The 461373-nt window shown below is 44.2% G+C and carries 408 protein-coding genes, 4 tRNA genes, 1 other RNA gene, 3 riboswitches and 1 other annotated feature (1 of these 417 only partly in view); of the genes, 188 read left to right on the top strand and 225 right to left on the bottom strand.

Annotated elements, in window-relative coordinates:
* The 6 genes from R7P80_RS05835 to R7P80_RS05810 all read left to right on the top strand — a co-directional run.
* Positions 1-468, top strand: partial view of a hypothetical protein gene (locus R7P80_RS05835; protein ID WP_069547983.1) — the 3' portion only. It extends 12 nt beyond the left edge of the window; 468 of the gene's 480 nt are visible here — the last part of the coding sequence; its start codon lies off the left edge, out of view; it ends in the stop codon at positions 466-468.
* Positions 469-479: 11 nt separating this feature from the next.
* Positions 480-1520: a S49 family peptidase gene (locus R7P80_RS05830; protein WP_225491432.1), complete on the top strand. Its 1041-nt coding sequence runs from the start codon at positions 480-482 to the stop codon at positions 1518-1520.
* Between the two features lie 84 nt (positions 1521-1604).
* On the top strand, positions 1605-2444 hold the full coding sequence (locus R7P80_RS05825) for a hypothetical protein (RefSeq protein WP_225491433.1): 840 nt from the start codon (positions 1605-1607) through the stop codon (positions 2442-2444).
* A gap of 214 nt (positions 2445-2658) precedes the next feature.
* Entirely contained in the window at positions 2659-3279 is a 621-nt protein-coding gene (locus R7P80_RS05820) for a phage baseplate protein (protein ID WP_225491434.1), read from the top strand.
* Between the two features lie 5 nt (positions 3280-3284).
* The gene (locus R7P80_RS05815; protein WP_318096697.1) at positions 3285-5015 is read left to right on the top strand and encodes a hypothetical protein; all 1731 of its coding nucleotides are present in this window, start codon (positions 3285-3287) and stop codon (positions 5013-5015) included.
* A gap of 349 nt (positions 5016-5364) precedes the next feature.
* Positions 5365-5464: riboswitch (glycine riboswitch) on the top strand.
* A 122-nt stretch (positions 5465-5586) separates the two neighbouring features.
* The gene (locus tag R7P80_RS05810) at positions 5587-6963 is read left to right on the top strand and encodes an alanine/glycine:cation symporter family protein (protein ID WP_005377785.1); all 1377 of its coding nucleotides are present in this window, start codon (positions 5587-5589) and stop codon (positions 6961-6963) included.
* Between the two features lie 118 nt (positions 6964-7081).
* Here the strand turns inward: R7P80_RS05810 and R7P80_RS05805 are convergent, their stop codons facing one another.
* On the bottom strand, positions 7082-7648 hold the full coding sequence (locus R7P80_RS05805; protein WP_005385713.1) for a hypothetical protein: 567 nt from the start codon (positions 7646-7648) through the stop codon (positions 7082-7084).
* Entirely contained in the window at positions 7648-8283 is a 636-nt protein-coding gene (locus R7P80_RS05800) for a LysE family translocator (protein ID WP_225491436.1), read from the bottom strand. Before R7P80_RS05800 ends, R7P80_RS05805 begins: the two co-directional genes overlap by 1 nt.
* Positions 8284-8506: 223 nt before the next feature.
* Between R7P80_RS05800 and R7P80_RS05795 the strand changes: the two genes are divergently transcribed.
* Positions 8507-9979 carry a carboxypeptidase M32 gene (locus R7P80_RS05795; RefSeq protein WP_017820931.1) on the top strand — a complete coding sequence of 491 codons (1473 nt, stop codon included), beginning with the start codon at positions 8507-8509 and terminating at the stop codon, positions 9977-9979.
* A 70-nt stretch (positions 9980-10049) separates the two neighbouring features.
* Here the strand turns inward: R7P80_RS05795 and R7P80_RS05790 are convergent, their stop codons facing one another.
* The 3 genes from R7P80_RS05790 to R7P80_RS05780 form a co-directional block, all read right to left on the bottom strand.
* Positions 10050-11000: an LpxL/LpxP family Kdo(2)-lipid IV(A) lauroyl/palmitoleoyl acyltransferase gene (locus R7P80_RS05790; RefSeq protein ID WP_053303308.1), complete on the bottom strand. Its 951-nt coding sequence runs from the start codon at positions 10998-11000 to the stop codon at positions 10050-10052.
* A gap of 420 nt (positions 11001-11420) precedes the next feature.
* Positions 11421-11756, bottom strand: a complete 336-nt coding sequence (locus tag R7P80_RS05785) for a DMT family transporter (protein ID WP_069593657.1) — start codon at positions 11754-11756, stop codon at positions 11421-11423.
* Between the two features lie 123 nt (positions 11757-11879).
* Positions 11880-12266, bottom strand: coding sequence for a DUF6559 family protein (locus tag R7P80_RS05780; protein WP_005377791.1), 387 nt, complete (start codon positions 12264-12266; stop codon positions 11880-11882).
* 340 nt (positions 12267-12606) lie between these two features.
* On the opposite strand from R7P80_RS05780, the gene metA reads away from it, so the two are divergent.
* The 7 genes from metA to R7P80_RS05745 all read left to right on the top strand — a co-directional run bounded on the left by metA (position 12607) and on the right by R7P80_RS05745 (position 22718).
* Positions 12607-13548: a homoserine O-acetyltransferase MetA gene (gene metA / locus R7P80_RS05775; protein ID WP_005377792.1), complete on the top strand. Its 942-nt coding sequence runs from the start codon at positions 12607-12609 to the stop codon at positions 13546-13548.
* A gap of 179 nt (positions 13549-13727) precedes the next feature.
* Entirely contained in the window at positions 13728-14453 is a 726-nt protein-coding gene (gene pilW, locus R7P80_RS05770) for a type IV pilus biogenesis/stability protein PilW (RefSeq protein WP_033905207.1), read from the top strand.
* 267 nt (positions 14454-14720) lie between these two features.
* On the top strand, positions 14721-15650 hold the full coding sequence (locus tag R7P80_RS05765; protein WP_017633990.1) for a phosphate/phosphite/phosphonate ABC transporter substrate-binding protein: 930 nt from the start codon (positions 14721-14723) through the stop codon (positions 15648-15650).
* Positions 15650-17806, top strand: coding sequence for a GGDEF domain-containing phosphodiesterase (locus R7P80_RS05760; RefSeq protein ID WP_154204636.1), 2157 nt, complete (start codon positions 15650-15652; stop codon positions 17804-17806). The genes R7P80_RS05765 and R7P80_RS05760 overlap by 1 nt, the downstream gene beginning before the upstream one ends.
* 156 nt (positions 17807-17962) lie before the next feature.
* Entirely contained in the window at positions 17963-21139 is a 3177-nt protein-coding gene (locus tag R7P80_RS05755; protein WP_225491437.1) for a response regulator, read from the top strand.
* Between the two features lie 9 nt (positions 21140-21148).
* Positions 21149-21625 carry a hypothetical protein gene (locus tag R7P80_RS05750; RefSeq protein WP_017633987.1) on the top strand — a complete coding sequence of 159 codons (477 nt, stop codon included), beginning with the start codon at positions 21149-21151 and terminating at the stop codon, positions 21623-21625.
* Position 21626: 1 nt separating this feature from the next.
* The gene (locus R7P80_RS05745) at positions 21627-22718 is read left to right on the top strand and encodes a hypothetical protein (protein ID WP_054577886.1); all 1092 of its coding nucleotides are present in this window, start codon (positions 21627-21629) and stop codon (positions 22716-22718) included.
* 146 nt (positions 22719-22864) lie between these two features.
* Here R7P80_RS05745 and R7P80_RS05740 read toward each other — a convergent pair whose 3' ends face one another.
* The 4 genes from R7P80_RS05740 to R7P80_RS05725 all read right to left on the bottom strand — a co-directional run bounded on the left by R7P80_RS05740 (position 22865) and on the right by R7P80_RS05725 (position 24792).
* Entirely contained in the window at positions 22865-23176 is a 312-nt protein-coding gene (locus R7P80_RS05740) for a hypothetical protein (protein ID WP_005377799.1), read from the bottom strand.
* 202 nt (positions 23177-23378) lie between these two features.
* Complete coding sequence (locus tag R7P80_RS05735) at positions 23379-23813, bottom strand: DUF962 domain-containing protein (protein WP_005377800.1); 435 nt, start codon at positions 23811-23813, stop codon at positions 23379-23381.
* Positions 23814-23932: 119 nt separating this feature from the next.
* Complete coding sequence (locus R7P80_RS05730) at positions 23933-24286, bottom strand: MmcQ/YjbR family DNA-binding protein (protein WP_206970062.1); 354 nt, start codon at positions 24284-24286, stop codon at positions 23933-23935.
* Between the two features lie 23 nt (positions 24287-24309).
* Positions 24310-24792: a MarR family winged helix-turn-helix transcriptional regulator gene (locus tag R7P80_RS05725; RefSeq protein WP_206970061.1), complete on the bottom strand. Its 483-nt coding sequence runs from the start codon at positions 24790-24792 to the stop codon at positions 24310-24312.
* Positions 24793-24902: 110 nt separating this feature from the next.
* On the opposite strand from R7P80_RS05725, the gene R7P80_RS05720 reads away from it, so the two are divergent.
* Positions 24903-25790 (top strand): DMT family transporter, encoded by an 888-nt coding sequence (locus R7P80_RS05720; RefSeq protein ID WP_064376927.1) that lies wholly within the window; start codon positions 24903-24905, stop codon positions 25788-25790.
* A gap of 132 nt (positions 25791-25922) precedes the next feature.
* On the opposite strand, the gene R7P80_RS05715 is transcribed toward R7P80_RS05720, so the two are convergent.
* The 9 genes from R7P80_RS05715 to R7P80_RS05675 form a co-directional block, all read right to left on the bottom strand.
* Positions 25923-27419 (bottom strand): EAL domain-containing protein, encoded by a 1497-nt coding sequence (locus R7P80_RS05715; protein ID WP_318096696.1) that lies wholly within the window; start codon positions 27417-27419, stop codon positions 25923-25925.
* A 326-nt stretch (positions 27420-27745) separates the two neighbouring features.
* Entirely contained in the window at positions 27746-29017 is a 1272-nt protein-coding gene (gabT, locus tag R7P80_RS05710) for a 4-aminobutyrate--2-oxoglutarate transaminase (protein ID WP_086046703.1), read from the bottom strand.
* Positions 29018-29031: 14 nt separating this feature from the next.
* Positions 29032-30459, bottom strand: a complete 1428-nt coding sequence (locus R7P80_RS05705; protein WP_225491438.1) for an NAD-dependent succinate-semialdehyde dehydrogenase — start codon at positions 30457-30459, stop codon at positions 29032-29034.
* A gap of 54 nt (positions 30460-30513) precedes the next feature.
* Positions 30514-31596, bottom strand: a complete 1083-nt coding sequence (gene aguA, locus R7P80_RS05700) for an agmatine deiminase (protein WP_065274435.1) — start codon at positions 31594-31596, stop codon at positions 30514-30516.
* A gap of 12 nt (positions 31597-31608) precedes the next feature.
* Entirely contained in the window at positions 31609-32475 is an 867-nt protein-coding gene (aguB, locus tag R7P80_RS05695; protein WP_158156255.1) for an N-carbamoylputrescine amidase, read from the bottom strand.
* Between the two features lie 17 nt (positions 32476-32492).
* A complete protein-coding gene (locus R7P80_RS05690) occupies positions 32493-33770 on the bottom strand; it encodes an NAD(P)/FAD-dependent oxidoreductase (RefSeq protein ID WP_005385750.1) in 1278 nt (425 codons plus the stop codon).
* 37 nt (positions 33771-33807) lie between these two features.
* Positions 33808-35292 carry an aldehyde dehydrogenase gene (locus tag R7P80_RS05685; RefSeq protein ID WP_225491439.1) on the bottom strand — a complete coding sequence of 495 codons (1485 nt, stop codon included), beginning with the start codon at positions 35290-35292 and terminating at the stop codon, positions 33808-33810.
* A gap of 35 nt (positions 35293-35327) precedes the next feature.
* Positions 35328-35885 (bottom strand): HTH-type transcriptional regulator PuuR, encoded by a 558-nt coding sequence (gene puuR, locus R7P80_RS05680; protein ID WP_005377813.1) that lies wholly within the window; start codon positions 35883-35885, stop codon positions 35328-35330.
* An 18-nt stretch (positions 35886-35903) separates the two neighbouring features.
* A complete protein-coding gene (locus tag R7P80_RS05675; protein ID WP_042522527.1) occupies positions 35904-36650 on the bottom strand; it encodes a gamma-glutamyl-gamma-aminobutyrate hydrolase family protein in 747 nt (248 codons plus the stop codon).
* A 340-nt stretch (positions 36651-36990) separates the two neighbouring features.
* Between R7P80_RS05675 and R7P80_RS05670 the strand changes: the two genes are divergently transcribed.
* From R7P80_RS05670 to R7P80_RS05605, 14 genes are all read left to right on the top strand, one after another.
* Positions 36991-38334 carry a glutamine synthetase family protein gene (locus R7P80_RS05670; RefSeq protein WP_005377815.1) on the top strand — a complete coding sequence of 448 codons (1344 nt, stop codon included), beginning with the start codon at positions 36991-36993 and terminating at the stop codon, positions 38332-38334.
* Positions 38335-38352: 18 nt separating this feature from the next.
* Positions 38353-39828, top strand: a complete 1476-nt coding sequence (locus R7P80_RS05665) for a Na+/H+ antiporter NhaC family protein (protein ID WP_206953259.1) — start codon at positions 38353-38355, stop codon at positions 39826-39828.
* A gap of 249 nt (positions 39829-40077) precedes the next feature.
* Positions 40078-40761, top strand: a complete 684-nt coding sequence (locus R7P80_RS05660) for a DUF4336 domain-containing protein (RefSeq protein WP_206953257.1) — start codon at positions 40078-40080, stop codon at positions 40759-40761.
* A 427-nt stretch (positions 40762-41188) separates the two neighbouring features.
* Positions 41189-41656: an Sbal_3080 family lipoprotein gene (locus tag R7P80_RS05655; RefSeq protein WP_005385757.1), complete on the top strand. Its 468-nt coding sequence runs from the start codon at positions 41189-41191 to the stop codon at positions 41654-41656.
* Between the two features lie 64 nt (positions 41657-41720).
* Positions 41721-42053, top strand: coding sequence for a YnfA family protein (locus R7P80_RS05650; RefSeq protein WP_005377819.1), 333 nt, complete (start codon positions 41721-41723; stop codon positions 42051-42053).
* Positions 42054-42194: 141 nt separating this feature from the next.
* Entirely contained in the window at positions 42195-42599 is a 405-nt protein-coding gene (locus tag R7P80_RS05645) for a DUF1801 domain-containing protein (protein WP_017633973.1), read from the top strand.
* Positions 42600-42752: 153 nt separating this feature from the next.
* Positions 42753-43133, top strand: a complete 381-nt coding sequence (locus R7P80_RS05640) for a hypothetical protein (protein ID WP_138939935.1) — start codon at positions 42753-42755, stop codon at positions 43131-43133.
* A 150-nt stretch (positions 43134-43283) separates the two neighbouring features.
* Positions 43284-43784: a GNAT family N-acetyltransferase gene (locus R7P80_RS05635; RefSeq protein ID WP_017633971.1), complete on the top strand. Its 501-nt coding sequence runs from the start codon at positions 43284-43286 to the stop codon at positions 43782-43784.
* Positions 43785-43882: 98 nt separating this feature from the next.
* Entirely contained in the window at positions 43883-44134 is a 252-nt protein-coding gene (locus tag R7P80_RS05630) for a TIGR03643 family protein (protein WP_005377824.1), read from the top strand.
* Between the two features lie 404 nt (positions 44135-44538).
* A complete protein-coding gene (locus R7P80_RS05625; RefSeq protein WP_065274430.1) occupies positions 44539-44928 on the top strand; it encodes a lysozyme inhibitor LprI family protein in 390 nt (129 codons plus the stop codon).
* Positions 44929-45091: 163 nt separating this feature from the next.
* The gene (locus tag R7P80_RS05620) at positions 45092-45541 is read left to right on the top strand and encodes a nuclear transport factor 2 family protein (protein ID WP_005377826.1); all 450 of its coding nucleotides are present in this window, start codon (positions 45092-45094) and stop codon (positions 45539-45541) included.
* An 899-nt stretch (positions 45542-46440) separates the two neighbouring features.
* Positions 46441-46839: a VOC family protein gene (locus R7P80_RS05615; RefSeq protein ID WP_005377827.1), complete on the top strand. Its 399-nt coding sequence runs from the start codon at positions 46441-46443 to the stop codon at positions 46837-46839.
* A gap of 165 nt (positions 46840-47004) precedes the next feature.
* On the top strand, positions 47005-47643 hold the full coding sequence (locus R7P80_RS05610) for a DJ-1/PfpI family protein (RefSeq protein ID WP_005377828.1): 639 nt from the start codon (positions 47005-47007) through the stop codon (positions 47641-47643).
* 129 nt (positions 47644-47772) lie between these two features.
* Complete coding sequence (locus R7P80_RS05605) at positions 47773-48003, top strand: hypothetical protein (RefSeq protein ID WP_017820907.1); 231 nt, start codon at positions 47773-47775, stop codon at positions 48001-48003.
* A 259-nt stretch (positions 48004-48262) separates the two neighbouring features.
* Here R7P80_RS05605 and R7P80_RS05600 read toward each other — a convergent pair.
* The 8 genes from R7P80_RS05600 to hppD form a co-directional block, all read right to left on the bottom strand.
* Positions 48263-48339, bottom strand: a tRNA-Val gene (locus tag R7P80_RS05600).
* 32 nt (positions 48340-48371) lie between these two features.
* Positions 48372-48448: transfer RNA gene (locus R7P80_RS05595), tRNA-Val, on the bottom strand.
* A gap of 179 nt (positions 48449-48627) precedes the next feature.
* Positions 48628-48966, bottom strand: coding sequence for a hypothetical protein (locus R7P80_RS05590; RefSeq protein ID WP_005377830.1), 339 nt, complete (start codon positions 48964-48966; stop codon positions 48628-48630).
* A gap of 119 nt (positions 48967-49085) precedes the next feature.
* The gene (locus tag R7P80_RS05585) at positions 49086-49745 is read right to left on the bottom strand and encodes a DUF2726 domain-containing protein (protein WP_225491440.1); all 660 of its coding nucleotides are present in this window, start codon (positions 49743-49745) and stop codon (positions 49086-49088) included.
* Positions 49746-49940: 195 nt separating this feature from the next.
* Positions 49941-50609 carry a maleylacetoacetate isomerase gene (gene maiA, locus R7P80_RS05580; protein ID WP_005377832.1) on the bottom strand — a complete coding sequence of 223 codons (669 nt, stop codon included), beginning with the start codon at positions 50607-50609 and terminating at the stop codon, positions 49941-49943.
* A gap of 21 nt (positions 50610-50630) precedes the next feature.
* The gene (locus tag R7P80_RS05575) at positions 50631-51668 is read right to left on the bottom strand and encodes a fumarylacetoacetate hydrolase family protein (RefSeq protein ID WP_047100685.1); all 1038 of its coding nucleotides are present in this window, start codon (positions 51666-51668) and stop codon (positions 50631-50633) included.
* 9 nt (positions 51669-51677) lie between these two features.
* Entirely contained in the window at positions 51678-52808 is a 1131-nt protein-coding gene (locus R7P80_RS05570) for a homogentisate 1,2-dioxygenase (RefSeq protein ID WP_042521907.1), read from the bottom strand.
* On the bottom strand, positions 52801-53874 hold the full coding sequence (gene hppD, locus R7P80_RS05565; RefSeq protein ID WP_005377835.1) for a 4-hydroxyphenylpyruvate dioxygenase: 1074 nt from the start codon (positions 53872-53874) through the stop codon (positions 52801-52803). Before hppD ends, R7P80_RS05570 begins: the two co-directional genes overlap by 8 nt.
* Positions 53875-54412: 538 nt before the next feature.
* Between hppD and R7P80_RS05560 the strand changes: the two genes are divergently transcribed.
* The 7 genes from R7P80_RS05560 (at position 54413) to R7P80_RS05530 (ending at position 63193) form a co-directional block, all read left to right on the top strand.
* Positions 54413-55519 (top strand): M20/M25/M40 family metallo-hydrolase, encoded by a 1107-nt coding sequence (locus tag R7P80_RS05560; RefSeq protein ID WP_047100686.1) that lies wholly within the window; start codon positions 54413-54415, stop codon positions 55517-55519.
* A 264-nt stretch (positions 55520-55783) separates the two neighbouring features.
* Positions 55784-57394, top strand: a complete 1611-nt coding sequence (locus tag R7P80_RS05555; RefSeq protein WP_017633966.1) for a peptide ABC transporter substrate-binding protein — start codon at positions 55784-55786, stop codon at positions 57392-57394.
* A gap of 144 nt (positions 57395-57538) precedes the next feature.
* Complete coding sequence (oppB, locus tag R7P80_RS05550) at positions 57539-58459, top strand: oligopeptide ABC transporter permease OppB (protein ID WP_047100687.1); 921 nt, start codon at positions 57539-57541, stop codon at positions 58457-58459.
* A gap of 9 nt (positions 58460-58468) precedes the next feature.
* Positions 58469-59401: an ABC transporter permease subunit gene (locus R7P80_RS05545; protein ID WP_005377839.1), complete on the top strand. Its 933-nt coding sequence runs from the start codon at positions 58469-58471 to the stop codon at positions 59399-59401.
* Between the two features lie 10 nt (positions 59402-59411).
* The gene (locus R7P80_RS05540; protein WP_047100688.1) at positions 59412-60395 is read left to right on the top strand and encodes an ABC transporter ATP-binding protein; all 984 of its coding nucleotides are present in this window, start codon (positions 59412-59414) and stop codon (positions 60393-60395) included.
* 9 nt (positions 60396-60404) lie between these two features.
* A complete protein-coding gene (locus R7P80_RS05535) occupies positions 60405-61397 on the top strand; it encodes an ABC transporter ATP-binding protein (RefSeq protein WP_047100689.1) in 993 nt (330 codons plus the stop codon).
* Positions 61397-63193, top strand: coding sequence for an aminopeptidase P family protein (locus tag R7P80_RS05530; RefSeq protein ID WP_047100690.1), 1797 nt, complete (start codon positions 61397-61399; stop codon positions 63191-63193). The genes R7P80_RS05535 and R7P80_RS05530 overlap by 1 nt, the downstream gene beginning before the upstream one ends.
* Before the next feature lie 160 nt (positions 63194-63353).
* On the opposite strand, the gene R7P80_RS05525 is transcribed toward R7P80_RS05530, so the two are convergent.
* Positions 63354-65798 (bottom strand): collagenase, encoded by a 2445-nt coding sequence (locus tag R7P80_RS05525; protein WP_047100691.1) that lies wholly within the window; start codon positions 65796-65798, stop codon positions 63354-63356.
* 351 nt (positions 65799-66149) lie between these two features.
* Positions 66150-66683 (bottom strand): hypothetical protein, encoded by a 534-nt coding sequence (locus tag R7P80_RS05520; RefSeq protein WP_047100692.1) that lies wholly within the window; start codon positions 66681-66683, stop codon positions 66150-66152.
* Positions 66684-67128: 445 nt separating this feature from the next.
* Between R7P80_RS05520 and R7P80_RS05515 the strand changes: the two genes are divergently transcribed.
* Positions 67129-67563: a hypothetical protein gene (locus R7P80_RS05515; RefSeq protein ID WP_047100693.1), complete on the top strand. Its 435-nt coding sequence runs from the start codon at positions 67129-67131 to the stop codon at positions 67561-67563.
* Positions 67564-67683: 120 nt separating this feature from the next.
* On the opposite strand, the gene R7P80_RS05510 is transcribed toward R7P80_RS05515, so the two are convergent.
* The 7 genes from R7P80_RS05510 to R7P80_RS05480 form a co-directional block, all read right to left on the bottom strand.
* Complete coding sequence (locus tag R7P80_RS05510) at positions 67684-68532, bottom strand: ABC transporter permease (protein ID WP_047100694.1); 849 nt, start codon at positions 68530-68532, stop codon at positions 67684-67686.
* A 2-nt stretch (positions 68533-68534) separates the two neighbouring features.
* A complete protein-coding gene (locus R7P80_RS05505; RefSeq protein ID WP_225491441.1) occupies positions 68535-69815 on the bottom strand; it encodes an ABC transporter permease in 1281 nt (426 codons plus the stop codon).
* Positions 69812-70933, bottom strand: a complete 1122-nt coding sequence (locus R7P80_RS05500) for an ABC transporter ATP-binding protein (RefSeq protein WP_005377849.1) — start codon at positions 70931-70933, stop codon at positions 69812-69814. Before R7P80_RS05500 ends, R7P80_RS05505 begins: the two co-directional genes overlap by 4 nt.
* Before the next feature lie 73 nt (positions 70934-71006).
* A complete protein-coding gene (locus R7P80_RS05495) occupies positions 71007-71921 on the bottom strand; it encodes a dihydrodipicolinate synthase family protein (RefSeq protein WP_005377851.1) in 915 nt (304 codons plus the stop codon).
* Between the two features lie 56 nt (positions 71922-71977).
* Positions 71978-72952: an ornithine cyclodeaminase family protein gene (locus tag R7P80_RS05490; protein ID WP_047100696.1), complete on the bottom strand. Its 975-nt coding sequence runs from the start codon at positions 72950-72952 to the stop codon at positions 71978-71980.
* A gap of 86 nt (positions 72953-73038) precedes the next feature.
* Positions 73039-74112 (bottom strand): polyamine ABC transporter substrate-binding protein, encoded by a 1074-nt coding sequence (locus R7P80_RS05485; protein WP_017820893.1) that lies wholly within the window; start codon positions 74110-74112, stop codon positions 73039-73041.
* 123 nt (positions 74113-74235) lie between these two features.
* Positions 74236-75492: an NAD(P)/FAD-dependent oxidoreductase gene (locus R7P80_RS05480; protein WP_033905157.1), complete on the bottom strand. Its 1257-nt coding sequence runs from the start codon at positions 75490-75492 to the stop codon at positions 74236-74238.
* Positions 75493-75601: 109 nt separating this feature from the next.
* Between R7P80_RS05480 and R7P80_RS05475 the strand changes: the two genes are divergently transcribed.
* The 6 genes from R7P80_RS05475 (at position 75602) to R7P80_RS05450 (ending at position 82131) form a co-directional block, all read left to right on the top strand.
* Complete coding sequence (locus tag R7P80_RS05475; protein ID WP_017820891.1) at positions 75602-76603, top strand: 4-hydroxyproline epimerase; 1002 nt, start codon at positions 75602-75604, stop codon at positions 76601-76603.
* Positions 76604-76624: 21 nt separating this feature from the next.
* Positions 76625-78157, top strand: coding sequence for an aldehyde dehydrogenase (NADP(+)) (locus tag R7P80_RS05470; protein ID WP_017820890.1), 1533 nt, complete (start codon positions 76625-76627; stop codon positions 78155-78157).
* Positions 78158-78309: 152 nt separating this feature from the next.
* Positions 78310-78984: a GntR family transcriptional regulator gene (locus tag R7P80_RS05465; RefSeq protein WP_047100697.1), complete on the top strand. Its 675-nt coding sequence runs from the start codon at positions 78310-78312 to the stop codon at positions 78982-78984.
* A gap of 30 nt (positions 78985-79014) precedes the next feature.
* Positions 79015-79779 (top strand): hypothetical protein, encoded by a 765-nt coding sequence (locus R7P80_RS05460; RefSeq protein ID WP_005377865.1) that lies wholly within the window; start codon positions 79015-79017, stop codon positions 79777-79779.
* Positions 79780-80144: 365 nt separating this feature from the next.
* A complete protein-coding gene (locus R7P80_RS05455) occupies positions 80145-81740 on the top strand; it encodes a S41 family peptidase (protein WP_042521927.1) in 1596 nt (531 codons plus the stop codon).
* Between the two features lie 70 nt (positions 81741-81810).
* Complete coding sequence (locus R7P80_RS05450) at positions 81811-82131, top strand: hypothetical protein (RefSeq protein WP_052484232.1); 321 nt, start codon at positions 81811-81813, stop codon at positions 82129-82131.
* A gap of 71 nt (positions 82132-82202) precedes the next feature.
* Here R7P80_RS05450 and rlmF read toward each other — a convergent pair whose 3' ends face one another.
* Together rlmF and R7P80_RS05440 are read right to left on the bottom strand one after the other, a co-directional pair.
* A complete protein-coding gene (gene rlmF, locus R7P80_RS05445) occupies positions 82203-83330 on the bottom strand; it encodes a 23S rRNA (adenine(1618)-N(6))-methyltransferase RlmF (RefSeq protein WP_170893855.1) in 1128 nt (375 codons plus the stop codon).
* Positions 83317-83832 carry a M48 family metallopeptidase gene (locus tag R7P80_RS05440; protein WP_047100699.1) on the bottom strand — a complete coding sequence of 172 codons (516 nt, stop codon included), beginning with the start codon at positions 83830-83832 and terminating at the stop codon, positions 83317-83319. Before R7P80_RS05440 ends, rlmF begins: the two co-directional genes overlap by 14 nt.
* A gap of 138 nt (positions 83833-83970) precedes the next feature.
* Between R7P80_RS05440 and R7P80_RS05435 the strand changes: the two genes are divergently transcribed.
* Positions 83971-84201, top strand: a complete 231-nt coding sequence (locus R7P80_RS05435; protein WP_005377871.1) for a glutaredoxin family protein — start codon at positions 83971-83973, stop codon at positions 84199-84201.
* A 27-nt stretch (positions 84202-84228) separates the two neighbouring features.
* On the opposite strand, the gene R7P80_RS05430 is transcribed toward R7P80_RS05435, so the two are convergent.
* A complete protein-coding gene (locus R7P80_RS05430; RefSeq protein WP_005389786.1) occupies positions 84229-85098 on the bottom strand; it encodes a LysR family transcriptional regulator in 870 nt (289 codons plus the stop codon).
* Between the two features lie 106 nt (positions 85099-85204).
* On the opposite strand from R7P80_RS05430, the gene R7P80_RS05425 reads away from it, so the two are divergent.
* The 3 genes from R7P80_RS05425 (at position 85205) to R7P80_RS05415 (ending at position 87775) form a co-directional block, all read left to right on the top strand.
* The gene (locus R7P80_RS05425) at positions 85205-86428 is read left to right on the top strand and encodes an MFS transporter (RefSeq protein WP_047100700.1); all 1224 of its coding nucleotides are present in this window, start codon (positions 85205-85207) and stop codon (positions 86426-86428) included.
* Positions 86429-86517: 89 nt separating this feature from the next.
* Positions 86518-87090 (top strand): DUF1415 domain-containing protein, encoded by a 573-nt coding sequence (locus R7P80_RS05420; protein WP_025766766.1) that lies wholly within the window; start codon positions 86518-86520, stop codon positions 87088-87090.
* 109 nt (positions 87091-87199) lie between these two features.
* Positions 87200-87775: a nucleoside triphosphate pyrophosphohydrolase family protein gene (locus R7P80_RS05415; RefSeq protein WP_005377875.1), complete on the top strand. Its 576-nt coding sequence runs from the start codon at positions 87200-87202 to the stop codon at positions 87773-87775.
* 69 nt (positions 87776-87844) lie between these two features.
* On the opposite strand, the gene btuD is transcribed toward R7P80_RS05415, so the two are convergent.
* The 8 genes from btuD to cobT all read right to left on the bottom strand — a co-directional run bounded on the left by btuD (position 87845) and on the right by cobT (position 95910).
* A complete protein-coding gene (gene btuD / locus R7P80_RS05410; RefSeq protein WP_080960060.1) occupies positions 87845-88612 on the bottom strand; it encodes a vitamin B12 ABC transporter ATP-binding protein BtuD in 768 nt (255 codons plus the stop codon).
* Entirely contained in the window at positions 88599-89594 is a 996-nt protein-coding gene (gene btuC, locus R7P80_RS05405; protein ID WP_225491442.1) for a vitamin B12 ABC transporter permease BtuC, read from the bottom strand. The genes btuD and btuC overlap by 14 nt, the downstream gene beginning before the upstream one ends.
* A gap of 82 nt (positions 89595-89676) precedes the next feature.
* The gene (locus tag R7P80_RS05400) at positions 89677-90705 is read right to left on the bottom strand and encodes a succinylglutamate desuccinylase (protein WP_225491443.1); all 1029 of its coding nucleotides are present in this window, start codon (positions 90703-90705) and stop codon (positions 89677-89679) included.
* Between the two features lie 274 nt (positions 90706-90979).
* Positions 90980-92776 carry a M3 family oligoendopeptidase gene (locus tag R7P80_RS05395; RefSeq protein ID WP_042521938.1) on the bottom strand — a complete coding sequence of 599 codons (1797 nt, stop codon included), beginning with the start codon at positions 92774-92776 and terminating at the stop codon, positions 90980-90982.
* Between the two features lie 128 nt (positions 92777-92904).
* The gene (gene cobC / locus R7P80_RS05390; RefSeq protein WP_225491444.1) at positions 92905-93519 is read right to left on the bottom strand and encodes an alpha-ribazole phosphatase; all 615 of its coding nucleotides are present in this window, start codon (positions 93517-93519) and stop codon (positions 92905-92907) included.
* Positions 93520-93530: 11 nt separating this feature from the next.
* Entirely contained in the window at positions 93531-94064 is a 534-nt protein-coding gene (cobU, locus tag R7P80_RS05385; RefSeq protein ID WP_065274411.1) for a bifunctional adenosylcobinamide kinase/adenosylcobinamide-phosphate guanylyltransferase, read from the bottom strand.
* Positions 94061-94867 carry an adenosylcobinamide-GDP ribazoletransferase gene (locus tag R7P80_RS05380; protein ID WP_054576446.1) on the bottom strand — a complete coding sequence of 269 codons (807 nt, stop codon included), beginning with the start codon at positions 94865-94867 and terminating at the stop codon, positions 94061-94063. The genes cobU and R7P80_RS05380 overlap by 4 nt, the downstream gene beginning before the upstream one ends.
* Positions 94867-95910, bottom strand: a complete 1044-nt coding sequence (gene cobT / locus R7P80_RS05375; protein WP_005377883.1) for a nicotinate-nucleotide--dimethylbenzimidazole phosphoribosyltransferase — start codon at positions 95908-95910, stop codon at positions 94867-94869. Before cobT ends, R7P80_RS05380 begins: the two co-directional genes overlap by 1 nt.
* Before the next feature lie 248 nt (positions 95911-96158).
* On the opposite strand from cobT, the gene R7P80_RS05370 reads away from it, so the two are divergent.
* From R7P80_RS05370 to purT, 7 genes are all read left to right on the top strand, one after another.
* A complete protein-coding gene (locus R7P80_RS05370) occupies positions 96159-96848 on the top strand; it encodes an NAD(P)H-binding protein (protein WP_054577910.1) in 690 nt (229 codons plus the stop codon).
* A gap of 200 nt (positions 96849-97048) precedes the next feature.
* A complete protein-coding gene (locus R7P80_RS05365) occupies positions 97049-98422 on the top strand; it encodes an L-cystine transporter (protein ID WP_005377885.1) in 1374 nt (457 codons plus the stop codon).
* Positions 98423-98579: 157 nt separating this feature from the next.
* Positions 98580-100001: an exodeoxyribonuclease I gene (gene sbcB, locus R7P80_RS05360; protein WP_225491445.1), complete on the top strand. Its 1422-nt coding sequence runs from the start codon at positions 98580-98582 to the stop codon at positions 99999-100001.
* Between the two features lie 55 nt (positions 100002-100056).
* Positions 100057-100431: a CidA/LrgA family protein gene (locus tag R7P80_RS05355; protein WP_225491446.1), complete on the top strand. Its 375-nt coding sequence runs from the start codon at positions 100057-100059 to the stop codon at positions 100429-100431.
* 1 nt (position 100432) lies between these two features.
* Complete coding sequence (locus tag R7P80_RS05350) at positions 100433-101110, top strand: LrgB family protein (RefSeq protein WP_005377888.1); 678 nt, start codon at positions 100433-100435, stop codon at positions 101108-101110.
* Positions 101111-101541: 431 nt separating this feature from the next.
* Positions 101542-102429 (top strand): cytidine deaminase, encoded by an 888-nt coding sequence (cdd, locus tag R7P80_RS05345; protein ID WP_225491447.1) that lies wholly within the window; start codon positions 101542-101544, stop codon positions 102427-102429.
* A 143-nt stretch (positions 102430-102572) separates the two neighbouring features.
* Complete coding sequence (purT, locus tag R7P80_RS05340) at positions 102573-103748, top strand: formate-dependent phosphoribosylglycinamide formyltransferase (RefSeq protein WP_225491448.1); 1176 nt, start codon at positions 102573-102575, stop codon at positions 103746-103748.
* Between the two features lie 72 nt (positions 103749-103820).
* Here purT and R7P80_RS05335 read toward each other — a convergent pair whose 3' ends face one another.
* Entirely contained in the window at positions 103821-104471 is a 651-nt protein-coding gene (locus tag R7P80_RS05335) for a thiopurine S-methyltransferase (protein ID WP_021707633.1), read from the bottom strand.
* 315 nt (positions 104472-104786) lie between these two features.
* On the opposite strand from R7P80_RS05335, the gene R7P80_RS05330 reads away from it, so the two are divergent.
* Entirely contained in the window at positions 104787-105566 is a 780-nt protein-coding gene (locus R7P80_RS05330; RefSeq protein ID WP_017821825.1) for a phosphoribosylglycinamide formyltransferase, read from the top strand.
* Positions 105567-105687: 121 nt separating this feature from the next.
* On the opposite strand, the gene ihfA is transcribed toward R7P80_RS05330, so the two are convergent.
* The gene (gene ihfA / locus R7P80_RS05325; RefSeq protein ID WP_005377899.1) at positions 105688-105984 is read right to left on the bottom strand and encodes an integration host factor subunit alpha; all 297 of its coding nucleotides are present in this window, start codon (positions 105982-105984) and stop codon (positions 105688-105690) included.
* A 534-nt stretch (positions 105985-106518) separates the two neighbouring features.
* Here ihfA and R7P80_RS05320 point away from each other — a divergent pair.
* On the top strand, positions 106519-107400 hold the full coding sequence (locus tag R7P80_RS05320; protein WP_005377901.1) for an AEC family transporter: 882 nt from the start codon (positions 106519-106521) through the stop codon (positions 107398-107400).
* A gap of 213 nt (positions 107401-107613) precedes the next feature.
* On the opposite strand, the gene pheT is transcribed toward R7P80_RS05320, so the two are convergent.
* The 6 genes from pheT to R7P80_RS05290 all read right to left on the bottom strand — a co-directional run bounded on the left by pheT (position 107614) and on the right by R7P80_RS05290 (position 116626).
* Positions 107614-110019, bottom strand: a complete 2406-nt coding sequence (gene pheT / locus R7P80_RS05315; RefSeq protein WP_017821824.1) for a phenylalanine--tRNA ligase subunit beta — start codon at positions 110017-110019, stop codon at positions 107614-107616.
* Between the two features lie 18 nt (positions 110020-110037).
* The gene (gene pheS / locus R7P80_RS05310; RefSeq protein ID WP_005385470.1) at positions 110038-111021 is read right to left on the bottom strand and encodes a phenylalanine--tRNA ligase subunit alpha; all 984 of its coding nucleotides are present in this window, start codon (positions 111019-111021) and stop codon (positions 110038-110040) included.
* A 191-nt stretch (positions 111022-111212) separates the two neighbouring features.
* A complete protein-coding gene (locus tag R7P80_RS05305) occupies positions 111213-112388 on the bottom strand; it encodes a hypothetical protein (protein WP_170897135.1) in 1176 nt (391 codons plus the stop codon).
* 10 nt (positions 112389-112398) lie between these two features.
* Positions 112399-113190, bottom strand: coding sequence for an outer membrane lipoprotein-sorting protein (locus R7P80_RS05300; protein ID WP_025766823.1), 792 nt, complete (start codon positions 113188-113190; stop codon positions 112399-112401).
* Positions 113191-113208: 18 nt separating this feature from the next.
* Complete coding sequence (locus R7P80_RS05295) at positions 113209-115587, bottom strand: efflux RND transporter permease subunit (protein WP_225491449.1); 2379 nt, start codon at positions 115585-115587, stop codon at positions 113209-113211.
* Positions 115588-115837: 250 nt separating this feature from the next.
* The gene (locus R7P80_RS05290) at positions 115838-116626 is read right to left on the bottom strand and encodes a TetR/AcrR family transcriptional regulator (RefSeq protein ID WP_005377913.1); all 789 of its coding nucleotides are present in this window, start codon (positions 116624-116626) and stop codon (positions 115838-115840) included.
* Between the two features lie 270 nt (positions 116627-116896).
* On the opposite strand from R7P80_RS05290, the gene R7P80_RS05285 reads away from it, so the two are divergent.
* Positions 116897-117082 carry a hypothetical protein gene (locus R7P80_RS05285; protein WP_005377915.1) on the top strand — a complete coding sequence of 62 codons (186 nt, stop codon included), beginning with the start codon at positions 116897-116899 and terminating at the stop codon, positions 117080-117082.
* On the opposite strand, the gene R7P80_RS05280 is transcribed toward R7P80_RS05285, so the two are convergent.
* The 6 genes from R7P80_RS05280 to thrS all read right to left on the bottom strand — a co-directional run bounded on the left by R7P80_RS05280 (position 117075) and on the right by thrS (position 121951).
* Positions 117075-117884 carry a helix-turn-helix domain-containing protein gene (locus R7P80_RS05280; protein ID WP_005377917.1) on the bottom strand — a complete coding sequence of 270 codons (810 nt, stop codon included), beginning with the start codon at positions 117882-117884 and terminating at the stop codon, positions 117075-117077. The two genes, R7P80_RS05285 and R7P80_RS05280, sit on opposite strands and share 8 nt — an antisense overlap.
* Positions 117885-118250: 366 nt before the next feature.
* Entirely contained in the window at positions 118251-118568 is a 318-nt protein-coding gene (locus R7P80_RS05275) for a heavy metal-binding domain-containing protein (protein ID WP_005377919.1), read from the bottom strand.
* Positions 118569-118757: 189 nt separating this feature from the next.
* Positions 118758-119111 carry a 50S ribosomal protein L20 gene (gene rplT, locus R7P80_RS05270; protein WP_004727974.1) on the bottom strand — a complete coding sequence of 118 codons (354 nt, stop codon included), beginning with the start codon at positions 119109-119111 and terminating at the stop codon, positions 118758-118760.
* 40 nt (positions 119112-119151) lie between these two features.
* Positions 119152-119346 carry a 50S ribosomal protein L35 gene (gene rpmI, locus R7P80_RS05265; protein ID WP_005377932.1) on the bottom strand — a complete coding sequence of 65 codons (195 nt, stop codon included), beginning with the start codon at positions 119344-119346 and terminating at the stop codon, positions 119152-119154.
* Between the two features lie 121 nt (positions 119347-119467).
* Positions 119468-120019, bottom strand: coding sequence for a translation initiation factor IF-3 (gene infC / locus R7P80_RS05260; protein ID WP_080276913.1), 552 nt, complete (start codon positions 120017-120019; stop codon positions 119468-119470).
* 3 nt (positions 120020-120022) lie between these two features.
* Positions 120023-121951 (bottom strand): threonine--tRNA ligase, encoded by a 1929-nt coding sequence (gene thrS / locus R7P80_RS05255; RefSeq protein WP_005395892.1) that lies wholly within the window; start codon positions 121949-121951, stop codon positions 120023-120025.
* 403 nt (positions 121952-122354) lie between these two features.
* Between thrS and R7P80_RS05250 the strand changes: the two genes are divergently transcribed.
* A complete protein-coding gene (locus R7P80_RS05250; protein ID WP_053303168.1) occupies positions 122355-123332 on the top strand; it encodes a DUF3187 family protein in 978 nt (325 codons plus the stop codon).
* A 6-nt stretch (positions 123333-123338) separates the two neighbouring features.
* Here R7P80_RS05250 and R7P80_RS05245 read toward each other — a convergent pair whose 3' ends face one another.
* On the bottom strand, positions 123339-124082 hold the full coding sequence (locus R7P80_RS05245; protein WP_042521960.1) for a sporulation protein: 744 nt from the start codon (positions 124080-124082) through the stop codon (positions 123339-123341).
* Between the two features lie 248 nt (positions 124083-124330).
* Between R7P80_RS05245 and hutC the strand changes: the two genes are divergently transcribed.
* From hutC to R7P80_RS05215, 6 genes are all read left to right on the top strand, one after another.
* On the top strand, positions 124331-125038 hold the full coding sequence (gene hutC, locus R7P80_RS05240; protein WP_033905141.1) for a histidine utilization repressor: 708 nt from the start codon (positions 124331-124333) through the stop codon (positions 125036-125038).
* 129 nt (positions 125039-125167) lie between these two features.
* Positions 125168-126418, top strand: coding sequence for an imidazolonepropionase (hutI, locus tag R7P80_RS05235; RefSeq protein ID WP_053306946.1), 1251 nt, complete (start codon positions 125168-125170; stop codon positions 126416-126418).
* Position 126419: 1 nt separating this feature from the next.
* Positions 126420-127430, top strand: a complete 1011-nt coding sequence (gene hutG, locus R7P80_RS05230; RefSeq protein ID WP_033905138.1) for a formimidoylglutamase — start codon at positions 126420-126422, stop codon at positions 127428-127430.
* Positions 127431-127503: 73 nt separating this feature from the next.
* Positions 127504-129201 carry a urocanate hydratase gene (hutU, locus tag R7P80_RS05225; protein ID WP_033905347.1) on the top strand — a complete coding sequence of 566 codons (1698 nt, stop codon included), beginning with the start codon at positions 127504-127506 and terminating at the stop codon, positions 129199-129201.
* 11 nt (positions 129202-129212) lie between these two features.
* Positions 129213-130748 (top strand): histidine ammonia-lyase, encoded by a 1536-nt coding sequence (hutH, locus tag R7P80_RS05220; protein WP_017634855.1) that lies wholly within the window; start codon positions 129213-129215, stop codon positions 130746-130748.
* A gap of 335 nt (positions 130749-131083) precedes the next feature.
* Positions 131084-131809: a DUF3581 domain-containing protein gene (locus R7P80_RS05215; RefSeq protein ID WP_017821813.1), complete on the top strand. Its 726-nt coding sequence runs from the start codon at positions 131084-131086 to the stop codon at positions 131807-131809.
* 110 nt (positions 131810-131919) lie between these two features.
* Here the strand turns inward: R7P80_RS05215 and R7P80_RS05210 are convergent, their stop codons facing one another.
* Positions 131920-132381, bottom strand: coding sequence for a methyltransferase family protein (locus R7P80_RS05210; protein ID WP_005377951.1), 462 nt, complete (start codon positions 132379-132381; stop codon positions 131920-131922).
* Positions 132382-132454: 73 nt separating this feature from the next.
* Positions 132455-135490, bottom strand: coding sequence for an FAD-binding and (Fe-S)-binding domain-containing protein (locus R7P80_RS05205; RefSeq protein ID WP_005388840.1), 3036 nt, complete (start codon positions 135488-135490; stop codon positions 132455-132457).
* Positions 135491-135753: 263 nt separating this feature from the next.
* On the opposite strand from R7P80_RS05205, the gene R7P80_RS05200 reads away from it, so the two are divergent.
* The 7 genes from R7P80_RS05200 to R7P80_RS05170 all read left to right on the top strand — a co-directional run bounded on the left by R7P80_RS05200 (position 135754) and on the right by R7P80_RS05170 (position 141737).
* Positions 135754-136434, top strand: a complete 681-nt coding sequence (locus R7P80_RS05200) for a DUF3334 family protein (RefSeq protein ID WP_005388843.1) — start codon at positions 135754-135756, stop codon at positions 136432-136434.
* A 208-nt stretch (positions 136435-136642) separates the two neighbouring features.
* Entirely contained in the window at positions 136643-137338 is a 696-nt protein-coding gene (locus R7P80_RS05195; protein WP_005377954.1) for a DUF2786 domain-containing protein, read from the top strand.
* Positions 137339-137555: 217 nt separating this feature from the next.
* Positions 137556-138215, top strand: a complete 660-nt coding sequence (locus R7P80_RS05190) for an OmpA family protein (protein ID WP_172462919.1) — start codon at positions 137556-137558, stop codon at positions 138213-138215.
* Between the two features lie 76 nt (positions 138216-138291).
* Entirely contained in the window at positions 138292-139266 is a 975-nt protein-coding gene (locus R7P80_RS05185; RefSeq protein WP_104979025.1) for a molecular chaperone DnaJ, read from the top strand.
* A gap of 177 nt (positions 139267-139443) precedes the next feature.
* Positions 139444-139626 (top strand): hypothetical protein, encoded by a 183-nt coding sequence (locus tag R7P80_RS05180; RefSeq protein WP_005377960.1) that lies wholly within the window; start codon positions 139444-139446, stop codon positions 139624-139626.
* A gap of 410 nt (positions 139627-140036) precedes the next feature.
* Entirely contained in the window at positions 140037-140429 is a 393-nt protein-coding gene (locus R7P80_RS05175; protein WP_130546007.1) for a SulA-like leucine-rich domain-containing protein, read from the top strand.
* Between the two features lie 204 nt (positions 140430-140633).
* Entirely contained in the window at positions 140634-141737 is a 1104-nt protein-coding gene (locus tag R7P80_RS05170; protein ID WP_064368087.1) for a phosphoribosylaminoimidazolesuccinocarboxamide synthase, read from the top strand.
* 78 nt (positions 141738-141815) lie between these two features.
* Here the strand turns inward: R7P80_RS05170 and R7P80_RS05165 are convergent, their stop codons facing one another.
* The 3 genes from R7P80_RS05165 to R7P80_RS05155 all read right to left on the bottom strand — a co-directional run bounded on the left by R7P80_RS05165 (position 141816) and on the right by R7P80_RS05155 (position 146838).
* Entirely contained in the window at positions 141816-143489 is a 1674-nt protein-coding gene (locus tag R7P80_RS05165; protein ID WP_054577921.1) for an alkaline phosphatase D family protein, read from the bottom strand.
* A gap of 329 nt (positions 143490-143818) precedes the next feature.
* Positions 143819-144196 (bottom strand): hypothetical protein, encoded by a 378-nt coding sequence (locus tag R7P80_RS05160; RefSeq protein ID WP_005377965.1) that lies wholly within the window; start codon positions 144194-144196, stop codon positions 143819-143821.
* A gap of 287 nt (positions 144197-144483) precedes the next feature.
* On the bottom strand, positions 144484-146838 hold the full coding sequence (locus tag R7P80_RS05155; RefSeq protein WP_086047129.1) for a helicase-related protein: 2355 nt from the start codon (positions 146836-146838) through the stop codon (positions 144484-144486).
* A gap of 213 nt (positions 146839-147051) precedes the next feature.
* Between R7P80_RS05155 and R7P80_RS05150 the strand changes: the two genes are divergently transcribed.
* From R7P80_RS05150 to R7P80_RS05140, 3 genes are all read left to right on the top strand, one after another.
* A complete protein-coding gene (locus R7P80_RS05150) occupies positions 147052-148740 on the top strand; it encodes an NAD-dependent malic enzyme (protein ID WP_005377977.1) in 1689 nt (562 codons plus the stop codon).
* A 154-nt stretch (positions 148741-148894) separates the two neighbouring features.
* Positions 148895-149629 (top strand): vancomycin high temperature exclusion protein, encoded by a 735-nt coding sequence (locus tag R7P80_RS05145; RefSeq protein ID WP_005388862.1) that lies wholly within the window; start codon positions 148895-148897, stop codon positions 149627-149629.
* 219 nt (positions 149630-149848) lie between these two features.
* Positions 149849-151219, top strand: coding sequence for an SLC13 family permease (locus tag R7P80_RS05140; RefSeq protein ID WP_017634863.1), 1371 nt, complete (start codon positions 149849-149851; stop codon positions 151217-151219).
* A gap of 161 nt (positions 151220-151380) precedes the next feature.
* On the opposite strand, the gene R7P80_RS05135 is transcribed toward R7P80_RS05140, so the two are convergent.
* Positions 151381-152700, bottom strand: coding sequence for a GGDEF domain-containing protein (locus R7P80_RS05135; protein WP_054574049.1), 1320 nt, complete (start codon positions 152698-152700; stop codon positions 151381-151383).
* A 336-nt stretch (positions 152701-153036) separates the two neighbouring features.
* On the opposite strand from R7P80_RS05135, the gene R7P80_RS05130 reads away from it, so the two are divergent.
* Entirely contained in the window at positions 153037-153861 is an 825-nt protein-coding gene (locus R7P80_RS05130; RefSeq protein WP_005377984.1) for a DUF2797 domain-containing protein, read from the top strand.
* A gap of 90 nt (positions 153862-153951) precedes the next feature.
* Here the strand turns inward: R7P80_RS05130 and R7P80_RS05125 are convergent, their stop codons facing one another.
* Positions 153952-155187 (bottom strand): cysteine desulfurase-like protein, encoded by a 1236-nt coding sequence (locus R7P80_RS05125; RefSeq protein ID WP_085569570.1) that lies wholly within the window; start codon positions 155185-155187, stop codon positions 153952-153954.
* Positions 155171-155827 carry a 2OG-Fe dioxygenase family protein gene (locus R7P80_RS05120; protein ID WP_005377989.1) on the bottom strand — a complete coding sequence of 219 codons (657 nt, stop codon included), beginning with the start codon at positions 155825-155827 and terminating at the stop codon, positions 155171-155173. Before R7P80_RS05120 ends, R7P80_RS05125 begins: the two co-directional genes overlap by 17 nt.
* 359 nt (positions 155828-156186) lie before the next feature.
* Here R7P80_RS05120 and trxB point away from each other — a divergent pair, with 359 nt between their 5' ends.
* From trxB to cydC, 3 genes are all read left to right on the top strand, one after another.
* Positions 156187-157146, top strand: coding sequence for a thioredoxin-disulfide reductase (gene trxB / locus R7P80_RS05115; RefSeq protein WP_054577922.1), 960 nt, complete (start codon positions 156187-156189; stop codon positions 157144-157146).
* 103 nt (positions 157147-157249) lie between these two features.
* A complete protein-coding gene (gene cydD, locus R7P80_RS05110) occupies positions 157250-159037 on the top strand; it encodes a heme ABC transporter permease/ATP-binding protein CydD (protein ID WP_213868396.1) in 1788 nt (595 codons plus the stop codon).
* The gene (cydC, locus tag R7P80_RS05105) at positions 159030-160751 is read left to right on the top strand and encodes a heme ABC transporter ATP-binding protein/permease CydC (protein ID WP_213868395.1); all 1722 of its coding nucleotides are present in this window, start codon (positions 159030-159032) and stop codon (positions 160749-160751) included. Before cydD ends, cydC begins: the two co-directional genes overlap by 8 nt.
* 97 nt (positions 160752-160848) lie before the next feature.
* On the opposite strand, the gene R7P80_RS05100 is transcribed toward cydC, so the two are convergent.
* From R7P80_RS05100 to R7P80_RS05090, 3 genes are all read right to left on the bottom strand, one after another.
* Positions 160849-162180, bottom strand: a complete 1332-nt coding sequence (locus tag R7P80_RS05100) for a D-serine ammonia-lyase (RefSeq protein ID WP_053349523.1) — start codon at positions 162178-162180, stop codon at positions 160849-160851.
* Positions 162181-162263: 83 nt separating this feature from the next.
* Positions 162264-163358, bottom strand: a complete 1095-nt coding sequence (gene serC, locus R7P80_RS05095; protein WP_031781349.1) for a 3-phosphoserine/phosphohydroxythreonine transaminase — start codon at positions 163356-163358, stop codon at positions 162264-162266.
* Positions 163359-163495: 137 nt separating this feature from the next.
* Complete coding sequence (locus R7P80_RS05090) at positions 163496-164764, bottom strand: DUF945 family protein (RefSeq protein WP_005389614.1); 1269 nt, start codon at positions 164762-164764, stop codon at positions 163496-163498.
* Positions 164765-164950: 186 nt separating this feature from the next.
* On the opposite strand from R7P80_RS05090, the gene R7P80_RS05085 reads away from it, so the two are divergent.
* The 3 genes from R7P80_RS05085 (at position 164951) to R7P80_RS05075 (ending at position 168225) form a co-directional block, all read left to right on the top strand.
* Complete coding sequence (locus R7P80_RS05085; protein ID WP_025998638.1) at positions 164951-166891, top strand: ATP-binding protein; 1941 nt, start codon at positions 164951-164953, stop codon at positions 166889-166891.
* Positions 166888-167385, top strand: coding sequence for a response regulator (locus R7P80_RS05080; RefSeq protein WP_225491450.1), 498 nt, complete (start codon positions 166888-166890; stop codon positions 167383-167385). The genes R7P80_RS05085 and R7P80_RS05080 overlap by 4 nt, the downstream gene beginning before the upstream one ends.
* Before the next feature lie 291 nt (positions 167386-167676).
* Entirely contained in the window at positions 167677-168225 is a 549-nt protein-coding gene (locus tag R7P80_RS05075; protein ID WP_005378006.1) for a hypothetical protein, read from the top strand.
* A 193-nt stretch (positions 168226-168418) separates the two neighbouring features.
* Here R7P80_RS05075 and R7P80_RS05070 read toward each other — a convergent pair whose 3' ends face one another.
* A complete protein-coding gene (locus R7P80_RS05070) occupies positions 168419-169006 on the bottom strand; it encodes a TfoX/Sxy family DNA transformation protein (RefSeq protein WP_005378007.1) in 588 nt (195 codons plus the stop codon).
* Between the two features lie 369 nt (positions 169007-169375).
* Between R7P80_RS05070 and R7P80_RS05065 the strand changes: the two genes are divergently transcribed.
* The 5 genes from R7P80_RS05065 (at position 169376) to R7P80_RS05045 (ending at position 175093) form a co-directional block, all read left to right on the top strand.
* A complete protein-coding gene (locus R7P80_RS05065) occupies positions 169376-170296 on the top strand; it encodes an HDOD domain-containing protein (RefSeq protein WP_005378009.1) in 921 nt (306 codons plus the stop codon).
* A gap of 146 nt (positions 170297-170442) precedes the next feature.
* Positions 170443-171348 carry a lysine exporter LysO family protein gene (locus tag R7P80_RS05060; protein WP_005378011.1) on the top strand — a complete coding sequence of 302 codons (906 nt, stop codon included), beginning with the start codon at positions 170443-170445 and terminating at the stop codon, positions 171346-171348.
* 208 nt (positions 171349-171556) lie between these two features.
* The gene (locus R7P80_RS05055) at positions 171557-172069 is read left to right on the top strand and encodes a hypothetical protein (protein ID WP_225491451.1); all 513 of its coding nucleotides are present in this window, start codon (positions 171557-171559) and stop codon (positions 172067-172069) included.
* A 211-nt stretch (positions 172070-172280) separates the two neighbouring features.
* On the top strand, positions 172281-173927 hold the full coding sequence (panP, locus tag R7P80_RS05050) for a pyridoxal-dependent aspartate 1-decarboxylase PanP (RefSeq protein ID WP_225491452.1): 1647 nt from the start codon (positions 172281-172283) through the stop codon (positions 173925-173927).
* Positions 173928-174238: 311 nt separating this feature from the next.
* Positions 174239-175093 carry a MurR/RpiR family transcriptional regulator gene (locus R7P80_RS05045; RefSeq protein ID WP_005378021.1) on the top strand — a complete coding sequence of 285 codons (855 nt, stop codon included), beginning with the start codon at positions 174239-174241 and terminating at the stop codon, positions 175091-175093.
* A gap of 76 nt (positions 175094-175169) precedes the next feature.
* On the opposite strand, the gene R7P80_RS05040 is transcribed toward R7P80_RS05045, so the two are convergent.
* Positions 175170-176414: an iron-containing alcohol dehydrogenase gene (locus R7P80_RS05040; protein WP_225491453.1), complete on the bottom strand. Its 1245-nt coding sequence runs from the start codon at positions 176412-176414 to the stop codon at positions 175170-175172.
* Between the two features lie 377 nt (positions 176415-176791).
* Between R7P80_RS05040 and R7P80_RS05035 the strand changes: the two genes are divergently transcribed.
* Entirely contained in the window at positions 176792-177058 is a 267-nt protein-coding gene (locus R7P80_RS05035) for a GrxA family glutaredoxin (RefSeq protein ID WP_005378026.1), read from the top strand.
* Between the two features lie 175 nt (positions 177059-177233).
* A complete protein-coding gene (locus R7P80_RS05030) occupies positions 177234-178916 on the top strand; it encodes an aspartate:alanine antiporter (protein ID WP_005378028.1) in 1683 nt (560 codons plus the stop codon).
* Positions 178917-178989: 73 nt separating this feature from the next.
* On the opposite strand, the gene fabV is transcribed toward R7P80_RS05030, so the two are convergent.
* From fabV to R7P80_RS04990, 8 genes are all read right to left on the bottom strand, one after another.
* Positions 178990-180192 (bottom strand): enoyl-ACP reductase FabV, encoded by a 1203-nt coding sequence (gene fabV, locus R7P80_RS05025; protein WP_213907849.1) that lies wholly within the window; start codon positions 180190-180192, stop codon positions 178990-178992.
* Between the two features lie 174 nt (positions 180193-180366).
* Positions 180367-182649, bottom strand: a complete 2283-nt coding sequence (locus R7P80_RS05020; RefSeq protein WP_225491454.1) for an acyl-CoA dehydrogenase — start codon at positions 182647-182649, stop codon at positions 180367-180369.
* Between the two features lie 71 nt (positions 182650-182720).
* A complete protein-coding gene (locus tag R7P80_RS05015; protein WP_005378033.1) occupies positions 182721-183356 on the bottom strand; it encodes a TetR/AcrR family transcriptional regulator in 636 nt (211 codons plus the stop codon).
* 717 nt (positions 183357-184073) lie between these two features.
* Positions 184074-185225 carry a Na+/H+ antiporter NhaA gene (gene nhaA / locus R7P80_RS05010; protein ID WP_005378034.1) on the bottom strand — a complete coding sequence of 384 codons (1152 nt, stop codon included), beginning with the start codon at positions 185223-185225 and terminating at the stop codon, positions 184074-184076.
* Between the two features lie 330 nt (positions 185226-185555).
* A complete protein-coding gene (locus tag R7P80_RS05005) occupies positions 185556-186680 on the bottom strand; it encodes a lipocalin-like domain-containing protein (protein ID WP_225491455.1) in 1125 nt (374 codons plus the stop codon).
* Complete coding sequence (locus tag R7P80_RS05000) at positions 186680-189133, bottom strand: ABC transporter permease (protein ID WP_005378038.1); 2454 nt, start codon at positions 189131-189133, stop codon at positions 186680-186682. The genes R7P80_RS05005 and R7P80_RS05000 overlap by 1 nt, the downstream gene beginning before the upstream one ends.
* Entirely contained in the window at positions 189114-189785 is a 672-nt protein-coding gene (locus R7P80_RS04995) for an ABC transporter ATP-binding protein (RefSeq protein WP_005378040.1), read from the bottom strand. Before R7P80_RS04995 ends, R7P80_RS05000 begins: the two co-directional genes overlap by 20 nt.
* Before the next feature lie 187 nt (positions 189786-189972).
* On the bottom strand, positions 189973-191349 hold the full coding sequence (locus tag R7P80_RS04990) for an MATE family efflux transporter (RefSeq protein WP_017820846.1): 1377 nt from the start codon (positions 191347-191349) through the stop codon (positions 189973-189975).
* 94 nt (positions 191350-191443) lie between these two features.
* On the opposite strand from R7P80_RS04990, the gene R7P80_RS04985 reads away from it, so the two are divergent.
* Entirely contained in the window at positions 191444-192895 is a 1452-nt protein-coding gene (locus tag R7P80_RS04985; RefSeq protein WP_042522001.1) for a DUF2867 domain-containing protein, read from the top strand.
* Positions 192896-192925: 30 nt separating this feature from the next.
* On the opposite strand, the gene R7P80_RS04980 is transcribed toward R7P80_RS04985, so the two are convergent.
* The 4 genes from R7P80_RS04980 to rsuA all read right to left on the bottom strand — a co-directional run bounded on the left by R7P80_RS04980 (position 192926) and on the right by rsuA (position 195928).
* Positions 192926-193588: a DUF2913 family protein gene (locus R7P80_RS04980; protein WP_005378053.1), complete on the bottom strand. Its 663-nt coding sequence runs from the start codon at positions 193586-193588 to the stop codon at positions 192926-192928.
* The gene (locus tag R7P80_RS04975) at positions 193588-194790 is read right to left on the bottom strand and encodes a Bcr/CflA family multidrug efflux MFS transporter (RefSeq protein ID WP_017820848.1); all 1203 of its coding nucleotides are present in this window, start codon (positions 194788-194790) and stop codon (positions 193588-193590) included. Before R7P80_RS04975 ends, R7P80_RS04980 begins: the two co-directional genes overlap by 1 nt.
* Positions 194787-195080 (bottom strand): hypothetical protein, encoded by a 294-nt coding sequence (locus R7P80_RS04970; protein ID WP_005378057.1) that lies wholly within the window; start codon positions 195078-195080, stop codon positions 194787-194789. The genes R7P80_RS04975 and R7P80_RS04970 overlap by 4 nt, the downstream gene beginning before the upstream one ends.
* A gap of 146 nt (positions 195081-195226) precedes the next feature.
* Complete coding sequence (gene rsuA, locus R7P80_RS04965; protein ID WP_005378059.1) at positions 195227-195928, bottom strand: 16S rRNA pseudouridine(516) synthase RsuA; 702 nt, start codon at positions 195926-195928, stop codon at positions 195227-195229.
* 121 nt (positions 195929-196049) lie between these two features.
* On the opposite strand from rsuA, the gene R7P80_RS04960 reads away from it, so the two are divergent.
* The 5 genes from R7P80_RS04960 (at position 196050) to rplY (ending at position 200959) form a co-directional block, all read left to right on the top strand.
* Positions 196050-197801 carry a DEAD/DEAH box helicase gene (locus tag R7P80_RS04960; RefSeq protein ID WP_186584329.1) on the top strand — a complete coding sequence of 584 codons (1752 nt, stop codon included), beginning with the start codon at positions 196050-196052 and terminating at the stop codon, positions 197799-197801.
* A gap of 155 nt (positions 197802-197956) precedes the next feature.
* A complete protein-coding gene (locus R7P80_RS04955) occupies positions 197957-198322 on the top strand; it encodes a PepSY domain-containing protein (RefSeq protein WP_372008595.1) in 366 nt (121 codons plus the stop codon).
* Between the two features lie 76 nt (positions 198323-198398).
* Positions 198399-199058, top strand: coding sequence for a response regulator transcription factor (locus R7P80_RS04950; protein ID WP_005378073.1), 660 nt, complete (start codon positions 198399-198401; stop codon positions 199056-199058).
* Positions 199048-200397, top strand: a complete 1350-nt coding sequence (locus R7P80_RS04945) for an ATP-binding protein (RefSeq protein WP_005378071.1) — start codon at positions 199048-199050, stop codon at positions 200395-200397. Before R7P80_RS04950 ends, R7P80_RS04945 begins: the two co-directional genes overlap by 11 nt.
* 283 nt (positions 200398-200680) lie before the next feature.
* On the top strand, positions 200681-200959 hold the full coding sequence (gene rplY / locus R7P80_RS04940) for a 50S ribosomal protein L25 (RefSeq protein ID WP_005378066.1): 279 nt from the start codon (positions 200681-200683) through the stop codon (positions 200957-200959).
* A gap of 147 nt (positions 200960-201106) precedes the next feature.
* Here the strand turns inward: rplY and R7P80_RS04935 are convergent, their stop codons facing one another.
* On the bottom strand, positions 201107-201622 hold the full coding sequence (locus R7P80_RS04935; protein WP_017634886.1) for a GNAT family N-acetyltransferase: 516 nt from the start codon (positions 201620-201622) through the stop codon (positions 201107-201109).
* 752 nt (positions 201623-202374) lie between these two features.
* Here R7P80_RS04935 and ushA point away from each other — a divergent pair.
* Together ushA and R7P80_RS04925 are read left to right on the top strand one after the other, a co-directional pair.
* The gene (gene ushA, locus R7P80_RS04930) at positions 202375-204063 is read left to right on the top strand and encodes a bifunctional UDP-sugar hydrolase/5'-nucleotidase UshA (RefSeq protein WP_017820852.1); all 1689 of its coding nucleotides are present in this window, start codon (positions 202375-202377) and stop codon (positions 204061-204063) included.
* Between the two features lie 415 nt (positions 204064-204478).
* Positions 204479-204700 (top strand): hypothetical protein, encoded by a 222-nt coding sequence (locus R7P80_RS04925; RefSeq protein WP_005386686.1) that lies wholly within the window; start codon positions 204479-204481, stop codon positions 204698-204700.
* Between the two features lie 135 nt (positions 204701-204835).
* Here the strand turns inward: R7P80_RS04925 and R7P80_RS04920 are convergent, their stop codons facing one another.
* Entirely contained in the window at positions 204836-205084 is a 249-nt protein-coding gene (locus R7P80_RS04920) for a DUF1289 domain-containing protein (RefSeq protein ID WP_005378062.1), read from the bottom strand.
* Positions 205085-205268: 184 nt separating this feature from the next.
* Between R7P80_RS04920 and R7P80_RS04915 the strand changes: the two genes are divergently transcribed.
* From R7P80_RS04915 to R7P80_RS04875, 9 genes are all read left to right on the top strand, one after another.
* Entirely contained in the window at positions 205269-205715 is a 447-nt protein-coding gene (locus R7P80_RS04915; protein WP_005378077.1) for an META domain-containing protein, read from the top strand.
* A gap of 435 nt (positions 205716-206150) precedes the next feature.
* Complete coding sequence (locus R7P80_RS04910) at positions 206151-207311, top strand: ABC transporter substrate-binding protein (RefSeq protein ID WP_042522009.1); 1161 nt, start codon at positions 206151-206153, stop codon at positions 207309-207311.
* A 9-nt stretch (positions 207312-207320) separates the two neighbouring features.
* Positions 207321-209030, top strand: a complete 1710-nt coding sequence (locus R7P80_RS04905; protein WP_225491456.1) for an ABC transporter permease — start codon at positions 207321-207323, stop codon at positions 209028-209030.
* The gene (locus tag R7P80_RS04900; protein ID WP_151514690.1) at positions 208996-209643 is read left to right on the top strand and encodes an ATP-binding cassette domain-containing protein; all 648 of its coding nucleotides are present in this window, start codon (positions 208996-208998) and stop codon (positions 209641-209643) included. Before R7P80_RS04905 ends, R7P80_RS04900 begins: the two co-directional genes overlap by 35 nt.
* A complete protein-coding gene (locus tag R7P80_RS04895; protein ID WP_042522015.1) occupies positions 209636-210247 on the top strand; it encodes a CDP-alcohol phosphatidyltransferase family protein in 612 nt (203 codons plus the stop codon). Before R7P80_RS04900 ends, R7P80_RS04895 begins: the two co-directional genes overlap by 8 nt.
* Positions 210248-210370: 123 nt before the next feature.
* Entirely contained in the window at positions 210371-210850 is a 480-nt protein-coding gene (locus R7P80_RS04890; protein WP_005386695.1) for a glycine zipper 2TM domain-containing protein, read from the top strand.
* Positions 210851-211052: 202 nt separating this feature from the next.
* Positions 211053-212582 carry a nitric oxide reductase transcriptional regulator NorR gene (gene norR, locus R7P80_RS04885; RefSeq protein WP_225491457.1) on the top strand — a complete coding sequence of 510 codons (1530 nt, stop codon included), beginning with the start codon at positions 211053-211055 and terminating at the stop codon, positions 212580-212582.
* A gap of 174 nt (positions 212583-212756) precedes the next feature.
* Positions 212757-214418 carry a hydroxylamine reductase gene (hcp, locus tag R7P80_RS04880; RefSeq protein ID WP_213907084.1) on the top strand — a complete coding sequence of 554 codons (1662 nt, stop codon included), beginning with the start codon at positions 212757-212759 and terminating at the stop codon, positions 214416-214418.
* An 81-nt stretch (positions 214419-214499) separates the two neighbouring features.
* Positions 214500-215555 (top strand): hybrid-cluster NAD(P)-dependent oxidoreductase, encoded by a 1056-nt coding sequence (locus tag R7P80_RS04875; RefSeq protein ID WP_225491458.1) that lies wholly within the window; start codon positions 214500-214502, stop codon positions 215553-215555.
* Between the two features lie 213 nt (positions 215556-215768).
* On the opposite strand, the gene R7P80_RS04870 is transcribed toward R7P80_RS04875, so the two are convergent.
* From R7P80_RS04870 to R7P80_RS04860, 3 genes are all read right to left on the bottom strand, one after another.
* Complete coding sequence (locus R7P80_RS04870; protein WP_017634665.1) at positions 215769-216710, bottom strand: class I SAM-dependent methyltransferase; 942 nt, start codon at positions 216708-216710, stop codon at positions 215769-215771.
* A gap of 31 nt (positions 216711-216741) precedes the next feature.
* Positions 216742-217434: a TIGR01621 family pseudouridine synthase gene (locus R7P80_RS04865; RefSeq protein WP_225491459.1), complete on the bottom strand. Its 693-nt coding sequence runs from the start codon at positions 217432-217434 to the stop codon at positions 216742-216744.
* Between the two features lie 82 nt (positions 217435-217516).
* A complete protein-coding gene (locus tag R7P80_RS04860; RefSeq protein ID WP_042522154.1) occupies positions 217517-218887 on the bottom strand; it encodes a sodium-dependent transporter in 1371 nt (456 codons plus the stop codon).
* A 430-nt stretch (positions 218888-219317) separates the two neighbouring features.
* On the opposite strand from R7P80_RS04860, the gene cls reads away from it, so the two are divergent.
* The 4 genes from cls to R7P80_RS04840 all read left to right on the top strand — a co-directional run bounded on the left by cls (position 219318) and on the right by R7P80_RS04840 (position 224216).
* Positions 219318-220772 carry a cardiolipin synthase gene (gene cls / locus R7P80_RS04855; RefSeq protein WP_017820861.1) on the top strand — a complete coding sequence of 485 codons (1455 nt, stop codon included), beginning with the start codon at positions 219318-219320 and terminating at the stop codon, positions 220770-220772.
* A 211-nt stretch (positions 220773-220983) separates the two neighbouring features.
* Positions 220984-222189, top strand: a complete 1206-nt coding sequence (locus tag R7P80_RS04850) for a cystathionine beta-lyase (protein WP_053349514.1) — start codon at positions 220984-220986, stop codon at positions 222187-222189.
* 248 nt (positions 222190-222437) lie between these two features.
* Positions 222438-223343 (top strand): esterase/lipase family protein, encoded by a 906-nt coding sequence (locus R7P80_RS04845; RefSeq protein ID WP_017820863.1) that lies wholly within the window; start codon positions 222438-222440, stop codon positions 223341-223343.
* Between the two features lie 12 nt (positions 223344-223355).
* On the top strand, positions 223356-224216 hold the full coding sequence (locus tag R7P80_RS04840) for a lipase secretion chaperone (protein ID WP_025766863.1): 861 nt from the start codon (positions 223356-223358) through the stop codon (positions 224214-224216).
* 24 nt (positions 224217-224240) lie between these two features.
* Here the strand turns inward: R7P80_RS04840 and R7P80_RS04835 are convergent, their stop codons facing one another.
* The 7 genes from R7P80_RS04835 to pspA form a co-directional block, all read right to left on the bottom strand.
* A complete protein-coding gene (locus R7P80_RS04835; RefSeq protein WP_005378109.1) occupies positions 224241-224807 on the bottom strand; it encodes a DNA-3-methyladenine glycosylase I in 567 nt (188 codons plus the stop codon).
* A gap of 72 nt (positions 224808-224879) precedes the next feature.
* Positions 224880-227990, bottom strand: coding sequence for an efflux RND transporter permease subunit VmeI (vmeI, locus tag R7P80_RS04830; protein ID WP_225491460.1), 3111 nt, complete (start codon positions 227988-227990; stop codon positions 224880-224882).
* Entirely contained in the window at positions 227987-229084 is a 1098-nt protein-coding gene (locus tag R7P80_RS04825; protein WP_167415129.1) for an efflux RND transporter periplasmic adaptor subunit, read from the bottom strand. Before R7P80_RS04825 ends, vmeI begins: the two co-directional genes overlap by 4 nt.
* Position 229085: 1 nt before the next feature.
* The gene (locus R7P80_RS04820) at positions 229086-230117 is read right to left on the bottom strand and encodes an efflux RND transporter periplasmic adaptor subunit (protein WP_042522033.1); all 1032 of its coding nucleotides are present in this window, start codon (positions 230115-230117) and stop codon (positions 229086-229088) included.
* A 161-nt stretch (positions 230118-230278) separates the two neighbouring features.
* Positions 230279-230668 carry an envelope stress response membrane protein PspC gene (pspC, locus tag R7P80_RS04815; RefSeq protein WP_017634673.1) on the bottom strand — a complete coding sequence of 130 codons (390 nt, stop codon included), beginning with the start codon at positions 230666-230668 and terminating at the stop codon, positions 230279-230281.
* Positions 230661-230894 (bottom strand): envelope stress response membrane protein PspB, encoded by a 234-nt coding sequence (pspB, locus tag R7P80_RS04810; protein ID WP_005378117.1) that lies wholly within the window; start codon positions 230892-230894, stop codon positions 230661-230663. Before pspB ends, pspC begins: the two co-directional genes overlap by 8 nt.
* A gap of 14 nt (positions 230895-230908) precedes the next feature.
* Entirely contained in the window at positions 230909-231580 is a 672-nt protein-coding gene (pspA, locus tag R7P80_RS04805; RefSeq protein WP_005378119.1) for a phage shock protein PspA, read from the bottom strand.
* 232 nt (positions 231581-231812) lie between these two features.
* Between pspA and pspF the strand changes: the two genes are divergently transcribed.
* The 6 genes from pspF (at position 231813) to R7P80_RS04775 (ending at position 238264) form a co-directional block, all read left to right on the top strand.
* On the top strand, positions 231813-232820 hold the full coding sequence (gene pspF / locus R7P80_RS04800) for a phage shock protein operon transcriptional activator (protein WP_017820869.1): 1008 nt from the start codon (positions 231813-231815) through the stop codon (positions 232818-232820).
* Positions 232821-233025: 205 nt separating this feature from the next.
* Positions 233026-234645, top strand: a complete 1620-nt coding sequence (gene sapA, locus R7P80_RS04795; RefSeq protein ID WP_005378121.1) for an ABC transporter substrate-binding protein SapA — start codon at positions 233026-233028, stop codon at positions 234643-234645.
* Positions 234645-235607, top strand: coding sequence for an ABC transporter permease (locus R7P80_RS04790; RefSeq protein WP_005378122.1), 963 nt, complete (start codon positions 234645-234647; stop codon positions 235605-235607). Before sapA ends, R7P80_RS04790 begins: the two co-directional genes overlap by 1 nt.
* Positions 235594-236481: an ABC transporter permease subunit gene (locus R7P80_RS04785; protein ID WP_005378123.1), complete on the top strand. Its 888-nt coding sequence runs from the start codon at positions 235594-235596 to the stop codon at positions 236479-236481. The genes R7P80_RS04790 and R7P80_RS04785 overlap by 14 nt, the downstream gene beginning before the upstream one ends.
* Positions 236481-237476 (top strand): oligopeptide/dipeptide ABC transporter ATP-binding protein, encoded by a 996-nt coding sequence (locus R7P80_RS04780; protein WP_005378126.1) that lies wholly within the window; start codon positions 236481-236483, stop codon positions 237474-237476. Before R7P80_RS04785 ends, R7P80_RS04780 begins: the two co-directional genes overlap by 1 nt.
* Positions 237473-238264, top strand: a complete 792-nt coding sequence (locus R7P80_RS04775; protein WP_005393308.1) for an ATP-binding cassette domain-containing protein — start codon at positions 237473-237475, stop codon at positions 238262-238264. The genes R7P80_RS04780 and R7P80_RS04775 overlap by 4 nt, the downstream gene beginning before the upstream one ends.
* An 82-nt stretch (positions 238265-238346) precedes the next feature.
* Here the strand turns inward: R7P80_RS04775 and R7P80_RS04770 are convergent, their stop codons facing one another.
* Complete coding sequence (locus R7P80_RS04770) at positions 238347-238736, bottom strand: DUF2750 domain-containing protein (RefSeq protein ID WP_017634677.1); 390 nt, start codon at positions 238734-238736, stop codon at positions 238347-238349.
* 68 nt (positions 238737-238804) lie between these two features.
* Positions 238805-239710 (bottom strand): manganese-dependent inorganic pyrophosphatase, encoded by a 906-nt coding sequence (locus R7P80_RS04765; protein WP_017634678.1) that lies wholly within the window; start codon positions 239708-239710, stop codon positions 238805-238807.
* A 186-nt stretch (positions 239711-239896) separates the two neighbouring features.
* Here R7P80_RS04765 and R7P80_RS04760 point away from each other — a divergent pair, with 186 nt between their 5' ends.
* Entirely contained in the window at positions 239897-241111 is a 1215-nt protein-coding gene (locus R7P80_RS04760; RefSeq protein ID WP_025766868.1) for a putative manganese transporter, read from the top strand.
* A 77-nt stretch (positions 241112-241188) separates the two neighbouring features.
* Here R7P80_RS04760 and R7P80_RS04755 read toward each other — a convergent pair whose 3' ends face one another.
* The 4 genes from R7P80_RS04755 to torE form a co-directional block, all read right to left on the bottom strand.
* Entirely contained in the window at positions 241189-242928 is a 1740-nt protein-coding gene (locus R7P80_RS04755) for a glycoside hydrolase family 36 protein (RefSeq protein WP_225491461.1), read from the bottom strand.
* 198 nt (positions 242929-243126) lie between these two features.
* Positions 243127-245589 carry a trimethylamine-N-oxide reductase TorA gene (gene torA / locus R7P80_RS04750; protein ID WP_225491462.1) on the bottom strand — a complete coding sequence of 821 codons (2463 nt, stop codon included), beginning with the start codon at positions 245587-245589 and terminating at the stop codon, positions 243127-243129.
* A 26-nt stretch (positions 245590-245615) separates the two neighbouring features.
* A complete protein-coding gene (gene torC, locus R7P80_RS04745; protein ID WP_005378139.1) occupies positions 245616-246800 on the bottom strand; it encodes a pentaheme c-type cytochrome TorC in 1185 nt (394 codons plus the stop codon).
* Between the two features lie 50 nt (positions 246801-246850).
* Positions 246851-247030, bottom strand: coding sequence for a trimethylamine N-oxide reductase system protein TorE (torE, locus tag R7P80_RS04740; protein WP_005378141.1), 180 nt, complete (start codon positions 247028-247030; stop codon positions 246851-246853).
* A gap of 462 nt (positions 247031-247492) precedes the next feature.
* On the opposite strand from torE, the gene R7P80_RS04735 reads away from it, so the two are divergent.
* Both R7P80_RS04735 and R7P80_RS04730 read left to right on the top strand, forming a co-directional pair.
* Positions 247493-248305 (top strand): ABC transporter permease, encoded by an 813-nt coding sequence (locus R7P80_RS04735; RefSeq protein WP_017634681.1) that lies wholly within the window; start codon positions 247493-247495, stop codon positions 248303-248305.
* Between the two features lie 354 nt (positions 248306-248659).
* The gene (locus R7P80_RS04730; RefSeq protein ID WP_005378145.1) at positions 248660-248797 is read left to right on the top strand and encodes a hypothetical protein; all 138 of its coding nucleotides are present in this window, start codon (positions 248660-248662) and stop codon (positions 248795-248797) included.
* Between the two features lie 85 nt (positions 248798-248882).
* On the opposite strand, the gene focA is transcribed toward R7P80_RS04730, so the two are convergent.
* Entirely contained in the window at positions 248883-249743 is an 861-nt protein-coding gene (gene focA, locus R7P80_RS04725; protein WP_005378146.1) for a formate transporter FocA, read from the bottom strand.
* A gap of 298 nt (positions 249744-250041) precedes the next feature.
* On the opposite strand from focA, the gene R7P80_RS04720 reads away from it, so the two are divergent.
* The gene (locus tag R7P80_RS04720; protein WP_005378148.1) at positions 250042-250275 is read left to right on the top strand and encodes a TIGR02647 family protein; all 234 of its coding nucleotides are present in this window, start codon (positions 250042-250044) and stop codon (positions 250273-250275) included.
* Positions 250276-250318: 43 nt separating this feature from the next.
* On the opposite strand, the gene R7P80_RS04715 is transcribed toward R7P80_RS04720, so the two are convergent.
* On the bottom strand, positions 250319-250765 hold the full coding sequence (locus R7P80_RS04715) for a PACE efflux transporter (RefSeq protein WP_025766871.1): 447 nt from the start codon (positions 250763-250765) through the stop codon (positions 250319-250321).
* An 89-nt stretch (positions 250766-250854) separates the two neighbouring features.
* On the opposite strand from R7P80_RS04715, the gene R7P80_RS04710 reads away from it, so the two are divergent.
* Genes R7P80_RS04710 through R7P80_RS04700 form a run of 3 tightly spaced genes read left to right on the top strand, consistent with a single transcriptional unit; the run spans position 250855 to position 253214 of the window.
* Positions 250855-251733, top strand: a complete 879-nt coding sequence (locus R7P80_RS04710) for a LysR family transcriptional regulator (RefSeq protein WP_005378151.1) — start codon at positions 250855-250857, stop codon at positions 251731-251733.
* Positions 251734-251751: 18 nt separating this feature from the next.
* Positions 251752-252579 carry an NAD-dependent epimerase/dehydratase family protein gene (locus R7P80_RS04705; protein WP_025766873.1) on the top strand — a complete coding sequence of 276 codons (828 nt, stop codon included), beginning with the start codon at positions 251752-251754 and terminating at the stop codon, positions 252577-252579.
* Positions 252576-253214 (top strand): YdcF family protein, encoded by a 639-nt coding sequence (locus tag R7P80_RS04700; protein WP_025766874.1) that lies wholly within the window; start codon positions 252576-252578, stop codon positions 253212-253214. The genes R7P80_RS04705 and R7P80_RS04700 overlap by 4 nt, the downstream gene beginning before the upstream one ends.
* A gap of 60 nt (positions 253215-253274) precedes the next feature.
* Here R7P80_RS04700 and R7P80_RS04695 read toward each other — a convergent pair whose 3' ends face one another.
* A complete protein-coding gene (locus R7P80_RS04695) occupies positions 253275-253853 on the bottom strand; it encodes a thymidine kinase (protein ID WP_005378154.1) in 579 nt (192 codons plus the stop codon).
* Positions 253854-253940: 87 nt separating this feature from the next.
* A complete protein-coding gene (cysS, locus tag R7P80_RS04690; RefSeq protein ID WP_005378155.1) occupies positions 253941-255323 on the bottom strand; it encodes a cysteine--tRNA ligase in 1383 nt (460 codons plus the stop codon).
* Between the two features lie 202 nt (positions 255324-255525).
* On the opposite strand from cysS, the gene R7P80_RS04685 reads away from it, so the two are divergent.
* The 4 genes from R7P80_RS04685 to R7P80_RS04670 all read left to right on the top strand — a co-directional run bounded on the left by R7P80_RS04685 (position 255526) and on the right by R7P80_RS04670 (position 258734).
* Positions 255526-256020, top strand: coding sequence for a peptidylprolyl isomerase (locus tag R7P80_RS04685; RefSeq protein ID WP_005378156.1), 495 nt, complete (start codon positions 255526-255528; stop codon positions 256018-256020).
* Between the two features lie 60 nt (positions 256021-256080).
* Positions 256081-256818, top strand: coding sequence for a UDP-2,3-diacylglucosamine diphosphatase (gene lpxH, locus R7P80_RS04680; RefSeq protein WP_005389817.1), 738 nt, complete (start codon positions 256081-256083; stop codon positions 256816-256818).
* Positions 256819-256916: 98 nt separating this feature from the next.
* On the top strand, positions 256917-258131 hold the full coding sequence (locus R7P80_RS04675) for an EAL and HDOD domain-containing protein (RefSeq protein WP_005378158.1): 1215 nt from the start codon (positions 256917-256919) through the stop codon (positions 258129-258131).
* Between the two features lie 87 nt (positions 258132-258218).
* Complete coding sequence (locus tag R7P80_RS04670; protein WP_005378159.1) at positions 258219-258734, top strand: YchJ family protein; 516 nt, start codon at positions 258219-258221, stop codon at positions 258732-258734.
* Between the two features lie 275 nt (positions 258735-259009).
* Here the strand turns inward: R7P80_RS04670 and hisIE are convergent, their stop codons facing one another.
* The 9 genes from hisIE to tet(35) form a co-directional block, all read right to left on the bottom strand.
* On the bottom strand, positions 259010-259645 hold the full coding sequence (hisIE, locus tag R7P80_RS04665; protein WP_005533681.1) for a bifunctional phosphoribosyl-AMP cyclohydrolase/phosphoribosyl-ATP diphosphatase HisIE: 636 nt from the start codon (positions 259643-259645) through the stop codon (positions 259010-259012).
* Complete coding sequence (gene hisF, locus R7P80_RS04660) at positions 259642-260415, bottom strand: imidazole glycerol phosphate synthase subunit HisF (RefSeq protein ID WP_004749837.1); 774 nt, start codon at positions 260413-260415, stop codon at positions 259642-259644. The genes hisIE and hisF overlap by 4 nt, the downstream gene beginning before the upstream one ends.
* Entirely contained in the window at positions 260397-261134 is a 738-nt protein-coding gene (gene hisA / locus R7P80_RS04655) for a 1-(5-phosphoribosyl)-5-[(5-phosphoribosylamino)methylideneamino]imidazole-4-carboxamide isomerase (RefSeq protein ID WP_064353797.1), read from the bottom strand. Before hisA ends, hisF begins: the two co-directional genes overlap by 19 nt.
* Before the next feature lie 12 nt (positions 261135-261146).
* Positions 261147-261761, bottom strand: a complete 615-nt coding sequence (hisH, locus tag R7P80_RS04650; RefSeq protein ID WP_005389830.1) for an imidazole glycerol phosphate synthase subunit HisH — start codon at positions 261759-261761, stop codon at positions 261147-261149.
* 26 nt (positions 261762-261787) lie between these two features.
* The gene (hisB, locus tag R7P80_RS04645) at positions 261788-262861 is read right to left on the bottom strand and encodes a bifunctional histidinol-phosphatase/imidazoleglycerol-phosphate dehydratase HisB (RefSeq protein ID WP_005389832.1); all 1074 of its coding nucleotides are present in this window, start codon (positions 262859-262861) and stop codon (positions 261788-261790) included.
* A gap of 69 nt (positions 262862-262930) precedes the next feature.
* Positions 262931-263971, bottom strand: coding sequence for a histidinol-phosphate transaminase (gene hisC / locus R7P80_RS04640; protein WP_086046628.1), 1041 nt, complete (start codon positions 263969-263971; stop codon positions 262931-262933).
* Between the two features lie 18 nt (positions 263972-263989).
* Positions 263990-265282, bottom strand: coding sequence for a histidinol dehydrogenase (gene hisD / locus R7P80_RS04635; protein ID WP_033905089.1), 1293 nt, complete (start codon positions 265280-265282; stop codon positions 263990-263992).
* A gap of 5 nt (positions 265283-265287) precedes the next feature.
* Positions 265288-266184 carry an ATP phosphoribosyltransferase gene (hisG, locus tag R7P80_RS04630; RefSeq protein ID WP_005378180.1) on the bottom strand — a complete coding sequence of 299 codons (897 nt, stop codon included), beginning with the start codon at positions 266182-266184 and terminating at the stop codon, positions 265288-265290.
* A gap of 53 nt (positions 266185-266237) precedes the next feature.
* Positions 266238-266375, bottom strand: a sequence feature (His leader region).
* 180 nt (positions 266376-266555) lie between these two features.
* Positions 266556-268157, bottom strand: coding sequence for a tetracycline efflux Na+/H+ antiporter family transporter Tet(35) (gene tet(35), locus R7P80_RS04625; protein ID WP_017634691.1), 1602 nt, complete (start codon positions 268155-268157; stop codon positions 266556-266558).
* 109 nt (positions 268158-268266) lie between these two features.
* A riboswitch (Lysine riboswitch) is annotated at positions 268267-268449 on the bottom strand.
* 582 nt (positions 268450-269031) lie between these two features.
* Between tet(35) and R7P80_RS04620 the strand changes: the two genes are divergently transcribed.
* Positions 269032-269439, top strand: a complete 408-nt coding sequence (locus R7P80_RS04620; RefSeq protein ID WP_005378185.1) for an H-NS family nucleoid-associated regulatory protein — start codon at positions 269032-269034, stop codon at positions 269437-269439.
* A gap of 127 nt (positions 269440-269566) precedes the next feature.
* On the opposite strand, the gene R7P80_RS04615 is transcribed toward R7P80_RS04620, so the two are convergent.
* Entirely contained in the window at positions 269567-270871 is a 1305-nt protein-coding gene (locus tag R7P80_RS04615; RefSeq protein WP_005378187.1) for an inosine/guanosine kinase, read from the bottom strand.
* A gap of 117 nt (positions 270872-270988) precedes the next feature.
* On the bottom strand, positions 270989-271258 hold the full coding sequence (locus tag R7P80_RS04610) for a hypothetical protein (RefSeq protein WP_005378190.1): 270 nt from the start codon (positions 271256-271258) through the stop codon (positions 270989-270991).
* A 188-nt stretch (positions 271259-271446) separates the two neighbouring features.
* Between R7P80_RS04610 and mnmA the strand changes: the two genes are divergently transcribed.
* From mnmA to purB, 3 genes are all read left to right on the top strand, one after another.
* The gene (gene mnmA, locus R7P80_RS04605; protein WP_005378192.1) at positions 271447-272571 is read left to right on the top strand and encodes a tRNA 2-thiouridine(34) synthase MnmA; all 1125 of its coding nucleotides are present in this window, start codon (positions 271447-271449) and stop codon (positions 272569-272571) included.
* 10 nt (positions 272572-272581) lie between these two features.
* The gene (hflD, locus tag R7P80_RS04600) at positions 272582-273199 is read left to right on the top strand and encodes a high frequency lysogenization protein HflD (protein WP_005378194.1); all 618 of its coding nucleotides are present in this window, start codon (positions 272582-272584) and stop codon (positions 273197-273199) included.
* Positions 273200-273351: 152 nt separating this feature from the next.
* Positions 273352-274722: an adenylosuccinate lyase gene (purB, locus tag R7P80_RS04595; protein ID WP_005378198.1), complete on the top strand. Its 1371-nt coding sequence runs from the start codon at positions 273352-273354 to the stop codon at positions 274720-274722.
* 133 nt (positions 274723-274855) lie between these two features.
* On the opposite strand, the gene R7P80_RS04590 is transcribed toward purB, so the two are convergent.
* From R7P80_RS04590 to htpX, 9 genes are all read right to left on the bottom strand, one after another.
* A complete protein-coding gene (locus tag R7P80_RS04590) occupies positions 274856-275389 on the bottom strand; it encodes a DUF3833 domain-containing protein (protein ID WP_225491463.1) in 534 nt (177 codons plus the stop codon).
* Positions 275389-275982, bottom strand: coding sequence for a chalcone isomerase family protein (locus R7P80_RS04585; protein ID WP_182016338.1), 594 nt, complete (start codon positions 275980-275982; stop codon positions 275389-275391). Before R7P80_RS04585 ends, R7P80_RS04590 begins: the two co-directional genes overlap by 1 nt.
* Positions 275942-276454, bottom strand: a complete 513-nt coding sequence (locus R7P80_RS04580) for a DUF2878 domain-containing protein (protein WP_225491464.1) — start codon at positions 276452-276454, stop codon at positions 275942-275944. The genes R7P80_RS04585 and R7P80_RS04580 overlap by 41 nt, the downstream gene beginning before the upstream one ends.
* A 6-nt stretch (positions 276455-276460) precedes the next feature.
* Positions 276461-277717 (bottom strand): SAM-dependent methyltransferase, encoded by a 1257-nt coding sequence (locus R7P80_RS04575; protein WP_025766883.1) that lies wholly within the window; start codon positions 277715-277717, stop codon positions 276461-276463.
* Positions 277711-278529, bottom strand: a complete 819-nt coding sequence (locus R7P80_RS04570) for a DUF1365 domain-containing protein (RefSeq protein WP_005378205.1) — start codon at positions 278527-278529, stop codon at positions 277711-277713. The genes R7P80_RS04575 and R7P80_RS04570 overlap by 7 nt, the downstream gene beginning before the upstream one ends.
* Before the next feature lies 1 nt (position 278530).
* Entirely contained in the window at positions 278531-279841 is a 1311-nt protein-coding gene (locus tag R7P80_RS04565; RefSeq protein WP_213986312.1) for an NAD(P)/FAD-dependent oxidoreductase, read from the bottom strand.
* 12 nt (positions 279842-279853) lie between these two features.
* On the bottom strand, positions 279854-280579 hold the full coding sequence (locus R7P80_RS04560) for an SDR family oxidoreductase (RefSeq protein WP_225491465.1): 726 nt from the start codon (positions 280577-280579) through the stop codon (positions 279854-279856).
* On the bottom strand, positions 280576-280995 hold the full coding sequence (locus tag R7P80_RS04555; RefSeq protein ID WP_005378211.1) for a nuclear transport factor 2 family protein: 420 nt from the start codon (positions 280993-280995) through the stop codon (positions 280576-280578). Before R7P80_RS04555 ends, R7P80_RS04560 begins: the two co-directional genes overlap by 4 nt.
* A 210-nt stretch (positions 280996-281205) precedes the next feature.
* Positions 281206-282075 (bottom strand): protease HtpX, encoded by an 870-nt coding sequence (gene htpX, locus R7P80_RS04550; RefSeq protein WP_085569596.1) that lies wholly within the window; start codon positions 282073-282075, stop codon positions 281206-281208.
* Between the two features lie 509 nt (positions 282076-282584).
* On the opposite strand from htpX, the gene R7P80_RS04545 reads away from it, so the two are divergent.
* Positions 282585-282752 carry a hypothetical protein gene (locus R7P80_RS04545; protein ID WP_005378215.1) on the top strand — a complete coding sequence of 56 codons (168 nt, stop codon included), beginning with the start codon at positions 282585-282587 and terminating at the stop codon, positions 282750-282752.
* Between the two features lie 81 nt (positions 282753-282833).
* On the opposite strand, the gene bioD is transcribed toward R7P80_RS04545, so the two are convergent.
* Genes bioD through bioB form a run of 4 tightly spaced genes read right to left on the bottom strand, consistent with a single transcriptional unit; the run spans position 282834 to position 286528 of the window.
* Complete coding sequence (gene bioD, locus R7P80_RS04540; protein ID WP_085569597.1) at positions 282834-283520, bottom strand: dethiobiotin synthase; 687 nt, start codon at positions 283518-283520, stop codon at positions 282834-282836.
* On the bottom strand, positions 283517-284338 hold the full coding sequence (bioC, locus tag R7P80_RS04535; RefSeq protein ID WP_054575126.1) for a malonyl-ACP O-methyltransferase BioC: 822 nt from the start codon (positions 284336-284338) through the stop codon (positions 283517-283519). Before bioC ends, bioD begins: the two co-directional genes overlap by 4 nt.
* A complete protein-coding gene (bioF, locus tag R7P80_RS04530) occupies positions 284338-285489 on the bottom strand; it encodes an 8-amino-7-oxononanoate synthase (RefSeq protein WP_213870918.1) in 1152 nt (383 codons plus the stop codon). The genes bioC and bioF overlap by 1 nt, the downstream gene beginning before the upstream one ends.
* On the bottom strand, positions 285476-286528 hold the full coding sequence (bioB, locus tag R7P80_RS04525) for a biotin synthase BioB (RefSeq protein WP_086369529.1): 1053 nt from the start codon (positions 286526-286528) through the stop codon (positions 285476-285478). Before bioB ends, bioF begins: the two co-directional genes overlap by 14 nt.
* A 130-nt stretch (positions 286529-286658) precedes the next feature.
* Here bioB and bioA point away from each other — a divergent pair, with 130 nt between their 5' ends.
* Positions 286659-287939 (top strand): adenosylmethionine--8-amino-7-oxononanoate transaminase, encoded by a 1281-nt coding sequence (gene bioA / locus R7P80_RS04520; protein ID WP_225491466.1) that lies wholly within the window; start codon positions 286659-286661, stop codon positions 287937-287939.
* A gap of 69 nt (positions 287940-288008) precedes the next feature.
* On the opposite strand, the gene R7P80_RS04515 is transcribed toward bioA, so the two are convergent.
* From R7P80_RS04515 to lrp, 8 genes are all read right to left on the bottom strand, one after another.
* Positions 288009-288275, bottom strand: coding sequence for a DksA/TraR family C4-type zinc finger protein (locus tag R7P80_RS04515; protein ID WP_132936554.1), 267 nt, complete (start codon positions 288273-288275; stop codon positions 288009-288011).
* Positions 288276-288412: 137 nt separating this feature from the next.
* Complete coding sequence (locus R7P80_RS04510; protein WP_318086641.1) at positions 288413-288856, bottom strand: hypothetical protein; 444 nt, start codon at positions 288854-288856, stop codon at positions 288413-288415.
* Complete coding sequence (locus R7P80_RS04505; RefSeq protein ID WP_225491468.1) at positions 288831-289733, bottom strand: N-acetylmuramidase domain-containing protein; 903 nt, start codon at positions 289731-289733, stop codon at positions 288831-288833. The genes R7P80_RS04510 and R7P80_RS04505 overlap by 26 nt, the downstream gene beginning before the upstream one ends.
* A 203-nt stretch (positions 289734-289936) precedes the next feature.
* Positions 289937-291244 (bottom strand): serine--tRNA ligase, encoded by a 1308-nt coding sequence (serS, locus tag R7P80_RS04500; protein ID WP_005437179.1) that lies wholly within the window; start codon positions 291242-291244, stop codon positions 289937-289939.
* A 91-nt stretch (positions 291245-291335) separates the two neighbouring features.
* Complete coding sequence (locus R7P80_RS04495; protein WP_017821702.1) at positions 291336-292691, bottom strand: replication-associated recombination protein A; 1356 nt, start codon at positions 292689-292691, stop codon at positions 291336-291338.
* Complete coding sequence (gene lolA / locus R7P80_RS04490) at positions 292692-293318, bottom strand: outer membrane lipoprotein chaperone LolA (RefSeq protein WP_005388103.1); 627 nt, start codon at positions 293316-293318, stop codon at positions 292692-292694. It lies immediately after the preceding gene.
* Positions 293319-293379: 61 nt separating this feature from the next.
* A complete protein-coding gene (locus R7P80_RS04485) occupies positions 293380-296427 on the bottom strand; it encodes a DNA translocase FtsK 4TM domain-containing protein (RefSeq protein WP_025766892.1) in 3048 nt (1015 codons plus the stop codon).
* Positions 296428-296579: 152 nt separating this feature from the next.
* Positions 296580-297074 (bottom strand): leucine-responsive transcriptional regulator Lrp, encoded by a 495-nt coding sequence (gene lrp / locus R7P80_RS04480; protein WP_005378234.1) that lies wholly within the window; start codon positions 297072-297074, stop codon positions 296580-296582.
* 156 nt (positions 297075-297230) lie between these two features.
* On the opposite strand from lrp, the gene ald reads away from it, so the two are divergent.
* Entirely contained in the window at positions 297231-298355 is a 1125-nt protein-coding gene (gene ald / locus R7P80_RS04475; protein WP_005378241.1) for an alanine dehydrogenase, read from the top strand.
* A gap of 93 nt (positions 298356-298448) precedes the next feature.
* Here ald and R7P80_RS04470 read toward each other — a convergent pair whose 3' ends face one another.
* The gene (locus tag R7P80_RS04470) at positions 298449-299645 is read right to left on the bottom strand and encodes a methyltransferase (protein WP_171342743.1); all 1197 of its coding nucleotides are present in this window, start codon (positions 299643-299645) and stop codon (positions 298449-298451) included.
* A 53-nt stretch (positions 299646-299698) separates the two neighbouring features.
* Positions 299699-300673 carry an HTH-type transcriptional regulator CysB gene (cysB, locus tag R7P80_RS04465; RefSeq protein ID WP_005388967.1) on the bottom strand — a complete coding sequence of 325 codons (975 nt, stop codon included), beginning with the start codon at positions 300671-300673 and terminating at the stop codon, positions 299699-299701.
* 313 nt (positions 300674-300986) lie between these two features.
* Between cysB and R7P80_RS04460 the strand changes: the two genes are divergently transcribed.
* Both R7P80_RS04460 and miaE read left to right on the top strand, forming a co-directional pair.
* Positions 300987-301751 carry a hypothetical protein gene (locus tag R7P80_RS04460; protein WP_005378247.1) on the top strand — a complete coding sequence of 255 codons (765 nt, stop codon included), beginning with the start codon at positions 300987-300989 and terminating at the stop codon, positions 301749-301751.
* A 97-nt stretch (positions 301752-301848) separates the two neighbouring features.
* Positions 301849-302619: a tRNA isopentenyl-2-thiomethyl-A-37 hydroxylase MiaE gene (gene miaE, locus R7P80_RS04455; RefSeq protein ID WP_047100806.1), complete on the top strand. Its 771-nt coding sequence runs from the start codon at positions 301849-301851 to the stop codon at positions 302617-302619.
* A 125-nt stretch (positions 302620-302744) separates the two neighbouring features.
* Here the strand turns inward: miaE and R7P80_RS04450 are convergent, their stop codons facing one another.
* Positions 302745-304373 carry a methyl-accepting chemotaxis protein gene (locus R7P80_RS04450; RefSeq protein WP_047100808.1) on the bottom strand — a complete coding sequence of 543 codons (1629 nt, stop codon included), beginning with the start codon at positions 304371-304373 and terminating at the stop codon, positions 302745-302747.
* Between the two features lie 155 nt (positions 304374-304528).
* Positions 304529-304795: a hypothetical protein gene (locus R7P80_RS04445; protein ID WP_025766895.1), complete on the bottom strand. Its 267-nt coding sequence runs from the start codon at positions 304793-304795 to the stop codon at positions 304529-304531.
* A gap of 291 nt (positions 304796-305086) precedes the next feature.
* On the opposite strand from R7P80_RS04445, the gene R7P80_RS04440 reads away from it, so the two are divergent.
* Both R7P80_RS04440 and R7P80_RS04435 read left to right on the top strand, forming a co-directional pair.
* Positions 305087-306415 carry a sphingomyelin phosphodiesterase gene (locus R7P80_RS04440; protein ID WP_225491469.1) on the top strand — a complete coding sequence of 443 codons (1329 nt, stop codon included), beginning with the start codon at positions 305087-305089 and terminating at the stop codon, positions 306413-306415.
* Positions 306412-307368, top strand: coding sequence for an ATP-dependent dsDNA exonuclease (locus R7P80_RS04435; RefSeq protein ID WP_225491470.1), 957 nt, complete (start codon positions 306412-306414; stop codon positions 307366-307368). Before R7P80_RS04440 ends, R7P80_RS04435 begins: the two co-directional genes overlap by 4 nt.
* An 84-nt stretch (positions 307369-307452) precedes the next feature.
* Here the strand turns inward: R7P80_RS04435 and trpS are convergent, their stop codons facing one another.
* Positions 307453-308475, bottom strand: a complete 1023-nt coding sequence (gene trpS, locus R7P80_RS04430) for a tryptophan--tRNA ligase (protein WP_213973500.1) — start codon at positions 308473-308475, stop codon at positions 307453-307455.
* A 601-nt stretch (positions 308476-309076) separates the two neighbouring features.
* Between trpS and R7P80_RS04425 the strand changes: the two genes are divergently transcribed.
* A complete protein-coding gene (locus R7P80_RS04425; RefSeq protein ID WP_005388415.1) occupies positions 309077-310033 on the top strand; it encodes an AEC family transporter in 957 nt (318 codons plus the stop codon).
* A 44-nt stretch (positions 310034-310077) separates the two neighbouring features.
* On the opposite strand, the gene R7P80_RS04420 is transcribed toward R7P80_RS04425, so the two are convergent.
* The 4 genes from R7P80_RS04420 to R7P80_RS04405 all read right to left on the bottom strand — a co-directional run bounded on the left by R7P80_RS04420 (position 310078) and on the right by R7P80_RS04405 (position 317127).
* Complete coding sequence (locus R7P80_RS04420) at positions 310078-310533, bottom strand: MarR family winged helix-turn-helix transcriptional regulator (protein WP_017635039.1); 456 nt, start codon at positions 310531-310533, stop codon at positions 310078-310080.
* Positions 310534-310719: 186 nt separating this feature from the next.
* Positions 310720-313881, bottom strand: coding sequence for an efflux RND transporter permease subunit (locus tag R7P80_RS04415; RefSeq protein ID WP_005378264.1), 3162 nt, complete (start codon positions 313879-313881; stop codon positions 310720-310722).
* 2 nt (positions 313882-313883) lie between these two features.
* Positions 313884-315023, bottom strand: a complete 1140-nt coding sequence (locus R7P80_RS04410) for an efflux RND transporter periplasmic adaptor subunit (RefSeq protein WP_053349487.1) — start codon at positions 315021-315023, stop codon at positions 313884-313886.
* Between the two features lie 466 nt (positions 315024-315489).
* Positions 315490-317127 (bottom strand): methyl-accepting chemotaxis protein, encoded by a 1638-nt coding sequence (locus R7P80_RS04405; protein WP_225491471.1) that lies wholly within the window; start codon positions 317125-317127, stop codon positions 315490-315492.
* Between the two features lie 774 nt (positions 317128-317901).
* Between R7P80_RS04405 and R7P80_RS04400 the strand changes: the two genes are divergently transcribed.
* Positions 317902-318891: a Solitary outer membrane autotransporter beta-barrel domain gene (locus R7P80_RS04400; RefSeq protein ID WP_005388404.1), complete on the top strand. Its 990-nt coding sequence runs from the start codon at positions 317902-317904 to the stop codon at positions 318889-318891.
* 5 nt (positions 318892-318896) lie between these two features.
* Here the strand turns inward: R7P80_RS04400 and R7P80_RS04395 are convergent, their stop codons facing one another.
* Positions 318897-319145 carry a hypothetical protein gene (locus R7P80_RS04395; protein WP_005378271.1) on the bottom strand — a complete coding sequence of 83 codons (249 nt, stop codon included), beginning with the start codon at positions 319143-319145 and terminating at the stop codon, positions 318897-318899.
* Between the two features lie 816 nt (positions 319146-319961).
* Here R7P80_RS04395 and R7P80_RS04390 point away from each other — a divergent pair.
* From R7P80_RS04390 to R7P80_RS04380, 3 genes are all read left to right on the top strand, one after another.
* The gene (locus R7P80_RS04390) at positions 319962-321293 is read left to right on the top strand and encodes a cytochrome ubiquinol oxidase subunit I (protein WP_206969718.1); all 1332 of its coding nucleotides are present in this window, start codon (positions 319962-319964) and stop codon (positions 321291-321293) included.
* Between the two features lie 2 nt (positions 321294-321295).
* Positions 321296-322288, top strand: coding sequence for a cytochrome d ubiquinol oxidase subunit II (locus tag R7P80_RS04385; protein ID WP_005388401.1), 993 nt, complete (start codon positions 321296-321298; stop codon positions 322286-322288).
* Between the two features lie 353 nt (positions 322289-322641).
* The gene (locus tag R7P80_RS04380; protein ID WP_257789285.1) at positions 322642-322770 is read left to right on the top strand and encodes a hypothetical protein; all 129 of its coding nucleotides are present in this window, start codon (positions 322642-322644) and stop codon (positions 322768-322770) included.
* A 273-nt stretch (positions 322771-323043) separates the two neighbouring features.
* Here R7P80_RS04380 and R7P80_RS04375 read toward each other — a convergent pair.
* The 3 genes from R7P80_RS04375 to R7P80_RS04365 all read right to left on the bottom strand — a co-directional run bounded on the left by R7P80_RS04375 (position 323044) and on the right by R7P80_RS04365 (position 326648).
* Positions 323044-323131, bottom strand: a tRNA-Ser gene (locus R7P80_RS04375).
* Between the two features lie 144 nt (positions 323132-323275).
* A complete protein-coding gene (locus R7P80_RS04370) occupies positions 323276-323725 on the bottom strand; it encodes an L-alanine exporter AlaE (RefSeq protein WP_005378276.1) in 450 nt (149 codons plus the stop codon).
* Positions 323726-324227: 502 nt separating this feature from the next.
* Entirely contained in the window at positions 324228-326648 is a 2421-nt protein-coding gene (locus R7P80_RS04365; RefSeq protein WP_137282486.1) for a hybrid sensor histidine kinase/response regulator, read from the bottom strand.
* A 51-nt stretch (positions 326649-326699) separates the two neighbouring features.
* On the opposite strand from R7P80_RS04365, the gene R7P80_RS04360 reads away from it, so the two are divergent.
* Positions 326700-327311, top strand: coding sequence for a YecA family protein (locus R7P80_RS04360; protein WP_225491472.1), 612 nt, complete (start codon positions 326700-326702; stop codon positions 327309-327311).
* 73 nt (positions 327312-327384) lie between these two features.
* On the opposite strand, the gene R7P80_RS04355 is transcribed toward R7P80_RS04360, so the two are convergent.
* The 21 genes from R7P80_RS04355 to aspS all read right to left on the bottom strand — a co-directional run bounded on the left by R7P80_RS04355 (position 327385) and on the right by aspS (position 346395).
* Positions 327385-328551, bottom strand: coding sequence for a glutathionylspermidine synthase family protein (locus R7P80_RS04355; RefSeq protein WP_033905056.1), 1167 nt, complete (start codon positions 328549-328551; stop codon positions 327385-327387).
* 8 nt (positions 328552-328559) lie between these two features.
* The gene (locus tag R7P80_RS04350; protein WP_025766906.1) at positions 328560-329129 is read right to left on the bottom strand and encodes a DUF1190 domain-containing protein; all 570 of its coding nucleotides are present in this window, start codon (positions 329127-329129) and stop codon (positions 328560-328562) included.
* Positions 329130-329137: 8 nt separating this feature from the next.
* Positions 329138-329554: a DUF350 domain-containing protein gene (locus R7P80_RS04345; RefSeq protein WP_005378281.1), complete on the bottom strand. Its 417-nt coding sequence runs from the start codon at positions 329552-329554 to the stop codon at positions 329138-329140.
* Entirely contained in the window at positions 329554-330597 is a 1044-nt protein-coding gene (locus R7P80_RS04340; RefSeq protein WP_225491473.1) for a potassium channel protein, read from the bottom strand. The genes R7P80_RS04345 and R7P80_RS04340 overlap by 1 nt, the downstream gene beginning before the upstream one ends.
* A gap of 118 nt (positions 330598-330715) precedes the next feature.
* Positions 330716-331777: a quinolinate synthase NadA gene (nadA, locus tag R7P80_RS04335; RefSeq protein WP_017820046.1), complete on the bottom strand. Its 1062-nt coding sequence runs from the start codon at positions 331775-331777 to the stop codon at positions 330716-330718.
* A 251-nt stretch (positions 331778-332028) separates the two neighbouring features.
* Entirely contained in the window at positions 332029-332781 is a 753-nt protein-coding gene (gene ybgF, locus R7P80_RS04330) for a tol-pal system protein YbgF (RefSeq protein ID WP_005387926.1), read from the bottom strand.
* 15 nt (positions 332782-332796) lie between these two features.
* Complete coding sequence (gene pal / locus R7P80_RS04325; RefSeq protein ID WP_005378293.1) at positions 332797-333321, bottom strand: peptidoglycan-associated lipoprotein Pal; 525 nt, start codon at positions 333319-333321, stop codon at positions 332797-332799.
* A 30-nt stretch (positions 333322-333351) separates the two neighbouring features.
* Positions 333352-334704: a Tol-Pal system beta propeller repeat protein TolB gene (tolB, locus tag R7P80_RS04320; RefSeq protein WP_005387925.1), complete on the bottom strand. Its 1353-nt coding sequence runs from the start codon at positions 334702-334704 to the stop codon at positions 333352-333354.
* A 12-nt stretch (positions 334705-334716) separates the two neighbouring features.
* Positions 334717-335784: a cell envelope integrity protein TolA gene (tolA, locus tag R7P80_RS04315; protein WP_017820045.1), complete on the bottom strand. Its 1068-nt coding sequence runs from the start codon at positions 335782-335784 to the stop codon at positions 334717-334719.
* A gap of 13 nt (positions 335785-335797) precedes the next feature.
* Positions 335798-336241 (bottom strand): ExbD/TolR family protein, encoded by a 444-nt coding sequence (locus tag R7P80_RS04310; RefSeq protein ID WP_005378298.1) that lies wholly within the window; start codon positions 336239-336241, stop codon positions 335798-335800.
* Positions 336242-336244: 3 nt separating this feature from the next.
* Positions 336245-336943 carry a protein TolQ gene (gene tolQ / locus R7P80_RS04305; protein ID WP_005378301.1) on the bottom strand — a complete coding sequence of 233 codons (699 nt, stop codon included), beginning with the start codon at positions 336941-336943 and terminating at the stop codon, positions 336245-336247.
* Entirely contained in the window at positions 336933-337352 is a 420-nt protein-coding gene (gene ybgC, locus R7P80_RS04300; protein WP_017820044.1) for a tol-pal system-associated acyl-CoA thioesterase, read from the bottom strand. Before ybgC ends, tolQ begins: the two co-directional genes overlap by 11 nt.
* A 172-nt stretch (positions 337353-337524) precedes the next feature.
* Positions 337525-337827, bottom strand: a complete 303-nt coding sequence (gene ybgE, locus R7P80_RS04295; RefSeq protein ID WP_005378304.1) for a cyd operon protein YbgE — start codon at positions 337825-337827, stop codon at positions 337525-337527.
* Positions 337820-337927: a cytochrome bd-I oxidase subunit CydX gene (gene cydX / locus R7P80_RS04290; protein ID WP_000270284.1), complete on the bottom strand. Its 108-nt coding sequence runs from the start codon at positions 337925-337927 to the stop codon at positions 337820-337822. Before cydX ends, ybgE begins: the two co-directional genes overlap by 8 nt.
* Before the next feature lie 12 nt (positions 337928-337939).
* Entirely contained in the window at positions 337940-339076 is a 1137-nt protein-coding gene (cydB, locus tag R7P80_RS04285) for a cytochrome d ubiquinol oxidase subunit II (protein WP_005387923.1), read from the bottom strand.
* 17 nt (positions 339077-339093) lie between these two features.
* On the bottom strand, positions 339094-340680 hold the full coding sequence (cydA, locus tag R7P80_RS04280) for a cytochrome ubiquinol oxidase subunit I (RefSeq protein ID WP_005378311.1): 1587 nt from the start codon (positions 340678-340680) through the stop codon (positions 339094-339096).
* 461 nt (positions 340681-341141) lie between these two features.
* Positions 341142-342146 (bottom strand): Holliday junction branch migration DNA helicase RuvB, encoded by a 1005-nt coding sequence (gene ruvB / locus R7P80_RS04275; protein ID WP_005378312.1) that lies wholly within the window; start codon positions 342144-342146, stop codon positions 341142-341144.
* A 287-nt stretch (positions 342147-342433) separates the two neighbouring features.
* The gene (ruvA, locus tag R7P80_RS04270) at positions 342434-343045 is read right to left on the bottom strand and encodes a Holliday junction branch migration protein RuvA (protein WP_005378313.1); all 612 of its coding nucleotides are present in this window, start codon (positions 343043-343045) and stop codon (positions 342434-342436) included.
* Positions 343046-343112: 67 nt separating this feature from the next.
* Positions 343113-343634, bottom strand: coding sequence for a crossover junction endodeoxyribonuclease RuvC (gene ruvC, locus R7P80_RS04265; RefSeq protein ID WP_005387909.1), 522 nt, complete (start codon positions 343632-343634; stop codon positions 343113-343115).
* A gap of 92 nt (positions 343635-343726) precedes the next feature.
* The gene (locus tag R7P80_RS04260; RefSeq protein WP_191115700.1) at positions 343727-344473 is read right to left on the bottom strand and encodes a YebC/PmpR family DNA-binding transcriptional regulator; all 747 of its coding nucleotides are present in this window, start codon (positions 344471-344473) and stop codon (positions 343727-343729) included.
* Positions 344474-344616: 143 nt separating this feature from the next.
* Positions 344617-346395, bottom strand: coding sequence for an aspartate--tRNA ligase (gene aspS / locus R7P80_RS04255; RefSeq protein ID WP_225491474.1), 1779 nt, complete (start codon positions 346393-346395; stop codon positions 344617-344619).
* Positions 346396-346701: 306 nt separating this feature from the next.
* On the opposite strand from aspS, the gene R7P80_RS04250 reads away from it, so the two are divergent.
* The 7 genes from R7P80_RS04250 to R7P80_RS04220 all read left to right on the top strand — a co-directional run bounded on the left by R7P80_RS04250 (position 346702) and on the right by R7P80_RS04220 (position 353311).
* Entirely contained in the window at positions 346702-347535 is an 834-nt protein-coding gene (locus R7P80_RS04250; RefSeq protein WP_225491475.1) for a DUF72 domain-containing protein, read from the top strand.
* 93 nt (positions 347536-347628) lie between these two features.
* Entirely contained in the window at positions 347629-348366 is a 738-nt protein-coding gene (gene cmoA / locus R7P80_RS04245; protein ID WP_017635063.1) for a carboxy-S-adenosyl-L-methionine synthase CmoA, read from the top strand.
* Between the two features lie 81 nt (positions 348367-348447).
* Positions 348448-349419 carry a tRNA 5-methoxyuridine(34)/uridine 5-oxyacetic acid(34) synthase CmoB gene (gene cmoB / locus R7P80_RS04240; protein WP_005387902.1) on the top strand — a complete coding sequence of 324 codons (972 nt, stop codon included), beginning with the start codon at positions 348448-348450 and terminating at the stop codon, positions 349417-349419.
* 276 nt (positions 349420-349695) lie between these two features.
* Complete coding sequence (locus R7P80_RS04235) at positions 349696-350442, top strand: ATP-dependent zinc protease (protein WP_005378391.1); 747 nt, start codon at positions 349696-349698, stop codon at positions 350440-350442.
* Between the two features lie 11 nt (positions 350443-350453).
* Positions 350454-351959 carry an inactive transglutaminase family protein gene (locus R7P80_RS04230; RefSeq protein WP_005378389.1) on the top strand — a complete coding sequence of 502 codons (1506 nt, stop codon included), beginning with the start codon at positions 350454-350456 and terminating at the stop codon, positions 351957-351959.
* Between the two features lie 3 nt (positions 351960-351962).
* Complete coding sequence (locus tag R7P80_RS04225; RefSeq protein ID WP_005378387.1) at positions 351963-352931, top strand: alpha-L-glutamate ligase-like protein; 969 nt, start codon at positions 351963-351965, stop codon at positions 352929-352931.
* Between the two features lie 227 nt (positions 352932-353158).
* Positions 353159-353311 carry a hypothetical protein gene (locus R7P80_RS04220; RefSeq protein WP_005378381.1) on the top strand — a complete coding sequence of 51 codons (153 nt, stop codon included), beginning with the start codon at positions 353159-353161 and terminating at the stop codon, positions 353309-353311.
* Between the two features lie 143 nt (positions 353312-353454).
* Here R7P80_RS04220 and mukB read toward each other — a convergent pair whose 3' ends face one another.
* From mukB to cmoM, 4 genes are read right to left on the bottom strand one after another with little or no spacing between them, the layout of a single operon-like run.
* Positions 353455-357918: a chromosome partition protein MukB gene (gene mukB, locus R7P80_RS04215; RefSeq protein ID WP_225491483.1), complete on the bottom strand. Its 4464-nt coding sequence runs from the start codon at positions 357916-357918 to the stop codon at positions 353455-353457.
* A 2-nt stretch (positions 357919-357920) separates the two neighbouring features.
* Complete coding sequence (mukE, locus tag R7P80_RS04210; protein ID WP_005378379.1) at positions 357921-358646, bottom strand: chromosome partition protein MukE; 726 nt, start codon at positions 358644-358646, stop codon at positions 357921-357923.
* Entirely contained in the window at positions 358627-359964 is a 1338-nt protein-coding gene (gene mukF, locus R7P80_RS04205) for a chromosome partition protein MukF (RefSeq protein ID WP_017634722.1), read from the bottom strand. Before mukF ends, mukE begins: the two co-directional genes overlap by 20 nt.
* Positions 359965-359966: 2 nt before the next feature.
* Positions 359967-360758 carry a tRNA uridine 5-oxyacetic acid(34) methyltransferase CmoM gene (gene cmoM, locus R7P80_RS04200; protein WP_025766915.1) on the bottom strand — a complete coding sequence of 264 codons (792 nt, stop codon included), beginning with the start codon at positions 360756-360758 and terminating at the stop codon, positions 359967-359969.
* A gap of 114 nt (positions 360759-360872) precedes the next feature.
* Between cmoM and elyC the strand changes: the two genes are divergently transcribed.
* On the top strand, positions 360873-361658 hold the full coding sequence (gene elyC / locus R7P80_RS04195; RefSeq protein WP_005387893.1) for an envelope biogenesis factor ElyC: 786 nt from the start codon (positions 360873-360875) through the stop codon (positions 361656-361658).
* 71 nt (positions 361659-361729) lie between these two features.
* Here the strand turns inward: elyC and torR are convergent, their stop codons facing one another.
* Positions 361730-362440 carry a two-component system response regulator TorR gene (gene torR, locus R7P80_RS04190; RefSeq protein ID WP_005378370.1) on the bottom strand — a complete coding sequence of 237 codons (711 nt, stop codon included), beginning with the start codon at positions 362438-362440 and terminating at the stop codon, positions 361730-361732.
* A gap of 266 nt (positions 362441-362706) precedes the next feature.
* On the opposite strand from torR, the gene torD reads away from it, so the two are divergent.
* From torD to R7P80_RS04165, 5 genes are all read left to right on the top strand, one after another.
* Positions 362707-363354, top strand: coding sequence for a molecular chaperone TorD (gene torD / locus R7P80_RS04185; RefSeq protein ID WP_017820035.1), 648 nt, complete (start codon positions 362707-362709; stop codon positions 363352-363354).
* A 468-nt stretch (positions 363355-363822) separates the two neighbouring features.
* On the top strand, positions 363823-364827 hold the full coding sequence (purR, locus tag R7P80_RS04180) for an HTH-type transcriptional repressor PurR (protein ID WP_005378368.1): 1005 nt from the start codon (positions 363823-363825) through the stop codon (positions 364825-364827).
* A gap of 287 nt (positions 364828-365114) precedes the next feature.
* A riboswitch (cyclic di-GMP riboswitch) is annotated at positions 365115-365204 on the top strand.
* A gap of 116 nt (positions 365205-365320) precedes the next feature.
* On the top strand, positions 365321-365911 hold the full coding sequence (locus tag R7P80_RS04175; RefSeq protein WP_005378367.1) for a TfoX/Sxy family DNA transformation protein: 591 nt from the start codon (positions 365321-365323) through the stop codon (positions 365909-365911).
* 114 nt (positions 365912-366025) lie between these two features.
* Positions 366026-366712 (top strand): TVP38/TMEM64 family protein, encoded by a 687-nt coding sequence (locus tag R7P80_RS04170; RefSeq protein ID WP_005378366.1) that lies wholly within the window; start codon positions 366026-366028, stop codon positions 366710-366712.
* 20 nt (positions 366713-366732) lie between these two features.
* Positions 366733-367053 (top strand): DUF2007 domain-containing protein, encoded by a 321-nt coding sequence (locus tag R7P80_RS04165; protein WP_017820033.1) that lies wholly within the window; start codon positions 366733-366735, stop codon positions 367051-367053.
* A gap of 31 nt (positions 367054-367084) precedes the next feature.
* Here R7P80_RS04165 and R7P80_RS04160 read toward each other — a convergent pair whose 3' ends face one another.
* From R7P80_RS04160 to topA, 4 genes are all read right to left on the bottom strand, one after another.
* Positions 367085-367888: an alpha/beta fold hydrolase gene (locus R7P80_RS04160; protein WP_017820032.1), complete on the bottom strand. Its 804-nt coding sequence runs from the start codon at positions 367886-367888 to the stop codon at positions 367085-367087.
* Between the two features lie 109 nt (positions 367889-367997).
* Positions 367998-369455: a glycogen synthase GlgA gene (gene glgA / locus R7P80_RS04155; protein WP_042522112.1), complete on the bottom strand. Its 1458-nt coding sequence runs from the start codon at positions 369453-369455 to the stop codon at positions 367998-368000.
* A complete protein-coding gene (gene glgC / locus R7P80_RS04150) occupies positions 369445-370662 on the bottom strand; it encodes a glucose-1-phosphate adenylyltransferase (RefSeq protein WP_017634726.1) in 1218 nt (405 codons plus the stop codon). Before glgC ends, glgA begins: the two co-directional genes overlap by 11 nt.
* A gap of 608 nt (positions 370663-371270) precedes the next feature.
* Positions 371271-373901, bottom strand: a complete 2631-nt coding sequence (gene topA, locus R7P80_RS04145; protein WP_005378351.1) for a type I DNA topoisomerase — start codon at positions 373899-373901, stop codon at positions 371271-371273.
* Positions 373902-374335: 434 nt separating this feature from the next.
* Here topA and R7P80_RS04140 point away from each other — a divergent pair, with 434 nt between their 5' ends.
* Positions 374336-374584 carry a YciN family protein gene (locus tag R7P80_RS04140; RefSeq protein ID WP_042522113.1) on the top strand — a complete coding sequence of 83 codons (249 nt, stop codon included), beginning with the start codon at positions 374336-374338 and terminating at the stop codon, positions 374582-374584.
* A gap of 63 nt (positions 374585-374647) precedes the next feature.
* Here the strand turns inward: R7P80_RS04140 and aroA are convergent, their stop codons facing one another.
* Positions 374648-375928 (bottom strand): 3-phosphoshikimate 1-carboxyvinyltransferase, encoded by a 1281-nt coding sequence (gene aroA, locus R7P80_RS04135; protein ID WP_017634728.1) that lies wholly within the window; start codon positions 375926-375928, stop codon positions 374648-374650.
* Between the two features lie 290 nt (positions 375929-376218).
* Positions 376219-376695, bottom strand: coding sequence for a glycine zipper 2TM domain-containing protein (locus R7P80_RS04130; RefSeq protein WP_005378348.1), 477 nt, complete (start codon positions 376693-376695; stop codon positions 376219-376221).
* A 39-nt stretch (positions 376696-376734) separates the two neighbouring features.
* Here R7P80_RS04130 and aat point away from each other — a divergent pair, with 39 nt between their 5' ends.
* The 3 genes from aat (at position 376735) to infA (ending at position 378440) form a co-directional block, all read left to right on the top strand.
* Positions 376735-377442 carry a leucyl/phenylalanyl-tRNA--protein transferase gene (gene aat / locus R7P80_RS04125; RefSeq protein WP_005378347.1) on the top strand — a complete coding sequence of 236 codons (708 nt, stop codon included), beginning with the start codon at positions 376735-376737 and terminating at the stop codon, positions 377440-377442.
* Positions 377439-378140, top strand: coding sequence for an arginyltransferase (locus R7P80_RS04120; RefSeq protein ID WP_005378346.1), 702 nt, complete (start codon positions 377439-377441; stop codon positions 378138-378140). Before aat ends, R7P80_RS04120 begins: the two co-directional genes overlap by 4 nt.
* 81 nt (positions 378141-378221) lie before the next feature.
* Positions 378222-378440: a translation initiation factor IF-1 gene (gene infA, locus R7P80_RS04115; RefSeq protein WP_001040192.1), complete on the top strand. Its 219-nt coding sequence runs from the start codon at positions 378222-378224 to the stop codon at positions 378438-378440.
* A gap of 133 nt (positions 378441-378573) precedes the next feature.
* Here the strand turns inward: infA and clpA are convergent, their stop codons facing one another.
* Both clpA and clpS read right to left on the bottom strand, forming a co-directional pair.
* Positions 378574-380841 carry an ATP-dependent Clp protease ATP-binding subunit ClpA gene (gene clpA, locus R7P80_RS04110; protein WP_005387879.1) on the bottom strand — a complete coding sequence of 756 codons (2268 nt, stop codon included), beginning with the start codon at positions 380839-380841 and terminating at the stop codon, positions 378574-378576.
* A gap of 50 nt (positions 380842-380891) precedes the next feature.
* Positions 380892-381212 carry an ATP-dependent Clp protease adapter ClpS gene (gene clpS / locus R7P80_RS04105; protein ID WP_005378419.1) on the bottom strand — a complete coding sequence of 107 codons (321 nt, stop codon included), beginning with the start codon at positions 381210-381212 and terminating at the stop codon, positions 380892-380894.
* 704 nt (positions 381213-381916) lie between these two features.
* Here clpS and cspD point away from each other — a divergent pair.
* Positions 381917-382135 (top strand): cold shock domain-containing protein CspD, encoded by a 219-nt coding sequence (cspD, locus tag R7P80_RS04100; protein WP_213910983.1) that lies wholly within the window; start codon positions 381917-381919, stop codon positions 382133-382135.
* Positions 382136-382318: 183 nt separating this feature from the next.
* Here the strand turns inward: cspD and R7P80_RS04095 are convergent, their stop codons facing one another.
* Positions 382319-384544, bottom strand: a complete 2226-nt coding sequence (locus R7P80_RS04095; protein WP_005378404.1) for an NADP-dependent isocitrate dehydrogenase — start codon at positions 384542-384544, stop codon at positions 382319-382321.
* 311 nt (positions 384545-384855) lie between these two features.
* Between R7P80_RS04095 and R7P80_RS04090 the strand changes: the two genes are divergently transcribed.
* The gene (locus R7P80_RS04090) at positions 384856-385557 is read left to right on the top strand and encodes a pseudouridine synthase (protein WP_042522115.1); all 702 of its coding nucleotides are present in this window, start codon (positions 384856-384858) and stop codon (positions 385555-385557) included.
* 85 nt (positions 385558-385642) lie between these two features.
* Here R7P80_RS04090 and R7P80_RS04085 read toward each other — a convergent pair whose 3' ends face one another.
* Together R7P80_RS04085 and R7P80_RS04080 are read right to left on the bottom strand one after the other, a co-directional pair.
* Positions 385643-386320: a DUF2057 family protein gene (locus R7P80_RS04085; protein WP_225491476.1), complete on the bottom strand. Its 678-nt coding sequence runs from the start codon at positions 386318-386320 to the stop codon at positions 385643-385645.
* A 76-nt stretch (positions 386321-386396) separates the two neighbouring features.
* Positions 386397-387476, bottom strand: coding sequence for a porin (locus R7P80_RS04080; RefSeq protein ID WP_005378424.1), 1080 nt, complete (start codon positions 387474-387476; stop codon positions 386397-386399).
* A 515-nt stretch (positions 387477-387991) separates the two neighbouring features.
* On the opposite strand from R7P80_RS04080, the gene dinG reads away from it, so the two are divergent.
* The 5 genes from dinG (at position 387992) to xthA (ending at position 392475) form a co-directional block, all read left to right on the top strand.
* On the top strand, positions 387992-390067 hold the full coding sequence (gene dinG / locus R7P80_RS04075; protein ID WP_054577977.1) for an ATP-dependent DNA helicase DinG: 2076 nt from the start codon (positions 387992-387994) through the stop codon (positions 390065-390067).
* Positions 390068-390081: 14 nt separating this feature from the next.
* Positions 390082-390867, top strand: coding sequence for a sulfite exporter TauE/SafE family protein (locus tag R7P80_RS04070; RefSeq protein WP_005387866.1), 786 nt, complete (start codon positions 390082-390084; stop codon positions 390865-390867).
* The gene (locus R7P80_RS04065) at positions 390864-391409 is read left to right on the top strand and encodes a primosomal replication protein (RefSeq protein WP_005378431.1); all 546 of its coding nucleotides are present in this window, start codon (positions 390864-390866) and stop codon (positions 391407-391409) included. The genes R7P80_RS04070 and R7P80_RS04065 overlap by 4 nt, the downstream gene beginning before the upstream one ends.
* Positions 391409-391573: a pleiotropic regulatory protein RsmS gene (rsmS, locus tag R7P80_RS04060; protein WP_005378432.1), complete on the top strand. Its 165-nt coding sequence runs from the start codon at positions 391409-391411 to the stop codon at positions 391571-391573. Before R7P80_RS04065 ends, rsmS begins: the two co-directional genes overlap by 1 nt.
* 95 nt (positions 391574-391668) lie before the next feature.
* Positions 391669-392475, top strand: a complete 807-nt coding sequence (gene xthA / locus R7P80_RS04055; RefSeq protein ID WP_005378433.1) for an exodeoxyribonuclease III — start codon at positions 391669-391671, stop codon at positions 392473-392475.
* Positions 392476-392567: 92 nt separating this feature from the next.
* Here the strand turns inward: xthA and R7P80_RS04050 are convergent, their stop codons facing one another.
* From R7P80_RS04050 to R7P80_RS04025, 6 genes are all read right to left on the bottom strand, one after another.
* Positions 392568-395291, bottom strand: coding sequence for an ImpA family metalloprotease (locus tag R7P80_RS04050; RefSeq protein ID WP_213885389.1), 2724 nt, complete (start codon positions 395289-395291; stop codon positions 392568-392570).
* Between the two features lie 154 nt (positions 395292-395445).
* On the bottom strand, positions 395446-396123 hold the full coding sequence (locus R7P80_RS04045; protein ID WP_005378435.1) for an ABC transporter permease: 678 nt from the start codon (positions 396121-396123) through the stop codon (positions 395446-395448).
* A gap of 3 nt (positions 396124-396126) precedes the next feature.
* Positions 396127-396867 carry an ABC transporter permease gene (locus R7P80_RS04040; protein ID WP_005378436.1) on the bottom strand — a complete coding sequence of 247 codons (741 nt, stop codon included), beginning with the start codon at positions 396865-396867 and terminating at the stop codon, positions 396127-396129.
* An 81-nt stretch (positions 396868-396948) separates the two neighbouring features.
* Positions 396949-397719, bottom strand: coding sequence for an ABC transporter substrate-binding protein (locus R7P80_RS04035; protein ID WP_005378437.1), 771 nt, complete (start codon positions 397717-397719; stop codon positions 396949-396951).
* Between the two features lie 83 nt (positions 397720-397802).
* Positions 397803-398573 carry an ABC transporter ATP-binding protein gene (locus R7P80_RS04030; protein WP_005378438.1) on the bottom strand — a complete coding sequence of 257 codons (771 nt, stop codon included), beginning with the start codon at positions 398571-398573 and terminating at the stop codon, positions 397803-397805.
* Between the two features lie 264 nt (positions 398574-398837).
* Positions 398838-400313, bottom strand: coding sequence for a 54K polar flagellar sheath protein A (locus R7P80_RS04025; protein ID WP_115385845.1), 1476 nt, complete (start codon positions 400311-400313; stop codon positions 398838-398840).
* Positions 400314-400767: 454 nt separating this feature from the next.
* On the opposite strand from R7P80_RS04025, the gene R7P80_RS04020 reads away from it, so the two are divergent.
* The 9 genes from R7P80_RS04020 to R7P80_RS03980 all read left to right on the top strand — a co-directional run bounded on the left by R7P80_RS04020 (position 400768) and on the right by R7P80_RS03980 (position 413753).
* Positions 400768-402315: a DUF3360 family protein gene (locus R7P80_RS04020; protein WP_005378441.1), complete on the top strand. Its 1548-nt coding sequence runs from the start codon at positions 400768-400770 to the stop codon at positions 402313-402315.
* A gap of 303 nt (positions 402316-402618) precedes the next feature.
* Positions 402619-404895, top strand: a complete 2277-nt coding sequence (gene pflB, locus R7P80_RS04015) for a formate C-acetyltransferase (RefSeq protein ID WP_225491477.1) — start codon at positions 402619-402621, stop codon at positions 404893-404895.
* Between the two features lie 153 nt (positions 404896-405048).
* On the top strand, positions 405049-406026 hold the full coding sequence (locus tag R7P80_RS04010) for a lipid A deacylase LpxR family protein (RefSeq protein ID WP_213970504.1): 978 nt from the start codon (positions 405049-405051) through the stop codon (positions 406024-406026).
* A gap of 211 nt (positions 406027-406237) precedes the next feature.
* Entirely contained in the window at positions 406238-406978 is a 741-nt protein-coding gene (gene pflA / locus R7P80_RS04005; protein WP_005378444.1) for a pyruvate formate lyase 1-activating protein, read from the top strand.
* Positions 406979-407132: 154 nt separating this feature from the next.
* A complete protein-coding gene (locus tag R7P80_RS04000; RefSeq protein WP_203345772.1) occupies positions 407133-407798 on the top strand; it encodes an energy-coupling factor ABC transporter permease in 666 nt (221 codons plus the stop codon).
* A gap of 136 nt (positions 407799-407934) precedes the next feature.
* Positions 407935-408435 carry a YfbU family protein gene (locus R7P80_RS03995; RefSeq protein ID WP_005378446.1) on the top strand — a complete coding sequence of 167 codons (501 nt, stop codon included), beginning with the start codon at positions 407935-407937 and terminating at the stop codon, positions 408433-408435.
* A 493-nt stretch (positions 408436-408928) separates the two neighbouring features.
* Complete coding sequence (locus R7P80_RS03990) at positions 408929-410863, top strand: PrkA family serine protein kinase (RefSeq protein ID WP_005378447.1); 1935 nt, start codon at positions 408929-408931, stop codon at positions 410861-410863.
* Positions 410864-410910: 47 nt separating this feature from the next.
* On the top strand, positions 410911-412182 hold the full coding sequence (locus tag R7P80_RS03985; protein ID WP_225491478.1) for a YeaH/YhbH family protein: 1272 nt from the start codon (positions 410911-410913) through the stop codon (positions 412180-412182).
* An 11-nt stretch (positions 412183-412193) separates the two neighbouring features.
* The gene (locus R7P80_RS03980; protein ID WP_005378449.1) at positions 412194-413753 is read left to right on the top strand and encodes a SpoVR family protein; all 1560 of its coding nucleotides are present in this window, start codon (positions 412194-412196) and stop codon (positions 413751-413753) included.
* A gap of 79 nt (positions 413754-413832) precedes the next feature.
* Here the strand turns inward: R7P80_RS03980 and kdsB are convergent, their stop codons facing one another.
* The 5 genes from kdsB to R7P80_RS03955 are packed head-to-tail and all read right to left on the bottom strand — an operon-like array spanning position 413833 to position 419796.
* Positions 413833-414588 carry a 3-deoxy-manno-octulosonate cytidylyltransferase gene (gene kdsB / locus R7P80_RS03975; protein ID WP_005378450.1) on the bottom strand — a complete coding sequence of 252 codons (756 nt, stop codon included), beginning with the start codon at positions 414586-414588 and terminating at the stop codon, positions 413833-413835.
* Complete coding sequence (locus R7P80_RS03970) at positions 414588-414767, bottom strand: Trm112 family protein (protein WP_005378451.1); 180 nt, start codon at positions 414765-414767, stop codon at positions 414588-414590. The genes kdsB and R7P80_RS03970 overlap by 1 nt, the downstream gene beginning before the upstream one ends.
* Positions 414748-415755, bottom strand: a complete 1008-nt coding sequence (gene lpxK, locus R7P80_RS03965; protein WP_017634739.1) for a tetraacyldisaccharide 4'-kinase — start codon at positions 415753-415755, stop codon at positions 414748-414750. Before lpxK ends, R7P80_RS03970 begins: the two co-directional genes overlap by 20 nt.
* Positions 415756-415760: 5 nt before the next feature.
* Entirely contained in the window at positions 415761-417509 is a 1749-nt protein-coding gene (msbA, locus tag R7P80_RS03960) for a lipid A ABC transporter ATP-binding protein/permease MsbA (RefSeq protein ID WP_042522131.1), read from the bottom strand.
* A gap of 31 nt (positions 417510-417540) precedes the next feature.
* Positions 417541-419796 (bottom strand): DNA internalization-related competence protein ComEC/Rec2, encoded by a 2256-nt coding sequence (locus R7P80_RS03955; RefSeq protein WP_225491479.1) that lies wholly within the window; start codon positions 419794-419796, stop codon positions 417541-417543.
* An 8-nt stretch (positions 419797-419804) separates the two neighbouring features.
* On the opposite strand from R7P80_RS03955, the gene R7P80_RS03950 reads away from it, so the two are divergent.
* The gene (locus R7P80_RS03950) at positions 419805-420314 is read left to right on the top strand and encodes a DUF2062 domain-containing protein (RefSeq protein ID WP_005387834.1); all 510 of its coding nucleotides are present in this window, start codon (positions 419805-419807) and stop codon (positions 420312-420314) included.
* Positions 420315-420464: 150 nt separating this feature from the next.
* Here the strand turns inward: R7P80_RS03950 and lolE are convergent, their stop codons facing one another.
* Genes lolE through lolC form a run of 3 tightly spaced genes read right to left on the bottom strand, consistent with a single transcriptional unit; the run spans position 420465 to position 423620 of the window.
* A complete protein-coding gene (gene lolE, locus R7P80_RS03945) occupies positions 420465-421709 on the bottom strand; it encodes a lipoprotein-releasing ABC transporter permease subunit LolE (protein WP_025766930.1) in 1245 nt (414 codons plus the stop codon).
* A gap of 2 nt (positions 421710-421711) precedes the next feature.
* A complete protein-coding gene (gene lolD / locus R7P80_RS03940; RefSeq protein ID WP_005378457.1) occupies positions 421712-422419 on the bottom strand; it encodes a lipoprotein-releasing ABC transporter ATP-binding protein LolD in 708 nt (235 codons plus the stop codon).
* A complete protein-coding gene (gene lolC / locus R7P80_RS03935; protein WP_031778997.1) occupies positions 422412-423620 on the bottom strand; it encodes a lipoprotein-releasing ABC transporter permease subunit LolC in 1209 nt (402 codons plus the stop codon). Before lolC ends, lolD begins: the two co-directional genes overlap by 8 nt.
* A 249-nt stretch (positions 423621-423869) precedes the next feature.
* Here lolC and R7P80_RS03930 point away from each other — a divergent pair, with 249 nt between their 5' ends.
* The 4 genes from R7P80_RS03930 to R7P80_RS03915 all read left to right on the top strand — a co-directional run bounded on the left by R7P80_RS03930 (position 423870) and on the right by R7P80_RS03915 (position 429390).
* Positions 423870-424439: a hypothetical protein gene (locus R7P80_RS03930; protein WP_017634743.1), complete on the top strand. Its 570-nt coding sequence runs from the start codon at positions 423870-423872 to the stop codon at positions 424437-424439.
* Between the two features lie 5 nt (positions 424440-424444).
* A complete protein-coding gene (gene mfd, locus R7P80_RS03925; RefSeq protein WP_225491480.1) occupies positions 424445-427906 on the top strand; it encodes a transcription-repair coupling factor in 3462 nt (1153 codons plus the stop codon).
* A gap of 7 nt (positions 427907-427913) precedes the next feature.
* Positions 427914-428681, top strand: a complete 768-nt coding sequence (locus R7P80_RS03920; protein WP_021707672.1) for a peptidoglycan binding protein CsiV — start codon at positions 427914-427916, stop codon at positions 428679-428681.
* A 160-nt stretch (positions 428682-428841) separates the two neighbouring features.
* The gene (locus tag R7P80_RS03915; RefSeq protein ID WP_005387823.1) at positions 428842-429390 is read left to right on the top strand and encodes a GNAT family N-acetyltransferase; all 549 of its coding nucleotides are present in this window, start codon (positions 428842-428844) and stop codon (positions 429388-429390) included.
* A gap of 76 nt (positions 429391-429466) precedes the next feature.
* Here the strand turns inward: R7P80_RS03915 and R7P80_RS03910 are convergent, their stop codons facing one another.
* The 7 genes from R7P80_RS03910 to hinT form a co-directional block, all read right to left on the bottom strand.
* A complete protein-coding gene (locus tag R7P80_RS03910; RefSeq protein WP_005378463.1) occupies positions 429467-430756 on the bottom strand; it encodes an NAD(P)/FAD-dependent oxidoreductase in 1290 nt (429 codons plus the stop codon).
* A 533-nt stretch (positions 430757-431289) separates the two neighbouring features.
* Positions 431290-431832: an alpha/beta hydrolase YcfP gene (gene ycfP / locus R7P80_RS03905; protein ID WP_206955014.1), complete on the bottom strand. Its 543-nt coding sequence runs from the start codon at positions 431830-431832 to the stop codon at positions 431290-431292.
* 60 nt (positions 431833-431892) lie between these two features.
* Complete coding sequence (thiK, locus tag R7P80_RS03900; protein ID WP_206955011.1) at positions 431893-432789, bottom strand: thiamine kinase; 897 nt, start codon at positions 432787-432789, stop codon at positions 431893-431895.
* Between the two features lie 24 nt (positions 432790-432813).
* Positions 432814-433404, bottom strand: coding sequence for a penicillin-binding protein activator LpoB (gene lpoB / locus R7P80_RS03895; RefSeq protein ID WP_005378467.1), 591 nt, complete (start codon positions 433402-433404; stop codon positions 432814-432816).
* Between the two features lie 66 nt (positions 433405-433470).
* Positions 433471-433863: a YcfL family protein gene (locus tag R7P80_RS03890; protein ID WP_064353738.1), complete on the bottom strand. Its 393-nt coding sequence runs from the start codon at positions 433861-433863 to the stop codon at positions 433471-433473.
* Complete coding sequence (locus R7P80_RS03885; protein WP_025766940.1) at positions 433863-435260, bottom strand: COG3014 family protein; 1398 nt, start codon at positions 435258-435260, stop codon at positions 433863-433865. Before R7P80_RS03885 ends, R7P80_RS03890 begins: the two co-directional genes overlap by 1 nt.
* A 69-nt stretch (positions 435261-435329) precedes the next feature.
* A complete protein-coding gene (hinT, locus tag R7P80_RS03880) occupies positions 435330-435680 on the bottom strand; it encodes a purine nucleoside phosphoramidase (RefSeq protein WP_005378473.1) in 351 nt (116 codons plus the stop codon).
* A 269-nt stretch (positions 435681-435949) separates the two neighbouring features.
* Here hinT and R7P80_RS03875 point away from each other — a divergent pair, with 269 nt between their 5' ends.
* Together R7P80_RS03875 and R7P80_RS03870 are read left to right on the top strand one after the other, a co-directional pair.
* The gene (locus tag R7P80_RS03875; RefSeq protein ID WP_206955010.1) at positions 435950-437941 is read left to right on the top strand and encodes a methyl-accepting chemotaxis protein; all 1992 of its coding nucleotides are present in this window, start codon (positions 435950-435952) and stop codon (positions 437939-437941) included.
* Positions 437942-438104: 163 nt separating this feature from the next.
* Positions 438105-439265 (top strand): DUF1887 family protein, encoded by a 1161-nt coding sequence (locus R7P80_RS03870; protein WP_005378476.1) that lies wholly within the window; start codon positions 438105-438107, stop codon positions 439263-439265.
* A 157-nt stretch (positions 439266-439422) separates the two neighbouring features.
* Here the strand turns inward: R7P80_RS03870 and udp are convergent, their stop codons facing one another.
* The 7 genes from udp to R7P80_RS03835 form a co-directional block, all read right to left on the bottom strand.
* Entirely contained in the window at positions 439423-440181 is a 759-nt protein-coding gene (gene udp, locus R7P80_RS03865; RefSeq protein ID WP_005378479.1) for a uridine phosphorylase, read from the bottom strand.
* A gap of 314 nt (positions 440182-440495) precedes the next feature.
* On the bottom strand, positions 440496-442802 hold the full coding sequence (locus tag R7P80_RS03860; RefSeq protein WP_206959075.1) for a zinc/cadmium/mercury/lead-transporting ATPase: 2307 nt from the start codon (positions 442800-442802) through the stop codon (positions 440496-440498).
* 172 nt (positions 442803-442974) lie between these two features.
* Positions 442975-443394, bottom strand: a complete 420-nt coding sequence (locus tag R7P80_RS03855; protein ID WP_005378483.1) for a CBS domain-containing protein — start codon at positions 443392-443394, stop codon at positions 442975-442977.
* A gap of 245 nt (positions 443395-443639) precedes the next feature.
* Positions 443640-444374, bottom strand: a complete 735-nt coding sequence (locus tag R7P80_RS03850) for an RNA methyltransferase (protein WP_005378485.1) — start codon at positions 444372-444374, stop codon at positions 443640-443642.
* A gap of 212 nt (positions 444375-444586) precedes the next feature.
* Positions 444587-444683: signal recognition particle sRNA small type (ffs, locus tag R7P80_RS03845), an RNA gene on the bottom strand.
* A 137-nt stretch (positions 444684-444820) separates the two neighbouring features.
* On the bottom strand, positions 444821-446824 hold the full coding sequence (locus tag R7P80_RS03840; protein WP_115385837.1) for a GGDEF domain-containing protein: 2004 nt from the start codon (positions 446822-446824) through the stop codon (positions 444821-444823).
* A 152-nt stretch (positions 446825-446976) separates the two neighbouring features.
* Positions 446977-447720, bottom strand: coding sequence for a hypothetical protein (locus R7P80_RS03835; protein WP_005389942.1), 744 nt, complete (start codon positions 447718-447720; stop codon positions 446977-446979).
* A gap of 257 nt (positions 447721-447977) precedes the next feature.
* On the opposite strand from R7P80_RS03835, the gene R7P80_RS03830 reads away from it, so the two are divergent.
* Positions 447978-448280, top strand: a complete 303-nt coding sequence (locus R7P80_RS03830; RefSeq protein WP_005378570.1) for a DNA base-flipping protein — start codon at positions 447978-447980, stop codon at positions 448278-448280.
* A 30-nt stretch (positions 448281-448310) separates the two neighbouring features.
* Here the strand turns inward: R7P80_RS03830 and R7P80_RS03825 are convergent, their stop codons facing one another.
* On the bottom strand, positions 448311-448745 hold the full coding sequence (locus R7P80_RS03825) for a YbaY family lipoprotein (RefSeq protein ID WP_054577989.1): 435 nt from the start codon (positions 448743-448745) through the stop codon (positions 448311-448313).
* A 240-nt stretch (positions 448746-448985) separates the two neighbouring features.
* Between R7P80_RS03825 and tesB the strand changes: the two genes are divergently transcribed.
* Complete coding sequence (tesB, locus tag R7P80_RS03820) at positions 448986-449846, top strand: acyl-CoA thioesterase II (protein ID WP_005378575.1); 861 nt, start codon at positions 448986-448988, stop codon at positions 449844-449846.
* Between the two features lie 68 nt (positions 449847-449914).
* Here the strand turns inward: tesB and R7P80_RS03815 are convergent, their stop codons facing one another.
* Both R7P80_RS03815 and R7P80_RS03810 read right to left on the bottom strand, forming a co-directional pair.
* The gene (locus tag R7P80_RS03815) at positions 449915-452956 is read right to left on the bottom strand and encodes a cadherin repeat domain-containing protein (RefSeq protein ID WP_182016589.1); all 3042 of its coding nucleotides are present in this window, start codon (positions 452954-452956) and stop codon (positions 449915-449917) included.
* Positions 452957-453412: 456 nt separating this feature from the next.
* On the bottom strand, positions 453413-453877 hold the full coding sequence (locus tag R7P80_RS03810) for an Lrp/AsnC family transcriptional regulator (RefSeq protein ID WP_053307491.1): 465 nt from the start codon (positions 453875-453877) through the stop codon (positions 453413-453415).
* A gap of 138 nt (positions 453878-454015) precedes the next feature.
* Between R7P80_RS03810 and R7P80_RS03805 the strand changes: the two genes are divergently transcribed.
* Positions 454016-455110 carry a PLP-dependent cysteine synthase family protein gene (locus R7P80_RS03805; RefSeq protein WP_053303257.1) on the top strand — a complete coding sequence of 365 codons (1095 nt, stop codon included), beginning with the start codon at positions 454016-454018 and terminating at the stop codon, positions 455108-455110.
* 61 nt (positions 455111-455171) lie between these two features.
* Here R7P80_RS03805 and R7P80_RS03800 read toward each other — a convergent pair whose 3' ends face one another.
* On the bottom strand, positions 455172-455489 hold the full coding sequence (locus R7P80_RS03800) for a DUF1244 domain-containing protein (RefSeq protein WP_005378586.1): 318 nt from the start codon (positions 455487-455489) through the stop codon (positions 455172-455174).
* A 214-nt stretch (positions 455490-455703) separates the two neighbouring features.
* Here R7P80_RS03800 and R7P80_RS03795 point away from each other — a divergent pair, with 214 nt between their 5' ends.
* Complete coding sequence (locus tag R7P80_RS03795) at positions 455704-456279, top strand: porin family protein (RefSeq protein WP_137281816.1); 576 nt, start codon at positions 455704-455706, stop codon at positions 456277-456279.
* A 90-nt stretch (positions 456280-456369) separates the two neighbouring features.
* On the opposite strand, the gene R7P80_RS03790 is transcribed toward R7P80_RS03795, so the two are convergent.
* From R7P80_RS03790 to R7P80_RS03780, 3 genes are all read right to left on the bottom strand, one after another.
* Positions 456370-456567 carry a type II secretion system protein gene (locus tag R7P80_RS03790; RefSeq protein ID WP_031781369.1) on the bottom strand — a complete coding sequence of 66 codons (198 nt, stop codon included), beginning with the start codon at positions 456565-456567 and terminating at the stop codon, positions 456370-456372.
* 221 nt (positions 456568-456788) lie between these two features.
* Positions 456789-459902, bottom strand: a complete 3114-nt coding sequence (gene vmeF / locus R7P80_RS03785) for a multidrug efflux RND transporter permease subunit VmeF (RefSeq protein WP_225491481.1) — start codon at positions 459900-459902, stop codon at positions 456789-456791.
* A complete protein-coding gene (locus tag R7P80_RS03780) occupies positions 459902-460996 on the bottom strand; it encodes an efflux RND transporter periplasmic adaptor subunit (protein WP_005378593.1) in 1095 nt (364 codons plus the stop codon). Before R7P80_RS03780 ends, vmeF begins: the two co-directional genes overlap by 1 nt.
* Positions 460997-461280: 284 nt before the next feature.
* On the opposite strand from R7P80_RS03780, the gene R7P80_RS03775 reads away from it, so the two are divergent.
* Positions 461281-461365 (top strand) — tRNA-Tyr (locus tag R7P80_RS03775).
* The last annotated feature ends 8 nt before the right edge of the window (positions 461366-461373 follow it).

Raw genomic sequence — 461373 nt, 5'->3', positions numbered from 1 at the left:
AATAATAAGAAAACGTTATTAGAGTCTTATCCGAACATTTCTGACCAAGAACTAAACAAAACTCTAGAAATTTATTACGGGATTACGGGGAGATGCAAGAATCACCCTAATTACAGAGATGTAAGGAATAAGTTTGAAATTGTCGAATTTTATGAATTTCTATTAAACCATAAATACTTTGAAAGGCGTAAAAAAGAAGTAGTCTCCGTTTGTCGTTTCGGGGATGTTGGCGATTATTGTAAAGAGAACTGTAGCATTAAATCCCAAAGTGAAAACTTTAAAGAAACTCTAGTTGGTACATATAAAATTTATTTTTCAGATGGAACAGAGAAAATAATTCAATGCTTACATGACTTATATAAGAGGATTAAAGACAACCTTGAAGTCAGCAAGTCTACATTCTATCTATATTGCAAAACTGGCAAACCTCTCAATATCTCCGGAATCTATAAAATCATAAAACTATAATAAGGAATATCATGAATTACTTAAGTAAAGCAGTTTTACAAAAACCTCAACTTTGCAGCCTAAACTTTTTTGAAACAATCGCAGAGGTTATCGAAAACAAAGAGGCTCGCCAACTAGCACTATCTGGTGAAGCATTGAGTTCACCAAACCCATTAAAAGATAAACTAGAACAGCAAGGTTTTGGTGTATTGGACGTTTCTGGAGTCCTCACCGCCAGACCAACAAATTTCCAAGCGTTATGTGGTGGAACTAACTACAGTGATCTAATTGCCAACATGCAAAGCCTAGCTGATTCAGGTAAGAAAAAGGTAGTTTTGAATATTAGCTCCGGTGGTGGCGAAGCTTTTAACTGCTTCTACTGTGCCAAACAACTACGAAAAATCGCTGACGCTAACGGTATTAAGTTAACTGCTTGGATTGATGGTGAAGCCTGTAGCGCCGCATACGCCCTAGCCTCAACATCACATGATGTTATTGCAGACCCAGAGAGCTACAGCATTGGATCGGTGGGTGTGGTTATAAAATTGCAAAACGACAGTAAAGCACTAGAACAGCAAGGTATTTCACGTAGCTTCGTATACGCTGGAAATAATAAAATCCCTTATGCAGCCGACGGTAGCTTTAAACAAGAGTTTTTAGACGACTTACAAGAATCAGTAAACGAAACTTACACCAAATTTGTTGAACATGTAGCTAACTATCGTCCACTTAGTAAGCAACAGGTCATTGATACTCAAGCAAAAGTTTACAGTGCTGATAAAGCATTAAGCTTGAAACTTGTCGATAAATTGCTGACTCAAGAAGAGTTTCTAACATACATGCATGGTAATAGCGTATACAGCCATAAACCTACACCAACCGCCAAAGCAACCGCAAGTAATAGCAATACCCCTGCTTTTGATAAAGCCAAAGCTACCGCATTAGCGAGTGTTTCAAAGCCTGTAGTTAAGAGTGAACCAGAACAAGAACTAAGTTACGAGCAAGAGAAATTAGAACACAAACTTAAACTTGAAGCGGCAGTTCGTAGAGCGAAAGAGAAACGAGGTTTGTAATATGGCAGAAGAAACAAAACTAGTTTTACAGAAACTCCGTACTCTCCAATCCCTAATTAAAAAACAAAATAAGGATAACAATAAATGAGCATTGCAACCGACACCTTACCAAATATCCAAACTGTTGAAGAACTTATCAAAGAATATTATCGCACTCAAGTGACTAAACCAGAACTTGATCAGGAACGTGTTGATAAGGTGATCAATTTCAATTTAGCTTCTTATAGATTACCTTTTATCAACACATCCGCACCTAAAGCATTTAGTTCACGTAAGGATCAAATCACATACCTTTTAAGTGGTAGCAACCTTGTAAAAGAGAATAAACTGTGTGCATATCACCATGAATTTATCCGAGAAGGATTACAACAGCTTTTAGTGACTCATGATGAATTGTTGAAAGAAGGATATAAAACAGTCTCTAGTCAAGAACACAATTTATTCCATCAATTGAGTGTTAATAAGCTTATCATGAAGAAGCCTGATTGCTTGATTGAGGAAGATATTAAAACTATCAAAGAACAAGTTGTATCTCTTATTAATGAACTTTATGAGATTGAACGTAAAGAAAAAATGGATGTTGTAAAAGCAACGAATTGGGCTCAAAACAAGCATTCTGAACAGAAAGCAGCTTATGATAAAGCTATTGCTGAATTAGCCGCTAGTGAAGCTAATAGCCTAAATGATATGTATGTTAATTTCTCACAATACTTTGATAGCATTGAGTCAAGAGATTATTGGTTCTTTGATGAGTTAAAAGATATGTGTGGAAACGCCTCAAACAAAGATATCGAAGAAGTTCTTACCCATTTAAATTTTACCCCTCTTCGTAAATATCTCGCTGATGATAAACAGCATAAACTTTGGGTGAAAGAAAGTGAAGCTGAAAATCTAGACTATAAGAGTATCCAATATAAAAAATAAAAATATAACAGCCCCTTTTAACTAAGGGGTTTATAAAAAGCCTATGGAATTTATACAACAATTACCTCCCCTCCTTCTTATCCTCATCCCTATTCTAATTATCAATACCCTATTTGGTAAACCAAAAGAGAAAGATCCTAAAGAGGATTATCGAACAGTATTGAAGAAGATAAAGAAGATTGTGGATGAAGAACTGAGAAAATAAGGATGATTTATGATCACACCCACATATATTATGGATAACAACCTAGGTAGACTTTATGCCGATGCGTTTACTGAGGTGTTACCCAGTTATCAAGCTAATGCTACCAAATACCCAGTAAGCGATAAGAGCGTTATCACTTCAAATGTAGTTAAGAGTAACCCAACATTAAGCCTTATTTGTTATGTTGGTAAGAACCCTATTAAAAACCCAGAGGGTAATTTGTTAAGTATTGATGACAAAGAGCAACGCCCTTTGAATGCCCATGAAATTCTTCTCTATTGGTTTAACAAAAGCACTAAATTAACAATCGTGAATGAGTTTTACAATTTAAATGACTACGTCATTGTTAAATATACGCCTCGACAAGTCAACACAACTGATTCTATGGAATATCGACTCCTATTAGAACATATCCGCAACGTGTCTTATGAAAAAGCATACCTTCTAACGTTTGCCGATGAACAAAAGTCAATTGATGGTCAACGTAAAACTAACAGCTCTAATAATGGCTTTAGTGGCAAGGTTAATAAACTACCTGATTTATATAAAGATGGTTATGTAAATCTCATGGGGTTAGAACAAAAATCGAATGAACAAATTATTAAAGAATTTTTTAACAGAGAAGGTTAATTCATATGGCTCGACAACTTCATAAATTTACAAACACGATTGCATGGAAGCTCGATCGTCCGTCTTGGAATAAGGTGTTGAAAGATAGTAAAAAGCTGGCTCGACAACTCGATAAAGCTAACCCTGAAAATGTTCTTGGTGTTGGTGGTTCTCCTAGAGCTAGGCGACAACGACAACAAGATCAAGATTCTCACATAAAACATTATCGAAAATTACAGCTTGAACAAGAGAAATTCGAAGCTACACAGAAGAAAGTGTTGCTTCGAATTTCTCAATCCACAAGTGCAATTCGTGATATGAATGGGGCAGAAAAGAAGGTTCTATTAAATAAACTGAAACAGGCTAAAACTACAGAAGAGTTGCTTCATTTAGAGAAGAAGCTGAAGAATCAACTATCTGATACAAACCGTAAAGAGAGATCCCGAACACGAGAACTATCTAAACAAGCAGCGTTAATCACTCGCCAAAACAATGAGCGTAGAATGGCGGCAGCAAGTTCTCTCAAAAATGCAGGTATGAGCGCTGCGTTAGTTGGTGGTAGTTTAGCAGCAGTGGGTATCCAACAATCACTACAACGAGCTACAGAACTGGATGCTGCTCTCAAGAAATCTGGTTTGGATGCTAAGACATTCCAAGATATTGCGGCTGCGTCCGAGAAGTATGGTTTATCGATGGATTCTGTTGCAGACCAATACAAAGACTTCGCAGACAAGCTCGGAGACTACCAACAAACGCAAGGCGGTGAGTTTAAAGATGTTGCAGAGTGGCTAAAAGAAAATAGTAAGATTTCTGAGAAGATGCTAAAAGAGTTACGACCACTTGAAGCTATGAATCTTATTGCTAAGGAAGCCAAACGTAGAGGAACAGACATGAACAAGTTAACGTTCTTGTTAGAGTCGTTCGGCAACGATGCTATTTTGCAATTTAAGGCAATCCGTAATCTTGATGAAATTGCTTCACAACGTGAACGATTTGGTTTGAATCTCTCACAACAAGATTTAGATACTCTAGTGAAAGCTAGACAGAACATCACGTTGATGGGTGTAGGGGTTGGACGCCTAGCCGACGAATTCCTTGTTGGATTTGGTGGAGGTAATATCAACTCCATTATGACTGACTTAAAAGAATTACAGCCTACTTTCCGACAAATGGGTGAATCTGTAAGGTCTTTCGTTAACACAGCTGTTAAACATGGTGATGAGATTATCACGATTGGTAAAACAATTGCTTCAATTTGGGTCGGTTCGAAAATCTTCACTGTATTAAGCGGTGGCTTGAGTGTTGTAAATACATTAACAAATGCATTCAAAGGTTTGTTCAAGCTTATTAGCCGTGCAGCAAGTGCACTAGGTCTTGGTAGTGCAACAAGTGCAAGTGTTAAAGGTGGTGCAGCCGCACGAGCAGCAGCAGGTATGGCAGCAAGAGCTAACCCTTGGTTAATGGGCGGATACGCTGTATATGAGGGCAGAAAAGGCGGCTTGTTAGATCCTGAAAACTTTTTTGGTAAAAATAAATATACCGAGTTCTTAAATACAAATATCTTCGATCTACTTGGTCGTGCTGGTAAAGAGATTAGTTCAATTCAAACACAACATCAAAAAGTAGATGTTAACCTCAATATCGTATCCGATGTGAATCATAACGGGAACATTATCAACACAATTCGTTCTGAGATAGACAACGCTGAAGAGCAAAGGATGATAGGCTTTTATCAAAACCTATCAGCTTCAAATTAAGGCTTACAGTAATGACATTACCCCACCTTATTGGTGGGGTTTTTTATACTATCGAATACACAAGTTGGGGTACAAATTGGAGTACATCGACTTAAAACACTATGAAAAATACTTGACCTATATCTCATAGTTGGTAAATTATGCGCTGTTAGCAATAGGCTAACTATCTGATTATCTGAGAGTTATGTAACAACTTAGTAACAACTGAGAAACTTATATAAATCAAAGGTAATTGTTCCGATGAAGACTGCAGGAGAGTGGTTATTAATCAAATTTTAACATTTGATTAGCATAACTCGCCGAAGAATTAACTATTTCAGGTGCTACCTAGGTAGCGGGGACTGTAGTTGGAGGAACCTCTGGAGAGAACCGTTAAATCGGTCGCCGAAGGAGCAAGTCTTGCACTCACGCAAGGTGAAACTCTCAGGCAAAAGGACAGAGGAGTGGAAAGTTACAACCTAACTATTTTGCTTGGCCTTCCCGCCTACAACCAATAGCTTAGTTCTTTTAGAGATCGTTGATCTCGTCCTTTCCCTCTTCTCCTTATTAGTTGTTTTATTAAGGGGAAATCATGAACAACCTACAATCTTTACTACAAACCATCGATAATTTTGTCTGGGGTCCACCGCTGCTTATTTTGCTAGTAGGTACAGGGGTTTACTTCACTTTTAGCCTTGGCTTGATCCAGTTTAAACACCTCCCAACAGCGCTAGCGATGGTATTCAGTAAAGATAAGTCATCTAATACTCAAGGTGACGTTTCTAGCTTTGCAGCTCTTTGTACTGCGCTCTCAGCAACAATTGGTACTGGTAACATTGTTGGTGTTGCCACAGCAATCAAACTCGGTGGACCAGGCGCTCTATTCTGGATGTGGCTCGCAGCCCTTTTCGGAATGGCGACTAAATACGCCGAATGTTTGTTGGCGGTTAAGTACCGAAGAGTCGATGATAAAGGCCAAATGATTGGTGGCCCAATGTATTACTTGCAATACGGTGTTGGCTCAAAAGCTCTCGCGATCATGTTTGCAGTGTTTGCTTTGGGTGTTGCTTGTTTTGGTATCGGTACGTTTCCACAAGTAAACGCGATTCTGGATGCAAGTGAGATATCTCTTGGTGTTAACCGTGAGCTATCTGCCTTTGTACTAACTCTTTTGGTTGCTTTCGTAACTTTGGGTGGCATCAAATCCATTGCTAACGTTGCAGGAAAAGTGGTTCCTACCATGGCTGTATTTTATGTGTTGGCGTGTTTAAGCGTGATCATCATGAATGCAGACCAATTGTTCAATGCCGTTGAATTAGTGCTGGTTTCAGCCTTTACATCAACAGCAGCGACTGGTGGTTTTCTAGGTGCAAGCATCATGTTGGCAATCCAATCAGGTATCGCTCGCGGTGTGTTCTCAAATGAATCTGGTTTGGGTAGCGCGCCTATGGCAGCAGCAGCAGCGAAGACAGACTCTTGTGTTAAACAAGGCCTAATTTCAATGACGGGTACCTTTTTCGATACCATCATTATTTGTACCATGACAGGCCTTGCTCTAATCCTGACCGGTGCATGGCAAAGTGACCTTGCAGGTGCCGCGATGACGACTCATGCTTTTGCGGTGGGTTTAAATGCAGATACATTTGGCCCTATGCTCGTCTCAATCGGTTTGATGTTCTTCGCTTTTACCACCATTCTTGGTTGGAACTACTACGGTGAGCGTTGCGTTGTGTTCCTGTTCGGAACTAAAGCTGTGCTTCCATACAAACTGATTTTCGTCGGCTTGGTGGCATCTGGTGCATTCCTTCACCTCGATATGATTTGGCTACTGGCTGATATCGTAAACGGTCTGATGGCAATTCCTAACCTAATTGGTTTGATCGCACTGCGTCACGTCGTACTGGCAGAAACCAAACTGTTCTTTAGCTCAACATCGCAATCAGGTGAAGTTGAAGCAGTGAAAGCTTAGTGAAACGGCAGGTTTGCGGTCACAAACTACCAGTCACAGAGAGCAAAACACATTAGAAATGGTAAAAACACATAGCCCGCTATTATTTAGCGGGCTTTATTTATCTTCGGTTAAATGGTTAATCTCTCAACCATTGATGCTCAACGTTTTCTCCACGTTCTTCAAAAAACTTCGCATTTTTTTGCTTGAATTGATCCGCTTTCAACTCTGATAGCGGCCAGTCTAAAAATGCTTCTGTTACAAACGAGTCGCCGACACCAACCTCAATCGATTCCAGATGTTTCCCGATGTAGCGATAAAAGTAGCCTTGCCCAAACGCATCGCACACCATAGGTACATGCCTAACACGTTGATGATTGACAGAGACCGAAGCCCAAGTTGTCGTTTTAGGTTCACAGGTTTGCTCTTTTACAACGTCAACCTCAAATTTATTGTCCATAGTTGTCGAAACAAAAACGACAATAGCGTCATGCAAATACACACGCCTGAGCAATAACTGTTTAGTGTCTTGAGTTCGCGTTTGTTGTATTCCATTAGCAAAAGGCTCGAAGTAGCCCCAGTGCCAAGACCAGATCATGCCGCGTTGCGCAAACTGTACTTGTGGCCACGTATGCCAAGCAACAGCGGCACCTATCCCCACAATAAATACAGCGAGTAGTATCAACAATCGATAAATATTACGCATTAAACGGGTTTTTCAATTAATAACTTCACACCAAGTGCGACTAATACTGCGCCCGTCGCGCCTTCCATCCACTTCATAAAGCTTGCATTCTTTAGTAGATTTTTAGCCGAGTTAAGCGCGCCAGCTAAACCACACTGCCAAACCATCGCAATAGCAAAGTGTACAGATGCCATCATCATTGATTGAAGCAAGGGTGAACCTTCTGGATTCACAAACTGTGGCAAGAAAGCCAAATAGAAGACCGCCGTTTTCGGGTTCAAGACGTTAGAAAGAAAGCCCTCTCTAAAAGAGCGCTTACCATTAAACACTTCGTGAATCTGCTCGGTCACGGTCAATCCATCTTTCGACGACATTAGCGCTTTTAAACCGCTCAAACCAAGCCAGATAAGATAAGCTGCGCCAATCATTTTTACGATTTGGAACAACTCTGCTGATTGCGCAAGAATCGCCGAGATACCAACCGCAGAAAAAAAAGCATGTACGAATAAGCCAAAGCAAATCCCTAGACTGGTTGTACATCCATCTTTTAGGCCCGAGCGGCTAGTGTTACGGATAACAAGTGCAGTATCTAAACCTGGCGTTAACGTTAAAATCGTAATGGCAATAATAAATGCCTCGAAATTCAAAATATCCATATTATCGTGATAATTAATTGTCAATCCTTCATCAATACCGCCAATCCACAAGATTCGCAAGCTTCTTTTTTAAGAGAGCTATACAACTGGGTGAGTTTATGGACAATGGGTTGGAGTTAATTGTTAATTATTAGTAAATTAACGCAGGTTGCTTAGTGCAACACCATATGAAGGACCCGTTATCGGGTGTTTAGGGAAAGAACAAAAGAATAAGAGTAGTCACATGAACGCATTTACAAAACTCGTTGAACATTCCAAAAAAGTGGCAAATTTTGAGCATCTATCTGCCATCATAGATTGGGATCAAGCAGCGGTCATGCCACCTGGTGGCGCTGAAGCACGCTCGAATGCCACGGCAGAGCTTGATGTACATATCCATTCTTTAATGACTCAACCGCACTTGGGAGAGCTTTTCGCTCAGGCAGAAGAAGACACGCTGTCTACAAAAGAAAAATCTATCCTAAGAGAAATGAAGCGTGGGTGGCAGCAAGCTAACTTACTACCAGAATCATTAGTTCAAGCTCAATCTCTTGCTGGCTCCAAATGTGAACATGCATGGCGTACACAACGTGGAGAAAATGACTGGGCTGGTTTTGAAAAGAACTGGGCTGAAGTAGTAAAGCTATCGCAGGAAGAAGCGCAAATTAGAGCCGAAGCAAATGGCACGACTCCTTATGATGCCATGCTCGATGTTTATGAACCTGGCACAACGTCTGCGTCGTTAGACATTCTTTTTGCTGACGTGAAAACCTGGCTTCCTACTTTGATCGATGAAGCGCTTGAAAAACAACAATCAGACAACATCTTATTGCCAACTGCACACTACCCTGCGGAAAAGCAAAAAGCGCTCGGTTTGGAAGTCATGAAGCTACTTCAATTCGATTTTGAACACGGTCGACTTGATGAGAGTACCCACCCATTTTGTGGCGGTGTACCGACAGATGTACGTATTACGACACGTTATAATGAAAACGAGTTTGTCCAATCATTGATGGGGATTGTCCACGAAACTGGCCATGCTCGATACGAGCAAGGGCTACCAAAAGATTTATCAGGAACACCCGCGGGAGAAGCTCGCTCTATGGGTATTCATGAATCACAATCACTCTTCTTTGAAATGCAAATAGGACGAAGCAGCGCGTTTATCGATCACCTCGCTCGACTGGCTTCTAACCATTTTTCTGGTAGTGAATTCGAAAAAGACAATTTAGCCAAAATTTACACTCGCGTAGAAAAAGGCTTTATTCGCGTAGATGCTGACGAACTTACATATCCTGCTCACGTTATTCTTCGATATGAAATTGAGCGAGATCTCATGAACGGCGTCATCAAACATACAGATGTACCAGAACTCTGGAACGAAAAGATGAAAGCGTACTTGGGGCTATCAACCGAAGGAAACTTCAAAAATGGCTGTATGCAAGATATCCATTGGACAGACGGAAGTTTTGGCTATTTCCCGTCCTACACGCTCGGTGCGATGTACGCTGCACAATTTATGGCAGCAATGAAACAAACCGTCGATGTAGATGCGGTTATTCGTTCTGGCGACTTAGCTCCGATATTCAATTGGCTCTCGGAAAACATCTGGAGTAAAGGTAGCTTATTCACCACTGATGAGTTGGTAAAACAAGCCACGGGTGAAACACTGAATGCTAAACACTTTCAAGCTCACCTAAAAGATCGCTACTTATAAAGCGAAAAGAATAGAAAGTAAAAGCCCAAGGTTCGTATGTTCCTTGGGCTTTTTGTAGGCTCTCTATGTGTTATGCCAAGCTAGGGATGAGCCTAGGCTTGTACAAACAGTCCTCACCCTCTGGTCTAGTTTTAAACCGACGATGAAGCCACATATACTGGCTCGGACTTGCCATGATTGATGTTTCAACTATTTGATTCACGAATGCGGCGGCACGTTGATGATCCTCTTTCGGGAAACCTTCGACGGGCGCACTAATGGTTAGGGTATAGTGTCCGTCTTTTCCTCTTACCATCGTAAAAGGCACAATGGCGCAATCTGTAGAATCAACCAACAAACTTGTACCTGTCGTAGTACAAGCATTTTTAACGGCAAATAACGGTGCAAATGTCGAGCGTCGGTTACCATAATCGTGGTCCGGTGCATACCAAACCCGCTCACCCGTTTTAAGTGATTCAAGCATGGCTTTGACGTTTTTACGATCAATCAGTGTACGATTAGAGCGAGAGCGTCCCTTATACTGAAAATAATCAAAGCACGGATTATTGTTTGGGCGATAAACACCGGTTCCAGACTTTTTAATGCCAAAAGCTCGAGCACCTAACTCTAGATTCATTGAGTGTACGGCCAACATTAATGCACCTTTGCCTGACTTCTCTAAAGCCTCTAGATGCTCCATGCCTTTTATCGTGACGTGTTTGTTTACCCGTTTATCTGACCAAAACCATGCCATTGCGGTCTCAAAAAGTGCGATGCCAGTATTGTCGATGTTGTCTTTTAGAATTGCTTCGCGTTGGCATTTTTCCATATGAGGGAAGCAAAGCTCAAGATTGCGTCTGATCGTAACTTGACGTTTTCTCATGAATCGCATAGCTAAACGACCAATGTTGCGTCCCAAAGCTAGTTGAACTTTAAAAGGAAGGAGGCTAAGTAAGTACATCACGCTAATGATAATTAACGTTCCCCAGTAACGAGGCAAAAGAAATTCGGCCTTGAAAGCAGGCTTTTTGTATTTGTTCATGTAAGTATTGTCAGATGTGCCCATCTATAAGTGATAAAAACAATGATAATGGACTGCACTTTTATCATTGATAACGCTAATAACATAAATTAAAGCGCGCGGATTCTATGGTTCTTCGACACACTACACAATAAGAACTTTGCAGAAATATGTAGGGAATGAAAAAGCAGTAAAGATGAGTCGCCACGTTAACATCTATCGGAGTGATTTATCTACTGCCCTTTCCTAAAGTTTGAAGAAACATAACTTTGTATTTTCAATGCGCTAAATAATGTCTATTTTTCAATCACATAATGCGACCGTTATGAATACAACAATAAGACGTCATATCAATACTCGCCATTAGCGATTGAATTTGTACTAAAAAGCCGCAGCAATTTCTCGCTGCGGCTTCTTATTCACTTAACAAGTAGAGTGGCGTTATTCGTGCCCTACTGTTTTGGATAATAAATTTACGATCAACACACCTGCGATGATAAACCCAATACCAACTAGGGCTGGTAAGTCTAGACGCTGTCCGTAAACAAAGTAACCAACCGTCGCAACCAAAACGATCCCAGCACCACTCCATATGGCATAAACAACCCCGACAGGCATTGTTTGCACTGTGACGGAAAGCAAGAAGAAAGCGATGCCGTAACCAATCAAAACGACTGTGCTCGGCATTACTTTCGTAAATTGCTCTGTTTTGGGAATATAAGAAGTGGCAATCACTTCACATACAATCGCTATCGACAGCGCCAACATTGGTGGCATAGAGACAAGCATTTTGAACATAAGGCATTAACGCTCAACAGAAATGTAACCGACAACATGTCCGGATAATTAGGCCGCGCATTATACCCAACTCATCTCACGATGGAATACCACTAACGATGTTTACACACCATCACTTTCGCTTACTTTTTGATGACCAGGTGAAAGGCTGACGTTTTGGTGCTGACGAGAAATTTCAAAGTAGATATGCATATCAATCGGCTCAGGTGTATTGAGTAGCATCTTACCTACTTCACGTTGGAAATGACCATAATTACCTAGCTCATCCGTTAGTTCTAGGAGCTCGTAAGAGGCTTCATCGGCAAACATTCCATACGCATACTGATAATGACTGATATCCTTGCTCTTATCATAACCCAGCTTTTGAAGAGCTTGATCAATCTCTTCCGGCGTATAAATGTCTTTATCACCAAACGAATGCAGTAGCACGCAAGGAACTTCTTGAGCGATGCTCTGAATCTTTGTCTTTCTCTTGAAAATACCGAACATAATGTCCTCCACTGACGATGTTTCCAAACATGCACATTAATGCAAAATGGTGAGCTGATTGTTTTTAGTATGGCTCATTAATTTGAGACTTCCTTACTACGAAGTCACCTTCACATATTAACGTGATCGCATAATTACCAGCAAATAGTACACACTGCGTTTCAAACCTATCTCATCAGAAACTCTGCTTTAGTCACAATTGTGTGACAACCCCGAGTACGGTTTACCATAATGTAAAGAGTAGATTGAAAAGTCGGATTTCGTATCGACATCTAAACTTAATTAAGTTAGCTTTAGAAGTATAGACGTCTAGATTGACTATGCTTAGGGAGAGAAAGTCGTGCCAATTAGAATTCCAGATCAATTACCAGCTACCGATGTATTAAGGACAGAAAACATCTTCGTGATGAGTGAAACGCGTGCAGCGAGTCAGGAAATACGTCCTTTAAGAGTGCTGATCCTTAATCTGATGCCAAAAAAAATAGAGACTGAAACTCAGTTTCTGCGTCTACTCTCAAACAGCCCACTACAGGTTAACGTCGAATTACTGCGCATTGATAACCGCCCGAGTAAAAATACGCCAACTGAACATTTAGACACGTTTTATCGCCAATTTGAAATGGTGCGAGATAAAAACTTCGATGGCATGATCATTACTGGGGCTCCATTAGGTTTGGTGCAATTTGAAGATGTCATTTATTGGGATCATCTCAAAACCATCATGGAGTGGGCAAAAGATCATGTGACATCCACTCTTTATGTTTGCTGGGCTGCGCAAGCAGGACTAAAGCTACTCTACGATCTACCTAAAAAAACGCGTAAAGAAAAACTTTCAGGCGTGTATCATCACCAAATCCATCATCAATTTCACCCTATCTTACGTGGATTTGATGACACGTTTTTGGCTCCTCACTCGCGTTACGCAGATTTTTCGCCTCACTTTCTAGAAGAGCATACTGACTTAGACATTTTAGCGACATCGGATGTCGCAGGTGTGTACTTGGCCACCACAAAAGACAAACGCAATGTCTTTGTCACAGGACACCCTGAGTATGATTCTCACACCTTACATAATGAATATATCCGAGATTTAAGCGAAGGTATGGAGCCCGCTATTCCTGTCAACTATTACCCAAACAACAACCCAGATAACCCACCAATTGCAAGCTGGAGAAGCCATGGACACCTCCTCTTTTTAAACTGGCTGAACTACTGTGTTTATCAGCAAACACCGTACGACCTCGATCACTTCAGTGAAGATGCTTTCACTAAAGACGATTAGCTTCAAAATAAGCAAACAAAGCACTCATCATTACCGAAATGTAATATGTGAACCAAGCCGCCATATGGCGGCTTTTTCATAACAGTTTGCAAACCTGATCGCATAGTGTTTTTTCCTCAATAGGCTTTTGCTAAGTAATTCATATCATGCAGAAAGATTCAGGGATGTAGGGATAAAGAATGAAAACAGCAAAGCTCGGTGCACTAATATTATTGTCTCAGTTTGCACTCGTGGGTTGCGTGACGGTGAAAGAAGATGGAAGCCCTGTCGTTAAAGCCGATCCTGTGGCAATGGCAGAATCACGTATCGCACTTGGCTTAGGTTATTTAGACGGCGGTAACATGATTCGCGCGCATGATAACTTACAACAAGCCTTAAACCACGCACCTCAATACTATCGCGCGCAATTATCTATGGCTCACTACTACGAAACGGTTGGTGAAGATATTAAAGCCGAACAGATGTATAAACGCTCTCTACGCCAACACACTAAAAACGGAAATGTGCTCAATAACTACGGTACTTTTCTTTGCAAGCGAGGTGCCTTCGAAAAAGCCGATCAGATGTTTAATCGAGCCATTGAGCAGCCTTATTACTACCTTATTCCAGCGAGCTATGAGAATGCAGCTTTTTGTGCTCTAAAATCACAAGATAAAGACAAAGCGAGATACTACTTTACTAGAGCTATCGATCATGATCCCCATAGACCAAAATCGATTTTGCAACTCGCTAAAATAGAAATTGATAGCGGTGATTATACTGAAGCTAGAATTCGATTAATGAGATTCAATCAAATGTATGGCGTGAAGAAGCCCTCTTTGCAACTCATGATTCAACTTGAACGTGCAGCAGGCAATGAAGCTCTCGAGAAAAAGTATCAAAAACAATTGGAAAAATTTTCTTAGTACAAAATAGCGATACATAAGGCGCATTAGCTCACAGCCAATACAGCGCTTGACCAAGAATCCAGTGAATTCAGACTCACGGTGATACATTCATCCTGTACATAAACGTCAAATTCGGTACTATTTGAACGGAATAAGTGACCAAGTCACATTATAAAAAGTGCGCACACAACGAAATTTGTACATCATACTGTTTTTAAGATTGATTTCGGCACATTGATAAATACTAAATATTACTGACATGCACCAGAAGGAAGTTGAAGCCGGATGAAACCTGCCTGCACTCTGTTATTACTCACTTTGCTGAGTTCACCTTTTGTTGTCAGTGCACAAGAAAATATTGAGAAAACATTCACGTTTGGCATTGTGTCCAATAAAGCCCAAAGCAAAATCAAAAAAGCGACGCCCCTTACTCAGTATGTAACTGAAAATATGTCTGAATATGGTTACGCAAAAGGGGCAGTAAAGGTATTTAAAAATTATCGTCAGCTCGCGGTTGCGCTTGAAAATGGCACCGTTCAAATTGCAACGGCGACCCCCTTTAATGCGATGACCTTAGAAAAGGAGTCTAATAGCCAAGTTCTTGCTATACGATGGAAAAAAGGCCTGCAAAAATATCATACGGTGTTCTTTACTAATAAAGAGAGTGGGATTGAGTCACTTTCTGACCTGCGCGGAAAAACGCTTGTTTTTGAAAAGCGCACGTCTACCAGCAGCTATTACCTACCTGCGATTACATTGCTGAATCACGGAGAAAAACTGCAATACCTTCCCTCTCCTGATGACAAACCGGCCAAAGACAGTATTGGTTATTTATTCCTTGATGAGCAACTCGCTCAGTCAAATGAAATCAACCTATCTGTATGGGTATATAAACAGAGAGTTGCGGCAGGAGCATTCAGTAACTTCAACTGGAACAATCCCAAAGATTTGCCAGAGAACATGAAAGACAAACTAGCGATTTTTTCTCGTTCTGTTGAAATACCCAGGGATTTGATTCTCGCCTCTCCAAGCATGAGCCTAGAGCAACAGCGTAAAATCACGTCCATACTCCTTGATATGGATACAACTCACGAAGGCTCTCTCGCACTTAAAAAGTTTCAGAACACCAAAAAATTCAGCGCACTTACTCCAGAAATGCGAGCCTCCTTAAGTACAGTGCGCAAGTCAGTTCACTTGTTACCGAAGGTGGATTGATGTTTCAAAAGCTCTCACTCGAAACCAAATACATTTGCTCGACAATGTTCGTTGTCTTGTTTGTTGTGGTGATAAATCTTGCGTTATACATGCACGGTTACGATGCGTATTCAAATAGCTTAACTCAACAAATCACGAACAACTCTCAAGAAAAAACAGAATCTTACGTTAAGCAAAAAGGGTTGGTTTATGCAGAGCTATTATCAAAACAGCTTTTTGATCCACTCTATACAGACAATATCAGTCAAGCGTATGAGCAAATTAAGGCAACATTGAGCCAGCCAGATGTCTCGAAAATACATGTTGTTGACAATGAAGGGCTAATCTTTCACGACGGCACTACTCAGCTAAGGATGTTTGCCCAACCTCATTACCGCTCTCCTTTTATTTTGAAAGCAATAGAAGAATCTAGAACTCTCGTTTCCTTTTCCAAGCATCAGTTGGAGATCGCAGCGCCGATTCAGCAATCAAACATTACTCTTGGGGCGGTGTATCTTGAGCTTAACTTGATACACCTACTGGAAGAGAAAGAACAGAACATTGAACAAGTCCAAGCGATTACCTCAAACGATAAACAGAAGATGTTTAACTTGCTGCTAACGATCAGTGGGATATCCGTTCTATTCGGTAGCATCATCGCTTATGCTTTGGGGCGGTCGTTAACTAAGCCACTCAAGCAACTAAAAGATCAATTTTCAGAGTCAAATACCCAAGCGCTGCCAGTCACCGACATACAAAGCAAAGATGAAGTGGGAGAACTTATTTCGGCGTACAACAAAATGTCAAACAAAGTGAACCGATACACCAGCCGAGTTGAGTTCATGGCGTACCACGATATTCTGACTTCCCTGCCAAACCGAGAAAAGTTACTCATTGATATTCAAACGCAAATAACTGACCACAAATCCCCCTCACTCGCGGTTGTGTTTATTGACTTGGATGACTTTAAGCACATTAACGATAACTATGGACATAACATTGGGGATAAATTGCTAGGCCATCTTGCCTCAGAGCTTCAAGGCCGTTTGCCGAGTTATTTTAAGCCGCTTTACCGCCTTTCTACCATCGTAAGTCGAGTAGGTGCGGATGAATTTGTACTGGCCTTTCCGTGCTCGGACAATCATGAAGCTAGAGAAAAAGCGAACGATATTCATCGCCAACTACTCTCTCCCTTTAGTTTGGAAGAGAACGATATTCAAATTACGGCAAGCCTCGGAATTGCTGTGTATCCAGAATTTGGTTCAAACGCTGAGTCTCTTTTACAGCTTTCCTCTCTTGCGGCGCAGGAATCTAAAAGACGCGGTAAAGACATTATGACGATATACGATTCCACGTTTGATGAAACGATTAAACAACGTTTATACATAGAACGAGAACTGCGTCGTTCAGTACGTGACTTGTCTCAATTCGAGCTGTGGTATCAACCACAATTTGATCTAAAAACCTATCGCCTAATTGGAGTCGAAGCATTGGTTAGGTGGAATCATCCCGAGAAAGGCTATATCAGTCCAGAATCGTTTATCCCGATCGCAGAGCAAAGTGATTTAATATTGGAGCTTGGAGAACATATCATTGAGACAGCAGTTGCTCAGCGGGCAATGTGGGCAGAACATTTCGGTACTGATTTTCACATCGCATTAAATTTATCCCCAAGGCAAATCTATCGCCAAGATTTAAGTCAATTATTTTCTAAGTATTTACGACGACATGATGTCGCCCCTCAAACCATTCATGTTGAAGTGACAGAGTCACTTTTTATTGATGATACAGAGAAAGCTCAATATGTGCTTAAAAAACTACAAAGTATCGGAGTGGAAGTTTGGCTAGATGACTTTGGTACGGGGTATTCAGCCCTTGCCTACCTACAACATATGGCTTTTGACGGGCTCAAGATTGATCGTTCATTTATCGCTCAAATCCGAAAAAGCGATCAAGACGATTCATTAGTTCGCGCGATTGTATCCATGGCTCACAACCTAAGAATGAAAGTAGTAGCCGAAGGCGTAGAAACTCAAACTCAGCTCACACGAATGGAGTCTCTCCACTGTGACGTCGTACAAGGTTTTTTCTTAGGTAGACCTGTACCTGCCGAGGAATTGATTGCATTTGAATACCAACGAGGGAATGGCGCTCAAAGCGTCAATCACTTTGCTTAGAACGCCGTTTTGTTAACTATTGCCGCTTAGCGCGTTAGTACTCGTAATGCAATATCGGTCACACTTCCCCCACCTCATTAATATGAATTTTCTCTTAAAATCTAACATCTGAGATAAATAAACTACACTTTTCATATCAACTTCTTGGATATGGAAATGCGCGTGGTAGGAATCTTTTCTTGGAACAACCTGTCGGTAAAACAAAAGCTATTTGGGTTGGTTTTGCTGCCAATTTTATTGTTGCTTGTCCTCGCGGGTAAACATGTACAAAGCCTTTCTATCCAGGCTCAGGAACTACAAAAAGCACAGTTATTCTCTGTCTACATCGACCGCGTATCTTCGCTTTATCACCTACCGAATAACCCTGATATAATAGATAAGCAACTAAAAACTCAGCAGATATCTCAATTGTTACGCGACACCGCTGCACCAGTATTCGGTGAAAACGCTGAGATACTAAACCAGTTGACAAGCTTTGAGGAAGCAACCCTCTCGATGCTCTCTTCGCAAAATCAAGAAGAAAAGTTAGATGCGGCAGAGTGGCGCGCTGATACGTTCAAAGAAATCCTCATGAGCTTAGACAAAGTCTATTTTAGAAATGTGAGTTATGAAACAAACACTCACCTTTCTTCTTTGATGCAACTTGAATGGTTGATGTTTTGGTCTACTGAAGAGCATAGATTAAGCGAATATTTGATTCGATCTTCAGAGGAAAATAACGAGTATGACCTCACAACACAGGCTTCTATCCAATCTTTAATCCAGAACCAACAACTATTTCTAGAGCGTTTTGTGACGCTAAATGCCAATCAACAACAAGTAGATCTGCTCATTGAGACGTTTACGGGTGAAGTCTTTATCAAAAGCCAAGAGTTTCGTGCTTATTTATTGCAACCAGCTCAACTCAAATCATTAACCCCGGATGAGATTGATGCGGGGTTATCTGCACTCAACAAACGCTTATCGTTATTACAAAGTGTTGACGACAAAATGGAACAACAGCTGAGTGATGATATATCAAAGACAATCAACACGACGACACAGCACCGCTTTACCTTTATCGCAATGATGAGCCTTTTAACGCTGTTGGTCGTAAGTTTAACGCTAAGATTGGTGCGAAAAGTTACTGGAAACTTGAATCTAGTCCTCAAATTTCTCAGTAACGAAAGCAATGAACAAAGTAACACTGAAAATTCACCTCTTGCTCAACTAATAAAGGGTAAAGACGAGCTGAGTAAGTTTGCTCGAGAGGTAAAAAAGCTTAGTGATGAGCGGATGTTGTCCAGACTAAAGCTCACACAAGCTAAAGAAGATGCAGAACAAGCAAAAGATGATGCAATTAAGGCGAGTAAAGCCAAAAGTAGCTTTTTGGCCAACATGTCCCACGAGATCCGCACGCCGCTAAATGGCGTTATTGGCATCTCTGAAGTGTTATCCGATACTTCCCTGACTGCCACACAACGCGATTACGTCGACACGATTGAAACCTCCTCCCAACTGCTTTTGAGTTTAATTAATGACGTTCTAGACTTCTCAAAAATTGAATCTGGGATGTTGCTCATTAGCCCACATTCAACTTGTGTTCGAGAGTCTATCTATGACATTGCTTCTATCATTTCACCGAAAGCAAAGGAAAAAGGCATCGATGTGCAAGTCAACATTAGCCGTAACACGCCTTACCACGTAATGTTGGATGACCATCGTATACGCCAAGTTGTCATGAACTTCATGTCTAACGCGGTAAAATTTACCGAACAAGGCAGTGTAGAGCTATCGGTCATCACCCGCGAAATTAAAAATGGTGAAGCGGTCATCGAGTTTTCCGTTAAAGATTCTGGGATTGGTATTGATGCCCAGCAGCAAAAGAAAATATTTGCTCCATTTGCCCAAGAGGATAACTCTACTACCCGACAATTTGGGGGAACTGGACTTGGGCTTGCCATTAGCACGCAATTAGTTGAGCTAATGGGTGGAGAAATTCAACTTGAATCAGAGAAAGGTAAAGGCAGTCGCTTCTTCTTTGAACTAACTGCTCCTGTTGTGACGCAAGAGTTTAACGCTTATCACGCTCTGAATCACAACGATATATGGATTGTATGCAGCAGTACTCAACTAGAACAAAAACTGCGTAACGAGTTAAGTTTTTTCAACATCAATATAACGCAGTCAGTAGATACCTTAAGTGCGTTGCCAACGTGGATTGATAACGAGCGCGTTATCGTTATTCATGTAGAAGCATCACCAAATGCAGCGGCGATGCATATCGATGAGATAGAAAGCCTTTGTAAACGAAACATTCGTGTCTGCCTCATCAAGCACCTTCATAGCCCACAATTCGACTTTAGAAACAGTATCAGCGCCTTGGTCACTCAGCCACTACTAGGGCAGCGCTTAATTAAAGCACTTGAAAGTTGTGCGGCAAATTTCTCGCACGCACAACAAGAGAGCACTTCAGCGCAACATGTTAAATCTCTGCCGAAAATTTTGGTTGTTGATGACAATACGGTCAATCAAAAAATCGCGGGGCTACACGTCACAAAAGCTGGCTTCGACTTTGATGTCGCTGTAAACGGACAAGAAGCGGTTGAGAAATTTCAACAGAATCAATACAGCCTAATTTTAATGGACTGCATGATGCCCGTAATGGATGGATTTGAAGCCACCCAAATAATTCGTCAAATAGAAGTAAAAGAAAAACGCGCTTTCAGAATTCCGATTATTGCTCTAACGGCAAGTGTGGTCGATGACGATATACAAAAATGCTTTGACGTTGGAATGGATGACTATGTGCCCAAACCGTTTAAAGCAGGGTTGCTTAAAGAGAAGTTAGATAAGGCAATTGGGTTACGTGTTTCCAACACGACGCCTGCTGAACCACACCAAGAGAACACCACCCCCGATAAAACTCATGAACTACCTGCAAGTTCTGAGCAACCAGAAGCAACGGTAACGCCTATTCGATCCGAACGCATCTTGCTTGTCGAAGATAATAGAGTGAACCAGAAAGTAGCTTCTCTATTGCTATCTAAAGCAGGCTATCAATTCGAAGTCGCTGAAAACGGACAAATTGCAGTCGAAATGTTCCAAAAAGATGGAAAGTTTGATGTTATTTTGATGGATTGCATGATGCCCATAATGGATGGGTTCGAAGCTTCTAGGCAAATTAGAGCTTATGAAGCGAGTAAAGGATTAGCTAAGACGCCCATTATCGCATTAACCGCAAGCGTCGTAGATGATGACATTCAACGCTGCTTTGATTCAGGAATGGATGCCTACGTACCAAAGCCTGTGCGCAAAGAAAAACTGTTGTATCAAATAGAACAAGCAATGTAGGTGGATTCTATGAGTAGAAATCATTCTCGCGTTGCTTTTCCTTTGCGTTACATAAAACGCTATCTGTTTATTCTGATTGCCCTTCTTTCATTAAATTGCCAAGCTCTCGCTGCAGAGAGCTACGCCGTTTTCTCATTTAATGACGAATTCTCTCCGCTCACTGTCAATAAAGCGCGAAAGTTGTACAGAGGGAAGACGCAACTTTTACAAGGCCAGCGAATTGAACTCTCTGACTGGCCTGCGACATCAACAGAAAGAGCTGAGTTCTATCGTTATCTTCTCAACAAAAATTTAGCGCAAATGAACGCGCATTGGGCAAGCTTGTCTTTTTCAGGTAAAGCTAGACCGCCAAAAGTGATTGCACGCTCCAGCATTGATGACCTCATAGCATGGATGCAAGAGAAGCCGAATAGAATTGGTTATGCCCCAACATCGAGCGTCCCAAGTAATGCTCATGTTTTATGTGTGGTTAGCTCGGAGAATTGATATGAAAAAATATTTAACCATGTTATCGCTGAGTATCGCGACCTTTCCGAGCTCAGCCACGATTGAGCTAACAGAACAACTTTCTTTAAGTGGTTTTGGCTCTACGTCGTGGGCAAAATCCGATAACCCAACTACGGTACTAGTTAACCGCTTTATTGGCGATGAATCTTGTTTCGATTGCGATACCACTTTCGGCATGCAGCTCGATTATTTTCACAAGGCATTTCGGGCATCCGCACAAGTCGTAAAGCGCCCGCAAGACCATTGGAGCTCGCCTCAGCTCGAGTGGGCGTATTTGGCTTATACCTATAAAAACATAGAAATACGAGGAGGACGCTTAAGACTGCCACTGTTTTTGATGTCTGAGTACAACTATGTCGGCCACGCTTTTACCCAAGCCCGCCCACCGAATGAGGTATATGACAGCATTCTAGGTATCACGGCTTATAACGGCCTATCTGCACGCTGGATTCATGACCTCAATGAGCAAGTCGTACTTACCGCCATGCCGTTTGTCGGGTTTAAAGACAATAGTGACGTAACCATCAATGAACGTACTGAATTGGAAATTGAGTCAAACAACACTGCAGGGATGAACTTAACGCTAAGCGGAGAGAGCTATCGTTGGAATTTTTCCTACCTCCACGGCGATTATGATCAAACAACGACGCTCTCTAACATTGAGCAGTCCACTCCCGGTGGCGGAACCACAATCATTGACCGTCTAGTTGAAACAGAAAAAAACAACACGATCGATCTGTTTTCTCTAGGGTTAAGATACGAGCTCGATAACATTGTGATTATGGCAGAAGGACAGACCAGCAATCTTTCCTCATCTTGGTACGCGACAACAAGTTATAATGTAAACAAGCTGACTCCTTATATTGTTTACGGTCAGCAGTTTAATAGTCGGGATAAAAAAAGTGGAGACAGTTTCTTACTCGGGTTGAGATACGACCTAGATTACAACGTTTCCCTGAACGCAGAATGGCAAAGGTTCAACGCCTACAATAATAGCTCTGGCGCGTTTTCATCAGCCCCAAAGGATGACAGTGCGAGCCTTTATACGCTAATGCTCAACTTCGTTTTTTAATGTTTCTTACAGTACCAATTTCCACAACACTGAGGGCTGTTGTATTAAGAAGGCTTTTTGCAACACGTAACTAGACGCTAAACGACTGGAAGGGATAGAATCGATCAGATAGGTAAGTGGCAATCCAAACAGAGACAAAGGTTACTCTATTTCGGTTTGTTTTGATTGCCTTTTAACCGCTTTTCTTTGCGTCGCAGTGCCCGGAAAAACTTTGACTCTTCATGGTACCAACCAAGGACACTAATTGGGAAGCCCACGAGCATCATAATAAAAACATCCGCAGGGAGTTGTTCCCAAATGTCGCTTAAAGAATGCAGCTCTCCAAAAATGAACAAACCGATGACTTTACCAAGCAGTAATGCACAACAAATCATAAAGAAGGACTTTAATATATAGTGCCATTTGCCTTTTTTACGCTCTTCTCTCCAATAGGCATACTTATATTGTCGATCGTACATTCATCCCCCTAAAGTAAACTTGCCGTAAGTTTAAGCATCTCGATAGCGTAAAGTGCGTTGGCACCTCTTTAATCATAGTGCGTATCTAAAGTGAATGCTTGTCGTGGCAATAAGAAGGAGAGGTATTCTGTAGTAAGAGCTACATAATCTCTGAACGTTATATGTCTTGTGTCATTCGGATGATGCCTGATTTTGCTTATCGCTAGTGTTTTCTGAACACCCAAATCGGGCCGATGAGTAGAAACTGTAAATCCTCAAAAAACGACGGTTTTTTACCTTCAATCTTGTGACCGATAAATTGCAATATCCACAATACGCCAAACAAGAGCATAGAAATATGCAGAACGGGCAACATCAATACCTCTAGCGACCAAATAAGGCCAATGCACGCTAATGTGTAGCCGATCATCATCATGAATACACTCAGAGACAAACGAAAATAGAAAACCCAAGTGGGGATCACCGCTACCCAAACCCAATTAAGTTCGAAGCCTAATAATGAAATCTGGGGAATCGACCAAATAAGTCCAACCACAGAAAGGTAAATACCTGGAACTGCGATTGTGTGAATCTTTTGGTTGATAGGGTTTTGGTGACTCTCCCCGTATTCTTTTAGCCATTCAGATAATGCTCGCATATCATTCCCCTTTTCCACCTTCTTATTCTTATATAGCCCGAGGATGAAAAAGGTGCGAATTTTTCCGTAAAGGCTACGAGCAACGAGCGACAAAACAACAGAGGCCAGTGCGTTGCCGATTACTCACCAAGCAACGTTCGTTGTGCTTTCGGCAGCTTGGCAACGACAAGAGCATAAGAGCGTTCACACAAGTCTTGAATCAACCCATCCTCGACATCACCGTTAAAATAAACCGTTATCCAATGACGCTTATTTAAGTGATAACCCGGGATAATGTCCGTAAACTGCGACGTTAAGACTTCTCCATCTTCTGGTTTTACTTTTACGCTGACATACTCCCGACCGTTTCTCTCTGCAATGATGGCAAACATCTTGCCTTTGACTTTGTAAACAAGCGCTTCAGGCCCAAATGGGAAATCGCTTTCTGCACACATAAAGGTACTTAAGTATTGTTCTAGTTCTTTGCTTTTCATATCCCCTACCTCCTTCTGCGTTCTCACTCAAATTGTGGCAATAGCAATTTTAACGCCTGGTTAACCTGCTCTTTTTCATTGCCTTCTAAACCATCCAATAACGATTGCTGAACGTCTACATGCTCCAAAATTAGCTTGTCAATTAAGGTTAAGCCTTGCCCTGTTAGTTCAACGGTGACGCTACGTCGGTCTTCTTTACTATGGGTTCTGGTAATAAACCCTTTCTTCTCTAGTTTATCTAAGCGATTAGTCATCGCACCCGAAGTGAGCATCATCGACTCTATTAACGCTGAGGGAGTAAGACAATATGGTGAACCAGCTCGACGCAGTGTCGCTAACACATCAAATTCACCCATTTTCAGGTCGTACTTCTTATGTAGCTCGGCGACCCTAGATTCCATGTGTTTTGCAATTCGCATTAGTCGACCCATTATTGCCATCGGTTCAGTGTCGAGGTCTGGCTTCTCCCTAGCCCACTGCTCTACCACTCTATCAATTGCATCCATTATTTCTCTCCAAACATCATATATTTTTTATTTTAACATAAAGATACTTTACAAAAAGCCACCTTGCCGATATCGTTACATTTAATTATCTCTACATAAAGATATTTAACATGAACATTTTACTTGCGATGATTCCTGCCTTTTTTTGGGGGACGACTTACGCTGTTACTCAGTTTACTCTACCGGACTGGCCTCCCGTTTTACTTGGCGCTCTAAGGGCACTGCCTGCGGGTCTTTTGTTGCTGGCAATAAAGCCCTCGTTTCCAAAAAGAAGTGAGTGGAAGGTGCTGCTTGTTTTAGGAACCATCAACATCGCTTGCTTCTTTGGTCTTATTTTTGTCATGGCGTTAACGCTTCCTTCTGCCATCTCTGGTGTTGGTATGGTTTCGGTCCCCGTTTTTGCGATGCTGTTTGGTTGGGCGGTCTACAAACGTCAGCCTAGTGGCATTCAAGCGATAAGCGGCGCAACTTTGATTGCTTTAGCTTGGTTCTTATTTGATCCTAGCTCTATTTCTCTCGACCCCGTGGGCTTACTTGCGATGATCTCCGCCATTATGTGCATCGTGATAGGAAGTAGCGTAACAAAGTCACTAGGTACAAAAATGCACTGGTGGACAGTGTTAACATGGCAGCTCATTTTGGGTGGCGTGATTATGTCTATCGCAACAAGTGTGCTGGCGATAAACAATCCAGAGCCATATGTTACGGTCGTTCAGGACGTATCCATGACGAATATTCTAGGGTTACTGTGGGTAATTATTCTGAACACCGCATTAGGGTATGGCATGTATGTATGGTTATTACAGCGGATGTCGGTCGTAGATTTTACCTTTGGTGGTATTGCAAACCCAGTCGCAGGCATTGTTTCGGGCCTACTGCTATTGGGGGAAACGTTCACTCCTCTGCAATACAGCTTAATGCTAGGAATGATCGTAATGTCATTACTACCTCAGCTCATTACGTCAATCAAAACGAAAAGAGCCGCACTCTCCTCCTAAGTAACGTTAATTCCTAACACTCTAGAAGTAATGAGAGTGTTAGGAATCCTCAAGTGCAACCCCATCAGCAGAAATCAGCGCTAACCTAGGCAACTGACACCTTTAAAACGGTACGTTTTGACATTATGGCTGTTAAGCGCTTGCAAGGTTAGTCAGGGGCTCTGGTTTAGCGTAAACATAACCTTGAATAAGGTAAATCGCATGCTGAGCCAGATATTCGACTTGAGCCTGGCTCTCTACACCTTCTGCAATCATCTCACATTCCGCTTTGTTCGCTGCAGACACAATTGAGTCCAGCACTTTCAATTTTTGGTCGTCAGATCCTATTGGATCAATGAACATTTTATCCACTTTTACACACCGGATGCCCAAATCTTGTAGGTAAGAAAAGCCACCATATCCGGTACCAAAATCGTCAATTTTGAACTTGTAGCCTTTATTCGTTAAATACAAAATCTCTTTTTTCGCGGCCTCAGTGTCTTTTACTGGTATTCTCTCGGTCAATTCAAAATGAATTCTATTAGAGATTGGCCAATTTAACTCCGACAGTAACTTCGTTAATACACCTGACTCTAAATGGGAGGAAACAATATTGATGCTGACCCACGTATGCTCGGGTAAGTCACTTAAGTCTTGTATGATTTTACGAATAAGCTGATTGGTCATCGGGATAATCAGGCCACTTTCTTCTGCAGCACCAATAAACATATTTGGTGGCACCATTCCATCACGCCGCGACCATCGAATCAGAGCTTCATATCCTACTGTCTTACCATCGCGACTATCGACAATCGCCTGGTAGTAAGGAATAAATTCTGCATTACTAATCCCATTTTCAATTAGACCTGTAATGGATTTTCTCAAGCTTTTACCAGATATGTATGCAAAGGCAGTCACAAGACCAGCAAGCACACTTACAAGACCGCCCCACAAAAGTACTCTTTCCTGAGCATAATTTTTAAGTTTTTCACCGCTGTATATCTTGATGAGCATGTTGGCTTGAGACTCTCCTGAAAAGAAAAACTCTTTTGAGAGTGCGCTTTCTTCTCCTGCAATATTCGCTTTGCCACGGCTTATCGTTAAATCACCAAATATTGGTTCATCATACTTAAACTCTACAAATAGGCAGTCTTTGCAAGGCGTTTTTATTACCTCGTTAACCCAACTGTTATCAAGCACCCAGAAAACTTCAACGTGTTCATTATCATAAATGACCATCCACTCTATTTGGTCATTCTGTTGCGGCAAAATAAGTGATGCGAAAAAGTTCTCATCCATCTGAAATCGTTCACTACTAGATGGGCGAGACACTTCACTACCAACCGTGGAACACGTTTTTCCGCCTTCTGTGGTCATCGCAATAAAACGAATGTAACGGTTATAAAAACGTGAGTCGCGTAAAGTTCTTACATCACTATCACTACAAGTAAAATCTAACTGAGCAATCTGCTTCACTATTGCTCCGTCCAAATAGGCAGACCTTTGATTAAAATAATCTACGTAAGCATCTATTTTCGACGCTTTTACCGAGTTGACGTAAAAGTTGGTTATCGAATGAAAGGCCACTACAAATATGGCGATGGGAACTAAGCCGAGTAAAATGGCATACCTTGTATTCTTTGTTATCAAAGTTCGTCCTGCTAATCTGACAAGCAACCTAAGTGGGATATGAATACTATCTCATTTTTATAGTCCAAAAAGTGAGGAATGACGCTCAATAAAATTATAGACTCAAGTGGCTTTCAGATGTCGGGATTTAGAGTGTGAGCACCAACCCACATTCGAGGAGAACAAAGTAGCGACTAAGTGGAAAGTAAGAACGAGCACAATTATTAAGTCATCCGTAGCTTGAGCAATGCTCTTTAGATAGGCAGCAGATACGCTAAAAAACAAAAAGGAAACGATTGATGCCAACCGCTTCCTTGATTTGTTATTGCTATTTAAAAGCGCGTGAATTACGCCACTTCAAGAATCACTTTTTCCAACTTATCTAGGCCTTCATTTAGCACGTCAGATTCGATGGTCAGTGGAGGTAACAGACGAATCACGTTCGCTTTTACTCCACAAGAAAGCAGGATAAGGCCGTTTTCTTGCGCTTTAGAAATCACCGATTTGGTCATCTCTTGTAGCGGCTTACCTGATTCTGGGTCAGTAAATTCAATCGCCATCATCGCACCCGTAGTACGGATTTCACCAATAGCAGGCACAGATTGTTGCAGTTTGGTCATACGTGCATTGACCACTTCACCGATGCCAATCGCTTTAGCACACAAATCTTCTTCCTCGATGATTTTCAGCACTTCAAGACCAGCAACACAACCAAGTGGAGAGCCCGCGTAAGTGCCACCTAAACCACCCGGCAGCGCAGAGTCCATCACATCCGCTTTCCCAACTACCGCTGAGATTGGGAAACCACCAGCAATGCCTTTCGCCATTGTCATTAGATCGGGTTCAATGCCTAGGTATTCTGTGGCAAACATTTTACCGGTACGAGCAAACCCTGTTTGGATTTCATCGGCAATCAGCATAATACCGTGCTTATCACACAGTTGACGTAAGCCTTGTGCAAACGCTTCAGGTGCTTTGTAGAAGCCGCCCTCACCTTGTACTGGCTCGAAGATGATCGCCGCAACGCGTGAAGGTTCGATATCGCAAGCAAATAGATCGTCGATTGCTTGTAAGCTTTGCTCAACGCTGATGCCGTGGAACGCATTTGGGTACGGCGCGTGATAGATTTCATTCGGGAAAGGACCAAAGCCTGCTTTATATGGCGCAACTTTACCAGTTAACCCCATCGTCATATTTGTGCGACCGTGAAAGCCGCCTTTAAACGCTATCACGCCGCTACGACCAGTATGAGCGCGCGCTACTTTCACTGCGTTTTCGACCGCCTCGGCGCCAGTGGTTAGAAAGATCGCTTTCTTCTTAGTCTCACCCGGTGCAAGTTCTGTCAACTTTTCTGCCAGCTCAACGAATGACGCATACGGCGTAACCATAGCACAGGTATGCGAAAAGTTATCCAACTGAGCTTTGACCGCTTCACTGATGCGCTTATGAGAGTGCCCGGTATTGGTCACCGCAATGCCCGCTGCAAAGTCGATGTATTTGTTGCCTTCGATATCCCATACGTAAGCGTTTTCTGCTTTCTCGACGTAAAGTGGGTACAGTGCGCCCATGCCTTGAGCGATAACTTGGCTTCTTCTTTCGTGTAGTTGTTGGTTTGTCATTGTTTTGTCCTTAATTATTTGCCGCCAAAGCAGAGATATTTCACGTCCATGTATTCATCGATACCTTGTTTTGCTCCTTCGCGTCCGATGCCTGACTGCTTAACACCACCGAAAGGAGCGACTTCAGTAGAGATCATGCCTTCGTTAATGCCGACCATGCCGTATTCGAGCGCTTCTGCGATTTTCCAAACACGGTGAATGTTTTGGCTGTAGAAGTACGACGCGAGGCCATAGATGGTGTCGTTCGCCATTTCGACTAGCTGTTCGTCGCTGTCAAAACGAATCACTGGCGCGACAGGGCCAAAGATTTCCTCGGAAACAATCTTCATGTCGTGAGTAACGTCTTTGAGAACCACTGGCTGCATAAATAGACCATCGAGCTTTTTAAGCTCTGAAACCGGCTTCGCGCCTTGCTCGATAGCACCATCGATCAACGCTTGAATGCCTTGCTTCGCTGACTCGCTGATCACTGGACCAATGTTGACCCCCTCTTCCAATCCGTTACCAACTTTGAGCTGCTGAACCGCAGCGTCAAACTTAGCAACGAATTCGTCATACACTTTGCTGTGTACATAGAAACGGTTCGCACAAACACACGTTTGGCCTGCGTTACGGAACTTCGACGCCATCGCACCCGCCACGGCTGCATCAATGTCGGCATCATCGAATACGATAAACGGCGCGTTGCCACCGAGCTCCATTGAGGTACGTTTAATGTCCGCCGCGCTTTGCTGCATCAGCACACTACCAACTTGGGTAGAGCCAGTGAAAGACAACTTACGAATCAACGGATGCGAAGTGAAAATAGCGCCTACCTGACGTGAATTTTCACCCAGAACCACTTGCAGCACATCGCGAGGGATACCCGCTTGATAGGCAAGCTCTGCGACCGCAAACGCAGACAGCGGCGTAGATTCAGATGGTTTTACGACAAAGCTACAACCGGCCGCTAAAGCTGGCCCTGCTTTGCGCGTGATCATCGCAATTGGGAAGTTCCACGGTGTAATCGCACAGGCGACACCAATTGGCTGTTTGATGGTCACCAAACGCTTGTCTGCACTTGGGGCAGGAATCGTCTCACCGTAGGTACGTTTCGCTTCTTCAGCAAACCATTCGATAAAGCTCGCACCGTAAAGCACTTCACCTTGAGCTTCCGCTAGCGGCTTACCTTGCTCTAACGTCATCAAACGGCCAAGGTCGGCTTTGTTTTCTAACAGAAGTTGGAACCAACGATTGAGCATGCCAGCACGCATTTTTGCTGGCAGTGCCGCCCACTCTTTCTGCGCCACACTGGCACGTTCAATGCCATTTAAAATGTCGTTTTCGGTTGAGACTGGTGCGTACCCGAGGAGTTCTCCGGTCGCCGGATTAGTCACTGCAATGCCCTGTTGTGGATTCGCTACCATAAACGAAACAAGGCTTTGGTTTTGTATCTGTTGCATGGTCATTCCTTTTGACAACTCATCATCGCCGCTAAGCCAGCGGCGAGTTTATGTTTAAGCAGGGATCTGCTGCGTAATACAGTGAATGTTCCCTCCGCCGAGTAGAACCTCTCTCGACGGTATCGCGATGATTTGGTATTCCGGCATCGCGTTTTGCAAAATATCGATCGCCATAGCGTCGGTCTCTTCGTCCAGCATCGGCAAGAACACATGCTCGTTGACGATAAGAAAGTTCGCATAAGAGGCACTTAGGCGTTCGCCAGCTTGTCGACTCATTCCTGAACTGGCGTCAATGCCATTGGCTTCGCGCTCGCTGTAATGCAACGGACCCGGTAATGGCAAACGGACAATTTCAATCTCGCGTCCTTTCGCATCGTGCTGCGATTTCAGCACTTGCTCTGCTTGACGAGATAACGCGTATTGCGGGTCACTTGAGTCATCGGTCCAACTCAGTACCACCTTACCCGGTGCGATCACGTGCATCAGGTTGTCAACATGGCCGTCTGTTTCGTCATTGAATAAACCATTTGGCAACCAAATGACTTTTTCGATACCGAGATACGCCTTTAACTGCTCTTCGATTTGCGCTTTGCTCAATTGCGGATTTCGCCCCGGACTGAGTAAGCACTCTTCTGTGGTGTAAAGGGTGCCTTCACCATCGGTGTGAATCGCCCCTCCTTCAAGTACAAACGGAGCACGGTAATGATCAATACCGATGATGTCGCATACCGAGCCAGCGACAAGATCGTCCTGCTGCCAGTTATCGTAAAGCCCGTTGTACTCGCCGCCCCACGCGTTAAATTGCCAACTAATCCCACGGCGCTCACCCGCCTGATTCACGAGCACGGTCGGTCCAATATCGCGCATCCACGCATCGTTAAATGGGATTTCCACCAAACGTACGTCTGAGTGGAGCATTTGACGCGCTCGGTCAAAGTTGTGCGAGCATACCGCCACGCACACCTTGGTCACTTCCGCGATTAAGTTCGCGATTCTGGCGAAAGTCTCTTGCGCGGGTAACGCGTCATCACGCCAGTTGTCTTTCCTTTCAGGCCACGCTAGCCAAACTTCACTAACCGGCTGAAACTCAGCCGGAAAATAGAAGCCATCTTGCGCTGGTGTTGTCGATAACTTCATTTAAATGCCTCTTTAAACGGCTAGTTTGCCAACGCTGGTGTAAAGGTCTGGACGACGGTCGCGGAACAAGCCCCATGCGTGACGCGCTTTCGCTGTCGCAGCAAGGTCGATTTCTGCGTAAATGATGGTTTCACCTTCACGTGGTGCTTCGGCAATTTTTGCGCCAGTGTGGTCAGTGATAAAAGAAGAACCGTAGAACGTGGTCTCGATACCGTCATCGACCTCAGTACCTACTCGGTTTGACGCGATGACTGGAACGAGGTTTGCTGCCGAGTGACCTTGCATTGTACGTTGCCAGTGGTCACGTGAATCCAACGTTGGATCTTGTGGCTCAGAACCGATTGCAGTTGGGTAGAAAATCGCTTCAGCCCCGTGTAGAGCCAAACTGCGTGCTAGCTCTGGGAACCATTGATCCCAGCAAATGCCAGCACCGAACTTACCGAACTTGGTTTGCCACACTTTGAAACCGGTATCGCCAGGGCTAAAGTAGTACTTTTCACTGTAGCCCGGACCGTCAGGAATGTGTGACTTGCGGTAGTTATCTAGTACCGTGCCATCGGCATCTATCATTACTAGCGAGTTAAAAAACGTGTTGCCCGCTTTTTCAAAGTAGCTAACAGGAATAACCACGCCGAGTTCTTTCGCCAGAGCGCTCATCTCTTTAATGAGACGGCAATTCTCCGTTTCTTCCGCAAGCTCGAAATACTTTGCTTCTTGTTTTTTGCAGAAGTAAGGCGCAGCGAACAGCTCTTGCGGAAGAATCACGTTCGCACCGTTTTGTGCTGCTTCACGAATCGCCTTTTTTGCTTTGGTTAAGTTGTCTTCTAGATCCCAGCTTTTCGTCAGTTGAAGGGCTGCAAATTTCACTACTTTGCTCATTGGATATTCCTTATCTCTTAAATCGCCAGTTTGTCACGTAGGTTGTAGTAAGCCGCACCCATTGCCGTAAACGGAATTTGGAAGTGGCGGCCACCTGGGAAGGAGTAATGTTTCAGTGCAGCAAACGCATCGAAACGTTCAGCGTGTCCGGTCAATGCTTCTGCCAACAACTTGCCTGCTAGATGAGTACACGTTACACCGTGACCGCTGTAGCCTTGGAGGTAGTAAATGTTGTCTGCAAACGAGCCAAATTGCGGCATGCGTGAGTAAGTCAGCAAGAAGTTACCCGTCCAGGTGTAATCGATCTTAATGCCTTTCAATTGTGGGAAGACTTTTTCCATCTTCGGACGGATCAGTGCTTCGATGTTTTCTGGGTCACGTGCGCCGTAAACCACACCACCTCCGAACAACAAACGCTTATCGGCAGTTAAGCGGAAGTAGTCAAGCAGGTAGTTACAGTCCTCAACGCAGTAGTCACTGGTCAGCACTTGTTTTAGCTGCTCATCACTCAAAGGCTGAGTCGCCACCACTTGTGTGCCGCACGGGATCGCTTTGTTGCTTATGTTTGGTGCCAAACCACCAAGGTAGGCGTTACCTGCCAGTACCACGTACTTGCTCTTCACGCTGCCTTGCGCTGTTTTCACTACTGGGTTAATCCCTTTATCAATCGAAACGACTGCCGACTGCTCAAAGATTTGACCACCCAGAGAAATAAACGCAGCGGCTTCACCTAACGCGAGTTTAAGCGGGTGAATGTGACCACCGCGCATATCCAACAAGCCACCAGTGTACACTTTGGTCCCTACCGCTTGTTCTACTTCTCCTGCGTCAAGCAGAGTCAGTTGGTCGTTGCCGTAACGCTCCCAGTTCTTCTTATGCTCTTCTAGCCCTTTGAGTTGTTTACTATTCAGTGCCGTGAACAAACCACCTTGCTTGTAATCACAGTTGATGTCGTATTTGTCGATCAGACCACGGATGATATCGCCGCCTTCAAAAATCATATCGCACAGAGCTTTGGCTTGGTTTTGGTCGTAACGGCTTTCAATCACGTCAACATCTCGGCTGTAGCTATTAACGATTTGGCCGCCGTTACGACCAGTTGCCCCAAAGCCCACTTTTGCGCTTTCTAGCACAACAACTTTAAAACCTTTTTCCGCTAGGTGCAGTGCAGAAGAAAGACCAGAGAATCCCGCACCGACTACACACACATCGCACTCGATGTTGTCTTGTAATTGTGGGTATTCCGGCATGTTTGGCACAGAGTGCGCGTAGAACGAATCCGTATGCTTGTTCATAGAACTATTCCTTTATTTATCGTAATCGTCAGCAGGCTTAAGGATGGAGGCGAATCCAAGTGGTTTTGGTTTCGGTGAATTTTTCAATCGCGTGGAGAGACTTGTCTCGACCGTTTCCACTCATTTTGAATCCACCAAATGGAACCGTCATGTCACCTTCGTTGTAGTTGTTAACCCAAACCGAGCCGGCTTGCAGTCGTTTTGCTACGCGATGAACGCGGTTGATATTGCTACTCCAGAGTGCCGCGCCTAAGCCGTACTTCGAATCGTTAGCGATCTCGATTGCTTGCGCTTCGTCTTTGAATGGAATGACACACAGCACCGGACCAAAAATTTCCTCTTGGGCGACACGCATCTTGTTGTCGACGTTGTCTAAAATGGTTGGGGAAACAAATGCACCTTGCCCATCGACATCACCGCCACAACGTACGTTTGCACCTTCTGATTCACCTAACGAGATGTATTCCAATACTTTTGATTTATGATCTTGGTCGATGAGTGCACCCATGGATGAACTTGGGTCCATTGGGTCTTTTGGCGTGAACGCTTTCGACGCTTGAATAACTTTTTCTATAAACTGATCTTTGATGCTTTCGTGAACAAGCAGGCGGGTTGCCGCGACGCACACCTCACCTTGGTTGTAGAAACACCCTGCGGCGGTGTCTGCTGCTGCGCGGTCTAAATCATCACAATCTTCAAACACGATGTTCGCGTTCTTGCCGCCCGCTTCTGCAAACACACGCTTTAGGTTGCTCTCACCCGATCTGACCATCAGTTGACCTGCAATGCGCGTCGAGCCTGTGAAGGCGATGCAGTCTACGTCTTGGTGTTTCGCCAGCGCGTCGCCAGCTTCATGACCAAAACCCGTAACGACTTGGAAAACGCCTGTTGGTAAGCCCGCTTGAGAAGCAAGTTGACCTAGGAATATCGCGGTGAGAGAAGATTTTTCTGACGGTTTTAGAATCACGCTATTACCAGCCGCTAAAGCAGGGCCAAGCTTCCAGCACGCAAGCCAAAGTGGGAAGTTCCACGGTACAACCGCAGCAACCACACCAATTGGTTGATGAGAAATAAAAGCGTGTACATCTTTTTCGGTTGGGGCAACTTCGCCGTATACTTTGTCGATTGCTTCTGCGTACCAGCGTAATGCACTCGCCGCACCAGGAATATCGGTAGAGAAGCTGTGAGAAATAGGCTTACCGGTATCAAGCGTTTCTAGCAGAGCCAATTCTTCTTGGTTTTGATCAATCAAGTCAGCAAACTGTTTAAGCACTGCTTTGCGATGAGCTGGGCTGCTCTCGCTCCACTGACCGGATTGAAATGCTTGGCGAGCGTATGAAACCGCGAGATCAACATCTTCATTTTGGCAACGGGCGATTTCGGTGAATATCTCATCTGTTGCTGGGTTAACTACCGGGATGGTTTGCCCTGTTAAAGCGGCACTGTATTCACCGTTAATGTACGCCCTGTTTTCGATGTTTAGATTGTTTTTTAGTTCAATCCATTGCTCTTGGGTTTTCATACGCTCTCCTTGTGATCACACAAGGCAAGCCCCCACTAAAATGTGGTTGGCGTATGCGCACTTATCATTCGACAAGCCTTGTCTGTGTGATTTGTAAATCGATGGGGCTTCGTCGTATCAATAATGTACGACTCGCCCGCTGTTATGACATGAGATTGCCCTTTATATTCCAGAGTGATTTCACCCTCTAATACGGTGCCAATCTCTTCGCCTTCGTGTTTGATTTCTGCCGCACCAGTGGTTCCATAAGGTGCGTATTCCTCGATCAAGAATCCGATGACTTGATCTTTGTCACCATTCGTTACCAGTTTCATGGACACCGTCTCGCTCCCGATTTCCACAAGATCTGACGGCTTGATGACTACTTTCACTTCATCGTTCGAAGGTTGTTCAAAAGTGAAAAACTCTGATAACGATAAAGAAAATACATTAACGATTTTTTGTAGTGAGCTGACCGACGGGCTCACTTTGCCATTTTCAATGGATGAGATTGCACTGTGGGTAATACCAGCGCGCTCGGCTAGTTCCCTTTGTGACAATCCATGTTTTTTTCGTAACTGAACAATATTTTTACCAATCTCTTGATTGTCCATTCATACAGCTCCAAACGTTTAACGAGAGGTAGCCATCATAAATTCATTGAACAAAATTTGAGAGAAATGATTGGTTTTTGCTTCCCATTCTGGGTGCCACTGCACGCCAACGAAAAATTTTTGATTAGGAAGACTAAATGCTTCTACCAAGCCATCCGGGGCTTTAGCTTCTACTTGTAATAGAGGAGCAAGCTGATCGACGCCTTGGTTGTGTAGTGTGTTCACTTCAAAGAAGGTGGTATTTTCCCAATGATTTTGCGCCAGCCATTGTTCAAATAAGCTCTGCTTTTGAACTAGCACAGCGTGTGCTGGCGCGTATTTTTGTTCGAAATCTTCAACAGGCGCTTCACGATGGTCATTGAAGCCGGAGTCATGAACGGCTGGGTTTAACGAGCCACCAAGTGCGACATTCATCTCTTGAAAGCCGCGGCAAATACCAAGGCACGGAATGTTTTGGTCAACCGCATGACGAATTAACGTGAATGAGAGCTCATCACGAGCTTCATCTTTGTAGCTCTCTTCGTGCGTTGCATTGTATCGATGTGGCGCAACGTTAGAGTGGCTGCCAGGAAAAAGAAAACCATCACATATGTCTAGGATGGTGGTTACGTCATCGACCGACATGTCGGGAGCCAACATAATCGGTAGTCCTCCAAAATCCTTTATGGCGCGAAGGTAAAAGTCGTTGACCGCTTGTATCTGATAGCCACCCAACTCTTTAGCGCAGCTAACCACACCAATGATGGGTTTGTGTGTATCTGCCATGATATGTCCGTGTTCAATTTATTTAACACAAACCCTACAAACCATGTACAAAATTATCAACACAGATGACCATTATTATCGTCACAACGTGATCTGGCGCACTTTTTAGGCTTCAAAACTGAATATTTATGCTCATTATATTGAACAAAACAAAACCAACTGTTACAAAATAGTTAACAGAAAGACATAAAAACCAGCCGTTAAACATCAAAAGCACAGTGTAAGTGCATGTTTAAATTAAAAATAACCTGAAAAACAAACAACTCGTTCAGAGTGCTGTAATTTATTTGTTAATTTGGTTATTTCTAATTTCTACTCGTCAGGCTATTTGGAGAAGAAAATGGAATCGTATCTACAGGAAGTACAAAATTTTAAACAAAAATGGCCCGATATTGAATTTATCGATCTCATCTTTACCGATATAAATGCCACCCCAAGAGGAAAACGCATCCCGATAGATGCTCTAGAAAAACTGAATAAAGGTGTTGCCCTCCCCCTTTCGACCATCACCCTAGATACCAAAGGTAACGTCGTTGAAACGGCCGGGTTGGGAGAAGATCTCGGAGAACCAGATAATCTCTGCTATCCAATCAGCGGCACCTTAATGCCGACGGCAAAAGAACAAGTTGGTCAGCTACTGCTTAGTATGATGGATGAAACCGGGCAGCACCCTAACCCACTGTTCATCCGAAACATTCTCGCTTCTATATTGCAAACACTGCATGCTAAAGACCAATATCCTTGTGTCGCGCTCGAGCTGGAGTTCTATTTAATAGACAAAACCCGCGGCGAAAATGGCGAACCATTAACGGCAATTAACCCCACGAAAAAAACTCGAGAAAAAGATACCGAGGTTTACGACCTTGATGGACTAGATGACTACGCTGATTTCTTGGCCGACCTTAATCGAATTGCATTAGAACAAGGTTTAAACACTTCCGGAGCCCTATCTGAATCGGCCCCAGGGCAGTTCGAAATCAACTTCAACCATTCTAAAGATGTACTTCGAGCATGTGATGAAATCATCATCGCAAAACGCTTGATTCGCCAGGTCGCTCATCAGCACGGATTTGACGCCACATTTATGGCGAAACCTTTTAGTGAGCAAGCGGGTAATGGCATGCACATTCATCTCAGCTTGGTTGATACAGATGGTAACAACCACTTTAGCCAATCAGACGGTCAAGCGAGCGCCTTCTTCTATCAAACCATGGCAGCGATGCTGTCACAAACATCCGATGCCATGGCCCTAATCTGTCCTAACGTTAACTCTTACCGTCGCTTTGTTCCTGGCGCTTACGTCCCGACCAAAGCCGATTGGGGAGAAAACCACCGCGGTGTTGCGTTGCGTGTGCCTATCAGCGATAGCAAAAATCGCCGTATAGAGCATCGTATAGCAGGCGCTGACGTTAACCCATACATTCTCGCTGCAGTAGTACTTTCCGCAGTATTAGCGAGTGAAAGCTACACCAAAGATCAATGTCCACCGACTCTCAGTGATGATGCAATTGAGTTACCTCTGCGTATGTCAGAAGCTCTAGAGCGACTGGAGCACAGTGAGCTAGCTCAATACATCTCAAGAGATTTTATCGATTTGTATCTAGCTTGCAAACAGAGTGAACTCGCAGAATTTGAGCGAGCGATTACTCCATTGGAAATCGACTGGATGTTGCACTCGGCATAAACAAAGGAAATGAACTTTATGACTACGCAGACCAAGGCGCTGGATGCGCCTCTTAAAATCAACTCTCAACACATTATTGTTTCTTTAATCTCGGTTGCGACGTTTGTCTTTTTTACCACAATCGGTTTGAACCATGAGGAAGGCGAAGCCTACGGATGGATGAGTCTTTTACCAACGGCGTTGGTATTGGTCTTTGCGCTGACAACACACCGAACTGTGGAAGCCCTCTTTAGCGGCGCTATTGCCGGTGTTCTTCTGCTTAACCCAACTGAAGCGGTGGAACAGATTGTTGATATTTCCATGAGTGTAATGATGGATGAAACTATTGCTTGGATCATCCTCGTTTGTGGTTTGATGGGCGGCCTAATTGCTATTTTGGAGAAAGGCGGCAGTATCTTAAGCTTCTCCGACATGCTGGTCACGAAAGTAAAAAGCCGTAAGCAATCGATGCTGATGACCTTTGCTTTAGGTATTCTGATCTTTATCGACGATTATTTGAATGCGATTGCAATTTCTTCCTCAATGAAAAAAATTACGGACGGCTACCAAATCTCGCGTGAAAAGCTCTCATATCTTGTGGATTCAACCGCCGCGCCTATCTGTATCCTCGTACCAATTTCCACTTGGGCAATTTTCTTCAGTTCGTTGCTAGAAGCAAACGGAGTAGCAGAAGCGGGAGATGGTATCAAAGCATACATTGAAGCTATTCCATACATGGCTTACGGCTGGGTAACGCTGGTGATTGTTTTGCTGGTTGCAATGGAAAAGATCCCAGATCTAGGTGCGATGAAAAAGGCAGAAAAGCGTGCGAAGAATGGTCAAGTTCGTCCAGACGGTGCAACAGATGTCGACTTTGGTCCCGATGTATCTGCACATACCAACCCAACCATGGGCCTTGTCAACTTCTTGTTACCAATGATCGTACTTGTTGCCGCAAGTTGGTATTTTGGTATCGATCTACTTGCTGGTGTTTTCGTCGCGTTAATCTTTACTATTAGCTTTTACGGCGCACAAAAACTGATCTCGATGAACGACATGTTCGAAGCTGTTTATGATGGCATTAAAGTTATGCTACTGCCGCTTGCGACCGTTATTGGTGGTTTCATGTTGAAATCGGTCAACGACTCATTGGGCGTCACGCAGTATGTCATTGAGACCGTCAGCCCTTACCTGTCAGCGTCTTACTTCCCTGCGATTATCTTTATGATTACGGGCGCGTTGGTATTTGCAACGGCATCGTCTTGGGGAACGTTTGCAGTAGCGATGCCAATTGTTCTACCTTTGGGCGAACAGCTTGGTGTGCCTCTACACTTAACCGTTGCAGCGCTGCTTTCAGCATCAGCGGCAGGGAGCCACTCTTGTTTCTTTAGTGACTCAACCGTGTTATCTGCACAAGGTTCAGGCTGTACAGCAATGCAACACGCAACCACACAGTTTCCTTATGCGTTGATTGGTATTGTTGCAACCGCGATTTTCTTCTTCATCATCGGTTAGCCCCTTTATCTAATTGCAAAACCCTGCTCAAAAATAGCGGGGTTTTGTTCTATCAAGTCAAATGATCCTCTTAAAACTACTTTACGCGCGTTCAGTATAAAAATACTCAAAGATGTACAGCTGCACTCAATAAGGGTTTGGTAAACCTAATATTTTTGGTTTACGCTTAGCGAAGCGTTTATTGTGCAACAAGGCAGCTTTTGAGTAACTTAAATGCCGCCTTAATACAGTGTTAACGGTTGGAGAGACATGAAAAAGTTAGCCCATGAGATATGGATATTTGACGGAGATCCCGTCCAATTCTTAGGACTCCCATACACCACTCGTATGACTATTGTTAGGCTTTCTGATGGTGGCCTTTGGATTCATAGTCCAATTAAGTTATCAAATTCGATTAGAGAGCAAATCAACAATCTAGGCCAAGTGAAATACTTAATCGCTCCTAATCATTTACACCACTTGTTCTTATCTGAATGGGTATCTGCCTATCCTAGCGCAGAAGTTTATGGCACAAATGAAGTCATTAAGAAGTGCCGTGATATACACTTTCACGCTTCACTTAACCAAGGCGGTAATGCTTGGAACTCTGAGGTTGAACAAGAACTATTTTCTGGCTCTCCATTAATGGAAGAGTGTGTGTTTTATCATCGACTTTCAAAGACCTTAATTGTTACTGACCTCGTCGAGAATTTTTCTGGCCAGGACTTTAACTACTGGCAGCGGTTTGTGGCTAAAGGGGCCGGTATTCTTGCTCCGAATGGAAAAATGCCTTTGGATTGGCGCCTAAGTTTTATGTTTAGCAAACAAGAGGCTCGAAAACACTTAAATAAATTGCTGTCTTGGAAACCTAATATATTGGTTATGGCTCACGGTGAAATCGTCCTTGATAATGCAGACGAGTTCTTACAGCGCTCTTTTAAGTGGCTAGTATGAGACAACATTGAAAACTCACACAACAGAATAGACAAGAAGCTATTTTAAAACATTAGGCCCTTTTAGCTTAGTCTTAGGGACGAATTTACAGCACTACACGTTATGTTTAACGATAAGCTCCCCTATTCCTCTTAATTGAGCATTATGCAGCAATTTAAAATTCCGTTAGAATTGCACTTCAAAAACTTCAAAAACTTCAATGCGAAGAATTCTGGACATTGATACGGACATAAGTTCAAGAGTTAACATAACGCAATAGCAATCTCTTACTAATTATTTTGCATCGAGACATTGGCATACTCCCGAAACAAACCCTTCTACTCTAAAGGTTTTGTTAATAACAGTTGCCATGCTTGTTAGTTATTCTCGTTGAACTCAGTATCTTGAAGTTGTTTGAATATATAAATTTAAAAAAAAGAGACATAAGATGCACAAAAAACTCATCATTCTAAGCTTGCCTATTCTATTAGCTGCATGTGCGGCACCAAAGTATACGGTAGAAACAATCTCGAAAGAAAATCAGAGCAAGGAAATCACCATCGTAAAAGACAACGCCACGCGAGATGTTTTCTTAGATTCGATGCAAGACTGGTGTTTGGATACCGCCCATAAATGCACAGTCGTAAGCGACGGCACGCCTCCTGTTAGCTCTGAGCTAACACTTACTTACGTATCACGCTGGAGCTGGGATTTTAGAACATTTATCGCTGATGCTCAGATCAAAGCCTACAAAAATAACGAAAAAGTAGGACAAGTTGAATTTAAAGCACCAAACAGCGCGAATCCAGATAAATGGGGTAAAGACAACAAACGAATCATTTCGATGATGGATCTGTTATTCGGTAAACAAACCGTGAGTGAGGCTCAATCCAAGATTAAGCTGGGCGAAATGTAATGAGCCGAACAATTGCCCATTTAACAAGCATCATATATTTGTAGAGAAAGATAGGAATTTTTAAGTGACTGAAGTCAAAACCATTGGGCTTTTCTTTATAACCGCCATTGCAGAAATATTAGGCTGCTACTTACCTTATCTCTGGTTAAAGGAAGATAAGTCAGTTTGGCTTTTGGTACCAGCAGCGCTATGCCTTGCTATGTTTGCTTGGCTTCTATCTTTACATCCTACCGCAACTGGCAGAGTTTATGCCGCTTACGGTGGTGTCTATATTTTTGTCGCAATTCTATGGTTGTGGTGTATCGACGGCGTTCGACCAACGCTCTGGGACATAGTGGGGGTTTCTGTCGCTATGCTTGGCATGTCAATCATCATGTTTTCACCCAGAGCATCCTAAACGTAACCGAGGGAAACCCTTACGCTTAGTATTTTGGCTATGTGCTAGATTTATTGATTAATAACATTATGACGTCATTGCTACATAGCCAAAGTACGCTTGGGCTTCACCCCAAAACAGCGCTATTTATAGGAGATACTAATGAACCATGCAGTGAAGGCAAGATTTGATGAGTATCCAAAACATGTGCGTATTCGGATAGAAGAGCTACGAAATATCGTCTTAACTATCGCTTCTGAATTAAAACTGGGAGAAGTTGAAGAATCTCTAAAATGGGGAGAGCCAAGCTACAGTGTGAAAACAGGTAGCCCGGTAAGGATGGATTGGAAACAGAAAACGCCTAGTCGTTATTATCTGTTCTTTAATTGCCAAACTAAGCTCGTCGACACATTCCGCGAACTGTATAGTGACTCACTTGAGTTTCAGGGTAATCGAGCAATAATTCTATCTTTATCAGCACCTTTGCCAGAAGCTTCAATCAAGACCTGTTTAGAATTAGCATTAACCTATCAAAAGCGAAAGAACTTACCTCTTTTAGGTATGTAAGATCGCTTAATAAAACTATTTACGGCCGATTAACCATATTCAACTACTCTACCTTTGTATCCTTTTTAATGCTTCCGCAGTAAAGTTTTAGATTAAGTGGTCACGTTAATAGCGCCGTAACCAAACTAGTAATATCGAAATAAAGAAGAGTTTATGAAATCAAAAATCTTGTTCTTACTTATGCTTGGAGCTCATTTCAATGCTTTTTCAGCGACGAACTATCAAGTCAATGTGGTAGTAACAGAGCCTCAATCAACATTCATTTTTCCGACTTTTGAAATATCCTCTAAAGGAAAAAGCAAAACCAGTTTTGTCGACGGCTGCACGTACTTAGGGACCCTTTCAGAACCGAGCAAAAATAGTATACAGCTTGAAGCTACCATGTCATGCAACCAAGATGGCTCTACGTCAAGGATGGAAATGCCGGTATTTGTGCTCAACTCCGAGGGTCAAAGCGCGAGTTATGATCTTGTAGAAAACGGGATCGTGATGTGGAAATATTCTGTAGAAGTTAAGCCGTCACTTAAAAAGTGATATATCAGAAATACTAAAGTAACAATCAGCACTATTAACCGCCGTTTAAGTGTAATAGGTATATTCTTTACGACTTAATGACGTTACTTGTTGCCGCAAGTCTCCAACTCATGTACAAAGCAGCCCTAATTTTAATAGGAGCTAAGTGGCATGAATTTAATTGTACGTCAGGTAACTTTAGGTGATGCTGAAGGCATTACAAACGTCCTCAATCCCATCATTATTGAAGGTTTATACACTGTATTAGATACGCCTTTCACACCTGAAGAAGAAAAAGAGTTCATTACTCATTTCCCAGAACGGGGCGTGTTTACAGTCGCTTTATCCGAAAATAGCTCACAAGTCATTGGTTTCCAAAATATCGAGCCCTTTGCACAATATACAAAAGCTTTTGACCATGTTGGCATAATTGGTACGTTTGTTAGTGACGGTGCTCGTGGCCAAGGTGTGTCTAAACAGCTTTTCAAATCGACATTCGAAGTAGCCAAACAAAAGGGTTACGAAAAACTATTTGCGTACGTTCGCAGCGATAATGAGCGAGCGTTATCAGCCTATCTCAAACAAGGCTTCGAAATCGTAGGGACCGCGAAGAAGCATGCAAAAGTTCGTGGGAAATACGTAGACGAAGTCCTCATTGAGAAGTTTTTGTAGGTGTTATGTCGCTAAACACTAAGCACGCATATAAGAACATTTGAACCAAGACTCAATTTCCGTCGTAGAAATCTCTTTTCTAAAATAGGTTATTTGAAATGAAACTGACCTCGGAAACTGAGTCAAGAATAATAGAAATGGCATGGGAAGACCGCACCCCATTTGAGGCTATCGAATTTCAATTTGGTTTGAATGAATCCGACGTGATTCAGTTTATGCGTAGCCGGCTCAAATCAAGTAGCTTTAAATTGTGGCGTAAAAGGGTTTCGGGGCGCAATACAAAACACAACAAGCTACGAAACTCAGACATCATTAGAGGTTATTGCCCAACTCAATATAAGCCGCGATAGCGAACTGCACTTGGCATAAATTTTTATTACGAATCGCAACATTTATCGCCCTACCTTTGAACCAACTTCATGATTGGAGGGGAATAGTCACCACTTAATTCAACCTAGGTGTTTCAGGGCGATAATAAATTCAATGGGAGTCATCTTAACGTCCTCAGTCGCCATCAAACTAATGATTCCACAGAAAAGATTGATACAAAACGCCCACTAAAAGTAACTCAGATTAAGGCGTCATTTAATCCGTGTATCAATCTCTTTTACCTTCTGTTTAGGCACTAGAATCACTAACCTTCTATTTTATCTTTGAAGGCACAGATAAAAAGCTGCATGATTAAAAAGGAAAAATAGCGGATAACTGTTTAACAAGCACTCGGAGCTTGGAGGCAATTTTGAACAAATTACTTATGATGTTTGCGTTGGTTTCTTTACCTTGCTTGGCTTCTGATGATGTTGAAGATCCCTGCAAAGTAAAAGGCGGGGGCGTTATGGCTGGTTATCAGTGTGTAGAAAAGAAGATGGAATCTGCAGATAAAGAGCTTAACGAAAGTTACAAGGAAGCAATCGCTAGAATAGGTGAGGAAGAAAAAGCACTAAGGAAAACATGGTCTCAGACCGAACTGGTAGAGCCATTTCGAAAGGCCCAAAGAGCTTGGCTAAAATACAGAGACGCCGAATGTGAATTTACGGGCCTGTCTTCCACACCCTCACCCTGGCAAGGTGTCCAGATTGAAGAGTGTAAGTTAAGAATGACGTTAGAACGCGTCGAGTACTTCAATGGAGTATACGTAGGCTAAACGGATTACATCTAACAAAGCACTTCAATAAGATTCGCAACTCTTGGCAATTTCAGTTTAAATGTACTCGGTGTTTAAGATGCAAACGTTCAGGTTGAGTGGTCGCTCCGCTTACTACTTAACCCTGCGTTGTGCGTAAAGCTAATATGGGTGTGAAATAATTATGGAAAAAGACGATTTAGTTGGGCTAGTAGTTAAGTATTTCGAGAAAATAGATGCCGGTGATCCTAGCTATCTGGATCTATTCTCAGAGGATGTTGATTTTTTCTTTCCTAAATTTGGGCAAGCGAAAGGAAAGAGTGCCTTAGTGGAGTTTGGCAATAGGATTGGTAGCTCGTTGATTAGTATCTGGCACGACATAGACGGCTTTCAAATAACGACTGCTGGAAACAAGGTCATTGTTGAAGGACAGGAAGGCGGCGTAATGAGTGATGGTACCTCTTGGCCGGACAACAAAGTTTCCACAGGGCGTTTTTGTAGTGTATTTGAGTTTGAAGGAAAAATGATAAGTCGTATGTTTGTGTACGTAGACCCTGACTTCCCGAGTCGAGATTTTGAGAGAATTTCCGTGCTGTCAGGCGAGAGCAACGTGCGACAAACTGTTCAAGCCTGAATACTACCGCTACCGCATAGCATCTTTGTTATGCGGTAGTATTCGTAGTTAAGGTGTGTTGAGGGCTTTGATATCACTTTGCTCACACCTTATCAGTGCGTTAGCCACATTCCCTTACTGATAGAAATGCTACTTTCTTCAATCGTCCTGTATTATGATAATGAAAAAGATTGCATTAATTTTAAGATTAAAATGAACCAAAAATTTTTTCTAAAACTACTCCCTGTCCCTTTTCTTCTAACCGCTTGCCAGTCTACGCAAAGCCAGCTACAGCCTATACCTGAAAACGTATTATCAAACCTATCGAGAGGCCATTAACTATTCTTTTTCTACTTGGCTAGTCGATCAGTCCGATATCGATCAGTCTGTAAATGAAGCTCGTGTAGCGTTATCAGAATATCAGTCTCAGAATGATGGTTTAGGAACAACATGTAAGGATTGGCACCTACCCCTAGAATCTGGATTGCGAGAAGTTAACAATCATAAGAATCAAGTGGCGATAGACCAGCAGCGAGCACATGAAATACATAAAGCAAACGCTTCTAAACCTGTAACGTATTCAACACCAGCATCTACTTCGACTAGTAATGTTGTTCACTGTTACAAATTGGAAGACGTTAGCTTGGATAAGAACATTCAAACCTTTAATGGAATGATATGCCCTATAGGCTGGCTTAAATATTATGGCTATTAATGTATTTGATTAATACAGTACTTAAGAATGAACTCTAAGTTTAATTTTTAGTTCAAGATTGGGTTTCTTGTTTACAATGTTATGTTTCCAGTTGGATTACCGTATTCGAATAGATTGACGAAGTTAATCAATATATGTGTATTGATGCTTACTTTTTATCGAGTTATCTTTGTTTGATAGCCATTAAAACGAGTAAGGAAACAAAGTGACTGTGTTAACAAAAGGCATACACCACGTAGGTTTAACCGTATCTAACCTAGAAGCAAGCGCGAAGTTTTTCACTGAACAATTAGGTTGGAGTGAAGTAAAAAGAAATCCAGGCTACCCGGCAATATTTGTGAGTGATGGGCATATCATGCTTACACTATGGGCGGCTAAGGCTGATGCCGCCACTCCATTTGACAGAAAAACGAATATTGGTTTGCATCACTTAGCTTTACTCGTAGAGACTGAGAAGCAACTCTATGAGTTGCGTGATCAATTTATGGCGTCGGGAATCGAAATTGAGTTTGGTCCCGAGCTTGTTAAAACAGGACCCGCAAAACATTTAATGTGTTACGACCCAAGTGGTATTAGGGTTGAGTTTTTCTGGGCGGGCTCATAAAACAAACATAACAAAGTTTTATAATAGGGATTTGGTACACATGGCATTGTTAGTTTGCACCGCCTTTGGTGTTTAAGGTGCTCAGCAGAAGCTTGCGTATTGAATGCCCCTCCCCTCCTACTACACATTTTGCGACTTACGAGTAAGTCCAAAAGGATAAATGTTATGTATAAAATCGGCGTTGTTTTATTTGATGATTTCACGGATGTCGATTTCTTTCTTATGTATGACTTGCTAGGGCGCACAACCGACAGTTGGACAGTAAGTATACTTGGAACTAAATCTGAACATCATTCCCACCTCGGTATGAAAGTTAAAACAGACGGACACCTTTCTGAGGTGACGAATCAAGATGTCGTTCTTATTACAAGCGGCAAACGGGGTATTCCAGCCGCTTTAAAAGATGCTGAATTTATGTCAGCGTTGAATCTTGATCCAAATAGGCAGCTAATAGGTTCGATTTGTGCGGGATCATTCATCCTCCATGAACTCGGTTTACTAGAAGGCAAGCGATTAACAACAAACCCAGATGCAAAGGCTGTTCTACAAAGTATGGGAGGAGATGTTCAGGATCTGCCTCTCGTGATAGACGGTAATGTAGCGACGGCCGGTGGCTGCCTTTCACTGATGTATCTAATTGGTTGGTTAACAGAGCGGCTATTTGACTCAAACAAACGAAAAGCTATACAAAATCAATTGATACCTGCTGGGCAATTAGAGCTGTTTGAAGAGCTTATTGCCACAACTATTCAATCAGCAGAGTTAGCAAGCTCGGATAACAAGGCGTTAAATAATCATTCATAACATGTGGTGTTTTACATTACGTTAGTTTTAGTGTTTAGGGTAAGTCACACACCAGTCTTGTGTGACTTACCCTTGAACATAACGCCACTTGGGGAAATTAACTTACAGGGAGTAAATCAATTGGTAAAAATGTACGGTTCTGAAGAGACAAGAGCGTTTTGCTGTAATTGTAAAGAAGTAACGCTACATCGGTACGAAAGCTTCTCTAAAGCGCAGGAAAAGACCGAGAAAAAAGCTAAAGGTTTCTTCTCAGGTCTATTTGCAGCAATAATTAGCTCATTAATGGAAGGCGAAGCGACTGGTGACTACAAATGTACAATATGCGGCACCAATCTTCACACGCCAGATAATTTAGATTAATAGTCAGTGTCTCTAATGCCACGGCTGGTGGCACGCAACATAATTTATAGACGGCTCTAGTGGGTTTGAAGCGTATACACCTTATGCATTGCATTTAGGGTTTTGAGGTAGTGTTGCGGATCAAGTAGTGCGCTTTTATCTCTAACAAGGGGCTAAAGCAGAGCAAAAACAAGGGACAAGAAAAGAAGTAGTTTTACTTGAGTATCAATGAATTACAGACACAAAAAAGCCCACCAAAAGGTGGGCTTTTTCTAAAATTTGGTGGGTCCGGGCGAACTCGAATCGCCGACCCCTACCATGTCAAGGTAGTACTCTAACCAACTGAGCTACGGACCCAAATTTTGTGTTCCTAACCATTCAATTCAGAATGGTGCGTCCGAGTGGACTCGAACCACCGACCCCCGCCATGTCAAGGCGATACTCTAACCAGCTGAGCTACGGACGCATTTCTCTGGAACGACGAGGATATTAGCTATAAGCGAACGACGGTGCAAGCACAAATTTGCCAACTTTGAACCGTTTGGCGAAAATGTAAACTCAACACGCGTTTTCAGATGATTTTATCGACAAGAACTGGGCCTGTAGGGTTTAAAAGTGTGATCTATATAACTTTTATTATCTCACTTAATTGTCGTAAGGCACTTCACTGAGCATCCAAATCTGTAAGGTTTGCGATACCTTAGGGCAAGTACCAAACAAAATCTGATATTTAGGTTTAAATGGTTCGCCGATATAGGTTGTACGGATCAACTCTCCTGTTTTAACATCCACTTGAGTGCTCACCCTGCCTTTGAAGTTTTGAAATATGACAAACTGCTCACTGTGGTAAACCATTTGCTCTCGGTAAAACAAGAAATGATCTTGGGGTGTCTCTGTCAATTCACACTCTAGTGGTTTCAAATTAGGTATCGCACTAACATTAGATGCGATGAACAATGCTGACAAAATCCATCCGTATCGCATATGGCTGCCCTATTCTGCACTCTTTTTCAAAGTATAGGTCTTGCCTTGAGGACAGATACAAAAAAGGCTTTGATCATCTCTAATCAAAGCCCCTTATTTCTGCAGGTTAATTGTCGTGTTTAGTCGTCCACCTCAAACACAACGTTATAATTTTCGGTGTATGTACAATTCGGCTGACGGCTACAAGTAAAGAAACGTCTCCCTTTGAACTCACCTTGGCTTGCGGTTTTAATGATCATCGGACTGCCGCATTTTTTGCAAAAGCGCACTTCTTTATCAGGCTCAATCAAATCAATGTGTGCCGCAAGCAAACGACGTAATCGCCCAACTTGATAACTGTGCTTTACCGAGGCGCCAATTAAAGGCAGGTTGGCCGTCTTACAAACATGAATCAATAACTTTTGTCTTTCTATCTTACCCTTGTTTAGCTCCTGCCCATTATCCAATTCAACGATAACGCGCGGCTCTAGTGTCCTTGGGTCACAAATAACGTAATCAAAATAGCTTCGAGATATACGATTGTTCGCGACAAAAAACTGCTTCTTATTTTTGATTTCTTTTGGCGTAACCAAACTGGACATGTTTACTTTCGCGAATACTACGGCATGCTCCCCTACCGCCGCTCTTAACGCATTATAGAACGCACCCTCTTGACCTCTGAGCAGAGGGCCTTTCGAGCGATAAGGATAATCACGCGTGTCATCGTGCTTAATCACGTACTTTTGAATAACAAAGAAGAATAAAACCAGAAGAACAACAATGATAAAAATGTTGGTCATAAATAAAGTGCATCCAAAACAACTCGTTGCTCAAAGCGTAAATGGAAATGTTATGCAGAGCAACAAAACCTCGCAATTTTGAGGCGCCACGACGATAGCGAGAAACAGAAAATTTTGCTCACCAATAAAAACAAGCCAATCACACACTTGGATTGGCTCGTTTAAATTTTTTTAATACATTATGTATGCTAAGAATCAACTATTAGCGTCTGGCTGATTCTCTGGCATCGCATCAATAAAAGCTGGCAGTTGATTGCATGACTGCACAACAGCGTTAATGGTTGGATAAAGAGAGGTATCTACACCAAAGCGTTGTGCGTTATAAAATTGTGGTACCAGACAAATATCGACAATAGATGGCGAGCTTGTCAGGCTAAACTTACAATCACCATTTAGTTTACGATGCTTCTGAAGTTTCTCTTCTAATGCCGTAAAACCTTTGTGGATCCAGTGATGAATCCAAGCGACTTTGCGCTCTGGCTCGCAAGCTAACTCCCCCTCTAAATACTGTAGAACTCTTAAGTTATTCAGGGGATGAATCTCCATTGCAATATCCTGAGCCAAAGCTAGCGCTTGGTATCGAAGCGGCGTTTGCTCGGGGATCACGGTGACATCCGGGTAGTGTTCTTCTAAGTATTGAATGATCGCCAGTGACTGGGTTAACTGAACCTCCCCATCCACCAGCAAAGGAACCAGTTCAGAAGCGTTTAACTCATGGTACTCGTCACTGTGTTGTTCGCCACCATTGCGCACCAAGTGTACCGATTTTGAATCATACGATAACTCTTTAAGATTCAAGCAAATACGCACACGATACGCCGCCGATGATCGCCAGTATCCGTATAAAATCATGCTATCGCTCATATCGTCTCCCAACCAGCACTATTAGTGCTTGAGATATTGGCTAACTTGTTGGTCAATCGAACCGAATATGTTGTTGCCATCCGCATCGAACATTTCCAATCTGATTGAATCTCCAAACGACATAAAGTTAGTCGACGGCTTACCATCACGAATGGTTTCAATCATGCGAACTTCCGCGATACATGAATAACCAACACCACCCTCCTCAATCGAAGTGCCATGTTCGGTGCCTTGCTTATTAGATACCGTGCCAGAACCTATAATTGCCCCAGCAGATAGCGGGCGCGTTTTAGTCGCATGAACAATTAAGTCTGCGAAATCAAACGTCATATCGATACCCGCATTTGGGCGACCAAACGGCTTGTGGTTGTAGGTCGAGAGCAATGGTAAATGCACTTTGTTTTCGTACCACGCTTCGCCGAGTTCGTCAGGTGTTACTGCCACAGGAGAAAACGCAGAAGAAGGTTTAGATTGGAAAAAACCAAACCCTTTAGCTAACTCTGCCGGAATTAGGCCACGTAGTGAGACATCATTCACCAGCATGATCAAACGAATCGACTCCTGAGCCTCTGCAACACTCGCGCCCATTGGTACGTCACCAGTTACCACAGCAACTTCACCTTCGAAATCAATACCCCATTCATCACTCGCAAACTCGATGTTGTCACAAGGTCCAATAAAGGCATCAGAGCCTCCTTGGTACATCAACGGGTCCGTCCAAAAACTCTCTGGCATTTCAGCGCCGCGAGCTTTTCGAACCAACTCAACGTGGTTTACGTAAGCACTGCCATCAGCCCACTGATAAGCGCGAGGAAGCGGCGACTCACAGTAGTGCGCTTCAAACTCTTCATACCCTGCAACCGTGCCATTGTTCAGTGCAACGTATAGCTCTTCCAGTTGCGGTGCTAGCGTATCCCAGTTATCAAGCGCCACCTGCATCGTCGGTGCTAAGTTCATAGGGTGGAAAATTTCTGTCGCAGGTACGCAGCGCGTTAAGTCTTTGCTCACGACCATCAACAAACCGTCACGAGTGCCATTTTTCTTGGTTGCTAATTTCATCCTTGCCTCTTACTTCTCTTGCCAGCTATAGACGTATTCTTTGTTTTCTACTTTTTCCAGCTCATCCGAAAACTGAAGTGCGTGACGCGTATCAATCATGACCGCGACTTCGTCGGCAAAAGTCTTCTTATGCTCTCGCCCTGCTTTGAAAGCTTTCGGGTGAGGGCCATGTGTAAATCCTGCTGGATGGAATGTCACCATACCCGCTTCAATGTTGTCACGGCTGAAAAAATCACCTGCATGGTAGAACAAGACTTCGTCATAATCGTCATTGTTGTGGTAGAACGGTACTTTGAGCGCTCCAGGATCACTTTCAATTGGACGAGGAACGAAGGTACACACCACAAATCCTGCTCCTACAAATGTAGTATGTGCAGAAGGCGGTAAATGGTAACGATGTGACATAAGTGGACGAATATCACGCCAGTTCACTTTTACTACCGCCAAATCACCATGCCACCCAATCGCATCCAACGGGTTGAATGGGTAAGTGATAACACTGACTTTATCGTGGCGTTTCACCTGAACCTGTGTTTGATTCTCAGAATATTGAGCACGGAACTGATCGTTGATCGACGGCGTTTCTAAAACCGCCGGATCAAACACCGCGTGGTTTCCAACCATGCCTTTTTCGGGCAATGTATAAGCCGCATCGGTGTTTTCGATCATCAGAATGAACATCGGCTCGCTTGGCTCTAAACGCCAGCTCGTTGAGCGAGGGATCATGACATAATCCCCTTCGCTCACTTTCAAATGACCATAATCACAGTAGAGATCTGCCGTACCTTGGTGGATGAATAGCAGTTCGTCGCCATCAGCGTTTCTCACCAAGAAGTCCATTTTTTCATCCATACGCCAAACACGAACTTTACAATTCGCGTTGTGTAATAGATGCGGGACTGCCCACGGGGTAATATGGCTGGCTTTCTCCACTAGATTAAAATCGAACGCTCGTGGACGTAGCTCGCCCTCCCACTCAGACCACCCCGTTGGGGCATGTTGATGATGAAAATGTGTTGCGGGGCCGAAGAAGCCACTTCGACCTGCCTCACGTTCATAAATTGCCTCTTCCGGGAAGTCAGCATGTGCTTGTTTAGAGCACACTCCCTCCCGATGAGGGAATGTGATCCATTTATGCATCGCTCAATACTCCTCGGCGAATTTGGTCTTCTTCTATCGATTCAAACAACGCTTTGAAGTTACCCTCGCCAAAGCCTTCATTGCCTTTACGTTGGATGATTTCGAAGAACACAGGGCCGATAACGGTTTGAGTAAAGATTTGTAGCAAGATGCCATCTTTCGTTGGCGCACCATCAATAAGAATCTGCAAATCACGAAGCTTGCTTACATCTTCGCCGTGGCCTTCAACACGCTGATCGACTTTCTCGTAATAAGTATCTGGCGTTGGCATAAAGTCCATGCCTCGCTCACGCAAGGTTTTGACCGTTTCGTAGATGTCGTCAGTGGTCAATGCGATGTGTTGAATACCTTCGCCATTGTATTCACGGATAAACTCTTCAATCTGTGATTTATCATCTGACGACTCATTGATAGGAATTCGGATTTTGCCGCAAGGTGCGGTCATCGCACGGCTGACAAGACCAGTCAGCTTACCTTCGATATCGAAATAACGAATTTCGCGGAAGTTACCAATGCGCTCATAGAAACCTGACCAGACATCCATGTTGCCTTGCTTAACGTTGTGCGTTAAGTGGTCGATTTCGTAAAGACCAACATTCGCTTTTGATAAACGCTCATCAGCATCATCATAAAAACGAAAATCGACATCATAAATGCTCTGCTTTCCATAACGATCGACAAAATAAAGCAAGCTTTCACCGATGCCATAAATAGCAGGAATGCTAAGCTCCATCGGCCCAATTTCCGTTTTATATTCTTTACCGCCATTCTCTAACGCATGCGCCAGAGCAACGGTGGCGTCTTTCACACGAAATGCCATGCCACAAACCGACGGACCGTGAACTTTGGCGAATCCCTCAGCTTGGCTATGCGGCTGCGCATTCACAATAAAGCTAATGTCACCTTGTCGATATAACCACGCTTCTTTTGAGCGATGCTTTGCAATCTCCGCAAAACCTAACGATATAAACAGATCTTTAAGCTGTTGAATGCCTTTGTTGTCAGCAGCGGTATATTCAACAAACTCAAATCCGTCTGTTCCTAATGGGTTATATGCATCAACCATGACTCTCTCCTTGTCTCAGTAGCTTTTGTTTGGACTTATTTTTCTAACTTGGCGCAGGTATTGAGAAATTGGAATACGTGGGGAGAAATCTTTATCTTGGCGATTTTTACGCACAATTGTAAAATATATGTTACACGAAGATTGCGCGTCGAATCCACTTTTGTAAACATTAAATAAACTGCCTACTTTCAATATATTAGATTGATATTTTCGGCTTTACGTCATCACATAAAATGTAAACAAGTTGTTACTTTGGCATTTTATCTTGGCAACGTAACTCAAAAAGTAAAAGGGGATGGAAAATCTATTGCCCCCTATCTCTATCCGATTTATTCATTTGCTCCTGCAAAACATCAAAAGTAATGTTTCGTGACGCTTCATACAGTTCGAAAGGCTCATCGGTCAGAATCGTGTCATGGATACCCCTTTATTGATTCACCTCAGTTTTATTCAAAAGTAACTATGCCATAAGTGGTGCTCTGTTCCCTTTCGAGCCGAGCCACAAGGCTTCACGCTCGATCAGAAAAAGAGACATCTAATGACGCACATTAATCAAGAACGCTTAGTTGAACACTTTTGCCAACTAGTACGTATCGACAGCGAATCAAAAAACGAAAAACAAATTGCAGAAACACTGGCAGAACAGCTAGGCGAGCTAGGCTTTACCGTGCACAAGCTTCCAGTGCCTGAGCACATTTCTAACGGTTTTAACGTGTACGCCCGTTTAGACGGCAAAAAAGACGGCTCTATCCTAATGAGCTGTCATATGGATACGGTCACTCCAGGTATTGGCATTGAGCCACTCATCGAAGACGGCATTATCCGTTCAAAAGGCCATACGATTCTCGGTGGCGATGATAAATCTGGTATTGCTGCCATCATGGAAGCCGTTCGTTGTATTCAAGCGGAAAACCGTGAGCACAAAACGTTAGAACTTGCTTTCACCGTGTATGAAGAAGGCGGTTTATTCGGTTCACAATACTTCGATATGTCACACGTCACTTCAACGGAAGCAATCGTGTTAGATACGGGTGGCCCTATTGGCACCATTGTGACCGCAGCCCCAGGCCAGCAAAAGATCATGGCAAAAATCAAAGGTCGACCAGCACACGCAGGGCTTGCGCCAGAAGAAGGCATCAGTGCGATCATGGTGGCGGCAGATGCCATCAACCAAATGAAGCTGCTTCGCATCGACGAAGAAACGACAGCCAACATCGGTATGGTTAACGGCGGTCAGGCCACAAACATTGTTATGCCTGAATTAAAAATCGTGGCAGAAGCACGCTCCCTGAATGGCGATAAACTAGATGCTCAGGTCAATCATATGATCTCAACATTAGAGTCTGTCTGTGAAAAACACGGTGCAGAAGTCGACATTGAATCTAGCCGAGCCTACGACGCTTTTGTTATTGAAGAAAACCACCCACACGTAAACGCTATAAAAGCAGCGTTTTCAGAGTTAGGAATTGACGCCTTCACAAAAGGCACTGGCGGCGGTAGCGATGCCAACAACTTTAACAAGAAAGGTCTCACAACGGTCAACCTTTCAACTGGCATGGCAAAAGTACACACGACAGAAGAGTTTATCGCGGTAAGTGATATGGTCAAAATCACTGAGTTCGTGAAACATTTCCTAGTCAGTTAACGTCATGCCTTTTGAAGAGCAGACTGACTATCTTCCCCTTCTAGCCTGTGCTTGAAGGGGATTTTAATTTGTATCGAAGCAAAATTACTTCCCGTCATGCCAACTTGATATCAGATCTTCAAAGAAATTCCCCTAGCTCACTTTTTGAGACTAGACAGCTCAACACCTGACACCCTGTTACAGTAATGTTAAAACTCGATTGTGTAGACAATTTATACAATATACATTTCTGGCATCTTTCAGGATGAAAAGAGTGAGACAAGGATGAAATTACCTAAGTTGCTTTTATTAGCGTCGATGATGAGTCCAATACTGGCAACATCAAGCTATGCCGTGCCGTATCCCTCGGGTGTGACCCTCGATGAGACACAAGAAATTACGCTAAACAATGGGGCTGAAGTTACTTCTATTGACCCAGCCAAGCAAGCTGCAGAGCCCGCTTTTAATCTCGGTCGAGACCTGTTTGAAGGTCTGGTCATTCAAGATAAGCAAGGTAAAACCATTCCTGGTGTTGCTGAGTCTTGGTCAGTCAATGACAACAATACGGTTTATACCTTCCACTTACGTGATGCAAAATGGTCAAATGGCGAAACGGTCACTGCACAAGATTTTGTCTACAGCTGGCAACGCTTACTGAATCCAAGCACTGCTTCACCCTACGCTTGGTTTGCGGCCATTCCAAATATCGAAAACTCGCAAGCGATTATGAAGGGCGAAGCCGAACCCGAGTCCTTGGGCGTGAAGGCGCTGGATGAAAAAACATTCCAGGTAACACTCGAAGAGCCTATTCCCTTCTTTACGAAACTATTAAGTCATCCAGTGCTTGCCCCCGTTCACAAAGCGACCGTTGAAAAACATGGCAACCGTTGGACCCAGCCTGAGCATATCGTTACAAATGGTGCGTTTACTGTCTCTGAATGGAAAGTTAACGAAAAACTGGTGATGGTTAAAAACCCACATTACTGGGACGCAAGCAATGTAGTGCTGGAAAAAGTCACCTGGCTACCAATTGGTGATGCAAACGTAGTGCTAAACCGCTACCTAGCCGGTGAGATAGACCAAGCGGTTTCCATTCCTGCCGCTCAGAAGAAAAAGTTAATTCAACAACGCCCACAAGAAGTGGCAAGCACCAGTGCGTCTCTTGGCTCCACATTCTATTACCTCAACACTCAACAAGGACCAACAAAAGACGTGCGGGTCCGTAAAGCCCTCTCATATGCCATTGACCGTCAACTGTTAACGAGTGCTATCTTGAGAAACGGTGGGGTTCCAATGTATACCCTTGTGCCACCTCAAACAGATGGTTTTAAATCTCACACTCCTGAGTTCGCAACTTGGAACCGTCATAAACGTATCGAAAAAGCGCAGCAATTACTGTCAGAAGCTGGATACGATAAAAGCAATCCGCTTAAGTTGACGTTTACCGTACCAACTTTCTCGATGGACGTAAAAATGGCAACGACCATGGCAGGTATGTGGAAAAGCCGTTTGGGTGCGCAAGTCACAATAAAACAGCTAGAACCGAAAGTGTTCTACGCACTTAAAGAGCCGACCGACATTACTCGCGGCGGCTGGACGGCCGACTACAATGAAGCCTCTACATGGTTGGATATCTTCGTTTCTAGTGGCGAGTACAACGATTCTCGTTATAACAACCCGCAATACGACGAGTTAATGGCTCGCTCAAAGACCATGAGCAACCCATCAGAACTGTATCTACAAGCAGAAAGCATGCTGATTGAAGACATGGCCATTATTCCTATTTATCGTCCGGGTAACGATCAATACCTCATCAAGCCTTACGTGGGCGGCTACGAACTGACAAACCCTGAGTCGTCGTACTACCGCAAGAATGTCTATGTAAAAGCCCACTAAAAGCATGTTTTCGGTCTGAGTCGGCAAGTTCAATGTTTACTTGCCGTTCCTCATATCTCTCGGTGGAGAAGGCAACCTGAGCTCAGACCATTTTTTATTCATAACCGTTCGAAGTGATTTCGGATGACCAAAGGATGATGGATCATGATTTGGTACATTGTTAAGCGATTAGCTATCGCTATCCCCACGCTTCTATTCATCGCACTCATATCATTTTGGCTGATGCACATTGCACCAGGGGGGCCATTTGATATGGAACGGCCTATGCCAGAGGTGGTACGTGCGAATATCGAAGCAAAATTCCATTTGGACCAGCCCTTCGTTACTCAGTTTTGGATTTACATTGGTAATTTCATACAAGGAGATCTCGGTCCGAGCTTCGTTTATCAAGACTTCAGTGTTACACAGCTCGTCGCACAATCATGGCCAGTTTCAGCAGTATTAGGCGTACTCTCCTTTTGTATTTCCGTTCCACTTGGCATGTTGCTTGGCACCATTGCGGCATTGAACCGAAATAGCCGCCTAGATTACGGCCTGATGACACTTTCGATGACTGGAGTTGTGGTTCCGGCTTTCGTGCTTGCTCCAGTTTTAGTCATGATCTTCGCTATTCAGCTCGGCTGGTTCCCTGCTGGTGGTTGGGAAGGAGGAAAACTGGCTTTCCTTGTTCTTCCCGTGCTCAGCCTGGCGATTGGTTCCATTGCGAGTATTGCACGCGTCATGCGTGGCGCAATGATTGAAACGCTCAACCAACCATACATTCGAACGGCAAAGGCCAAAGGTTTGTCCACAGCCTACATTTTATTCCATCACGCTTTGCGACCATCCCTGATTCCCGTCGTTGCGATGCTCGGCCCTGCGTTTGTTTCTGTCGTGACAGGCTCGGTGATTATCGACATTTTCTTTGGTACAGGTGGCATGGGACAACACTTTGTGTCTGGGGCTCTCAACCGCGACTACGGCCTAGTAATGGGCATTACTCTGATTGTCGCTTCACTCACTATCTTCTTTAACCTTGTGGTCGACTTGCTATATACGATTATCGACCCTCGTATACGCGTTTAGGAGTCCGGCATGTTAACGATAAAAAAACTGGATACACAAGCTCTTCAAGATCAAGTCGTCGACAATATTGAAGCCGTCGAAGGTCGCAGTCTTTGGCAGGATGCATGGACTCGATTTCGTAAAAACAGAGCCGCGATGACATCAGTGTATGTTTTGGCGTTCATTACCTTATGCATCACCTTCGGCCCCTCTCTTGCCGCTTTTGGCCATGATGAAATTGACTGGGAAGTGCTCATCGATCCATACGAGCTAGGGAAACCTTCACTGAGCAGTGGCCATTACTTTGGTACCGATGATCTCGGGCAAGATGTCTTTGCTCGCACGATGCAAGGCGGCAGGCTCTCTATTTTGGTGGGCTTTGTCGGGGCCTTAGTTGCCGTTGTTATTGGTACGATTTGGGGAAGTATTTCCGGCTATCTTGGTGGCGTTGTCGACAGCGTAATGATGCGCATTATTGAGGTGCTCGATTCGGTGCCATTTATGTTTATGGTTATCCTGTTTGTTACCCTTTTTGGCAACAACATCTACCTGATTTTTATCGTGATCGGAATGGTATCTTGGCTGGGCATTGCCCGTGTTGTACGTGGTGTCACCTTCGGTCTAAAAAAGCGAGAGTTCATCGAAGCCGCACACTCTATTGGGGTTTCTAAATTGACAATTGTCCGACGCCATGTTCTGCCTAATGTTCTTGGGATCGTGATGGTTTATTCCTCCTTAATGGTACCAGGATTCATTATGTTCGAATCGTTTTTAAGCTTCTTAGGGCTTGGTGTTCAACCACCAGACACGAGTTGGGGAATCCTAATCTCCGAAGGCGCAAAAACGATTGACGTTGCATTGTGGATGCTGCTTTTTCCCTCTCTGTTTTTAGTTGCCACCCTCTTTTGTTTTAACTTCATCGGCGATGGCTTGCGTGATGCTCTTGACCCGAAAGACCGATAAGGACAAACCCATGCTATCTATTGAAAACATGAACGTGCGCTTCGATACGCCAGATGGGCAAGTGCAAGCGGTCAGTAATCTTTCCTACTCGATTAAAGCGGGCGAAACTCTTGGGATTGTTGGGGAATCAGGTTCGGGAAAAAGCCAGTCTGTTTTCGCATTAATGGGGTTAACCGCGGACAACGGCGCCGTGTCTGGCAGCGCGATGTTCCACGGTGATGATTTACTCGCGATGTCTAAAAAGCAGCTCAACCGCATCCGTGCAGAGAAAATCGGAATGATCTTTCAAGATCCGATGACGTCACTCAATCCATTCATGAAAATTGGCAAACAGCTTTGTGAAGTTCTCATGATTCATAAAGGAATGAGCCGAAAGCAAGCAAAAATTGAATCGATTCACATGTTAGATGCGGTGCGTATTCCCTCTCCCGAAACTCGGATGAATCAATACCCTCACGAGCTATCTGGCGGAATGCGTCAGCGAATCATGATAGCGATGGCCTTGTTGTGTAAGCCCGAGTTGTTAATTGCAGACGAACCAACCACCGCGTTAGATGTAACCGTTCAAGCTCAAATTTTGACGCTATTACGAGACTTACAACAAGAGTTCAACACCGCAATTTTACTGATCACTCACGATATGGGCGTCGTCGCCGAGATGTGTGATCGCGTATTGGTCATGTATGGTGGTCAAAAAATGGAGCAATCAGATACCGAGACATTGTTCGCTCAACCTGCTCACCCCTATACTCAAGGCCTGCTAAAGGCTATTCCTTCTATCACTGAAGATATGCAACGTTTACCAACCATCCCAGGTAACCCACCAAGTGCGTTGATTAACCATCAAGGGTGTCCGTTTAGAGAGCGGTGCGAGCATCGAGAGACGCGTTGCCAATACGAAACCCCACGGTTTTCTCCATTAAACACGAGCCAGTCCATTGCCTGTCACGTTAACGCACCCAGTGTTATCACTCCTATTCAAATAAAAGCTTAAGGAGGCGTTATGAACAAAAAAGAAGTCCTCATGTCTGCTCGTGATTTAAACGTCCACTTTCCTGTTTCGCGTCACCTTATTCCAAGTCGACGTAAAATCGTGAAAGCGGTCAATGGTATCGACTTAGATGTTTATAGAGGTGAAACACTTGGCATTGTGGGGGAATCAGGCTGCGGAAAATCAACGCTTGCACGCGCCTTACTTCGCTTAATTGAACCTACACATGGCGAGTTGACTTGGAAAGGTCAAGACATGCTCGGGTTTAGTAAAAAAGACCTTTCCTCTCGACGTAGAGAATTTCAGATGGTGTTTCAGGACCCATCCGCTTGTTTGAATCCGAGGTTAACCATCTCAGAATGCATCGCCGAACCACTGCTCACCCATGAGCCGCAACTTAAACGGGCTGAGGTAGAAAAGCGTGTCATCGCTATGATGGATAAAGTGGGTCTCTTGGCGAGCCAGCGAAACCGCTATCCACATGAATTTTCCGGAGGTCAATGCCAGCGTGTGGGCATTGCTAGAGCGTTAATTCTCAATCCAGATTTGGTCGTGTGTGATGAACCCGTTAGTGCACTAGATGTCTCCATACAAGCTCAGGTCATCAATCTTCTAGATGATCTTAAACAAGAAATGGGGTTAACACTGGTGATGATTGCGCATGACTTAAGCGTGGTGCGCCATATCAGCGACCGCGTTATGGTGATGTATCTTGGTAAACCTATGGAAGTAGGACGTTACGATCAAGTATTTGATGATGCACAACACCCCTACACCAAAGCACTGTTATCTGCTGTCCCGATAGCTAATCCGCAATTAGCACGTGACCGTGAAATACAACTATTGCCCGGCGACCTTCCTTCTCCACTTAACCCACCTAGCGGTTGCGTTTTTCGTACTCGATGCCCAGAAGCAACAGAAGTATGCGGGCAACAGAACCCAATAAAAACAGGCTCGGAGCAGCATCATATCTATTGCTCAAATATGACTTTAGGAACCATTTAATGAACAATACTAACTCAGTAAACCAACGCCTTACGTTATTGCGTGAGGCAATGTCCTTTCACAACGTGTCTGCATATATCGTGACCAACAATGACCCACATAACAGTGAATACTCAGCGGATCATTGGTTAGCGCGAAGCTGGATTTCAGGTTTTACCGGCTCAGCAGGCGATGTCGTCATTACCCAACAAGGTGGTGGCCTGTGGACTGATGGTCGTTACTATATTCAAGCTGAAGAACAGTTACACGGCACAGGACTTGAACTGTTTAAAGCCAAACAACCAGAAACGCCGACAGTTGCCAAATGGCTGGCTACCACGCTACCAGAAAACAGTATTATCGCGGTTGACGGGCGCGCCATCAGTTACGCTTTTTATCAAGGCCTCAAACAAGCCTTTGAAGCGAAAAACATTAAGATCATTCTCGACCTGGATTTACTCACACCGATTTGGCTTGAAAGACCACCTCGCCCAAGTGCACCCGTATTCGAGCACCCCACCGCTTTTGCTGGCGTTGACACAGAAAATAAGTTAGCGAGAATCCGTTCTTGGTTAACCGAGAACCAAGTAGATAGCTTATTAGTGTCAACGCTAGATGATGTCATGTGGACAATGAATATTCGAGGTGGTGATACGAATTACTGCCCAGTTTCTGAAGCCTATCTAGTCGTAGAGCAATCACTTGCGACACTGTTTATTGATAAAGCCAAACTGCCTCAAGACGTTGAAAGAGCGCTGACCGAGCAGAGTGTACACATTCGCCATTACAACTACGTAAGTCAGTATTTGAATCAGCAATGTGAGGGATTATCGCTCGCTTTTAACCCGACCCACACAGACAGCTTATTGGTGAGTTCGATTGAAGGGAATGTGAATCTAAAGCCAATGGCTTGCCCTGTAACGGCAATGAAGGCCATAAAAAATGCGACCGAGCTAACTAGCCTAGAACAGGCATTAACAGATGATGGTGTGGCAATCGTAAGGTTTATGAACTGGCTCGAAGAGCAAGTTCCAAGCGGACTCGTTACAGAATTGTCTGCTGAGGCACAACTGAATCACTATCGCCGTCAAACCCGACATTATGTGAGTGACAGTTTCCGCACTATCGCAGGCTTCGCAGCTCACGGGGCAAAAATGCATTATGCCGCCGATGAAGAAAGCAATGCGGCAGTCAATGAAAGCAACTTCTTTCTCGTCGATTCTGGTGGCCAATACCTTGGCGGGACAACAGACATCACCCGTACTTTCCACTTCGGGTCACCGACCATTAAGCAGCGCAAAGATTATACCTTGGTGCTCAAAGCGGTCATCCGACTGACTCAGACTCGATTCATGAAAGGCTCTACGGGTGCCAATCTTGATATCATGGCGCGTGGCGTCTTATGGCAACATGGTATTGATTACAAGTGCGGCACTGGACACGGCGTGGGCATTTGCTTGAATGTTCACGAAGGCCCACAAAATTTCTCGCAAAGCCACCACGAGGTTGAACTAAAACCGGGTATGGTCATTACTAATGAGCCAGGCGTTTATCGCGAAGGTGAGTACGGGGTAAGAATAGAGAACATTCTTAAAGTTGTAGAGGTAGAACAAAATGAGTTCGGCACGTTTTACGGTTTTGAGACCATCACTCTTGCTCCAATTGCGACCAACGCCCTTGACTTATCAATGCTAGATCAAGCAGAGCTAGACTGGCTCAATCATTACCATTCACGAGTCTATCAAGCGCTTAGCCCTTTTCTTGATGCGCAAGATAAAAACTGGCTTCAACGCACAACCCAACTTATTGAGAAATAGGATATCAGCAAGTTTTATAACGTTTTCATTTTCATCTCAAACTCCTTGTTTGCCAGCCTTCGGGCTGGTTTTTTTATAGAGATAACGGCGTAAAAAACAAAAACGCCCCGCAATGTTAGCGAGGCGATCAATTAAATTAAAATGATGCAGTTAAAATGCCCTACTGACGACACTTCTGAGCATCAAAATCAACGACGATGGCGGCATTCTCAAAGTCACCAGAGACTTTAACGTAGCCCCAGTAGTTACTCTGATTTGACAACGTAATACACTCTCCATTACCAATATTATCTGACCACCCGTGACGATTAGTATCATCCGGCCAACCGGAGTTACTGTATTCAAGCTTTAGGTTGCCCGTACCGTTCCCCGTCGTTATCGCCAGATTTGAGCTCTCATTCACCGCTGGCACACTCAGCCAAATGGTTTGTTGATTTGCCAAGCAAACAGGCTCTCCTGCTGTTAGGCGTCCACCGCTTACTTTACTTTGCACCGCACAGTCTTGTGGCAATGTGTCATTACCGCTCAACGTTGAGATAACAACACTATGAGTGGCGGTTGCCGTCAAGCCTTCACTGTCTGTCACACTTAGACTGACCGAATACTCCCCTTCACTCCCATATTGGTGCGTCGGCTTGGTTTGTGTACTTGTCGAGCCATCACCGAAGTCCCATAAGACGCTGACGATCTTCCCGTTTGGGTCTGTACTGTTTTCACTGCTAAATGTAATGCTTTCACCGACTTTCCCCTTGTTGTTTGCGGTTATGACTGCATTAGGTGCACCATTTGAGACAAGGGCTTGCTGCCACTGCTCAAACTCACTTTGATATAAATTCGCCCATTGGGTGATCGTTGCTTTGTAATTGCTCCAATTCCCTTGGCGTGTTTCCACCAGCATTTGGTTTACGTCATCTTTATGATTTTCAAACATAAAACGTACAGCTAAGTACCCCCAACGATAAATTCGATCGACATCAAACCCATCATAAGTAGTCTCGAAAATCTCACTTAAGGTATATGTCGAACCGTCTAGAATCGTCTCAAGTGCTGCTTGGTTGTCATTTTCTTGAGCGACATACTCTGCAATGCCTTCACTCCACCACACTATTTTTTCAGTTGGATGACTAAACCCTCCATAGAGATCAAATCGACCATCTAAGTAATGCACGTATTCGTGCTCTAGGTTCCAGACAAAGTGATCCGCGTTCGCATAAGAGGCTTCATAAGCAATAAAGTTGGGAATATTCCCCGGCTGGGAAGGATCGCCCTCCAAGTACATACCGCCATTGTCAGTACTAATATCGAAAATTGGCCCTGCGTACTTACCATAATCAGTGCTTGAATCGAAGATATTGACTTGGAGCTGAGTGTTGTGGTCATCTTTTACTGGTTGTTCACCAGTTTCTAAAGACTGATGAAAGTAACCCTCTTCGTAGCCCATTTTAGAACATGCGGCCGCGTGTTGCTCTTGCGTCATATTCTGAGACAAAATTCGGATTGTCGGGCTACAAGTATAAGTTTGCGATAGCACCAAGCCTTTTAGCTCAGTTTCGAAATTACAAATTCCGAACTCACTACAATCTGCGTAATATGAGACGGTGTCCGCCGCCGCAAGCCAAACCGAGTCACCCCGACCATACATTTCATACTGTTCAAAGATTCGACTTAGCTGACTCTTCACCACAGAACTCGCGTTACCCGTATACTTGGTCAGACGCCCGAGCTCTCGCCCCGCATTCGCGGCCATGAACTCATCTTCAGCACCGATTGATGACGCCCTTAGAGCGAAATCGCCTAAAGCTTTGGCAAGGTCCGTTTGGTTGCCAATTATTTGCACAAATTGCTCGTTCCACTGCCCACCAAACAAAATAGTGAAAACACCGTTAACTGCATTGCGCATATACCAGTGCTGGGCGTATTGATCATTCCAACGTGTGAGCCATTGGGTCACTTGCGGTAAGTACGCGTGCTGCAAGCCCGCACTATCCATAGTGATGATGACTTCACTAAGCACTTTGCCGTGACGGTCGCTGTTCTCATAGAAGTTTGCGTTATTAACAAACTCATCCACGGATTCTTTCACCGCTGGTGTGACCCATTCAATAAATGAGATGTTGTCATTGTAAAACTCGGCGTAATAACCCGCGCGTAAGTATAAGAACAACGTTTCTAGTTCATCGCTCCCGCCACCCATATAACCCTTCGCCAAGGTCGTAGTGTGCTTAGCGATGTTGTACATATGATCGGAGCTAAATACCGACTCTTGAATCCGACTTTCAGCAGAGAATAACTGGTTCACGCACGTCGCGCCCTGACTTAAAATTTCGCTGATCAATTGGTTACTGCTTTCGGTAACCAATGCTTCCAAATCACAAGCAGTGCTCGACTCATCAAGACTTTCAAGTGACTGTACTCGAGTTGCCTTGGAGGGCTGAATAGGGAGAGTTGCGGTTGGTTGGTATTCAACTCGATTGGATTCAACACCGCGTGTATGAGCCGAATGTGCATGTTGCTCTGTAACTTGAGAAACTGGCTCGCTTAACGCAAATACGCCAGTGCTGGTTAATGTTGTCGCAATCGCGACACTCAAAGTCTTCAGTTCCATCTAATTTCTTCTATATTGAGTTTTCCTTAGATGCATTACGTCTTTTGCATCGCCACTGCCCTTATTACTGCAAGAGCATCTCCATATAATCTACTCGCAAGACAAGAAGAAACATTTTGTTAACAACTAGATGTGGCGGTATCAGTTTTTGGTACTAGAAGGAACACGGAGTGAACTTTAAAAATTCGTATTTGTTAAAAAATAGAGATGAGCTAGAGAAGAAACGTTTAGTTATACGAGTATACCCAGCACGTTAAATGGCTAGGTATACTCCAAAGTGGGTCGATAAAAATTCGCGAATCAAAGCCCCTAAAGAAGGAATCGGACAATGGGCTAATACTTTTGTAGGCTCTAGGCTGCTTTGTGGTCGAAGAGTGCGGTAATTTGCTCTTTTAACGCGTGCAAAAATTCGGTATTTGGTGTGTTTTCAAGGTACATTTCATACTCTTTAGAGTTATAAAAGTACTCATGCGCAGATGCATTAAGGATCTTACTAAAAGATAGTGTTTCCAACTCGTCTTCAAGGGAACGACTGCTCAATTCACCATATCCTAAATCGCTATCCTCAGCGAATTGGGACTCAATGTTGCTGACATATAAAGCACAATCCTTAATACAGAACTCGACATTACTTATACGTTGCTCGATGTCTTTGAGCTGATCACTGTTCCATTTAGACTTCTCTTGCTCAAGCTTATCAATAAGCCCACTTTCACGAAGCCTTGAATTGTTATCTTTAATTCTTAGTAGCTCATCAAGCACTTTATTAAACTCAGTTTCAGCTCTAAGTCTTAAGATTTCCAAATCCTTGGAGAACAGCTTTGCTTTAAGTTCACTCGCTTGGTACAAGCCAGAGATAGCAGCATTTCTTTTAACTCCAAACATAAAAACCCACCCAAAAGATACTTATTAAAAAGTAGCACACAAAAAGCCAGATAGAAGACGCAAGGTTTTCGTCATTAGGCTACATTCTACGAACGACACTCGATTGTAGCGCAATAAACAGAATTTTCATCACCATGAAACACATACTATTTGAATGAAAATCACACAGTTACTTTGATAAAAGTATTTATTTCAGAAAGAGTAAGACGTAAGTATGTGATGATGTATATTGACGCTTCAAAACAAAAAACGCCCACACTCTACTACCCAAGTCAAACACTAATGTCAGAAACTGGACAAATCACTCACTATTTACAGTAATAAGAAGTCACTGTTTCATTGAAAATCAAAGTGTCAACATAAAGATGGGAAGTAACCGAATCATAGACGGCATCGCTGATGAAACGTTAGAATGCCACTACTTTAATAATCTTCCATAATATTTATGACCGACGCTGATATTGAGCTACAACACCTTTGGTTAGAAGTCCAAGCCGAACGCTGGCAAAACCTGCCACGCTTTTTATTCAGTTACTACTGCTACAAGCACAACCTTATCAGTAAAACCAACAAAGTTTGCTGGGAGACGGCACGTGCAAACCTGCCCGCTTCAACGTCAATAAAAGAGCGAAAAAACGCGGTGGTTGAACCGTTAATTTCTGAGGAAACCGTCGCTGGGTTATTGAAAGCCATCAGCAAAGATGGGGAAATGACATTCGACGTGATGGGAACCACACTTGATACGTTTTTGCATTATGTTGTGATTAGCAAGGAAGAAAAAGCGCGACTTAAATCAAACATGCCAGCTAGTTGGTATCAGCGATCAAACAAGTCGCCTTTGGCACGTTTCGAGCAAGCTGGCATTAAGCTACCAGAGTGATATGTCAGTCATCGCTGAAGATACACAAAAAAGACAAGCGCCTACAATGAGGCGCATTTGGTCAAAAATTGAGGTGCCCCTAAACAAAAGTGCAAAGTGACCAACAAAGAAAAAGTTTGGTTACTCTTGAATGCCTCGAATGCGTACATTACGTCTACGCAAAACTTCTAATGTCACGAGCAAACACACCGACATAAAAATCAACAACGTAGCGACCGCCAATATGGTCGGACTAATTTGCTCTCGAATTCCTGACCACATCTGCCTCGGAACGGTTTTTTGTTCTGCCCCAGTCAGGAATAACGCCACCACAACCTCGTCGAACGAGGTGCCAAAAGCAAACAAGCCGCCAGATATCATCCCCGGACGAATCAGCGGAAAGGTAATGTGTCTGAAAGTATAAACAGGGTTTGCGCCTAAGCTAGCCGCCGCTTTTACCAAGCTATGGTCAAAGCCGCTTAACGTCGCAGTAACGGTAATGACGACAAAAGGCGTACCTAACGCAGCGTGTGCCAAAATGATGCCTAAATAAGTTTGTGATAAGCCAAAGCGTGTGTAGAAAAAGTACATCGCAGCAGCAGAGATAATGACTGGTACGATCATGGGTGAGATCAACAGCGCCATAATCGTATTGCGAAAAGGCAAATTACTACTTGCTAAACCCAACGCCGCCAGAGTTCCTAGCCCTGTTGCAACGAGTGTCGCCATAAAAGCAATAAACGTGCTGTTTTTCAGCGCCAACAGCCACTGATCACTAGTAAACATTTCTTGATACCAGCGAGTAGAATACGCTGCCGAGTCAAGGTTTAACATCCCCTCGGTAAAAGTAAAGTAAGGCGTTGCATTAAGCGATAACGGGATGATGGTCAGAATTGGAGCGATTAAAAAGAACAGCACCACCCCACAAAAAGCTAAGTAACCTGCGTAAGCAACTCGCTCTACTTTTGATGCATAGTTTGGTAATGCCATGGTTATCCCCCTACCTTAAGGTTGTTAATGCCAAGCACACGGTTGAACATATAAAACAGAACCAGTACAACGAACAAAAGCAGTCCACCCAATGCGCCAGCCATCCCCCAGTTCAGTGATGTCTGCATATGATAGGCAATCATATTGGAGATCATCTGTCCGCTTCTTCCACCAACCAAAGCGGGCGTAATGTAGAAGCCAATAGAAAGAATGAAAGTAAGCAAGGCCCCCGCACCTATCCCCGGTAACGTAAGCGGCATATAAACTTTGATGAACGCAATGAAAGGCGTCGCGCCTAGAGAACGAGCGGCACGGAAATAAGTTGGGCTAATTCCTTTCATTACGCTATACAGAGGCAGGATCATAAAAGGCAACAGAATGTGCACCATAGACACCACCGTTCCGAAGGTATTGTGAATCATCTGAATTCGCTCAGAAGTAAAACCCGACCAAATAAGGAGATCATTAATGACCCCTTGGTTTTGCAGCAGAACAATCCAAGACGTGGTTCTGACTAACAATGATGTCCAAAATGGCAGCAGCACAATAATTAAAAGTAAGTTCGCGCGCTTATCAGGTAAATTGGCAAGCAGGTAAGCAACGGGGTACGCCATCACCAAACAAATTAAGGTGATTGAAATAGACATCCAAAAAGTTTTAAAGAAAAGGTCGACGTATATTTGGCGTTTTTCTGGTTGGGGCTCAATGTCTCCAAACTCATTCACTTGCAAGTCTAGCGCTGCAAGATAGTGACTGAATGTTAATGCGCCACTAAGATTCTTAAACGCCGCCCAATATTTAGGATTAGTCCATCGCTTATCCAGCTTAGCCAACTGTGTCACCGAGCTCGGCAGCGACGTCAAACGAGACAACTTTCTGCCGGTTTTCATGAGTAAACTGCGCATACCAGACTCTTCAATATTCATCCGGTTGGCTATTTTCGGCAGCTCTTTGCTTTGATAAAGCGCAAGTACTTCAACAGAGAATGCCTCAATGACTTCTTGATGAGGCTGACCTTGATAATCCCAACTTTCTAAGGCTTGAATAGTTTGTGGTAGTGACAGGGATATTTCTCGGTTATCCACGCTTCGATAAAGCATGTCGAGGATAGGAAAAGCAAACGTAAGCAGAATAAAACACACCAATGGCGTTGTGAGCATAATGGAGCGAAGCTTTTTTCGGCGCTCGGCCTTTTGCAACTGCGCTTTCAAATTGGTTTCTTGCTCATGAACTTGGCGTTCGATTTCCAATACAGAATCTAATGCGGTTAGCTCTCGACTCATGCTGCTACCTCGCTACTTTGAGTTTGTGTCCCATCAAGAGCATGGCAATCGTCACTTTGCCAACCAATACGACAAATTGAGCCAGGCGTTAACTGCAAGTGTTTACGATTATCGTTAGGTACTTTAACGATGAAGTGACCAACGCTCTCTACTTCGACGACCAGACGATAATGATCACCGTGATAAATCAATTCTCGTAGGACGCCCGAGACTTGGTTCTCACAAGACGCTTTCTCTGGTTGAATAACAATCTTTTCTGGTCGAATGGAAAGTGTTGTTCTCTGCCCTTGCTCAGAGACTCTGACAGGTTTCGCAGTAAATAACTCTTTCCCAACGAGCACTTGGCAATACTTTCCGTTCCACTCTTTGACTAAACCTGAGAGTTGGTTGTTTTCTCCGATAAACTGCGCAACAAACGTATTACTCGGAGATTCATAAAGCTCGGTTGGTGTCGCGAGTTGTTGCACTTCGCCGTGATTAAAAACCGCAATACGGTCGGACATAGTGAGAGCTTCGTCTTGATCGTGCGTCACATACAAAATGGTAATGCCAAGCTTTTCATGCAAATGTTTAATTTCCATCTGCATTTGCTCACGCAGCTGCTTATCTAACGCGCCTAGTGGTTCATCCATCAACACGAGTTTAGGCTCAAACACTAATGCTCGCGCTAACGCAACACGCTGTTGTTGACCACCTGATAACTGCTTCGGGTATCGAGTCGCAACATGCTCAAGCTCGACCATTTCTAATACACTCTGAACTTTGCTTTGAATCGTGTCACTGTCGAGTTTTCGCACCTTTAAAGGAAACGCAAGATTCTCAGCAATGGTCATATGTGGAAACAACGCATAGTTTTGAAACACCATACCAATATCGCGCTTGTGCGGCGCGAGATGATTGACAGGAACGCCATCGATATAAATGTCTCCACCGGTCGCAGTTTCAAAGCCTGCTAGCATCATCAAGCAAGTGGTCTTGCCCGATCCTGACGGCCCCAACATAGTAACGAACTCTCCAGGAGTAATATCTAAGTTGAAGTCTTTCACCACCAAATTCGTGCCATCGTAGGTTTTCTTAACGTGTTGAAAGCTGACATAGTCCTTGTTTTCCGTGCTCATGACTTCCCTCTTCTCATTTTTTGAATATTACGAATGAGTAGAGCGTCAGTTAACGCTCTACTAAACAGCACAATTACAGATTGTATTTGGATAGGTCTAAGCGGGTTTCTAACGCATGTTCAACCATTTGAATGACTTGTTGACGCTCTTCACCTTGTAAGAGTTGGCGTGGCGCACGAACTTGTTCAGAGCCACGTCCGCAGACTTGCTCGGCCAATTTTATGCACTGAACCAGCGTAGGAATGGTGTCTAAACGCAGTAGGGGTAAGAACCAACGGTAGATCTCTAACGCTTCAGCATAACGACCTTGGCTTGCCAGTTTATAAATCGCAACGGACTCTTCTGGGAATGCGTTGGTTAAACCAGAAATCCAGCCGGTCGCACCTAGCATCAATGATTCAAGAGCGATGTCATCAACACCACTGAACACGGTAAAGCGGTCATCAAATTTATTGTAAAGCTCGGTGATACGACGAGTATCAGTGGTCGACTCTTTGATAGCTACAATACTTTCAAACTCAGCCAGTTTCGCCATGATATCGAGGTTTACATCGACACCATAAGCAACCGGGTTGTTGTAAATCATGATTGGCATTTCTGGCGTTGCTTCTGCTAGCGTGCGGTAATATTCGAACGTTTCGCTCTCAGACGTGCGGTAAACCATGGCAGGCATCACCATACAACCATCGATACCAATTTTGTACGCATCCTGCATGTAATCAACAGCTGCTGTGGTAATAGACTCTGCTGTACCAGCAATCAAAGGCACACGGCCATTTACGACTTCTTTTGCCGCTTGCAAAACCTGGCGTTTCTCCTCCGGGTACAACGCGCAGTTCTCACCGACAGTACCCAAGCAGATAATGCCATTCACACCATCTTTAATCTGGTTGTCTATAACGGTTTGCGTTGCGTCTAAGTCAATTGACTGATCTTGACGAAATTGCGTACTGACCGCCGGATAAACACCTTTCCAATCAATTTTCATGAACTACTTTCCTTATATGTATATTGTATGCAATTTAAATGAACGAGCGAAAATGCTCAGACATGGCTATCTATGCCATTTTCTAACAACACCGCCTTTACAGCGGCCAAATCAGCCAAAGCACTGCCAACTGATTTGTATAAAGTAATGACCTCATCGTTTTGACGTCCTGAGATTTGTTGGGCGCAAAGCTGCGGTAATTCCCCTTTGATATCGTCTGACGTGAATACGCCCTCTTGAATTGGAATGAGAAGATCGCCCGCTTCGGCTAATACATTAATACGGCTATCAACATACACCTGTGCTCGTTGCACTGCTTCGGAGTCACATTCACGCTTGTCCAAGTCATGATTACCGACCAAATCAATATGGGTGCCCGGCTGCACGTCTGCGCCATTAAACAAAGGCTCTGCTGATGCAGTAATACAGCTGATGATGTCAACGTGTTTGATAACGTGGTCCATTTTTTCTACGACTGAAACGCGAAACCGACGCTCATCAGGAAGCGACTGATACTCTGAAGATGACACAATGGCATCTACCGTCGCCTCGGCTTTATCTGAGTTACGCCCCCAAATATAAACCTGCTTAAGTGGGCGAACCGCAGCGTATGCCCACGCAAAATAAGGCGCAAGATTGCCCGTTCCGCAGATCAACAGACGATCAGCATCGGGACGCGCCAAATAGTCCGCTGCCAACGCAGAAGCTGCGGCGGTGCGCCAAAACGTTAAAACTTTACCGTCCACGAGTGCGAGCGGCTCACCATCGTTTCGTCTAAAAACAAGCAGCTTAGATGCAAGCGTATCTTTGCCTTGCTCAGGGTTATGCGGGAAATACGTAAAGGCTTTCACCGCAATCAACTCCTGGTTCCAAGCTGGAAGTAGCGCAAACGCCTCGTATTCTCCCTCTTCTAAGGGCATGACTCGGCGTTGAGGTATTGTTGCTGGCCGCGAGTACATTTCACGCATCGTTTCAATAAGAGACTTCATTGTTAAACATTGCGCGACTTGCTGTGCTTCGATGACTTTCATCATTTCTCCGAAAACATAAATACAGTTGAGGAAAGTACGGAACCTCGCTTATGGATGAAAACTCGACCCCACACACAAATTAACGCCTAGTTAAGCAGCCAGGTATTGAACTCTTCATTGAGTTCATCCGCGTAGTCTGACCACCATTCATCGTTAATCAGGAAGGCGGTTTGGAAGTTTTGAGGTGCGGTAGGAAGGTTCGCTAAAATGTCTGGGTTCACCTCCGCCGAAGACGACTTACGCGTAGGCCCATAGGCAACGTACTTAGCTTGATCAGCTAATGGTTTTGTTCCTGAAGAAAAAGCAATGAAGTCCAATGCAAGCTTTGTGTTCTCACTCCCTTTAGGTATCGCCCATCCATTCATGTAACCCATTTGACGGTCCCATATAATCCGAAATGGTTGACCTTCATCCTTACGGGCATTGTGGATTCGGCCGTTAAACGCCGAGGCGATCACCACTTCTTTGTCTGCAAGCATTTGAGGTGGCTGGGCACCTGTTGTCCACCACAGTACTTCTGATTTGATCGTATCCAACTTAGCAAAAGCACGCTCACGCCCCGCTTCGGTTTCGAGCAGGCTGTAGACCTCTTCTGGCTTTACACCATCAGCCAATAGTGCCCACTCAAGATTGCCCTGAGGTTGTTTTTGCAATGCACGTCGACCTGGAAAAGTTTTTAGGTCAAAAAGATCGGTCAACTTGCTTGGCAAAGCCTTACCTTTAAACGCGTCTTCGTTCACCGCTAATACAGTGGACACTACGATGGTATTGATTGCGCACTCGTGAATCGCACCATCAATAAAATCCTCTTGTGCTGGTGTTCCATCTGCGCCCGGAGGCAAAATACTTGGGTTCACTGGTTCTAGTAACCCTTCGGCGCAACCACGAACAATGTCTGGCTTGTCGAGAGAAACCAAATCCCAGCGCACGTTGTTCGCTTCCACCTGTGCTTTAATTTCAGCTAATCCGCCGCTGAAATCCTCGGATACGATCTCAACACCTGTTTTTTTAATGAAAGGCTTATGATATGCCTCCACTTGGCTCTTGGTGAATGCACCACCCCAAGATACGACCGTCAATTTGTCTTCAGCATAAGCAGAGGCCCCCAACAGCATTCCTGAAATCAACAGCGCCAATGGTGCTTTGGTCATTCGTGACATGTTTTACTCCTTTTGGTTGTTTTTCTGGAGGCATCCGAGTACGGCTGTTGGACACCATTTTTGTTAAAATTAAGTTAACATTAGCATTTAATATATTTTATACAATATTTAATATTAAATTTTTCAGGCGAATCGTTGTAATGAAAAAGGTGATAGATCAATCGATGTCGGCTTTCCTTCGATAAGCTCTAAAAGGAGATCTGCCGTAATCGCCGCTTGAGTTAATCCAAGGTGTTGGTGGCCAAATGCCAGTAATACATTTCCATCCCAAATGCTATCAATAACCGGTAACGAGTCGACTGTTGAAGGCCGATTACCCATCCACTTTTCTCCTTGCTTGAGTGGATTTAACTCCGATTCAAACATCTCATCACCTAACTGAAAAAGCATTTCTGAACGTTTCATATTGGGTGGTGATTCTACATCGGCATACTCAACAGTGCCTGCCAAGCGTAGCCCGCCAGACATCGGAGTCATGATGAATTTTCTATCGGCAGAGCTAATAGGAAATGGCAGTACATCACGCTTGTCATCCACCATTAGGTGATAACCACGCTCGGCTTGAATAGGCACTTTGACTCCGGTTAGCTGCCATATCAAAGGCTTAGAATGTACACCAGCGGCAACAATGATTCGGTCAAATGAATGTGTTTGAGACTCAACCAACACATCACCATTTTTCTCCAACGCAGATACACCTTTTTGTAAAATCTTACCGCCAAGAGCTTCAAAAGCTTCACTTAGCTCAACACAGATCTGATAAGGGTCTAGCGTATGTCCTGTATCGGGAAAAAAGACGCCGACACGAACCTTATGGCTGAGATCAGGTATCCGCTTTCGAATCGCCTCTTGCGTCCAAACTTGATACGCCACACCGTTTTTGGCCAGTGAGTTAAGCGTACTTTGGTAGTCTTTAAACAGTTTCTCGTTTTCAAAAGTGAGCAATGAACCATTCATTTTTATTAGATGCGCTTTTCCGATTGAATCAAGCACGCCACGCCAACTTGCCACTGACCGCTCGTTAAGAGTTTTAATCGCGTTTTTTGCCTGCTCCGCGGCTGATGGCTTTGTTTGTAATAGAAAACGAATCATCCACCCGATAGTGCTTGGAATATCTTGCCAACGGATCGAAACCGGACTTTTGGGATCTAGCAGCATTTTAGGTAATTGTGGAAGCAGCGCTGGCGTTGCAAGAGGGAAGATTTGCTCAGTCGCGATATGACCTGCATTTCCCTTAGAGCATCCATTCCCCACGCCATTGGGATCAAAAATTGTGACTTGATAACCTTGCTGCTGCAACTTCAATCCAATTGATAAGCCAATAATCCCCGCACCTATCACGGCGATCCTTTCCTTTTTTGTTTCATCCTTGACCAACATAAATATGCTCCGAGTCACACTTGAAAACGTAGATTGTATACAATATATTTTACATTACGTTAACATCACTATTGTTTAATTCAACCATTTTTTCAGCAAGGAGCGAAAAATGAGACAAGGAACTTTTTTCTGTATTGATGCCCACACCTGCGGCAACCCAGTTAGGCTGGTCGCAGGCGGTGTGCCTCCACTCGAAGGCAATACCATGAGCGAAAAGCGCCAATACTTTCTTGAGCATTATGATTGGATTCGTCAGGCACTCATGTTTGAGCCTCGCGGACACTCAATGATGTCGGGGTCAGTTGTCTTGCCTCCTTGCAGCGATAACGCAGACGCTTCAATTCTGTTTATTGAAACCAGTGGCTGCTTACCAATGTGTGGCCACGGCACCATTGGAACCGTCACTACCGCTATCGAGAATCGCCTTATCACTCCCAAAAAAGAAGGCCGTTTGATACTTGATGTCCCAGCAGGACAAATCGAAGTGCACTACCAAACAAAAGGTGACAAGGTCACGTCAGTGAGGATATTTAACGTACCAGCTTACCTTGCCCACCAAGACGTAACCGTGGACATAGAGGGCTTAGGTGAGCTCACTGTCGATGTTGCTTATGGCGGAAACTATTACGTAATCGTCGATCCTCAAGAAAACTATGCCGGACTTGAACACTACTCTCCAGATGAAATTTTGATGCTTTCACCAAAAGTTCGCGAAGCGGTATCTCGAGCGGTTGAGTGCGTACATCCAGAAGATCCAACAGTATGCGGTGTTTCTCACGTGCTATGGACCGGAGAGCCCACTCAAGAAAACGCCACCGCTCGAAATGCTGTGTTTTACGGCGACAAAGCGTTGGATCGCTCGCCATGTGGTACGGGTACTAGTGCACGCATGGCGCAATGGCATGCAAGAGGCAAACTCAATCAAGGAGAAGACTTTATTCACGAAAGTATCATCGGCAGCCTATTTCAAGGACGTATAGAAGGCATTACCGAAGTGAATGGCAAAGCCGCTATTTTGCCAAGTATTGAAGGATGGGCACAAGTATACGGTCACAACACAATATGGGTAGACGATGAAGACCCATATGCGTACGGATTTGAAGTGAAGTAATAAGGATAGTAAGGAAGAATGATGAACCCACAAGAACCAACCACTTTTTACGCAGTCAACGCCTTTACTGGTGAGCCTCTACCTATTGCGTTTCCGGTACATGGAGAGCAAGAAGTTAATCAAGCCGCCTCAGCCGCCCAAAACGTTGCGCGTGAGTTTCGCCAACTAAGCAATGCAAAGCGAGCGAGCTTACTTTGCTCTATCGCCTCTGAATTGGAAGTGAAGAGTGAAGAAATCGTTGCTCGTGCTCATTTAGAAACTGCCCTTCCCGAAGCACGTTTAAGCGGTGAAATAGGACGTACAGCGAGCCAATTAAGACTATTTGCCGAGGTTGTGAGCTCGGGTAATCACCATCAAGCAATTTTCGATACGCCAAACCCAGACCGTCAACCACTGCCGAAACCAGATATTCGTCGTCAGCAAATCGCAATTGGCCCTGTCGCCGTGTTTGGTGCGTCTAATTTTCCGCTCGCATTTTCTACGGCAGGTGGTGATACGGCTTCGGCACTGGCAGCTGGCTGTCCTGTGATTGTAAAAGGCCATACCGCCCACCCTGGCACCAGTCAACTTGTTGCAGAGTGTATTGAGGCTGCACTTGAGAAAGAGTGCTTACCGCAAGCCATCTTCACGCTATTGCAAGGCAACAAACGCGCACTTGGCCAAGCACTCGTTACCCATCCAAAAATTAAAGGGGTTGGGTTTACAGGTTCCGTCGGTGGTGGCCGTGCGCTGTTCAATCTAGCTCAGCAAAGACCAGAGCCAATCCCCTTCTATGGTGAACTAGGGGCGATTAATCCAACATTTATTCTCCCTTCAGCCATACGAGCAAACGCCTCATTGGCTGAAGAGTTTGTGGCTTCTATGACTTTGGGCTGTGGACAATTTTGTACAAAACCAGGCGTTGTATTTGTCTTGAATAGCCCAGAAACGCAAGCCTTTATCGAAATCGCTCAAGGGTTAATTCGACAACAATCAACGGCCACTTTGCTAACGCAAGGAATCCGAGAAACGTATGAATCCGAAGTGGATAAGCGAGCTTCCGAAACAGGCATTAACGTAACTCGTTCTGAACAAGCAGAAGTGACCAATGTCGCACCAGCACTGTTCGTGACGGACAGTAAAAACTGGCGTAAAAACCCGCAATGGGAAGAAGAAATATTCGGTCCTCAATCGTTGATCGTAATCTGTGAAGATTTCGATGACATGTTGAAACTGAGTGATTCACTGACTGGCTCGCTCACCGCAACCCTTCACGCTACCGCTGAAGACGAAGAACAAGCCAAGCAACTGCTTCCAAGTTTGGAAGAAATCGCCGGACGCCTTGTATTCAACGGTTGGCCAACTGGCGTCGAGGTTGGTTACGCTATGGTTCATGGTGGACCCTATCCGGCTTCAACCAATTCTGCCTCAACATCTGTCGGGGCAGAGGCTATTCATCGTTGGTTGCGTCCCGTCGCTTATCAAGCTTTACCAGAATCTTTATTGCCGGATTCATTAAAAGCGTCGAACCCACTGGGTATTCAACGCGCCATAGATGGCAGTGTGTCCCAATAAAATCACCAAATGGCTCAAAAAGGCATCAACTGATGCCTTTTATTTCACTCTACTTCTCAAAACCTTCTTTCCTAGTTGGTTTGTGCCAGAAAAACAATAAACTACTAAAGTAAAATGGATTGGATACAATATTAATTTCACGGGAGACTTCAATGTCACAGAAACCTGTTTTTAAAACGCGTACTCAGCTCGTTGAGGAAGCAATTCGAACTCAGATCTTGAAGGGCGAGTTAAAAACTGGTCAACCTTTACGTCAAGATGCGTTAGCAAAAGAGTTTAATGTTAGCCGAATTCCTGTGCGTGAAGCGTTAGTTCAATTGGAAGCACAAGGACTCGTTAGCTTTGAACCTCACAAAGGTGCGACGGTCACTGAGCTATCTCCAGAGAAAATCAATGAGCTATTTGAACTGCGCGCTGTCGTGGAATGCCACATTTTAGAGCGCGCGATTCAAAATATGACAGACGCTGACCTTGAACGCGCGCGCGAAGTTCGCGAACGTTTCGAGTCAGTAGTGAACAGTGGCGACGAAGTAGAAGAATGGAGCAACTACAACTACGATTTCCACAAAGCCCTATATGCGCCAGCCAACATGCCTGAAACTATGGACGTCATTTACAACCTGAACACAAAGTGTGACCGATACATACGCATGCAGCTATTGTTTACTACAGGCATTAAAAAGGCAGAAGAAGAGCACTTAAGCTTGTTTGAAATGTGCCAAAATCGCGATATCGAAGGCGCCAAGTACCTACTGAAAAAGCACATTCTAGAAGCAGGCACAGCGATTCGAAACCTGCTGCTTGAAAGGCAAAATATCAGCCAGTAAACGGAATAACGAATAAGGTGATATTCAAGGATGAATGTTGGACCAAAGTTTTTACTTGCAGCGCTACGACAAAAGATTAAAGAAGAAGGGCTTTGCTACAATTCCTTGTCAGAGAAAAGTGGCATCCCTTTATCTAGTATTAAACGCCACCTACATAATCCAGCTTTAGGTTTGGATAAAGTACTTATTTATCTGAACTACCTGAATACCGATCTCATCGAACTCGCAACCTTAGCCAACGAGCTTCAGCACCAAAACGAGCAAATGCTAACAGATGAAGAGAGCGCCCTTTTCGTTGAGCATCCTTATTTACTTGATTTTATTTATATGCTGACTTCTCGTGATATTAAACCGCAAGAGATAGCCCAAACTTACGGACTTTCTGATACAAGCTTACGATTCTATTTGCGTATCGCGGAAATTCTAGGATATGTCGAAAACTTCGGAGACGGCTTGTTTTACCGTTCTGGTCGTCGATTTATTATGGAAGAAGGTACGGCATTAGACACCTTATTCAAAGAGCGATTTCAACAAGATTCGCTTTCTCATGATATCAACCCAGGCGTATGTATAGGTCGCATTAGGCTCACCGAAGAGCAGAAAGTGCAAATAGAGGACGAGCTTTGTAATAAATTAGCGAAACTTAACGCAGTTAACACTTCCAACAATGAAGGTGAACTAACAAATATATTAATGCGCTGCACTCCCGGTGCTCAGATATTTTTCGCTGATGATTTACCTAACATTGACGGAAGCTTATTAAAGCACGTCGCTCAACTCACTAAATTAAGTTAAAGCATCAGATAAATAAATCAAACACCCCCGAGATAACACCATATATCCCTACCAAACTATTGATTCAAAGCGTTTCCTGAATCTAATTCTGATTTTTTATTTAGCAAGCGTCGCTTAGTCAACTAAGAACTTGTCTTAATTTCACACTTATTAATTGTCTTGTTAGCTCTTTTGAAATAGACAGAAAACTTAAGTAATGACTAATTTAGCTTAAGTATAAAAGACAACTTTTTTACGTTATTTACCTCACACTATTTAACTATAAATTTGCAGACGAACAAATTAAATTAATACATTCACCTAGCTAATAAAAACAAAAGCAAAACACATAATTATAATTCTATTATTTATAAGGACATAGAAAAGTGAAATTTAAGTATTCTTTAGCAACGGCAGTCACTCTCGCATTATTACAAGGCTGTGGCGGTGGTGGCGGTGATAGCTCATCACCTACTCCGTCCACTAGCAGTGCAAACGGTCCAACGTGGAAAGTTCATGATTTTAGCCAACCGTCGAAAACGTTTATCAACCAATGTGAAACGCCCCGCGTCGGACTGGACCCATATGACAACTATGCCGCCTATCCAGATAAATTGGGCTCTGCATTACACGAAAAACTCTTTTTAAGAGCTTTTACTAACGAAACGTATCTATGGTATGACGAGGTTCCTGATAATAATCCAGCAAACTACAAAACTGTTACTGATTACTTCAATACGCTGGTCACCTCTGCTACTACCGCGACGGGTAAACCAAAAGATCGCTTCCATTTTACCGTCCCTTATGAGGATGATATGAAATCATCGCAATCCGGTTTAGTTGCTGGATTTGGTTTTAACTGGGCATTCCTACGTGGCGTACAACCTCGAGACGTTCGTATTTCCTACACTGAAGAAGCCTCGCCAGCTGATAGAAGCGGCATTGCTCGTGGTGATAAGCTTCTGAAAATCAATAATATTGATGTGGTTAACACCGGTAGTCAGTCCGACATTGATTTTATTAATAAAACGCTCTTTAACCCTGACATCAATCAAGATTACACCTTCACATTTGAGAGTGTTGGCGGTCTAGAGAAAACCGTGACGCTTACCGCCTCTGATGTCATGACCTCTCCAGTTAAAAATGCCAAAGTGATTACACAAAATGGTATGCGGATCGGCTATCTGCAATACAACTCCTTTGAACCAAGCGCTCAAGCCCCGCTTATTGAGGCGTTCAGTACGCTCTCAGCAGAGAATGTTGACGAGATCGTCGTTGATTTACGTTACAACGGCGGTGGCTTAGTCCTTCAGTCCTCGCAAGTAGGCTACATGCTAAGCGGTGCTGGTCAGAACCGAGTCTTCAGTGAGTTGATTCATAATGACAAAGTGATGCGTACCATTAAAGATGGGGATAACATCTATCGCTTTACGAATCTAGCAATAGACTGGGCAGCACAGAAATATTCGGATCAAGTGCTTCCGACACTGAACAAAAAGCGCGTATATGTGCTGACTTCAGGAGGCACGGCTTCCTCAAGTGAACTGCTAATCAACGCTTTGCGCGGCATTGATGTGGAGGTTATCCAAATAGGTTCAACAACCACAGGTAAACCGTACGGGTTCTCACCAGAACAAAACTGCGGCACTATGTACTACACTATTCAGTTCAAGTCGGCGAACGAGAAAAAATTTGGCGACTTCGCTGATGGTTTTATTCCTACTCCAAAGAGCCAAATCAATACCGAGCTAGGCTTAGACAATAGAGTGGAAGGTTGCTGGGTCAATGACGACCTAACAAAACCATTAGGCGATCCATCTGAAGGTATGCTTTCTGCGGCACTAAACTACATGGAAACTGGAACCTGTCCGCCAGTATCCCCTTCAAGTTTCAACGCCATGCCGCGTAACATTTCATCTCCGGAGTTAAGCGATCTTCGCTCTCCGCTACGAACAGAGGCAATTCATGTTGAGATCAACTAACTTTTTACGAATGCTGATTCGGGTTGCGCTTTTCTTAGGCACTTCGATTTCTTTGATAGGATGCCAAGCTATGTCACAAGAACCCGTTGAAGCATTGAGTAAAAAGAACTCTCCGGAAACAGTCATAGAGATTCAAAACGCGATCGCAGAAATCCAAGGGACACCAGCACCTAGAATCGCAAATAACGTATTTGAATCCTCACCGCATTTGTTGATTGAAAAAGGACGAGTAAAAGGGAACAACAATCAACTGTTGGATGGCAGCTATGCGGATCTTCCAGACCAATATACGTTGCAGATAAGAGGTGAAACCTGTGGCTTGTACTATGCCAAAACAGATACTTTTGTCTCTCTCAGTTCACTAGATTGTGAGCCCATCATTAAGTTTTAGATCTCCCAAAATAGAAGCCCGCTGATATCAGCGGGCTTCCTACTTTATTGTTCAGTGTGAAACGGTCAACGTTACTTGAGTTCAATCCATGCTCTGCGCTGTTGCTTATCCATGTATGACCAAGCTACAAAGCGGCTCACTTTCTGCCCTTGACTCATTTCAACCACACGAACGGCTTTCACACCCAATTTTTCAAGCTGCTTACGCATCGGGCGAACGTTGTCTTTTTTGGATATAAGTGTTGTAAACCACAAGACCTGCGCGGCAAAAGCTTGGCTTTCATTCGCCATTTTTCGGATAAACGCCGCTTCTCCGCCTTCACACCACAATTCAGCGTTTTGACCGCCAAAATTCAACGCAGGTTTACTTGTCTTTACTTGTGCGGTTTGAGGTTTTAGCCCTTTCTTGCGCTGGTTTGCTTTTAGATTATCGATTTTACGCTGGCTGCCCATAGCGGCATCTTCCGCCGAACGGTGGAATGGCGGATTACATGTCGTCACATCATAACGATCATTCGGTTGAATGATACCTCGATAAATATTGGCATCATTGTATTGCTGTACCAGTGCAATTTTTCCCGTCAAAACACGATTGTGCTCTACGATCGTTTGAGCCGATTGGATGGATTTTGGATCGACATCGCTGCCCGTATAGTGCCAACCGTATTTTGTTACACCAACAATCGGATAAATACAGTTTGCTCCCACGCCAATGTCCAACGCTTTCACTTTTTGGTGCGCGTACTGACCTTTTACTTCACCATCAAGTAGTTCTGCCACTCGGTGAATGTAATCAGCGCGGCCCGGAATCGGTGGGCAAAGGTAGGTGTCGGGAATGTCCCAGAACTCGATACCATAATACGCAGCAAGCAATGCTTTATTGAGCATTTTAACAGCATTAGGATCAGAGAAGTTTATGGAGTCTTCCCCTTTCGGATTTTTGATAACGAATGGCTTTAACTGTGGTTCACTTTCCACGAGTTTTTTAAAATCGTAACGACCTCGATGAACATTACGCTCATGCAAACCATTCTTCGCTATTTTTATGAACTCGACTTCGCTCTTTCCTGCAGGCTGCGAGGATTTGCGCGCAACTTTGTCTTTAACACGCTTCGGCTTGGCTTTATTCGCGTCTGTATTCTGAGCCGCCTTTGAAGCCTTTGGCTTTGCTTGCTTCGCGTTGTGATTATTGTTCTTCATTCAAATTCGCTTTTAAATCGAGGTAAATCATAAACAAACGAGCATCAAATTCGAGTTGGTGATACTCAGGCTCCATGCAGCAACATAACTGATAGAACGCCTTGTCGTGGTTTTTCTCACGAGTATGTGCCAACTCATGTACCACCAGCATTCTTAATAGTGGCTCGGGCGCATCTTTAAATACATTGGCAATGCGAATCTCGTTTTTCGACTTAAGCTTACCACCATGGTTTCTACTGATTACACTGTGCAAACCAAGCGCATTGTTTACCGCGTGAATTTTCTTATCGTAGACAACTTTACTGATTGGCGCGGCTTTCTTCATGTAGCGATTTTTGATTGCCATGGCGTACTCATAGAGCGCCCTTTCGCTTTTGATTTGGTGCCTATCGGGATAACGCTTTTCGAACCAAGGAACAAACTTGCCACTCGCTATCAATGAGCTCACCTGCTCTACGATGTTTTGTGGGTAGCCTTGAATGTATCGAAGTGACGGATGCATAGAGTTAACGTCTGTTATGACAAAATAAAGGCGCTCAATATACCTGAGATAAAGGACAGTTTCACCTTAGCTTTCGCCTTTCATTTATGGTGAAAGGCCGTTAAACTTCGCCTCCCAATGATAATGGAGAGAAACTCAATGAAACGTGTCGTCCTTTACGTCAAAGACAAATGCCCTCACTGCAAAGATGCTCAACGTTATCTGGATTCGAAAAATATTAACTATCGTTTGTGCAATGCTAAGATGCAACGCGGTCGCAAAGAACTTGATGCGCTTGGTGCTCGTTCAGTGCCAGTTTTAAAAATTGGTGATCGGGTAATGATTGGCTGGAACCCAAAGAACTTCGAGAAGATGTACAAAGGCGACTAGTGCTCGGACGATGAATCTGCGCTGCGTTTAAACGTAGCGCTTGATAAAGTCGATAAACGTTCGATCTGCTATTGATAAATACCCCTGCTTGCGCCAAGCAAGTGCCAGATCCAGCGTCACTGGTGGTTCAAACGGTAAGCCAACAACGCCCGACTCATGTTGAGTCACCAATTCCAGTAACGCGGTAATCGCAAACTCTTGTTTTACAATACTCAAAATCAAAGGCAGTAAGTTGGTCTCGAATGATGACTTCATGGTAAACCCATGCTCCTCACTCACCTGATCCAAAAATTCGCGGTGAAAATAGCCATGCTGAAACATAACCAAATCGTGTTCAAAGAACTCATCAAAAGTAAGAGCGTGTCGCTGGGCTAACTCATGCTCAGGTGAAACAACTGCGACCATTTGGCTAGTAAACAAATGGTCAGTTTCTAGATCATCAGGCACATTATCACAACTGATCACACCAATATCGAGTTGACCATTGAGCAGCATACGACGAATCGATTGAGTTCCAGCTTCGACCAAGGTCAATTTTAACTCAGGGAATTGGCTTTTAAACGCCATCACAATTCGTGGAAAGAAATAACTGCCCATCATTGATGGCGTCCCTAGTCTTACTTCGCCTTTCGCTAAACCTTTCAACTCATCAATCGCGAGCTGCGCGTCGTGCAACTGTTGAATCACCCGCTTAGCATGTACAAATAACGTTTCGCCCTCTTTCGTTAAGCTGATTTTTTTATCATCACGGCGAAATAGGGTAACGCCCAAAGACTGCTCAAACTTTTTGATAGAAATGCTTAATGCGGGCTGGGCAATATGCAGGGCTTTCGCCGCATGGGTAATGTTTCCGTGTTCAGCGACCGCCAGAAAATGTTTAAGTTGTTTCGATTCCATTAGATCAAAAATATATGGTGTCCATATTTTTAATATATTTTTTTAATTTATAACGAACTGATAGATTGATCACAGTCTCTCCATTTGCTCACATTAGGCAGGATTCATGGTCAGTTTTGGCACACCGGAATACAAACGCATTACGCTCTCGCTAGCGCTTGGTTCCTTCTTGGTTTTTTCAAATTTATACCTACTACAGCCAATGCTGCCCACTTTTGCTCAAATTTTCACGATCTCAGAAACGCAAGTGAACTGGTTATTTGCGGCCTCAACACTCGCTCTCTCTTTTAGCCTCGTTCCAATGGCTGTGTTGTCAGAATCAGTGGGAAGAAAGCCAGTCATGATGGCTGGTCTGTTTTCGATTCCTACCCTTTCCGCTTTGATGCTATTTGGTGACTCATTTCTGTTTTTGGTGGTATGTCGAGCACTGATCGGTGTCGCGCTCGCAGCTTTTGCTGCAGTCGCCGTGGCTTACATGGCAGAAGAGCTCGACAAGCACGCTTTCTCGATGGCAATTGGAACGTACATTGCGGCTAACTCATTAGGCGGTATTGCAGGGCGTATTAGCGGCGGCTTATTGGCGGACAATTTCAGTGTTGATGTCGCCATTGAAGTTATGATGGTGTTCACTCTTCTTGGTGTCATTGGCGTTCACTATTTATTGCCAACACAGCGCAACTTCACCCCGTCATCAAGCAGCTTGCGCCATCAAAATCGTGCGCTTATTGGTCATTTTAAAAACCAACGCGTGTGGTTCGCAATGCTGATAGGAGGACTCAACTTTGCTTTGTTCGTCAACCTTTACTCCGTCATGGGTTTCCGTCTGGTGAGTGAACCTCACAATGTGCCCGTCGGGTTGGCCTCACTGATCTTTATTTGTTACTTGGGAGGGACTTTCTCCTCTCGTTGCGCAGGCCACTGGAGTAAACGTTATTCATCAATCCTCGGTATGTTCTTAGGCGCGATAGTGAGCATGGCGGGGATGTGGATTGCGGCGGTTGAAAGCTTGACTGCAATGCTATTTGGGTTGTTGCTGATAAGTTTTGGTGCCTTCTTTACTCATACCCTCGCCTACGGTTGGGTCGGTCAGAACGCCACTCGCGCCAAAGCCACCGCGACAGCGCTCTACTTAGTACACTACTACGTAGGCGGTAGCTTAGGAGGATTCTTACTTCTTTATTGTTGGCAACATGGTGGTTGGTCGAGTGTTCTTATGGGAGGAAGCGCAGTCTACCTAGCGATGTTTGCTGCAATTGCGTATTTGAAACACATTGCCGAAAGAAAGCATACTGACCAAACACCTGACGCTGCGAGTTTAAAGAGTAGCTAAGGTACGCTCATTTGCGTAATACCTCTCTGGTTACTTGGATAACCAACTCTGCTATGCTTGCGCTACTTTAATAAAAACCAGAAAGTCGTATGTCAACGCGTTCAACACAAAACACAGATATCGAAGCGATCACTCAACAGGTCGATCAATGGCTCAACGATGTAGTAATCGGTCTCAACCTTTGTCCATTTGCTGCCAAGCCGCAACGTAATAAACAAATCAAAATCTTTGTTAGTGAAGCGACTCAAGAAGAAGCGCTTCTAGAAGATATTTTATTGCAGCTGATTGAGCTGAGTAACACAGAACCCGAACAACTTGAGACCACGTTGGTTGTGGTTCCCAACATGCTACAAGATTTCTGGGACTACAACTTTTGCATAGATTGGGTTGAAGGATTAATTAAGCAGCAAAACTGGGAAGGTGTTTTCCAAGTAGCGACTTTCCATCCTGATTACTGTTTTGGCGGCGCAAGGCCTGAAGACGACGAAAACCTAACCAATCGTTCTCCTTACCCGATCTTCCATTTGATTCGCGAAGAGAGTATGGAAAAGGTACTAAAACACTATCCTGATCCTGAATCCATTCCCGATACGAACATCGCTCGTGTTTCCGCCCTTTCAGAGGAAGAACGTAAAAAGCTGTTCCCTTACCTATTTCGTTAAGCACCACCATTCCCAAAGGCAGATTTATCACCAGTTAGATGCAATGCCCTTGGGGTTCAAAGTGCGGTTTGGTATCATTGCCGCTTCAATCGATTCAATGGAAATTAGAATGCAACTGTCAAAGCTAACCCAAGAGATTTTTGATCACTTATACCGTGATATCACCGAGTTCCGTAGTACGTTCGACTTACCAGTCGCAGACGCTGCAAGCCTTGATACGCAAGCAGACACACTACACACCTCTTTGGCGATCGAAGAGCTAACAGAGCTGGCAGAAGCAGATTGTAAAACTGAGCAAGCAGATGCCATCGTAGACAGCGTGTATGTATTAATGGGCCGTCTCGTTCATCTTGGCCACAGCAAAGTAGAAGACAACCTGGCGATCAGCTACTTAATTGATCTTCTATTAAACGTTGCGGTAAACCGTGGTATCGAATTTATTCCTTGCTGGGATGAAGTCCATTCAAGCAACATGAGCAAAGTATGCCGTAACGAGCAAGAGTACTCAGAAACAGAAGCATTCTACGCGGAACAAGGCATCAAGTTGATGGCGGTGCAGAAAGGTGAATACATCATCGCGAAATGCGCCGAAGATTTCGTATCGGAAGGTAAAACCATTCGTAAAGGCAAAGTACTCAAATCTGTTTACTACCGCCCAGCAGATCTAAAACCGTTAACTCAATAAGCGTTGAGTTTGGCTATCTCGATTAAAAAAAACGACCTCAAGTAGGTCGTTTTTTGTTGTCCCTAAATACTAATCAAAGATTAAATAAGGTTGCTCATCTACGATGACCTTTTTGACTTGAGTATTGAACACTTCCCCGAGAGCTTCTTCCGTTAGCACAGTATCGGCATTTCCTGATGAGTGCAGCACACCGTTGTTAAGCAGCAATACTTTATCTGCGTGCTTTAATGTGCGATTGAGATCGTGATTAGCAACTAATACTCCAATCCCCTGCGCCGCCATAGCGTTAATCAATTGATAGAGCAGACCCTCTTGCGCAATATCTAACGGTGCTGCTGGCTCATCCAAAATTAAAAACTGCGAAAAAGGATTAATGGTACGCCACACCTGCAAACATACACCTGCTAATCGGACACGCTGCCACTCACCACCGGATAATGTTTGAATACTGCGATGAAGCTTATCTTGCAGTTGTACCAGCTCCACCACCATATTGACGGCATCACGCACTTTGATATCCGCAATCTCAGCGCCACTCGGCAGAGATAGGGCTAGATACTGAAACACATCAACATTAAACGCTGGGCGCGATTGCTGACACAAATAACCTCGAACATGAGCTTGCTCTGACAACGGTAAAGTAAGCAAGTTTTTGTTGCCCACGTACACTTCACCACTCATACCGTCTCGGTGACTTAACGTACCAGAAATCGCAGCCAATAAAGTACTCTTACCGGAACCATTAGGCCCAACGATATGTACGATTTCGCCAGCTTTGCATTCAAAAGAAAGAGGCAATAATCGACTACCAACCGACATATGTTTAACGTGCATCATGACTCTTCACCAGCATCCAGATGAAAATAGGTGCGCCAATCGATGTTGTCATGACACCTAAAGGTAACTCTGCGGAGTCCAATAACAGTCTTGCGCCGATGTCAGCAAATACAAGCAACGCAGCACCAGATATTGCAGAAAGTGGCAATAAATAACGGTTTTCCGTACCAAAAGCCAAACGCAACAAGTGCGGGACCACCAAACCAACAAAACTGATGATGCCACCCAAAGCGACTGAACTACCCACCAAAATAGAAATGGCGAGGATCAATTTCCAACGCATTTGATGCACGTCGACACCCAATTGGGTCGCATGAATCTCACCCAGCATCAATTTATCAAGCGACTTGCCTTTACAGCACAACCAGGTAAGCACTGGTAACATCACCAAGGTAACGGTATGTTGATACCAACTCGCACCGCCAATGCTGCCCATTAACCAATACATCAGTTGGCGTAAGCTGAGATCATCACTGAAGTAAAATGCCCACGTCACAATCGCGCTCGATAAAATACCCAATGCGACACCAACCAAAAGCAATCGAGCCGTCGTCAGGTGCATTGCCCTTGCTATCGCCACCAAAACAAACGTGAATAACATCGAGCCTGCAATCGCTGCCAACATAAAAACAATCGGGGTAGGAAGAACAGGTGACGCGAACATGATTAAGACCATTGCTAAGCTTGCACCACCAGAGATACCGAGTACGCCTGGTTCAGCCAACACGTTCCCAAGCAACACTTGTAACGTCGCGCCAGATACCGCTAACGCAGCACCAATAATTGCCGCAGACACCAACCTCGGTAAACGCAAGTCCACCAGTAGCTTATGTTCAAATGCAGATAAAGATTGAAAAGGAGAAAGGAAAATTTCTCCGACCATCAAGTGGATGGCAGAGAATACAGCGAGCACGATCGACATAACCATCAGGTTACGTTGCCAGCGTCGTTCCTTGTTCAGGATAAGTTGTTGAAAATCCATAGCGGCCGATAAAAACAAACGAGGCTTAACCTTACAGTTAAGCCTCGGTAAATTGCAATTAACTTCTCAAAGCAATGTTGGATTAATCGTAAACCAACTCACCCTCTTCAAAACGGGTTTTCACTTCACAAACCATCAGAGCTGCACGTTGACCTATCGCGACGTGGCGGTTCGGGAAGACAATCGCTTCGTTTTCATTCTTCGCCATTAATGGTTTGTCGCCATCATGACCAAACACTTCGCCGTGAACAAATGAAGTGAAGTTTTCAACATTGTCGTCGAACATAAAGTCAAAATCTTCGTTCAAGCGAACGATTGTGCGACTTACTCGATATTTAATGCATGGTTTTGGTAGGTGTTCTGGCTTCGTTTCCGCAATCAAATTACGTAAAGACAAATCAAACGCAGTCAATTTGTCGAGGTCATTTTCACCAATACGAGCCACACGTCCAAGCTCCATCGTCAGAGCCTGCGCACCAAAGTTCTCGGCACTGTACCAGCTAAACGTGCTCGATGGTGAGTTTGACAGGAGCACAGCTTCAATGTGCGCACTGTCCAAGAAATCGATCAATGCCTTGCTGCGCACAGGATGACGAGTCTTAGGACTTACTGCAAACGTATAGTGCTTCGAGCCTCTAATCGCGCAGTGTAAATCAAGGTGCCAGCGTGTTGTCGGGTCGGTATCCTGATAAAAATCTCGAACAAGCAGCTTAAGCGTATCGGCGATGACAAGCTCTTTTGTCTGCTTGTGTTCTTTTTCGTCAAACAGACGGTTGAGGTTTTCTTCAAGGAATCGCGTGTGCGCCAGAGTGGATTCTGGGTGAGCGATAATGAACAGACAACGGGTATCGACCGTCTGGAACCCAGATTCTATGTCTTGAATAATGGAATCCACCAGCTCCATCGGTGCGGTTTCATCTCCGTGAACCCCACAAGAGATGATGATGTTCTTCGTATCCTGAGTATAATTCGCAGGGATTACTTCTAATACACCACGCTGATAGAGTTTAAGTTTTACACCGTTAGAAAGCACCTGCTCCGCTGGTGCAACATTAATATGAACATCTAACGTGTCAGTTAAAAACGATTGGCGAAAGAGAGACTTCGTCATGCGTTACTCCTTAATAGCACGGCGGGTATGTTAATAAATTGTACAAAGGATTTTTGTTGCTGCGATCTCACTTATGAGTAGAAATCACTATTTCCCTCGAAAATCCGATGCCTTTTCGCGCCAGGCACTCAAATCAAGCATTGAGGCGTTTAATTTTTAAACAATTACAAAGTGTTAGGGCTGTGAACTTTACCACAGCCCTGATTAAGATCATTATGATTTGATCAAATTTTTGTAGCTATAAAGCAGATTATGCATCAACAATGCGAAAAACTTAGCCGCGCTGTGCGAGCAAACGCTCAAACTCATCGACTTTTTCACGCACTAGCTCAACACTCTGCTGCCAAAACGTTGGCTGGGTTAAATCCATCGACAGATGCTTTTCGACGACATCTTCCGCCATCATGCAGCCTGTATCGCGCAGCAAATTGATGTAATCGGTGTAAAACGCTTCGCCTTTGGTTTCTCGCTGTGCATAGATACCCTTGCTAAACAAGAAACCAAATAGGTATGGGTAGTTATAAAAGCTCACGCTATCAATAGAAAAGTGCAGCTTGCTTGCCCAGAAGTACGGATCCGGTTCGCTCATTACGTCGCCATACCATTCTTTCCAAGTTTCTGACATCAACTCACAGAATTCATCTGCGGTTAACTCTCCATCCTGGCGGCGTTCATAAAACGATTTTTCAAACTCGTAGCGAACCGGAATGTTGATCATTAAAGCTAGCGCAGATGACAACTCTTCCCACAACATCTCGAGCTTTTCATCAACGCTCTCAGCTTTCGAAATCAAATGATCACGAACGATGTTTTCTGCAAAGATAGAGGCGGTTTCTGCTAACGTCATTGGGTAGTAAGTTTGGCAAAGTGGCAAATCACGAATAACCCAGTTATGGAACGCATGGCCAAGTTCATGTGCCAGAGTCATAAGGTCTGACCGGCTGCCACTCCAAGTCATAAACACAAGTGGTGTTCGCGTTGCTGGCAGTTTGGTGCAGTATGCGCCAAGACGCTTGTTAGCATTTGGCGCGGCATCAATCCAACCATTTTGTACCATCAAACGGACAAATTCCGACATCTCAGGGTTTACTGTTTCAAATGCTTCACAAATAACCTCAATCGCTTCATCAAAGTCGTAAACCTTCGCTTCACCGCTCAAAGCAGGCATAGCCGCCAGATGATTCCAAGGTTTCATCTCATCCAGACCATGTACTTGCGCCATCAATAAACCTGCTTTCTGACCAATAGCTCGACTGTCTTTGGCGACTGTCATCATCGCATTTAAAGTTTCAGCTTGGATTCGGCTACCATGCAAACTCGGCTCTAGGAAGTGAACTTCACGCTTCGTAGAACGCTTTTTGTTTTCAGTTAAGCGCCATCCTGCTAACGCATTCAAAATCGCAGCGAATGATTCTTGGTGCGTTTGCATTGCATCTTGTACGCCTCGCCACGCGGCTTCTTGACGCTCGAATTCAGAACCATAAAGAATGCTTGCCGCTTGAGAAAACCCAAGCTCTTCACTATTACCATCTGTGTACTCAAGCTTCACTTTCAATGAGCCAGTCAGGTTATCGTATAGGTTACCCCAAGCCGATTTGCCATCCACACTCATCGCAGCCAGTAACTGTTCTTCTGCGTTGCTAAGACGAGTATCCGCCAACTTTCTAGAATTCAAGATAGAAAAAGCTTGCCCACTGATATCAGGATTCTCATGGTCTAACACGCGCAAGATAAACTCTTCGTCGGCATGAGTTAATGTCAAATCAAAGGGACTGAACGCTTGGGAAAGCTCCGAAAAGATGCGGGTCATTTTACCAAGTAACGATTTCGCTTCGGCGTTTGTTGCATCAACAGAAGCATAACAACTCGCAAAATTTGCAACTGTGCCCGCTAAACGACTCGCGGCTTCATTGGTTAAAATCGCATTTTGCATGATCTCTACGTTGCCACAATCTGCTGATTGTTTATTCAAAAGATCAATACATTGTTCCACAAGAGCAATATCGTCTTGAATTCGTGGGTCAGAAAGGTCGTTATAAACGATGGACAAATCCCAACTCGGCGTTGTCATTTCTATATTTCCTTTTTATGTAACTGAGTCAATTTTCGCTTCCTGCACCTAGCAGATGGGCTTCCACTGACATCTTCCGTGACTATGCCCGTAAGCAATATCGTTCTGGGCATTTTAATATTTATAAATTAACGAGTTAAAAGAGGTACGCCAATCGAACGCACCGAGGCGTAAATTTGCTCATCTATAGTAATTGTTATATGCGTGACAGAAGCGTTTCCTATCGACAACGTCGAATACCACTTTGGGTTACGCCAATCTAACTCCAATACATGAGCAAGAATCATACGAATGACGCCACCATGCGTGACGATAAGGAGATTGTCATTGATATCGTTGATGATTTGAGACCAAACGCGACATATGCGCTCAGAAAATGTGCTTAAGCTCTCAGCATTCGGCAACGTATGTTGTGCTGGCGATTGCCAAAAAGCATCTAGCTTTTTCCACTGCTCAGTGAGCAGATCAAAAGGCATACCATCAAAATCACCAAATGCCATCTCTTGTAAAGATTCATCCGTCATTACTGGTAATAATTGCTGTTCAGCAATGATGTTTGCCAGTTCTTGACAGCGTGAAAGCGGAGAAGAAATTATTCCACCCACACCTCGTCCACTCTCGGCCCAAGCCCGAGCAATACTCTCTTGATCAGCAGGCGTAACTTTTACATCTGTTTGGCCATGGAGTCCTGGTGGAGCGTCTACTTTTCCATGACGCACAAGATAGATATTGAGTGTTTTCATTTTGTTCCATCCTACTCTTTAAGAACCAACGGCAAACCAGCAGCAACAAAGGTAACGCGATGGCAAACACTGGCTAGTTTTTGATTCATCCGTCCTGCATTATCCACAAAATAACGACTAACCGCCCCCAAAGGTACAATGCCCATTCCAACCTCGTTAGAGACGAATATTAACGTCGCATCTGAGCCACGTACCACCTGTATAAGCTTTTCAATTTCTGCTTCTAGCTTCTCATTGGAACATTCATCACCTAACTCAAATATCCAATTGTTGAGCCACAAGGTTAAACAGTCGATCAATACAACATCGGTGATAGCGAAATTTGTCAGTAACTCAGATAAATGAAGGGGGCATTCATGCTCTTGCCACTCGCCCCCGCGTTGCTTTTGATGATGCGCTATTCGCTCTCGCATTTCTTGGTCAAATGGCAGCGCGGTTGCAACATAGTGTAATGATCGATGAGAAGCGACCGATAATTGCTTAGCTGTTTTTTCTGCCAAATGCGACTTCCCAGAGCGCGCGCCACCGAGTATCAATTGCTTCATGAGGAGTGATACAACCCAATCATAGTGAGATAAATAAGCAGTTCCGACAACTGTTGCGCTGCGCCAAGGCAATCCCCCGTAAAGCCGCCAATTCTCTTGGTTAACCAACGTTTGAACATCAAACGAAATACCACGAGAACAAGCGATATCAAGATCGCATCCGCGATACCAAGCACAAGCAATGTTACGCCACCAGTAAACAACAAAATGGAGACTTCTAGAGAAGACTGGCGACTTGCTAGCGGTTTACTTTTCGACGTATCACTGTCACTGACATAAGGCATGTCATAAATAAGCGTCGCTGCTAGTGCTCGGCTTGCGGTGTAAGCGACGACAATGACCAACCAAAAGTGCGGCAAGTTAGCCAGTTCACTCCAAAAAACATACTTAGCCAATAACGCCATAATGAGAGTGGCGGCACCATAAGTGCCAATACGACTGTCTTTCATAATAGAGAGGCGTCGCTCTACGGTCATGCCACCGCCAATGCCATCCGCCATATCGGTCAAGCCGTCTTCGTGAAAAGCCCCAGTTAACAATAAGCTAAACACCATCGTTAATACTATGGCAACCGACTCTGGGAAAAAAATTGAGGTGAGCGAGAATACCAAAGCGCAAAGTGCTCCAAGCACGAGACCAACTAACGCGAAGTAACGGCCTGCCTGATTCATGCGTTCTTCACTGTAAGGCAACGCTTGGGGCACGGGTAAGCGGCTAAAAAAACTGGTAGCTAATAGAAATAACTCCCACTGGTATCTTAACGATGACGGCGTGACTTTCTCAGAATTATCAGGGACTGACACTATACTGTAACTCCTGCACTCTCGAAGCTCGCCATTTTGTTGTAAAACTGAGCGGCAGCTTTTAACAAGGGTAAGGCAAGAGCGGCTCCTGTTCCCTCCCCTAGCCGTAAACCAAGGTCGAGCAGAGGTTCTGCTTTAAGATGTTCCAATACAAATTTATGTCCATTTTCTTCAGAGCGATGGGCAAACAACATGTATTCACGCGTTTCTTCGTCTAACAACGTCGCAATATAAGCCGCTACCGATACGATAAACCCATCCACTAAAACTGGAGTTTTAAGCCGCTTGGCTTCTAAAAAAGCGCCCACCATTTGTACGATTTCAAAGCCCCCAACCTGTGCGAGAATCGCTTTGGTATCAAGACCTCGACATCGGTTTACCCCCTGTGCTACCAGTTTATATTTGCGGCTCAACTGCTGTTGATTGATTCCGGTGCCAACGCCAACACAATAATCAATATCTAATGAGCTCAGCGCCGATAACAGTGCTGAGGCCGAACTGGTATTACCGATGCCCATCTCGCCGAACATTAAGAGGTTTGAACCATGCAAAATGGTATGCTCAGCAATCTTCGCACCATATTCTAAACCTAACGCCACTTGTTCTGGGGACATCGCGGATTGTTTAGAAAAATTAGCCGTACCGTTACCCAACCGTTGTTCAACCAAGTTGGGATGGGATTTAAATTCTGGAACCAGCACATCAATAGGAGCCAACATGCCGCAATCTATTACTTTGAGTTGAATGCCATTAATGTCGCAAAAACAGTTGATGGCTGCGCCGCCAGCGAGAAAGTTAGCCACCATTTGCTGAGTGACTTCGCTTGGCGCAATGCTCACACCCTCCTCTGCAACGCCGTGATCTCCAGCAAATACCAGCATGCTCGGTTTGCAGATAGCGATGGAATCAACTGGCTGAGGTTTATTCTGACTTTGAATAAGAGCTAACTGCAGTGCCACCTTTTCCAATAAGCCTAAAGAACCGACGGGTTTGGTTTTGTTATCTATGCGTGCTTGTATCTCCGCAGCAAAAGAGTCATCCATTTTTTACGTTCCTTTGATGTTGTCTGGGTGAGAGGTGTTCTGTTGTTCAAGAGGTCTTGTTCAGCGACAGTTTTTGCGCGCCCACTATTGTATACACTTGCATCCAATTGGGGCAGCGCTAATCAAGTTTATCTCAGGATAGTCTGCCGAGTTCGCAGAGCGTCTCACCTTTCTTGCACGAGATTATAAGTAACTCGTTGAAATCCGCTACAATAGCTTAGACTATGTTCCCATATAGGAGAAAAGATATGGATAACAACACCTGCGCAATCATCACCGGTGCAACTGGCTTAGTAGGCTCAAAAGTCATTGCAAACCTCATAAATCAATCAGGTGTTGGAACATTATATTATCTTTCTCGCCGCCCACTCGATGGCGTCCTAGATGTGGACAACAAGCTTATTCCTCTCATTGATGCAGACCTTTCTATCCACCAATGGGATGAGAACCAACCAACACCAACCATCGGCTTTATCTGTTTAGGCACGACCCTTAAGCAAGCAGGCAGTAAGGATAATTTGCGTAGAGTAGATGTTGATCTGGTGTGCAAAGTCGCCCAACAAATGAAAACAATCGGAGTCAAACGCCTTGCGGTTGTTTCTAGCCTCGGTGCAAATAGTAAATCGCCATCCCATTACTTAGCTTGTAAAGGACAAATGGAACAACGAATCGAAGCTATGGATTTTGAGGAAATCGTATTTGTTCGCCCAGGCCCGCTTGTTGGTCAACGTCAAAACCCAAGAATGGACGAGAAGTTAGTACAAACTCTGTTTAAGGTAATTCGCCCACTTATGCTAGGCAAACTGTCCAACTTTTTACCTATTCGAGCAGAAGATGTCGCCAAAGCGATGATTTATCAACTTTTCAGTTATCAAGAAGACTCGGTGGTTTACTTACAAAGGAAAGAAATGCGTGAATTACTGCATCACTACGAATAACCATTTTGTACAATTAACGTGCTAATTCACACTCTCACGCGACTTAGATCTCGTTTTTATATTCATTTTAGATCTAGCTAATACCCGTTTGTCATTTTTAAAGTTATATCACGAGCGTTATCTTACGCTCCATAAATAAATCCGTATAAAACCCCGTATAAAAAACAACCGCCACTTCGGCTGGTTGATAAGGTCAAATTATGAATTTTGCAGTGATAGCCTCTCTAGCCGTCTTTGTTGGAATATTGTTCTTTCTATTTAATCAGCAACAAAAGAAACACACTCTTTCACGTCTCGTTTTGATCGGTCTTGTTACCGGTTCTCTTTTTGGTCTTGCTTTGCAACTCATTCACGGTGAAGGCAACAGCGCAATTGCTCAAACACTTGAATGGGTAGGCATTGTAGGCAGTGGCTACGTTGGTCTACTGAAAATGGTCATCATGCCACTAGTATTGGTATCGATGATCTCTGCAGTTGTTAAGTTGGAGAAAGGTGGATCTTTAGGTAAAATTTCTGGCCTGACCATCTCTGTTCTTCTAGTAACGACTGCAATTGCTGCACTTATCGGTATTTTGGTGACAACGACATTTGGCCTGTCAGCAGAAGGGTTAACTGAAGGTGCGCGTGAAACCGCTCGTATCGCCGTTTTAGAAAGCCGTGCCGGTACAGTAAGTGACTTAACTATTCCTCAAATGCTAGTTAGCTTCATTCCAACCAACCCATTTGCTGATCTAACAGGTGCTCGCTCGACATCAATTATCGCTGTTGTGATTTTCGGCGTGTTAACTGGTATCGCCGCTCGTAAAGTGATGATGGAAAAAGCAGAGTTGGAATCACCGATTCGTACTTTCGTAGAAGCTGCTCAATCTATCGTTATGCGACTAGTGAAGATGATCATGGCCCTAACGCCATACGGCATCGCAGCACTGATGGCAAAAGTGGTAGCGACATCAAGCGCAGGCGACATCCTAAACCTACTTGGCTTTATTGTGGCGTCTTATGTTGCTATCGCACTGATGTTTGTTGTTCATGGCGTATTAGTCTCTTTTGTCGGCGTTAGCCCTGCGGAATACTTTAAGAAAATCTGGCCTGTACTGACCTTCGCGTTTACATCTCGTAGCTCAGCAGCAACAATTCCACTAAACGTAGAAGCGCAAATCACGAAGCTTAACGTACCACCAGCGATTGCAAACCTATCAGCATCGTTTGGTGCCACTATCGGCCAAAACGGCTGTGCGGGTATCTATCCTGCAATGCTTGCAGTGATGGTAGCTCCGACAATGGGCATCAACCCACTTGATCTACACTTTATCCTGTCATTGATTGCGATTATCACCATCAGCTCATTTGGTATTGCAGGTGTCGGCGGCGGTGCGACGTTTGCAGCCTTGATTGTTCTTCCTGCAATGGGCTTACCTGTGACCATCGCGGCACTGCTTATCTCTATTGAACCACTGATTGACATGGCACGTACCGCACTAAACGTTTCAGGCTCAATGACTGCGGGTACAATTGCTAGCCGAGTGCTGAAGTCACCAGAAAGTGAAGCAACATTGGAAGAAACACGAGCATAGAACTCAAATTCCTTCCAAAGCGATAAAACATAAAATATCAAGCCGATGGTTCGCCATCGGCTTTTTTCATTTTCAAAAATTCAACTTGCATCTTTCGTTGCTAGTCAAGGCGTTGAATGGTCTAATACTGTCATCGGTTTTGTAAACGGTAAGCAGAATGCACCAAGATAATCAGCCCACTTTTTTCTTCTTTGATTATGAGACATGGGGAACCAACCCCGCGAAAGATCGCCCAAGCCAGTTTGCTGGTGTTCGTACAGATGAAAACTTTAATATCATCGGCGAGCCTTTAGTCATGTACTGTCAACCACCGGCTGATTATCTTCCGTCTCCTGAAGCTGCGCTTATTACTGGTATTACTCCGCAAAAAACGGTTCAAGAAGGCCTTTCTGAGCCAGAGTTTATCGCTAAGATTCACACTGAACTCGCGAGACCAAATACCACCAGTTTAGGCTACAACAGCATTCGCTTTGATGACGAAGTGACCCGTTATACTTGTTATCGCAACTTTATCGATCCATACGCATGGAGTTGGCAAAACGGTAACTCACGTTGGGATTTACTCGATGTACTACGCGCGTGCCATGCCCTTCGCCCAGAAGGCGTAGAATGGCCAGAAAACGAAGATGGCTTCACTAGCTTTAAATTAGAACACTTGTCTGTGGCTAACGGCATAGAACATAGTAACGCGCACGATGCCATGGCAGATGTGATTGCGACTATCGAAATGGCAAAGAAAGTAAAAGCAGCGCAACCAAAATTGTTTGATTACTTTTTTTCTATGCGCAAAAAGCGCAAGCTCAATGATTTAGTCGACATCGTCAACATGACACCGTTGATGCACGTTTCAGGCATGCTAGGGCGCGAATGTCAGTACACTAGCTGGATTGTGCCTGTTGCTTGGCATCCAACCAATAATAACGCTGTTATCACCATCGATTTAGCGAAAGACCCTCAACCTATTCTTGAGCTATCCGCAGAAGAGCTGCACGAAAGACTCTACACTAAGCGCGAAGATCTTGGTGAATTGCTACCAGTGCCAGTTAAACTAGTTCATTTGAACAAATGCCCTATTCTCGCCCCTGCAAAAACGTTAACGGCGGAAAACGCAGAAAACATCGGCATTGATCGTCAGAAGTGTCTCGATAATTTGGCACTACTTCGCCAGCACCCTGAGATTCGAGAAAAACTAATCGGCTTGTTCTCTATCGAACGTCAATTTGAAAAAAGCGATGATGTGGACACTCAACTTTACGACGGATTCTTTTCTCCAGCCGATCGCGCAGCTATGGATATCATTCGCGAAACCGATCCGAATAATCTTGCTGCATTAGACATTGAATTTGATGACAAGCGTATTAAACCTCTATTGTTCCGCTATCGTGCGCGTAACTTCCCAGGCACATTAGACGAGCAAGAACAAAGACGCTGGGCACTACACTGTCGAGAAGTGTTTGAAAGCCAAATTGAAGAGTACATGCTGAATTTAGAAAACTTAGTTCACGAACATGAAAGTGACGAAAAGAAGATTGCGATATTAAAATCCGTGTACCGTTATGTAGAGAGCTTAGCTTCCTAACTCCTCCTAATACAAGCGCACCTTATGGTGTGCTTGTTGTTTATATACTGTCAAAATGATTAAAGAACGATTCTTACAACTGATCCAACTGCTCATTTCAATCTTCCTCATCATGGGAGCACTTGGCATCGGAATTACCATTCAAAAGTTCACTGACGTTTCCGTTCCAGGAAGTGTCATCGGTATGCTCGTACTGTTTTTCTCCATGACTCTTGGGCTTGTAAAAGTCGACTGGGTCAAACCGGGCGCCACGCTATTTATCCGCTATATGATCTTATTGTTCGTTCCTATCAGCGTCGGATTAATGCAGCATTTCGACCTACTACTCGCCAATGCGCTCCCTATCATCGCTAGCGCGGTTGGCGGTTCACTCATTGTACTGGTCAGCCTCGCTTGGCTGCTAGATTACTTGCTAAAGGAGAAGCACTGATATGTGGTTAGTTGTTACCATTGCGGTTTTTCTTGTCGCGCGCCAAATTGCAATCAAAGTGAATAATCCTCTAGCAAATCCTTTGCTGATCAGTATTGCAGTGCTCATTCCTTTGCTTACTTACTTAAATGTACCGTTTGAAACGTATTATGCGGATAACGAAGGGATCAGTTTTTTACTTCAACCAGCCGTAGTTGCTCTGGCTTACCCGTTATATGAACAACTACCACAAATTAAAGCAAACTGGCGAATCATCACTTTCGCTTGCACAGTAGGCAGTGTGATGTCGATGATGACAACCACCTTGATCGCAGTCGCTTTCAAAGCGGATATCAGTTTAATCGCAAGTCTAGTAGGTAAATCCGTCACTACGCCAATAGCAATGGAAATTTCGAGTCACCTCGGTGGTGAAGCTGCCGTTGCAGCGATCTTGGTTCTGATTGTCGGTTTATTGGGCGCAATTTTGGCATACCCAATTTACAATTTAATTGGAATTAAACACCCGATTGCACGTGGTCTGACAATGGGTACAGTCTCTCATGCCTTAGGCACCGCTACTTGTGCAGAGAAACAGCCCATAGATGCCGCGTTCTCATCACTCGCATTGGTTTTATGTGGGATCATAACTTCTATTTTGGCTCCAAGTTTTTTTGCTTTGGCGGTCTGGCTATATCAATAGTTAAGCGCTCTCGGTCTGCCCTCCTTCCGGCAGGCCGTAGCCTTTCCGTTTCTTACTTATCCCTTTTCAAAACCCTATCTTATCTATCAAACTCACCCAGTAATATCGTGAAGGGACTTGACTGAGATATACATTCATAGCATTAGCATTCTAGCTGCTACCACTCGCTCTAGATTACGTAAGTATAAAGTAGCATAGCGGTAAAAGTCGCGTTGGTAACATACTCCTGCTCCTTGGTCATATGAATATATACTGATATGGTTAATTGTGAGACGGAGATAACGCTTCACACCTGTGCAATCGAATACATGTGTGAGCTCACTCTAATTATGTAACAGAATTATCAATTGCATTATTTATCGTGATCTAACGCACGGAACATTTCTATCTTTCACATAGAATAACTGTCCATGCAATAACAAGGATTCAACATGAAAAGTCGCATTGAACAGGCGCTAGCAGGCGCTCCAGAAGCACTTTCCAAACAACTTGCTCCTATCATCCAAGCTGATGATTTTGATGCTACGCTTTCAGTTCAACAATTTGAGCAGTTGCTTTCAGCTACCGGTCTATCAGACAAAGAGCTTCGTGTTGCGCTACTTCCTTTTGCCGCAGCGTACTCCTATGCTCCCCTTTCTGACTTTTATGTCGGCGCTATCGTTCGTGGTCTTTCAGGTCGCCTTTACTTCGGTGCCAACATGGAATTCTTTGGTGTACAGTTGGGTCAAACGGTTCACGCAGAGCAGTCTGCGATTAGCCATGCTTGGATGAAAGGCGAACGTGGTGTTAAGGATATCACTATCAACTTCAGCCCATGTGGTCACTGCCGCCAGTTCATGAATGAGTTATCTACCGCAAACGAGCTTAAAATCCAGCTCCCAGAACGCGAAGAAAAGTCACTTCATGAATACCTGCCTGAAGCCTTTGGACCAAACGATCTCGGTATCGAGTCCGGCTTAATGGCAGAAGTTAAACACCAATTCTCATGTGATGATGAAGACGCACTCATCCAAAGTGCAGTTGAAGCGATGAACATGAGCCACTCTCCATACACCAACAACTTGAGTGGTTTAGCATTAGAGATGACTAGCGGCCGTGTATTCCAAGGCGCTTATGCAGAAAATGCAGCGTTTAATCCTAGCTTGCCACCGCTACAAGTTGCGCTAATCCAAGTTTTACTTGCGGGTGAAACCTTTGACAGCATCAAAGCCGCTGCATTGGTAGAAAACTCTGAAGGTAAGATCAGTCACTTAGCCGATACGCAATCAACGTTGGAAGCGTTGAATCCAGATATTCCGCTTAGTTTTCTCAACGTATAAACGACAAATTCAACAAAAAGCTCTACAACATGTAGAGCTTTTTTATTACCTAAAAACCAAAAGCAAACGTTTGCTTTGTCATAAAACTTCAGTATGATCTCCTGCAATTTCTGTCTCATCACTCTATTTTGTAAGGGAACACTATGTTTGGCACTGCAACTAGCGCAAATGCTACCCGTGTATTACTTTTAGGCTCTGGCGAACTCGGTAAAGAAGTCGCCATTGAATGCCAGAGACTTGGTTTAGAAGTGATTGCTTGTGATCGCTATGCCAATGCTCCAGCGATGCAAGTCGCTCACCGTAGTTATGTTATCGACATGTTAGATGGGAACGCCTTAGAAGAAGTTATTACGAAGGAACAACCTACTTACGTCGTACCAGAAATTGAAGCCATCGCAACCGGCAAACTGGTAGAGCTTGAAGAAAAAGGACTGAATGTTGTTCCAACCGCTAAGGCAACCAGGCTAACAATGAATCGTGAAGGTATCCGACGTTTGGCAGCAGAAGAACTGGAATTGACGACTTCACCTTATCGTTTTGCAGATAACTTTGAAGACTTCAAAGCCGCGGTTGAACATGTGGGTATTCCGTGCGTGGTGAAGCCTGTGATGAGCTCTTCAGGTAAAGGGCAAAGTGTTATCAAGACCGAAGACGACGTTACACAAGCATGGGATTACGCTCAGGAAGGCGGACGTACGGGTGCAGGTCGCGTTATCGTGGAAGGTTTTATCGACTTCGATTACGAAATCACTTTATTGACCATCAGAGCCGTTGACGGTGTGCATTTCTGTGCTCCAATTGGTCATCGTCAGGAAGATGGCGACTACCGCGAATCATGGCAACCGCAAGCTATGTCAGAAAACGCAGTAAAAGCAGCTGAATACACGGCTGAGAAAGTGGTAAACGCGCTCGGTGGCTACGGCATCTTTGGTGTAGAGCTGTTTGTCAAAGGCGATAAAGTCATTTTCAATGAGGTCTCTCCTCGCCCTCACGATACGGGTATGGTTACAATGATTTCGCAGGAAATGTCTGAGTTTGCTCTCCACGTGCGCGCGTTTACCGGAATGCCAATTAATAATATTGTGCAATATGGCCCATCTGCGTCTGCTGTTATTCTTGGACAAGGGACTTCCACAAACATTCGCTTTGAAAACCTAAGCAAAGCTTTAGCTCAACCTCAAACACAAGTTCGTCTATTCGGTAAGCCAGAAATCGATGGTCGCCGCCGTTTAGGTGTTGTCCTTACGCGACGAAAAACCACCGAAGAAGCCGTTCAAGATGCTGTTGAAAGTGCTTCAAAAGTGAATATCATTTATTAAATACGAACCACTCATACAAAAATAGCGCAGCTCAAATTGCTGCGCTATTTCGTGTTCCAAACCGAAGAGAGCCTATTCACTCTCGATTAAGTACACTTCTTCAGAGAAGCGACTTAAGCCTTTTTTCGCAATTTTAGGATGATTCTCGTCAGCTTCATCTACGTTCAAACAAGTAACTTTGTAACCTGAAAATAACTGCTCAATCTCTTCGACCGGCACGCTAAATGGAGGCCCCGCCATCTCTTCTTGAGGATAGTTGAGTGTAACAAGCAAAATACGACCGCCTGGGTTCAAAAGTTGCTTGAGACGCTCTACATACTCCTCTCGCATATCTTGCGGTAAAGCAACCAACGCGGCGCGATCATAAATGATATCGGCTTGAGATACTGGTGCAGTGAAAAAGTCCCCAGTATAAATAGAGAGCTCATCAAATTGATAAAGCTCGTGCATGCCATTAAGAGGCGTTACCGTTGGCGTGTAAAAATGTTCAGCAAAAAAGGCACGCACAGCAATATGGCTTAGCTCAACGCCTTCAACCGAATCATGCTTCATCGCTAGCCAAATCAAGTCTTCTGACTTTCCACATAAAGGAACTAACACTTTATCTTCACGCTTTGGATTAGTGTGTTTCCAATATACTGGTAATAGCGGGTTTACATCTTCCAAGTGAAATCCGATTTGATTGCTGGCCCATTTGTTATGCCAAAATTCTTGGTCTCTCATTTTACTTTCTACTTGTCGGCTGTTTTCATTTTGAGAGGTAAGACTAACGTTTTTTTTCAATTTGTCTATGCCGTTCATCTTTGGTTAATACTGCGGTGATAGGATGTAATCGGTCTCATAGGAGACGCGCCTTTATCTGATAATCAGAATAAAGAAAAGAGAAATGGTGATCTAACGCACGATTCTACTTCAAGATAAAACTGAAACCTTGGAATCTTTCGTAATGGCCCCATTTATAAGTTAGTACCTGATTTGCCGAACTTAGCGACCTTTATGTTCCCTATTTTCTAAGTACAAGCAAGTTAAGGAGAGTGAATGAGCTTATTTCTTCGTACTACAGCATTGATGCTTTTGGTACTTAGCCGTGCACCGGCATTTGCCGCACTTCCAATTACCCCTGCACCTAGTGGCGAACAAAATCGTTCAACCAGCCAAAACGAAGTTTGTTCGAAACTTTTTAAACACAGCCTTAGCGGTTTATACGGCATTCAGTCAATCGACACCACGCCAACTCAGCCATATTCTGACTTCGACATTCTTTACAGCAAAGCACACCAAGCACAATTTGAACTTGAAACTATCTGTAAAAGTACCGCACTTCTTAATGACGCTCAGCCATACTTCGCAGGTGTAAAATCCAAACAACGAGCAGAAGAAAAGATAGCTTTAGAATTAGGTGGGAAAGTTGAACGTATTACTGACCTAGCACGTGCAACGATTGTAGCTGAAGACGTCGCCAGCTTAGTCTCCATTTATGAAACGTTAGAGCGTGAAACAACGATTGTGAAAGTAAAAAATCGATTCAAAAAACCTGGCCCTTCAGGATATAGAGACTTGAACTTGCTCGTTCGTTTACCAAAAACAAACCTAGTAGCCGAAGTTCAACTGCACTTGAAAGCAATCGCAGATGTAAAAAGCGGTCCCGAACACGACCTATACGAAAAAATCCAGAAACTAGAACGTCAAGCGATGTTGGAAAAACGTGAGCTAAGCGAAATAGAGCTTGCCTCTATTCGCAACATGCGCACACAGTCTAAGAACTTGTACCAACAAGCATGGCAACCATACTTAACAACGCATCTAGAAGCGGCGTAACCGATATCATTAAGCGTCTCTCATAAACAGAAAAACCACCGCATTGCGGTGGTTTTCATTTGTATGCACACGAATTTTACGCAAAAAAAGACCACGCCTTAGCGTGATCCATTTATTCGGCTTACTGTACTTTCTTCAGGTTTTCTACACGAGCTTTTAACTTCTGACCCGGGCGAAAAGTCACTACACGTCGAGCAGTAATTGGAATATCTTCACCAGTTTTCGGGTTACGACCAGGTCGTTCATTCTTGTCACGAAGATCAAAGTTACCAAAACCTGACAGTTTTACCTGTTCGCCACTTTCCAGTGCCTTACGAATCTCTTCAAAGAACACTTCCACCGTTTCCTTGGCGTCCCGCTTACTAAATCCTAATTTATCAAACAGGTTTTCTGCCAGTTCGGCTTTTGTGAGCGCCATAAAACTTTCCTCAAAGCTATGTTAAACAATGCTACGTTAGTGTAGCGCCAGAGCAGTTTTACCCTACCAATTCAACAACATATCGGGGTTACATCAGGAAGTGTATGACAAGCTTATGATTTTCGCCAACTTTTTTCTTGGCGAACAAAAGGAATAGCACTACGTAAATTATTGTTAAACGCCAGAAATTTGATATTTTTGTTTTTGTTTCATCTTTATCAGGAAAAACATCCAGATTATAAAACTAAAAGTAGTTTAAATATCAACATTAAACACTATTTAATAAAAATATCAGATATTGGTTATTTAACAGACACTTGACATAGAACTTGTCGTAAATTCAGTGATTTGTATGTAACTCGATACGTAACAATTAGATTAAAAGGTATGACCACCTGTACTTTGCAACTGTGCTTAGAAAGCTTGATTAAACCCACGCTTCTCGCTGTTTAACGATGACGCCATATATAAAGATTGATAATGTGGAAGTTCGTGTATTTCCTCATTAGCTTCTTACACTGCTTCTAGGCGACCATGATTAATCAAATCATAAATATTCTTTTCCCTGTTTTTGCTCTTGTCGGAGTTGGCTATTTGGTCGGTCGTTACATCAAGCCTGACTTTCGCCCAATAAACCGCATTAATATTGAGGTATTTACGCCAGCACTGGTATTTTCGTCACTCGTTAGCATGCCGCTCGATTCAAATCAGGGGCCGCTTCTTTTGGCGGCAATTGTCGCGGTTTTAATTCCCGCACTACTCATGATCCCGGTATGTCGATGGACGTCACTCTCGTTTAAAACCTGGGCGCCACCACATATGTTTCGCAATAGCGGAAATCTAGCTATTCCTTTGTTTACCTATACGTTTGGAGAAATTGCGCTGTCGTCAGCAGTGCTTTTATTTGTCGTGTCAGCATGCTTGCATATCAGCTTAGGCGTAATGCTGCTTAGTCATGGCAACCCTTTTAAGCAAATAGTCAAGATGCCAATCTTTTTAGCAGCGTCGTTGGCTCTGTTTCTCAACGTGTCAAATGTGGGTGCATGGGCGCCTTTATACGAAGCCACGGCTCTACTTGGGCAAGCGGCCGTACCCGTGATGCTTTTATCTCTGGGGGCACAAATGTGTCATTTAAGGTTGGACGGTTTAAAGATTGGTGTGTTGTGTACCGTGCAGTCACTGGCAACTGGTGCTGTCGCTTTTGCACTTATTTATTGGTTAATTCCCCTTCCAACGATGCAATTGCAAATGATGGTGCTCTTCACAATGCTGCCGCCAGCCGTCATGAATTACCTATTTGCGGAAAGGCTGAATATAGAACCCATGAAAGTGGCGTCAATGGTACTATTTGGCAACTTTTTCAGCATTCTTACGCTACCTCTTCTGCTTAGCTATACCCTCTCACTCGCTGCCTAAGCGCCAACAAGCTATCGTTAGCGTGTATTAGCTGAAAAACAATACGTTCCTAATCTCGGGTAAGGGCCATCCCTAGTTTGGTCTAGTATTTTAAAGTAATGAGGGATGGTGCGAGCAGTAAGGAACTTGAACAACGATAAGGTAATCCTAAAAATAAAAAACCCTGCCAAACTGGCAGGGTTTTCATTTCTTAAGAAGATACGTTACGCGAGATTAGTCACGCAGAGACGCACCAAACTTCTCAGAAACGTGAGCAACGATAGCGTCAACCGCACCAGCGATATCTGCATCTTCAAGCGTACGCTCAAGTGACTGTAGAGTCAGAGCGATTGCTAGGCTCTTCTTACCATCTTCAACGCCTTTACCTACGTAAACGTCGAACAGTTTCGCATCTTTAAGGAACTCGCCACCTTGCTCTAGACAAGCGTTAACAATGTCACCAGATGCAACAGCTTCATCCACTACTACCGCGATATCACGACGGTTTGAAGGGAATTTAGAAAGTGCTACCGCTTCTGGGATCACTTTGCTGTTAATTGCAGACCATTCGATTTCGAATACGATAGTACGACCATTTAGACCGAACTTACGCTCAAGCTCAGGGTGAACGGTACCGATCACGCCCACTTCTTTGCCATCTACGATGATTGCCGCAGATTGACCTGGGTGAAGTGCTGGGTTAGCTTTTTTGCTTTCAGGTGACAGTGCAGCGAAAGAGTACGCTTTTTCGTTCGCAGATAGCTCTAGAATCGCTTCTAGATCGCCCTTAAGGTCGAAGAAATCAACCGTGTTAGTTTCGATATCCCAATGTTCTTCACCGCGAGTACCAGCAATAACACCTGCAAGCATAGGCTCTTGGCGCATGCCGTTTTCTGCAGTTTCACATGGGATGAAACGTAGGCCGTATTCGAATAGACGAACGCGTGGCTGTTGACGCTTCTGGTTGTGAACAACCGTGTTCAGCAGACCTTGGATAAGACCAAGACGCATTGCTGACATGTCTGCAGAAATTGGGTTTGGAAGCACTAGAGGCTCAACACCAGGTACAACTAGCTTTTGTTGCTCAGGCTCAACGAAGCTGTATGTAATTGCTTCGTGGTAACCACGGTCAACAAGAAGATCACGAACGCGTTTCAGTGGAAGATCCGCTTCAACGTGGTTGTGCATCTTAAGTGCTGCTGCTGGGTGTTGGTTAGGAATGTTGTCATAACCGTAGATACGGCCAACTTCTTCAATCAGGTCTTGCTCGATAGCGATATCGAAACGCCATGTTGGCGCTACTGCCATCCAACCTTCTTCTGAAGCTTCAACAGTCAAACCTAGACGCTCTAGGATTTCTACTACGTCGCTATCTGCAATGTGGTGACCTAGCAGGTTGTCTAGCTTAGTACGACGTAGAGCAACTTTGTTTGGCTTAGGTAGGTCTGCTTCAGACTCTACTGCAACAACAGGTGCTACTTCACCGCCACAGATCTCAACAAGAAGCTGGGTTGCACGCTCCATTGCGCTCACTTGTAGTGCGTAATCCACACCACGCTCGAAACGCATTGAAGAATCAGTGTGAAGACCGTAGCTACGTGCGCGGCCACGGATGTGGTCAGGTGCAAAGAATGCACACTCTAGTAGAACGTCTTTAGTCTCAGTTGTTACACCAGACTCTTCACCACCAAAGATACCTGCGATTGCAAGTGCTTTGTTGTGGTCAGCAACTACTAGTGTATCTGCGTTTAGTTCTGCTTCATTGCCGTCAAGAAGCGTTAGCTTCTCACCTTGCTCAGCCATACGAACTACGATGCCACCTTCGATCTTCGCTAGATCGAATGCGTGCATTGGTTGGCCTTGCTCTAGAAGAACGTAGTTAGTGATGTCTACTACAGGGTCGATAGAGCGAATACCACAACGACGCAGTTTCTCTTGCATCCATAGTGGCGTTTCAGCTTGAACGTTTACGTTCTTAATAACACGACCTAGGTAACGAGGACACGCAGCTGGCGCTTTCACTTCGATAGACACTTTATCGTCGATTGAAGGGGCAACTGCTTCTACTGATGGCTCAGTCACGTCAGCACGGTTTAGTACGCCAACTTCACGAGCTAGACCACGAATGCTGAAACAGTCAGCGCGGTTTGCTGTTAGATCTACGTCTACTGTTACGTCGTCTAGACCTAGGAATTCACGGAAATCAGTACCGATTACAGCGTCTTCTGCTAGTTCCATGATGCCGTCTGACTCAACGTCGATACCTAGTTCAGTGAACGAACAAAGCATGCCGTGAGATGGCTGGCCACGTAGTTTCGCTTTTTTGATTTTGAAATCACCTGGAAGAACAGCACCAACTGTTGCGACTGCTACTTTCAGACCTTGGCGACAGTTAGGTGCGCCACAAACAATGTCTAGAAGCTCTTCTTCACCCACGTCAACTTTAGTTACGCGCAGTTTGTCTGCATCTGGGTGTTGGCCACATTCAACAACGTGACCGACTTTAACGCCAGTAAAAGAACCAGCAACAGGAAGAACCTCGTCTACCTCTAGGCCGGCCATTGTAATTTGGTGAGTTAGCTCGTCAGTAGTAACCGCAGGGTTTACCCACTCACGAAGCCATGATTCGCTGAATTTCATGTTGATGAACCCTCTGGATTACTTGAACTGTTTTAGGAAACGAAGATCGTTCTCGAAGAACGCACGTAGGTCGTTCACGCCGTAACGAAGCATTGTTAGACGCTCAACACCCATACCGAATGCGAAACCAGAGTATTTTTCAGGATCGATACCTACGCTACGTAGCACGTTCGGGTGAACCATACCGCAGCCTAGTACTTCTAACCATTTACCGTTTTTGCCTTTCACGTCTACTTCAGCTGAAGGCTCAGTGAATGGGAAGTAAGATGGACGGAAACGTACTTCTACTTCTTCTTCGAAGAAGTTACATAGGAAATCGTGCAGGATGCCTTTCAGCTGAGCAAAGTTTACGTTCTCATCAACCAGCATGCCTTCCACTTGGTGGAACATTGGCGTGTGCGTTTGGTCGTAGTCGTTACGGTATACACGGCCTGGTGCAATGAAACGGAATGGTGGTTTACCATTTTCCATCGTACGGATCTGTACGCCTGACGTATGAGTACGAAGCATCAAGTCTGGGTTGAAGAAGAAAGTATCGTGGTCAGTACGCGCTGGGTGATCAGCTGCGATGTTTAGCGCATCGAAGTTGTGGAATGCATCTTCGATCTCTGGGCCAGCCTCGGTGTTAAAACCAAGTTCGCCAAAGAACTTCTCAATACGCTCTACAGTACGAGTTACTGGGTGTAAACCACCGTTTTCAATACGACGACCTGGTAGTGTTACGTCGATTGTTTCTGCTGCTAGTTTCGCTTCAAGCTCAGCACGTTGTAGTGCATCTTTACGAGCTGCGATAGCTTGCTGAACTACGCCTTTCGCTTTGTTGATCTCTTGACCAGCTTCACGGCGTTCTTCTGGTGGTAGTTTGCCTAGGCTTTGAAGTTGAGCAGTTAGCTCACCTTTTTTACCCAGATACTGAACACGCACTTCATCAAGTGCGACTAGCGATTCGGCAGCTTCAATTGCAGTGCTCGCGCTAGCAATGATCTCTTCTAGATGTTGCATCGTTTCCTCATCTACCTGTAGGTAGTGTCCATAAGGGAGTGATTGGTTTTTTGATAGCTGTACATAGTAGCCAAACCGGGCACCAATGCCAAATTGAATTACGAAAAGAAGAGGTTATTGAATAAAAAGAGCACAAAAACGTCAAAAATGTCATCTTTAGTTAATCTGCCGTTTAGTTGTGCCCTTTTGTTTTAGAAATAGTATTGAATAGATAGCTCGATAAAATCGTCATCTCTAGCGAAGTAGAGCAAATCATTTGGTGTTTCATTTTTAAACAACCAAGCATCAATTTGCCACTTAACGTGATTCGATATTCGGCTCGATGCTTCTAACTTAGCATTGTAAACATCATCGTTATCTAAATCCTTCGTAATTCCCGTCAATACTTCCGTTCCGTCCTCATCATTGAGCGCCCAACGAATACCTGCAAACACATCATTTTGACCGATAGTTTGTGCGTTGTTCCCACGACTGTCATGGAGGTACTCACCAATAACCCCCACATCCCAAACCGTGTCAAATGCACCGACGAAGGTATACTCAAAACCCGTCACAAGACCGACATGATTATCAGCACTATCTCGATAAATACTTTCCAGTTTCCATAACCAATCGCCAACAATTCCTTGCACATCCAGACCGACATGACTCATCAGAGCGTAGTAAGGCTTTAATTCTCCGTATTCAAAACGAAAGTAAGGATCCCGGTTTGTTCCATATAAATAGCTCAGGCCTACGTCCCAATCGCCAAGCATTTTCGAATATCGAAAAGCCACATCTACGTGCTTCTCTTCTCTGCTTGATTCATAGATAGCATCATCAGAGACAACGGGTTCGGTTCGCAAGCGGCCATCTGTACCCGCAAACGTTCGTTCCCTAAAGTAAGGTAACAACATTGCGTGGACGGTACCCCAGTCTTTGAAAGAGGTAAAATGTAACATCGGCTGACCGAGCTTATCTTCACCATCAACGGCTTCAATAGAGTCTGTTTGGTTTACTACATCAACTAAATGGGCTGATTCAGTCACTCCCCAAAAGACCTTACTAATCCCAACTCGAAGCTCATAATCATCCCAATAAGTCAGATAAAGTGCCTCTCGTATGTCACCATGACTTCGCTCATCGTCTAGACCATCCAGACGATAGAAAGGTGTGAAAGTAAAGTTTGCATCACCATTTTGCATCTCCCAGTAAAATTCTGGCTGCAAAACCAATGACGTTTGCGCTTTGCTCTGACCCTGAGAGCCCGTTTTAAAAAACTGACGATGCTCAATATTGACTTGTCCTGCGAGCTCGACGGCAGTCAGAGGCATCGAGTAAAAAAAGGCTGCTGCACTAAGCAACAACCCAACATTTAATCGCTTCATTTTTCCTCCACTACCTCACTCGCTTCAACACATTCTTATGAAAGTCATTGTCTTGTAATCCAGTGTTAAAACGCATTTCGCTAGTCGTTAGCTCAGTACTTTTTCCTGTTTGATGGTTTGTCATCGCCATAGTGTGCGCTCGCCAATATTGGTTGAGATATTGCTTGTAATCGGAAAAAGAAAGCGTTTTTAACAAAGAGCCTTTGCGGTCGTAAAACTCAACTTTAAGTGGACGATAATGCGCTTTATCTAACCACACCGTTTGCTTGGTATAACCTGAGTTCTTATCGGTCGGAATTTGCTCTACGACGAAAACATCTTGCCCGTTTATGCTGTCATCTTTTAGGTAGTTGAAACGGTATTTTTCAATCTCAAAGGAACTGAGATCCTCATACGCGAATTCACTGCCCATAAAAGGACCTGATTTGTTACGCGAGGAAATACGTTTCACACGTTTCAGTGCAGGAAGGTAAAGCCATTGGTCATCGGCACCCACCGTATGAGAATGGTTAAGAAACGCCGTGCCTTTTACATCTCTCGGTTCATCAAATATCGTGAGCCCTTTGTCACCATCGCCATCAACTTCGAGTGATTGTAAGCGCATTAAACGTGTGCTGCTTTCTCCTTGCGCGTTTCGCAGAATCATTTGCATCGTAGCAACAGAATCCCCCCACCCTTCATCACGGGCTTTGCGCTCTTGGGCAATTTCTAGTCCTTTGGCTTCATCCGCCAACACCGCATGACTCATAATAAGCGAGACAGAAAGTACTGATACTTTTAAGGCATTTTTTACTAAATTCATGTTCAATCCTTTAATTCGTTATGACTGAGTAACAGTCTTGGTTTGAGAGTCAGTTGATTTAAGCTTATTTCGGCGCTCCACCTCGTCGTAAACGCCTTTGTCAAACAACATCAGTAGAGTCGGTAGGAAGATGAAATCCACAACAAGGGCAATAAAGATGACAATGGCACTCAGCTGTCCCATATCGGCATTTAAACGGAAGCTCGACATCGCCAGAACAGAGAAACCAGCAACAAGCACGACCGTCGTAATCCAAAGCGCGCGCCCCACGGTGCGAAAGGCGTAGCGAACCGCTTGCTCCGCACTGTGGCCATCTTTACGAGCGTGTTGATATTTAGAAAGAAAGTGAACGGCGTCATCAACAACAACACCAAGCGTTAATGTCACAACGACAGACAATCCCAAGTTAATCTCGCCAGAAACCAGCGCCCAAATACCAAAACCAATAAGCGCAGGAGCAATATTCGGGACAAGACTAATTAAGCCAAGCTTGAACGAACGCAAGGCAAAGATCAGTAATGCAGAGATTAAGACAAGAGTAATGGGCAAGGTTGACAGCATGCTAGCCATATTCGTTTCACCAATATGCGCAAACATCAGTGAAGGACTAGACGCAACAACATCATATTGAGGCGCGTTTTCGTTAAACCATTGGTAAATACGATTTTCCAAATCAACAAGCTCGACGCTGCCCAAGTTCTCCACGGTGAGAACCATCTTGTTCGACGACTTATCTACATTGATTTGGTTGTTCAAATCTAAACCATACGGTAGTGACATTTCATAAAGCAGCAGATATTGAGCCGCTAATTCTCTGTCTTGAGGGAGCGAGTAATAAGCCTGATCATCTCCATGCATGTTCTTGTTTAGGCGCTTATAAACATCGCTCAAGGTCGCAACATGGTCCGTTTCTGGCTGCAACCTTAGCCAGTCAGTAAATTTACCCACGGTATTGAGAAAATTAGGATCCGCAATACCCTGCGATTCGTTGGTTTTTATCGCGATACTGATGTTCGCCATGCCACTGATTCGCTCTTCCATAAAATCAGCCGCTCGGCGAAATTCATTGCTATGGCCAAAGTACTCGACGGATTCATCATTGACTTTGTTCAGTGGAATCAAGCTCGCACTCGCGACAATAACAAGCACCGACAACGGCAATAAAGCATGTCGCTTTGACACCACGAAATCTCCTAAATGATCCATAAAGTGCTTTCTTTCATCAGAAGTATCCGACTTCACCGTAACCGGAAGGATATTTAGCAAGGCGGGAAGTAACGTGATGGAAAGGAAACAAGCAACCATGACGCCAAGAGCTGATAGGTTGCCGAAATCTCGCAGGATTGGAGAATCCGACATATTCATCATTAAAAAGCCGATCGCGGTGGTAATGGAGGTAATCAAGATAGGCATGAAATTGAGCGCAATACTTCGCTCAATAGAGTGGGCTTTACTAAAGCCGTTTTGCATAGACTGACGCATTGTCGCGATGATGTGTACACAGTCTGCGACGGCAAGCGTCATCACCAAGGTAGGCACATTAACGGTCGCCGTGCTTAAGAACATACCAGCCCATCCTGACAAGCCCATTGTAACCATAACCGAGCCGATAATAACGATGAGCGTCGCGATGACGCTAAGCAATGAGCGCAACATGATGGTCAGAAACACCAATATCACTAGTAACATAGTAGGCACTAATGTTGCGCTATCATCTTGGGCTGCGGTCATAAACGCGTAGTTCATTGCAATAATACCAGCCTTGTGGAATTCCGTGTCTGGGTACACTTGCTGATAACGCTCAATCATTCCGTTTATGTAAGCAACCACCTCTTGTACTTCAGCAGTTTTATCTATTTCAGGGAGTTGGACCGTAATGTTTACGACCGTGACATCTCCTTTTTCAGAAATCAGTGAACTTTTCAAAACCGGCTCACTCAACGCAATACTTTTGACTTTCTCTATTCGTTGAGGTGTCAATTCATATTCGCTATACAGTAAATCTTCGACAAGAAGATCATCTTCAAACGCTTCGGTATGCTGGTAGTTGGCGAGGGAATCAACGCGGGTCGAGTATGGAACTTGCCACGCCTCGTCAGTGATCTGCTGAATAAGAGATAATGTGCTAGGAGTAAAAACAGTGCCGCTCTTTGGCGCTATAACCAAAGCAAGACTGTCAGATTTTGCAAAGGTGGTTTGAATTTCATCAAACGCAAGTAACTGCTCATTTGTTCCATCAAAGAAGATGTCGTAATCTCCTCTAAAGTAAAGATTTTTTCCTCCAATGGTTGCTATGAAAATCAATAAAACGGTAGCAAGCATCACCAATACACTGTAATTCGTTGGTAGCTTACCCCACCCTGAACGGGCGTATTGTTGAACGTTGTGATGTGGCATCACACTCTCCTTTTGTGACGTTTCGTCAAATTTAAAAACTAAAAAAAACAGCAAATGCTGTAAATAACCAGACAAACTCGACATGCAAACTTTAGATCGAATGAATTTGGCTACATAAGTTAGTTTTTAGTAACTTCCTATGCTTCTCGTGATCATTGGCTGAACGCCAACCTTCGAGATTCAATGACGATTCGTCACAATAGTGCGATAAAAAAGCCAACCATAACGTCAGATTGGCCTTTCCAGTTTATTAGCGATTCACTGACTCTAAATAAGCAAGCTCTTCACTAAATAACTCCTGCTCCACTCGACGCCAGGTTTTACGGTAGTCCCATTCTGTAGATAAAGGCGACCAACCTAAACCATCAAGTAACATATTCGCGTTGTGCAGTACTGAGAATGGGTCTTGAATTCGCTGAATACATCGACTGTTCGATGCATTTTGCGCCAAAGCGTTTGAACCGAATGCAATAGACCAGTTGGCGAATACAATAGCATCAGAACCAATTGCGGGAGAAAACTTAAGATCACCACATTCTACCGCATTGTTCACCAGCGCATCAGCACCATCTATTACTTGTTCTTCCAAGTTATTCAGTTCATTCACACGTTTAGGCGAAGCCTTCTCTAGAACCCAAGGCGTCTTTGCAACAATCGCACAAGTTGATAGTACTGGCTCCATACGAGCGTAAATACGATAACCTACATGCATCGCAATGATTTTTTCTCTGGTATTGCCATTAAACTTGGCGGTACGTTCGAAAAATATTGCTTCGCTTTTCAGCGAATGAATACAAAGCGCAAGAATCACATCTTCTTTGCTGCAAAAATGATTGTAGATCGTCCCTTTAGAATAAGGGCTTGACGCTGTAAGCTTGTCCATCGTTAAGTTGGCAAAGCCTTGCTCTTGAACTAGAGACTTAGCCAATTGAATAAGCTCTATCTCACGATCAGCAATCGCCTGTTGCTTTTTTGTTAGCCCTGAAGACACACGACATCCGTCTTGCTTGCTATATTTTTTACAGCGAAAGTTAAACATAATCCTTTGATCCGTATACCAACACACTCCCAATAATTGTAACACGATTCTTTAATACAGGAACGCAACTAAAGTTGACGAACCGTCACAAATGACACTTCGTCATAATAGATCAAAAAACAAACATTTCAAGTATGAATTTATAATTAGAAGATAAATAGCCACCAATTATGCATACCCAAGTAGCTACAGAATGCTTGGTTCAACGAGAATGGTTTCTTTGTAGAGGAAGCGAGAGAGGCTTTGGGAGGAACAACGAAGGAAATCAGCATGTTAAAAATAACGAAAGTAGATGCTGAACAGGTATTATTCGAAATAAGCCCAAAACACTTTAAGTCTGAATTAAGAGCAAACACCGCTGAATGCCCTACTTACAAAGTATTTGCTGTCTTAGGCTTTTTCTTTTGCAACGCCCTTTCAGAAACTCTCTTCAAAAAAGGCTCAAAATCTATATAGATAGGCTTGGCTTATCACCTGCAGATGCGATGGCATAACGAATATCATCAATAAATCGCCCCTCTGTCTCAATAATGCCGTCAGAGAATGTGACTGGCTGATGTGGCCCAGCAAGTAGAACAATATTAGTAAAATCAGAGACATTAAAGTTCTCTGCTACAACATTTTTGGAATGAAAATCGATGACGGTCTTTGCGACTTGATCTTCCAGTAACAAAAGCTGTTCTTCGGTAATTTTCATACGCGCCAAAGCAACGCGAACACACTTATCGTGGGTAGTCGTCTGCTCTTTTATGATTTCGGTATATTTGTCGTTGAGCTTGGAGTTCTCTGCATAGCTATAATATAAAGGTCCGTGCAGCGTTATATTTTTATCTTCATCAACGTAAACGAGATCCAACAACTCTAATGCTTTTAAGTAATCGGACATGCTCTGCTCAGACAAGTCATACTTTTTCTTTAAAATAGAATAGCCGTCTTTACCTCGTAACATTCTCAATTCACGATAAAAGTCGTAAAGGTGAGGGAATTGAAAGAATACTTCATCCTGTGTGCGACTAAAGTAATCCTCGTCTTCACCTTGCAATTGATTTGCGAGCTTTTGTAGTTCATCTAACGTGCAATCAACCGCTCTACAATATTCCAGCAACTTATCTAAAGCGAGATTCGTGCTTGTAAGATGTCTCTTAAAGGTAGATAGTGGCATACCCATTTTCTCAGATAGCTCTCGATATGTTAGCCCTTTTGTTTTAATCGCTTGGCGTAATGCGGCTAGCAAGTATTCGGGAGTCAGATCTCTCATCTACAATTCCTTTTGGCAATGTTACAGCTGTATAGTATTTGTAACAATTTAGAACCGCTTGGCAAGGTATAAGTTCATATTTTTATAAGAAAAACATGAATTAATATACTGAAAAGAGAATTCACACAACAAATGAAAAATTCAATATGAATTCAATTTCATTATAGATATAAAATAATATGCAAAATAAAAGTGAAGCAATTACTCTAAATCATCGTGATTAATTTTAATAGTAACGTAAAGTTGAGAATATAAACCTATTCTCTCTACAAAAATCTAGAATAATTAACCTAAAAGGAACAGAACGGTAAATGCATAATAATTCACCGCTCTCTATTAGCATTTTTGCAATGCTATTCAAGTAGACTAGTCCGCTAGTTTCACTGCAGTACCAAATGCCAAAATTTCCGAAGAACCATCTACGATTGAGCTTGTGGTAAATCGAATCCCTACAATTGCATCGGCACCTTTAGATTCAGCGTCCGCCACCATGCGCTGTATAGCAATATCACGCGCGTCGGTCATCATTTCCGTGTAACCACGAATTTCGCCGCCAACAATGCTCTTGATACCCGCCATGAGGTCACGGCCAATATGCTTTGATTGAACAACATTACCAGTTACAACCCCTCTGATTTCAGAGATCTGCTTGCCAGGAATGCTTTCGGTCGTTGTGTAGATCATTTTTAATCCCTTATAAACGTAAAAATTTATACCCAAGCTACCTTATAACTAACATAAGATGCTAACCAATAAATTGAGAAGACTGATAAACAATACTCTAAATAGCCAAGCTAAAAGTCATTTGGGTATAAATTTTAGCAATAAAAAAGGAGAGCTAATGCTCTCCTTCTCTTAATCCTAAACTGCTAATTAAAGAGCAGCTTTCGCTTTTTCAACTAGAACTGCAAATGCAGCTTTGTCGAATACTGCGATGTCCGCAAGGATCTTACGGTCGATCTCGATAGATGCTTTCTTAAGACCATTGATGAAACGGCTGTAAGATAGACCATTTTGACGAGATGCCGCATTGATACGTGCAATCCATAGTTGACGGAATTGACGTTTCTTAGCGCGACGGTCACGGTAAGCGTATTGACCAGCTTTAGTAACTGCTTGGAAAGCTACGCGGTAAACACGTGAACGCGCACCGTAGTAACCTTTAGCTTGTTTTAGAACTTTCTTATGACGTGCACGAGCTTGTACACCACGTTTTACGCGAGGCATTATGCTTCTCCTAAACTAAACGATTGATAACTAAAAAGAATTAAGCGTATGGCAACATACGGATTACTGCAGCCACTTCACATTTTGGAAGGATTGCATTCGGACGTAGTTGACGCTTGTTCTTAGTAGTACGCTTAGTCAGGATGTGACGTTTTGTAGCGTGCTTGTACTTAATACCACCAGCAGTTTTCTTAAAACGCTTAGCAGCACCTTTGTTGGTTTTCATCTTAGGCATGATGAATAACTCCGCATTGAGTAGGTTTAATAAACAACGTAATTAGGGCGAACAAAACCTAGCCGTTATGCCTTTATCGAAAGGAAAGCGGCTAGGTTTTAATTACTTGATGAGCCGTTAATTACTTCTTTTTAGGGGCTAGCACCATGATCATCTGGCGACCTTCAATCTTCTTAGGGAAAGATTCAACTACAGCAATTTCTGCAGTATCTTCCTTAAGACGATTTAGAACGTCAACACCGATGTCTTGGTGTGCCATCTCTCGGCCACGGAAGCGAATTGTTACTTTCACTTTGTTGCCTTCTTCAAGGAAACGCGTCAGGTTGCGTAGTTTTACCTGATAGTCTCCAATATCAGTTCCAGGACGGAATTTTACTTCCTTGATCTGGACCTGCTTTTGCTTCTTCTTCTGCTCTTTAGCAGTTTTGCTCTTCTCGAAGAGGAACTTACCATAGTCCATCACACGACAAACAGGTGGCTCGGCGTTAGGACTGATCTCAACGAGATCCATACCAGCTTCTTCAGCAGCTGCAATGGCTTCTTGAATCGATACAACACCAACTGATTCACCGTCAGCGCCTGTTAGTCGAACTTCACGAATACCACGAATTTCACCGTTGATACGGTGCGGGTTTTGTTTTACCGGCTGTTGGCCACGTCTTCCGCCTTTAATAGCTTATTCCTCCAGATTGAGCTTACGGCTAGAGATCTCGTCTTGGATGTATGCAATAAAATCATCCACTTTAAATTTACCAAGATCTTTACCTTTACGAGTACGCACTGCAATTTCGCCAGCTTCCATTTCTTGGTCACCAACAACAAGCATATACGGTACACGCTTCAAAGTATGTTCGCGGATTTTAAAGCCAATCTTCTCATTTCTCAAGTCCGCTTTAGCTCTAATTCCACTTTTTTGTAGTTTTTGTACTATTTCTTGAACATAACCTGACTGTTTATCAGTAATGTTCATAAGAACTGCTTGTTCTGGCGCCAACCAAGTTGGGAAGAAACCAGCATATTCTTCGATAAGGATACCGATGAAGCGCTCTAGTGAACCTAGAATCGCACGGTGAATCATTACCGGTACAAGACGTTCATTGTTTTCACCTACATAAGTTGCACCTAAGCGACCTGGTAGGTTGAAGTCTAGCTGGACAGTACCACACTGCCACGCACGGTCTAGACAATCGTATAGTGTGAATTCAATCTTAGGACCGTAGAACGCACCCTCGCCTTCTTGAATTTCGTATGGAATATCCATCGATTCAAGAGACTGCTTCAATGCTTCTTCAGATTGATCCCAGATTTCATCTGAACCTACACGTTTCTCTGGACGAGTAGACAGTTTCACTACGATGTTGTCGAAACCAAATGTTTGGTACGTATCGTACACCATCTTGATACAGTTTGTTACTTCTTCTTGAATTTGGCTCTCAGTACAGAAAATGTGAGCGTCATCCTGAGTAAAGCCACGTACACGCATAATACCGTGTAGTGCACCAGATGGTTCGTTACGGTGACATGAGCCAAACTCAGCCATACGTAGCGGTAAGTCGCGGTACGATTTTAGACCTTGGTTGAAGATCTGTACGTGACCTGGACAGTTCATTGGCTTAATCGCGTATTCACGGTTCTCAGAAGAAGTTGTGAACATTGCATCAGCGTATTTGTCCCAGTGCCCAGAGCGTTCCCAAAGAACACGGTCCATCATAAGTGGACCTTTCACTTCTTGGTAACCGTACTCATCTAGCTTAGCGCGGATGAATACTTCTAGATCACGGAAGATAGACCAACCATTGTGATGCCAGAACACCATACCCGGTGCTTCTTGCTGCATGTGGAATAGGTCGAGTTGCTTACCAATCTTACGGTGATCACGCTTCGCCGCTTCTTCTAGGCGAGTTAGGTGCGCTTTCAGTGCTTTCTTGTCGTGGAAAGCCGTACCGTAGATACGTTGAAGCATTTTGTTGTCGCTGTTACCACGCCAGTAAGCACCTGCAACATTCAGCAAAGTGAAGTGTTGACAGAAGCTCATGTTAGGAACGTGAGGACCACGACACATGTCGATGTATTCTTCATGGTGGTAAAGGCCTGGACGATCATCACGAGATACGTTTTCGTCTAGGATTTCCACTTTGTATGGTTCGCCACGTGATTCAAACGTATCACGCGCTTCCTGCCAGCTTACTTTTTTCTTAACCACTTCGTACTTGGTTTTCGCTAGCTCTTTCATACGCTTTTCAATCTTTTCAAGATCTTCTTGCGTTAGAGATTCGTCTAAGTCGATATCGTAGTAGAAGCCATTGTCGATGGTTGGACCGATCGCCATTTTAGCTTGAGGGTAAAGCTGCTTAAGAGCGTGACCAAGAAGGTGAGCACAAGAGTGACGAACGATTTCTAGACCGTCTACTTCATCTTTAACTGTGATGATTTCAAGGCTTGCGTCTTCTTCAATTAGATCACACGCATCAACGCGGTTACCGTTTACACGACCAGCGATAGTTGCTTTTGCAAGACCAGGACCGATCGATTGCGCAACTTCCATAGTAGAAACTGGGTTGTCAAATTGACGCTGACTGCCGTCAGGAAGAGTAATAATAGGCATGCTATGTCCTTTACAGTGGTGTTGCACACCAAGCAACACATGTTATTCAAATTAGAAGCTATTTGTTGAAAATAGTTGAGAGTCAATAAAGGCCTCTCGGTAACACGAATACCGGACCGTTATCGAAAATGGGATTGTACCTAGCTCACATTTAGAATGCAAAGCGCGATTTTGTTTTGTCATAAGAACTTAACCGCAGACCCGTCACGACAATCTGATCATGCTTTTTTAAGAGACCGCATAGCTGATGAATGGAATTGCCCCTCAATGAACTTACACAACAAATTACAATATCCCCTATTACGTGTGAACCGATACAAAGCCTAACACGCTGGGCGAGAGCTCAACGTGCGATTTAGGTATATAGTTGTTTTATAGAGTAGTTTGTATGTAGGTATTCATCATGGTCTATTTCAAATCGCGCTTTATGGTGCTTCTAAGCACCTCGATATGTTCTTTGCAAGCCTTCGCATCAAATGACTTATATGGCCCGCTGCGTTCTTACGCACAATCCCCAATGCAAGTGGTTAGTCACACCAACATACTGCGTTCAGGACATAGTCTGCCCTATGGTTTTGTCGAAGCCTATGGTTCAGGAACCGTGGCAAGTGTTTGGGCTCATACTGATGAATACGCACTGGATTATTACCACAATCAAATCGAATTAGGCAGCAAATGGCAAGTCAGCAACCGTTGGCAGTTGGAGCTCAACTATCGATGGGTCTTTGCCGCTGACAACCATTTAGATGGACTGACGAAAAGCTTCCATAAACTTTTCGGTATCGGACAAAATGGGCGGGATAAAGTAGACAGAGATCGTTTTTACATTTCAATGCCGCAATATGATGTGCTTGAAGATGATTTCGAAGGACAAACACTGGCCAATAACCTATCTACTTACTTACAGTATCAAGTGTTCCAAAATGAACATCACGGCCTATCGATTGGCGGCAGTTTGTATTTTAACGATGTGGCTCACGGCACTTTTCAAGGTAGCAGTTTCGAGCAAGGCTTCCAATTAAACTACAGCTACTTAAGTGATGCTCATGCATTTTATTCGATGATTGGCATGACTTTTCGCTCGGATGACCGTGCCTTGCTCGATCTGCCCTATCGACATAATACGATTGCCATTGCGGGTGGGTACCGTTATGCCTTAGAAGATAACCATCACCTGATGTTGGAATATCATTGGTATCAAGGGTCAACAGAAGGACCCACAGAGTTTGCTGATGCCTCTAATGAACTGGTATTGGGCTATCGATATCTAATGGAAAATTCAGCGCTTGAGTTTTTAGCCGTAGAGAACGCAAGAAACATGGATAACAGTACCGATATCGCTTTCACAATAGGATATCGGTACATATTTTCATCAAGGTGATGAGAGCTATAGATTTAGCGTTGGTGCAACTGCGGCTGCGACTTGAGCATCGGTTGCATTGATCGGCAACGTAAACGAGCGATATTGGTCACCAGCCAAGCTGAGCGAACGGTCAATCTCTGCCAAACAATGCATGACCTGCCCTTCCAGAATAAAAGAGAGCTCAATTTCTTTTGATGAGATAAAGCCGCTGTTACGGAACTCTAGCTCTTGATAAATACCAGAGCGAGAGGCAAACGAGCCACCGCGCAAAAAGCCTTTTTCAACATCGGCTTTAACCATAGTGAAGCCAGCTTGCTCGATCGCTTGAATAACCCGAGATGCTACTGGTAGTGGTTTCACTTCAATATAGTCACGGTCACGCGGATCAATTGCAAAATCAATATCTAACGTCGTCTCGACCCAAACATGACATTGATTCTTAAGTGCGCTAACCGCAGTAATTGGTGTTTCGTCATGCAGTTTTAGCTCAAACGGAACCTGCTTTTCTTCATTAGGTTGAATCACAAAAGGGTCAACTGCTTTCAATTGATCGATAGTGAAGGTTTGATAACTTACGCTATCATCCACTTCGACTTTCATTTCCGTGTTCAATTTAATCGTAATAGCATCAATTTGTTGTTCGACGTCTCCGCCTTTGACATGAACATGCCCTTTCAGCGTCGCTCCTTGAAACACGCTCATTTCGTCCAAAATGGTATCTACTTTTGCAGAGCCGATCCCCAGTGATGCTTTCAATTTTTTAAACATACTTTTCCTTTTTTAACGACTTTTCTTCTAATAATCGTTTGTTTACACAATTGTTTTCTGCTGTGCAAGCAATAGACCACAAGAAAATGCTTGAATTCAATCATCAATCCAAATAATGCTCAACAGCAAGAGTCATTCAGCTCTGCAATAGGATTGTTCGGTCACTAAGCGGTACATTCGTCGAGAAATGTTTGCAATTTGTACCTAAATTAAGCAGTATTTGTATAGTCAAATAAAGGGAAATCATTATGTCTGCACCACTCTACATTCAAATTAAACAATTTATCCTGGATAAAATTGATGCTGGAGAGTGGGTAGTTGGTCATCGCATCGCCACCGAGATTGAGCTTACCGAGCAATTTGGTGTCAGTAGAATGACAGTGAACAAAGCAATTCGGGATTTAGTAAATGAGGGCCGATTACAACGTCGCCCACGCTTAGGCACGTTCGTGTGTGATCCTGGTGAAAAGTCAGAATCTCCCCTGCTAGACATTCGAAACATTGCCGAAGAAGTCAGCGATAGAGGGCGAAAGTATGGCAGTAAAGTGCTCAAACAGATTGCCATAAAAGCAGATGACAACATTGCGATAAAACTCGGCGTTATGCTAGGCACGACAGTGTTTTACAGTGAAATTATTCACTATGAAGACCAAACGCCGATTCAATTGGAGCTCCGCTGGGTGAATAGCCAATATGCCCCGAGTTATTTAAATCAAGACTTCACACAAATCACTCCAAATCAATACCTGTCAGATAATTGCCCACTCAGCGCGATAGAACATACTGTAGAGGCAATTGTGCCTGAAAGCCGTATTAAGCAAGACTTAACAATGCAAGCCAATGAGCCTTGCCTTCTCTTGAATCGCAGAACGTGGAGCCAAGATAAGTTAGTCAGTACCGCCCTACTTTATCACCCTGGTAACAAATATAAGCTGAGCTCAAAAGTGCTCATTTAAGGGCAAGATTGGTCCTCTAGATCTACGTTTTGATCACATTTTAGCAACATCAATCTTGTCAGTGTTCTTATTTTGCTCTATTTATTTGTATATACATTTAATGATACAAATAAACACAGGGACACAAACATGGATTTGCTGATTGAAAACGCACGTCTGGTCACCATGCAGTCGGGAGAGCGCGGTTATCTGCCAACGTCTCCTGCTCGTATTGGCATTCAATCTGGAAAAATCGTTGCGATCAGCACCTGTGCAATTGGTGAAGACGAACCGCAAACCGAGTCTCTGCTGTCTGCCCAACATTACGCTCAGAGTATCGACCTTCAAGGCAAGTTAGTTCTGCCAGGTTTGATCGACTGCCACACTCATCTTATTTACGCGGGCAATCGTGCCAACGAATTTGAAATGCGCTTAAGCGGCGTGCCATATCAAGAAATTTCCAAACAAGGCGGTGGGATACTTTCAACGGTGCATGCGACGCGTTCAGCAACCGAAGCGCAGTTAGTTGAGTTAGCGTTGCCACGTTTAGACGGGCTACTCGCGAGCGGCGTCACTTCTGTCGAAGTGAAATCAGGCTACGGATTGACACTGAATGATGAAGTAAAAATGCTCCGTGCAGCCAAAATGCTTGAACAAGAGCGCAAAGTTAAAATCACGACTACACTTCTCGCCGCTCACGCCATTCCGCCAGAGTTCCAAGGTCGTGCAGATGATTATATTGAGCACATTTGTCAGGACATAATCCCTGTTGTCGCAAAGGAAGAATTAGCTACGAGTGTCGATGTTTTTTGTGAATCGATTGGTTTCAATCTTGAACAAACAGAAAAAGTGTTTGTAGCTGCAAAACGCCACGGCTTAAAGGTTAAAGGGCATACTGAGCAACTTTCTAATCTCGGTGGTACAGCCCTCACTGCGCAATACAACGGTCTGTCAGCGGATCACATCGAGTTTTTAGATGAGCAAGGTGTTAAAGCACTTGCTCGATCAAACACCGTCGCCACTCTATTGCCTGGCGCTTTTTATTTTCTAAGAGAAACTCAGTTACCACCGATTGAGTTGTTGAGAGAGCATAACGTGCCGATGGCAATTGCTACGGACGTCAACCCAGGTACATCACCATTTTCTGATCTCACACTCATGCTGAATATGGCGTGCACGCTATTTCGCCTTACACCGCAAGAAGCACTGCGTGGTGTAACGCAACATGCAGCCAAAGCTCTGGGTTATCAAAACTCACGTGGCGAAATCAAAGTAGGGTTTGATGCGGACTTCTCTATATGGGATATCGAAAGCCCTGCGGATTTAAGCTATCAAGTCGGAGCAAAACGTCTGGTAGGTCGTATAGTAAATGGTGAATACATTTCACACGGAGGCCAATAATATGTCTCAATTCGACCTACACTCTCCCCTATTTCATTGGCAAGGCCGTCATGATGCCGAGGACGGCAAGCTTGGTCAGCGAATTCATCACGTTGTTCAACGCCAAAAAGCAGATGAGTTGAGTGCCGTTGCGCATGGCGTCTCATTACTCGGTTTTGCTACCGACGCTGGCGTTGCGAGAAACAAAGGACGCATTGGCGCGAAAAAAGCGCCAGACTTAATCCGACGAGCACTCGCTAATTTAGCATGGCACCAAGACGCCCCACTATATGACTTAGGTACTGTGGTGTGTGAAGACGACTTACTGGAAGAGAGCCAAGCTCTATGTGCAGCAACCATTTCAAGCGCACTGCCCCATACGCCAGTCATCGTGCTGGGTGGTGGGCATGAGATTGCGTGGGCCTCGTTTTCCGGCTTAGCGGAATATTTTAAAGCGCACCATCCAGAGAAGAAGCCTAAAATCGGCATTATCAATTTCGATGCGCATTTCGATTTGCGCGCATTCGAGAGTAACCTCGCCGACATAAGACCGAGCTCTGGTACACCCTTCAACCAAATTCACCATTTTTGTCAACGTAACGATTGGGACTTTCATTACGCTTGTATTGGTGTAAGCCGCAGTAGCAACACTAAAGCGCTATTTGAAAAAGCAGATGCGTTAAATGTTTGGTATGTAGAGGACAATCAGCTCTGCTACTTAAACCACAGTTATCACTTAACTCAGCTTCAGCATTTTATTGACGACTGTGACTACCTCTATTTGACTATTGATCTGGATGTATTCCCTGCTGCAACCGCACCTGGAGTCAGCGCACCAGCAGCTCGGGGAGTGAGTTACGACACAATTGCCCCCTTTTTAGATCGAATTCTTCATTACAAAAATAAGTTAATGCTGGCTGATATCGCCGAATACAACCCAAATTATGACGTCGATAGTCAAACAGCACGATTAGCTGCCCGTTTGTGTTGGGATATCGCCAACGCAATGGCGGAAAAACAGCACAAACCATAATGCATCCCAGATGCCACTGATTATTACGACCAAGCAAGTACTTGGTCATCACGAGAAACTAAAGGAGTCTGAAATGACACAGCGCCAGGGACAAGATCCACGACTTGATACAAGCAGAACAATTCGTGCACCTCACGGAGATAAACTGCGCGCAAAATCTTGGCTAACCGAAGCCCCTCTTCGTATGCTGATGAACAACCTTGATCCTGATGTTGCAGAACATCCACATTCACTGGTTGTATATGGCGGCATTGGCCGAGCAGCGCGAAACTGGGAATGTTACGACAAGATTGTTGAAGTACTTGAAAGACTCGAAGATGACCAAACGCTTTTAGTTCAATCAGGCAAGCCTGTTGGTGTTTTCCCTACTCATAAAAATGCCCCACGCGTGCTTATCGCAAACTCAAACCTTGTTCCGCATTGGGCAAACTGGGAACACTTCAACGAGCTCGATAAACAAGGCTTGATGATGTACGGCCAAATGACCGCTGGCAGCTGGATATACATTGGCTCGCAAGGTATCGTACAAGGCACATACGAAACGTTCGTATCTGTTGCAAAAAAACACTTTGACGGTGACGCAAATGGCCGTTGGATTCTAACAGGTGGTCTTGGTGGCATGGGTGGTGCTCAACCTCTCGCTGGTACAATGGCGGGCTTCTCCATGATTGCAGTAGAGTGTGATGAATCACGTATCGATTACCGCCTACGTACAGGCTATGTCGATAAGAAAGCGACTTCTTTAGATGAAGCGCTAGCTATCATTAAAGAGTCAGACACACCAGTATCGGTTGGTCTACTAGGTAATGCAGCAGACGTTTTCTCTGAGCTGGTAGAACGTAATATCACGCCTGATGTCGTAACAGACCAAACGTCTGCACACGACCCGCTCAATGGCTATTTACCACAAGGCTGGAGCATGTCTCACGCAGCAGAAATGCGTTTGCAAGATGAAGCAATGGTCGTAAAAGCAGCGAAAAAATCCATGGCTGTGCAAGTTCAAGCGATGTTAGAGCTGCAAAATCGCGGCGCCGCAACACTCGACTACGGTAACAACATCCGCCAGATGGCCTTGGAAGAAGGCGTAGAAAACGCATTCGATTTTCCTGGCTTCGTTCCAGCCTACATTCGTCCTCTATTCTGTGAAGGTATCGGTCCTTTCCGTTGGGCTGCTCTCTCTGGCGATCCTGAGGACATTTATAAAACCGACCAAAAAGTAAAAGAGCTAATTCCAGATAATCCGCACTTACATAACTGGCTAGATATGGCTCGCGAACGCATCCAGTTCCAAGGTTTACCTGCGCGTATTTGCTGGGTTGGTCTTAAAGATCGTGAGCGTCTTGGTCAAGCATTCAACGAAATGGTGAAAAATGGCGAACTTAAAGCGCCCGTTGTCATTGGTCGAGATCACTTAGATTCTGGCTCTGTAGCAAGCCCGAACCGTGAAACCGAAGGTATGATGGACGGTTCTGACGCCGTATCAGACTGGCCATTATTAAACGCGCTACTCAACACGGCGGGCGGCGCAACTTGGGTTTCACTACACCACGGTGGTGGCGTAGGTATGGGCTTCTCGCAACACTCAGGTATGGTTATCTGCTGTGACGGCAGTGAAGATGCCTCAGAACGTATTGCCCGCGTGCTGCATAACGACCCAGCAACAGGCGTGATGCGTCATGCTGATGCGGGATACGATATCGCTAAACAATGTGCAGCAGAGCAAGGGCTAGATTTGCCAATGCTCAACGAAGAACTGAAGAAGCTCAAGTAAGGATGAAAGAGATGTTAAATTTAACGCTAAAGCCAGGTCATATTAGCTTAAACGAACTACGCCAAGTGAGCCGTTCACCAGTCAACCTCACTTTGGATCCTGAAGCCATTCCGGCCATTGAAGAAAGCACACAGGTCGTAGACCGAGTCATCGCGGAAGATAGAACGGTTTACGGAATTAACACTGGTTTTGGGCTATTGGCTAACACACGAATAGCACCAGAAGATTTAGAAACACTGCAACGCAGTATCGTTCTTTCTCATGCGGCAGGTATCGGTGAGTTTATGTCAGATGAAACGGTTCGTCTGATGATGGTATTAAAAATCAATAGTCTGTCTCGTGGCTTTTCTGGGATTCGCCTAAAAGTCATTAATATGCTGACCGACCTAGTCAACGCACAAGTTTACCCTTGCGTACCTAAAAAGGGCTCTGTTGGCGCATCAGGTGACTTAGCTCCTCTAGCCCATATGAGCACAGTATTACTGGGAGAAGGACAAGCTCGCCACAACGGTAATATCATTTCCGGGCAAGAAGCATTAAAAATCGCAGGTCTAGAGCCTATCACTCTGGCGCCAAAAGAAGGCTTAGCGCTACTAAATGGGACTCAGGCATCCACAGCGTTCGCATTGGAAGGCCTGTTTATCGCGGAAGACCTTTTCGCGTCAGCAACCGTTTGTGGTGCAATGTCTGTTGAAGCCGCTCTCGGCAGCCGACGTCCATTCGATCCGCGCATTCACCGTGTACGTGGTCATCGCAGCCAAATGGACGCAGCACTCGCATACCGTCATTTGTTAGACACATCGAGTGAAATAGGTGATTCGCACACTAACTGTGAAAAAGTACAAGACCCGTATTCTTTGCGCTGTCAGCCTCAAGTGATGGGTGCGTGTTTACAGCAAATCCGCAATGCGGCGGAAGTATTACAAGTAGAAGCGAACTCCGTATCAGATAATCCGTTGGTGTTTGCTGAAGATGGTGACATCATCTCTGGCGGTAACTTCCACGCGGAGCCTGTTGCAATGGCAGCCGACAACCTAGCACTTGCGATTGCCGAGATCGGCAGCTTGTCTGAACGTCGTATGGCATTACTTATCGATAGCGCGCTATCAAAACTACCACCGTTCTTAGTCGACAATGGTGGTGTGAACTCTGGTTTCATGATTGCTCAGGTTACCTCTGCTGCGTTAGCAAGTGAAAACAAAACACTCGCTCACCCAGCGTCAGTAGACAGCTTGCCAACATCTGCAAACCAAGAAGATCACGTGTCAATGGCAACATTCGCGGCTCGCAGATTGAAAGAAATGGGCGAAAACACTCGCGGTATTCTGGCGGTAGAATACCTCTCAGCAGCACAAGGCCTAGACTTTAGAGCACCAAACAAGTCCTCTGAGCGTATTGAGATTGCGAAACAAATGTTGCGTGAAAAAGTATCGTTCTACGATAAAGATCGCTACTTTGCTCCAGACATTGAACAGGCAAATACTCTGCTTAAGCTGGCTATCCACAACACGCTCATGCCAGAGAGCTTGTTACCAAGTGTTCAATAACCAAGCATAACTGGCATTTCATCGAATAAACAGATAATGACTTGAAGGCTCTACGTTCAGCGTGGAGCCTTTTTACATACGATTAAACATGTTGATGGCACTATTTATGAACGCCTGTCTACTTTGATGGCTATACTTTAAAAGATAGGCGAGCGAAAAGGTCGTTGTTTATTGTTTTCACAAATAAAAGCGTTGCTAAAGTATGCGTTTTTAACGGTTTATCCGCCGAAATAGTGTCTTATTGTTAGGATACGGTGAAGTTTTCACTGGATGGACCATTGCTACGCAGATATTCGCATATAATCCCACACAGTTTTGGTTACTACGTAAAAATTATGTTTCTAACACCTTATTTTTCAAACACTAATCACCAGTTTCAGTTCACTCGCGAACAAGCAAGCCACTTTGCAAAACGTGTCGCAGGTGACTACAACCCAATTCATGATGAAGACAACAAACGCTTTTGTGTCCCTGGAGATTTACTTTTCGCTGTGCTTCTTAGTAAAGAAGGCGTTAGCCAAAAGATGCGTTTTAACTTCTCTGGCATGGTAAACGATGGTGTAGCACTTCATATTGAAAATAAGTGTGACAAAGAAAGCGCTGTTGTTGACGAGGCAGGTAAAGAATACTTACACATGTCCCGTGAAGGTGAAACTAACCACGATCCGGCATTTATTGAGCATGTAGTGACAAATTACGTGCAATTTTCTGGTATGAACTTCCCTCACATCATGGTTCCTCTTATGGAAGAGAAGCAAATGATGATTAACTGCCAGCGTCCATTAGTTATTTATGAAAGCATGGAAGTCGAATTTTCACGCTTAGACCTTACGCATCCAGAGGTGGATTTCACTGGCGCAACATTCGACGTAGAAGGAAAACGAGGTGTAGTCACCTTAAACTTTGCGTTTAAAGAAGACGGTGAAGTCGTTGGTAAAGGTATTAAGCGCATGGTTGCAAGTGGCTTGAAGCCATATGACCAAGAAGCGGTTGACGACCTTGTACGCCGCTTTAATGAACGTAAGGATGCATTCCTAGCAAAGTTCGTTAAGGCAGCCTAGTCGACTGCCCTATCAGAAGCGCACAAAAAAAGTGTTTACTAAAAGAAAGCCCAACGTCGACCGTTGGGCTTTCTTTTTATGTCTCATCCAAACAAAACTAAACGCAATGCTTAGAGCCAACGACGAACATGGTTTTTATAATCCACATACTCTTCACCAAACAATCGCTCTAAAACGCGTTCCTCAGGCTTGATTTGAAACCGATTCATATAACTGACAAATATCACGCCACAAAGCACCACACTCAAGTGCTGCCACCACAAACCAGTTGCTATGATTAGAAGCAATAATGCCGTGTACATAGGGTTGCGTGAAAAGGCAAACACACCAGTTCTTACAACAGAAGATGCCGCTTCAGGTTTTACTGGGTTCACTGTGGTTTTTACCTTGCGAAATTCATACACGCCAGCAATGCCCATGTAGCCAGACAACAAAGTTAATACACCTACTACAAATTCAACAAAGGGTACTCGAATGTTCATGCTCGGCGTCAAAACTTTAAGTCCGTACATCAAAAGTATGACCAACAAAAACACCACAACAGGTGGGACTTTGAGTTCAAGTTTTCTCAAGATTCATATCCTTTGAAAGGGTCTAAATACGGTTTCTAAAAAGCCCAGTAAAACTGGGCTTGATTTAGTCCGATTACAACAAAGTTAACAATGCCTGAACGGGATGCTTGGGCTTCGTTCCTTCAAAGCGTTTAACTTGGCTGCGGCAAGAATAGCCTGTAATCAAACATCTCTCGTTATCCAACTTATCTAAGCTTGGCTTCCAGCTTAAATTGTAAATATCTTTCGACATCGACAACTTATCAACCTCATGACCAAACGTACCCGCCATACCACAACAACCAACAGGTACCGTATTCAAAACTGCACCAAAGTGAGCAAAAATAGCGCCCCACTCTTTTTCCGCATTTGGCATTTTGGTTTTTTCAGTACAGTGCGCAAACAGATACCAAGGTTCCTGCGCCTTATGCTCTCCGCTTTCAAACGCTTCTAGTCTTGGGTAAAGCCATTCGTGGGCTGTTAGTACATCGAAATTACCTCGCTTACTGCCAAGCACTTCAGCGTATTCATCTCGATAACACAGCACCAAAGCAGGATCGACGCCAACTAATGGGATATCCAAATCCGCTACCATCGCCAAGAACTTCGCAGTGTCGGCTGCTGTGTCCTTAAACTGACGTAAAAACCCTTTAATGTGTTGTGCTTTACCATTCGGCTTAAACGGCAGAAGTACCGGATTCATACCCAGCTTTTTCAATAACTTAACGAAGTCTTCAACGACATCAGCGTCGTAGTAGCTAGTGAATGGGTCTTGAACAATTAAAACATGCTTGCTCTTTTCAGACGAAGACAAACCACTGAGCGCTTGCAGATCATAAGGCGTTGTCAGCGACTCTACTCGTTGTTTCAAGGTGGGTACTGATAACAACGGCGCATCGACATACCCGACCGTAGATGCCGTTAAACTTTTCACCCACGACTGCTTCAAAACACCATTTACGACACCTGGCGCTTTTGCCATCATCGGCAGCATAGTTTCAATGTTCGCAACCAGATAGTCTTTTGCAGGACGTTGATAACGAGAGTGATAGATGTTTAAAAAGCGTGAGCGAAAGCTCGGAACATCGACTTTAATCGGACACTGACTCGCACACGCTTTACACGCCAAACAACCATTCATCGCTTCATACACTTCGTGAGAGAAGTCATACTCGTGACGACGATTGATAGAATGACGTACGCGGTCAATCATGGTTTTGATTGATGTTTTGTTTTCTAGTGTTTGCTTTTCTAAGTCAAGAATATCAATGCCTTGCTCAGTAAGCTGACGCAACCACTCACGAACCAAACCTGCACGACCTTTTGGTGAATGACGACGATCGGCTGTTACTTTCATCGATGGACACATTGGCGAGCTAGTATCGTAGTTAAAACACAAACCGTTACCGTTACATTCCATCGCTTGTTTAAAGCTGTCACGTACTTGAACGTCAATCTGACGGTCATAGTAACCACGTTTGGTATCGGTAACTTTGACAAGCTCTGCATCACTATCCAGCGGTGTACAGATTTTGCCCGGGTTCATTTTGTTGTGTGGATCGAATGCCGCTTTCACACGTCTCAGTTCAGTAAACAACTCGTCGCCGAAAAACTCAGGGCCATATTCTGAACGGAAACCTTTGCCGTGTTCACCCCACATCAAACCGCCGTATTTCGCCACCAGCTTGACCACTTCATCAGACACTTCGTGCATCAATGCTTCTTGGTGCGGGTCACACAAATCCAACGCAGGACGTACGTGAAGCACCCCGGCATCGACGTGACCAAACATGCCGTAATTCAGAGACTTGCTGTCTAACAGTTCTCGAAACTCTACAATGAAGTCCGCCAGGTTTTCTGGTGGCACACAGGTATCTTCAGCGAATGCGACCGGTTTAGCACGACCTTTTGCTGCGCCTAACAAACCCACCGCTTTTTTACGCATGTTGTAAATACGCCCAATGCTCGCTACATCGTTACAAACTTGGTAGCCGATAATGCCCGCTTCTTCTGTTTCCAACATGGTATCGAGCTTGGCGGTCAATGCTGCAACCTGAGCAGCAACTTCCTCTTCGTCCTGACCTGCGTATTCCACCATATTGATACCAAGCATCTCTTTATTTGGAACATCGGTAAGTAAATCGCTCACGGTGTGCCAAACGATATCTTGCTTCGCGAGATTAAGCACTTTTGAGTCAACGGTTTCTACAGACAGCGCTTTCGCCTCTACCATAAACGGTGCATTACGCAGTGCAGAATCAAAGCTGTTGTATTTAACGTTAACCAAAGTACGTGCTTTCGGAATTGGCGTCAGGTTCAGCTTTGCTTCGGTAATAAATGCCAATGAACCTTCCGCGCCGCACAGTACTCGTGTGATATCGAAACGGTCACCGTCTTCATTCAAGGCATTTTTTAAATCGTAGCCCGTTAAAAAGCGGTTAAGAGGAGGAAACTTATCTACGATCTGCTGGCGTTTTTCACGACATACGGATTCCGTTACACGTAGCGCCTTGGCAGCAAACTCGTCTTCTTTTGGGTAGCCGTTGGACAGGTCTGATTCTAAAACTGAGCCATCAGCAAACACCGCTTGTAGCGACAAAACATGATCGGATGTTTTTCCGTATTTCAGAGAACCTTGACCAGAAGCATCGGTGTTGACCATGCCGCCAATCGTTGCACGGTTACTGGTAGATAAGTCTGGAGAGAAGAAGTAGCCATAAGGGCGAACAGCGTCATTTAACTGGTCTTTCACTACACCAGTTTGTACACGAACCCAGCCTTCTTTCTCATTAATCTCAAGCACTTTGTTCATGTGACGAGACATATCCACCACAATACCTTTGGTTAGCGACTGACCATTGGTCCCTGTGCCGCCACCACGAGGTGAAAAGGTAATTCGTTCGTACTTTTCTTTATTGCTCAGTTTCCCGAGGAGAGAAACATCTTCTGTCGTTTTGGGATGAACGACAGACTGAGGAAGTTGCTGGTAAACACTGTTGTCAGTGGCAACCGCTAGCCGGCTTGAATATTGGCTTTCGATATCACCAGTGAATCCGGCGTGCTCAAGCTCTTTCAGAAAACTAAGAACAAGAGGATCGACATCAGTTTGCGAGTGTAATCTTGGTAACATTTGCTTCCTGCCCCTACGACGCTGATCCGATCAGCTGCGGGTTGTGTAATTATTTGCTCACTTCTCATACAAATTGGCGCTAAGCGAAAAAAAACACCACAAAAGAGTTAGTGAAGTAATATTCTTTGAATTTCGTCACTTTACAACATTTAAAAAGACGAGCAAATCAGAATCTCGATACAATAATTAAACTTATGCTTTATTTTTTCACGCTTGATGCCTTACATTGGGGAACGAATCGCGTTTCTAGATGAGTTTTCAGAATGAAAAAAAATAAAATTGTGACCACTGAAGATATCCTTCTCAAACTTTGCCAGTCTGTTTCTGGCGTACTTACTTCGGCGACATCTTCTCAAGTAAATTATTCAGCAATGGTGCAAAAAATCCACAAGACTAGCCTCAAACCAGATTTTGGCTGTTTTGTTCTGTTTGATGGCGGATTTACCGGGCTAGTTGTGATTAATTTTACGGCAAAAGCCGCACTGGAGATCTACACCAACTACATGCGTAATATGGGCATGCCAGAAGAAGAACTGGCAATATCTCATACTTCTGACGAGGTAGGCGATGTTCTGGGTGAACTCATGAATCAACTGGTCGGAGACTTCACTAATAAAATTCGTAAAGACCTGCAAACGAACATCACACAAAACCAACCAAAAATGCTGGCGCTGAATAAGCAAGTTATCTTACAAGTTGATACCAACCTTGACCGCCCTCAAGCGCGCAGAGTGACGTTCTCCACCGAAAACAACAATATTTTCTATCTCGAACTAGCAATGGATAAAACTGAGTTCATCCAACTGGAAGAGTTTGAAGTTGCTGAAGACGAAAACCCAGACGACATTTTAGAGGCCACACGTAAACAGTTGGCTGAGAAAGAATCTAAATCGTCGGGATCAAACGATGATGCCGATGACTTGCTCAACCAGCTCGGGTTGTAATTCTAACGAATCTTAATGAAGAATGGCTTCTTAGACACAAGTACGACTTCATACTGATTACGAAGAACTAAAACGCCAGCCTCGCTTAATGCGAGGCTTCTTTTTATGTGCTGAAATTATCTTCAGTCCCACCTTGTATTTCGTTTTTATGTCAAAAAAGGTAATATGTCTGACTTCATAAATTTTCTGCTTTCGTTACTGGTTGTCGATGGATAAACAAAAAGCTCTGAAAAAAATCGCCAAGTGCTTAGAACTGGGCAATTCCGCTAATGTTAATGAGGCTGCCAATGCTATCAAAATGGCACATCGCCTCATGCTTAAATATGGTCTCGATAAAGACGATATTGAGTTCATCAGAATGGGAAAAACACAATCTTCTCATTTGCTACCAGCGAACATCAGTTCTACCATATTGCGAGTGATTCGCGGCATTAACACAAAATTCGGTGTCGAAGCAGTATTGTTGAATCACAAAGGGCTCAAACGTGTCGAATTTATCGGTGAAGCAGATCGCGCTATTTTTGCTGCATTTGCTTTCGATATTGTTTATCGCGAGATGAACGAAAGTACCGGACAATTCCGAAACAGCTTTGCTGGCACCGGCACCTCTTCTCAGGAAGTGACTCGCCGTGTGAACTCATTTGTATCTGGCTGGGTGGAAGGCGCGATTGAAAAATTGCCAATTATTTCTCCAGATGAAGAGTCGGCCAATAAAATTAATGACTATATTGATAAAGAATTCCAAAACATTGACCGCGAAACGTTCAAGAAGCAATTGAAAGAAGCGATGAAAAACCTAACTGAAGACTACGAAGTGGGCTTAAAGAAAGGTAGAAAGGTTTCAGTTAACCGTGGAGTGGGCGGCGAACAAGCACGCAAAATGTTGGGCGATTCATCGAAATAGCCAGGATAGTAAAGGATTCACATAAGCAGCAATGACTTCGATGTCTATGGGGCTTACTTTGAGAGCTTTGGCAGTATTGATAGGAATTTTCTTACAGAAACTCTTATCAATCTTACTTTCTCATAACAAATATTAATGCTTGTTTATTCATAATTCGCATCCCATTATGAGGCATGGTTTCGCCTCAGTTTTATACGGAGATTTTCCCTTGAAAAAGATGCCTATTGCACTAGCTCTAGTGCTAGCTCTTACTGGCTGTCAAGCCACTCAACGCCAAAATGCAACAACGGGTGAATACGAAACTAACTCCACCACGCAAGGCGCGCTTATTGGTGCGATCGCTGGCGCAGCAATCGGCCTAGCAACGGGTGATGATGCTAAAGAACGTCGTCAGCATGCACTCATTGGTGCAGCCGCAGGCGGAGCGACTGGCGCTGGCGTTGGTTACTACTTTGACCAACAAGAAGCGGAATTACGTCGCGCTTTGCTAAACTCTGGCGTACAAGTTCAGCGTGTTGGTGAAAATCAGCTTTTACTGCGTATGGAAAACGGTATCGGCTTCTCTTCAAGCTCTTACCAGCTTGATGCTAGTATCCATAATACTCTACGCGGTGTTGCTCGCATCCTAGTTGAGTACCCAGATACCAGTCTCGTTATTGACGGTTACACGGATAGCACAGGTAGTGAGTCATACAACCAAAAGTTGTCAGAGCGCCGTGCAGAGTCCGTACGTCAATTCCTAGTATCTCAAAACGTTGCACCTGGTCGTGCAATTGCACGCGGCTACGGCGAACGTAACCCAATTTGCTCAAACCAAACTTCTGAAGGTCGTGCGTGCAACCGTCGTGTTGAAATCCAGATCTTGCCACTGAAGTAATTTGGTTGCACCATAACGGTAATAATAAAAAATTACCGGAGCAGGCCTAACCATTATCGTTAGGCCTGACATATTAATGTCTGTCAAAACGTCTGCCCTACTCTGCTTATTTAGCCTCAGCTTTTCTGGCTACTCACTTGCCTCTCAAGCTCCAAATGACCCCATCGAACAATACGAGTACGCACAACAATTATTGGCATCAAACGAAGCTGAAGCCTCACCAGAAACGCGCTACTGGCTAGAGCAATCCGCCAACCAAGGTTACCTCCCTGCACAAAAACAGCTCGCGAACGACTTTGCTAAAGGGATAAATGGCGAAAAAAATGAAACACAAGCGTTATATTGGCTAACCTCTATCGCACTCAATGACCCAACCGATCGTGGCTTTCTTCTCGCCGATTTTATTCAGCGCAATCCAGATAAGGTCACAACTTCTCAATTGACTGAAGCCTTGTATCAAATGGCTTCTCAGCATAATCCAGCAGCAGAACAAGCTTATAATCAACTGTTAGAGCAGCGCTTCAACCAACTGCGAGCTAAACAAGTCTCGCAAATAAAGTCGCTCGATAAAAAGGCTGAGCAAGCACAGGAAGAGAAAAGCACAGTTGCAAACCCCAAAGTAGAACACTCGCCGTTTTTATGGCTGATCTGGCTAGCGGCGATACTCATCATCAGCGGCTTAAGTTTTCTCGTAATCAAGAAACTTAAGCAGAATAGAAAAGCGCTTGAAGCCAAAGAGGAAAGCCAAAATCAACGAATGGCGAAAAAAATAAAAGAGCTAGAGTTTACGAACAAGCAACTGAAGCGTCAGTTAGAGAAAGTATTCAGAGAGTTTAAGAAATCCAAAACTCAGGCAGAAAACCATAAGCTAAGCGTCGCATGCGCCATGCTTGGCTACACACCACAAACCATCCCTGATTTACAGGCAATCAAGCTACGCTATAGACAGTTATCAAAGCTTTATCATCCTGACACAAGGGGCAGTGAAGAAGAAATGAAGCGACTCAATCATGCCTTTAAGCTCGTCTCACAAAATGTTACAAAACAGTAAAAATAGGTCAGGATACTTTGGCTGCCATGCTTTTATTCCCATATAATCAAACACCGCAATCGATCTCCCTCTCAAAGAAATTAACAGACATTTAACTTAAGTCGCGCTTTTATGCCATAATGCCCGGCGCAAAATAACACCTAACGACTCAAATTAATCTAGGTGGGGAGAAAATCAATGTTCACTGAAGAAGGCACCTGTGATTGGTGTAAAAAACCTAGTCTTGTAACTCGTCACGATTATTTAGATGGCAAGCACCACTACTCATGTAAAGCTTGTTACGATATGGCGAAAATCGACGTGCGCCTATTTAACCAAGGCGAATTGCAAATGCGCGAACGTTTGCAACGAGCGAGCTAAGCAAGACGGAATCAATGGAACTGATTTTCAAAGGCGCCTTTTAAGGCGCTTTTTTGATCGCCCAAGCCTATTTCCAATCTCTATCTCGTATTCCCTCCTATCCTACATAGCATGTCGCATCGGTTATCAGCCCTCTTCCACTGTATACAAACCACTGTCCGTGAAAAACACCTGTATATACAGTAGTAAACCCCTGTATGTCTCTCGTCCAACTTTCTACTCACCTCACATTTTTAAATTGATGTTAGACATATCAGAAATGAAAAATAAACAAATAAATTCAATCACTTAAAATAAAATCCTTTTATTTCCTTCTCAAAAAACCGCAAATAACTTTTGAGAAACTTGTTGATCAGGTCGCCAAAACAAACTACTGTATAGGTATACAGCATGTATAAAGGAACAGTAAGATGCAGTTACAAAGTCAATCTCATACATACTCTCGCTACAACGTATTGGCACAAGCAACTAAGCCCATGGCCGTTTCGGATCAGCTTCTATCTAAGCTGGCTGTTTTATCGCAGCAGAAACAATGGATTTTGTTTACAGCAGACTGCCCTCGTCCAGACTTTGAACAACTCACTGCTTCTAATATTTGCTGTAAAAACATCATTCAGATGAAGCCGTCTCAACAGCTTTCTGAAGTGGAAATCGTGATTAAAGCTATTCAGTCTGGTAACGCTAGCGCTGTCGTCGCATCGAACAAGATTGCCCTAATGAATCAATCAATGCTTCGCGATATTGCTCAACGTTATCAGTGTGAAGTCTTTTTCGTCGAAGGCAGAGTTAATAAGTACCACTAACAAGATCGACGTTATCCATCCTGCATCTCGCCTCCTTTTTAAGGGGGCATTTTTTTGTATTAAAGAAAACAGGCAAACGTTTGCTTTTTCTCTGGCGAGTTAAAATAGTTCTGGTATGATGCCCACATTCGATTTATTCAGCGCCCACATTTTGCTGAATATCTTCTCTTTCTGACGTTTGATTAAGATGATAGGAATGTCGCAATGAGCCTTGCTAATCAAGTACTTGCCGTCAATGACGACCTGCCAATTCGCACCCATAAACCCGTTCATAGTGGAAAAGTTCGTTCAGTTTACTGGTTAACTGAAGAAGACAGCGCCCGACTGATCAAAGAAAAAGGATACAATGTCGCTCCAGATGCGCCTTTGGCTATCATGGTGATTAGCGACCGAATCTCTGCATTCGATTGTATTTGGCATGCTGAAGGTGGTCTTAATGGTGTCCCAGGTAAAGGGGCTGCGCTTAATGCAATTTCTAATCACTGGTTCAAACTGTTCAAAGAAAATGGCTTAGCAGATAGCCATATTCTAGACATTCCTCACCCTTTTGTTTGGATTGTACAAAAAGCCAAACCGGTAAAAATCGAAGCCATCTGCCGCAAATACATCACGGGTTCGATGTGGCGCGCTTACGCAAATGGCGAGCGCGAGTTTTGTGGAATCCAACTTCCTGAAGGGTTAGAAAAAGACAAAGCACTGCCAGAGTTGCTAATGACCCCATCCACAAAAGGCATTCTAAAAGGCATTCCCGGTGTGCCAGAAGCGGATGACGTTAATATTACTCGTCAAAATATCGTAGACAACTACGAAGCATTTAACTTCTCAAGTGCGGACGATATCGCACTCTACGAAAAACTGCTGAAAGAAGGCTTTAACGTTATCAGCCAAGCATTAGAAGCAATTGACCAAATCTTTGTCGATACCAAATTCGAATTTGGTTATGTTCATGATGCTGCTGGCAATGAAAAGCTGATTTACATGGATGAAGTGGGTACACCAGACTCGTCTCGTATATGGGATGCTAAAGAGTACCAAGCAGGTCACATCGTAGAGAACTCAAAAGAAGGTTTCCGCCAGTTCCTACTTAACCACTTCCCTGACCCAGATATCTTGCTAAATAAAGAACGTATGCCAGAGCGTGAAGCACTCGCTCGTGATAATGCTTTACCCGTCGAATCTTTGATGGCGATTTCGAGCACCTACATTGGTATTGCCGAGAAGATTACAGGCAAGCCGATTCATTTGAGTGAGAATCCGAAAGCGGAAATCATCGAAGTTCTGAGCAAAGAATACGGATTGATTGACTAGCACTGTCGCTAGATTGCTAAATGCTTTCCAATAAAAAGTCCGCACTAGCTTGCGGACTTTTTTCGTATTAGGCTCAGTTTAGCCGATATTTAACGTAGTGCCATCTGTTGTAGAGGCTGACTTGGTCGTCACCTGATATGTTTTGTCTTTAATCGTTGATACGAAATACCAGGTCGACTCTGCCTTGTCGGGCGTAAAAGTAACGCGCATAAAGCCACGCTGTTTGATGTCTGCCCACTGTAATTCTGACACTAAGTGCGGCAGCGTGTATTCCATTTGAGCGATCGCAACAGGGTCTAACGCGAGGTAGGCCTCTAACCCAGGGGAACTCACAGAGCTAGTCGCAAACTCTACCCCGATAGGATGCTTAGATACGTCTTTAAGCTCACTTGCCCATGCGTTGTGCGTATCTCCTGCCAAACAGACAAAGTTACCACTGCTGGCTTTGGCCAGTTGATAAACGTTCTCTCGCTCAACGTAGTAACCATCCCATGCATCTAGGTTATATGGCAAAGCAATGGTATCTAAACTTGGGTCAGAGAGATAACCCGTAATCGCAGAGTTTACCGCTAATAACGCCTCTGTTTTTTGTTCTTCAGTGGCAGTAAACAATTGAAACATCGCGGTCATAACCGAACTTGGCAACTCCATACGAGACATTAACACTTGTTGCCCTAGCACATTCCAAGTTGCGTCGTGCGTACTGAACGCATCCATCAGCCAAGCGAGTTGGTCACCGCCTAACAGCTCTCGGTCTTGACTGCGCGACTGAGCAACTAAACCGCCAATCGCTTCCATCGTTGGTGAGCTGAGCGAGAAATAATCCAACGGTTTATCACGCCCCACAAGTCGCGTGTCGAGCATCATCAAATTGACTAAACTTCCAAACGAAAACTGACGGTAAATCAGCATGTTTGAGAAAGTGTTTTCACGAACGGGCAACCATTCTGTCCACGCGGCAGCCGCAGCTGCACGACGATCATTAAAGCTGCCTTCCTCTTCTTGATGGTTTTCCGCACCATTTTTCCAACTATCATTTGCAAGCTCATGGTCATCCCAGACTGCAATCATTGGTAGGCTCGCATGTAACGCTTGCAGATCAGCATCTTGGCGATATTGCGCATACCGTTTTCGGTAATCATCTAAGGTAATGCATTCAGTGCCTTTGCTTGGCTCTCGCCCTAGTGCCTCAGCATCTTCACTAGCGTAGCCACCAGCCCCATACTCATAAATGTAATCACCGAGATGAAGTACCACATCAAACGGTTCTTGCTCATGTTGATTTAAGATCTCTCGATACACATGGAAATAACCAGCAGGATAGTTTGCACAAGAAACAACGGCCATGGATGCCTTTTCTACACCACCCTCTGGTAATGTTTGAGTTTGCCCGACTTCGCTAGTGACATCTCCAACCATGAATCGATAGTAATAGTGAGAATTTGCGTTGAGGTTTTGAACATCAACTTTTACCGTAAAATCTCGGCTCGTATCTGTAGCGAAAGTGCCACTTTGCACGATATCAGTAAAATTTTCATTAGAAGAAACTTGCCAGCTTACATCTGCGTAGCTTGCTGAGGTCGTAACTCGAGTCCAAATGATTACTTGTGTTTGAGTAGGATCTCCACTCGCCACTCCGTGCTCAAAGGTAACCGCAGCAGATTCACTAGCATCGCTACCACAGCCCACCAGCCCGGTAACAATCGCCGTTGAAGAGGCAGCTTTCATAAAGTCTCGACGAGACAAAGACATATTGACTTCCTTTCTTATTGTGTTTGTTTTTATGCCCAAATGACGTGGTGACTCGATCATCCTTGTATGCCAATAAGGGACGTTAATTCGAACTTACAGTACCAACCACTTAGTCGGTAATTTGTCCTAAAAACACAAAGTTAGAAGCTAGTTATGACAATTGCATTTCCAAACGTTACATTTTTGTTAATTTAAGTGCAAATACTCTATATTCATCACATTTCCTAAGACCTGCGACAAAAACCTCAAAATAAAAAGCGACCTACTTTGAGGTCGCTTTTCATTGCACTATTGTTAAGTGGTACATCGATGAAGTGGAAATGTTCAGCCTAAAACTTGATGTTAAGGACATCTTGTTCTGACGTATCCACCTTCAACTGACTGCGAGATTCTATGTACTCGATTTGCTGAACATCGAGCGAATATGGCATAACGACTCGCAATTCATTGATCCCTTCATGTTTAGCTAGCTGGGTTAAGCGGACCAAATTGGATTCATCACTTTTACGAGAAGACATCGATTTTAATGCGGCATCCCACAACCGATCTTCAGGCTTGCTCAATTCCGCAATGTTCTGTTTCCACATCAAACCGAAAATAGGCGCGATGGTGGCAAATGCCTCTAAAAAGGTCCATTTCTTACTACCTGTCGCTCCTAAAAAGCTAGTGTAGTCGAATTCAATGCACGTCTTTCCTTGTTGATCCATTCTATGCCCCCGACACTCGAAAATGAGATATACCAAATATCGTTCAACTGTTTTGATATAGCAATGGGATATAAAACATTCGTCTTTTATGCCCTAATTTACATACAAAAGGAAATATTAAAACCAGCTTTGTAACAACTGATGTACAGCTTCGCCATATATAAGCATTCAATTGATTAATATTTCAATTAAGAAACTAAAAACAACACGCAGTAACGCTATCAATATGAAATCATTATAGATTCACCAAGAAAATATCAATTCTTGTCACAACGTCATCCGCCGACCTACTTTACATCAATCACTCGACTGGCCTTTTTATACTGTATCTTCCAACCAGCCCAACGTGGCAGCTCCCAACGCTTCGGGTCTCCCTTACGGTTTCCCTCTCGATAAACGACCTGTACTAGCTTGCGAGACGCGTAATACTCAACATCCAGTTGGAGTTCTGGCAGCGAAAGTTCTAAAGGGTACTGCTCCGTGAAATCGTCGTATTCCCATTCTGGAACACCGTTAAATGTTAAGTCTTCTGGTTCAAACAACGCCATATCATCGATATTTTCAACGCCTAATGTTTCCAACTGATCCTTTAACCAGCTAGAAAATGTCAAGGAGGCCAAGCCGTTAACCTCTTCTCCTTCGGCATTAAGGCCCAATGCGTTATAGAGCTTCCAGTGTTGTATTTGCTGTTTTCTTTGAGAAGCAAAACCTGGTAACAGTGTCTCGTCTTCTATCATTTCGACAATAGACTGAACTGCCACATCACCTTTTAACGCTTGATGTTCAGTACAGATTATTCGCCCGGCGTAGACCAAGTGCATCGTTGCTCTTGAGGTCTCTTCTTCATAATTCGTCTCACCTTGTTGCCACTCCCCTAGCTCAAGTTCGCGTAATAACGTCAGCGGGATAGGCATCATAACCGATGCGAGGTTTAGTGTTTGCTTAACACCTCGTCCTGGCACGCTATGGCTATCTAGCACGATGGCCGCTTCTTCTTTATCAGGAAAGCGGCTGTTACGCCCAACCAGCATCTCGACTACGCCATTTCCTAGAGCATCCCTTCGACGAGCTCGTCGGACAAACACAAGCTCAGGGTGCAATGAGGCGATGGAGAAAAAGAGCGCTTCACGTTTATATCGAGAGGCAACGTCAAGTTCCGGCAATTCAAACACTTCTCGCATTTGTTTCGCTAAACCTTGTGCCTCTTCGAGCGCGCTAGCATCAATGATAATGCCTGAGAGTTGCTCCCCCCGAACCAAACGGATCAGTAAAGAGGCATCACATCCGTATGGCTCATCTTGAGATAGAAGCTCAGCGACTTCACCACTTTGTCGCTGATAGAGCTGCGCAGGCACAGATAAGGCGGCAGCCAAATCAATCATTGCTTCCTTCTCTGGCTTCGCTTGAATTCTGGTAACGAGATCGGCAAACAGTGCATCAATAGGTAGTGGATATACTTTTCTCCCGTGCTGCGTGACATTGCCATCCTCATCAATCGCTTCCATGGATAACAACGTCGAATGAGATGCCTCTAGCGACTTTGGGGGAATTGAGTCGAGAAAATCGAGTGTTGAGAGACGGTACCCACAACAAGCCGCTGCCAGCATGGGCTCGACGAGCTCTTCTCTGTGTAATTCTGGAGGTGTCACCAACTCTAAAGGCGCGTGCTCACCATATAGACGAATACAAGCCCCTTCGGTAACGCGACCTGCTCGCCCCATTCGCTGCGCGGCACTGGCCTTAGAAATGTTGGTTAATGTCAGTGCTGTACGTCCATTTCGTTGTACAGTTCTGCGCTCTAAACCACTATCGATTACCACACGGATATTAGGAATGGTCAGAGAGGTTTCCGCGACGTTGGTTGCCAATACGACTTTCCGTTGCTTTTGTACCGTCAGCGCACGATGTCGTTCTTCATCACTGACCGAGGCATGAAGTTTAACCACCATGACATCACTGCTGCTTTGTAGCATCTGCGCGCATTGGGCGATCTCTTTACGTCCTGGGAGAAAAACAAGAATATCGCCATCTTCATCTTCCAGTGCTTCTTTTACCGATCCGACAACCTCCTGTTCACATCCCTTTTTGTTCGGTAAATAGCGGCTGTCTGTGGAACGATGTGTCACCGTGACTGGAAAGCAACGTCCCTCCGAACGCAGACGCTTAGCATTCAGGTAACGAGCAAGCTTTTCGCCTTCTAAGGTAGCAGAAGTGACGATCAATCGATGTTGATTTTCTTGCTTCAAAATGGCGGTTAATAGATCAATATCCCAACGTCGCTCGTGAAATTCGTCCACTATCACGACATCAAAGTCTGCTAGCTTGTTTTCCGAAAACCAACGCAGTGCAACCCCCGGAGTCACAAATACAACTTCGGTTTTTTCATCAAAGTAGGCATGAAGCTTGATCGCGTAACCGACTTTGCGACCTATTGGCTCTCCAGATTGCTCCGCAAGAAATTCAGCCAGCGAGGTACAAGCAATTCGACGTGGTTCAATAACCAGAACGCGTCCGTGTTTTGCCGCCCACATGGGCAAGCGGGTAGATTTACCCGACCCGGTTTCGGCTTCCACCACAAGATGGTTAAGGCTTACATGATGGTCAAACTCAGCTTGCAGGCTGTCGATAGGTAGTTGAAACATAGAAATTGGATTTGATTTGATGATGCAAAACATTATACCCAAGTAAAAAAATCCTGCTTTAGGTATCTCTAAACAACCAATATTGCCGATATTTTCGTCGGTATCTGAATTTTTTTGCGACATTACATTGATGTGCATCAACGCATGTTTACAACTAAATAGTGAACCCGTTAAAATTTGGTGCGCATCCTTCAACCCTACATAAGGCACCCAATGAACAACGATAAACGCCCACTATATATTCCATATGCGGGTCCGGCTCTTTTAGCAACCCCTCTTTTGAACAAAGGCAGTGCATTCTCTGCTGAAGAACGTAGTTCATTCAACTTAGAAGGTCTGCTTCCAGAGTCGACCGAAACTATCCAAGAGCAGGTGGAACGTGCCTACCAGCAATACAAAAGTTTCGAAAGCGATATGGATAAGCACATTTATCTGCGTAATATCCAAGACACCAACGAAACATTGTATTACCGCCTAGTGCAAAATCACATTTCTGAGATGATGCCTATCATCTACACACCGACTGTTGGCGCAGCATGTGAAAACTTCTCTAACATTTACCGTCGTGGTCGTGGTCTGTTCATTTCATACCCAAACCGTGACCGTATTGACGACTTGCTGAACAACGCAGCAAACCACAACGTTAAAGTGATTGTTGTGACAGATGGCGAACGTATCCTTGGCTTGGGTGACCAAGGTATCGGCGGCATGGGTATTCCTATCGGTAAACTGTCACTATATACCGCGTGTGGTGGTATCAGCCCTGCTTACACGCTACCAATCGTGCTTGATGTGGGTACCAATAACCCGCAACGCTTAGCTGATCCGATGTACATGGGTTGGCGTCATCCTCGTATTACGGGTGCAGAATACGATGCATTTGTAGAAGAGTTTATCCAAGCGGTACAGCGCCGTTGGCCTGATGCTTTGATCCAGTTCGAAGACTTTGCTCAGAAAAATGCGATGCCTCTTCTTGAGCGTTACAAAGACCGCGTGTGTTGCTTCAATGATGATATTCAGGGTACTGCTGCTGTTACTGTTGGCTCTCTACTTGCAGCTTGTAAAGCAGCAGGAACTCAGCTTTCTAAACAACGTATTACCTTCCTAGGCGCAGGGTCTGCTGGTTGTGGTATCGCAGAAGCGATCATCGCACAAATGGTATCGGAAGGAATTTCTGACGAGCAAGCTCGCTCACAAGTTTACATGGTTGATCGTTGGGGTCTGTTACAAGAAGGCATGCCTAACCTTCTTGATTTCCAACAACGCTTGGTGCAAAAGCATACCAATACGAAAGAGTGGGAAAATGAAGGAAATGGCTTCTCACTACTCGATGTTATGCGTAACGCCAAGCCAACGGTATTAATTGGTGTTTCTGGTGCGCCTGGCCTATTTAGCCAAGAAGTCATCGAAGAAATGCATAAACACTGTAAGCGTCCGATTGTCTTCCCACTGTCGAACCCAACAAGCCGCGTGGAAGCGACACCGAACGACATCATTCGTTGGACAAATGGTGAAGCACTGGTTGCAACAGGTAGCCCATTTGAGCCAGTGGTTCATGAAGGTCGCACTTACCCTATTGCACAATGTAACAACAGCTACATCTTCCCAGGCATTGGCCTTGGTGTACTTGCTGTCAATGCAAAACGTGTCACTGACGAGATGCTAATGGAATCAAGCCGCGCGCTCGCAACATGTTCTCCTCTAGCAATCAACGGTCGTGGGGCACTACTTCCACCACTGGAAGAGATCCACTTAGTATCGAAAAAAATCGCATTTGCCGTTGGTAAAAAGGCAATTGAACAAGGTGTCGCATTAGAAATTACTGATGAAGCATTGAACGTGGCGATTGAACAGTCGTTCTGGCAACCTGTTTACCGCCGCTACAAACGCACTGCGTTCTAAGCTTGAGACAATTCGTTTAATAATTAGCCCCTACCATGTAGGGGCTTTTATTTTTTTATCATCCTAACCAGATTTTGGCATAAATGGGCTTCTCTCTTTTTGTTTCTATCAGATATGATGAGAACTACATTTTTAGTTAAGGATATAAAACGTTTTGTTGTTTTCTCGCATAAGATCAAAGTGGAAGCTGAAATTTTCCTGGAAGCGATTTGCTTTGATTTTGTCGATCTCTGCACTTAGTCTGCTTGTTTCTGTTATTGCCATCGACCGATGGGTGGTTTTACAAGCCAAAGAGAGCATTTTCACTGAATACGAGCAAATCCCTCAACATGAGGTTGCCGTAGTTCTTGGTACCAGTAAATACATCGGAAAGATCCTCAACACTTACTACACTCATCGCATTAATGCGGCGATTGAGCTTTACAACCAAGGCAAAGTAAAACAGTTTTTATTGAGTGGTGATAACGCCCACCGTTCATACAACGAACCGTGGACAATGAAACGCGACTTACTTAAAGCAGGCGTGCCTGAAGAAGTGATTCACCTTGATTATGCTGGCTTTCGTACCTTAGATTCGATTGTACGAGCGAAAAAAATTTTTGCTTCGGAGCGATTTCTGATTGTGACTCAGCGCTTTCACTGTGAACGCGCACTGTTCATCGCTGATGCTTACAGCATTGATGCGCAGTGTCTCGCGGTAGCAGGGCCGACGGCCAACAAGCAAAAAACATCGATGCGTGTTCGAGAACTGCTAGCCCGTGTGAAAGCGTTTTTAGACCTGTACATTATCAATACGCAGCCTAAGTTTCTTGGCCCTCAAGAACCTATCGTCGCAGTAAAAGAGCCAAATAAAGCAGCTAACGAGCCTCTTCAAGTCCCCGTCGAATAGAGGAATAACGTTGCTCACAAGCCTAGTAACATTTCTATAAAACAAATGGGTAGTTTTCTACCCATTTCCAATTCTCAACATCACACTTTCTAATTTGCTCTACGATTCAGGCAAAACTCTTTTTCGCATTCAAAGTAACATTTCATCAATAAATAACTACAAGTCAGTTACTTTGCCATAAAAAAACCGACAAAAGGCAATGCAAAAGGAGCACTACCCATGACCGCACTCGCTGTGACATTGAAGAATTGGTTCTTCACTCGCAACAGCATGATTTTGAACGCGAATATCCTATTGTTCATTATCTTGTTTAATACCTTACCCTTTGAACCACAAGTAGTAACCGGCCTGAGCATCTTAGTTTTTGTTGCTATTTTGTGGCTAACCGAAGCGATTCACGTCAGCATTACTGCGCTGCTCATACCACTACTTGCGGTATTTTTGGGTGTGTTCAACACTCAAGCCGCACTGAATAACTTTTCCAACTCCATCATTTTTCTATTTTTGGGTGGTTTTGCACTAGCTGCGGCTCTGCATAAACAAAAGTTAGATCAAGCTATTGCAGATAAAGTACTATTGCTGGCAAGAGGAAAAATGTCTGTCGCTGTATTCATGCTATTTGGTGTGAGTGCTGGCCTGTCAATGTGGATTTCAAACACCGCCACCGCCGCGATGATGTTACCGCTTGTGCTGGGTGTGATGACAAAGCTAGACGCCAAGAAAAACCACAACACCTTTTTGTTTGTTCTACTCGGTATCGCTTACAGTGCTTCAATTGGTGGTATTGCAACACTGGTTGGTAGCCCACCAAACGCAATTGCAGCAGCTGAAGTTGGCCTTAGCTTCACTGAATGGATGAAGTTTGGTGTACCTATTTCCCTAGTATTAATGCCAATCGCTATCCTCGTATTGTACACGATGACTAAGCCTGACCTTAGCCACAAGTTTGACCTTGACCATCAACCAGTCGAATGGACAAACGGCAAAATGATTACGTTGGCGATTTTCTTACTGACCGTAACTTTGTGGATATTCAGTAAGCCTATTAACGCTATGCTGGGTGGCTTCGCGAAGTTCGATACTCTTGTAGCCATTGGCGCCATCCTTCTACTTGGTGCTTCTCGCGCCGTCGAGTGGAAAGATATTGAGAAAACAACCGACTGGGGTGTGTTAATCCTATTTGGTGGTGGTATCTGTCTGAGTAACGTCCTAAAAGCAACCGGAACAAGCGTATTTTTGGCTCATAGCTTGTCAGGCTTCCTTGAGCAAGCCGGTATTCTCTTAACGATTCTTGCAGTGGTTGCTTTTGTTGTCTTCTTGACTGAGTTTGCGAGTAACACCGCCAGTGCTGCGCTACTTGTCCCTGTATTTGCGACCATTGCAGAAGCCTTAGGCATGTCTCCGGTTATTCTTTCTGCACTGATTGCCGTCGCTGCATCTTGTGCATTTATGTTACCAGTTGCAACACCTCCAAACGCGATTGTGTTCGGTACGGGTCATATCAAGCAAAAAGAAATGATGCGAATTGGTTTCGTATTAAACATTGCGTGTATTGCTGCACTAACGCTTTTCGCTTGGTTGTTCTGGTAAAAATAGCAAGTTCGATTAGCACTACACTGCTGCTCACGGTAATCGTATCGATAACCCAAACTTCCCCCCCTAAGTGGTGTTCAGCAGTTTCCCTCTTGGTGGCCAGTTGGCCACCTTTTTTCTTTCCTTTCAGTGAACGGCTATCAGGCTTGCTTCTTTTCTCAAGCAAGTAAACCATAATGAGCTTCCACTCGGTTGCGGCCATTGCGCTTCGCCTGATACAACACTTCGTCAGCTCTCGCCATGGTTTCTGAGACGCGTTCATTCTGCATTTGGGCAACGCCAATACTGCAAGTTAATGAATCACCGTGCACCCACAAATGATCCTCCACATTTTTGCGAATCATTTCTGCCTTCTCTAACGCTTGTTCAATATTGGTATCAGGGCAAAATACGACAAACTCTTCGCCGCCCCAACGAACGAGTCGATCGTCTGAGTAAATAGAAGTCGCTACCACCATGACAAATTCGCGCAATATGTCATCCCCCATTTGGTGCCCAAATTTGTCGTTCACCTTTTTAAACTTATCCAAGTCCAAATAGAGAATACTGAAGGTGTTATGCCCCCAGCGAACCTGACGAGATTGTTGTTCCAGCCAGTGTTGCACAGCATATCGGTTCATCGCGCCCGTCAAAGCATCTCGATGCGCTAACTCTGCAAACTCATAGTTTTGAGCTCGCAAAGTATCATTCACCTTTTCCAAATGACGGTGACGCTTTTGCGCTTTTTCATAAGCCACTCTATTTTTTCGTAACTCATGCAGTGAAAAAGCCAGTCCAAGCGCCATCCAAGAGAGTAATAATGCATACAACAATGTTTCTTGCGCAAGGTAAGCGCCTTCAAACTCAATTTTATCAATCACAATTCTATGTTTACCAAGTGCCGCACCAGACCCAGTTGCAATATCAATACGTGTGATGTTTGAAAATTCAGGTGCAGAGTGTTCAATCGCGACTCCGTTATCTGCTAACCACCAGGTCATCACCTGAAGATTTTTAATCGGAATTTCGACAATATCGATCGAACCCGACGGAGAAAACTGCATGCCATTATATTTAATGGTGTACTCGTCGTCCGGCTTGGAATACTCAGAATTATAATTGCGAAGATACAAACGTAGGTCGTGGCTAGTGTTAGCCCCTATTCCTGCCTCTTCATATCGCACCTTCAATCGAATCGTATGGTAGTTGGAAAGGTCAATACCCTGTGTTGGCGTTGCTGAATCGGTATAAACCGAGATTCCGCAGTAAGGCCAAGCATACGAGCTCTGCTTTAGTTCACAGCTAAGAACTAGGCTTTGCCGATCGTATGTGATATCAGCCTCACTCACACCTCCTTCACTGGCATCTTTAGTTGCATAGATATTGAAATGCTCAGGTGTAATGGTCAGCTTTCGCGTATCGCCAAGCACACTATAAAGGGCAACCAAACTGATAGTGCAAATAGAAAGAGCAAAGATAAAGTTATGGATCCACTTCATGGGCAAGTGACCTGCTGAGATTATATGCAATACGTGAGGTTCAATAATTTCAAAAAATGAAATCAAGGTGATTTATCAAGAAATAAAATCACTTTCTCATTCAATTCTTAGTTTCGACACATAGTAACGGATTTTGAACCGTTATCACGTTTTAAAATTTCTAAAAAGTGCAGCTCAACTTCTATTTGCGAAGCATTTCACAGCCATAATTTTTAGAAAATAAAACACGATGCATAATAATTTAGTGCAAGACATTTACTTTAAAGCTCCTGTCAACCCTGCATCTCTTCTCCACTTCAGTATATACTGTGCAAAAACACAATAATGAGTAATGTCATGTCATTAATTGCAACTGGCACGCTAAACAAAATGCGTGCTTCTCTGGACGGTGCCGTCAACTACCGTCTTCCTGTCGGTGAGGAAGAAATCGACTTAACTCCGTTTCTGGGTAAAACGCTCACACTGACTCACACTGGCAATATTTTTTGTTGCTCATGTGGAAAGAAAACGAAAAAGAGTTATTCGCAAGGCCACTGTTTTGTATGCATGAAAAAGCTAGCAAGCTGCGACATGTGTATCATGAAGCCAGAGACCTGCCACTACGATCAAGGGACTTGTCGCGAACCACAATGGGGTGAAGAGAATTGCATGGTGGATCACTTTGTCTACCTGTCCAACACATCCAGCTTAAAAGTTGGTATTACTCGTCATACTCAAATCCCGACTCGTTGGATTGACCAAGGCGCGACTCAGGGCTTGCCAATTTTTAAAGTAAAAACTCGCCATATCTCCGGTTTAATTGAAGTTGAACTGGCGAAACATATCGCAGACAAGACCAATTGGCGCACACTGCTAAAAGGTGACGGTGAACCTATGGCATTGCAGGACCGTTTTGCTGAGCTATTGCCTTTAGTCGAAGAGAAAATTGCCGAGATAAAACAGCAATTCGGCGAAGATGCCATTGAAGTATTAAACGAAAGCATTACCGACCTTAGCTACCCGGTACAACAGCACCCAACGAAGATCACTTCGCATAACTTCGATAAAAACCCGGTTGTTACTGGCACTTTGCAAGGCATCAAAGGTCAATACCTCATCTTTGATACCGGCGTTATTAATGTAAGAAAATTCACTTCCTATGAAGTTGAAGTTAGTGAGTAATCGCTTGCAGAACGCGTTGATTCAAATAAAAATGAAAAAAGCTCGAGTTTGACTCGAGCTTTTGTTTTTCTATTAGGAAGAAATCGTTAGTTATGCGTCAAGGATGCTTTCTAGCACATCGAATAACATATCGACTTCTTCTATTGTGTTGTAATGCATACAACCAATTCGCACTACACCACCCGATTCTTCTAAACCAAGTTGACGAACTAAGCCCAACGCATAAAAGTGACCATTCCATACACAAATGTTATGTTCACCCAGTGTTTTCGCGATGAACTCTGGAGAATATCGGTCAAACGTTAGCGCAAAAGTTGGCGTGCGGAGTTGGCTATCTTCCTTTGCGATACCGAATAGATTGACACCATCTAATGCATTCAAACGCTGCAAGAAACGCTCACTCAAGCGCTGCTCATGTTGTTCATACAGTTGGTAGCTTTGCTCCAATCGTTGGCGAAGAGGTAAACCGACTTCACCAAATTGAGCCAGATACTCAACCGCAGAAACGACACCAGCAAGACCTTCAAAACTTTGCGTTCCTGTTTCAAATCGACCTGGGCCTATATTAGTGGCAGGCTCGACTTTGTAAGGGCGAATACTGTGGAGCCACTGATCGGCTATGTAAGCAATACCAACGTGCGGTCCGAAAAACTTGTAAGCTGAGCAAGCTAAAAAGTCACAACCTAACGCTTGAACATCAACCAAATGATGAGGCGCATAATGGACGGCATCCACATAAACTTGTGCCCCAACATTGTGCGCCATGCTGACTACTTGCTGTACATCCACAATCGAGCCCGTCGTGTTCGATGCATAAGTCACAGCGACAAGGCGCGTTTTATCAGAAAGAAGGCGGCTTAAATGCTCCATATCCAGCGTACAATCTTCTTCGTTGATACGAACTTGATGAACCGTAACGCCTTTATCTTCTGCCGCTTGCTGCCAGCTGGATACATTTGAATAGTGATCCAAAGCGGAAACAATGATCTCATCTCCTGCTTGCCAATCTCGACTAATCGCGCGACTAAGCTGAAAGGTTAGCGAGGTCATATTGGCACCGAAGACAATATTACCAGATGAAGGTGCATTAAGTAGAGCCTGAGCCGACTCACGCGCATTTTGCATTACGTCAACGGTCACTTGGCTAGAAAAATAATGCCCGCCTAAGTTAGCGTTGAAACGACCTAAATACCCTACCATGCTGTCTAGTACTGATTGAGGCACTTGTGAGCCACCTGGACCATCAAAAAACGTCACGGGCTTGTCGTTGTGGTATTGAGCCAACGCCGGAAATTGCTCTCTGATCTGATTAAGATTGAAGTTCATTACGCTTATCCGTAGCCGTGAGTACAAATACATCCATATGGCCCGCTTCGTCATCAATAACAGAACGGATTGGGCACGCGTTATGCCACAGCTTGCTATCAGCCAAGATTGCGACCTCTCCGGTTTCTAGCACTTTACGGAAAAATGGGGCTTGGTTATGGCTGCTGTACAGCATGATGTCGCCACCGATGATGTTATGGCGTCCCACACCAACCATTGCAATATGATCAAAACCGTCTTGGTGCACACCTTCAGGTGCTACTTGGGTTTCTTCTTCCAGTGCCCTGATACGGATTTGGTGAATTTCTATTTCTTGACCGTTTGGCAGATGATTCGCATTGACAAACAATTCACACATTTCTCGAAATCCATCGCTGGTAAGAATATCCTTCTCAATTGGCTCGAATTGTCTTACTACATCACCTTGAAATCGGTTGATATCAGAGGATTGAACAAAGCTATTTTTATTTAAGTCGATGACTTTGCCGTTATCAAAGCCAACCACAGAATAACGTCGTAGTCGATACTGACCATCTGCATGTTCGGTACGAGGCAGTTCTTCAAACGATGGGGAAAGCTGCTCAATTGCTGCCATGCTGAGCTGTGTTAAATGTAGAGTATTCTCACGTGAATGTAACATCATTTGCTCCTTTAATGAGGCACATTAATTAACATTTAATTTACACACTAGGTTACGCAAATATTCTGCAATTACCAGCTTTTAACGTTGATAGCTTCAACAAAACGACGAAAACAACATAACAAACCAAACCAAACCACAAAAACAGAGCCATGTTTCAGTTTTACGCTTTGACAATATTTGAAACTAGACTTCTCTACTACGAATAGAATTTTATGCTAGAAGTCAACGTTCTCAATCAATATTTAGTGGGTTCTAATCTATAACCAATTATTCGATCACAATCGTTGTTTATGCTTTTAAAGCACTAAGAATTTCCATACAATCGAGGGAAATGTTACGCCCTTTTTGGAGCCATAATGAGCGACGTAAAACACTGTAAATTATTAATTCTTGGTTCTGGTCCTGCAGGATACACAGCTGCCGTCTACGCAGCGCGTGCAAACTTAAACCCTGTGCTTGTGACGGGAATGCAACAAGGTGGTCAGCTAACCACCACAACTGAAGTTGAAAACTGGCCAGGCGATGCTGAGGGACTGACAGGACCAGCATTGATGGATCGCATGAAAGAACACGCCGAGCGTTTTGAAACTGAAATCGTATTTGATCACATCAATGAAGTAGATCTATCACAACGCCCATTTCGTTTAAAAGGCGACTCAGGTGAGTACACTTGTGATGCCTTAATCATATCTACCGGCGCATCAGCAAAATACCTTGGCCTTGAGTCTGAAGAAGCATTTAAAGGTCGCGGCGTTTCTGCTTGTGCAACCTGTGACGGTTTCTTCTACCGTAATCAGAAAGTTGCAGTTGTGGGCGGTGGTAACACGGCTGTTGAAGAAGCGCTATACCTATCTAACATTGCGTCAGAAGTTCACCTGATCCACCGCCGCGATTCATTCCGCGCAGAGAAGATCCTTGTGAAACGTCTGATGGATAAAGTTGAAAGCGGTAATATCGTTCTTCATACCGATCGCACTCTCGATGAAGTACTGGGTGACGATATGGGCGTAACGGGCGTCCGCATTAAAGACGTGAACAGCGGTGCGACAGAAGATATCGATGTAATGGGTGCATTCATCGCAATTGGCCACCAGCCAAACACACAAATCTTTGAAGGCCAAGTAGACATGAAAGATGGCTACATCATCGTTCAATCAGGTCTTGAAGGCAACGCAACACAAACTAGTATCGAAGGTGTATTTGCAGCTGGCGACGTAATGGACCACAACTACCGTCAAGCGATCACCTCTGCAGGTACAGGTTGTATGGCTGCATTAGATGCTGAACGTTTCTTAGACTCACTTGGTGACAAATAACTTTTCACATTTGTGTCATATCCTTAAAGCCCAGCGGTATTCCCGCTGGGTTTTCTTTTGTATACTACCGCCTCATTAAAACAATTATCATTAAGCCTTCACGATGGATAAGAAAAAGCAAAGCAGCTTGAATAAGTGGCTGAAGCAACAAAGTAAGTTAGCCAAGCGCTGGCTTATGATTGCGATAGGCCTAGGCGTACTTTCAAGCGTGTTTTTATTGGCTCAAGCAGCCCTGCTCGCCTCCATTCTGCACCAGTTAATCATTGACCAAGTCGACAAAGCCGACCTCATTTGGCATTTTGTTGGGCTCGGTGGCACGGTTATCGGTCGAGCTGCTTGTACCTGGGGTCGAGAGCTTGCCGGTTACCGTTGCGGGGAGCAAATTCGAGTTTATATTCGCCAACTCATTTTAGATAAAGTTCATAAACTTGGGCCAGCTTACATCAAAGGCAAACCTGCTGGCAGTTGGGCAACGCTCATCTTAGAGCAGGTAGAAGATATGCAAGATTTCTTCTCACGCTACTTGCCTCAAATGTCATTATCGGTACTAGTGCCTTTCATCATTTTGGTTGTCGTATTCCCAGTAAACTGGGCAGCAGGCTTGATCTTCCTGGTCACTGCACCACTAGTGCCTATTTTCATGGCACTGGTTGGGATGAAAGCCGCAGAAGCAAACCGTAAAAACTTTAAAGCGATGCAGCGTTTGTCGGGTCACTTTTATGACCGCTTGCAAGCAATGACGACCATTCGCTTATTCGATAGAACAAAATCTGAAACTGAAACTCTTAAGGGTGCTTCAGAAGTCTTTCGTACTCGTACCATGGACGTTCTGAAAATCGCGTTTCTGTCTTCTGCGGTGTTAGAGTTTTTCACTTCTATTTCTATCGCAATTACCGCTGTCTACTTTGGCTTTAGTTATATCGGGGAGCTGGACTTCGGCTACTACGGCACGGGTGTTACGCTCTTTGCTGGTTTGTTCATTCTGATTCTTGCGCCAGAGTTTTATCAGCCATTACGTGATTTGGGCACGTTCTATCATGCGAAACAGCAAGCGGTTGGCGCAGCAGAAAGCATTGTCGAATTTCTGGATTTGGAAGTCGATCAAATCAAAGATGGTACCCAAGCGTTAGATAAAAACAGCCCTATCCATATTGAAGCGGACCAGTTAACCATTTTTAGTCCGGAAGGTAAGCAGCTCGCAGGTCCCCTATCCTTCTCTCTTGAAGCCAACAAAAGTACGGCTTTAGTTGGACCAAGTGGCGCAGGTAAAACAAGCTTGGTAAACACCATCCTCGGTTTCATGCCTTATCAAGGTAGCTTGAAGATTAATGGTTGTGAATTGTCGCAACTGGATCTAGCCACATGGCGAGAGGCAGTAAGCTGGATTGGTCAAAACCCGATGCTATTACACGGTAGCATTCGAGATAACATCACACTAGGTAAGCACAATATTCAGGATGCAGACGTACATTGTGTGTTGAATGACTCTCACGCTGCTGAATTTGTTGAAATGCATGGGTTGGATTATCCGATATCTGATCGTTCTGGTGGTTTATCTGTCGGCCAAGCGCAGCGTTTAGCACTGGCTCGCGCCATGCTACAAAATGGTCGTTTTTGGTTATTAGATGAACCAACCGCAAGCTTAGATGCTCGCAGTGAAAAACTCGTTATGGAAGGCATTAACAAGTATGCGCATGCCACAACGAATTTGATGATTACTCACCAACTTGCGCCTTTACAAAACGTATCGCAAATTCTTGTTATGCAGGACGGCCAGATTGTTCAACGTGGTGATTACGCCACACTGTCGACAGAATATGGCTTATTTAAAGACATGTTGGAAGCGAACCTCGCACAACGTGAAACAGACAAGGGGAACTTAGATGCGTGATTTACTCCCTTATCTAAAACTCTATAAGAAACACTGGTTTGGTCTTTCGCTAGGTATGCTACTGGCATTTCTGACCTTAGCGGCGTCTATTGGCTTATTAACGCTATCAGGTTGGTTTATTTCAGCCGCAGCGGTGGCAGGCTTGACGGTTGCTCGTGAGACCTTCAACTACATGTTACCAGGTGCCGGGGTACGCGGCGCTGCAATGGCTCGAACCGCAGGTCGATGGGGAGAACGTGTAGTTAGCCACAATGCAACGTTCAAGCTACTTACCGATCTACGTATCTTCTTCTTTAAGAAACTTGCACCACTGATTCCGGGTCGTGTTTCTACGATGCGTGATGCCGATCTGCTCAACCGCCTAGTAGCGGACGTAGATGCGATGGATCACGTTTACCTTCGACTTATCAGCCCTGTCGTGATTGGTGTTTTTGGCATATTGAGTTTAACGGCTGTCCTGGCGTTCTTTGATTGGCATCTCGCCCTACTGCTTGGCTCGATTCTTACCGTCATGTTGTTTGTATGGCCAGTACTGTTCTATAAACTGGGTAAAAACAATGGCGAGAATCTCACTCATCATAAAGCGCAATTGCGAGTGGCGACACTGGACTGGCTTCAAGGCTACAGCGAACTGAGTATCTTTGGAGCAGAAGAACGTTATCGTAATCTCATTCTAGAGAAGCAGAAGCAGTTGCTGTCTAACCAATTTGTGAACGCGAACTTAACGGGCATGGCTTCAGGCCTGCTTATGCTGGTGAACGGCATTACACTGGTTGTGATGCTTTGGTTTGCTGCAGACGGCGTAGGTGGTCGTGCTCCTGATCCTTGGATTGCGCTGTTTGCGTTTGCAACCATGGCGAGCTTTGAGATTCTGATGCCTATCGCAGGCGCATTCCAGTATCTCGGTCAAACGTTGACCTCTGCTCGTCGTTTAAATGAAGTAATTTTGGCTGAACCTGACGTTGTCTTCCCTGAGCAGTCGAAACATAAAGACACAACGTTAGACATTGAATTCGACAACATAGATTTTACTTATCCTGACGGTCAGCAAAAGGTGCTGAAAGACTTGTCACTCTCACTACCGTTGGGCACTAAAACTGCAATTGTAGGTCAAACAGGTTCAGGTAAATCAACACTGATTCAGCTTCTTTGCCGCTACTGGGATGTTAACCAAGGTGAAGTTCGAATCGGTGGTACAAAACTGCAAGATTGGAGCGAGTCGGACCTGCGATCAGCAATGACTGTGGTCAGTCAACGCGTAGATGTACTAAACGGGACACTACGTGACAACTTACTCATGGCCGCTCCGGATGCAAGTGATGAGCAACTGTCTACTATTTTACAAAAAGTCGAGCTTGGCGGACTTCTTGAAGAGCCGGGGTTAGACGCTTGGTTAGGCGACGGCGGTCGTCAGTTATCTGGCGGTGAGAAACGTCGAATCGGTATTGCTCGAGCATTGCTACGTGATGCCCCAATCCTACTCTTAGATGAACCGACTGAAGGCCTCGATAAGCGTACGGAACAAAAAGTGATGGCGCTTTTCAATGAACACTTTGCTAATAAGACAGTAGTATTCATTACACACCGACTGATAGAGCTAGAAAGTATGGATAGCATCTGTTTGATGGAACAAGGTGAGATCATCGAGCAAGGCGACCATCCAACGCTACTCGCTCAAAAAGGTCGTTACTACCAGCTATTACAATCTCTATAATTCGATTTTCAGTGACGAGAAGGGCTCATCAAATGATGAGCCCTTTTGTTATTCCTGTATTATTAGTTACCTAATTAAGCACGTATACAGTGCTGATTTACCGACCAGATTTTTTGAGATAAGCCGCCATTTCATCTTCCGGAACCATGCCCCCACCTGTTGCCCAAACAAGATGTGTTGCGTTTTTGAGTTTTTCTTCGTCAAATTTCATTCGAGACTGGTAAGCATGGTTATTCGAGACGTGCACTGCCCCAATCATACCGGCTAATGCAGAAGGCTCTAGATTAATACCTTCCAGTTCACTTAACTCACCCAAGTGGTGATACATACGAGCGTCATCAATGGTGTAAAAACCATCAAGTAGCCTTTCCATCGCTCTTCCGACAAATCCCGAGGCACGCCCGACTGCCAAACCATCAGCGGCGGTGATGTTATCGATACCCAAATCTTGTACCGAAATATCGTCATGCAAGCCTGTATGTACGCCCAACAGCATGCACGGTGAGTGCGTTGGCTCTGCGAAAATACAGTGGACATGCTCGCCAAATGCTACCTTCAAGCCAAATGCCACGCCACCAGGCCCGCCGCCAACACCACAAGGAAGATAAACAAACAATGGATGATGCTCATCAACCACGATTCCCAAGTCATCAAATTGCTGCTTAAGACGCTCACCCGCAACAGAGTAACCTAGAAACAGCGTCCGTGAGTTTTCATCATCGATAAAGAAACAGTTGGGATCTTTTTCTGCCTCTTTACGACCTTGCTCGACAGCAATACCATAATCTTCTTGGTGCTCTACGACATTAACACCATGTGACCGGAGCTTATTTTTCTTCCATTCCCGCGCATCCGCAGACATGTGGACTGAAACTGAAAAACCCAGCTTCGCACTCATGATGCCGATGGACATACCAAGATTGCCGGTTGAGCCAACCGCAATACTGTACTGCTTAAAAAACTGCCGAAACTCATTGCTGAACAATTTGCTGTAATCATCGCTTTCACAGAGCAAGCCGGCATCAAACGCCAACTTTTCTGCATGAGTGAGCACTTCATAAATACCACCTCTCGCTTTGATCGAACCAGAAATTGGCAAATGACTGTCTTTTTTGAGCATTAAATGGCCCAATATTGGCGTGTCGTATTGCTGCTCCAAACGCACTTTCATATTGGGAATATCCACCACTGCGGACTCAATAACGCCACGCGACGTTTCCGTTTCGGGAAACGCTTTCATCAAATAAGGCGCAAATCGTGTTAGCCGTTCACTCGCCGCTTGAATATCTTTTTCATCTAACCCGACATGAGGTAAGCCTTCCTCCAAGGAAGTGATATGGGGGTTGAACCAACAAACCTCTTCAAGATCAATAAGTGCAGCCAAGAGTGGGAACTGCTTAGTCAGCGCTTCAATATTTGCCTTGGTCATTTTACCTTCCTGGAATGATGTGAGTTGAGATAAACAAAAGCGCCGCAATAGCGACGCTTTGGAGAACAACTATCAGTTTGAGCTTACGCGTAGTTTTTCTCAAACTCTTGCATGAAGTCTACTAACGCTTGAACGCCTTCTAGCGGCATTGCGTTATAAATGGATGCTCGCATACCACCAACTGCTCGGTGACCTTTTAGCGCTTTCAGCCCTTTAGAGTCTGCTAACTCAAGGAAGGTTGCATCCAGTTCAGGCTTAGCAAGTTGAAATGGAACGTTCATCAAAGAACGGTTCGCTGAGTGCACGCCATTACGGTAGAAATCAGACTGATCGATGTAATCATACAGTAGCGCGGCTTTAGCGCGGTTCACTTGCTCAATCGCTTTTACTCCGCCCTGTGCCTTCAGCCATTTGAAAACAAGACCAGACAGGTACCATGCAAAGGTTGGTGGCGTGTTGAACATTGATTCTTTTTCTGCCAAAACAGTGTAATCCAAGATACTTGGTAGAACCTGCTTCGCCATACCTAATAAATCATCGCGCACGATAGCAATAGCAATGCCGGAAGGACCAATATTTTTCTGAGCGCCCGCGTAAATCACACCGTATTTAGACACATCGATCTCACGAGAAAGAATTGTCGAAGACATGTCAGCAACAATCGGTTTGTCGGTGATAGGAAGATCGTTAATCTCAATACCATCAATGGTCTCATTTGGACAGAAGTGAACGTAAGCCGCTTCTGGAGCAATTTTCCATTCACTTGCAGGTAGAACCGCGACTTTCCCGTTGATTTCTGTTTTTGCATCAAACACGTCTGGTTCGCAGTATTTTTTCGCTTCAGCTACCGCGCTTTCAGCCCAATAACCACCATCGATGTAAGTTGCCGTATCGGCATCACCAAGTAAGTTTAGAGGAACAGCAGCAAACTGAGCACGAGCACCACCTTGGCAGAACAGCACTTTATAGTTGTCCGGAATATTCAGAAGATCACGTAAATCCTGCTCGGCTTCTTCTGCAACTTTGATGAACTCTTTGCTTCGGTGGCTGATTTCCATGACCGAAGTGCCAAGACCTTGCCAATCGATTAGTTCCTTTTGTGCTTGCTGCATAACTGCTTTAGGCAGACCTGCTGGCCCTGCACTGAAGTTAAATACGTTGTCCGTATTTTGTTCCATGATGCTCATTGCTCCTGCTATGTAAATATTACGAAATTAATATCACGTTTTCGCAGTGATAAAAACAAGAAAAGAGGTCTTACGACCTCTTTTTAAAGACTAAGCGTTGAATTGGAACAAATTCGCAACAACACGAATTACTGTTGTTGCATCAAAGCAGGCATAAGTAGAGCCACCAATGGGAACTCATGCCCATTTTCGAACTTCAATTTGCCTTCACCAATTTCTGCTTTTAATTGATAACCGCCCTCTACTTTTTCGATCAACTCCATAATAAGGAGCTCATCAATCCCTTCTTGAATAAATGGGTAATGCGTTACTAATTCATCAGAGAAGTAAGTGCTAAGTTCACCAGTAGTGGCCGTCACCAACTTCATTGGATCTTGAGTAATATGCTCAGTACCTTCAGGGATGGATAGTTGCCACTCATTGTGGAACTTGCCGTCACCGAACGCGAGTGAAAGCTCGTTCACGGATAAATCAAAACCTTTGCTAAACAGCGTATCGACATGCGGCAATAAATTCGCAATTTCCTGCTCATCTAACATAGGAGAGCTTTGATAGATAGACATAATTTGATCAAAAGACTGGCTATCCACATCTGCAATTGAGAAATCCAACTTAAAGTTATCGACATCCGTCCCATCAGTTAAACGTAGTTTCTTAGCATCTAGGTTTAATTGACTGTTCAGCTTATCACCAGACTCACTCATCGTAGTGTTACCACGGTAGCTCGCATTTTCAATCAAAAAGACAGGCGTTAAGTTCGCATCAACCACATCTAGCTTCTCTAGAGAGAAAGATTGCTCGCCTAACCAGTAGCCTTTTGCTTGCTTTCCTTTACCTTGCCCTGTCAATGCATTCAGATGAAGCTCTTCACCGTTTTCAAAATCCACTTGAACAGAAGGAACGGAAACTTGGTAATTGAGATCACCCAATACCGTCACATCACCTGTTACTTTTGCAGGGCTTGTAGAAACAGAAACGCCTTGCGCTTCGTTACGATAATGCCAACTGTCTAGGTCGAGGATAAATGCTGTATTGCCATTTAGTTGAGTCTGGCTATGCATCGTGAGAGGCAAAAAGTCATTGTCCACCAATTTTGAATCTGCTGTTAGGCTTGTTAGACCGTGGCTAACATCACTGGTTACGTCAAACGTCGTTGGCATACCATCACGCTCTAACTGCGTTTTAAGCTCAGGATCAACAACTGAATAACGAGTCAGCACGACTGAAGACAAATAGCCACGCTGATACTCGACCACTTCGCCTTTAATCATTTCATCATTCATATTGGTAATACCATCTTCAATGATGGACTGACCAATTTGTCCGACAGCCAATGGCCAACACAGTGCTAATGAGATAGCACCACCAATGGCGCCGATTTTTTTAAGATTTTGCATAACGTCACTTATTAGATATTTTCGGTCAGTCTACCCCAAACCACCTGCGGAGAAAACATTGAGACAAATCAGACTATTGATGCTTATTCTAGTCCATTAATCAGGAATCATACTTGGCTCCCACTCATCATGTCCTTTTATTGTTAAAGTTTGCGTGGCGAAGTTTTAACCGGAGCTAAAACATCTGTGAATCGTTATGCTGTGTTGTGTCTCGACAACAACCCAATCAGTGCTGAACAGTTTCGATTGGAGCTGTCTGCCTTCTCAAGTAAGTTTGATATTTTTTCTGTCGAATCGATAGAAGAGGCTCAAAGCGCTTTAGAGTATCTAGAAGAAAGAGAACAGACTGTTGCTTTAGTTATAGCGAGCCATCACGCTCATTTTAACGGCGTGGATTTTCTTATTGGTTTAGACCGGATGCCACATACCGAGCAAGCAAGAAAAATTCTTATTAGCTGCTCGTCTGATATAGAGGCAATTCTCACTGCCGTTAATGAGGGCAGGCTCGACCACTGCCTCACTAAACCTTTGCCAGATCACGTCTTATTTAACACAGTGCAAAAAGAGCTGACCCAATTTATCTTGCGAAATGGCAAAGAAGACCTGCTAAGTTACAGTCAGATATTGGATCATCACAGCTTGTTGCGAGCGCACATCAATAACCAGATGAGCCATTATCAAGCCGGATTCTTACACGACTACCACTCGATGTCTGATGCCGAGTTAGCCGAGCAAGTGATCTCCGCTCTCCAGCAATTTTTCAAAGATAATGACGAAACAAGAGCTTGCCGTACATACTCACCTGAACACTTATTAACCGTGGAAGGCGAGCCAAATTGCTTTTTGTGGTTTATCACCGAAGGTGAAGTGGCTCTGTACAAGCGCGATGAGCAAGGCATGCAGCGAGAGGTTGTACGCCATAACAAAGGGAATATTGTCGGAGGCATGTCGTTTGTTACTGGGGAATGTTCTTTCTCGACAGCTCTAACACTAACCAAAACAGAAGTTATCAAACTCGATCGCAACGTATTCAATAAAGTGATGCAAAGCGACTCAAACTTACTGCCTCTTTTTACAAACTTGCTTTTACGCCACTTCAACCGCCGATTGCAAAGAAGCATCAACACCAAACTGCAACTTCAAAAAACGCTCGAATCTTTAGAATCAGCCCACCAGCAGCTCATTGAAAGAGAAAAAATGGCGATGCTTGGTCAATTGGTTGCGGGAGTAGCCCACGAACTAAACAATCCAGTAGCCGCGATATTGAGGGGCGTAGAGAATTTAACGCATACGCTAGAACGATTACTTAACGATGCGCCCAGTTCCGATATACAAACCAAAGGCATTGAATTACTGAACAAAGCGCAAACCTCAAAACCCGCTTCAACCGCCGAGCTCAGATCACGCGTAAAAGCGCTTAGCCATACTCTTCCAGACCGAGCGTTGGCAAAGAAAGTGGTGAGCCTTGGTTTAGAATCCGATCACGAGCTACTTACCCAACTAACGAGAAAGCAGCAAGCGTCTTATCATGCTCTCAATACACTAGAGCAATACCACAAAGCAGGTTCTACACTTCGCTCAATTAATGTCTGTGCAGCACGAATTGCTGATATGGTAAAAAGCCTGAAAGGATATGCTCGGTCAGATGATGAGACCCTGCACTATGCCGATATTCATGAGGGCATTGAAGACACCTTGGTGATTTTCGAGAACAAATTAAAAATGCACCAAGTTTCAACCGACTATGCAAACTTGCCTTCCATCCTTTGTCAACCGATCGCACTCCAACAGGTGTGGACGAACTTGGTCTCTAACGCCATTGACGCATTTCCAGAGAAAGGTGTGTTAAACATACAAACACGCCTTGTAGAAAAAGAGCACACACATTATGCCGTTATCTCATTTGAAGATAATGGATGTGGCATTCCTGAATCGCAAAGAGACGCCATTTTCGAGCTGAACTTCACCACAAAAAAAGAAGGTAATTTTGGCTTAGGCATCGGGCTGTCCATCTGCCAGCAAATCGTAACAGCACACAGAGGGTGGATTGACGTCGAATCAGAGATCGGCCAGTTCACACGAATGACCGTCTGGTTACCAGTCATCGAAGAAGGAGATGAAACATGACCAAGTATCTAATTTTATGTGTCGATGACGAACGAGAAGTCTTGGATAGCGTGCTCCAAGATCTTGCTTCCTTCGAGGAGAACTTTGTCGTCGAAGGAGCGGAATCGGTGACTGAAGCTCGGCAAGTGATTGAGGAGATGGCGGAAGAAGAAGTTCAGCTTGCGCTCATTTTATGTGACCACATTATGCCGGAACAAACTGGGATCAGCTTCTTAATCGAACTCAGTCAAAATGGTGACACAAAAGCAGCGCGCAAAGTTTTACTCACAGGACAAGCTGGTTTGGAAGACACCGTAGAAGCCGTAAATAACGCGAGTCTCGATTATTACATTGCCAAACCTTGGAAAGGTGAAGCATTGAGAAAAGCAATCGTGTCTCAGCTTACCGCGTTTGTGATTGAGAATGATGATAACCTGCTATCCTGGACTCAAATCCTTGATTCTGAGGCAATCCTCAACGCCATGGCAGAAAGAAGAGCAAGCTTTGGCGAGTAATAAAGTGTTTGGTTCTAACTTGAACTCAACGATGCTCATTGCACCACCTAACCTCGCATAGTCGAATGAGGTTAGAAAAACATCGTTACTTGTCCGAGTGAAATTCTCGGACACTACGTATATGGCGTAGTTTTTGCTTAAACCAAGGAACTATTAAGTTAATTGACAAAACATCGACACATTTTTGTTGGTCGTGGACCTTCCTTTTTATTATGATGTCGGACAAATCAGATTACGGTTCAAGTGGTTGCTTGAATCCATGGAAATAATGAACAAGGTTTATCGTTAGTTATGCGTAAAACACTATTAGCCGCTGCCTTACTAGTGGCATCAAGCCATGCCCTAGCTGCAAACGATCGCAATGCGCCAGCAACTATGAGCAACTTTAGCTACGACTATTTCGAAGCACGTATTGGCGCAAGTCCTGTGACATTTGGTGCTGGATTCAGCAAATCAATTCACCCGAACGCGCATGTTATTGCTCGTATTGACTCTGAGTTTGAAAGTGATTTTGACTCAGCTGCAGGCTTTGGCTTCCATTCTCCGCTAAACAACTGGGCAGATCTTACTGGTGAAATGCTAATGCGCGTTGTGCAACCTTCGAATGAGAGCAGCACAGATGTTGGTATGGAGCTTAACTTAGGTGTTCGCCAATGGTTGGGCCCTCAATTAGAAGTAGGCGGCAAAGTCGGCTACGTTTCTATCGATAACGATGACGATTGGACTGGCTCTGCCTACGCTCGATTCCACTCAACAGAGCTTTTCTCTTTGGGTGCTGAAGCACGTATCAACGATTTTTACGGTGATCAGGTAATGTTCACTACGCGTTTTAAGTTTTAAGATTTGTGCTATAAGAAAAGAGCAAATTAAAAAAACAAAAACCGAGGTCTCTGCCTCGGTTTTTTTGTCTAATTTAATGACTAACTCAATGAAGTGGTAAAAAACTTCAACGTCCTTTTTCCGCTTTTCACACTTGCCTTTACGACCCGCTAACTCCATCGAAACGAGTCAATCATTGTGCGATCAGCTTCGCTTAGTCACACAGTGCCAATAACTGTTTTTTACGCGGCTCTTGGATCAGTTTCCAATGTACGCCATCAGTTGCACCAGCAAATTTCCACAGTAGCTTTACATCAACATCATTACCGTAAGCCGTTTTAACTTTGTTGAAGACTTTTACAGGTCCAAGTTCTAAAAAGGTTTCTACGTCATCAACACCGGCTTTCTTGACCATACGTTCAAGGGTTAGTTGCATGTTGGGTAAGTCTCTTAAGCGTCTACTGGCAGAGGACTTTTGATATTTCCGTTCCTTAATTGAGTATTCAATTGATTTCTGTACCAGTTCATCAAGCCCTACATATCCGGATTCGAATAAATCGGTTACATCATAATAATTTACGGTTGCCGTCGTCTGTTTTTTGACGTGCTTATACTTCTCACAGCTCAGTTGAGTAAACACTTCATCTAGCCCATTACCACCACGTAAGTAGCAGCAATCATTGCTGACAAGCGCAAACATAGCATCATCGGTGAATAAACCAATACCACCGAACATAGAACGTTTTTGGTACTCACTGAAGGTGCGTACATATTTAAAAAAAGCTTGGTCTGTCATGTCCATTGACCTCTTTAATCTGAATAAATTACCCCGATTAGCGATGTCACCAGATAAACAGCAGCTTATAGCGAATTATAAATGTCGATTTGTTGGCGATATTTTTGTGAGTTGTGCTCACCAACTTGCTTAATCATACTTAACGTTGAAAAATAAGTTAGGACATAGGTCACATATAAAAAAGTATAAATTCTGCATACGTGATTAGTTTCACACTTATTGTTTGTGTGGTGATATTTTTTTGACGCATAGCATGCCTAAAACACGCCATCATTATGATCTCGCTGGCAATTACGGGCACATAATACGCATTTAATTGATAAAGAATACGCTGTAAGGGTACACTGTACGAAAGATCTCAAGTACAGCGTCACAATGGAACATTTATCATTTTTTTGGCTGCCAAATAATAAAGATAAGCTTATAAACGCACTGGAATCCGAGTTTGCTCAGCTGGTAGAACAGTCCATCGCCACGGGTAAGATTTCGTTACCTCCTATTCCTGATGTCGTGCTTAAAATTCAGCAGTTATGTGTCGAAGAACACACCACGATTGCCGATGTTGCTAACTGTTTATTGGAAGATCCCGGATTAGCAGCGGTCGTTTTACGAGTCGCTAACTCTGTGATTTTCAATCGCAGAAATATCACCTGCAACGACTTAACTACAGCGGTATCTCGTCTCGGAATACTTCGTGTACGTGATATTGTTACCGCACAAGCGATCGAGCAACTTAAACACTCAGTTAATCTCACTAAAGAATGCAATGCCATCTTGGTGAAGAGTGCAGCGATATCGCGTGAGCTCGGTGCCGTCATGGTGATGTTGGTTCAATCGTTTCGTAGCCACGAGCCAGGCACTTATGGTCATCTAGAGCAAGAAAAGGCGTTATTGGTCGGTCTATTAGCCGATATTGGGTTATTTTGCCTAATTAATGAGTACCACTTGTACTTAGATAGGGGCAATTACTTAGACCCAGATATTGCATTGCAGATCTTCCAAACACGTTGTTCTGCCACAAGTAAACTGGTACTTGAGCGTTGGGGGTTTGACAACGACTTCAGAGAAGTATCCTCAAACGAAAAATACGAGTTAACGCGACCAGAAGTGAGTTATCTCGACATCGCTAGAATTGCGCATCATTTATTGATGTTCCGCAATCACGATGAACGCATTGACGAACATGAAGTTGAATTCAACTTAACTGGTGCAGAAGTCTTGTATGAACTTAGTAACATGAGTGATACTGACTTCAATGATCAAATCCGTGCTGTACTCAATGCTAGCGGTTTGTAATTTATCGCTTTCTGATAATACCTTATCCGCGATAAAACGATTCGCTCAAGGCTGAGCTGTGTGTGGTGAAATGTCTCTAATTTCAACCGATAGATAATTTGATTTATGCGTGTTGATGTTATCTCAAAAAGGAATCATTGAGCTTTATGTTCTCAGGGATGCTATTTATTTTCGCTCCGCTTGTGGTGGGGTATCTAATTCCTATATCTCGATCTTCGTTATTGGAGAAGATCAATCAGTCAACGTCCTACCTTATTTACGTCATTTTGTCGTTGATGGGTCTTAGTTTGGCGGCGCTCGATAATTTAAGCAGCAACTTACAAAGTATTCTCCTCTATGCGAGTACGTTTTTTTTGTGTCTAAGTGCCTGCAACCTGTTGGCTCTGCCTATTATTGATAAAATTATTCCACTCCAGACCAATCAGAATCAAAAGAAGCTACCGTTATCTTCGATGGCTTTAGAGTCAGTTAAGCTTATCGTGGTCGTTGGCGGAGGGTTAGTGGTTGGCCTGCTGTTACCCATTGATTTGAGTTGGGTAGATACAGCAAGCGAATGGATACTCTTTCTACTTCTATTTTTTATTGGTATTCAGCTGCGCAATAGTGGACTTACTCTGCGTCAAATCCTATTAAATAAACAAGGAATGGCCATTGCGGCTGTTGTCATCGCAACATGTATGCTTGGTGGCGTTCTTGCAGCGGTGCTTTTGGATCTTCCTCTTTATCAAGCACTCGCAATGGCTTCAGGTTTTGGCTGGTATTCACTCGCAGGTATTTTAATGGGTGACGCTTTTGGTCCGGTATTTGGTGGCGCGTCGTTCTTGATTGAATTGATGAGAGAGTTAGTCGCACTGGTTGCCATTCCTCTCTTTATTCGTAGCTATCCGTGCACCGCAATTGGTTATGCCGGTGCAACAGCAATGGACTTCACCCTACCCGTTATTCAAACTACCGGTGGTGTGCGTTGTGTTCCTGTTGCTATCGTTAGCGGCTTTATTTTGAGTTTATTGGTACCAGTTATGATGCTTTTCTTTGTATCACTTGCTAGCTAGATCTCAGGTTTTCGCTTTAACATCCATTACAATACGGCAAAAATTTAAATACCCAGTTAACGTCAAAGTGGTCAATATTTTTTGGCAAGACCCCTCTTTCTTTTCGTCATTCAGCCCAACGATTTGTCACGACCAAATAGAAAGAAGGGAGAAACATCAACTGATGTGCATTGCGTTAATAAAGGGATAACAACCAGAAGGAAGAAGAATGAAACGCTTTGTCGTTGCAGCGCTCCTCGCTACAAGCTCAACTTTTACGCTTGCCGCAGATCAACAATGTCTTGCTAGCAAATACGATGGCTACGTCGATGCCTCACTACAGTGGTATCAAGATCTTGTTGATTTGACGGTTACCCAATATCCAGATCTGAAAGAAGTGAGTCAATGGTTCTTGGATGGACGTAAACATCACTTTGAATTAAACCGCGAAGCGGTTCACTACTTTCTAGAGAGCGACCCTAGCCGCGTTGCGACGGAACAGCCAATCGAAGCATGGTTAAAACTAGAGCAACATGACGTTAAGCAGTTAGCGACCCGAAGCGATAAGTTAGGTGAAGTTGCAAAACAGACATTTAGCGACCGTCAATCAACTAACCACCCCAAAAACTACGAGCTTCGTTCAGCATTCGCTGATCTGCTTAGTCATCCCCAACAAATTGATACCGCACTTAATAAGTACAATCAGTCAATAGAAAAGATTGAAAAGCAGAAATGTGACTAAGGTTGCTCGCATTAGTCGTTGATTAGCATTCAAAAACACTAGAATGTTTTAACGTACTCAATCTAGAATTTTTTAATGTGAATATCGTAACCTTCACCTAAAATTTTCATTTCTACAACTTGGGTTTCAACAATTAAAACGGGACTTTGCGCCCGTTTTAGTTTAGATTGTGCCGCTCGCATTACCAAAATAACTACAAAGATTCTTTGCTATGGTTAAGGAACAAAAAACCGCTGATGTTAGCTTTGAGAGCTTGCTAAAGATCTTCACTGTCCCAGAAGGTCCGGACTCAACGTTAACTAAAATTGACGAGAGCCTCTCGCGAAATCTAAATCAATTTCTTCGTGAACACATCGTGGCAGAAGAAAAGCCTTTACGCGAAATCGAAAAAGACTTTTCTTCTGCTCAGATTCCTGAGCAGCCAGAGTTCGTGTCAGATCATACAGAGCACTTACTCGACACTTTGGTGTCGCACTCAGTTCACACATCTTCACCAAGCTTCATTGGTCATATGACATCGGCACTGCCTTATTTCTTGATGCCACTGTCAAAGATCATGATCGCCTTAAACCAAAACCTGGTAAAAATAGAGACTTCCAAAGCCTTTACGCCACTTGAGCGTCAAGTTTTGGGTATGCTGCATCGCTTGATATATGGTCAGAATGATACGTTTTACAATCAGTGGATGCACAGTGCAAACCACTCATTAGGCGCATTTTGTTCCGGCGGCACCATTGCCAATATCACTGCGCTTTGGGTAGCACGTAACAAAGCGTTAAGAGCCAATGGCTCATTTAAAGGCGTTGAAAAGGAAGGCCTTTTTAAAGCCATGAAGCACTATGGCTATGATGGCTTAGCGGTGCTAGTGTCTGAGCGTGGTCACTACTCCCTTAAGAAAGCAGCCGATGTATTAGGGCTAGGCCAAGAGGGCTTGGTTGCGGTTAAAACCGATGCCAACAACCGTATTATTGTCGACGACCTTAAAGCGAAAATTGTTGAGCTCGAAAAACAAAACATCAAACCTATTGCTGTTATTGGTGTGGCTGGCACAACAGAGACAGGTAATGTTGATCCATTGCCTGAAATCGCTGAAGTCTGCCAAGCCCACGGCTGTCACTTCCATGTGGATGCCGCATGGGGTGGCGCAACACTTATGTCTAACCATCACCGTCATCTTCTTAAAGGTGTGGAAATGGCAGACTCAGTAACTATTGATGCACACAAGCAGCTCTATATCCCGATGGGCGCTGGTATGGTTCTGTTCAAAGACCCTGACGCAATGAAATCCATAGAGCATCACGCTCAATATATATTGCGCAAAGGTTCAAAAGACCTAGGCAGCCATACACTAGAAGGCTCACGTTCGGGCATGGCGATGTTGGTCTACGCCGCAATGCACATCATAAGTCGCCCAGGTTACGAGCTTCTGATTGACCAAAGCATTGAAAAAGCTCGATACTTTGCGGATTTAATCAAACAGCAAGATGATTTCGAGTTAGTTTCTGAACCAGAGCTTTGTCTGCTCACATACCGTTATTTGCCGCCATTCATCCGTGAAGCATTAGCACAAGCAGAAGGCTCACAAAAAGAACAACTGAATGAGCTGATCAATGAGTTAACACAGTTTATTCAAAAGCGTCAGCGCGAAACGGGCAAATCGTTCGTTTCACGTACAAGACTGAACCCAGACCAATGGCAACGCATGAATACGATAGTGTTTCGAGTGGTTTTGGCAAATCCACTGACCACAAATGAAATTTTGAGCTCAGTGCTTGATGAACAACGCGAAATCGCCAAGCAAGCACCAAATTTGATGAAAAGAATTCAACAGCTGGTTGTTGATATTCAATCGTCTTAACGGCCAGATCGAGTTACATCAATTTGAAATTTTTTTTCGTTTTGATGTAACTCAAACATCATTATCGTGCGACTAGCGCAACAAAACTTCGTTTACACATCCAATTCTGTAGTTTTTACAACATTTTGTTTGAGGCCTGTCAAATTCTCACTAAATAGTACCCGTTATTGGTTTAGACTGATTGAAGATCAGGTTTATACTGATTCTATGGCGCTGGTTGTTTTCGTTAACGCCCCACTCTACTCCGGAATCTTCGTGTTTCCTTTCGTTAGCAGAGCCAGCGAGTTGTTCTCTATACCCTCGTGAACACTATGAATACATTAGAAAAAATTCAAAAAAACCTGGAGAATTTCAGTAAGTCAGAGCGCAAAGTTGCGGAAGTAATTATGGCGTCTCCACAAACTGCAATTCATTCAAGCATTGCAACGCTGGCTAAAATGGCCGACGTTAGTGAGCCCACTGTAAACCGCTTCTGTCGTCGTCTGGACACCAAGGGCTTTCCAGATTTTAAGCTTCACTTGGCACAGAGCCTAGCCAACGGCACCCCTTACGTTAACCGTAATGTGGAAGAAGACGATGGCCCAGACGCGTACACCCATAAGATTTTCGAATCGACGATGGCGTGTTTAGATGTCGCGAAAAATAGCCTAGATCCAATGCAAGTGAACCGTGCGGTCGATTTGCTAACGCAAGCGAAGCGCATTTCATTCTTTGGCCTTGGTGCATCATCTTCTGTTGCCCGAGACGCACAAAACAAGTTTATTCGCTTTAATATTCCAATTACTTGTTTTGAAGATATTGTTATGCAGCGCATGAGTTGTATCAACTGCAGTGATAATGATGTTGTGGTTCTTATTTCTCATACCGGTCGAACAAAGAGTCAGGTAGAAATAGCGAACCTTGCTCGTGAAAATGGCGCAACGGTTATTGCGATTACAGCGAAGGATTCTCCTCTAGAAAAGGCAAGCTCGCTGGCCATCACGCTCGATATTCCAGAAGATACCGACGTTTACATGCCAATGGCAAGCCGAGTTGTACAAATGACAGTGATTGATGTGCTAGCAACTGGCTTCACTCTTCGCCGTGGTACAGGTTTCCGTGAGAACCTAAAACGCGTAAAAGATGCGTTGAAAGACAGTCGCTATGACAAATTAAGCCAGTACTAAGCACTAAAGCTTAGTCAATACTTTATCTAGGGGAGCTCAAGGCTCCCCTTTTGTTTTAATGCTGCTAAGGGAGCAATCACCCTAAGTCGTTGACACTCGATAAGTCCGTTCTTGATTCCAGTACTTCAACAGAACTGACATGTTGTGCACTCTCAGCTGCGCACTCTCCACTACAATCACAGACTTGCTGCAATATGTAAATCAAACGTTCCTGATTCAGAGGTAAAGGATTCCCTTTGATTGCCATTGACTTAAGCGCATCGTTCGCCACTTGCTCAAAAGAGGTTTGGCATACTCCAAATTGAGCCAGTAGCGGTAACGCTAACTTATCTAGCACCATATTGACCCAAAGAATTCCATCGTGTTCGTTAGCGTTTACTCGCTCGGTGACTAATTGGGCCAGCTTGCGATAACGACTTATCACATCATTCCTACCCACGAGTTTAGCGGCGTTAATGTTCTCCTGCATCACGTGCGGAGCTAAGCGAGCCGTAATAACGCTATGGGGGGCGTCTAACTTGCCTCCTAACGCCGATGCTAACCCATGAGCGGCACCTAATTTGGCATTAGTAATCGCCATACCACCAAGCAATGCAGCGAACGATAAATCAGAGCGCGCCTTATGATTATCTTGCTTACAAGCGGCAATCACTGAACGGCTTAAACGACGTAGCCCCTCTTCGCAGACCATATCAGTAAGAGGGTTTGGCTCACCACACACATACGCTTCCATTAAATGAGTGAACGCATCCATTGCGCCACGTCCAGATGTGTATTGGTCGGTCCCGTAAGTAAGTGTCGGGTCTACAATGGCAACGTCTGCGAGCATATCAGGGCTTCGAAGACTCACTTTCACTTTATCTTGTCCAGATTTCAGCACAGCATTTCTGGTCACTTCTGAACCGGTGCTTGCTGTCGTAGGAATTGCAATAAAATGAAGAGGCTTTGCTTTTAAAGGGACGCTTCTTCCTACCACTTCTACGTAATCGTAAACATTGCCTTGATTGGGAATAATGGCAGCTAAGGCTTTGCCCATATCGATGACGCTGCCACCACCTATCGCAACTACCATATCAGGTTGGAATTTTCTACCGAGCACTGCGGTCTCTTCTACCATCGTGATGTATGGTTCACCAACGATAGCTACGTGCTGGTAACGCATATTTTGAGCTTTAAGATATTGGATAATGGGGGCGGCTCGTTGGGTATCCTGCCCAGTAACCAGCAAAACACTGTAGCCAAATTGGTTAATAACGGATAATGAAGATTGAAGTGCACCTTCACCAAATATAATCCTTGTTGCAGTCATAAACTGAAACATACACACCCTCCCAAAAGAATATACCCAAATAACCTCTCGCCCTCTGATTTAACACTTATGTTAGAGTTGAAGTTATTTGCGTATAGCCAAAATAGATTGCTATTTTTTTAAACAAAAAAAATTGACCAATTCCACCTTGCCATCATTAACCCTTTAGAATGTATGTTTTTTATGCGTCACTTCACATACTTCAGAGCCGTAAAATAAGAACACGCGTTTAGTTTTTATTCGATAGATTTCACCTATAGAACCAAGAGGTAATTGCCGCTTTATTTCCGTATCTGGATCGGGCATAGTTACTCCAACAAAAGAAAGCGCACTCAGCCGCTATGTTTTGTACGCTTTCAAAAAAGAATAGATTTAGGAGAAATAAGATTATGTTCGTTGTTATCTTTGGTCGCCCTGCATGTCCTTTCTGTGTTCGTGCAAAAGAGCACGCAGAAACGCTAAAAGCAAAACGTGATGACTTCAACTACCGTTACGTTGATATTCACGCTGAAGGTATTTCTAAAGCAGATCTTGAGAAAACAGTTGGTAAACCAGTTGAAACCGTTCCTCAGATCTTTATCGACCAAGAGCACATCGGTGGCTGCGACGAGTTCGAAGCATACGCGAAAGAGCACCTAGGTCTATTTGACGAGTAATAAAGACTGTTTCCAAAAAAGCCGCTTCATGCGGCTTTTTTATTATTTTTCAGCTGGTTATTACGTTAAGTCAACTAATGGTAAAACCTAAAAAAATTCACTTATCTTTTTGCTATATTTAGTTACAATTCACAGTTCTTAATCTTTTTTGGCACACACTCTACCGAGCCACACAGTGAACATAGACGTCGTATACCTTCTCGAGCAAAACCCTATCCTTCTAATCTTCGTCGTATTAGCCATTGGCCTTGCCATCGGAAAAATTCGATTTGGCAAATTACAATTAGGCAACTCTATTGGCGTTCTTATTACCTCTTTGGTAATGGGCCACCTTGGTTTCTCATTTAATGCAGAAGCTTTAACCATTGGCTTTATGCTGTTTATCTACTGCGTTGGCATTGAAGCTGGACCAAACTTTTTTGGTATATTCTTCAGAGATGGTAAGCATTATTTTATTTTAAGCATGACTGTTCTCGTGTCTGCGGTCAGCTTAACGTATGGCTTGAGTCACTATTTCGGCCTCGATTTTGGCTTATCCGCCGGTATGATGGCAGGCGCATTGACCGCAACGCCAGTACTGGTTGGTGCACAAGATGCTCTTAACTCTGGCCTTGCGACTATACCGCGGAATATGGAATTTTCTCTGGTATTAGAAAATCTATCCGTAGGCTACGCGATGGCTTATCTGGTCGGCTTAATTAGCATGATCATGTTTGCTAAATTGTTGCCAAAACTGCAAAAACAAAACCTTTCTGATTCCGCGCAGCAAATCGCACAAGAGCGTGGCCTTGGAAATTCAAGCCAGAGAAAAGTGTATTTACCCATTATTCGAGCTTACCGAGTGGGCCCAGAGCTAATTGACTGGACTGATGGTAAAAACTTGCGAGAACTGGGTATTTATCGTCAAACTGGCTGTTACATTGAACGAATCCGTCGCAATGGTATTCTCGCCCACCCAGATGGTGATGCTATCTTGCAAGAGGGAGATGAAATTGCACTGGTTGGCTTCCCTGACAGCCATGCTCGCTTAGACCCTAGCTTCCGTAATGGTAAAGAAGTATTCGACCGTAACTTGCTTGATTTGCGCATCGTTGAAGAAGAAATCGTCGTAAAAAGTGACGCTATCGCTGGTAAGCGTTTATCGGATTTGAATTTGTCTGAGTTTGGCTGTTTCTTAAACCGCGTAGTTCGCGCTCAGATTGAAATGCCTATGGACTTAGACATTGTGCTCGCTAAAGGGGACGTCCTTCAAGTGAGCGGCGAGAAAAGCCGAGTACATGGACTGGCGGAAAAAATCGGTTTCATCTCGATCCACAGTCAAATGGCCGATTTGCTCGCTTTTTGTAGCTTCTTTATTTTGGGTATTCTGTTTGGCCTCATCACAATGACGTTCGGTCAGGTGTCTTTCAGTTTGGGTAATGCGGTGGGTCTTCTGTTGTCCGGTATTACGCTTGGTTTCTTACGAGCAAATCACCCTACTTTCGGTTATGTCCCACAAGGGGCGCTGAATATGGTCAAAGATCTAGGGTTAATGTTCTTTATGGTGGGAATTGGTCTAAGTGCAGGTGGAAAGATGTTCGAGCACCTAACGCAAGTAGGACCAAAAGTCATTGGTTTGGCATTTATTGTCAGTGTTGTGCCTGTAGTTCTGGCTTACTTAGTTGGCGCACACGTACTCAAGATGAACCGTGCCCTGCTCTTCGGTGCCATTATTGGCGCCCGTACTTGCGCTCCAGCTATGGATGTCGTTAACGACTACGCTAAGTCCACCATCCCAGCCCTTGGTTATGCGGGTACCTATGCGATTGCGAATATTTTAATGACGCTAGCTGGTACGATTCTGATAATACTAAGTTAATACTCACTTTGACTATGATATACAAAAAGGCGCTCAATGAGCGCCTTTTGTTTATTGGTTATCTAGTCTGTGATTAGATTTGAATGAAGTCTGCTTCAACTGCTGGATTCACATCCGCTTCGTAATCTACGCCTTCAACGCCGAAACCAAATAGTTTCAAGAACTCTTCTTTGTACTCAACGTAGTCAGTCAGCTCTTTTAGATTCTCAGTCGTAATTTGAGGCCATAGCTCACGACAGTGCTGCTGAATGTCGTCACGAAGTTCCCAGTCATCCAGACGTAGGCGGTTCATCTCATCAACTTCTGCCGTGCTACCGTCTTCTTTGTATAGACGTTGGCTGAACATACGGTAGATTTGTTCCATACAGCCTTCGTGCACACCTTCTTCGCGCATTTTCTTGAATACCATTGCGATATACAGTGGCATAACAGGAATTGCAGAACTCGCCTGAGTTACAACAGATTTAAGTACCGCAACATTGGCACTGCCGCCTGTTGCTGCTAACTTGTCGTTTAGCGCTTTCGCTGCACGGTCTAGGTCCATTTTTGCTTTACCTAGTGCACCATCCCAATAAATTGGCCAAGTTAGCTCAGTACCAATGTAGCTGTACGCGACGGTCTTACAACCTTCAGCAAGAACACCAGCATCAGACAACGCATTGATCCAAAGTTCCCAATCTTCACCGCCCATTACAGTGACAGTGTCTTTGATTTCTTCTTCTGTTGCAGGCTCAACGCTAGCTTCGATGATCACATCTTTGTTGGTATCAACAGCCGTTGATGTGTAAGTTTCACCGATAGGTTTAAGAGATGAACGAACTAATTCACCAGTTTCTGGCATTTTACGTACTGGAGATGCCAGTGAGTAAACCACCATATCGATTTGACCTAAGTCTTCTTTGATCAGCTCGATAGTTTTCTGTTTCGCTTCATTTGAGAAAGCGTCGCCGTTTAAGCTTTTTGCGTACAGACCTTCTTCACGCGCTAGCTTTTCAAAAGCAGCGGCATTGTAAAAACCTGCTGTACCTGGTTTCTTCTCAGTACCTTCTTTTTCGAAGAAAACACCGATAGTTGATGCACCGCCACCAAATGCCGCAGCGATACGAGAAGATAGACCGTAGCCACTTGATGCACCAACAACAAGAACACGCTTAGGTGCGTTTTTGATTGGACCTTGCGCTTTGGTGTACGCAATTTGTTCTTTTACGTTAGCTTCACAACCAACAGGGTGCGTTGTAGTACAGATAAATCCACGAATTCTAGGTTTGATGATCATATTCAACTTCCTTTAAAAAACCTTGTTAGGATAAAAGTTTCGTTGGGATTTCGCATCTAATTTCTGTAAAAATGCTCTTAAAAGGCAAGTGGTTGGAGCACTATCCCACCATCCACTCCCCAAGAATACAAAAAAGCACCTCATTGAGGTGCTTTTCTTAACATTAGTTGTCTATTATGCCGCCGGATTCAACTGCGACTTTTTTGGGCTATGAGTTCGCACTTCAGAAAAGTCATGACTAAAGTGGTCAACTTGAATCGCCTTGTAGCGCAATTTATCTGCAGCCATGATTTGATCAATTTCTTGTTCAGTTAACACGCCTGCTTCAAATGCTTGCTGCAAACGATCATGTAGCAGACCTTTACGAGCCACTTTACCATCCTTCGCAGCCTTCATAAGTTTACGCTCCAAAGGTTTAATGTCGTACATTGCAAGGAATGCATTCTCCATTAAGCCTACGCTGTCATCCTCTGATTTTCCGATGTAGCACAGATGCGTGAGGCGATCACGTTGCGCGCCTGGCGTCATCATCGCTTCAGCCAAATTCACACACAGCTCATCACTTGGCTTATTGAAATGATTACCAAGCGGGAACAATAGCCCCTTAAGCACACCGCCAACATATTTCACAGGGAAGTTGGTGTAAGCCTCATTTAATGACTTAGAAGCGTTATACAAACAGTGTTGAACAGCGTAATGAACGAAGTCTAGATCGCCTTGCTGACGGCCTTCATCTTCATACTTTTTCAAGGCAGCAGATGCCATGTATAGATAGCTTAATCCATCACCCAAACGTGCGGAGATCATTTCTTTACGCTTCAAGTCTCCACCTAAGGTTAACATCGCAAAGTCTGCACTTACTGCAAGTGCACGACTGAGACGAGTAATGTCTTTGTAGTATTGCTGCGTTGGGCCACTCATGTGCGCGTTAACAAATCGAGAACCAGTTAGTGCTGCACCAAATGCACCGAATGTATTACCGAGCGCGTGCTTGATGTGTTTAAAGAGTAAGTTATCAAATTCTTCCGCACCTTGTTCAGAATCTGGATTCGCCGCGGCTTCCATTTCTTTTAGAACATATGGGTGACATCGAGTCGCACCTTGACCAAAAATCATCAGGTTACGAGTCAGAATATTCGCGCCTTCAACGGTGATAGCAACCGGGACCCCAAGGTAATGTTTAGCAAGATAGTTCATTGGGCCATCTTGAATCGCACGACCCGCATGGATATCAAACGAATCATTTAGAATGGTACGCGCGATTTCCGTCATGTGGTACTTGGCAATCGCGGTTACAATCCCAGGTTTTTCTTTCATATCGAGAGAAGTCGTCGTTAGCGTACGCGTCGCTTCTAGTAGGTAAGTAAGACCACCAATGCGCCCCATTGCTTCTGCAACACCTTCAAACTTACCGATCGACATTCCAAACTGTTTACGCACGTAAGCATAAGCACCTGTTGTACGTGTAGTAAGGTGACCAATCGCTGTGCCAAGCGCTGGAAGAGAGATACCACGCCCCGCAGAAAGACACTCAACCAGCATACGCCAACCTTTACCTGCGTAATCAGCGCCACCGATCAACCAGTCCATAGGGATGAAGACATCTTCACCACGAGTTGGACCATTCATGAACGCAGACCCCAGAGGATCATGGCGTTCACCTATCTCGACACCTTCATGGTCAGCGGGAATCAACGCACATGTAATGCCAACCTCTTTCTTGTCTCCAAGTAGCCCTTCAGGATCTTGCAGTTTAAATGCTAACCCGAGCACTGTCGCAACTGGCGCAAGCGTGATGTAGCGTTTATTCCAACTAACTCGCACGCCAAGCACTTCTTTGCCTTCATGGGTGCCGTAACAAACTACGCCTTGATCAGGTATGCCACCCGCATCAGAACCCGCTTCAGGGCCAGTTAGGGCGAAACAAGGGATGTCTGTACCATCAGCTAAACGAGGCAACCAGTAATCTTTTTGCTCTTGCGTACCATAGTGCGATAGCAGCTCACCAGGACCAAGAGAGTTCGGTACCATTACCGATACTGCGGTACTGATACTTCGAGTCGCAATACGAGAAACAATGGTTGAGTTCGCCAAAGCGGAAAATTCACGACCACCATATGCTTTCGAGATGATCAAAGAGAAAAATCGCTCTTTACGTAGGTACTCCCATACTTCAGGCGGTAAATCCCTGTCTTCTTTGACAATCTTCTGGTCATCAAGCATTTCTAGCAGGGTTTCAAGCTCATTATCCATAAATGACTGCTCTTCTGCCGTCAGTGTAGGCGTTGAATAATGATGCAATGTTGTGAAGTTTGGCTTGCCTGAGAATAGTTCGGCATCCCACCATACACTACCCGCTTCCATCGCCTCTTTCTCGGTGCTAGACAGAGGTGGCAATACTTTTTTGAACACTTTAAAAGCCGGGTCACTAATCCATTTTCTTCGTAGAGAGCTCATAGTTCAGATCCTTTTGTTCACGTAACCGCTCGGGGTATAATCTTATTATTGGTTTAACTTTCTTATTTGTCTTATGCCAACTGCTTTGCTGACATTCCTGCTGACAAATATGGAATCAGTAAATCGACGACAGATTTCACATCGACTTCCTTTTCAAACTTACTTTCTGCCAGCTCCGAAAGAGCCTGGCTTGAAGCCATCGTAAATACACAGGTTCCTAACGTGAAGTGCAGTCGCCAAAACAACTGTTCTTCACATAGTTCCGGGTTCGCCTTCATTATCGAGAAAGTGAAAAGGTTCAGTACCTCTTCGTATCTGGTGGTAATGAACCAGCGTAGATGACCTTGAACGTCTGTATAACCGCGGCCAATTAACAACATAAATAGCGCAGTACCATTTGGGCGTACATCATTTAATGTACGTAAAGGTAATCGCAATGACTCAAAGACATCGTCCATGTTGTAGCTATCGCGCGTGTTTAACTCAATTAATGAAGTCTTAATGCTCGGCATTAGTGCTTCTAAATACCTATCTAAAACCGCTCTAACCAGCGTTTTTTTATCGCCAAAGTGATAGTTTACCGATGCTAAGTTAACGTTAGCTTTACCTGTTATCGTTCTTAGCGAAGTATCATTAAAGCCATGTTCAGCAAAGAGTCCTTCTGCGACATCGAGTATTTTTTCTTTTGTTGATGTTCTCGGGGCCATTTTAATCACTCGTATTAAACAACTGTTTGAAAATATACTCCCGAAACTTAAGATTAACAAATGATTAACATCACACTTTAACCAATTGGTCTGACCAGACAGTAAAAGGTGTGATCTAATCTTTTGAAATTCAATCGAATACTCCAGTGAAGCTTGTCAGAAGAAAACGATCAAACTTCTCAGTCCATCGCAATTGAAATGCTAACAATAGCCTTGGCGGCTTGGAGTGAGCGACGAGAGTATGAAATACATCTTCGGTTCTAGGGGAGATAAAATGAGAAACACAGAAGTTAGTAACTTCGCCAAGTTGGTAATCCATCTCGATTTTTCTATTACTTTCGGGTGTGTAAGAAGCTAGAAAGCATTAAGTAGAAATTTTTTGAAAAAAAATGGAACTGTTTGGAAAAGGCTCGGTCTGAATATACGTAACAGTTAGGGCATTTGAAGTTTCACTGGCCGTCAAACTTGTTTCCATCTAATTGTTACGTTGCTGCTTTTTTCTTATTAACTCCTATGTTTGTATCCGCCCAGTCAAATTTTCGGCTGGGCTTTTTTTCGCCTGTAGATTTACCAAGCGCCTCTTTCGATGATTTGCCCCATCTCCATAAGCTAGGCCTTAGTTGGTCACAAAAGTAACCACCCTGAAGTGGTTGATGTGCCAATCTGCAGACATAAAAAAGCCTCCCGAATGGGAGGCTTTACTAAACAGTGTGTATCTTACGCTTGCGCTTTCTTAGGCAAAGAAAAGTGCAGTAACGCGTAGCCAAGTAACGCGGCTGTCGTCGAGCCCATTAAGATACCTAGTCGAGCATAGGTATCAAACTCAGGGCTTACATTTCCAAACGCTAAAGAGGAAATGAATATAGACATTGTAAAACCGATACCACACAACACAGAGACCGCAAAGATATGCTTGAAGTTAATGCCTTCCGGTAACTTAGCTACACCCATTTTCACAGCTGCCCAACTAAAGGTGAAGATACCTAGAGGCTTACCAACCAGTAGCCCCAAAGCAATACCTAATGGCAGCATTGAAGTTAGGCCTGACATCGATACGCCTTCTAGCGAAATCCCCGCATTTGCAAATGCGAATAGAGGTAAGATACCAAATGCCACGTATGGATGAAGTGCGTGCTCCATGTGCTTAAGTGGGGAATGTTCGCCCTGTTTACCCTTAAGAGGAATAGCAAAGCCGATCACTACGCCTGCAAGTGTTGCGTGAACACCAGATTTAAGTACCGCAAACCATAAGATCGCGCCGACTATCATGTATGGCGTCAGTTTCGTTACTTCCTTCGCATTCAACATGAACAGGACACCAGTCATGATGAAGCCAACAAGCAGCGCCATGCTAGAAAGATCACCTGTGTAAAACAGTGCAATAATAACAACCACGCCTAAATCGTCGATGATAGCGAGAGCTAACAAAAACACTTTAAGGCTTACTGGTACGCGCTTACCTAGTAGCGCCATGATACCTAGAGCAAATGCAATATCCGTCGCAGCTGGAATGGCCCAGCCAGAAACCGCCTCTGGGTCGTTAGCATTAAACGCAACGTAAATAAGAGCAGGGGCTAACATACCACCAACCGCTGCAATCGCAGGGAAAATTGCGGTTTCTTTTGATTTTAGCGCTCCTTCAAGTAGCTCTCGCTTCACTTCAAGGCCAATAAGTAAGAAGAAAACAGCCATTAGGCCGTCATTAATCCAGTGAGAAACTGACATACCGAATACATAAGTATGCAGTACAGATTGATAAGTTTCGCCCAGCGGTGAGTTAGCAATGGTCATCGCAATTGCCGCTGCGATTACGAGAAGAATACCACCTGCTGATTCCATTTTGAAAAAGTCACGAATGACATCGTTCATGGTTTCGTCCTTATATTTATTATCTTAATAAACGATTAACAAAGAGTGATAAGAGTGTATAGCTGTCGAAAACTTTAGAATAATCGCTTCTTCAGAGTATAAACTTCGGTTTTTTCGATGTTAAGTTTACTATACATCGTATTTTCCAACATGACACTCAATTTTGATCGGAGATCGTATTTGTTTTTGTCGCACCAAATATTTATCAAGATGATGAGAAAATCAGCATAACACGGCTTGTACCATCATGATAACCCCGTACTTTTGAGAAAAAGCTAGGAAGCTTCGCGCACTAAAAAACCACCCGTAGGGGGTGGTTTTCTTCACAACTCAATAGCCTGTCAGCTGCATAAAGCCCCAAGCCTCATTGGAGCCGGAGGCTAAAGTAGGCCCTTCCCAGTAAGGTATTACAAAGGGTAGCCACATATCTGACTTGATAATGCGGGTAGTCAAATTAATTTGATGCTTCGGAATATTGATAATCCATTGCAAAGGTAACCTTCTTCCATTGGATAAACTGGTCACTTGCATTGGCTTGATACTGATATCATCGTCTGAGAGGTTGATGACTTTACCTGAGCGTGTCGACAACGTGCCAAACACGTGCGGTGTTTGCCCATGGTGACGATAACGGCTAACAGTTAATGCTCGACCATCATCTAAATTGAAAACAAACCAATCCCAGCCTTGTTGCCCCTCACCAATTAAGCCGCTGCCCCACTCTTTTTGCGCCCAAGCAGAACCCGTCACTAAGAATCGCTTACCATTTAAGCTTAAGCTGCCTTTTACTTTTAAAAATGGAGCACTGAAGCTGAAAGAAGCAACAGATTGCAACGCATGTTTAACTTGGAAACCTTTGTCTCCATTCACGACAAAGGGGCCGTTTGTCATGGTATTGAGCTCAAGTCCAAACGTATCAGTATTCACATTCAAGTTACCCGGGAAAGGCGTCGCACCGAGTGATCGCCAAGTCCAATTATCAATCCATAACCTGAAAGGACGATTGATCATACCAGCTTGGCCTATCCCACCTCTAGCTACCCGTTGCTCTTTCCATACATGCGAGCCATGACTGACGACAACATGTGAAATGTACAATTGAGGGTTCTGCCAACCGCTGGTTTCTCGCTCGTCCGTCGCAACCCTGAAATAGCTCCATTGAACATTGTAGATCTTGCCTTGCTCATCTTTTAGTTTCGCAAAGTAGTGCCACCATTCATGCTGATACTCGGGATGAAAGCGAAAGTCTGAGGGTAAAGAGACATGCTCATTAGGTAGTACAGGCTCGAAAATCGTTTGATTTTCACGCGTTAAGATAGAATCAAGTTCGCTTTCTCGTGTTGCTGTCGCCTCTAACCAAAAAATTGAGTAAAAAGCAGCCCCAGTCAGAAAAGCGAACGTAACAACAATGAGCGTTGAAACCAACAAGCGTTTTTTAGAGCCCACTTTTTTCATTACAACGCGTCCCTTAATGACTTCATCGGTGTACTTTTGATCATTCTAATAACTGGCAATGCGCCAGCAACCATGATGGCAAGCATCGCCCAAGCAATGGTTTGAGCATACTCCCATGGAATCGTTTGAAGCTCTAGAGACCAGCCAAATGATTGCTTAATGATAATATCAACGATCAAATGTGCGAGCGCCAAGCCGAGCGGCACTGCAATAATCGCAGAAATGGCTCCGAAGACGAATAGCTGCAAACCACCTAATACGACAAGTTCTTTTCCGGACACACCCATGCACCTTAATAAGGAAAAATGCCGCTGCCGTGAAAGTTCTCCTGCCAACGTCGCAAAGAATAAACCAAACACGGCAATAATCAGCGTGATATTGCCCAAGGTTCCTGCTATAGCAAAGGTATGATCAAACACTCTCATTGCTTGGCTATAAATATTACCGTTATCAAACACACGATCTTGCGGAAGACGGAATACATTCTCTAAGCGATTTTTCAGCCCTTCTCCATTGACGTTATCTTTTAATACTACGCCAAGACCAACATTACCCGTACCTGCAAATGCATACAGCCAATTCCGGTGCGACATCATCACCTGGTTATATGGGTTTCCATAATCGTAGTAAACGCCTACGACTTGCCAATCACCACCAAGCGGTTCTTGCAAGTTAATGAAATCGCCAGGGCGGATATCCAGCTTCAAGGCCATCGACTCACTGACCATTAAGCTCTTGGTAGCGTGCAGTTGATACCAGTAATTTGGGACACCTAACTTGACGGTAAGTGAGTCTAACTCACCTTCAGAAGAGCCCGTACTTACAACTTGCAGAGCACCATGCTCGGTCGGCATATCTTTTTCCCAGCGCCACCAAACCGAGTTCACCTCTGGCTGATTCTGGAGCCATGCGCTCATCCTAGCGGCTGAATTGTTGGTCGGATAGATGTACACATCAGCCGCTAATCGCTGATTTAGCCACTTATCGGTTGTATCTCGAAAGCTTCCGACCATCGTTTCTACACCAATGTTTGCCGCCAGCGCTAACATAAACGCCATCGTAGCCACACCGCGATAGCTCATGCTCGCTGCTGCATCAGCAAAAAACCAACGGACACGAACCCATCGCATGGTATAAGAAAAACTTTGGAACATATGCCACATAATAAATGGCATAAACAACGCCACACTAACCAACATCAGAGCAATAATAGCAAAGCCGGTTTCTTGTGTTTTCGGGGCCTGATATACCGCTATTGCAGCGACACAAAACGCACACGCCGCAAGCGCCTGCCAAGAGAACTCTCTTCCAGCAAATCGCATTAGCGACAGTCGAGAAGAAAGGCGGATTGGTTGTGACTTCAACAAACGGATTAATGGCCACAGACACGATATCAACGCACCCATCGCTGCCATGATTAGACTGTATAAGCTAGATTGCCATGACCATCCTATGGTTAAGCCTACGTTGGCATCATACAAATCACTCAGGCTCGAAGACACTGCTGGGATAAGTTCATTTGCTAAGATCAAGCCAAAAAAGTTACCACACGCCCACGCAATAAAGACGAGCAAAGACAACTCTAGTAATAAAGCTTGCGCTAACTGTGTTCCGTTAACACCAGTCTGTCTCAAAATACCTACCAAACGTTGTCGCTGGATGAAAGACAGAGACATCGCTTGATAAAAAATAAACAACCCGACCAAAAACGACAGCATTCCCATCGCGGTGAGATTCATATGGAATGCGTTAGTTAGCGACTCAAGCTCTGTACGCGTATTCCTAACGAGCGTCATTCCGTTTGGCAGCATGTTTTTCAGTGCTATTAGCTTTTCCTCTGGCATTTCACCACAAGAAATCGCAGACAAACCTGAGCTCCGCTTGAGCATACGCAACAACGATATATCAGTAACCAGCCGAGTACCCGAAAGCATCTTGTCCTTATCTACTTGAATAGGCCCAAGACGGCTTCCGTCATTCATCTCAATGAAGTCCCCATCCTGCCAACTCATGTAAGCGGCCAAATCTTGACTAACAAGAATAGGATAAGGAGGCTTCATTAGAGATAAAACAGGCATCTCACCTAGCGATTTTCCTTGTTGTAGTGGGATCATCGCGACAGGATCTATCCCCACCAACATCAGGCTCATATCGGTCTTGGCATCTAGATGAAGCACGTCAAACGGTGCACATTGGTTAAACCCAGCTCGACGTAACTGAATATAGAAACCTTGAGGAATTTTATTGGCAGAGTGCTTCGTTCGGATTCGGTATGGCAAAGGATTGGAGAAAAGCTTTTCCCCAGTAGCATAACTTTGTTTTGCATGCTGGTTGATAGAAGTAACACCAACAAGGAGGGACACGCCTAAAGTTAATCCCAGCCAGACAAGAATAATTTGTAGAGGGTAACGACGGTAATGACCGAGTAGTGCCTTAACTACGGGCCATAACATGTAACTGCCCTCCTTGAAGTCGAATCTTTCCTTCCATATGGGCGGCCACTTTTTCACTGTGCGTCACTAACAGCAAAGTACACTCCAATTGGCGAGCGAGACTCGTTAATAAGCGCATTACTGCTTCTGCGTTTCGCTCGTCTAGGCTACCAGTTGGCTCATCAGCAAGCAGGATTTTGGGTTCCATATAAAGGGCGCGAGCAATCGCCGCACGTTGTTGCTGACCACCAGACGCCTCTTCCGGATAACGTCCTAGCAATGGCATTAAGTCCAAAGCAGAAAGAATTTGACGCCACAACTCTTTATCTTCCGGCAGACCTTTTAACTGACGACAAAAACGAATATTGTCGGCAATATTAAGTGTAGGAAGCAGGTTGAATTGTTGGAAGATATTACCAATATTGTTGCGGCGATAAAGGGTTCTTAAATGCTCCGGTGCTTCATGCATAGCAAAATTTGGAAACTGCACTTCACCAGAGTCGGCAGTATCTAATCCGGCGATTAAATTCAGCAGAGTACTTTTACCCGAACCACTTTCTCCCATCAGAGCGACTTGGTCACCTTGCTGCAATGTTAATTCTGCCCCTTGTAATACAGGGTGAAACTCTCCCCCGTCTACATAGCCTTTACATAGGTCTGACAGTTTTAACATTGATTATGCCGCTCGGATGGTGTTTAAAAATTGGGATCAGAATCTACACTAAAATCCTGTTAGTAGAAAGTATTTTGAATGCTTGATCACACTATGGAAGTACAAATGCAACTCGATTCACTTTCTGTTGCTAATTTTGTTGACGTTTTGAGCAGATTTTTGCAGCCAAAATAAACTCTGTTCCTCCTTACTGGCCAATCAGGTTTTTCATCCATTTTCGGCTAACCATTCTTGGCAAGCAAATCGCCCACTTCACAACTTCTTCCGTCAAAAAGAGTAAGTAAACCCATTGTGGGTCCCAATTGAGATAAATCGCTGCAAATGCTGCGAGTGGAATCCCGATCACCCACTGCGCCAAGATGTCTTGATACAAACAAAACTTAACATCACCGCCCGCACGTAATACACCAACAATAGCCATCATCGGCACCGAGCGTAGCACGACACCCAACGCAAGAATCACCATAAACTGTTCAGCTAGCTCACGAGTGTCCGTTGTCAGTGCACTAAACGCATTAAGGATCCATTGATTTGACACTATCAACAAGACGGCGACCACAAATGCGATAAGCACATTCAAAATGACCGTAGCCCATGCTTGATAATAAACGGGTTCAAAATTACGAGCGCCGAGCTGGTTCCCTACTAGAACTGCGGCCGCATTCGATAAACCAATCATCATCGCCAATGCGATCGACTCAACAGGTGTCATTACGGAAAGCGCCGCCAAACCTTGCACGCCTGCTTGCCCCATGATGGCGTGATAAGCAAACAACCCACCAGCCCACGCCAAGAAGTTAAATGTGGTTGGCAAAGAGAGGCTCAAGAAACGCGTAATTTTATCTAAGACCAATCCTGCGCGTATATCATCCCAGCCAAATGCGATTATGTGTTTTTTCAACCATAGATAACCAAACAAGCAACCTACTTCGATCGCGCCACTGATTACCGTTGCGATCGCTGCTCCCGTAATACCCAAAGCAGGAAAGCCTAATTGACCAAAAATTAAAACCCAGTTAAGAAAAACATTAGATAAAATGCCTATACCACTAAAAAAAGTGCTTAAGCCTGGTTGGTGCATCGCCCTTAGGCCCACCGACATACTGGCCACACATGCAACAGCAAACATGCTAACCGACGAAATAATGAGATAGCTGGCCCCTAATTCAATCACTTCTTGTGAATCGGTAGTCAAGCTCATGATGAGTTGTGGAAAAACAACAAACAAAGCAACAGCAATCGCAGCAAACATCATTGCGATCATCCATGTTAAAGCGGTACTGCGACGCACCCCAACTTTATCGCCAGCCCCCCAATATTGAGCGGTTAACAACGCACCGCCCGTTGTCACCCCAACTAACATGATGGTGGTGACGAAAGTCGCGCGCGCAGCAACTCCAACAGCGGCAATTTCAGCTTCACCAAGTTGACCAAGCATAAGAACATCGACGAGGCTTCTGCTAGAAAACATCATGCTTTGCAGTGTAATTGGTAACGCGATTGCAAATAAACGACGTAAGAATGCTTTATCTGCGTGTATTGAGAGTTGAGAAAGAAAAGTCACAAGCGCTCCAACGACAACTTATTGATAGAATGGGGAAAGTGTCTCATGATTATACTCTGTGGTGTTTATTCCACCAACGATAAAAGGACAGATAATGAAAAAGGTGTTGGTGCTAGGCGCCTCGGGTTACATTGGCTCTCAACTTCTTCCGTTACTTTTAGATAAAGGTTACGCCGTCACAGCAGCGGCGCGACATATTGATTATTTAGAGTCAAGAACTCAGCCTCACCCTAATTTAACGTTAAGGTATCTCGACTTGGCTGACGCAGAGACCACGAAGGCTGTAGTGAACGATTTTGATTTAGTCTTTTTTCTCGTGCACGGGATGGCTCAAGGTGATGACTTTGTTGAGTACGAACTAAACCTTGCTTTGAACTTCAAATATGCGTTGGAACAAAGCTCCGTCGAGCATGTTGTATATTTGAGTGCCATTCAACCTCAAACCGGAAACTCTCGCCATTTAGCCGCTCGTAAAGCCACGGGAAAAATAATTCGACAGTCTGGTGTTCCAGTAACTGAATTGCGTGCTGGCGTTATCATCGGTCCCGGCTCTGCCGCTTTCGAAATCATGCGTGACTTTGTCTACAACTTACCTATTTTGATCGCGCCTAAATGGGTCGACTCAAAAGCGAACCCTATCGCCTTGCCCAATCTCAACCACTATTTGTTGAAGTTAGCAGAAGCCCCCTATCCAGAAGAAAGTGAAATTTATGAAGTTGGAGGGCCAGATACACTTAGCTACCGCGAGCAGTTCAAGGTCATTTGCCGAATCACGAACAAGCCGTATCGGTTGTGGTCGACCCCGCTACTTACTCCGAAAATGGCATCGTACTGGCTAGGTTTAGTTACCTCAGTGCCAACTAGTATCGGTAAAGCATTACTTGCAGGCTTAGAGCACGACTACATTGCAGACTCCAAAGCGATTGAAGAACGATTTCCTCAAACGCTGATCAGCTACGAGCAAGCGGTAACTGATACCATTCAAGATGAAGGCACATTTGTACGCAGTAATGTCTGGGGGTTTGAACCCGCAGCGCTTCGTCGATGGCAACCAGGATATGGCTATTACCCAAAACAAGCTGGAGCGAGCATTAAAACTCAAGCCTCCGCTGCGGCATTATGGAAAGTGGCGCAAAAGATCGGGAGTCGCGAAAAAGGCTATTACTTTGCCAACATCTTGTGGCGTACACGTGAATGGCTCGATATCTTTTTTGGTGGCGGAAAACCGATTCGCGTTTCTCCTCCTGGACCAGAGCTTAAAGTCGGTGATTTTATTGACTCTTGGAAAGTGATTCGCTGCGATAATAATCAGTTTCTTTCACTGTTTTTTGGTATGAAAGGCCCAGGCCTTGGGCGTTTAGAAATTACCATCAAAGATCTCGGTGACGAACGAGAATTGGATATTACCGCCTGGTGGCACCCGCAAGGGTTTCTTGGGCTGCTTTATTGGTTTGCAATGATGCCAGCCCATCTTTTCATATTTAAAGGCATGGTCAAAGCCATCGCGAAAGAAGCAAACCGTTTAGAAAACAAAAAGCCCCAATAACAGGGGCTTCTAAACACTCAAAATGTCACTTTAGTCAGCTTTGAACGAGAGTGGAATTTCGGCTAACTGGTTGCCTTCGTTTGCTGGAAAAATAAGGTACTCGCCATGGTATTTCACCATCGATTTGTAGTCTGTTACCTTATGTACCATAAAGCCCGCTTGCGCTGCTTTCTCAACAAACTCAGCATGATTGCCACGTACAAACCAACTCATTGGCTTTACGAGCAACTCGCCATCAAAACAGCTTTCGCATTGGTCTGCACATAACGCTAAAGAGTTTTGACCTTCAGTGAAGATTTGTACTTTGCCGCACCCAATCAGTTGCTCAGACGTTGAGACTTCCCAGCCTGCTTGCTCCATCAAATCAAGAAAAGACTCAATATCTGAATCTTTGAACACTTTGGAGTCTTCACCTTCAGGGAAGAATTGCGCATAAAAAGCAGAAATACGTTTAAAGATAAACAACAAACCAGCATCGTTCCCCTTTGAGCGACCTGCTTTTTGCCAACGCGTTAAGTCATCGCCTACCGTACGTCCGAAACGTTGTGATTTTAGCGCCTTTGTTACCCAACGTACTAAATAATGGTTATTCGCAACAGGGGCATTGGCTAACTTACCTGAGCGATGCTCTTGATCTAACTCTTCAAGTGCTGAGTTAACCAAGTTTTGAATTTCTTTGGTGTAATTCGACATTACGCCTTTCTTCCTAAAGTCCAATAAAACAGTGCTGAAAGCACAGAACAAGCAAACATCACGATGATCATCGGCCAAGCAACATTCCCGGGCAGTGATGCCACCAGCGCACCAACCAATGAACCGATACCGAATCTTAATGTCCCCGCTAGAGACGACGCCGTACCCGCCATTGATGGGTAACCACTTAAAAGCAGCGCCATCGCGTTACTACCTATCGTCGACAATGTACCGATAAACAGCACAACAAAAGGCACAATGCCCCATAATCCGAAGTCCATTAACCAACTTACGAATAAACCAATCCCCGCCAAAAGTTGCACGAACAACCCAAAACGAAGCATGGCATGGGAACCCACTTTCTTCACCAAGCGACCATTAATACTGGTCATGATGATCATCGCCACAATGTTCAAACCAAATAGGTAACCAAAGTGGTCTGGTCGAACACCATATAAATCAATATAAACAAACGAACCCGCCGTCAAAAATGCAAACATTCCGGAAAATGAAAACGCACCTGAGAGCATCAAACCGATCGCTTCAGGATTGGAGCATAATCTGGCGTAGTTTCTCAGCGTCGTGCGGAAACGAAGAGGCTGACGATTTTCAGGCTGTAACGTTTCAGGGATTTTCCAAAGTACGAGAAAAATCACAACTACAGCGAAAATAGCTAGTACCCAAAAAATGGAACGCCAACCAAACCAAATCGCGAGATGGCCACCGATCATCGGTGCCACCAACGGCGCAATAGTAATGACCAGAGTAACGAAGGACATTGCGCGTGCAAAGTCTTCACGGTCAAACATGTCACGCACGACGGCTTGGATAATGACCGCCGCTGCCGCGCCAGCAAAACCTTGTGCCGTACGTACATAGGTCAGCGCATCAATGCCATTTGTTGTCGCACTCACAACAGCAGCCAAGCCGAAGAAAAGTACGCCTAAAATCAACACAGGTCTGCGACCAAAGCTATCGGCAAGCGGCCCGTGAATTAACTGGCCGATCGCAAAACCCGCGGTATAAGCCGTCAACGTAATCTGAACCGCGCCAGGCGCGACCCCCAAATCTTTCGCTATTGTCGGCATCGCAGGCAAATACATATCGATCGCCAAAGGCGTCAAAGCACCAATCGCTCCTAGTACCAGAAACAATAGAAAACTGATTTGGGATTGCGGAGCACTTTGAGCTTTTTCTGTCATTCTTTTACCTCTTGTTGGAGCCCTACCGTCAATACTTGCAGAACAAAGTGAAAATAACGGAAGTTCTCATATCGCTGAATGTAGAAGCCAAAAACCTGTTCTATCCAACGTTCGAGAATCATAAGGGCAAATATGTACCAAGGTGTGACCTTGACGAACTCGACATAGAAAAGCATGTGAAAGCGAAATGTGTTTATGGGAAACAAACACAATGCAGTAAAAATGATGGCGTTGACACCATCATTCCATTCACCGTAGCCGAAGGCTTTGCAATAAGAGTATGCATGCATCAGCTAAATGCAAAGGCATATCACTGAGATGAGTAAGCACACCGGAATTGTCTAGGCACTAATTTTGGTAGGAAAATTTATTTTGAGCCAATTCCTACCAAAAGACTAGTTCCTATTAGGAACTAAAGAATTTCCCATGCCGACAATTAATTCCAAATAGAATCAATTTCTTCTTGCGTGAGGTGGCGATAATCACCTGGTTCTAGTGCCTCATCAAGTTCGATAGAACCAATACGCTCACGATGTAAGTACTCAACTTTATTTCCTAACGCCGCGAACATACGTTTCACTTGGTGATACTTACCTTCCACGATAGTTAACAATACTTCATTCTCAGCCTCGTTCACGATTTCCAAACGAGCAGGCAATGTTGCTTCTGATTCATTGCGCAAAATGATGCCTTGTTCGAGCTTTTCCGCGTAATCTGGCTGAATAGCATCGACGAGCCAAACACGGTACGTTTTCTCACACTTATGCTTAGGTGAGGTAATACGATGAGACCACTTACCATCATCCGTAATCAATACTAAACCAGTTGTGTCGACATCTAATCGGCCCGCAAAGTGAAGGTTTTCAATTTTAGGCTCATCAAGCAATGCGAATGCAGTTTGGTTGTAGCCATCTTCATGTGAACAAACAAAGTCAGCAGGCTTATACAACATAATGTAACGAGGACCAGGAGCACCAATAACACGGTCTTCCCACATCACTTCCGCACCTTTAGGTACTTTAAATGCACCACTTTTTTGAACCTCACCGTCAACGGTGATGTCTCCACTTTTGATGATCTTTGTTGCCTGTTTGCGTGTTGCACCCAGAGCGTCACACAAATATTTATCTAAACGCATGAATACCTCATTGAATTATACCCAAGTGATCTCTAAATCTTGGTTTAAAGGTCACTTGGGTATAAAAGTCAGGTATTATAGCGTTCCTCGTTCGAATAGTTGAGCAATTTCACATATTTTCATGTACACACTTCGTCCTTATCAAGCCGACTCGGTTAAAGCCGTTATTCATTACTTTCGTAAACACTCGACACCAGCAGTGATCGTGCTGCCAACCGGTGCAGGAAAAAGCTTGGTGATCGCAGAACTTGCTCGCCTTGCGAAAGGACGAGTGTTAGTCCTCGCCCACGTAAAAGAACTGGTCGAGCAAAACCACGCGAAGTATGAAGGTTATGGTTTAAAAGGTTCTATCTTCTCAGCAGGATTGGGACGAAAAGAAACTGACCAGCAAGTCGTGTTTGCTTCGGTTCAATCGGTCGTACGTAACTTAGATTCGTTCAAAAACCAGTTTTCTCTGCTCGTTATTGATGAGTGCCATCGTGTGCCAGATGACAAAAACAGCAGCTACCAAAAAGTTATTACTCACTTACGAGAACTGAACCCTGGCATTAAGGTGCTGGGACTAACTGCAACGCCCTATCGTTTAGGAATGGGCTGGATTTATCAGTATCACACCCGAGGTCAAGTGCGAACCGAAGAGCCTCGATTCTTCCGCGATTGTATTTTCGAACTGCCGATCCGTTACTTGCTCGACGAAAACTTCCTCACTCCAGCCCGCATGATGGATGCGCCCGTTTTGTCTTACGACTTCTCTCAGCTGAAGCCCGCTAACACCGGACGCTACAAAGAAACAGAAATGGACATGGTGATCGATAAAGCCAAACGTGCGACTCCACAAATTGTTGAGCAAATCATGCAATATGCGAAAGAGCGTCAAGGTGTCATGATCTTCGCTGCAACTGTTCGACACGCACAGGAGATACACAGTTTATTGCCAGAAGGCGAAACTGAAATCGTCATTGGTGATACACCTACGCCGGAGCGCGATGCGATCATCCAAGCGTTCAAGAATCGTCAAATAAAATACTTAGTCAATGTTTCGGTACTGACAACCGGGTTTGATGCGCCGCATGTCGATTTAATCGCGATTTTGCGACCAACAGAGTCAGTCAGTCTGTACCAACAGATAGTAGGACGAGGATTACGCTTATCAGACGGAAAATCAGAATGTTTAGTGCTTGATTACGCAGGCAACAGCTACGATTTATACCAACCTGAAGTCGGTGATCCCAAACCAGACTCTGACAGTGAAATTATCACGATTCCTTGCCCGGCTTGCGGATTCAATAACAACTTCTGGGGTAAGTTGGATAGTAACGGTTTCTTGGTTGAACATTTTGGCAGACGTTGCCAAGGTTACTTTGAAGATGAAGACACAGGCGAACGTGAACACTGTGGCTACCGTTTTCGTGCCAAATACTGCGGTGAATGTGGTGCGGACAACGATATCGCTGCACGAATTTGTCATGAGTGTGATGCGACGCTCGTAGACCCAGATAAAAAGCTAAAAGAAGCCCTTAATCTCAAAGATGCATTAATCTTTGAATGCACAGAAATGGACCTATCTGTATTTAAGTCCAGTGATGGTAAATCTCAGCTAAAGGTGACGTATTCTGGTGAACCATACCAAGGCGAAGGCAATGCGTTAGTTCATGAGTTTTGGACATTGAGTACCAAAAAACAAAAACAAACGTTTAAAGATCAGTTCGTACGCCCCCACTTAGCAGACAAGCATCGCCCTTTTGAAGAGGCTTCACCGACACGCGTTGTCGCTAATCAACATCGTTTCCGTTTGCCTCAGTTTGTTATTGCTAGAAAATCTGGTCGCTTTTGGAAGCTGCGAGATAAAATTTTTGAAGATGAGTTGAAATAACATCGACAACACATGGCAAAACTTAATTAGCTGATTCACTCTCTGTTCATCTATCTCCGATATACTGCGGCTAACGCTCCAGAAAAGGTTTGACTATGTATAAAGCAACGACTTCTCTACATTCTGCGTTACTTTTCGGCCTTATCACGACATTCATGTGTGCACCAAGTTTTGCCAAGCATGGCAACGAGTACACATCACAAAATGGCCACGCCATCGTGCAAGATGTCGAAAAGCCAGGAACACGTATCGAATTCGATGAAGATCAAGATGAGGTCTATCGCGCGGTTCAACAAGGATATATACGACCATTTTCGGAACTTTACGCCGCAGTAGAAAACGACCTATACGGCCGCATCATCAAGGTCGAGCTTGAAGAAGATGATGATGCTTGGGTGTATGAATTGAAAATTCTGTACAACAACAGCGTCCTGAAAGTTGAGTACGACGCCGCCACGCTAGAAATGCTTGAGATCAAAGGTCGCAGCTTTAACAAAGCGTTAAAGCCGCAAAACAACTAAACTTGTCTAATGCGTCATCCAGACACGATGCGTAGCTTACTTCGATAAAAATCCAAACATAATAAGAATCATCAATATGAAAATACTTGTTGTTGAAGATGATCCTCGTTTAGGCGAGCAAATCATCGAAACATTAGAAAGTACCGGCTGGGTACCAGAATTGTCCCAAGATGGCATAGACGCTCTGTATCGCGCGACTTCGGAAGAATGGGACGCCATTGTTCTTGACCTCGGCTTGCCAAAACTGGATGGTCTTACCGTCCTAAAAGGCATCAGAGATGAAAACATTAATACTCCTGTCGTGATTCTAAGCGCTCGCGACACCCTAACGCAGCGAGTTGAAGGCTTAAACGCAGGTGCAGACGATTACCTAACTAAACCATTTGAAATGGTTGAGCTTATCGCTCGTATTCGTGCACAGCTTCGAAGAGCCTCTGGTAATGCCTCTCCTGTGATGCAAATTGGCGACTTGAGCTTGGATACACGCACTTCTAAAGTCATGTGGCAAGGTCAAGCGGTAAGCTTGACGGCGCTAGAGTATAAAGTGGTCGCTTACTTTATGCATAACCCGGAAAAAGTGATTTCTCGAACCGAACTCGTCGAGCACATTTACAAACAAGACTTTGATCGTGACTCCAACACAATCGAAGTTTTTATCGGCCGAATTCGCAAAAAAATCGCACCAAAGATCATCAAAACTGTCCGAGGGTTGGGATACCAATTAAATGCCGAATAGAAACAGGCTACCGTTGAACGCAATAAAACGACTGAGTATCAAAAGTCGCCTCGTTTTAGCGGCGATCGTTTGGTTAACGGCAATGATCCTCGCCGCTGGTGTGACGATACCGACGCAGGTCTACAACTATATGGTTGATGACACTCGCTCACAGCTCAGCATTTTTATGGATGAAGTCGCAGCACAGTTAGAAGTCGATAACACCGGGCATCTTTCACTCGCAGCTCAGCTATCAGACCCTCGATTTAACCGACCTTACAGTGGTTTGTATTGGAGTGCCTCTACAGAGGCAAGCCTCGAACGTTCTCGTTCGTTGTGGGACAAAAAAATCGAATACAAAGGTTTGGATAAAGATGCGTATGGAGCAAGAGGCGAAAAACTAATTACGCTAGAAAAAGCACTGTACCTTCCTGATTACGATGGTCCTATTCACATTATTATTGGTATTGACGAAGAGCCCATTAAAAATACCCTTCAAACGTTAATCGGCCAACTTTGGCTTATTTTGGGTTTATTATTCGCGGGCGTACTTACCGTCATTTTACTGCAAATTGCTTGGTCATTGAGTCCGCTTACAAAGCTACAAAAAGAATTAGCCGAGCTGAAGTCTGGTAATAAAAAGAGTCTAGAAGAAACCTACCCAAAAGAGATTTCTCCTCTAATCTTCGACCTCAACGCTCTGCTGTTCCATTACCAAGAATTACTAGAGAGAGCTCGCAATCATGCAGGTAACCTATCTCATGCACTTAAAACGCCACTTTCTGTTCTAAAAAATGAAGTTCAGACGTTAGAACCTGAGGCACAATCCCGTCTCAGAGCTCCAATCAATCAAATACAAGACCATATCGATTACCATTTGGGTCGTGCCCGTATGGCCGGATCGATGAACATATTATCAGTGAAGTCGAACCCAGCAGATCGTGTGGATGCTATCTCAATGGCGTTTGATAAAGTGTATGCGAGCCGAAGCATTACCTTAATTAATGAACTTGATTCAGAGCTGAATGTAGCAGTAGAGCAGACCGATCTCGATGAAATGCTAGGTAACTTGCTAGAAAATGGCTATAAGTGGGCCAACAGCATGATTCGTGTGCACTCCTCTCAGGATAAGGAAAATATACACATCATTATTGAAGATGATGGGCCAGGCATCCCTAAAGAGAAACTGAGTCAAGTAATCAAGAGAGGAGTTAGATTGGATGAAACAACCCCTGGCTCAGGTCTTGGTCTAAACATAGTCAGTGAAATGGCACACAGTTACCGAGGTCAATTAACATTGGATACAAGCGCTTTGGGTGGATTAAAAGCATCTTTAGTCTTACATCTCAGCCGAACATAAAGCATATAACAGTAAACTTTGTTCTTCGGACCTTGATCAGTAAACCGATGAAAATGAAGTCGATGTGAACAAAATCCAAGCAAAGCGTTAAAAGGGATAGCCTTCCACCCCGCTAAATCATACCTTTTTGTTGATTTGGATACGATTTGGGTTGCCCATTTATAAGTGGAATGATAGTATCCGCGCTCGCTTGAACAGTTCCTGTTTCAAGCTTTACCACGAACAACAAGGTCGCATTGTTGATTGTGAACATTTGATTTTTACTAATTTGAGAGTAAATACTATGAAATTCGAAGCAGTAGTACGTACTGAACTAGGTAAAGGTGCGAGCCGCCGCCTACGTCACGCTGGCAAATTCCCTGCAGTTGTATACGGCGGTGAAGAAGCAGCAGTAGCTATCGTTCTTAACCACGACGACATCGTAAACCAAATGGACAAGCCTGAATTCTACGAAGGCATCGTTCTAGTTATCGATGGCAAAGAAGTTAAAGTTAAGCCACAAGACGTTCAACGTCACGCGTTCAAGCCAAAAGTTGAACACATGGACTTCATCCGTATCTAATTCCCTACCAAGGAATTAATCGGATTAAATCCAAACCTTTTGCATAAAAGATAATCGGACTTACCAACCGAGACATCTACAAAATTTCAAAACCCCGGAGTCTTACCACCTCCGGGGTTTTACTATATTTGGCATATAGCATTTGATTTATGAACGGGCAATATACTTCACTAAAGTGAGATCGGTCAGCGTCATACTCTCAATCACTTCCGACTCTTCCTCTCCAGTACGCACAAAACCACACTTCTTGTAAAAGTTAAGCCCCTGTTGATTAGTATCCAGTGCTTTCAAACTGATCTGCATAACTGACGTAGAGAGCAAACGTGTCTCTAACTCATCTAACAGTGCACTTCCTGCTCCTTGCCCATAATGTAGCGGCGTAACGTAGCAACATGTCACTAATGCCGTTTTATCTTCGCTGGTGTGGTTAGGTAACTCGTAACTTAAAAAGCCAACAATTTCTCCTTGCCTCTCAACTACGATCAATTGGGCCAGTTGCTCCGTCATCACTCGCGCCCACATCCTTTCTCGACGCTCAATCGTAAACTGCTCTATGTAGCTCTTTGGCATTAATCCTTTATACGCCACCTGCCAAGAATCAACGTGTATCTTGGCGATTTGGGCTGCTTCCTTTTTGAGTGCGTCCCTTACTGTGTATCTCATAAGCATCCTTTATTAGCGTTCACCACTTACAAATTCTTTTAACCCTACCCTTTAAACCAAAGCTCAAAGATAACAGCTACAGTCGCAACGCTTTACATTAATCCATTTCATTTTCATTAATTAAATGATAGTTCACATCATAATATTCGAAGAAGAATGATCCATTATTTACTTTTCATTTTGACTCATTAGGTTGAATCTATTTGTTTAAACATTCGAGTGTCAAATGCGGAATAAGCACGATAAGGTATCGGATGAGGATAAATAAACGATGCTTAAAGCATAAGGTTTCTAAACGATCGCAATTATAGTAAAGAGATAAATACAATTTTTGATAGAGTTTGGCAGAATAAAGCCATGATCAAATGAGTTTAAGCTCTGTGCTGTTCATTATGCATACAAACCGCCACCCCTCATCATCAGAGCGAAAATTTATAACGATTTGTGTCATACCTATTAGGAAAAACATAAACTTGGCAAAATAATCACCAAAATCAGCGTAATACTTCGCAAAAATGCGCATTGATTCACACAAACAACACACATTCAATTAACTACCTCACAAAAAATAGAGCTAGCTATATAAAATAAATACTAAATACCAATTCTGTTTATTTATAGACGTAGTTTGCAGGCTTATTAATTCATTTCTCCGATAGAAGTATAAATAAGAGATAGATCACTAAAGTTTCACATTAATTCCGTATATTTCACGCCGTAACAATAACAAAATCACAAAGAAAGGATCCCTTATGAAGTTTTCCAAATCTCTTTTGGTAGTGGCAGTGGGCGCTGCGCTAGCAGGATGCGGCTCAGACAGCGACAATTCTCCAGTAACCTGCGAGACTGCAGATTCTTGTACAAAGTTCACCGTTCTCCACACTAACGATAACCATGGTCGCTTTTGGCATAACAGCGACGGCGAATACGGCATGGCTGCGCGTCACACTTTAATCGAATCTATCCGCGCAGAAGTCGAAGCAAAAGGCGGTGAAACCATTCTGCTATCTGGCGGTGATATTAATACCGGTGTACCAGAATCAGACATGCAAGATGCGGTTCCAGACTTCGTAGGGATGAACCTACTTGGTTACGATGCAATGGCTGTCGGTAACCACGAATTTGATAACTCACTAGATATTCTCGATATGCAAGCCGAGCTAGCTGACTTCCCTATGCTGGCTGCGAATATCTATAAAAAAGATACAAACGAGCGTTACTTCGACCCTTACAAAGTATTTACTATCAACGGCCTTAAGATCGCTGTTATTGGTCTAACAACGCAAGACACTGCGAAGCTAGTCAATCCAGACAACGTATCAAACATCCACTTCGAAGACCCTCAAGTAGAAATCAAAAAGGTACTGAAGGAAATCGAAGAGAACGAAAAGGTAGACCTAGTATTTGCAACGACGCACATGGGTCACTACGAAGACGGCAAAAACGGTAGTGAAGCACCAGGTGACGTTAAACTCGCTCGCTCTCTTGAAGAAGGACAGCTAAACGCTATCATCGGTGGTCACTCGCAAAACCCTGTATGTATGGAACCAGGTACCAATGAGTATGCTGATTTCAAACCTGGGGATGATTGTGCCCCAGACCAACAAAAAGGCACTTGGATTATGCAAGCGCATGAGTGGGGTAAATATGTGGGTCGTGCAGACTTCGAATACTACGACGGCAAGCTTCACTTAGCGAACTACGCACTGATTCCTGTAAACCTTCTAGACGAAAACGATGAAGTTATCGGTGAACGAATTCAACAAGATGCAACAGTAAAAGCGTTACTACTGCCATACCAACAACAAGGTCAAGAGTTATTAGATGAGAAGATTTCTAATACGACGGGTAAGTTAGAAGGTGATCGTAACGTAGTTCGCTCTCAACAAACTAACCTAGGTCACCTACTCGGCGAGGCATACCGTACTTACAAAACGGTAAATGCTGACTTTGGTGTGATGAACTCTGGCGGCGTGCGTGATTCAATCCAAGATGGTGATATCACTTACCGTGACGTACTAACGGTTCAGCCATTTGGTAACTTCGTGACTAAAGCAACTATGACAGGTAAAGAAGTTAAAGAATACCTAGACGTGGTTGCGACGAAATCTGCAGGGTCTGGTGCTTACGCTCAACTAGATAACATCACTTTAGATGTAAACTGTGATGCTGGCTCAGTAACCATTACCGATATTAACAATAAAGGCTTCGATCTAAACGAAACGTACACATTCTCTGTAATCAGCTTCAGTGCTGCTGGTGGCGATAACTATCCAATCATCGATGTTCAATCTACACAGCTAACCGATGCATACGTTTTGCGCGAGTTCTTCGTAAACAACCCACAAATCTCTGCGGATAACTACAACAAGAACTTAGAGAACGTCAAGTACTTCAGTAATGGCCAACCAGTAAAAGGTTGTCCTGCAACTGGTAGCTAATACTCAACACCTTACCCCTGGCGCTAAGAGCTTTTACAAGCAATTTCGTCAGGGCTTTCCTTAAAACCGAAGCTTTGTGCTTCGGTTTTTTATTTTCGATAAATTACTGAAAACTCTCCACCTTCACAATATGTTCAAAAATTGTTCATTTGTGTTATTGACGCCCCTGTGTTGGGCTTCTATGTTTGATAAGGTCTTTTAAATATGCAGGTTCATCGGCTAAATTTCGCGAAACATTTTCAATCGCACAGTCAATGATTCTGAGAAAGATGTGAATGGCGTTACAAACACTGCTCTCAAACAATTTGTCTTTGGACTTCAAACGATGGTGATGTGCCTCCACGCGCACACTAATGAGCAGCGATCTGGACGTCAATGTGTTCAAACTGCTGCCATCGAGTTCTGGAGGTCAAAAATGAAACGAGCCAGCAATAGCTACAGACTCCAAATGATCAAAGAAGTAGTTACCCGTAGAGAGCGTGAAGCTTGTACGGATCCTATGGCGAGATATATTCATCAACTGATGGATGAACGCCCAACAAGTAAATTAGATGTTGAATTCAATCATCGATTTTCAGGAAATCACTTCGACGAACAAGCGGGAGGCTGGGTTAGCGACCGTTGGTCGATGAAATAACGCCAATTACCGCTCTATAGGGAAAATGGATAGGAGATTCCCGGTTCTTAAAGGACACCTTGCCGGACCGGGAATATGTAAAAGCCTAATCAGAACCGAAAGCGAAGGCGTAACCCCACAGACTGAACAAGAATTCTAGAATAAGTCTTGTTGAGGCGATGACTCATCTTGAAGCTGTTCTGGCTTCGTCTTCCCGGCCAACATCTTTCTTCTGTACCTTTGACGACACAACTTAATAACGTGCAACTGCTGAGCGGGGGTTAAGTTAAGCCAATTAAACCTTTCCTCTCTCTTTCTCATACACCCCTTGCAATACCCTTTTTCATCGGAGGTACATACTCCAACACAAGGGCTTGGGACAGTAAAAAACTCCAGTTGCTCCATACTAAAACCGCTCTTTCCATATTAGGGCGTATTGGCCTAGTTTAAATAATGAGAAGATTAGTCAGCAACAAAACTTGCTATATACTTCGTTATGTCAAAAACATACGAAACCATAACCTTATGCTGACAAAAACAGTGTTTTATTACTTATACTTACCGCGTTTATAAAAACGGAGTCTATAAAATGAAGCTTAGCCTAAAAACGTTAGTTACAGCAATCTCTCTCCCTGTTCTTATGACTGCTTGTGCTAGCAACGGTGATGATGTGAAAGAAATAACGGCTCAAGATTTGCAGCACCACAACTGGGAACTTGTTCAAGTTGATGGCAAAAATATCGTTCTAGACGAACACCAAAAAGCGGCTCGCCTAGAAATCGGTGAAAATCTAACCGCAAACGGCAACGCAGGTTGTAACAACTTCTTCGGTCAAGCCGAGTTGAAAAACAACCAACTACGCATCGAAAAAATGGGCATGACCATGAAGATGTGTATGGAAGATCAAATGAAGATCGAAAACGCAATGACACAAACACTATCTAACTGGAGCGATATCACGCTAACTAAAGATGGTCTTGTTCTGAAAAGTGCCGATCACGAATTGACGTTTACACTACGTGACTGGGTAAACTAATCCCAACTAAGTAAACCAGATAGTATCTTAAAGCAGCCAAACGGCTGCTTTTTTTATATCGATGAATCGTTAGTCATGCATGCTAAAGTCATTTAAATGGCCAACTTTCTTTCTCTTTTCGCCCTCAATTCCATGCTTTAGACATCAATTTTGCTCTGTAAAACAACCTATTCATATCTCTGGGGACGATAATTTTCAATTACTTGAAAGAATATCCTCAAACAAACGGTCCGCTCCTAAAATGACACCAAATTTGTCCTTTATTCGTTTTGCTTCACATTGAGAGTAATTCTTTGAATCAATGAGTGATTCCGTTTGGGATTGGCATTGATAATAGAGAGAGATGAATTACTATCCTTGTAACAGAGCGGAACGACTTGCGAAAACGTCAATAGAAACGAAAGCAAGCACCAAAAGACATAACACGGAATAGATATGAAAAAGCTACTCAGCAGCATTGGCATTTTAGCCACGACTTTTGCGACACCTTCTTTTGCCGATTCATCAGTGAATAGCGAATGGCAAAAAATCGAACAACAAGCCGACGGGCAATCCGTCTACTTTCATGCTTGGGGCGGAAGCCAAGAAATTAATCGCTACATACAGTGGGCGAGTAGAGAGCTAAAATCACGTTATAACGTGACGCTAAACCACGTTAAAGTAACTGATATTTCTGAGACCACTACTCGACTTATCGCAGAAAAAGCGGCAGGTAAAAACAGCGGTGGCAGTGTTGATATGGTTTGGATCAATGGCGAAAACTTCAAATCAATGAAGGATAACCAATTGCTATTTGGTCCTTTTGTCGAAGGTTTGCCAAGCTGGCAATATGTGGATAAATCTCTACCAATTGATGTGGACTTCTCCGAGCCAACAGAAGGTCTAGAAGCACCTTGGGGAGTAGGACAATTAGTGTTTATCCATGACGAGCAAACCCTCCATAACCCTCCAAAATCATTCGCAGAAATGCTGAGCTATGCAAAAGCGTTCCCGAATCGCCTGACTTACCCTCGACCACCAGAGTTTCATGGCACAAGCTTTATCAAAGCATTACTCATTGAACTGTCTAACAACGCCCCTGAGCTGCAACAACCAGTTACCGATGACACGTTTGAGCAAGTCACTCAACCGCTGTGGTCTTATCTAGATGAGTTCCATAAAGTCGCTTGGCGCGGTGGTAAGCAGTTTCCAGGCGGTACAGCAGAAACCCTTCAGCTACTAGATGATGGTCAGACTGACCTGGCGATTACCTTTAACCCGAACGCGGTTTTCTCTGCGCAGTCGAGCGGTAATCTTGCAGAGAGCACCAAAGCGTACGCAATGGACGCAGGAGCACTCTCAAATATCCACTTTTTAGCGATTCCTTGGAACGCAAATGCCAGTGCTGGTGCACAAGTTGCGATAAACTTTTTATTGAGCCCTGAAGCACAGTCTCGCAAAGGTAACCTAAACATCTGGGGCGACCCTTCGGTACTAAGCAACCAATACCTAACTGGTTCGGCCAAAAACACTCAACAATTCAAATCTATCGCTGAGCCACATCCAAGTTGGCAAGCGGCGTTGGAAAAAGAATGGTTGAAACGCTACGGGAATTAGTAAGAATCCATGTTAAGAGCGCTGTATTTAGTCATTATCGCAGTTTGTATTTTGCCTACCATTCCGGGACTACTTGGAGTGGTGGTCTCTGCGCTCGGTTATGTACCTCCTATCGGTCTACACCACTTTTCTTTTGATGGCTTCAATGCCGTCTTTGATTGGGAAGGTGTTTGGACATCCATCGGGCTTACTTTCTACTCCGCCATTTTCAGTAGCTACTTGGCTTGCTTCATCGCATTTGCAATTCTACAAGCCTCTTGGGGCAGTAAGTTTTGGCGAAAAATTGAAGTTAGCCTTTCCCCACTTCTCGCGATGCCGCACGTCGCGTTTGCAATTGGCTTTGCGTTCTTGTTTGCCCCAACTGGTATGGGCGTTCGTGTTCTCAACCAACTGTTTGGTTACGACCCGAATGCACAAACGGTGAATGACTTAGCATTGCTGATTAAGGACCCACATGCACTCGGTTTGATCATCATGCTTGCGATTAAAGAAGTGCCGTTTTTATTGTTGATGAGTATTCCGATCCTTCAGCAATTGAAAGTCGATAAGGTTGAAAAAGTCAGTCACTCGATGGGCTACAGTTCCGCGCAAGCGTGGTGGAAATGCGTATTTCCGCAATGGTTAGCAAAACTTCGTTTCCCAATGCTGGCGGTATTGGCTTACAGTTTGTCCGTTGTCGATGTCGCCCTGATTATTGGCCCTACTAACCCACCCACGTTTGCGGTTTTGGTATGGCAATGGTTTAACGATCCAGATTTATCGCTCCTACCAAGAGCTGCCGCTGGCGCAGTAATACTGTTTGCGATCGCTAGCCTTTTGATTGGATTTGCACGCTTAATGGAATGGTGTATTACCAAAGGCTTCAAACGCTGGCAGTACTCTGGTCGAAACGGGTTTCGTTTACCCGGTAAAACCCTATTTTCACTGATTGCTCTACTTGCACTTCTAATGATTCCACTCATGGTGCTGTGGAGCTTTGCCCAACGTTGGCGCTTTCCAGATTTGCTCCCAAGCCGTTACAGCCTGCGTTTTTGGGAATACGAATGGCACAGCATTCTAGGGACTCTAGAACAAAGTATGTCAATCGCCCTGATCAGCGCGACTGTCGCTCTAGTTCTTGCTTTAATAGCACATGAGTATCGTCTCCGTTATCGCTGGCAGGTGCCCGGTTACATCATCGCCATCCCGATGCTGATTCCTCAGCTATCGGTGCTATTCGGTATGCAAGTGGTAACACTGTACTTAAACAGTAACGCGTATTTCTTTTGGGTATGCTGGGCGCATGTATTCTTTGCGTTCCCATTTATTTACCTCTCGCTAGACGGTCCGTGGCGCAGCTTCGACAACGGCTTAACTCGCGTCGCACTCAGCTTGGGTAAATCACCGATGCAAGCTTGGTTAAAAGTGAAACTGCCAATCCTCCTACCTGCGATTGCATTCGCATGGGCGGTTGGGATTAGCGTAAGTCTGGCGCAATACCTACCGACATTGGTGCTAGGGGCTGGGCGCATTAGCACCATCACAACCGAAGCCGTTGCACTATCCAGTGGTTTTGACCGACGTGTCACCGCGATTTACGCTATTTGGCAAGCTCTGCTGCCATTCTTGTTCTTCTCTTTTGCGATACTGCTTAGCCACTTGCACAGGAAGTATCGCCGCTTGTCTATAAAAGGTTTACTACTGAATGAGTCTTTGTCTCGAAAACCTCGCCATCCGTAAAACCAATGGCGACGCGCTTTTTTCAGCGTTCAACATGACCGTAGAGAAAGGTGAAATTGTTACCCTGATGGGGCCTAGCGGTTGTGGTAAATCCACTTTGTTGGATGCCATTGCTGGGCACCTATCCGCCGAGTTCAATTACTCTGGATCCATTACGCTTGATAACGAAAAGTTGGATGCCCTCCCTGCCCACAAACGTCAGGTCGGTATTCTATTCCAAGACGATTTGCTCTTCCCTCACTTGACAGTGTGGGAGAACCTTGCTTTCGCGCTACCAAACTCAATCAAGGGTGAAGAGCGTAAAGCTCACGCCATGCAAGCACTGAAGAACATTTCATTGACCAACCTAGCAGAGTCCTTTCCTGACCAAATCTCGGGAGGGCAACGTGCCCGTATCTCATTGACTCGTATGCTGCTGGCAAAGCCGAAAGTTGCGCTACTTGATGAGCCCTATAGCAAGTTGGATAAAGACCTGCGTGTACAATTTCGCAATTGGGTGGTCGAGCAATTACAGCAAGCAAACATCCCTACTTTGATGGTAACGCACGATGAAGACGATATTCCTGATGGCAGCAGCTGCCTAAACTGGCCGTGGGAGACAAATCATGCTTGATAGCCTGAGTATAAAGCTCATCCGCAAACCGCTGGCACTCAGTGCGAAATATCTCGATAAATGTGGTATCACTGCAAATCAGACGACAGTGTTTGGTTTTGTACTTGGCTGTTTTGCCCTCCCGGCTTTGATCACCGAACAGTACTTGTTGGCGTTGCTGTTTATTTTGCTGAACAGAATCTGTGATGGGTTAGACGGTGCACTGGCAAGGATTCAAGGCATTACCGATGCGGGTGGCTTTCTTGATATCAGCTTAGATTTTTTGTTCTATTCGTTGATTCCTTTTGGCTTTGTGCTTGCCAACCCAGAGCACAATGCCGTTGCAGGCGCATTTTTGATTTTTTCCTTCATCGGCACTGGTAGCAGCTTTTTGGCTTTTGCCATCATGGCAGGAAAACAAGGCATCGATAATCCGGTATATAAAAACAAATCGCTTTACTACATGAGCGGCTTAACCGAAGGTACAGAAACCATTGGCTGCTTGGTTTTATTTTGTTTGCTACCGCAACACTTTGCCGTCATCGCGTATATCTTTGGCGCGGCATGCTGGTTTACTACTTTTACACGTATTTATTCCGGGTTTCATACGCTTAACGATCATTAATACTGCTTAGACAATCGCGTTTCCTTAAGGGACAGGCCGCTAAGCCACTGTTTTATAAAGCACCAAAACGCAGGTTAAATTGGGGTATATACTCTTTGAATGAAGAAACCATTCGGAGGCTATATGAAAAAACAGATCAATTTAGGCATGTTGCTCACCATTACTTGTGCGCTCGTGCTTGGTGGCTGTAGCTCACCTAACCCGTACGGAGATGCATACGGCTCATCCGACACTCGCAAAGTTCAGCAGGTTTACTACGGCACAGTAGAAAAAGTAGAACCCGTAACCATTGATGCCTCTACCCAATCCAATGCCATTGGCACCATCGCTGGTGCTGCCGTGGGCGGGATCTTAGGCTCAAAAGTTGGGGGCGGTTCTGGCTCGGATATCGCTGCCATTGGTGGTGGTCTATTGGGTGGCTATGCAGGCAGCAAAGCGGCTGAAGCAACCGCGAAAAGAAATGGCGTGAATCTGACCATTCGTTTAGAGGACGGAAAGATTATCTCTATTGTTCAAGAAGCAAATCCAAACATGATTTTCCAACCAGGCCAAGCGGTCCAAATCAATGTTTCTGGTAATGACGCTAGAGTCGTTCCTCGTTAATTCGGACGAACCAAACCTTTGGCCTGCTTTAATTCAAACACCTAACCCGCGCAAGCTTACATCACTGACTTGTTAACTTGCGCGTTTCTTTTCGTATCAAACTTGATCGTCGTCAATGGAACATCAATCTCCCACACCTTTCGATGTTCAAATGACATCAAGTTGCTAGCATGAGCCCATTCCAGATAACTTTGGGCTTGTTATGACTCCGACTGTTGACCACGTACTCCTTAATATCGCGCTAAACCTCAGCTCAAATCGCTCTCACGAGCAGCAATATCAAAATCTCATTGATGGGGTCGCGCAAGTATTCCCATGTGATGCGAGCTGCCTGTTTATCTTCGATGAGGATGGGTTTCTAACTCCTGTCGCGGTAAAAGGCTTATCCAGCTCGGTCTTAGGTCGTCGCTATTTCCCCAAGGCGCACCCTCGCTTAGATGCCATTATTCATAGCCGTGAACCGGTGCGTTTCGATGCCGATTGTTCACTGCCGGATCCTTTCGACGGCACACTATTAACTGAAGACCAATGCATTGATGTTCACGATTGCATGGGCTTTAGCTTGTATGTCGAAGGCCAACTTGTTGGCGCACTAACGATGGATGCACTAACGGTGGGCGCGTTTGATGGCATCGATCCTGTCGCTATCGAAACCTTTGCGGCTTTGACCGCTGCGACATTGCGTAACATTGCTCAGTTAAAAGCGCTCAAAGCGCAAAACCAGAAGCAAAAAAGCGTCACTCAAACCCTTATCCAGCAAGCCCGTTCTCAACATGGCGAAATGGTGGGTTTGAGTCCACAGATCAACCAGTTACGAAACAACATTGCGACTGTTGCTCAATCAGATTACGCAGTACTTATCACAGGAGAGACCGGTACTGGTAAAGAACTGGTCGCGCACTCGGTACACGCGCAATCTCATCGTAGCGATAAGCCGATGATTTACGTCAACTGTGCGGCCCTGCCTGAAGGTCTGGCTGAGAGTGAACTGTTTGGCCATGTCAAAGGCGCATTTACAGGTGCTAATAGCCACCGTGCCGGTAAGTTTGAACTGGCAGACGGTGGAACGATTTTCCTTGATGAAGTGGGCGAACTGCCTATGATTTTGCAAGCAAAATTGCTGCGCGTAATTCAGCAAGGCGAGCTGCAACGTGTGGGTAGCGATCAGCATTTGATGGTCAATGTGCGCATCATCGCCGCGACCAATCGACAATTAGAAAAAGAGGTCGAAGCTGGCACGTTTCGAGCAGACCTTTTCCACCGTTTAAACGTATTCCCAATCCAAGTTCCCCCACTTCGTGCCCGTGACGGTGATATTCCCGTTTTAGCCGGATATCTGTTAGAAAAGGTACGCCAACAATTTAATGCGCCCAATCTTCACGTTCACCCTAAAGTGTTGACTCAACTGGAGTCTTTACCTTGGTACGGAAACGTACGCGAGCTCGAACACACTTTAACTCGCGCGGCTTTACACGCCATTCAACAAGGCGCAAGCACGATCATGCTTAACCATTTCGACACCTCATTGGCTCTCGATGATGTAAAAAACACATCGCATTATCTGCCTAAAGAAAGCCAACCAATGCGAGAGCTAATAGAAAGCTATCAACGTGATTTAATTGAACATGCTTTGAGCCAAACTGGTGGCGTTTGGGCAAAAGCAGCGGAGTTTTTACAAATAGATCGAGGGAACTTATATCGGATGGGTAAAAAGCTCGGGATCAATAAATAACCGACCACAAGAAGCCGATGTGATTAAGACATCAGCTGCGTTGTCTTAATCACATCAACCACTCTCCTAAATCTGATAGAATTCAATACAAATCAACAAGATAATAATTGGCATGCATTCTGCTCTCTAGTGGTCAACATCACGACTATTAAAACAATCACTGGAGAACCCAATATGTTCTGTATTCAATGTGAACAGACAATTCAAACCCCTGCTGTTAAAGGTTGTTCTTTTGCACAAGGTATGTGTGGTAAAACTTCTGAAGTATCTGACCTTCAAGACGTGTTGGTTTACACACTGCAAGGGGTTTCTTTTTGGGCATCAAAAGCACTTGAATTCAACATCATTAACGATGAAATCAACCAATGGGCACCAAAGGCATTTTTCTCTACATTGACGAACGTAAACTTTGACCCTGAACGTGTCCTAGAGCTAACTTCTCAAGCGGCAACGTACAAAGCATTGCTAAAAGAGCAAGTAATGTCTGCTGCAACACTCGCCGATACCGAAGTTGCTGACATCCCTGTTGTTGCTCACTTTGAGCTACCAAATAGCGCAGAAGCAATCTTAGCTTTTGCTCCTCAAGTCGCGGTTAACCGTGGTAAGGACCAAGTACATGAAGATGTGATTGGCCTACGCCTACTTTGCCTATACGGCCTTAAGGGTGCAGCCGCGTACATGGAGCACGCACGTGTTCTTGAGCAAACCAACAACGATATCTATGCCGAATACCATGAAATCATGGCGTGGTTGGGCACAGACCCTGAAGATCTCGGCGAACTACTTGATTGCTCAATGCGCATCGGCCTGATGAACTACAAAGTGATGGAAATGCTCGACCAAGGTGAAACAATTACCTTCGGCCATCCAGAACCAACCACGGTGAACGTCAAGCCAGTAAAAGGCAAATGTATTCTTGTTTCTGGCCATGATTTGCATGACCTAGAAAAAATCCTGCAACAGACTGAAGGCAAAGGCATTAACGTTTATACCAACGGTGAAATGCTGCCTGCACACGGCTACCCTGAGCTGAAGAAATATCCTCATCTTGTCGGCAACTACGGCAGCGCATGGCAAAACCAACAGAAAGAATTCGCAAACTTCCCTGGCGCAATCGTAATGACGTCAAACTGCTTGTTGAATCCAAATGTGGGTCAATACGCAGACCGTTTATTCACTCGTAGTATTGTTGGCTGGCCTGGTGTGGCTCACATCGAAGGCGATGATTTTAGCCAAGTGATTGAATGTGCTCTAGCGCAAGATGGTTTCCAACACGATGAAATCGAACACCACATCACGGTTGGTTTTGGTCGAAATGCACTGATGAACGCCGCCCCTGCGGTTATCGACCAAGTGAAGCAAGGCAACATCAAGCACTTCTTCCTAGTCGGCGGTTGTGACGGCGATAAAGCGGAACGTAGCTACTACACCGATTTTACGGCTGAAGCACCAGAAGACACGCTAATCCTGACCTTGGCGTGTGGTAAGTTCCGCTTCAACAAGAATACGTTTGGCGATATCAACGGCATTCCTCGCCTATTGGATGTGGGCCAATGTAACGATGCTTACTCTGCAATCCAGCTTGCACTTGCACTGGCGAAAGAGTTTGACTGTGACATCAATGAACTGCCACTCACGCTTGTGCTTTCTTGGTTCGAGCAAAAAGCGATCGTTATCTTGCTAACGCTATTTGCATTGGGCGTGAAAGGCATTTACACAGGCCCTACTGCACCGGCATTCCTAACGCCAAACCTAATCGCCATCATCCAAGAGAAGTTCGATATGCGCAGTATTGGCAATGTTCAGGATGATCTAAAAGCCATCCTAGCAGCTTAATAAACTTGCTTGTTACGCGCCTCCTTACGCGGAGGCGCTATCTATTTCGAACCAAAAATAGCCACAACCAAAGAGATTGTTATGTTTTTTGAATGGCAAGGTAACCAACCCGTCACACTCCGTTGCATCGACAAATACTTCGAAACACACGACACCGTCAGCATAAAATTGGCCGAACTAACCGAATCACTTCTGTTTCAGTTTAAGCCTGGCCAGTTTATTAACTTGGGCGTCGAAATTGATGGAAAAATGGAGTTTCGTGCCTATTCAATCAGCTCGATCAATGAAGACGATCACCTTCAACTCACCATCAAACGAGTATCTGGCGGTAAAGTATCGAACTACATCGTTGACTCGCTGCTGCTCGGTGATACTGTTCAAGCATTACCACCAGCAGGCGAATTTAACTGCATCGACCATCCACCCGTGTTACGTGATGGCGAAACAAAAGCCTTGCTTATCAGTGCAGGTTGCGGCGTCACGCCCGTATTTTCGATGGCAAAGCACTGGCTGAGTAATCAAGATGAAAACGACAACGATGTGGACATCGCATTTCTTCATATTGCACGCAGCCCAGAAGAGACGATTTACTACGATCAGCTAGAAACGTTAGACGCTGTGTATCCCAACTTCAATTTAAAGTTGTTGCTGAAAAACCGCGAAGGAACATCGCATCCACAAGGTCGTTTGAATGCCGACTGGCTTAAAGAGCTTGTTCCTGATTTCAAACAGCGCACCGTTTACCTGTGTGGTCCAAGCCAGTTTATGCAAGATGTTCACGGCTATTTGAATGACCTTGGTTTTGACATGACGAACTTCTACCAAGAGAGTTTTACGCCAGCGACTGGCGCAGAATCATCGGTCTCCGATGAGACGGTTAACGTTTCTGTTCCTGATTTTGCTCAAAGCATCGATGCTCAAAAAGGTCAGGTACTGGCCGATGTGCTCGAAAGCGCAGGTTTACCATTAATCGTCGCTTGTCGAAGCGGGATTTGTGGCTCGTGCAAATGCAAGGTTCGTCAAGGCAGCATCTCTTCCACCAGCCTAGAAACATTAACGCCAGAAGAAATTGAACAAGGCTATGTGCTCGCCTGCTCATCAACCATCGAAGCGGATCTTGAAGTGCAGATCGGTTAATGCTGCTGGTATCGATCTTTTATTGTTTCCCGTCATTCCGACGAGCCTAAGCGAGGTCAGGAATCTAAAATCAGCGTGTTAGGAATAACTCACTCTGATAATAGACTCTGAATCACACTCGCGTCTCGCTATTCAGATTGACGGGGTATCGCGGAGATGCCAGCCGTACTCAAACGGCTGGTATTATAGATAGGTACAACTTTCGTTTCGTCGTCATTGCTTCTCGCTAAACAACAACACTTTCAATGCTGCTTCGCTGTCTACGTCCATAAACTCTGGCGGGTTATCCAGACGCTCACGGAATGTCAACTCTGGCGCTTCTTCTTTCATGCTCTCAATCAAGAAGTCGCTTGTCACAGATGGTGAGTTCACACATGCCATCACTTGACCGCCTTCTGCCAACAAATCCGGCAATCGACGTAGAATCTTTTTGTAGTCTTTAGTCAGCGCAAAGCTGCCTTTCTGGAATGAAGGCGGATCGATAATGATCAAGTCATACTGACCAGATTTCTTAATCTTACCCCAAGATTTAAAGATATCGTGTCCCATAAAGCTTACCTGGTTGATGTTATGACCATTTAGCTTGTGGTTCTCACGACCTTTAGACAGCGACGCTTTCGCCATGTCGACGTTAACCACTTTATCTGCGCCACCTGCAATGGCAGCGACAGAAAAGCCACAGGTGTAAGCAAACAAGTTAAGCACGTTCTTATGCTTCGCATTTTCGCGTACCCAATCACGACCGTAGCGCATGTCCAAAAACAGACCGAAGTTTTGGTTGCGGCCAATATCCAATTGGTATTTCAAACCACTTTCTTCAACGACAGGGCGAGCGTCTAATTCACCGACAAGCACTTCTGAAGGCGCACCATCGGCATAACGGTGCTGAAGAACCATAGTGCGACCTTGCTTGTCTGCCCACAGTGGTGATAGTGCCAACGCATTGAGGCCGCTTTTCAGCTCAGCGAGAAACGCGTCGTCGACTTCTTTAAACAAGTTGATGATCAACTGACCTTGTAACCAGTCACAGGTGATTTGCTCTAGGCCCTCAAAACGACGACCACGACCATGAAACAGTCGACGAATTTCATTCGGAGCTTGCGCGAGCTCGGTTTCTAGATGCTGAAAAAACAGCGAAAGTTGTGATGCTTGCATCGAGTTCTCTTATTAGTTTTCTTTGTGACGGTTATTTGATCGTAGGCCAGTTCAGTTCCCAGGGGGAAAGCCAAGTATCCAAACCCTGAGAGACGGTTTCACTGTGCCATTTGTTACCAAGCACTTTGTATTCTCGTGGATCGCAAACAAAGCGATATTGCTCATCTCGGTATTGGAAGCAAAGTGAAAATGCGTGCAGATAACCGCGATCAGCCTCATTGCCTGCATTGTAAATCGGGTCGCCAACAATACCTGAGCCAACCGATTTTAATGCCACGCGGATTTGATGCGTTTTACCAGTGTGTGGCTTACATAAAAATAGGCGCTCTCCGGGCTCTGCCGCAAGAGAGAAAAACTGGGTAACGGCTGGGTTATTTTTGCTGTTGACCAGCTTCCATGATGAACGGCGCGAACGCTCCATATCACCAACGACCAAACCTTGTTTCTTTTTCGGCTTTTTAGAGCCAATCGCCAGATAGAACTTTTCCACTTGGCGGTCAGCAAAAGCTTGCGATAACGCACTGGCCGCTTTGACGTTGCGTCCGAGGAGCAGAATACCCGATGTCATTTTATCCAAGCGATGGATAAGATAGAGCTGCTGCTCACCACTCTGCTTAGCCACTTCTTGCAGCAGCATTGTGTCGCCATCGTCTTTATGAACAGAGACGTTGGGATGCTTATTGATGATCAGAAAATCGGGATGGGTATGTAGAATATCGAACATAAAAAACTGGCTCCACGTTTGGAGCCAGCAGTATACATAAGTTACCGGACAAAGCTATCGAGGCTTGCCCCCAAGGTCTTTGCTAAAGCTTCTTCGAGAAAATGCCAGCAAGACCAATGATTGCGATACCCAGCAGCATGATTTCACCTTTGCCACTATCAAAGCCAGACTTAATCCCCATGAAGGCAACAATAGCAATCGCAACAGGAATCAGGTATTTAACTAGGTTGTACCACAATCCAAATAACGGGAAGGATACTTCGCCGTCATTAGTGATCTCTTTTTCTAGCTCAGCACGGCTTAGGCGCCATCCAGCAAAGATACAAACCAACATACCACCAACCGCTAAGAAGATTTTGTCCGTTAGTAAGTCAAAGATATCAAAGGCACCGGTACCAAACAGCGTTGGTCCCATTCCACCTAACGATAGTGACGCAAAAATACATAATGCCGCCATAACTGCACTTGCAGACAGAACAGCGTTAGAGCGCTTCATGCCTTTCTCGTCGATTAGGTAAGACACGACAACTTCCAATAATGATACTGAAGAAGTTAATGCCGCCACCGTCAAACCGATGAAAAATAGCAACGCGAATAGCAACCCAATTACTCCGCCCATTTCAGCAAATAGCTGAGGAACGACAACAAATACAAGACCAGGGCCTGCCGCAGGCTCCATGCCAAAGGCAAACATAGCTGGGAACATAGCAACACCAGCAAGAATCGCGACACCAGTATCCATCGCTGTAACCATACCGGTTGTTTGAACTAGGTTCTCTTTCTTCTTCAGGTAAGAACCGTACGTCATCATACAACCCATACCTAAGCTAAGTGAGAAGAACGCTTGCCCTAGTGCAGCAAGAACCACGTTGCTGTCGACTTTAGAAAAGTCGGGCATGAATAAGAACTCAAGGCCAGCCATTGCACCTGGCAGCATTAAGCCCTTAACAGAAACAACGATTAGGATTAAGAACAGAAGCGGCATCAGAACCTTACCGGCTTTCTCAATACCACCCGAAATCCCTTTCATCACAATCATGACGTTAAGGAACAGGTAAACACCCATCCACATTAAAGGTTGAATCGGATCTGAGATGAAACCGCCAAAGCTGTCGCCAATTGCTTCTGGCGCGCTGAGTAGACCACCGCCCACTTTAAAGATGTAGGCCAATGCCCAACCACCAACCACTGGGTAGAAGCCCATGATCAAAAGACCACTGAAGACTCCCATAACGCCAGTGAACGTCCAGCGTCGGTCAGTTGTTTTGAATGCACCTACGGCAGAAAGACCTGTCTTACGACCAATAGCGAACTCTGTCAGCATCACGCTAAAGCCGATAAAAATAACAAAGATAAGGTAGATAGCAACGAATGCACCGCCGCCACTCTCACCCGCTGTGTAAGGGAATTTCCATATATTGCCTAAACCGACAGCGGAACCCGCTGCTGCCATTACGAAGCCTAGTTTAGACCCCCACGTATCACGTGGTGCTGCTGTATTAGTTGTAGCCACGCTTTTTCTCCAAAATTAGTTTGTTGTGTATGCATAGAGATAGGCGTCTAAAAAGTTTATGTAAAAATTATTGTACACTTATAAAATAAGCGTTCGACGCACTATGTCTAGAAAGTAAAGCAGCTCCCCTTTAAAATTGGAACCCCAAAAAAGTACATTTATCGCACAAGTGTCGAGTTACGCAGGTTAAATGCTGCTTTTTTATTCAAAAGTTAAAGAATGACCTTATTTTTCACATTAAAATAACAGAATCAGCTGTTATGAAATTTGTTCCTCATATAAGGTCAATCCCACGTCTAAATGGGAAATCTATTCCCCCAACCCACTTTTATGCTTAATATCCTAGAAGGGCATATTACTCTGAGCGTATATGGACAAGTTTTATCACTTTCTTACTTTAGCTGGCATCGGGCTATATTGGTTACTGGTCGCAGGTGTGACCATTCGTGTCGTTTTAAAGCGCCGTGCAGTGAGCGTGTCTTTAGCTTGGCTAATGATCATTTATATCCTTCCCGTTCTGGGTGTCGCGTGTTATTTCCTCTTCGGTGAACTGAACTTAGGCAGAAAACGGGCCGAACGCGCAAAAGAGATGTTTACACCATTCGAGAAGTGGTTCAGTCAGCTTAACGACTGTAACGCGCACAACCCAGAAACGATGGGAAGGCACATCTACCGAATTGATGAACTTTGTAACAACCGCCTTGGTCTTCCCGCATTGAGCGGTAATACATTGTCGCTGCAACAGTCACCTAATGAGATTTTGCATTCCATTATTGAAGACATCGAAAACGCGCAGAGCAGTATTCGAATGGTATTCTACATTTGGCATCCAGGTGGTTTGGCTGACTCTGTCGCTTCTGCGCTTATTCAAGCGGCTAAACGCGGCGTAGATGTCAAGCTATTGCTCGATTCAGCAGGTAGTCCACGTTTTTTCAGAAGTCCTTGGTATCGAATGATGCAGGATGCTGGAATTGAAGTTATTCAAGCGCTAGAAGTGAAGATGTGGCGTATTTTCTTACGTCGTCTTGATCTTCGCCAACATCGCAAGATCATCGTAATTGATGATGAAATTGCTTATACAGGTTCAATGAACTTGGTTGACCCGGCTTACTTCAAGCAAAATAGTGGCGTTGGGCATTGGGTGGATATCATGGTTCGCATTACAGGACCAACGGTAAACGTATTGAGTGCCATCCACTGTTGGGATTGGGAAGTCGAAACTGGCGAACGTCATTTACCAAGACTACCTGAATGCAAGATCGATGAGAGTGAATTCCAACACCCTATTCAGGTTGTGCCTTCTGGCCCAGGTATGCCGGAATATCTGATCTATCAAGTATTAACATTGGCAATAAACCAAGCCAATCGCTCGGTACGAATCACAACACCATATTTCGTGCCCAATGCTGATTTACTCGAAACGTTAAAGATGACAGCACAACGAGGCATTAACGTTGAACTCATTATTCCCCATAAAAATGACTCTATGATGGTGCAATGGGCTTCACGCGCTTTTTATAGTGAGCTCTTGAGTGCAGGGGTCAAGATTTATGAGTTTTATGGTGGTTTGCTGCATACAAAATCTGTCGTAATTGACGACCAATTCTGTTTAGTTGGCACCGTAAACATGGATATGCGCAGCTTGTGGCTGAACTTCGAAGTGACCCTCGCCGTTGATGACGAAGAGTTCACCAAGCAAATGTCTTGGTTACAAGATAGCTATATTAAGCAATCTCACACTGTTGTATTGGAAGAATGGGAGAAAAGGAGCCTATTTTCTCGGTTCTTAGAGCGAGTGTTCTATCTCTTCAACCCACTCCTCTAATACCTCAAATACACAGGCTAAAAAACCTCCAGCGCTACATGCATCCTGCTGGAGGTTTGTTCTTTTAGCTCCCTATCTACACGATACCTCTCGACATCATTACCTGTTCATCTTGGCTGTTATTGGCTGATAGTTGACTTTTCCCTTGCATAACCTACGTCGTCCATGTTTTAAATATTCAAAACCGCAATATTTAAGACAGGGAACTTTTATGTCAGAGGGAAAAAAAACCAAACTCATTACCGCTGGCCGCGATAAAAAGTGGACAAATGGTGTTGTAAACCCACCCGTTCAACGCGCTTCAACCGTGGTATTCAATACCGTTGCAGAAAAGAACCAAGCCACCATTAATCGTGCAAACAAAACATTGTTTTATGGTCGCCGAGGCACCAACACGCACTTTGCTTTCCAAGACGCAATGGTTGAGATTGAAGGTGGAGCTGGTTGCGCGCTTTACCCTTGTGGAACGGCAGCAATTTCAAACGCCATCCTCTCTTTCGTTGAAACTGGCGATCACATTCTAATGGTGGACACTTGTTACGAACCAACTCGTGACTTTTGTAACACCATAATGAAGAAAATGGGCATCGAAACCACCTATTATGACCCAATGATCGGTGAAGGTATCCGAGACTTGATTCAGCCGAATACCAAAGTCCTTTTCTTGGAGTCTCCTGGTTCAATAACCATGGAAGTCCAAGATGTACCTACATTAGCGCGCATTGCCCACGAGCAAGATATCATCGTGATGCTTGACAACACATGGGGAGCAGGCGTGAACTTCTCTCCTTTCGAGCATGGCGTAGACATTTCCATTCAAGCGGCAACTAAGTATATTGTTGGACATTCAGATGTCATGCTAGGTACTGCTGTGGCTTCTGAAAAGTATTGGGATCAGCTTCGTGAACAAAGCTACCTGATGGGTCAGTGCGTTTCTCCTGACGACGCATACCTAGGTCTTCGAGGTATTCGCACGTTGGATGTTCGCCTAAGACAGCACGCAGAAAGCAGTTTAAAAGTCGCTCAGTGGCTCGCTTCTCGCCCAGAAGTTGATCATGTCCGCCATCCAGCTTTAGAAACAAATCCTGGCCATGAGTTTTTCAAACGAGATTTCACAGGTGGAAACGGCTTGTTTTCATTTGTTCTCAAAACGTCTTATCCAAAAGCGACGACGGCTCTGCTTGATGGTATGAAACACTTCAGTATGGGTTACTCTTGGGGCGGTTATGAAAGCCTCATTCTAGCTAACGAACCTAAGAGCTTTAACAGCCTGAGAACCATAGCTCACCCACACTTTGAAGGTACTTTGGTTCGTATTCATATTGGCTTAGAAGACGTAAATGACTTGATCGCTGATTTAGAGGCTGGTTTTGCGCGTTATAATGCCTTAATGCTTGAAAAAGAAGCCTCCCTATAACAATGATTGAATCGCCCTGCATTGCGGGGCGTTTTTATAAGCCCTTGACTTAATTAGAATTAACTAACATTCACCCGAACCATTAATTAATGTTAATCATTTGTGTTGTTTTTCAATTGAGCAGTCACAGAATGAAATAATGTGCCACAAATAGGCTTTTCAAATTTAGAGTTTCTCTCCTACTTTTTATCATTCATAAGAGGTCATACCACAAGGAGATAGTTTTGAAACTCAAATTTATAGCGCTAATGCTTTTTACCTTAGTTACCGTCCCAATAACCTCCGTATACGCTGCAACAGGTTATACCCAAACCAAGTATCCGATTGTTCTGGTTCACGGTTTGTTTGGTTTTGATACCCTGGCAGGCGTTGATTACTTTTTCGGAATACCACATTCCTTAACAAAAGATGGCGCTACGGTTTATGTTGCACAGGTATCCGCGACCAATAGCAGCGAAGTTCGAGGGGAGCAACTGCTTGCTCAAGTAGAAACCTTACTTGCAGCAACAGGCGCAGAGAAAGTCAATCTCATTGGTCACAGTCATGGTGGTCCAACAACGCGCTATGTTGCCTCTGTCCGTCCTGACCTAGTCGCATCAGTTACGAGTATAGGAGGCGTTAATAAAGGGTCTAAAGTGGCAGATTTAGTTCGTGGCACCGTATCTGAGGGTTCGGGTAGTGAGCAGCTCGCGGTAAAACTGGCGCAAGGCTTAACTACTCTTATTAATCTTCTATCAGGTGGTTCTGATCTCGACCAAGACCCTTTAGCCTCACTAGCAGCATTAACCACGGAAGGATCATTAGCGTTTAACCAACACTACCCGGAGGGGGTCCCTACCAGTGAATGTGGTAATGGTGACTTGCTGGCTTCAAATGGCGTTTATTACTACTCATGGACCGGATCATCCACTTTTACAAACGTTTTCGATCCGACCGACGCTGCCATGATGGTACTTGGCTTAGCCTTTGATGGGCCAAATGATGGCTTAGTTGGTGCGTGCAGCACACATTTGGGCAAAGTCATACGTGATGATTATCAAATGAACCATTTGGATGAAATTAACGGCCTGCTCGGTATTCATCATCTTTTTGAAACCGATCCAGTCACGCTTTATCGCCAACATGCAAATCGTCTCAAACTTCAAGGTTTATAAGAGGTCATCACAATGAAGAAAGTCGCTCTCACCACTTTTATCCTGCTCTCGATATTTGGCGTGGGAGCGCTTTCTCTGTTGCAAAGCGACAAACAACAAGAGATAACCTCTAACCATTCGCCATCTCAGCAAGATATAGCCGCCGATGTCTCTTCCCCAAAAGATTTCTTCGAATATTCTCTTAGCCGGCTGGGCGAAGAAGATCTCGATACGATCAAAGCGGAAGTTAATGATGACACTTTAGCAAAGCAAACTCTGAATATTGATGCCCAACTTTTTCAAACCTACCTTTCCTACAAGCAAGCACTCTCTGCATTAGAGCCTTTTCAGCACAACCACCTAACGCTTGAACAGTTAACCATGCTGAATGAAGCAATACTGAACTTACAGCTTCAATACTTTAACGAGGTGCAGATAACCCTATTGTTTGACGAAGAAAACCGACTTCGCCAACTTGCTTTAGAAAAGCTGACGATTAAAACACAGGCATCGGATATCGAGAGTCAAACACACCTTCTTAATCAAGCGTTATCAGAACAACCGGATTACATACGAGAAAGTGAACGCAATAACGCATTAGCAAAGCAGCTCGAGCAAGCTTCTCAGCTTGGTTCACAAGACAAGTACATCGCCCGTGTTGCTCTGGTAGGAGATGCCGGAGCGCAGAGGCTGCAAAAGCTTGATGAGAAAAGAGCATCATTTGAGACTCAACTCGCCACTTACTTAAAGCAGCGTCAAAATATTCTGAATAGGGATTTTCTAGGGCAAGACGAAAAACAGGCAGAAATCATTGCTTTAAGAAAACAAAGCTTCGATGCCACTCAATGGCGTCGAATCGAAGCTTTGGAACGTATTCATGATAGCCAAAACTAACAACATTAGCTTAATAGCCAAACGTCACTTATTCTGCTTTTTAGGACATCCAACGATATGGTCATCCACCATGCCGACGGCTTGCATGAAAGCATAACAGATGGTTTCACCGACAAACTTGAAGCCTTTCTTTTTTAGGAATTTACTCATGGCTTTGGATTGCTCTGTCGAAGCTGGTACGTCACTCATATGTTGCCATTGATTGACGATTGGTTCACCGTCCACGAACTGCCACAACGCGTCTGATAAACTCCCGTATTCAGCAATTAACGCTTTGGCCGCTTTGGCATTACTGAATACCGAGTTAATCTTTCCGCGATGTCTCACAACATCGAAGTTTTCCACGATGTATTCAGCGCGTTCTTCATTTCTTTGTTCCAACGCATCTAGATCGTAATTCTCGAACGCTTCTCTGTAACCTTCGCGCTTTTTAAGGATGGTGATCCAACTAAGACCAGCTTGCGCACCTTCCAAAGTAATAAATTCAAACAGGACTTGGTCGTCATATACTGGCACGCCCCATTCGGAATCATGATATTCGCGCTCTAATGGGTGATTCATCGCCCACGCACACGTTTTTTGTTCTGTCATTATTCTTCCTTAAAAAGCGCCTCTAACTGATGAGCTAGAGGCGCAATACTTTTCATCGTTATATCAGTAGCACTAAGCCTGTTTCGGTACTGCCACTTTATGGAACAAACGATACAACACTGGTACGACAATCAGTGTCAGGACTGTCGCAAAGCCCAAACCAAACATAATCGTAACCGCCATTGGTTTGAAGAAGATATCTGGCAACAGTGGGATCATACCAAGGATCGTCGTGATAGCAGCCATACAAACGGGACGGACGCGACTTACCGCAGCATCAACGACCGCGTCATAAGCCTCTTTACCGGACTTCATTTCAATTTCAATTTGGTCCAGTAATACGATGCCATTTTTGAGCACCATTCCCGATAAGCTTAAGAAGCCGAGCAATGCCATAAAACCAAACGGCGTGTTGAGTGCCAACAAACCGGTGGTGACACCAATTAACGCCAGTGGCACGGTAAGCCAAACAATGAGTGGCTCTTTGATAGAGTTAAATAGGAATACAGTGATCAAGAACATGAACAAGTACCCCATTGGCATAGTAGTAAACAGTGACTCTTGAGCATCACCTGAAGATTCGTATTCACCACCCCACTCTAGTGAATAGCCAGGAGGCATTTGAATCGCTTCGATTTGGGGCTGTAAACGTTTTTGCAACGTCGATGCGGTTTCTTCACCTAGAATATCAGGGTCTGCCATCACAGTGAGCATACGCTTACGGTTCTTACGTACGATGATAGGATCCTCCCAACGCATGTCGTAACCCATTGTGACTTGTTGAAGTGGGATAAACTCACTCTGTGCTGGACTCCATATTTTCATGCCTTCGATGTTACGAATATCAATGCGCTCATCTTCTGGTAAACGAGCCACGATAGGCATGAGCGTCGTGCCGTCTCGGTATAAGCCTATCGTCATTCCAGAGAATGACATGGACAAGAAATCATCGACGTCCGATTTGGTAATGCCATAGCGACGTGCCTGACTCTCGTTAAACTGAGGTTCAAGAACTTGGGTTCGTTCACGCCAATCATGCCTGATATTTGTTGCCTGAGGGTCGGCGTACATGATGTCCTTGACCTGAGCGGCTATCGTACGAAGGACGGTTGGATCTGAGCCAATAATACGCGCTTCAATTTTTGCACCACCACCAGGGCCTAACTCAATCTGTTTGAGCTTGTAATTGATTTCTGGGTAGTTGGCTTTTAAATACTCTCGAAACTTCGCCATTAATGGTTTTAACGCTTCGTAATTTTCCATACGAGTGGTTATCTCACCATAAGCCGCATAACTTTTCTCTGGCGCGTACGTTAACATGAAGCGCTGTAAACCTTTACCCGCGGTCGTCGTGATATGGTCAACATGCTCTTGCTTAGCTAACCAACTTTCTAACTCTTTAAGCGTTGTGTTAGTTGCTCGAATATCAGTTCCTTCTGGCATCCATACATCTAACTGAAAAATCGGCGTTGTCGACGATGGGAAAAACGCTTGCTTCACAAAGGTGAACCCGTAAACACTTGCCGCTAATCCCGCAATCAGCACCACAACGGTAAACCAAGCACGACGCATACAAAACTGAAGAAACTTTTTATAAATAACGAAAATAACCCCGTTATATGGATCATTTTCTTCCCCTTCACCTTGTTTAATCTTCTGGCCTTTAAAGAAGATGTCAGCAAAGAATGGTGTCAACGAGATAGCGGTAAACCAGCTCAACATTAAAGAGATCAGCAGAACCGTAAACAAAGTGCCACAGTATTCACCCGTAGAGTCTTCAGACAGTCCAATTGGCGCAAATGCAGTTACCGCAATCACAGTTGCCCCAAGTAATGGCCACTTTGTTTGGGTAACAATGTCGGTCGCTGCTTGGAGTCGAGTTCGCCCTTTTTGAGTACCAATCAAAATCCCCTCAACCACAACGATTGCATTGTCCACCAACATACCTAACGCGATAACCAAGGCACCTAATGAAATCCGCTGCAAATCTATCGCGAGATACTTCATGAAAATGAACGTACCCAACACCGTCAGCAGTAAAATTAAACCGATAAGCAGACCTGAACGTAGCCCCATAAAGAACAGAAGTACGATAATGACGATACCGACAGCTTGAGCCAAGCTCACAACAAAACCGCTAACCGATTTATCCACCTCTTTAGGCTGACTGTAAATTTCCGAGATTTCGATACCAACAGGTTGTTGGTACTTTAGCTCTGCAAGGCGATGATCAAACGCTTTTCCGACTTCAACGACGTTGACGCCTTCAGCAAAAGAAACACCCACGTTTAGTGCGAGGCTGCCGTTAAAATTAATAATATTATTCGGGACTTCTACGTAACCACGTTTTATTTCCGCCACATCTTTCAAGAAGATGAGCCCCTGAGCACCCGACTCAGTAATCAACAAATCGCCTAGCTCATCCACACTCTGGAACTCGCCAGTCGGCTGAATTCTGATGTACTCATCACCAATTCTGATCGCTCCTGCGTCAGAAACTACGTTTTGCGTCGAAAGAAGATTAAACACGGTATCCGGAGCAAGACCTATACTGCTCAATTTTTTCATCGATACTTCGATGAACACTTGCTCTTGCTGTTGCCCAGATACCGAAACTTTACTCACGCCATCAACCAGTTCGAGCTCTCGGCGTAAGTAATCGACGTAATCCAGTAGTTCTTTATAGCTATAACCGTCGCCAGTCACCGCTAACAAAATCCCGTAAACATCACCAAAATCATCGATCACTTGAGGTTCATTCACACCTGGAGGCAACGTCCCTTTAAGGTCGTTCACTTTACGGCGCAACTCATCCCAAATTTGTGGTAGATCATCAGGGCCATAATTGTTCTTCATCGTGACCGTGATTTGAGATAAGCCTCGGCTAGAAATCGAATTTACTTCATCAACATAAGTAAGCTGCTGAATCGCTTTTTCGATTGGATACGTCACTTCTTCTTCGACTTGTTGCGGTGTCGCACCAGGGTAAGAGGTCACTACCATCGCATCTTTAATAGTAAAAGCAGGGTCCTCAAGACGCCCTAAACCAAAGAATGCGGCGATACCACCAATCAAAAATATCAGTGCGACCATCCAACTGATGACGCGATTTCGGATGAAGTACGCAGCAATACCGGTCACATCATCATCACTTTGAGGCACTGGTTTATTAAGATCGCTCATAGACCGGTCTCCTGCGTAGCCATTTCCTGTATCACTTCCACTTTCATGCCATCCCTTAATCGAGAAACACCGGCAATCACAACTTTGTCTTTGAGCATGAGACCATCAAGGATTTGAATGGACGTTTTAGATGCCTTACCTGCTCGCACCTGTTTGCGCGATACCGTATTGTCGTCATTCAGTACCCAAACAAATTTGTTTTCGCGTCCCAGCTCGTCACCGTCCGCATTGAAAATGGCTTCGATAGGGACATTAATTCCTAGGTTTAGATCAAGCCCAACATTCTCGTCTTTAGACGTTACTTCAACAGCCATCCCATCTAGGATGTACTCTTCTTCCGGCATAGGAAGCGACAGTGTGACAGTAAACGTACCTGTTGTTGGGTCGGGTTCGGTTGTAAATTCTTTTACCGTCGCGTTATATTCGTTACCGCTGGGCACGCGCACCAATGCTTTGATCGCGGTGAGTCTTTCTTCCGTTGGCGGTTGGTTCACATAGAGGCGGTCTGGAAGCTGAATCAACACTTCGACTCGCTCCAAGCTGTGAATATTAACGATATGCTGTCCGACTTGAACATTTTCGAATTGGTCGATATTAACTCGCGAAATAATCCCATCCACGGGCGCTTTTAAGGCAGTAAATGATAGACGAAGTTTGGCTAACTGAAGCTCTGCTAAGGCGATTTGTCGTTGTGCTGCAATTTCATCAAACTGAGACTTAGCTAATAGGCCTTTATCAACCAAAGGGCGTGAGCGGCGATACTGACTGTCGACAACAGAAAAACGCGCACTCGCATTATCTACATCCAACTCATAGTCCGTGGGATCTAGCGTTGCAATAACATCACCCTTCGTGACTTTGTCGCCCTCTTTTACCATGATGCGGCTGACTTCTCCTGCCACTCTGAAGCTCAAATGAGAGCGATCCGCCGCATTCGCAACCGCAGGGAAGTACAAGTTGTCGTCCACCTTGTTTCCCGCTAATGACGTAACCCTAACTCGTGGCGTTTCGAGATCTTTTTCTGGCGCATTATCCCCACATCCAACGAGAAAAAGCGTTGAAAGTAAAGCCACTAGAGAGATGATTCCTTTCATATTACAACCCTCTTTCCTTAATCCACGCTCTTACCTTAATTCCGGGTTCAATTACACTGACACCCGAGATAATGATTTGGTCGCCATCGTTAAGCCCAGCTAACACTTGATTTTTGTCATTCATCTCAATTGCGGCTTTAGACACAATGCCTTGCTCATCGACACGCCAAACGTATGTTTTGCCGTTCTCTTCTAGCAACGCAGAGTTAGGAATCTTTGTCGCTCCTGCACTTTTGGACAGGAGGTAGGCATTGCCAGACATTCCCGGCAAAAGGCCTATTTCTGCTGGTCGCTCCATGACCATCGTGACTTTGTAACTGCCCGTTTTAGGATCGGCCTCTGTATCGATTTCCTGAAAGGTTAAATCAAAGGCTCGCTCGGGGAACGCATCAAATATCATTCTGGCAGAGACATCGCTCCCCTGCGTGTAACGATTTAGAAGATAGTCTGGGATTTGGAATATCACTTTGAGGAGTTGGTTGGACTGAATATTCATCACCCCTTCTTTCGCGGCAACATATTCATGGTTTTCTGCTGGAATGTACGAAATGGTGCCATCATATGGCGCGAAAAGTTTGGTATACCTTAAGTTTGCCTTTGCTTGATTCCATTGAGCTTTTGCCGAGTTGTGGTTCGCTTTTGCCTCATCAAAATCTTGCTCAGATACTACTTGGTCTTTACGTAGCTTTTGGTATCGCTTGTATTGCACATCTGCGAGCAAAAAATTTGCCCGAGCTTGCTGTTCGAGCAGAGAATATTCATCTGGGTTTAATGACGCCAAAACATCACCTTTACTGACGACTTGACCTTCATTCACTTCTATCGTTTGAAGAAGCCCAGGAACTCGAAATGTCAGTACTGCTCTATCGCCAGCTTCCGTCGTGGCAGGAAAATGTCGCTCAAACTGGGCATTGCCAACAGATACTGTAAATAGCTTCGCAGGGCGCGATTCAGGTTCAGGAACAGGAGGAAGTTCTTTACCGCACCCCGACAAGACAGCCGAGATGGCAATAGGAATGAGCAATTTTCTCATTACATTCATCCATAAAAATTGGGGGATTATTTTTAAAGTAGATGAATTTTGAACGAACTTCCAGAGCAGAAAAGATTAATAGTGCTTTAAAATTAGTAATTTGTGATAAAAAAGCAGGCTTTATGCCTGCTTCAGTTAAATCTTCTTTGGATACAAAATGCCTAAAGCTTACTGAATTCTCTGTTCACCCTATATGTATCAGACGTAACATAAGCTTCCATGTTACGAATTTTGCCATCAAGACGGTCAAAATCCCTTTCCAACACACTGAGCAGTTGATCAGGGCTTTGCCCTTTCTGCCAAGGCTTACTTTTGAGCGTATGCTCTTGCTGCGCTCTGATATTTTCAGAATACGTTACTGGTTGCTTTTCTAACATAAACGCCATCGCGACGTACGCTAACAATACCAAAAACGTACCACCTAACAGCGCTGCAGAAATCACTACAATACGAATCAACCAAACTTCTGCACCAAAGTAGTTGGCAATACCGGCGCAAACACCGGAGATTTTGCCATTTACTGGATCACGATACAGTTCTCGATTATTCATACTTGCGTCTCCATGTTGGTGACTCAGCATCCAAGATGCGCTCCAATGTATCAACTCGGGACTGCATCGCTTCTGCTTTTTCAGATAGTACCTGAAGGCGCTCTAAATCCTGGCTCGACAGTGCACTATCTGTTTTGCGTTTGCTGCGATAGTGTAAGAAGAGCCATAGTGGAGCGACAAAGATTAAAAAGACAATCACTGGTCCTGCTATAAAAAATGCCGACATAAATGGCTCCTTTCTTATTTATCTTTCGATGACATCTGTTCTTTCAGTTTTGCCAACTCTTTTTCAATTTCGTCTTGTGCCTGCAACTCTGCAAACTCTTGTTCTAGCGATTTAGCATTACCAGTTTGAGCATACAGGTCTGCTTCCGCTTCCATTTCATCCACTTTACGTGAGTACTGCTCAAATTTCGCCATCGCTTCATTAGTACGGCTAGTATGCAGGTGTTTTTGCACATCACGACGGTTAGATGCAGTTTGGTTACGAATTGCTAGAGCTTGCTGTTTGGCGCGCGTTTCAGCAATTTTGCTTTCCAACTTACCAATCTCGCCAGTAAGCTTATCGATCGTTTCTTCCACTAAGGTTTGCTCAGTGTGGAGGCCTTTAATCACTTGCTCTAGCTTCTGCTTTTCAATTAACGCTGCACGAGCTAGATCTTCACGCTCTTTAACTAATGCTAAGCTCGCTTTTTGGCCCCATTCGCCAATTTGCTCTTCTAACGTTTCAACCTTACGAGCCAACTCTTTCTTGTCTGCAATCGCTTTAGCCGAGTTAGTACGCACTTCAACAAGTGTGTCTTCCATTTCTTGAATGATAAGACGGATCATTTTTTCAGGATCTTCCGCCTTGTCCAGTAATGCACTGATGTTTGAGTTAACGATATCTGCAAATCGAGAAAAAATACCCATAACGGAACTCCTCTTTTTTCCTATTAAAACTCGACAAGGTGGTGATTAACCTTGTGTCTCCCTGAATATATAACAAGTAACGTGCCAACTTATAATTTTCTTATAAATCAGAGCGTTATTCATTTTGTTGTCGTTACACACTATTGTGCTATGATGTTTTTCACCAACTGTTGGTGAAATTTACCAACTCTATCTCTAAATCATGGCTCGGCTGTTAAATAAGAAGGACTTTATGAAGCAAAACCTGATTGGTGAATCACCTGCTTTTCTCGCTGTACTAGATAAAGTATCACAACTTGCACCCATTGAGCGCCCTGTCCTCATCATTGGTGAACGAGGTACGGGTAAAGAACTCATCGCTCAGCGTTTGCATTATTTATCAAGACGTTGGGATAAACCACTACTATCACTCAACTGTGCGACATTAAGCGAAGGGCTAATAGATTCCGAATTGTTTGGACATGAATCCGGCTCCTTCACGGGCTCTAAAGGTAAGCATAAAGGGCGTTTCGAGCGTGCCGAGGGCGGTACTTTGTTCCTTGACGAACTGGCAACCGCACCACTTTTAGTTCAAGAAAAGCTATTACGTGTCATTGAATATGGTGAATATGAGCGAGTTGGCGGTCATACCGCTCTCAATGCGGATGTTCGACTTGTTTGTGCAACCAATGCCGACCTACCAAAATTGGCAGAGCAAGGTGATTTTCGTGCAGATCTGCTCGACAGGCTAGCCTTCGATGTCATTATGTTACCGCCTCTTCGCGAGCGCAAAGAAGACATTCTCTCTTTAGCAGAGCACTACGCGATGAAAATGTGTCGTGAACTGCAACTGGAATACTTTGTCGGTTTTACCCCAAAAGCGCAGCAGTCGCTTATTGAATATGAATGGCCCGGTAACGTCCGCGAACTAAAAAACGTGATTGAACGTGCGATTTACCAACATGGTCTGAATGCTCACCCAATTGATGAACTGGTTTTCAATCCTTTTGAAACGGTTTGGCACAGCGCGCTTGGCCATAGTGCAAAACAAGCAGAACAACAAGAAGAGGAAGCATCAAGCAACACCATCCAATTCCCTCTAGACTATAAACAATGGCAAGAGGAACAAGATATCCATTTACTCAATCGTGCATTGGAAGAAGCCAAGTTTAATCAACGACAAGCAGCCGAGCTACTTGGCTTGAGCTATCACCAATTACGAGGGATGGTTAGAAAATATGGTTTGGTCGGACAAAGCTAACTTGACCGAGAGTACTCAATCAATACACGAGCTCGTGACTGCGCTCTAATTCGCATGCATTTATGGCATAACACCTTACAGTGTATGGATTTTATGTTTGGAGCGAGTTCACAAAGGTGATAAATTAGCGAGATCATTTTCGCTTGTTAGCTTTGAAAGAGTAAGATCAAACGAAACGAGCAAGATCCAATGAACATTTCATATTATGAATGCTTTTATAAGATTATCGCTGAGCCTTATTGGGATTAGCCTACTTACCGCTTGTGGCGATGAAATTGACCACAATGATATTCGCAAAGCTGGCTTTGTATTTTGCGGACAGGGTAAGCCGACCACGTTTAACCCTCAGCTTATTGATAGCGGTATTACCGCAGAGGCTCTGAGCCCACAGCTGTACGATACGCTGCTCACGCTCGATCCTAAATCACATCAGCCCGTGGCAAGCATCGCCGAGAGTTGGTCAGTAAATGAATCAGGGACGGAATACACGTTTAAGCTTAAACGTGGTGTTCAATTCCAAACCACGCCTTGGTTCGCACCCACTCGCCCATTGAATGCAAAAGATGTGGTATTTAGCTTCAAGCGAATCATCGATGTAGACCATCCTTTTCACCAAGTAGGTGGTGGTTTTTATCCATGGTTTGCAGGGTTAGATTTTCAAAACCTACTCCAAGACGTGGTTGCAATAGATGAGCATACGGTAAGGTTTACGTTATCTCAGCCAAACTTTTCTTTCTTGGCCAATATTGCCACCAGCCATGCGGTTATCTTGTCTGCGGAGTACGGACAGCAATTGGCAGCAAAAGATCATAAAGAAGAAATCGACCAACTTCCTATCGGTACCGGCCCTTATCAATTAAAAGAGTACCAAGTGAACGATTTGATTCGATTAGAGCGTCATTCTAATTACTGGAAGTCACCAGCAAAAATGGAACAAGTGGTGTTCGATATCTCTCACAGAGGCACGGGTACACTAGCTAAACTTTTAAGAAACGAGTGTGACGTACTCTCTTCACCTATTTCGAGCCAAATACCTGTCATTCAAGAAAATGACAACCTTGAGCTGACGGCTACACCAGCTAACAACGTTTCCTTTATTGCGATAAACACAGAAACCACCGCGCTGAGTGATGCTCGAGTTCGCCAAGCACTTAACTTAGCGATCAACCGTCAAAATATTTTAGATTCGGTTTACTACGGAACTGGCTCCCAAGCTTATACTTTGCTACCACCTAATTCATGGGCTTATCAAAAAGATAGCGTAAAAATTCGTTATGACCGGAATTATGCATTGGCACTACTTCGAGATGCAGGCTACGAAGACGGCCTAGAATTGACCATGTGGGTACCACTTGAACCACGTGCTTTTAACCCAAGCCCTCGTAAGACTGCGGAGTTAATCCAAGCGAATTTTGCCGATATTGGGGTTAAATTAACGCTACTTACCGATGATAGGTTTGAACGTGTGGATTTGGAGAACATCAACGATATCGATTTACTTTTAACAGGTTGGATTGGTGATACCGGGGATCCTGACAACTTTTTCCGCCCTTTATTATCTTGCGAGTCTGACCGCGTTGGCCTTAACGTGTCCATGTGGTGTAACGATGACTTCGATTTCTTGCTCGATTTGGCGTTAGAAACTCAAGAACCGCGTTACCGTTTGAACCTATATCGCCAAGCACAGAACATTTTGAATCAAGAGTTCCCGGTTATTCCTCTGGCGCATGGCGTGCAGTTCCGTGTGCACGACAAATCGCTGACAGGCTTCAAATCAAGCCCTTTCAATGCCCAACCGTTTGATAGAGTTGAGAGAATTCACTGATGTTTTGGTATACCGTTCGACGCTTTAACCTATTTATCATCACTTTGATGATCCTTACATTAGTGGGTTTTTCTCTGCTTCGCCTTGACCCTCTCTCGCACTGGGCAAACGTTGATTTTTGGTCTGGTTGGCAAACTTACTTAATCAACCTTTCTCAGCTTGATTTTGGCATAAGTAAAAACGGCAACGCGATTTATGACGAGCTCGCCGTCGTATTCCCTGCCACTTTGGAACTGTGCTTTTTTGCCTTTTTGGTGTCCCTTTTGATCGGTATTCCACTTGGAACCGTGGCTGGGATGAAGCAAGGTAAATGGCTCGATACCAGCATTTCATTCATGTCGATGTCTGGTTATTCCGCCCCAATTTTTTGGGTAGCTCTGCTACTTATCATGGTCTTTTCATTGGAATACCAACTCTTTCCCGTTGCGGGACGGTATGATTTACTTTACGAAATTGATCATGTAACCGGGTTTGCCATTATCGACGCATTCATGGCGAAAGGCGAATACCGCGCTCACGCACTGCAAAGCGTTATTGAGCATATGGTACTGCCATGTTTGGTGCTCGCTTTGGCTCCAACCACCCAGGTTGTCGGACTAATGCGCTCCTCGGTAGCGGAAGTGATGAGCCAAAACTACATCCGTGCAGCGAGAATCAAAGGTCTTTCGAACCGCGAAATCGTAACTCAACATGTATTGCGGAATGCGATACCGCCTATCATTCCCAAAGTTGGTGTTCAACTTTCGAGTATGATTACCTTAGCTATCATCACGGAGTCTATTTTTAACTGGCCAGGTATTGGTCGTTGGCTTTTAGATGCGCTAGCAAGCCAAGACTATGCATCTATCCAAGCTGGCGTGATGGTACTTGCGACTTTGGTTCTTACCGCTAACATACTCTCGGATTTGATTGGCGCGATGATTAACCCTTTAGTTCGAAAGGAATGGTATGCTAACAAATAACGTTTATCAGGAAGAGCGCATTCCAACACAGTTTGAGCGTTTTTGGCGAAGCTACCGCGCCAACGGACTAGCCATGTTTGGCTTGTGGTGCTTGGTGTTTATCGTCCTTATTACCATTTTTGCCCCCCTACTTGCACCATTTGACGCCCAAGCACAGTCAGGTGAGTTGCTTGTGCCGCCATCATGGGCCCCAGCAGGAACGGTTGATTACTTTTTGGGGACCGATGACTTAGGTAGAGATATTCTTTCGCGCCTGATTATGGGCTCTCAGCTAACATTTGGCGCTGCTGTCGCCATCACCGCAATTGCTGCCGTTGTAGGCTGTTTAATTGGCGTATTGGCAGGTATGACGAAAGGCTTACTGTCGAGTACTCTCAACCACTTGCTCGATACCGTCATGTCGATCCCGTCGCTCTTATTAGCAATCATTTTTGTGGCATTTCTAGGCTTTGGTGGGTTCAATATTTTACTCGCAATCTGCTTAGCTTTGATTCCGCGTTTTATTCGCTCTGTTTATATCGCAGTACACACCGAAGTTGAAAAAGACTACATAATGGCAGCACGCCTTGATGGCGCTAATGATTTCTACTTACTGTGGAGTTCAATTCTTCCTAACATTCTGACGGTCATTGCCGCTGAAATCACACTCGCGCTGTCTGCTGCGATTTTAGATATTACGGCACTGGGTTTTCTTGGCCTAGGTGCACAGGCCCCAAGCACCGAGTGGGGAGCAATATTAGGTGACTCTGTCGAGCTTATTTATATTGCACCTTGGACAGTGACCCTACCCGGCCTGACCATCATGTTTACTGTTATTACCCTAAACTTAGTAGGTGAAGGTGTACGTCAAGCGCTTAATGCGGGGATCGAATAATGCCGTTGTTAGATATTCGACATTTGACCATTGAGATCGAAACACCTCAAGGGTTGGTCAAAGCCGTTGACCGAATGAGCCTAACTTTGAACGAAGGCGAAATTCGTGGTCTTGTAGGTGAGTCTGGTTCAGGGAAAAGCTTAGTTGCAAAAGCGATTGTCGGGGTAAGTAAAGATAACTGGCGCATCACCGCAGACCGTATGCGCCTTGGCAATATTGACTTGCTTCAGCTTACACCAAAAGAGCGTCGGCGCGTCATTGCTCGTGATATTGCGATGATTTTCCAAGAACCTTCAACTTGTCTTGACCCTTCAGAGGAAGTCGGGCGTCAATTGATTGAATCCATTCCATCTCGCGCATTTGAAGGGAAATGGTGGGAGCGATTTAAATGGCGTAAAAAACAGGCCATCGCGCTTTTGCATAAAGTGGGTATTAAAGATCACAAGCGTTTAATGGGTAGCTACCCTTATGAACTGACTGATGGTGAGTGTCAAAAGGTCATGATTGCCATGGCGATAGCGACCAAACCAAAGTTGCTGATCGCAGATGAGCCAACCAACGACTTAGACCCGATTACTCAATCGCAAATTTTGCGTCTGTTGAGCCGCATGAACCAACTTAATAACACAACCATTTTGCTTATCGGCCACGACTTAGCGACCATAACACAGTGGGCAGGACGTATTACGGTAATGTATTGTGGTCAGTCGGTGGAGTCTGCCGATACCAGTAAAATCATTGCGGCACCCAAGCACCCGTACACCGATGCCTTGCTTAAAGCGATGCCTGACTTTAATGATTGGGTACCACACAAGCAAAAACTCCAATCCCTACCGGGCTCGATTCCGCCATTGCAGCATCTGCCTATCGGTTGTCGCCTCGGACCACGTTGCCCATATGCGCAGAAACAATGTGTAGAAATTCCACACACCAGACGAATTAAGAATCATAAATTTAACTGCCACTTTCCATTGAACACGGAGAAAAAGTCATGAGTGCGTTACTTGAAGTCGATAATTTATCGAAGCAATTTGTTACGCGCTCCCGTCTGTTCAAACGTCAGGTTAATGAGGCAGTTAAACCGGTAAGCTTTACTTTAGAGCCAGGACAAACTATTGGTTTTATTGGTCAAAACGGGTCAGGAAAATCCACACTAGCTCGTATGCTTGCTGGCGTTGTTGAACCAAGCTCCGGAGAGATCCGTGTGAATGGCGAACGATTGGAGCACAAAGATTACGCGACACGCTGCAAGCTCATCCGCATGATTTTCCAAGATCCAAACACATCGTTAAACCCACGAATCCAGATTGGTCGAATTTTAGAAGGTCCGCTAAAGCGAAATACCAACATGCCGCCAGATGCGCGCATGCAGCGTGTAAAGAACACCCTACTCCGCGTAGGATTGCTGCCTGAGCACGCCTATTTTTATCCACAAATGCTAGCTGCCGGTCAAAAACAGCGTGTGTGTTTAGCTCGTGCGCTTATTCTTCAACCTTCCATCATTGTCGCTGATGAGGCGTTAAACGGTTTGGATATGGCAATGCGCTCGCAGATCATTAACTTATTCCTCGAGTTGCAAGAAGAGATGGGATTGTCATTTGTGTACGTGTCTCAGCATATTGGCATTGTTAAGCATATTACTGATAAAGTGATGGTGATGCATGAAGGTGAAGTGGTCGAGTTTGGCGAGACCAACCAAGTACTGACTCATCCCGAGCATCCTATTACTCAACGACTAGTCGAAAGCCACTTTTATAAAGCGCCAAGCCATCAAACAAAATAGCTTATCAAAGATGTAATCGTTCAAATGTAAAGAAGCCTGCTTTAACGCAGGCTTCTTTATTGCATGGGTACTAATCAAAGAACTAACGGCGGCTCGCTTGTTTGCGCAGTTCAAAATCAAACTCGTCAGGAAACAATACGACCCCTTCTTCATTTTGATTTGGGAATACAACAATCGATAGCTCGTCATCCTCTAGACCAGAGGTCCAACGGCTGTGCCACTTGTTTAAAGAGATCGCCTCAGGCTCGCAATCTTCCCAATCACCATTCGCCCATTGCAAAGCAAACTCTTCGTTTGGCCATACTGGTACACAATCATCATCTTCTGTATTTAACATGACACAGCCATGTTCGTCTTTCAGAATCCAAACCTTACGATTCGCCACAATCTCTTTTACGCAGTACTTTAAACGTTGCTCTTCATCGTAGCGATTAATGGTATCCATCTGCTCTTGGGTCAGTTGCTCAGACATATTCGTCTCCTATTTCCCATAGAAAAATGCCCGCAGCTAGGCGGGCATTTAAAGTATATGCTAGAAAATTAAGCTAGCTCAGTTTGAAGCCAAGGCCAACCTTGCTTCTTACGGCTTAGCGTGTTTTCCATCATTAGCATGCCGTCTTTTTCGTGCTTAACAAGCTTCTCAGCCCACTCACCTTTGTATAGAAGACGAGTTTGAGCAGTCGTGATGTCTGTTAGCATTACAGCAGCGAACGCTAGGTTATCTTTCTCACAACGAGATTCTAGGTCTGCTTCTAGTGCTTCGATCATACCGTCAACTTGCTCAAGAGTTGCAAGTTCAACCTGACCAACCACTACGTCACGACCGTTGAATGGGTAACCTTTAAGGTCTTTCTCAACAAGCTCAGCCGCTGATAGACCTTCGATGTTTGTTTTAGCAATTAGAAGATCTTTAGTGAACGCGTCAACATCTTGTACGTCTGCGATTGCCGCTAATTCAGCAACGGCATCTTTGTCTTTTTGTGTACAAGTTGGAGAAGCAAAACCTACTGTGTCAGATAGAATTGCTGACATCATTAGCTTAGCAATTTGTGGAGTAATCGCGTGACCTTCAATCTTGAACATGTTGAATAGAACAGTGTTGGTACAACCAACAGGCCAGATCCATGCTTCCATTGGGTTTACTGTCATCACGTCACCTAGACGGTGGTGGTCAACAATACCCGCAATTTCAGCTTCTGCGATATCGTCTGGTGCTTGTGCTAGATCTGAGTAATCTACTAGCCAAACGGTCTCACCCGCAACTGATGTGCGAAGCTCAGGAACTTCAGCGCCAGCAACTTCTAGGATGTGCTGAGTTTCACGGTTGATTTCGCCTTGGCGAATTGGCATAGCTTCAACGCCACGCGCTTTTAGAAGTTCAGTTGCAACGAGTGCACTACAAATACTGTCACTGTCTGGGTTCTTATGACCTACAACTAGAATCATGTTTCTTCCTATTCAAGTCAATTTTATACGCCGCCTAATACAGTTAATTAGGGCGTGTTTGCTCACAAAGGCCGATACTTTACCTGATTTCAGAGAGTTTGACACGAAGAAAAGTTCACAATGCTATTGCGAATAAATCTCATTTACATATAATGATAATTATTCCTATTTGCATTTGAGTAAACGATGAACGCGACCCAATTATTACACTCTGCACAACAGTTGTTTCAGCCTACTCAGTTTCGTTTAGCTTATAAGCGATTGCTGATCCCTATCGTCATGCTCATTTTGCTAGGCAATGAAAATACACGTGACGTAGCCGTACAGACGCTATCCGACTCATTCTGGGCAGTGTCATGCTATGTTGCTGCCACATTGGCTATTTATCATTATCTTTCAAACTTTATGTCGAAAACCAATCGAATTACCGAGCTATATCATCGCTCGCGTAATCATCAGGTTTTCTTTGCTTCTTTATTGGGTGCTTTGCCTGGCTGTGGTGGCGCTATTGTTGTGACAACGCAATTTATTAGTGGCCGAGTGGGATTTGGTGCGATTGTCGCGGTACTTACTTCAACAATGGGTGACGCTGCCTTTTTACTTCTTGCCGCCAAACCAAGTGTTGGATTAGGCGTGGTTGGATTAGGCATTATCGTGGGTACTCTTTCAGGGTTAGTCGTTAATGCTTTTCATGCTGATAACTTTCTGCGACCAGAACCAAAAGAAGCACCTCAGACACATGCTTGTTGCCAACACCAGACAGACCGACACACGCCTCTTGAACAACGTGCAATCAATCTACAAGGCGCATTTTGGAAATGGCTTATTGTGCCTGCTAGTGTCGTTGCTGTGTTAATGTCTTTCCAAATAGATATTAATCAGTTGCTATCTTTGAAAGCCAACACCATTGAATGGCTGGGCGCTATCTTCGCGGTGATCACAATGTCGTTGTGGGCTATGACAAAAGAGCTCGGCGATTATCAGTCAACGGTCTCTGAAGATGAAAAAATTGTGGACTCGCATCCAATTCAAAAAGCGGCTCAAGACACAAACTTCGTCAGTGCTTGGGTGATCGTCGCTTTTCTGGCGTTTGAACTGACGACCTATTTTTCTGGAATCGACCTCGTAGAAACCTTTTCTCATTGGGGGATATGGATGCCATTAGCTGGCTTAGCCATTGGTATGCTACCTGGTTGTGGTCCGCAAATTTTAGTCACTAGCCTGTACATCTCTGGTGCAGCGCCACTTTCGGCGCAATTGGCAAATGCGATTTCTAACGATGGTGACGCCCTATTCCCCGCCATTGCTATGGCACCGAAAGCTGCTTTGGTCGCGACTATTTATTCGTCCATTCCTGCGTTTATTGTTGGATACGGGTATTACTTTTTATTCGAGTTCTAACGCCCAGAGCATCAAAACGAGAAAGGAGCCGCAATAGGCTCCTTTCTTGATCTTGGTATTAGGCGATTTACTTCACGTTATGCTGTAACGATCGCTTTCGCATTGAGCCCTTTATCCACGCTCACCATTAACAACTGGCAAGGTTCTTGGTTTAGCTTTTCCCCTGTCCAGTAATCATACCAGTCCACCGGTTGATCAGACGTCAGCGTAAATTCCATCGCTCCGTAACTCGCATAATTAAACAAACAATGGAGGTCATTCTTCGTCGTTAGTTTTAAAAACGCGTGATTTAAACTCAAAGCGGTAAACTTTGCAGATTGCTGGTTACGTTGTTGACGTAACATGAGCTTAGCCAGTGTCTTCTTAGCAAACGGCGTAATCTCAGGGAGTGGGTCGCCAGACAGCAGCAAACCACCACTCGCTAATAACACCGTGCGATGAAATTCATACTCTTCTCTGGATGCAGATTGATTAGCTAATGAAGTGAATGTCGCGCAATCCGGGTCAATTTGCCACAGTTTTCGGTGCTGCCAACTACGGTAAAAGGTTTCTCTGGCTATCTGCTCGAATCGACGACTATGACGCTCTACATCGTCAGAAACACGCATTGCATCCACAAGCCCCAGAGATGGCCACATTGGCGCGTTGCAACCTAAAAGCCACGCATCACCAGCGCCTTTGGCAATCGCTTCCATTCCTAAGCGATACGCCTCAACGCCTGTAATACCAGATTGTTTACGAACACCTTTTAAGGTGCCCCAATAGTTCGCGTCTAGCTTGAACAACTCAACGCCCCACTCTTGTCTCATGACAGAGACCACATTCGTCAGATGGTCTTGCACTTCTGGATTTGAGGTATCGAGTATGTACCAAGGTGTGCAGCGCCAACCACCGTATGTGACATCTTCTGCTTTAAGTAAGCTTCCATCTTTGTGGCGAACAAACCAATCTGGATGCTGTTTGAAGATCTCCGACTCAGGCTGAGCAATAAAGGGCGCCATCCAAATCGCCGGCTTTTTGCCTTTTGCACGGATACTATGAATGAGCTCTTTTACGCCACCAGAAAACTTATCTGATGGGGTTAACCAATCGCCCATAAAGGCTTGATAGCCATCATCCAGAAGTACCCACTCCAGGTCTTCGAGCTTATCTTGCATGCAATCAACGTTCTGCATGATGTTTTGCTCTGTCACGTCTGCGTAGTACGCGTACCACGAACACCAACCAACAGGCGCATCTTGTGTCACACCTTGGCGAACAGGATGATGCTTTGCAATCATCTCGCCATAGGTTTGATAAAGCTCGGACAGCGATTGACCACAGAGTACCGCCACGGATTCAAGTTGATTACTTTCCCAATCCGCCACTTGAGTCAACTCACCATCAATTGCGGCTGATAAAACCCAATGCCCATCACGCAGCACAACATCAAAATAGCCTGCAAAGCGATGACATGATGTGAAGCCAAATAATGTGTAGCCCGCTGAACCTTCCACCACTAAATAGTTGTAATAACGCTTAGGTGCATTTTTAGGGTAGATTCGATAAGAAGGATTATTGTCTGGGCAGCGACCAATATCAACGGGGTGATTGATCGTTCCCGCCGTTTGCGCCAACATTTGAAAACCATCCCCAATTACGTTGGCCTCGTGCTCGTACAAAAACGGCATTTCGAATAACACTTCACGGTCCGTAAAGGTTTTATTGTGAAGGCCAGCAAAAGAAAAATGTAATTGATTACCCTCGACTTCAACTTGGAAGTCATTGTTATTCACAGTGATCTCAGTGTGATTTGCTAATTGAATGCTCTGAGCCATAAAGAGTCTACTCACTTAATTATTATTGTTTAGCTTGGCGCATTATCTCCTGCCTGTCTCACCCAATTCGTTACCATCATCACGAATACCAGTCTCGTTTAACGTTATGAAGTTACTATTGAGACAACGCTCACTGAAATTTTGATAAAAAAATACCAGCCCTGAGGCTGGTATTTGGATTTATGCAAACTGCACTAATTAAGCAACTTCGATCGGACCACCAAATGAAGTGACTGGCGGCACTTTACCTGTGAACTTCTCGAAGTCTACGATACATGTGTTCGCAGAAGTCGCCTGTGCAAGCTCAGAAGAACCGATGTCTTGCGTTAGGGTGTTAGGATCACCGTAGGTACAGATTGCGCCTTCTTTCTCGTTTAGAGGACCGTACCATGCACCTTCTTCGATACGAATAACGCCACGTGGGTAGCTGTCAGTCAAAACAGCACCAGCTAACAGCTGACCACGACCGTTGAATACACATACCAAATCACCATCTTTGATACCTTTTGCTTTGGCATCCGCTGGGTTGATGTAAACCGGCTCACGACCTTGTACCGCGTAAGTCGCGCGGAACTCTTCAGACTCACACATTTGAGAGTGAAGACGCTTATCAGGGTGGCAAGACTGCAACCAGAATGGGTATTTATCTGAACCAGGACCACCGTGTGAACGCTCTGATTTTTCGAACCACATTGGGTGCTCTTGACAGTGTTCGTAACCGTAACGGCCGATCTTGCGTGATGTAATCTCGATGAAGCCAGACGGTGTACCTAGTGGGTTAAGCTCAGGGTCTTTACGGAAGTCCGCATGACGAACCCAAGGTTTACCTTCACCGAAGTCTAGTACGCTCTTCTCCCAGAACTCGTTGAATTCTGGCATTTCAAACTTACCTTCGTTCGCTTTTTTACAATCGTTGTAAAGGCTTTCGATCCATTCCATCTCGCTCATACCACGAGTGTATTCTTCGCGGCGACCAAAACGCTGAGTGAGTTCACTCATGATTTGGAAGTCAGGCTTAGATTGGAACAATGGATCAACGAGACGATGCATCGCAATCAGACCTTTGTTCGAGTATGAACCGTATACGTCGATGTCGTTACGTTCCCATTGCGTACACGCCGGTAGAACGATATCTGAGAAACGACATGTCGCAGTCCAAGCAAACTCGATCGTTACAACCGTTTGAAGTTTGCGGAACGCTTTCTTCATGCGGTTACGATCTTGATGGTGGTGCCATGGGTTACAACCCGAGATAACCATCATCTTGAAGTCTGGCAGTTTCACTTTACCGCCGTTGTAGTTGATCTCTTTGCCAGGTTCTAGCAGACAGTCGATCCAACGTGCAACTGGGATAGTACGACTGTAACCGTTAAAGTCGTTGTTGTCCCACTTCGGTTTCATACCTTGGTCAAGGTTACGAGGGAAACCACCAGGGCCCGCGAAACCAGTAGAAGGCACACCGATACTTGAGTAATGGTGACCGTAAGAGATACCACCGCCAGGTAGACCGATTTGACCAACCATTGCAGCAACCACAGCCGCTGCCCAGTATGGCTGCTCACCGTGCTCTTGACGCTGGATACACCAACCCATCAGGATCTGTGTACGACCGCTGACTAGCATGCGTGCGAATTCACGGATCTTGTCCGCTTTCACGCCACAAATCGCTGCTGCCCATTCGGGCGTCTTCTCTACTTTGTCTTTTGTCTTACCTTGAACGTATTGAATGAACTCTTCAAAGCCTAGACAGTAAGTATCAATGAATTTCTTATCGTACAGGTTTTCGTTGTACAACACGTGTGCCACAGCGAGCATGAACGCTACGTCTGTCAGCGGGTTGATGTACAAGTGATCGTTCTCTAAGTAGCGCTGAGTTTTGTTCTTCACTGGGTCTACAGATAGAACGTTGATCTCACCTTTCGCCACTTTTTCTTTTAGTTGTGCAAGGTACTTAAACGACTCATGCGTTTCACAGTTCCAACCTACTTGAAGGTTTTTCACTGGGTCGTTAGCCCAAAGAACGATGTTGTCAGAGTTTTCTAGGATCTCAGACCAAGACGTACCTTGTGCATAAACTTCGGTTGAGCCTAGCACGTACGGCATAATGGTTTGACCTGCACCCGTCGAGTAGTCACCTACTTTAGTGATGAAGTTGCCATGCATACCTACTGCACGTTGCATGTGCGCAGTACAGTTGTTAAATGAACCCGTTTGGTTCCAACCTGTTTGACCTGCATGCAGCGCCCATGGGCCGTAGTCTTTTTGAATACGTTCTAGTTCGCGATAAAACAAATCTAGCGCTTCATCCCAAGTTACTCGGATGAAACGGTTGTTACCGCGAGTATCTGCGCTGTATTTGTGTTTCTTCAACCAATCTAGACGAACCATTGGGTAACGAACACGTGAAGGGCTGTAGATAATACCCTTAATGCCGTTCAACATTTCTGTTGGGTTTTTGTCTAGCTCTAGCGGCTTGATCTCTTGAACTTTACCCGCGTAGATGTGGGCGCGGAACGCGCCCCAGTGAGAACCGGTTACTTTCCAAGTACCTGTCGTCTCAACGGCATTTGCAGAGGCGGACGCCAATAAGCTAGGACCAATTACTGACGCTGCACTTGTGGTTGCTACACCTTTAAGAAAACTTCTTCGTGTAATAGCCATTTAAAATTACTCCAATCCGACGCTTATTAGTGGTGACCTTCAGCATAATCTGAAGAGTGTTTCTGTAGATACTTCAAGATCAGTGCTTCACTGTCTGTATCTAGGTTAACGAACGCCAACATACCGTCGAACATACCTGGCCAGGTGTTCGCGTCGAAGTGCGCTTCCGCAGGTTGAGTGTGACATACAGAACAATTGGTCTTGTAGGCTTCACGAGATTTTTCCCAAACAGGATTGATGTCGTTCAGCATAGACTCTTTCTTAATCCATACTTTCGCCGCTACTTTTTCCCAAGGAAGGCCTGTTAGCTCATCCACTTTTTTCTCACCAGTCGTCACAATGTTGCTGTCTGTTGCTGCTTCTTTCATCAGAGACGCAGTCGCAATGTTCTTACCGAAGTCTTCTTGAATTACACGACCAAAACCTTTTGCTTTGCGCCAACCGTCAATTTCGATCTCAACAAACTCGCCTTTGTCTTCAAGAACTTTAACGGTCGATGCAGGATTAAGAAGACCAGCTTCTTTACTGCCTTGCGCATCAAAGTAAATTGGTAGGTGACGAACGCTCACGAGTTGCTGACCAACGCCGTAATCCGTGTTAGAAGTCATACCCTCTAGATCACCCACGATACCGCCAATGCTGTCCATGCCTGCTGGTAGGTTGTGCGCAATACCCTTGTGACAGTCAACACAGCTTTGATCTTTCTCAGCGGCTTGCTTCATTTGGATACGAGCCGTAGGAGACATTTGCTCGAAATCCATCGATTCGTAGTTGTGACAGTTTTTACACTCCAGAGATTTGTTTGCCGAGAAACGATCCCATTCGTGTTTAGCAAGTTCGATACGACGCTCTTCGAACACACCCGGTTCGTCGTAGTTGCCAAATACTTGTGCAAATACTTCTTTAGAAGCTTGCATCTTACGAGCGATCTTATCTGTCCAGTTATGTGGAACGTGACAATCAGGACAGGTAGCACGAACACCAGAGTGGTTTTTCCAGTGCACCGTTTCTTGTAGCTCAACGTACACGTTGTCACGCATTGTGTGACAACTAATACAGAATTCTTCTGTGTTGGTTGCTTCTAGAGCGGTGTTAAAGCCACCCCAAAAGATAACACCAGCAATAAAGCCGCCCATAGTCAGCACACCTAGGCTGATATGTACAGCTGGGCGCGTCATGGTACGCCACAGTTTAATGATTAATGATTTCATTATTTGCTCTCTTAAAATCTTTTCAAAAGTGTGGTTATGAGCTCACTGGCTTACATGCCGTGCGCGCCTGGAGGTCCAAAGAAGAAGACTTGCAACATCCAAACGATGAACCCGTAGCCGCCAACAAAGGCCACACTCAGAATTGGGAAGAGAACAACTGCAATGAAGAGGAACGACTTCCACTCCAGGGAGCGTTTTTCACCACTCTCAATTTTATTAACATCACTCATACATTTGCCTATTTTGTATCTAGTGTTATTGAAAAGCCCGCGTAACCAAGCTTAAGTTTTTTACAATCTCTAATGGAAAATGTTAGACCATACTAATAGTAGGGTTCAATCAAATAAGCGACCTCAGACCTTGTAATTCAACACTTTTTTGAGCTCATCCAGAGATATGATGGATTGATGTTATTTATTAAAAAACATGAACAGATGTGACAAAATAAGTCTTTTAAGAAGTTGTTAAACAACCAACATTTAAGAAACATCGATCACATTTAAATCGTAATTACCATGCCATAAATCGACTTAAAAACTCCGAAAAAGATAACCACTTGTAAACAGAATGCTGCGTATTAATGTCTAAAATAGCACTCAAGGTTTACTTTAAGAACAGCAAAAAGTGCACATAGTGGTTCATATAAAGGGGAGGCTTAGATACAATTATTCGCGTATTTTCAAGGAGCGATTATGGACAACGTGGTGGATATAAGCTGGGTCAAACTGGCACTGTTTGGTTTGATTTTATTGGTCCCCTTCTTTATCAATGCCCGCTACAAATTAGGGATAGCAAAAGACACCATAATCAGTGTTATCCGAATGACACTTCAGCTCATATTGATTGGCGTGTATTTAGAATATCTTTTTCAATTAAACAGCTTACTTGTCAATATACTTTGGCTTGCCATCATGCTACTGATTGGTGCCAGCTCAATTGCGGGAAAAGCTCACTTACCTAAAAAGCCACTTATGCTTCCGCTACTAACGGGCCTTACCTGTGGTCTAATACCACTTCTGATAGCAATTACAGCAGGCCTAGTGCAACCATCCCCTATTTACAATGCGCAGTACATGATCCCACTTGCTGGTATGTTATTGGGTAACAGCTTGAGTAGTAATATCATCGCTCTTCAGAATTTGTTTACGGCTTTTGAGCAGAGACAAGCAGAATATGAGGCTGCAATCTCACTTGGAGCCTCTCCTCGCTACGCATCCTTCCCCTTCATTCAGGAGGCTCTTAGAAAGTCCCTTGCCCCGACTTTAGCTTCTATGGCCACTACAGGGCTGGTTACCTTACCGGGTATGATGACCGGTCAAATTCTAGGTGGCGCGAGCCCGATGGTTGCGATTAAATACCAGTTAGTAATTATGCTGGCTATTTTCGTTATGTTGAGTGCCTCCGTAACCATAACGTTAGAAATGACATTGCGCTGGGTACAAACCAAAGAAGGCCGAATCAAGATAAAAATCGAGCAACCCGAATCGACCAAAACTCACGGTTAGTTGGCGCTTGTGGGTAAAGCCCGTTAAACAACTTATGTTGCCAAGTCGAACGTACTTATAACTGAATAACTCAACTATTCTTCGAGCACTCATCAAGACGCTTTCAGATGAAAAGTCAGGCAGAATTCTTTTTGATATAAGCCTCTAATTTTATGAAATTTTCTTTGCAAGTTTAGATACGCACGACCTTTGATACAGGTTATCCACAGAAAATGTGGATAAGCCCCCAAAACCCATACGCAACCAGAAACATAGCAACATAAGTGATCAATCTAATCGTCATGCATTGATCACGTGACTGACATGTTCTAATTTTAAAGTAAAGGCAGTGACCACAAACTTGGAGAGACGTACATGGATGTCTTAATGATCAAAGAAAATTACGATGAACTCCTGTCCGATGCACCTCTGGATTGGCTCGTTCAAGAACCAAAGGAAGTAACTTCTCATTGGCTCCCAACCGATTTTGGCATCAACGAAGAGTTGATTTAGCATGACTCGACTTATTTGACATTTGCAGAGACAAATAAAAAGAAAGGCGAACCATCTGGTTCGCCTTTCTTGTGATCTTCTAAACTTATCGCAAATGGTTATCTTCATCGCGTAGATAAATCATCCAATACCACATGCCAACAAATACGCCACCACCAATAATGTTTCCTATCGTAACAGGAATTAGGTTGTTTACGATGAACCCCATCATGTTTAAGTCCGCGTAGTTTGCAATATCTGCCCCTGTCATTTGCCAAAACGCTTCTGGCGCAAAGTACTTAATACCAATCGCCATAGGTACTTGGAACATATTCGCAATACAGTGCTCAAAACCTGCCGACACGAACATAGCCACAGGCAAAATCATGACCGCTATTTTATCTGTCAATGTTCGCCCACTAAACGTCATCCAAACTGCAATACAAACTAATACGTTACACATAATGCCAAGCGCAACAGCGGCAAAGAAACCATGATGTAATTTGTGTTGGGAGATCGCCATCGCGTTGAGACCAACTTGGCCATGATCAAACATATATTGCTTGGTAACTAGCATACAGGCCACGAGCAAAATGGCCCCAACCATATTGCCAAAGTAAACCACCAACCAGTTTTTGATAAGTGCTTGCCAAGAGATTTTTCCACTCGCACGCGCAACTAGTGTCAGCACAGAGCTAGTGAAAAGCTCGCCGCCAGTAACCACCACCAAAATCAAACCAAGGCTAAATGCCAGACCACCAATGAGTCGTGTAATGCCCCAAGGCAGCTCGCCTGCGCCTGTCGTTACTGTGGTATAGAAGATGAAAGCAATACCAATATGAAGCCCCGCAGAAATGGCGAGCAGAAAAGATTTGATTGGAGCTTTCGTTGCTTTGCCTACCCCCACTTCAGCCGCGCGTTCCGCAGCTTGTGGCGGTAATAGTGAGTCAAACTGATTAAAGTTCATTCTGGTGTAACATTTAGAAACATTTAAAGAGGCGCGGATAATCGCTCTATTTCCCTATTTTTTCAAGTGCTATTTGGCGTGTTTACTAAAATCGTTGTTATTGGGAGATCAAGCAATAAATAGCGCCTATCATTCGCTACCGTAAGTATCATTGATACTTAACAAGTATTCGGCCTTTCGAACAAAGATCCTGCGTTATATCAGCCTGATAGCGCCATACTTAACACTTCTTGTCGTTGAATGTTGCCCAACGCTACTTTTCAGACTAGCTTGGTAAAAAAGCGCAAAGGAATCATTTATGAAATATTCAGCTGAACATATCGCCGAATTGAATCTACTTCTTCAGTTCGACCTAAGTAGTGCTGCAACTGGTATTAAAGTTCATACAGACGCGTCAGAAGAAATGCAGGCAGCCGTTGCTCGTCTATATGAGAAGCAACTTTGTACACAGCCTGACGGTGGTTATCTAACAGACGAAGGCATTGAAGTTGCAGAACATGCAGATAAGATTTTAAGAGTTTTGTCTGTGTAATTTGAACAAAAAACGCCACCGAACTCGGTGGCGTTTTTTAGTCCTATATTTTTCCTGTCGATGCCTGCGGCAATAATCGCTTTTTCATTTTGCTAAATGGTTGAACCTTGTCATACAACCAGTTAAAACCAGTGGCATAAAATAGGAAGAAAACGAGGAAGCCGGCTTCCAGCATTAGAGCTTGAAGAAGCGTAATTTCTAAGAACCAGGCAATCACAGGTAGAGAGATAAAGATTAATCCTCCCTCGAAACCAATAGTGTGTCCAAGCCGCATCGCTAAACTTCGCTCAGCTCGATTGTCACCAAACCACTTATCAAAGTACAAGTTGTAGATGTAGTTCCATAGCACGGTATACATGCTCAACCCGACCCCAACCAACGCAAGATCACTAGAGCCCTTTCCAGTGATCAATGAAGCCGCTGGTACAATAATCGCGAGTGCGATTAACTCAAAAAGTACTGCATGAAAAATTCGTTCGTTACGAGTCATATTTCTCTGTCCAAATAGTTCTACTCAATGCTTAGAATTTTATCTATTATTTAGATAACCAAAAGTTAGATACCATCGGTTTAAGCGATATGTTTACCATCGAACAACTGCAAGCTTTTATTGCTACATCAGAAGCAGGATCATTTTCAGGAGCAGCTAGAAAACTGGGGCGAGCTCAATCTGTAGTGAGCCAGCACATCATGAATATGGAGATCGACTGTGGCGTTGAGCTTTTTGATCGATCAGGCAGGTACCCTAAATTAACTGAGAATGGCCTCGCTCTCGTACCCTATGCACAAGCAACAATCAGCCAACTCGACCGCCTAAACAATAGGGCATCGCAGCTCTTTTCCACGCCAACGAACAAATTAGTCTTAGCTATTGATGAAGGGATTCCTCTGACTCGCTTGCCGGATGTGCTAAAGAAGTTAGAGCAACGCTTTCCACACTTACAAGTTGAATGCTTAACGGCATCAAGCCCTGATATCATTGAATTGGTTAAGTCGGAACGCGCCACGACTGGGATTATTTTGAGTGATTTACAAATGCCAAGGCACATCGATTTCACCAATCTTGGCAATATTGCATTTGATGTCTATGTCTCTTCAACGCATCCTTTAGCAAAGCAGCAAATCACTCACATTGATCAACTAAAACAACATCGTCAATTGGTCATACGATCCAAAAGTGCAGAGCCATGTGGTCTCAATCAAGCATTTAGCCCAGATATCTGGTACGCTGATAACTACTATATTTTGTTGGAATTGGCGAATAAAGGGTTTGGTTGGTGCTTTCTACCACAGCATTTAGTCGCGTATTCACCTAATACATTAAAAAAAGTTGGGGATGATTTCACAAAACTGGCTTGGCAAGTCAATGTTGACCTTATTCAGCACCAGAAATGGCATTCAGATCCCCTCCATCAACAAGCCAAAGCAGAACTGCTCAACCTATTCGGGCAGACATAAGTAAGTAGGAAGACCCAAATGGCAAATACATTGATCGTAGGTGCAGGCTGGCTCGGAACTCCGCTAGCAGAAACATTGATGAAAGATGGACACTATGTTGTCGTCACTCGTCGTAGCCAAACTCGATTAAAAGAGTTACCCACCTCATTAACTCACTCCGCATTGTTCGATTTCAATCAATTGAACGCCACAGCACGGCTAGATGAGCTGCTCAAACAGCATCAAATTACGCACGTTATCGGTGCTTTTCCTCCAGGATTTCGTAAAGGACGCGGTCAAGAATATGCACAGCAATGGCAAATACTTGCCAACGCAGCTAAGCAAAACAACGTTGAAAAACTTCTCATGATCAGCTCTACCACGGTTTACCCTAACCTTGCTTCCGATATGGAAGAAGCTGACGCGTCACTCTCTTTAGCAGCCGAAAGCCCTTATTTCTCTGACAATGCACGTATTATGCTTCAAGCAGAGCAGCATGTTATCGACTCGAATATTAACTTTGTTATTCTACGTTGTAGCGGATTAATCGGGCCAGATAGACACCCATCTCGCTTTGCAGCAAGGCTTCAACAAGTTAGTCGTAAAGCACCAGCTAATATGCTTCATCAAGATGATGCTGTCTCGGCTGCGAAATTTGCCTTAGGCAATTTAAGCAACCAAGTCATTAACGTTACGACACCTCATACTGTCAGCAAGGCTGAGTTCTACCAAGCTGCCATAAACAAAATCGGAAGTGAGATACCTCTTCCACCCGTCACAGAGCAAGCTGACAAGCGTATTCTTGCTGACAAACTACTCTCACTTGGTTATCGATTTCACTTCAATTCAACTTTGGATGCGCTATGAGACTCTATAGACATATAGAAACGCTTTGGGATTACATGCAACTCAAACATGAACTGAAACCTGCGGACTGTTTGTTTGTGATGTGCAGTAATGATGTGCGTGTAGCGGAGCACGCTGCCAAGCTCTACCACCAAAAGTTGGCACCTTTGATTGTATTTTCAGGGGGTGAAGGTCGCTTCACAGATGGACTGTTTGAAAAAAGCGAAGCAGAAACCTTTGCCGAGATTGCAAAGATGTCGGGCGTTCCAAGTGAAGCAATTTTGCTCGAAACTGAATCCACAAACAGTGGAGAAAATGTTCGCTTTACTGAGCAACGATTAAAAGAGGAAGGAAAACAGTGTTCCTCGTTTATTCTGGTACAAAAACCGTTTATGGAGCGTAGAGCAATCGCGACATTTGAAAAACAGTGGCAGTCACCCTACACTCAGCTCCAAGTAAGCTCTGCGGCTCTTCCATTTTTTGAATACATTAATGAAGACATGCCATTAATGATGGTGCTAGAAGCACTAATGGAAGATTTCTCTCGCGTAAAAAGCTATCCAGAGAAAGGATTTCAAACCGAGCAGAACATCCCTCAGCAAGTCGAATCTTCTTACCAGGTTTTACTCGAGCGGTTTGGTTTTGACTTAGTCTAACTTTTTCTAACCGACAACAAAAAGCCACCAAGTTCGGTGGCTTTTCTGTATCAATACGGCTTATTTACCGAGCGCTTCTTTGTAATGTTGGCGGCATACGGAGACATACTTATCGTTACCGCCGATCGCAACTTGATCGCCTTCTTTAATTGCCACGCCGTGTTCATCGGTACGAATAACCATATTCGCTTTGCGGCCGCAATGGCAGATTGTTTTGAGCTCAACCAGCTTGTCTGCCCAAGATAATAGATACTTACTGCCTTCAAAAAGTTCGCCTAGAAAATCGGTGCGAAGGCCGTAACACAATACTGGAATATGCAACTTATCAACGACTTCAGTAAGTTGATAAACTTGTTCTTTCGACAAGAACTGACACTCATCAACAAGAATACAGTGACGTTTTTCAACCTCATTCAGAGCTGCGATCTCCTGATACAAATTGGTATCCTGACGAAATAAATGTGCGTCAGATTGAAGACCAATACGAGAGCTCACTTTACCGACACCAAAACGATCATCTAGCGCAGCCGTAAAAATAACTGGCGTCATGCCGCGTTCTTGATAGTTGAAAGAGGATTGAAGAAGCGTTGTTGATTTACCCGCATTCATTGCTGAGTAATAGAAATACATCTGAGCCACAGAGCATTACCTAAAGTTAAAGTTTTAATTTATGGAAATGGAAAATAAAAGGGCTGAATTATCAGCCCTTTAAAAATGAAAATTCAATTACTTACGACGCCACGTTGTGCCTTCTGGACCATCTTCCAGAACAATGCCCATTTCGGTCAGCTTGTCACGAGCCATATCTGCATTCGCCCAATCTTTCGCAGCACGAGAGTCGTTACGCAGCTTGATCAGAGCTTCGATTTCAGCCACTTCATCATCGTTACCCGCATCACCTTTTAGGAAGGCTTCAGGATCTTGGTGAAGAATACCGATCACGTCAGCTAGTTCACGCATTAGCGCACCTAGCTCGCTCGCTTTCTCTAGGTTTTCTGTCTTCAGGCGGTTAACTTCGCGCGCCATGTCGAACAGAACTGAGTACGCTTCTGGTGTATTGAAGTCATCGTTCATCGCTGCTGTAAAGCGAGATACGTACTCTTCACCACCAGCAGGAGCAGCATTTAGATCCAAACCACGTAGAGATGTGTACAGGCGCTCAAGCGAAGCACGTGCTTGGTTTAGGTTATCTTCGCTGTAGTTTAACTGGCTACGGTAGTGACCAGACATTAGGAAGTAACGCACTGTTTCAGCATCGTAGTGACCAAGAACGTCACGGATAGTAAAGAAGTTACCTAGAGATTTAGACATCTTCTCACGGTCTACCATTACCATGCCGCTGTGCATCCATGTGTTCACGTATTGTGTATCGTGTGCACAGCATGATTGTGCGATTTCATTTTCATGGTGTGGGAACTGAAGGTCAGAACCACCGCCGTGAATGTCGAAGTGGTTACCTAGGATTGAAGAGTTCATTGCTGAACACTCAATGTGCCAACCTGGACGACCAGGCCCCCATGGTGACTCCCACGTTGGTTCACCCGGCTTTGACATCTTCCAAAGTACAAAGTCTAGAGGGCTGCGTTTTGCTGTTTCGATATCAACGCGCGCGCCAGCTTGAAGCTGATCAAGGTCTTGCTTAGAAAGCTTGCCGTATTCGTTGAATTTACCTACTTCAAACATTACGTCACCGTTATCTGCAACGTATGCAAAACCGCGCTCGATTAGCTTCTCAACCAATTCGATGATTTCAGCAATAAACTGTGTCGCACGAGGTTCAACGTCCGGACGTTTCATGTTCAGCGCATCAAAATCAGCGTGCATTTCACCAATCAAACGCTCAGTCAATGAATCGCAAGACTCACCATTTTCTGCGGCACGTTTGATGATCTTATCGTCGATATCTGTGATGTTACGTACAAACGTCAGATCGTAGCCCAAGTAGCGAAGGTAACGTGATACAACGTCAAAAGAGACGAAAGTACGACCGTGACCAATGTGACAGAGATCGTAGATGGTAACTCCACAGACATACATACCGACTTTGCCAGCTGTAATTGGTTTGAATTCCTCTTTCTGTCTTGTGAGTGTGTTATATATCTTTAACATGATCTCTATCTATGATTGTGAATGAATAAAAGAAGATGAGTATATCAACTCCAACCTAGTTAGGTAATAGCAATTAACCGATAAAACGATAATCGGCTAAACTTCAAGCACAAAACGAAGAATTTCCTCTTCCTGAGTTTTTAAAGCACTAGAACTTAGGCTAGAATCTCGGGCTCAACACAACACAGTAAAGGAAAGTAGCATGATCACCCTTCACACTAATTTTGGTGACATCAAGATTCAACTAAACGAAGAGAAAGCGCCAGAGACAAGCGCAAACTTCCTTCAGTACTGCCGCGACGGTTTCTACGACAACACGCTTTTCCACCGTGTTATTGACGGCTTCATGATCCAAGGTGGTGGTATGGAGTCTGGTCTACGTGAAAAAGCGACTCGTGCACCTATCAAGAACGAAGCAAACAACGGCCTAAGCAACAAAGTGGGTACACTTGCTATGGCACGTACTATGGAGCCGCATTCAGCAAGCTCTCAGTTCTTCATCAACGTAAACAACAACACATTCCTAGACTTCCGTAGCGAAAGCCTAGATGGTTGGGGTTACTGTGTGTTCGGTGAAGTAATCGAAGGCATGGACATCGTAAATAAGATCAAAGGCGTTAGCACTGGTTCTTACGGCATGCACCAAGACGTACCTCTAGAAGACGTAGTAATCACTGGTACAACAATTGAAGAGTAATTCTTAGGAATTATTTTTAAAAGATAAGTTAATGGGGAGGCATAGCTTCCCCTTATTTCTATGACGACATTATTTATTTCCGATCTTCACCTTACCCCATCACGTCCTGATATCACGGAATGTTTTGTGACGTTCATGCGAACAGAAGCAACAAAAGCTGATGCACTTTATGTACTCGGCGATCTGTTTGAGTTCTGGATTGGTGACGATGACAACACCCCTTTTGCAGACCAAATCCGCGCAGAATTTAAAGCACTGACGGATGCGGGTGTGCCAACTTTTTTCATCCAAGGCAATCGAGATTTTTTACTCGGCAAACGCTTTTGCAAAGAAACCGGTATGACATTACTCGACGATGTCTGCACGATTGATCTTTATGGTCAAAAAGCCGTAATCCTACATGGCGATACGCTCTGCATTGACGATGTGAAATACCAAGAGTTTAGAAAAACCGTTCACAAGCCATGGCTACAATGGTTGTTTAACCGTATTCCTTGGTTCATTAAGAAGAAAATTGTCTCAAAAGTTCAATCCGATATTCGTGATGATAAAATGAGCAAGTCATTAGATATCATGGACGTCAACCAAAATGAGGTCGAGAAAGTGATGTCTCAGAACTGCGTCAACTTAATGATTCATGGTCACACACATCGCCCGAACACACATTTTTTTGACGTTGATGGCGTTAAAAAGACCCGAATTGTTTTAGGGGATTGGTATACGCAAGGCTCAGTTTTAAAAGTAAATTCTGATAGTTTTGACCTACAAACGAGACCGTTCATACAGAATTTGCGTTAAGCATGTAGAGCGTGTAGAAGATTCACGCTCAAGTCGTAGATATTTTGTAAAAAATCGCTATTATCATAATACTAAGTTAAACAGAACGAAGTACCTAATTGAAGTATTCTTACGTAGCTCGCCAACCGATTCTGGATAGAGAAAAACGAACCATAGGTTACGAACTCCTCTTTCGAGACGGCCCTAAAAATACCTTCCCTGAAGTAGAACCAGAGCTGGCTACTAGTCGACTGCTATCCGATCATTTTTTATCGACGCATTACAACACATTAGGAAACAAACTTGGCTTTGTTAACTTTCCGCATCAAAGCTTGGTGAACTTGGTCCCAACTTTGTTTCCTAAAGAATCTCTCGTCATTGAAGTCCTTGAAGACTGCGAACCGACAGAAGAACTGTTAGAAGCCATCAAGCACCTTCATGAGTGCGGATACAAAATTGCTCTGGATGATTTTGTTCCGACGAAAGCTTGGAAGCGCTTTCTTCCATACGTTTCCATGATCAAGTTTGATATTAGACTTGTGCCGATCAAGAAAGCTGCCATTTTTATTCAGGCGTTGAGCCCATTTAAAATCGACTTTCTTGCGGAAAAGGTAGAGACCTATGAAGAGTTTGAGCAAGCTCTAGAAGCCGGTTTTAACTATTTTCAAGGGTATTTTTTTAGCAAACCTGAGATGATCCAGAAAAAACGGTTGAACCCCGCGTTTCTTACCGTCATCCAACTTTGTAAAGAGATTGCAGATAAGCCCATCGACTTCAATGAGGTTGAACGTCTGTTTTCGATTGATGTGACGCTGTCATACAAGCTGCTTACTTACGTAAATTCAGGATATACATTAACGACTAAGATCAAATCGTTCAGACAGGCGCTTATTTATCTGGGTGAAGAGCGACTACGACGCTTTATTTCCTTAGTTGCAATTGCCTCCGTTCAAGAAGATAAACCTGACTCTCTTTACTCTTTAGCGATTCAGCGTGCACGAATGTGTGAACTGCTACTTAGTCAAATGAACACTAGGTATGACCCTGGGCAGGCTTTTTTGACAGGCATGTTTTCTTTGCTCGGATCTTTGCTCGATCAACCGCTCTCGGATGTCATTGAAGATATCCCCGTTGACGAAGATATAAAACTCGCATTAACCAGTCGAAAAGGCGTACTTGGTCACTTACTTTCGATGACGATCGCCTACGAACAAGCGGACTGGGAGTTAGCCGAGCGATATTGCACCGTTCTTAAATTAACCGAACCTCAATTAGCAGACGCTTTTAATCAATCGACGGAATGGGCTCAAGAACTGCTGTCTCAAACGCCCTAAATGGCTATAATGCCCCAAAGAATACCTGCGACCTCACTTATGTGGGGTTGTTTGTTTTTACCGCTTAATTAATCGAGATTTCATTTTATGGCTTCTTCTTGTCCTTGCGGCTCTAACCGCACCTACCAACAGTGTTGTGAAATTGCCCACAATAACCACGCTGACGTCACCACTCCGGAGCAGCTAATGCGCTCTCGTTACAGCGCGCATGTGTTAGGTCTAGTGGATTACGTGGTGAACACATACCACCCAAGCTGTAATGCAGAAGAGCAACGTGAAGGCATTGCCCAATCTATCGACAGCGATTGGTGCAAGCTTGAGGTAGTGAAAGCTGAAGCGGGTTGTAACGAGAATGAAGGTTTTGTTGAATTCAACGCTTACTTTGACGAAGACGGCAAACGCTACTGCATGACAGAGCGTTCTCGCTTTGTAAAAGAAAATGGGCTTTGGTACTACATTGACGGCACGTTTCCAGAAGAAGAGCTAGAAGAAGAACCAGAACAAGATCCTCGCCTAAACCAACCAGTGAGTAGCCTAAAAGTAGGTCGTAACGACCCGTGTATCTGTGGAAGTGGTAAGAAATTTAAGAAGTGTTGTGGGTAAGATCATCCACTCCTAGCTTATTGAGCTCGATTTAATTGGATTCTTGACTTCGCCTAGGTTCGTTGGAGTGACGTGAATATATGTACCTATTTGAAGTAAATAACTCTACTGCAAGTACCATTAGAAAATATACCGTCATTCTGAACAGCGAGGGACGAGCGTGATTCAGAATCTAATCGCCACCAGCACTATTGCCGGTTTTTGCCCCGAATCAAGAACACTAAAGTAAAAAGCCCCTAGGCTCGAGAGCATAGGGGCTTTCACTTATCGCAAGCTTACTTATGACGCTCTTTCAGTTTATTCACTACGTCATTCATCGATAAGCCTTGGTCTTGAAGCAATACCATTAAGTGATAAATCAAATCTGCAGATTCACACACTAACTCCGCCTTATCGCCCGACGTCGCCGCAAGCGCGACTTCAACGCCTTCTTCGCCCACTTTTTGCGAAATACGCTTGGTGCCACGGGCATAAAGACTGGCAGTATAAGAGGAATCTGGGTCGGCACTCTTGCGGGCAGCCAATAGCTGCTCAAGTTGATGAAGCCACACCATTTGTGACTCCTCTTGAGGGTCCACATCCCAGCAAGTTGTGTTACCCAAGTGACACGTAGGACCAATGGGATTCACTTTCACCAGTAGCGTATCGTTGTCGCAATCGAGCTGCATGTTCACTAGTTGCAATACGTTGCCGGAGGTCTCACCTTTCGTCCAAAGACGCTGCTTGGTACGAGAGAAAAACGTCACTTGACCTGTTTCGCCCGTTTTTGCCAACGCATCTTGGTTCATGTAACCCATCATCAGCACTTGGCTTGATTGGAAATCTTGTACGATGGCAGGTACCAGACCATCCACCTTTTCCCAGTTGATTCGCTCAGCTAGCGAACTTACTTCGGCGGCTTTCACACTCATAGTCGTACCTCAATGCCTTGTTGTTTCAAATACTGCTTTAGTTCACCAATATTGATGACTTGTTTGTGGAATACCGATGCGGCAAGCGCGCCATCCACATTTGCTTTTTGGTAGGCTTCTGCGAAATGCTCCATAGCACCTGCCCCACCCGATGCAATCAATGGCACGTTACACACTTCACGCACCATGTTAAGTTGTTCAATATCGTAGCCGTTACGTACGCCGTCTTGGTTCATCATGTTCAGTACGATTTCACCAGCGCCACGCTTTTGTACTTCTTGCACCCAATCACGTGTTTCCCATTGAGTTGCTTTGGTGCGTTCTTCATCGCCAGTAAACTGGTAAACCTGATACTTGCCTGTCTCTTTGTCGTAGTATGAATCGATACCAACGACGATACATTGCACACCAAACTTATCAGCAAGGTCAGTAATCAGTTGCGGGTTAGCCAATGCAGGTGAGTTAATAGACACTTTGTCTGCACCAAACTCAAGAATGCGCGCTGCATCTTCCGCTGATTTAATACCACCAGCGACACAGAAGGGAATATCAATCACTTCAGCAACGCGAGCGACCCAACTTTTGTCAACGACACGCCCATCACTTGAAGCGGTAATATCGTAGAACACAAGCTCGTCAGCGCCTTCTTCCGCATAACGCTGTGCCAGAGGAACGATGTCGCCAATGATTTCGTGGTTGCGGAACTGAACGCCCTTTACCACTTGTCCATCACGGACATCAAGACATGGAATTATTCGCTTTGCCAGCATGCAAATGCCTCCTCTGCTGTGAACTTACCATCTAACAGCGCGCGACCAACAATCACGCCAGCCACACCGCTGCCTTTTAGTGCTTCGATATCCGCTAATGAGCCGATGCCGCCTGAAGATTGGAACTGCACTTGTGGGTACTGTTTACATAGGTCGACATAAAGCTCTACGTTTGAGCCTTCTAGCGTACCGTCACGAGAAATGTCTGTACAAAGCACACGCTGCAAACCTACCGTCAGGTAATCGTTGATCAGAGCTTCGATAGTCACGCCTGAATCCTCTTGCCAACCAGAGATCGCTACTTTACGTGTGCCGTCTTGGTCGATGTTGATGTCTAGCGCGAGAACGATTTTCTCCGAGCCGTATTTTTCCATCCAACCTTTCACAAGCTCTGGCTGTTTTACTGCTGTAGAGCCAACCACAACGCGCTGAGCACCCGCTTCTAGCAGATCAATCACGTCTTGCTCGGTACGCACTCCGCCACCGATTTGGATGTTCGCTGGCGTGCTTGCTAGTAGCGTTGCAATCAAATCAAGTTGGCGTGCTGTCGTGTCTTTCGCGCCAGTTAAATCCACCAAGTGCAGCCAGTTAGCACCCGCTTGGTGATACAAGTTGAATTGCTCTGCTGGGTCGACTTTGTACTCGGTTACTTGGCCGTAATCACCTTGATAAAGGCGAACCACCTGTCCTTCAATTAAATCAAGAGCTGGAATAATCACACTAAATCCCTTTTATAATTCTAAGAAGTTTTGAATAAGCTTCGCGCCCGCTTTTGAAGAACGCTCAGGGTGGAATTGCACGCCGTAGTAGTTACCGCTTTGTACTGCTGCTGTGAACGGGTTGCCGTACTCGCATTCCGCAATCGTGTAATCCCCAACTGGCATCGCAAAGCTGTGCACGAAGTAGAAATACTCTCCTTCTTCAATACCTTTGAAAAGTGGATTACCTGCTTTTGCAGAGACCGTGTTCCAACCCATGTGCGGCAGCGGCAAATCGCCAGTTTGTAGTAGCTTCACTTCGCCATCACAAAGCCCAAGACACTCAACCAACTCGTCGGCTTTCTGCCCTTTCTCTTGAGACACTTTGCCCAACAGTTGCATGCCTAAACAGATACCTAACAGCGGCTTTTCTACTTGTTTTACCAAGCTGATCAGATCGCGCTCTTCTAGGTTTTTCATCGCTTCGCTGGCGGTTCCCACCCCCGGTAGGAATAGCTTATCTGCCGACAATACGACTTGCGGATCTTTTGAAATCGTTACGTCATAGCCTAGGCGTTCAATGGCAAACTTCACCGAAGAAACGTTGGCACAGCCAGTATCGATAATGACAACTTTCTGTTCTGTCACTGTTTTTCTCCTTGCTAACGTTAGCCTTAAAGCACGCCTTTACTACTTGGTAGCTCAGTGCCTTCTACTTTGATTGCTTGGCGTAACGTACGACCAAACGCTTTAAATAGACTTTCAATGATGTGGTGATCATTGTTGCCCGCAGAAGAAAGGTGCAACGTACACGCTAATGTGTCAGTCAGAGAGCGGAAGAAGTGAACCACCATCTCTGTTGAAAGATCACCCACTTGCTCACGACTAAACTGCGCGTCGAACTTAAGGTAAGGACGACCTGATAGGTCTAGTGCGCATTGCGCCAAACACTCATCCATTGGCAAGCTAAAGCCAAAGCGACCAATACCACGCTTGTCACCCAGTGCTTCTTTCAACGCTTGACCCAACGCAAGAGCGGTATCTTCTACTGTGTGGTGATCATCAATGTGCAGGTCACCTTCCACTTTGCACACCATTTGGAATCCACCGTGCGTCGCAATTTGATCCAGCATGTGGTCAAAAAAGCCAAGACCTGTAGAAATATCGTTACCGCCTTGCTCGTCAAGATTAACGAATACTTTAATGTCTGTTTCTTTTGTGGTGCGAACCACTTCAGCAACGCGAGCCTTCACCGTGAGATCTTTTAGGATCTGTTTCCAACCCATGGTTTCTGGGTTGTATTGAATGCCACGAATTGCCATGTTTTCTGCAAGTTGAAGATCGGTTTGACGATCGCCAATCACAACAGAGTTTTGAAAATCCACTTTGCCACCTTGAAGGTACTCTTTTACCAAGCCCAATTTAGGCTTACGGCAAGAGCAGTTATCTTCATCGAAGTGAGGACAAATCAGCACATCATCAAACTTCACACCTTGAGATTCAAAGATCTCCATCATCATGTTGTGTGGTGCATCAAAATCAGCTTGTGGGTAGCTGTCGGTACCCAAACCATCTTGGTTCGTGACCATCACTAGACGGTATCCTGCATCCTGCAACGACAGCAGGCTTGGGATAACAAATGGTTCTAGTTTTAGCTTATCTAAACGGTCTACTTGAAAATCAATCGGCGGCTCAACAATTAAGGTGCCATCACGGTCGATAAAAAGGATTTTTTGTTGTTTGCTCACTCGAACTTCCTTATTGCTATTCTTTTGGCGCTCCCGCTATTTAGCGAGAGCGATAAATTCTGTCTCTATTTATGCGTAGTAGTTTCTGATAAATCCAAGCGTTTTTTCGCACTCGTCACGGTTACCCACACTGATACGCACACAGTTTTCAATTGGCGAGTTACGCAAAATAATGCCCGTATCCCAAGCCGCTTTGAAAAGGTCATCGCCATCTGGGAATTTCACCAATAGGTAGTTCCCCCACCCTTCAAACACTTCCAAGCCCGGAATCATTGAAAGGCCAACTTGCAAGTAAGCACGGTTTGCATTCAAATCGAGAACTTGAAACTTCGCTCGCGCTAAACCAGCTTCCGAAAGCGCCTGAGTCGCAATTTCTGCCACTGGAACTGGGACTGGGTAAGGTGCGATAACTTTAAGAAGTACATTAATCAGCTCTTCGTTCGCAAGCGTAAATCCACAACGTAGACCTGCAAGCGCAAAAGCTTTCGACAGAGTACGCAGAATTGCAAGGTTCGGGTATTGCGCCAGTAGGTCTACCGTTGACGCTTCTGGACAAAAATCGATGTACGCTTCATCCATCACCACGATTGCACGGTCTTTTGTCATCTCAAGCAGAGACACAATGTCCTCACGCTTAACCAAGTTACCTGTTGGGTTGTTTGGCGAACATACAAAAACCAGTTTCACGTTATCCAGATTAGCTTCGATGCCTGCAAGGTCTAGTTGCCAATCTGACGTTAGCGGCACGGTTTTGCACTCTACACCGATGGTTTCTGCACTGATGGCGTACATGCCGTAAGTTGGTGGGCAGTAAAGAATCGCATCTTCACCCGGCTCACAGAATGCACGAATTAATAACTCAATACCTTCGTCTGCGCCGCGAGAAGTCAGTGTTTGTTCTGGCTTCACACCCGCATACGCTGCGTAAGCGGAAATCAGTTCTTTCGGTTGGCATTCGCTGTAACGATTAAGACGAGCAAAGTCTGTTTTGTATTCATTGTTAAATGGTGATTCGTTGGCATTTAGCCATACGTCACCCGTACCACCGATTCGGCGAGCCGACATATAAGGGGTAAGCTGTTGGACTTGTTTACGCGCTAGCTTTTCCATCTCATTACTCTCTTATTCTTACTTACTTGCTAATTTTTCTACGCGGATAGTAACAGCACGTTTGTGAGCGTCCAGACCTTCTGCTTCAGCCATCGTGACTACCGTTGGTGCAAGGTTCTTTAAACCATCAGCAGAAAGCTCCTGAACCGTCATTCGTTTAGAGAAATCCGCCAAACCTAAGCTTGAATAAGTACGTGTGTAACCGTAAGTAGGAAGGACGTGGTTAGTCCCCGATGCGTAATCTCCCGCAGATTCAGGCGACCAATCCCCAAGGAAGATAGAACCTGCGTTATCTAATAGAGGTAGAAGCTCACGAGGGTTCTTAGTCTGAACAATCAAGTGCTCAGGACCGTAGTAATTGGAAATAGAAACTGACTGCGTCATCGACTCGGAAATAATGATCAAGCTTGATGCCAGAGCCTTTTCTGCGATGTCTGCACGAGATAGCTCCTTAAGCTGACGTTGAACCGCATCCGTCACTTGATCAGCAATCACAGGAGAAGGAGTCACCAATACCACTTGAGAATCAGGACCGTGTTCCGCTTGGCTCAAAAGATCCGCAGCGATAAAGTCTGCATCTGCGGTTTCATCTGCAATCACTAGCACTTCTGATGGCCCTGCTGGCATATCAATCGCAGCACCGCGGAAATCATTGCTAACCTGTCGTTTTGCTTCGGTCACGTAAGCGTTGCCCGGACCAAAGATCTTATCTACTTTCGATACAGTCTCGGTGCCATAAGCCATTGCAGCAACTGCTTGGCCACCACCGACGTTGTACACTTCATCAATGCCACACAGTTTCGCGACATAAAGGATCTCATCAGCGATTGGCGGTGGAGAACAAAGAACGACTTTACGACAACCTGCAATTTTTGCAGGAACGCCGAGCATCAAAACAGTCGATGGCAAAGGCGCACTGCCACCAGGAATGTACAAACCCACTTTTTGAATTGGGCGTGTTACTTGTTCACAAAGGACACCTGGCTGCGTTTCCACCTTGATCGGTTGCGGCTTTTGCGCTTTGTGGAACTTAGAAATATTGGCGTAAGCTTGCTCTAGTGCGCTCTTCATTGACTCTGACAAACGCTCTGACGCTGCCTTAATTTCCTGAGAAGAAACACGAATGGATTCAGGCTTAACACGGTCAAACTTTTCGGTCAGCTCAATAAGAGCAGAGTCACCTTCTTCTCGAACTTTAGCAATAACTTCGGCCACAGCAGTGGTGATATTGGCACCTTCTGCAATAGCAGGGCGCTCCAAAATAGAGTCTTGCTGATTCTCACTTAATGATTGCCAAACGACTGTTCTCATGATGCTTACTCCATCATTTTTTCAATTGGTAGAACAAGAATTGAACTTGCGCCCAACTCTTTCAGCTGTTCCATTGTTTCCCAGAACAGGTTTTCAGAACTCACCAAGTGAACAGCCATTTTCTGCTTATCTGCAGAAAGAGGAAGAACAGTTGGATCTTCAGCACCTGGCAGTAGTGCTTTAATTTGATCTAACTTCTCTGCTGGGGCGTGAAGCATAATGTACTTAGATTCTTTTGCTTGTTGTACGCCTTGCATGCGAGTTAACAGCTTTTCGATTAGCGCCACTTTGTCTGCGTCGAACTCACCTGTGCGTTGAATCAATGTCGCTTTTGATTTGAAGATAATTTCAGCTTCTTTAAGGCCGTTCGCTTCCAGTGTTGCACCTGTAGAAACCAAATCAGCGATAGCATCAGCGAGACCCGCGCGAGGCGCAACTTCTACAGAGCCTGTCAGCATACATGTAGAGAATGGAACGCCGGCTTCATCCATGTACGCTTTTAGAAGTTGAGGATACGTTGTAGCAATACGCTTGCCAGCTAAGTCTTGTGGACCGTTGTACTCTTCGTCCTTGTCGATTGCGATAGATAAACGACAGCCACCAAAATCAAGTCGACGAAGCTGAACAAACTCGCAGGGTTCACCTAATGCTTTGCGGTCAAGGCGAACTTCTTCTAGTTCATTTTCGCCAATAAAGCCAAGGTCAACCACGCCATCCATAATTAAACCTGGGATGTCGTCATCACGAACCAAGAGTAAATCAATTGGCATATTTTCAGAATGGACAACTAAACGCTCGCCCATTACGTTGAACTTTACGCCGCACTGTTTTAGTAGAGCTTGACTCTCTTTGCTAAGACGACCTTTTTTCTGAATTGCGATTCTTAAACGTTGTGTTTGCATTGCTTTGTCCCTATGCAAGATTTTGATATCTAAGTATTTTTCAAACTAATAAAACTAAAAAACCCTCGGGAGATTGAAGTCTCCCGAGGGTTTAAAATCTGCTTTTACTTTGATTTTACCTCCGGGAGTTTCCTGCCTCCCGGGTATGCGTACATCGCCCGAAAGACTAGATTGGGTGATGATGGTGATGAATGTTCATTACAAAATTACGCATATTTATTTCAAGGCTCTTCTCATTTGCTTTGTTACCAACAACACTAACCAAGCTGATTACTTTTTTCAACCCTTAATTTTAAAAAAATTCGAATTGTATAATACAAATAAAAAAGGAGGCCGAAGCCTCCTATAAATTTACTTTTTAAATCAGTGAATTACGCACTCTGGCAAGACGCTATTTTAGACTTTGAAAGCCATGACAAAATAGCGCAAACGATAATGAATGTTATCGACGCTGCAATGAACGAGAACGCTATTGAAGCAGTCATACCAAGGGCAATAAAGCCGACGCATGAAACAAGCGCGACTGATAATGCATAAGGTAGCTGTGTTGATACGTGATCAATGTGGTTACAACGTGCACCCGTCGATGACAAGATAGTCGTATCTGAGATTGGTGAACAATGGTCACCGAATACCGCACCAGCTAAAACCGCACTCAGCATCGGTAGCATTAGCGCTACGTCTGTTGCGCCAGCCATGTCTCCAGCGATTGGAAGCATGATGCCGAACGTACCCCATGAAGTACCTGTTGAGAACGCCATCAGGCCAGACAACAAGAATAGGATAACTGGGAGCCAATGAGGGTTGATATTGCCCTGCGCCATTGTCGAAAGGTAAGTACCAGTCTTCATATCACCGATAACAGAACCAATGGTCCAGGCAAATACTAAGATTAGAATCGCACCAAACATAGACTTAGCACCAATCCAAAGTGTACGTGCGATCTCAGCCATTGGTAGACCTTGCTTCACAACAGTAAACAGTGCAACTGCTAAGCCAAGCAAGCTACCGTAGATTAGTGATGTACCTACATCTGTATTTTCAAAAGCACCAAGAAGCGCAAACTCCTTACCATCAGCAGCCAATGCTTGGCCACCCGTGTAAAGCATTGAAGCGATAGTCGCGATAATCAGCGTCACGATAGGAAGTATCAAATCTGACACTTTACCCTTTTCACTTTCACGGATATCTAGCTCTTCGTTTAGGTCATGCGCTTCTTGCGAGTCATTTTCTTTGTCTTTATCAAAGCCACGACCTTGCGATGCAGAGATCTCATGCTCACGCATTTTACCAATATCAAGACCAAACCACGCAACAGCGAACACCATTAGCAGCGCAAAAACGGCGTAGAAGTTCATTGGGATAAGACGAACATATGCGCCAAGAGCCGAATACTCTGTGATCCCATGTGAGACTAAGATCCCGCCAATAATAGTAATAATGTAAGCACCCCAGCTAGAAGCAGGCATAATTACACACATTGGAGCAGCGGTTGAGTCTAGAATGTACGCAAGCTTAGCGCGAGACACATAAAAGCGATCGGTTACTGGGCGAGAGATCGCACCAACAGCAAGGCTATTAAAGTAATCATCGACAAAAATGAATACGCCTAAAAAGGCGGCAAGAAGTTTGGAGCCGCGTTTACTCTTCACTCGAGATTGTGCCCATTCAGCAAAAGCACGAGTACCGCCAGATAGCGTTAATAAAGCTGTTGTCATACCTAATAAGATTAGGAAACCAACAATGCTCATGTTCCAAGTGTTAATTCCGCCATCTTCAATAAAGACAGAAGAAACTTGAGAACTGACGTAACCTGCGGTGTCGCTGATAGACCAGCTATTAAGTAGCACCGCACCTAGCACGATACCTACACCCAAGGAAACTAATACACGTCGAGTCAAAATCGCCAAAGTCAAAGCGACAATAGGTGGCAATAATGAAACAGGAGAACTAGAAAAATCTATTAAATTCATGATCTTCAAAAACCAAAGTTTGGCTAGAGATCTACTGCAGACAAGTCACGTAGCATACGATACGTGCTCATGTTGAACTTAGCGACAGGGAAGCGAACACTCCACCCAACCCTACAGTAGCGCTCCATAGTTTAATGTGAATATATACTATGGCAGTGTTGTTCCTTTCAGATACAACCCCAGCAAGTAACTTTGATGAGTTACTTACTTCGGCAATCTTCGCCTTCCACTATTATTCATTGGCATCACCCCAATAATAGCTACTCTTCGAGACCGCGCCTCTACGGCAACAACAAACAATTAACCACTAACTGTACAAATTAACAACAAATTGTCTGCAATATTGCATCAGGTGGCAGCCATTGTACTTATGATGAGAGTCAATGCAACACATCAAACTAAATTAAACAAATAAATAATGACTGAGATAATTTATAAACCTTGCCTACTTCCATAAGTTTTGTGCAACTGAAATCACATCAATCATGTTATTTATGAAACATTATTACTACCTTAGAAATATCATGGTTTATCTTATATCAATAAATTAAGGATATATGACACAGCATTAAAGATGGATGCTTCATATTTTTAAGTAATAACTCAAATTTTTTTATAAAAAACCAAGCTGTCACTCTCTCTATACAATAATGATTGTTGATTTTAGTTCTCATCTAATAATGATTTATTTCGAGTGTAATAATATTAATTGCTTTAAAAAATAGTCAAATTTAAACAAAATCTTGATTTAGCATTTGCACATAAGGAAAAGATAAAGTTAAATATAAGGACTCTTTGTTTATTTATAGATTGGCATTATTTAATCGTAACGATAAAAAGTGCCCAACACATTAACCTTTTAATAGGAATCGTTATGTCAGAGCTGACTAAAACCCTTCTAAATATCCGTAGCCTTCGTGCATTTTCTCGTGAGCTGACTCTAGAACAATTGGAAGAAGCTCTAGATAAACTCACTACTGTCGTAGATGAGCGTCGTGAAGCAGAAGAAGCAGAACGCGCAGCACAAGCAGAGCAAGAAGCTAAGCTTGCAGAGATTGCTGAGAAAATCGCTCAAGACGGTATTGACGTAGAAGCACTTATTACTGCGCTATCTGGCGAAACTAAGACGAAAGGCAAAGCGAAGCGCGCACCTCGTCCTGCTAAATACAAATACACAGATTCAAACGGTAATGAGAAAACTTGGACTGGCCAAGGTCGTACACCTTCGGCGATTCAAGAGCAACTTGATGCAGGTAAATCTCTGGATGAGTTCCTAATCTAGATCCGTGCTATTTTTAAAAGGCTCCCATAGGGAGCCTTTTTTATTTAAACCATTACAAATAAAAAAGGCACATTTCTTAATGTGCCTTTTACTTTAGTTACAGAATAGTTAATTAAACCGCTTCGTATTAACGTTCCCAGTATGCTTCTTCTAGGCTATCTTCTCGCTCAGGAAGTCCGCGCGACAATCGTGGTGAATGTTGCACGAGAACTTCGTAGCTAGCACGGTTTGCGTATTTGCAGACTTGAGAAAAAGAAGAGTAAGTTAAATACTCGTTACTGTGCTTGCTTGAATTAGGCACATTTTCTTTATGGTATTTATTTGCTGCCATATCATGAAGAACAGCAGATAACGCAGCATCACCTGCGCCATTTGTATTCTTAATTTTTTCTGGGCCACCCATATATGGCGAGATATGCGAGTACACTTTTATTGGCGTCTCGCATGAGTCTTTTTTCGCCGGACGACTGAATTCATAACGATTAAATTCAGCAATTGACCCTGGAAGTAATGGCAAAGAAGTTTCGCGCTTCGCGCTATCTTCCGTATACCCAGCCATAAATAGACCTACAGGACCCGCCGTGCACAATACTAGATCAGCCCACTCCAATGTTTTATCAGACGCAGCAAGTGGATCAGATTCCCCCGTCAGTGCTTCTGCTTCATCTTCATTCATCGCAACGACTGAAACGTTATCTCTAATGAATTCTTGCCAATATTTAGGGTCATCTTGAATAACAAACTTTGTGCCTAAAGTCAGAACAACAGGCACATCATTCTTTTTCGCGTACTCAATTGCTTTCATTGTTGCTTCCGGCATTGGGTCGCCGTCTTTGCAACGTACTAGATACGACGTCAGTACAAGTGCTGATGCATTTTTAAAGATTTTCTCTGGAATGCTATCAGGATGGAGTTGGTTCATTTGCCCTTCGCTGATAGCAAAAGTACGTTCACCGTCTTCTGTGATAAGAGCAAAACAACGGCCAATTGCACCATCTACACCTTGTAGGTAGTTCAAGTCCATGCGGCTTGATGTATTACAAAGATAACGGTAACCGTAGCTGCCAATCTTAATATCCTGGCTCATCACTCCAAGTAGTGTGGAGCGGTCATCCGCTAGCACGGAGTAGTTATGTAGCGTGTTACCAATTGTACCGCCCGCATACTCATTGGTAATCAAGTTCTCTTCTTTCAGTTGCTGGTATAACTCTTCTGCTCTTTCGTCATCGATAACCAGAGAGTGACCTTTACTCAGACCGTACTTTTCAATCACATCCGTTGTAACTTTTGCTTCAATATCAACCAAGGTTTGGTCAATACCAATGATGTGAGTGCGCGTCATCTTCTTGCTTTCTTGTGCTTGGCTCACCAGCGGGTCACGAGCATGAACAGGAAAATAGTGCTTCGATTTGCGTTGTCCAGGAAATTTCATATTGTCAGTCTGAGTAAGGGGATGAAAAGGAGAGCGGATTCTATACCGCTAATAATAAAGCAGCAATAAAAGCGATTATAGCAAACGTTTGCTGACAGCTTTTTTCTTTTAGGTGGCTTATTCACCTTCCATAAAGCTGAGATCTGGTAGTTGCTCAAGGTGCTCGCTATAACGCTTTAGGTTGAACTCACCTTCATTCTTCATTACATCAAAAATCTCAATTGACATCGCACATGCCATCATCGCAACCGCATCTTCACGTGGTGTGCCAGTCATCATTAAACGCATAAGGGTTTCTTTTACTTTAAGCGGGTTGCCATCTTCGAGCTGATTTTCAACAATTTCAATCAACTCACTTTCTTGCATAAATTGGTTTTCTTCTGTCATTTGATGTTTCCTCTTGGATTTTGGCCAACTATGCCATATATACCTCTTCTATACTTGCGAAATTACTCGTTCGAATCTTTGTTGAAGAAAAATCCAGCGAAACGAATTGTGATTTCGATCTCGGATCTGTCACCGGTCTGTGGATTCTGATAGAATCTGCATCCCGTTTATTTAAGTGGTGTTTAGTAATGTCTGATAACAGCCAAAAGAAAGTCATCGTCGGTATGTCCGGCGGCGTTGATTCATCTGTTTCCGCGTATCTTCTAAAGCAGCAAGGCTACCAAGTAGAAGGCCTTTTCATGAAGAACTGGGAAGAAGATGACAACGAAGAATATTGTACAGCGGCAGAAGATCTTGCTGACGCTCAGGCAGTATGTGACAAGCTAGGCATCCACCTACACACTATCAACTTTGCTGCCGAATACTGGGATAACGTATTTGAGTACTTCCTTGCTGAATACAAAGCGGGCCGTACTCCGAACCCTGACATTCTTTGTAACAAAGAAATCAAGTTCAAAGCATTCCTAGAATTCGCTGATGAAGTACTTGATGCTGATTACATTGCAATGGGCCACTATGTGCGTCGCTCTTTCCCAGAAAACGGTGAAAAACCACAAATGTTACGTGGTCTAGATGGCAACAAAGATCAAAGCTACTTCCTGTACACATTAAGCAACGAGCAAATCGCACGTAGCCTATTCCCTGTTGGTGACCTAGAGAAACCAGAAGTACGCCGCATTGCGGAAGAGCAAGACCTAATTACTGCTAAGAAGAAAGATTCAACTGGTATTTGTTTCATCGGTGAACGCAAGTTTACGGAATTCCTAGGTCGCTACCTTCCAGCTCAGCCTGGTAATATCGAGACTCCAGAAGGCGAAGTGATTGGTCAACACCAAGGCCTGATGTACCACACACTTGGTCAGCGTAAAGGTCTACACATCGGTGGCCGTAAAGGCGGCGGTGGTAACGAGGACCCATGGTTCGTTGGTGAGAAAGATCTAGAACGTAACGTTTTGATTGCTGTTCAAGGTAAAGACCATCCAATGTTGAAATCAGAAGGTCTACTTGCATCACAACTTCATTGGGTAGATCGTGAGCCAATTCGCGATGTTATGAAGTGCACAGTGAAAACTCGTTACCGTCAGGAAGATATTCCTTGTACAATCATCCCTATCGATGATGAAAACATTAAAGTTATCTTTGACGAGCCACAAATTGCTGTAACTCCAGGTCAATCAGCAGTGTTCTACAAAGGTGACGTGTGCCTAGGTGGCGGCATCATCGAGCAACGCATTAAATATTCTCAAGCTTAGGAGTCGTTACGTGGCGAATACACTTTATGACCGTACTATCGCTTTCGCTGGGATTTGCCAAGCTGTTGCTTTAGTTCAACAGGTAGCGAGAAACGGACATTGTGATCAAGATGCTTTTGAAACATCAATCAACGCTATTTTGAGCACGAACCCTGCTAACACAGTTGGCGTATTCGGTCGCGAAGCCGATCTAAAGCTCGGCCTAGAATGCTTGGTTAAAGGGATTGATAGCACACCATCAGGCAGTGAAATTACTCGTTACATTATTAGTTTAATGGCGTTAGAGCGTAAGTTAAGCTCTCGTAACGATGCTATGTCTCAGCTTGGTGATCGTATTCAAATGGCCAAGCGTCAGTCAGAGCACTTTGAGCTACTAGACGATCAAATGATCAGCAATTTAGCGAGCATCTATCTGGATGTCGTTAGCCCTATTGGCCCACGCATTCAAGTAACGGGCACGCCATCTGTACTGCAGCAGACGGCAAGCCAACACAAAGTTCGTGCGCTGTTGTTATCTGGCATTCGTAGTGCAGTTCTTTGGCGTCAAGTTGGTGGTAAGCGTCGCCACCTAATCTTCGGGCGCAAGAAGATGGTAGAGCAAGCACAAATCCTTCTTGCTCGTCTGTAGTAAAATATCAAATAAGCAGCTCGCGTTTATCGCGAGCTCATTTTTTCGACTAAAACAAATATCGCGCAAACGTTTGCGCGATATTCGTGACAATTGCCACAGTTATTGGTATAAAGCTCACGAAATTTAGAAACCCAATTCAGGAGAACATCATGGAACTGTCAGCATTGACTGCTGTTTCACCAGTAGACGGCCGTTACGGAAGCAAGACAATTGCGTTACGCGAAATTTTCAGTGAATACGGTCTACTAAAGTACCGTACTATCGTTGAAATCCGCTGGCTACAAAAGCTTGCTGCTACTGCTGAAATTGCAGAAGTGCCAGCGTTTAGCGCAGAAGCAAACCAATTCCTAGACGACCTTGCTGCAAACTTCTCTGAAGAAGATGCACGCCGTATCAAAGAGATCGAGCGTACAACTAACCACGACGTAAAAGCGGTTGAGTACTTCCTAAAAGAGAAAGTAGCAGACGTTCCTGAACTGCACGCAGTAAACGAGTTCTTCCACTTCGCATGTACTTCTGAAGACATCAACAACACATCACACGCTCTAATGCTTAAAGAAGCGCGTGAGAACGTGATTCTTCCAGAAATCCGTAACCTAATCGACGCTATCAAAGCACTAGCAGTGGAATACCGCGACATTCCTCTTCTATCTCGTACACACGGTCAGCCTGCTTCTCCATCTACTATGGGTAAAGAAATGGCAAACGTGGCGTACCGTATGGAGCGTCAATTCAAGCAAATCGAAAACGTTGAGATCCTAGCGAAAATCAACGGTGCAGTAGGTAACTACAATGCACACCTTTCTGCTTACCCAGAGCTAGATTGGCACAAGTTCTCTGAAGAGTTCATCACAGAGTCTCTAGGCGTAACTTGGAACCCTTACACAACTCAAATCGAACCGCACGATTACATCGCTGAGCTGTTCGACGCTATCGCTCGTTTCAACACTATCCTGATTGACTTCGACCGTGACGTTTGGGGTTACATTGCACTAGGCCACTTCAAGCAAAAAACTATTGCAGGTGAGATCGGTTCTTCAACAATGCCTCACAAAGTTAACCCAATCGACTTTGAAAACTCAGAAGGTAACCTAGGTCTTGCGAACGCTGTATTCGGCCACCTAGCACAGAAACTGCCTATCTCTCGTTGGCAACGTGACCTAACTGACTCAACGGTTCTACGTAACCTTGGTGTTGGTGTTGGCTACGCTATCATCGCTTACACTTCTACGCTTAAAGGCATCAGCAAGCTAGAAGTAAACCGTGAAGCGCTTCTTGCTGAACTAGACAAGAACTGGGAAGTACTAGCTGAGCCAGTACAAACAGTTATGCGTCGTTACGGCATCGAGAAGCCATACGAGAAGCTGAAAGAGCTAACTCGTGGTAAGCGTGTAGACGGCGAAGCAATGCGTAACTTCATCGACGGTCTTGAGCTTCCTGAGCACGAGAAAGCACGTCTGAAAGAGATGACGCCAGCGAACTATATCGGTCAAGCAATCGAGCTGACAGATAAGCTGTAATCCTCCTGTAACGACCAGATACCTAAAAGGTTGACGCGAAAGCGTCAACCTTTTTTAGTTAGGAGAGTTAGGTCGGGAGAAAATAATTTTAGTTATATGGAATGGATTATTAATTGAAGATCAGCCCCATTTGTTATGGCTGCTTTTGGAAGAACAAGGTTATTGTTCCTACTTCCACACCAAACTTTTTTATTTTCGTTAGATTGAAAGCGTGTCTGTCATCCTGACGATAAAGCCAATCATCAAAAGCAACCGTCACTGATGAATCCTCCATTTGTAGCTCAAAGTCATATTGCCACTGTAACGCATTGCCCTGCTCTTCCCCTGTTGCTACACCTATAATATCGTCTGCCTTACCTTCATAACGACCGTCTTCTAATCTAGTGATAACCCAAATTCGCTGGTCCACCTCTCCGTCATCAAACACGAAGTCTTCCACCAGCGTCAGCGTATCACCCGCTACAGTACCCACTATATCGACTTCAAAGCGACGCGTTTGCTGTCCGGTATAATCTTGCACCATCCCCCACGCCTTTATGTCGCCTTCGAAATAACCGAATACGTCAAAAGTCGGTGTAGAAGAGCGGTAATTATCAATGTCTGCGGAACATGCCGAAAGAAAAACAGCTGCCACTAAAGTCGCTGATTTAAAAATTCGTTTAAACACTATCTAACCTGCCCTATCAATTGTTTTCGGAGTTTCGGAAATTCTGTGTTGGGTGATAACCATATAGCCAAAAATGCATCGTTCATTCGTTCGTCTTCAATGATGCCAACGTTCTTTACTTGCACGTCCCCAACCTGCTTATAAAAAAGCTGACCAGATTTTCCATCTGTTAGATAAGTAAGCTCGTCACCTTTTTGAATATCAGGAAACATACGATCGAGCTCGCTGATCCAAGCTTTTCGATATAAGTCCGTAAAACCCAATTTCGCCCACTGCTCATCCGTCACATCAAGCAGCTGTTGCTTACTGATGTCTCTCTTGTAATTAATTTCCAACGCAAGGGGATGTGGCGATACGTCATCGCTTACGATGAACTTTCCATCAGGCGCTTTTAATCTTGAGTGATAAATATCGAAGATGAACCAAGTAAGTTGGGCTTCTCCAACAGTTTTCCACCCCTTCCAATTCGCAATGTTGCTGGCAGCTTCGCTATTTCCAACAGGTTGAGCTTGCAGAGCAAAAGAGCCAGTTACTATTACCAACGCAAGCAACCTAGTCAGTCTCTGAGTTAAGTCTCTCTTCAAGCTTTTCATTTCCGTACACCTTGAGTATCAAGAGCATCATGACGCACCATTCGACAAACAACATTGCCAGTGTAGCGCCAGTGCTGAATCCAAATTCAACGGCTTGGAGCTTATAGCCAGCAAAGTAGCTCACTGTTCCTCCGAGTCCGCCTACTATTGATACGTAGGTTTTTGGGAAACGGTACAAAATTGACTTAAGTTGATAGGCATACCAAGAAAACAAAACCCACAAGCATAATAACCAGACTGGCAGCCATGGGGTTGGAAAGACAAAGACCGAGAGTTGTTGATTGAGCGTATCAAGCACGAGCCCGCTCGTGACGATCACACCAATACTTTTGAGCGAAGATGCATCGCTTTTCAGACAATATAGTAGGGTTGCCAAAGTAAGGAATAACGTGACCCATTGCCATTGATAGGTTCCAAGCACCGCTGCAAACCAGCAGAGTTGGAACCATGTCGAAGCAAGAAATACCTTCATAACGAACTACGGGCGTTGAAACGTCATGTGAACTGCACTGATCGTGCGAGCCAAAAAGCCACCTTCACAGTAGCTCAAATAGTAGCGCCACATACGCACAAAGCGGTCGTCGTAGCCAAACGAGCGCACTTCATTCTCTGCTCGATTAAAACGAAGGTGCCATTCGTTCAGCGTCTTGGCGTAGTCCAAACCAATATCGAACAAGTCTCGCGTCACTAAGTCACTGTACTTTGTTGTTGCTTGGGTTAGTGAGGTTACCGACGGTAAAAAACCACCCGGGAAAATGTACTTTTGGATAAAGTCGACGTTGTTACTGTAGTAATCGTAACGCTGATCGGCAATCGTAATCGCTTGAATCGCCATCAAGCCACCAGACTTCAATAAAGACTCACAGACCTTAATGTACGAAGGCAGGAATTGTTTGCCCACAGCTTCAATCATTTCAATAGAAACGAGCTTGTCATAAGTGCCGGTTAGGTTTCGGTAATCTTCTTTGAGTAGAGTGATTTTGTCTTCTAAGCCACGCTCTTTGATTTTTTGCTCCGCGTACGCGTGTTGCTCTTCAGATATCGTTGTTGTGGTGACCTGACAACCGTATTGTTCAGCCATGTAAATCGCCATAGCGCCCCACCCAGTGCCAATTTCAACAACATGATCGGTAGATTTCAGCTCAAGTTGCTGACATAGACGATCCATTTTGTTGATTTGAGCCTGCTCTAGAGAGTCATCCGCATGATTGTAAAGCGCCGACGAGTACAGCATATTGGTGTCAAGGAACGCTTCGTATAGGTTGTTACCCAAGTCGTAATGCGCATGGATATTTTTACGTGAGTTCTCTTCAGAGTTTCTGTTTGACCAATGGCTGAACTTGTACAGTATTTTAGTCAACCAACTGCCTTGCTCTTCGAGTTTATCTAGAGCACGCATGTTAAGGGCCATCAGTTTCATTAATGAGGTTAAATCGGGGCTATCCCACCACCCATCCATATAAGCCTCACCAGCAGCAATACTGCCGCCCTGCAAGATCCGTGAATAAAAACCTGGATGTTTTACCTCTATAGTAGCGACAACAGGTTGACCACTATACTCCCCATTTGGCGCACTAAAACGCTCGCTTCGCTCTGTCGTTTCCGTCTTAAAACTTTCAATAACTGTTAAGCAGCCGATTTCCATTTTTTGCAGACATTGAAAAATAACTCCGCGAGCCGCTTTTTGCGTTGTCGTCAATTTACGCGGCAATGTCATAGAACTAGTATTTAACATGCAGAATTCTCCTTGTGCTTTTTATTTTTTTTGTCTGTTTTTTCAGTATCGGCTTCTATTTCTTCATGCGTTGAATATTTAGGATGAGAATAAAAAGGTGCGCCTTTCACCCAAAGTTTTAATGCGTGCCAATAAATACCAACCATTACTTTTACCGTTTGTATTGGTGTAACGATCAAACACCTCAATAAGGTTTTGCTTGAAAGTGGCTTGGCTTTCATAACCATGGTGGCATCAAAGTGTTTCTCTCCTTTGTGACATTCAAGATGAATATTCAACTTGTCTGTCAAAGGTTTAATTCTCCAGCGGTAGAGTTGGTCAATCGGGTTGAATGGTGAAACATGGAATGCTTTAACTTGTTCCCAACCAAACTTTTCTTCTTCTTTATCTGCTGACACCACGTAGTAATGTCGTTCATTCCAAGGAGTGTTACTCACCTCTGCGAGGAGATACTTCCATTCTCCTTCCGTGTTATAAACGTAGTAGAAATTAACGGGACTGAAATAAAGTCCTAGATAACGCAAGTGACAGACTGCGATTACCTTGCCGGTACAGCGAACACCTGTCAGTTCTTCAATTTTGCTGTGCACTGCCGACTTGACGCTACCTTCACCAATGTAATCACTGCGCTTGAAGCGAGCCCAATGCCACCAACGCGAACCAAAACCCCATACTTTTTTCTCTAAAGCATCGAGCTCGTCTACATCGATGGCGGGCATAAATAAAGAGTAGTTCAACTCATGATTCACCGGCGTGAATCGACGGTGACGAACGTTGCCTATAAACAATCGGCTGTTCATTTGGCTATCCATATCACGCTGCGCCTTTTTCGAAAGGAACCACATTTTGTTCGCGGTACTTTTCTTCTAGTTCTTTCACAACATCAAGCGCGCTACGCACGCCATCTTCATGAAAACCGTTGTACCAATAAGCGCCGCAGAACCAGGTACTTTGTTTACCCTGTATCTCATTTTTGCGCTGCTGCGCTGCAATAGACTCAGTGGTGAATACTGGATGATGATAAGTGAACGAACGCAAGACTTTATTTGAGTTAATTTGCTCAGTACTATTCAACGTTACACAAAACGTGTGTTCTGATTGAATATGCTGAAGAATGTTCATGTTATAAGTTAGCGAAGGGAGGCGTTGCTGTTCCTCCTCACTGCCTTCCAATAGGTAGTTCCATGATGCCCATGCTGCCTTACGTTTAGGTAGTACGGCAGAGTCGGTATGAAGAACAACTTCATTTGCTTGGTATGTCATATCCCCCAAGATTTCCTGCTCAATTGGGCTGATATCCTCTAGCATTCTCATTGCTTGATCACTGTGACAAGCAAAGATAACGTCATCAAACCAATGCGTTTCTCCGCGAACTTGAACGCCAACCCCTTTTTCGTTGCGAACCACTTTTTCGACAGGACTATTAAGACGAATATTCTCCGCAAAGCCTTTGGTCAATGGTGGAATGTATGAACGTGAACCACCTTTAATCACATACCATTGTGGTCGGTTAGTCACATCTAGCAGACCGTGGTTGAGGAAGAAACGTAAGAAGAACATAAGAGGGAATGCGCGCATGTCAGCTAAAGTCGACGACCAAATCGCAGCACCCATCGGTAAAATGTAGTTATCGGTAAAGAAAGCACTGAATTTGTGTTCGTCAAGGAACTCACCTAACGTCTGAGATTGCGAGGATTGCTCGCTAGAGAAGCGCTTGGCAAGTTTATTGAAACGAAGTATCTCGAAGATAAATCGATAAAATTTGGGGTTTGCCCAGTTGCGTTTTTGAGCAAACAATGTCGACACTGTGTGGCCGTTGTACTCTAGTCCGTTCCCATCGTTTCTGACACTGAAGCTCATTTGAGTCGGCAGACCTTCAACGCCAATCTCGCTCATCATTTTAATGAAATTAGGGTACGTACGATCGTTATAGACGATGAACCCGGTGTCTATCGCGTATTCTCTACCATCAAGGATCACATCAACGGTTGCAGTATGGCCACCGATGTAATCGTTCGCTTCAAACAGCGTTACATCATGTTCTTTATGCAAGTAATAACCACAAGTAAGGCCAGAGATTCCCGTTCCCACAATCGCTATCTTCTTTCTTCCTGCTGTTTTCATTTTTATTCCTTCTTATGATACGAGTTTAGCAGTTAGGCGAGCTTGCCAACTGTATGGAAGTAACGAGATAAAACGTAAAATACTGGTAAATCTCGCTGGGAAATAGATATAGGTCTTGTTGGCGGCTAACTGCTTCCTGATAGAGTCCGACGCTTGCTGAGTAGAAATGATCATTGGCATTTCGAAGTCGTTTTTGTCAGTCAACGGCGTTTCAACAAAACCAGGAAACACCGTTACCACATTGATCCCTTTCTTTTTCAAGTCGACGGCGAGCGTGCGTGCAAAATAACTGACTGCCGCTTTGGATGCGCCGTAAGCTTCAGCACGAGGCAGTGCCACTTCTGATGCGATAGAGCCAACAATAACAATGCGGTGCCCTCTCTCTAAATGCACTTGGCAGCCTTCAACGCAGTTGGCAACACCGACAACATTTACGTTCATCACACGCGCCATGAGTTTCGCGTCGACCACTCCCTCATCCATGTACTCACAATCGCCTGCGTTAAAAAACCATGTGTTTGGCGTAAAGGGCAATTTAGAGAGCGCCTGCTGAGTTTCCTCATAATTTGTCACATCAAACTGCAATGTATGAATTTTGGAGGAAACTGCCTCCAGTTCTGCAAGAACATCTTGATTCCGACCACAAGCAATCACATTCCATTCTGAGTTCGCGTAATCTAGGGCAAGCTGTCTTCCTATTCCGGAGGTTGCGCCTGTGATTAAGATGGTGTTGTTCATTGTCCTAACCTCTGCTTGATGGTTTTAACGACTGAACCAAGTAACGGTAAATGCTCATAGAGCATCTCTCCGAGATCAAAATAGTCTCGGTGATAAATGACCTGACCTTCGCTAAATTTGAGGTGCGAAACACCATTGACGAGAATAGGCGCACCCTTCTGAAGTTTGGGATGCTGAAGGTCCATTGTCCAAGTTAGGAAGCCTGTATCTCCTACTTGTTGATGCTCATGGATTACAAAATCACAACTGATGACGTTGGCATATAATGAGGTGAAATAATCCGAAAGTGCTGGCCATCCTTCTAAACGATGCGCTGCGTCCTCAAATACTACATCTTGGTGATATATATCCTTAAGCAGATGTAAGTTCGCTTTGTTGAGCTTTTGATAGATATTGCCAACAGACTGTATGTCCATTTTTTACTCCTACACGCCCATTAAGTTGTACAAAATTATTATATGTACAAGATAGTTCATTCCACCAAAGTTGTACAAAAATAATTTTGTATAACTTTATTTCTGTAAGTAGTACGTGATGAAGTTCGCACGCGATCAATCGGCGAAAAAAAAAGGCTTGGTCAAAACCAAGCCTTTTCAGCAGATTAACAATTATTTAAGTAGGAACAATTAGTATTGCTGGCCTCGCAACGCTGCAATACGTTTATCTAGCGGAGGGTGGCTCATTAGTAGCTCAGTCAGCGACTGCTTGCCATTGATACCAAACGCCATCATGGTGCCATCCAGTTGAGATTCATGACTCACCTTCAAACGCTCTAGAGCCGCAATCATTTTTTCTTTGCCAACGAGGCGCGCAGCACCTGCGTCCGCGTGGAATTCGCGATGACGGCTGTACCACATAGTCAAGAAGCTAGCTAGGAAACCAAATACCAGTTCAAGCACCATGGATACGCCAAAGTAAACCATCATATTTGTACCTTGGCCTTCTTCATCTTCGTTCGATGCCACGATATTGGCAATAAAGCGTGATAGGAAGATAACAAACGTGTTCACGACACCTTGCATCAACGTCATCGTGACCATATCACCATTTGCAATATGGCTCACTTCGTGTGCAAGTACTGCCTCTGCCTCATCACGAGTCATATTGTGTAAAAGACCAGTAGAAACTGCGACAAGAGAGTCATCTCGTTTTGCACCTGTCGCAAATGCATTGATATCTGGTGAATCATAAATAGCCACCGTTGGCATACCAATACCCACTTGTTGAGCTTGACGACCCACAGTTTCGACTAACCAATGCTCCGTTTCGTTGCGCGGGCTTTCAATGACCATACCACCAACCGAGCGTAGCGCCATACCCTTTGACATCATCAACGAAATAAATGCGCCACCAAAACCAAATACAGCAGCCATTACAAGTAAACCTGACAGACTGCCTGGTTGCATTCCAGTTACAGCGTAAACAATATTCAGAACAACACTAAGCACTAGCACGACAGCTAGGTTAGTTGCTAGGAATAACATAATTCGCTTCATTACTTTTCTCCGAGGAAGCTTATCGTTTTTTTAAAACGGATTGTTATAAGGAACAAATGGTAATCGCTATAAAAGCCAATTCCGTTGATTTTCATGTTCCGTGCGTTATAGATATAGTCTATCCGCGATAAAAACAAGGTTAAGCAATAAATTGCAACATTTGTTTTCGGGACTGAAATATTTGATTCAAGCGATTTCAAAACATGCTTTGGTAGGAGCTGGAACCTCCGTTCATATACATTTATCAAAATGATGAAATAAGCTCTGAGCTACTCATCATCTATTGATAGATGATCTTGGTGTTAAATCTATCACCTCTTAGCAACTTAGCTAGAAATTTTTTAATAGACCAAAAACAGTACGTTAGCTCTGCTATAGACTTTGGTCTTATTGTGCGGCCACATGGACATGCTAAATTCGAATGAGATGAACAAAACAGAGCCACTCTAAGTACATTGCAAAAAGTGCATTGGGTGAGTTCAAAAACTCCATGTATTGAGGGAAAAACCATGGTAGAAACTAACGACTATCAAATGGCTATTGATTTACTACGTTGTCACCTAGGCATCTCAGAGGACGAGGCAAAGCAACAACTTGGTATTTCAACCGATCATCATATGTCTCAGCGTGTTGCAGAAACACAACAAGCATTGATGGGGCTCAGCCAAGATAAGTAATCTGACTTTTTAGGTTACACCAACAAGAAAGGGCTGCATTGCGCAGCCCTTTGGGGTTTTAGTCTTTTATCCTAAACACCATTAGTCAGTGTTTAGCAACGGCTCTACATTAATGTACTTGCCTAGCTCTTTGCGTTTAGCACTTGGAATATATGGAATTTCCCCAAGCTTAGGTGCATCGATACGTGCTTCTAGCATCTCGATAATGTCAGCGTAGTGCTCTGTGCCTGGGTTGACGCGGTTTGCCACCCAGCCAACAAGATTCAAACCATCCGCTTTAATACTCTCCGTTGTGAGTAAAGCGTGGCTCAAACAGCCTAATTTAATGCCAACCACCAGTACAACAGGTAACTGCTCTTCTTTTACCCATGTAGATAAACAGTCCGTATCGGATACTGGCACACGCCAGCCTCCAGCACCTTCAACGAGAACAACATCGGCTTGCTGCTTATGTTGAGCCAGTTTTTGACTCAGAACATCGTAACTTATTTCGACATGTTCATGCTTCGCTGCAATGTGGGGAGAAGCAGGCAACTCTAAAGCGTATGGGTTCACATCATCATAGGCCACATCGAGTGTTGCGGCGTCTTGTAAGTGTAAAGCATCAGAGTTACGCCATCCGGCTTCAGTCTTGTCACTCCCTGCTGCCACTGGCTTATAACCAATAGTGTTTAGTCCTTTTGCTGCGATCGCTTGCAAAATGGCTTTAGACGCTACCGTCTTTCCAACATCAGTATCCGTACCAGCAATAAAAAAAGCATCAATCATAGATGTATTACTCCAAAACAAACCTGATAACTTGCAGGTAGAAGACCTTGATCGTTTTTAAACGCTTGGTACGCATGCTCAACTTTTAACAAAGTCTCGCGACTAGTTAAACCGTGTGAGCGCCCGCTTACGTGATTTGCACCTATACCTTTGAGGTCACGCATAACTGAAAATGCAGAGTCGTACCAAACTGTGATGGTGGTCAAGTCTAGTTGATGGCTGTCACATCGAGATTGCGCTAACGCAATTTTTACCTGATTGAGCGTTAGAAAGTTATTGACGTGTTGATATGCATCAATTTTTTCCCATGATGCACGCAGCTCATACAGTGATCCATCAACCAGTGTAGAGAACCACGCTTTCCCACCATTTTTTAGCACGCGGCGCACTTCTTTTAGTGGGTAACTTAAATCTGTACACCATTGCAGCGCTAAACTTGAAAACACGTAATCGAAGCTATCATCATCAAATGGTAAGTTTTCAGCATCAGCAACTTGGTAATGCATTCGTACTGCACCACAACGCTGCTCTGCTTTATCTAACATGGCTTGAGAGATATCGCCGCAGACTACTTCCGCACCGCGTTGTTGAAGTAGTTGGGAGAAATAACCCGTGCCACAACCTAAATCCAATACACGTTTTCCCGTCAAGTTTTCAGGAAGTTTATCAAGCAGCTGATACCCGACATCACGTTGAAAAGCCGCATGTTTATCGTATGTTTCTGCTGCTTTACCAAACGAAGAGGCAATCGCGTCTTTATCTTGATGGAAACTCTCTAACGCGAGCGTTTGCGCTAATGCGGTAGTTGCATTATCCATTACAGCGCTCCTAATGCTTGCTTCAATGCGATTGAAAGCGTTTTAACTTGTTCATTAGTGTGATTGGCAGTGAGTGTGATTCGAAGACGAGACGTTCCTTTAGGCACCGTCGGAGGGCGAATAGCAGTCACCCAAATACCGTTTTGGCGACAAGCACCTGCTACTCGCAAAGCCAATTCAGATTCACCAATCAAAAAGGGCTTAATCGAAGTTTGAGTCTCAACAAACCCCTCAAGGTCGCTAAGGCTATCTCGATACACTTCACTAAGCTCAGAGAGCTTTTCACGTCGCCAAGACTGCTCTTGAACCATCGAGACTGCATGAGTCAACGCATACGCTTGTGCTGGCGGTATCGCCGTGGAATACACATGGTGACGAGCAAACTGAGTTAAAAAGTCCCCCGTTGCGTGGTCACATAAAATAGCCGCGCCAGACATACCAAACGCTTTACCGAAGGTAATGACCAATAACTCAGGCTTAACCGTTGCCAACTCGCAAGAACCACCACCGGATTGACCGAGAACACCAATTCCATGAGCGTCATCGACAGCAAACCATGCATTGTGGCTATCAACGACAGCAGCGATATCAGCGAGTGGTGCACAGTCACCGTCCATGCTGAATACCCCTTCAGTCACAACTAAATGGTTGTCTTCGCTATTAATCAGCGACTTCAGGTGCTCGATGTCATTGTGCTTGAAACGCTTCATCTTAGCTGGTGACAACATCCCCGCTTCCATCAGTGAAGCATGATTCAAACGATCTTGGATCAATACGTCTGTTTTTTCTAACAAGGTGAACAACAAGGCTTGATTAGCACTGAATCCAGAACCAAACAGAATTGCTCTGTCGTAGCTCAACCATTCAGTTAGTGCGGCTTCTAAATTGCTGTGTGCTGCACTAAAGCCAGTCACCATTGGTGATGCCCCACTGCCACTGCCGTATACGCTTAAACCTTGCTGCCAAGCCCGAACAAGCGCTTGGTCATTGGCCAAGCCCAAATAATCATTACTTGAGAAATTAATGTAGCGTCTGCCTTCGTGTTCCAAAACGGACTGGTTACCGGCAAACACCACATTCATAGAACGATTCAACCCTTGCGTTTTACGCTCAGCAAGGGCGGACTCGATACGAGATTTAAACGCTGGCATCGTAGAAAAGGTCGTCTTTTGTTGGACGAGCAGCAACGCGCTCTACGACGCGATCGAGTAACTCGTTTTCTTCGATTTCATCAGGTTTTTGAGACACCTCTTGGCTGTTAATACCGAGCTTGTTGAACAGCATCATGTCTTTGTCTTCAGAAGGGTTTGGCGTGGTCAGAAGTTTGCAGCCATAGAAAACGGAGTTTGCACCCGCCATAAAACACAGCGCTTGCATTTGTTCGTTCATGTTTTCACGGCCAGCGGATAAACGAACGGCTGATTGAGGCATCATGATTCGTGCAATCGCAATCAGGCGAATGAAATCGAAAGGCTCAACATCATCCACTTCTTCCAGTGGTGTCCCCTTTACCTTCACGAGCATGTTGATTGGAACGCTTTCAGGGTGTACCGGCAAGTTAGCCAATTCAACCAACAAACCTGCTCGGTCGTTAGCACTTTCACCCATGCCGATGATGCCACCGGAACAGATCTTCATGCCAGCATCACGTACGTGAGATAAAGTATCTAAACGGTCTTGGTAAGTACGTGTGGTAATAATGTTGCCGTAGAACTCAGGTGAGGTATCTAGGTTGTGGTTGTAGTAATCCAGACCTGCGGTTGCCAATTGCTTTGCTTGATCTGGTGTCAACATACCTAATGTCATACACGTTTCTAAACCCATGTCCTTCACGCCTTTGATCATGTCGGTCAAATGCGGCATGTCACGCTCTTTTGGATTTTTCCATGCTGCGCCCATACAGAATCGAGTAGAACCAGCATTTTTGGCTTTTTGCGCAGCATCGAGTACGCGTTCTACTTCCATCAGACGCTCTTTCTCGATGTCTGTGGTGTAACGAGCACTCTGAGGACAGTACTTACAATCTTCTGGACAAGCACCAGTCTTAATCGACAGAAGCGTGCTTACTTGAACATGGTTGGTTTGTTGATATTGACGATGTACAAGCTGCGCTTCGAATAGGAGATCCATGAATGGTTTTTCCATGAGATCGCGCACTTCAGCATGCGTCCAGTTATGACGAACTTCCACGTGTATTCCTTTAGTCACTTTTGTTGTTGTGTTGACAGTCTACTGAGTCTCGATAAACTGTCAACACAACGCAAAAGAACAAAGTTTACATCTGTCTATTTTTTAACCTCAATTATTATTGGAATCGCACATGGATCTCGCCTTCGACCGCCAGCATATCTGGCATCCTTACACTTCGACATTGACACCTCTGACCTGCTACCCAGTGGCATCGGCAAATGGTGTTCATATTAAATTGGAAGACGGTACTGAGCTGGTCGATGGCATGTCTTCTTGGTGGTCGACGATCCACGGCTACAACCATCCGCATTTAAATCAAGCCGCTCACCAGCAAATCGATCAGGTCTCTCACGTGATGTTTGGCGGGATTACCCACCAGCCAGCAATCAGTTTGTGTAAGAAGCTATTGTCCCTTGCACCAAATAACCTTGAACATGTATTCCTTGCCGATTCAGGCTCCGTTGCCGTAGAAGTCAGCTTAAAAATGGCACTGCAATATTGGCATGCAAAAGGCGAACGCCGACCGAAGTTTCTTACTTTGCGACACGGTTATCACGGCGACACCTTTGCGGCTATGTCGGTTACCGATCCTGATAACTCAATGCACTCTCTTTACAAAGGCTTTTTGCCTGAGCATATCTTTGCGGAGTCACCAACTTGTGGTTATTGGGATGAATGGAAGCCAGAGGACCTTACTGACTTCGAGCACAAGATTGAAACGCACCATGAAGAACTTGCTGCGGTGATCCTAGAACCTATTGTTCAAGGCGCAGGCGGCATGCGCATCTACCATCCAGAATTTCTCAAAGGCGTGCGTAGGCTTTGCGACAAATACGGCTTGTTATTGATTGCAGATGAGATCGCTACCGGATTTGGTCGTACCGGTAAGTTGTTTGCCTGCGAACATGCAGACATTCAACCAGACATTCTGTGTGTCGGGAAAGCACTCACTGGCGGCTACATGACCCTCTCTGCGACTCTGGCGAGCAAACACGTAGCAGACAACGTTTGTGGTGGTGATGCAGGCTGTTTTATGCACGGTCCAACCTTTATGGGGAATCCACTCGCCTGTGCTGTTGCCACCGCAAGTTTGGAATTGATTGAGCGAGGTAATTGGCAGCAACAAACCCAACAAATTGAAACGCTGTTTTCTGAGTTACTACCAAAACTTGAAGAATACGAGTTGGTGAAGAACACCCGTTGGCTAGGTGCCATTGGCGTAGTGGAGACGCATCGCCCTGTGAATATGGAAACCATCCAAGCCTTGTTTGTTGAACACGGAGTTTGGATTCGTCCATTTGGCAAACTGATTTATATGATGCCGCCGTTCATCAGCAAGCCGGAAGATATTGAGAAGCTAGTTAACGCGATTGATGCTGCGTTGCAACGTAAAGACTGCTTCGCTTCATAGTCCAATTCAATACGAAAACGGTTTGAGTATGAGACTCAAACCGTCTCATTATTTATTAGAACAGTAAAGTTATCGGAGTTGACTGTCTTTACTCGCTCGTCGATTGAACAATGCTTGGCGTTGAGACACCAATTCGATTGTTGACTGACATTCGATACACAAACGAACGCCTTTCATAGCAAAACGACGTGCTTCTGGGATCTCATCACCACACTCATCGCAATAATGGGCGCTTTCACCCCTTGTGATACTGCCACGAACACGGGAAATCTCGTCGTCTATTGTGTTTTGAATTTGTTGGCTGACGCTATCGTCATTTGCCCACCCTACGGCCATAAGCCCTCCTCGTTACTTGAATGAGAAAATCTACTTACCGTGGTAAGGTGGATGATTATATCGATTACAAATAACAAGATAATTAGGATAAATTCGAAAACACTATTACGTTTTAGTAATAATTACTCTGTAATCGATTATTCGGCACTCTCATGGAAAAGCAATGCAAGGTTACTCATACTCCCTTCCTCACATTCAAAGTACTGCGTTTGCTCAGGCTCTCTCAAAGTAACACTGAGTATTTTCTCTACCTCACCAAACTCCTCGCTAAAGTACTCACTGACTAATATGACGCGCTCACCAAAACTAAATTCCAGTGACTTCTCATCTACCAACGCTCGATGATACTGGTCTAATTTAAAGTCCTTTACAGCTAAGGTTCTTTCAATACTGCTCCCCCCTAAGTTAAGCTCCGACAGTAGAACCTGACTGTTTATATTTTCTATTGATATTTCTAGACGGTTAGGATGTGAAGCATCACACTTAAATAGCGCAGTATTAGTGTGGCTGGAAGCACAAGCAGATGAACTAAAAATAAGTCCAAGCAAAGAAATGTTACGCAGCATTTTTAATCGAAGCATATTTTTTGTAAGCCTTTTCTAATTTGACGTCGTATTGATTTTTCTGATACTCAGAACCATTGTAACCACGAGCAAAGGCAGCCCAATTTTTATCTCTTATATGTTCACCTAAGCCAGACTTTTGGATAAACGTAACAAAAGCCTCAAGTTGTTTCTTCTCTGACTCGAATACAGCTTTAACAAAGGATTCAGCGGTAACATGACCAGCTAACTTGAAATTAAAGCCCATAATTTGGAAACGTCCCCAAGATGCGGAGCGGATTGCTGCATTTGAATTCAGTTCAATCGCTTTATTTAAACGTACGTATTCTGAGATACCACCAACATACAGACTTCGATTCCAATGCCGACTTGAAATACTTGGATGACTGTTATCGTAGGCTCTTGAAGTGAGTCTCGAAAATATATGAGCCTCAAACAAAATCTTTGGCTTACCATTGCTAAAGTAGGCTTCTCCTCGGCTCTCAACTTCCGCTACAGCTTTAATAGCAGCGACTTCGCATTCAAGGGTTTCAGCTACTTTGCGATAATCCAAGTCCGTCAACGCATCTCTTGAGCCAACCAAAGGTAACGTATATGCCACCGCAGTCTCAGGTGTTCGTTTTAAATAATCATTCAGCTTACGATGGCTTCTTCCATTCACATCTATCCTTCCATCTGGACGAACCATCCCAACAAGGCTTTTCTGAAAAGCTTTAATTGCGGCGACAGTCTTGGAGTTTTCCGGTCTAGAGCCTAGTTTCCCATCCATTTTAAGTTCCTTTACTCCCTTTAAAGAACCAAGCAATTGGTTAATAGACCTTTGTACCGTACGAATATCAGCATCCACATTTTTACCACCCAAGCCAACAGAGCCGCTTATTCTTATTGAAGCCATGAAAGTACCTCCTCTTTATCTTTTGGAGGAGCTTGTCACGCTCAATGAAGCTTAGAAAAATATCATTAGGGGCTGGTTTTAATAATTTAGGCTAACTATGCAATACCTCACCCTACATTTACATAACAACGTATTTTCACTCGACGCAGATAACAAAAAACCCAGCACTAAGGCTGGGTTTTGGTGTTCTAGTGGTTAATGAATTAACCGATGTGCGTTGCGCCCGCCATGTACTTCTGAAGTACTGTAGGGATTGCAATGCGGCCGTCTGCTTCTTGGTTGTTTTCTAGGATAGCAACCATTGTACGACCTACAGCAAGACCAGAACCGTTTAGCGTGTGTACAAGCTCAGGTTTCTTCTCGCCTTTACGACGGAAACGTGCTTGCATACGACGAGCTTGGAAATCCCACATGTTAGAACATGAAGAAATTTCACGGTAAGTTTCTTGAGCAGGAACCCAAACTTCTAGGTCGTAAGTCTTACGAGCGCCGAAGCCCATGTCACCTGTACATAGAACCACTTTACGGTAAGGAAGCTCTAGAAGTTGTAGAACTTTCTCAGCGTGACCTGTTAGCTCTTCTAGTGCGTTCATTGAATCTTCTGGCTTAGTGATTTGTACTAGCTCAACTTTGTCGAACTGGTGCATACGAATCAAACCACGAGTATCACGACCGTAAGAACCTGCTTCTGAACGGAAACATGGCGTGTGAGCTGTCATCTTAATTGGTAGATCCGCTTCGTCAGAAATCGTGTCACGAACTAGGTTCGTTACAGGTACTTCTGCAGTAGGGATTAGAGACAGTTTACGTGGCTCTTCGTCGTTTACTTTTTCTACTAGCGGCTCAGTGTGGAAAAGATCTTTACCAAACTTAGGAAGCTGACCAGTACCGAATAGGCTGTCAGAGTTTACTAGGTAAGGTACGTACATTTCTGTGTAGCCGTGCTCTTCAGTGTGAAGATCCAGCATGAACTGAGCGATTGCACGGTGTAGACGAGCAAATTGGCCTTTCATCACGATGAAACGTGCGCCAGTGATCTTAACTGCACTTGCGAAGTCTAGACCGTCGCCCATTTCGCCTAGGTCAACGTGATCTTTCAGTTCGAAGTCGTAAGACTTTGGCTCACCCCAACGAGAGATTTCAACGTTGTCGTTTTCATCTTTGCCATCTGGCACTTCATCTGCTGGGATGTTTGGTACAGAAAGCGTGAATTCGTCTAGTTGAGCCATTACTTGCTCAAGTTCAACTTTCTTCGCATCAAGATCGCTACCTAGCGTACCGATTTGTTTCTTGATCTCTTCTGCGCCTTCTTTGTCGCCAGCCGCCATTTTTTGGCCGATTTGCTTGGAGATGGAGTTACGCGTGGATTGTAAATTTTCTACTTCTACTTGAATGGACTTACGTTGTTCTTCAAGTTTACGAATAGTATCTACGTCTAGCTTAAAGCCACGACGCGCCAGTTTAGCAGCTGTTTCATCCAGCTCTGTACGAAGTAATTTAGAATCCAGCATTGTTAATCCTATGCTTTTTGTTGTGAAATCACGCGCACTTTCCAAGCGTACGCGTTAAAAAAATTTACTAAACAAATGTATCCAAAAACGCCTACTTTTCATAGCGCTTTTGTGGGCTATTTGCGTCTAAAGTAGCCAAGTAATCTAACTTTTCGCCGATTTTGGTCTCCAGACCACGATTTGTCGGCTGATAGTACCTACGATCGCCCATTTCAGGCGGCAAATATTGCTCACCTGCTGCGTAAGCACCAGGCTCATCGTGAGCATAACGATACTCAGCCCCATAACCCATGTCTTTCATCAAACTGGTTGGCGCATTTCGAAGGTGATGCGGCACTTCATATTCAGGTAAGTTATGAGCGTCCGCTAGCGCTTGTTTCCACGCCACGTAAACAGCATTACTTTTTGGCGCACATGCTAAGTACACGATCGCCTGTGCAATCGCACGTTCACCTTCTGCTGGGCCAACGCGTGTAAAACAGTCCCACGCGGAGAGTGCCACTTGCATGGCTCTAGGGTCCGCATTGCCGACATCTTCTGATGCTATCGCAAGTAATCGACGGGCAATATAAAGAGGATCACAACCCGCAGCAATCATACGTGCAGCCCAGTAAAGCGCCGCATCTGGGTTAGAGCCACGAATGGATTTGTGGACCGCAGAGATTAAGTCATACCAGATATCACCTTTGTTATCGAAGCGAGAGACTTTCTCCCCTGCCACTTCAGCCAGCAACTTAAGCGTGATCTCTTTTTCACCTTGCGCATTGTCTTCTGCCATGTCGTAGAGCAGCTCAAGATAATTGAGAGACATGCGAGCATCACCGTTTACCAGTTCTGCTAGGCGGTCTAATACGTTATCAGCGAAGTGTGCGGGTGTATTGCCCAAGCCACGCTCTTTGTCACTGATCGCTTGATTCAGCGCCAGTGAGATTTCATCTTTATCGAGAGACGTTAGCTTGTAGACACGTGCACGTGACAGCAATGCGTTGTTTAACTCAAACGACGGGTTTTCTGTCGTCGCACCAATAAAGGTAACCGTGCCATCTTCGATATGCGGTAAAAACGCGTCTTGTTGAGATTTGTTGAAGCGATGCACCTCATCCACAAATAAGATGGTGCGGCGGCCCGCCATTTTGTTCTCACGTGCTTTCTCGATTGCTGCACGGATTTCTTTCACACCAGACGTTACGGCAGACACACGCTCTACTTCAGCATTGGCGTAGTTTGCAGCCACTTCCGCTAATGTCGTTTTGCCTGTGCCTGGTGGTCCCCAAAGGATCATAGAGTGAATGTGACCCGCCTCTAGCGCACGGCGCAGTGGCTTACCAGGGCCTAAAATGTGCTGCTGTCCAATGTATTGCTCGATTGTTTCCGGTCTCATACGAGCAGCAAGGGGACGAAAATCTTCGTCCCCCGAGAAATCTAATGTGTAATTACTCACTACCAATTAATTCCTTTGGTCATCCACTTCCACACCTTTTGGAATTGTGAATGTGAATCTGTCTGCTTTTGGTTTACCCAGCTTCACGTTGTTAAAGGTGAACAAACCTTTTTGGCCGTCTTGCTCAACCACATTGAAGCCTTTCACGACACCTTTGGCATCAATATTAATCTGGAATTGACCTTGTGTGGAGTCTACTGCAGTAGGAATGAGAGTGAACTGGTCACCTTTTTGAGATATTTTGTAGTTATTCCAATCACTTGCTCGGTTACGCGTTAGCAAAACAAATGGCGTTTGCTCTGTTGCTTGCTCTTGCCAGTAGATGCTCACTTGCTCGATGAATGGGCTGTAGTACCACAATGTCTTACCGTCAGAGACCAATAGGTTCTCATCAGGGAATGTTGTACTCCAACGGAACAGGCTTGGCCGAGCGATTTCAACCGTACCTTCTCCTTCCATAACCGTTTCGCCTTCAGGGCTGATAACCTGCTGAGAGAAATCCGCACTAAAGCCATCATTCATAGAAAGGCGTTTGTTTAATTCATCTTTAGGAGATGCTGCGTGTGCAGTAGAAAAGAGGGAAAAGCTTAAAACAAGCGCAGAGAAAAGTTTCGCTGAAAATAGTTTTTTCATTCAGATACCTATTATTAGAACCACTCACCTCAGTTGGACTGAGGTGAGTAAAACAAGTTCATTAATCTTTTGGTGGCGCAGGTGCCAGTACTTCACGGTTACCGTTATGACCCGGAGCACTTACGATGCCCTGCGCTTCAAGCTGCTCTACAATACGGGCGGCACGGTTGTAACCTATCTTAAATCGGCGCTGAACACCGGAAACCGAACCTCGACGTGATTGAACCACGTGCTCAACAACTTGATCGAAGAGCGGGTCTACATCTTCATCCGCTTCCATTTGCTCACCTGGCAATAGACTTTCTGGAGTTTGATCTCCACTGATGATCTCTTCAATATAGTTCGGTTTACCACGCGCTTTCCAGTTGTTTACAACAGCATGAACATCATCATCTGATGCAAATGCACCGTGAACACGAGTTGTATGACTAGATCCCGGCGGTAGATACAACATATCACCCATACCAAGTAGTGATTCTGCGCCGCCTTGATCTAGGATTGTACGAGAGTCCGTTTTAGTCGATACCGTAAACGCAACACGAGTTGGAATGTTCGCTTTAATTAGACCGGTAATAACGTCAACCGATGGACGCTGAGTCGCAAGAATTAAGTGAATACCTGCCGCACGCGCTTTTTGCGCCAAGCGAGCAATCAGTTCTTCAACTTTCTTACCTACCACCATCATCAGGTCAGCAAATTCGTCAACAACAACGACGATGTAAGGCAGCTTTTCTAGCAATGGCGGTTCAGTATCCATGCTGTCGCCTTCTTGCCAGAACGGGTCATGGATTGGGTGGCCCGCTTCTGCTGCCATCTTCAATTTTTCGTTGAAGCCCTTCACATTACGTACACCTAATGCCGACATCAATTTGTAACGACGTTCCATCTCGCCCACACACCAACGCAGAGCATTTGATGCGTCTTTCATATCAGTCACAACTTCAGAAAGAAGATGAGGGATACCTTCATAAATAGAAAGCTCTAGCATTTTCGGGTCAATCATGATGAAGCGTACATCTTCTGGACCTGCTTTATACAGCATGCTCAAAATCATCACGTTCACACCCACCGACTTACCAGAACCTGTTGTACCTGCTACTAACACGTGAGGCATCTTCGCAAGATCGGCCACCACAGCTTCGCCCGCAATGTCTTGACCTAGCACAACCGTTGTTGGTGACGTTGCTTGCTCAAACTGAGGGCTACTGATGACATCAGATAAATAGACCGTCTGACGACTCATGTTTGGCAGTTCCAAACCGATGTAAGGCTTGCCAGGGATTACTTCCACAACACGTACCGCCATCGCAGACAATGCACGCGCTAAGTCAGTTGAAAGACCAGAAATACGACTTACTTTCACCCCTGGCGCCAAATCAAGCTCAAAACGAGTGATCACTGGACCAGGATAAATACCAACCACATCGGCTTTGATTTTGTAGTCAGCGAGTTTGCTCTCTACCAATCGAGCGACCTGCTCTAGCGCATCACGGTCGATAAAGTTTTCACGTTTTTCTGGATGATAAAGCAACTCGAGCGTTGGGAGTGGCTCTTCCGGAACTGGCAAGTTTTCTTCTTTCTGTACCAAAAATGGGTTCTGTGTTGCAGCGACTTTGGCTTGCGCATTGGAAACCATATCTTGGAATGCGGTAACATCTTGGTCGTTGTCTTGGACCTCTTCCACCTCCACTTTTTGAGGTGCAGGTTCAAATGTTGTTGAAGGTGTTGCAACTTGCTGATGAGGCGTTGTTGGCTGTGCTTGCTGTGCAGGCTGAGATTCCACTTCGTCTTCATCATCTAACACATCAAAGTCAGAGATCGTAGGCTCAATATGTTGGCTCGATTCTGTTTGCGCCGTGATGCTATCTAATACAGCAGAATCAATTGCAGGCTCTTCATGTACAGGATGCTCAATACTTGGCGGCTGTACTTGCTCTGCTTCAAATTGTTCGTACTCCGCATAATCTGGTTCAACACTGATCGGTTCTTCTGTAGCTGTATGTGGCTCTACATAGGAAGAGTAAGTGTCTGCAAATGATGGTGCTGCCTGTTCTTCAGTTCCCCAGTCATCTGCTTGTTGCGCCGCTGCTTCAAGCTCTTCTATCGTAACATTCAGTTGCTTGGTGCGTTCCAAGAGCGGATCAACGTTATCAGTGTTAACCGTATGGATAGGTTGTATTTGAGGCTCAGGTTCAGAATAAACTGGCGCAGCATTAACCGTAGCCTTGCGTTGTGGTGGCGTCGGTTCTACCATCGCCTGTTCCGCAGGCTTATCAGGTTTCGCTTGCGGCATATAAATAGGATACTCATGCGCTGGCGCCGGCTCTTTCGGTTCATCGACATCGTACGCCGTTAAATGAGGAAGCGGCTCATCATCAATTTCATGGTCTACATTGTGTTTAGGCGTAGAGACTTTGTCTTCTACAAACTCATCAAGCTGAGGTTCTAAAACTTCCTGCTCTGAACCTCTTGCCTTATTTGCAAGCGCGGCAATTAGTGCTAACGCACGATCACCAAGCCATTCCACGATGTTAAGCCATGAGATGCCAGTGAAGAGCGTAAAGCCCGCTCCCCACAAGAACAGCAATACCAATGTGGTACCGAGTACATTCAATGTAGGTAAAGCGAGGCTAGACAACACATCCCCGACCACACCTCCGGATGAAAAATACCAAATGTCATCAAAATTAATATCGGCAAGACCGCAACTGGTCATAATAAGGACGACCAGACCGAGCAGCCTTGTACCCCATAGCATGAAATCAATGGGCTCATCTTCTCCTCGTTTACGGCAAATCACCCATGCAGCCGCCGCTAGCAAGAAAGGGATTGGGTAAGCGAGAGAGCCAAATGTGAAGAATAGAGTATCGGCTAGCCAAGCGCCGAAAAGGCCACCAGCATTATCGATATCCCCTCCCCATGCGGTTTGGGACCAAGAAGGATCGGCCGGACTGAAGGTAAATAGTGCAACCGCAAGCAATACCGAGCTAAGAACGCCAACGATAAAGCAGCACTCTTTTAAGCGTTGGAAGCCATTTAAGCGTGAAGACTGGGGCTCTTCACTGGTTTTGATAATGGTTTCGACTTTCTTTGCGTTCTCTTTGAACATAAATCAACTTGAATATGGAAATGAAATAGGAAATTGCAAAACATTCCGAGCGGCATCAAGCCGCTCGGTAAATTGATTTAACCATATCAAGGAGAAAAACCCAATTACTCTCTGGCGAAAGCGGAAGCATATACCGCTTTCTTTGCAAGAAATTAACGAGTTTTGATCACAAGCTGGTTAGATTGTTTCACTTCTTCCATAACAACGTATGTGCGAGTGTCATTTACGCCAGGTAGACGTAGTAACGTATCGCCCAATAGTCGGCGGTAAGCACCCATATCTGATACACGGGTTTTAAGAAGATAGTCAAAGTCACCTGAAACAAGATGACACTCTTGTATGTCGTCTAGCTTTTGAACAGCTGAGTTAAACTGCTCAAACACATCCGGCGCACCACGGTTTAGCGTAATCTCAACGAATACTAATAGTGATGCATCCAGGAACTGCGGATTCAATAATGCAGTATACCCTGTGATATAACCCTGACGCTCTAAGCGACGTACACGCTCCAAACATGGCGTTGGAGAAAGTCCCACACGTTTTGAAAGCTCAACGTTTGAAATACGACCGTCTTTCTGCAGCTCATTAAGAATGTTGCGGTCGATACGGTCTAGTTCCTTGGACGGCTTTTTATAGTTGTCTGCCATTTTTTATTCCACCTTATTACTTCCTTGCAAAAAAATATACTACAACTTTTTAATATTTGGTGCCAAATTTTACAAATCTATAACTATACTAGTTATTAATTCGACAATAACACCCTACTAACAGTTAATACAACCATTATAGAAAGAGGATACAGGATGATCATTGGCGTACCTAAGGAAATCAAGAATCACGAATATCGTGTTGGTATGATCCCAGCTAGCGTGAGAGAACTCATCTCACATGGTCACCAAGTTTTAGTTGAGACCAATGCAGGTGCCGGCATTGGTTTTTCAGACGATGATTACATCGCTGTCGGCGCATCCATTCTCCCTCATGCTGCTGACGTATTTGCGCAAGCAGACATGATTGTAAAAGTAAAAGAACCCCAAGCAGTAGAGAGAGCAATGCTCCGCGAAGGGCAAATTTTATTTACTTATTTACACCTAGCACCAGATTTTCCACAAACTGATGAGCTAATCAAGAGCAAAGCTGTCTGTATAGCCTATGAGACTGTAACAGATAATATGGGTCGTTTGCCACTGTTAGCACCAATGTCAGAAGTGGCAGGTCGGATGTCTATCCAAGCTGGCGCGCAAACGTTGGAAAAATCGCACGGCGGTCGTGGTCTACTCCTAGGCGGCGTACCTGGTGTTGAACCTGCAAAAGTCGTTATCGTTGGTGGTGGCGTTGTTGGTGCAAACGCTGCTCGTATGGCGGTTGGCCTTCGCGCTGACGTCACTATTCTAGACCGTAACGTAGACACACTTCGTAAGCTTGACGAAGAATTCCAAGGTCGCGCAAAAGTGGTTTATTCTACTGAAGACGCTATCGAGAAGCATGTTCTAGAAGCGGACCTTGTTATCGGTGCCGTTCTAATTCCTGGCGCAGCAGCACCTAAACTGGTCACTAAAGAGCACATTGCTAAGATGAAGCCTGGTGCGGCAGTGGTTGACGTGGCAATTGACCAAGGCGGTTGTTTCGAAACTTCGCACGCGACAACTCACGCAGATCCAACTTACATCGTTGATGAAGTGGTTCACTACTGTGTAGCAAATATGCCTGGCGCAGTTGCTCGCACTTCAACATTTGCACTCAACAACGCTACACTTCCATACATCGTGAAGTTAGCAAATAAAGGCTACCGCGAAGCACTTCTAGAAGATAAAGGCTTCCTTGAAGGTCTAAACGTTATTCACGGAAAAGTAACGTGTAAAGAAGTAGCAGAAAGCTTTGACTTGGAATACGTTGAACCAACTCAAGCTATCGCTATGTTTAATTAATGACAAAATAAAACATAACTTGTCACGTTTTGTTTACAAAAGCCCACTCATAAGTGGGCTTTTTCATATAGAGCGTTTGGCTATAAAGAATAACTAAATCTTATATGCACAAATTAAAATATTTCTAGGTGTGACCGATTTAGGGCAAAACTCTGACAATCTAACACGGTAACCACGTTCTTCAAGATAAAGCACTTTATCTAATGCGAGCCAGATCTCCAACGGACGTTGAAAAACAAGTTGCACTAAGCTCATTCTCTCCATTTGCCAGAAGCGTTGTTCGCTTAACTTTTCAAAATGAGAGAAATCGATTTCTTGAGGAAGAACAATGCCTTTTTGCTCCGCTGCCCAGCGACAGAACGATTCAAAACCATCACTTAATTGCGACTTACGGATACTCGGCACAGGCTGATACTCTGCCATTCCCAAAGCTTGTCGCGTGATCAAATCAAACCCAAGACGAAACATCATTTCCTGCTGACGATGACGACGCACGCGCTCTCCTCCCGTCACCGTTTGTTGTAATGGGATACGCAGTTCTTGCTTAGACAATGAGAGAGAAGAAGCCCTGCCCGATTCCGACATCGGCTGGTATTGTTCCGACTGAATCAAGTGGTAACAACAAGGTGATATGGTCATCGCAGCAATCCCATTTTCACTGCCGTACTGCATTAGACGAACGTGAAGGTCACCGCATGCATGCAGTGCTACTGCGTGTTGCGTTGGCTTAAACACGGCTTTCGCTTTGCTATCAAACGCGTCGCCTTGAATAAACGTCATCTTCCAATGATGTTCATTGGCTGCTTGTTGCCCCGAATCGCACAGTGCTTGTTGGTATTCAAAGCTGGTTACAGGCTGATCGGTTTGCGTTGTCAGGATTCGCCCCAAGTAACCTTTACCTGAGCACCATTCTAGCCATTCTTCGCCACAGTGTTGTTGAATTGCAGCTTCACCCATCGAGCTAATTTGCTCCAACTTACGTCCCGGAATACCGTTATCTAAACCACGAGCGAGTTCCAAGCCGTTTAACGACAAAAGCTCTAAATGAGTCAGTTCTGCGAGTTGTTCAAGCTCAGGCAAAAACGGACTAAGTGCTTTTAACGCGAGTTCTGGTGCTGCTTTGTATTCTTCGATTTGAGAGGGAGTAAGAGACGCTAGCCATTGGCACAGTCGAGGATGTTGCTCCTGCCAAGGTAATGATGTGTGAATGCTGCTTTTAAAAGGCTCGAATCGCCACAAAGATTGGTTTTCGATTAAGCAGTCATTAATAAATTGAAATTGCGTTTTCATAACTCCCCCTACAACGAGCGCATTGTAGAGGGAATCGAAACATCAATGAAGTGTTATCTCACCGGAAGCTCGATGTCTTTAAACATCTCTTCGATTTCTGCATTAGACTTCAACGAAATCGCCTGCTCAACCACTGGACGCGTTAAGTGCGGTGCAAAACGCTCCATAAAATCGAACATGTAAGAGCGTAAGAATGTACCACGGCGGAAGCCGATGCTCGTGGTGCTCGCGCCAAACAAATGGCTCGCATCTATTGCAACCAAGTCACCGTCCTGCTCTTCATCCACAGCCATGCTTGCAATCACACCCACACCAATACCCATACGAACGTAAGTTTTAATGACGTCTGCATCAGTTGCAGTGAACACCACTCGCGGGGTTAAACCTTCGCGGTTGAATGCTGTATCCAGCTCTGAACGGCCAGTAAAACCGAACACGTAAGTGACTAATGGGTAAGCGGCAAGATCACTGATCGTTACTTTGTCTTTCTTCGCTAGTGGGTGGTCTTTAGGCACAACTATTGAACGATTCCAGTGATAACAAGGCAGCATGATGGCATCTTGATATAAGTGAAGCGCTTCTGTCGCAATCGCAAAATTCGCTGTGCCTTTAGCTATCGCCTCAGACATTTGTGACGGTGTACCTTGGTGCATGTGTAACGACACTTTTGGATAACGAGAAGTAAAACCTTTGATGACATCTGGCAGTGCATAACGAGCCTGCGTATGTGTCGTGGTGATATTCAGCGTCCCCATTTCTGGATGGGTGTGCTCTCCAGCCACCGCTTTGATACTTTCTACACGAGCGAGAATTTCTTGAGAGATACGTACAATTTCTTCACCAGCTGGCGTCACTTGCGTTAAGTGCTTACCGCTACGTTCAAAAATCTGAATGCCTAACTCATCTTCCAGCAACCGAACCTGTTTACTGATACCTGGCTGAGAGGTATATAAGCTTTCCGCCGTTGCAGATACATTCAGATTATGGTTTACAACCTCAACAATATACTTCAGCTGCTGCAGTTTCATCGTAATCCCTTACTTATTCATGAGAGAGTTTATTGGCCACTCAAGCGAGCGATATAATAATTAGTTATAACGCGTTCAAATCGAAATGAACAGCAATTTCTAACTTATACCTCAATCACATACTAATAATCTTCAAGAAAGAAACAATATGCACAAAGTTGAGCCAATAAATGACCGAAGTTCTATGATGTGACTTCTATCAGTAACTAAAACGTGGGAGAGACAAAATAATCAAACAAATAAGGTGCCGAGTAAGATAAGATTCATGTATTCTTTAACGCTAGCCGCAGAAAAGTAAAGCAGACGCAAAGATATGAATATTGGTTTAATAATCGCTTTGGTAGCCATCCTACTGGTGTTAATCCTAGGCTATAACATTATGTTGCAATATAAGGTTAAAGTTGAAACCGCAAAAAGGCAGGAATCAGCGCGATATGTAGCCTTGATAGATGGTACTGAAGAGTTGATTGGTCATGCGCACCATATCCCTTTTAGTAAAGAGCTGTTGTTGTGTCTAAACAATCGTATTCTTGACGCGCTAGAGAGCATGCATGAGCTGGATCCGAAGAACAAGCAACTTGCTCAACGTATCGAAAATATGAAGCAGCAGATTACGCAGCTAAAAGAGAATGGCCCTACAGGCGAGAGTACCACTTTCAAGATGCCGAGTAGTGATAAACAAGCTATCGTCATGCTTAAGCTGGTTAAACGACTTCGCGACACTATCCGTAACGAGCACAACAAAGGCCGATTGGATACCCAGACCTACGTCACCGAAAATGCGCGCTTGGAAACGATGCAAATTCGCATCAACATTGAAAATGTCATCAAAAGAGCAAACGACTCTATCGCTCGTGGCCAACCAGGCACCGCGCTTCAACTGCTGCGTAAAGGTATCGATGCTTTGAGCACTAAGAGCGATCCTTATTCTATTCAAGCGAAACAAAAGCTTGAAGAGATGTTGGGTGACTTAGATAAAAAGCGCCAAGATAAAAGCGATGCTGAAATGCAGCAGATTGCTGACAAAGAGCGTGACAATGACATGGAAGCACTCTTCGGCGAGAAGAAAAAGTGGTAACATTCACTTCAGGTCAAGAAAGGCTGCAATTGCAGCCTTTTTTCTATCCGCAAGACAACGGATATGCCCAATAAAAATGTGAAGTACTAAAACTAAAATGATGAATCTAGACGCCTATCAAGATCTTCTTGCTCCCATTAACCAATTTCTGCAATGCAGTACACCTGATGAATGGGTAGAGGAAGCAAAGAAACCAGAGAACCTTCAAACCATTTTGTTAGACCACCTACTGTGCGAACTAAAAGCTGGCCAATCTGCCATGTTTTTAATTCGTAAGTATGCCGTTGATCAATCCAGTTCACATGCTCTACTTGACTGGTTTAAGCCCTACGAAGATTTTGCTTACCGTAACGTAGGCTCATTGGAAACTTTAAAAGGCAAGAGCAATATTTCTAAGGCAATCATGGCTAAGTCCGACTCACCATATAGCCAAGATTTGATCGATAAGATGGTGCTTTTGATAAAAGAGGAGTTACACCACTTTTATCAAGTTTTAGAGATCATGGAAAGTCGTGGAATTGAGTATAAAAATATTCCAGCAAGTCGCTATGCTAAAGGACTGATTTCGCATATGAAGACTCATGAGCCAGAAACGCTGATCGATAAACTCATCATTGGTGCGTACATCGAAGCCCGATCTTGTGAGCGTTTTGCCAAACTAGCACCACATATGGATGACGATATCGCAAAGTTCTACATTTCTTTATTACGTTCAGAAGCACGCCATTACCAGGATTATCTTGTATTAGCGGAGCAAATCGCAGGCAAAGATATCAGCGAGCGCATCGCCTACTTTGGACGTATAGAGGCAGATTTAATTTCTACGCCAGATACAGATTTTAAGTTTCACAGTGGTATCCCAGCCTAGCGAGCATATTCTCCCAAGGTTGAGCATACTCTGAACTTATATAGACAGAGAATAAATAAGCCGGACATTTCGTCCGGCTTATTTATTGTAGCAATGAGGTTAGGAATAAAGCTGAAACACAACAACTAGAGCTGGAATGAACCCATTCGAGTTTTCAAGTTGTGCGCTAGGCTACTAATCTGCTGACAAGCCACAGCCGTTTGTGAAGCTCCCTCAGCCATCTCTGTTGAAGCACTATTAATATGCTCCACACTGCGATTCAGCTCTTCGGATACAGAATTCTGCTCACTGCACGCCGTTGCGATTTGTGTGCTCATTTGCGCTATGTTATCGACAGAATGTTCAATTTCTTTTATCTGGCTATCAGCGTCATTAACTTGCTCAACACACTGAGAAATACCCTCCTGACAATCACGGCTTGAATGCCCTATTTTACTGCTGCTCTCTTGTAGCTGATTAACAATTTCCACAATTTGTGAAGTGGAGTCTTGAGTGCGTTGCGCCAGAGAACGAACCTCATCTGCCACAACAGCAAACCCACGTCCTTGTTCACCAGCCCGAGCGGCTTCAATTGCGGCGTTCAGTGCTAACAAGTTTGTTTGCTCGGCAATCCCGCGGATCACATCGACGACCACATTGATATTGTTTGAGCTCGATTCAAGCTCACGTGCCAGTTCATCTGATTCTTGGATCGTATGTGATACACGCTCAATTACTGCGATAGTTTGTTGTAACGTCGCCGTTCCTTGCTTTGCCACTTCCGCAGCCGAATAAGCAGAGGTTGCGCCAACTTCGGTATTTTGTGCCACTTCACTTACAGCAGCTTGCATTTCTGTCATCGCAGAAGCCACCGAGCTAAGTTCAATTTGTTGATTTTGCATACCAGAGGCGGTCTGAGAAGAAATAGCACTCACTTCCTCTACTGCTGCCGTTAGCTGAATCGTTGAGTCATTAATCTCAGAAACCAGCGAATGTAAGTTTGTTTGCATACCGACAAGCTCTTTAAGCAACGTTCCTAACTCGTCTTTGCTCAATTCACTTTCGTCGATTTGATTATTCAATTGACCCTTGGCGATTTTAGAAGCGAATTCCAATGCTCGATCAACAGGCCCGCAAATGACTCGAGAAAGCAACATGGCAGACATTACCATGACCAATGCGACGACGAGCGCACCAACAGCAGCGCTGTATTGTGTAAATGCCGCTTCACTTTGTACTTCTTCACCAATCAAATTCACCAACTCATCGTTCAACGCGAGGGTATCATCCAAGCTGCTCAACGCTTTTGAGTAGGTATCGAAACTCGATAAAATCACATCATTTGCACTTTCAGCATCACCTTGGCTTAGCAGTGCGTTGTAAGTCTTCGTTTCTTTGATGTATTGATTCCAAGTTTCTTTAAAAACGCTAAAAGACTGCGTTTCACGCTTATTAAGGTCGAGCTTTTCGTATTCTGCAATACCAGCCTGCACATCAGAACGCCATTGGTCGAGGCCTTTTAACCACTCACCAATTTTGGGGTGATTTGCGTTTGGCAATAAAGAGAACTCATCTTTACGCACTTTAGTAATATCAACTTGGATACCTTTCAAAATCGCAACAGAAGGTAAACTTTTATCTGTTAACACTGAGATGTCTTTATTCAGTGTTAACAAACCTTGCACCAACATTACTGACACTAAACCAAACACGGCAAAAACGGTTAAATAACTAACCGATATTTTCTTTACGACACTTAAGTCTTTAATACGCATGCACTTTCTCCCCGCAGCCTTTCCAAACCTCTCACTTAAGTGAAAGCTTAACCTCTAAAACACACTGTTTTTTGCGCTCGATATCATTGAACGCTCTTATATACATCGGCTTGAGAGATCAAATCTTGACCAGTAATTGATAGTTTTATCACATGCTATTTTAGAGATAGGCTCGTATGCTCCTTATTGTGTCTACATCTTTTCATGAGCGCTTCTCGGCGCAGATCCAAGATCTCATCGATGAGCTTTTCTTTCGCGTTTATCCCAAAATGCTGGGCATAATTTTTTACTTTTGCTATCTCATTAGGCTGCAAGCGGTACACCTCTTTCTTTAAACGCGCTTCTGCTTCACTTCTAATCAGACCTTGCTCTTGTAACAATTTAATGATGGTTTCATCGGTTGGATTTACTGCTCTAGCCATGGTGCTCCATCTATCAATTTGAGTTCTAGCCATATGGCTAGATGAATGACGCCGCACAACTTATAGAGCAAAGATGACAGCTTGATTGCAGTGAATGCAATTCGTTGACTGTTGGTATTATTTTCCACCGCTTCAACGGCAACACACTCAATACCTCCACCCTCACCATTGAATAAAGATCACATTCTGATAACAATTTTCAACACTGGCTTAGATGTCATCCATATTTAACGTGCAAGTAACATTTATAAACAAGAATGATTGCTCTAGTTCAAATGATGGAAAAATAAGATGAAATTTTCGCAGTGGAGCCTTTTATTAAGTAGCTTGATAGCGTTACCCTGCATTGCAGATACCGACGTTTACCTAACGAATAACTCTGATCAACCGTTAACTATTCAAGTAAAACATGAAGGCAGTGATTTGCTTCAATACGGAGAAGAGTGGCAACAACATGTGCAGGTACTTGGTCCGTGGGAAACTAAATCTGTATTAAGCTTCAACCGCTGGGAGGGCGTGAAATCAAATCAAACTTACCGTTTTGAAACTGTGGTTTCTAGCCCCGAAGGTGAAAGCATAACACTCAATCAAATAATGGAAGGCCATTGGTACAATTCGACCATTGAATACGGCTTATCCGCAGCCGATGTCGAGTTATCTCTCAAAGATGATCGTAACATTCATCGTGCCAACACTAACGCTTTTGGTACGAGAGAAACCGAACTGGCATTTAAGTCAGACAGTACCGCTCGATATGATGATCTTTACTACACCATCACGCCAAGCAAGGTAGCGGAGTCTGTCGACAACGAAGAACAAAACCTTAAGTTGATGACTTATAACATCTGGGCGTTGACGGCTATTGCATCGCACATTGGAGATCGTTACGAACTGATTCCTCAACATGTAAAAGGTTACGATGTTTTGGCGCTGCAAGAGGTGTTTGCCAGCGGCCGTGATGCATTCTTACGTGAGTTAGCCAAGGAATATCCTTACCAAACAAAGATGTTAGATAAAGAAGGCGTTAATATTCATGATGGTGGCGTAATCATAGTTAGTCGCTACCCTATCGTGAATGAAGCGCAATATGTCTTTCCCGATTGCTCTGGTACAGACTGCTTTGCCGATAAAGGCGTAAATTATGCGGAAATAATTAAAGGTGGTCAGGCTTACCATGTGTTTGCTACCCATACCGCATCTTTCGATACAGACACCGCCCGTGAGTATCGTCAGCGCCAGTTCAAACAAATCCGCACACTCGCCCAATCTCTTAACATTCCTTCAAGCGAAACTGTGGTATACAGCGGCGACTTTAACGTAAACAAAAGAAAGTTCCCTGGTGACTACCAACAAATGATCGCTAACTTAAGTGCCATAGAGCCTCACTACTCTGGTTACACGGAGTCAACCTTTGATCCCCGTATCAATAACTTCGCAGGTGAAGCGTTATCAGGTGGCGAAAACGTGGAATACCTTGACTATGTTATGGTGAGTAGTGAATACGGGGTGAAATCATTCAATGACAACCGTGTAGACGTGCCGCGCACAACCGTAGAGAGTTTATGGAAACACTACAACCTTTCTGACCATTTCCCAGTAAGCGCAACAATCAAGCCATGAAGAAAATCGCTTTGATAATCATGTCCGCCATTATGGCGGGCATGATATTTTTAACTTTCAGTCACGATGTTCAAAAAGAAGAGCTCGCTTCCTCTCCTTCCCCTAAGACAAAAAATCAGAATGTCTCCAGTACATCACCACAAACAAGCAGCATCGTGCCCGATACGGATACTTCACCACAAACAGCTAACCTCCCTTCCACAGTTCAAATAACGACTGAGCGATTAACTCAACTCAAAGGCAGGAAACTTGTCGCCCAACTTGAGACGTTTTGGCATGAGTGTATGTTGAACCGTAGTTGTGAAGAGCAGATCGCCTTGTTTGAGGCGCATTTATCTTCAGCTCGATTCCAGCTTTTGGCGAACTACCCTCAGCTCAGCAGCCAATGGCAAGAGAGTGTAGGAAATTTGTTATTTGATGAGCAACAATCACTGGCGTCGCGTATTGCACAGCTGAAGAACGAAGCAAGAAGCATCTGGGGAGAATTGGCTGATGTTGTTTTCGCGGATGAGTTCGCGCTGTACGATTTCAACTTAGAAGCCCAAAAGCTGGACACTCAAAGCCCAGATAACTTTTTGCGAACTTTCGAACAACTCACCATTGACTGGCAAGAACATGCAGATGCTATCGGGCTAACAAGCGACCAGGAAAAATATGAGCGTGCGGTCACCCTGATTCCTAATAGTATGAGCCTACCAGATCGCTTGGCGATCATCGCAGAGCTAGAACGAACTTACTTAACGAAAGAAGAAAGTAAAAACATTCATGCTCGTCAGCAGCAAATTACAGAGCAAAAAAAACAAATCAAAGATTACCAACAAGCATTACAACAACTTGAGTCCAAGCTAAGAACGCAAAGAGCCTCTAGCCATTCACATTTGTCAGAACCGGAATGGCAAAGCTATTACCAACAAGAAGTCGCGGATTTTCGTCGTGAATTTTTTTCTTCTTAACAATGCGCTTTGACTGACTGGGAACTTAAAAAGGCACGTTGCTAACCAGCCGTCGTGCCTTATGTTCAACTCTCTACTTTTAATTCAGAACAAATTTAAACCAAATACATCTTTCACATCAAATAGCACTTTTTCGGTTTTCTCGCGAGAACGCTCACTACCTTGTTTTAAAATATCAATCAGCTGCGCTTTATCATTCAAATACATAGCGCGCTTTTCTCGAATAGGGCGAAGCATCTCTTGTAAGCATTCTTCTAACACTTTCTTGGTCAAACCATCACCTAACCCACCTCGTCGATAATGGTCTTTTAGCTGTTCGACATAATTTTTATCAGGATGAAAAGCATCGAGGTAGATGAATACAATATTCCCTTCGACTTGGCCAGGGTCCTCAATTTTCAGATGATTGGGATCGGTATACATTGATTTCACTGCCGCGGAAATCTCCTTTTCGGAGGCCCCTAAGTTGATTGCGTTCCCCATGCTTTTAGACATCTTATTTTTACCGTCAGTACTCGGCAAACGAGGTGCATCGCTAAGTAATGGACGGCATTCTCTAAGAACCTCTTTTCCACCCAGATGGTTTATTTTTCTCACGATTTCATTAGTTTGCTCTAACATCGGCAGTTGGTCATCACCCACTGGTACTAGCGTCGCATGAAACCCCGTAATATCAGCAGCTTGAGAAATTGGATACGTTAAAAAGCCTGCGGGAATAGAGCGTTCAAAGCCTTTACTTTGAATCTCATTTTTAACCGTGGGGTTTCGCTCTAATCGTGCGATAGAAACAAGATTACTGTAATACATTGTCAACTCGGCTAACGCTGGAATTTGAGACTGCAACGTGATCGTAGTTTGAGTGGGGTTGATACCAACAGCCAAATAATCTGCAACGACATTGAGAATATTAGAGGATACCTTTGATGGGTTATGCGCGTTATCCGTCAGCCCTTGCATGTCCGCAACCAAGATCGTTTGCTCGTGCTCCGTTTGCAATTTGACTCGTTGTTGCAATGAACCAATATAGTGCCCTAGGTGTAATGGACCTGTTGCTCGATCTCCGGTAAGTATAATTTCACGCTGAGATGTATTTTTATGGCTATTCATATTTGTCTCCAAGTATTTAATAGATCGCTACTGGAGATAAAAAGATCAAACACTCTTAGCTACCATCCAGCAGCTTAAGAATGTAAGTATTCCGCGCCGCTCTATTTAGAGCGCCACCAAGAGAAGGTTGTTAATGAAGGGCGAACGTGTATTTTCATGTTTTTTAAACTAACAGCACATACCGCAGAACTCAATCTGTTTTGTACTGAATTAGTGTGAGTGTTCCAACAGCCAATTAATAGGATTACATTGGTAAAGACATCGCAATGACCAAAACCGCACCAAATACCGAACCAGAGACAAACGCACACAGTACAGTTTTGTTGTGTTTCCTTTTCATTGATGAACTCCTATCCATAACTACGATGACCAGCCCTCACATCTAATACGCATGTGGATGCATCACGACAATGAGTTAACCAACATATCGCACGTAGGACCAGTACCGCTTTGTTAAATTGGGACCTCGTCCATAACTTGGAGTGTAAATGACTCCGGAACCTACAACAGAAGAAAATTTCATCACGTTACTGTCCTACCCTCCGGGTTTGTGGCTTAATAGGCAGCAGGAACACTTTTTTCTTTTGCTGCGGATACTTACATGGAAGCTGTTTTACATCAGTTACAATTCTCTTTGTCGATAACCGGACCTATCTGTTTGATGTTGGTACTTGGCGTTCTTTTTAAGCGCTTTGGTCTAATCAACGATAATTTTATCGAAGTAGGCTCTAAACTGGTGTTTCAAGTTACCTTGCCTGCAATGTTATTTGTCAGCATTGTGGCTTCAGAACACGACTTTTCCGCGGCAAGTGGATTCGTCAATTTCGGCGTCATCGCTAGTATTTCGTTTTTCATTTTCACCTATCTTTCCGTCAAACTTCTATTCAAAGCATCGCCTGATCAAGGCGTTCTCATCCAAGGTGGGTTCCGAGCAAATACAGGTATTATTGGTATCGCTTACGTTGCCAATGCGTATGGTTCTCAAGGTGTGGCGCTAGCAGCGCTCTATGTCGCGGTCACCACATTTATTTATAACGTCCAAGCGGTAATTTGCTTATCGCCCAAGGGGGCAACGTCTGCCTCGCAAGCAGCAAAGATGATGGGCCGAACACTGACTAGGAATCCGCTCATAATCTCCATTGTTCTAGGAATGGCTTTTTATTTACTCGCTATTCCAGTACCGAATGTGGTTATTGATGCAGGAGACTACTTGTCCAAAATGACATTGCCTTTGGCGCTGTTGTGTACGGGTGGCTCACTTGACTTTAGCTTGATGAGAAAAGAGAAAGGTCCATCTTGGTTTGCGAGCAGTTACAAGCTCATCGTAGCGCCAGTCATCATCACCATGGGAGCTTACTTAGTAGGATTTCGAGGAATTGAGCTAGGTATTCTTTTCTTTATGAACGCCTCTCCAGTCGCTGCTGCCAGCTATGTCATGGCGCGTTCCATGGGAGGCAATGCCACGTTAGCTGCAAATATCATCGCACTCACTACGGTGCTTTCTACCGTGACCTGTACGTTGGGCATCCTATTTCTTAAGTTCTACAACTTAATATAATTGGCCAGCGATAAAATAAAGACGCTAGACGGCATTGATGTCAGTTACTGGTCGTGATTCGCAAAAGTGAGCTTTCTTACCAGACGAAAAAATTCACTCGCTTCAGATTCCGACAAACAAGAAAAAAACTCTTTCTGTAAATTCGTCATGATTTGATGAACTTGCTTTAAAGCATTTGCCCCCTCTTTTGTCATGCTTAGCATTTTAAGGCGCTGATTCGATTTACTTTTAGAAACTTGAACAAACCCTCTCTTTTCCAGATTGTCCACCATCCGCTTTGCTACACTTCGCTCAGTTCGAACCGCATCAGCTAACGCTTGCTGGCTCATAGGCTGAAATTCTTCTAAAGCGGCCAGTGCACTTGCCATTTCTAGTGTCATCAAATTTTGCCGAGAGAGCTCAGCTTGGGCACGATTGCGGTACATGCGCTGCATCACACCACAAACAAACATAGGGCTTTGATCCAAAACGGAAATTGGGGAAATTTTCTGATCTTTCATCGTCGTTTTTCTTCTTTAGGCTTTCATTCGGCCGAAAAGGCTGTGCTGATACGGCACACAACACGCCGTCTTTCAGGCTCGCGTCATAGACGGTAACCCCAAGTGAAAACATAAAATAAAGAGCGCCGAAGCGCCCTTTAATCGTGTTTATTATCACTAGTATAACTCAGTTAAAACAACCAAGTCCTACTCGCTTTGCTGAGTGGGTTTAGTGCTGGTCTCAGACAACTCTGCCTCCGACTCTTTTCTCGCACGTCGATCAAACAATCGCTCAACCACTACAAAGAAGATTGGGACGAAGAATATACCCAATATCGTGGCACTGATCATGCCACCAAGTACGCCGGTACCCACTGCGTTTTGACCTGCTGATCCCACACCTGAACTGATAGCAAGTGGTACCACACCCAAACCAAAAGCAAGCGATGTCATGATAATTGGGCGCAGACGAACGCGAACAGCATGTAAGGTTGCTTCGATAAGCCCAGCGCCTTTCTCATAGTAGTCCTTTGCAAACTCAACAATCAGAATGGCGTTTTTGGTTGCCAAGCCGACCGTCGTTAATAAGCTCACCTGGAAGAACACATCGTTATCCATACTGCGCGTCATTACCGCAAGCACAGCACCAAGCACACCAAGAGGAACAACTAACACCACGGCGAAAGGTACTGACCAACTTTCATACAAAGCGGCAAGAACTAAGAATACGACGAGGATAGATAGCGCATATAGCATTGGCGCTTGGTTTCCGGAAAGGCGCTCTTCATACGAAATACCATTCCAGTTCACCGTGAAACCTTCTGGTAGCTTTTCTACCATTGCTTCAATTTCTTCCATGGCTTCACCAGTACTTACACCAGGGGCTGCGCCGCCTTGAATGTTCATTGCTGGCAAACCATCAAAGCGCTGCAAAAGAGGAGAACCATAGGTCCACTCGCCACTCGCAAAAGCAGAGAAAGGCACCATCTCTCCTTTAGCGTTGCGTACGTACCATGAATCGAAGTCTTTTGGCTGCATGCGGTATTCCGCATCACTTTGCACCATCACTTTCTTCACACGACCGCGGTCAATATAATCGTTAATGTAAGCCCCGCCCCATGCAGCTGACAGGATTTGGTTTACGTCATTGATACTGACATCCAAAGCACGAAGTTTGACGTGGTCAATGTTCACTTTGTACATTGGCGCATCTGCCTGACCGTTTGGACGAACACCAACAAGTTTCGGGTTTTGTGCTGCCATGCCCAGAAGTTGCCCTTGAGCCGCAACTAATGCATCGTGCCCTTTATTCAACGAGTCTTGGAGATAGAAATCGAAACCTGTCGAGTTACCTAGCTCTTGAATCGCTGGAGGGGCGAACGCAAACACCAAAGCTTCTTTAATGGTAGAGAAGTACCCCATCGCTCGACCAGTAATGGAAGCGGCATCGGCGCCTGGCGCTTCACGCTCAGACCAATCTTTCAGGCCGATAAATGCCATCCCCATGTTTTGGCCTTGACCTGCGAAACTAAATCCAGCAACGGAGAAGACGGATTTTACATTGTCTTTTTCGTCTACTAGATAAAAGTCACGCATTTTCTCAAGCGTTTTTTCCGTCTGTTCTTGTGTTGAGTTAGGCGGCAAAATAGCCATTGAGAATACTGTGCCTTGGTCTTCATCTGGCAAAAATGATGTTGGAAGGTTCATAAACAACCAGCCAGCACCTGCACTCATTGCCAAAAATACAACCAACATGCGACCTGTGCGTTTTAGAAGTTTGGCTACGCCGGTTTCATAGCCTGCTGTCATCGCATCAAACTTGCGGTTAAACCAGCCAAAGAAGCCTTTCTTCTCTAGAAGCTCAGCATCGCCTTTTTTCAGCAACGTAGCACACAATGCTGGAGTCAGAATTATCGCAACCAAAACGGAAAGCGTCATAGCCGCCACAATAGTTATCGAGAACTGACGGTAAATAACCCCGGTAGAACCAGACATAAACGCCATAGGGACGAATACCGCTGAAAGCGTCAACCCCACACCAATCAGGGCACCAGTGATCTGCCCCATCGATTTTTTGGTCGCTTCTTTGGGCTCTAAACCATCTTCATGCATCACACGCTCGACGTTTTCCACCACAACGATGGCATCATCCACCAGTAAACCGATAGCCAGAACCATCGCGAACATGGTTAACGTGTTTACGCTAAATCCAGTCGCGTACAAAATAGCGAAGGTTCCGAGCAATACGACAGGCACTGCGATCGTTGGAATGATCGTCGCACGGAAGTTCTGCAAGAACAGGTACATGATTAAGAACACAAGAAGAATGGCTTCTAATAGCGTTTTAACCACTTCTTGAATCGAGGCTTTGACGAATGGCGTTGTTTCAAATGGGTAAGCAATCTGCAACCCTTCTGGGAACGTTGCACTCAGTTGTTCTAAGCGCTCTTTTACCGCATTGGCTGTCTCAAGCGCGTTTGCGCCAGTCCCTAATGAAATACCTAACCCCGATGCTGGGAAGCCATTATATTGACCTCGAATATCATAACTTTCTGCACCACGTTCAACGCGAGCTACATCTTTCAAATAAACATTCGAACCACTAGCGTCAGACTTAAGAATGATGTCTTGGAACTCTTCTACACTGCTCAAACGACTTGCAGAAGAAATCGTAGCATTCAACAACTGACCCTCCTGCGCAGGTGCCGCACCAAGTTGACCTGAAGAAACTTGCGCGTTCTGTTCACTGATTGCATTTGCTACGTCGATCGCGGTCAAGTTGAACTGCGTAAGCTTAAAAGGATCCAGCCAAACTCGCATCGCATACTGCGCACCAAACGCCTGCACTTGTCCTACGCCAGTTACACGACTTATCGGGTCTTGAATATTCGTTACAACAAAGTCGCCGATATCGTTTTCTGTAAAGTCTGGATCTTCAGAATAAACTGCGACAACCATGAGAAATGCCGTATTGGATTTATTTACGACAATACCTTGGTTTTGTACCTCCATCGGTAATGAAGTCAATGCCAATTGCAGTTTGTTCTGCACCTGTACTTGCGCGATATCAGGGTCAGCTTCGCTATCAAACGTCAGGGTAATTGTCGCATTACCAAATGCATCACTGCTCGATGATAGGTAGCGAAGGTAATCTAATCCTGTCATGTTTTGCTCGATAACCTGCGTTACCGAGTCTTCAACGGTTTTTGCAGATGCACCTGGATAGCGAGCACTGATGGTGATCGTCGTCGGTGAAATCGTTGGGTATTGCGAGACGGGTAAATTGAATAATGACATTACCCCCGCCAACATCGTTAGAATCGCGAGAACCCAAGCAAATACCGGACGATCGATAAAAAATCGTGCCATGATTACTCCTGTTCACCGTTTTGGATAGTTACCGAACTACCTGGCCCTACCTTTTGTAAACCGGCGGTAATGACTTTATCACCCGCGTTCAAACCATCAATAATGCGCCATTGGCTATTGATCGCTTCGGCAGTCTTCACTGGTTTCGCTTCCACTTTGTTCTCGCCATTAACCGTCATCACTGTCGCTTTACCTGTCGCATCACGAGATACCGTATTTTGTGGTATTAGAATCGCATCAGGGTCGACACCAGTAATGACCGTCGCACGAACAAACATTCCAGGTAGCAACAAACCGTCAGGGTTTGGGAATTCGGCACGAAGCGTCACGCTGCCCGTACTTTCGTTCACATTGACCTCAGTAAATTTCATTGTGCCTTTGTGTTCGTAAGTGCTGCCATCTTCAAGCATCAATGTAACTTGCGCAGAGTCATCTTCTTGCATATGGCCTTGGGAGAGTGATGCTTTCAAACGCAGCAGTTGCGCGGATGATTGCACAATATCAACATTGATAGGGTCAAGCTGCTGAATGGTCGCTAATTTGGCAGCTTGGTTAGCCGTAACCAACGCACCCGCTGTCACACTCGATTTACCGATCACCCCGCTAATCGGAGCTTTGACTTGCGTATAATCTAAGTTGATTTTTGCTGTGTTGATCTTGGCTTTTGCGACTAGGACCTGCGCTTTCGCTTCTTTGTATGCCGCTTCTGCTTCATCCAAGTCTTGTTGGCTGATGGATTTTTTGGTGATCAAGGTTCTGTAACGCTTCACCGTGGCATAGGTCGACTCTGCCGCAGCTTGCGCACGGATTAATTCCGCTTCAGCGCTCAGCAAATCCGCCTGAAATGACGAATCATCAATTTGATATAGCGACTGTCCTTGTTCAACAAATCCACCTTCAACAAAATTTCGTTCCGAAATAATGCCAGTAACTTGCGGACGAACTTCTGCTTCTTTGAATGCTCGGCTACGACCCGGCAGCTCTACTGTCAATGCTTGGCGCGTTGGCTGCACTGTTAACACTTCTACTTCGGTTGCGGGCGCAGGACCACCACCTTGGCTCGATCCTTCTTCGCTAGGTTGACATCCAACCACAAAAAGGCTCGACGCAATCAGCAGAGATAGCGTGGTTTTACGTCTCATGAATTTTTCTCTCTTATCTACCGACAAGCCTTCAAGATTCCTTATTAAAAGCTTCTAGAATGACTTAATAATGACTAACGGATGTATATCCAGAACAAATTAATTAGGATGATAAATACCCAGTGTTGTACATACAACAAAATTTACAGTTCTATACGCTTACGAAAAACGTTTATGGTAAAGGTGTTATGAAGTTCTCAAATTTGAAGATTTTGGGTTGGAAATCACATTTTCCTGTGTGCAATTGCAATGGTTAAAAAGCAGCAAAAGTGATGATAAAAGCATCATCACGCTGTACAGAGTTTGTTACCGCTGTCTAGGGTTATTTGCCCACTCTGGTATACGAACTAAAGTGAGAAAGGAATGTAAATATAGTCGAAATTTCACAAGTCAGGTTCGCCACTTATCTAAAAAATAACCCGCTAAGAAGCGGGTTATTTCGTCAGTGAGATTGCTGTTCTCAAGCTTATACTTTGAACTGACTGACCTGATGATCTAAACGTTGAGTTTGCTCTGACAACATGGCTAAAGAAGCTTGCGCTTGGTTTACGATTTCCACAATTGAAGTGCTACTGTCTGCAATGCCTTGTACGTTGCTATTTACTTCGTCACTTACTGTACTTTGCTGGCTCGCAGCCGTTGCAATGTGTGTATTCATCTCGTTCATACGTGAAATCGCGTTCAAGATTTCAGAAAGGGATTCACTCGCTCGGCCAGCGGACTTGATCGTTTCATCACTGCTATTTTGGCTACCGCGCATCACTTCTACAGCTTGTCCTGCACCAGATTGTAGCTTTTCAATCATGGTTTGGATTTCTCCCGTACTCTGTTGCGTACGACTGGCTAAAGAACGAACCTCGTCCGCTACCACAGCAAAGCCTCGCCCTTGCTCTCCAGCGCGAGCCGCTTCAATGGCTGCGTTAAGCGCTAATAAGTTTGTTTGCTCGGCAATACCACGAATTACATCCAGTACGGACGCAATGTTACTCACATCATGATCCAATGTGTTAATGACGTGGCTTGCGCTTTCGATTTCACTTGCGAGGCTGCGAATTGAGCTAACCGTTTGATCCAAAATAACATTGGTATTGGTAAGTTCATCATTCGCTGTTTGGCTCGCAACCGCGGCTTCGTTAGCGCTATCGCTTACATTTCTGCTGGTGACTTGCATTTCGTGCACTGCCGCCGCTACCGCCTCACTATCTTTTTGCTGAAAAACGGTCGAGTTCGCGATGGTCTTGGTCAACGAGCTAAGATTTGCCATTTCGTTACGTAGGGTATTTGAGCTTTCAATTACCTGAGCGACTGTCACTTGAATTTTGGACACAAACTGGTTAAATGCGTCTGCTAAATTGCCAATTTCGTCTTGTGTTTTTACATCGATTCGCTGACTTAGATCACCTTCACCGGACGCAATTTCTGTCATCGCATTTTTAATATCATTGATAGGCTTCACAACCGTTTGTAACAACAAAAAAGCCATCGCGATAGCGGCAAAAATAACAATCACAATGCCAGCCTCAAGAATGAGTTCTGCTCTTGTTGCAGCCGCTGATATTTCGTCCTTCAATTGGCTTTGCTTTTCTTCTATTGCATCTTTTACAACGTTAAGCTGCGCTCTAACCTCGATAAATTGGTCTTCAAAGGTATGTTTGTGCTCATTGTAGTAACCACGCCATTGAGATTGAGGTAAACGTAGCATCGCCTCATAACTTGCTAACCACTTTTCACCCAAAGAGACAAGCGTTCGAACTTCATTACCATGTGTAGAAGGCATCACACCGGCTTGTGATAGCTCAATCATTTGTTCCATACGTGGCAGTGCTTTGTAGGCGTTGTCTTTGTATTCACCGATGTGATGATCAATATCGTTTTGAGTATCAGAAAGTGCAACACCTTGGATTGCAGATGTTGCTTGGTAAAGATCGCGATAAGCATCCTCAATCGTTAATAAGTTCGGCACGATCTGTTCGTTGAGTGTCTCACTCAATTCAGATTGCTTCCAACTTGTCATAACGTTTAATACAGAGCTCACAATAAACAATCCAATAATCAATGACAGCGGGATCACTATCTTCTGCTTGATCGTTAAGTTCTGGAACATGAATAGACTCTCTTTATTTATGGTATACAAACTGCCGGAAATTATATCAAACAAATAGAGTATACCATTAGGTAAAAGAGGCTATTAAACATGAAATCTAATGACTTTTTGACAAGGGTTCTAATTTCAACAATTAGTTGATTTTATACAAAATTTAACAAAGAGATCTTTTCAAAAGATGCAAATTAAAATGCTCTTTCAAAACGAAAAATATGTAACAGAAAGTGAATTAAAAGGGACCACATTTTGAAGAATAGATCGAATCAATGATTTACTGAGAACACATACAAAATACAGTTTTTGGATTGAGCACGACCGCGTAATATGCAAAGGTCCGAACATTTCTTCTAAAGCTCAAAAAAACCATTGTTTATCTGACGTATTTAGGGTTACTCCGTGAGGATATTAGTCGTGATGTTGGCAGACAGGATGCTTACAAGTTTTCGAAGTTAACCAGTAGCACAGTGAACGATTCAGATTTTCTTGAGCGCCAAGGCAATAAAAAAGTTTGCTATTTTGCTTTCAAGAGACGCATTCAAGAAAATAATGCAACCTAGCCACAAAGTCTTGCTACATCTTCAGAAAAGAATGATGTTGCTAAACAAATCTGGTGCAGCATACACATTGAAGCTAAACTCGTTTAAGGAACTTTTTCATATCAATATGAGAAAACATAGATTTCTCAAAGTTACACAGACCATTCAACGATTAAACTAATGTTAGCGTACCGATACGTCCGAAAACTCCATGCATGAACCATTTAAAAGAGCCAAAATGTTCCAACCCAACTTCGCCTCAGTGGAGTGGCGAGTCGTTTCGCTCGCTCTCCTACTCTCTCTACCTCATACTGCTCATGCGGATCCACTAGATAAGGAAATTAGCAACCTTCTTCAACAACGTTTTTCTATCGCGGTGTTGCTGTCCGATACTGACGCAATTGCGTTTGGTATTGGCGACTTTGATCCGAATGCATTATTTGATACCGCCAACCCAGAGTTCGGGACTGACGAGTCAATCAATGAACGTCGAAGCAAATCCGTATATGTTCTCCCTTACACGACTAACTTTGACATTGAGGGCAGCGAGGATTTACATGAGCTGTCGTTTAAGGCGTTTACGATACAAACAGAGAATGATCTCAAACTATTCGGCACAAGTAAGGATCTTCTCAAGGAAAGGACATACGGCGCGTCGATTGGTTATGGGTATCTATACAAAGCAAGTGAAAACGTCACCCTTAGCACCAGAACGACGACTCACCTTATGCGTTATGAAAACTCATTCTCTACCGATAATAAACTTTCCTCCATCATTGGAAGAATCCTAGACGGCCGTGCCGTTAACGTTTCAGCATGGGCGGCAATAGTTCAACCATCCATTAAAGCCAAATACACGTCTCCCACAAGTTGGGGGAAATGGCATGCCAGTTCGACATTGAATTCATTCATTGGGCACAGCTGGGGAAGCGCAAATAACGGCAATATAGGCAACCCTAAAGGTTGGTACCTATCTAATGAAATCACCGGTTACTACAATATTTATCACGGTGAGCAAGCTTTATTTACCGGGATTAAAAGAGTCGACCTTTCGCATGATTTAAGCGATGAACTGGGAAGTCCGCATTACTACGAAGCTTCTATAGGATGGCTATTTTATGCACCAAAGCCCTTTGATTGGTTGGACAATTTCGGCATAGGCGTTAACTTCAACTACGGCTCGACTCTCAGAGGTGGCAGCATTCAACTTTACTACAACAAACAATAACGCTGTCAGTACAGGAACCAGTTGGTAGCATATATAACAAGAAGAACGAGAAGACACAAAAGGAATGGCAGAGTTAGCGTCTTCGCAAACTTTTTCATGAGACTTGGGTTATCAAACACCACACCTTCCGCTTCTCTTACCCTTCGCTCTTCGTCAAAATGCCATTTAATGGCTAAGTAGGCTCCTATCCCTAATACAATAAGCTTAAAAGCTCCAGCAAAGTAAGGAAAGAAATTAGCCCAACTGTCGTTCATTATCCATCTCCATCAAATTCAATATCAGCTTTGCGGTGGCAGAATCCAAGGTTCATGTAGAATGCCCCCCTCAAAGTCAGACTCTCTGGCTAGCGCCAGTCTACTGCTCGAGATAGCTGCCCACAACTCTCTTTACCATATAGGCATTTATTAATTATTTAATAAATAACAAGAAAGACACTAGCACACTTGCTGAAAAGTAAGTGTCAGTTTGGATTGAAACTCATCAGGAATCGAAAATGGTCCGCAGTCGACTTGTTGATCTAGTGAAAGCCGAATTACCTAGAGCCAAATCGTTCGCTAGTATAAAAATGTAGCCTATCGCACTTCTGGTCGAGTGCTAACAAACTTATGATGCACATGTCATTAGCAGTGCAATTTTAAGTTTATCAATTAGCTAAAGTTTCCCACCTTAACTGCCAGTAAGTTTGCTGTGTTTGAGATGATCTCGACATGACTAGTGTATAAATAGTATGGAGGTTCAAAGTGAAGGCAAGGCAATTTTCCTTACTAAAAATATTGTTTTTGTAATTTTATTTCAGGATTATCGAAACCATCATAAGGATAATTCGAACTAATCTTAATCCATGCTCCTTCAGTTACATTTGCTTTCTTTTACTCACTTCTCGCGACTATTAGTGGCATTTTGAGACAATTTCCTACACTCCTTTCTTTCCCTTAGTTGATATAAATCATGGTTAGAAGAAAACAGAATCACCTGTATTTCTCGATACATGAATCCAAACTGCCCGACTTTTCGTAACTAAATTACAGATAGACACGATTTTTAGTATGGCACGTTTTTGAGGAACCAAGATGTTAGATACCCTCATGCTGTCGCGGATCCAGTTCGCGGCCAATATCAGCTTTCACATTCTCTTCCCGACCATCACCATCGCGTTGGCATGGATGTTGGTGTTTTTCAAGTGGCGATATAACCGCACACAGGCCCCCGTATGGCTCGATGTTTATTACTTCTGGGTCAAGATATTCGCTCTCACTTTCGCCTTGGGTGTGGTATCCGGCATTACGATGAGTTTCCAGTTTGGTACCAACTGGCCAGGCTTTATGGAACGAGTCGGAAACGTAGCTGGACCATTGCTCGGATACGAAGTGATGACCGCCTTCTTTATGGAAGCCACCTTCCTGGGTGTAATGCTTTTTGGACGAGGACGAGTACCGGAATGGGTTCATACTCTCGCCACCGTTCTGGTTGCTGTTGGGACAAGTATGTCCGCATTTTGGATTCTGGTGCTTAACAGCTGGATGCACACACCAAGTGGCTATGAAGTGATTGACGGCATTGTTCATGTGACCAGTTGGAAAGAAGTCATTTTCAATCCTTCTTTACCGTACCGTCTTCTACACACGCTATTAGCATCGGCGCTGACTGCCAGCTTCTTGATTGCAGGTATCTCGGCTTATCAAATAATGAAAAAGTCAGATCACCGCTCAGCCAAACTTGGTCTAAAAGTCGCGCTGTTCGCGGCGGCTGGGTTCATCCCGGTACAAATCTTTGTCGGTGACCTTCACGGGTTAAACACGCTTGAACATCAACCTGCAAAAATTGCAGCGATGGAAGGTGTGTGGGAGACCGAGCAAGGCGCGCCTCTTCTACTATTTGCGATGCCAAATGAAGAAACTCGCAGCAATGATTTTGAAGTGGGCATCCCTAAGTTGGCGAGTTTGATTCTTACGCACGACTTAGACGGGGAAATCCAGGGACTTAACGAGTTTGCGCCTGACCACCCACCAGTGAAGCCCCTGTTCTTTGGTTTCCGCGTGATGGTTGGTGTAGGTGTCCTTATGCTGCTGGTTAGCTGGTATGGCGCGGTGACGCTAGCACGCAAAAAAGCGTTACCTAAACCTTACCTGTACACGGTATTAGCCATGACGTTCTCCGGTTGGATAGCCACATTGGCGGGTTGGTATGTTACTGAGATTGGCCGACAGCCTTGGTTGGTCAGCGGTGTATTGCGTACATCAGAAGCCGTCACCACGGTTGCGAGCAGTAGCGTGATGACTTCGCTCATTATGTACTTAGCCATTTATGCTGCATTGCTGGTTGCGTACATCCATACCCTATTCTATTTGGCGCGCAAAGACATTGCAGCCCATGAAGTCCCACTGACACAACAAGAGGCCTAATCATGCTCGACTATCTACCAGAAATTTATCTTCTGCTGCTTGGCTTCTCGGTCTTTATGTATGCTGTGCTCGACGGCTACGACCTTGGCGTCGGTATCCTTTTACCAAGTGATAATGAAGCGCAACGTGACCGAATGATAGCCTCTATCGGCCCTTTCTGGGACGCGAACGAAACGTGGTTGGTGTTAGCCGTTGGTATTTTGTTGATTGCCTTTCCTACCGCTCACAGTTTGATTTTAACGGAGCTCTATATGCCGACCGCCATAATGCTTATCGCACTGATAATGCGTGGCGTGGCATTCGATTTCCGAGCCAAAGCGAACTCGGATCATAAACCTCATTGGGATTGGTGCTTCAGAATTGGCTCGCTAATCACCGCACTAACTCAGGGTTACATGGTGGGTCGTTACATCATGGGATTTGAACAATCAACCGAAGCATTTGGCTTTGCTTGGTTAAGCGCACTTTGTGTAGCAGCGGCGTACGTTTACATCGGTGGCGCATGGTTAGTACTAAAAACGGAAGGTGATTTGCAAATACGCTCGGCCCGTTGGTCTCGCCGTGCTGGTTGGTTAGCGGCCTTAGGAATCTTGGTGGTTAGCGTTGTAAACCCAATTGTAAATCAACAAGTTGCCTTGCGTTGGTTCAGCTTCCCAGAAATCTTGTTGCTTGCCCCAGTTCCGTTAATTGTATTGGCAACCATCTTCCTAGTTGATCGCTATTTGCGTCAGGTTCCAATGGTGAATGATCTGGGTGTGCGTTGGCCTTTCTTTGGTGTCACCGTCATTTTCGCGTTGAGCTTTCTCGGTCTTGCGTATAGCTTCTTCCCAGAAGTTGTGCCGGGGTTGATGACCGCACAACAAGCGGCCTCCTCACCTGCGACATTAATAATCGTGGGCTACGGTGTGATGATTGTTATGCCGGTGATATTGCTTTACACCTTTGTGGTATACCGGATCTTCAAAGGCAAAGCGACAGAACTTAGCTACAAGTAGGAAAGGGAATTCCTCAACAAAGCGCCGCTGCTCATGCGGCGTTTTTTTTGCAGTACTCAACGACTAAAGTATCTACCCAAGGCGACTGAGTGGGAACGCTGAGAGAATGTAGCGGCAGCCAGTAGTTTGTTCCTAACTAGAACGAGATAACCGTTTCTCAACTATAGCGATACAGGCACAAAAACAGAAAGAACATTTGATGTTACAAAAGGTAGACCGCCACTTTAAAACGCTTTGAGTATTTTTTTTGCGCTCAATGAGGTGCAAGTATACTTATGCTTTTTTATGACTTGTGAACACTCAATTGCATGTTATGTTGCTGTTGAAATAGTACATGAAATAAGGACAAGAACATGAAGATACGATGCGAAACGACGCAAAGCATTGAAAAATTTAACCCAGATGACCTCAATCCAAACACAGATCTCTTTGTTATGATTGCTGTTGTATTCGTGTTCATGGCTGTTTTGCTTAGTATCTAGTAGCAATACGTTCATTCTTGTGGCCGTATTCATACCTCATGTGATATGGGTGCTAAATTCTAGATTAAAGCGGATGTGCTAACCCGCACCAATCAGATTATGGCTGCCTCTGTATAGCATCTTCAATTTTGGCGTTGTATAGAGGTGAGATGTGAATAGTTGGCTTGTAGATAGAATGGCGCTTGCACCTTGAGCACTCTTGTGTACTTTCAATGACGCATTACTTTAGTGTAGATACGAAAAAAGGCCTGATAAATCAGACCTTTTAGAATGTGGCGGTGAGTGAGAGATTCGAACTCTCGATACGTTGCCGTATACACACTTTCCAGGCGTGCTCCTTCAGCCACTCGGACAACTCACCGAATCAAATTTTGGCTAGCATCATTGGCTAACGAGGCGCTAATTTAATGATTATGTGCCTGATGGTCAAGGCTAAACATAAAAAAAAGCGCCCTTTTCGAATCGATTGCTCACTGAGTAACTAAATTGAGCAAAACTGGGGCATTTACATGCTTTGAGAATAACCGGGAACACGGAACCAACGGCGGCACATGTCCAAGAAGTACCCATACAACACACCCATGCCACAAGAAATAACAGCGTTACTTGCCACTGCGGTCACAATTTGATCTGTAGACGCGCCAACTGCGAATAAAATACCCGCATAAACTGGAGATTGAAATAGTACATAAGCGACCAGATCAGAGATGTTCTTCATAAAGGAAGACGGCGACACCTTACTACCTTGATGCAGCACCCAATCACGAAAAACCCCATACGGCCAAGCAATGGCGATATTCACTGGAATCGATAGCGTACGCGATGCTAGAGATTGCTCAAATGTCATCCCTGAAATCAAAATCTCGACAATCATCCCTGTGATAAAGCAAAAAACAACCATAGCAAAGGTATCCGCTGCGGCGTGACGAATACAAAATGGTCCACGAGACTTCATTTACAAAACCCTTAAAATCAAACACTGCAATTAATAAAAATAATAAAACTATTAACCACTAAAAAGACACCAAGCCAGTTAATGATGCAATTAGAGCACACAAAAACTAGCTTATGGTTCTGTATTTAAAATTAAGTTGTAAATTTATAACCAACTTTTAAAGTAAAAGTAGTTTTTTTCACCAATGGCGAGTAAAAACGCCTAAAATTACGTAAAAATGGTACAAAAACACGGATTTCACTTACATAAAAAGGGGTTACGATAATTATTTTGGCGTAAAGTTAGAACAAAACTCGGACTGTAAACAGTCACTCCTATAGCTTATGCTAACAAGCTGCGAAAATTCAGAGTATTACCGATATAATCACAGTAGAAGGTCTTGCTGCTTTACTCGTAAAAGTAAAACTGCAAGCCTGTTCATTGCAGGTTAGAAGAGTTTGTCACGAAGCTGGATGACGTATGAATAGTAAGAACAATTCACAGTTGCGCCATATTGATTCAGTTATGGTGAGGCCAGCAAAATCGTTAATGTATCGATATCATCTTGGTCTGGGGATTGCTGACGCTTTAAGTTACTTCTTATCCGTTCAGCGACTGAAGAAACGTCGTCACTGAGTTCAAGGGGAGCCTCCGCAATGATCGCTGAAATAGCCTCAAGTGCTTCATTAAGATGTCCATTATCTAGAGCGACATAGAAGTTGAGTAACCACTTTTCAGCATTAAAGCTATCTGCTGCATTTCCATCAAAGTCCGATTGGTACTGATATAACTGTGTCGCATGAAGATACAGTGCATCATTTAATTCAGACTCCACTATTGGTTTCGCTATTATGTGATCTGCTCCTACATTAATCATACGCTCTTGTGTTTCTTTGAACACATCCGCTGTACAGCCAAAAATCAGTACCGACTTAGCAGGTGAACTCATTGCTCGAATGGCTGATATGGCCCCAACGCCATCTAGAACAGGCATATGATTATCCATCAGTATCAAATCAAATGGTTTGATCGCAACCTCATCGACTGCAAGCTGACCATTTTCGACACTTGTGCACTCAAAGCCCTTGGCTCGGAGGAAAGTTTCCATAATGATCGCATTTGTTCGGTTGTCTTCAACAATGAGTGCTTTCAACCCTTTACAGTTCAATTTATGTGTATTGATTGACTCTACTTTACCTGGCTTGCAAGGTGTAAGGGCAATTTCGACAGTAAAAGTCGTTCCAGCGTCCTCCTGACTCTCTACAACCACTTGCCCACCCATATGTTCCGCGATTTCTTTGACTATTGCTAAACCAAGCCCTGTACCACCAAACCGTCTAGTCGTTGATGACTCCGCTTGCTCAAAAGGACGAAAAATGCGTTTTTGTGCCTCTTTTGAAATACCAATTCCTGTATCTTTTACCTTTAGTATCAGCTTGGTGCCTGCCTTACTCGATTTCTCGGCTAGCTCTACCTCTACGATGCCACGATCGGTGAACTTAACAGCGTTATTGAGTAGATTGAACAGTACTTGACGCAAACGGGCTTTGTCATTGTTGTACCAACGACCCGTTGGTAAATGCGAGACGACTCTAAAGCGAAGACCTTTTTCTGCACATAGAGTTTGATAAACACTCTTGATACTGCCGATAATCGACTCAATTGGGAAAGGCTTATTTTCAAACTCAACATGCCCTTGTTCAATTTTTGAGTAATCTAAAATCTCATTGAGTAATGTCATCATGTGATCACCTGAATCATAAAGTGTTCTCAGGTGCTTACGCTGCTCATCGGTAAGTGGTGTTTTTAACAGTATCTGGGCAGTTCCTAGTACACCGTTCATTGGTGTGCGAATCTCGTGGGACAATGTGGCTAAGAATGCCGTTTTAGCGTTTGTCGAAGCCTGAGCTTTTATTCTCTCCTGCTCTAAATAGATCGTCTTTTCATTGAACTTCTCGATAAGCTGTCCGATTTCGTCATCGCTATCGTAGTCAATATCTATGATCCCACCAGTTTTCGAGTCATCAATCTTAGCGGCAATGCGAACAATTGGTTCAACAATATAGCGATTCAGTAAGTAGTAACCGACCAAGACACACAAGAGCAAAAATGGAATGATCCTCCCCTCAACGCTCATCACTTGTTCAAACACTTGATCGGCGACTTTAGCTTTTGCGTTGACAACTTCCATGCGCCAATCGAACTCTCCGAAATCAAGCTCGCTGACATAAATTTCGTCCGTCAGTTGAAAGTTGTGTTCAATAATCACGTTTGAGTCAGCATCGCGAACCACTACCCCCAAAGAATGCTGGTTCGTGTGCTCTCGAATAAACTGAAAAAGTGCATCAAGTGATAGGTCTACCGTTACAACTCCAGCGAATCGACCGTTTTGGTAGTACGGAGAAGACGCGGTAATCATCTGGACCTGAGTAAAGGTATCGATGTAAACCGTAGACCAACTAACAGAACCTACCGGAGCATCGGCGGCAGCGACATACCAGGCTTCATTATCATAACCGCCAGATTCGGGGTTATTGTAGGAGTGAATTTGGTCAATACCACTATCACTGTTTTTATTGAAGAATAGACTTTTATATCTCCATTGTTCTGCTTTGAGCTCGGGTTTAGGCCATACGCCACCACTAACAAGCATCTTGTCACTCAATTGAAGAATATGTGGAATTATTGTGTTGAGAGATTGAATATTTTCAGTCCCTTGGGCTAGCCCTACTAAGCTGCTCAATACACCTGTAGAACTGAGGAGGGGCTCTTTTATCTCAAGAGCCAGGAGTTGGGTACGTAACTCTAGGTTTTGCTCTAGCTTTTGTCTAACCGGTGGCTCAACAACCAAATAGGCGACAGAACCGATAGTGGCGATAAAGAAGCACAGGTAAAGTGTTAGGGCGAGAATGCTTTTTTTTCTAAGTGATGAGCGAATTTCCATAGATGTGTGAATCATTCCCTAATATCGATTTATCACTAATTGATTGGTAAGATGAGCGCAATCAACCAGCCCATTAACAAATGGTATTCTATTTTGAAACTACAAGACATCCTTTCTCTCCCAGAACTTGACGGTAAACTACTAAACCTAGCAAAAACTCAAGGCTTTGTAACAGCGATGGCTGCAGCGCCAAACGTATTAATGCCTCAAGAGTGGTTGCCATTCTTATGGGGTGGAGAAGAAACAGCGCCATTTACTGACGGTGAGCAACTAGAGCAATACATTGACGAGATTGTACAAATGTGGAACCAAACTCGTCCCGCTCTCCTAGAAGGCACTTGGCAGTGGCCTGCAGGGTGCGCGCTAGATGAGCAAGACATTGTAACAAGTCAGGCTCGCGATTTCTGTGAAGGTGTATTACAAGGCTGGCAACTTGCGCGTGATGACTGGGAAACGTTGATGCCTGAGGATAGCGAAGATAATGCCCTACTCGGTGGTGTTTTACTTTCTCTTACTATGCTTTACGACCCAGAAACGACCGTTGAAACATTGGCCGAACAAGGTATGGAAGGCTTAGAGCAGTTTGAGGAAATCTTCAATGCAATGCCAGTGATGTTATGCGGTCTTACCCAGCGCGGTGTTGCATTAGCTGAAGAACAATAGACGCAACGCTGTCGACCATCAAGATTGAACGGCTGAATAGACAAAAAGCTCTCCAAATGGAGAGCTTTTTTGATCATGTTAAAATTACATGTGGAATATACCGCGCCATATCTTGAGTCACTAAGCTACTGTCTTCCCTAATCGAAATACCGGCAGCTCTATCATTGACCAACCAACTGCCAATTAACGTATGGTTTTGCCCAAACTTAGGTAGTGGATGGTATTGCTGGACGATATTGAATTGAGATTCATAAGGCCCTGACGTTTTAACAAAACGTTTTCCATCGATGACGATCTCGATGTTCGCGCCCTCTCGAGAAAATAGTGGCTTGATGACATAATCTCTCATAGTGTTCGCTTTTGAATCGTTAGCAAAATAAGCGGGCAAAAGGTTCGGGTGGTTAGGAAAGCGCTCCCACAATAACGGTAAAAGTGCTTTATTGGATAGAATCGACTTCCACATCGGTTCTAACCAGTTTACGTTCGCAGTCGCTAAGTACTTCGCATATTCCTCTTCAAACATAAACTCCCAAGGGTAAAGCTTAAACATCCAACGAATCGCTCTGTCGTCAGCATCCACAAACAGACCATCTTCCGTCACTCCAATATCTTCGACATGCACGAATGCCGTTGCTAACCCTGCCTCTCGCGCGCAATCCTCTAAATACTGGACAGTCCCTTTATCTTCTTCAGTGTACTTGCAGCAGCTAAAGTGAAGTGTTTGTCCTGGTTGGTATTTTGCTATTTCGGCAAAGCGCTCGATCAAAAAGTCTTGAAGAATATTGAATTGATCCGCGCTCTGGTGAACTCGACCTTTATTTACAACATCTTCTAGCCACACCCACTGCCAAAAGCCAGTTTCAAACAAGCTGGTTGGCGTATCCGCATTGTTTTCCAGTAATTTTGCTGGCGAGGTCCCGTTGTACGCGAAATCCAGCCGCGAATAAAGCGAAGGTTCGCTTCGTCTCCATGAAGAAGCGACCTGCTCCCACATAGATTCAGGGATCGCACATTGCGTCAGCAACCGCTCACTCCGAACGACTTCATCCACAATAGCCAGGCACATCTGATGCAGCTCTTCAGTGGGCGCTTCTATATCGCGCTCAATTTGCTCCAGCGTGAATTGATAGTAAGCACTCTCATCCCAATACGGTTGGTCATACATGGTATGGAAACCAAAACCAAACTGGCGTGCTAATTCACGCCAGTTTTCGCGCTCTTGTATTTCTCGTCGAAACATAGTGCTTTTTAACCGCCTCGACTGACCGACACCGCTTTACCAAACCCGCCTCGAGACATCGCCCTGCCAATGGTGCCGCCACCACGTTTGTTAAGGCTATTCGTCGCGACTTTGGTCGGCTGATTTCGGTAGGAGCCAAAGAATTGTCCTGCTCCATTATAGAATTTGGATTTATAACGGTACATCGGCTCTGAGTAATAGCTCTTGTTATAACCTTTCAACCCGCTTAATGAGCGACTGTAAAAAAAACCGCCAAAGTTAGGTACATAAGCTCGGGAACTGGAACTGTAGTAACAATCATCCTCGTAGAAATCATTCTCGCATTCGAACTCGCTGCGGTAGCGAGGGGCATTTTGTTCGGCACGAGCTAAAGCTTCTTGGTATGCAATGTCACACTGTTCACTAAACTCAGGCGAGTTAGATTTACACTCATCGGCATCAGAAAAAATGTACCCTTCTGTTTTTGACTCGTACGTAGCAAAGAAGAAAATACCACCAAAGGCAGCAAAGGGAAGAATTTTCCCAAGCTTTAAGCTTTTGTCCATGGAAGAACGTTTAACGTTAGAACTCCGCTTCATCGTTCCTCCTAGTAAGTCATGCAAGCGGCATTCAATACGCCGACCGAAACAGAAACTGCGGCTAATACAATACCGGCTGGCAGTTCATCTTTTTCGATACGCTCTGCCACTTTCGGAAGTAAAATAAAGCGTACAATTGCAAATGCGATAATTTGAGCAAGCATTGCGACAACGCCCCAAACCATAAAATCGACGATATTGACTGAGTTTTTTGCCGCCCCCGAAATCGCGAGACAGTAACCAAGGAAAGCCCCACTTAGCGCAATCGCTGCTGCTGTATTTTGTTTTTCTTTAATCAGATGCCACTCATCGTATGGCGTCAACTTGACGTAGATGAACTTAAACGCCAATACAAAAATAATAGAAACAGAGAAATAGAGTAAAAAGTTTGGGAAGCCTGCTAACAGGCCGGCAATCATGTGCATTATTGTTCCTTGTTCATTTCTTTCCAGGCAAAATCTTCAATACGTTCATCTGCAATGTAAAACAGCTTGGTACTCGCGGGTACTTCAGCATCTAAATCTGGGTTGAGTTGAATACCATCGCCAATATCAAAAGCAATCAGCGTGGCATGATGGCGTCTTTTGAGAAAAACGAAGAGATTCTCAATAGTGGTGGCAGACTGCCCCTCAGGATAAATAACTGAGTATTGCGTCATACCTCGTGTTGAAGCCAAAAGCTCCTGATGAAGCGCACTTGAGCCCGGGTCAACCGCCGCTTTTGCCAACATTTCTGCGCCAACAGCAGGTATGCATTCCGCTTTCGGGCAATGCTGACTTAGAAGTCGGCCTAGCGCTTCATCTTTAAAGTAAGCGACCAAATGAGCGGAAGGGTTTACAGATGCGCAGTATAGAGCGGCTGACAAGGTAATGTCGTCCGAGAGATTATCCACAATAATGCAAGCGGCTTCGGCAATATTGGCGTTTTTCATCTCTTGCGAATCGGTATAACTGGTCACTTTGATAAAACTGATTTCGCCAGGTAACGGGTTCTCTATTTCTGAACGGCTGCATAAAACAATCGGGCGCTTTCCCTCTTCTTCATGTTGTAACATGCGAATAAGGTGTATCGTTCTCGATCCATTCCAGCCCAACAATACAATATGGTTTTCCACTCTTACTCTCCGTTTTCCTAAAATACCCGCTCGCCAATAGTCCATCGCTGCTCCAGCGACACGCCCCAATAATGCGGCGAATAAGCTCAAACCGCCGGGGATTACAAATAGTACGACAACCCATTTACCCATATCTGTTACTGGAGAATGGTCGCCATAACCCACCGTACTCGCCGTAACCATGAGGTAATAGATAAAGTTAGCGAAACTGTCTGTTAATGCTGTTTCACCAGCGAGAACCAGCAGCCACCATGAAAGGCTCACATATAAGCCACTAAAGATGAGAAGGCTTCGGTTGCTCAATTTAAAAAGGTGGGAACTAAGCCACTTTTTAACTACTAACCACACCGCCATAAATTTATGACCTCGATATTCATTGATTGCATCAATAGTAACTCATTGATAGTAAGACACAAAAAAACCAGCCATATTCGGCTGGTTTTTGAGATTTACTTTCAGTTACGCCTACTTTTTAAGCATTACCTTTCACTTGCATATTTAGCTGCTCAGCAAAATCTAGCATGCGGTTCAGTGGGATAAGTGATTTCACACGTAGCGCTTCATCAACAAAAATTTCGTGCTCTTCACCACCTTCACTAAGCGCTTTCTCAATTGCTTTCAAACCGTTCATTGCCATCCAAGGACAGTGTGCACAGCTGCGACATGTTGCGCCTGCACCTGCGGTTGGCGCTTCGATAAGTTCTTTCTCTGGCACAAGTTGCTGCATTTTAAAGAAAATGCCTTTGTCTGTCGCAACGATCATTTGTTTGTGAGGAAGCTCTTTCGCTGCTTTGATCAGCTGACTCGTTGATCCAACGGCATCGGCAAGTTCTACGACGCTTGCTGGTGACTCAGGGTGAACCAAAATAGCCGCATCTGGATACACGCTCTTCATTTTTCGTAGCGCATCAGCAGAGAACTCATCATGAACCACACACTCACCCTGCCAAAGCAGCATATCTGCGCCAGTTTTGTTAGCGATGTACGATCCTAGGTGACGGTCTGGTCCCCAAATAATTGGCTTATCTTCAGCGTCTAAGTGTTCCACGATTTCAAGCGCAATGCTCGATGTAACGACCCAGTCGGCACGGGCTTTAACCGCTGCTGAAGTATTTGCGTAAACTACAACCGTATGATCAGGGTGAGCATCACAAAACTCGCTGAACTTATCCGCAGGACAGCCAAGGTCAAGCGAACATTCCGCTTCCAACGTTGGCATTAGAATGCGCTTTTCTGGTGTCAGAATTTTGGCCGACTCGCCCATAAAGCGAACACCACCAATAATCAATGTACTTGCAGGGTGACGATTACCAAACTTCGCCATTTCCAACGAGTCACCAACAAACCCGCCAGTGTCTTCAGCTAGGGCTTGAATCTCAGGGTCGGTATAGTAGTGCGCGATAAGTACCGCATCTTTTTCTTTGAGTAACTTTTTAATACGCTCAATGTAAGATGCTTTTTCTTCTTCGCTTAATGGAACTGGTTTCGGTGGGAATGGGTAAACAGTGTCGATTTTATCTAATATATGGCTCATTGCTCTTGCTCTACGCAACTTCCTTTAATCCGAGTATTGTAACCTCGTTAATTTTCAAAAACCAACTTGTCGCGGGGATTTCTAGCGGTCTAGCCGTATATCTTTGTTACAGGTAGCATTTCCGAGTAGCTAAATTCGGTGCAACATAAGGTCAGAGGCTCTGCATCATTGCTATCGACTTAGCCGTTCTGCACCAACAGAAAATGGAAAAGAAAAAGGAAGCCGAAGCTTCCTTTTCAAAACATAACGTCTTACAGCTTAGAGCTGGCAAGTTTTGCAGATGCACTACCTGGGTATTCATCAACCACTTGTTGGTAGTACTTTTTCGCTTGAGCTGCATTGTTATTACGCTCAGCGATTTCGCCTAACTTAAGCAACGCATCGGCTCGCTTATTGGAGTCTTTATAAGACACAACAGCGGCAAAACTTTTCACTGCATCCTCATCCTGCTTTTTAGCGAAGTACAACTGACCTAGCCAGTAGTGAGAATTCGCTGAATATGTAGAATCAGGATAATCTTTCTGGAACTGCTGGAACGCTGCAATTGCGCCAGTGTAGTCACGTTTCTTGAGGATGAGGTCGACTGCATTTTGGTATGCCGTTTGCTCATCAACATTTGGTGTGTACTGACCACCTGTTTTAGCCGGTTTCGCTTCTTGCGCAGGCGCGGATTTTATCTCTCCACGAACACGATCCAGCTCGACAAACAACTCTCGTTGACGTTGCAACATTTGCTTCATTTCGTAGCTATTTCGCTCTAATTGACCACGTAATTCACTGATCTCTTGTGACATTTGGTCAATTTGCTGTTGCATTTGGAGCTGAACGCGATTGCGGTTTTGTAGCAAGCGCTCTAGACGCTCTACTTCCGTTTCAGATGAACGGCTCTTAGAGACGGATGATGTGCTGTTGAGATCGGATACTGGAGCTGGTGCAGCGAACGCAAAGTTCGCTGCACTTGCCAGTAACGTAAGCGCAACAGCGCGCTTAGTGTTACTGAACATGAGGATTACCTCGAATTAGTATACTAGAACCGCGCGACGGTTCTTAGCGTAAACTTCATCTGATTGACCTAGAAGAAGTGGCTTCTCTTCACCGTAGCTAACGATTGAGATTTGGTCAGCTTGAACACCTAGTGCTTGTAGGTAGTTCGCTACTGCTTGTGCACGACGCTCACCTAGAGCGATGTTGTACTCAGGAGTACCACGCTCATCAGCGTGACCTTCGATAGTTACGTTAAGTGCTGGGTTCTTGCTTAGGTAAGAAGCGTGAGCCGCTAGCATCTCTTCGTAATCTGCTGCAATTGTTGAGTTGTCAAAAGCAAAGTAGATTGTTTGAGTTTCACGTAGCGCTTGCTCTTTTAGCTCTTGCTCTGTCAACTGACCGCTTTGATCAATTGGCGTAGCTACTGTTGTTTCCACTGCGCCATTGTTGTTTGTTGCTGCACCAGTGTTAGAAGCAGCGTCGTCGCTTGAACTACACGCTGTAACAGCCATTACAGGAAGCGCGATTAGTAGCCCTTTTAGAACCTTGTTCAGTTGCATCTTATTTTCCTTTATTAATCAAACTTATTACTACAAAAACGGTGACCATGCAGGCGCTCGAACACGCCCATTTGTTGCCGGTAATCTAGCTTTGAATCGACCATCAATTGACACCATCGATAGTACGTTTTTCTTGTTGTAAATCGAGCTATACACAACCATGCCACCGTTTGGGGCAATACTAGGAGACTCATCAAGCAAGGTCTTAGTTAAGACTTGAAGAGCACCAGTTTCCAAATCTTGTTTCGCCAAATTAAATCCTGCGTTGCTGCGGTTCACCATAACTAGGAATCGCCCATCAGGAGTAATCTGACCACCCAAATTTTGGCTGCCTTGCCAAGTCAAACGGTCAATAGAACCGCTGCCCAAATTTACTTGATAAATCTGTGGTTTACCACCCCTATCCGATGTGAAAATCAACGATTTTCCATCCGGATGCCAGAACGGTTCCGTATTATTTGATCTGCCACGCGTAATTTGCGTCAGCTTACGAGTGTTAAGGTCAAACGTATAAACATGAAGCGAGCCTGTTTTAGAAAGAACAATCGCTAACTTATTGCCATCTGGCGAAAATCTTGGCGCACCATTGTGACGTGGGTATGAAGTAATTTTCTCACGTTCACCGGTGTAGATGTTCATGATGAAGATTTCTGCTTGGCCATTTTGGAAGCTAACATACGCAAGCTTTTTACCATCTGGTGACCACGCTGGTGACATTAATGGTTGCTTAGAACGTAAAACCAGACGCTCATTGTAGCCATCGTAATCAGCGACTCGAAGTTGGTAAGGGAAACGGTCTTTATCGTTCACTACCACATATGCGATACGAGTCATGAAAGCGCCACGGTCGCCAGTTAACTGCTCATACACCAAATCAGAGATTCGGTGAGCGTACTCACGCATACGAGGCCCTTGAACAGTGGCTACTTTATTGAACAGCACATGATCTTTTGACAGAACCAATTCACCGTCACTACCAAGCGCCTTACTCTTCCCACCTGTTAACTGACCACGCACAATATCAACAAGTTGATAGTTGATAACGTAGTCACCTTGGTCGTTTTGCTTGATTGAACCAGTCAATAGCGCATCCACACCTAAATTGGTCCAAGCATCAAAATTAACTTCTGATTCACTGAACGGTGTTTGTGGCATTTTGCTCGTTGGAACTGGGCTGAATTTACCACTACGTTGTAAATCCGAGGCGATAACAGCAGAAACATCCGTTGGAAGCGCTTGTGTGCCCTCCCACTTAAACGGAACAACAGCAATTGGTCGTGCTGAATCAATACCATCGGTAATGACCAACTCTAATGCGGCATTCGCCACATTTGTCATACTGCTAAACAGTACAAACATTCCTAGTAAAAGGCGTCTAATCACGTCTTATTCCTTTTAGTCCAAAGCAACAGTTATGTTGATGTCTTTTAGTCTTTCATTGACCGCTGATTCTGAAGATTTAGGGAACGTCCCTACCTGAGCTATTGCTCGCTTCGCCGCAGCACATACTCGAGTATCGCCACTCAAAACGGTAACACCAGAGACCATCATATCAGTTCCTGTCGGAATCAATTTGATGTTTACCCTACACTCCTTTCCCAGCAAGTAGTCATCCTTAATCAGCTTTTGCTGAATATTTTGAGTATAGATGGATGACATACGAGAAAGTTCGTCGTCAATAAATTGATTGCGCGCAGCACTGTTTTTACTGACCTCATCCTCAAGACCCGCAAAAATATCATCTAACGCGGCTTCTTGAGCTTTACGCTCACGCTCGGCACGCTCAGCTGCTTCTCTCGCTTTACGCTCTCGCTCCGCTGCCTCTTTTGCCGCTTTCTCTTTTGCAATGCGCTCTTGTTCAGCTTTTTCAGCAGCTTCACGCTCACGACGTGCTTTTTCTTCCGCTTCTTTTGCTGCTTTTTCGCGAGCTAAACGTTCTTGCTCAGCTTTTGCTATAGCCGCTTCTTTTGCTAAACGCTCCTGCTCAGCTTTACGCACGGCTTCTTCTTTTGCCTTGCGCTCTTTTTCTAGCTTAGCAGCTCGCTCTTTTTCTTTGCGAACACGTTCTTCTTCCTGCTTGCGCTCTTGCTCTTTTTTCTTACGTGCAGCTTCTGCTTCTCGCGCCGCTTGAGCATCTTTCGCTTGCTGCTCTTTCAACTTGCGAATTTGCTCTTCTTCAGCTTTGCGGTTTTTTTCTAGCTGCTCTGCTTCGCGTCTCAGTTTATCAAGACGCTCTTGTTCTTTTTTCGCTGCCTTTTCGCGTTGCTGGCGAATTTCTTTCGCTTGTTGCTGCACAAGTTTTGGATCGATGACAACAGCTTGAACCATTTGCCCTGTAGGCTCTGGTTTAGACATGTTGAAGTCCGTCCCCCAAAGCAGGGCTGCAACTAGAATTGCATGCAAACCAACCGATATTGCTATCGGTTTGGCGTATTGGTTGGGTTTCTTCTTGTGATCTTTCATAGATAATTGATGTCTATTCCCTGATATCGGTCATTAGACCTACCTTAGGGATACCAGCTCGACTTAGTTCATCTAGCAATAGAACAACATCGGCATATGGTGTTGCCGCGTCGCCACCTACCGCAACTGGTGAATCCGGCTTAACCTCTCGCTCCGCTTTCACTCGCACAATAACATCTTGCAACGACAAACCTCGCTGAACTTCTTCATCATTTACGCTTAGGCCTAAATTACCCTCGCTATCAATTTCGATGATAATAAAGCTACTGTCAGTCTCGCCAGCAAGGTCTTGCATAGATTCTGCGGTCGATGTTTTCGGAAGATCAACGTCGACGCCTTGAGTCACAAATGGAGCGGTCGCCATAAAAATGATCAACAGTACGAGCATTACGTCGATATACGGAACAACGTTGATCTCCGCTGTCATTTTTCGCTTTTTAGGTTGATAACCCGCCATGCTTTATTCCTTATCCGCGCTGTCTCGGCCAGCCATCGCTTGACGATGAAGGATGCTGTGGAATTCTTCAGAAAATGTTGCGTAAGTGTGCTCTAGTTTACTCACTTTATTGCTTAGGCGGTTGTACGCCATTACTGCCGGAATAGCCGCAAATAGCCCCATCGCTGTCGCGATAAGTGCCTCGGCGATACCCGGTGCAACCATAGACAACGTAGCTTGCTTTACTTCACCCAGCGCAATAAAGGCGTGCATGATGCCCCAAACGGTACCAAATAGGCCGATATAAGGGCTTATAGAACCGACTGTTGCCAAAAACGGTAAGCTTGTTTCTAGCTCATCTACTTCACGAGAAACAGCAACGCGCATTGCGCGGCCAGTGCCTTCCATGATGTAAGCTGGTGAATTTGCGTTGCTCTTACGTAGGCGAGCAAACTCTGTAAAACCTGCGTAGAAGATTTCTTCTGTGCCTTCAATTTCGTCTTTACGCGCTTTTACTTTTTGGTAAAGCTGAGAAAGATCAGTACCCGACCAAAATTTGTCTTCAAACTGCTCTGCATTTTTTGATGCTTGAGAAAGCACTTTGCTGCGCTTGATGATCATTGCCCATGACACAATTGACATGCCAAGCAACGTCAGCATCACAAGCTTTACCAACAGACTGGCCTGAAGAAAGAGATCTAAAATGGAAATATCAGCAGTCACTATTTGTTAGCTCCGAATTTATAAAGGTTGGAATAGCTATTGGTTTCATTTTCTTATTATCGATACATGCTACCTTAACCGAGGCCTTGCACAATATCTTGCCTTGATCATTGACCAACTCTTGACAGAATTGCAGAGAAGCACGTTTTATTTCTGACACTCGGGTTACGACTGTCAGATGCTCGTCCAGCCTAGCCCCTTGGTTGAAATCGATATCCATGTGTCGGACAACAAAGCCGATATTTTGTTCCAGTAAAACATGTTGAGAAATGCCTTTAGCACGTAACATCTCTGTCCGTGCGCGCTCAAAGAATTTTAGATAATTAGAATGATATACAACACCGCCCGCATCAGTGTCTTCATAGTACACGGTGATCGGCCAGTGAAAGAGATTTGATGTGCCTTGCAAGGAAGTACCAATATATTCAATTCTTTAAAGTAATTACTATAACTGAAGCGACAGCAATTGGTACCGAGCTAAGGAAATATTTTTGAAATTTGTAGAAAAAATAAAAGCTAGGCGAGATACCTAGCTTTTATTCGATGATTTAGTAACCGACTTTATTACAGCATATTTCAGCCTAAATGAAATAAAGTGCCGTTAGATAAATTAAGATAGCTAACGAGAAATAAGGACTAAACAAAACTTGCCAGTACCAGTTTCTTGGCTTGAAGCCCACCCCATACACCATGCTTGAACATACAGACCAAATCAGTGCTGGTGCGATGATTGAGTTAAAACCACCAATTGCTTGATGGTAAGCTTCAGGGTCCCACATCACCAATCCTACGTGCATAAAGCCAAGGATGAGAGATAAGACTCGTAGCAGAGTCTTATCCATTGGTGCGTGAAGTTTCGCTACCTTATCAGCGAGGTTACTCACTGTCTTTATCCATCATTTCTGAGTGCTCTAGCCAAAGAGCGTTGATGATACCGAATGCACAAGCAAGTAGTACACCTAGAATCCATGCGAAATACCACATAGTAAATGCTCCTTAGTAAAGTGAGTTTTTGTTGTCTTCAATGTACTGGTCATCAAGGCGACCAAACATCTTGTAGTAAGTCCAAGATGTGTAGCCAAGGATGATTGGCACCATAACAAACGCAACGCCTGTCATTAGGTTCAGAGTCAGCTCAGATGACGTTGCATCCCACATTGTTAAGCTGTGGCTTGGCATTAAGTCTGAAGGCATGATGAATGGGAACATCGCAAAACCTGCAGTAAAGATAACACCAGCAACACCCAAGCTTGAAGTAATGAACGAAATCGCACATTTTTCAAGACGAGATGCCAATACAGCGAGAAGCGGCATTGCAACACCTAGTACAGGAGCAGCCCATAGTAATGGGTAGTTTTCAAAATTCTTCATCCACGCACCAGCTTCACGGATAACCTCTTTGTTTAGAGGGTTAGAAGCTGCGTTAGTGTCGATACCGCCAACAATGACGTAGCCATCGATATTTTGGATCCAGAAACCAGCCGCTACAAACGCAGCAACCGTCAGTAAACCAGCCAACTGAGCAACGTTGCGCGCACGCACATGCACTTCGCCTGTTGTTTTCATTTGTAGCCAAGTAGAACCTTGCATCAAAATCATGAACAAGCTTACTAGACCACACAACAGTGCAAATGGGTTTAGTAGACCAAAGAATGAGCCATGGTATGTTGGCATCAAGAACTCACTCAATTGGAATGGTACACCTTGTAGAAGGTTGCCAAACGCTACACCAAAGATGATTGGCGGAACAAAACCACTGATTGAGATACAGATATCCCAGCTATTGCGCCATTTTGGATCTTCGATTTTAGAGCGGTAGTCTAGGCCAAGAGGACGAAGCCATAGCGCTGCTAGTGTCAAAATCATCGCTAAGTAGAAGCCTGAAAATGACGTTGCGTAAACCAAAGGCCAAGCTGCGAACAGTGCACCACCAGCAGTGATAAGCCAAACTTGGTTACCATCCCAGTGAGGAGCAATTGAGTTAATCATGACACGACGTTGCGTGTCGTTTTTACCGATGATAGGTACAAGCGCGCCTACACCCATATCGAAGCCGTCTGTTACTGCAAAACCAACTAGTAGAACACCGATTAGTACCCACCAGATGAGTCGCAAGATTTCGTAATCAAACATCTTGTTATCTCCTTACCTTACGCTTCTACTTGGCGACTAACTTTGTCTTCAACAGAGTCAGCATTTTGCTCGAAGTGGTAGCGACCCGTTTTCAGGCTACTTGGGCCTTTACGAGCGAATTTCAACATTAGGTAAACTTCTGCAATCAGGAATACCGTGTATAGCGCCAGAATTGCGAAGAGTGAAGTCCAGATTTCACCTGCAGTTAGCGCAGAAGCTGCAACATGCACTGGTAGAATTTCACCTACAGCCCAAGGCTGACGGCCGTACTCAGCGACGAACCAACCCGCTTCAATTGCAATCCAAGGTAGTGGAATGCTAAATAGTGCAGCTTTTAGAATCCATTGTTTCTGTTCAATCTTCTGACGACACGTTTGGATAAACGCCGCACCAAAGACAAACAACATGATGAAGCCACAAGCAACCATGATACGGAATGACCAGAATAGCGGCCATACTGTTGGGATTGAGTCGTCCGCAGCAGCTTGGATTTGCTCTTCTGTTGCATCAACAACATTGTCTGTGTAGCGTTTTAGAAGTAGACCGTAACCTAGGTCACCTTTCACTTCATCAAACGCAGTCATGTTTTCTTCTGACTTGTCGCCCGCACGAAGCTTCTCTAGAAGTTCATAAGCGTACATGCCGTCACGAATACGATCGACGTGTTCATCACGTAAATCACGAAGACCTGTTACTTGCTCATCAAAAGAGCGTGTCGCGATAATACCCATTACGTAAGGGATCTTAATTGCGTAATCGGTATGCATCGTTTCCTGGTTAGGAACACCAAATAACGTAAATGCGGCAGGTGCAGGTTCAGTGTGCCACTCTGCTTCAATTGCAGCGAGTTTCACTTTTTGAACTTCACCAAGCTCGTAGCCAGATTCGTCACCAAGAACGATGGTAGATAAGATAGCTGCAATACCGAAAGAAGCAGCAATAGCAAACGAACGACGAGCAAACGCAATGTCACGACCTTTTAATAGGTAGTATGAACTGATGCCTAGAATAAACATTGCGCCACAAGTGTAACCAGAAGCAACCGTATGCACGAACTTAACCTGAGCAACTGGGTTTAGTACAACCTCAGAGAAGCTCACCATTTCCATTCGCATGGTTTCGAAGTTGAAATCTGCGCCTACTGGGTTTTGCATCCAGCCGTTTGCGATAAGAATCCAAAGAGCAGAGAAGTTAGAGCCTAGTGCCACAAGCCAGGTAACCGCTAAGTGTTGGCGTTTAGATAGACGATCCCACCCGAAGAAGAATAGACCAACAAAAGTTGACTCCAGGAAGAATGCGACAAGTGCTTCGATCGCTAGCGGTGCACCGAAGATATCACCTACATAGTGGGAGTAGTAAGACCAGTTCGTACCAAACTGGAACTCCATGGTAAGGCCTGTCGCCACACCAAGTGCAAAGTTAATACCGAATAGCTTACCCCAGAACTTGGTCATGTCCTTATAGATTTGCTTGTTCGTCATTACGTACATCGATTCCATAATGGCCAGAAGGAAGGCCATACCAAGGGTCAATGGTACGAATAGGAAGTGATACATCGCTGTCAGTGCAAACTGCAACCGCGATAGATCAACTACGTCAATCATGGTAACTCCTATGTGTCGGCTGAATGACACTCTCTACATATTGCAATCCATATTCAGGTGTTATTTACACTTGAAAAATGTTGAATTATCACAACTCATTGTTGCAAAAATGTGCTTCATTGGTTAGTTAATTGTTAAGCATCAGCTAATATAGCTGGGGCTAATATTACTTGTAAAAACAGATTGTTTCAAAAGGTTTATAGCCGTAACGCGCTTTGATATACATCAATGTTTATGCGCGGAATTTGCACAAAAATCCATCACATTGATCTAGATCAACCAGTATTGGATACGGATGTTAAGAGAGAGTAATCAGGAGAGAAATTAACCAGTTGCAAGCAAACATCGAGTTAACAATCAATGCTTTTTACTTACTAAACCAGTATGAGAAAAAATTCAAAAAATGTGAGTTTGGTCAACTTTAATGAAGCGCTGGGCAACAAAGGCCCAGCGAGGGAATCTTATTTTTCAATTCCGAAATGCAAATACGCACGATCTGTCGCGATTCTTCCACGCGGAGTGCGTTGTAAATAACCTTGCTGAATAAGATAAGGTTCAAGAACGTCTTCAATAGTGTCCTTTTCTTCACCTATCGCCGCTGCCATGTTGTCGAGCCCGACCGGACCACCACCAAATTTTTCCATAATCGCGAGTAGTAGCTTACGGTCCATGTAATCGAAGCCTTCGGCGTCCACATCAAGCATATTCAACGCCTTATCGGCAACATCGGCGCAAATGTGACCATTGCCTTTTACTTCCGCATAATCACGAACACGGCGTAGCAAACGGTTAGCAATACGTGGTGTGCCACGCGCACGTCTTGCCACTTCCAATGCACCTTCAGGTTCCATTGATAAACCTAAACAATCCGCGCTTCGCTGCACGATATCTTGGAGGTCTTTTATCTTATAAAACTCAAGGCGCTGAGTAATACCAAAGCGGTCGCGCAATGGTGACGTCAAAGAGCCCGCTCGGGTCGTCGCACCAATTAACGTAAACGGTGGTAAATCGATCTTAATAGAACGAGCGGCCGGACCTTCACCGATCATAATATCCAGTTGATAATCTTCCATCGCCGGATATAGCACCTCTTCAACCATCGGACTCAAGCGGTGAATCTCATCGATGAACAACACATCGTTTTCTTCAAGGTTGGTTAACAGCGCGGCCAAATCGCCTGCTTTCTCAAGTACAGGGCCTGAAGTAGTGCGAATGTTCACTTCCATTTCATTGGCAACGATATTCGCAAGTGTGGTTTTACCCAAACCTGGGGGACCAAAAATCAAAAGGTGATCAAGTGCTTCGCTACGTAACTGAGCAGCTTTAATGAAGATCTCCATTTGGTCACGGACATGGTCCTGACCTTGGTAATCCGCTAATTTTTTTGGCCGAATAGCACGATCAATGACATCTTCATCACGAAAGGCAGGGTTTTCTGGCGCGATTAAACGATCGGCTTCAATCATCTTTTTACCTTGAAAAATGGTTACCTGAGAGAATAATGCCGCTCGTTTAACAGCAAGTGGCATATTTCTATATCTCGTCATCCTGTACAGCGACGAAGGAGCGTGATACAGGATCTTCTATCCGAGCGATTTATGGTCAAATTGTTTCATTAACCGCTCAGCGTGCTGCTATTAGATTCCCAGTCTCGCCAGGTTCGCTGGAATGACACAAAAAAACATCGTTAAGCGATTGGCATTAACCTTAGAGAATGAGTTATCTTGAACAAATATTCACTGTGCAACCAGCGTTACACCATTGATTTTAGAGCTTCACGGATCATTTGCTCACTGCTCATGTCCGGTTTAGCGATCTGAGATACCACTTTCGACGCTTGAGTCGGCTTGTAACCTAGAGCTAGAAGCGCACTGATTGCCTCTTCTTCTGCGTTGTTGGATGTTGCACCAGAATCCGCAGGAGCAGCATCCGTAAATGGCGTAAATAGATCGCCAGCGCCCCACCCTTTCAAGCGGTCTTTCATTTCAACAACCAATCGCTCTGCGGTTTTCTTGCCAACGCCTGGAAGCTTAACCAGCGTAGAAACGTCTTCATGTTCCACACAAGTAACAAATTGCGTTGCTGTCATACCAGAGAGAATACCAAGACCGAGTTTAGGACCAACGCCATTGGCTTTGATCACTTCACGGAAAAGTGCTCGTTCTTTTACTGTGTTGAAACCGTATAGCAATTGCGCATCCTCACGGACAACAAAGTGAGTATAAATAATGGCTTCTTCGCCAACATTTGGCAGTTCGTAAAAACAGCTCATTGGCATCTGGACTTCATAACCAATGCCATTAACTTCAATTAATACTTCAGGTGGTTGTTTTTCAATCAGTATGCCACGAAGACGTCCAATCACTATAAATACTCTTTGGAAATGAATTTGCGACAGGATAATAAAGAACTGGATAGACATCCAGTTAATTTTAACGGTAGCGCCCTTTTCTGGCACTGGTTGCTTTGCCCGCTAACGCAACGAGAGTCTTGTTAGTATTGGCATGACAAATCGCCACACCCAAAGCATCGGCTGCATCCGCTTGAGGCTTGGCGGGCAATTTAAGCATCTGCTGAACCATATGCTGAACTTGCGCTTTGTCCGCGCCACCAGTGCCGACGACAGCTTGCTTAATAAGACGAGCCGCGTATTCAAATACCGGCAACTCCGCATTCACCGCAGCAACAATTGCACTGCCACGAGCTTGGCCAAGTTTTAGCGCTGAATCCGCGTTTTTGGCCATAAACACTTGCTCGATCGCGAAAACGTCCGGTTGAAACTGGGTAATGATTTCCGTGACGCCTGCATAAATCTGTTTAAGCCGACCCGGAAGTTCTTTTTCTGAAGTACGAATGCAGCCACTACCAAGGTATTGCAAGTGGCGTCCATTTTGACGAATGACCCCATAGCCGGTAATGCGCGAACCTGGGTCAATGCCCAAAATAATTGACATGAATGTTCCTAAAAATGAGGCCTAATTCGGCCTCAGTCTTTTTATTATTACTTGCTAACTTCGGAGCAAATACCGCTCCCGACACCTTGAGTTTAATCTAGCGTAGCCGCAACGTCGTCAGAGATATCACCATTGTGATAAACCTCTTGAACGTCGTCCAGATCTTCCAAAGCGTCAATCAAACGAAGTAGTTTTGGCGCAGTATCCGCGTCCAAATCTGCTTTCGTAGATGGGATCAGCGACACCTCCGCGTTCTCTGCCTCAAACCCTGCGGCATCAAGAGCATCTTTTACGAGCCCAAAATCGCCTGGGGCCGTGTAGACATCAATCGAGCCATCTTCTGCCGTTTCAATGTCATCAGCACCACTTTCTAATGCTACTTCCATTACCGCATCCTCATCTAAACCTGGGCCATATGAAATCACGCCTTTCTTGTCGAAAAGATAGTTGACGCTACCATCCGTCCCCAGATTACCGCCTGACTTTGAGAATGCATGGCGTACGCCAGATACCGTACGATTTCGGTTATCCGTCATACATTCGACCATGACCGCCGTACCACCTGGACCATAACCTTCATAGATCACGGTTTCCATGTTGTCGTCGCCTTCACCACCAGCACCTCGGCTGACAGCACGGCTGACAGTGTCACGTGTCATGTTGTTAGACAGTGCTTTATCAATTGCTGCTCGCAAACGTGGGTTATTTTCTGGCTCACCGCCCCCCTCTTTTGCCGCAACAACGATTTCACGAATTAATTTAGTAAAGATTTTGCCGCGCTTCGCATCTTGCGCTGCTTTACGGTGACGAATATTCGCCCATTTACTATGACCAGCCATAATTCACCTTTTAATGTATTTTGACGCTTAATAACAAAACATGTTCTAAAAAGCGTTGCTTGGGAAATTGCTTTGGAAGTTTCTTGGGTTTATTTAAACAAAAACTCCCGCAGTTGCGGGAGTTTTCTTCAAATGTTGTGCGCTTATTCTGCGTCTTTTTCTTTCGCTGCAGTTACTGCGATTGCTAGCTCTTCTAGCGCTGCTGGGTTCGCAATACTTGGTGCGTCTGTTAGTAGACACGCCGCTGCTGTTGTTTTAGGGAACGCGATAACATCACGGATGTTCTCTGTGCCACATAGCAGCATTACTAGACGGTCTAGACCAAATGCAAGACCAGCATGTGGAGGCGTACCGAATTTCAGCGCATCAAGCAGGAAACCGAACTTAAGCTGTTGCTCTTCAGGTGTGATACCTAGAATATCAAATACGGCTTCTTGCATATCTGCGTTGTGGATACGAACAGAGCCGCCGCCCACTTCGTAGCCATTTAGAACCATATCGTAAGCGTTAGAATTTGCCGCAGCAGGGTTTGCTTTTAGCTCTTCTGCAGTCACACCTAGAGGCGATGTGAATGGGTGGTGCATCGCGTGTAGGTTGCCTTCGTCATCTTCTTCGAACATTGGGAAGTCAACAACCCATAGTGGAGCCCATGCAGACTCATCCGTTAGCTCTAGGTCTTTACCTAGTTTCAAACGTAGCGCACCCATTGCTTCTGCAACGATGCCCGCTTTATCAGCGCCAAATAGGATAATGTCACCAGATTCCGCTTGAGTACGATCTAGAATGCCGTTGATCACGTCTTCATTTAGGAACTTAGCGACTGGAGATTGGATACCTTCCATGCCCGCTGCACGGTCGTTAACCTTCATCCAAGCTAGACCTTTCGCACCGTAGATACCAACGAATTCACCGTAGCCATCAATTTGCTTACGAGTCAGAGAAGCGCCACCTGGAACGCGAATAACGGCAACTCGGCCTTTTTCGTCGTTTGCTGGACCTGAGAATACTTTGAACTCAACGTCTTTCACTAGGTCAGCAACGTCTACTAGTTCCAGTGGGTTACGTAGGTCTGGCTTGTCAGAACCGAAACGACGAATCGCTTCGCTGAACGGCATTACTGGGAATTCACCTAGGTCAACGTTTAGTAGCTCTTGCCACATTTCACGAACCATTTTCTCAGTCGTTGCACGAACTTGGTCAGCCGTCATGAATGACGTTTCGATATCGATCTGAGTGAATTCTGGTTGACGGTCAGCACGCAAGTCTTCATCACGGAAACACTTAACGATTTGGTAGTAACGGTCAAAACCAGACATCATTAGAAGCTGTTTGAATAGCTGTGGAGACTGAGGAAGCGCGTAGAAGCTGCCTTTGTGAACACGGCTAGGTACTAGGTAGTCACGAGCGCCTTCTGGAGTCGCTTTTGTTAGTACTGGCGTTTCGATATCTAGGAAGCCGTTGTCATCTAGGAAACGACGAACAAAGCTAGACGCTTTAGCACGTAGCTTGATGCGGTCGCTCATTTCAGGACGACGTAGATCTAGGTAACGGTACTTCAGGCGCTGCTCTTCAGAGTTCTTTTGGTTGAAGTCTAGAGGCAGAACATCAGAACGGTTGATGATTTCAAGACCTTTCGCAAGGATCTCAACTTCACCTGTTGCCATGTCTTTGTTTGCTTGGCTCTCTGGGCGAACGAGCACTTCACCCGTTAGTTTGATACAGAATTCATTACGAAGTGTGTTCGCCACTTCATACGCATCCGCCATATCTGGATCAACAACTACCTGAACGATACCTTCGCGATCTCGCATATCAATAAAAATAAGACCGCCTAAATCACGACGACGGTTAACCCAGCCGCAAAGTTCTACAGTTTGTCCTGCAAGGGACTTGTTCAGGTGACCACAGTAATGGGTACGCATAATGAAATTCCCAATCTCTCAAATGTTGTTAACTACGCTCTGTCAGCCTCATTGCTAAGCAGAGTAAAGATTCAGTTATACGCTGAATGTCCACGAAAATCGACTACTCAACATACAATTACGTGTGTTTTATCATTCACTGGTGCTTTTTAGTACAACAAATGTTCAAAAGCGCACCAAAGCGAAAAAATTGGGGAGGATTATAGCGTGAAATTACCTATTTCAGCAAAACTCTCGTAAAGTATTCACACGAGTAGCAAGCAGTAAAGAATAATGGATAACTTACCTCTTCGACTTGGATTGACAATGTGGTCGCACAATCAATGGCAACAAAGTTTTTACGGCAGCGGGACAAAGCCCGCTGAACGTTTAGAAAGGTATGCGCAAGTGTTTCATACCGTGGAAGGCAACACGACATTTTATGCCACACCGACGCTCAATACAGTGCAAAACTGGAGAGCCGCAACCCACGATGATTTTCGCTTTACTTTCAAACTTCCTAAAGCCATTACTCATGAGCAAATGCTAAGAGGTTGCAGCGAACAACTGAGAGACTTCATGAAAGTCATGGAGCCTTTGCATGACCGTGTGGGCCAATGGACAATTCAATTACCAGCCGCATTTGGTCCTGAGCACCTTGATCGACTGAAAAAGTTCTGTGCGAGCTTTCCACCTAACTTCCCTCTCGGTGTTGAGGTTCGCCATATGGCATTTTTCTCCAAAGGCGAAGAAGAGCGAGCACTTAACCAATGGTTAGTAGAGAATAATATTGACCGCATTATTATGGATAGCCGCCCAGTCTTTGCCGCTAAGCCCGACAATGAGGCGATTATTGATGCACAAATGAAAAAACCACAAGTCCCTGTTCACGCCATTGCTACCGCTTCACACCCTTTGATTCGCTTTATTGGTCATCCAGAAGAACAGCAAAATTACGAGTTTTTTAAACCATGGCTCAACAAGTTGCCACAATGGATTGCCGAAGGTAAACAGCCATATGTCATGATCCATACCGCAGACAATATAATTGCGCCAGAGTTGGCCGCAAACCTATATAAAGACATACAAAAGCGTATCACGCTCCCTGAGTTAGCGCCTTTCCCTGCTGACGATGGCAACTCGCAGTTACAGATGTTCTAACGCAACACATGACAGAGGCGCGAAATTCCCATAAAATACGCGCCTTTTTTGGTGCCTGACATTTTCAGGCGGCTTGTATGCAGAGACTTAGTTATGAACCCTAAGAGCAATCCAGATACTATTTTTTCGGCTCCAATCGATAAAATTGGGGATTTCACGTTCGATGAACGCGTAGCGGAAGTATTTCCTGACATGATTCAACGTTCGGTACCGGGTTACAGCAATATCATTTCTGCAATCGGTATGCTGGCAGAGCGTTTTGTAAAACCTCACTCAAACATCTATGACCTTGGCTGTTCTTTGGGTGCTGCAACATTGTCTATGCGTCGCCATATCAAACAAGAAGGTTGCCAAATCATCGCAGTGGACAACTCTCCTGCAATGGTTGAGCGTTGTAAACTTCACGTCAACGCTTACCGTAGTGACACTCCTGTGGATGTAGTAGAAGCAGACATTCGCAATATCGAAATTGAAAACGCGTCAGTGGTGGTGTTGAACTTCACTTTGCAATTCCTCTCTCCAGAAGATCGTTACTCCTTGCTCGAAAAAATTTACGCTGGCCTGCGTCCGGGTGGCATTTTGATTCTATCTGAGAAATTCGTCTTCGAAGATGAAGTGTCGAACGAACTGTTAATTGACCTTCACCACGACTTTAAACGTGCGAATGGTTATAGCGAACTAGAAATCAGCCAAAAGCGCAGCGCGATAGAAAACGTAATGCGCCCAGATTCAAAGAAAGAACATAAAGAGCGTTTCGCTAAAATTGGCTTTTCTAGCTACGACGTTTGGTTCCAATGCTTTAACTTCGGCTCCATGTTCGCGATTAAATAGACCATGCATACCAAACCTGAACCATACCGATTTCGGCTTTTGTTAATAATTTATACCCATCAACTCAGCGATTAACTAACTATGTTTAACTTTGCAAATTTCTACCAATTGATTGCCCAAGACACTCGTCTTCAACCTTGGCTTAATGTGCTTCCACAACAGCTAACGGATTGGCAAAATGCAGAGCACGGTGACTTTGGTCGCTGGTTGAAAGCCCTGAACAAAATCCCAGCGGGTAGACCGGACAACATCGACATTGTTGATTCTGTCACGATTTCAAACAATGAGCCGATGCCTCAAGGGGAACTTAAAAAGCTAGAAAGCTTACTTCGTACATTCCATCCTTGGCGCAAAGGCCCATACCACGTACACGGCATCCATATTGATACTGAGTGGCGCAGTGATTGGAAATGGGACCGCGTGCTTCCACATATTTCTCCATTAAAGAATCGCAGCGTACTCGATGTAGGTTGTGGTAACGGCTACCACATGTGGCGCATGCTAGGCGAAGGGGCACGCTTAACTGTCGGTATCGATCCATCTCACCTGTTCCTGATTCAGTTCGAAGCAATTCGTAAACTAATGGGCGATGACCAACGTGCACACTTATTGCCATTGGGCATTGAACAACTACCTAAGTTAGAAGCGTTCGATACGGTATTCAGCATGGGCGTGCTTTACCATCGCCGCTCGCCTCTCGATCATTTAGTGCAACTAAAAGATCAATTAGTATCTGGAGGTGAACTCGTATTGGAAACACTCGTGATTGAAGGTGATGAGAATGCAGTACTGGTCCCGACTTCTCGTTACGCGCAAATGCGTAATGTCTATTTCTTCCCTTCAGCAAAAGCCCTAAAAGTGTGGCTAGAATTGGTCGGTTTTGAAGATGTTCGTATCGTTGATGAAAACATCACGTCCGTAGACGAACAACGTACCACAGATTGGATGACGCATAACTCTCTACCTGACTACTTAGATCCGAACGACCCAAGCAAGACTGTAGAAGGCTACCCTGCCCCTCGCCGCGCGGTTCTTGTCGCTCGCAAATCATAATTCGCTGAGATTCCTGACATTGTCTTAACTCATTTTACGAGTTAAGACATTACCCTCTTTCCTCGTAATGAGCGAGTTTGTTTTTTGAATCCATTTGTCACGTCAAAATATAAGCACGCTCTAAATAAGGATGCGCTTTTATGTCCTTGATTTTTGGCTTTTCATCACTATTCCTCAAACAATAAGTAATAGAGAAACATTCTTACTTGTGAGGCTTTATCGATATAAGCTAAACTCCTAAAAAATAAACAACTTAATCCAATCCCAAGGTTTTCAATGTTATTACGATTGACCCCGATTGTTGCCATCGCCTTACTATCTGGATGCTCACTAACCAAAGGCGAACAGTACCACCAAGAAACGTTAGCGGCGATTCAAAATTCAGAAGCGAATGTCAATAATCGCATTACCAACCTAGAGCTGCAGCTCAGCAACCAATCGGACTATATCGACAGCCTTGAAGAACAAGTCGATAAACTACAGGTTGAACTTCTTACATTTCGCGATGAAGCAATGGCAGAAGTAAAAAAACCGAAAGAGCCGATTATTGTCCAATCTCCCGCTCCTGTGGAACCAACCCCAACTCACGATATTGTCCTTGGCTCTATCGAAAAGGTCACTGTAGAGTCGATTAAGCAAACTTTTGATGCACGTATCGACACTGGTGCCGCGACGTCGTCTTTAAATGCCGTTGATATTGAAGAGTTCGAAAGAAATGGCAAAAAATGGGTCCGATTCCACTTAGCAGACACCAGTAAATCCGAAGAAGAGAAAAGTACTTGGATCGAAGCTCCTGTCATTCGCTACGTCAAAATCCGCCAGGTTACCAGTGAAGAGTTAGAACGCCGCGCTGTGGTAGAACTTTGGGTGCGCGTTGGAAAAATTCATGAAAAAGCGCAATTTACGTTGGCAGATCGCTCACATATGAACCATCCTATTTTACTGGGTAGAGAATTTATGCGCGACATAGCACTTGTCGATGTAAGTCGTACCTATATCCAAACGGACGAAGATAAAAAATAATAAGGTAGATTATGACGTCAAAAATACCGTTTTACCTTTCTATCATCTTATTGGTGATTGCGGGCATTGCTCTGAGTGTTTTCAGGCATGAAAACTACGGCGTGCCTTGGACGCCAGGCGAAACTCGCCAGGTGTGGGATGTAGAAGCTCGTATTGAGTTCAATGCTAACGGCAACGAAGTAAAAGCGTCACTTGCAGCACCGCATACGCAAAGTGGTTACACACTTATTGGTGAATCTGCTTCCTCATCAGGTTATGGCGTTTCCTACATCAATGACGATTCAGGCCGTCGTGCAGAATGGTCAATTCGCCAAGCTCAAGGGCCACAAACCATATACTACAAAGCCCAGTTCTTAGTAGACCCTCAGGCTAAAGTCACTCCTTTACCGCCAACGGAAGACATTACGCCACCAACGCTATCAGCACCACAAGCAGCAGCGGCAAATGCCCTTATCGAACGTGCGATGAGTCGCTCAGCCGATAATGTGACGTTTACTCGTGAGCTTATCAAAGCGCTTAATGACCCAGATAGCCAAAACTCGTCGCTACTACTGAACGATTTCAGCCGTACTGATGCACTGCATAATATTTTGCTTACCGCAGGTATACAGAGCAAAACCGTCGGTGTTATCGAACTAGAAGATGGTCGTCGACGCCAAACAATTCAACCAATGGTTCAGGTTTGGTCAGGTAAAGATTGGGTACTGTTTTCACCAAAATCCGAACAAAAAGCAGTGAAACCCAACTTGTTAGTGTGGGATGAATCAAACGTATCCTTACTTGACCTTGTTGGTGGTAAAAATAGCCAAGTGCATTTCTCGATGATTAAGCAAGAAATGACACCACAACAAGCTACAAACAACAAAATAGAAGCAGATGGATTACTGAATATTTCAATTCATAGCTTACCTTTGGAAGAGCAAGCGATGTTCAAAACCATCATGCTCATCCCTATTGGTGCTCTGATCGTTGTGTTCTTGCGTGTGATTATCGGCCTGAAAACATCCGGTACCTTCATGCCTGTGTTGATTGCCGTTGCTTTTGTTCAAACTCAACTATTAACGGGTATTGTCGGTTTCTTGCTAATTGTAGGTACAGGCCTGATTATTCGAAGCTATTTGTCTAGGTTGAACTTATTGCTGGTAGCAAGGATATCTGCGGTCATTATTACCGTTATTATGATCATCTCGGTGTTCACCGTTGTTGCGTTTAAGATGGGCTTAACGGAAGGCCTAACAATTACCTTCTTCCCTATGATCATCTTGTCTTGGACGATTGAACGTATGTCAATCCTATGGGAAGAAGAAGGTGCGAAGGAAGTTGCCCTGCAAGGTGGTGGTTCATTGCTGACAGCGGTATTAGTTTACCTTGCAATGACGAACTCATACATTCAACACTTAACCTTTAACTTCATTGGTCTACAGTTGATTGTTCTGGCCGGTATTCTATTACTAGGTACTTACACAGGTTACCGCCTCACTGAGCTACGACGCTTCAAACCACTAGCGGAGGACTAAACGATGTTCGAAAGTTTTACTTCGCCGTCTAAGCTTCGCCATAAAGGCATTATGGGGATGAACAAGCGTAACCACAGCTATATTGGCCGTTACAATGATCGTTCTAAATACCCACTTGTCGATGACAAGCTAAAGACCAAAATTATTGCACAGGCAGCAGGAGCAACAGTTCCTGCCCTGATCGGTGTCATTCATAACCAAGCTGAAGTTAAGACTATCCACAAAATGGTTGAGAACTGGCCTGGTTTTGTGATCAAACCTGCACAAGGTAGTGGCGGTAAAGGCATTCTGGTTGTTACGTCTCATAAAAACGGGGTATATACCAAACCCTCCGGCTCTACAATTGGTAGGGATGAGGTCGAGCGTCACATTAGTAATGCGCTTGCTGGCCTTTTCTCTCTTGGTGGTAAAAATGACGTTGCTGTGGTTGAAAACTTAATCAAGTTTGATGACTGTTTTGATGGCTTCAGTTATGAAGGCGTACCAGATGTTCGGATCATCGTATTTAAAGGTTATCCAGTTATGGCGATGATGCGCTGCTCTACAGCGGCTTCCGACGGCAAAGCAAACCTTCACCAAGGTGCGGTAGGAGTAGGCATTGACATCGCGACAGGTAAAGCCGTCAGAGCGGTGCAGTTCGATCATCCAGTGACTCATCACCCTGATACAGGTAAAGACCTTTCGACCCTTCAAGTACCGCATTGGGAGCGCTTGCTGGAGCTTGCGTCAAGTGCCTGGGAAATGACAGGTTTGGGATACATGGGTACGGATATGGTGCTGGATAAAGATGAAGGACCTATGGTTTTAGAGCTTAACGCTCGCCCTGGTCTGGCAATCCAAATCGCTAATGGTGCAGGCTTACTTCCTCGTTTGAAACACATAGAGAGCCTTGGCACACCTGCTGAGTATCCAAAACCGATTGAACGCGTCGCTTACGCGGCAGAGCAGTTCGGTGTGAAGCCGTTGTTCTAACCCTCCGACATAATGTTCGTTATTACTCGCCAGTAATTGTCATGATTACTGGCGTTTTTGTTCCCGCATCCAAAAACCTTGCACTTACTCTCCTTATTAAACACATCCTTCTCATATATAAGTTGAATCAATGATCGAGCTAACAAAATCAACATAGATCGTTTCTTTTCTACTTTGCCTTTTGAGTATGATGAGAGCTCCCCTTACTCAACTTGAGAGGTTGGGAAATGCTAATAAAAGAAACAAATAATGATGAACCAGAGCTTGAAGAACAAGAGAGCTTAGACCAACACCTACAACGCTTGTCTGAGCTTTCTGTCCAAGCACTCGAAGAGCTTGCTGAAATGATCGAAGTCAGGGACGATATTCCAGAGGAATAAACGTCGCTTCCTCGTGAAGTTCCGCTAATAAGCCGAGACTGCCGTCCTACAGTCTCGGCTTGTCTTATGTTGTTCGAAGCCTACCTCGTAAATAGATACAAAAACGCCCGCGTTCATTGCGGGCGTTTTATTAGATTCGGAGTTTACGATTCAAACTCTTCAATCATCTCTTGCGCTTCAGTCTTAGGCTTATCCGTTTGACCAAAACCACGCAGACCAACTACGTGTACGTGCTCGTGGTCTTTAAACACCTTACGCACCAGTTTGTAGGTCGTACCTTTCTCTGGGCTGATGTTTTCAGGTGCCGCGATGAGAAGCTGCATATCCAGACGGTCACACAATTCGAACAATGTCGCGATCGATTTCGCATCCAGACGCGCGGCTTCATCCAAGAAGAGCAGACGACAAGGCACAATGTCTTTGCTGCGTAGACGACGAGACTCTTCTTCCCAGCTTTGAACAACCATAAGAAGGATTGACTGACCGGTACCGATCGCTTCACCTGTTGATAGTGCACCAGACTCAGCCTGTAGCCAACCATCTGTACCACGGTTCACTTCTACACTTAGCTCTAGGTAGTTGCGGTAATCCAGTAGCTCTTCACCCAGAACCTGAGGAGAACGTTGACCCATATCGATATGCGGGTTCACACGTTGGAACAGCTTCGCCATTGCTTCAGAGAAGGTAAAGCGAGTCGATTCAAACAGATCTTTATGCTGCTCTTGTTGTGTCGCTAGACCGTTCAGTAGCACTTCGTGACTTTCGCGGATCTTCACGTTCAGACGTACGCCCTTCACCTGACCGAACGAAATATTCGACAGGCCTTGGTTCAGCATACGAATACGATTTTGCTCACGCTGAATCGTCTTCTTAATGATGCTCGCTACTGACTCAGAGCTGATCGCTAAGCGGTTTTCACGTTGGGTTAGCTCTTCCGTTAGACGCGCTAGCTCAACTTCCATCTCTTCGATCGCTTCAACTGGATCATCAGTACGGATGATATCCTGACGAATGCGCTCGCGAAGATGTTGGTATACAGCAATATAGAACAGAACTTTACGCTCTGGACGTGCATTGTCTTCTGACAGACGCAGCGCATCACGCAGGTCGTCATTGTTCGCAACCGCGAGACGCAGCGCACCCAATGATTTATCCGACATTGAACGCAGTTCATCCGCTGACATGTAAGCCAGTTCACGCTTGTGTAGACGACGCTCAACATCGTTCTCACGCGCCAGACGAAGTACCGAACACCAGCCAGCTTTCGCTGCAACCACGAACGTACGTAGCTCAACGTATTCTTTCTGAACTTTCTTCAGACGTTTCGCCAAGCCTTTCATCTCTAGTTCAGTAGAGGTGATCGTGCGCTCGTATTCGCTCTTACGACTGCGAGACGTGTGTAGACGCTCGTGCAGTTCGTCACGACGACGCATTGCACGTTCTTCTGCACCTTCGTCCGCGTTCACGCCAAACTCTTGAAGTTCTTGTTTGAACTCTTGAACCGTTTCCAGTTTCGCTTGGTGTGAACTCTTCAATGATGCCAATACTTGGTTGTATTGGTTCATTTGACCTTGCGACTGTTTCAACTCTTCACGAGAGCGTGTACGCATTTGTTCAGCTTGAACCAGTTTAGCTTTTAGCTGCTCACTCAGTTCGCTGCTCTTGTTCAGTAGGTCTACTGAATCAGAGTAAGCGAAGTAATGGCGGCGTTCAACGAGATCCGAGAGTGCAAAGATTTGCTTCTTAAGATCTTGTAGCTGTTCGTCTGCCGCTTTGTATTCTGCTTCTAGCGCGTCGAATTGCTCTGGGTCAGCATCAAGCGCAGACGCAATATTCTCTAATTGCGCGACGGCTTTTGCATGGTTGCTTAAGAAGTTCTTCGCCTCTGCAAGCTGAGCGATTTTCTCTTCTAGCTCATCAAAACGCGCTTGCAATGACTCATCTTCAACAAGCACCATGTGTGACGCTAGCTTGTCCAGAGAAGACAACGCTTGCTTGCTGGTTTGAAGCTGAGAACGTTGTTGTTGCTCTTTCGCATCCAGATCCGCCAACACGCGAGCAATTTGGTTACGCTTATCACGAATAGTTGCCAGTGCTTGTTCTGGATCGGCGTCAAAAGCAACCTGAATGTGGTTAGACACAAATAGGTTAAACGCTTGGTACAAGCGCTGCATTTTCTGAGAATCAAACGCCGCTTTTGCGTGTTTCTCTACCACTTCTTCTCGTTCGTTACGCAGCAACTCTAGACGCTGCTCACGTGCCGCACGGCCAAACAATGGGATCTCAGGCAAGCGAGAGTAACGCATTTGGCGATCGTTCATACGAACGCAAACCGCGCCCTCTAACTCTTCTGCATCGAACGAGCTGTCATCAAAGGCATCGATGTCACCTTCAATGATGTACAAGTCTTCTGGACAGTCGTCTAGCTCTACCAGTTTCTCTTCGATGCCTGACAAGTCAGAAACAACGATAGCGTGACGAGCCGGACCGTACATCGCACTGAAATAAGGCGCGTCATCAATCGTGATGTCATCGTAGATCTCAGACAGCAATACACCGCCCAGCGTATCTGCCAAACCTTTCAGGCGAGGGTCATTTGAACCACCAGGAGAAGCAAGACGCTCAATCTCAGAGTCTAGCTGGCTACGGCGCTCAGCAAGCTTATCTTTAGCTAAAGACAGCTCCCTTTCTTGTTCAAGGACAACTTGCATGTGGTTCATTACCGCATGGCGATCCTCAAGCTGTTCACCGCTCTGCTCTCTCAGTTTCTCTAGCGCATCGTTCGCCGCAATCCAAGCTGGTGCTATTGCTTCAAGCTTACTGATTTCTGCCACCGCGTTTTGCTCTAGACGGCGCTGTTCACCACGCTGATCACGAACTTCTTCTTGAGCTATCTCTAGTGATTCGATTTGCGTCGCATGACGTTCACGTTCTTGTTCAAACGTAACCTCATCGGTTAGTTCAACGTGATATTGCTTTTTGTATTCAGCAACCAGTTCACGTGCTTGACGCTGCTGGTTAAGGCTGCGTTCGAGATCACGGTGTTGTGCTCGCCATTGTTGTTCGTTTTGTGCAATTTGTTGTGACTCACGCGCTTTCGCAATTGCGGTTTTCGCATGTTCAGACGCGTCTTTGCGCTCAACTTGACCAACGATGCTTTGTACTAGTTTAAGCGCGGTTTCAAACTGCTCTGCCGCTGCAGAAGACATGTCCAGCTTGTGCTTAACCGATAGCAACGCATTGGTGTTTTCTGATTCTTTGCTCTTAAGCTCAGAGACAAGCGCTTGAGCCGATTCCGCCGTTAGGCTGTCATCGCCAAGTAGCTTCTTCGCTTTCTCCAGCGCTTGAACTGCTTGTTGATATTGAAGGGCGCGAGTTTGCTGAACGTCAAGAGCTTGCTGGTAATCAGCAAGTTGCGTCTTAAGGCTATCCACCTCTTCTTCTGCAACGGTAGCTTGCTCTTCAGCCATCATCACGCGTTCTTGCGCTTCTTCCACTACCATCATTTGTTCTTCAAGACGCTCGCTCAGCTCTTCAAGATCTTCTTGGTAGCGTTCGATCTTCTCTTGCTGACGCAGCGCGTTTTGCACCAGTTGCAAGTGATCAGAAGCCGCTTGGTAGTCTTGCTCTAAAGAAGATTCTGATTCGATCAGCAGTTCCAGCTCTTCTTGAACGCGGTTAAGCAGATTGTTTTGCTCAATCAAGGTCTCGCGAGAACCAAATAACTCTGAACGCAAAGACAATGTCTGTTCTAGTTTTTTACGGCGCTCGTTAGCATGGCGCATATAGTCCGCTGCCACGTAGTTAGTCGACTCTGTGATCAAGTGTTTGAACAAGTCACGGTCTGCTTGCGTAGTTTTGATCGCTTCTAGCGTCATGCGGTTTTCACGCAGCGCCGATTCCATATCTTGGAACGCTTTCTTCACGCCGCCGTTTTGTGGCAGAAGGTAGTCACGTAGCGAACGGGTAATCGCACTTGAGATACCACCGTAAAGCGATGCTTCGATCAGGCGGTAGAATTTAGAACGGTCACCAGAGTTACGCAGTTTCTTCGGAATCACACCGAATTCAAACATTTGCGCGTGGTAATCCACGATCGAAGAGAAGGCTTTAAATTGAACACCTTCAAATTCTGCGATCGATTCTTTTACTTCATTGATTTGACGTACACGAGCTTGAGTCGCTGATACGCTTTCAATCAAGATATCCGTTGGTTTCACATGGCTTGGAAGACCTTGGATAACAAACGGTTTGATGTCTACTTTCTTATCACGACCCGCAACTTGCTGCAGTTTTACTGCGAACAATAGGCGTTGGTTACGTGAGTTCACCACATCTAGCGCCGCATAACATGCGCCCGGCTGTAGCTTACCGTACAAACCTTTGTCGCGAGACGATTGGCTGCTGCCTGCTTCTGTGGTGTTACGGAAGTGCAGTAGCGTTTGGTCAGGAATCAATGCGGTGATGAACGCCGCCATTGTGGTTGATTTACCTGCACCGTTACCACCTGATAGCGTGGTGACCAGACCATCGATGTCAAACGTACGGGCAAAGAAGCCGTTCCAGTTGACCATGGTCAGCGATTGGTATTTACCGCGTTCAATCATGCTCATGCTTCACCCTCTTCTGTCGTTTCTTCTTGGGCTTGGTCGTCTTGATCTTCTTCAGACAATAGGCTGCCTTGGCTTGGCTCTTTGGTGTGCACTACTGCTTCACCATCACGGATCAGACGCAGCTGCGCTTCACGCATGTCATCGCCAATACGTACATCGGCACCAAAGCGGAATACCGCTTCACTGATGCTGAACTTACCGGTTTCACCGATGTTGATGATCATGCCTAGGCGACGCAGACGACGAAGTGACGTACGTACTTTTTCAAACAGCTTTTCTTTATCAAGGTCAGAACCGGTAGCACGGTTCGTCACTAGCTTCATCAGCTTATTTTCATCTGCTAGAGCAAGCAGTTCGTCGTACAGCTCTTGGTTAGTGAAGATGCCTTCGTGCGCAAGACGCTCTGGGCTTAGGTAAAGGAAACACAGTACCTTACCCACCAGCATATCCAGTTCAGAAAGAACACTACGGCCAATCAGAGACGTTGAACGAGGACGAAGATAGAAGAAACCTTCTGGCGCTTTCACCAATTCGGTGTTGTAGCGTTGGTAGAAAGAAGAAAGCTCAAGTTCGAAATCCGACAGCAACGCGTGGTTGTCTAGATCTTCACTTGAGATATGACGCCCTGCTCGAAGCATGCTGTCTAGCGCTGGGAACAGAGGGTTAGAAATTGCTTTTGCCAGATTCTCTGACATGTATTCATTAGTATCGGTCGATGACATTCGCTTGTACCTTTGCCCCAAATTCGTTGATTGCTTTCCAGTCTGGTTGAATCGCTTGGTAATCCGATTCTGAATACCCTAGACGTACAGCTTGATCGACGATAATGCGAGCTAAATCAAAATGATGAGTGTAAGGGTGCTGTGCAAGGTAATCTCGCAGTACCACACTCAAGTCGATTGGCGTGCCTTGATCTTTATGCGCTTTTAGCATGTCACCAATTCGTTCAGACAGCTCATCATTGACTTGTTGAAACTCTTCGTATTCTACTTCCATCGGAACTTGACCCGTGACCTCGTCATCACGCAGTACTAGGGCCTCATCACGAAGGTCAGAAAGCCTCTCCGCATCTGCATAAGTCAGATACCAAGGCGCATCGAAGTAATCTTTGACGGATTGACGCAGACGCGAGCTAAACGCACGGTTCTTATCCATATCGATTGCAGTACGAATAAACTTGTGCACGTGTCGGTCATAACCAATCCAAAGGTCGATCGCTTGCTGGCCCCAGCTTGTGATTCGGTCCAGCTTCATTTGCAGACCAAACAAGGCTTCTTCGATAAACTCCAGCTCAGGGTCACCGTAAACAATTTCTTGAATATCGAGGATCTGAGTTTGCAGTTCATCACTGGCGGCTTGCAGCGTATCTTGAAGTTCACGCAACGTGCTTGATGTTTCTGACAGAAGTGCTTCACAGTTGTTGATCGCTTCGCGCCAGTCTTTGTTAAGCAGGTCAGCAATCTGTTGTTTCACTGACTGTTGCTGCTCATCCATAACACGTTGGTTGAGGTCAATTTGATCGAAGATTTCGCCTACAGAATATTTTAAAACACCGTATACGTTTTTCTTCCAGTGACCCGGTGTGCCACCTTTTTGTGCTGCCTCAATCGCTTTCGCCATTTCATCCGCTACCATGGATAGCTGGATAGATAGACGCAGTTTTGAGAACTCACGATGACGCACGTAGTAGTCGGTTATTCCTATCGCTAATGGCGACAAGCGGTAAATGCTCGCTCCGTCAGTAATCTCACTGACAAAACGGCTCATAAGACGCTGCTTAACCATCTCGTTGATCGCATTGTTCGCACGAAAAGCGGAGGCTTCGCCGGTCTCATCAAATAGTCGAGTGACGATGGCAAATGCATCATGCAGTTCACCTTCACCCAGTTCTTCATCGAACCTTTCATTACTCAGTACGGCAATGGCTATCAAAAATGCCAATCGCTCTGTGGTCAGGTTCAACGAGAAATCGTGCTGCTTAACCCAGCCAACCAGCTCATCGATTGGTTGCTCTGCAGCATTGAGAGTCATCTCACTCATTGTTATTCCTGTTTATCGTTCTTTTTAGCCCACACATGAATGTAGCGGCCTAATGAGAGGTATGGCTCTTGTCGACAAAGTTGTTTTTCTAGCGCCAACACATCTTCAAACTCGTAATCACCCATGTATTCCATATTGCCTATGTAATCACTAAATGAGCGAATACCAGATTTGCCACAAATATTAAAACCTGAATTTTCTATCCACTGGTAGACTTCTTCAGGTTTTAAGCCTTTTTGCGGCTGTAGTTTAAATCTTTTTCGGTGAGGCATGCCGTCTAATATATGAGGAATGTTGCCACAAACCACGTTTTTATAGACTAAACCGTGGTGGTTGTAGAACATGACTGATGCGATACCTCCCGGTTTTACTTGTTCAAGAACTGTTTCAAGTGCGGCCTTAGGATCAACCAGCCACTCCATCACAGCGTGGAACATAACCAGATCGACCTGTCCATCCATATGTTCACCGATGGATTGGACAGGCGAATGAATCAGGCGATACTGCTCAAGCAAACCGTTTTTTTCAATATCCTGCTTAGCCAACTGCAGCATTTCCGAAGATAGATCACATAAAGCGATTCGATGTCCGAGCTTAGCAAGCTTTTGCGACATTTGTGCCAAACCACCACCAGCGTCCAACACTTCTAGGGGTTGCTGGTCAGCATCTAATTCACTTAGAATCTGTAGAAAATCTTCCCACACAATGATTTGGCGGATCTCCCCTTTATCGGAGCCGTAAATATTTTTTGCAAATTTGTGGGCGATATCGTCGAAATTGCGGTCTTCTGTCACTTCTGCTGAGTTATCATAACGGATTGTGCCGCTATTCTGGCACAAGGAAAGCAGGAATAAAGAGGGATACCCTCATTTTTATTATCAATTGATGTTTTTTCGGACTATTTATGTATGTTTGAGCTGAAAAAAGTAGTGTCAGCCATGCTTATGCCCCTTCCGGCATTGCTGCTGATAGGCTTGTTGGGTCTTGCTCTCATTAGTTTTACTACAAAACGTAAAACTGGCTGCTTCGTTGTTCTATTCTCTTTTGTTGGCATTTTTCTTGTTGCCTTCCAACCTGTTTCAACCAAGCTTCTTATGCCGTTAGAGCGAGAGCATAAAGCCTTTTTGCCAGTTTCTGGCACCATCGACTACGTGATGGTTTTAGGGAATGGTCATGTTATCGATGACGAAATTCCACCCACCTCGCAGTTAAGCCGTGCAGCATTAATGCGCTTAACTGAGGGCATTCGTATTTTAAGAATGTATCCAGGCGCGAAATTAATCTTATCCGGCTATGCTGGCGGATCTGAAATTAGCCACGCGCGAATGATGGCGAACGTTGCCCTTGCGTTGGGAGTCGCGAAATCCGATATCATTTTATTAGAAGATGCGAAAGATACGTGGGAAGAGGCGCGTCAAGCGGCTGCATTCGTTCAACAAAAGGAGATTGTGTTAGTCACTTCTGCGAGTCACATGAGCCGTGCATTGTATGAGTTCAACGCAGCAGGCATTAAACCAATCCCAGCCCCGACCAACTTCTTAGCTATTAGCGAGATAAGTCAACCTTGGGATAAATACTCACCTAAAGCGCGTTACTTAGAACAAACAGAGCTTTATTGGCATGAGTACTTGGGCAGTATTTGGCAAAGGTTGCGTGATACTGTCGGCCAAACACCAATGGTTGAAGCAAACTAGTATTATCTTGAAGCCACAAAAAAGGAGAGCCGAAGCTCTCCTTTTCTTTTTACGATTGAGTTATGTTCCAACTAGTCACCAGCAAACATATAGCCTTCGCCGTGCACCGTTACAAAAATCTGTGGGTTCTTAGGATCGAACTCCATTTTTGCGCGCATACGTCGAATAAGAACATCAATGGTGCGGTCATTCGGCGCATCCACTCGATGGCTGATCATGTTCAAAATACGCTCACGACTTAACACCTGGTTAGGGTAAGACGATAATGCCACCAAAAGTTCATACTCTGCTTTAGTTAGTTTTACTGGCTCACCGTTGCGGCTAAGTGCGCGACGTTGAATGTCGAATGTCCACTCCCCAAAGCGCACAATGTGCTCTTCACTGGTTTCATTCGCTTTCGAGCTGCCACTGCGCGCTGCTGAAATACGCCACAGCAAGTTTTTCACGCGAACTAACAGCTCTCTCAGTTCAAAAGGTTTTGTCACATAATCGTCAGCACCCATTTCTAGGCCTACGATTTTATCAATGCTATCCGTGCGTCCTGTTACTAATATGATACCAATATCCGATTGGCTACGTAACTCACGAGTAAGCATCAGGCCGTCTTCACCAGGCAGGTTAATATCCAGCATGATCAGGTCTACATCGCCCGCTTGCAAAACTTCACGCATTTCTGCGCCACTCTCTGCTTCGCTGACTTGGTAGCCCTCATTTTGGAAATATCCCGCAAGCTTACTACGAGTTACAACATCATCTTCTACGACTAATACGTGATAGCTCATTTACACCACTTTTCTGTCTTCTTATTATCCAAGACGTATTCTATTCATAACTAGTAACATTTCTAGTCATAGATACATTAAAACGCAAGATTTAGCGTTTTTATTGATTCAAAACAAGCTTGCCCATTGCTATTAATAAACGGTCATTTTTGACCATAAAACATAACAATTATAGTTACTGCTATTCATTTTAATTGATTACACTTAGGGGATATCCCTAATTGACTTTGTGATGCATGACTTGAAGCATCATTCAGGAGCCCAAAATGCAAGAAGTGAAAGCTTTTAATGAGAAACGCGCTGAAATTTACTGGTGGTTTTCGAGCTTGTTCGCAAAAGAACTAACAGAGAAAGAATTGGAAGCCTATCACAGTGTTGAAATTCGCAGTTTTCTCGCAGGTTTAGGTGAAAATGAGTCGCTAAAACCAGCCGTTGATAGCCTAGTTGATGCATTGAATCGGTTACAAGATCGTGAAGATGCACAACTAGAGCTTGCAGCTGACTTTTGTGAACTGTTTTTGAAGACAGAAAAATACGGCGCTCTTCCTTACGCATCCATGTACATTGGTGAATCAGGTTTACTGAATGACAAGCCAGCTGAGGAAATGGAAAAGTTGATGGCTGAATTTGGCGTTCAAGTAGACGAAAACCTAAAGGAACCTGCGGATCACTTAGCCGTTGAGCTCGACTTTCTCGGGAACATGATTATCCGCTCAAACGAGCTTGAACAAGAAAAACACATGGAAGAAGCCTTCGTTAAACAAAACGACTTTATCCAGCAACAATTGATGTCTTGGTTACCTCAGTTTTCAGACAAATGTAAACAATTCGACGAATTTGGATTTTACTCGAGTGTCGCGAAACTATTAGTTGCATTTTGTAAACTAGACAGCGCCTACCTTCTTGGTGAATAATTGCCGCCTATTTTTAGGGAGCCTGCCTATCGGGCTTCCTGTATGCCTGAAAGTGACCAATTGTAAGTAACTTGGGTATAATATTCGTTTGCCTTAACTTAGCGCAAAGACGCTTGGTTATTTAGCAGTCAAAATGTGACTTCAAATACACAAATCTCTTGCTGAAAACATTGCTAGTCAGTCCACATAGGGCTAAAATGTGAGCGCAAACGATTAAATATGATTTATATGTAAACCGCTGAAATATAGCGGTTTTTGTGTTTTCTTAACAGGTTGATGGCAATTTCTCATCAGATAGAAAAAAGATAAAATTCATCGACCGATGCTGCTACGTACCCTTTTGTCGCACTTGGATCAACCGCTGCCGAGACACTTAGCGCCAATTTTATATTGCTAGGTGTGAAACCATTAGAGCATCAGGTACATCCAATACGACATATTTCAGTAGCTCGATACAGGACACCATTTATGGCCACGATAAAAGACGTTGCTCGCTTAGCCGGCGTTTCCACTACGACAGTTTCGCACGTTATCAATAAAACGCGTTTCGTTGCAGAAGCAACGCAAGAAAAAGTAATGAAAGCCGTTGACGAGCTGAATTACGCGCCAAGTGCCGTTGCACGCAGCCTAAAATGCAACTCAACTCGTACGATTGGCATGTTAGTAACTCAATCAACTAACCTATTTTTCTCAGAAGTGATTGATGGCGTTGAGAGCTACTGTTACCGCCAAGGCTATACTCTGATTTTATGTAACACAGGCGGGATTTACGAAAAACAACGCGATTACATTCGTATGCTGGCTGAAAAGCGCGTTGATGGCATCCTAGTGATGTGTTCTGACTTAACCGAAGAACTAAAAGAGATGCTTGACCGTCATGCGGACATTCCTAAAGTGGTCATGGATTGGGGCCCAGAGAGCTCACAAGCAGACAAGATCATGGATAACTCAGAAGAAGGTGGCTACATTGCAACCAAACATCTGATTGACAATGGTCATACGGATATCGCTTGTCTAAGCGGTCATTTTGAAAAGCTTGCTTGCCAAGAGCGCATTGCAGGTTTCCGTCGCGCAATGAGCGAAGCGAACCTAGCTGTAAATGAAGACTGGATCCTTGAAGGTAACTTTGAATGTGATACGGCCGTATTAGTTGCAGATAAAATTACCGCAATGGACAAGCGCCCGACGGCGGTATTCTGTTTTAACGACACAATGGCTCTAGGCCTAATGAGCCGCTTGCAACAAAACGGGATCAAAATTCCTGAAGATATTTCAGTGATCGGCTACGACAACATCGAGCTTGCGGAATACTTCTCTCCACCGCTAACGACTATCCACCAACCTAAACGTCGTGTTGGTAAAAATGCATTCGAAATTCTACTTGAGCGTATCAAAGATAAAGAACACGAAAAACGAATTTTCGAAATGCAACCTGAGCTTGTAATTCGAAATACTGTGAAAAAAATGAACTAAATTTCACTGTATTTAACCGTGTTAAATAAGCGCTCTACAGGGGCGCTTATTTTTTTGGAAAAATTAAGCATTCTCTAATACTTCACACCACTCTAATAACAATTGACTAACGTTAACTCCCTGTTTTATATAAATGTAATATATATTAAGAACTCCTTTTCAAAGGCCAATTTGCACCTTTCCATATGCAAAATAGAGCATTCAATCTATCATTTTTATTGAACCGAAATCACACTTTTAACGCTAAACCGTGATGTTAATTCAATATAAGAAGTATGCTCATTGTGTCACGCACAGGGCAAACCATTCGAAAGAGTGGGACGCAAAGCCTCCGGCCTGAACCATATTACGATATGGAAGGTAGCGGGGTTACCGATGGCAAGTGTGTAAGCAATGACTTTACTCTGTAATGACATTGTTTTTACGCATGTTTGCTACTCTCTCGGACCTGACTTTTGGTGGCGTAATATTAATTACACCGAGATAACAAAACATGGATAAACCGATACTCAAAGACTCTATGAAGCTATTTGAGGCACTTGGTAATATCAAGTCGCGCTCAATGTTTGGTGGCTTCGGACTATTCGCTGATGAAACAATGTTTGCACTAGTGGTAAACAATCAGCTTCATATCAGAGCAGACCAAAAAACTTCATCTGACTTCGAGAAACAAGGGCTAAAGCCTTACGTTTATAAAAAACGTGGCTTTCCAGTCGTTACAAAGTACTACGCTATTTCCAGCGATTTATGGGAATCAAGCGAACGCTTAATCGAAGTAGCGAATCAATCATTGAAAAAGGCAAAGCTTGAGAAAGAACAGCAAGCAAGTACAAAGCCTAACCGTTTGAAAGATTTGCCTAACTTACGACTGGCTACCGAGCGCATGCTAAAAAAAGCCGGCATCGAATCCGTAGAGAAGCTTGAAGAGGAAGGTGCGCTTAACGCCTATAAAGCGATAAGAGATACGCACTCTGCAACCGTCAACATTGAGTTGCTATGGGCACTAGAAGGTGCTATCAACGGCACTCATTGGAGTGTGGTACCTCAAGCTCGCCGAGATGAGTTGATGAACGGCCTCCAATAAAAGTCGGCCTAAAAACTATCTTGTAAAACCGCAGTCTAATCTGCGGTTTTTTTGTGAAATTTTTTCGGTTTTCCTACTGTCTTATTACATATATCCCAAATTGGAATCAAAATTATGAATAAGAAACTGATATTAGGTCTCATCCTACTAGCGGCTATCGTCTTTTTAGGTATTAACTTTGGCCAGTATTTAACCTTAGAGAATGCAAAAGCCCAACAAGAAGCACTAACTACATACATCGATCAGAATTTTGTATTCTCGGCTGCGATTTACTTTTTTACCTACATTGCAATTACCGCTTTTTCTATCCCAGGAGCGGCAGTAGTCACCTTACTTGGTGCAGCCTTATTTGGTTTTTGGACAAGCTTGCTACTGGTTTCTTTCGCTAGCACTATGGGGGCAACACTGGCCTTCTTGAGCAGCCGATACTTATTGCGTGACTGGGTACAAAACAAATTCGGAAATAAACTCAACGCAATTAATCAAGGTGTCGAAAAAGACGGAGCTTTTTATCTATTTTCCTTGCGTCTAATCCCTGTATTCCCTTTCTTTCTAATCAACTTACTGATGGGCTTAACACCGATGTCTGTAGGTCGATTTTATCTCACTAGCCAAATAGGTATGCTGCCAGGCACAGCCGTATATCTGAATGCAGGTACTCAATTAGCAACAATTGAAAGCCTATCGGGCATTGTTTCACCCGCAGTATTAGCGTCTTTTGCGCTATTGGGACTATTTCCAATCATCACTAAATGGGTTATGAATAAAGTAAGGCCGACACCAAGTCAGCAAAACTCGTAATTGGTGAAGTGGGTATTTTGATGAAAATATTTATCGCTAAAAACCCAGCAGAAGCACACATTGTATGTGAGCTGCTTAAAGTGGAACAAATTTACTGTGAAGTTCGCGGAGAAGGTATTTTCGGCTTAAAAGGAGAACTGCCGTTTGGTGATGATACCGATCCTTATGTGTGGCTTTTTGACACGGCACAAAAGATGAAAGCTGAAGAAATAGTAAAAGCATATCGAAAACAATCCGATAGGCATGAGTATCAAGATTGGCAATGCCCAAAATGTCATGAAATAAACGAAGGGCAATTTGGTGCATGTTGGCAATGTGGATATCAACTAGGAGAGCTATAGCGGCTCTCCTATTCAGTGGATGCACTCAGTTTTAAGCACATACAGCTTGCTGTTTAATAAACTCGATGGAGTGTTGATTGAAGTCTTCTGGACGCTCTACATTGCATACATGACCACAATTCGGGATTTCTCGTAGAATGCTGAGCTTATGTGCTGCAACCATTTCTTTGACAGGTTTAATAAACATGTAATCCCTGTCGCCCATTAAGTAAAGAGTCGGAATGGGTAACTCTCGATCTTTAAAATATTTCATTAACGGATTTACATCAGCGGCAAGAATAAACCAACGTTTAAATTCTTTTTGGCAAAGCTTCTTGGCTTCGCGAATAAAAAGGTGGCGAGATTCTCGTTGGCTTCTTTGAGGCATAACAATATAAGCGAACAGTTTGTAGAGCCACATGTACGGTAGGATATGCTTACAAAAATTACCTAATTTCACCAATATCTGAGAACGAGTGTTAAGCCTTGTGACAGCACCACCGAGCACCATCGAACGTACGCGCTCTGATGACAATTCAGCAAGGTTTCGAACAATAATAGTACCAAGCGACATACCGACAAAATGAGCGGATTGGATCTTTAAATGGTCCAATACTTTCAAAATATCTTGGGTAACTTCCGTAAAGGTATAACGGCTAGCAATGAGCTCTTTAAGTAACTGATTTGACTTTCCATGACCTCTTAAATCGATCAGCAATAAGTTAAAGTGTTGCTTGTAAGCTTTAATTTGCTTGAACCAGATAGAAGAGCTACCACCAGCACCGTGCACAAATACAACCCACTCATTACTAGTAGGGTGCAAATAGGTTTTATGAAAAAGTAGCGGCTGGGTCATATTGAGTATCAAAAAGATCGTGCTATTGAGTAAAAAGCCATCCTACCACACTCCCCTTACTCAAGATAATAAAGGCACCTCATTCGGTGCCTTTCGTTACAATTTTAAGTCAAACTAACGCTGAGTGGTAAAGCTGCAAATAAGATTCTGCGGCCTTTTGCCAACAAAAGTCTTGTTGCATCGCGTGCAACTGTACTTTATTCACTTCAGGCTCGTTTTGAGCGTAGAGCAACAGTGCCCTTAGCATCGTTAACAACAATGCCTGCGGTGTCGGTTCGAAAAAAACAAACCCCGTTGCTTCAGATGGGTTTACATCATAATCGCTAACGCTGTCCTTTAAGCCACCAACACCGCGTACTATCGGTAATGTCCCATAAGCCATACTATAGATTTGGTTTAAGCCACATGGTTCAAACTCAGAAGGCATCAAGAAGAAATCAGAACCAGCTTCAACGATATGCGCAAGTTCATTGTCATACGCTTCTACAAAGGCAAATTTGCTAGAAAACCGCGCGGCAACCTCTCGTAACTGAGCGGCAAGAACAGGGTCTCCGGTCCCAACGACAACTAGCTGAACATCGTGCTTCAAAAAATCGGCCAAAGCAGGCAACAAGTAATGAACGCCTTTCTGCTGGGTCAACCGACAAACCATACCGAACATAGCTACATTTTTTTCGGGCAAATTTAGTCGTTGTTGTAATGCTTTTTTACAAGCTTTCTTCCCTTGCGACATACTTTGCTGGTCGGCGCAGTAATTAACCGGCAAGTAGGTATCAGTTTCCGGATTCCAAGCGCTGTAATCACAACCGTTCAAAATACCAACTAAGTCCTGCGCGCGTTGCTGAAACTCCCAAGCCATTCCATGACTGCCAAGCTCTGTTTTTAGTTCCTCTGCGTACGTAGGGCTAACCGCGTTTATCTTATCTGCATTCATTACACCAGCTTTAAGCATCGTAATATGCGTTGCACTCACCGCAGCATCGGGAACGTTTCTATAATGAAACTCTGGCAAACACTGCACGTCTTCATAACTAAATACGCCTTTAAAGACCGCATTGTGAATTGAAATGACGCTTTTAGTATGAGCAAAAAACGGATCATTGCCATACCTGTGCTTGAGCAAAAATGGAACAAGACCTGTGTGCCAATCGTTCGCGTGTATGATATTAGGTTGAAAGGCGAGCTTGGGTAACATATCGAGACATGCTGCACTAAAAAACGCAAAGCGCTCGCCGTTATCAGTATACGCTTGGTTGTTCTCCGCATACATTGATGGTCGATTGAAATACGGCGGACAATCAATCAGGTAAACAGGATTTTGACCTAACATGAGCCGCAAAACTCGATACTCCGTATGCGGCCATGATGTTAATTCTGTTTCTAATACAACTTCTGCGTCTGCGAGTTTATCAATACTGCTGTACGCAGGGATGGTAATTCTTACGTCTTGCTGTAGGTTTTGAAGGGCTTCCGGTAGTGCCTTGGCAACATCTGCCAAGCCACCACTTTTAATGAGGCCTTCAACCTCAGAAGCTACAAACAGAATAGATAAGTTGTTAGTAGCCAACTCGAGCTCCTTTCGGAATAACAACAATGCCCTCCTCAGACACGTGGAAGTGTTTTTTATCTTCTTGAAGATTCACACCAATCTGAGTACCAGGAGCAATATCGGCATCCTTGTCGACAATCACACGACGTAAAACACATCCTTCGCCAATTTTTACGTCACCAAGAAGTATACATTCGCTGATATCGCAAGCAGAAGCAATATTACTGCGAAAACCAAGCACCGACTTTTCGATTCTTGAGCCTCTAACATAGCTGCCATTACACACTAAACTATCGATTATCTGCACACGACCATTATCAGAGTCGGTAAATGTCGCAGGTGGCAATGGTGGGTAGTAGGTATGCAATGGCCATTTACGGTTGTACAGCGAAAATGGTGCATCTTTTTCTAGCAGATCCATATGCGCTTGCCAGTACGCATCAATAGTTCCGACATCACGCCAGTACACCTCTTCTTTTTCGCCACTGATTTTGTTTGTACTGAAGTCATACACGAACACATCACCTCTAGGGAACATCTTTGGAATGATGTCCTTTCCAAAATCATGTGATGAAGCTTCATTATCCGCATCTTCGACCAACTCTGAGAACAGTACCTGAGCTTCAAAAACATAGTTACCCATTGAAACTAAAGCGTAATCAGGGTCACCAGGAATCGACTTCGGATTTGCTGGTTTTTCTTCAAAGCCAATCATACGGCCTTCACTATCCACTTCGATAACCCCAAATTGCGACGCCTCTTTTAGTGGCATGCGCAATGCAGATACCGTCAGAGAAGCCTGCTTTTCTGAGTGGAAGTTCAGCATTTGTTTGATATCCATCTTATAGATATGGTCAGAGCCAAAAATACAAACTTGCTCTGGTTCCTCTAACTCCATAAAACGCAGGTTTTGATAGATCGCGTCCGCCGTCCCTTCGTACCAACGTTTACCAGTACGCATTTGAGCGGGAATAGGATCGATAAAGCGGTCTGTAATGCCGTTGATGTTCCACCCCTTTTTTAAGTGATGGAATAAAGATTGAGATTTAAATTGGGTTAGGACGTAAATGCGCATCAGGTCCGCATTAACAAAATTGTTTAGAGCAAAATCGATCAATCGATAACTACCACCAAACGGTACCGAAGGTTTACTGCGAGATTCCGTTAAAGGTCTCAAACGAGAGCCTTCACCGCCAGCAAGAATCATTCCCAAAACACCAGCCATTTGTTGTTCTCCATATCGTTATAGCTTGGATTTGGTACTCGCTTGAATGAGTCATACTCGGGGAGTCAAGCGAATACATTTAGCAACCGTCTCTGAGTTTCTGTGAACTCTTACAACACGGATAAAAAAGCTACGGCACTTCCAGTATGCAACGTCCACTCTTTCCTTATTTTTTGACGCAAACAATGCACACAGTTGCACTAATTTTTGTAATAAATTATCTAAGCGGGTTCTAAATTACAATTTTTAATACGCCATTCTGTGTACCATACAGCTCTTGCGTACTCAAGACGATATCTAGATCACACATGGAAAAGCAAACGATTACATTGTGAAAACAATTTACGAACGGATTCACTACACCGCCGATTTTTTAGCCCAATGTATAACAAATATGTGAATGCAAAATGAAAGTTACAACGAATATTTTTTACATAAAAAATACATCAGCGACTACGAAATATTGATACTGGGATCTTCTCGCGTCAGCAAAACTCAGTCAAAGCAGCAAAGATCTATACGAACAATACAGTGGCCTTTACGCAAAAACAAAACGCAAAAAAGGCAGCGATATCGCTGCCTTTTTACATTACTTAGATCGTACGTTTTTATGCTTTCGCTTTTTTACGCTTATCAGTGACTTCCCACTTACCGTCAACAAAGAGCGCTGTCCAACCACTTGGCTTACCGTTCTCTTCCGAACGAACGTAGTTCTCTTTTGTTTTACGGCTAAAGCGTACAACAGCAGGACGACCATCAGGATCTTCTTGCGGCGCAGTTGCTAGGTATTTGAACTTCTCAGGTAAACGCTCTTCAAAACGTGCCAGTTCAGCAACCAAAGGAGCACGTGTCTCGCGCGATTTCGGGAAATTGCTTGCCGCCATAAATAGACCCGAAGCACCATCACGAAGTACGAAATACGCATCTGAGTTTTCACATGGCAACTCGGGGAAATGAACAGGATCTTCTTTCGGGGGCGCGACTTCGCCATTCTTCAAGATCTTACGAGTGTTCTTACACGTTTCGCTCGTACAATCCATGTATTTACCAAAGCGACCGTTCTTAAGCACCATATCAGAGCCACATTTGTCACATTCAACAACTGGACCATCGTAGCCTTTTACTTTGAACTCGCCGTATTCAACAAGGTAGCCTTCACAGTTCGGGTTATTACCACAAACATGCATCTTACGCTTGTCATCAATCAGGTATGCGTCCATCGCTGTTTCACAGATCGGACAACGCTTTTTAGCACGAAGAGCTGCGGTTTCAACGTCTTCTTCTAGAACGTTAATAATACCTTCTTCGTCACCCAAGTTGATGGTTGTCTTACAACGCTCTTTTGGTGGTAACGCGTAACCTGAACAGCCTAAGAACACACCTGTTGAAGCAGTACGGATGCCCATTGGACGGCTACACGTCGGACACTCGATATCCGTCATGACGATGTGGTTTAACTTCATACCGCCTTCTGACTCATCCAGCTCCGCTTTTTCAAGATCGCCAGTAAAATCAGCAAAGAAGTTGTCTAACACAGCTTTCCAGTTCACTTCACCTTCAGCGATTTGGTCCAATTTCTGTTCCATACGCGCAGTAAAGTCGTAGTTCATCAAATCGTTAAAGCTGTCATCAAGGCGGTCAGTAACAATTTCACCCATTTTTTCAGCGTAGAAACGGCGCTGATCAACTTTCACGTAGCCACGATCTTGAATCGTAGAAATGATCGATGCGTAAGTCGACGGACGACCAATGCCTCGTTTCTCCAGCTCTTTAACCAGTGCTGCTTCAGTGTAGCGCGCAGGTGGCTTTGTAAAGTGCTGTTTAGGGTCAAGTGACTCTAAGCTTAGCTTATCGCCAAGTTGTACCGCTGGAAGGATTGTATCCTCGTTTTTGCCCATTGGACGCTGTACACGAGTCCAGCCGTCAAATTTAAGGATACGGCCTTTCGCTTTAAGCGTGTATTCTGCCGCTTTTACGCTGATGGTTGTTGAATCGTATTCTGCTGGCGTCATTTGACACGCTACAAACTGATTCCAAATCAAAGCGTAAAGTTTGTGCGCATCAGCATCGACACCTTGCAGGTCTTCCGCCTTAACACCCACATTTGAAGGACGGATCGCTTCGTGCGCTTCCTGTGCCCCTTCTTTGCTACCGTACGTCAATGGTTTCGCTGGCAGGTACTTATCACCAAACTCAGAACCAATAAAGTCACGTACAGCGTCCACAGCCTCGGCACTTAGGTTAGTCGAGTCAGTACGCATGTAAGTGATGTAACCGGCCTCATAGAGGCGCTGAGCTAGCATCATGGTCTTTTTCACGCCGTAGCCCAGACGTGTACTTGCTGCCTGTTGAAGCGTAGAGGTGATGTAAGGTGCTGAAGGCTTGCTCTTTGTAGGACGGTCTTCACGCTTACATACTTCGTAACTTGCATTCTCAAGTACAGACATCGCTGCTTTGGTTTCTGCCTCATTAACTGGCTTAAACGCAGAACCGTCTTTCTGCGCAACAAGCAGTTTAAAGTCCGCTTTGTCTTTCGTTTTCGTATTCGCATGAATGTCCCAGAATTCTTCTGGTACAAACGCGTTAATCTCACGCTCACGCTCAACTAACAATTTCACCGCAACAGACTGCACTCGACCAGCAGATAAGCCACGAGCCACTTTTTTCCAAAGTAAAGGTGAAACCATAAAACCAACGACACGGTCCATGAAGCGACGTGCTTGTTGGGCATTTACACCATCCATGTTCAGCTCACCAGGTGTCTGGAAAGCTTGTTGGATCGCGTTTTTCGTAATTTCATTAAAAACTACACGTTTGTATCGCTCTTCATCGCCACCGATGATCTCACGAAGGTGCCATGCGATTGCTTCCCCTTCGCGGTCCAAATCGGTTGCGAGATAAACGCAATCTGCGTCTTTGGCGAGTTTTTGTAGTTCGTTGACAACTTTTTCTTTGCCTGGAAGGATTTGGTAATTCGCTTCCCAGTCATGATATGGGTTAATCCCCATCTTTTTGATCAACGCTTTGCGGTCTTTCTCTTTTTTAACGCGCGCTTTCTCTTCCGGACTCATCCCTTTAGTTGAGATGGCTGCGGCTTTTTTCTCACCAGTGCTTTGACCGGCCGTAGGCAGATCACGCACATGACCAACACTAGACTTAACAATAAAGTCTTTACCAAGGTACTTATTTATCGTCTTTGCCTTGGCTGGTGACTCCACTATAACGAGTGATTTACCCATAACTGACTCTAACGTCCTTCATAATAATGCGGGTAGAAACCTTGTTTAAAGGCCACCCGCATAATGTTCTATTTCATTGCTTCTTTTTTTACTATTGTGCGAGATGAAAAGAAGATCAACTGCTTTTTTGAAATTCAGATCCGATTGGTTGACAATTCATCGTCTTTATACTTCAAAGAGACAGGGTTCTGAAAGGTATTGAGCGGCATATCTAAACAGGCAAACTTAGCATCCGCTAATCCAATGCAATAAATTTTGTTACCCATCACAAAATAGTTTCGTTCAATACTCTGCCATCTTCCTCCGCATCATATTTACACTCTAAAAATTGATCTGTTTAGTCTTACTGAACGATTGACTGAATTAATCATGCAAACCCATTTTAGTTGTAGGTATACTCAGCGTTCTTAACTGAATAGAATGGTAGAAAGAATATGTCTGATAGAACGCTTATCGAAGAGTTCGACCTTCTTTTGATCGCTAACCAAATCATCCAAGAGCACGATGATTACATCGAGGGAATGCGAGCAACAAGTGTAGAAGAAAAAGAAGGTGTTTTAGTTTTTAAAGGTGAATACTTCCTTGATGACAAAGGTTTACCAACTTCAAATACGACTGCAGTATTCAATATGTTCAAATACTTAGCGCATCACCTTTCTAAGGAATTTACGCTGGTTAAATAGTATTGGGAAACAAAAAAGCCAGAGTGTTATTCACTCTGGCTTTCCTATTTTAGGTCAGAATATTTAGCAGCTTAAAGCCTTAAGTTTGTCGAAGTAGTCAGGGAACGTTTTCGACGTACACTTTGGATCATTAATCGTCACAGGTGTATCACTAAGTGCCACCAGCGAAAAACACATCGCCATACGATGATCATCGTAAGTATCAATCGCAGCATGCTTTAACTGAGAGACAGGTTTGACGATGATGTAGTCTTCCCCTTCTTCCACTTCCGCACCAACTTTACGTAACTCAGTCGCCATAGCTGACAAACGGTCTGTTTCTTTTACACGCCAGTTATAAACGTTACGAATAGCGGTAGTGCCTTCGGCAAATAGCGCTGTTGTCGCGATGGTCATTGCTGCATCAGGGATATGGTTGTAATCCATATCAATGCCTTTTAATTGACCAACACGAGAAATTACGTAGTCATCACCCCATTCAATTTCTGCACCCATTTTTTCAAGCGCATCAGCAAATTGAATATCACCTTGAATGCTGTTTTTACCGATACCCGTGACTTTAACTTCTCCACCTTTGATGGCTGCCGCCGCCAAGAAGTAAGAAGCAGAAGACGCGTCACCTTCAACCAAGAAATCACCTGGAGCGATGTATTGCTGACCGGCTGGGATCACAAACTCTTGATAGTCATTGTTGATCACATCGACTCCAAACTGCTTCATGATATGCAGGGTGATATCGATATAAGGCTTAGAAACCAAATCGCCTTCGATGTTGATGCGAATTTCACCTTCAGCCAATGGCGCAGACATTAAGAAAGCGGTCAAGAACTGACTTGAAATGGACCCATCGATAGAAACTGTACCTGCTTTTAGGCCAGTACCAATTATTTTGAGAGGCGGAAAGTTCTCGTTTTCCATGTACTCAACGTTCGCACCAGCATCTTTCAGTGCCGTGACAAGGTGACCAATTGGACGCTCTTTCATACGAGGTTCGCCCGTCAGTACATACTCCCCTTCTCCAAGACAAAGAGCCGCAGCTAATGGTCGCATCGCAGTGCCAGCATTGCCGAGAAATAACTCTACCGGCTCTGAGACAGAAAACGGACGCCCAAGGCCGTCAACGAGACATTCTGTTTTATCTTCGGAAAGTTGGTATTGAACGCCTAGTTTAGTCAGCGCATTCAGCATATGACGAATATCATCACTGTCGAGGAGATTAGTAAGGCGAGTTCTGCCTTTAGCAAGAGCAGCAAGTAAAAGAGCTCGATTAGAAACACTTTTAGAGCCAGGAAGGTTCACTTCCCCTTGAATTTTATTGATAGGTTGTAACGTTAGGCTTTCCATTAAAAGTTGATAATCCTTTGTGCCCTCAACATACGATTTTTTATGAGGGCTAAACAATTCTTCGTGAATTCAGACTACCCAAAAAAACACGACAAAACCAGAGTAAATCGGCGCTAATTTATGAATATCCTCAAGCAGCCTAAAGATACAGAATTAAAGGCATTGCCAGCGATGTAAATCAGAGCGAAAGAAGCACGGCGAAACAGCAAACTATTTCGACTTTATTTGACGATAAGCCAGCCCGACTGTACATGCCTGATTAGGCTTCGTTAGACTAAAACAACCTAGGGTTAATAAGTGATATCAACCCTGACTCCATCATCAAAATATAAAATACGAACTTCATCCCCTCGACTAAATAACATATTTTTATCAACATCTTGGATGACATTAATTAGCTTATCACCCTTCACTTTGATGAGTAGCTCAACTAACTTATATTCAACCGTGTATTGGTAATTACTTTGGTTTTGAGCAACTGCGGCACCTGCAAGCGCACCCACTGCCGTCGCGACTTCTCTTCCCGTACCGCCACCAAATTGATTACCGACTAAACCACCGATAGTGGCACCAAGTAGTGTCTTCCAACCGTTACTTTTCGATTGAACAACCTCTTGTTGAGTAATATAACGGACAGAGTCAATCTTCCCGTAAACTACTTCATTAACTGGCTTGGCAACATTTCTTTCATAGGCTGCGTTGGCGACAAGTGGTAAAAACAGTATGATCCCAAGCCATACTTTTACGATATTTCTTAACCAGGTCATCATAAACTCCTCTGACTCCAATGTTGGTAACGACTTCTTATGGCTATTTATTTAACTGAACTCGATGAAACGTTCAACTTTCCCTCACCCTATAAAGCACTCAGCGACCCCAATGGTTTGCTGGCTTTTGGTGGTGACTTAAACCCCATGAGAATCCTCAATGGTTACTATCAAGGCATTTTCCCTTGGTATGGTCCTGGTGAACCTATTTTATGGTGGAGCCCTTCTCCGCGCGCTGTGTTTGACCCATTGCAGTTTAAGCCATCTAAAAGTCTCAAAAAATTTCAGCGTAAACATAACTATAAAGTAACACTCAATTTCGCGACAGAAGAAGTGATTAGACTATGTTCTTCAACACGCCCTGCAGAGGAAACATGGCTCAACGAGGAAATGCAAACTTCCTACATTGAGTTAGCCAAACTTGGTCACTGTCACTCTGTAGAAGTATGGCATGACAACAACCTGATTGGCGGACTATATGGCATCTGCGTGGGCCAACTTTTTTGCGGGGAGTCGATGTTTAGCCTAAAAGATAACGCATCCAAAATTGCATTGTGGTACTTATGCAACCATTTGGCGTCAAAGCAAGGTCAATTAATCGATTGCCAAGTTATGAATTCTCACTTGGCATCACTTGGCGCATTTGAACTTGAGCGTGACGAATTTATGCAAAAACTACTATCTTTAAGAGAAAAGCAAACACTATTTGATGCCTATCAGCCCCAAGTTTTGCAGGATTCAGTATGAGTACGGATATACAACATATTCGAATAGGGTTGACGAATAATCACCCTTGTAGTTATTTGCCTGAACGGCAAGAGCGGGTTGCGGTGGCGCTTGATGAAAGGCTGCATACTGAAGAAAATTACCAGTTGCTCATGGCTAACGGTTTTCGTCGTAGCGGAGATACCATATATAAACCGCATTGCGAGCATTGCACCGCTTGCCAGCCAATTCGAGTCTCGATTCCAGACGTTAGACTATCAAAAAGTCAGAAGAGGCTGCTTAATAAAGCACAGTCTTTACGCTGGGAAATGAAACCTGAAATGGATGAGGAATGGTTTGAGCTTTACAGTCGGTACATCTGCAAACGGCATAAAAACGGCACTATGTACCCACCAAAGCGTGATGAGTTTGCTCGATTTGCTCAAACCAGCTGGCTGACAACGTCGTTTTTACACATTTACGATGAATCAGATCAATTGCTCGCCATTGCAGTGACAGATTTGATGCCACAATGCTCGAGTGCTTTTTATACTTTCTTTGACCCTGACTACGAGTTATCTCTTGGGACATTAGCGGTGCTTTATCAAATTAAATACTGCCAAGAAAACAAACAACAGTGGCTATATTTGGGATATCAGATTGATGAGTGCCCAGCAATGAGCTACAAAACACGCTTTCAACGCCACCAAAGGCTAGTAAATCAGCGTTGGCGAGGGTAGAATACGCCTCAACTTTACATAATTACTATTTAGCGGCAGAATATAGCCCGCTAATATTGCCTAATTTCTAAAGAGGATTAAATGGCTAAAGAAGACGTAATCGAGATGCAAGGCACAGTCCTTGACACTCTACCAAACACTATGTTCCGTGTTGAACTTGAAAACGGTCACGTTGTGACTGCTCACATCTCTGGCAAGATGCGTAAGAACTACATCCGTATCCTAACGGGTGACAAAGTAACTGTAGAGATGACTCCATACGACCTGTCAAAAGGCCGCATCGTCTTCCGCGCTCGTTAATCTCTGATTTTCGGATGCAATAAAAAACGGAGCAAGCTGCTCCGTTTTTTATTGCACAATTTTTTCCGATTTAGTTCAGATAACAAAGCGCACGATCTTCTCGTGCGCTTTTGCGTTTGTTACCGACTAACGATTAATGCATCGCTGTCTCTTTCTCACTTAAGTATTCAAACTCAAGCGTATCGTTGACCAGCGTTACTTTCACTGTACCGCCGTCAACTAAAGATCCAAACAACAGTTCGTTAGCCAAAGGCTTCTTAAGCTGTTCTTGGATAACACGCCCCATTGGGCGAGCCCCCATAGCTTTGTCATAACCTTTATGTGCTAACCAATGGCGAGCGTCTTGAGATACTTCCATTGAAACGCCTCTCGCATCAAGTTGCACTTGCAGTTCAACAATGAACTTATCAACCACTTGATGGATAACGCTTTCATCAAGGCTGTTAAACCAGATGATGTTATCAAGACGGTTACGGAACTCAGGAGTAAACACCTTCTTAATTTCCGCCATTGCATCGTGACTGTTGTCTTGTTGAATCAAACCAATTGATTTCTTCTCGGTTTCCGCCACACCTGCGTTAGTTGTCATAACAAGAATGACATTACGGAAGTCTGCTTTGCGACCATTGTTGTCCGTTAGCGTACCGTTATCCATGACTTGCAACAACAGGTTAAAGATATCAGGGTGCGCTTTTTCAATCTCATCAAGTAATACGACTGAATGTGGGTGCTTAATAACAGCATCGGTTAGCAAACCACCTTGGTCATAACCGACATAACCAGGAGGCGCACCAATTAAGCGACTTACGGAGTGACGCTCACCATACTCAGACATATCAAAACGAAGTAGTTCGATACCTAGAAGCTTAGATAACTGCACCGTCACCTCTGTTTTACCAACCCCTGTTGGGCCTGCAAACAAGAATGAACCAACAGGTTTGTTGTCTACACCTAAACCTGCACGTGTCAGCTTGATCGCCTCGGATAATGCATCAATCGCATTATCTTGACCGAATACCAACATCTTCATTTTGCTATCTAAGTTTTTCAAAATGTCTTTATCTGAAGAAGAAACCGACTTCTCTGGAATTCGCGCCATTTTGGCAACCATTGATTCGATATCAGCCACTCCGACCGTTTTTTTACGACGGCTTGCAGGAGCAAGACGACTACGAGCACCAGCTTCATCAATGACATCAATGGCCTTATCTGGTAGATGGCGTTCATTAATGTATTTAGCCGACAGTTCTACCGCGGCACGCAGTGCTTTATTGGTATAACGTACTTCATGGTGAGCTTCGTACTTCGGCTTCAAGCCCATCAAGATTTTAGTTGTATCATCCAATGAGGGCTCTACAACGTCTATCTTTTGGAAGCGGCGAGACAACGCACGCTCTTTCTCGAAAATGTTGCTGTATTCTTGGTATGTCGTCGAACCAATACAACGCAACTTACCGCTACTTAAAAGAGGCTTAATAAGATTTGCTGCATCGACTTGACCACCAGATGCCGCGCCTGCACCGATGATGGTATGTATTTCATCGATGAACAAAATGGCATCTTCTTCTTTTTCAAGTTGTTTCAAAATCGCCTTGAAGCGCTTTTCAAAATCACCGCGATATTTGGTACCAGCGAGCAAAGAACCAATATCTAGTGAATAAATCACGCTGTTTTGAATAACCTCAGGGACCTGCCCTTCGACAATTCGCCATGCAAGACCTTCCGCAATGGCTGTTTTACCAACCCCTGCCTCACCCACTAGTAGTGGATTATTCTTGCGGCGTCGACAAAGTACCTGAATAGTGCGCTCTAACTCTTTATCACGTCCAATGAGTGGGTCGATGTTTCCATCTTTAGCGACTTGATTAAGATTCGTCGCAAAGCTTTCTAGGCGTTCTTCAGAATTAGGCTCTTCAACACTTTCTGAGCTAAACGAGTCTGATGATGAATCCTCACCTGCACCTGATGCTTTAGTAATACCGTGGGAGATGAAGTTAACAATATCTAATCGGGAGATGTCATTTTTCTTCAGTAAGTAAGCGGCATGCGACTCTTGTTCACTGAAGATAGCAACAAGCACGTTGGCGCCTGTTACTTCATTACGACCAGACGACTGTACATGAAAGACGGCGCGTTGTAGTACACGTTGAAAACTCAAAGTCGGCTGCGTTTCACGCGTCTCATCACTATCTGGGATAAGAGGCGTAGTTTGATCGATGAAAATATCGAGTTCGTTGCGTAAAGCGTCAAGATCCGCCTTACAAGCTAGAAGGGCTTCCTTAGCTGCATCATTTTCCAACAATGCAAGTAGGAGGTGTTCGACAGTCATAAACTCGTGGCGTTTATCTCGCGCCCGAGCAAATGCACCGTTAAGGCTTGACTCTAGTTCTTTATTTAGCATAAGTACCTCCCGAAAAAACAACTGGGGTTGTTCGAGCAAGTCTTCTTTGTTTACGCTTGCTCCATAGTGCAAAGTAGCGGATGTTCATTTTCCCTTGCGTACATCGTAACTTGCGCTACTTTTGTTTCGGCAATTTCTGCGCTGTATGTGCCGCAGATTGCCTTTCCTTCATAGTGGACCTGAAGCATGATTTGAGTTGCTTTATCAATATCATGTGAGAAAAATCGCTCAAGCACCTCTATGACGAAATCCATAGGTGTATAGTCATCATTATTGAGTACGACATTGTACAGCTTAGGTGGCTGGACTTTCGTACTTTCTCGCTCCAGAAGATCAGAGTCCGGAGTGACCCATTCAAAATTTTTACTCATGGCAATCTAAAGATATCGTATCAAAGGGTTGATGTTTTCGACCTATAAAAACAATCTACCACAAGCGTGCAGCGCGGTGTAGTGAGTTATGGCACCGAATTCGATCTTTGATCGATAAAAGTTGCTACCTAATATAGAGACTAATGCACGTCTTGATACGGCGCAAATAAAAGATGCTTGTCGATAAGTTACACATTTTTTCTTATAAAAGAACTTTCTATTTATTGCTTTCGGACTATTGCAAACCACCCCATCATCTTCTATCTGGATCACACTTCCTCATTGAGAATACGGTAATTATCACGAAAACTTCATTTTTTATTCAGTCAGAGGATTCTTCTCCCATAAGCAACACGGACAGTATGGCTTTTTCAGTATGAGCCACTTCATAGGCAAATTGACTAAACTTCTGCGTATATACGAAAAACTGTTTGCAAATTTGTTAATCTCAAAAGTGATTTGTTTTCAATTATGTTTCTGTTTGTTGCTCACTGCTATTGACTGTCGAAATTCATTGACTACAGTGGAAAGTGTCGATGCATAAATCATCATTTTGAAACCTCCCTTCTTTAAGTGGTTTGATGAATGTGACTTATCATTGATTTGACGTTTGTTGGCATTCGCTGACAATGGTAGTACCAAGTTAAAGGTATAACTTGGTTGCAGTAACAACATCAGTAAAAAATGCATGAGGGATGTAAAGCATGGCTACAGGTACAGTAAAGTGGTTTAACAATGCCAAAGGATTTGGGTTTATTTGTTCAGATGAAGAAGAGGGAGATATCTTTGCCCACTACTCAACTATCCAGATGGACGGTTATCGTACACTGAAAGCAGGCCAACAAGTCTCTTACGAGATTGAAAAAGGTCCCAAAGGCTGTCACGCGAGTAGCGTCGTGCCTCTTGAAGGCCAAACCAAATAATTAGAGCGCTGTCGAAATATAAAAATATTGCTCTCGAAACGCCACGTTGATGTTTTGAAGAGAAAAATAAACCCGCCAAGATAGCGGGTTTCTTACTATTTAGAGCACGTGTTACAAAAGGAACACTTACAACGCACTTACAGGATAGGAAACGCGCCGAAAACGACGTGTTTTTACACTAACTTACTTGTTAATGATTGCGTTAAAGGTTTCGCTTGGACGCATCAATTTAGAAACCAATGCATCGTCTAGTAAGTAGTAACCTCCTAGCTCACCTTTCACGCCTTGCGCATTATTTAGCTCAGCAACGATCGTTTCTTCCTGCTCTGACAGCGCTTTTGCAATTGGTGCAAATTCAGCAGCAAGATCCGCATCATCCGTTTGCTCTGAAAGCGCTTTCGCCCAGTAAAGTGCAAGATAGAAGTGGCTTCCACGGTTATCTAGCTCACCCACTTTACGTGACGGAGATTTGTTGGTGTCTAAAAACTCACCGGTCGCTTTATCTAGTGTATCTGCGAGAACCTGAGCCTTAGGATTGTTTGTCGCTACACTTAAATGCTCTAACGAAGCTGCAAGCGCTAGGAACTCGCCCAAAGAATCCCAACGAAGGTGATTCTCTTTTTCTACTTGTTGAACGTGCTTAGGAGCAGAACCACCAGCGCCTGTTTCAAATAGACCACCACCATTCATCAATGGAACAATAGATAGCATCTTAGCAGACGTACCTAACTCGAGAATTGGGAACAAGTCTGTTAGGTAGTCACGAAGAACATTACCTGTAACAGAGATAGTATCTAGGCCCGCTTTCATACGCTCTAGTGAGTACTTACAAGCTTCAACAGGAGATAGGATCTTAATCTCTAGACCGTCAGTATCGTGATCTGGTAGGTAGGCGTTTACTTTCTTGATGAGCTCAGCATCGTGCGCGCGGTTTTCATCTAGCCAGAATACAGCTGGAACACCTGTTGCACGTGCGCGAGTCACTGCTAGTTTAACCCAATCTTGGATTGGTGCGTCTTTAACCTGACACATACGGAAGATATCACCTTCTTCAACCGCTTGCTCTAACAGTACGTTACCTGAAGCATCAACAACGCGAACAGTACCCGCAGCGTCTAGAATGAATGTCTTGTCGTGAGAACCATACTCTTCAGCTTTCTGAGCCATTAGACCAACGTTAGGTACGCTACCCATAGTGGTTGGATCAAATGCGCCGTGCTCTTTACAGAAATCAATAACCGCTTGGTAAATACCTGCGTAGCTACGATCTGGAATCATCGCTTTGGTGTCTTTTTGTTTACCATCTGGTCCCCACATTTGACCCGAAGAGCGAAGCATTGCTGGCATAGAAGCATCTACAATAATGTCACTTGGTACATGTAAGTTTGTGATACCACGATCAGAGTCAACCATCGCAAGTTCTGGTTGAGTTTGGTAAACCGCTTGAATGGCCGCTTCAATTTCTGCTTTTTGCGCTTCAGGTAGAGACTCAATTTTTGAGTAAACATCACCGATGCCATTGTTTACATCAACACCTAGCTCTTCAAACAGCTTACCGTACTTATCGAAAACGTCTTTGTAGTAAACTTTTACTGCATGGCCGAAAATGACAGGGTCAGAAACTTTCATCATCGTCGCTTTCATATGAAGAGACAGCAGCACGTCTTGTGCTTTCGCTTCAGCAATCTCTTTCTCGAAAAATTCAACCAACGCCTTCTTCTTCATTACTGAAGTATCAATGACTTCTTTATCTAGTAATGGGAACGCAGACTTAAGCTCTTTAACTGTACCATCATTACCGACAAACTCGATTTTGACCTCTGTTGCACCAGAGATAGTTGTAGACTTTTCGCTACCAAAGAAGTCATTGTCTGACATGCTCGCAACATGGGACTTAGATTCTGCTGACCATGCACCCATTGAGTGTGGGTTTTTCTTCGCGTAGTTCTTAACCGAAGTCGGAGCACGACGGTCTGAGTTACCTTCACGAAGTACTGGGTTAACCGCACTACCTTTGATTTTGTCGTAAGCCGCTTTAATCGCTTTCTCTTCGTACGTGCTCGGCTCTTCTGGGTAGTTTGGTAAATCGTAACCTTTCGCCTGAAGCTCTTTAATCGCCGCTTTAAGCTGAGGAACTGAAGCTGAAATGTTAGGTAGCTTGATGATATTTGCTTCTGGAGTTTGAGCTAGTTCACCAAGCTCAGTCAACGCATCGCCAATGCGCTGTTCTTCTTTTAGATGCTCTGGGAAGTTAGCGATAATTCGACCTGCTAGTGAAATATCACGAGTATCTACATTGATGCCAGACGATGCTGTGAATGATTGAATGATTGGTAGTAATGAATAAGTTGCTAGCGCCGGCGCTTCATCAGTGATGGTGTAGATAATTGTAGGTTTTTCTGTAGGCATGAAATTTCCCTATTTTTTAATCAACTTGTTGGCTGATCAACTCAGCGTCTGAGTTGGTTTAATTGACGCATTGCTGCGCGTTAGCAGTACATGTCTCCTCACTAACGCCACATGCGGTTCGCACTCTTTGTTGTAGTTTGAAGCTCTAAGCTCTGAATCCATGAGTGCACTGATATAATTAAACAAATAACACGAATTAGTCTATCATTCTGTGCGCGTTTGTTAGTTTTAGGCGCGCAAATCATATCCGATCATGAGAAAACTTAAAACTTTCAAACACAGTTCATTTACATTTTTGCAGGGTAGTTAACATGTCATCTCGTACAGGTCAGGAAAAAGGTCGCAGTCGTAACCAGTCTAAAACGGGCCATTTTAAACACTCAGGAGCTCGCAATGGCTCGAAGACTCGTACTCAGCAAGACCGCCGCCCTAATCGCCCAACAAAGAGCCAAAAGCCAAAAGTGCCCCCTAAAGATCGTAAAGTCATTATTTTCAATAAGCCTTACGATACGCTCAGTCAATTTACCGATGGCGATGGTCGCAAAACGTTAGCGGACTATATCCCGATCAAAAATGTCTATGCGGCTGGCCGATTGGACCGAGACAGCGAAGGTTTAATGGTACTCACTAACGATGGCATCTTGCAGGCGAAGCTAACGCAGCCAAAGTCAAAATCGCCGAAGACTTATTGGGTTCAAGTCGATGGCGCTCCTCAGGAGCAAGATCTTGAAAAATTGAGAAAGGGAGTAGAGCTAAAAGATGGTATGACTCTACCAGCCGAAGTTGAAGTTATTCCAGAACCACAAGTCTGGGACAGAACGCCTCCTGTTCGTTTTCGAGCAAATATCCCTACAACTTGGTTAGCCATTACCATTATTGAAGGAAGAAATCGTCAGGTGCGTCGCATGACTGCGCACATTGGCTTCCCTACCTTGCGCCTCATTCGTCATTCGATGGGTGATATCGTCCTTAACGACCTAATGCCTGGTGAATGGAGAGAAATCTCTCTCTAATAAGCAGAAAAGATAAAAGCAGGCTTAAAGCCTGCTTTTTAGATTCGTACTTTTTCAGTTAAGCCCTATCTAATGAACTAAGGGATTACTGCTCAGCAAGCCAGTTTTTAAAGGCCTCTTTTTCCGCCGGAGACGCTTTCTGGTACATCGTCTTTAATACATCAACCATTGGGCTGTCGTTCGATGCGGCTGTTGAACGGGTATCACTAGTCTCAACTCGAGGCTCGATATCACTTACTGATTGTTGATGCTGATTCACAGTTACATAGCTAACAGCAACACTCGCGATACCGCCAGCAATATTGTAGTTACGAGTTTCTTGAGGGTAATTACGACCAATTTGAACACCATCTGACTCTAATACATCTTCGACCAAAGCAATAGGTTGGCCTTTGGTATCCAGTAATTGCCAATCTAGAGGCGAGAGGTTGTTTTGCGCTTGGCGAAGAGTTTTAAACTCTGGCAGTTCAAACGTTAGCTTTTCGTTTTCAGCATCAAATTTAGCAACGATTACATCACTGTAAACCGTCTTAAGGTTTTCGTTAATTTCGAATGTAGGTTGATATTTGAAGACAATTTGATTCGTTCCGTCAGGTAGTTCGATTGTCTTCTCACTAGAAAAAAGACCACCTTCTAGATCTGGCTTCTCCATGTTGACGGCCAATAACTTCACGTCTTCTGGAACCACTAAAGTCGTTGCAGCGTAGAGGTTTGTACTGGCAAAAATAGACAGTGCCATTGCCACTTTTAATGATAACTGCATAGAATTTTTCATCCTTATCTTCATAGTAAAAGACCCAGCATATAGCTGGGTCTTACAATATCAAACTGGGTATTGATTACCAGTAGAAACGAGCACCAACACCGAAGTTAGTTGCGTCGTCTGTGTCTTTGTTGTCGAAGTCAGTACCTTCGAAAGTGTAACCCGCTTCTGCGAATACACGTGCCCATTTAGAGAACTTGTATTCAACACCAGCGTAGAACCAAGAAGAGTCTGCGTCTACTTTACCTGCTTCGTCAGTAGACTGAGCTAGGTACTCGTAACCAGAGTATAGAGTTGTTTTAGGAGCGACAGCGAACATACCAGCTACAACGATGTAGTGTGAATCAACTGTTGATTTACCTAGCTTATCTTCGTTTTCGTTGTAGTAGTACGTAGCACCTAGAGTGTGCTCGTTTAGTGCGTACTCAGCAGTTACTTCAAAAGATAGGTTTTCGTTATCAGTACGCTCTGTGTGAGAAACTGTTTGCTCTACACCATTAAGAACTAGTTTTTTCTCTTTAGTTACGTTGATGTCGTTGTTCGCAGTAAGTACACCAGCGTGTAGAGATAGGTCGTTGAAAGATTTACCAACGAATACTTCTAGTACTTCTTCGTTAGAATCTTTTTCGCCTAGCGCGTAACCAGCTTTTAGCCAGAACGCGTCATTTTCGTAAGCGTATTTGATTTGAGAATCGTTGTTCCAAGCGTGACCGTATGCAGTTTCCGCTGCGTTACCACCGAAGAAGTAAGAGTAATCTGCGAAGTATACGTCATCAGCCCAAGTACCTTCTTTACCGAAGCGAAGAGTACCCATATCACCCATATCAAAACCGATGATGTGGCGACGTACGTATACAGAGTCATCTGTACGCTCGCTTGAATCAGCACCTGCGTCGTAGTTGTCACCTAGAGCAACACCGATTTCAACTTCACCCAGAACTTTTAGGCTTTCGTCAACAACGTAAACCGCGTTCACACCAGTACGAGAAGAGCTAGTGTTTAGCTCTGCTGTGTGATCAGTTTTTTCTGTGAATAGAAGAGTTGGACGTAGCTGACCGTAGAAATCTACAGAACCTTCTTCAGATTTGAATACTTCAGCTGCGTTCACTGAAGTTGCAGACGCAACTACAGCTAGTGCTAATAGAGTTTTTTTCATAATTAATCCACTGCCTTTTCTTAGTTCGGGATATCCTTGTCCGGTTCCCTTTTTTTATATGTTTGAGGTAGAGCGTTAACAAAACGTTATACAGCACCTCCTCAAAATCTGGAGCTAAGAGTGCAAAAGATTATTCTGGCTGTCAAATTTTCTAAATACCAATGTAAAAAAAACAAAATACCATTATAAAACAATAACTTGATAAGTTTGCCTTTATTTATTCGACGAACATCTAACCAATCTCCATTATTATTTGTAATTTACAAAATTATTAACAAATGGTTTTTTAATCCAATAAGTAAATTTAAAAAAACAAAAAAAAGAATAAAAACCCACAAATCAGACCAAGTTGGAGTTTTATATTTTTCATATAATGAAATTAATTTCATTAAGATAAGGTTCAATATTTTTTTGTGAAGGAGATCTACATTCCTTATAAAAGCATTCCGTTTTGTGAACTACTGTACAACTAGTGATGTGTGCTACTATTCGCCTCCAACGCATTTGAGGCCCGTATGCTGACCAGTAACATTCAAAAATCGATTCGTAATAGCTATCAAAACCTTCAAGATCAACTTGATAACTTTGTGCCTAGAAGAGCACAAAACTACCTTGTTGCAGAGATTGCAAAAACGCTGTGCGGTCAGTATCACAAATCTAACCGAATACTCGTTGCAGAAGCAGGGACTGGAATTGGTAAATCGCTCTCCTATCTAATGGCGACCATTCCCGTGGCTGTACATAACAATAGAAAAGTGGTTATCTCAACGGCGACCGTCGCTCTGCAAGAGCAGCTCATAAATAAAGACCTCCCTCTTTTTCGTCGGATTACCGACCGAGAGTTTTCTTTTATTTTGGCAAAAGGCCGTCAACGCTATTGTTGTGCAGAAAAGCTCGCTACTGCTAGCGGTGCTGATGGTGGCCAGTTAGCCATGTTTGAAACCAAACCTAAGCAAAAAGATATAGAGCTGTTAGAAACAATGCATCGCTCTCTTGCGCAAGGTAAATGGGACGGTGACCGTGATTCTTGGCCTAAACCCATCGACGATAAGCTTTGGCAACTGATTGTCAGTGATAAACACAGTTGCAATAACAGTTTACCAGGCCACCGCGGCTGCCCATTCCAAAAAGCGCGCTCAGAGTTGGATAAAAACGATGTCATCATTGCTAACCACTCTCTCGTCATGGCAGACGCAGATTTAGGTGGCGGCGTGATTTTACCTGAGCCAGAAAATACGATATACGTCTTCGACGAGGCACATCACTTACCTCACGTCGCTCGTGACCATGCTTCAGCATCTGCGAGTTTAAAAGGTGCGGCAGCATGGCTTGAGAAGTTAAATCAGTCGATTAGTAAGTTTTCATCACTCGCAGACGAGAAACGCGTAGCTCGATTTCGCAACGACCTTCAAGACGCGGTTCAGAACTTGATACCGGCACTGACTCAATTGCCCAAACAGTTCGACCTAGCTCAATTTGAAGAGGGTATCTACCGCTTCGAACACGGTGAACTACCTGAGTGGCTAGAGAACCAATCCAAAGAACTAAAACAGTTCAGTAAAAAAGCAAATCAGAGCGTGGCAAAAATTGCCGACCTTATTGCGGAAAGAGTAAAAGACGGGGAGCTTGCGACAAGGTTGGCTGAACCAGCGCTTGCAGAGCTCGGTTTCTACATTCAAAGGTTAGAAAACCTAGCGCAAGTATGGCATTTAATGGCTGAACCAACTCGTGAAAAAGGTGCGCCTTTAGCTCGCTGGTTAGAAACCCACCCCGATCGCGAGGGTGATTTCATTGTGAGTGTTTCGCCACTTGAAATTGGATGGCAACTCGACCAACAGATTTGGAGCAGATGTATTGGCGCCATTTTGGTTTCCGCAACGATGCGTGCATTAAACTCTTTCCATTACTTTTGCCATCAGGTTGGTATTGATGGAAAACCAGAATCAGGCACTCAGTTTTTAGCGCTTGCGTCACCATTCGATTACCAAAACCAGGCAGAATTGCTCATCCCTGCGATGAAATATGAACCACCAGCGCCTCAATTTACTGAATATCTTATCGAGATATTGCCTAAGTACTTGGAAGACAAGAAAGCCAACTTAGTATTATTCTCATCCTATTGGCAGATGAACCAAGTCGCGAAGGCACTCTCTTCGGAGTTCATAAAAAAAGGCTGGGCGTTGCAAGTTCAAGGTGAAAGCTCACGTCAAGAAATTCTAAAAAAACATAAAAAGTTAATAGAATCAAATAAAACCAGCGTCTTATTTGGTACTGGCAGTTTCTCTGAGGGGCTAGACTTACCTGGCGAATTACTTGAAAACTTGGTGATTACAAAAATTCCATTTGGCGTTCCAACCTCCCCTGTTGAGCAGGCTCATTCCGAATACATTGAGAAAAAAGGAGGAAACCCGTTTATGCAAATAACTGTACCAGACGCAAGCAAAAAGCTGATCCAGAGCGTAGGTCGCTTACTGCGTAAAGAGAGAGATTCTGGTAGAGTAACGATTCTTGATCGACGCCTAGTCACTAAGCGATACGGACAAGCCTTAATCGACTCACTACCTCCATTTAAACGTAAAATAGAATATTAGAAGAATCACCATTTATGGAAATGATTGAGCCAACCATGCTGTTGGTGTTGGCGCTTGTCGCTTTTGTCGCAGGATTTATTGATGCAGTTGCCGGTGGTGGTGGCATGCTTACCGTACCTGCTCTACTTTCGCTAGGCTTGCCGCCTCATATTGCACTAGGCACCAATAAACTTGCCGCTACCTTTGCTTCTTCTACTGCAGCATTTACGTACTACAAAAAACGTCTATTCAAACCTCAATGCTGGAGGCGTGCATTCGTGGCAACACTCGTCGGAGCGACATTAGGTACGCTATTTGTAGATGCGATTAGTACGGATTGGCTGGAAAAAGGATTGCCGCTTGTTATTTTGGCGGCAGCGTTGTATACCGTTTTTCATAAAACACCCCACTCTGCTCATCAAAGTCCAATACCCGAGCCTTGCCCAAAACTTCATAAAAAACAGTACATGCAAGGCTTATCCATAGGATTCTACGACGGACTCGCAGGGCCTGGAACTGGGGCTTTTTGGACAGTAAGTTCAATGGCGCTGTACCGGCTGAATATCTTGCTCGCCTCTGGCTTAGCAAAAGCAATGAACTTTACCAGTAACTTTACCTCTTTGATCACTTTTGCATTCCTCGGACATATCAACTGGGTGCTAGGCTTAACAATGGGAGTATGTTTAATGGCTGGTGCTTTTGTTGGCGCGCACTCCGCTATTAGATTTGGTTCTAAATTCATTCGTCCTGTATTTGTTACTGTCGTCAGCATACTAGCTATTAAATTGGCTTATGACGCATGGTTTGTAGGTTTGTCATGAACATTTCTCAACTCCAGGAAAATCTAGAACAAATGGCGAAGCAAGCCGCTGTTCTTGACCGTCAAAGAGGCGAACATCATGTTCCGCTTTTTGATGAGCGTTTATTTGGTTGCCGCTCTCGCTTACTTACTCCTTGCGTAAAAGAAGCAAAAGCCACGCTGGATGCGATTGTGCGTGAGCAAAATGAAGGTAAGCTCACCGCTTTGCGTGCTGAGTACCTCACTGAACGGTTAGTGGCGCAAATCGGTGCGATTCAACGCGAGATTTCTACCACTAAAATTCGTAAGAATGAAATCAAACATAGCAGCCATTTCCGTAAGCCTATCAACGTGCTTTATCAGGAGCTCGCTCAACATCAAGAGTGGGCAAGACGCTTGCGCGAGATGGTGTTAGAAAAAGAACGTGCTGTCGAAAGCGCTCCTAGTTTTATGCGTGCCGACGCTCAAAAAGTATTACTAGCAACCGAGCAACGTTTAGCGCGTTGTGAAGCAGCACTTCTTAAGCTAGAGAACCAAATTACACATAGGGAAAAACATCAATAATGGCTGATCAACCAACCTCGCCTTTAGATGACGCACCTGAAGAGATCAAACTGGCTGTCGATTTAATCTATTTGCTTGAGAGCAATGAGATAGATCCAGAAGTTGCGCTTAACGCTTTAAAGATCGTGCAAAACGACTTAGAAAACAAATTAAAAGCAAAGTAGCTCAGAGCGTTTCAATCCTTTCACCGAGACTCATTTTCAGTGCTCTTACACAATGATACTATTCATACAAAAGTACGCCCCAAAAAGGATAAATAATGAAAGTAATCAGCTTTAACATCAATGGACTACGTGCGCGACTGCACCAACTCCAAGCGCTAATCGACAAACACCAACCTGATGTGATTGGTCTTCAGGAAATTAAAGTTCACGATGAAGCATTCCCGATTGAAGCTGTCGAAGCCATGGGCTACAAAGTGTATTTTCATGGTCAAAAAGCACATTACGGCGTAGCAATGCTTTGTAAGCAAGAGCCTCTACACGTACAAAAAGGGTTCCCGACGGATAACGAGGAACATCAAAAGCGCATGATCATGGCAACGTTTTTAAATGAAAACGGCGAAAAGGTCACTGTGCTAAACGGCTATTTCCCTCAAGGGGATAACATCAGCCACGAAACCAAATTCCCATACAAGCGCCAATTCTATAAAGATCTGATGACCTACCTAAACGATCATCACAATAACGACGAGCAATTGATTGTTATGGGTGACATCAACATCAGCCCTATTGATGCAGATATCGGTATCGGCGAACCAAACCGTAAACGTTGGCTAAAAACAGGTAAATGTTCATTCCAACCTGAAGAGCGCGAATGGTTGAAAACCTTACTAGACTGGGGCTTTGTGGACACCTTCCGTAAGCTATACCCAGAGGTGAACGATCAATTTTCGTGGTTTGACTACCGTTCTCGCGGTTTTGATGATAACCGTGGCCTACGAATTGATGTCATTTTAGCAACCCCTTCTCTAGCGGAAAAGTGTATTGAATCTGGTATCGACTATGAGCTTCGTGGTATCGAGAAGCCTTCAGATCACGCACCAATCTGGTCAACATTTAAGTAATATATTGCAAAGCTATAAGCGAGACTCAACGCTAAGCTTAGTCCAATAAAAAGGGAGACTCAGTCTCCCTTTTCATACAAATTACCAGTTAATCACTGATTTAGCGGCCAAACCGTTTGACCATCAATAGTTATCGGTGTTTGAGCAAATTCGTTCAGACAGTAGCCTGTATTACTACTTGCAAAGTAAGTGAGCGGCATCGGCGGTAGATTCAGCGCCACAACCTGCTGTTTCGCTTTTTCTGTGAACGAGAACCCCCACATATCGAGATAGCTAGTCATATCTCGCTGAGAGATGTAGCTCAGAGCAATAAGCAACCAGTCGTTGTTCGAGATGCTATTTGCTTCTTCCCGAGAGTAGTTGGCAAAACCAATGCTCAATCGTCTCTCATCCCAAAGCGCGTCGTCCGATTTTAAGCGGTTAAACTCACGTTCAATCAGGTGCAAGCGCGCCAATAAATGCCAACCATTTTTAAGCACACCTTCATGCTGCGCCGCCATCATCATTTGAATGTAAACACGAGCGCCCCAACTCCAACTGGTTTGATTTTGCGCAGCCATGTATGCGTTTGGATCCGCTTGAGTTCGGCTAGCTTGCAATAATTCAAACTGGCCTTTGAAATCCAAGCTTTGGCAAGTTGAAACTTTTCCCGTATTCTGGAAGAAACGAGACTTACTGTAATACGAGTAGTAATTGGTCGTTGAATGCCCTTCCCAGCCTGAAAATCGGAATCGACCTTTTTCTAAACCATGACCAAGCTCATGTAAATCACCGTGACCGAGTGGGCTGAATGACCAGTAAGCATCGTAAGGGTTACCCGAACAACCATAACCACACGTCGCTTGGTCAGCGTTCATGTGCTTCACTATATCAATATTGGCGATTTCCCAACCTTGGTTTTGGGCGTATTGAATAATTTCAGGCACTTCATCTATGCCCGGCCCTTGGAAACCTGCCAGCACATGCGGGTAGTTGTGAACATATTCTTCTGTTGCAAGCGCCATTTCCGAAGGGGTAGACCACATTTCATCGTTGACCGACTCCAACATTTTGTCGCGCTTTGAGTGTACTTCAAACCCAGGAGTGATCAGCTCAGCCCAATCGAATAAATTGGCTTCTAACTGTTGAATAAAAGCGTCGTTGTCCTTCTCACTTCTCCAAACTGGATGCTGTGCCACATGATTAAATTTCAGTTCAACCGGAACATCATTTTTGTCAAAGTGAACCTGTACTGGACCACCATAAGGAGAAGTCAGCGTGATGGTTTCACCCGGCTTCACTTCATAGCCGAATGAAGTCAGCAGTTTTGGTCGCGTGTATCCATCTTTGCTGAACTCATGAGTTGCACCACTTCTTAAAGTGTTGATGACAATCTTAGTCGCCACATCATTGCTGTCATTACGCTTAACCGTAAAGGTTTCCCCAGGAAGCGCATACACACCAGCCGAACGGAAGTTACGCTTTGATTCCATATTAATCGTTGCACTGATTCTCTTTATGTCAGGGCTAAACTCACTACGGCTGAAGTTCCCCATATTTGGTTGTTTTGGGTTTACGCTTCGGCTGTTGTATTGCACGTAATCGGCAAAGTACGACTTTAGGAATTCGGTCATTTGGGTTGATTGTTTGTCCATCGGGAAGACAACCGTTTGACGATAATGATCAGCCAGCAATACCATGAGTTTTTCGTATTGGTAGCCGTTTTGATTAAACAAATCTACTTTTTGTTCATCAAGCTTTTGCAACCAATGGCGAATGCTGTTTGCCCCTGCATAAAATTGACTGTCCATATTCGCAGTGTCAGGGCAGGATTTGTCATCACACTTTGACAAGTCAACGTTGAAATTTTGAGATTCAAAACGAGACAACAGCGCTTGTTGTGTGATGACAGAGTCCGGCACAACGTTCATCAACGATGAAGGTTCCCAGTCGACCAAGCCTAACTTACGCCAATAGTTATCTCCCACATAATCAACATGGAATTTTTCCAAAATGTCTTGGCCAAGATCAGTTAGTCCTCCATCCCAATGCAGGTATAGAACAGGAATTTGGGCTTGCTCAGCGTATTCCAAAGCTTCGAGTACTGGTTTGTTGGTATCTCCAGATTGCAGATGCTGTGACAAGATCAATAAGTTTGGAGTATTGGTTTGCAAGCAGCTAAGTAGCTTCGAACCATCGCATAGGTTGGCCTCGTTAAACGCCAACTCTTGTGAAACATTGTCTTTCAGCCAATTCCGAGTCGCTTGCTCATCCGGAAAGTAATAAGACTGATCCATTTGCGCGATGACGACGTTTGAAGTAACTCCGCCCGACAACCAAGTGACCAGGTTACTTAACCATTTCGTCATCGCTGCGTTGGAAGAGTCGGGAAAACGTTGTGCCGTTCTAAATGGGTTACTACCTAATAGTGCGTAACGTTGACCATTAGACTTTTCCCCGGCAACGCCAATTGACAGAGCTTGATCTTTGTAACCGCTTGCCATGGCCTTATTGGTCATCAAGATGGTGTCGTTGAAGCCATACTGAGGTGCCAAGATCGCGGCATCATGGGTTGGATCCCAATAAAGACCTGAAAGGTTTTTCGCAATTGCAGATTTGATCGTATTCGACTGCATCTTGTGAGCTTCTACAACCTGACGACTTTTACGAATGAATTCGCTCGGGTCAGAAACGAGCAGTGCATTACCAGTTTCAAGAGCTTGTTGAACTGGAGCTGGCGTTGGTTTTACTTGAGCATTAGGTTGTGATTCTCCCTCTCCCCCACCACATCCTGTGGCTAAGGCGGCAATGCCCAACGATAGAATTGTTTTTTTCATTTTTACTTACTAAACAATGAGTTTACCGAATGTTAATGTAAGTTGATGAATAATAAGAAAGAGTCTTTTACATCGACTGGAAAAATAGGAATGAAGATAACAAAATTATCAAAAGCAATAGCACCCACTCCGATGCTATTGCCTCTATTGATAATTAGCTTAAAGGACGCAGATAAGCTAAGAAACGCTTCTCTGCCACTTTGAAACACCACAAGATCATAAACGTCAGTGCCATGTAGAACAGCCCCGCCGTCAGGAAAGACTCAAATGGTGCATAGTAGCGCGAGTTAACTAGACGCGCAGCACCAGTTAAATCCATGATGGTAACGATGCCCGCGACTGCACTTCCGTGCAGCATAAATATGACCTCGTTTGAATAAGCTGGTAATGCTCGACGCAATGCACTCGGCAAGATAATACGTCTGTATGTCATAAACTTACTCATGCCATATGCTTTCGCAGCTTCCACCTCACCTTTCGGCAAACCATTAATCGCACCACGAATAATTTCTGCGGTGTAAGCCGATGTATTAAGAATAAAAGCGACCAAAGCACAGAACCAAGCGTTCTCCCATAAGGTATCTTTCACAGGGAAAAACTGATCCATGCCGTAGTAAATCAAATACAGCTGAACCAATAGCGGCGTTCCACGGAAAAAGTAAATGAATCCCCAAGAAGGTAAGCTTAGAGCGTAATTGGTACTATTGCGTGCCACGGCTAATGGGATAGAGACACACAAGCCAATAACCAACGCTAATCCCACTAACCAAACTGTTGTCCAAAGTCCCTGAAGATAAGTTGGAAAGCTTTCAATAATCAAAGAAAAGTCCATAACTTACCTCGCATGAATACTGAACTTACGCTCAACAAGCTTGAGTAGCCCGGTCGAAACGCTGGTAAAAAATAGAAAGATGAGCGCGACAGCCATGTAAAAGGTGAACGGCATTTTGGTCGTACCTGCTGCCAATGAGCTCATTCTCACCATGTCATCCAGACCAATAATGGAAACTAACGCTGTGGTCTTAAGTAACACTAACCAGTTATTACCAAATCCAGGTAATGCATGACGAATCATCTGAGGAAGCAAGATTCTTCTAAACGATAAAGCTGAACTCATCCCATAAGCTTTCGCCGCTTCTAATTCACCCTTGTCCACCGCCATGATCGCTCCACGAAAAGTCTCCGCCATGTAGGCGCCAAAGATAAAACCAATCGTGAGTACACCAGCTATAAATGGGCTGACATCAATATAATCAGGTAAGTAAGACGTCCATTCATGGTTTGGATCACTCGAGGCAAACCACTCGTTGAGCGTTTCGTTGATGGAGTAAAGGCTGTTATTTAAAAGTATTTGTCCACCAAAGAAAATTAGCATCATCAGAACCAAATCTGGAATGCCGCGAATGACTGTGGTGTAAAGAGTGGCAATCGCCCTTGCCCATTTGTAAGGTGCTAACTTAGCTAATGCGCCAAGCATGCCTAAGACCATGGCGAGAATGAGTGAAAGCACTGCAACTTCTATTGTTACTAAAGCTCCTTTCAAAATCGAAGCTTCGTATCCTTGTAAATCTAGCATAGGTGAGTTCCTAATCCCTAAACTCAAAAAATCGACCGTTGACTACTTCTAGGAACAAGCCAACGGTCGCTTAATTACGGTTTATTCACCGTACACATCGTAGTTAAAGTATTTACCAGCAATTTCTTGGTAAACACCTTTCTCACGTAGTGAAATAATTGCTGCGTCGAGTTTCTTCGTCAGATCTTTGTCTTGTTTACGAACAGCGATACCCATACCTTCGCCAAACCATTTTGGATCGGTTAACGATGGTCCAACAAACTCATAAGCTTCGCCACCTGCTTTGTTGATCACACCCTCTTCTAGAGCAGACGCATCACCTAAAACGGCAGCAATTCGACCATTTTCTAGATCAAGATACGCTTCATCAAAAGAGCCATAACGCACAATTTCAACATCATCGCCGTAGTTGTCAGTTAAGTACTTGTCATGTGTCGTCGCACGTTGCACGCCAATTTTGACATCTTTAAGATTATCAAAATCTAGACCCGCACCTTTCTTAGCGATAAATTTATTTGGAATTTGTGCGTACTTGCCAGTGAAATCGACTTTTTTCTTGCGCTCTTCAGTGATAGACATTGCTGCGATGATGGCATCGTACTTACGTGCAAGCAGAGAAGGAATAATACCATCCCAATCTTGAGCGACGATTTTGCACTTCACTTGCATCTCTTCACAGAGTGCATTTGCCATGTCTACGTCAAAGCCTTTTATTGAGCCATCAGTTTCTGTCCAGCTAAACGGAGGGTAAGCACCTTCGATACCAAAGCGAACTGTTTTCCATTCTTTCGCTTGGGCAACACCTGATACTGCCGTTGCAGCAATCGTTGCTGCTAATAACCACTTTTTCATTTCCATACTCCTGTGATTGCTATTTTATTTCGTTTTGTTTGTTGTGTTGGCTTAGGAGGCAATAGTCTGCCGCCTAACAAATATTAGTAAATGGATGAGATAAACTGCTGTAATCGTTCTGAATCCGGGTTTGTAAATAGCTTAGCTGGATTTCCCTGTTCTTCCACTAAGCCTTGATGTAAAAACATCACATGGTTTGATACGTCACGTGCAAACGCCATTTCGTGCGTGACCACCAGCATAGTTCGCCCTTCATCTGCCAAATCTCTCATTACCCCCAGAACTTCTCCTACAAGTTCTGGGTCAAGCGCAGAAGTTGGCTCGTCAAACAACATCACCTCAGGGTCAACTGCTAGCGCACGGGCAATAGCTGCACGTTGCTGCTGGCCGCCAGATAAGTGCCCAGGGTAATAATCTTTACGCTCATACAAGCCTACTTTCTTAAGCAAGACTTCTGCATTTTCAATCGCTTGAGCTTTTGGCACGCCTAAGACATGAACAGGCGCCTCAATCACGTTTTCTAGTACGGTTAGGTGAGACCAGAGGTTGAAACCTTGGAAAACCATTGCCAGGCGTGAACGAATACGTTGGACTTGCTTTTCATTAGCAGGAACAGATTCACCTGCTCTGTTGTTTTTCATTTGGATTAATTCACCATTTACCCAAATTTCGCCCGCGGTAGGCGTTTCTAGCAAGTTGATACATCTGAGAAAGGTACTCTTACCTGAGCCGGAAGAGCCAATGATGGAGATAACATCTCCTTTGTGCGCGGCAAGTGAAATGCCTTTTAAAACTTCATTTTGTCCAAATGTTTTGTGCAGGTCTTTTATATCTAGCGCTGGTACATCATTCATGCGCCCTACTCCCTGTGTTTTTGTCACTGCAATTAAGGGACTCCGCCCTCTCTAATTCGGAACAAATTAGCACCGCCCTTTGAAACTTGCAACAAATTATTAACCTAAATAATTCAAATAGAAAGATACGATAGACAAATTAATATGCAATATATAGCAACATATTCTTCAAAAGTTGAATATTAAATATAAAAAAGCCCCTTTCAAAGGGGCTTAATAAATTTACAAAAGTGTTAATTGAAACCTATTCGAGGTCGCAATGAATTAATTAAAACGACTGACTACCAACGAGTTTGAAGTACGTAATGTCACCTCATTTTCTAAGCCTTCTTTTTCAGAAGTAATGATGCCATCTAGGTCTTCATCTAGTTCAGGCTCTGACGCTTCACCATTGGAGAAGAAGCTCATGAAAACTTTAGAATCAATATTACTATCTTCATTCACTACTAAAGCAGTGCGATTAAAATCGTCCGAAGCTGAAACCTTCAAACCGTTAACGGCCGATGTTGGGAAGTTGTAGTAATGCAATTCAGGAACAACAACAGAATCACTATCACTTGTTGTGAAAATGCGATGTGTGACTCTGTAGTCGCCTGAAGTTGCAAAGTAAGCGACACGAGTAAAGCCTTCAGTAGACGATGTTAAGCCCATGTCCAGATCAATCACGGACTCTGCACTTCCTTGCGTTGATACACTTGGTTTTGTGTTCGGCAGGTTATCAATATTTAAGTAAGCACTCGGATCAACGTCAATATCCCACCCGTCAGAGATCGTTTCGTTAAGTAGAGACTCCCAACCATTAACTTGATTCTCTGAGAACGCCATGTATACCCAAGTTTCTTTATTCGTTGCACTAGGGCGATTATATTCAACGGCCGTTTTATCCAGCTTCAACGCGTCATATGCAAAGCCGTTAGTAACAAAGCCAATGTTGAGCGAGTCGTAAGTATAGTCAGAAGACGAATAAATGTTTGACGTATTATCCGCTCTAACTAAGGCTATCTCACCAGTTCCCCACGAACCAATACCATATTGGTAAAGCGCTTTGTCGCTTGAACCTGATTCATACTGAAACAATGCCGTTGGTTCACCTTTAAGCCCCATCAGTTCATCAGTAGGCAACATATCAGGGTTCGGAGACGTGAAAATATCGGTTTGCGAGACAAAGTTGTAATCTCCGCCACCTGATTCAGCATTTCGGTAATCTAAGTTAGTAAACTTATTGCTTGCTAAGTTACCGCCAGTAAAGCATTTGTTCAAAGAGTCTCGGTTTAGTGCAAAAGTAGCATTACGTAGTTTCTTATCTTCCAAGAACTCTTTTGAAAACGTGTTTACGCGAGCTTCTTTGCCGTTAAATTCTATTGCTTGAAACGTTATAAAGCCGCCGTCAGGGATATCTTCAAGATAAAACTTAAAGTTATCAGTGGTAGGTTTGATAATGTCTCCGGATCTTTTGCCATCTGCATCAGAGTAGTAACCGATAACATAGTTGGTCACTTGCTCTTTTGACGCTGCACTGTAGGTTAAAACCGTTTTATCGCCGTTCAGCTCAGTTTTGTGGTCATATACAGTACAACCTTTCGTAGTTGCTTCACTTTCAGTCATTGTTGCTGGTATAGCAAAATCAAAAGTAAACGCAGTTTTCGGCGCTGCACCACCGCCACCGCCGCCACCGCCGCCGCAACCGACCATTAACCCTGAGATGATTGCCACTAGTGGCAGTACTTTAAGCTGTTTCATGTCTTTTTCCTAAACTGAGCGGCAATGATTAGCCAAAAAATTGTCTTTGCTCTGTCCAAAGCAAGAATAAAGCCAGCTTTATATAATCATCGTGAATATTGACATTTAATCTGCATCTTGTGCAAAAGGACAAAAAGTTCTAATTTTATGCAACTTGTGTAATGAAATTACACAAGATCTCCGCATCTCATTCGCATGCCAGAAACTTTCTGTAGTTTTATTTCACAACCATTCTTAAAGTGATCTAAATCAATCACCCTAAATGGCTATCTTGCTAGACTCCTGCCAAAAGATGAGGCTTTTTTTTGTGCCTCAACACAATAAGTTATTAGCTATGCTTAGGCACAGTGTCGACGTGTAACAAATCTAATAATAGCTAGCATAAGCGTGCCGCAGGATGCGGACTAACACAATTGAATGAAGAATTCATAACTTTTAAATATATGAGGAATCTATGTCAGACGCAGTTAACAAAACGCACTCTGATTCAGATATCGAGACCAAGAGCTACCGTGAGCTTCATCGTCCAGCATCTGAGTTCGCAAGCCGTTCAGACTACCTAGACCACGAACTACAAATTATGAAGCCACGTCGTTTTGGCTTGAACTTGCCAGGTCGTGACTTCCGCTTTGAGCTTGAAGACCTTGTTCCAGCGCTTGCTGGTACTATCGGTATTATCGCAATGTACTCTGCGGTAATGATGTCTTGGGCTGAAGGTCTTACTGCAGCATGGGACCACGTAAACTTAGGCAAGGACTTTGCTATCGAAGTTGCGCGTGTAGAAATGCTCATCCCTGCACTTCTTTTCTGTGTACTTGCCTCTGGTTTTATTAACCCTAAAGCCAACCTAGCAGGCAACCACGGCCCAATGATCCCTCTTATTGGTACCATCGCTCTTGCTGGTGCTCACCCTCTTGCATTAGCAATTCTCATTGGTGTGTTTGGTTTGATTTTGAGCCTCTTAAAAGGTGGGTCAAAACTGGTTAACCTCACCTCTGAAGGTACGGCTGGTGGCCTTCTTATTTTCCTAGGTTTAACCGGAACCATGAGCCAAATTAACTCTATTCAAGCTTGGGCTGTTGGTTTGCAATCCGATACGGTTGCCGCTGGTAGCATGGGTTACATCGGTCTAATTGTTCTTGCGGTTACCATTGGCTTATACGCGTTCCTTGCTAAAGTGAACAAACGCTGGCTAGCGATCCCTGTTTGTGCCTTCACTGGGCTTGCAATCGCACTTGCTCTTGGCGCAGGCTTCGATATTAAATTCGTAACCGAGACAGGCCTTCCAAACCTAAATCCAATCTACTGGTGGGGTTCAACAGAAGAAGGTTGGATGCTTGGTCTTCCTAATATGGAACACTTCATCGCTTCTCTACCATTCGCCATTCTTGCGGTAGCAATGTGGTCACCTGACTTCTTGGGTCACCGTATCTTCCAAGAGATGAACTACCCACGTAAGAGTGAGAAAGTGCTGATGGACGTTGATGACACAATGACAATGTGTTCCGTTCGCCAAATGGTCGGTACTGCAGTGGGTGGTGGTAACATCACATCATCTTGGGGGACTTACATGATCCCTGCTGCAATCGCGAAACGCCCTATTCCTGCTGGTGCCATCTTACTAGGCTCTCTATGTATTATTGTTGCAATCCTTGGTTTTCCTATGGACGTTGCAGTATGGCCTCCAGTTATGCGCGTTGCTCTTCTCGTTGGTGTATCTCTACCACTGCTTGAAGCTGGCATGCAGATGGTGAAGGACTCGAAAGACTCACAAGCAGCAGGCATTTGTATCTTTGGTTCTGCCGTTGTTAACCCAGTTCTAGCTTGGGCACTAACTATGCTTTTAGATAACAACGGTTTAATTGGAGATAAAGAGCGCGCGTCTCGCCTATCATTTGTAGACAAGATTGTGATCCCAGTAAGCGTACTTGTTATCTGTTTAGTTGCTATGCTTGCAGTTGGTATGCTTGAAGGCCAGTATGGCATCCAAGCTTGGCTATAAGCTAGCAGTCCAGAAATTTGTGGGTAGCGCTCGTCGCTACCCCATTTTTATCGAGATTTTTGAGGATTTATTGATTTAGTTTAAGGTTTGCAAAAAAATTTTAGTTTAACCTCTAACTGTTGCTTAAAAAGAGAAACGTTAAAACTAGTGACAATATTTATAGTTTTGTAAATCGAATACGTAAATTTAAGACTATAAATATTGTTATTCATAAGAGTGTACTGTTCCCCTCTTTTATCTGGGGATAGCTGGCTCAACGGCGAAGCAGTACGTATTTTTTTCTACTAAAAAGGTAGGTATGTCATGGCAGAGCAATTTGCTAAAGCTTGGGAAGGTTTTGCTGCAGGCGACTGGCAAAACGAAGTAAACGTTCGTGATTTCATTCAGAAGAACTACACTCCGTACGAAGGCGACGAATCTTTCCTAGTTTCTGAAGGTACTGAAGCGACTAACAAGCTTTGGGCTAAGGTAATGGAAGGCATCAAACAAGAGAACGCGACTCACGCTCCTGTTGATTTTGATACTTCAGTTATCTCTACCATCACTGCTCACGATGCAGGCTACATCGAAAAAGACCTAGAAACTATCGTAGGTCTTCAAACTGACGCTCCTCTAAAACGTGCGATCATCCCTAACGGTGGTATCCGCATGGTTGAAGGTTCATGCAAAGCCTACGACCGCGAGCTAGACCCACAAGTTAAAAAAATCTACACAGAATACCGTAAAACTCACAACCAAGGCGTTTTCGATATCTACACTCCTCAAATCATGGCGTGTCGTAAATCTGGCGTACTGACTGGTCTTCCAGATGCATACGGTCGTGGTCGTATCATCGGTGACTACCGTCGTGTTGCTCTATACGGTATTGACTTCCTAATGAAGGATAAATTCGCGCAGTTCTCTTCTCTACAAGAGCGTTTTGAGAACGGCGAAGACCTACAAATGACAATGCAGCTTCGTGAAGAGATCGCAGAGCAACACCGTGCTCTAGGTCAAATCAAAGAAATGGCTGCAAAATACGATTGTGATATTTCTCGTCCTGCTGAAACTGCGCAAGAAGCTATTCAGTGGACTTACTTCGGTTACCTAGCTGCTGTTAAATCTCAAAACGGTGCGGCTATGTCTCTAGGTCGTACTTCTACGTTCCTAGACATCTTCATCGAACGTGATATCGCGGCTGGTAAGCTAACTGAAGAACAAGCTCAGGAAATGATCGACCACTTCGTAATGAAACTACGTATGGTTCGTTTCCTACGTACTCCTGAGTACGATGATCTATTCTCTGGCGACCCTATCTGGGCAACTGAGTCTATGGGTGGTATGGGTCTTGACGGTCGTACGCTAGTTACTCGTACAAACTTCCGTTTCCTAAACTCACTATACACTATGGGTCCTTCTCCAGAGCCAAACATCACTGTTCTTTGGTCTGAGCAACTACCTGAAGGCTTCAAGAAGTTCTGTGCGAAAGTATCTATCGATACTTCTTCTATTCAGTACGAAAATGACGACTTAATGCGTCCAGACATGAACTCTGACGACTACGCGATCGCATGTTGTGTATCTCCAATGGTTGTTGGTAAGCAAATGCAGTTCTTCGGTGCTCGTGCGAACCTTGCAAAAACAATGCTTTACACCATCAACGGTGGTGTGGATGAGAAGCTAAAAATCCAAGTTGGCCCGCAAATGCCTAAGATCGAAGGCGATGTTCTTAACTACGATGAACTGTGGGAGAAAATGGACCACTTCATGGATTGGCTAGCGAAACAATATGTGACTGCACTAAACGCTATCCACTTCATGCACGATAAGTACAGCTACGAAGCGGCACTAATGGCTCTACACGACCGTGACGTTAAACGTACTATGGCTTGTGGTATTGCTGGTCTATCTGTTGCAGCTGACTCACTATCTGCAATTAAATACGCAAAAGTTAAGCCAATTCGTGACGAAGACGGTCTAGCAATCGACTTCGAAATCGAAGGCGATTACCCTAAATTCGGTAACAACGACCCACGCGTTGATGACATTGCATGTGAACTTGTTTCTGTATTTATGGGCAAAATCCGTAAGCTTAAGACTTACCGTGACGCAATCCCTACTCAGTCAATTCTTACTATCACTTCAAACGTGGTTTACGGTAAGAAAACTGGTAACACGCCTGATGGTCGTCGTGCTGGTGCTCCATTTGCTCCAGGTGCAAACCCAATGCACGGTCGTGACGAGAAAGGTGCTGTAGCATCACTAACTTCAGTTGCTAAACTGCCGTTTGCTGACGCACAAGATGGTATCTCTTACACATTCTCTATCGTACCTAACGCACTAGGTAAAGATGAGGGCTCACAACGCGCTAACCTTGCTGGTCTGATGGATGGTTACTTCCACCACGAAGCGGGTATCGAAGGTGGTCAACACCTAAACGTGAACGTTCTTAACCGTGAAACTCTAGAAGACGCAGTTAAGCACCCAGAGAAATACCCTCAGCTAACAATCCGTGTATCTGGTTACGCTGTTCGCTTCAACTCTCTAACTGCAGAGCAACAAGCTGACGTAATCGCGCGTACATTCACTGAGTCTCTATAAGACTATAGCGAAATAACGTTCTAGTAATACAACAAAGGCTGATGCTAAGTAGCATCAGCCTTTTTTTATTTCTTGAATGAAAGTTGTGATATCGCGAAAGACTTTTGCCCGCATTCTTACGTATGATGCGAAAAAAGTTAGCAAATAAAGTCTATGAGATTTAGTAAATTAATTATTCTTACCCTTCTTTCTCCAGTTGCAATAGCATCCACTAAGTCTACGGTTTCTTTTACCATCGACAACGATGGTATTTTTGGCGTCGATCAAGACTATACGAATGGTGTTTTCCTTTCTTACGCGACAGGCCAACTGATACAAGAAAGCCAATGGAAATGGCTGAGTCTAGCTAACTCAGAGCACGCCAATATCGATAAAATAGAGTTGGTTCTTGGCCACAAAATGTGGACTCCAAGCGACATTGAAGCCGATTATCCACTAATCAATGATCGCCCATATGCTGGTTACCTACACACCGAAATCAACTACCTTTCCCTAACGAGTGACAAAGCTGTACGGTACAATTTCACCATAGGAGCTACGGGTGAAAGTTCGCTATCAGAAAAGGCGCAAGAAATCGTTCACGGCATAACAGGATCGACGGACCCTCAAGGTTGGGATTACCAGATTGAAGATAAAGTTGCGTTCAGCCTTGGTTACCGCGTATTTAACAAATTGATGCGCAGCGAAGAACAAAAAACACAATGGGAGATCACCAACATTAACGACATCAATGCGGGTAACTTCCGTAGTGATGTCTCTCAAGGCGTCATGTTTCGTTGGGGTACAAACCTAGCGAATAGCATCGGAGCCGCCAATATCAGTGTCGAAAGCCCTTTTTCAGCAAGTATGATCGCTCAGAGCACGTCGAGTTGGTTCTTGTTCACCGGGTTTGAAGGTCGTTACCGCTTTAATGACATGACTATCGAAGGAGATCGTCCTGGCATTCCTGAACCGTCAGCGCCATACGACGTCACACTGCAAAATTGGCAAGCAAGTGCCGTCGCGGGGGTATCTTGGTACAACCAAAATTACGGTGCAAGCATCACCTTTACGATTAAAACACCGGATTATGAAGAAGCCCAAACCGATGTTTATGGGACAGGCTCGTTCTCCGTGTTCGCCTTTTTCTAAAAACTGGATTATCCCAGCATCGAAGTCAATCTAGATACACGGCAAGTTCTCGGGGTAGGTATTAACCACCTCGTGTTCAAGCGTTTATGTAGATTGGCTCCATCTATTTTCTTTCTTCAAATAACCTTGCCTTTAGTACCGACAAAGCTGTTTTAACCCTGCTTTTTGTAATAAAATAACAGCTAGAATTTACTAGTAATGAGAGCAAAAGATGTCAACAGCTGGTCGTATTCACTCATTTGAGTCATGTGGTACCGTAGACGGACCTGGTATTCGATTTATCGTCTTCTTGCAAGGTTGTTTAATGCGCTGTAAGTATTGCCATAACCGCGATACTTGGGACACGCATGATGGCAAAGAAGTCACGGTTGAAGAAATCATTTCCGAAGCGAAAAGTTACCGCCACTTCATGAATGCATCAGGCGGTGGCGTTACTTGTTCTGGCGGCGAAGCGATGCTTCAACCGGAATTCGTACGTGATTTTTTCCGCGCTGCTAAAGCCGAAGGCATTCATACATGTCTAGATACTAACGGTTATGTTCGTAAGCACACTGATGTTATCGATGAAGTACTGGATGCAACAGACTTAGTCATGCTTGACATCAAACACATGAAAGACGAAGTGCACCAAGATCTCATCGGTGTATCCAACCGACGCACATTGGACTTTGCTCGTTACTTGCAAAAAATCGGAAAGAAAACATGGATTCGCTATGTCGTCGTGCCTGGTTACACAGATGACCCAGAAGCAGCACACATGCTTGGTGAATTTATTAAAGACATGGATAACATCGAAAAGGTCGAGTTACTTCCTTACCACAAATTAGGGGCTCATAAGTGGGAAGCGTTAGGCTTAGAATACCCACTCGAAGGCGTAAACCCGCCACCGAAAGAAACCATGGATGAAATTCAATCCATTCTTGCTCAATACAACGATAACGTAAAATACTAAGTGAACCGCAAGACTAACCTCTTTAAAATACCAGCTTATTGCTGGTATTTTTTTGATTATATCTAAGCCTTATCAGTGAGTTTCTCTGCGGTCATTTAGGTATAAAAAGAACGATAGAAATGATTGCGTCATGTTCGCATAGGAAGGAAGTAACATGGATTTGTTTAACTTAGGCTCTCTTGTTGTCTCAATTTGGATAGTAGTAGTCTACTGCCTACCAGATTGGAAAAAAGTCGTTTGGCCAAAACTGGAAAAAGAGAAAGGATTTCAGCACCTCGTTTTTGCAACGCTCTTCTTTTTCAGTATTTTATGGGCCGCTCAAGCAGGTGTAAAAGAAGGATTACAGATTCATTTTCTTGCACTAACAACGCTGACGATGATGTATAGTTGGCGCATGGCATTTCTACTCAGCATTCCCGCTATGTTGGTCAACCACCTACTACATGATGTGTCCTTGCTACTCTTACCCACGTCGTTAGTTCTATCTGCCCTAATTCCGATTTTCATTAGTTACTTAGTGTTTCTTCTGAGTTACCACTACTTGCCACGAAACATTTTTGTTTTCATCTTCGTTGCTGGATTTTTCAATGGCGCGATAACAGGAAGTCTGCACCTCATCATTAACTCTTTTTATCACCTATCAGTTGGTCACTACGATTGGGAAACCATTCAACATAACTACTTTGTTTTTGTGCCGTTGCTCGCCTTTCCAGAAGGTCTATTAAATGGTATGGCACTGGCGGTTTTAACCGTATTCAAGCCAGAGTGGCTGAGAGTATTTTCAGACCGAGACTACATATACAATCATTACCGTAAATAAGTGTTTTCAAACTGGTCAAAAGTGACAGTTCTTGCCATTTTTTAGTATTAAATATGTGTTGAGATCATGTTTCACTCATGTCTTAAGCGTTAACCTAAGCACATTAAAAATGTATTAGATATCTAGTGAGGTCACCATGGAAATGTCAAACGCTCAACGTTTGATTCTATCAAACCAATACAACCTTATGTCTCAACTTGATCCAAGTAATGCGGCCAAATACAAACGCTTACAAACGATCGTTGAACGTGGTTATGAACTACAAATGCGAGAGTTGAACAAAGATTTCGGCTGCCTCTCAGAAGCAGAATGTCGTGAGATCATCGACGTTATGGAGATGTATCATGCGATGCAAGAATCTTACAACATGCTAGACGATGAAGATCGCAGCAACGTGGATCAACGTCGCTTGAAGTTCTTGGGATTTGATATCGCTTCAGAAGCGCAACAAGTACATTACGTACGTTTTCTCATCGATTCTGAAGGTTTGTACCCTCAGTTTGACAAGGCAGATCATCACTTTAACAGCCAAATGCCGATGCTAGATAAATACCGCCGTATGCTGCAAACTTGGCGTAACTGCCCTCGTCAGTATCATTTATGTGAAAACGAACTAGCGCAAATCTTCAGCGCATAAAATGGTCATCTAAGAATGAGGAGAGCGCCCGCTCTCCTTGTTATTTACCCTGTCACAAACTTATCTAAGACTTTGCTCTCTTCCTACCTCTTTCACTTGCCTTGCTCAATGTAGAACAACGAATCACTGAGACTCTTCCGTCTTTGCCAAATATTTGATTTCTATTGCACCTATTCACGACATAAATTCGTCCTAAATAAAAGAGTGATTCAAATGTCACTTTTACAATAAATTCATAATTGTTAAGCAAAATTGCAAATCCCCGACTAGGCTTAAGTAGAGAAAGGCTGTGATTGAAAAATTCATATCCACCGCTCACCGTTGTAACGAAAAAACCGTCCATAAAGCAAAGTCTTTGGTGTCGCCAATCTTACATTCTGTACGAACCAAATGTGATAACAGGACGTATATTCAAACAACAACGAGCATAACTGTTGGTGGAAAGCCTGAATCAACGTTCGTCGGTAGACTGACTATTAAAGGGGAAAGCGACATGAGTATTTTCGACCACTATCAATCAAGATATGAAGCTGCAAAAGATGAAGAGATGTCGTTACAGGAGTTTTTAGCCCTGTGTAAAGATGACAAAAGCGCTTATGCTAATGCAGCAGAACGCCTACTGATGGCGATTGGTGAACCAGAGATAATCGATACGGCAAAAGATCCGAGACTAAGCCGAATCTTCTCGAATCGTGTTATCTCTCGTTATGAAACCTTTAAAGACTTTTATGGCATGGAAGATGCCATAGAACAAATTGTGTCTTACCTAAAACATGCGGCGCAAGGCCTAGAAGAGCGTAAGCAGATTCTTTACCTACTCGGCCCTGTCGGCGGTGGTAAGTCTTCGCTTGCAGAAAAGCTTAAGGCTCTGATGGAACAGATGCCTATTTATGTTCTTACTGCTAACGGCGAACGCAGCCCAGTGAATGACCATCCATTCTGCCTATTCAAAGCCACAGAAGATGGCGATATTTTGAAAAAAGAGTATGGCATCGAGCACCGTTATCTTCGCTCGATCATGTCTCCTTGGGCCGCTAAACGTCTTCACGAGTTTGGTGGTGATATCACCAAATTTAAAGTAGTGAAAGTACGCCCTTCTATCCTTGACCAAATCGGTATTGCCAAAACTGAACCAGGCGATGAAAACAACCAAGATATCTCATCATTGGTTGGTAAAGTCGATATTCGTAAGCTTGAACACTATTCGCAAGACGATCCAGACGCTTACAGCTACTCCGGTGCGCTGTGTAAAGCAAACCAAGGTTTAATGGAATTCGTTGAGATGTTCAAAGCACCAATCAAAGTGCTTCACCCGCTGCTAACAGCAACGCAAGAAGGCAACTTCAACGGTACAGAAGGCCTTTCTGCGATTCCATTCGACGGTATGATTCTGGCTCACTCAAACGAATCTGAGTGGCAGACCTTCCGTAACAACAAGAACAATGAAGCGTTCTTGGACCGTGTTTATATTGTGAAAGTACCTTACTGTCTACGTGTTTCAGAAGAAGTCAAAATCTACCAAAAACTTCTCGAAAACAGTGAGTTATCTCAAGCCCCTTGTTCACCAAGCACACTCGAGACTCTGGCACAATTCAGTATTCTTTCTCGACTTAAAGAGCCTGAGAACTCGTCCATCTTCTCTAAGATGCGCGTATACGACGGTGAAACGCTGAAAGATACGGATCCAAAGGCAAAAAGCTATCAAGAGTATCGTGATTATGCTGGTGTCGATGAAGGCATGAACGGTCTCTCAACACGTTTTGCCTTTAAGATTTTGTCACGCGTATTTAACTTCGACCAAACCGAAGTGGCAGCCAACCCTGTACATCTATTCTATGTGATTGAACAACAGGTTGAGCGCGAACAGTTCCCTGCTGAAACAGCAGAGAAATATCTCGAGTTCTTGAAAGGCTACCTAGTACCTCGATACGTTGAATTTATCGGTAAAGAGATTCAGACCGCTTATCTTGAGTCTTACTCTGAATACGGCCAAAACATCTTCGACCGATATGTCACCTATGCAGACTTCTGGATTCAAGACCAAGAGTACCGAGATCCAGAAACTGGTCAGCTATTTGATCGCTCTTCACTGAATGCTGAGCTAGAGAAGATCGAAAAAACAGCTGGTATTTCTAACCCGAAAGATTTCCGAAACGAAATCGTTAACTTTGTGCTTCGTGCGAAAGCGAATAACAATGGTCAAAACCCGGTTTGGACCAGCTACGAAAAACTGCGCACAGTAATCGAGAAGAAAATGTTCTCCAATACCGAAGAGCTACTTCCGGTTATCTCATTTAATGCGAAAACCTCTTCTGAAGATCAGAAGAAGCATGACGACTTTGTCGCTCGCATGATGGAAAAAGGCTATACCGAGAAACAGGTTCGCCTACTTTCTGAGTGGTACCTACGAGTACGTAAGTCATCCTAACCCAGTATTGAGTTAGGTCGCTTGTGAAACATGAAGAGGGCTATTTCATGGCGCAATTTATAGACCGAAGGCTCAATGGCAAGAACAAGAGCGCTGTTAATCGACAGCGCTTCTTGAAGCGCCACAAAGAGCAAATAAAAGAGTCGGTAGCAGACGCAGTGAATCGACGCTCGATTACGAATACGGAAACGGGCGAAGAGGTCTCTATCCCTCACAAAGACATCAATGAGCCTATATTTCATCAAGGCAAAGGTGGTGTTCGCGAACGAGTTCATCCCGGTAACGACCAATTCATTACTGGTGATAAAATTGAGCGTCCCAAAGGTGGCGGTCAGGGTAGCGGCTCTGGAGAAGGGAACGCCAGTCCAGATGGAGAAGGCCAAGACGAATTTGTATTCCAAATATCAAAAGATGAGTACCTCGATATTTTGTTCGAAGATCTCGAGCTGCCTAATCTAGAAAAAAACCAAATTGCCAAAATCACTGAATGGAAAACACACCGTGCAGGCTTTCAAACTGCCGGTATCCCTTCCAATATTGCCGTAGTACGTTCTCTGCAACAATCTCTTGCGCGCCGTACTGCAATGACTGCTGGTAAGAAACGACTTCTTAAAGAGTTAGAAGACGAGCTTGCTCGCATCAAAAATATTGAACCTGCTCAGCAGTTTGAAGAGAACCGCTTGAAGGCTGAAATTGAAGAACTGCGCAAGAAAATCGAAAGCGTGCCGTTCATCGATACCTTCGACTTACGCTTCAAGAACTATGAGAAACGCCCTGTACCATCGAGCCAAGCGGTCATGTTCTGTCTAATGGACGTATCCGGTTCTATGGATCAGGCAACGAAAGACATCGCAAAACGCTTCTATGTTCTTTTGTACTTGTTCTTAACTCGTACCTACGAGAATGTCGAAGTCGTCTTTATCCGCCACCATACCCAAGCGAAGGAAGTGGACGAGCACGAATTTTTCTACTCACAAGAAACCGGGGGTACCATTGTATCTAGCGCGCTCAAGTTAATGGATGAAATAGTAAAAGAGCGATACCCGATTGGTCAGTGGAACATATATGCAGCTCAAGCATCCGACGGTGACAACTGGGCAGATGATTCGCCAAGATGCCGGGATCTGTTAGTGAACAAATTACTTCCAAACTGTCAGTATTACTCTTACATAGAGATCACGCGGCGCTCGCACCAAACTCTATGGCATGAGTACGAAAAACTCACTGGAGAGTTTCCTAATTTCGCAATGAAAAACATTCGCTCTGTGGAGGATATTTTCCCAGTCTTTCGTGAACTATTCCAAAAAGAAACGGCGTAAGGAGGCTAGCGATGAATACCGCAACGAGAAACCTCTCAGGAGAGGCGCCTAAGAAGCGTAACAGTAAAGTGTTGCCAGATGGACCAGATTGGACATTTGAGCTGTTAGAGCGATACCACAAAGAAATTAAGCGTGTCGCGGAGCATTATCGCCTAGACACTTACCCTAACCAAATAGAAGTGATTACTTCAGAACAGATGATGGATGCCTACTCAAGTATCGGCATGCCAATCAATTACAACCACTGGTCATTTGGTAAAAAATTCATTCAAACAGAGCAGAACTATAAACATGGTCAAATGGGGTTAGCCTACGAGATTGTGATTAACTCCGACCCTTGTATTGCTTATTTGATGGAAGAAAATACGGTAACAATGCAAGCACTCGTGATAGCGCACGCGTGTTACGGCCATAACTCTTTTTTCAAAGGTAACTACCTATTCCAAACGTGGACTGACGCCAGTTCTATTATCGACTATCTGCTGTTCGCCAAAAAGTACTTAGCCGAATGTGAAGAACGATATGGCGTAAAAGAAGTGGAAAAGCTGCTCGACTCTTGTCACGCGTTAATGAACTTTGGTGTAGACCGCTACAAGCGTCCAGAGAAAATCTCAATTACAGAGGAAAAAGCAAGACAAGAAGAACGCGAAGCATACCTACAATCTCAAGTTAATGAGCTTTGGCGCACCGTACCGACAGCCAAGACGAAAGAGGAAGACATTAAAGAGCGATTCCCAAGCGAGCCTCAGGAAAACTTGCTCTACTTCTTCGAAAAACATGCGCCGTTGCTAGAGCCGTGGCAGCGTGAAGTTGTTCGGATCGTCCGTAAGATCAGTCAGTATTTTTATCCGCAAAAACAAACGCAAGTCATGAATGAAGGCTGGGCAACGTTCTGGCACTACACCATACTCAACCATCTTTATGATGAGGGCTTGGTGTCTGAAAAGTTCATTCTAGAGTTCTTACATAGCCACACCAGTGTCGTGGCTCAGCCGCCTTATAACAGTCCTTACTTTAATGGCATTAACCCCTACGCGTTAGGCTTTGCCATGTTCCGAGATATTAAGCGTATCTGTGAAGAACCAACTGATGAGGACAAAGAGTGGTTTCCAGACTTGGCAGGAACCGACTGGTTAGATGCAGTGCATTTCGCGATGCATAATTTCAAAGATGAAAGCTTTATTAGCCAATACCTTTCTCCGAAATTAATGCGTGATTTCAAGCTGTTTGCGATAAACGATGATGATCATAAGAACTTTATTGAAGTCGCTGCGATACACGATGAGATGGGTTATAAACGCATTAGAGAAACCTTAGCTGCTCAGTATAACTTATCTAATCTTGAGCCAAACATTCAGGTGTTTAATGTCGATGTCCGTGGTGATCGCTCACTTACGTTGCAGTACGTTCCTCACAACCGCATCCCACTTGATGATAGTTACGAAGAAGTTCTAAAGCACGTGTACCGATTATGGGGCTTTGATGTCATTCTCCAAGAAGTGAAAGACACCGGTCACCGAGAGGTGTTAGCAACCTGCCCTAAACGGAACCAATACGACACTAACATTTAACTAATACCTCGATACAAGTAAAACAAAAAGGCTCCTAATTCAGGAGCCTTGTTTATTCTTAAATCTATATGAGCATTTGTTACGCTTGCTTTGCAACAATCGCGCGCACGGCTTCTAGGTCTTCGGGCGTATCAACCCCTGCCGCTGGTGCTTCTTTCGCTACCGCCACATGAATTTTTTCACCGTACCAAAGCACTCGCAGTTGCTCAAGACACTCAATCTGCTCTAATGCACTTGGTGCCCAGTTGACATACGTATTAATGAAACCAGCTCGATAAGCATAAATACCAATATGACGCATTAATGGGTTGGCAATAGTTTTGTCTTGTTTAGCAAAGTTATCGCGATCCCAAGGGATGGTTGCTCGACTAAAGTACAACGCATAGCCTTGCTCATCTGCGACAACTTTAACAGCGTTCGGGTTGAACACTTCCTCTTCCGAGTCTATTTCTACAGCTAACGTCGCCATCGGGGCTTCACACCCAGATAAGTTATCAGCAACCTGACGAATGATGGACGGCGGAATCAAAGGCTCATCCCCTTGCACATTAACAATAATGTGGTCTGACGGAATAGCCATCTTTTCAACAACTTCGGCAAGACGCTCCGTACCTGATTCGTGGTGGGGAGAGGTCATACAAACTTTACCACCAAATGACGAAACCGCTTTCGCAACACGCTCGTCATCAGTTGCAACGATGACATCTTCCGCACCCGCTTGTAGCGCTTGTTCATAAACCCACTGAACCATAGGCTTACCACCAATATCCGCTAGCGGTTTACCAGGCAAACGGCTCGATGCGTAGCGCGAAGGGATGACAACCGTAAAAGACATTAGCGTCCCTCATCCATGCTCATAGTGCGAGCTTCAGGCTCTAGCAGAACTGGAATACCCTCTTTGATCGGGTAAGCAAGGCGATCCAATTTGCAGATCAACTCTTGATTATCTTTATCGTACGTCAGCTTACCTTTGCAAACAGGGCAAGCTACAATCTCAAGTAGACGGTGATCCATAAGCCGCTTTAACCTCTTTTATTCTATTTAAAATTTGCTCTGCATCGTTTGACTCAAACTGGGCAGATACAGGCAGATACCACCAATTATCTTGCGCATAATGGCTGCACTTGACGGCATCTTTCTCGGTCATAATCACATTGGTCCCTTGTTGAGCCAATGCTTCTAATTCTTGTTGATCAAAGTCTTGATGGTCAGCAAAACCTTTTGTGACTTTAACATTTGCGTTCATCGAGTTTAGTGTATGAAAAAAACGCGGAGGATGCCCAATGCCCGCAAATGCGACGAGATCTTTCAACTCCGAGACATCCACATGTTGCTTAGTCTTAAGATTAATAGCTTTAGAGGGTGCTAAAGCCATTGCGATTTCGCCCGTATGCGCTTGACCGCCATTGGTGATGATAAAGTCGACTTCTTTAAGTCGCTCAATACCTTCACGTAAAGGACCTAATGGAATCAGGCTTTCATTCCCAAACCGGCGATTCCCATCCACAATCACTAACTCAATATCACGGCCTAACGCATAATGTTGTAATCCATCATCCGTAATTATGATATCCACATCCAAATCTAGCAGTGCTTTCACTGCATTTGAACGCACAGGATCTACCGCAACAGGTGCTCCTGTACGGCGATGAATCAACTTAGGTTCATCGCCACAATGCTTCGCTGGCGTATCTTCTTTTAGCACTAACGGATAGGCAGGAGCCTTTGCCCCATAACCACGAGAAACAACCCCCGGCTTAAAGCCCATTTGCTGTAGTTGCTCAACAAGCCACACAACAACTGGTGTTTTACCATTGCCACCAGCAGTGATATTGCCAACCACAACAACAGGTATAGGCGCATTATAAGCTTGCTTGCGGCCAGTTTGGTATTGCTTTCGCTTTGACTTGCTTATCGCTCCAAATAATAAACTCAGTGGCCACAAAAGCGGCCACAAGAGATATTTTATTGGATGGCTTTCAAACCAGATTTTTTCAATCACCGCGCTTATTCACCAAACTGAATACGGTGCAATTGTGCATACGCACCATTTTTCTCAATAAGCTCAGCGTGGTTGCCACGTTCAATGATGGCACCATCATCAACCACAAGAATTTCATCGGCTTTCTCGATTGTGGATAAGCGGTGCGCTATTACAAGTACCGTTTTGTCTTTTTGCAGCTCATCAAGTGCAGCTTGAATAGCTCGCTCGGATTCGGTATCCAAAGCCGAAGTTGCCTCATCAAGAATCAGCACTGGAGCATCACGCAATAGAGCTCGCGCAATCGCAACACGTTGGCGTTGACCACCAGACAAGCTAGCACCATTTTCACCAATCATGGTATCAAGTCCATCATCCATTTTGCCGATGAACTCCATCGCATGCGCGAGTGTTGCCGCTTTCTCGATATCACTGCGCTCGTATTGACCATCCGTTGCGTACGCAATATTGTTTGCTATCGTGTCATTAAACAAATGAACATTTTGCGATACTAGTGCAAATTGCTGACGTAAATTCTTTAGCTCGTAATCACGAATATCATGCCCATCTAATGTGATAGATCCACTGTCAACATCATAGAAGCGGTTGAACAAGTTCGCGATGGTACTTTTACCTGAGCCAGAACGGCCAACTAGCGCCACCGTTTTTCCTCTTGGAATATCGAAGCTGACATTTTCCAATGCTGGTTTTTCTGCACCAGTGTAAGTAAAGCTTACGTTTTTAACTGAAACATCGCCATTTGCGCGTTCAACTGTCAACTTACCTTCGTTTTTCTCAGGCTCGAGGTCAATTAACGCGAAGAGCGTTTGGCTCGCGGCCATACCACGTTGGAACTGAGAAGTAACGTTAGTCAGCGCTTTAAGTGGGCGCATCAGACCAAACATTGCAGAGAAGACAACAGTAAATGTACCTGGAGTCAGTTGCTCTTTAATCGAATCAATACTTGCTAAATAAAGAACGGCAACAATTGCAAGTGATGCAATCATTTGGATGATAGGGTTAGCCGCCGCTTGAGCCGTCACCAACTTCATGCTTTGTTGACGCATTTGGTTGCTGACTTTTTCAAATCGTTTACGTTCGATGTCTTGGCCGCCATAGCTCAACACAACTTTATGGCCTTTCAGCATCTGCTCTGCTGATGCAGTTACGTTACCCATCATGGTCTGCATATTTTTGGATATTTTTCTAAAACGTTTAGAAACAACACCAATACCCCATGCCACAACGGGAGCAACAGCAAACAGCACTAGCGACAATTGCCAGCTGTTGTAAAACATCAAGACTAACAGACCAATGATACTTGCGCCTTCACGCACAATGCTCACCAACGCTTGGCTAGTTGCCGCTGATACTTGCTCTGAGTCGTAGGTTATACGCGACAATAAGTTGCCCGTCTTTTCCTTATCAAAGTATGACACTGGCATATGCATAAAGTGATTGAACACCATGCGACGGACTTGCATAACTACGTTGCCAGATACCCAACTCAAACAGTAGGTGGAGACAAATCCACTTATGCCACGGATAAACATCATGGCAAAAATAATCAATGGAAGCGTGCGTAAAAAATCAGACTCAGCGTTCCCAAAACCTTCATCGAGTAGCGGTTTTAGTAGGGAAATCATATAGGTATCTGATATAGCATTAATAACTAATGCAATGACTGCAACGACAAGACCTGACTTATAAAGGCGAATAAATTGCCATAGACGCTTAAACGTCTGCCAAGTCGTTTCATCAGTATTTATCGACATAGAAGTGCTTTATTTTCTTACATTAAGACTCTCATTCTACTCCCTTACGCAGCATCTGCCTATACCAAGGCTCAAATGTATCGCTACGTTTGGTTTCTGAGCGCCAATTATCACGGTGAATAAAGAAGCTTACCTGACCACCCTCACCAGTATCAAGCCAAGTAATGCCAAGTTTTCGGTATGAAGCAACGACATTTTCCGCTGGCATTCCCCATCGATTGTTTTTTGCTAAAGAAGCAACTGCCACACTCGGGCTCACCGCCTCAATAAATCGAGGATTCGATGAACTTTTACTCCCGTGGTGAGGGACTAGCATCACATCGCTTTGTAACTTTCCGGGTTCTCTAAGCAAAATCCACTCGCTAATGGCCTCAATATCACCAGTAAAAAGCATACTAAAGTTAGAAATAGGGTCAGTAAGTCGTAATACACAGGAGTGCGGATTATACGCACGTTGAACAAGTGCAGGAGGCCAGAGCACTTCCATGTTTAATCCTTGCCATTTCCATTGGTCGCCTCTAGTGCAAGGCTCATATTCGATAAAGAATTGACTACTAAGTTTACGCTGTGGAGAAAAGGCATCTTCAATGAAAAAGCGGCCGCCTGCGTGATCATTATCGGAATGGCTTAGAATCAGTGTATCTATGCTTTCATAACCTCGTTGATGCAAAACCGGAGTGACGACCTGCTCTGCGATACTGCCGCTTTGCCATGCTTTACCAGTGTCATACAGCAACACCTTGTCGTCTTTTTCTACAACCACTGCAAGGCCATGACCTACATCTAATACATCGATACGCCAATGCGGTTCATACTCCGCTGCAAACTTGATACTAATAACGATGCCGAGTAACAAATACCACGCGTACTGAGACATGAACCGTTGAAATATTAAGCAAACCACTATCACCATAACCAGCATTGTCATTTCCATGCTAATGGGTTGCCAAGAACCTACTGCGTACTGTATTGACGTGCTCAATGGCTGTAATGACCAGTCCACCAAATGCCACAGAGGCTTCGCTATCATTTCAAGAAACAAAGATGAGAACAGGGCTAGAAACATCAAAGGTACAACGATAAATCCGAACCAAGGAATAAATACCAAGTTGTAGGCTATTGAGGACAAACTAAAACCGGAGAAGAAATGGCCACTAACAGGTACGATTAAAGCGCTCAACATCAATTGAGTAAGCAATAACGCTTTTAATCGCGCTTTCCAACCTCCCCTTTGATGTCGAATCAAATTAATTGCGAACAATACCGCACAAACGGAGAGGTATGATAACCAAAAGCTCATACTGTCGGATGCAAAAGGTTGGACAAGCAGTTGTAGAGATACTGCAAGCAAAAGAACTCGCCAAGAAGTCCAGTGCACCAGAGTATACTTCAGGAGAACGTAAACAACGCATACCGACACTGCTCGCGTAGTAGGCAGAGAGAAATCCGCTAACCAAGCGTAGGCAACAGCGAAGATCAGCCCATATAAGCTAGGTAACAACTGGTATTGGGGTAATAGATAACGAACGGTACCGCCCACGACTAGCCCAAAAGTAAACGCCATACCAATATGTAAACCAGAAATGGAGACCAAATGCAGTAAACCACTGTCCCTGAGCGCTTGCCAATCTTCCTTAGACAACCAAGAACGGTCAGCAAAAACTAACGCACTTATTAACGAGAAATGATGAAGGGAAGACACATCATCAGCGACATCGGCAATAATGGATTGACGCAGAGATACATTAGAACGAACAATCCACTTAGCGTCTTTGTTAACAACCGCTCGGGCGATAGTATTTTTACCCATCGCGTGCTTTTCAGCATCAAAGCCAGCTTCGTTGCGTAGACCTGTAATCGGCTTTAACGAGATGGATGTCGTAAACTCACTGTTAACATCGAGTGGAAAAGGCGTAATAAGACGGATTTTAGGTTTAAGAAAAGGTAACAGAGTTTGAGAATTTACCGCTTCTATAGCGACAATACCTTCATAACCGTGACTTATTTGCGTAAAAGGGCTGTCAACTTTACCAATTATGGTAATATTCTCCCCTGCTTGAAAAAGGGCTTGTCTCTGAGACTCCAATACATTGCCGTGGACGATGACAACCATAAAGCCCGCAATTGCGCCTATGCTAATTAAGCCACGACGTAATTTGATTATTGAGCCAGTGGTTATTATTCCCAGCAGCAACCAACGCCAATCTGGTATTGTCGGCCACCAAGCCGACGAGATTACGCTCGCTACAAATAACGCCAAGGTCCAACTTTTTTCTGAGAGAGTCATGCTGTCCTATGCCTAGAAAGCTGATAAAACGCTTCATGCCAGATCATGAATTGATCAAACGCCAAAAAGCATTGAAGGTCTTCGGCAATGTGTTGTACAACCCGAACTTGTGGTGCTTAAACCGCCGCTCGGCATCAGGGGCTTTTGCTGTCGGGTTATTTATGGCTTTTGTTCCGCTGCCGAGCCAAATGATCATGGCCGCTGGTTTGGCCATTATGTTGGGTGTCAATCTGCCCCTCTCCGTCGCTTTGGTATGGATCAGCAATCCTATCACTATGCCTGTGCTATTTTACTTTGCGTACAAGCTAGGTGCTCTAGTGATGCGTCTTCCCCCGCAACCTTTTCACTTTGAACTATCGTGGGAATTCATCATGCAGCAAATGAGCACCATTGGACCTCCATTTCTATTGGGCTGCGCAATTTGTGGGGTTGTATCCGCGATTATTGGCTACTTCGGAATTCGAGGGCTTTGGCGCTACTCAGTAGTACGGAGCTGGCAAAAACGCAAAATAAGATAAGACCTTACTGCGTAAAAATCAGCATTTGAGCTATCAGTTGAGGGGCATCTAACAGTTAGAATGAAACGCGATGTTACTCAAGTCGGATAAATACAAAAAAGGACCGAATTCGGTCCTTTTTTTGTTTTTCGCATATTGTAAAACAATCAGCTATTTAGAACTCAGTACAGCCGCCGGATTCAACCTTGCGGCACGAGAAGCAGGATACCACGTCGCAAGTAAACTAAGCACTATCGCCGTCACTGACACCAATGCCACATCTGGCCAGTGTAGTTGTGATGGTAAGAAGTCGACGAAGTAAATATCACCCGATAAAAACTGATGACCAATTAAGCTCTCTAACCCTTTAATTAACGGAGTCAGATTTAACGCCACTAAGACACCGATAACACTGCCGACGAGACTGCCAAATACACCAGAGAATACACCTTGCCAAACAAAGATCCGTTTGATTAGGCTATCTTTTGCTCCCATTGTTCGCAAAATTGCGATTTCCGCCGCTCGGTCTTTCACTGCCATCATCAACGTAGACACAATATTAAAACATGCCACGCCAATCACCAGTACCATCACCAAGTACATAATGGTGCGCACGAGCTGAATATCGCGATACAAAAAACCAAACTTTTGCTGCCAGCTTTTCAAATACACATAAACATCAACCATGCTACCAACCTCGCGAACAATAGAAGGCGCATTGAGAACATCGTCAGTTTTTAGTGAAATGCCAGTGACCCCTTCCCCTAATCTCGCGTATTGCTGAGCATCCGCCAATGGTACTAACGCTAGAGAGTGGTCGATTTGGCCATTCAATGTTAAGAACCCTGACACTTTCACGCGCACTCGCTTAGGAGCCTGCACTTTATTTGCGCCGCCTGTTTGCGGAATCATCAACGTAACGTAATCCCCCACGGCGACATTTAGCTCGTTTGCTACACCTCGTCCTAAGATCACTTGCTGCTGACCGGCATAAAAGTTTTGCCAAGCTTCTTGGTCAATAAAATTCGATAAGCTCGACACCGCTTGCTCGAAAGTAGGCTCTACACCACGAACTTCTATCGCTTTTAGCTTACTGCCTTTTTCTGCCAAGCCCGTAAAACGAACGTACGGTGCTGCCGCAACAACATGTTCATGTTTTAGAGCTTGATTCATCGTTTTGGTGTAGTCATGAAGTGGTCCATTAACACCTTCTAACTCGCCGTGTGGGATCACAGACAACACACGCGATTGCAGCTCGCGCTCAAAGCCATTCATTGCAGACAAACCGATAATGATCACAGCAACGCCAACCGCAATACCAATGGTCGAAGAAAGCGATATGAAAGACACCATCTTGTTGCGCTTTTTCGCTCGACTGAAGCGACCACCAATCATCAAAGCTAAAGAGGTAAACAAAACTAGCCCTCCGCAGATGCTGTATCAGTCACAAAACGATCTACGAGCAAACCATCTTGCATGTGCATTTGACGATCCATTTTTGCTGCCAGCTCTTTGTCATGCGTGACAACCAAAAATGCAATGTTTGACTCTTTATTGAGCTCGCGCATCAAATCATAGATAGACAGTGCCGTATTGTGATCTAAGTTCCCCGTAGGTTCATCAGCCAAGACCAGATCAGGTTTATTCACCAACGCACGCGCAATCGCAACACGCTGACGCTCACCGCCCGATAACTCGGAGGGTCTATGTTGCATCCGATGACTCAAACCAACTTTATCTAACAGCGCTTTAGCCGCCTGTTTTGCATCCGCTACTTTAGCACCGCCAATCATCAGTGGCATCGCCACATTTTCAAGCGCAGTAAAGTCAGCCAATAAGTGATGAAACTGGTATACAAAACCAAGGTGCTTGTTGCGTAATGCCGCCTGTTTGTTCGAGCTCAAAGCTGATAGGTTTTGCCCTAGAAAATCAACTTCACCATGAGTTGCGTCATCTAACGCACCTAAAATATGCAATAAGGTACTTTTTCCCGAACCAGAAGAGCCAACAATAGAAACCAACTCCCCTTTGTCGATATCGAAACTTACGCCTTTCAACACTTCCGTATCTAACGAACCCTCTCGGTAGACTTTACGAATATCACGACATTCTAATAGCTTATTCATAGCGAAGTGCCTCAGCAGGTTTAACAGAAGATGCTCGATAAGAAGGATAAAGCGTAGCAGCAAGGCTAAGAGCAATCGCCAATACCACCACTAAAAGAATTTGCAGTGAATCAATCAAGATGGGTAGATGACCACCAAAGCTGAATAGCGCCACACCAGCAGATTCAAGAATCGCATTTAGATTAAGTGACAAGATCACGCCCGCAGCGCCACCAACAATCGCGCCAATTACACCACTGCTTGCACCTTGCACCATGAAAATGGTCATCACTTGAGATTGAGTCATGCCTTGAGTTTTCAATATTGCAACTTCTGATTGCTTCTCCATTACCACCATGATTAAAGCGGAGATAATATTGAATGCAGCGACACCCACAATTAGACCTAGCATAAGTCCCATCATGTTCTTTTCCATTTTCACCGCTTGGAAAAGCTCACCACGCTGTTCGCGCCAATCACTCCATTCCCATCCATCAGGCATGGGTTGGTCAGCAAAATCCGTTACCATAAATGGGTCAGAGAAAAAGACACGCCAACCAGAAACCGTGTCTTTAGGGAAACGCATCAGCTTAGATGCATCCGTCATGTTCACAATCATTAATTGACCATCAACGTCCGATCCCGTATTGAAAATGCCAGAGACAGTAAAGTTTCGCTGGCTAGGAATACGGCCAAGTGGGGTAAACTGCGTTGCGTTGGTCACCATCAAGCGCACTTTATCCCCGATTGAGACCTTTAGTGAACGCGCCAAACTGTGACCCAAAAATACATTGTAGTCACCTGCTTGAAGTGACGATAATCGTCCGGCAATCAAATGGTTGCTAATCGGATCGCCTTTCTTAGGTTCAATACCGATGAGGTAACCAGCCGTCAGCTGTGCAGAACTCTGAATAACAGCCTCTCCTCTAACGATAGGCTCCGGCTGAGATTCACTCGACATCGCTTGAACAAATGGAGGGGCAGACTCGGTCATAGGCGTTTTTCCATCGTGTTGCGAAACAACGGCATGAGGTAGCACACCTAAAATGCGTTCTTTTAACTGCGATTCAAACCCGTTCATCACAGAAAGAACCGTCACCAACGCCATTACACCGATCGTAATACCCGCCGTCGACATATAAGAAACAAACCGGCTGAACCTATCTCCAGAGCGTCCCCGAAGATACCTTAAGCCAATAAACAATGAGATAGGATGATACATATAAGACAAACCAACTGGTTGTTTTGATATAAAGCTTTAGCGGATTATCTTACCTTACTCTTCTCATTAAGAAGACAAGAGAATCGCTAAATTTGTCAACGACATGCAATAAGTCTGTATTTAGGGCAAAAAGTTCAAGGACAAATCAGCTAAACTTGATAACTTCATTCAGTTAGCGATAATCAGTGCCCTATTTCTCTTTGTTTGTTGAGTGAACAGGGAGCGCTCACTGGCAAAAGGATCGACTATATGACAGAGCAAGAATACTTTACCGTCCATCATAACCTCACCATCAACGTCGAAACGTTGAGTGCGGACTTTGCTTTGCCAGATGAAGAAACATTTGCCTCCGAAATTCCAGCACCATTTATTGTCGCCAGTGAATTTAGTCACTTAGATATGTTGGCAGACAACGCGCGTCTAGAGCTGAAAAACAAAGAGTTAAAGCATGTGATCAACTTGCTTGATACGCAAAACGCGAAACTTAACCTCTTGTTGAGCTTTATGCTTTCACAACAAGATGACGCCTCCATTCGATATCAAACGACGCAGTTTGGTGCTAGTCAACTCAGTTTCCGCTCAGATACAGCGTTAACTACTCAACAACTCGTTCGTGTTAAACTGTTCCTCGATCACCCTGCTGCGGCGATTTACTGTTACGCTCAAGTAGAAGAATGTGATGCTTCAGAGCAAGATTTCATTATCACGCTTAGATACAAGATGCTCCGAGAATCTGATCAAGATTTACTGATAAAGGCGGCACTGTATCAACAACAAAAACTTTTACGTCAGCGCTCGATGGAGCGAGATAAAAAATAATTCCTATGACAAAAGCAACGATTCTTTCCGTCACCAACCCTTCAGAGCGTGGCGACAAAAAACAGCTAGGTAATTTGCCGGGCGCAGCTCTACCTCTAGCCATTGCAGAGCTAGCCAAGCAGTATTCGAGTCACTCGCTACTCGTTGTGCCTGACCCGCAAATTGCTTTAAAGCTTCAGGCAGAGATTGAGCAATTCACCGACCAAACGGTAAGCCTGTTCCCCGACTGGGAAACGCTGCCTTACGATAACTTTTCTCCGCATCAAGAAATCATCTCTGAACGTATCGCACGCCTATACCAACTGCCAAGTCAACGTGATGGCATAACCATCGTCCCGGTCAGTACAGTATTGCAACGCCAATCGCCACGTGATTTTCTGTTGCAACACACTTTAATGGTAAAAACTGGTGATCGAATCTCGCTAGAGAAGTTACGTGTACAACTTGAAAATTCAGGCTACCGCCATGTAGATCAAGTATTTGGGCCAGGTGAATATGCAAGTCGTGGGTCTATTCTGGATCTCTTTCCTATGGGCAGCAATGACCCGTACCGCATCGACTTCTTTGATGATGAAATAGATACCATTCGCACGTTTGATCCAGAGAACCAACGCTCTATCGACGATATTCAGCAAATCCAATTGCTGCCTGCACATGAGTTCCCAACCACTAAAGAAGCGATTGAAGATTTCCGTACACGTTGGCGCACCCAGTTCGACGCACGCCGCGAGCCTGAATCAATCTACATGCAAGTGACCAAAGGCACGTGGCCCGCTGGTATTGAGTATTGGCAGCCGCTGTTTTTTGACCATACCGAGACTTTATTTGAATATTTGCCAGAAGACTCTCAAGTCATCACATATGGTGATATCGAATCTGCGGTCGATACTTTCTTAACCGATGTCGGATATCGATACGACCAGAAAAAAGTTGATCCGTTGCGTCCTCTTTTGACTCCTGAACAGCTTTGGTTGAAAAAAGACGAACTTTTCAGTCAACTAAAACAGCTCCCTATCGCTCAATTGAGCCTAGATAAAGTGGTTAAGCGTGCCGGTCGTCAAAACCTACCCGTACAATCGTTAGCCGAGCTTGGCGTTCAGCAACAAAATAAAGAGCCGCTCTCGCGCCTTCGTCAGTTTAGTGAGCAATTCAGCGGAAAAGTCGTTTTCTCGGTAGAGTCAGAAGGTCGTCGTGAAGCACTAACGGAGCTGTTGCAAGGCATCAAAGTTCGGCCAGTCGTACATGGCTCACTTTACCAAGCTCTAGACTCGGGAGATCGATTCAGCTTGATCTTAGGCGCAGCAGAGCATGGTTTCATTCACGAAGAGCTGAACTTCGCTCTGATCTGTGAAAGTGATCTACTCGGTGACCGTGTTATCCAGCGACGCCGCAAAGATAAAAAAGCCGTCAACAGTGACACCGTTATTCGCCACCTTGCGGAGTTAAAACCCGGTCAACCTGTGGTTCATATTGATCACGGTATTGGTCGCTACATCGGTTTACAAACACTTGAAGCCGGTGGCATGAAAACGGAATACGTCACCCTTGAGTATCAAAACGATGCCAAGCTCTACGTGCCAGTTTCATCACTGAATCTTATCAGCCGTTATTCTGGCGGCGCTGAAGAGAGTGCGCCACTGCATAAATTAGGTGGTGAAGCGTGGGCAAAAGCACGTCGTAAAGCGGCAGAAAAAGTGCGTGATGTCGCAGCAGAATTGCTGGATGTGTATGCTAAACGAGAATTAAAACCTGGCTTCAAATTTGAGCTAGATCGTGGGCAATACGCAACATTTAAAGCAACATTCCCGTTTGAAGAAACAGATGACCAAGCGATGGCCATCAATGCCGTATTGTCAGACATGTGCCAGGCAAAAGCGATGGATCGCTTAGTGTGTGGTGACGTGGGCTTTGGTAAAACGGAAGTCGCTATGCGCGCAGCATTTGTCGCAACGGATAACAGTAAACAGGTCGCCGTACTCGTACCAACAACCTTGCTTGCTCAGCAGCATTTCGAAAACTTCCGTGACCGTTTTGCCAACTTACCAATCCGAGTTGAAGTACTGTCTCGTTTTAAATCTGCCAAAGAACAAAAAGTCATTCTGCAAGACGTTGCCGATGGTAAAGTAGACATTGTCGTTGGTACGCATAAGCTGCTTTCGAGCGACATTAAATTCAAAGATTTAGGTTTGTTGATCGTTGATGAGGAACACCGCTTCGGGGTTCGTCAAAAAGAAAAAGTCAAAGCAATGCGTGCGGATGTGGACATTCTTACCCTCACCGCAACACCAATTCCACGCACACTGAATATGGCAATGAGTGGCATGCGAGACCTGTCGATCATCGCGACACCTCCTGCACGCCGTTTAGCCATTAAAACCTTTGTTCGACAAAAAGAAGAGCCAGTGGTCCGTGAAGCGGTACTGCGTGAAATTATGCGTGGTGGTCAGGTTTACTTCCTGCACAATCAGGTTGAAACCATTGAAAAAACGGCAGAAGACTTACAGAAACTCATCCCAGAGGCACGTATTACCGTGGCTCATGGTCAAATGCGCGAGCGCGAACTTGAGCGAATCATGAATGACTTCTACCATCAGCGCTTTAATGTGTTGGTGTGTACAACCATCATCGAAACCGGTATCGACGTACCAACGGCGAATACCATAATCATGGATCGTGCGGACAATCTTGGCTTGGCGCAGTTGCATCAATTACGTGGCCGTGTTGGACGTTCGCACCATCAAGCCTATGCTTACTTATTAACGCCACATCCAAAAGCCATGACCAAAGATGCCATCAAGCGTCTTGATGCGATTGCTTCACTGGAAGACTTAGGTGCTGGCTTTACGTTAGCAACCCACGATTTAGAAATCCGTGGTGCTGGTGAGCTGCTTGGTGATGAGCAAAGTGGGCAAATTCAATCCGTTGGTTTTACACTTTATATGGAAATGCTGGAACAAGCAGTGCAAGCATTAAAAGAAGGCAAGGAGCCGTCTTTGGATGAGCTGCTTCGTGAGCAAACTGAAGTGGAAATGCGAATCCCAGCGCTCTTACCAGATGGTTACATTCCGGATGTAAACACACGACTGTCGATGTACAAACGCATTGCGAGTGTCACAAGCAGTGATGAACTATCAGAGCTAAAAGTGGAACTGATTGATCGCTTTGGTTTGCTTCCAGACGCAACAAAGAACTTACTTGCCGTCTCAGAATTGAAAATTTCGGCTGGTAGTTTAAAAGCGAAAAAGATAGAAGCCCATGATAAAGGTGGATTTATCGAGTTTTACCCTGATGCTGACATAAATCCAGCGTATTTAGTTAAACTGCTGCAATCACAGCCGCAAAAATTTGCAATGGAAGGTCCAACTAAGTTCAAGTTTAGCGTACCATTGGTGGACCGACGTAAACGCATTCAGTTTGTTCAAGACTTACTGAATGATTTTAAACAGAATTTATTACCAACGAGCTAATAGTCGAATGAGAATACTGATCCCGTTATTGCTTCTATGTGTCTCAATGCCCTCTTGGGCACAGCGCCAATTTGATATTGAAGTGATCATTTTCAAGCGAGCAGTCGACGCTGAAAGCACAACAGAATCTTGGCCGAATCAACTGCCAAAAATCGATATGGAAAATGTCGGTAGCCTAGAGAGTGAATCCTACCGCCGCTCTAAAGGCGTGACACTTTTGCCAAGTTCTTCTTTCCGTCTCAACGCGCAAGAAGCGGCACTAAATAATCATGCCGGCTTTAAAGTGCTTAAACACGTAGCCTGGCGTCAAGGTGACCGAGGTAAATCTAGCGCCCCAATTTTCCGCATCGTTGGCGGGCGAGATTTCTCTGATTCTTATCAAGCAGATGGCCGCCCAATCAATGGCAATCAAACATTTTCCAGCGACGGTTACAGTGAAGAGACGGTCAATGGTCCTTTATATGAACTAGATGGTCGATTCCAAATATACGTACAGCATTACCTCTTCGCCGAAACAACACTAGATCTCCGCGAACCAAGTGTTAGAGAGGTGCGTTTTGAACCAACCTCAACTGAGCAATTGGCGGATGACTTAGGTGAAGTCGATGGTAACGTCCAAGTCGGTAACTTGGCAGAAATATCGCCGACAGTAACCGAAGAGAAATTCCTGAAGAGTTATCGAATGGATCAAAAACGTCGTATGCGTAGCAGCGAGACTCATTACCTAGATAACCCGTTGATGGGTATGATCATTCAAGTTCGTCGGGTTCGATAAGCGCGAGCGGTTCGACAAAGCGCAGCAAAGCTGCGCTTTGTTTTTATCTGCTATACCTCAATTATTCCTAACCAACGCAGAGCAAGGAAAATAGCTGCGTTCAAGTATAAATAGACAGCTTTCAATTTACTTACACTCAACATGGAAGTCGTATTAGTTCATGAGTCCAGACTTTGAAATCATTGCGCCCCGCTTAGCGCTCAAGCTCATCCCTGCTGAAGAAGCACATTCACTACAACGATTACTTGCAGAATCCCCTTCGCTGCACCAATGGCTTGACTGGTGTGATAAAAACGTCACATTGAAAACCGCGCAGGACTTTCTGTTGGCAACCCGTCTTAACTGGGTCAAAACTGAGGCTTTTGGTTTCGGTATCTATGAGCGGCAAAGTAACACTTTGGTTGGAATGGCAGCGGTTAATGAGTTATATCATACGTTTAATATGGCGAGTATTGGTTACTGGGTTGCCGACCGCTATCAACGGCAAGGCTATGCCCAAGAAGCCGTTAAAGCCTTAGCAGAATTCTGCTTCGCAAAGCTAAGTTTAACTCGACTAGAGATTGTTTGTGACCCCGACAACGAAGCTAGCCAAGCCTTAATTGAGTCCGTCGGTGCACAAAAAGAAGCCATCGCCAGAAACCGGTTTATTTTTCAGGGTAAGCCTAAAGATGGCGTTGTGTTCTCACTTTTACCGACAGATCTAACATAAACAAAAAGCCACCGACTTGTGGTGGCTTCTGCATTTTTTAAGATACAACACATCCACACAGAGTGGATTTAAAACCTTAGTGCAGCTTAAGGTTTGGACGCAGCACGCGATTAATGCGGCCGACGAGCATCATCAGACCGGTTTTGAATACACCGTGCAACGCCATTAGGTGCATGCGATACAATGAGATGTAAACGACACGAGCAATACGGCCTTCTACCATCATCGACCCTTTAGTTAGGTTCCCCATCAGACTACCAACGGTTGAGAAGCGACTTAGAGACACTAATGAACCGTGATCTTTATATACATAGTCTTTCAACTCGCGCCCGTTGATCTTCGCGACGATGTTACTAAATGCCTGGCTTGCCATTTGGTGTGCAGCTTGAGCGCGTGGCGGCACGAACGAACCGTCAGACTGGGTGCATTGTGCTAAGTCACCAATAACAAAGATGTCATCATCTCGTGTTGTCTGTAGTGTGTTTTTCACTACAAGCTGATTGATACGGTTCGTTTCTAAGCCAGCGATATCTTTAATAAAGTCTGGAGCTTTGATACCCGCAGCCCAAACCATGATTTGAGCTGGGATCTTCTCACCATCTTTTGTAGTAAGGCCATCTTTTTCAGCTTTAGTCACCATAGTGGCGGTGCGCACGTTTACGCCCAACTTCACCAACTCTTGATGAGCAGCAGAAGAAATACGTGGAGGTAACGCTGGTAAAATACGCTCACCTGCTTCAATCAGATTGACGTTCAACTTGCTAGAATCAAGATCACCGAAGCCATAAGTGCGCAGCTCTTTAACAGCATTATGTAACTCAGCTGATAGTTCAACGCCAGTTGCACCAGCACCAACAATCGCAATATCGACCGTACCGTTACCGTTTTTCGCGTGCAGCTTTAGGAACTCGTTGTTCATTTCTGTACGGAAACGGTGTGCTTGCTCAGGGCTGTCTAGGAAAATACAGTTTTCACGAACGCCAGGCGTGTTGAAGTCGTTTGATGTCGAGCCAATCGCCATCACTAGAATGTCGTATTCTAGCTCACGGCTTGGCATAAGAAGTTCACCGTGTTCGTCTTTAAGCTCACTTAAGATGATCACTTTACGTTCACGGTCGATGTCTTGAAGGCTACCCATTTGGAAGTCGAAGCTGTGGTTTTTTGCATGAGCTCGATAGCTCAGTGCATCTACTCCTTCGTCCAAAGAACCTGTAGCAACCTCATGCAATAATGGCTTCCACAAGTGGCTCGCTTTTCGATCGACTAGCGTAATTTGCGCACGGTTTTTGCGACCTAGAGTTCGACCAAGCTTAGTTGCCAACTCAAGACCACCTGCACCGCCGCCTACAACGATAATGCGTGTCACAATGATTTTCCTCTACAAAAATGAATATATGGGGTTCAGCTCGATGCATGACTCACAAATATTTGTGGCATCCATCCAACCGATGAATTCTTGGTTCTTAGAGGTGTCTCAATTACTTGGATTAAAAAACTGCCATTCACCTTGATTCTTTATCTATCAATGACTTGTCAGGGTTTGGCATGTTTATCTGGTACGCATACGACGCCAGAATTTTTTGGGCAAGTTTATTACTCGCTCTCAATTTTTTTTGATATTTATCAAATTATTTTAGTCCGGTTCATTATATAGAGACCAACTTTGAAGGCAACCAAAATCCGTGTAACGAGTACGGATTGACTACTTTTCGACTACTCTACAACAAGGTGTTCGTGCTACATAGGAGGGAAGTAAGAAAACGGTAAGGAGAACACAATATTCAAAGCGTTAAACCAAGAAAATGTGCCTTTCAAAGAGACAGTGGCTCGGCATACTCAAGAGAAGGAATCGCAGCAAAGCAGCCGATAAAAACGCCGCTTTACTGTCTACACTCAACATTAATAAGTATTTTTAAATACCTTTATCGCTTGTAAATGATGAGAGATTTTTTTGAACTTATGAGACTGAGTTTCATCCCAAATGATTTGATAGTGTTTTCCTAACTCAGCTGCCGTTTTCGAATTGTCATGCACTTCATCATCTTTAGAGAGAATCACTAAGCAGTGCGCTTGGTTTTTCGCTCGGAACTGATCAACACATTTTGTTGCGATATCTTCGTACTCTTCTGGGCGATCGATTCGACCAGCCATCGTTTTTTCTGGGTGCAAGTTCGGGTTGAACATCACTTGCTTGATACCGCATAGAAAACCAATTCGCTCAGACCAGTAACCACCTAAACCTACCCCACAGATTAACGGGTTTGGGTCATCAGATTGATCGATAACTTTAGACACTTCTTTTAACAAGTGTTGCATGTCGTGCTTTGGGTGAAGGGTGCTGTAATTGATAAAACGAACGTCTTCGTCGATAAATTGCAGTTGAAGAACTTTTTCGTGGTTACCCGGGCTTGTACTGTCAAAGCCGTGTAAGTAAATAATCATCTGTACCTCTCCCTGTGTGTATCTGGTACTTTTATTAAAACTACCACTATTTCCTTACTATTAAAGGGGAAAATATGACGAGTTCTCAAAACAGTGATCTTCCATACACAATGAGCCTTTCAACTCATACGCACTGTTTAAGTATTGTTCACCTCCCCACAATTTATAGGCAAGTAGATACCAGAGCATCGCCATCACCAAGGTTCTTGGTTGCCAAGCGTGTACACCTCTCAGCCAAAGAGACACATCTTCGATACCTCGAATTTGGCAATACTGCTTTACCGCTTCTTCCACAGGCGCATTCGCGACCTGAATAGTTAAGGTCAAATCAAGCCTAGGGTCAGCAATCCCGGCATACTCCCAATCAATGACTTTCACCCCATTCTCTCCTCGCACTAGGTTATAACACCCCAGATCGAAGTGACATAGGGCAAGCGGAACAGGTGCAACGTTCGGTTCCGTGCGCCACTTCATGTACAAAGCCTCAAACTCCGTACCCACATACTGACCATCAAGCTCAAGCCAATAATGATCGATGCGAGAAATATATGAAAATGGAACCAAAGGAATTGCGCTTATCGGATATTGATGAATCTTCGCAGCAATGGATAATAAATCGCTTAGTGCTAAGCCTGACTCCGTCAGTGCCTCTCCTTCTATCCATTCCACCAGCAACCCTTGCTCATGAATAAAAACTGGCTTGGGGCCAATTTCCAATGAAGAGACTGTATTCAGCACTTGATATTCACTGTGACGAGAAATTGAAAAAGCCTTGCAGACATGACTGGTCGGTCGCCAGATGTATGCAAGGCCTTGAGAAGATTCCAACCGCCAACAACGGTTGGTGAGCCCCCCGGTAACAGTTTGTACTTTTACCGGAGGCTCCGTAAAGAAGCCATCGAGAGCGTTAAGACTCGGATCTAACTGTTTTGCTTGTTGCCAAGAAAACCATGCCATTGATGACTTCTCCACCCTGTTCGATTAAAGACCGAATAGGCTCTTAGATTGCGCTTTACGAATTTCAGTTTCATCCGCCCACTCAATCAAACCTGTTTCTAGGTCCATTAGGCGCATGGTCATCTTGTAGTATACATCTTTATCGCTACCTGCATTTTTCACAATGCTAGATAGGTTGCCGTAAAGCATGTATTGAGCACCAACCATTTTACCAAATTGGATCGCTGTGCTTTGGTTAACAAGCTCATCCGTGTTTTGGAAGTTAAGTTGTTCACGCACAGACTCAACACGATCCATATCAACAAAGCGGAACTTACCTGAGTTCAACATCTTAGTAGAGATCGTGTCAGTAATGGATTCAGTGTCAATATGTTCACTGGTTTTGTTCTTAATTCGCTCAACAAAAACGATAGGACGTTGGTCACGAGTAATTGCTGCAACAGAGCCCGACATCATCATGCTATCCACCATTTCAGCCGCGATTTTTTGTAAATCTGTTGAGCCAAAATCGATAGTCGTGGTTTCTGTTGCTTGCGCATCGCCGTAAGAGACTTTGTTAGAACAGCCACCTAAAATGACGGCAAGACCTAAAAGAGCAATAATACTTTTTTTCATGAGAGTTCCTTAGTTTTTCAATACCAGCGCATCGTTAGCGCGGCAGCTTCGGCAGAGCCGTTAAGATTAATCGTCTTGTGCTTCTCTAATTTGCACACGGAATTTTGTGCCATTTGGATTCACAGTAACTTCAGATAACGTGACTTGCTCAAATCCTCGCACAATCATTTTTCGCCACGGACCAGGTTTGGTATTCACTTCTAAACCATTGTTGTCATACCAATAAAATCGGTAAAGAATATGCTGATCACCTTTGTAATTGCTACTCAGCAGCACGACTCCTCGTGGGCGATCATCAACGTAAGTGGTGGTGATGTTGTCAACTAATAAGCGACTACCTAAAACGTTATCATTAAAAAATACTTTTTGCGTTTGGCCATCAATTCGAATACCAGCCGTGTTTTCGGCGCATCCAACTAAACCAATAGCCATTGCTAAACAAACAAGCCATGCTTTCATTACAGTCTCCCTAGCTGTTTATGCCACACGGTTGAGTGTGCTCCCTGACGAGATACCCATACCAATGTAGTCTGCTGTGCAGGCACTTCAAACTGATAGGTTTGATCACCCAAGTTTAAACTTTGTGTTCCCGGTTTCACGATTTTTGAAGCCGTTTTCACTTGCGCTGGCAATGTTTGCCAACTTCTTGTATCTGGCTGTTCGGTCAATGTGTTCCATACATTGAAAAGTATGTTGCCCACATCATCGCCTTTTTTCGCCGCCTCTTTTCGGATTCGATCTTTTGCCCAAACACGAAGAGCTTGACGGATCACTATTGTAGTAAGACGTTCATTAAGATCGTTTTGCGCCATCGCATTAACATCAGTCAGCGTACTGGAAGGCAATACCTGACCATTTAAAACAACATCGCTAAAACGTTGAGCACCTCGGTTCTGATAATAAGGAAGCGCCAACGAATAAATCGCGCCATTATCGCGACTGTCGTAAATCGGTAAATCAATACGCCACCCTTTCATCGCCTCAACAACACCCTGCTCATCAATAACGATGACTCGCCCTTGTGACTGAGTTAATCCAGAAGGTGCTTTGCCATACCGCTTCTCTAGCATGCGCAAGTCTTCACGCATGCCCAGCTTCTTAGCAGCGTATAAGGTGCTTTCCACAACTTGCTTGTTGTCTGGCATTACAGCGAGTGCTCGTCGGTAATCAACATAAGCACTGTTTAAGTCTCGCGACGCTTCATATAACAAGCCAGAAAGATAGAACAGATAACCATTTTGTACCGCGCTTAGTTTTTTACCAGCATCAGGGTAGTTCGCTAACACACTGCCTAAATTGGCAGACATGCCTTGCTTGTTAAGGTCTTTCTCTGCTGCTTTTAGCTCTTTTTCACGCGCCTTTCTTGCTGCTTCCTGAACTTGATTAGCTCGACGCACTTCAACTAGTGCCCCTTCTAAATCGTTTTTCTGTAAGTAATTTAGTCCTAGATACAGGTGCAAAAAGCCAAGTTCGTAATCGGCGGGATGATAGTCTTGGAGATTGTCGTTCACTGCGAGAGAGCCGACGCTCGTTGCCGTGTCTGACACAGATATCGTCGCACGATCTTGTTGAACACGTACAGCACGATCGCTGCTTTCTAGCGCATTTAAACTTGTTGGGTAATCTTCAGCAAGAAAAGAGATACGACCTTTTTCAAAATTGCCAAGTATCTCGCCACCCACTTCACTTGATTGAAGTTGTTTTGCTTTGGCATATTCCCCTGCAACAACGGCTTGATAAACTTCTTGATTCTGGTTGCTGTAATGGCTAAACAGATTGCCCGCAGATAAATTCGCGCAGCCAGAGGCCATTAAAGCCCAACTCATCAGCCCTAACAGCTTTACACCTAGTTTCACATTTATCTCCACAAATGTGTCATTCGACAGGAAAAAGAAGTGGGTGAATCGCCACCCACTTTTAAAAGCTTAGCTCAATACCATTGGACCTAGAGGGCGGCCGCCTAGTAGGTGCATGTGAATATGGTAAACCTCTTGGCCACCATGTGGATTACAATTAACGATTAGGCGATAGCCGTCTTCAGCAATACCTTCTTCTTTCGCTAACTTTCTAGCAACAGTGAACAAACGCCCCATCATTGCTTCATCTTCAGCTTCTACATCATTCGTTGTTGGGATCAGTTTATTCGGAATAATGAGAATATGGCTTGGTGTGCGAGGGTTAATGTCGCGAAACGCAGTCACCAAATCATCTTGATAAAGGATATCGGCAGGGATTTCCTTGCGAATAATTTTACTAAAGATCGTTTCTTCCGCCATGAGGACTCCATTTTATAAACGTAATTAGACCCCAATTAGTATGCGCCAACCAAAAGCGGAGCTCAATAAAAACAGTGTTCACTTAACATTATTAATCAAATGCTAATTAACGAGGCTTTTTTTGTCGTGTGCGTCATAAAATGCGCGTCACAAACTGAATACAATCCAATGAATTTTTTTACTTTTTTAAGACAATTATTATTTTTATACCCAAGTAAACTCAAAAATGCTTGGGTAGCTTGTCTATTTTTGGGAGAGGAAACTCACTTATGCGAGGTTCAGTTATTAAAAGGATGTATGCCGGCTTTGCACTGATCATCATCCTATTTGCCGTCACAATTGCCATTATGATGGGAGGAATGAGTGATATTCACGGAAAATTTGGCACGGTATCTAAATCATCCCTACCGTTGGTATCGTTATCTAATCAAACCAGTGTTGAGCTGCTTTCTGCCGACAAATCATTTAAAGACTTCCTGACAACAGAGAATAAACAACGCATGGATGAAATGCGTCAGGAATTTGCTAGATCTCAACAGCGCTTCGAATCCACATTGGCTCAACTGAAAACCGCAAGCCAAATCTACCCTTCTCTTGCCGAACCGTTTTCACAGTTAAAAACGTTAGAGCAGAGCTATTTTACAGAAGCTCTAGAGGCCATGGACAACTACGAAGCAATGTTCGCGGCTCAAGAAGAAGTGCAAAAATCCTCACGCCGCTTCCAAAAACTGAATACCGAACTGTCGGTTGGTCTTAAAGAATATGTGGCAGATCAAACCAGCATTTCTGTCAAAGTCATGGCAAAGAGCTACTTTATCAAGTTAAAAGATGCCGAAGTAATTACCTCTGATGCCCTCGCCAGTTCCAACCCTGAGTTTGTTACGCAAGCCGTAGCTAAAAACCGCAAAGCAGTAACGCACTTGAATTACGCATTCCGCGGGTTGGTGACTCAACTTCCTGAGCTAGAAAAAGCATTTGGCGAATCTGTAGAGCAATTTACTCGCGACGTTGGTATGCGTGGCGGTGTGTTAGACCAACATAATAATTACCTCAATGCTCGCGCCGCTTTGTATAACAATATCGCCAACCTAGCAAATAAAGTGGATTCAACCATGGCGATTCTTGAGCAATTCACGACAACCGCAACAGATAAGCTCAATGAATCATTGGCAGATGCAGGTGACATATATTCGGCGGGTGTAACGAAAGCCATCATCATTGGCGTTATTGTCGTTTTACTCGCGACAGCGATTGGCTACCACATCGCACAAAGCGTTCGCGAACCGTTGACTCGTATTCTAAAAGTGTTAGAAGGCCTGACTGAAGGTGATATGACACAGCGTATCGATATTCGCTATAACAACGAATTCAGCCGTGTGAGTGGACACATTAACTCACTCGCCGACAACCTTCACGAGATCTTGGTGAAACTCAACGAAGCGTCAGAAAACCTATCGTCAACCGCGACAGCCAACGAACGCACCTCTTCGCAAGCACAAATTAAATTGAGCTCTCAACGCGAACAAACGGCAAACGTCGCTACCGCGATGACAGAAATGTCTCATTCAGTGCAGGAAGTCGCGCAAAGTGCGCAAGGCTCGCTAGAAATGGTGCAACGCGTCGAATCTGCCTCTGAAGAAGGCAGAAATGTTATGAGCAGTAACATCTCAACCATTAATCAACTAGAAACACGTTTGAACGAATCGGTCTCCGCAGTTTCTGAGCTACAAAAGATGAGTGGTCAAATTGGATCTATCCTTGATGTGATCCGCAACATTGCGGAGCAAACCAACCTACTGGCATTGAACGCGGCAATTGAAGCGGCTCGCGCTGGTGAACAAGGTCGCGGCTTCGCGGTAGTGGCAGATGAAGTACGAGTACTCGCATCAAGAACGACTCAATCAACCACTGAAATTGAATCTATGATCAGTAATCTGCAATCCAGCTCACAATCGGCAAACCAAGTCATACAAAGCTGTATGAGCGATATGGAGATGTCGGTTGAGCAAGCGTCAAAAGCGAACAGCTCAATGGAAGAGATCCAGGCGCTAATCATTGAGATCAGCCAAATGAGTACGCACATTTCACAAGCAGCAGCAGAGCAAAGTGAAACATCAACAGACATTGCTCGCAGCATTGAAGATATTAACAGCATCGCCGATGAAAGTTTCCAAGCCATGTCGAGTATCGCACAAACCAGTGAATCACTGACCCACTTGGCTCATCAGCAAAATGAATTGGTCCACCGCTTTAAGTTATAAATACTTTATAATTAAGAGCATTAATTAGTGCAATCAACTGTATAAGGGCGACTTTTTGTTAAGTCGCCCTTGTTTTTTGTCGGCCATGTCTACATATGATTAATAAGGCCAGCTCATCCCCTTGCACAACTCTTTTCGAGCGGCCTCATAAAAAGGAAAATCTATGGCTGTTCATGTTGGTATTATCGACCAAGACCCAGTGAGATTGGTCACTCCTCTATTAGATAATCGTACGCTAAGCACACATATCGTCTTCATCGGAGACAAGAGCCAGTTAGATATATTTGACCGACTGAGTGCCGTTTTAGATCAACGAGAAATTACTTCTGAATTTTTTGAAATTCCATCCGCTGTTAATACATCTCTGATCAAACAAGCAATTCAAAAACTGGCAAAAGACCTCCATGAACGCGGCGAAGATGTAAAATTGAACGCGAGCTGTGGTCTTCGTCATCGCTTGTTGTCGGTGTACGAAGTTTTCCGTACCTATCGCTGGCCAATTTTTGTGGTTGAGCCTAGTAGCGATAAGCTTTGTTGGTTATACCCTGATGGCAAAGAAGATACCCAAGTCGAAGATCACATTACGATTGCAGATTACCTCACTATCTTTGGTGCACGCGGCGAGTTTCACCACGTTGATTTACCACCTCTTCTTGATAAAAAATTGTATGAACTTGGTGAACGATGGGCCTCAAATGCGCTTGAACTTGGGCCAGGTCTAGCAACACTTAACTACCTTGCAACCACATGCCGCAAAGAACAAAAGCTTGATGTCGAGCTCTCCGAAAAACAGCAGGGCTACCGTGAGCTCAACATGTTGCTTTCAGATTTAGTAGAAGCAGAAATCGCCACCTATGAGAATGGCGTTTTAACGTTTGCAGATGAAGATGCTCGACGCTTTTCAAACGGTGAGTGGTTAGAAACTTTGGTTCACAGCACCGTGAAGCAAATCCAAGACACCATGCCGACGATTCAAGATCGATCGTTAAATGTTCAGGTTTATCGCAAACTTGGTGAAAGTGAAGTACGCAATGAGTTAGATGTCGCAACAGTTGTAAACAACAAGCTGCACATCATCGAGTGCAAAACCAAAGGCATGAGAGATGACGGCGACGATACTTTATATAAGTTAGAATCGCTTCGCGATCTATTAGGTGGCTTACAAGCGCGCGCAATGTTGGTGAGCTTCCGTCCTCTTCGTCACAATGACATTACTCGTGCTGAAGACTTAGGGCTAGCCCTGATTGGCCCCGATGAGCTTAAAGATTTAAGAACGCACTTAACGGCTTGGTTTAAAGACGCGGGCGGTTCAGACGAGATCTAGTGCCATTAAGAAAAGCTAAAATTCACAACGATAAAAAGCAGCATTAATGCTGCTTTTTTTATACCTAAATTTTAGCTGTACGCCTTTCTATAAGTAGAAAAAAACCAGAGGTTAGCCTCTGGTTTTTTCTGTTTGTTTAAATGCCAACTATAGCGGCTTAAAGCATTTTACGCGCTGCTTCTACAACCACTTTAATTGAACGCGCTTCCGTTTCTTTCAGAGTTGAATGATCTGGAATCTCTTTTTGTGTACGGTTGATGATAACACCAGCCACACAACCCGCTTTTAAACCAGAGCTCGCACACATTGTTAGCAGTGTTGCAGACTCCATCTCGAAGTTAAGTACGCCCATGTCTTGCCATTCTTGCATAGAGCCTTGGAAACGCTTAACAACACGACCAGAGAACGTATCGTAACGTTCTTGACCAGGGTAGAACGTGTCGCTTGATGCAGTCACACCCATGTGAACTGTAGCGCCAGACTCTTCTACCGCTGCTTTCATTGCGGTTGCTACTTCAAAGTCAGCAACTGCTGGGAATTCCATAGGAGCAAAGTGTAGGCTCGCACCGTCAAGACGAACTGACCCCGTCGTTACGATCATGTCACCCACGTTTACATGCGGTTGAATTGCACCCGTTGTACCAACACGTAGGAAAGTGCGAACACCAAGCTGTGCCAATTCCTCAACTGCGATAGAGGTAGAAGGACCACCAATACCTGTAGAACAAACCACAACAGGTTTACCGTCTAGCTCTGCACGGTATAGCGTGTATTCACGATGGCTTGCTAGAAATACTGGATTTTCCATTTGTTCTGCGATTTTTTGAACACGCGCTGGGTCACCAGGAATGATCGCTAGAGTCGCACCATTAAGATCAGCTTCAGTAACACCTAAATGGAATACAGCTTGAGACATAAGTCGCTCCTTATTGTGGCTTATTTTATGAACAATAAGCTCATTAATCAGTTATTGGGTACAGATGCACTGTAGCGAACCTTTCACCAACATAGAGTGATCACAATCACAATGACAAAATGTAATGAAAATGAAATTTCAAACAAAACTGGTATTGATCACACTTTAAGGGGCGTTAAATCATTTTGTTGCATAGCAATGCGTGATTTCAAGGACGAGAAAAACGTCTGATCGCATCAGGTGAATACGGTTAAAAAAAGCCCGATACACGAATGCCTCGGGCTATTAATGAGTGGGATCATTGGTTAGGTCAGTTATTTGATCTGTTTGGACTCAAAACGAAGTAATCTCAACGCATTCAATGTCACCAGTGCTGTTGCACCACTGTCAGCTAATACTGCAACCCACAACCCAGTAACCCCAAGTAAACTTGTCACTAAGAATACACCTTTCAAACCTAGCGCTAACGCGACATTCTGACGAATGTTACTTAGCGTCGCACGCGACAGTTCTATCATGGCAGGTAGCTCAATCAACCGGTTGTGTGTTAACGCCGCATCAGCAGTCTCGAGCGCAACATCCGTACCGCCTCCCATCGCAATACCAATGCTCGAAGCTTTCATGGCTGGAGCATCATTGATACCGTCTCCCACCATCGCAACGGTATGTTGTTGTGATAGTTTCTCGACGTAATGCACCTTGTCTGCAGGTAACAAACTCGCTTTATAATCCAAGCCTATTCTATTTGCCATTGCTTCTGCACTTCTCGGGTTGTCACCCGTTAGCATCACCGACGTGACCCCAAGTTCCTTCAACATTGCGATGGCTTGCTGGGCATCTGAGCGCAATGTATCTTGCCATGCGATCACGCCAATGACCTCGTCATCGTAACGAACAATGACAACCGTTTTACCTTGTTGTTCCAACGTAACCACTTGCTCTTTGGCTTCTTGAGAAAGTGGAAAGTCTGCCTTTGAAGGCGTGACCACTTGGACCATTTTTCCATCGACGTAACCAGTGACACCAGAGCCTACTTGCGCGGTTTTATCCAACGCTTCAGGAATAGTAAGCCCCTGCTCTTGCACTTTGGTAACTAAAGAAACCGCTAGAGGATGACTTGAACCAACCTCGATTGACGCAGTTAGGCTAAGTAACTTGTCTTCATCCATATCAAAAGCAAAGACGTCGGTCACTTCTGGTTTACCTTGCGTCAGTGTCCCAGTTTTATCAAATGCGACAGACTCAACCTTGCCAAGCAACTCAAGCGCCGCTCCACCTTTGATCAATGCGCCCCGCTTAGCCGCTGCCGCCAAGCCAGAAGTGATCGCCGCAGGCGTTGAAATGACTAATGCACATGGACAAGCAATCAACAGCAGGGCGAGTCCTCGATAGATCCATGTTTCCCACGGTTGGGCAAATAGTAATGGCGGCGTAACGATAACCATCAGAGACACCAACATCATTAGTGGCGTATACCAACGGCTAAATTTATCAAGAAAGCGTTCTAATGGTGCCTTACGGGATTCTGCTTCTTCAATCAAATGAAGAATTCGATCTATCGCATTCTCGCCCTGACGGGAAGTCACCTGTAAACGAACCACTTTATCGACAACCACAGCCCCGGCCATCACTTTGCCACCGGTTTGATGTTCAACGGGAACAGATTCTCCCGTTAACGCACTTTCGTCAAAACTCGCAAGCGCATCTTGCAAAACACCGTCGGCAGGCAAACGACCTCCGGGTGCGACTTCTATGATATCCCCTGGTTTAAGCTGCGCAGCTGGTACTTCTTTGCGTTCACCATCAATAATTAAAATTGAATTTTCTGGGACTAAGTCCATTAACGCCTGGACACCGCTTCGCGCGCGAGATGATGCATATGCTTCTAACTTTTCACCAATAAGGAAAAGCAATAACACCATTGCGGCTTCGGCGGTTTCACCTAAATATAAAGCGCCGAGCGCCGCTACACTCATTAACGTTTCAATCGCAAAAGGCGTACCGCTACGCGCCAACTTAAATGATTTGAGCGCGATTGGGTATAAACCAAGTAAACACGTCAAAGTGAATAACCAAGCGCTTATTTGAGGGTCGATCTTAGAAATTACTGCCGCAGTAGCCATTGCACCAGCAATCGAGAGAATTTGGATGTTGTCTCTTATGACGCCAAGCCAGCCTTTCTTTGTAGTGCTTGGTTTTGGAGCATCAAGTGAAGAGAGCGGGAAACCCGTTTTTTGGGCTGTCTGCTCTATCGTAGCTATCAGCTCTAGACCATCAAAATCGACGACCAGTTTTTCTGTTGCAAACAAAACCTTGGCTTGGCTGACGCCTTGTAAAGACGTAATGGCTTTCTCAAGCTTTTGCGCACAAGATGGGCAATCCATACCTGACACAAGCCAAGCGTTCCGAACGGAGGAATTACTCTCCCTTGTGGGATCGTCTTCCTCGCCTGTGTCAACGCTGCAGCCTCCTCCACTACAGCAAGAGCTTTCAGAAACATCAACACTGGCCTGAGAGATATTGAGCGAAGATTTTACTGGCGCACAGCATGACTCGCTTGCACCAAGCGGCACCGCAGTTTTGATTTTGCTAGATTGGCAACCTTGATGTTTTGTACACATAATTTTTTCCTTATTGGTATCGGTGATTTACCTATTGCTAAGGATAAACCTTAGAGTAAGCTCCAAGGTCAAGATAAATTTGTACAGTTCGGCGATAGAAAATAAAAAAGACGCCGAAGCGTCTTTCCAAACCAGTTTAAAAGCAATATTCCGTAAAGTTTAAACAGAGAGGTTAAACGGGATGCTTAAAACACTCATTTAATGTCATTCCTATGGCACGCAGCACGTCTCTTCTTGTGATAACACCAACCAACTTACCTTTGCCATCCACCACTGGATACATTTTCGGCTTTCCAACTTTCATCATGTCAGCCAGTTCAATTACTGACATTTCTGGAGAAACAGATAAGACATCATCATGCATACACTCTTGTACCGTATGTGTATCTTGGCAGTGATAACTTGCTTTCACCAACTTATCTAATAAGTCTTGCTCCGATAAAAACCCAACCACTTTTTCATTTTCATCAATGACAGGGCCACCTAGTGTGACACTTTGCATTACTTTGTTTAAAGCTGCCGAAAGTGACATATCTTTCGTGAAAGTCACCGCTTGCAACGTCATGTAATCTTTTACTTTTAATGAATGCATTCTTATCTCCTTAAGGGCATTTTATTGCGGCCTTTAGATAAGTGTCGCCTAATTTCCTGATTTTACTAAATGGAAAGGAGTAATTTTATTTATAGGCACAGCCTATTGAACTAAAACAAAATTAACTCACCGAACAACATTCACTGTATTTCGTTAAACGCAAGATTCAGCCAGGCTGATTTTTCTAGGCAAAATACAACAAAGCCAGTCAAATAGACTGGCTTTGTTATTAAGTAATTGTTGCATTAGCTATGTTGGCGGCGCATGTTGTCTAAAATAATGCCAGTCGCCATCGCGACATTCAGTGATTCGGCACCGCCAAACGCCGGAATCGTGATCTTATCTGTCACGAATTTTGCTGCGGCTTCGCGCACACCATGAGATTCGCTGCCCATCAACAAAATACCTTCAGCAGCGAAATCCGTTTTATGAACGCTCTCTCCTTCCAAAAACGCGCCATATACTGGCAATTTGGCGTGTTCCAAGTAACTTGGCAAATCCACCAAACTCACTTGTACGCGGCCAAAGCTGCCCATGGTCGCACTGATCGTTTTAGGATTATAAGGATCAGCACAATCTGTACTCGCAATAATGTGCTTGATGCCATACCAGTCTGCAACACGAATAATCGTACCTAGATTACCAGGGTCGGATACACCATCTAGCGCAATCATCAAGCCTTTCGCTTGAGGCTCTTTTACACTCGGAATTTCAACCACAGCAATGGCCGCATTATTGCTCACAAGCGTGCTCGCTTTGGTCAATTCATCAAGCGATGCTTCAACACAATCAAAACGATTTAGCGTACCAGCATTTTGTTCGAGAAATGCCGCTGTTGCAAAAACCTGCTTCACCTTCAATGAACTACTTGCTAGCTCTAGTACGTTCTTTTCACCCTGAACTAGGAATAAGCCATGCGCTTTACGCTGTTTCTTTTGACCTAAAGCACGAAGCAGTTTTAATTGGTTTTTTGAAATCATTAAAGTATCCCAGGTGAAAATGGTTATTCGGCGAGTGTACCCTAAACAATCTTCACGAAAGTTCGGTATCGAGCGGATGAGATTATAAATTATACCTAAATAACCTCAAGAAGCTTGATCATCAGAAGACGTTGAACACCAAGCGTAGCCAAAATAAAAGAAGGCTCAAAAACGAAAAAAGCCCTGCGATAACGCAGGGCTTTCAAAGGGTGGGACCCCAGCCACATCCCGGCACACAAGTCACACGCTGCGGCTGCTTCCTTCCGGACCTGACCGAGTTCACGAGCTATTGTTGCGAGAGGACCAGAGCCCCATAATTCTTTTCGAGAGGTCTTGCCTCAATCGATGGGGCGATTATTCAGTATCAGCTCTCATAATGCAAGAGCAAAAACCTTGAATTTCATCATTTCATTACCGTTTGAACAAAACTCGATCAATTCATTCCTTTATGATGAAACCGTGCAGTCACGATAAGAGGAGTCGTGCCGTGAGGACTGCTTACTCATGTACATGTCTTCATCAGCCAAATGCATCGCTTGCTCTAAGCTCATGTGCCGTTCCCTTTTTGCAGAGAAACCAATAGAGATACTTATAGACTCCAAATCACTACATAATTTGCCTTTCACGTCGATTCTACTGAGCTCTCTCATTGCTCTAGTTAACTCGGCTTGCGTTGGATAACCCAGCAATATGAACTCATCCCCTCCAATTCGATAACATCTTCCCGACCAGACATAATGAATTTTTAGCGCCAGTAGTTGTAAAACTTCGTCCCCAGCGCGATGACCATAAGTGTCATTGATTCGTTTGAAATGATTAATGTCTAAGTAAAGTATGGATAGATCTTTGTTTACTCCTTTTCGATACTTTACTTGCAACGCACGACGATTCCTTAACCCTGTTAAGTTGTCAGTGTTCGATTGACGGTAAAGATAAAGCGAAACACAAATAGCAAACAATAATACAAAGATAAACACAGCTTGTGTTTGCGTCGCTAATCGAATCTCATATTCAAGTGCGGTACGCCAATCTGGGCGTACATCGTACTGAGCAATGATCTTATCAACTTCTAACATCGCTATCGCTCGACTGAAGAAAGGCGCAAGCATGGCTCCTTTTTCATTCGCGACCAATCCAACAGAGAGTTGTGACTCATAAAACTCGCCAATAGCGGTATCCTGCTCTATCGGAACCAATTCACTGAGACGTAAAAAATGATTGAGCATCGCCGTATCCATCGGAATGTAATCGACTTCTTCATTTAGTAGCCCCTGAATGAGCTCTTGTTGGGTACGATAACGTTTGAGTTCTTTTAGCGGTAACAGTTGCGTCATCATTTGATCGAAAAAGTCATCCTTAACTACGCCAATCCGCTCAGATATCAACTGTGAAACATGAGAGTATGTGCTCGGTTTGTAACCTAAACGCTTGACCATCACCGATGCTGGCGCGTAATGGGGCTTTGGAAAGTAGCTAAATGCGCGCCGCTCACGGCTGACCGTTAACGGCGCCAAAATTTCGAAATTACCTTGGATAAACTCATGGTACATAGAACCCCAGCTTTCACCAGGCTCACTAATGATCAAGCAGTTTAAAGCCAAGATCTCACAGCTTCTCAGGACTACATCAGCCGTCATCCCTTCGACACTACCATCTGCGTTGTATACAACATATGGAAAGATAGATTCGAGCTTAATCCGTATTGGTTCATTAAAATCAAGGGGCAATAAACGAATAGAATCACGCAACGCTGCTCGCCTTAATTCAAATTGATACTGGGAAATTTCTTCGCGAAGCTGCTTTTGCACCGCTTCCCCGTGAATAAACGTAGCGAACGTGTCCAACGCTTCAAGATGATGATCTTTTTTACTGATGATGGATACGGGCTTTATCGAAATCTGATCATTGAGCATCTTGGCGTCAAACCCCTCCATCAGCATCGGCTTGAGCTGGTTAATGGCATCGACAACGCCGTCCACAGCACCTGAACGTAGCAGTGTTACTGCTTGTTCGTGACCTTGATAAGAGATCTGTTCTAGCTCAGGGTAGTGTTGTTTAAGTAATTGGGCATAAACTGTATCTTTGGGGACGCCAACACGCGAAATATCACTCAACGTCGAATCTTTTAAGCCAAAGAGGTAGGTATATTCGATATTTGTTGGGCGGGAATAACTAAAACGTTGAGCACGTTCTTGTGTGTAAGTGATATTCGCAGCAAAGTCCGCTTCCCCATTCGCTACTGAATTTAGAATGGCATCAAAGCTGGAGTAGTTCACGTATTGAACGGTAAAGCCAAACTCCTCTGAAGCAGCATTGAAAAGAACACGAGTGACGACATCATCCGCTTCAGTCGCGACTTTATAATGAGCAATTAAAGGGGCTTCGGCTTTTACATTCAAACTCAAGAGGCAACATGCAAAAAGCAACAGTGTTCGAGCAAAAGTTGTCATGACAAACTTATCTTAAATCAACCACTTATATTGTGGTTATTATTATTAGAAGTGTAGTAAATATGAAATGAAGAACATATACTAATCTCCATTTTGTTCCACAACCAATTCGATACTCTGCCGCACATGTCACTTTTTACCTGACTAAAAACTCATAATTCAGCCTGTTCATCGCTACTACGTAAAATATAGTCAGTCATCCAAGCCGTCCCTAACAAACAGATCCAAACCACGAAAACAGGGTTTGGCACATCCGTGGTCGGGCTGACGACTAAAGCGGCAAAACCCACAGTCGGCAATGTCCAACATAATAATTTGCTCCAACGAATGGTATGTTGAAGCTTCGCAAGTGCTTCCATTGACGCTAACATTCCCGTCAAACTTAACGCCATAAGAACGGCGTACGGTAGGCCTGCAATCCACAATGGGAGCAACAAAAACAACGGCCACCAGCTGTGTTTATTGGATGGCGTCCAATGCGCAGCCGACCACCACATCGCCATAACCGCAATGGTTTGAACCACTGTAACCCAAGCAGAACCATCCAGCTTACCGCCTTGCTGTGTGACCATAAGACCAACTTGCAGTGTAAGTACAATAAGACCAGCGGTGAGCAACACACCTAAAGAGCTTCTACGAGAAAATACCACCATTAAAAGTGGGAAAAGGATCAAAACACCAACCGACAAAGCAATTGGCTGCATTGAGAGTGTCGCACCAAAAGCCATCATCGCGCCCAGTAATACTAAGCCAGCGAACCCACCTTGTGGCAGAACCCACAGCGCGGGGATCATAAGTGCAAGAACGGGAATGTCACCCTCGCTCAAACTCATCGCCCGAACGCAGACAACAGCGAGTAAGGTCGTAACGAAAAATTGAAGTGTCGATAAAATCATAGCGCCTCCTGGCTTCCCCACCTACTTGGTAACTCAACGGCAAAAACTGGGATTGAAAGTCGTTGAGAGGGTCTAGATTCAAGCTTAGCTTGCGTTTGCTTCATGCTGTTTAACGTTCATCAACCAACGACACTACAGAACAGAAAATGTAATTCTTCAAAGTGAGTCGCTGATAACACAAGGGTTAAGAACCGTTAGCAATATACAAGTCCAATGGTTTACCATTCCTTAGTAATCCAAAATAGACACTTTTGAGTATGGACCAATTTTTAGCGCAAATCTTTGCTGTAATTCACCAAATTCCAAAAGGAAAAGTATCCACCTATGGGGAAATTGCAAAAATGGCCGGTTATCCGGGCTATGCGAGACATGTTGGTAAAGCACTGGGCAACTTACCAGAAGGCAGTAAACTCCCCTGGTTTAGAGTGGTAAATAGCCAAGGAAAAATATCTTTAAAAGGCAGAGACTTAGAGCGACAAAAAAAGAAATTAGAAGCAGAAGGGATTGAAGTCTCGGAAGTTGGCAAAACTTCACTTAAAAAATACAAATGGCAGCCTTAAGCTGCCATTTTTTGTTCTTAGTACGTCGTATTAACGTGTTCCAACTAGACGAATATCTAATTGGTGAGTTTGTGCTTCATCAGTAATAACACCGTTATGTGTGTCGCTGATAAAACGCAGCTTTCCATCTACCTCAATGCGAGCACGAACGCTGTAACGATGGTTTGGTTTGATTTCATTGCTGTCGTAACTCAACTCAAAAGAAAGAGGAACTTGCTTACCTTTCGTTTCAAATGTCTGTTTCGCCAACACTTTTGCTGGCGCATCCGCCAAGGACACATCTTCTAACGCAATAGTAACCACTGCGTTTGGTGGCAAGGCAATCCGCTCGCGATAAGCCACTGTACCTGTAATCGTCTTCATTGACGCCTCTGTAGATTCCATTTCTGTATTTTGAGAAGTTTGGCAACCCACTAACGCAGCCCCAAAGAGTAGAGAAGTAACAAGTAGTAGTGTTTTTTTCATATATTCCTCGAAAAGAGCATTAAACCGAAGCAATTATAGGTGTGGAATATAAAACTGTCTGCTTCCTGTCACTTTATTTGACAATAGCTTGACTGAGTTAGAATTTATCAAACAATTGATTTTGTTTCATAATTGGAACAATACTATTTCTAAGTTACTCAATAGTTCTTAACTATGCCACTTCACAAGAGTGAGGCTGTTGAGGTAACTTGGAATGAAAGACAACGGTGAGGAGACACAATGAGTAAACCACTACGAGAATTGCTCAGCCTACTACAACTCGAAAAATTAGAAGAAGGCTTGTTTCGTGGCCAAAGTGAAAACCTAGGTTTGCCTCAAGTTTATGGCGGTCAAGTAATTGGGCAAGCACTTTCTGCTGCGCGCTACACCGTTGAAGAAACACGCACGGTACACTCCTTCCATAGCTATTTTTTGTACCCTGGCGATCCAGAAAAACCTATTATTTATGACGTAGAAAATCTGAGAGATGGCCGTAGCTTTAGCACTAGACGCGTAAAGGCAATTCAAAATGGACGCCCTATTTTTTACCTAACCGCATCCTATCATGGCGATCAACCTGGGTTTGATCATCAAAAAGAAATGCCAGATATCCCTGGTCCAGAAAACTTTGCCTCAGAGAGTGAGCTCGCAAGCCATATTGCAGAATTTCTACCCAAACGCTTACGCAAAACATTTTGCGGGGAAAAGCCAATCGAAACTCGCCCCGTTACGGTTATCAACCCTTTGAAGCCCAAAAAAGCAGAACCCAAACAGTACCTTTGGATTCGTGCTAATGGTGAAATGCCAGAGAATCAGCTAATTCACCAGTACCTTCTGGCCTACGCATCCGATTGGGGATTCCTTGTAACAGCAATGCATCCACATGAAGTCTCATTAATGACGCCTAACTTTCAAGTGGCCACCATTGACCACTCTATCTGGTTCCATCGCCCGTTTAAGATGGATGAATGGCTTCTATATGCGATAGAGAGCCCAACGGCGAGCAATACTCGTGGGTTGGTCCGTGGCGAAATATACAACCAGCAAGGTCACTTAGTGGCGACCGCCGTGCAAGAAGGGGTGATGCGCTACACGAAATAGCTCGTGTTCGCTAGACGAAAAAAGGAGTGCTGTTCCGCACTCCTTTTTTAATGGGTATCAAACGATGATTAATTTGGTTGATACTTCATGTTAACAACCGACCATTCGTAAAGTGATTTCGGGTAACCATATTCGCCTTTCCCGTAAATGACATTTGGGTCGGCATAGAATCCACCTTTATTCGTTGCTAAAAATTCACGAACCCCACGACGATAAGTAATCACAGGTGCTACTAACTCATACTCTACCTTTTCCATCTTCGAGTCATCAATTATTAAGAACCGAGTCATACGAATCGTGCTGCCGCTGGTGCAGTACCCTGGGTCATCATAGTCAATTGCTTCAAAAGGCTTGAGATCATCTTCGAACAGCTCTGATGTACATCCATCAAATCGAGCTAAGTGTACCCACGCTCCTTTTATTAGAGTTTGGTCATCGTTACCCACCGGCTTGAATGCAAGTAGTGCAATCTTACCTTTGCCGTATAATTTCAATTCTTCGTCCGTTGGCTCACGCACTGAACGAACGTTCATCAAACCAAACTCACTTTCTTCTAAGTTAGAAAACTCACGTGCATTTAGCGTGCTAAACAATACTGTTTGTTCAGTTTCAAGCAATGTATATTGATCCGCAACACCTTCATCTGCAAAGCTTAGATACAGCTGGACTTTCTTACTTTCCAACGCTTTGTAATCTCGAGATTCTCCTTCCGAAACGTCGAGAGAAATCCAACGTCTTTTTACTGGTGGGAGGTCAAGTAACGTCAGCTCTTCCTTATCAACATCTAATGAAGCGACTCCTTTAATTGTTGAGCTGGATATTTGATAGCTGCGGTTTCCTATTGGTGTACCAAAGTCTAGCTTAACCTTTTTAAATGGTTCAAATTCCACCTTCATTGTAGAAGCACTTAAACCAGGGTGATTCGCTTTGTTAATAGTGCCATTTACGACGATTGTTTTAGCTTTGTAGTTGCGCCCAGTAAGAGTAACCTCTAATTGGTACGTGCCTGCATGCAGGATTTTCAAACGCCCTGTATCAGGAGAAACTAGCTCGACCACAGGGTCTTTTTGGTTAATAAGACGGTAACTTGCCTTCGCAGTCCCACCACTCATCACTGGTGAGATAACACTACCAGCGGAGAATTCTACCGTTGGGTAAGTAACCGATACAGGGTTTGTGCCTTGTTTAATCGTGACCGAGAAACTACTTTCACCCGGATCCACTTTGTCGTCCCCCGCATCCGAAACAATAATTTTTGTGCTACCCGCGTTAAGAATTTGCATGGCACCCGTTTGGCTGTTTAAGGAAACCACATCTGTTGCAGCGTTGTCTGCAAATCGGTACGTAACTTCTCCAACCGTACCAGAGATTTTCGGCGCAACAAATGTTTGGCCAACCTTCCAAATCTCTTCCACATCGGATTGAACTTCAATTCGGCTCGGCGCACTCAAAATTGTCACATAGACTTTTTGATCAGGACCAACAGTATAATTCGCGCTCTCTTTTCTGCGCACAGTTAGCGTCGCTTTACCCGCTTTATACACATGGAGACGTCCTTCACTCAAACCACCGACAACATCTGGTGCGGTGTTATCTACAATCTCAATTTGCTCGTCAGCACTCAAACCAAAATCACGGTGAAGATCAAAACTGTATTTGTTGCTGTATACAACGTCATAATCGTGCGTTGCCATCGGTTGGCCTTCAGCCTTTGCAACTTTAATGACGACATTAAATTGAATAGGTTGGTAGAACTCCCCACCATCGTCTTCAAACTTAAGGCCGTACTCACCCGCAGTCACTACCTCCAACTTGCCGTCAGTCATTCGTAAGCCATTAGGTAAGCTGCTAACTAGATTTACGTTACCTTTTTGCCCTTTAAACGCCAGAGGGATTGAAAGATTTGGTTGATAGGTAAGCGGCATTTCAATGTCTTTTATAACGGGATGAGGCGCGCGATTAACTTCAAGATCAAAACGAGTTTTGCTTGCAGGATAATTACGCATATCATGCTCGTAAATTTCCACTTCAGCAGCACCAACACCTTTGATCAGTAATGCTTCACCATTTTCTGTTTTAGCAACAACGTCTTCACCACGAATGATTCTCAGCTCATAGTCACCGTAGGCGTTCGTCACCTTAGGGAAAATTCGTCCACCTTCCTCATAAGTTGTGACGATATCCGCTGCGCTGATTTCTTGACGCTTGCCTTGTTTTACATCCACAAAAAATTGCGCTGTTTGCTGTTTATCCAGAAACGCGTCGCTGTAAGTTGCTGTCGCTTCAACCGTTAATTGCCCAACATTATGAACAAGAAGCAAACCCGTTTCAGGGTCTAGCAACTCGGCCACCTTGCTGTCTGGTACGCTATTTATAATTTTGTAAGAAATACGTTGCGTTTGAGCTTTATCTAAACGCACTGGTTCTAACGTCAACCCTTCTCGATACTCGTCTTCAAGCAAAGCGAACTGTAATTGCCCCGGAGCTACTGCATGCAGTTTAACCGTAGCGCGAACTTGTTTCGGCAAGTAAAAGTCGTTACCTGAATCAGTAATCAGCACCGATGCCTGACCAACTGAACCTAATGAATATACCGAACCGTTCTCATCAACACGAATCAAGTTATGACCACTTTCTACCTCATAACTCAGTTCGCCTTTTTGGCCACGGACGATCAACGCTTTTCCTTCTGACTCAATCGCATTGAAATTCAGATCACTCACTGAAAGTTCAGTATTGATGCCTCGCTCTACAGTGACAGAAAATCTTGCTTCAGAAGATTCATAAGCAGAGCTACTATCTGTAGCAAGAATCGTCGCCGTTCCTGGGCGCAGAATTTGTAGTATTCCTGAGTCATTAATTTTCACGACATTTGGCGGATTAGAGTCAATGACTTGGTAAGATACCGACCCATGTACATTGCTCAGTTTTGCTTCAGTAACCGTTCCCACTCCTTCAAACTTCAACACCGTGTCTTCCACTTTTAATTGCGGACGGTTCTGCTTTGTTACCGTAGTTGGTGTCTTCGTATTGTTCGGCTTAGAGTCTCCCCCACCGCCACAGCCAGCGAGTAAAGCTGCGAGAAAAAGCAAATAGTAATTTCTGTTCATTTTTAGTAATACTTTGTTACATACAAGATGGGGCGATAATAATACGATGTTTTATTAATCACTATCCCCATTTTTGAGTACTTTATTACTTAAGTAATCGCTACTGTATTAATCCTAAAAACAAATACTCCAAAATAGCGACCAAATTACATGAAAACACAAAAAGCAAACGTTTAAATCAAACTCTTCCATTAATTTAGTAAAAATTAATATTCAATAAAATAAAACATGAAAAAGAAAGAGAAAAAATTGCGTTATTTTTTCTTTCATTATGATGTATAGGATTAATGGACTGTAAAAACAAATGGTTAATGAAAAATAGAAGAGAGAATAAATATCGTTTATATTTATAAAAATCTGGTAGGAAATAGTTTTAAAAGCATAATCAAACTACCTTTTAACATTTAAAATACTAAAAGGTAGAATTAACATTAGATAGAATTCTTATAGGGCGAGTTATTTTAGGATTGGTAACTCTGTTGTGTATTTAATGGACTCCATAGCAAATGTTGAAGTCACATTAGATAGCCCTTTTACACTATTAACTAACCGCTTATAGAATTCGTCAAAACACTTCATATCTTTGACTAGTACTTTCATCATGTAGTCATACTCGCCAGCCATACGATAAAACTCCATTACCTCAGGAAAGTCACTCACAGTTGTAACAAAATGGTGATACCAACCTTCGGAATGATCAATCGTTTTTAACTGAACAAATGCAATGAAAGATAGCTCGAGCTTTTCTGCACTTAACAACGCCACGCGTTTTTCGATGTAACCCTCTTCTTCCAACCTTTTCAAACGCTTCCAACATGGCGTCGTTGTCAGATTTACCTGCTCTGCTAACTCATTTAATGACAAGGTGCTGTCGGTTTGTAACAACGCAAGCAGCTGTTTATCGACCCGATCCAAACTCATCCTATAAAACCCACGAAGTGTAGAAAACTTTTCTATCAAAATAGTCATTACCGGCAACTATAGCAAAGTTTTTCTCTCGTATTATAGGTAAATTATTCCCATCTAATGCTTATCTATCGATTTCCAAGGAGAGACGCCATGTGTACTGACCACAACTGGATCAACAATGCAGTGCGTAAAATTGAAGCAGACTTTCAACGTTCTGCTGATACTCATTTATTTAAACTTGAACTGCCTTCTCTTGATGGTATCGATATCTACCTAAAAGATGAGAGCACGCATCCAACAGGCTCTCTGAAACACCGATTGGCACGCTCGTTGTTTCTTTATGCGATTTGTAACGGATGGATTGGTCCTGAAACCACAGTGATTGAAGCGTCCTCAGGCAGCACTGCCGTTTCAGAAGCGTATTTTGCTCGCTTGCTTGGCTTACCGTTCATTGCTGTTATGCCGAAAACCACCGCACGTAAAAAGATTGAACAAATTGAGTTTTACGGTGGTAAAGCGCATCTTGTAGAGCGCTCAGATCAGATTTATGACGAGTCTCGACGCTTGGCTCAAGAGCTAAATGGTCACTACATGGACCAGTTTACTTATGCTGAACGCGCTACTGACTGGCGCGGTAACAACAACATCGCGAACTCTATCTTTAGCCAAATGGAGTTAGAAGATCACCCGATTCCTAGCTGGGTAGTGATGAGTCCTGGAACAGGCGGCACATCAGCAACCATTGGCCGTTTTATTCGTTACCAAAAATACGACACTAAGCTTTGCGTGGTAGACCCTGAAAACTCAGTGTTTTACGATGCTTTCCAGTCAGGAAATCACTCATTGAAAGGCGATACTGGCAGCAAAATCGAAGGTATCGGGCGACCACGTGTCGAACCAAGCTTTATTGCTGGTGTCATTGATGAAATGCGCAAAATTCCAGACGCAGCCAGTGTGGCAACTGCCCATTGGGTATCTCAGCTGATTGGGCGTAAAGTCGGCGCATCAACAGGCACCAATCTTTACGGTGTGCTGCAATTGGCTTGTGAGATGAAACAACGCGGTGAGAAGGGTTCTATCGTGACGCTTCTATGTGATTCTGGAGAGCGTTACCTAGATACGTATTATGACTTAACATGGGTAAAAGAGAACATCGGCGATATTCAACCTTACTTAGCTCAACTCGAAGTCATTCAAGCAAAAGGTTGCGTTGAGCCAGCTTGTTGCGGCTCAATTAACGCTTAACGTGCAAACTGGACTTTAAAAAACAGCCCAACTTCATACGGGCTGTTTTTATCGCTGGGTTTTACTTTTTCTGGCGCGCTTCAAACGCAGCCAATTGTTCTGGCGTTGCCGCTGGTTGATGATTTTGTTTCCATTCATCGTAAGTCATGCCGTAAACACGTTCGCGAGCGTCATCAATATCTAAATCCAAACCGAGATTTTCAGCCTCAGATTTATACCATTTGCTAAAGCAGTTGCGACAGAAGCCCGCAAGGATCATCAGGTCGATGTTTTGTACGTCTTTGTTGGCATCTAAATGCGCCAATAAACGGCGAAATGTCGCCGCGTCTAACTTATCTTGTTCTTCTTGAGTCAAGTTTTTGTATTTGAATTCAGCCACTTTCCTTTCCTTCTCTCTTATTTAACTAGCTTTCATCACCATATCTAGTTAGTCGGTAGTCATGAGTAAGAAGTATGCTTTAGCGCAACAATTCCCATTCTAAAATCACTACCTTTGATAAAAGCTGATATGATAATTACCATTCATCCTATTGATTAAATTAACATTTAAACAAATCATTACAACGGTCTTTTACCAAGGTTATCGTCTAGTTATGAAAAACGCCATTCTATTATTGTCTGCCTTGACCATTAGCGTGCCAACTTTAGCTGCTCAAGAACAAGCTCATCAATCTTATTTTTATCTGGGTACTGGTAACGTTGGTTTTGATACACCGTACTTCGGCTCGGATAGAGACAATGAGTGGTCAACACCACATATCACAGTTGGCTGGGGTTACCATGTAAACCAATACCTCGCGTTTGAAGGGGTTCTGCGCTATTCACAAAATGAACTTAAGAACGATGCTCTAAAAACTGACTTAGATCTTCACTATTACCAAGCAGGTATGTCTGCTGTTGTAACAAGTGATAACTTAGGCGATACGCCGCTGTCACTGTTTGGTCGCGTAACTGCGCTTGGCACTCAAGCTGAAATGTATGTTCCAAACGAACAAAAAGTCACAGATGATTCAGGCGCACTATTCAACATCGGTGCTGGCGTCCATTGGGATATGAGTACAGATATCTGGTTACGCGCAGAGTACATTTATAATGTAGCGGATATGGGTTTTGAAGATTTTTACGACAGCTACGAAGGTGTACAAATCAGCCTAGGGAAACGCTTCTAACATTAGATAGCACCAAGTTTCCATAATTGAAAAACAAAGAAGCCGAGTGTTTTACCTCGGCTTCTTTTAGATTCTATAGTATGTCGTCACTTACTGAACAGAGAACGTTTCTGTTGCCTCTTTGTTCACATGGTTGCTTGGTTGACCAGCATCGAGAGAATGCAAAATACCATCTTGACGATCTTTTAATGCATTCGTCAACGTTGGAAGTGCGGTAGTTGCTAGCAACGCCATAACACCTGCAACTAAAACCATTTCGACCATGTAACTACCACGTACTTTTTTCAAGGAAACACCTCAATAATAATAGGCATAGGCTGCTTTCCTAGCATTAAACCTAACAAGACCCAACATTCAGTCAAAACGATGAGCGAGTCCTGTGCCCCTCGAAGAAGTGGCGAAATAATAAACAAAAATAATCATTAAATCTATAAGTAATCACTATCTATATAAAAAAACACCGAACAAAAATTGCCCGGCGTTTTCAATCAAAGCTTTACGTGCTACTGCTAGGGGTGGGCAACACGGCCCTTCGTATCATGGCTAATTGCTTTGTTTAACTCTGCTTCTACATGACCTGGTGCTTGTGTTTTCGCCGAAATCAATCGGTACATTGCCGGGATAACAAACAAGGTCACCAATGTCGCAAACCCCATCCCGAAAAAGATAACCGTACCCACGGCAATACGGCTCTCATAACCCGCCCCTGTCGATACTATCAACGGAATTGCGCCAGCAAGTGTGGTAAACGCAGTCATCAAGATTGGACGTAGACGTCGCGCAGCTGCATCAATGATCGCTTTTTCAAACCCAACGCCACGATCACGTAGCTGATTGGCAAATTCTACGATCAAAATACCGTTTTTCGTCACCATACCAATCAACATGATCATGCCAATCTGGCTATAAATGTTCATACCTTGGCCCATAATAACCAAACCAAGGAAGCCACCAAATACACCCATCGGCACCGTAAACATGACCACTAACGGGTTTACGAAGCTTTCAAACTGAGCCGCCAACACGAGATACGCCACTAGTAGTGCCAATGCAAACACAACAGCAACACTCGCTTGGTTCTCTTTAAAGTCTTTCGACTCCCCCGAATAACTCACCGAAATGTCACCCGGTAAGTTGTCGATGGCTTCCTGGTCTAGGTAATCCAGCGCATCTCCTAATGTATAACCTTCCGACAGGTTGGCAGTAATAGTGATGGACTTCTGTTTGTTGTAGTGAGAAAGACGAATAGAGGCCGCCACTTCTTCAATTTTTGTGACCGCATCTAACGTCACTAGCTGACCGCTATTCGTGCGCAGATAAATCTGACTTAAATCTGCAGCATTATTAAAGCTATTTTCATCACCGCGAAGATACACATCGTACTCTTCGCCACGCTCAACATAAGTCGTTTCGCTTTTACCACCGAGCATGATTTCTAGGGTGTCAGAAATGTCTTGAACACTGACTCCTAGCTCTGCGGCACGCTGTCGGTCAACTGTAACCAATAACTCAGGCGTTTTTTCCGAGTAATCTATCTCTGCTCCTTCCATCATTGGTGATTCTTCTGCTTTGTTCTTTAGCATTTCAGCCCAAACAACGAGCTCATCGTAATCAGAGCCGCCTAATACGAACTGAACTGGCTCACTCGAACCACCTTGGAAACCTGGCATAAATGGGAACACTCGAACATCTGGGATACCTGCCAATTCTTTCCGTACTTTGTTAAGGGCTTGCTGAGCCGTGATATCACGTTCGTTCCAATCTTCTAGAATCATGATCACAAAGCCTGTCTGGTCTCCTGCCTGGCCACCAAACGCTGGCGTTTGGATACTGAATGACTTCAGATAACCTTGCCCTAGTAATGGCATCAATCGGTCTTCGACAATATCCATATTGGCTGACATACGATTGTATGACGTAGCATCTGCACCGCGCACAAACGCGAATATAACACCGCGATCTTCTTGTGGGGTCAGCTGGGCCGGTACCTGATTCATCAAGAAATAGCTACCGCCCAAACAAGCTAGAATCACCAGCGGAGCAGCCCAACGTACTTTCAATGCGCCTTTCAATAATGCGCGATAACCACTCTCAAGCTTGCTAAACAAGCGATCAACCGCTTCATTGAATCGATTTGGTTTTACATTCGCTTTCAAAATCTGACTACCTAATACAGGAGTCAGCGTCAGGGCAATCAAAGAGGAGAATATGACCGACATAGCCAGCAATACAGAAAACTCTGTAAATAGTAGACCTACCATGCCATCCATAAAGGAGATCGGTAAGAACACCATCACCAGCACTAATGTTGTTGCTATAACAGCAAAACCAACCTCTCTTGTGCCTTTATATGCGGCGAGTAATGGCGATTCACCGCGTTCAATATGGTGGAAGATATTCTCCACAACCACAATTGCGTCATCCACCACCAAACCAATCGATAATATCAACGCCATCAAGGTGATCAAGTTGATAGAAAACCCAAAGTAGTACGCGGCAATGAACGAAGAAATCAGAGAAACAGGAACCGTAACCGCAGGAATTAAGGTTGCACGAGCTTGGCCGATGAAAATGTACAATACCAAAATCACCAAGCCGCCCGTGATAAATAACGTGCTGTACACCTCTTCGATTGAACGCTCGATAAACACTGTCGCGTCGTAATCTATCGCAAGACGTGTACCTTCTGGTAAGAACTTCTGGATGTTATCGACTTCAGACCTAACCAGCTTCGCTACTTCTAACGGGTTTGCGTCTGACTGCGGTACCACACCAAGACTGATGTTTACTACACCATCACTTTTGAAGGTTGAGTTTTCGTTTTCTGCACCAATGAAGACATCTGCTACATCTTTTAAATAGATAGGTGTATTGTCGCTTGCGCGTTTAATGACAAGATATTGAAAATCTTCAGGCGTGTTATAAGTACGAGCCGTACGCACGGACATTACTGTTGAGTCGTTGCGAACTTCACCACCTGGGCTTTCTAGGTTCTCACTTCGCAAAGCTGATGTAATGTCCGAAGCTGTAACTGAACGTCCAGCCATTAGTTCTGGCTTAAGCTTCACGTACATGACCTTGTACAAACCACCGGAGAGATCAATGGAGCTAACCCCAGAGATCAGGCTAAAGCGGTCCATCAATACACGTTCGGCATAATCGGTTAATTGAGTACGGTCCATCTCTGCAGAACTGAGATTGATGTAGAGCGACGCCTCTCCCGAGCCATTGTTCTTATAAACAATAGGGTCATCCGCTTCATCAGGTAGCGAGCGCTGAGCACGAGCCACTGCATCACGCACGTCGCTCACACCTGTGTTGAGATCGTAACCTAACTCAAACGTGATCGTGATACGCGACATGCTGTTACGAGTAGTGGAGCTAATTTCATCAACTCCACTGATCCCAGAAAGCTGGTCTTCCAAAACGGAGGTAATTTGGCTTTCAATAATAGTCGCCGATGCACCCTCATAACGCGTACTGATAGAAACGACTGGGCTTTCTATATCAGGCATTTCACGAACGGCTAATTTGGTGAATGACACAAAGCCAAACACACACAACAGCATGCTCAGAACCAACGCCGCGACAGGGCGTTTAACTGAAACGTCGGACAGTAACATTAGTTTTCTTCCTCATCCGATTCACTGTCATTGCGTGTCACATCCGTGGTGTTCGCTTTTAGTGGCGCGACAATTTCTTTCACTTCGACACCATCACGCATGTTAACAATGCCTTGAACCACAATCTTGTCACCAATCTCAACACCAGATTCGATCACCACCTCGTTGCCAACACGAGCACCTAGCGACACTTCTTGACGAGTAGCTTTGTTATTTTCATCAATTACATATACAAAACGTTTAGTTCCGGAGTATTCAAGTGCTTGAACAGGAATGATTGGCGCCTTAATAGCAGGAAATGCTAGTGAAGCGTTCATCAACATGCCCGGCTTCAATTGATTTTCTGGGTTATCAAACTCAATACGCACGCGAAGATTCAGTGTTTCGGCACTGATCCGCGTATCAATACCTGTGACTTGACCAGTAAAGGTCTGGCTACCCCATGCACTGGTTTTAGCGATGACTTCCATACCAATAGAAAGCATCGATAAATAGCGCTCCGGTACTTGTAAATCCAGTTCCATGACGGAAAGATCATCCAACGTCAAAAGTTCAGTACCCGCACTGACCATTTTGCCGCGGCTAAAATCGATAAAACCAACAGTGCCAGAAAATGGGGCAGTAATATGGAGGTCAGCTAAATTGGCTTGAGCAGCATCAAGCCTCGCTTGTGCTATTTCAACACTGGCTTTTTGTGCATCGATTTCAGTTTGAGTAATCGCATTCCGCTTAACCAAACGTTGGAACTCTTTTAACTTACGCTGTTCATCTTTTAGATACGCCTTTGCCTCAATCAAAGCGGCTTGAGCCTTATCGTCATCTAACTTAATTAATAGCTGGTCTTGCTGGACATTTTGATTCGCTTTAACAGCGATTTGATTCACTTTGCCGGCGACTTCCGATGCGACAACCACAGACTCCGCTGCCTTTAATTTGCCGATAAGAGTTAAGGATTGATTGATCTCATGCGTTTCTACTTGTTCAGTCACAACAGTAACCGCTGAGCCTCCTCGCATCGCAGCGCAAACCGATGGAGAACTCAGTAATATAGAAAGCGTTAAAACAGATAACGATAACGTGGCTTTCATGCTCATGATATTGACTTCTAAACGAATAAACTTATGTCATTAAACTGCTTACAGTTTATCAGTAGATACGGTGTTTAACGTCAAGTAGTGTAAATTCAAGTAAAAAGCGCGCCTCTCTTCTGTTCAAAGGACAAACAAAACGCTGACTTTCTACCATCTTTGCCCAAAAAGACAGCATTCAACGTAAAAACGTAAGAAAAACGCTTTACAGCCTGAGCGAGTTTGCTATGATTCGCTCCGCACTTGGGAGATGAGTTGGGAAAACATCTTACTAAGTATAAAAATCCTCTGGAGGGGTTCCCGAGTGGCCAAAGGGAGCAGACTGTAAATCTGCCGGCACTGCCTTCGATGGTTCGAATCCGTCCCCCTCCACCATATTCTTT

Origin of the sequence: Vibrio sp. 2092 (genome assembly GCF_033339635.1) — a bacterium.
GTDB classification, from domain to species: domain Bacteria; phylum Pseudomonadota; class Gammaproteobacteria; order Enterobacterales; family Vibrionaceae; genus Vibrio; species Vibrio alginolyticus.
The sequence above is the reverse complement of the archived record's forward strand: the minus strand, read 5'-3'. Positions and strand labels throughout refer to the sequence as shown.

What these genes read in the sequence shown, in the direction of transcription:
- R7P80_RS05830 (WP_225491432.1), top strand. Translation starts at nt 480, where the DNA reads ATGAATTACTTAAGTAAAGCAGTTTTACAAAAACCTCAACTTTGCAGC.
- R7P80_RS05825 (WP_225491433.1), top strand. Translation starts at nt 1,605, where the DNA reads ATGAGCATTGCAACCGACACCTTACCAAATATCCAAACTGTTGAAGAA.
- R7P80_RS05820 (WP_225491434.1), top strand. Translation starts at nt 2,659, where the DNA reads ATGATCACACCCACATATATTATGGATAACAACCTAGGTAGACTTTAT.
- R7P80_RS05815 (WP_318096697.1), top strand. Translation starts at nt 3,285, where the DNA reads ATGGCTCGACAACTTCATAAATTTACAAACACGATTGCATGGAAGCTC.
- R7P80_RS05810 (WP_005377785.1), top strand. Translation starts at nt 5,587, where the DNA reads ATGAACAACCTACAATCTTTACTACAAACCATCGATAATTTTGTCTGG.
- R7P80_RS05805 (WP_005385713.1), bottom strand. Translation starts at nt 7,648, where the DNA reads ATGCGTAATATTTATCGATTGTTGATACTACTCGCTGTATTTATTGTG.
- R7P80_RS05800 (WP_225491436.1), bottom strand. Translation starts at nt 8,283, where the DNA reads ATGGATATTTTGAATTTCGAGGCATTTATTATTGCCATTACGATTTTA.
- R7P80_RS05795 (WP_017820931.1), top strand. Translation starts at nt 8,507, where the DNA reads ATGAACGCATTTACAAAACTCGTTGAACATTCCAAAAAAGTGGCAAAT.
- R7P80_RS05790 (WP_053303308.1), bottom strand. Translation starts at nt 11,000, where the DNA reads ATGAACAAATACAAAAAGCCTGCTTTCAAGGCCGAATTTCTTTTGCCT.
- R7P80_RS05785 (WP_069593657.1), bottom strand. Translation starts at nt 11,756, where the DNA reads ATGCCACCAATGTTGGCGCTGTCGATAGCGATTGTATGTGAAGTGATT.
- R7P80_RS05780 (WP_005377791.1), bottom strand. Translation starts at nt 12,266, where the DNA reads ATGTTCGGTATTTTCAAGAGAAAGACAAAGATTCAGAGCATCGCTCAA.
- pilW (WP_033905207.1), top strand. Translation starts at nt 13,728, where the DNA reads ATGAAAACAGCAAAGCTCGGTGCACTAATATTATTGTCTCAGTTTGCA.
- R7P80_RS05765 (WP_017633990.1), top strand. Translation starts at nt 14,721, where the DNA reads ATGAAACCTGCCTGCACTCTGTTATTACTCACTTTGCTGAGTTCACCT.
- R7P80_RS05760 (WP_154204636.1), top strand. Translation starts at nt 15,650, where the DNA reads ATGTTTCAAAAGCTCTCACTCGAAACCAAATACATTTGCTCGACAATG.
- R7P80_RS05755 (WP_225491437.1), top strand. Translation starts at nt 17,963, where the DNA reads ATGCGCGTGGTAGGAATCTTTTCTTGGAACAACCTGTCGGTAAAACAA.
- R7P80_RS05750 (WP_017633987.1), top strand. Translation starts at nt 21,149, where the DNA reads ATGAGTAGAAATCATTCTCGCGTTGCTTTTCCTTTGCGTTACATAAAA.
- R7P80_RS05745 (WP_054577886.1), top strand. Translation starts at nt 21,627, where the DNA reads ATGAAAAAATATTTAACCATGTTATCGCTGAGTATCGCGACCTTTCCG.
- R7P80_RS05740 (WP_005377799.1), bottom strand. Translation starts at nt 23,176, where the DNA reads ATGTACGATCGACAATATAAGTATGCCTATTGGAGAGAAGAGCGTAAA.
- R7P80_RS05735 (WP_005377800.1), bottom strand. Translation starts at nt 23,813, where the DNA reads ATGCGAGCATTATCTGAATGGCTAAAAGAATACGGGGAGAGTCACCAA.
- R7P80_RS05730 (WP_206970062.1), bottom strand. Translation starts at nt 24,286, where the DNA reads ATGAAAAGCAAAGAACTAGAACAATACTTAAGTACCTTTATGTGTGCA.
- R7P80_RS05725 (WP_206970061.1), bottom strand. Translation starts at nt 24,792, where the DNA reads ATGGATGCAATTGATAGAGTGGTAGAGCAGTGGGCTAGGGAGAAGCCA.
- R7P80_RS05720 (WP_064376927.1), top strand. Translation starts at nt 24,903, where the DNA reads ATGAACATTTTACTTGCGATGATTCCTGCCTTTTTTTGGGGGACGACT.
- gabT (WP_086046703.1), bottom strand. Translation starts at nt 29,017, where the DNA reads ATGACAAACCAACAACTACACGAAAGAAGAAGCCAAGTTATCGCTCAA.
- R7P80_RS05705 (WP_225491438.1), bottom strand. Translation starts at nt 30,459, where the DNA reads ATGCAACAGATACAAAACCAAAGCCTTGTTTCGTTTATGGTAGCGAAT.
- aguA (WP_065274435.1), bottom strand. Translation starts at nt 31,596, where the DNA reads ATGAAGTTATCGACAACACCAGCGCAAGATGGCTTCTATTTTCCGGCT.
- aguB (WP_158156255.1), bottom strand. Translation starts at nt 32,475, where the DNA reads ATGAGCAAAGTAGTGAAATTTGCAGCCCTTCAACTGACGAAAAGCTGG.
- R7P80_RS05690 (WP_005385750.1), bottom strand. Translation starts at nt 33,770, where the DNA reads ATGAACAAGCATACGGATTCGTTCTACGCGCACTCTGTGCCAAACATG.
- R7P80_RS05685 (WP_225491439.1), bottom strand. Translation starts at nt 35,292, where the DNA reads ATGAAAACCCAAGAGCAATGGATTGAACTAAAAAACAATCTAAACATC.
- puuR (WP_005377813.1), bottom strand. Translation starts at nt 35,885, where the DNA reads ATGGACAATCAAGAGATTGGTAAAAATATTGTTCAGTTACGAAAAAAA.
- R7P80_RS05675 (WP_042522527.1), bottom strand. Translation starts at nt 36,650, where the DNA reads ATGGCAGATACACACAAACCCATCATTGGTGTGGTTAGCTGCGCTAAA.
- R7P80_RS05670 (WP_005377815.1), top strand. Translation starts at nt 36,991, where the DNA reads ATGGAATCGTATCTACAGGAAGTACAAAATTTTAAACAAAAATGGCCC.
- R7P80_RS05665 (WP_206953259.1), top strand. Translation starts at nt 38,353, where the DNA reads ATGACTACGCAGACCAAGGCGCTGGATGCGCCTCTTAAAATCAACTCT.
- R7P80_RS05660 (WP_206953257.1), top strand. Translation starts at nt 40,078, where the DNA reads ATGAAAAAGTTAGCCCATGAGATATGGATATTTGACGGAGATCCCGTC.
- R7P80_RS05655 (WP_005385757.1), top strand. Translation starts at nt 41,189, where the DNA reads ATGCACAAAAAACTCATCATTCTAAGCTTGCCTATTCTATTAGCTGCA.
- R7P80_RS05645 (WP_017633973.1), top strand. Translation starts at nt 42,195, where the DNA reads ATGAACCATGCAGTGAAGGCAAGATTTGATGAGTATCCAAAACATGTG.
- R7P80_RS05640 (WP_138939935.1), top strand. Translation starts at nt 42,753, where the DNA reads ATGAAATCAAAAATCTTGTTCTTACTTATGCTTGGAGCTCATTTCAAT.
- R7P80_RS05635 (WP_017633971.1), top strand. Translation starts at nt 43,284, where the DNA reads ATGAATTTAATTGTACGTCAGGTAACTTTAGGTGATGCTGAAGGCATT.
- R7P80_RS05630 (WP_005377824.1), top strand. Translation starts at nt 43,883, where the DNA reads ATGAAACTGACCTCGGAAACTGAGTCAAGAATAATAGAAATGGCATGG.
- R7P80_RS05625 (WP_065274430.1), top strand. Translation starts at nt 44,539, where the DNA reads ATGATGTTTGCGTTGGTTTCTTTACCTTGCTTGGCTTCTGATGATGTT.
- R7P80_RS05620 (WP_005377826.1), top strand. Translation starts at nt 45,092, where the DNA reads ATGGAAAAAGACGATTTAGTTGGGCTAGTAGTTAAGTATTTCGAGAAA.
- R7P80_RS05610 (WP_005377828.1), top strand. Translation starts at nt 47,005, where the DNA reads ATGTATAAAATCGGCGTTGTTTTATTTGATGATTTCACGGATGTCGAT.
- R7P80_RS05605 (WP_017820907.1), top strand. Translation starts at nt 47,773, where the DNA reads ATGTACGGTTCTGAAGAGACAAGAGCGTTTTGCTGTAATTGTAAAGAA.
- R7P80_RS05590 (WP_005377830.1), bottom strand. Translation starts at nt 48,966, where the DNA reads ATGCGATACGGATGGATTTTGTCAGCATTGTTCATCGCATCTAATGTT.
- R7P80_RS05585 (WP_225491440.1), bottom strand. Translation starts at nt 49,745, where the DNA reads ATGACCAACATTTTTATCATTGTTGTTCTTCTGGTTTTATTCTTCTTT.
- maiA (WP_005377832.1), bottom strand. Translation starts at nt 50,609, where the DNA reads ATGAGCGATAGCATGATTTTATACGGATACTGGCGATCATCGGCGGCG.
- R7P80_RS05575 (WP_047100685.1), bottom strand. Translation starts at nt 51,668, where the DNA reads ATGAAATTAGCAACCAAGAAAAATGGCACTCGTGACGGTTTGTTGATG.
- R7P80_RS05570 (WP_042521907.1), bottom strand. Translation starts at nt 52,808, where the DNA reads ATGCATAAATGGATCACATTCCCTCATCGGGAGGGAGTGTGCTCTAAA.
- hppD (WP_005377835.1), bottom strand. Translation starts at nt 53,874, where the DNA reads ATGGTTGATGCATATAACCCATTAGGAACAGACGGATTTGAGTTTGTT.
- R7P80_RS05560 (WP_047100686.1), top strand. Translation starts at nt 54,413, where the DNA reads ATGACGCACATTAATCAAGAACGCTTAGTTGAACACTTTTGCCAACTA.
- R7P80_RS05555 (WP_017633966.1), top strand. Translation starts at nt 55,784, where the DNA reads ATGAAATTACCTAAGTTGCTTTTATTAGCGTCGATGATGAGTCCAATA.
- oppB (WP_047100687.1), top strand. Translation starts at nt 57,539, where the DNA reads ATGATTTGGTACATTGTTAAGCGATTAGCTATCGCTATCCCCACGCTT.
- R7P80_RS05545 (WP_005377839.1), top strand. Translation starts at nt 58,469, where the DNA reads ATGTTAACGATAAAAAAACTGGATACACAAGCTCTTCAAGATCAAGTC.
- R7P80_RS05540 (WP_047100688.1), top strand. Translation starts at nt 59,412, where the DNA reads ATGCTATCTATTGAAAACATGAACGTGCGCTTCGATACGCCAGATGGG.
- R7P80_RS05535 (WP_047100689.1), top strand. Translation starts at nt 60,405, where the DNA reads ATGAACAAAAAAGAAGTCCTCATGTCTGCTCGTGATTTAAACGTCCAC.
- R7P80_RS05530 (WP_047100690.1), top strand. Translation starts at nt 61,397, where the DNA reads ATGAACAATACTAACTCAGTAAACCAACGCCTTACGTTATTGCGTGAG.
- R7P80_RS05525 (WP_047100691.1), bottom strand. Translation starts at nt 65,798, where the DNA reads ATGGAACTGAAGACTTTGAGTGTCGCGATTGCGACAACATTAACCAGC.
- R7P80_RS05520 (WP_047100692.1), bottom strand. Translation starts at nt 66,683, where the DNA reads ATGTTTGGAGTTAAAAGAAATGCTGCTATCTCTGGCTTGTACCAAGCG.
- R7P80_RS05515 (WP_047100693.1), top strand. Translation starts at nt 67,129, where the DNA reads ATGACCGACGCTGATATTGAGCTACAACACCTTTGGTTAGAAGTCCAA.
- R7P80_RS05510 (WP_047100694.1), bottom strand. Translation starts at nt 68,532, where the DNA reads ATGGCATTACCAAACTATGCATCAAAAGTAGAGCGAGTTGCTTACGCA.
- R7P80_RS05505 (WP_225491441.1), bottom strand. Translation starts at nt 69,815, where the DNA reads ATGAGTCGAGAGCTAACCGCATTAGATTCTGTATTGGAAATCGAACGC.
- R7P80_RS05500 (WP_005377849.1), bottom strand. Translation starts at nt 70,933, where the DNA reads ATGAGCACGGAAAACAAGGACTATGTCAGCTTTCAACACGTTAAGAAA.
- R7P80_RS05495 (WP_005377851.1), bottom strand. Translation starts at nt 71,921, where the DNA reads ATGAAAATTGATTGGAAAGGTGTTTATCCGGCGGTCAGTACGCAATTT.
- R7P80_RS05490 (WP_047100696.1), bottom strand. Translation starts at nt 72,952, where the DNA reads ATGAAAGTCATCGAAGCACAGCAAGTCGCGCAATGTTTAACAATGAAG.
- R7P80_RS05485 (WP_017820893.1), bottom strand. Translation starts at nt 74,112, where the DNA reads ATGTCACGAATGACCAAAGCACCATTGGCGCTGTTGATTTCAGGAATG.
- R7P80_RS05480 (WP_033905157.1), bottom strand. Translation starts at nt 75,492, where the DNA reads ATGTTGGTCAAGGATGAAACAAAAAAGGAAAGGATCGCCGTGATAGGT.
- R7P80_RS05475 (WP_017820891.1), top strand. Translation starts at nt 75,602, where the DNA reads ATGAGACAAGGAACTTTTTTCTGTATTGATGCCCACACCTGCGGCAAC.
- R7P80_RS05470 (WP_017820890.1), top strand. Translation starts at nt 76,625, where the DNA reads ATGAACCCACAAGAACCAACCACTTTTTACGCAGTCAACGCCTTTACT.
- R7P80_RS05465 (WP_047100697.1), top strand. Translation starts at nt 78,310, where the DNA reads ATGTCACAGAAACCTGTTTTTAAAACGCGTACTCAGCTCGTTGAGGAA.
- R7P80_RS05460 (WP_005377865.1), top strand. Translation starts at nt 79,015, where the DNA reads ATGAATGTTGGACCAAAGTTTTTACTTGCAGCGCTACGACAAAAGATT.
- R7P80_RS05450 (WP_052484232.1), top strand. Translation starts at nt 81,811, where the DNA reads ATGTCACAAGAACCCGTTGAAGCATTGAGTAAAAAGAACTCTCCGGAA.
- rlmF (WP_170893855.1), bottom strand. Translation starts at nt 83,330, where the DNA reads ATGAAGAACAATAATCACAACGCGAAGCAAGCAAAGCCAAAGGCTTCA.
- R7P80_RS05440 (WP_047100699.1), bottom strand. Translation starts at nt 83,832, where the DNA reads ATGCATCCGTCACTTCGATACATTCAAGGCTACCCACAAAACATCGTA.
- R7P80_RS05435 (WP_005377871.1), top strand. Translation starts at nt 83,971, where the DNA reads ATGAAACGTGTCGTCCTTTACGTCAAAGACAAATGCCCTCACTGCAAA.
- R7P80_RS05430 (WP_005389786.1), bottom strand. Translation starts at nt 85,098, where the DNA reads ATGGAATCGAAACAACTTAAACATTTTCTGGCGGTCGCTGAACACGGA.
- R7P80_RS05425 (WP_047100700.1), top strand. Translation starts at nt 85,205, where the DNA reads ATGGTCAGTTTTGGCACACCGGAATACAAACGCATTACGCTCTCGCTA.
- R7P80_RS05420 (WP_025766766.1), top strand. Translation starts at nt 86,518, where the DNA reads ATGTCAACGCGTTCAACACAAAACACAGATATCGAAGCGATCACTCAA.
- R7P80_RS05415 (WP_005377875.1), top strand. Translation starts at nt 87,200, where the DNA reads ATGCAACTGTCAAAGCTAACCCAAGAGATTTTTGATCACTTATACCGT.
- btuD (WP_080960060.1), bottom strand. Translation starts at nt 88,612, where the DNA reads ATGATGCACGTTAAACATATGTCGGTTGGTAGTCGATTATTGCCTCTT.
- btuC (WP_225491442.1), bottom strand. Translation starts at nt 89,594, where the DNA reads ATGGATTTTCAACAACTTATCCTGAACAAGGAACGACGCTGGCAACGT.
- R7P80_RS05400 (WP_225491443.1), bottom strand. Translation starts at nt 90,705, where the DNA reads ATGACGAAGTCTCTCTTTCGCCAATCGTTTTTAACTGACACGTTAGAT.
- R7P80_RS05395 (WP_042521938.1), bottom strand. Translation starts at nt 92,776, where the DNA reads ATGACAACGCCGAGTTGGGATTTGTCCATCGTTTATAACGACCTTTCT.
- cobC (WP_225491444.1), bottom strand. Translation starts at nt 93,519, where the DNA reads ATGAAAACACTCAATATCTATCTTGTGCGTCATGGAAAAGTAGACGCT.
- cobU (WP_065274411.1), bottom strand. Translation starts at nt 94,064, where the DNA reads ATGAAGCAATTGATACTCGGTGGCGCGCGCTCTGGGAAGTCGCATTTG.
- cobT (WP_005377883.1), bottom strand. Translation starts at nt 95,910, where the DNA reads ATGGATGACTCTTTTGCTGCGGAGATACAAGCACGCATAGATAACAAA.
- R7P80_RS05370 (WP_054577910.1), top strand. Translation starts at nt 96,159, where the DNA reads ATGGATAACAACACCTGCGCAATCATCACCGGTGCAACTGGCTTAGTA.
- R7P80_RS05365 (WP_005377885.1), top strand. Translation starts at nt 97,049, where the DNA reads ATGAATTTTGCAGTGATAGCCTCTCTAGCCGTCTTTGTTGGAATATTG.
- sbcB (WP_225491445.1), top strand. Translation starts at nt 98,580, where the DNA reads ATGCACCAAGATAATCAGCCCACTTTTTTCTTCTTTGATTATGAGACA.
- R7P80_RS05355 (WP_225491446.1), top strand. Translation starts at nt 100,057, where the DNA reads ATGATTAAAGAACGATTCTTACAACTGATCCAACTGCTCATTTCAATC.
- R7P80_RS05350 (WP_005377888.1), top strand. Translation starts at nt 100,433, where the DNA reads ATGTGGTTAGTTGTTACCATTGCGGTTTTTCTTGTCGCGCGCCAAATT.
- cdd (WP_225491447.1), top strand. Translation starts at nt 101,542, where the DNA reads ATGAAAAGTCGCATTGAACAGGCGCTAGCAGGCGCTCCAGAAGCACTT.
- purT (WP_225491448.1), top strand. Translation starts at nt 102,573, where the DNA reads ATGTTTGGCACTGCAACTAGCGCAAATGCTACCCGTGTATTACTTTTA.
- R7P80_RS05335 (WP_021707633.1), bottom strand. Translation starts at nt 104,471, where the DNA reads ATGAGAGACCAAGAATTTTGGCATAACAAATGGGCCAGCAATCAAATC.
- R7P80_RS05330 (WP_017821825.1), top strand. Translation starts at nt 104,787, where the DNA reads ATGAGCTTATTTCTTCGTACTACAGCATTGATGCTTTTGGTACTTAGC.
- ihfA (WP_005377899.1), bottom strand. Translation starts at nt 105,984, where the DNA reads ATGGCGCTCACAAAAGCCGAACTGGCAGAAAACCTGTTTGATAAATTA.
- R7P80_RS05320 (WP_005377901.1), top strand. Translation starts at nt 106,519, where the DNA reads ATGATTAATCAAATCATAAATATTCTTTTCCCTGTTTTTGCTCTTGTC.
- pheT (WP_017821824.1), bottom strand. Translation starts at nt 110,019, where the DNA reads ATGAAATTCAGCGAATCATGGCTTCGTGAGTGGGTAAACCCTGCGGTT.
- pheS (WP_005385470.1), bottom strand. Translation starts at nt 111,021, where the DNA reads ATGCAACATCTAGAAGAGATCATTGCTAGCGCGAGCACTGCAATTGAA.
- R7P80_RS05305 (WP_170897135.1), bottom strand. Translation starts at nt 112,388, where the DNA reads ATGAAGCGATTAAATGTTGGGTTGTTGCTTAGTGCAGCAGCCTTTTTT.
- R7P80_RS05300 (WP_025766823.1), bottom strand. Translation starts at nt 113,190, where the DNA reads ATGAATTTAGTAAAAAATGCCTTAAAAGTATCAGTACTTTCTGTCTCG.
- R7P80_RS05295 (WP_225491449.1), bottom strand. Translation starts at nt 115,587, where the DNA reads ATGCCACATCACAACGTTCAACAATACGCCCGTTCAGGGTGGGGTAAG.
- R7P80_RS05290 (WP_005377913.1), bottom strand. Translation starts at nt 116,626, where the DNA reads ATGTTTAACTTTCGCTGTAAAAAATATAGCAAGCAAGACGGATGTCGT.
- R7P80_RS05285 (WP_005377915.1), top strand. Translation starts at nt 116,897, where the DNA reads ATGTTAAAAATAACGAAAGTAGATGCTGAACAGGTATTATTCGAAATA.
- R7P80_RS05280 (WP_005377917.1), bottom strand. Translation starts at nt 117,884, where the DNA reads ATGAGAGATCTGACTCCCGAATACTTGCTAGCCGCATTACGCCAAGCG.
- R7P80_RS05275 (WP_005377919.1), bottom strand. Translation starts at nt 118,568, where the DNA reads ATGATCTACACAACGACCGAAAGCATTCCTGGCAAGCAGATCTCTGAA.
- rplT (WP_004727974.1), bottom strand. Translation starts at nt 119,111, where the DNA reads ATGCCTCGCGTAAAACGTGGTGTACAAGCTCGTGCACGTCATAAGAAA.
- rpmI (WP_005377932.1), bottom strand. Translation starts at nt 119,346, where the DNA reads ATGCCTAAGATGAAAACCAACAAAGGTGCTGCTAAGCGTTTTAAGAAA.
- thrS (WP_005395892.1), bottom strand. Translation starts at nt 121,951, where the DNA reads ATGCCTATTATTACTCTTCCTGACGGCAGTCAGCGTCAATTTGACAAC.
- R7P80_RS05250 (WP_053303168.1), top strand. Translation starts at nt 122,355, where the DNA reads ATGGTCTATTTCAAATCGCGCTTTATGGTGCTTCTAAGCACCTCGATA.
- R7P80_RS05245 (WP_042521960.1), bottom strand. Translation starts at nt 124,082, where the DNA reads ATGTTTAAAAAATTGAAAGCATCACTGGGGATCGGCTCTGCAAAAGTA.
- hutC (WP_033905141.1), top strand. Translation starts at nt 124,331, where the DNA reads ATGTCTGCACCACTCTACATTCAAATTAAACAATTTATCCTGGATAAA.
- hutI (WP_053306946.1), top strand. Translation starts at nt 125,168, where the DNA reads ATGGATTTGCTGATTGAAAACGCACGTCTGGTCACCATGCAGTCGGGA.
- hutG (WP_033905138.1), top strand. Translation starts at nt 126,420, where the DNA reads ATGTCTCAATTCGACCTACACTCTCCCCTATTTCATTGGCAAGGCCGT.
- hutU (WP_033905347.1), top strand. Translation starts at nt 127,504, where the DNA reads ATGACACAGCGCCAGGGACAAGATCCACGACTTGATACAAGCAGAACA.
- hutH (WP_017634855.1), top strand. Translation starts at nt 129,213, where the DNA reads ATGTTAAATTTAACGCTAAAGCCAGGTCATATTAGCTTAAACGAACTA.
- R7P80_RS05215 (WP_017821813.1), top strand. Translation starts at nt 131,084, where the DNA reads ATGTTTCTAACACCTTATTTTTCAAACACTAATCACCAGTTTCAGTTC.
- R7P80_RS05205 (WP_005388840.1), bottom strand. Translation starts at nt 135,490, where the DNA reads ATGTTACCAAGATTACACTCGCAAACTGATGTCGATCCTCTTGTTCTT.
- R7P80_RS05200 (WP_005388843.1), top strand. Translation starts at nt 135,754, where the DNA reads ATGAAAAAAAATAAAATTGTGACCACTGAAGATATCCTTCTCAAACTT.
- R7P80_RS05195 (WP_005377954.1), top strand. Translation starts at nt 136,643, where the DNA reads ATGGATAAACAAAAAGCTCTGAAAAAAATCGCCAAGTGCTTAGAACTG.
- R7P80_RS05190 (WP_172462919.1), top strand. Translation starts at nt 137,556, where the DNA reads ATGCCTATTGCACTAGCTCTAGTGCTAGCTCTTACTGGCTGTCAAGCC.
- R7P80_RS05185 (WP_104979025.1), top strand. Translation starts at nt 138,292, where the DNA reads ATGTCTGTCAAAACGTCTGCCCTACTCTGCTTATTTAGCCTCAGCTTT.
- R7P80_RS05180 (WP_005377960.1), top strand. Translation starts at nt 139,444, where the DNA reads ATGTTCACTGAAGAAGGCACCTGTGATTGGTGTAAAAAACCTAGTCTT.
- R7P80_RS05175 (WP_130546007.1), top strand. Translation starts at nt 140,037, where the DNA reads ATGCAGTTACAAAGTCAATCTCATACATACTCTCGCTACAACGTATTG.
- R7P80_RS05170 (WP_064368087.1), top strand. Translation starts at nt 140,634, where the DNA reads ATGAGCCTTGCTAATCAAGTACTTGCCGTCAATGACGACCTGCCAATT.
- R7P80_RS05165 (WP_054577921.1), bottom strand. Translation starts at nt 143,489, where the DNA reads ATGTCTTTGTCTCGTCGAGACTTTATGAAAGCTGCCTCTTCAACGGCG.
- R7P80_RS05160 (WP_005377965.1), bottom strand. Translation starts at nt 144,196, where the DNA reads ATGGATCAACAAGGAAAGACGTGCATTGAATTCGACTACACTAGCTTT.
- R7P80_RS05155 (WP_086047129.1), bottom strand. Translation starts at nt 146,838, where the DNA reads ATGTTTCAACTACCTATCGACAGCCTGCAAGCTGAGTTTGACCATCAT.
- R7P80_RS05150 (WP_005377977.1), top strand. Translation starts at nt 147,052, where the DNA reads ATGAACAACGATAAACGCCCACTATATATTCCATATGCGGGTCCGGCT.
- R7P80_RS05140 (WP_017634863.1), top strand. Translation starts at nt 149,849, where the DNA reads ATGACCGCACTCGCTGTGACATTGAAGAATTGGTTCTTCACTCGCAAC.
- R7P80_RS05135 (WP_054574049.1), bottom strand. Translation starts at nt 152,700, where the DNA reads ATGAAGTGGATCCATAACTTTATCTTTGCTCTTTCTATTTGCACTATC.
- R7P80_RS05130 (WP_005377984.1), top strand. Translation starts at nt 153,037, where the DNA reads ATGTCATTAATTGCAACTGGCACGCTAAACAAAATGCGTGCTTCTCTG.
- R7P80_RS05125 (WP_085569570.1), bottom strand. Translation starts at nt 155,187, where the DNA reads ATGAACTTCAATCTTAATCAGATCAGAGAGCAATTTCCGGCGTTGGCT.
- R7P80_RS05120 (WP_005377989.1), bottom strand. Translation starts at nt 155,827, where the DNA reads ATGTTACATTCACGTGAGAATACTCTACATTTAACACAGCTCAGCATG.
- trxB (WP_054577922.1), top strand. Translation starts at nt 156,187, where the DNA reads ATGAGCGACGTAAAACACTGTAAATTATTAATTCTTGGTTCTGGTCCT.
- cydD (WP_213868396.1), top strand. Translation starts at nt 157,250, where the DNA reads ATGGATAAGAAAAAGCAAAGCAGCTTGAATAAGTGGCTGAAGCAACAA.
- cydC (WP_213868395.1), top strand. Translation starts at nt 159,030, where the DNA reads ATGCGTGATTTACTCCCTTATCTAAAACTCTATAAGAAACACTGGTTT.
- R7P80_RS05100 (WP_053349523.1), bottom strand. Translation starts at nt 162,180, where the DNA reads ATGACCAAGGCAAATATTGAAGCGCTGACTAAGCAGTTCCCACTCTTG.
- serC (WP_031781349.1), bottom strand. Translation starts at nt 163,358, where the DNA reads ATGGAACAAAATACGGACAACGTATTTAACTTCAGTGCAGGGCCAGCA.
- R7P80_RS05090 (WP_005389614.1), bottom strand. Translation starts at nt 164,764, where the DNA reads ATGCAAAATCTTAAAAAAATCGGCGCCATTGGTGGTGCTATCTCATTA.
- R7P80_RS05080 (WP_225491450.1), top strand. Translation starts at nt 166,888, where the DNA reads ATGACCAAGTATCTAATTTTATGTGTCGATGACGAACGAGAAGTCTTG.
- R7P80_RS05075 (WP_005378006.1), top strand. Translation starts at nt 167,677, where the DNA reads ATGCGTAAAACACTATTAGCCGCTGCCTTACTAGTGGCATCAAGCCAT.
- R7P80_RS05070 (WP_005378007.1), bottom strand. Translation starts at nt 169,006, where the DNA reads ATGGACATGACAGACCAAGCTTTTTTTAAATATGTACGCACCTTCAGT.
- R7P80_RS05065 (WP_005378009.1), top strand. Translation starts at nt 169,376, where the DNA reads ATGGAACATTTATCATTTTTTTGGCTGCCAAATAATAAAGATAAGCTT.
- R7P80_RS05060 (WP_005378011.1), top strand. Translation starts at nt 170,443, where the DNA reads ATGTTCTCAGGGATGCTATTTATTTTCGCTCCGCTTGTGGTGGGGTAT.
- R7P80_RS05055 (WP_225491451.1), top strand. Translation starts at nt 171,557, where the DNA reads ATGAAACGCTTTGTCGTTGCAGCGCTCCTCGCTACAAGCTCAACTTTT.
- panP (WP_225491452.1), top strand. Translation starts at nt 172,281, where the DNA reads ATGGTTAAGGAACAAAAAACCGCTGATGTTAGCTTTGAGAGCTTGCTA.
- R7P80_RS05045 (WP_005378021.1), top strand. Translation starts at nt 174,239, where the DNA reads ATGAATACATTAGAAAAAATTCAAAAAAACCTGGAGAATTTCAGTAAG.
- R7P80_RS05040 (WP_225491453.1), bottom strand. Translation starts at nt 176,414, where the DNA reads ATGTTTCAGTTTATGACTGCAACAAGGATTATATTTGGTGAAGGTGCA.
- R7P80_RS05035 (WP_005378026.1), top strand. Translation starts at nt 176,792, where the DNA reads ATGTTCGTTGTTATCTTTGGTCGCCCTGCATGTCCTTTCTGTGTTCGT.
- fabV (WP_213907849.1), bottom strand. Translation starts at nt 180,192, where the DNA reads ATGATCATCAAACCTAGAATTCGTGGATTTATCTGTACTACAACGCAC.
- R7P80_RS05020 (WP_225491454.1), bottom strand. Translation starts at nt 182,649, where the DNA reads ATGAGCTCTCTACGAAGAAAATGGATTAGTGACCCGGCTTTTAAAGTG.
- R7P80_RS05015 (WP_005378033.1), bottom strand. Translation starts at nt 183,356, where the DNA reads ATGGCCCCGAGAACATCAACAAAAGAAAAAATACTCGATGTCGCAGAA.
- nhaA (WP_005378034.1), bottom strand. Translation starts at nt 185,225, where the DNA reads ATGAACGATGTCATTCGTGACTTTTTCAAAATGGAATCAGCAGGTGGT.
- R7P80_RS05005 (WP_225491455.1), bottom strand. Translation starts at nt 186,680, where the DNA reads ATGAAAAAAGTGGGCTCTAAAAAACGCTTGTTGGTTTCAACGCTCATT.
- R7P80_RS05000 (WP_005378038.1), bottom strand. Translation starts at nt 189,133, where the DNA reads ATGTTATGGCCCGTAGTTAAGGCACTACTCGGTCATTACCGTCGTTAC.
- R7P80_RS04995 (WP_005378040.1), bottom strand. Translation starts at nt 189,785, where the DNA reads ATGTTAAAACTGTCAGACCTATGTAAAGGCTATGTAGACGGGGGAGAG.
- R7P80_RS04985 (WP_042522001.1), top strand. Translation starts at nt 191,444, where the DNA reads ATGAAAAAGGTGTTGGTGCTAGGCGCCTCGGGTTACATTGGCTCTCAA.
- R7P80_RS04980 (WP_005378053.1), bottom strand. Translation starts at nt 193,588, where the DNA reads ATGTCGAATTACACCAAAGAAATTCAAAACTTGGTTAACTCAGCACTT.
- R7P80_RS04975 (WP_017820848.1), bottom strand. Translation starts at nt 194,790, where the DNA reads ATGACAGAAAAAGCTCAAAGTGCTCCGCAATCCCAAATCAGTTTTCTA.
- R7P80_RS04970 (WP_005378057.1), bottom strand. Translation starts at nt 195,080, where the DNA reads ATGCATGCATACTCTTATTGCAAAGCCTTCGGCTACGGTGAATGGAAT.
- rsuA (WP_005378059.1), bottom strand. Translation starts at nt 195,928, where the DNA reads ATGCGTTTAGATAAATATTTGTGTGACGCTCTGGGTGCAACACGCAAA.
- R7P80_RS04960 (WP_186584329.1), top strand. Translation starts at nt 196,050, where the DNA reads ATGTACACACTTCGTCCTTATCAAGCCGACTCGGTTAAAGCCGTTATT.
- R7P80_RS04955 (WP_372008595.1), top strand. Translation starts at nt 197,957, where the DNA reads ATGTGTGCACCAAGTTTTGCCAAGCATGGCAACGAGTACACATCACAA.
- R7P80_RS04950 (WP_005378073.1), top strand. Translation starts at nt 198,399, where the DNA reads ATGAAAATACTTGTTGTTGAAGATGATCCTCGTTTAGGCGAGCAAATC.
- R7P80_RS04945 (WP_005378071.1), top strand. Translation starts at nt 199,048, where the DNA reads ATGCCGAATAGAAACAGGCTACCGTTGAACGCAATAAAACGACTGAGT.
- rplY (WP_005378066.1), top strand. Translation starts at nt 200,681, where the DNA reads ATGAAATTCGAAGCAGTAGTACGTACTGAACTAGGTAAAGGTGCGAGC.
- R7P80_RS04935 (WP_017634886.1), bottom strand. Translation starts at nt 201,622, where the DNA reads ATGAGATACACAGTAAGGGACGCACTCAAAAAGGAAGCAGCCCAAATC.
- ushA (WP_017820852.1), top strand. Translation starts at nt 202,375, where the DNA reads ATGAAGTTTTCCAAATCTCTTTTGGTAGTGGCAGTGGGCGCTGCGCTA.
- R7P80_RS04925 (WP_005386686.1), top strand. Translation starts at nt 204,479, where the DNA reads ATGAAACGAGCCAGCAATAGCTACAGACTCCAAATGATCAAAGAAGTA.
- R7P80_RS04920 (WP_005378062.1), bottom strand. Translation starts at nt 205,084, where the DNA reads ATGGAGCAACTGGAGTTTTTTACTGTCCCAAGCCCTTGTGTTGGAGTA.
- R7P80_RS04915 (WP_005378077.1), top strand. Translation starts at nt 205,269, where the DNA reads ATGAAGCTTAGCCTAAAAACGTTAGTTACAGCAATCTCTCTCCCTGTT.
- R7P80_RS04910 (WP_042522009.1), top strand. Translation starts at nt 206,151, where the DNA reads ATGAAAAAGCTACTCAGCAGCATTGGCATTTTAGCCACGACTTTTGCG.
- R7P80_RS04905 (WP_225491456.1), top strand. Translation starts at nt 207,321, where the DNA reads ATGTTAAGAGCGCTGTATTTAGTCATTATCGCAGTTTGTATTTTGCCT.
- R7P80_RS04900 (WP_151514690.1), top strand. Translation starts at nt 208,996, where the DNA reads ATGAGTCTTTGTCTCGAAAACCTCGCCATCCGTAAAACCAATGGCGAC.
- R7P80_RS04895 (WP_042522015.1), top strand. Translation starts at nt 209,636, where the DNA reads ATGCTTGATAGCCTGAGTATAAAGCTCATCCGCAAACCGCTGGCACTC.
- R7P80_RS04890 (WP_005386695.1), top strand. Translation starts at nt 210,371, where the DNA reads ATGAAAAAACAGATCAATTTAGGCATGTTGCTCACCATTACTTGTGCG.
- norR (WP_225491457.1), top strand. Translation starts at nt 211,053, where the DNA reads ATGACTCCGACTGTTGACCACGTACTCCTTAATATCGCGCTAAACCTC.
- hcp (WP_213907084.1), top strand. Translation starts at nt 212,757, where the DNA reads ATGTTCTGTATTCAATGTGAACAGACAATTCAAACCCCTGCTGTTAAA.
- R7P80_RS04875 (WP_225491458.1), top strand. Translation starts at nt 214,500, where the DNA reads ATGTTTTTTGAATGGCAAGGTAACCAACCCGTCACACTCCGTTGCATC.
- R7P80_RS04870 (WP_017634665.1), bottom strand. Translation starts at nt 216,710, where the DNA reads ATGCAAGCATCACAACTTTCGCTGTTTTTTCAGCATCTAGAAACCGAG.
- R7P80_RS04865 (WP_225491459.1), bottom strand. Translation starts at nt 217,434, where the DNA reads ATGTTCGATATTCTACATACCCATCCCGATTTTCTGATCATCAATAAG.
- R7P80_RS04860 (WP_042522154.1), bottom strand. Translation starts at nt 218,887, where the DNA reads ATGGCAGCAGCGGGTTCCGCTGTCGGTTTAGGCAATATATGGAAATTC.
- cls (WP_017820861.1), top strand. Translation starts at nt 219,318, where the DNA reads ATGGACAAGTTTTATCACTTTCTTACTTTAGCTGGCATCGGGCTATAT.
- R7P80_RS04850 (WP_053349514.1), top strand. Translation starts at nt 220,984, where the DNA reads ATGTCAGAGGGAAAAAAAACCAAACTCATTACCGCTGGCCGCGATAAA.
- R7P80_RS04845 (WP_017820863.1), top strand. Translation starts at nt 222,438, where the DNA reads ATGCTTTTTACCTTAGTTACCGTCCCAATAACCTCCGTATACGCTGCA.
- R7P80_RS04840 (WP_025766863.1), top strand. Translation starts at nt 223,356, where the DNA reads ATGAAGAAAGTCGCTCTCACCACTTTTATCCTGCTCTCGATATTTGGC.
- R7P80_RS04835 (WP_005378109.1), bottom strand. Translation starts at nt 224,807, where the DNA reads ATGACAGAACAAAAAACGTGTGCGTGGGCGATGAATCACCCATTAGAG.
- vmeI (WP_225491460.1), bottom strand. Translation starts at nt 227,990, where the DNA reads ATGAGCGATCTTAATAAACCAGTGCCTCAAAGTGATGATGATGTGACC.
- R7P80_RS04825 (WP_167415129.1), bottom strand. Translation starts at nt 229,084, where the DNA reads ATGAAAGGAATCATCTCTCTAGTGGCTTTACTTTCAACGCTTTTTCTC.
- R7P80_RS04820 (WP_042522033.1), bottom strand. Translation starts at nt 230,117, where the DNA reads ATGAGAAAATTGCTCATTCCTATTGCCATCTCGGCTGTCTTGTCGGGG.
- pspC (WP_017634673.1), bottom strand. Translation starts at nt 230,668, where the DNA reads ATGAATAATCGAGAACTGTATCGTGATCCAGTAAATGGCAAAATCTCC.
- pspB (WP_005378117.1), bottom strand. Translation starts at nt 230,894, where the DNA reads ATGTCGGCATTTTTTATAGCAGGACCAGTGATTGTCTTTTTAATCTTT.
- pspA (WP_005378119.1), bottom strand. Translation starts at nt 231,580, where the DNA reads ATGGGTATTTTTTCTCGATTTGCAGATATCGTTAACTCAAACATCAGT.
- pspF (WP_017820869.1), top strand. Translation starts at nt 231,813, where the DNA reads ATGAAGCAAAACCTGATTGGTGAATCACCTGCTTTTCTCGCTGTACTA.
- sapA (WP_005378121.1), top strand. Translation starts at nt 233,026, where the DNA reads ATGAATGCTTTTATAAGATTATCGCTGAGCCTTATTGGGATTAGCCTA.
- R7P80_RS04790 (WP_005378122.1), top strand. Translation starts at nt 234,645, where the DNA reads ATGTTTTGGTATACCGTTCGACGCTTTAACCTATTTATCATCACTTTG.
- R7P80_RS04785 (WP_005378123.1), top strand. Translation starts at nt 235,594, where the DNA reads ATGCTAACAAATAACGTTTATCAGGAAGAGCGCATTCCAACACAGTTT.
- R7P80_RS04780 (WP_005378126.1), top strand. Translation starts at nt 236,481, where the DNA reads ATGCCGTTGTTAGATATTCGACATTTGACCATTGAGATCGAAACACCT.
- R7P80_RS04775 (WP_005393308.1), top strand. Translation starts at nt 237,473, where the DNA reads ATGAGTGCGTTACTTGAAGTCGATAATTTATCGAAGCAATTTGTTACG.
- R7P80_RS04770 (WP_017634677.1), bottom strand. Translation starts at nt 238,736, where the DNA reads ATGTCTGAGCAACTGACCCAAGAGCAGATGGATACCATTAATCGCTAC.
- R7P80_RS04765 (WP_017634678.1), bottom strand. Translation starts at nt 239,710, where the DNA reads ATGATTCTAGTTGTAGGTCATAAGAACCCAGACAGTGACAGTATTTGT.
- R7P80_RS04760 (WP_025766868.1), top strand. Translation starts at nt 239,897, where the DNA reads ATGAACGCGACCCAATTATTACACTCTGCACAACAGTTGTTTCAGCCT.
- R7P80_RS04755 (WP_225491461.1), bottom strand. Translation starts at nt 242,928, where the DNA reads ATGGCTCAGAGCATTCAATTAGCAAATCACACTGAGATCACTGTGAAT.
- torA (WP_225491462.1), bottom strand. Translation starts at nt 245,589, where the DNA reads ATGGCTATTACACGAAGAAGTTTTCTTAAAGGTGTAGCAACCACAAGT.
- torC (WP_005378139.1), bottom strand. Translation starts at nt 246,800, where the DNA reads ATGAAATCATTAATCATTAAACTGTGGCGTACCATGACGCGCCCAGCT.
- torE (WP_005378141.1), bottom strand. Translation starts at nt 247,030, where the DNA reads ATGAGTGATGTTAATAAAATTGAGAGTGGTGAAAAACGCTCCCTGGAG.
- R7P80_RS04735 (WP_017634681.1), top strand. Translation starts at nt 247,493, where the DNA reads ATGGACAACGTGGTGGATATAAGCTGGGTCAAACTGGCACTGTTTGGT.
- R7P80_RS04730 (WP_005378145.1), top strand. Translation starts at nt 248,660, where the DNA reads ATGGATGTCTTAATGATCAAAGAAAATTACGATGAACTCCTGTCCGAT.
- focA (WP_005378146.1), bottom strand. Translation starts at nt 249,743, where the DNA reads ATGAACTTTAATCAGTTTGACTCACTATTACCGCCACAAGCTGCGGAA.
- R7P80_RS04720 (WP_005378148.1), top strand. Translation starts at nt 250,042, where the DNA reads ATGAAATATTCAGCTGAACATATCGCCGAATTGAATCTACTTCTTCAG.
- R7P80_RS04715 (WP_025766871.1), bottom strand. Translation starts at nt 250,765, where the DNA reads ATGACTCGTAACGAACGAATTTTTCATGCAGTACTTTTTGAGTTAATC.
- R7P80_RS04710 (WP_005378151.1), top strand. Translation starts at nt 250,855, where the DNA reads ATGTTTACCATCGAACAACTGCAAGCTTTTATTGCTACATCAGAAGCA.
- R7P80_RS04705 (WP_025766873.1), top strand. Translation starts at nt 251,752, where the DNA reads ATGGCAAATACATTGATCGTAGGTGCAGGCTGGCTCGGAACTCCGCTA.
- R7P80_RS04700 (WP_025766874.1), top strand. Translation starts at nt 252,576, where the DNA reads ATGAGACTCTATAGACATATAGAAACGCTTTGGGATTACATGCAACTC.
- cysS (WP_005378155.1), bottom strand. Translation starts at nt 255,323, where the DNA reads ATGTTAAAGATATATAACACACTCACAAGACAGAAAGAGGAATTCAAA.
- R7P80_RS04685 (WP_005378156.1), top strand. Translation starts at nt 255,526, where the DNA reads ATGATCACCCTTCACACTAATTTTGGTGACATCAAGATTCAACTAAAC.
- lpxH (WP_005389817.1), top strand. Translation starts at nt 256,081, where the DNA reads ATGACGACATTATTTATTTCCGATCTTCACCTTACCCCATCACGTCCT.
- R7P80_RS04670 (WP_005378159.1), top strand. Translation starts at nt 258,219, where the DNA reads ATGGCTTCTTCTTGTCCTTGCGGCTCTAACCGCACCTACCAACAGTGT.
- hisIE (WP_005533681.1), bottom strand. Translation starts at nt 259,645, where the DNA reads ATGAGTGTGAAAGCCGCCGAAGTAAGTTCGCTAGCTGAGCGAATCAAC.
- hisF (WP_004749837.1), bottom strand. Translation starts at nt 260,415, where the DNA reads ATGCTGGCAAAGCGAATAATTCCATGTCTTGATGTCCGTGATGGACAA.
- hisC (WP_086046628.1), bottom strand. Translation starts at nt 263,971, where the DNA reads ATGGAAAAGCTAGCGCGTAAACAAGTCCAACAGCTTACCCCTTATATG.
- hisD (WP_033905089.1), bottom strand. Translation starts at nt 265,282, where the DNA reads ATGAGAACAGTCGTTTGGCAATCATTAAGTGAGAATCAGCAAGACTCT.
- hisG (WP_005378180.1), bottom strand. Translation starts at nt 266,184, where the DNA reads ATGCAAACACAACGTTTAAGAATCGCAATTCAGAAAAAAGGTCGTCTT.
- R7P80_RS04620 (WP_005378185.1), top strand. Translation starts at nt 269,032, where the DNA reads ATGTCAGAGCTGACTAAAACCCTTCTAAATATCCGTAGCCTTCGTGCA.
- R7P80_RS04615 (WP_005378187.1), bottom strand. Translation starts at nt 270,871, where the DNA reads ATGAAATTTCCTGGACAACGCAAATCGAAGCACTATTTTCCTGTTCAT.
- R7P80_RS04610 (WP_005378190.1), bottom strand. Translation starts at nt 271,258, where the DNA reads ATGACAGAAGAAAACCAATTTATGCAAGAAAGTGAGTTGATTGAAATT.
- mnmA (WP_005378192.1), top strand. Translation starts at nt 271,447, where the DNA reads ATGTCTGATAACAGCCAAAAGAAAGTCATCGTCGGTATGTCCGGCGGC.
- purB (WP_005378198.1), top strand. Translation starts at nt 273,352, where the DNA reads ATGGAACTGTCAGCATTGACTGCTGTTTCACCAGTAGACGGCCGTTAC.
- R7P80_RS04585 (WP_182016338.1), bottom strand. Translation starts at nt 275,982, where the DNA reads ATGAAAAGCTTGAAGAGAGACTTAACTCAGAGACTGACTAGGTTGCTT.
- R7P80_RS04580 (WP_225491464.1), bottom strand. Translation starts at nt 276,454, where the DNA reads ATGAAGGTATTTCTTGCTTCGACATGGTTCCAACTCTGCTGGTTTGCA.
- R7P80_RS04575 (WP_025766883.1), bottom strand. Translation starts at nt 277,717, where the DNA reads ATGTTAAATACTAGTTCTATGACATTGCCGCGTAAATTGACGACAACG.
- R7P80_RS04570 (WP_005378205.1), bottom strand. Translation starts at nt 278,529, where the DNA reads ATGGATAGCCAAATGAACAGCCGATTGTTTATAGGCAACGTTCGTCAC.
- R7P80_RS04565 (WP_213986312.1), bottom strand. Translation starts at nt 279,841, where the DNA reads ATGAAAACAGCAGGAAGAAAGAAGATAGCGATTGTGGGAACGGGAATC.
- R7P80_RS04560 (WP_225491465.1), bottom strand. Translation starts at nt 280,579, where the DNA reads ATGAACAACACCATCTTAATCACAGGCGCAACCTCCGGAATAGGAAGA.
- R7P80_RS04555 (WP_005378211.1), bottom strand. Translation starts at nt 280,995, where the DNA reads ATGGACATACAGTCTGTTGGCAATATCTATCAAAAGCTCAACAAAGCG.
- htpX (WP_085569596.1), bottom strand. Translation starts at nt 282,075, where the DNA reads ATGAAGCGAATTATGTTATTCCTAGCAACTAACCTAGCTGTCGTGCTA.
- R7P80_RS04545 (WP_005378215.1), top strand. Translation starts at nt 282,585, where the DNA reads ATGGTAGAAACTAACGACTATCAAATGGCTATTGATTTACTACGTTGT.
- bioD (WP_085569597.1), bottom strand. Translation starts at nt 283,520, where the DNA reads ATGATTGATGCTTTTTTTATTGCTGGTACGGATACTGATGTTGGAAAG.
- bioC (WP_054575126.1), bottom strand. Translation starts at nt 284,338, where the DNA reads ATGGATAATGCAACTACCGCATTAGCGCAAACGCTCGCGTTAGAGAGT.
- bioF (WP_213870918.1), bottom strand. Translation starts at nt 285,489, where the DNA reads ATGCCAGCGTTTAAATCTCGTATCGAGTCCGCCCTTGCTGAGCGTAAA.
- bioA (WP_225491466.1), top strand. Translation starts at nt 286,659, where the DNA reads ATGGATCTCGCCTTCGACCGCCAGCATATCTGGCATCCTTACACTTCG.
- R7P80_RS04515 (WP_132936554.1), bottom strand. Translation starts at nt 288,275, where the DNA reads ATGGCCGTAGGGTGGGCAAATGACGATAGCGTCAGCCAACAAATTCAA.
- R7P80_RS04510 (WP_318086641.1), bottom strand. Translation starts at nt 288,856, where the DNA reads ATGCTTCGATTAAAAATGCTGCGTAACATTTCTTTGCTTGGACTTATT.
- R7P80_RS04505 (WP_225491468.1), bottom strand. Translation starts at nt 289,733, where the DNA reads ATGGCTTCAATAAGAATAAGCGGCTCTGTTGGCTTGGGTGGTAAAAAT.
- serS (WP_005437179.1), bottom strand. Translation starts at nt 291,244, where the DNA reads ATGCTGGATTCTAAATTACTTCGTACAGAGCTGGATGAAACAGCTGCT.
- lolA (WP_005388103.1), bottom strand. Translation starts at nt 293,318, where the DNA reads ATGAAAAAACTATTTTCAGCGAAACTTTTCTCTGCGCTTGTTTTAAGC.
- R7P80_RS04485 (WP_025766892.1), bottom strand. Translation starts at nt 296,427, where the DNA reads ATGTTCAAAGAGAACGCAAAGAAAGTCGAAACCATTATCAAAACCAGT.
- lrp (WP_005378234.1), bottom strand. Translation starts at nt 297,074, where the DNA reads ATGGCAGACAACTATAAAAAGCCGTCCAAGGAACTAGACCGTATCGAC.
- ald (WP_005378241.1), top strand. Translation starts at nt 297,231, where the DNA reads ATGATCATTGGCGTACCTAAGGAAATCAAGAATCACGAATATCGTGTT.
- R7P80_RS04470 (WP_171342743.1), bottom strand. Translation starts at nt 299,645, where the DNA reads ATGAAAACGCAATTTCAATTTATTAATGACTGCTTAATCGAAAACCAA.
- cysB (WP_005388967.1), bottom strand. Translation starts at nt 300,673, where the DNA reads ATGAAACTGCAGCAGCTGAAGTATATTGTTGAGGTTGTAAACCATAAT.
- R7P80_RS04460 (WP_005378247.1), top strand. Translation starts at nt 300,987, where the DNA reads ATGAATATTGGTTTAATAATCGCTTTGGTAGCCATCCTACTGGTGTTA.
- miaE (WP_047100806.1), top strand. Translation starts at nt 301,849, where the DNA reads ATGATGAATCTAGACGCCTATCAAGATCTTCTTGCTCCCATTAACCAA.
- R7P80_RS04450 (WP_047100808.1), bottom strand. Translation starts at nt 304,373, where the DNA reads ATGCGTATTAAAGACTTAAGTGTCGTAAAGAAAATATCGGTTAGTTAT.
- R7P80_RS04445 (WP_025766895.1), bottom strand. Translation starts at nt 304,795, where the DNA reads ATGGCTAGAGCAGTAAATCCAACCGATGAAACCATCATTAAATTGTTA.
- R7P80_RS04440 (WP_225491469.1), top strand. Translation starts at nt 305,087, where the DNA reads ATGAAATTTTCGCAGTGGAGCCTTTTATTAAGTAGCTTGATAGCGTTA.
- R7P80_RS04435 (WP_225491470.1), top strand. Translation starts at nt 306,412, where the DNA reads ATGAAGAAAATCGCTTTGATAATCATGTCCGCCATTATGGCGGGCATG.
- trpS (WP_213973500.1), bottom strand. Translation starts at nt 308,475, where the DNA reads ATGAATAGCCATAAAAATACATCTCAGCGTGAAATTATACTTACCGGA.
- R7P80_RS04425 (WP_005388415.1), top strand. Translation starts at nt 309,077, where the DNA reads ATGGAAGCTGTTTTACATCAGTTACAATTCTCTTTGTCGATAACCGGA.
- R7P80_RS04420 (WP_017635039.1), bottom strand. Translation starts at nt 310,533, where the DNA reads ATGAAAGATCAGAAAATTTCCCCAATTTCCGTTTTGGATCAAAGCCCT.
- R7P80_RS04415 (WP_005378264.1), bottom strand. Translation starts at nt 313,881, where the DNA reads ATGGCACGATTTTTTATCGATCGTCCGGTATTTGCTTGGGTTCTCGCG.
- R7P80_RS04410 (WP_053349487.1), bottom strand. Translation starts at nt 315,023, where the DNA reads ATGAGACGTAAAACCACGCTATCTCTGCTGATTGCGTCGAGCCTTTTT.
- R7P80_RS04405 (WP_225491471.1), bottom strand. Translation starts at nt 317,127, where the DNA reads ATGTTCCAGAACTTAACGATCAAGCAGAAGATAGTGATCCCGCTGTCA.
- R7P80_RS04400 (WP_005388404.1), top strand. Translation starts at nt 317,902, where the DNA reads ATGTTCCAACCCAACTTCGCCTCAGTGGAGTGGCGAGTCGTTTCGCTC.
- R7P80_RS04395 (WP_005378271.1), bottom strand. Translation starts at nt 319,145, where the DNA reads ATGAACGACAGTTGGGCTAATTTCTTTCCTTACTTTGCTGGAGCTTTT.
- R7P80_RS04390 (WP_206969718.1), top strand. Translation starts at nt 319,962, where the DNA reads ATGTTAGATACCCTCATGCTGTCGCGGATCCAGTTCGCGGCCAATATC.
- R7P80_RS04385 (WP_005388401.1), top strand. Translation starts at nt 321,296, where the DNA reads ATGCTCGACTATCTACCAGAAATTTATCTTCTGCTGCTTGGCTTCTCG.
- R7P80_RS04380 (WP_257789285.1), top strand. Translation starts at nt 322,642, where the DNA reads ATGAAGATACGATGCGAAACGACGCAAAGCATTGAAAAATTTAACCCA.
- R7P80_RS04370 (WP_005378276.1), bottom strand. Translation starts at nt 323,725, where the DNA reads ATGAAGTCTCGTGGACCATTTTGTATTCGTCACGCCGCAGCGGATACC.
- R7P80_RS04365 (WP_137282486.1), bottom strand. Translation starts at nt 326,648, where the DNA reads ATGGAAATTCGCTCATCACTTAGAAAAAAAAGCATTCTCGCCCTAACA.
- R7P80_RS04360 (WP_225491472.1), top strand. Translation starts at nt 326,700, where the DNA reads ATGAGCGCAATCAACCAGCCCATTAACAAATGGTATTCTATTTTGAAA.
- R7P80_RS04355 (WP_033905056.1), bottom strand. Translation starts at nt 328,551, where the DNA reads ATGTTTCGACGAGAAATACAAGAGCGCGAAAACTGGCGTGAATTAGCA.
- R7P80_RS04350 (WP_025766906.1), bottom strand. Translation starts at nt 329,129, where the DNA reads ATGAAGCGGAGTTCTAACGTTAAACGTTCTTCCATGGACAAAAGCTTA.
- R7P80_RS04345 (WP_005378281.1), bottom strand. Translation starts at nt 329,554, where the DNA reads ATGCACATGATTGCCGGCCTGTTAGCAGGCTTCCCAAACTTTTTACTC.
- R7P80_RS04340 (WP_225491473.1), bottom strand. Translation starts at nt 330,597, where the DNA reads ATGGCGGTGTGGTTAGTAGTTAAAAAGTGGCTTAGTTCCCACCTTTTT.
- nadA (WP_017820046.1), bottom strand. Translation starts at nt 331,777, where the DNA reads ATGAGCCATATATTAGATAAAATCGACACTGTTTACCCATTCCCACCG.
- ybgF (WP_005387926.1), bottom strand. Translation starts at nt 332,781, where the DNA reads ATGTTCAGTAACACTAAGCGCGCTGTTGCGCTTACGTTACTGGCAAGT.
- pal (WP_005378293.1), bottom strand. Translation starts at nt 333,321, where the DNA reads ATGCAACTGAACAAGGTTCTAAAAGGGCTACTAATCGCGCTTCCTGTA.
- tolA (WP_017820045.1), bottom strand. Translation starts at nt 335,784, where the DNA reads ATGAAAGATCACAAGAAGAAACCCAACCAATACGCCAAACCGATAGCA.
- R7P80_RS04310 (WP_005378298.1), bottom strand. Translation starts at nt 336,241, where the DNA reads ATGGCGGGTTATCAACCTAAAAAGCGAAAAATGACAGCGGAGATCAAC.
- cydX (WP_000270284.1), bottom strand. Translation starts at nt 337,927, where the DNA reads ATGTGGTATTTCGCATGGATTCTAGGTGTACTACTTGCTTGTGCATTC.
- cydB (WP_005387923.1), bottom strand. Translation starts at nt 339,076, where the DNA reads ATGTTTGATTACGAAATCTTGCGACTCATCTGGTGGGTACTAATCGGT.
- cydA (WP_005378311.1), bottom strand. Translation starts at nt 340,680, where the DNA reads ATGATTGACGTAGTTGATCTATCGCGGTTGCAGTTTGCACTGACAGCG.
- ruvB (WP_005378312.1), bottom strand. Translation starts at nt 342,146, where the DNA reads ATGATTGAAGCCGATCGTTTAATCGCGCCAGAAAACCCTGCCTTTCGT.
- ruvC (WP_005387909.1), bottom strand. Translation starts at nt 343,634, where the DNA reads ATGTCAATTATTTTGGGCATTGACCCAGGTTCGCGCATTACCGGCTAT.
- R7P80_RS04260 (WP_191115700.1), bottom strand. Translation starts at nt 344,473, where the DNA reads ATGGCTGGTCATAGTAAATGGGCGAATATTCGTCACCGTAAAGCAGCG.
- aspS (WP_225491474.1), bottom strand. Translation starts at nt 346,395, where the DNA reads ATGCGTACCCATTACTGTGGTCACCTGAACAAGTCCCTTGCAGGACAA.
- R7P80_RS04250 (WP_225491475.1), top strand. Translation starts at nt 346,702, where the DNA reads ATGTGGTCGCACAATCAATGGCAACAAAGTTTTTACGGCAGCGGGACA.
- cmoA (WP_017635063.1), top strand. Translation starts at nt 347,629, where the DNA reads ATGAACCCTAAGAGCAATCCAGATACTATTTTTTCGGCTCCAATCGAT.
- cmoB (WP_005387902.1), top strand. Translation starts at nt 348,448, where the DNA reads ATGTTTAACTTTGCAAATTTCTACCAATTGATTGCCCAAGACACTCGT.
- R7P80_RS04235 (WP_005378391.1), top strand. Translation starts at nt 349,696, where the DNA reads ATGTTATTACGATTGACCCCGATTGTTGCCATCGCCTTACTATCTGGA.
- R7P80_RS04230 (WP_005378389.1), top strand. Translation starts at nt 350,454, where the DNA reads ATGACGTCAAAAATACCGTTTTACCTTTCTATCATCTTATTGGTGATT.
- R7P80_RS04225 (WP_005378387.1), top strand. Translation starts at nt 351,963, where the DNA reads ATGTTCGAAAGTTTTACTTCGCCGTCTAAGCTTCGCCATAAAGGCATT.
- R7P80_RS04220 (WP_005378381.1), top strand. Translation starts at nt 353,159, where the DNA reads ATGCTAATAAAAGAAACAAATAATGATGAACCAGAGCTTGAAGAACAA.
- mukB (WP_225491483.1), bottom strand. Translation starts at nt 357,918, where the DNA reads ATGATTGAACGCGGTAAATACCAATCGCTGACCATGGTCAACTGGAAC.
- mukE (WP_005378379.1), bottom strand. Translation starts at nt 358,646, where the DNA reads ATGTCATCGACCGATACTAATGAATACATGTCAGAGAATCTGGCAAAA.
- mukF (WP_017634722.1), bottom strand. Translation starts at nt 359,964, where the DNA reads ATGAGTGAGATGACTCTCAATGCTGCAGAGCAACCAATCGATGAGCTG.
- elyC (WP_005387893.1), top strand. Translation starts at nt 360,873, where the DNA reads ATGTTTGAGCTGAAAAAAGTAGTGTCAGCCATGCTTATGCCCCTTCCG.
- torR (WP_005378370.1), bottom strand. Translation starts at nt 362,440, where the DNA reads ATGAGCTATCACGTATTAGTCGTAGAAGATGATGTTGTAACTCGTAGT.
- torD (WP_017820035.1), top strand. Translation starts at nt 362,707, where the DNA reads ATGCAAGAAGTGAAAGCTTTTAATGAGAAACGCGCTGAAATTTACTGG.
- purR (WP_005378368.1), top strand. Translation starts at nt 363,823, where the DNA reads ATGGCCACGATAAAAGACGTTGCTCGCTTAGCCGGCGTTTCCACTACG.
- R7P80_RS04175 (WP_005378367.1), top strand. Translation starts at nt 365,321, where the DNA reads ATGGATAAACCGATACTCAAAGACTCTATGAAGCTATTTGAGGCACTT.
- R7P80_RS04170 (WP_005378366.1), top strand. Translation starts at nt 366,026, where the DNA reads ATGAATAAGAAACTGATATTAGGTCTCATCCTACTAGCGGCTATCGTC.
- R7P80_RS04165 (WP_017820033.1), top strand. Translation starts at nt 366,733, where the DNA reads ATGAAAATATTTATCGCTAAAAACCCAGCAGAAGCACACATTGTATGT.
- R7P80_RS04160 (WP_017820032.1), bottom strand. Translation starts at nt 367,888, where the DNA reads ATGACCCAGCCGCTACTTTTTCATAAAACCTATTTGCACCCTACTAGT.
- glgC (WP_017634726.1), bottom strand. Translation starts at nt 370,662, where the DNA reads ATGGCTGGTGTTTTGGGAATGATTCTTGCTGGCGGTGAAGGCTCTCGT.
- topA (WP_005378351.1), bottom strand. Translation starts at nt 373,901, where the DNA reads ATGGGTAAATCACTCGTTATAGTGGAGTCACCAGCCAAGGCAAAGACG.
- R7P80_RS04140 (WP_042522113.1), top strand. Translation starts at nt 374,336, where the DNA reads ATGTCTGATAGAACGCTTATCGAAGAGTTCGACCTTCTTTTGATCGCT.
- aroA (WP_017634728.1), bottom strand. Translation starts at nt 375,928, where the DNA reads ATGGAAAGCCTAACGTTACAACCTATCAATAAAATTCAAGGGGAAGTG.
- R7P80_RS04130 (WP_005378348.1), bottom strand. Translation starts at nt 376,695, where the DNA reads ATGACCTGGTTAAGAAATATCGTAAAAGTATGGCTTGGGATCATACTG.
- aat (WP_005378347.1), top strand. Translation starts at nt 376,735, where the DNA reads ATGGCTATTTATTTAACTGAACTCGATGAAACGTTCAACTTTCCCTCA.
- R7P80_RS04120 (WP_005378346.1), top strand. Translation starts at nt 377,439, where the DNA reads ATGAGTACGGATATACAACATATTCGAATAGGGTTGACGAATAATCAC.
- infA (WP_001040192.1), top strand. Translation starts at nt 378,222, where the DNA reads ATGGCTAAAGAAGACGTAATCGAGATGCAAGGCACAGTCCTTGACACT.
- clpA (WP_005387879.1), bottom strand. Translation starts at nt 380,841, where the DNA reads ATGCTAAATAAAGAACTAGAGTCAAGCCTTAACGGTGCATTTGCTCGG.
- clpS (WP_005378419.1), bottom strand. Translation starts at nt 381,212, where the DNA reads ATGAGTAAAAATTTTGAATGGGTCACTCCGGACTCTGATCTTCTGGAG.
- cspD (WP_213910983.1), top strand. Translation starts at nt 381,917, where the DNA reads ATGGCTACAGGTACAGTAAAGTGGTTTAACAATGCCAAAGGATTTGGG.
- R7P80_RS04095 (WP_005378404.1), bottom strand. Translation starts at nt 384,544, where the DNA reads ATGCCTACAGAAAAACCTACAATTATCTACACCATCACTGATGAAGCG.
- R7P80_RS04090 (WP_042522115.1), top strand. Translation starts at nt 384,856, where the DNA reads ATGTCATCTCGTACAGGTCAGGAAAAAGGTCGCAGTCGTAACCAGTCT.
- R7P80_RS04085 (WP_225491476.1), bottom strand. Translation starts at nt 386,320, where the DNA reads ATGCAGTTATCATTAAAAGTGGCAATGGCACTGTCTATTTTTGCCAGT.
- R7P80_RS04080 (WP_005378424.1), bottom strand. Translation starts at nt 387,476, where the DNA reads ATGAAAAAAACTCTATTAGCACTAGCTGTAGTTGCGTCTGCAACTTCA.
- dinG (WP_054577977.1), top strand. Translation starts at nt 387,992, where the DNA reads ATGCTGACCAGTAACATTCAAAAATCGATTCGTAATAGCTATCAAAAC.
- R7P80_RS04070 (WP_005387866.1), top strand. Translation starts at nt 390,082, where the DNA reads ATGGAAATGATTGAGCCAACCATGCTGTTGGTGTTGGCGCTTGTCGCT.
- R7P80_RS04065 (WP_005378431.1), top strand. Translation starts at nt 390,864, where the DNA reads ATGAACATTTCTCAACTCCAGGAAAATCTAGAACAAATGGCGAAGCAA.
- rsmS (WP_005378432.1), top strand. Translation starts at nt 391,409, where the DNA reads ATGGCTGATCAACCAACCTCGCCTTTAGATGACGCACCTGAAGAGATC.
- xthA (WP_005378433.1), top strand. Translation starts at nt 391,669, where the DNA reads ATGAAAGTAATCAGCTTTAACATCAATGGACTACGTGCGCGACTGCAC.
- R7P80_RS04050 (WP_213885389.1), bottom strand. Translation starts at nt 395,291, where the DNA reads ATGAAAAAAACAATTCTATCGTTGGGCATTGCCGCCTTAGCCACAGGA.
- R7P80_RS04045 (WP_005378435.1), bottom strand. Translation starts at nt 396,123, where the DNA reads ATGGACTTTTCTTTGATTATTGAAAGCTTTCCAACTTATCTTCAGGGA.
- R7P80_RS04040 (WP_005378436.1), bottom strand. Translation starts at nt 396,867, where the DNA reads ATGCTAGATTTACAAGGATACGAAGCTTCGATTTTGAAAGGAGCTTTA.
- R7P80_RS04035 (WP_005378437.1), bottom strand. Translation starts at nt 397,719, where the DNA reads ATGAAAAAGTGGTTATTAGCAGCAACGATTGCTGCAACGGCAGTATCA.
- R7P80_RS04030 (WP_005378438.1), bottom strand. Translation starts at nt 398,573, where the DNA reads ATGAATGATGTACCAGCGCTAGATATAAAAGACCTGCACAAAACATTT.
- R7P80_RS04025 (WP_115385845.1), bottom strand. Translation starts at nt 400,313, where the DNA reads ATGAAACAGCTTAAAGTACTGCCACTAGTGGCAATCATCTCAGGGTTA.
- R7P80_RS04020 (WP_005378441.1), top strand. Translation starts at nt 400,768, where the DNA reads ATGTCAGACGCAGTTAACAAAACGCACTCTGATTCAGATATCGAGACC.
- pflB (WP_225491477.1), top strand. Translation starts at nt 402,619, where the DNA reads ATGGCAGAGCAATTTGCTAAAGCTTGGGAAGGTTTTGCTGCAGGCGAC.
- R7P80_RS04010 (WP_213970504.1), top strand. Translation starts at nt 405,049, where the DNA reads ATGAGATTTAGTAAATTAATTATTCTTACCCTTCTTTCTCCAGTTGCA.
- pflA (WP_005378444.1), top strand. Translation starts at nt 406,238, where the DNA reads ATGTCAACAGCTGGTCGTATTCACTCATTTGAGTCATGTGGTACCGTA.
- R7P80_RS04000 (WP_203345772.1), top strand. Translation starts at nt 407,133, where the DNA reads ATGGATTTGTTTAACTTAGGCTCTCTTGTTGTCTCAATTTGGATAGTA.
- R7P80_RS03995 (WP_005378446.1), top strand. Translation starts at nt 407,935, where the DNA reads ATGGAAATGTCAAACGCTCAACGTTTGATTCTATCAAACCAATACAAC.
- R7P80_RS03990 (WP_005378447.1), top strand. Translation starts at nt 408,929, where the DNA reads ATGAGTATTTTCGACCACTATCAATCAAGATATGAAGCTGCAAAAGAT.
- R7P80_RS03985 (WP_225491478.1), top strand. Translation starts at nt 410,911, where the DNA reads ATGGCGCAATTTATAGACCGAAGGCTCAATGGCAAGAACAAGAGCGCT.
- R7P80_RS03980 (WP_005378449.1), top strand. Translation starts at nt 412,194, where the DNA reads ATGAATACCGCAACGAGAAACCTCTCAGGAGAGGCGCCTAAGAAGCGT.
- kdsB (WP_005378450.1), bottom strand. Translation starts at nt 414,588, where the DNA reads ATGTCTTTTACGGTTGTCATCCCTTCGCGCTACGCATCGAGCCGTTTG.
- R7P80_RS03970 (WP_005378451.1), bottom strand. Translation starts at nt 414,767, where the DNA reads ATGGATCACCGTCTACTTGAGATTGTAGCTTGCCCTGTTTGCAAAGGT.
- msbA (WP_042522131.1), bottom strand. Translation starts at nt 417,509, where the DNA reads ATGTCGATAAATACTGATGAAACGACTTGGCAGACGTTTAAGCGTCTA.
- R7P80_RS03955 (WP_225491479.1), bottom strand. Translation starts at nt 419,796, where the DNA reads ATGACTCTCTCAGAAAAAAGTTGGACCTTGGCGTTATTTGTAGCGAGC.
- R7P80_RS03950 (WP_005387834.1), top strand. Translation starts at nt 419,805, where the DNA reads ATGCCTAGAAAGCTGATAAAACGCTTCATGCCAGATCATGAATTGATC.
- lolD (WP_005378457.1), bottom strand. Translation starts at nt 422,419, where the DNA reads ATGAATAAGCTATTAGAATGTCGTGATATTCGTAAAGTCTACCGAGAG.
- lolC (WP_031778997.1), bottom strand. Translation starts at nt 423,620, where the DNA reads ATGTATCATCCTATCTCATTGTTTATTGGCTTAAGGTATCTTCGGGGA.
- R7P80_RS03930 (WP_017634743.1), top strand. Translation starts at nt 423,870, where the DNA reads ATGACAGAGCAAGAATACTTTACCGTCCATCATAACCTCACCATCAAC.
- mfd (WP_225491480.1), top strand. Translation starts at nt 424,445, where the DNA reads ATGACAAAAGCAACGATTCTTTCCGTCACCAACCCTTCAGAGCGTGGC.
- R7P80_RS03920 (WP_021707672.1), top strand. Translation starts at nt 427,914, where the DNA reads ATGAGAATACTGATCCCGTTATTGCTTCTATGTGTCTCAATGCCCTCT.
- R7P80_RS03915 (WP_005387823.1), top strand. Translation starts at nt 428,842, where the DNA reads ATGAGTCCAGACTTTGAAATCATTGCGCCCCGCTTAGCGCTCAAGCTC.
- ycfP (WP_206955014.1), bottom strand. Translation starts at nt 431,832, where the DNA reads ATGATTATTTACTTACACGGCTTTGACAGTACAAGCCCGGGTAACCAC.
- thiK (WP_206955011.1), bottom strand. Translation starts at nt 432,789, where the DNA reads ATGGCATGGTTTTCTTGGCAACAAGCAAAACAGTTAGATCCGAGTCTT.
- lpoB (WP_005378467.1), bottom strand. Translation starts at nt 433,404, where the DNA reads ATGAAAAAAAGTATTATTGCTCTTTTAGGTCTTGCCGTCATTTTAGGT.
- R7P80_RS03890 (WP_064353738.1), bottom strand. Translation starts at nt 433,863, where the DNA reads ATGAAAGCATGGCTTGTTTGTTTAGCAATGGCTATTGGTTTAGTTGGA.
- hinT (WP_005378473.1), bottom strand. Translation starts at nt 435,680, where the DNA reads ATGGCGGAAGAAACGATCTTTAGTAAAATTATTCGCAAGGAAATCCCT.
- R7P80_RS03875 (WP_206955010.1), top strand. Translation starts at nt 435,950, where the DNA reads ATGCGAGGTTCAGTTATTAAAAGGATGTATGCCGGCTTTGCACTGATC.
- R7P80_RS03870 (WP_005378476.1), top strand. Translation starts at nt 438,105, where the DNA reads ATGGCTGTTCATGTTGGTATTATCGACCAAGACCCAGTGAGATTGGTC.
- udp (WP_005378479.1), bottom strand. Translation starts at nt 440,181, where the DNA reads ATGTCTCAAGCTGTATTCCATTTAGGTGTTACTGAAGCTGATCTTAAT.
- R7P80_RS03860 (WP_206959075.1), bottom strand. Translation starts at nt 442,802, where the DNA reads ATGTGTACAAAACATCAAGGTTGCCAATCTAGCAAAATCAAAACTGCG.
- R7P80_RS03855 (WP_005378483.1), bottom strand. Translation starts at nt 443,394, where the DNA reads ATGCATTCATTAAAAGTAAAAGATTACATGACGTTGCAAGCGGTGACT.
- R7P80_RS03850 (WP_005378485.1), bottom strand. Translation starts at nt 444,374, where the DNA reads ATGATTTCAAAAAACCAATTAAAACTGCTTCGTGCTTTAGGTCAAAAG.
- R7P80_RS03840 (WP_115385837.1), bottom strand. Translation starts at nt 446,824, where the DNA reads ATGACAACTTTTGCTCGAACACTGTTGCTTTTTGCATGTTGCCTCTTG.
- R7P80_RS03835 (WP_005389942.1), bottom strand. Translation starts at nt 447,720, where the DNA reads ATGATTTTATCGACACTTCAATTTTTCGTTACGACCTTACTCGCTGTT.
- R7P80_RS03830 (WP_005378570.1), top strand. Translation starts at nt 447,978, where the DNA reads ATGGACCAATTTTTAGCGCAAATCTTTGCTGTAATTCACCAAATTCCA.
- R7P80_RS03825 (WP_054577989.1), bottom strand. Translation starts at nt 448,745, where the DNA reads ATGAAAAAAACACTACTACTTGTTACTTCTCTACTCTTTGGGGCTGCG.
- tesB (WP_005378575.1), top strand. Translation starts at nt 448,986, where the DNA reads ATGAGTAAACCACTACGAGAATTGCTCAGCCTACTACAACTCGAAAAA.
- R7P80_RS03815 (WP_182016589.1), bottom strand. Translation starts at nt 452,956, where the DNA reads ATGAACAGAAATTACTATTTGCTTTTTCTCGCAGCTTTACTCGCTGGC.
- R7P80_RS03810 (WP_053307491.1), bottom strand. Translation starts at nt 453,877, where the DNA reads ATGAGTTTGGATCGGGTCGATAAACAGCTGCTTGCGTTGTTACAAACC.
- R7P80_RS03805 (WP_053303257.1), top strand. Translation starts at nt 454,016, where the DNA reads ATGTGTACTGACCACAACTGGATCAACAATGCAGTGCGTAAAATTGAA.
- R7P80_RS03795 (WP_137281816.1), top strand. Translation starts at nt 455,704, where the DNA reads ATGAAAAACGCCATTCTATTATTGTCTGCCTTGACCATTAGCGTGCCA.
- vmeF (WP_225491481.1), bottom strand. Translation starts at nt 459,902, where the DNA reads ATGTTACTGTCCGACGTTTCAGTTAAACGCCCTGTCGCGGCGTTGGTT.
- R7P80_RS03780 (WP_005378593.1), bottom strand. Translation starts at nt 460,996, where the DNA reads ATGAGCATGAAAGCCACGTTATCGTTATCTGTTTTAACGCTTTCTATA.